Source organism: Methylopila sp. 73B (assembly GCF_000526315.1).
In the GTDB taxonomy this organism is placed as follows: domain Bacteria; phylum Pseudomonadota; class Alphaproteobacteria; order Rhizobiales; family Methylopilaceae; genus Methylopila.
The window spans coordinates 3,721,631-4,166,959 of sequence record NZ_JAFV01000001.1 but is presented as its reverse complement, the minus strand read 5'-3'; the positions used below and the strand labels follow the sequence as shown (position 1 = coordinate 4,166,959).

Annotated in this window: 448 protein-coding genes, 7 tRNA genes and 3 pseudogenes (2 of these 458 only partly in view); 220 read left to right on the top strand and 238 right to left on the bottom strand. The window is 69.3% G+C overall.

Features of this window, described 5'->3' with window-relative positions:
- The 3 genes from K244_RS0120080 to K244_RS0120070 form a co-directional block, all read left to right on the top strand.
- Positions 1-313: the final stretch of an NtaA/DmoA family FMN-dependent monooxygenase gene (locus tag K244_RS0120080; protein ID WP_020188091.1), read on the top strand. Its footprint begins 1,001 nt before the window's first position; only the last 313 of its 1,314 coding nucleotides appear in the window; its start codon lies off the left edge, out of view; the stop codon is at positions 311-313.
- A 20-nt stretch (positions 314-333) separates the two neighbouring features.
- On the top strand, positions 334-858 hold the full coding sequence (locus K244_RS0120075) for a flavin reductase (RefSeq protein WP_020188090.1): 525 nt from the start codon (positions 334-336) through the stop codon (positions 856-858).
- 147 nt (positions 859-1,005) lie between these two features.
- Positions 1,006-1,251 (top strand): hypothetical protein, encoded by a 246-nt coding sequence (locus K244_RS0120070; protein ID WP_020188089.1) that lies wholly within the window; start codon positions 1,006-1,008, stop codon positions 1,249-1,251.
- A 137-nt stretch (positions 1,252-1,388) separates the two neighbouring features.
- Here K244_RS0120070 and K244_RS0120065 read toward each other — a convergent pair whose 3' ends face one another.
- Both K244_RS0120065 and K244_RS24265 read right to left on the bottom strand, forming a co-directional pair.
- On the bottom strand, positions 1,389-2,681 hold the full coding sequence (locus K244_RS0120065; protein WP_020188088.1) for a DUF763 domain-containing protein: 1,293 nt from the start codon (positions 2,679-2,681) through the stop codon (positions 1,389-1,391).
- Between the two features lie 230 nt (positions 2,682-2,911).
- Positions 2,912-3,055, bottom strand: a pseudogene (locus K244_RS24265) (transposase); the annotation flags it as partial.
- Here K244_RS24265 and K244_RS24360 point away from each other — a divergent pair.
- Complete coding sequence (locus tag K244_RS24360) at positions 3,009-3,140, top strand: hypothetical protein (RefSeq protein WP_280949666.1); 132 nt, start codon at positions 3,009-3,011, stop codon at positions 3,138-3,140. The pseudogene K244_RS24265 and the gene K244_RS24360 overlap by 47 nt on opposite strands.
- Before the next feature lie 55 nt (positions 3,141-3,195).
- Here the strand turns inward: K244_RS24360 and K244_RS0120055 are convergent.
- Positions 3,196-3,269 (bottom strand) — tRNA-Gly (locus K244_RS0120055).
- A gap of 359 nt (positions 3,270-3,628) precedes the next feature.
- Here K244_RS0120055 and K244_RS0120045 point away from each other — a divergent pair.
- Positions 3,629-4,222 (top strand): SCO family protein, encoded by a 594-nt coding sequence (locus tag K244_RS0120045; protein ID WP_024816643.1) that lies wholly within the window; start codon positions 3,629-3,631, stop codon positions 4,220-4,222.
- Here K244_RS0120045 and K244_RS0120040 read toward each other — a convergent pair.
- Entirely contained in the window at positions 4,213-6,168 is a 1,956-nt protein-coding gene (locus K244_RS0120040) for a glycosyltransferase (RefSeq protein ID WP_020188084.1), read from the bottom strand. The two genes, K244_RS0120045 and K244_RS0120040, sit on opposite strands and share 10 nt — an antisense overlap.
- Before the next feature lie 71 nt (positions 6,169-6,239).
- Between K244_RS0120040 and K244_RS0120035 the strand changes: the two genes are divergently transcribed.
- From K244_RS0120035 to K244_RS0120025, 3 genes are all read left to right on the top strand, one after another.
- On the top strand, positions 6,240-7,109 hold the full coding sequence (locus K244_RS0120035) for a transporter substrate-binding domain-containing protein (RefSeq protein WP_020188083.1): 870 nt from the start codon (positions 6,240-6,242) through the stop codon (positions 7,107-7,109).
- A gap of 76 nt (positions 7,110-7,185) precedes the next feature.
- On the top strand, positions 7,186-8,835 hold the full coding sequence (locus K244_RS0120030) for a lysine--tRNA ligase (protein ID WP_020188082.1): 1,650 nt from the start codon (positions 7,186-7,188) through the stop codon (positions 8,833-8,835).
- A gap of 13 nt (positions 8,836-8,848) precedes the next feature.
- Positions 8,849-9,133 carry a DUF6460 domain-containing protein gene (locus tag K244_RS0120025; RefSeq protein ID WP_020188081.1) on the top strand — a complete coding sequence of 95 codons (285 nt, stop codon included), beginning with the start codon at positions 8,849-8,851 and terminating at the stop codon, positions 9,131-9,133.
- 40 nt (positions 9,134-9,173) lie between these two features.
- Here the strand turns inward: K244_RS0120025 and K244_RS0120020 are convergent, their stop codons facing one another.
- Both K244_RS0120020 and K244_RS0120015 read right to left on the bottom strand, forming a co-directional pair.
- Positions 9,174-10,265: a quinone-dependent dihydroorotate dehydrogenase gene (locus tag K244_RS0120020; RefSeq protein ID WP_020188080.1), complete on the bottom strand. Its 1,092-nt coding sequence runs from the start codon at positions 10,263-10,265 to the stop codon at positions 9,174-9,176.
- Positions 10,262-10,627 (bottom strand): DUF952 domain-containing protein, encoded by a 366-nt coding sequence (locus K244_RS0120015; protein WP_020188079.1) that lies wholly within the window; start codon positions 10,625-10,627, stop codon positions 10,262-10,264. Before K244_RS0120015 ends, K244_RS0120020 begins: the two co-directional genes overlap by 4 nt.
- 211 nt (positions 10,628-10,838) lie before the next feature.
- On the opposite strand from K244_RS0120015, the gene K244_RS0120010 reads away from it, so the two are divergent.
- The 10 genes from K244_RS0120010 (at position 10,839) to K244_RS0119965 (ending at position 23,004) form a co-directional block, all read left to right on the top strand.
- On the top strand, positions 10,839-11,468 hold the full coding sequence (locus K244_RS0120010) for a helix-turn-helix transcriptional regulator (protein ID WP_020188078.1): 630 nt from the start codon (positions 10,839-10,841) through the stop codon (positions 11,466-11,468).
- Between the two features lie 49 nt (positions 11,469-11,517).
- Positions 11,518-12,396: an NAD(P)-dependent oxidoreductase gene (locus K244_RS0120005; protein WP_020188077.1), complete on the top strand. Its 879-nt coding sequence runs from the start codon at positions 11,518-11,520 to the stop codon at positions 12,394-12,396.
- A 533-nt stretch (positions 12,397-12,929) separates the two neighbouring features.
- Positions 12,930-14,138 (top strand): aminotransferase class V-fold PLP-dependent enzyme, encoded by a 1,209-nt coding sequence (locus tag K244_RS0120000; RefSeq protein ID WP_020188076.1) that lies wholly within the window; start codon positions 12,930-12,932, stop codon positions 14,136-14,138.
- Positions 14,139-14,260: 122 nt separating this feature from the next.
- On the top strand, positions 14,261-15,202 hold the full coding sequence (locus tag K244_RS0119995) for a D-2-hydroxyacid dehydrogenase (RefSeq protein WP_020188075.1): 942 nt from the start codon (positions 14,261-14,263) through the stop codon (positions 15,200-15,202).
- Between the two features lie 208 nt (positions 15,203-15,410).
- Positions 15,411-16,277, top strand: a complete 867-nt coding sequence (locus tag K244_RS0119990) for an NADP-dependent methylenetetrahydromethanopterin/methylenetetrahydrofolate dehydrogenase (protein WP_020188074.1) — start codon at positions 15,411-15,413, stop codon at positions 16,275-16,277.
- Complete coding sequence (gene fchA, locus K244_RS0119985; protein ID WP_020188073.1) at positions 16,274-16,903, top strand: methenyltetrahydrofolate cyclohydrolase; 630 nt, start codon at positions 16,274-16,276, stop codon at positions 16,901-16,903. Before K244_RS0119990 ends, fchA begins: the two co-directional genes overlap by 4 nt.
- Before the next feature lie 52 nt (positions 16,904-16,955).
- Complete coding sequence (locus K244_RS0119980; protein ID WP_020188072.1) at positions 16,956-18,125, top strand: malate--CoA ligase subunit beta; 1,170 nt, start codon at positions 16,956-16,958, stop codon at positions 18,123-18,125.
- Between the two features lie 12 nt (positions 18,126-18,137).
- Complete coding sequence (sucD, locus tag K244_RS0119975; RefSeq protein WP_020188071.1) at positions 18,138-19,037, top strand: succinate--CoA ligase subunit alpha; 900 nt, start codon at positions 18,138-18,140, stop codon at positions 19,035-19,037.
- A 102-nt stretch (positions 19,038-19,139) separates the two neighbouring features.
- Entirely contained in the window at positions 19,140-21,908 is a 2,769-nt protein-coding gene (locus K244_RS0119970; protein ID WP_024816641.1) for a phosphoenolpyruvate carboxylase, read from the top strand.
- A 121-nt stretch (positions 21,909-22,029) separates the two neighbouring features.
- Positions 22,030-23,004: a CoA ester lyase gene (locus K244_RS0119965; RefSeq protein ID WP_020188069.1), complete on the top strand. Its 975-nt coding sequence runs from the start codon at positions 22,030-22,032 to the stop codon at positions 23,002-23,004.
- Between the two features lie 91 nt (positions 23,005-23,095).
- On the opposite strand, the gene K244_RS0119960 is transcribed toward K244_RS0119965, so the two are convergent.
- From K244_RS0119960 to K244_RS0119940, 5 genes are all read right to left on the bottom strand, one after another.
- Entirely contained in the window at positions 23,096-26,488 is a 3,393-nt protein-coding gene (locus K244_RS0119960) for a hypothetical protein (protein WP_155931873.1), read from the bottom strand.
- 117 nt (positions 26,489-26,605) lie between these two features.
- Positions 26,606-27,304: a hypothetical protein gene (locus K244_RS0119955; protein ID WP_020188067.1), complete on the bottom strand. Its 699-nt coding sequence runs from the start codon at positions 27,302-27,304 to the stop codon at positions 26,606-26,608.
- A complete protein-coding gene (locus K244_RS0119950) occupies positions 27,301-27,858 on the bottom strand; it encodes a DUF6468 domain-containing protein (protein ID WP_020188066.1) in 558 nt (185 codons plus the stop codon). Before K244_RS0119950 ends, K244_RS0119955 begins: the two co-directional genes overlap by 4 nt.
- Before the next feature lie 3 nt (positions 27,859-27,861).
- Positions 27,862-29,016, bottom strand: a complete 1,155-nt coding sequence (fliM, locus tag K244_RS0119945) for a flagellar motor switch protein FliM (protein ID WP_020188065.1) — start codon at positions 29,014-29,016, stop codon at positions 27,862-27,864.
- A gap of 25 nt (positions 29,017-29,041) precedes the next feature.
- Positions 29,042-29,611: a flagellar basal body-associated FliL family protein gene (locus K244_RS0119940; RefSeq protein WP_020188064.1), complete on the bottom strand. Its 570-nt coding sequence runs from the start codon at positions 29,609-29,611 to the stop codon at positions 29,042-29,044.
- Positions 29,612-29,889: 278 nt separating this feature from the next.
- Here K244_RS0119940 and flgF point away from each other — a divergent pair, with 278 nt between their 5' ends.
- From flgF to flgH, 4 genes are read left to right on the top strand one after another with little or no spacing between them, the layout of a single operon-like run.
- Complete coding sequence (flgF, locus tag K244_RS0119935) at positions 29,890-30,633, top strand: flagellar basal-body rod protein FlgF (RefSeq protein WP_024816639.1); 744 nt, start codon at positions 29,890-29,892, stop codon at positions 30,631-30,633.
- A gap of 27 nt (positions 30,634-30,660) precedes the next feature.
- Entirely contained in the window at positions 30,661-31,449 is a 789-nt protein-coding gene (flgG, locus tag K244_RS0119930) for a flagellar basal-body rod protein FlgG (RefSeq protein WP_020188062.1), read from the top strand.
- A 5-nt stretch (positions 31,450-31,454) separates the two neighbouring features.
- Entirely contained in the window at positions 31,455-32,384 is a 930-nt protein-coding gene (gene flgA / locus K244_RS0119925; protein WP_020188061.1) for a flagellar basal body P-ring formation chaperone FlgA, read from the top strand.
- Between the two features lie 14 nt (positions 32,385-32,398).
- Positions 32,399-33,151, top strand: coding sequence for a flagellar basal body L-ring protein FlgH (flgH, locus tag K244_RS0119920; protein ID WP_020188060.1), 753 nt, complete (start codon positions 32,399-32,401; stop codon positions 33,149-33,151).
- A 154-nt stretch (positions 33,152-33,305) separates the two neighbouring features.
- Here the strand turns inward: flgH and K244_RS0119915 are convergent, their stop codons facing one another.
- Together K244_RS0119915 and pip are read right to left on the bottom strand one after the other, a co-directional pair.
- A complete protein-coding gene (locus K244_RS0119915) occupies positions 33,306-34,496 on the bottom strand; it encodes a PQQ-dependent sugar dehydrogenase (protein WP_020188059.1) in 1,191 nt (396 codons plus the stop codon).
- A 59-nt stretch (positions 34,497-34,555) separates the two neighbouring features.
- The gene (gene pip / locus K244_RS0119910) at positions 34,556-35,545 is read right to left on the bottom strand and encodes a prolyl aminopeptidase (protein WP_020188058.1); all 990 of its coding nucleotides are present in this window, start codon (positions 35,543-35,545) and stop codon (positions 34,556-34,558) included.
- 227 nt (positions 35,546-35,772) lie between these two features.
- Here pip and K244_RS0119905 point away from each other — a divergent pair, with 227 nt between their 5' ends.
- From K244_RS0119905 to K244_RS0119895, 3 genes are all read left to right on the top strand, one after another.
- A complete protein-coding gene (locus tag K244_RS0119905; RefSeq protein ID WP_020188057.1) occupies positions 35,773-37,146 on the top strand; it encodes a flagellar hook-basal body complex protein in 1,374 nt (457 codons plus the stop codon).
- 64 nt (positions 37,147-37,210) lie between these two features.
- Positions 37,211-39,034 carry a flagellar hook-associated protein FlgK gene (gene flgK, locus K244_RS0119900; protein ID WP_020188056.1) on the top strand — a complete coding sequence of 608 codons (1,824 nt, stop codon included), beginning with the start codon at positions 37,211-37,213 and terminating at the stop codon, positions 39,032-39,034.
- Between the two features lie 10 nt (positions 39,035-39,044).
- On the top strand, positions 39,045-40,580 hold the full coding sequence (locus tag K244_RS0119895; protein WP_020188055.1) for a hypothetical protein: 1,536 nt from the start codon (positions 39,045-39,047) through the stop codon (positions 40,578-40,580).
- A gap of 6 nt (positions 40,581-40,586) precedes the next feature.
- Here the strand turns inward: K244_RS0119895 and K244_RS0119890 are convergent, their stop codons facing one another.
- From K244_RS0119890 to K244_RS0119880, 3 genes are all read right to left on the bottom strand, one after another.
- A complete protein-coding gene (locus K244_RS0119890; protein WP_020188054.1) occupies positions 40,587-41,516 on the bottom strand; it encodes a glycine--tRNA ligase subunit alpha in 930 nt (309 codons plus the stop codon).
- A gap of 79 nt (positions 41,517-41,595) precedes the next feature.
- Positions 41,596-41,790 carry a hypothetical protein gene (locus K244_RS0119885; RefSeq protein ID WP_020188053.1) on the bottom strand — a complete coding sequence of 65 codons (195 nt, stop codon included), beginning with the start codon at positions 41,788-41,790 and terminating at the stop codon, positions 41,596-41,598.
- A gap of 101 nt (positions 41,791-41,891) precedes the next feature.
- Entirely contained in the window at positions 41,892-42,773 is an 882-nt protein-coding gene (locus K244_RS0119880) for a S49 family peptidase (protein ID WP_024816638.1), read from the bottom strand.
- 202 nt (positions 42,774-42,975) lie between these two features.
- Between K244_RS0119880 and K244_RS0119875 the strand changes: the two genes are divergently transcribed.
- Positions 42,976-43,302 (top strand): hypothetical protein, encoded by a 327-nt coding sequence (locus tag K244_RS0119875; RefSeq protein WP_020188051.1) that lies wholly within the window; start codon positions 42,976-42,978, stop codon positions 43,300-43,302.
- Here the strand turns inward: K244_RS0119875 and K244_RS0119870 are convergent.
- Positions 43,296-44,114, bottom strand: a complete 819-nt coding sequence (locus tag K244_RS0119870) for a methyltransferase (protein WP_020188050.1) — start codon at positions 44,112-44,114, stop codon at positions 43,296-43,298. The genes K244_RS0119875 and K244_RS0119870 overlap by 7 nt on opposite strands.
- Positions 44,111-44,341, bottom strand: coding sequence for a DUF2007 domain-containing protein (locus K244_RS0119865; protein ID WP_020188049.1), 231 nt, complete (start codon positions 44,339-44,341; stop codon positions 44,111-44,113). The genes K244_RS0119870 and K244_RS0119865 overlap by 4 nt, the downstream gene beginning before the upstream one ends.
- Before the next feature lie 468 nt (positions 44,342-44,809).
- On the opposite strand from K244_RS0119865, the gene K244_RS0119855 reads away from it, so the two are divergent.
- From K244_RS0119855 to K244_RS0119845, 3 genes are all read left to right on the top strand, one after another.
- Positions 44,810-45,766 carry a polyprenyl synthetase family protein gene (locus K244_RS0119855; protein ID WP_244593480.1) on the top strand — a complete coding sequence of 319 codons (957 nt, stop codon included), beginning with the start codon at positions 44,810-44,812 and terminating at the stop codon, positions 45,764-45,766.
- A 73-nt stretch (positions 45,767-45,839) separates the two neighbouring features.
- Positions 45,840-46,067: a hypothetical protein gene (locus tag K244_RS0119850; RefSeq protein WP_020188046.1), complete on the top strand. Its 228-nt coding sequence runs from the start codon at positions 45,840-45,842 to the stop codon at positions 46,065-46,067.
- Positions 46,064-46,348, top strand: a complete 285-nt coding sequence (locus K244_RS0119845) for a type II toxin-antitoxin system RelE/ParE family toxin (protein ID WP_020188045.1) — start codon at positions 46,064-46,066, stop codon at positions 46,346-46,348. The genes K244_RS0119850 and K244_RS0119845 overlap by 4 nt, the downstream gene beginning before the upstream one ends.
- A gap of 3 nt (positions 46,349-46,351) precedes the next feature.
- On the opposite strand, the gene K244_RS0119840 is transcribed toward K244_RS0119845, so the two are convergent.
- Genes K244_RS0119840 through K244_RS24010 form a run of 3 tightly spaced genes read right to left on the bottom strand, consistent with a single transcriptional unit; the run spans position 46,352 to position 49,593 of the window.
- On the bottom strand, positions 46,352-46,672 hold the full coding sequence (locus tag K244_RS0119840) for a YnfA family protein (protein WP_020188044.1): 321 nt from the start codon (positions 46,670-46,672) through the stop codon (positions 46,352-46,354).
- Positions 46,673-46,679: 7 nt separating this feature from the next.
- On the bottom strand, positions 46,680-47,525 hold the full coding sequence (locus tag K244_RS0119835; RefSeq protein WP_020188043.1) for a 4-(cytidine 5'-diphospho)-2-C-methyl-D-erythritol kinase: 846 nt from the start codon (positions 47,523-47,525) through the stop codon (positions 46,680-46,682).
- Positions 47,526-47,544: 19 nt separating this feature from the next.
- Entirely contained in the window at positions 47,545-49,593 is a 2,049-nt protein-coding gene (locus K244_RS24010; RefSeq protein ID WP_020188042.1) for a tetratricopeptide repeat protein, read from the bottom strand.
- 150 nt (positions 49,594-49,743) lie between these two features.
- On the opposite strand from K244_RS24010, the gene K244_RS0119825 reads away from it, so the two are divergent.
- The 4 genes from K244_RS0119825 (at position 49,744) to K244_RS0119810 (ending at position 52,785) form a co-directional block, all read left to right on the top strand.
- Positions 49,744-50,493: a rhodanese-like domain-containing protein gene (locus tag K244_RS0119825; protein ID WP_020188041.1), complete on the top strand. Its 750-nt coding sequence runs from the start codon at positions 49,744-49,746 to the stop codon at positions 50,491-50,493.
- 2 nt (positions 50,494-50,495) lie between these two features.
- Entirely contained in the window at positions 50,496-50,708 is a 213-nt protein-coding gene (locus K244_RS0119820; RefSeq protein ID WP_024816636.1) for a SlyX family protein, read from the top strand.
- A 118-nt stretch (positions 50,709-50,826) separates the two neighbouring features.
- Positions 50,827-51,357: a gluconokinase gene (locus tag K244_RS0119815; RefSeq protein ID WP_020188039.1), complete on the top strand. Its 531-nt coding sequence runs from the start codon at positions 50,827-50,829 to the stop codon at positions 51,355-51,357.
- 39 nt (positions 51,358-51,396) lie between these two features.
- A complete protein-coding gene (locus K244_RS0119810; RefSeq protein WP_020188038.1) occupies positions 51,397-52,785 on the top strand; it encodes a gluconate:H+ symporter in 1,389 nt (462 codons plus the stop codon).
- A 68-nt stretch (positions 52,786-52,853) separates the two neighbouring features.
- On the opposite strand, the gene K244_RS0119805 is transcribed toward K244_RS0119810, so the two are convergent.
- Positions 52,854-53,276 (bottom strand): FKBP-type peptidyl-prolyl cis-trans isomerase, encoded by a 423-nt coding sequence (locus K244_RS0119805; protein WP_020188037.1) that lies wholly within the window; start codon positions 53,274-53,276, stop codon positions 52,854-52,856.
- A gap of 31 nt (positions 53,277-53,307) precedes the next feature.
- Positions 53,308-53,523, bottom strand: a complete 216-nt coding sequence (locus K244_RS0119800) for a hypothetical protein (protein ID WP_020188036.1) — start codon at positions 53,521-53,523, stop codon at positions 53,308-53,310.
- A 315-nt stretch (positions 53,524-53,838) separates the two neighbouring features.
- Here K244_RS0119800 and rpsU point away from each other — a divergent pair, with 315 nt between their 5' ends.
- Positions 53,839-54,159, top strand: coding sequence for a 30S ribosomal protein S21 (rpsU, locus tag K244_RS0119795; RefSeq protein WP_020188035.1), 321 nt, complete (start codon positions 53,839-53,841; stop codon positions 54,157-54,159).
- 37 nt (positions 54,160-54,196) lie between these two features.
- Here rpsU and K244_RS22370 read toward each other — a convergent pair whose 3' ends face one another.
- Positions 54,197-54,685, bottom strand: coding sequence for a DUF3617 family protein (locus tag K244_RS22370; RefSeq protein WP_036307155.1), 489 nt, complete (start codon positions 54,683-54,685; stop codon positions 54,197-54,199).
- A 1,560-nt stretch (positions 54,686-56,245) separates the two neighbouring features.
- Between K244_RS22370 and K244_RS0119785 the strand changes: the two genes are divergently transcribed.
- Positions 56,246-56,875, top strand: a complete 630-nt coding sequence (locus K244_RS0119785) for a hypothetical protein (protein ID WP_020188033.1) — start codon at positions 56,246-56,248, stop codon at positions 56,873-56,875.
- A 38-nt stretch (positions 56,876-56,913) separates the two neighbouring features.
- On the opposite strand, the gene K244_RS23300 is transcribed toward K244_RS0119785, so the two are convergent.
- From K244_RS23300 to K244_RS0119770, 4 genes are all read right to left on the bottom strand, one after another.
- The gene (locus tag K244_RS23300) at positions 56,914-58,131 is read right to left on the bottom strand and encodes a reverse transcriptase domain-containing protein (protein WP_155931871.1); all 1,218 of its coding nucleotides are present in this window, start codon (positions 58,129-58,131) and stop codon (positions 56,914-56,916) included.
- Between the two features lie 568 nt (positions 58,132-58,699).
- The gene (locus K244_RS0119780) at positions 58,700-60,376 is read right to left on the bottom strand and encodes an electron transfer flavoprotein-ubiquinone oxidoreductase (protein WP_020188032.1); all 1,677 of its coding nucleotides are present in this window, start codon (positions 60,374-60,376) and stop codon (positions 58,700-58,702) included.
- A gap of 227 nt (positions 60,377-60,603) precedes the next feature.
- A complete protein-coding gene (locus tag K244_RS0119775; RefSeq protein WP_020188031.1) occupies positions 60,604-60,783 on the bottom strand; it encodes a hypothetical protein in 180 nt (59 codons plus the stop codon).
- Positions 60,784-60,932: 149 nt separating this feature from the next.
- Positions 60,933-61,130 carry a hypothetical protein gene (locus tag K244_RS0119770; protein ID WP_020188030.1) on the bottom strand — a complete coding sequence of 66 codons (198 nt, stop codon included), beginning with the start codon at positions 61,128-61,130 and terminating at the stop codon, positions 60,933-60,935.
- 275 nt (positions 61,131-61,405) lie between these two features.
- Here K244_RS0119770 and K244_RS22365 point away from each other — a divergent pair, with 275 nt between their 5' ends.
- Positions 61,406-61,714, top strand: coding sequence for a hypothetical protein (locus K244_RS22365; protein ID WP_020188029.1), 309 nt, complete (start codon positions 61,406-61,408; stop codon positions 61,712-61,714).
- Between the two features lie 48 nt (positions 61,715-61,762).
- On the opposite strand, the gene K244_RS0119760 is transcribed toward K244_RS22365, so the two are convergent.
- The 5 genes from K244_RS0119760 to K244_RS0119740 form a co-directional block, all read right to left on the bottom strand.
- Entirely contained in the window at positions 61,763-62,002 is a 240-nt protein-coding gene (locus tag K244_RS0119760; protein WP_020188028.1) for a hypothetical protein, read from the bottom strand.
- Between the two features lie 81 nt (positions 62,003-62,083).
- Positions 62,084-63,559 carry a protein adenylyltransferase SelO gene (locus tag K244_RS0119755; protein WP_020188027.1) on the bottom strand — a complete coding sequence of 492 codons (1,476 nt, stop codon included), beginning with the start codon at positions 63,557-63,559 and terminating at the stop codon, positions 62,084-62,086.
- Positions 63,560-63,796: 237 nt separating this feature from the next.
- A complete protein-coding gene (locus tag K244_RS0119750) occupies positions 63,797-65,209 on the bottom strand; it encodes an FGGY family carbohydrate kinase (RefSeq protein WP_020188026.1) in 1,413 nt (470 codons plus the stop codon).
- 10 nt (positions 65,210-65,219) lie between these two features.
- Positions 65,220-66,206, bottom strand: coding sequence for an FAD-dependent oxidoreductase (locus tag K244_RS0119745; protein WP_020188025.1), 987 nt, complete (start codon positions 66,204-66,206; stop codon positions 65,220-65,222).
- Positions 66,203-67,585, bottom strand: coding sequence for an NAD(P)/FAD-dependent oxidoreductase (locus tag K244_RS0119740; protein ID WP_020188024.1), 1,383 nt, complete (start codon positions 67,583-67,585; stop codon positions 66,203-66,205). Before K244_RS0119740 ends, K244_RS0119745 begins: the two co-directional genes overlap by 4 nt.
- Positions 67,586-67,704: 119 nt before the next feature.
- Between K244_RS0119740 and K244_RS0119735 the strand changes: the two genes are divergently transcribed.
- The 7 genes from K244_RS0119735 (at position 67,705) to K244_RS0119705 (ending at position 75,375) form a co-directional block, all read left to right on the top strand.
- Positions 67,705-68,496, top strand: coding sequence for a DeoR/GlpR family DNA-binding transcription regulator (locus tag K244_RS0119735; RefSeq protein WP_020188023.1), 792 nt, complete (start codon positions 67,705-67,707; stop codon positions 68,494-68,496).
- A gap of 154 nt (positions 68,497-68,650) precedes the next feature.
- Positions 68,651-69,592, top strand: a complete 942-nt coding sequence (locus K244_RS0119730) for an aminotransferase class IV (protein WP_020188022.1) — start codon at positions 68,651-68,653, stop codon at positions 69,590-69,592.
- 118 nt (positions 69,593-69,710) lie between these two features.
- Entirely contained in the window at positions 69,711-70,907 is a 1,197-nt protein-coding gene (locus tag K244_RS0119725) for an extracellular solute-binding protein (RefSeq protein WP_020188021.1), read from the top strand.
- A 129-nt stretch (positions 70,908-71,036) separates the two neighbouring features.
- The gene (locus K244_RS0119720; RefSeq protein WP_020188020.1) at positions 71,037-72,116 is read left to right on the top strand and encodes an ABC transporter ATP-binding protein; all 1,080 of its coding nucleotides are present in this window, start codon (positions 71,037-71,039) and stop codon (positions 72,114-72,116) included.
- Complete coding sequence (locus tag K244_RS0119715) at positions 72,113-72,973, top strand: ABC transporter permease (RefSeq protein ID WP_020188019.1); 861 nt, start codon at positions 72,113-72,115, stop codon at positions 72,971-72,973. The genes K244_RS0119720 and K244_RS0119715 overlap by 4 nt, the downstream gene beginning before the upstream one ends.
- Positions 72,973-73,794, top strand: a complete 822-nt coding sequence (locus K244_RS0119710) for an ABC transporter permease subunit (protein ID WP_020188018.1) — start codon at positions 72,973-72,975, stop codon at positions 73,792-73,794. The genes K244_RS0119715 and K244_RS0119710 overlap by 1 nt, the downstream gene beginning before the upstream one ends.
- Positions 73,795-73,863: 69 nt before the next feature.
- Entirely contained in the window at positions 73,864-75,375 is a 1,512-nt protein-coding gene (locus K244_RS0119705) for a PLP-dependent aminotransferase family protein (RefSeq protein ID WP_020188017.1), read from the top strand.
- 30 nt (positions 75,376-75,405) lie between these two features.
- Here K244_RS0119705 and K244_RS0119700 read toward each other — a convergent pair whose 3' ends face one another.
- Positions 75,406-76,068 (bottom strand): response regulator transcription factor, encoded by a 663-nt coding sequence (locus K244_RS0119700; RefSeq protein ID WP_020188016.1) that lies wholly within the window; start codon positions 76,066-76,068, stop codon positions 75,406-75,408.
- A gap of 4 nt (positions 76,069-76,072) precedes the next feature.
- Positions 76,073-77,485 (bottom strand): histidine kinase, encoded by a 1,413-nt coding sequence (locus K244_RS0119695; RefSeq protein WP_020188015.1) that lies wholly within the window; start codon positions 77,483-77,485, stop codon positions 76,073-76,075.
- 213 nt (positions 77,486-77,698) lie between these two features.
- Here K244_RS0119695 and K244_RS0119690 point away from each other — a divergent pair, with 213 nt between their 5' ends.
- Positions 77,699-79,504 carry a methanol/ethanol family PQQ-dependent dehydrogenase gene (locus K244_RS0119690; RefSeq protein WP_020188014.1) on the top strand — a complete coding sequence of 602 codons (1,806 nt, stop codon included), beginning with the start codon at positions 77,699-77,701 and terminating at the stop codon, positions 79,502-79,504.
- A 222-nt stretch (positions 79,505-79,726) separates the two neighbouring features.
- Positions 79,727-80,128 (top strand): DUF983 domain-containing protein, encoded by a 402-nt coding sequence (locus tag K244_RS0119685; protein ID WP_020188013.1) that lies wholly within the window; start codon positions 79,727-79,729, stop codon positions 80,126-80,128.
- A 24-nt stretch (positions 80,129-80,152) separates the two neighbouring features.
- Here the strand turns inward: K244_RS0119685 and K244_RS0119680 are convergent, their stop codons facing one another.
- On the bottom strand, positions 80,153-81,523 hold the full coding sequence (locus K244_RS0119680; RefSeq protein WP_020188012.1) for a PLP-dependent aminotransferase family protein: 1,371 nt from the start codon (positions 81,521-81,523) through the stop codon (positions 80,153-80,155).
- A 210-nt stretch (positions 81,524-81,733) separates the two neighbouring features.
- Here K244_RS0119680 and K244_RS0119675 point away from each other — a divergent pair, with 210 nt between their 5' ends.
- Positions 81,734-81,934: a hypothetical protein gene (locus tag K244_RS0119675; RefSeq protein ID WP_020188011.1), complete on the top strand. Its 201-nt coding sequence runs from the start codon at positions 81,734-81,736 to the stop codon at positions 81,932-81,934.
- Positions 81,935-81,958: 24 nt separating this feature from the next.
- On the top strand, positions 81,959-82,990 hold the full coding sequence (adhP, locus tag K244_RS0119670; protein WP_020188010.1) for an alcohol dehydrogenase AdhP: 1,032 nt from the start codon (positions 81,959-81,961) through the stop codon (positions 82,988-82,990).
- A 67-nt stretch (positions 82,991-83,057) separates the two neighbouring features.
- On the opposite strand, the gene K244_RS0119665 is transcribed toward adhP, so the two are convergent.
- Positions 83,058-84,026 carry a tripartite tricarboxylate transporter substrate binding protein gene (locus K244_RS0119665; protein WP_020188009.1) on the bottom strand — a complete coding sequence of 323 codons (969 nt, stop codon included), beginning with the start codon at positions 84,024-84,026 and terminating at the stop codon, positions 83,058-83,060.
- A 145-nt stretch (positions 84,027-84,171) separates the two neighbouring features.
- Between K244_RS0119665 and K244_RS0119660 the strand changes: the two genes are divergently transcribed.
- The 4 genes from K244_RS0119660 to K244_RS0119645 all read left to right on the top strand — a co-directional run bounded on the left by K244_RS0119660 (position 84,172) and on the right by K244_RS0119645 (position 88,137).
- Positions 84,172-85,071, top strand: a complete 900-nt coding sequence (locus K244_RS0119660; RefSeq protein WP_020188008.1) for a LysR family transcriptional regulator — start codon at positions 84,172-84,174, stop codon at positions 85,069-85,071.
- Positions 85,072-85,183: 112 nt separating this feature from the next.
- A complete protein-coding gene (locus K244_RS0119655) occupies positions 85,184-86,182 on the top strand; it encodes a tripartite tricarboxylate transporter substrate binding protein (RefSeq protein ID WP_020188007.1) in 999 nt (332 codons plus the stop codon).
- A gap of 4 nt (positions 86,183-86,186) precedes the next feature.
- The gene (locus K244_RS0119650) at positions 86,187-86,633 is read left to right on the top strand and encodes a tripartite tricarboxylate transporter TctB family protein (RefSeq protein ID WP_020188006.1); all 447 of its coding nucleotides are present in this window, start codon (positions 86,187-86,189) and stop codon (positions 86,631-86,633) included.
- A 4-nt stretch (positions 86,634-86,637) separates the two neighbouring features.
- On the top strand, positions 86,638-88,137 hold the full coding sequence (locus K244_RS0119645) for a tripartite tricarboxylate transporter permease (RefSeq protein ID WP_020188005.1): 1,500 nt from the start codon (positions 86,638-86,640) through the stop codon (positions 88,135-88,137).
- A gap of 352 nt (positions 88,138-88,489) precedes the next feature.
- On the opposite strand, the gene K244_RS0119640 is transcribed toward K244_RS0119645, so the two are convergent.
- Positions 88,490-89,644, bottom strand: a complete 1,155-nt coding sequence (locus K244_RS0119640) for a mandelate racemase/muconate lactonizing enzyme family protein (RefSeq protein ID WP_036307149.1) — start codon at positions 89,642-89,644, stop codon at positions 88,490-88,492.
- Positions 89,645-89,955: 311 nt separating this feature from the next.
- Between K244_RS0119640 and gudD the strand changes: the two genes are divergently transcribed.
- The 3 genes from gudD (at position 89,956) to K244_RS0119625 (ending at position 93,223) form a co-directional block, all read left to right on the top strand.
- A complete protein-coding gene (gudD, locus tag K244_RS0119635; RefSeq protein WP_020188003.1) occupies positions 89,956-91,290 on the top strand; it encodes a glucarate dehydratase in 1,335 nt (444 codons plus the stop codon).
- A gap of 46 nt (positions 91,291-91,336) precedes the next feature.
- Positions 91,337-92,104, top strand: a complete 768-nt coding sequence (locus K244_RS0119630) for an HpcH/HpaI aldolase/citrate lyase family protein (protein ID WP_020188002.1) — start codon at positions 91,337-91,339, stop codon at positions 92,102-92,104.
- Between the two features lie 234 nt (positions 92,105-92,338).
- Positions 92,339-93,223, top strand: coding sequence for a 2-hydroxy-3-oxopropionate reductase (locus K244_RS0119625; RefSeq protein WP_020188001.1), 885 nt, complete (start codon positions 92,339-92,341; stop codon positions 93,221-93,223).
- A gap of 43 nt (positions 93,224-93,266) precedes the next feature.
- On the opposite strand, the gene K244_RS0119620 is transcribed toward K244_RS0119625, so the two are convergent.
- The 8 genes from K244_RS0119620 to K244_RS0119585 form a co-directional block, all read right to left on the bottom strand.
- Positions 93,267-94,499, bottom strand: coding sequence for an acyl-CoA dehydrogenase family protein (locus K244_RS0119620; RefSeq protein WP_020188000.1), 1,233 nt, complete (start codon positions 94,497-94,499; stop codon positions 93,267-93,269).
- Positions 94,500-94,512: 13 nt separating this feature from the next.
- Positions 94,513-95,901, bottom strand: coding sequence for an LLM class flavin-dependent oxidoreductase (locus tag K244_RS0119615; RefSeq protein WP_020187999.1), 1,389 nt, complete (start codon positions 95,899-95,901; stop codon positions 94,513-94,515).
- A gap of 10 nt (positions 95,902-95,911) precedes the next feature.
- A complete protein-coding gene (locus K244_RS0119610) occupies positions 95,912-96,565 on the bottom strand; it encodes a methionine ABC transporter permease (protein ID WP_020187998.1) in 654 nt (217 codons plus the stop codon).
- Positions 96,546-97,610 carry an ATP-binding cassette domain-containing protein gene (locus tag K244_RS0119605; protein WP_036307148.1) on the bottom strand — a complete coding sequence of 355 codons (1,065 nt, stop codon included), beginning with the start codon at positions 97,608-97,610 and terminating at the stop codon, positions 96,546-96,548. The genes K244_RS0119610 and K244_RS0119605 overlap by 20 nt, the downstream gene beginning before the upstream one ends.
- An 83-nt stretch (positions 97,611-97,693) precedes the next feature.
- Entirely contained in the window at positions 97,694-98,497 is an 804-nt protein-coding gene (locus tag K244_RS0119600; RefSeq protein ID WP_020187996.1) for a MetQ/NlpA family ABC transporter substrate-binding protein, read from the bottom strand.
- Positions 98,498-98,531: 34 nt separating this feature from the next.
- A complete protein-coding gene (locus K244_RS0119595) occupies positions 98,532-99,242 on the bottom strand; it encodes an ATP-binding cassette domain-containing protein (protein WP_245259831.1) in 711 nt (236 codons plus the stop codon).
- Positions 99,243-99,295: 53 nt separating this feature from the next.
- On the bottom strand, positions 99,296-100,135 hold the full coding sequence (locus tag K244_RS0119590; RefSeq protein ID WP_020187994.1) for an ABC transporter permease: 840 nt from the start codon (positions 100,133-100,135) through the stop codon (positions 99,296-99,298).
- Between the two features lie 14 nt (positions 100,136-100,149).
- The gene (locus K244_RS0119585; RefSeq protein WP_020187993.1) at positions 100,150-101,118 is read right to left on the bottom strand and encodes an aliphatic sulfonate ABC transporter substrate-binding protein; all 969 of its coding nucleotides are present in this window, start codon (positions 101,116-101,118) and stop codon (positions 100,150-100,152) included.
- A 147-nt stretch (positions 101,119-101,265) separates the two neighbouring features.
- Between K244_RS0119585 and ssuD the strand changes: the two are divergent.
- Together ssuD and K244_RS0119575 are read left to right on the top strand one after the other, a co-directional pair.
- Positions 101,266-102,408: pseudogene (ssuD, locus tag K244_RS22360) on the top strand (FMNH2-dependent alkanesulfonate monooxygenase).
- A 114-nt stretch (positions 102,409-102,522) separates the two neighbouring features.
- Positions 102,523-103,125: a TetR/AcrR family transcriptional regulator gene (locus K244_RS0119575; protein WP_103119503.1), complete on the top strand. Its 603-nt coding sequence runs from the start codon at positions 102,523-102,525 to the stop codon at positions 103,123-103,125.
- Between the two features lie 290 nt (positions 103,126-103,415).
- On the opposite strand, the gene K244_RS0119570 is transcribed toward K244_RS0119575, so the two are convergent.
- From K244_RS0119570 to K244_RS0119560, 3 genes are all read right to left on the bottom strand, one after another.
- Complete coding sequence (locus K244_RS0119570; RefSeq protein ID WP_020187989.1) at positions 103,416-106,637, bottom strand: efflux RND transporter permease subunit; 3,222 nt, start codon at positions 106,635-106,637, stop codon at positions 103,416-103,418.
- A gap of 136 nt (positions 106,638-106,773) precedes the next feature.
- Positions 106,774-107,964 (bottom strand): efflux RND transporter periplasmic adaptor subunit, encoded by a 1,191-nt coding sequence (locus K244_RS0119565; protein ID WP_020187988.1) that lies wholly within the window; start codon positions 107,962-107,964, stop codon positions 106,774-106,776.
- A 237-nt stretch (positions 107,965-108,201) separates the two neighbouring features.
- Positions 108,202-110,166, bottom strand: coding sequence for an acyl CoA:acetate/3-ketoacid CoA transferase (locus K244_RS0119560; protein WP_020187987.1), 1,965 nt, complete (start codon positions 110,164-110,166; stop codon positions 108,202-108,204).
- A 380-nt stretch (positions 110,167-110,546) separates the two neighbouring features.
- On the opposite strand from K244_RS0119560, the gene K244_RS0119555 reads away from it, so the two are divergent.
- Complete coding sequence (locus K244_RS0119555; RefSeq protein ID WP_020187986.1) at positions 110,547-111,092, top strand: DUF3617 family protein; 546 nt, start codon at positions 110,547-110,549, stop codon at positions 111,090-111,092.
- Between the two features lie 21 nt (positions 111,093-111,113).
- Here the strand turns inward: K244_RS0119555 and K244_RS0119550 are convergent, their stop codons facing one another.
- The gene (locus K244_RS0119550; protein ID WP_020187985.1) at positions 111,114-111,434 is read right to left on the bottom strand and encodes a hypothetical protein; all 321 of its coding nucleotides are present in this window, start codon (positions 111,432-111,434) and stop codon (positions 111,114-111,116) included.
- A complete protein-coding gene (locus K244_RS0119545) occupies positions 111,431-113,734 on the bottom strand; it encodes an FdhF/YdeP family oxidoreductase (protein WP_020187984.1) in 2,304 nt (767 codons plus the stop codon). Before K244_RS0119545 ends, K244_RS0119550 begins: the two co-directional genes overlap by 4 nt.
- A gap of 388 nt (positions 113,735-114,122) precedes the next feature.
- On the opposite strand from K244_RS0119545, the gene K244_RS0119540 reads away from it, so the two are divergent.
- Together K244_RS0119540 and K244_RS0119535 are read left to right on the top strand one after the other, a co-directional pair.
- Complete coding sequence (locus K244_RS0119540; protein ID WP_020187983.1) at positions 114,123-115,049, top strand: ABC transporter ATP-binding protein; 927 nt, start codon at positions 114,123-114,125, stop codon at positions 115,047-115,049.
- A gap of 8 nt (positions 115,050-115,057) precedes the next feature.
- On the top strand, positions 115,058-115,819 hold the full coding sequence (locus K244_RS0119535) for an ABC transporter permease (RefSeq protein ID WP_024816633.1): 762 nt from the start codon (positions 115,058-115,060) through the stop codon (positions 115,817-115,819).
- Positions 115,820-115,935: 116 nt separating this feature from the next.
- Here K244_RS0119535 and K244_RS0119530 read toward each other — a convergent pair whose 3' ends face one another.
- Positions 115,936-116,388, bottom strand: a complete 453-nt coding sequence (locus K244_RS0119530) for an NfeD family protein (protein ID WP_020187981.1) — start codon at positions 116,386-116,388, stop codon at positions 115,936-115,938.
- Positions 116,389-116,393: 5 nt separating this feature from the next.
- Complete coding sequence (locus K244_RS0119525; protein ID WP_024816631.1) at positions 116,394-117,362, bottom strand: SPFH domain-containing protein; 969 nt, start codon at positions 117,360-117,362, stop codon at positions 116,394-116,396.
- Positions 117,363-117,578: 216 nt separating this feature from the next.
- Here K244_RS0119525 and K244_RS0119520 point away from each other — a divergent pair, with 216 nt between their 5' ends.
- Entirely contained in the window at positions 117,579-118,034 is a 456-nt protein-coding gene (locus tag K244_RS0119520; protein ID WP_024816630.1) for an Hsp20 family protein, read from the top strand.
- Between the two features lie 3 nt (positions 118,035-118,037).
- Positions 118,038-118,304 (top strand): DUF1150 domain-containing protein, encoded by a 267-nt coding sequence (locus tag K244_RS0119515; protein WP_020187978.1) that lies wholly within the window; start codon positions 118,038-118,040, stop codon positions 118,302-118,304.
- Between the two features lie 92 nt (positions 118,305-118,396).
- Here K244_RS0119515 and ptsN read toward each other — a convergent pair whose 3' ends face one another.
- From ptsN to K244_RS0119475, 8 genes are all read right to left on the bottom strand, one after another.
- On the bottom strand, positions 118,397-118,861 hold the full coding sequence (gene ptsN, locus K244_RS0119510) for a PTS IIA-like nitrogen regulatory protein PtsN (protein WP_020187977.1): 465 nt from the start codon (positions 118,859-118,861) through the stop codon (positions 118,397-118,399).
- A 78-nt stretch (positions 118,862-118,939) separates the two neighbouring features.
- The gene (gene raiA, locus K244_RS0119505) at positions 118,940-119,521 is read right to left on the bottom strand and encodes a ribosome-associated translation inhibitor RaiA (RefSeq protein WP_024816629.1); all 582 of its coding nucleotides are present in this window, start codon (positions 119,519-119,521) and stop codon (positions 118,940-118,942) included.
- 189 nt (positions 119,522-119,710) lie between these two features.
- On the bottom strand, positions 119,711-121,264 hold the full coding sequence (gene rpoN, locus K244_RS0119500) for an RNA polymerase factor sigma-54 (RefSeq protein WP_020187975.1): 1,554 nt from the start codon (positions 121,262-121,264) through the stop codon (positions 119,711-119,713).
- A gap of 191 nt (positions 121,265-121,455) precedes the next feature.
- A complete protein-coding gene (lptB, locus tag K244_RS0119495) occupies positions 121,456-122,268 on the bottom strand; it encodes an LPS export ABC transporter ATP-binding protein (RefSeq protein ID WP_051460170.1) in 813 nt (270 codons plus the stop codon).
- Between the two features lie 19 nt (positions 122,269-122,287).
- A complete protein-coding gene (locus K244_RS0119490) occupies positions 122,288-122,881 on the bottom strand; it encodes an LptA/OstA family protein (protein WP_020187973.1) in 594 nt (197 codons plus the stop codon).
- A gap of 32 nt (positions 122,882-122,913) precedes the next feature.
- A complete protein-coding gene (gene lptC / locus K244_RS0119485; RefSeq protein ID WP_155931867.1) occupies positions 122,914-123,606 on the bottom strand; it encodes an LPS export ABC transporter periplasmic protein LptC in 693 nt (230 codons plus the stop codon).
- Between the two features lie 12 nt (positions 123,607-123,618).
- Positions 123,619-124,233: a ribonuclease H-like domain-containing protein gene (locus K244_RS0119480; protein WP_020187971.1), complete on the bottom strand. Its 615-nt coding sequence runs from the start codon at positions 124,231-124,233 to the stop codon at positions 123,619-123,621.
- 122 nt (positions 124,234-124,355) lie between these two features.
- Positions 124,356-124,440: transfer RNA gene (locus tag K244_RS0119475), tRNA-Leu, on the bottom strand.
- Between the two features lie 195 nt (positions 124,441-124,635).
- On the opposite strand from K244_RS0119475, the gene K244_RS0119470 reads away from it, so the two are divergent.
- Positions 124,636-125,202: a hypothetical protein gene (locus K244_RS0119470; protein ID WP_020187970.1), complete on the top strand. Its 567-nt coding sequence runs from the start codon at positions 124,636-124,638 to the stop codon at positions 125,200-125,202.
- A 15-nt stretch (positions 125,203-125,217) separates the two neighbouring features.
- On the opposite strand, the gene K244_RS0119465 is transcribed toward K244_RS0119470, so the two are convergent.
- The 7 genes from K244_RS0119465 to K244_RS0119435 form a co-directional block, all read right to left on the bottom strand.
- Positions 125,218-126,258 carry a hypothetical protein gene (locus K244_RS0119465; RefSeq protein WP_155931865.1) on the bottom strand — a complete coding sequence of 347 codons (1,041 nt, stop codon included), beginning with the start codon at positions 126,256-126,258 and terminating at the stop codon, positions 125,218-125,220.
- Positions 126,259-126,398: 140 nt separating this feature from the next.
- Entirely contained in the window at positions 126,399-126,881 is a 483-nt protein-coding gene (locus tag K244_RS0119460) for a hypothetical protein (protein ID WP_020187968.1), read from the bottom strand.
- 11 nt (positions 126,882-126,892) lie between these two features.
- On the bottom strand, positions 126,893-127,498 hold the full coding sequence (locus K244_RS0119455; protein ID WP_020187967.1) for a F0F1 ATP synthase subunit B: 606 nt from the start codon (positions 127,496-127,498) through the stop codon (positions 126,893-126,895).
- Between the two features lie 78 nt (positions 127,499-127,576).
- Entirely contained in the window at positions 127,577-127,804 is a 228-nt protein-coding gene (locus K244_RS0119450; RefSeq protein ID WP_020187966.1) for a F0F1 ATP synthase subunit C, read from the bottom strand.
- Positions 127,805-127,859: 55 nt separating this feature from the next.
- A complete protein-coding gene (locus tag K244_RS0119445) occupies positions 127,860-128,606 on the bottom strand; it encodes a F0F1 ATP synthase subunit A (RefSeq protein ID WP_020187965.1) in 747 nt (248 codons plus the stop codon).
- Positions 128,607-128,724: 118 nt separating this feature from the next.
- The gene (locus K244_RS0119440) at positions 128,725-129,075 is read right to left on the bottom strand and encodes a F0F1 ATP synthase assembly protein I (RefSeq protein WP_020187964.1); all 351 of its coding nucleotides are present in this window, start codon (positions 129,073-129,075) and stop codon (positions 128,725-128,727) included.
- Positions 129,076-129,440: 365 nt separating this feature from the next.
- Positions 129,441-129,959: a PepSY domain-containing protein gene (locus tag K244_RS0119435; protein WP_020187963.1), complete on the bottom strand. Its 519-nt coding sequence runs from the start codon at positions 129,957-129,959 to the stop codon at positions 129,441-129,443.
- 168 nt (positions 129,960-130,127) lie between these two features.
- Between K244_RS0119435 and ccmB the strand changes: the two genes are divergently transcribed.
- The 6 genes from ccmB (at position 130,128) to pdeM (ending at position 136,125) form a co-directional block, all read left to right on the top strand.
- Positions 130,128-130,802 carry a heme exporter protein CcmB gene (ccmB, locus tag K244_RS0119430; RefSeq protein WP_020187962.1) on the top strand — a complete coding sequence of 225 codons (675 nt, stop codon included), beginning with the start codon at positions 130,128-130,130 and terminating at the stop codon, positions 130,800-130,802.
- Between the two features lie 171 nt (positions 130,803-130,973).
- Positions 130,974-131,744, top strand: coding sequence for a heme ABC transporter permease (locus K244_RS0119425; RefSeq protein WP_020187961.1), 771 nt, complete (start codon positions 130,974-130,976; stop codon positions 131,742-131,744).
- Positions 131,741-131,911 carry a heme exporter protein CcmD gene (gene ccmD / locus K244_RS23295; RefSeq protein WP_020187960.1) on the top strand — a complete coding sequence of 57 codons (171 nt, stop codon included), beginning with the start codon at positions 131,741-131,743 and terminating at the stop codon, positions 131,909-131,911. Before K244_RS0119425 ends, ccmD begins: the two co-directional genes overlap by 4 nt.
- Entirely contained in the window at positions 131,908-132,531 is a 624-nt protein-coding gene (locus K244_RS0119415) for a DsbE family thiol:disulfide interchange protein (protein WP_020187959.1), read from the top strand. Before ccmD ends, K244_RS0119415 begins: the two co-directional genes overlap by 4 nt.
- A 62-nt stretch (positions 132,532-132,593) precedes the next feature.
- Positions 132,594-135,122 carry a ligase-associated DNA damage response DEXH box helicase gene (locus K244_RS0119410; RefSeq protein ID WP_020187958.1) on the top strand — a complete coding sequence of 843 codons (2,529 nt, stop codon included), beginning with the start codon at positions 132,594-132,596 and terminating at the stop codon, positions 135,120-135,122.
- Between the two features lie 292 nt (positions 135,123-135,414).
- On the top strand, positions 135,415-136,125 hold the full coding sequence (gene pdeM / locus K244_RS0119400; RefSeq protein ID WP_020187956.1) for a ligase-associated DNA damage response endonuclease PdeM: 711 nt from the start codon (positions 135,415-135,417) through the stop codon (positions 136,123-136,125).
- 218 nt (positions 136,126-136,343) lie between these two features.
- Here the strand turns inward: pdeM and K244_RS0119395 are convergent, their stop codons facing one another.
- The 4 genes from K244_RS0119395 to K244_RS0119380 form a co-directional block, all read right to left on the bottom strand.
- Entirely contained in the window at positions 136,344-138,161 is a 1,818-nt protein-coding gene (locus tag K244_RS0119395; RefSeq protein WP_020187955.1) for a long-chain-acyl-CoA synthetase, read from the bottom strand.
- A 410-nt stretch (positions 138,162-138,571) separates the two neighbouring features.
- Positions 138,572-139,606, bottom strand: a complete 1,035-nt coding sequence (locus K244_RS0119390) for a GTP-binding protein (RefSeq protein ID WP_020187954.1) — start codon at positions 139,604-139,606, stop codon at positions 138,572-138,574.
- Between the two features lie 200 nt (positions 139,607-139,806).
- On the bottom strand, positions 139,807-141,159 hold the full coding sequence (locus tag K244_RS22355) for a D-alanyl-D-alanine carboxypeptidase family protein (RefSeq protein WP_020187953.1): 1,353 nt from the start codon (positions 141,157-141,159) through the stop codon (positions 139,807-139,809).
- A gap of 282 nt (positions 141,160-141,441) precedes the next feature.
- A complete protein-coding gene (locus K244_RS0119380) occupies positions 141,442-143,232 on the bottom strand; it encodes a glucan ABC transporter ATP-binding protein/ permease (RefSeq protein WP_051460168.1) in 1,791 nt (596 codons plus the stop codon).
- A 227-nt stretch (positions 143,233-143,459) separates the two neighbouring features.
- Between K244_RS0119380 and K244_RS0119375 the strand changes: the two genes are divergently transcribed.
- The 7 genes from K244_RS0119375 to K244_RS0119345 all read left to right on the top strand — a co-directional run bounded on the left by K244_RS0119375 (position 143,460) and on the right by K244_RS0119345 (position 153,468).
- Positions 143,460-146,981 carry an SEL1-like repeat protein gene (locus K244_RS0119375; RefSeq protein WP_155931863.1) on the top strand — a complete coding sequence of 1,174 codons (3,522 nt, stop codon included), beginning with the start codon at positions 143,460-143,462 and terminating at the stop codon, positions 146,979-146,981.
- Positions 146,982-147,075: 94 nt separating this feature from the next.
- Positions 147,076-147,996, top strand: coding sequence for a sulfite exporter TauE/SafE family protein (locus K244_RS0119370; protein ID WP_020187950.1), 921 nt, complete (start codon positions 147,076-147,078; stop codon positions 147,994-147,996).
- The gene (locus K244_RS0119365) at positions 147,993-148,748 is read left to right on the top strand and encodes a TIGR02186 family protein (protein WP_020187949.1); all 756 of its coding nucleotides are present in this window, start codon (positions 147,993-147,995) and stop codon (positions 148,746-148,748) included. Before K244_RS0119370 ends, K244_RS0119365 begins: the two co-directional genes overlap by 4 nt.
- A 26-nt stretch (positions 148,749-148,774) precedes the next feature.
- Entirely contained in the window at positions 148,775-149,257 is a 483-nt protein-coding gene (locus K244_RS0119360; RefSeq protein WP_020187948.1) for a DUF3429 domain-containing protein, read from the top strand.
- Complete coding sequence (locus K244_RS0119355) at positions 149,254-149,841, top strand: DUF924 family protein (protein ID WP_020187947.1); 588 nt, start codon at positions 149,254-149,256, stop codon at positions 149,839-149,841. Before K244_RS0119360 ends, K244_RS0119355 begins: the two co-directional genes overlap by 4 nt.
- Before the next feature lie 103 nt (positions 149,842-149,944).
- Entirely contained in the window at positions 149,945-152,521 is a 2,577-nt protein-coding gene (locus K244_RS22890; protein ID WP_020187946.1) for a GNAT family N-acetyltransferase, read from the top strand.
- Positions 152,518-153,468, top strand: coding sequence for a cupin-like domain-containing protein (locus K244_RS0119345; protein ID WP_020187945.1), 951 nt, complete (start codon positions 152,518-152,520; stop codon positions 153,466-153,468). Before K244_RS22890 ends, K244_RS0119345 begins: the two co-directional genes overlap by 4 nt.
- Positions 153,469-153,593: 125 nt before the next feature.
- Here the strand turns inward: K244_RS0119345 and K244_RS0119340 are convergent, their stop codons facing one another.
- The 20 genes from K244_RS0119340 to K244_RS0119245 form a co-directional block, all read right to left on the bottom strand.
- Positions 153,594-155,249 carry an AMP-binding protein gene (locus tag K244_RS0119340; RefSeq protein WP_020187944.1) on the bottom strand — a complete coding sequence of 552 codons (1,656 nt, stop codon included), beginning with the start codon at positions 155,247-155,249 and terminating at the stop codon, positions 153,594-153,596.
- The gene (locus K244_RS0119335) at positions 155,246-155,749 is read right to left on the bottom strand and encodes an RNA pyrophosphohydrolase (protein ID WP_020187943.1); all 504 of its coding nucleotides are present in this window, start codon (positions 155,747-155,749) and stop codon (positions 155,246-155,248) included. Before K244_RS0119335 ends, K244_RS0119340 begins: the two co-directional genes overlap by 4 nt.
- A gap of 7 nt (positions 155,750-155,756) precedes the next feature.
- Positions 155,757-156,947 (bottom strand): divergent polysaccharide deacetylase family protein, encoded by a 1,191-nt coding sequence (locus K244_RS0119330; RefSeq protein ID WP_020187942.1) that lies wholly within the window; start codon positions 156,945-156,947, stop codon positions 155,757-155,759.
- Positions 156,948-157,068: 121 nt separating this feature from the next.
- Positions 157,069-158,397: a S41 family peptidase gene (locus K244_RS0119325; protein ID WP_036307135.1), complete on the bottom strand. Its 1,329-nt coding sequence runs from the start codon at positions 158,395-158,397 to the stop codon at positions 157,069-157,071.
- Positions 158,397-159,716: a peptidoglycan DD-metalloendopeptidase family protein gene (locus K244_RS0119320; protein ID WP_020187940.1), complete on the bottom strand. Its 1,320-nt coding sequence runs from the start codon at positions 159,714-159,716 to the stop codon at positions 158,397-158,399. The genes K244_RS0119325 and K244_RS0119320 overlap by 1 nt, the downstream gene beginning before the upstream one ends.
- Before the next feature lie 312 nt (positions 159,717-160,028).
- Positions 160,029-160,511 carry a 23S rRNA (pseudouridine(1915)-N(3))-methyltransferase RlmH gene (gene rlmH / locus K244_RS0119315; protein WP_020187939.1) on the bottom strand — a complete coding sequence of 161 codons (483 nt, stop codon included), beginning with the start codon at positions 160,509-160,511 and terminating at the stop codon, positions 160,029-160,031.
- Positions 160,512-160,524: 13 nt separating this feature from the next.
- Positions 160,525-160,905 (bottom strand): ribosome silencing factor, encoded by a 381-nt coding sequence (rsfS, locus tag K244_RS0119310; RefSeq protein WP_020187938.1) that lies wholly within the window; start codon positions 160,903-160,905, stop codon positions 160,525-160,527.
- A 150-nt stretch (positions 160,906-161,055) separates the two neighbouring features.
- The gene (locus K244_RS0119305; protein ID WP_081761516.1) at positions 161,056-161,646 is read right to left on the bottom strand and encodes a nicotinate-nucleotide adenylyltransferase; all 591 of its coding nucleotides are present in this window, start codon (positions 161,644-161,646) and stop codon (positions 161,056-161,058) included.
- 170 nt (positions 161,647-161,816) lie between these two features.
- Positions 161,817-162,284, bottom strand: coding sequence for a hypothetical protein (locus K244_RS0119300; RefSeq protein WP_020187936.1), 468 nt, complete (start codon positions 162,282-162,284; stop codon positions 161,817-161,819).
- A gap of 107 nt (positions 162,285-162,391) precedes the next feature.
- Positions 162,392-163,675, bottom strand: coding sequence for a glutamate-5-semialdehyde dehydrogenase (locus K244_RS0119295; protein ID WP_020187935.1), 1,284 nt, complete (start codon positions 163,673-163,675; stop codon positions 162,392-162,394).
- A gap of 89 nt (positions 163,676-163,764) precedes the next feature.
- Positions 163,765-164,889, bottom strand: a complete 1,125-nt coding sequence (gene proB / locus K244_RS0119290) for a glutamate 5-kinase (protein WP_020187934.1) — start codon at positions 164,887-164,889, stop codon at positions 163,765-163,767.
- The gene (locus K244_RS0119285; RefSeq protein ID WP_245259830.1) at positions 164,886-165,275 is read right to left on the bottom strand and encodes a type II toxin-antitoxin system VapC family toxin; all 390 of its coding nucleotides are present in this window, start codon (positions 165,273-165,275) and stop codon (positions 164,886-164,888) included. The genes proB and K244_RS0119285 overlap by 4 nt, the downstream gene beginning before the upstream one ends.
- Before the next feature lie 5 nt (positions 165,276-165,280).
- Positions 165,281-165,556, bottom strand: a complete 276-nt coding sequence (locus K244_RS0119280; RefSeq protein ID WP_020187932.1) for a type II toxin-antitoxin system VapB family antitoxin — start codon at positions 165,554-165,556, stop codon at positions 165,281-165,283.
- Positions 165,557-165,597: 41 nt separating this feature from the next.
- A complete protein-coding gene (obgE, locus tag K244_RS0119275; protein WP_020187931.1) occupies positions 165,598-166,644 on the bottom strand; it encodes a GTPase ObgE in 1,047 nt (348 codons plus the stop codon).
- Positions 166,645-166,878: 234 nt separating this feature from the next.
- Complete coding sequence (locus K244_RS0119270; RefSeq protein WP_020187930.1) at positions 166,879-167,418, bottom strand: DUF3833 family protein; 540 nt, start codon at positions 167,416-167,418, stop codon at positions 166,879-166,881.
- Positions 167,419-167,482: 64 nt separating this feature from the next.
- Positions 167,483-168,601 carry a GNAT family N-acetyltransferase gene (locus tag K244_RS22885; RefSeq protein WP_020187929.1) on the bottom strand — a complete coding sequence of 373 codons (1,119 nt, stop codon included), beginning with the start codon at positions 168,599-168,601 and terminating at the stop codon, positions 167,483-167,485.
- A 132-nt stretch (positions 168,602-168,733) separates the two neighbouring features.
- Positions 168,734-169,009 (bottom strand): 50S ribosomal protein L27, encoded by a 276-nt coding sequence (gene rpmA, locus K244_RS0119260; RefSeq protein WP_020187928.1) that lies wholly within the window; start codon positions 169,007-169,009, stop codon positions 168,734-168,736.
- 25 nt (positions 169,010-169,034) lie between these two features.
- Positions 169,035-169,358 (bottom strand): 50S ribosomal protein L21, encoded by a 324-nt coding sequence (gene rplU, locus K244_RS0119255; RefSeq protein WP_020187927.1) that lies wholly within the window; start codon positions 169,356-169,358, stop codon positions 169,035-169,037.
- Between the two features lie 192 nt (positions 169,359-169,550).
- Positions 169,551-169,910, bottom strand: coding sequence for a hypothetical protein (locus tag K244_RS0119250; protein ID WP_020187926.1), 360 nt, complete (start codon positions 169,908-169,910; stop codon positions 169,551-169,553).
- A 51-nt stretch (positions 169,911-169,961) separates the two neighbouring features.
- Positions 169,962-170,651, bottom strand: coding sequence for a TIGR02117 family protein (locus K244_RS0119245; protein ID WP_051460040.1), 690 nt, complete (start codon positions 170,649-170,651; stop codon positions 169,962-169,964).
- Positions 170,652-170,761: 110 nt separating this feature from the next.
- Between K244_RS0119245 and K244_RS0119240 the strand changes: the two genes are divergently transcribed.
- Positions 170,762-170,836: transfer RNA gene (locus K244_RS0119240), tRNA-Gly, on the top strand.
- A gap of 75 nt (positions 170,837-170,911) precedes the next feature.
- On the opposite strand, the gene K244_RS0119235 is transcribed toward K244_RS0119240, so the two are convergent.
- The 6 genes from K244_RS0119235 to K244_RS0119210 form a co-directional block, all read right to left on the bottom strand.
- Positions 170,912-171,772: a transglutaminase family protein gene (locus K244_RS0119235; RefSeq protein ID WP_020187924.1), complete on the bottom strand. Its 861-nt coding sequence runs from the start codon at positions 171,770-171,772 to the stop codon at positions 170,912-170,914.
- A gap of 180 nt (positions 171,773-171,952) precedes the next feature.
- Entirely contained in the window at positions 171,953-173,446 is a 1,494-nt protein-coding gene (locus K244_RS0119230; protein ID WP_020187923.1) for a carboxypeptidase M32, read from the bottom strand.
- 280 nt (positions 173,447-173,726) lie between these two features.
- A complete protein-coding gene (gene addA / locus K244_RS0119225) occupies positions 173,727-177,113 on the bottom strand; it encodes a double-strand break repair helicase AddA (protein ID WP_020187922.1) in 3,387 nt (1,128 codons plus the stop codon).
- On the bottom strand, positions 177,110-180,202 hold the full coding sequence (addB, locus tag K244_RS0119220) for a double-strand break repair protein AddB (protein ID WP_020187921.1): 3,093 nt from the start codon (positions 180,200-180,202) through the stop codon (positions 177,110-177,112). The genes addA and addB overlap by 4 nt, the downstream gene beginning before the upstream one ends.
- 47 nt (positions 180,203-180,249) lie before the next feature.
- A complete protein-coding gene (locus K244_RS0119215; RefSeq protein ID WP_020187920.1) occupies positions 180,250-181,326 on the bottom strand; it encodes an ATP-binding cassette domain-containing protein in 1,077 nt (358 codons plus the stop codon).
- Positions 181,327-181,330: 4 nt separating this feature from the next.
- On the bottom strand, positions 181,331-182,203 hold the full coding sequence (locus K244_RS0119210; protein WP_020187919.1) for an undecaprenyl-diphosphate phosphatase: 873 nt from the start codon (positions 182,201-182,203) through the stop codon (positions 181,331-181,333).
- Between the two features lie 158 nt (positions 182,204-182,361).
- Between K244_RS0119210 and K244_RS0119205 the strand changes: the two genes are divergently transcribed.
- From K244_RS0119205 to K244_RS0119180, 6 genes are all read left to right on the top strand, one after another.
- A complete protein-coding gene (locus tag K244_RS0119205) occupies positions 182,362-183,054 on the top strand; it encodes a glutathione S-transferase family protein (RefSeq protein WP_020187918.1) in 693 nt (230 codons plus the stop codon).
- 259 nt (positions 183,055-183,313) lie between these two features.
- Entirely contained in the window at positions 183,314-184,447 is a 1,134-nt protein-coding gene (gene queG / locus K244_RS0119200; protein WP_020187917.1) for a tRNA epoxyqueuosine(34) reductase QueG, read from the top strand.
- The gene (locus K244_RS0119195) at positions 184,444-185,304 is read left to right on the top strand and encodes an SDR family oxidoreductase (protein ID WP_020187916.1); all 861 of its coding nucleotides are present in this window, start codon (positions 184,444-184,446) and stop codon (positions 185,302-185,304) included. Before queG ends, K244_RS0119195 begins: the two co-directional genes overlap by 4 nt.
- Positions 185,305-185,400: 96 nt before the next feature.
- On the top strand, positions 185,401-186,495 hold the full coding sequence (locus K244_RS0119190; protein WP_024816624.1) for a catalase family protein: 1,095 nt from the start codon (positions 185,401-185,403) through the stop codon (positions 186,493-186,495).
- Positions 186,492-186,893 (top strand): MAPEG family protein, encoded by a 402-nt coding sequence (locus K244_RS0119185; RefSeq protein WP_020187914.1) that lies wholly within the window; start codon positions 186,492-186,494, stop codon positions 186,891-186,893. Before K244_RS0119190 ends, K244_RS0119185 begins: the two co-directional genes overlap by 4 nt.
- A gap of 77 nt (positions 186,894-186,970) precedes the next feature.
- A complete protein-coding gene (locus tag K244_RS0119180) occupies positions 186,971-188,419 on the top strand; it encodes an acetamidase/formamidase family protein (RefSeq protein ID WP_020187913.1) in 1,449 nt (482 codons plus the stop codon).
- A gap of 46 nt (positions 188,420-188,465) precedes the next feature.
- Here the strand turns inward: K244_RS0119180 and K244_RS0119175 are convergent, their stop codons facing one another.
- The 3 genes from K244_RS0119175 to K244_RS22335 form a co-directional block, all read right to left on the bottom strand.
- Entirely contained in the window at positions 188,466-189,215 is a 750-nt protein-coding gene (locus K244_RS0119175; RefSeq protein ID WP_020187912.1) for a glucose 1-dehydrogenase, read from the bottom strand.
- Positions 189,216-189,307: 92 nt separating this feature from the next.
- Entirely contained in the window at positions 189,308-189,598 is a 291-nt protein-coding gene (locus K244_RS0119170) for a helix-turn-helix domain-containing protein (protein ID WP_020187911.1), read from the bottom strand.
- Positions 189,599-189,672: 74 nt separating this feature from the next.
- Positions 189,673-190,062, bottom strand: a complete 390-nt coding sequence (locus K244_RS22335; protein WP_020187910.1) for an SgcJ/EcaC family oxidoreductase — start codon at positions 190,060-190,062, stop codon at positions 189,673-189,675.
- A 258-nt stretch (positions 190,063-190,320) separates the two neighbouring features.
- On the opposite strand from K244_RS22335, the gene lepA reads away from it, so the two are divergent.
- Positions 190,321-192,126 (top strand): translation elongation factor 4, encoded by a 1,806-nt coding sequence (gene lepA, locus K244_RS0119160; protein ID WP_024816623.1) that lies wholly within the window; start codon positions 190,321-190,323, stop codon positions 192,124-192,126.
- A 9-nt stretch (positions 192,127-192,135) separates the two neighbouring features.
- Here lepA and K244_RS22330 read toward each other — a convergent pair whose 3' ends face one another.
- From K244_RS22330 to K244_RS24260, 7 genes are all read right to left on the bottom strand, one after another.
- A complete protein-coding gene (locus tag K244_RS22330; protein WP_245259829.1) occupies positions 192,136-193,314 on the bottom strand; it encodes a sensor domain-containing diguanylate cyclase in 1,179 nt (392 codons plus the stop codon).
- Positions 193,315-193,482: 168 nt separating this feature from the next.
- Complete coding sequence (locus tag K244_RS0119150) at positions 193,483-193,905, bottom strand: very short patch repair endonuclease (protein WP_020187906.1); 423 nt, start codon at positions 193,903-193,905, stop codon at positions 193,483-193,485.
- Entirely contained in the window at positions 193,902-195,056 is a 1,155-nt protein-coding gene (locus K244_RS0119145) for a DNA cytosine methyltransferase (RefSeq protein ID WP_020187905.1), read from the bottom strand. Before K244_RS0119145 ends, K244_RS0119150 begins: the two co-directional genes overlap by 4 nt.
- 52 nt (positions 195,057-195,108) lie before the next feature.
- A complete protein-coding gene (locus K244_RS0119140) occupies positions 195,109-195,300 on the bottom strand; it encodes a YegP family protein (RefSeq protein WP_020187904.1) in 192 nt (63 codons plus the stop codon).
- 85 nt (positions 195,301-195,385) lie between these two features.
- Complete coding sequence (locus K244_RS0119135) at positions 195,386-198,637, bottom strand: error-prone DNA polymerase (protein WP_020187903.1); 3,252 nt, start codon at positions 198,635-198,637, stop codon at positions 195,386-195,388.
- Positions 198,634-200,187 carry a DNA polymerase Y family protein gene (locus K244_RS0119130; RefSeq protein ID WP_020187902.1) on the bottom strand — a complete coding sequence of 518 codons (1,554 nt, stop codon included), beginning with the start codon at positions 200,185-200,187 and terminating at the stop codon, positions 198,634-198,636. The genes K244_RS0119135 and K244_RS0119130 overlap by 4 nt, the downstream gene beginning before the upstream one ends.
- Positions 200,108-200,959 carry a hypothetical protein gene (locus K244_RS24260; RefSeq protein ID WP_020187901.1) on the bottom strand — a complete coding sequence of 284 codons (852 nt, stop codon included), beginning with the start codon at positions 200,957-200,959 and terminating at the stop codon, positions 200,108-200,110. The genes K244_RS0119130 and K244_RS24260 overlap by 80 nt, the downstream gene beginning before the upstream one ends.
- Positions 200,960-201,147: 188 nt before the next feature.
- On the opposite strand from K244_RS24260, the gene K244_RS0119120 reads away from it, so the two are divergent.
- Both K244_RS0119120 and K244_RS0119115 read left to right on the top strand, forming a co-directional pair.
- Entirely contained in the window at positions 201,148-202,392 is a 1,245-nt protein-coding gene (locus tag K244_RS0119120; RefSeq protein WP_024816621.1) for a putative DNA modification/repair radical SAM protein, read from the top strand.
- Entirely contained in the window at positions 202,389-203,831 is a 1,443-nt protein-coding gene (locus tag K244_RS0119115) for a UdgX family uracil-DNA binding protein (RefSeq protein WP_020187899.1), read from the top strand. Before K244_RS0119120 ends, K244_RS0119115 begins: the two co-directional genes overlap by 4 nt.
- Here K244_RS0119115 and K244_RS0119110 read toward each other — a convergent pair.
- Both K244_RS0119110 and K244_RS0119105 read right to left on the bottom strand, forming a co-directional pair.
- Positions 203,810-205,054, bottom strand: a complete 1,245-nt coding sequence (locus K244_RS0119110; protein ID WP_020187898.1) for an MFS transporter — start codon at positions 205,052-205,054, stop codon at positions 203,810-203,812. The genes K244_RS0119115 and K244_RS0119110 overlap by 22 nt on opposite strands.
- A gap of 301 nt (positions 205,055-205,355) precedes the next feature.
- Positions 205,356-206,108, bottom strand: coding sequence for a DUF3750 domain-containing protein (locus K244_RS0119105; RefSeq protein ID WP_020187897.1), 753 nt, complete (start codon positions 206,106-206,108; stop codon positions 205,356-205,358).
- Positions 206,109-206,269: 161 nt separating this feature from the next.
- On the opposite strand from K244_RS0119105, the gene K244_RS0119100 reads away from it, so the two are divergent.
- Positions 206,270-206,596, top strand: a complete 327-nt coding sequence (locus K244_RS0119100; RefSeq protein WP_020187896.1) for an MliC family protein — start codon at positions 206,270-206,272, stop codon at positions 206,594-206,596.
- Between the two features lie 16 nt (positions 206,597-206,612).
- Here K244_RS0119100 and K244_RS0119095 read toward each other — a convergent pair whose 3' ends face one another.
- A complete protein-coding gene (locus K244_RS0119095) occupies positions 206,613-207,722 on the bottom strand; it encodes a GGDEF domain-containing protein (RefSeq protein WP_020187895.1) in 1,110 nt (369 codons plus the stop codon).
- 330 nt (positions 207,723-208,052) lie between these two features.
- Here K244_RS0119095 and K244_RS0119090 point away from each other — a divergent pair, with 330 nt between their 5' ends.
- The 3 genes from K244_RS0119090 (at position 208,053) to K244_RS0119085 (ending at position 209,990) form a co-directional block, all read left to right on the top strand.
- Complete coding sequence (locus tag K244_RS0119090) at positions 208,053-208,565, top strand: helix-turn-helix domain-containing protein (RefSeq protein ID WP_020187894.1); 513 nt, start codon at positions 208,053-208,055, stop codon at positions 208,563-208,565.
- A gap of 180 nt (positions 208,566-208,745) precedes the next feature.
- On the top strand, positions 208,746-209,162 hold the full coding sequence (locus K244_RS23770) for a hypothetical protein (RefSeq protein WP_155931859.1): 417 nt from the start codon (positions 208,746-208,748) through the stop codon (positions 209,160-209,162).
- A 468-nt stretch (positions 209,163-209,630) separates the two neighbouring features.
- The gene (locus K244_RS0119085; RefSeq protein WP_020187893.1) at positions 209,631-209,990 is read left to right on the top strand and encodes a hypothetical protein; all 360 of its coding nucleotides are present in this window, start codon (positions 209,631-209,633) and stop codon (positions 209,988-209,990) included.
- 73 nt (positions 209,991-210,063) lie between these two features.
- On the opposite strand, the gene K244_RS23765 is transcribed toward K244_RS0119085, so the two are convergent.
- On the bottom strand, positions 210,064-210,825 hold the full coding sequence (locus K244_RS23765) for a sulfotransferase domain-containing protein (RefSeq protein WP_346430356.1): 762 nt from the start codon (positions 210,823-210,825) through the stop codon (positions 210,064-210,066).
- Positions 210,826-211,118: 293 nt separating this feature from the next.
- Between K244_RS23765 and K244_RS0119070 the strand changes: the two genes are divergently transcribed.
- Positions 211,119-212,387, top strand: coding sequence for a polysaccharide pyruvyl transferase family protein (locus K244_RS0119070; protein ID WP_020187890.1), 1,269 nt, complete (start codon positions 211,119-211,121; stop codon positions 212,385-212,387).
- Between the two features lie 48 nt (positions 212,388-212,435).
- Here K244_RS0119070 and K244_RS0119065 read toward each other — a convergent pair whose 3' ends face one another.
- The 5 genes from K244_RS0119065 to K244_RS0119045 form a co-directional block, all read right to left on the bottom strand.
- Positions 212,436-213,992, bottom strand: a complete 1,557-nt coding sequence (locus tag K244_RS0119065; RefSeq protein WP_020187889.1) for a polysaccharide pyruvyl transferase family protein — start codon at positions 213,990-213,992, stop codon at positions 212,436-212,438.
- Positions 213,993-214,140: 148 nt separating this feature from the next.
- Entirely contained in the window at positions 214,141-214,365 is a 225-nt protein-coding gene (locus K244_RS0119060; protein ID WP_020187888.1) for an alkylphosphonate utilization protein, read from the bottom strand.
- Between the two features lie 200 nt (positions 214,366-214,565).
- Entirely contained in the window at positions 214,566-214,838 is a 273-nt protein-coding gene (locus K244_RS0119055) for a hypothetical protein (protein WP_020187887.1), read from the bottom strand.
- Positions 214,839-214,847: 9 nt separating this feature from the next.
- Positions 214,848-214,985 carry a hypothetical protein gene (locus K244_RS24005; RefSeq protein WP_020187886.1) on the bottom strand — a complete coding sequence of 46 codons (138 nt, stop codon included), beginning with the start codon at positions 214,983-214,985 and terminating at the stop codon, positions 214,848-214,850.
- 205 nt (positions 214,986-215,190) lie between these two features.
- Entirely contained in the window at positions 215,191-215,403 is a 213-nt protein-coding gene (locus K244_RS0119045; protein WP_020187885.1) for a cold-shock protein, read from the bottom strand.
- Between the two features lie 295 nt (positions 215,404-215,698).
- On the opposite strand from K244_RS0119045, the gene K244_RS0119040 reads away from it, so the two are divergent.
- Positions 215,699-215,938: a hypothetical protein gene (locus K244_RS0119040; RefSeq protein ID WP_020187884.1), complete on the top strand. Its 240-nt coding sequence runs from the start codon at positions 215,699-215,701 to the stop codon at positions 215,936-215,938.
- On the opposite strand, the gene K244_RS0119035 is transcribed toward K244_RS0119040, so the two are convergent.
- Genes K244_RS0119035 through K244_RS0119020 form a run of 4 tightly spaced genes read right to left on the bottom strand, consistent with a single transcriptional unit; the run spans position 215,935 to position 219,067 of the window.
- A complete protein-coding gene (locus K244_RS0119035) occupies positions 215,935-216,828 on the bottom strand; it encodes a transglutaminase family protein (protein ID WP_020187883.1) in 894 nt (297 codons plus the stop codon). The two genes, K244_RS0119040 and K244_RS0119035, sit on opposite strands and share 4 nt — an antisense overlap.
- Positions 216,829-216,838: 10 nt before the next feature.
- Entirely contained in the window at positions 216,839-217,027 is a 189-nt protein-coding gene (locus K244_RS0119030) for a hypothetical protein (RefSeq protein ID WP_020187882.1), read from the bottom strand.
- A 55-nt stretch (positions 217,028-217,082) separates the two neighbouring features.
- Entirely contained in the window at positions 217,083-218,702 is a 1,620-nt protein-coding gene (groL, locus tag K244_RS0119025; RefSeq protein WP_020187881.1) for a chaperonin GroEL, read from the bottom strand.
- Positions 218,703-218,755: 53 nt separating this feature from the next.
- Positions 218,756-219,067, bottom strand: a complete 312-nt coding sequence (locus tag K244_RS0119020) for a co-chaperone GroES (RefSeq protein ID WP_024816616.1) — start codon at positions 219,065-219,067, stop codon at positions 218,756-218,758.
- A 729-nt stretch (positions 219,068-219,796) separates the two neighbouring features.
- Between K244_RS0119020 and K244_RS23755 the strand changes: the two genes are divergently transcribed.
- The 3 genes from K244_RS23755 to K244_RS0118995 all read left to right on the top strand — a co-directional run bounded on the left by K244_RS23755 (position 219,797) and on the right by K244_RS0118995 (position 222,718).
- On the top strand, positions 219,797-220,627 hold the full coding sequence (locus K244_RS23755) for a hypothetical protein (protein WP_155931855.1): 831 nt from the start codon (positions 219,797-219,799) through the stop codon (positions 220,625-220,627).
- Positions 220,628-220,631: 4 nt separating this feature from the next.
- Entirely contained in the window at positions 220,632-220,943 is a 312-nt protein-coding gene (locus K244_RS0119000) for an HNH endonuclease signature motif containing protein (RefSeq protein WP_020187876.1), read from the top strand.
- Positions 220,944-221,062: 119 nt separating this feature from the next.
- A complete protein-coding gene (locus tag K244_RS0118995) occupies positions 221,063-222,718 on the top strand; it encodes a terminase TerL endonuclease subunit (RefSeq protein WP_020187875.1) in 1,656 nt (551 codons plus the stop codon).
- Here the strand turns inward: K244_RS0118995 and K244_RS23750 are convergent.
- The 3 genes from K244_RS23750 to K244_RS24000 all read right to left on the bottom strand — a co-directional run bounded on the left by K244_RS23750 (position 222,711) and on the right by K244_RS24000 (position 223,795).
- Complete coding sequence (locus tag K244_RS23750) at positions 222,711-222,887, bottom strand: hypothetical protein (protein WP_020187874.1); 177 nt, start codon at positions 222,885-222,887, stop codon at positions 222,711-222,713. The genes K244_RS0118995 and K244_RS23750 overlap by 8 nt on opposite strands.
- A gap of 5 nt (positions 222,888-222,892) precedes the next feature.
- On the bottom strand, positions 222,893-223,156 hold the full coding sequence (locus tag K244_RS23745) for a hypothetical protein (protein ID WP_155931851.1): 264 nt from the start codon (positions 223,154-223,156) through the stop codon (positions 222,893-222,895).
- Between the two features lie 387 nt (positions 223,157-223,543).
- On the bottom strand, positions 223,544-223,795 hold the full coding sequence (locus K244_RS24000; RefSeq protein WP_024816615.1) for a hypothetical protein: 252 nt from the start codon (positions 223,793-223,795) through the stop codon (positions 223,544-223,546).
- A 79-nt stretch (positions 223,796-223,874) separates the two neighbouring features.
- On the opposite strand from K244_RS24000, the gene K244_RS0118980 reads away from it, so the two are divergent.
- The 7 genes from K244_RS0118980 (at position 223,875) to K244_RS0118950 (ending at position 229,715) form a co-directional block, all read left to right on the top strand.
- Positions 223,875-224,597: a hypothetical protein gene (locus K244_RS0118980; RefSeq protein WP_155931849.1), complete on the top strand. Its 723-nt coding sequence runs from the start codon at positions 223,875-223,877 to the stop codon at positions 224,595-224,597.
- An 82-nt stretch (positions 224,598-224,679) separates the two neighbouring features.
- Entirely contained in the window at positions 224,680-225,399 is a 720-nt protein-coding gene (locus tag K244_RS0118975) for a hypothetical protein (protein ID WP_020187872.1), read from the top strand.
- A 60-nt stretch (positions 225,400-225,459) separates the two neighbouring features.
- The gene (locus K244_RS0118970; RefSeq protein ID WP_020187871.1) at positions 225,460-226,686 is read left to right on the top strand and encodes a phage major capsid protein; all 1,227 of its coding nucleotides are present in this window, start codon (positions 225,460-225,462) and stop codon (positions 226,684-226,686) included.
- Positions 226,686-227,222 carry an HK97 family phage prohead protease gene (locus K244_RS0118965; RefSeq protein WP_020187870.1) on the top strand — a complete coding sequence of 179 codons (537 nt, stop codon included), beginning with the start codon at positions 226,686-226,688 and terminating at the stop codon, positions 227,220-227,222. Before K244_RS0118970 ends, K244_RS0118965 begins: the two co-directional genes overlap by 1 nt.
- A gap of 2 nt (positions 227,223-227,224) precedes the next feature.
- A complete protein-coding gene (locus K244_RS0118960; RefSeq protein WP_020187869.1) occupies positions 227,225-228,445 on the top strand; it encodes a phage portal protein in 1,221 nt (406 codons plus the stop codon).
- Entirely contained in the window at positions 228,445-228,633 is a 189-nt protein-coding gene (locus K244_RS0118955) for a hypothetical protein (protein WP_197027188.1), read from the top strand. Before K244_RS0118960 ends, K244_RS0118955 begins: the two co-directional genes overlap by 1 nt.
- A complete protein-coding gene (locus tag K244_RS0118950) occupies positions 228,630-229,715 on the top strand; it encodes a tyrosine-type recombinase/integrase (RefSeq protein ID WP_020187867.1) in 1,086 nt (361 codons plus the stop codon). The genes K244_RS0118955 and K244_RS0118950 overlap by 4 nt, the downstream gene beginning before the upstream one ends.
- Before the next feature lie 32 nt (positions 229,716-229,747).
- Here K244_RS0118950 and K244_RS0118945 read toward each other — a convergent pair.
- Positions 229,748-229,823: transfer RNA gene (locus K244_RS0118945), tRNA-Ala, on the bottom strand.
- A 181-nt stretch (positions 229,824-230,004) separates the two neighbouring features.
- On the opposite strand from K244_RS0118945, the gene K244_RS0118940 reads away from it, so the two are divergent.
- Positions 230,005-230,295: a YggT family protein gene (locus K244_RS0118940; RefSeq protein WP_020187866.1), complete on the top strand. Its 291-nt coding sequence runs from the start codon at positions 230,005-230,007 to the stop codon at positions 230,293-230,295.
- The gene (locus K244_RS0118935) at positions 230,292-230,612 is read left to right on the top strand and encodes a DUF167 family protein (RefSeq protein ID WP_036307117.1); all 321 of its coding nucleotides are present in this window, start codon (positions 230,292-230,294) and stop codon (positions 230,610-230,612) included. The genes K244_RS0118940 and K244_RS0118935 overlap by 4 nt, the downstream gene beginning before the upstream one ends.
- A 29-nt stretch (positions 230,613-230,641) precedes the next feature.
- Here the strand turns inward: K244_RS0118935 and ppa are convergent, their stop codons facing one another.
- Both ppa and K244_RS0118925 read right to left on the bottom strand, forming a co-directional pair.
- Positions 230,642-231,175, bottom strand: coding sequence for an inorganic diphosphatase (gene ppa, locus K244_RS0118930; protein ID WP_020187864.1), 534 nt, complete (start codon positions 231,173-231,175; stop codon positions 230,642-230,644).
- Between the two features lie 123 nt (positions 231,176-231,298).
- On the bottom strand, positions 231,299-231,805 hold the full coding sequence (locus tag K244_RS0118925; protein WP_020187863.1) for a GNAT family N-acetyltransferase: 507 nt from the start codon (positions 231,803-231,805) through the stop codon (positions 231,299-231,301).
- 154 nt (positions 231,806-231,959) lie between these two features.
- Between K244_RS0118925 and trmD the strand changes: the two genes are divergently transcribed.
- Both trmD and rplS read left to right on the top strand, forming a co-directional pair.
- Positions 231,960-232,679 carry a tRNA (guanosine(37)-N1)-methyltransferase TrmD gene (gene trmD / locus K244_RS0118920; protein WP_020187862.1) on the top strand — a complete coding sequence of 240 codons (720 nt, stop codon included), beginning with the start codon at positions 231,960-231,962 and terminating at the stop codon, positions 232,677-232,679.
- A 73-nt stretch (positions 232,680-232,752) separates the two neighbouring features.
- Positions 232,753-233,172, top strand: a complete 420-nt coding sequence (gene rplS / locus K244_RS0118915; RefSeq protein ID WP_020187861.1) for a 50S ribosomal protein L19 — start codon at positions 232,753-232,755, stop codon at positions 233,170-233,172.
- 423 nt (positions 233,173-233,595) lie between these two features.
- Here rplS and K244_RS0118910 read toward each other — a convergent pair whose 3' ends face one another.
- The 3 genes from K244_RS0118910 to K244_RS0118900 all read right to left on the bottom strand — a co-directional run bounded on the left by K244_RS0118910 (position 233,596) and on the right by K244_RS0118900 (position 236,042).
- On the bottom strand, positions 233,596-234,054 hold the full coding sequence (locus K244_RS0118910) for a hypothetical protein (protein ID WP_020187860.1): 459 nt from the start codon (positions 234,052-234,054) through the stop codon (positions 233,596-233,598).
- A 31-nt stretch (positions 234,055-234,085) separates the two neighbouring features.
- A complete protein-coding gene (gene rlmN, locus K244_RS0118905; protein ID WP_020187859.1) occupies positions 234,086-235,315 on the bottom strand; it encodes a 23S rRNA (adenine(2503)-C(2))-methyltransferase RlmN in 1,230 nt (409 codons plus the stop codon).
- A 91-nt stretch (positions 235,316-235,406) separates the two neighbouring features.
- Entirely contained in the window at positions 235,407-236,042 is a 636-nt protein-coding gene (locus K244_RS0118900) for a TetR/AcrR family transcriptional regulator (protein WP_020187858.1), read from the bottom strand.
- 940 nt (positions 236,043-236,982) lie between these two features.
- Between K244_RS0118900 and K244_RS0118895 the strand changes: the two genes are divergently transcribed.
- Both K244_RS0118895 and K244_RS0118890 read left to right on the top strand, forming a co-directional pair.
- Positions 236,983-238,239 carry an HlyD family secretion protein gene (locus tag K244_RS0118895; RefSeq protein ID WP_020187857.1) on the top strand — a complete coding sequence of 419 codons (1,257 nt, stop codon included), beginning with the start codon at positions 236,983-236,985 and terminating at the stop codon, positions 238,237-238,239.
- A 29-nt stretch (positions 238,240-238,268) separates the two neighbouring features.
- Complete coding sequence (locus tag K244_RS0118890; RefSeq protein WP_020187856.1) at positions 238,269-239,936, top strand: DHA2 family efflux MFS transporter permease subunit; 1,668 nt, start codon at positions 238,269-238,271, stop codon at positions 239,934-239,936.
- A 7-nt stretch (positions 239,937-239,943) separates the two neighbouring features.
- On the opposite strand, the gene K244_RS0118885 is transcribed toward K244_RS0118890, so the two are convergent.
- From K244_RS0118885 to K244_RS0118870, 4 genes are all read right to left on the bottom strand, one after another.
- Positions 239,944-240,480, bottom strand: a complete 537-nt coding sequence (locus K244_RS0118885) for a hypothetical protein (RefSeq protein ID WP_155931847.1) — start codon at positions 240,478-240,480, stop codon at positions 239,944-239,946.
- Positions 240,467-241,747 carry an FAD-binding oxidoreductase gene (locus tag K244_RS0118880; protein WP_020187854.1) on the bottom strand — a complete coding sequence of 427 codons (1,281 nt, stop codon included), beginning with the start codon at positions 241,745-241,747 and terminating at the stop codon, positions 240,467-240,469. The genes K244_RS0118885 and K244_RS0118880 overlap by 14 nt, the downstream gene beginning before the upstream one ends.
- A gap of 46 nt (positions 241,748-241,793) precedes the next feature.
- A complete protein-coding gene (locus tag K244_RS0118875; protein WP_020187853.1) occupies positions 241,794-242,090 on the bottom strand; it encodes a GIY-YIG nuclease family protein in 297 nt (98 codons plus the stop codon).
- 76 nt (positions 242,091-242,166) lie between these two features.
- Positions 242,167-243,567 (bottom strand): glutamine synthetase family protein, encoded by a 1,401-nt coding sequence (locus K244_RS0118870; protein WP_020187852.1) that lies wholly within the window; start codon positions 243,565-243,567, stop codon positions 242,167-242,169.
- Between the two features lie 392 nt (positions 243,568-243,959).
- On the opposite strand from K244_RS0118870, the gene K244_RS0118865 reads away from it, so the two are divergent.
- The 5 genes from K244_RS0118865 (at position 243,960) to K244_RS0118840 (ending at position 249,597) form a co-directional block, all read left to right on the top strand.
- Positions 243,960-245,066, top strand: coding sequence for a polyamine ABC transporter substrate-binding protein (locus K244_RS0118865; protein WP_020187851.1), 1,107 nt, complete (start codon positions 243,960-243,962; stop codon positions 245,064-245,066).
- A gap of 224 nt (positions 245,067-245,290) precedes the next feature.
- Complete coding sequence (locus tag K244_RS0118855; RefSeq protein WP_020187849.1) at positions 245,291-246,451, top strand: ABC transporter ATP-binding protein; 1,161 nt, start codon at positions 245,291-245,293, stop codon at positions 246,449-246,451.
- 9 nt (positions 246,452-246,460) lie between these two features.
- Entirely contained in the window at positions 246,461-247,393 is a 933-nt protein-coding gene (locus K244_RS0118850) for an ABC transporter permease subunit (RefSeq protein WP_020187848.1), read from the top strand.
- Positions 247,390-248,211, top strand: coding sequence for an ABC transporter permease subunit (locus tag K244_RS0118845; RefSeq protein WP_020187847.1), 822 nt, complete (start codon positions 247,390-247,392; stop codon positions 248,209-248,211). The genes K244_RS0118850 and K244_RS0118845 overlap by 4 nt, the downstream gene beginning before the upstream one ends.
- Positions 248,212-248,499: 288 nt before the next feature.
- Positions 248,500-249,597 (top strand): glycosyltransferase, encoded by a 1,098-nt coding sequence (locus tag K244_RS0118840; RefSeq protein WP_020187846.1) that lies wholly within the window; start codon positions 248,500-248,502, stop codon positions 249,595-249,597.
- Positions 249,598-249,682: 85 nt separating this feature from the next.
- Here K244_RS0118840 and K244_RS0118835 read toward each other — a convergent pair whose 3' ends face one another.
- Together K244_RS0118835 and K244_RS0118830 are read right to left on the bottom strand one after the other, a co-directional pair.
- On the bottom strand, positions 249,683-250,780 hold the full coding sequence (locus K244_RS0118835) for a polysaccharide pyruvyl transferase family protein (RefSeq protein WP_024816614.1): 1,098 nt from the start codon (positions 250,778-250,780) through the stop codon (positions 249,683-249,685).
- 122 nt (positions 250,781-250,902) lie between these two features.
- The gene (locus tag K244_RS0118830) at positions 250,903-251,967 is read right to left on the bottom strand and encodes a polysaccharide pyruvyl transferase family protein (protein WP_081761511.1); all 1,065 of its coding nucleotides are present in this window, start codon (positions 251,965-251,967) and stop codon (positions 250,903-250,905) included.
- Positions 251,968-252,292: 325 nt separating this feature from the next.
- Here K244_RS0118830 and K244_RS0118825 point away from each other — a divergent pair, with 325 nt between their 5' ends.
- The 6 genes from K244_RS0118825 (at position 252,293) to K244_RS23735 (ending at position 257,579) form a co-directional block, all read left to right on the top strand.
- Positions 252,293-252,619 (top strand): hypothetical protein, encoded by a 327-nt coding sequence (locus K244_RS0118825; RefSeq protein WP_020187843.1) that lies wholly within the window; start codon positions 252,293-252,295, stop codon positions 252,617-252,619.
- Between the two features lie 258 nt (positions 252,620-252,877).
- Positions 252,878-253,075 carry a hypothetical protein gene (locus tag K244_RS0118820; protein WP_020187842.1) on the top strand — a complete coding sequence of 66 codons (198 nt, stop codon included), beginning with the start codon at positions 252,878-252,880 and terminating at the stop codon, positions 253,073-253,075.
- Between the two features lie 60 nt (positions 253,076-253,135).
- Complete coding sequence (locus tag K244_RS0118815) at positions 253,136-253,642, top strand: hypothetical protein (RefSeq protein ID WP_155931843.1); 507 nt, start codon at positions 253,136-253,138, stop codon at positions 253,640-253,642.
- 131 nt (positions 253,643-253,773) lie between these two features.
- Entirely contained in the window at positions 253,774-254,190 is a 417-nt protein-coding gene (locus K244_RS23740; protein ID WP_155931841.1) for a hypothetical protein, read from the top strand.
- A gap of 671 nt (positions 254,191-254,861) precedes the next feature.
- Positions 254,862-256,244: an IS1182 family transposase gene (locus K244_RS0118810; RefSeq protein WP_020187840.1), complete on the top strand. Its 1,383-nt coding sequence runs from the start codon at positions 254,862-254,864 to the stop codon at positions 256,242-256,244.
- 1,125 nt (positions 256,245-257,369) lie between these two features.
- Positions 257,370-257,579, top strand: a complete 210-nt coding sequence (locus K244_RS23735) for a hypothetical protein (RefSeq protein WP_155931839.1) — start codon at positions 257,370-257,372, stop codon at positions 257,577-257,579.
- A gap of 129 nt (positions 257,580-257,708) precedes the next feature.
- Here K244_RS23735 and K244_RS0118800 read toward each other — a convergent pair whose 3' ends face one another.
- From K244_RS0118800 to K244_RS0118765, 8 genes are read right to left on the bottom strand one after another with little or no spacing between them, the layout of a single operon-like run.
- The gene (locus K244_RS0118800) at positions 257,709-259,397 is read right to left on the bottom strand and encodes a hydantoinase B/oxoprolinase family protein (RefSeq protein ID WP_024816613.1); all 1,689 of its coding nucleotides are present in this window, start codon (positions 259,395-259,397) and stop codon (positions 257,709-257,711) included.
- Positions 259,398-259,411: 14 nt separating this feature from the next.
- Positions 259,412-261,496 (bottom strand): hydantoinase/oxoprolinase family protein, encoded by a 2,085-nt coding sequence (locus K244_RS0118795; protein ID WP_020187837.1) that lies wholly within the window; start codon positions 261,494-261,496, stop codon positions 259,412-259,414.
- Positions 261,497-261,541: 45 nt separating this feature from the next.
- On the bottom strand, positions 261,542-262,645 hold the full coding sequence (locus K244_RS0118790) for a DSD1 family PLP-dependent enzyme (RefSeq protein WP_024816612.1): 1,104 nt from the start codon (positions 262,643-262,645) through the stop codon (positions 261,542-261,544).
- Positions 262,642-264,051, bottom strand: coding sequence for an MmgE/PrpD family protein (locus K244_RS22880; RefSeq protein ID WP_020187835.1), 1,410 nt, complete (start codon positions 264,049-264,051; stop codon positions 262,642-262,644). The genes K244_RS0118790 and K244_RS22880 overlap by 4 nt, the downstream gene beginning before the upstream one ends.
- A 4-nt stretch (positions 264,052-264,055) precedes the next feature.
- Entirely contained in the window at positions 264,056-264,811 is a 756-nt protein-coding gene (locus tag K244_RS0118780; RefSeq protein ID WP_020187834.1) for an ABC transporter ATP-binding protein, read from the bottom strand.
- 1 nt (position 264,812) lies between these two features.
- Positions 264,813-265,895: an ABC transporter substrate-binding protein gene (locus tag K244_RS0118775; protein ID WP_081761508.1), complete on the bottom strand. Its 1,083-nt coding sequence runs from the start codon at positions 265,893-265,895 to the stop codon at positions 264,813-264,815.
- Positions 265,888-266,643, bottom strand: a complete 756-nt coding sequence (locus K244_RS0118770) for an ABC transporter permease subunit (protein WP_020187832.1) — start codon at positions 266,641-266,643, stop codon at positions 265,888-265,890. The genes K244_RS0118775 and K244_RS0118770 overlap by 8 nt, the downstream gene beginning before the upstream one ends.
- Positions 266,640-267,452, bottom strand: a complete 813-nt coding sequence (locus K244_RS0118765) for an ABC transporter permease (protein WP_020187831.1) — start codon at positions 267,450-267,452, stop codon at positions 266,640-266,642. The genes K244_RS0118770 and K244_RS0118765 overlap by 4 nt, the downstream gene beginning before the upstream one ends.
- Before the next feature lie 143 nt (positions 267,453-267,595).
- Between K244_RS0118765 and K244_RS0118760 the strand changes: the two genes are divergently transcribed.
- Positions 267,596-268,336, top strand: coding sequence for a GntR family transcriptional regulator (locus K244_RS0118760; RefSeq protein ID WP_036307109.1), 741 nt, complete (start codon positions 267,596-267,598; stop codon positions 268,334-268,336).
- 844 nt (positions 268,337-269,180) lie between these two features.
- On the opposite strand, the gene K244_RS0118750 is transcribed toward K244_RS0118760, so the two are convergent.
- The 14 genes from K244_RS0118750 to K244_RS22875 all read right to left on the bottom strand — a co-directional run bounded on the left by K244_RS0118750 (position 269,181) and on the right by K244_RS22875 (position 274,618).
- Positions 269,181-269,381, bottom strand: a complete 201-nt coding sequence (locus tag K244_RS0118750) for an AlpA family phage regulatory protein (RefSeq protein WP_020187828.1) — start codon at positions 269,379-269,381, stop codon at positions 269,181-269,183.
- Positions 269,378-269,617, bottom strand: a complete 240-nt coding sequence (locus tag K244_RS0118745; RefSeq protein ID WP_020187827.1) for a hypothetical protein — start codon at positions 269,615-269,617, stop codon at positions 269,378-269,380. Before K244_RS0118745 ends, K244_RS0118750 begins: the two co-directional genes overlap by 4 nt.
- A complete protein-coding gene (locus K244_RS0118740) occupies positions 269,614-269,988 on the bottom strand; it encodes a hypothetical protein (RefSeq protein WP_020187826.1) in 375 nt (124 codons plus the stop codon). The genes K244_RS0118745 and K244_RS0118740 overlap by 4 nt, the downstream gene beginning before the upstream one ends.
- The gene (locus K244_RS0118735; protein ID WP_020187825.1) at positions 269,985-270,824 is read right to left on the bottom strand and encodes a hypothetical protein; all 840 of its coding nucleotides are present in this window, start codon (positions 270,822-270,824) and stop codon (positions 269,985-269,987) included. The genes K244_RS0118740 and K244_RS0118735 overlap by 4 nt, the downstream gene beginning before the upstream one ends.
- 74 nt (positions 270,825-270,898) lie before the next feature.
- Positions 270,899-271,324, bottom strand: a complete 426-nt coding sequence (locus K244_RS0118730) for a hypothetical protein (protein ID WP_020187824.1) — start codon at positions 271,322-271,324, stop codon at positions 270,899-270,901.
- Positions 271,321-271,527 (bottom strand): hypothetical protein, encoded by a 207-nt coding sequence (locus tag K244_RS0118725; RefSeq protein WP_020187823.1) that lies wholly within the window; start codon positions 271,525-271,527, stop codon positions 271,321-271,323. The genes K244_RS0118730 and K244_RS0118725 overlap by 4 nt, the downstream gene beginning before the upstream one ends.
- Positions 271,524-271,814 carry a hypothetical protein gene (locus tag K244_RS0118720; protein WP_020187822.1) on the bottom strand — a complete coding sequence of 97 codons (291 nt, stop codon included), beginning with the start codon at positions 271,812-271,814 and terminating at the stop codon, positions 271,524-271,526. Before K244_RS0118720 ends, K244_RS0118725 begins: the two co-directional genes overlap by 4 nt.
- Positions 271,811-272,065 carry a hypothetical protein gene (locus K244_RS0118715; protein ID WP_020187821.1) on the bottom strand — a complete coding sequence of 85 codons (255 nt, stop codon included), beginning with the start codon at positions 272,063-272,065 and terminating at the stop codon, positions 271,811-271,813. Before K244_RS0118715 ends, K244_RS0118720 begins: the two co-directional genes overlap by 4 nt.
- A complete protein-coding gene (locus K244_RS0118710) occupies positions 272,062-272,307 on the bottom strand; it encodes a hypothetical protein (protein WP_020187820.1) in 246 nt (81 codons plus the stop codon). Before K244_RS0118710 ends, K244_RS0118715 begins: the two co-directional genes overlap by 4 nt.
- Complete coding sequence (locus tag K244_RS23730) at positions 272,300-272,545, bottom strand: hypothetical protein (protein ID WP_155931837.1); 246 nt, start codon at positions 272,543-272,545, stop codon at positions 272,300-272,302. The genes K244_RS0118710 and K244_RS23730 overlap by 8 nt, the downstream gene beginning before the upstream one ends.
- A complete protein-coding gene (locus K244_RS0118705) occupies positions 272,542-272,970 on the bottom strand; it encodes a hypothetical protein (RefSeq protein ID WP_155931835.1) in 429 nt (142 codons plus the stop codon). Before K244_RS0118705 ends, K244_RS23730 begins: the two co-directional genes overlap by 4 nt.
- 8 nt (positions 272,971-272,978) lie before the next feature.
- Complete coding sequence (locus tag K244_RS0118700; RefSeq protein ID WP_020187818.1) at positions 272,979-273,386, bottom strand: hypothetical protein; 408 nt, start codon at positions 273,384-273,386, stop codon at positions 272,979-272,981.
- A 102-nt stretch (positions 273,387-273,488) separates the two neighbouring features.
- A complete protein-coding gene (locus K244_RS0118695; protein WP_020187817.1) occupies positions 273,489-273,803 on the bottom strand; it encodes a hypothetical protein in 315 nt (104 codons plus the stop codon).
- Between the two features lie 86 nt (positions 273,804-273,889).
- Complete coding sequence (locus K244_RS22875; protein WP_020187816.1) at positions 273,890-274,618, bottom strand: S24 family peptidase; 729 nt, start codon at positions 274,616-274,618, stop codon at positions 273,890-273,892.
- Between the two features lie 120 nt (positions 274,619-274,738).
- Here K244_RS22875 and K244_RS0118680 point away from each other — a divergent pair, with 120 nt between their 5' ends.
- From K244_RS0118680 to K244_RS0118645, 9 genes are all read left to right on the top strand, one after another.
- Entirely contained in the window at positions 274,739-274,993 is a 255-nt protein-coding gene (locus tag K244_RS0118680; protein ID WP_024816610.1) for a YdaS family helix-turn-helix protein, read from the top strand.
- Positions 274,990-275,274 carry a hypothetical protein gene (locus K244_RS0118675; RefSeq protein WP_020187814.1) on the top strand — a complete coding sequence of 95 codons (285 nt, stop codon included), beginning with the start codon at positions 274,990-274,992 and terminating at the stop codon, positions 275,272-275,274. Before K244_RS0118680 ends, K244_RS0118675 begins: the two co-directional genes overlap by 4 nt.
- A complete protein-coding gene (locus K244_RS0118670) occupies positions 275,267-275,551 on the top strand; it encodes a hypothetical protein (protein WP_020187813.1) in 285 nt (94 codons plus the stop codon). The genes K244_RS0118675 and K244_RS0118670 overlap by 8 nt, the downstream gene beginning before the upstream one ends.
- Positions 275,548-276,630: an AAA family ATPase gene (locus K244_RS0118665; protein WP_020187812.1), complete on the top strand. Its 1,083-nt coding sequence runs from the start codon at positions 275,548-275,550 to the stop codon at positions 276,628-276,630. Before K244_RS0118670 ends, K244_RS0118665 begins: the two co-directional genes overlap by 4 nt.
- On the top strand, positions 276,611-279,664 hold the full coding sequence (locus K244_RS0118660; protein WP_155931833.1) for a DUF927 domain-containing protein: 3,054 nt from the start codon (positions 276,611-276,613) through the stop codon (positions 279,662-279,664). The genes K244_RS0118665 and K244_RS0118660 overlap by 20 nt, the downstream gene beginning before the upstream one ends.
- The gene (locus K244_RS23725; RefSeq protein WP_155931831.1) at positions 279,652-280,011 is read left to right on the top strand and encodes a hypothetical protein; all 360 of its coding nucleotides are present in this window, start codon (positions 279,652-279,654) and stop codon (positions 280,009-280,011) included. Before K244_RS0118660 ends, K244_RS23725 begins: the two co-directional genes overlap by 13 nt.
- Complete coding sequence (locus tag K244_RS0118655) at positions 280,008-280,235, top strand: hypothetical protein (protein WP_020187810.1); 228 nt, start codon at positions 280,008-280,010, stop codon at positions 280,233-280,235. Before K244_RS23725 ends, K244_RS0118655 begins: the two co-directional genes overlap by 4 nt.
- A complete protein-coding gene (locus tag K244_RS0118650) occupies positions 280,232-280,891 on the top strand; it encodes a transcription termination/antitermination NusG family protein (RefSeq protein ID WP_020187809.1) in 660 nt (219 codons plus the stop codon). Before K244_RS0118655 ends, K244_RS0118650 begins: the two co-directional genes overlap by 4 nt.
- A gap of 319 nt (positions 280,892-281,210) precedes the next feature.
- Positions 281,211-281,287, top strand: a tRNA-Met gene (locus K244_RS0118645).
- A gap of 80 nt (positions 281,288-281,367) precedes the next feature.
- Here the strand turns inward: K244_RS0118645 and K244_RS0118640 are convergent.
- Positions 281,368-281,961, bottom strand: coding sequence for a hypothetical protein (locus K244_RS0118640; RefSeq protein ID WP_020187808.1), 594 nt, complete (start codon positions 281,959-281,961; stop codon positions 281,368-281,370).
- Positions 281,962-281,971: 10 nt separating this feature from the next.
- The gene (locus K244_RS0118635) at positions 281,972-282,214 is read right to left on the bottom strand and encodes a DUF4160 domain-containing protein (RefSeq protein WP_020187807.1); all 243 of its coding nucleotides are present in this window, start codon (positions 282,212-282,214) and stop codon (positions 281,972-281,974) included.
- Positions 282,215-282,305: 91 nt separating this feature from the next.
- On the opposite strand from K244_RS0118635, the gene K244_RS0118630 reads away from it, so the two are divergent.
- From K244_RS0118630 to K244_RS0118555, 16 genes are all read left to right on the top strand, one after another.
- Positions 282,306-282,617, top strand: coding sequence for an HNH endonuclease signature motif containing protein (locus tag K244_RS0118630; protein WP_020187806.1), 312 nt, complete (start codon positions 282,306-282,308; stop codon positions 282,615-282,617).
- Positions 282,614-283,099: a hypothetical protein gene (locus K244_RS0118625; protein WP_020187805.1), complete on the top strand. Its 486-nt coding sequence runs from the start codon at positions 282,614-282,616 to the stop codon at positions 283,097-283,099. Before K244_RS0118630 ends, K244_RS0118625 begins: the two co-directional genes overlap by 4 nt.
- A 227-nt stretch (positions 283,100-283,326) precedes the next feature.
- The gene (locus tag K244_RS0118620) at positions 283,327-283,914 is read left to right on the top strand and encodes a hypothetical protein (protein WP_020187804.1); all 588 of its coding nucleotides are present in this window, start codon (positions 283,327-283,329) and stop codon (positions 283,912-283,914) included.
- Complete coding sequence (locus tag K244_RS0118615; RefSeq protein WP_020187803.1) at positions 283,914-285,608, top strand: terminase large subunit; 1,695 nt, start codon at positions 283,914-283,916, stop codon at positions 285,606-285,608. Before K244_RS0118620 ends, K244_RS0118615 begins: the two co-directional genes overlap by 1 nt.
- Positions 285,609-285,614: 6 nt before the next feature.
- Complete coding sequence (locus K244_RS0118610) at positions 285,615-286,931, top strand: phage portal protein (protein ID WP_020187802.1); 1,317 nt, start codon at positions 285,615-285,617, stop codon at positions 286,929-286,931.
- Positions 286,900-287,823: a head maturation protease, ClpP-related gene (locus K244_RS0118605; protein WP_020187801.1), complete on the top strand. Its 924-nt coding sequence runs from the start codon at positions 286,900-286,902 to the stop codon at positions 287,821-287,823. The genes K244_RS0118610 and K244_RS0118605 overlap by 32 nt, the downstream gene beginning before the upstream one ends.
- Before the next feature lie 9 nt (positions 287,824-287,832).
- A complete protein-coding gene (locus K244_RS0118600; protein ID WP_020187800.1) occupies positions 287,833-289,098 on the top strand; it encodes a phage major capsid protein in 1,266 nt (421 codons plus the stop codon).
- Positions 289,099-289,152: 54 nt separating this feature from the next.
- Positions 289,153-289,431, top strand: coding sequence for a hypothetical protein (locus K244_RS0118595; protein WP_020187799.1), 279 nt, complete (start codon positions 289,153-289,155; stop codon positions 289,429-289,431).
- A 3-nt stretch (positions 289,432-289,434) separates the two neighbouring features.
- Positions 289,435-290,082 carry a hypothetical protein gene (locus K244_RS0118590; RefSeq protein WP_020187798.1) on the top strand — a complete coding sequence of 216 codons (648 nt, stop codon included), beginning with the start codon at positions 289,435-289,437 and terminating at the stop codon, positions 290,080-290,082.
- Entirely contained in the window at positions 290,070-290,453 is a 384-nt protein-coding gene (locus K244_RS0118585) for a hypothetical protein (RefSeq protein ID WP_020187797.1), read from the top strand. The genes K244_RS0118590 and K244_RS0118585 overlap by 13 nt, the downstream gene beginning before the upstream one ends.
- The gene (locus K244_RS0118580) at positions 290,453-291,103 is read left to right on the top strand and encodes a hypothetical protein (RefSeq protein ID WP_020187796.1); all 651 of its coding nucleotides are present in this window, start codon (positions 290,453-290,455) and stop codon (positions 291,101-291,103) included. Before K244_RS0118585 ends, K244_RS0118580 begins: the two co-directional genes overlap by 1 nt.
- Positions 291,103-291,510 carry a hypothetical protein gene (locus tag K244_RS0118575; RefSeq protein ID WP_020187795.1) on the top strand — a complete coding sequence of 136 codons (408 nt, stop codon included), beginning with the start codon at positions 291,103-291,105 and terminating at the stop codon, positions 291,508-291,510. Before K244_RS0118580 ends, K244_RS0118575 begins: the two co-directional genes overlap by 1 nt.
- A gap of 32 nt (positions 291,511-291,542) precedes the next feature.
- Positions 291,543-292,466 carry a phage tail tube protein gene (locus K244_RS0118570; protein ID WP_020187794.1) on the top strand — a complete coding sequence of 308 codons (924 nt, stop codon included), beginning with the start codon at positions 291,543-291,545 and terminating at the stop codon, positions 292,464-292,466.
- Positions 292,466-292,687, top strand: coding sequence for a hypothetical protein (locus K244_RS0118565; RefSeq protein WP_020187793.1), 222 nt, complete (start codon positions 292,466-292,468; stop codon positions 292,685-292,687). The genes K244_RS0118570 and K244_RS0118565 overlap by 1 nt, the downstream gene beginning before the upstream one ends.
- Positions 292,684-293,097, top strand: a complete 414-nt coding sequence (locus tag K244_RS0118560) for a hypothetical protein (protein WP_020187792.1) — start codon at positions 292,684-292,686, stop codon at positions 293,095-293,097. Before K244_RS0118565 ends, K244_RS0118560 begins: the two co-directional genes overlap by 4 nt.
- 56 nt (positions 293,098-293,153) lie before the next feature.
- Positions 293,154-293,435: a hypothetical protein gene (locus tag K244_RS0118555; RefSeq protein WP_020187791.1), complete on the top strand. Its 282-nt coding sequence runs from the start codon at positions 293,154-293,156 to the stop codon at positions 293,433-293,435.
- Positions 293,436-293,439: 4 nt separating this feature from the next.
- Here the strand turns inward: K244_RS0118555 and K244_RS0118550 are convergent, their stop codons facing one another.
- Positions 293,440-293,793, bottom strand: a complete 354-nt coding sequence (locus K244_RS0118550) for a heavy metal-binding domain-containing protein (protein ID WP_020187790.1) — start codon at positions 293,791-293,793, stop codon at positions 293,440-293,442.
- Positions 293,794-294,021: 228 nt separating this feature from the next.
- Here K244_RS0118550 and K244_RS22870 point away from each other — a divergent pair, with 228 nt between their 5' ends.
- The 7 genes from K244_RS22870 (at position 294,022) to K244_RS0118515 (ending at position 302,434) form a co-directional block, all read left to right on the top strand.
- Positions 294,022-297,432 (top strand): phage tail length tape measure family protein, encoded by a 3,411-nt coding sequence (locus K244_RS22870; RefSeq protein ID WP_020187789.1) that lies wholly within the window; start codon positions 294,022-294,024, stop codon positions 297,430-297,432.
- 3 nt (positions 297,433-297,435) lie between these two features.
- Positions 297,436-298,068: a hypothetical protein gene (locus tag K244_RS0118540; protein WP_020187788.1), complete on the top strand. Its 633-nt coding sequence runs from the start codon at positions 297,436-297,438 to the stop codon at positions 298,066-298,068.
- Entirely contained in the window at positions 298,068-298,658 is a 591-nt protein-coding gene (locus tag K244_RS0118535; protein WP_020187787.1) for a hypothetical protein, read from the top strand. The genes K244_RS0118540 and K244_RS0118535 overlap by 1 nt, the downstream gene beginning before the upstream one ends.
- Positions 298,659-298,661: 3 nt before the next feature.
- Complete coding sequence (locus K244_RS22865) at positions 298,662-299,069, top strand: hypothetical protein (protein ID WP_020187786.1); 408 nt, start codon at positions 298,662-298,664, stop codon at positions 299,067-299,069.
- Entirely contained in the window at positions 299,066-301,651 is a 2,586-nt protein-coding gene (locus K244_RS0118525; protein ID WP_024816607.1) for a hypothetical protein, read from the top strand. The genes K244_RS22865 and K244_RS0118525 overlap by 4 nt, the downstream gene beginning before the upstream one ends.
- Positions 301,648-302,028 (top strand): hypothetical protein, encoded by a 381-nt coding sequence (locus K244_RS0118520; protein ID WP_020187784.1) that lies wholly within the window; start codon positions 301,648-301,650, stop codon positions 302,026-302,028. The genes K244_RS0118525 and K244_RS0118520 overlap by 4 nt, the downstream gene beginning before the upstream one ends.
- A gap of 70 nt (positions 302,029-302,098) precedes the next feature.
- Positions 302,099-302,434: a hypothetical protein gene (locus K244_RS0118515; RefSeq protein WP_024816286.1), complete on the top strand. Its 336-nt coding sequence runs from the start codon at positions 302,099-302,101 to the stop codon at positions 302,432-302,434.
- Between the two features lie 101 nt (positions 302,435-302,535).
- Here K244_RS0118515 and K244_RS23720 read toward each other — a convergent pair whose 3' ends face one another.
- Entirely contained in the window at positions 302,536-303,024 is a 489-nt protein-coding gene (locus K244_RS23720) for a hypothetical protein (RefSeq protein WP_155931825.1), read from the bottom strand.
- Between the two features lie 13 nt (positions 303,025-303,037).
- Here K244_RS23720 and K244_RS0118510 point away from each other — a divergent pair, with 13 nt between their 5' ends.
- The 5 genes from K244_RS0118510 (at position 303,038) to K244_RS0118490 (ending at position 308,658) form a co-directional block, all read left to right on the top strand.
- On the top strand, positions 303,038-305,056 hold the full coding sequence (locus K244_RS0118510) for a hypothetical protein (protein WP_155931823.1): 2,019 nt from the start codon (positions 303,038-303,040) through the stop codon (positions 305,054-305,056).
- Positions 305,057-305,059: 3 nt separating this feature from the next.
- Positions 305,060-306,640, top strand: a complete 1,581-nt coding sequence (locus K244_RS0118505) for an FAD-dependent oxidoreductase (protein WP_020187782.1) — start codon at positions 305,060-305,062, stop codon at positions 306,638-306,640.
- A gap of 10 nt (positions 306,641-306,650) precedes the next feature.
- The gene (locus tag K244_RS0118500; protein WP_155931821.1) at positions 306,651-307,256 is read left to right on the top strand and encodes a hypothetical protein; all 606 of its coding nucleotides are present in this window, start codon (positions 306,651-306,653) and stop codon (positions 307,254-307,256) included.
- The gene (locus K244_RS24355; protein ID WP_020187780.1) at positions 307,256-307,390 is read left to right on the top strand and encodes a hypothetical protein; all 135 of its coding nucleotides are present in this window, start codon (positions 307,256-307,258) and stop codon (positions 307,388-307,390) included. Before K244_RS0118500 ends, K244_RS24355 begins: the two co-directional genes overlap by 1 nt.
- Before the next feature lie 65 nt (positions 307,391-307,455).
- Positions 307,456-308,658, top strand: coding sequence for a GSCFA domain-containing protein (locus K244_RS0118490; RefSeq protein WP_020187779.1), 1,203 nt, complete (start codon positions 307,456-307,458; stop codon positions 308,656-308,658).
- A gap of 102 nt (positions 308,659-308,760) precedes the next feature.
- Here the strand turns inward: K244_RS0118490 and K244_RS23715 are convergent, their stop codons facing one another.
- Complete coding sequence (locus K244_RS23715) at positions 308,761-309,042, bottom strand: hypothetical protein (protein ID WP_155931819.1); 282 nt, start codon at positions 309,040-309,042, stop codon at positions 308,761-308,763.
- An 88-nt stretch (positions 309,043-309,130) separates the two neighbouring features.
- Between K244_RS23715 and K244_RS22295 the strand changes: the two genes are divergently transcribed.
- The 4 genes from K244_RS22295 to K244_RS0118460 all read left to right on the top strand — a co-directional run bounded on the left by K244_RS22295 (position 309,131) and on the right by K244_RS0118460 (position 311,388).
- Complete coding sequence (locus K244_RS22295; RefSeq protein ID WP_020187778.1) at positions 309,131-309,853, top strand: glycoside hydrolase family 19 protein; 723 nt, start codon at positions 309,131-309,133, stop codon at positions 309,851-309,853.
- A 78-nt stretch (positions 309,854-309,931) separates the two neighbouring features.
- Positions 309,932-310,252, top strand: coding sequence for a hypothetical protein (locus K244_RS0118470; RefSeq protein WP_020187777.1), 321 nt, complete (start codon positions 309,932-309,934; stop codon positions 310,250-310,252).
- Between the two features lie 4 nt (positions 310,253-310,256).
- Positions 310,257-310,619 carry a hypothetical protein gene (locus K244_RS22290; protein ID WP_020187776.1) on the top strand — a complete coding sequence of 121 codons (363 nt, stop codon included), beginning with the start codon at positions 310,257-310,259 and terminating at the stop codon, positions 310,617-310,619.
- A 7-nt stretch (positions 310,620-310,626) separates the two neighbouring features.
- Positions 310,627-311,388 (top strand): hypothetical protein, encoded by a 762-nt coding sequence (locus K244_RS0118460; protein ID WP_020187775.1) that lies wholly within the window; start codon positions 310,627-310,629, stop codon positions 311,386-311,388.
- Here K244_RS0118460 and K244_RS23710 read toward each other — a convergent pair.
- Entirely contained in the window at positions 311,385-311,780 is a 396-nt protein-coding gene (locus K244_RS23710; RefSeq protein ID WP_155931817.1) for a hypothetical protein, read from the bottom strand. The genes K244_RS0118460 and K244_RS23710 overlap by 4 nt on opposite strands.
- 99 nt (positions 311,781-311,879) lie before the next feature.
- Here K244_RS23710 and K244_RS0118450 point away from each other — a divergent pair, with 99 nt between their 5' ends.
- Positions 311,880-312,137: a hypothetical protein gene (locus tag K244_RS0118450; protein WP_020187774.1), complete on the top strand. Its 258-nt coding sequence runs from the start codon at positions 311,880-311,882 to the stop codon at positions 312,135-312,137.
- Here the strand turns inward: K244_RS0118450 and K244_RS0118445 are convergent.
- Both K244_RS0118445 and K244_RS0118440 read right to left on the bottom strand, forming a co-directional pair.
- A complete protein-coding gene (locus tag K244_RS0118445) occupies positions 312,134-313,363 on the bottom strand; it encodes an integrase arm-type DNA-binding domain-containing protein (RefSeq protein WP_020187773.1) in 1,230 nt (409 codons plus the stop codon). The genes K244_RS0118450 and K244_RS0118445 overlap by 4 nt on opposite strands.
- A 170-nt stretch (positions 313,364-313,533) precedes the next feature.
- Positions 313,534-313,623: transfer RNA gene (locus tag K244_RS0118440), tRNA-Ser, on the bottom strand.
- 157 nt (positions 313,624-313,780) lie between these two features.
- Between K244_RS0118440 and K244_RS0118435 the strand changes: the two genes are divergently transcribed.
- Together K244_RS0118435 and K244_RS0118430 are read left to right on the top strand one after the other, a co-directional pair.
- Positions 313,781-314,098, top strand: a complete 318-nt coding sequence (locus K244_RS0118435; protein ID WP_020187772.1) for a hypothetical protein — start codon at positions 313,781-313,783, stop codon at positions 314,096-314,098.
- Positions 314,099-314,236: 138 nt separating this feature from the next.
- On the top strand, positions 314,237-314,833 hold the full coding sequence (locus K244_RS0118430; RefSeq protein WP_020187771.1) for a TIGR00645 family protein: 597 nt from the start codon (positions 314,237-314,239) through the stop codon (positions 314,831-314,833).
- 36 nt (positions 314,834-314,869) lie between these two features.
- Here the strand turns inward: K244_RS0118430 and K244_RS0118425 are convergent, their stop codons facing one another.
- Positions 314,870-316,573, bottom strand: coding sequence for an AsmA-like C-terminal region-containing protein (locus tag K244_RS0118425; protein WP_020187770.1), 1,704 nt, complete (start codon positions 316,571-316,573; stop codon positions 314,870-314,872).
- A gap of 175 nt (positions 316,574-316,748) precedes the next feature.
- Between K244_RS0118425 and K244_RS0118420 the strand changes: the two genes are divergently transcribed.
- The 3 genes from K244_RS0118420 (at position 316,749) to dapE (ending at position 321,168) form a co-directional block, all read left to right on the top strand.
- Positions 316,749-318,713, top strand: coding sequence for an acetoacetate--CoA ligase (locus tag K244_RS0118420; protein ID WP_020187769.1), 1,965 nt, complete (start codon positions 316,749-316,751; stop codon positions 318,711-318,713).
- Positions 318,714-319,011: 298 nt separating this feature from the next.
- A complete protein-coding gene (dapD, locus tag K244_RS0118415; protein ID WP_020187768.1) occupies positions 319,012-319,854 on the top strand; it encodes a 2,3,4,5-tetrahydropyridine-2,6-dicarboxylate N-succinyltransferase in 843 nt (280 codons plus the stop codon).
- A 162-nt stretch (positions 319,855-320,016) separates the two neighbouring features.
- Entirely contained in the window at positions 320,017-321,168 is a 1,152-nt protein-coding gene (dapE, locus tag K244_RS0118410; RefSeq protein WP_024816605.1) for a succinyl-diaminopimelate desuccinylase, read from the top strand.
- 10 nt (positions 321,169-321,178) lie between these two features.
- On the opposite strand, the gene K244_RS0118405 is transcribed toward dapE, so the two are convergent.
- Both K244_RS0118405 and mscL read right to left on the bottom strand, forming a co-directional pair.
- Positions 321,179-321,793, bottom strand: coding sequence for a glutathione S-transferase family protein (locus tag K244_RS0118405; RefSeq protein WP_020187766.1), 615 nt, complete (start codon positions 321,791-321,793; stop codon positions 321,179-321,181).
- Between the two features lie 6 nt (positions 321,794-321,799).
- A complete protein-coding gene (mscL, locus tag K244_RS0118400; RefSeq protein WP_024816604.1) occupies positions 321,800-322,228 on the bottom strand; it encodes a large conductance mechanosensitive channel protein MscL in 429 nt (142 codons plus the stop codon).
- 171 nt (positions 322,229-322,399) lie between these two features.
- Between mscL and K244_RS0118395 the strand changes: the two genes are divergently transcribed.
- Entirely contained in the window at positions 322,400-325,903 is a 3,504-nt protein-coding gene (locus K244_RS0118395) for a PAS domain-containing hybrid sensor histidine kinase/response regulator (protein WP_020187764.1), read from the top strand.
- Positions 325,904-326,223: 320 nt separating this feature from the next.
- On the opposite strand, the gene K244_RS0118390 is transcribed toward K244_RS0118395, so the two are convergent.
- Together K244_RS0118390 and K244_RS0118385 are read right to left on the bottom strand one after the other, a co-directional pair.
- Positions 326,224-326,895, bottom strand: coding sequence for a response regulator transcription factor (locus tag K244_RS0118390; protein ID WP_036307088.1), 672 nt, complete (start codon positions 326,893-326,895; stop codon positions 326,224-326,226).
- A 140-nt stretch (positions 326,896-327,035) separates the two neighbouring features.
- Positions 327,036-327,599 (bottom strand): secondary thiamine-phosphate synthase enzyme YjbQ, encoded by a 564-nt coding sequence (locus K244_RS0118385; RefSeq protein WP_020187762.1) that lies wholly within the window; start codon positions 327,597-327,599, stop codon positions 327,036-327,038.
- On the opposite strand from K244_RS0118385, the gene K244_RS0118380 reads away from it, so the two are divergent.
- Positions 327,598-328,554 carry an alpha/beta hydrolase gene (locus K244_RS0118380; protein ID WP_020187761.1) on the top strand — a complete coding sequence of 319 codons (957 nt, stop codon included), beginning with the start codon at positions 327,598-327,600 and terminating at the stop codon, positions 328,552-328,554. The two genes, K244_RS0118385 and K244_RS0118380, sit on opposite strands and share 2 nt — an antisense overlap.
- Before the next feature lie 7 nt (positions 328,555-328,561).
- Here the strand turns inward: K244_RS0118380 and K244_RS0118375 are convergent, their stop codons facing one another.
- The 3 genes from K244_RS0118375 to K244_RS22285 all read right to left on the bottom strand — a co-directional run bounded on the left by K244_RS0118375 (position 328,562) and on the right by K244_RS22285 (position 330,328).
- The gene (locus K244_RS0118375; protein ID WP_020187760.1) at positions 328,562-328,774 is read right to left on the bottom strand and encodes a hypothetical protein; all 213 of its coding nucleotides are present in this window, start codon (positions 328,772-328,774) and stop codon (positions 328,562-328,564) included.
- Positions 328,775-328,849: 75 nt separating this feature from the next.
- Positions 328,850-329,662 carry a creatininase family protein gene (locus K244_RS0118370; protein WP_020187759.1) on the bottom strand — a complete coding sequence of 271 codons (813 nt, stop codon included), beginning with the start codon at positions 329,660-329,662 and terminating at the stop codon, positions 328,850-328,852.
- A gap of 18 nt (positions 329,663-329,680) precedes the next feature.
- Positions 329,681-330,328 carry a hypothetical protein gene (locus K244_RS22285; protein ID WP_245259791.1) on the bottom strand — a complete coding sequence of 216 codons (648 nt, stop codon included), beginning with the start codon at positions 330,326-330,328 and terminating at the stop codon, positions 329,681-329,683.
- 46 nt (positions 330,329-330,374) lie between these two features.
- On the opposite strand from K244_RS22285, the gene K244_RS0118360 reads away from it, so the two are divergent.
- The 4 genes from K244_RS0118360 to K244_RS0118345 all read left to right on the top strand — a co-directional run bounded on the left by K244_RS0118360 (position 330,375) and on the right by K244_RS0118345 (position 333,637).
- Positions 330,375-331,205: an ABC transporter ATP-binding protein gene (locus K244_RS0118360; RefSeq protein ID WP_020187757.1), complete on the top strand. Its 831-nt coding sequence runs from the start codon at positions 330,375-330,377 to the stop codon at positions 331,203-331,205.
- 96 nt (positions 331,206-331,301) lie between these two features.
- Positions 331,302-331,784 carry a MarR family transcriptional regulator gene (locus K244_RS0118355; RefSeq protein WP_020187756.1) on the top strand — a complete coding sequence of 161 codons (483 nt, stop codon included), beginning with the start codon at positions 331,302-331,304 and terminating at the stop codon, positions 331,782-331,784.
- Positions 331,785-331,934: 150 nt separating this feature from the next.
- Entirely contained in the window at positions 331,935-332,684 is a 750-nt protein-coding gene (locus tag K244_RS0118350) for an SDR family NAD(P)-dependent oxidoreductase (protein ID WP_020187755.1), read from the top strand.
- Entirely contained in the window at positions 332,684-333,637 is a 954-nt protein-coding gene (locus tag K244_RS0118345) for a DMT family transporter (RefSeq protein ID WP_020187754.1), read from the top strand. Before K244_RS0118350 ends, K244_RS0118345 begins: the two co-directional genes overlap by 1 nt.
- Positions 333,638-333,688: 51 nt before the next feature.
- Here K244_RS0118345 and K244_RS0118340 read toward each other — a convergent pair whose 3' ends face one another.
- The 5 genes from K244_RS0118340 to ugpC all read right to left on the bottom strand — a co-directional run bounded on the left by K244_RS0118340 (position 333,689) and on the right by ugpC (position 339,175).
- Positions 333,689-334,576: an NAD(P)-dependent oxidoreductase gene (locus K244_RS0118340; RefSeq protein WP_020187753.1), complete on the bottom strand. Its 888-nt coding sequence runs from the start codon at positions 334,574-334,576 to the stop codon at positions 333,689-333,691.
- A 9-nt stretch (positions 334,577-334,585) separates the two neighbouring features.
- Complete coding sequence (locus K244_RS0118335) at positions 334,586-335,431, bottom strand: carbohydrate ABC transporter permease (RefSeq protein ID WP_051460162.1); 846 nt, start codon at positions 335,429-335,431, stop codon at positions 334,586-334,588.
- Positions 335,432-335,639: 208 nt separating this feature from the next.
- Complete coding sequence (locus tag K244_RS0118330) at positions 335,640-336,536, bottom strand: sugar ABC transporter permease (RefSeq protein WP_155932055.1); 897 nt, start codon at positions 336,534-336,536, stop codon at positions 335,640-335,642.
- A gap of 197 nt (positions 336,537-336,733) precedes the next feature.
- Positions 336,734-338,041, bottom strand: coding sequence for an ABC transporter substrate-binding protein (locus K244_RS0118325; RefSeq protein ID WP_020187750.1), 1,308 nt, complete (start codon positions 338,039-338,041; stop codon positions 336,734-336,736).
- A gap of 72 nt (positions 338,042-338,113) precedes the next feature.
- The gene (gene ugpC / locus K244_RS0118320) at positions 338,114-339,175 is read right to left on the bottom strand and encodes a sn-glycerol-3-phosphate ABC transporter ATP-binding protein UgpC (protein ID WP_020187749.1); all 1,062 of its coding nucleotides are present in this window, start codon (positions 339,173-339,175) and stop codon (positions 338,114-338,116) included.
- Positions 339,176-339,382: 207 nt separating this feature from the next.
- Here ugpC and K244_RS0118315 point away from each other — a divergent pair, with 207 nt between their 5' ends.
- Positions 339,383-340,354 (top strand): 2-hydroxyacid dehydrogenase, encoded by a 972-nt coding sequence (locus K244_RS0118315; RefSeq protein ID WP_020187748.1) that lies wholly within the window; start codon positions 339,383-339,385, stop codon positions 340,352-340,354.
- Between the two features lie 36 nt (positions 340,355-340,390).
- Here K244_RS0118315 and K244_RS0118310 read toward each other — a convergent pair whose 3' ends face one another.
- Positions 340,391-340,999: a queuosine precursor transporter gene (locus tag K244_RS0118310; RefSeq protein ID WP_020187747.1), complete on the bottom strand. Its 609-nt coding sequence runs from the start codon at positions 340,997-340,999 to the stop codon at positions 340,391-340,393.
- A gap of 28 nt (positions 341,000-341,027) precedes the next feature.
- On the bottom strand, positions 341,028-341,336 hold the full coding sequence (rpmB, locus tag K244_RS0118305) for a 50S ribosomal protein L28 (protein ID WP_024816597.1): 309 nt from the start codon (positions 341,334-341,336) through the stop codon (positions 341,028-341,030).
- A 325-nt stretch (positions 341,337-341,661) separates the two neighbouring features.
- Between rpmB and K244_RS0118300 the strand changes: the two genes are divergently transcribed.
- The 8 genes from K244_RS0118300 to K244_RS0118265 all read left to right on the top strand — a co-directional run bounded on the left by K244_RS0118300 (position 341,662) and on the right by K244_RS0118265 (position 351,412).
- The gene (locus tag K244_RS0118300; protein WP_020187745.1) at positions 341,662-342,516 is read left to right on the top strand and encodes a DUF3108 domain-containing protein; all 855 of its coding nucleotides are present in this window, start codon (positions 341,662-341,664) and stop codon (positions 342,514-342,516) included.
- A 215-nt stretch (positions 342,517-342,731) separates the two neighbouring features.
- Complete coding sequence (locus K244_RS0118295; RefSeq protein WP_020187744.1) at positions 342,732-346,205, top strand: helicase-related protein; 3,474 nt, start codon at positions 342,732-342,734, stop codon at positions 346,203-346,205.
- Positions 346,206-346,208: 3 nt separating this feature from the next.
- The gene (locus K244_RS0118290; protein WP_020187743.1) at positions 346,209-346,535 is read left to right on the top strand and encodes an RNA-binding S4 domain-containing protein; all 327 of its coding nucleotides are present in this window, start codon (positions 346,209-346,211) and stop codon (positions 346,533-346,535) included.
- Positions 346,536-346,738: 203 nt separating this feature from the next.
- Positions 346,739-347,428: a carbonic anhydrase gene (locus K244_RS0118285; RefSeq protein WP_020187742.1), complete on the top strand. Its 690-nt coding sequence runs from the start codon at positions 346,739-346,741 to the stop codon at positions 347,426-347,428.
- Positions 347,429-347,439: 11 nt separating this feature from the next.
- A complete protein-coding gene (locus K244_RS0118280; protein WP_020187741.1) occupies positions 347,440-348,972 on the top strand; it encodes a SulP family inorganic anion transporter in 1,533 nt (510 codons plus the stop codon).
- Positions 348,973-349,057: 85 nt separating this feature from the next.
- Positions 349,058-349,396, top strand: coding sequence for a ferredoxin FdxA (gene fdxA, locus K244_RS0118275; RefSeq protein WP_020187740.1), 339 nt, complete (start codon positions 349,058-349,060; stop codon positions 349,394-349,396).
- Positions 349,397-349,731: 335 nt separating this feature from the next.
- Complete coding sequence (locus K244_RS0118270; RefSeq protein WP_020187739.1) at positions 349,732-350,313, top strand: CarD family transcriptional regulator; 582 nt, start codon at positions 349,732-349,734, stop codon at positions 350,311-350,313.
- Between the two features lie 229 nt (positions 350,314-350,542).
- Entirely contained in the window at positions 350,543-351,412 is an 870-nt protein-coding gene (locus tag K244_RS0118265) for an RNA polymerase factor sigma-32 (protein ID WP_024816596.1), read from the top strand.
- Positions 351,413-351,460: 48 nt separating this feature from the next.
- Here K244_RS0118265 and K244_RS0118260 read toward each other — a convergent pair whose 3' ends face one another.
- The 3 genes from K244_RS0118260 to K244_RS0118250 form a co-directional block, all read right to left on the bottom strand.
- Positions 351,461-352,894, bottom strand: coding sequence for a calcium-binding protein (locus K244_RS0118260; protein ID WP_020187737.1), 1,434 nt, complete (start codon positions 352,892-352,894; stop codon positions 351,461-351,463).
- Between the two features lie 213 nt (positions 352,895-353,107).
- A complete protein-coding gene (locus K244_RS0118255; RefSeq protein ID WP_020187736.1) occupies positions 353,108-354,457 on the bottom strand; it encodes a hypothetical protein in 1,350 nt (449 codons plus the stop codon).
- A 67-nt stretch (positions 354,458-354,524) separates the two neighbouring features.
- Complete coding sequence (locus tag K244_RS0118250; protein WP_020187735.1) at positions 354,525-355,817, bottom strand: adenylosuccinate synthase; 1,293 nt, start codon at positions 355,815-355,817, stop codon at positions 354,525-354,527.
- Positions 355,818-356,092: 275 nt separating this feature from the next.
- On the opposite strand from K244_RS0118250, the gene K244_RS22280 reads away from it, so the two are divergent.
- On the top strand, positions 356,093-356,917 hold the full coding sequence (locus K244_RS22280) for a VOC family protein (protein ID WP_155931814.1): 825 nt from the start codon (positions 356,093-356,095) through the stop codon (positions 356,915-356,917).
- A 149-nt stretch (positions 356,918-357,066) separates the two neighbouring features.
- Here K244_RS22280 and rpoH read toward each other — a convergent pair whose 3' ends face one another.
- Together rpoH and K244_RS0118235 are read right to left on the bottom strand one after the other, a co-directional pair.
- Positions 357,067-357,948, bottom strand: coding sequence for an RNA polymerase sigma factor RpoH (gene rpoH / locus K244_RS0118240; RefSeq protein WP_020187734.1), 882 nt, complete (start codon positions 357,946-357,948; stop codon positions 357,067-357,069).
- 164 nt (positions 357,949-358,112) lie between these two features.
- Positions 358,113-359,129, bottom strand: a complete 1,017-nt coding sequence (locus K244_RS0118235; RefSeq protein ID WP_081761505.1) for an RluA family pseudouridine synthase — start codon at positions 359,127-359,129, stop codon at positions 358,113-358,115.
- Here K244_RS0118235 and K244_RS22275 point away from each other — a divergent pair.
- Together K244_RS22275 and K244_RS0118225 are read left to right on the top strand one after the other, a co-directional pair.
- Positions 359,128-359,514 (top strand): DUF6476 family protein, encoded by a 387-nt coding sequence (locus tag K244_RS22275; RefSeq protein ID WP_020187732.1) that lies wholly within the window; start codon positions 359,128-359,130, stop codon positions 359,512-359,514. The two genes, K244_RS0118235 and K244_RS22275, sit on opposite strands and share 2 nt — an antisense overlap.
- Before the next feature lie 139 nt (positions 359,515-359,653).
- Positions 359,654-359,729: transfer RNA gene (locus tag K244_RS0118225), tRNA-Glu, on the top strand.
- Between the two features lie 114 nt (positions 359,730-359,843).
- Here the strand turns inward: K244_RS0118225 and K244_RS0118220 are convergent.
- The 13 genes from K244_RS0118220 to K244_RS0118155 all read right to left on the bottom strand — a co-directional run bounded on the left by K244_RS0118220 (position 359,844) and on the right by K244_RS0118155 (position 370,403).
- The gene (locus K244_RS0118220; RefSeq protein WP_020187731.1) at positions 359,844-360,476 is read right to left on the bottom strand and encodes a hypothetical protein; all 633 of its coding nucleotides are present in this window, start codon (positions 360,474-360,476) and stop codon (positions 359,844-359,846) included.
- A gap of 123 nt (positions 360,477-360,599) precedes the next feature.
- Positions 360,600-361,322 (bottom strand): hypothetical protein, encoded by a 723-nt coding sequence (locus K244_RS22860; protein ID WP_020187730.1) that lies wholly within the window; start codon positions 361,320-361,322, stop codon positions 360,600-360,602.
- Between the two features lie 21 nt (positions 361,323-361,343).
- On the bottom strand, positions 361,344-362,879 hold the full coding sequence (locus K244_RS0118210) for a terminase family protein (RefSeq protein ID WP_020187729.1): 1,536 nt from the start codon (positions 362,877-362,879) through the stop codon (positions 361,344-361,346).
- 128 nt (positions 362,880-363,007) lie between these two features.
- Complete coding sequence (locus K244_RS0118205) at positions 363,008-363,442, bottom strand: hypothetical protein (RefSeq protein ID WP_020187728.1); 435 nt, start codon at positions 363,440-363,442, stop codon at positions 363,008-363,010.
- A 566-nt stretch (positions 363,443-364,008) separates the two neighbouring features.
- Positions 364,009-364,380 carry a hypothetical protein gene (locus K244_RS0118200; RefSeq protein WP_155931813.1) on the bottom strand — a complete coding sequence of 124 codons (372 nt, stop codon included), beginning with the start codon at positions 364,378-364,380 and terminating at the stop codon, positions 364,009-364,011.
- A gap of 307 nt (positions 364,381-364,687) precedes the next feature.
- The gene (locus K244_RS0118195) at positions 364,688-366,439 is read right to left on the bottom strand and encodes a hypothetical protein (RefSeq protein ID WP_020187726.1); all 1,752 of its coding nucleotides are present in this window, start codon (positions 366,437-366,439) and stop codon (positions 364,688-364,690) included.
- A 136-nt stretch (positions 366,440-366,575) separates the two neighbouring features.
- Positions 366,576-366,839, bottom strand: a complete 264-nt coding sequence (locus K244_RS0118190) for a hypothetical protein (protein ID WP_020187725.1) — start codon at positions 366,837-366,839, stop codon at positions 366,576-366,578.
- On the bottom strand, positions 366,836-367,096 hold the full coding sequence (locus K244_RS0118185) for a hypothetical protein (RefSeq protein WP_020187724.1): 261 nt from the start codon (positions 367,094-367,096) through the stop codon (positions 366,836-366,838). Before K244_RS0118185 ends, K244_RS0118190 begins: the two co-directional genes overlap by 4 nt.
- On the bottom strand, positions 367,093-367,299 hold the full coding sequence (locus K244_RS0118180) for a hypothetical protein (protein WP_155931812.1): 207 nt from the start codon (positions 367,297-367,299) through the stop codon (positions 367,093-367,095). Before K244_RS0118180 ends, K244_RS0118185 begins: the two co-directional genes overlap by 4 nt.
- Before the next feature lie 53 nt (positions 367,300-367,352).
- Positions 367,353-367,667, bottom strand: coding sequence for a hypothetical protein (locus tag K244_RS22855; RefSeq protein ID WP_020187722.1), 315 nt, complete (start codon positions 367,665-367,667; stop codon positions 367,353-367,355).
- A gap of 172 nt (positions 367,668-367,839) precedes the next feature.
- On the bottom strand, positions 367,840-368,406 hold the full coding sequence (locus K244_RS0118170; RefSeq protein ID WP_020187721.1) for a hypothetical protein: 567 nt from the start codon (positions 368,404-368,406) through the stop codon (positions 367,840-367,842).
- The gene (locus K244_RS0118165) at positions 368,403-369,656 is read right to left on the bottom strand and encodes a site-specific integrase (RefSeq protein ID WP_245259790.1); all 1,254 of its coding nucleotides are present in this window, start codon (positions 369,654-369,656) and stop codon (positions 368,403-368,405) included. Before K244_RS0118165 ends, K244_RS0118170 begins: the two co-directional genes overlap by 4 nt.
- Positions 369,657-370,013: 357 nt before the next feature.
- A complete protein-coding gene (locus K244_RS0118155; protein ID WP_081761504.1) occupies positions 370,014-370,403 on the bottom strand; it encodes an RICIN domain-containing protein in 390 nt (129 codons plus the stop codon).
- Positions 370,404-370,688: 285 nt separating this feature from the next.
- Here K244_RS0118155 and K244_RS0118150 point away from each other — a divergent pair, with 285 nt between their 5' ends.
- The gene (locus K244_RS0118150) at positions 370,689-370,904 is read left to right on the top strand and encodes a hypothetical protein (RefSeq protein ID WP_020187718.1); all 216 of its coding nucleotides are present in this window, start codon (positions 370,689-370,691) and stop codon (positions 370,902-370,904) included.
- 47 nt (positions 370,905-370,951) lie between these two features.
- On the opposite strand, the gene K244_RS0118145 is transcribed toward K244_RS0118150, so the two are convergent.
- Entirely contained in the window at positions 370,952-372,409 is a 1,458-nt protein-coding gene (locus tag K244_RS0118145; RefSeq protein WP_020187717.1) for an NAD-dependent succinate-semialdehyde dehydrogenase, read from the bottom strand.
- Positions 372,410-372,520: 111 nt separating this feature from the next.
- Positions 372,521-373,792: a D-amino acid dehydrogenase gene (locus tag K244_RS0118140; protein WP_024816593.1), complete on the bottom strand. Its 1,272-nt coding sequence runs from the start codon at positions 373,790-373,792 to the stop codon at positions 372,521-372,523.
- A gap of 187 nt (positions 373,793-373,979) precedes the next feature.
- Between K244_RS0118140 and K244_RS0118135 the strand changes: the two genes are divergently transcribed.
- Entirely contained in the window at positions 373,980-374,495 is a 516-nt protein-coding gene (locus K244_RS0118135; RefSeq protein WP_020187715.1) for a methylated-DNA--[protein]-cysteine S-methyltransferase, read from the top strand.
- Between the two features lie 22 nt (positions 374,496-374,517).
- Here the strand turns inward: K244_RS0118135 and K244_RS0118130 are convergent, their stop codons facing one another.
- The 3 genes from K244_RS0118130 to ftsH form a co-directional block, all read right to left on the bottom strand.
- Positions 374,518-375,534: a DUF808 domain-containing protein gene (locus tag K244_RS0118130; RefSeq protein WP_020187714.1), complete on the bottom strand. Its 1,017-nt coding sequence runs from the start codon at positions 375,532-375,534 to the stop codon at positions 374,518-374,520.
- Between the two features lie 147 nt (positions 375,535-375,681).
- Positions 375,682-376,011 carry a hypothetical protein gene (locus K244_RS0118125; RefSeq protein WP_020187713.1) on the bottom strand — a complete coding sequence of 110 codons (330 nt, stop codon included), beginning with the start codon at positions 376,009-376,011 and terminating at the stop codon, positions 375,682-375,684.
- A gap of 232 nt (positions 376,012-376,243) precedes the next feature.
- Positions 376,244-378,157: an ATP-dependent zinc metalloprotease FtsH gene (gene ftsH, locus K244_RS0118120; RefSeq protein WP_020187712.1), complete on the bottom strand. Its 1,914-nt coding sequence runs from the start codon at positions 378,155-378,157 to the stop codon at positions 376,244-376,246.
- A gap of 251 nt (positions 378,158-378,408) precedes the next feature.
- On the opposite strand from ftsH, the gene K244_RS0118115 reads away from it, so the two are divergent.
- From K244_RS0118115 to K244_RS0118105, 3 genes are all read left to right on the top strand, one after another.
- The gene (locus tag K244_RS0118115) at positions 378,409-378,729 is read left to right on the top strand and encodes a DUF1476 domain-containing protein (RefSeq protein ID WP_024816592.1); all 321 of its coding nucleotides are present in this window, start codon (positions 378,409-378,411) and stop codon (positions 378,727-378,729) included.
- A 28-nt stretch (positions 378,730-378,757) separates the two neighbouring features.
- Positions 378,758-379,558 carry an aldolase/citrate lyase family protein gene (locus K244_RS0118110; protein ID WP_020187710.1) on the top strand — a complete coding sequence of 267 codons (801 nt, stop codon included), beginning with the start codon at positions 378,758-378,760 and terminating at the stop codon, positions 379,556-379,558.
- Between the two features lie 171 nt (positions 379,559-379,729).
- Complete coding sequence (locus K244_RS0118105; RefSeq protein WP_020187709.1) at positions 379,730-380,551, top strand: SH3 domain-containing protein; 822 nt, start codon at positions 379,730-379,732, stop codon at positions 380,549-380,551.
- Positions 380,552-380,623: 72 nt separating this feature from the next.
- On the opposite strand, the gene K244_RS0118100 is transcribed toward K244_RS0118105, so the two are convergent.
- Positions 380,624-381,835 (bottom strand): NADP-dependent isocitrate dehydrogenase, encoded by a 1,212-nt coding sequence (locus tag K244_RS0118100; RefSeq protein ID WP_020187708.1) that lies wholly within the window; start codon positions 381,833-381,835, stop codon positions 380,624-380,626.
- Between the two features lie 189 nt (positions 381,836-382,024).
- Between K244_RS0118100 and K244_RS0118095 the strand changes: the two genes are divergently transcribed.
- The 3 genes from K244_RS0118095 to purB all read left to right on the top strand — a co-directional run bounded on the left by K244_RS0118095 (position 382,025) and on the right by purB (position 385,488).
- Positions 382,025-383,218 (top strand): MFS transporter, encoded by a 1,194-nt coding sequence (locus K244_RS0118095; protein ID WP_020187707.1) that lies wholly within the window; start codon positions 382,025-382,027, stop codon positions 383,216-383,218.
- Between the two features lie 64 nt (positions 383,219-383,282).
- Positions 383,283-384,101, top strand: coding sequence for an RNA methyltransferase (locus K244_RS0118090; protein WP_020187706.1), 819 nt, complete (start codon positions 383,283-383,285; stop codon positions 384,099-384,101).
- A gap of 79 nt (positions 384,102-384,180) precedes the next feature.
- On the top strand, positions 384,181-385,488 hold the full coding sequence (gene purB, locus K244_RS0118085) for an adenylosuccinate lyase (RefSeq protein ID WP_020187705.1): 1,308 nt from the start codon (positions 384,181-384,183) through the stop codon (positions 385,486-385,488).
- Positions 385,489-385,681: 193 nt separating this feature from the next.
- Here the strand turns inward: purB and K244_RS0118080 are convergent, their stop codons facing one another.
- From K244_RS0118080 to K244_RS0118035, 10 genes are all read right to left on the bottom strand, one after another.
- Entirely contained in the window at positions 385,682-386,164 is a 483-nt protein-coding gene (locus tag K244_RS0118080; RefSeq protein WP_020187704.1) for a GNAT family N-acetyltransferase, read from the bottom strand.
- Positions 386,161-388,812, bottom strand: a complete 2,652-nt coding sequence (gene alaS / locus K244_RS0118075; protein WP_020187703.1) for an alanine--tRNA ligase — start codon at positions 388,810-388,812, stop codon at positions 386,161-386,163. Before alaS ends, K244_RS0118080 begins: the two co-directional genes overlap by 4 nt.
- A gap of 182 nt (positions 388,813-388,994) precedes the next feature.
- Positions 388,995-390,074 carry a recombinase RecA gene (gene recA, locus K244_RS0118070; protein ID WP_024816591.1) on the bottom strand — a complete coding sequence of 360 codons (1,080 nt, stop codon included), beginning with the start codon at positions 390,072-390,074 and terminating at the stop codon, positions 388,995-388,997.
- Positions 390,075-390,221: 147 nt separating this feature from the next.
- Positions 390,222-392,720, bottom strand: coding sequence for a response regulator (locus K244_RS0118065; protein ID WP_036307073.1), 2,499 nt, complete (start codon positions 392,718-392,720; stop codon positions 390,222-390,224).
- A gap of 151 nt (positions 392,721-392,871) precedes the next feature.
- Complete coding sequence (gene flhB / locus K244_RS0118060) at positions 392,872-393,933, bottom strand: flagellar biosynthesis protein FlhB (RefSeq protein ID WP_020187700.1); 1,062 nt, start codon at positions 393,931-393,933, stop codon at positions 392,872-392,874.
- A gap of 10 nt (positions 393,934-393,943) precedes the next feature.
- Positions 393,944-394,705: a flagellar biosynthetic protein FliR gene (gene fliR / locus K244_RS0118055; protein WP_020187699.1), complete on the bottom strand. Its 762-nt coding sequence runs from the start codon at positions 394,703-394,705 to the stop codon at positions 393,944-393,946.
- A 28-nt stretch (positions 394,706-394,733) separates the two neighbouring features.
- Positions 394,734-395,000, bottom strand: coding sequence for a flagellar biosynthesis protein FliQ (fliQ, locus tag K244_RS0118050; RefSeq protein ID WP_020187698.1), 267 nt, complete (start codon positions 394,998-395,000; stop codon positions 394,734-394,736).
- 23 nt (positions 395,001-395,023) lie between these two features.
- Entirely contained in the window at positions 395,024-395,335 is a 312-nt protein-coding gene (locus K244_RS0118045; RefSeq protein WP_020187697.1) for a flagellar hook-basal body complex protein FliE, read from the bottom strand.
- 20 nt (positions 395,336-395,355) lie between these two features.
- The gene (gene flgC / locus K244_RS0118040; protein WP_020187696.1) at positions 395,356-395,766 is read right to left on the bottom strand and encodes a flagellar basal body rod protein FlgC; all 411 of its coding nucleotides are present in this window, start codon (positions 395,764-395,766) and stop codon (positions 395,356-395,358) included.
- Positions 395,767-395,789: 23 nt separating this feature from the next.
- Entirely contained in the window at positions 395,790-396,173 is a 384-nt protein-coding gene (locus K244_RS0118035) for a flagellar basal-body rod protein FlgB (protein WP_024816590.1), read from the bottom strand.
- Positions 396,174-396,422: 249 nt separating this feature from the next.
- Here K244_RS0118035 and K244_RS0118030 point away from each other — a divergent pair, with 249 nt between their 5' ends.
- The 6 genes from K244_RS0118030 to K244_RS22850 all read left to right on the top strand — a co-directional run bounded on the left by K244_RS0118030 (position 396,423) and on the right by K244_RS22850 (position 401,572).
- Complete coding sequence (locus tag K244_RS0118030; RefSeq protein WP_020187694.1) at positions 396,423-397,766, top strand: flagellar biosynthetic protein FliO; 1,344 nt, start codon at positions 396,423-396,425, stop codon at positions 397,764-397,766.
- 85 nt (positions 397,767-397,851) lie between these two features.
- Positions 397,852-398,562: a flagellar type III secretion system pore protein FliP gene (gene fliP, locus K244_RS0118025; protein WP_245259827.1), complete on the top strand. Its 711-nt coding sequence runs from the start codon at positions 397,852-397,854 to the stop codon at positions 398,560-398,562.
- 289 nt (positions 398,563-398,851) lie between these two features.
- Complete coding sequence (locus K244_RS0118020) at positions 398,852-399,283, top strand: hypothetical protein (RefSeq protein WP_020187692.1); 432 nt, start codon at positions 398,852-398,854, stop codon at positions 399,281-399,283.
- The gene (gene exbB / locus K244_RS0118015) at positions 399,280-400,233 is read left to right on the top strand and encodes a tonB-system energizer ExbB (RefSeq protein ID WP_020187691.1); all 954 of its coding nucleotides are present in this window, start codon (positions 399,280-399,282) and stop codon (positions 400,231-400,233) included. Before K244_RS0118020 ends, exbB begins: the two co-directional genes overlap by 4 nt.
- A 6-nt stretch (positions 400,234-400,239) precedes the next feature.
- A complete protein-coding gene (exbD, locus tag K244_RS0118010; protein WP_020187690.1) occupies positions 400,240-400,680 on the top strand; it encodes a TonB system transport protein ExbD in 441 nt (146 codons plus the stop codon).
- A complete protein-coding gene (locus K244_RS22850) occupies positions 400,667-401,572 on the top strand; it encodes an energy transducer TonB (RefSeq protein WP_020187689.1) in 906 nt (301 codons plus the stop codon). The genes exbD and K244_RS22850 overlap by 14 nt, the downstream gene beginning before the upstream one ends.
- Before the next feature lie 4 nt (positions 401,573-401,576).
- Here K244_RS22850 and hisE read toward each other — a convergent pair whose 3' ends face one another.
- Positions 401,577-401,927 carry a phosphoribosyl-ATP diphosphatase gene (gene hisE, locus K244_RS0118000; RefSeq protein WP_020187688.1) on the bottom strand — a complete coding sequence of 117 codons (351 nt, stop codon included), beginning with the start codon at positions 401,925-401,927 and terminating at the stop codon, positions 401,577-401,579.
- Positions 401,928-402,093: 166 nt separating this feature from the next.
- Here hisE and K244_RS0117995 point away from each other — a divergent pair, with 166 nt between their 5' ends.
- Together K244_RS0117995 and K244_RS0117990 are read left to right on the top strand one after the other, a co-directional pair.
- The gene (locus tag K244_RS0117995; RefSeq protein WP_020187687.1) at positions 402,094-403,425 is read left to right on the top strand and encodes a hemolysin family protein; all 1,332 of its coding nucleotides are present in this window, start codon (positions 402,094-402,096) and stop codon (positions 403,423-403,425) included.
- 38 nt (positions 403,426-403,463) lie between these two features.
- Positions 403,464-404,888, top strand: coding sequence for an aminotransferase class V-fold PLP-dependent enzyme (locus tag K244_RS0117990; protein WP_020187686.1), 1,425 nt, complete (start codon positions 403,464-403,466; stop codon positions 404,886-404,888).
- A gap of 108 nt (positions 404,889-404,996) precedes the next feature.
- Here the strand turns inward: K244_RS0117990 and K244_RS0117985 are convergent, their stop codons facing one another.
- From K244_RS0117985 to K244_RS0117955, 7 genes are all read right to left on the bottom strand, one after another.
- Positions 404,997-405,398, bottom strand: coding sequence for a F0F1 ATP synthase subunit epsilon (locus K244_RS0117985; RefSeq protein WP_020187685.1), 402 nt, complete (start codon positions 405,396-405,398; stop codon positions 404,997-404,999).
- Positions 405,399-405,419: 21 nt separating this feature from the next.
- Positions 405,420-405,668 (bottom strand): hypothetical protein, encoded by a 249-nt coding sequence (locus K244_RS0117980; protein ID WP_020187684.1) that lies wholly within the window; start codon positions 405,666-405,668, stop codon positions 405,420-405,422.
- A 99-nt stretch (positions 405,669-405,767) separates the two neighbouring features.
- Positions 405,768-407,186, bottom strand: a complete 1,419-nt coding sequence (atpD, locus tag K244_RS0117975) for a F0F1 ATP synthase subunit beta (RefSeq protein WP_020187683.1) — start codon at positions 407,184-407,186, stop codon at positions 405,768-405,770.
- A 25-nt stretch (positions 407,187-407,211) separates the two neighbouring features.
- Complete coding sequence (locus tag K244_RS0117970) at positions 407,212-408,096, bottom strand: F0F1 ATP synthase subunit gamma (protein WP_020187682.1); 885 nt, start codon at positions 408,094-408,096, stop codon at positions 407,212-407,214.
- A 30-nt stretch (positions 408,097-408,126) separates the two neighbouring features.
- Complete coding sequence (gene atpA, locus K244_RS0117965) at positions 408,127-409,656, bottom strand: F0F1 ATP synthase subunit alpha (RefSeq protein WP_020187681.1); 1,530 nt, start codon at positions 409,654-409,656, stop codon at positions 408,127-408,129.
- Positions 409,656-410,216 carry a F0F1 ATP synthase subunit delta gene (locus tag K244_RS0117960; protein ID WP_036305832.1) on the bottom strand — a complete coding sequence of 187 codons (561 nt, stop codon included), beginning with the start codon at positions 410,214-410,216 and terminating at the stop codon, positions 409,656-409,658. The genes atpA and K244_RS0117960 overlap by 1 nt, the downstream gene beginning before the upstream one ends.
- 290 nt (positions 410,217-410,506) lie before the next feature.
- The gene (locus K244_RS0117955; protein WP_020187679.1) at positions 410,507-412,678 is read right to left on the bottom strand and encodes a primosomal protein N'; all 2,172 of its coding nucleotides are present in this window, start codon (positions 412,676-412,678) and stop codon (positions 410,507-410,509) included.
- 194 nt (positions 412,679-412,872) lie between these two features.
- On the opposite strand from K244_RS0117955, the gene fsa reads away from it, so the two are divergent.
- The 6 genes from fsa to K244_RS0117925 all read left to right on the top strand — a co-directional run bounded on the left by fsa (position 412,873) and on the right by K244_RS0117925 (position 419,808).
- Entirely contained in the window at positions 412,873-413,529 is a 657-nt protein-coding gene (gene fsa, locus K244_RS0117950) for a fructose-6-phosphate aldolase (protein ID WP_020187678.1), read from the top strand.
- 399 nt (positions 413,530-413,928) lie between these two features.
- The gene (locus K244_RS0117945) at positions 413,929-415,419 is read left to right on the top strand and encodes a flagellin hook IN motif-containing protein (RefSeq protein ID WP_020187677.1); all 1,491 of its coding nucleotides are present in this window, start codon (positions 413,929-413,931) and stop codon (positions 415,417-415,419) included.
- A gap of 213 nt (positions 415,420-415,632) precedes the next feature.
- Entirely contained in the window at positions 415,633-417,123 is a 1,491-nt protein-coding gene (locus K244_RS0117940; RefSeq protein WP_020187676.1) for a flagellin hook IN motif-containing protein, read from the top strand.
- Between the two features lie 325 nt (positions 417,124-417,448).
- The gene (locus K244_RS0117935) at positions 417,449-418,984 is read left to right on the top strand and encodes a flagellin (RefSeq protein WP_020187675.1); all 1,536 of its coding nucleotides are present in this window, start codon (positions 417,449-417,451) and stop codon (positions 418,982-418,984) included.
- A gap of 88 nt (positions 418,985-419,072) precedes the next feature.
- On the top strand, positions 419,073-419,507 hold the full coding sequence (locus K244_RS0117930; RefSeq protein ID WP_020187674.1) for a flagellar biosynthesis repressor FlbT: 435 nt from the start codon (positions 419,073-419,075) through the stop codon (positions 419,505-419,507).
- On the top strand, positions 419,479-419,808 hold the full coding sequence (locus K244_RS0117925; protein WP_020187673.1) for a flagellar biosynthesis regulator FlaF: 330 nt from the start codon (positions 419,479-419,481) through the stop codon (positions 419,806-419,808). The genes K244_RS0117930 and K244_RS0117925 overlap by 29 nt, the downstream gene beginning before the upstream one ends.
- A gap of 151 nt (positions 419,809-419,959) precedes the next feature.
- On the opposite strand, the gene K244_RS0117920 is transcribed toward K244_RS0117925, so the two are convergent.
- The 4 genes from K244_RS0117920 to K244_RS0117905 all read right to left on the bottom strand — a co-directional run bounded on the left by K244_RS0117920 (position 419,960) and on the right by K244_RS0117905 (position 422,449).
- The gene (locus tag K244_RS0117920; protein WP_020187672.1) at positions 419,960-420,265 is read right to left on the bottom strand and encodes a hypothetical protein; all 306 of its coding nucleotides are present in this window, start codon (positions 420,263-420,265) and stop codon (positions 419,960-419,962) included.
- Positions 420,266-420,399: 134 nt separating this feature from the next.
- Complete coding sequence (locus K244_RS22845) at positions 420,400-420,882, bottom strand: hypothetical protein (RefSeq protein WP_020187671.1); 483 nt, start codon at positions 420,880-420,882, stop codon at positions 420,400-420,402.
- A gap of 5 nt (positions 420,883-420,887) precedes the next feature.
- A complete protein-coding gene (locus K244_RS0117910; RefSeq protein WP_020187670.1) occupies positions 420,888-421,202 on the bottom strand; it encodes a rod-binding protein in 315 nt (104 codons plus the stop codon).
- The gene (locus K244_RS0117905; protein WP_245259789.1) at positions 421,202-422,449 is read right to left on the bottom strand and encodes a flagellar basal body P-ring protein FlgI; all 1,248 of its coding nucleotides are present in this window, start codon (positions 422,447-422,449) and stop codon (positions 421,202-421,204) included. The genes K244_RS0117910 and K244_RS0117905 overlap by 1 nt, the downstream gene beginning before the upstream one ends.
- A 243-nt stretch (positions 422,450-422,692) precedes the next feature.
- Here K244_RS0117905 and K244_RS0117900 point away from each other — a divergent pair, with 243 nt between their 5' ends.
- From K244_RS0117900 to K244_RS0117885, 3 genes are all read left to right on the top strand, one after another.
- On the top strand, positions 422,693-423,103 hold the full coding sequence (locus tag K244_RS0117900) for a flagellar assembly protein FliX (protein WP_020187668.1): 411 nt from the start codon (positions 422,693-422,695) through the stop codon (positions 423,101-423,103).
- A gap of 166 nt (positions 423,104-423,269) precedes the next feature.
- Entirely contained in the window at positions 423,270-423,686 is a 417-nt protein-coding gene (gene dksA / locus K244_RS0117895) for an RNA polymerase-binding protein DksA (protein WP_020187667.1), read from the top strand.
- A gap of 500 nt (positions 423,687-424,186) precedes the next feature.
- Positions 424,187-425,869: a thiamine pyrophosphate-binding protein gene (locus K244_RS0117885; protein WP_020187665.1), complete on the top strand. Its 1,683-nt coding sequence runs from the start codon at positions 424,187-424,189 to the stop codon at positions 425,867-425,869.
- A gap of 9 nt (positions 425,870-425,878) precedes the next feature.
- On the opposite strand, the gene K244_RS22240 is transcribed toward K244_RS0117885, so the two are convergent.
- From K244_RS22240 to K244_RS22840, 5 genes are all read right to left on the bottom strand, one after another.
- Positions 425,879-426,877 (bottom strand): sugar-binding transcriptional regulator, encoded by a 999-nt coding sequence (locus tag K244_RS22240; RefSeq protein WP_020187664.1) that lies wholly within the window; start codon positions 426,875-426,877, stop codon positions 425,879-425,881.
- Positions 426,878-426,995: 118 nt separating this feature from the next.
- Complete coding sequence (locus K244_RS0117875) at positions 426,996-427,757, bottom strand: pyrimidine 5'-nucleotidase (protein WP_024816588.1); 762 nt, start codon at positions 427,755-427,757, stop codon at positions 426,996-426,998.
- 124 nt (positions 427,758-427,881) lie between these two features.
- A complete protein-coding gene (locus K244_RS0117870) occupies positions 427,882-428,214 on the bottom strand; it encodes a hypothetical protein (RefSeq protein WP_020187662.1) in 333 nt (110 codons plus the stop codon).
- Positions 428,211-429,104, bottom strand: coding sequence for an acetylglutamate kinase (gene argB, locus K244_RS0117865; protein ID WP_020187661.1), 894 nt, complete (start codon positions 429,102-429,104; stop codon positions 428,211-428,213). Before argB ends, K244_RS0117870 begins: the two co-directional genes overlap by 4 nt.
- A gap of 120 nt (positions 429,105-429,224) precedes the next feature.
- A complete protein-coding gene (locus tag K244_RS22840; protein WP_020187660.1) occupies positions 429,225-431,387 on the bottom strand; it encodes a GGDEF domain-containing phosphodiesterase in 2,163 nt (720 codons plus the stop codon).
- Positions 431,388-431,553: 166 nt separating this feature from the next.
- On the opposite strand from K244_RS22840, the gene galE reads away from it, so the two are divergent.
- Positions 431,554-432,573, top strand: a complete 1,020-nt coding sequence (gene galE, locus K244_RS0117855; protein WP_020187659.1) for a UDP-glucose 4-epimerase GalE — start codon at positions 431,554-431,556, stop codon at positions 432,571-432,573.
- Positions 432,574-432,658: 85 nt separating this feature from the next.
- On the opposite strand, the gene K244_RS23995 is transcribed toward galE, so the two are convergent.
- The 5 genes and pseudogenes from K244_RS23995 to K244_RS24255 all read right to left on the bottom strand — a co-directional run.
- Complete coding sequence (locus tag K244_RS23995) at positions 432,659-432,820, bottom strand: Thivi_2564 family membrane protein (RefSeq protein WP_020187658.1); 162 nt, start codon at positions 432,818-432,820, stop codon at positions 432,659-432,661.
- 193 nt (positions 432,821-433,013) lie between these two features.
- Positions 433,014-433,172: a hypothetical protein gene (locus tag K244_RS23705; protein WP_020187657.1), complete on the bottom strand. Its 159-nt coding sequence runs from the start codon at positions 433,170-433,172 to the stop codon at positions 433,014-433,016.
- Between the two features lie 140 nt (positions 433,173-433,312).
- Positions 433,313-434,578, bottom strand: a complete 1,266-nt coding sequence (locus K244_RS22230; RefSeq protein ID WP_020187656.1) for an RNA polymerase sigma factor — start codon at positions 434,576-434,578, stop codon at positions 433,313-433,315.
- On the bottom strand, positions 434,575-434,955 hold the full coding sequence (locus tag K244_RS0117835) for a YciI family protein (protein ID WP_020187655.1): 381 nt from the start codon (positions 434,953-434,955) through the stop codon (positions 434,575-434,577). Before K244_RS0117835 ends, K244_RS22230 begins: the two co-directional genes overlap by 4 nt.
- 669 nt (positions 434,956-435,624) lie before the next feature.
- A pseudogene (locus K244_RS24255) lies at positions 435,625-436,226 on the bottom strand (integrase core domain-containing protein); the annotation flags it as partial.
- A gap of 443 nt (positions 436,227-436,669) precedes the next feature.
- Between K244_RS24255 and K244_RS0117825 the strand changes: the two are divergent.
- The 8 genes from K244_RS0117825 (at position 436,670) to K244_RS23990 (ending at position 442,301) form a co-directional block, all read left to right on the top strand.
- Positions 436,670-437,911 carry an integrase arm-type DNA-binding domain-containing protein gene (locus K244_RS0117825; protein WP_020187652.1) on the top strand — a complete coding sequence of 414 codons (1,242 nt, stop codon included), beginning with the start codon at positions 436,670-436,672 and terminating at the stop codon, positions 437,909-437,911.
- Positions 437,912-437,989: 78 nt separating this feature from the next.
- Positions 437,990-438,199, top strand: a complete 210-nt coding sequence (locus tag K244_RS23255) for a helix-turn-helix domain-containing protein (RefSeq protein ID WP_081761503.1) — start codon at positions 437,990-437,992, stop codon at positions 438,197-438,199.
- Positions 438,200-438,201: 2 nt separating this feature from the next.
- Positions 438,202-438,885, top strand: coding sequence for a hypothetical protein (locus K244_RS22220; RefSeq protein ID WP_020187650.1), 684 nt, complete (start codon positions 438,202-438,204; stop codon positions 438,883-438,885).
- Positions 438,886-438,982: 97 nt separating this feature from the next.
- Positions 438,983-440,503 (top strand): phage/plasmid primase, P4 family, encoded by a 1,521-nt coding sequence (locus tag K244_RS23250; RefSeq protein WP_155931811.1) that lies wholly within the window; start codon positions 438,983-438,985, stop codon positions 440,501-440,503.
- Positions 440,504-440,881: 378 nt separating this feature from the next.
- Entirely contained in the window at positions 440,882-441,067 is a 186-nt protein-coding gene (locus K244_RS0117805) for a hypothetical protein (RefSeq protein ID WP_020187648.1), read from the top strand.
- A gap of 74 nt (positions 441,068-441,141) precedes the next feature.
- Entirely contained in the window at positions 441,142-441,510 is a 369-nt protein-coding gene (locus tag K244_RS0117800) for a hypothetical protein (protein WP_020187647.1), read from the top strand.
- A gap of 1 nt (position 441,511) precedes the next feature.
- A complete protein-coding gene (locus K244_RS0117790; RefSeq protein WP_155931810.1) occupies positions 441,512-442,114 on the top strand; it encodes a hypothetical protein in 603 nt (200 codons plus the stop codon).
- Positions 442,098-442,301 (top strand): hypothetical protein, encoded by a 204-nt coding sequence (locus K244_RS23990; RefSeq protein ID WP_020187644.1) that lies wholly within the window; start codon positions 442,098-442,100, stop codon positions 442,299-442,301. The genes K244_RS0117790 and K244_RS23990 overlap by 17 nt, the downstream gene beginning before the upstream one ends.
- Positions 442,302-442,482: 181 nt before the next feature.
- Here the strand turns inward: K244_RS23990 and K244_RS23985 are convergent, their stop codons facing one another.
- Complete coding sequence (locus K244_RS23985) at positions 442,483-442,674, bottom strand: hypothetical protein (protein ID WP_020187643.1); 192 nt, start codon at positions 442,672-442,674, stop codon at positions 442,483-442,485.
- Here K244_RS23985 and K244_RS0117780 point away from each other — a divergent pair.
- Together K244_RS0117780 and K244_RS22215 are read left to right on the top strand one after the other, a co-directional pair.
- Entirely contained in the window at positions 442,673-444,151 is a 1,479-nt protein-coding gene (locus K244_RS0117780) for a phage portal protein (RefSeq protein ID WP_036307052.1), read from the top strand. The genes K244_RS23985 and K244_RS0117780 overlap by 2 nt on opposite strands.
- Positions 444,141-445,329, top strand: the 5' portion of a protein-coding gene (locus K244_RS22215; RefSeq protein WP_020187641.1) for a S49 family peptidase. 146 nt of this gene lie beyond the right edge of the window; the window shows 1,189 of its 1,335 coding nt (coding positions 1-1,189); it begins with the start codon at positions 444,141-444,143; the stop codon falls past the right edge of the window. The genes K244_RS0117780 and K244_RS22215 overlap by 11 nt, the downstream gene beginning before the upstream one ends.

Below are 445,329 nucleotides of genomic sequence, written 5' to 3'. Positions count from 1 at the left end.
GTCCGGCACGCTCGACAAGTTCCAGCAGTGGGGCGGCGGCAAGACGCTGAAGGAGCTGGTGGTCGCCGGAGGCGGCGGGCTGGTGTCGTCCGTGGAGTTGGTCGGGACGCCCGACACGGTCGCCGACCGCATGGGCGAGGTGATGGCCGACGTCGGCGGCGACGGCTTCCTGATCACGACGCCGGTGCTGCGCGTCAGCCGCCGCTTCATCACCGAGGTGACCGACGGACTCGTGCCGGCGCTCCAGAAGCGCGGGCTCGCGCGCACGGCCTACGCGCATGAGAAGCTGCGCGACAACCTGCTCGACTTTTGAGGACCGAGAGGGGAGCCGCGATGGACGACGCAGCGGATCTCGCCTGCGCGGCCCCCATCGCCAGGGAGCGCTATCGCGACGCGATGGCGACGGTCGCGGCGGCGGTCAACGTCGTGACGACCGATGGTCCGGCCGGCCGCGCCGGCTTCACGGCGACCGCCGTCTGCAGCGTGACCGACGCCCCGCCGACGCTGCTGGTCTGCGTCAAGCGCGACAGCTCCGTCGGCGAGGCGTTCCAGGCGAACGGCGCGCTCTGCGTCAACACGTTGGCGCCGGAGCACGTCGCCTTGTCGAACCTCTTCGGCGGACGCACCTCCGCCGAGGAGCGGTTCGCGGCCGCTACCTGGTCGACAGGCGCGAGCGGCGCGCCGACGCTCGAGGGCGCCCTCGCCTCGTTCGACTGCCTGATTTCGCGCGTCGTCGAGGTCGGCACCCACGCGGTGCTGTTCTGCGAGGTCGTCGGCGTCAGGCTTGGAGACTCGAGCGAGGGGCTGATCTATGTCGGCCGTCGCTACGACGCGGTCGCGGCCGTCCGCGACCGCTGACTGGCCTCACTGGGTCGTGTCGAAGCCTCGCGGCACGATGCGGCCGCCGGCGTCCGATCAGGCGCAAAGCCGGCTTACCTCCTGCCCGGTTGGGAGGTCTCGGGTTGCCCGAGGCGCCCTATCGTGATGTGATCCCTTGGCAACTGGATGGTCGGCGCCTCGACCATCCACAACGAGAGGATAGCGATGATGCGCGAATTGACGGCAGAAGAACTCAATCTCGTTGGCGGAGGCGTCAGCGACGACGCCATTTATGGAGCCGCCATCGGATTCGCCGTGGCGGGCGTCGGCGCGCTGTTGGCGGTGCCGTCGATGGGAACCAGCACGGCGCTCGTCGTGTGGGGCTCGTCCATTGCTTCGTCGGCGATCGCCTACGAAGTCGCGACCCAGTAAGGCTCCCTCCCAGGTCTCGATCTGAAGGGCTCGCTCTCTCGGAGCGGGCCTTTCTGTTGGGCGGTTTCGCAGGCGGCTGTCCGGCGGCGGAGGTCCGTCGTCATGCCGATCTGCGGACTTGCAGGTGATATCCGGACCTAGGACCGCGGCCCGCCGCCTGTGATCGTTGATCCCACCGCGCACGCTTGATCCGCGGGTTCGGGCTCCCAGCCGAAGGTGCTCCGGCCGCCATAGGCATGCGACAGGCTCCGTTCGTCCCGCAGCACGTCGTCGACCGACGGGCCTTCCACGACGGCCTCGAGCCGCCGCGATTCCCGATCGAGCCGCGCCAACGCTTCGAGCCGCTCGTCTCGACCGAGCCTGGCGTTGGAGACGGCCGCCTTCAGGACGCGGATGGTCTCGTCGTAGACGCGGGTCGGCACTGGGAACGGATGGCGATCCTTTCCGCCGTGCGCGAAGGAAAAGCGCGCGGGATCGCTGAACCGGCAAGGCGCGCCGTGCACCACCTCCGCCACCAGCGCGAGCGCCCGGACCGTGCGCGCTCCGACGCCGGGCGTCGCCAGCACGTCGGCGAAATCCTCGGGGCCTCTCTCCGCCGCAGCGGCGATCGCGCCCTGGAGGCGGCGAGCGATCACGTCCCCGGCGCGCACCTCGTGGCGCTCCGGCAAGGCCAGATGCGGCAACGTCAACTGGTCGGTCGCCGTGACGGGCGTCTCCGCGCGAGGCTCGAGCGCCAAGGCTTCGGCTGCGATCCTGTCGGGGGACGTCGTCCTCAGCAGATCGAGCTGCGCGTCGCGCGAGGCGGCGGCGCGGCGGTCGGCGAGGTTGACGATCGCGCCTCCGGTTTCGCCGTCGATCGCGGAATGCGGGTCGTCGATGAAGCTCGTCAGGCCCTCCGATAGCCAGTGGTACCGGCGGGCCTGTCGCAGATCTCCGTTCATGCCCTGCTGCACGACCGTCCACCGGCCGTCGTCCGTCACGATGAAGCTGTGCAGGTAGAGATCGAAGCCGTCCTGGACGGCCGCGCTGTCGACCTTGGCGATCAGCCGACTGGTCGCGGCGAGCGCCGTCGCGTCGAAACCGACGCGCGCGCCGACGGCGATGAGTTCGCCCGGCGTGAGCCGCGACTGCTTTCCCCGGCCGCCGCAGACGTGGAGGCCCAGCTCGCCGGCGAGCGGGGTCAATCCGCGCTTCAAGGCGCCCACGACGCTCGTGGTGACGCCGGATGAATGCCAGTCCATGCCCATGACCGAGCCGAAGGACTGAAACCAGAAGGGGTGAGACAGCCGCCGCAGAAACTCGTCGCGGCCGTAGTGGTGGACGATCGCTTCGGTGATGACGACGCCGAGCTGCGTCATGCGCTGGCCGAGCCACGCCGGGACGCGGCCGCCGTGCAAGGGGAGGTCCGCGCTGCCGGCCCGTCGCGTCATGCGTGCGAATCCCCTATGTCCTGACGCATGACTTTACCAACTTCCAAGCCCGCGAACGCGTCATTCATTTGCGCGCCGGGCTTTGCCGACAGCGCTGGCCCGCCCCCTGAGACGTGGCGCTCCCCGAGGTATGGCTTTTGGCCATGTTGGTCTCGCCCCGCACTCTGGTCCGGGCAGGATGCGACCTTTCGGGCGTATTGAGCTTGGTGAGCGAAGGCGTTGGGCGTCAAGTGGCCCAAGGCCGAGTGGGGTCGTTCGGTGTTGTAGTCGATCCTCCAGGCTTCGATCCGGTCACGGGCGTCGGGTAGCGACAGGAACCAGCTTGCGTTGAGGCATTCGGCCCGGATGCAGGCGTTGAACGCCTCGATGAAGGCGGCGATGAAGGCGAACGGCTATCCCTTGAAGGCTAATCCCGCGCTCATCAGCCATCCGCTGGTGATCGTGCTTATCGTGCGCTGACGGTGCTCGTCGGCCAAGCCGACAGCGGGCAAGCAGCTGCAAATAAAAAGAATCTTGGAGCGGGCGAAGGGAATCGAACCCTCGTATGCAGCTTGGGAAGCTGCCGTTCTACCATTGAACTACGCCCGCGTCGGGCGGACCATAAGCTGACGGCGCGCGGGCGACAAGCCGGTTTCCCAAGGCTCCGCCCTGGACGCGACGTCGTGATCGGGGTGCGTCGGCGCGGCCGTCGACGCCGTTCCGCGCAGGGAGTAAACGATCCGCATGCGGCGCATTGGACGCCGCTGAAGCGAAGGCGGCCATGGCCGGAACCGGGCTCACCCGTGACCAAAGCCGAAAGCGGCCGAGCGCGGCCGGGGTCATGACCGCGCTCGGCCTCGCGGCGATGGTCGCGGCCGGCGTCGCGCTCTGGGCGGCGGAGAGCGGCGCGGTGTTCCTGGCGAACGCCTTCGCCGCCGTCATGACCTGTTTCTGAACGGAGTTCGCGCATGTCCCCCCGTATGGCGTTTTTTGCGGGCGCGGTGGTCTTCGCGCTCGGCGCGGCCGGCCTCGGCGTCACGCTGGTGCACCTCACCTCGGGCGGCGGCGCCACCGCGACGCAAAGCTCGAGCGTCGGCGGCCCCTTCGCGCTGGTCGACCAGGACGGGGCGCCGGTGACGGAGGCCGCGTTCAAGGGTCAGCCCTACGTCGTGTTCTTCGGCTTCACCCACTGCCCTGACGTGTGCCCGACCGCGCTGTCCGACATCACGCAGGCCTTCGAAGCGCTGGGCGGCGACAAGGACAAGATCCGCGCCGCCTTCGTCACCGTCGACCCCGCGCGCGACACCCCCGCGGAGATGAAGGCCTATCTAGCGAGCTTCTCGCCACGGATCGTCGGCCTTACCGGGTCGCAGGAGCAGGTCGACGCCACGGTGAAGGCGTTCAAGGCCTACGCCAAGAAGGCGCCCCTCGCCGGCGGGGACTACACGATGGACCACACGGCGATCGTCTACCTGATGGACCGCAACGGCGCCTTCGTGCAGCCGCTGAACCTCAAGCGCGCCCCCGACGAGGTGGCGGCCGAGCTCAAACGCTACCTCTGAGCCCCGGAGGCGCGGCGGGAGGACAGGCCGTGCGCCGTCTTCTCCCAATGCGTGGCGCTGTCGAACACGATCTGCCCGAGCGCGCGCCACGCCGCGACGCCGACGAGCAGCCAGTAGAACGGCATCGTCAGCAGGTCCACGGCGAGCGACGAGGGCCCGCGGCGGTCCACGCCGATCCAGCCGCAGGCGAGCCCCACGGCGTAGCCGGCGAGGAGGTTTGTGACGTGGAAGGTGGCGAGCGTCTGCTCCGCCAATGAGGCGGACGGCGCGAGCAGAGCGCCCGTGCAGAGGGCGACCAGGAGGCCTACGACCACCGCGGGATAGGCCAGCGCCGTCGCCGCCACGCCGCCGACCACCAGATGGGCGGCGACGAACCTGCGGACCCCAAGCCGCCGCACGAGGTCGCCCGACCGCCGGCCGTGCACGACGGCGGTCACCATGTAGCCCTTCATCCAGCGCGTGCGCTGGCGGATCCAAAGTCCGGGCGTGGCCGGGGCCTCCTCCCAGGTGACGGAATCGACCGCGCGCGTCGACCAGCCGCGGCGGGCGAGCCTGAGGCCGAGATCGGCGTCTTCGGTGACGTTTCCCGCGTCCCACCCGCCGACGGTGCGCAGCGCCGCGGTCCGGAAGTGGTTCGATGTTCCGCCGAGCGGGATCGGAAGATCGAGGGCCGCGAGCGCGGGGACGACAACGTCGAACAGCGCGGCGTACTCGATGCGGAACTGCCGGGCGAGCCACCCGTCTCCATGGTTGTCGATGGCGAGGCGCGCCTGAACGCAGGCGACCGTCTCGGGACTTGTGCCGAAGGCGTCGAGCGCGCGGCGCAGCTGGTCCGGCTCGGGGCGATCCTCCGCGTCGAACACGGTCAGAAACCTTCCGCGTGCCGCCATCAGCCCGGCGTTCAACGCGCGCGGCTTGGTGCGCGGCCCGCCGGGCGGCAGTTTGAGCACCTCGATCCCCGCCCGCGGCGGACGCGCATCGAGCGCGCCGAGCGTCTCCCGGTCGTCCGCTTCGACCAGGAGCTTGATGTCGAGCTTGGCCGGCGGATAGTCGAGCCGTTCGAGCGCGTCGAGAAGGTCTGGCACGATCGCCGCCTCGCGGGCGAGCGCCACCAGCACGGTGTAGATCGGCAGGCTTTGCTCGGACCGAAGCAGCAGCGGCCGCTCCGGTCGCGCGGGGGTGAGGGCGATCGCCAAGCGGAACGCGTTCATGACGAAGAACAGTCCGCCGACCGCGGACGCGCAGGCCGCGAACACCATGGGGCTGACGAAGGCCGCCACGACGACGGCGACTGCGACGACGAAAAGCAGGGTCCGTGCGCGCGCGTCGATCTTCGGCATGCCGTGCGCCACCGTGAGCTCCGGCGCGACGAGCGCCGGGCCGGTCGACGCCGCCTCCGCCAGAGCGCGCCCCGCGCAGGCGATCGTGAGATCGGCGAAATCCGCGGGGCCCAGAAGGGCGACGCGGCCGCCCTCGGTTGCGTGCAAGGCCGAAAGGCGCGCAAGGCCCGCGACCGAGAGGCCGCGCGCCGCCACCACCATGACCTGTCGCGCGTCGGCATCGCTGAGTGCGAGCGTTCCCGTTCGCATCGCATTAGCGAAGGTCTCCGCGTCGATCGGCGCCGGCGGCGCAAGCTCAGTGTCGTAAAGCGCGACGCCGAGGCCGCGCGCGAGCCGCCCGACCAGATCGCGCTCTGGAAGGGCCCCGGACGCCAGCAGCGCATCGAAGGGCTCGCACCCCGCGTGGTCGGCGTCCGCCAGCGCTGTAAGAAGAGCGCCGGGAGCGACCCCGCCGGCCGCAAGCGCGACGAACTCCGGCGGAAGCGGGCGGCCGACGCGGGCGGCCTCCAGCGTATGGGACCGCCGGAACGAACCGGAGTGCGACGCCTCGAGGCTGACGCGCGACCGCGCGCCGCCATCGGCCCGAGACTCCTCCGCTCCCCGCACGATGCCCCCCGGCGTTTACGCGCTCTGCAGGAGAAAAGTGTAGATTCGCGCGGAGCGAGGAGTCGAGTCTTATGCAACTTCCAGGCGCACGAGCGCGCGCAATCGCCCTAGCTCTGTTCGCCGTCGGCGCATGGACGCCCGTCGCGGCCCAGACCCCTGCGCCCTCGCCTGCTCCGAACGTCGCCATTCCACGATTTTCCGATCCCAGAACGCGGATCGAAAAGCCCGATCTGCCCGCGGGCCGCGTTCTGAAATGGGCGACGGGCGACGACTACCCGCCGTTCCACTACGCCGACGGCGACGGCCAGCCCGCGGGCTTCGCGGTCGATCTCGCGCGCGCCGTCTGCGCCGAACTTCAGGTCGCGTGCACGCTGCAGGCCTGGCGCTGGGACGCGCTGCTCGACACGATCGACAAGCGCCAGGCCGACGCCATCGTCGCCATGCTGCGGCCGACGCCGGAGATCCGCACGCGCTTCGGCGTATCGGAACGTTTTCACCAGACGCCGGCCCGCTTCGTGGCGCGCAACGACAAGGCGATCCCGGGGGCGACGCCGGAAGCGCTCGCCGGGCGCACGGTCGCCGTGGTCGAGGGTTCGGCGCACGAGGCCTTCCTCAAGACCTTTTTCCCGCAGGCGATCGCGAAGCCGTTCCAGAGCGCCGACGAGGCGCGGGCTGCGGTGAAGGACGGCCAAGCGGACGCGGGCTTCGGAGACGGCGTGGCGCTGGCCTTCTGGCTGAACGGCACGGCGTCGGGCGGTTGCTGCCGCTTCGTCGGAGGTCCCTTCGCGGAAAGCCGGTATTTCGGCGAGGGCGTCGGCGTTCTCCTACGACCGACCGACGACAAGCTCCGGCAGGCGATCGACTACGCGCTGCAGCGGCTCGACGAGAACGGAACCTATGCCGAGATCTACCTCAGGCATTTCCCTGTCAGCCTGTGGTGAGGGACGGCGTCGATTGACGCGCAGGCGGCCGGTTTCTAGTTTCCGCCCTCTTTTACCCCTAAGCCCTGCAGGCATCATGACCGTCCTCGACGCATCCGCCCTCGCCGCTCTCGCCCGCACCTCGAACGCCTGGCCGTTCGAGGAGGCGAAGAAGCTCGTCGAGCGGCTGAAGAAGCATCCGAAGGACGAGCCCGTTCTGTTCGAGACCGGCTACGGCCCGTCCGGCCTGCCGCACATCGGCACCTTCGGCGAGGTGGCGCGCACCACCATGGTGCGGCACGCCTTCCGCACGCTGACCGAAGACAAGATCCCGACCCGGCTGCTGTGCTTCTCCGACGACATGGACGGCATGCGGAAGGTGCCGGACAACGTGCCGGACCCGGCCGCCCTGCAGCCCTATCTGCAGATGCCGCTGACCTCCGTGCCGAACCCGTTCGGCGGCGACTATCCGAGTTTCGGCGCGCACAACAACGCCATGCTGCGGCGCTTCCTCGACGCCTTCGGCTTCGACTACGAGTTCGCCTCGGCGACCGACTACTACACGTCGGGCAAGCTCGACGCGGTGCTGCTGCGGGCGGCGGAAAAGTACGACGCCATCATGGCCGTGATGCTGCCGACGCTGGGCGAGGAGCGGCGGGCGACCTATTCGCCCTTCCTGCCGATCTCGCCCGTCAGCGGCCGCATTCTCTATGTGCCGCTGAAGGACGTGGACGCGAAGGCGGGAACGATCACCTTCACCGACGAGGACGGCGTGGACAAGACCGTGCCGGTCACCGGCGGTCATGTGAAGCTGCAGTGGAAGCCGGATTTCGGCGCGCGCTGGGCGGCGCTCGACGCCGATTTCGAGATGTTCGGCAAGGACCACCAGACCAACGCGCCGATCTACGACCGGATCTGCGAGATCCTCGGCGGCGTCGCGCCCCAGCATTACGTCTACGAGCTGTTCCTCGACGAGAACGGCCAGAAGATCTCGAAGTCGAAGGGCAACGGCCTGACGATCGACGAGTGGCTGACCTACGCCAGCCCGGAAAGCCTCGCGCTCTACATGTACCACAAGCCGCGCGAGGCGAAGCGGCTACACTTCGACGTCATCCCGCGCGCGGTCGACGAGTACTTCCAGTTCCTCGGGGGCTTCGGCCGTCAGGAGCCCAAGCAGCAGCTCGGCAACCCGGTCTGGCACATCCATTCGGGCGAGCCACCCGCGGCCGACATGCCGGTGTCCTTCGCGCTGCTGCTGAACCTGGTGTCGGCCTCGAACGCGGAGAACCGCGCCGTGCTGTGGGGCTACATCGCCCGCTACGCCCCCGGCGTGACGGCGGAAACCCATCCGAAGCTCGATGAGCTGGTGGGCTACGCGCTGCGCTACTACGAGGACCACGTGAAGCCGACCAAGCGGTTCGCGGCGCCGGACGAGGTGGAGCGGCAGGCGCTGGAAGACCTCGACGCGGCGCTCGGCGCCCTCCCCGCCGGCGCGCCGGCCGAGGATGTGCAGACGGCGCTCTACGACGTGGCGCGCGCCGTCCCGCGCTACCAAGACTTCAACGCCAAGGGCGCCACGCCGGAACGCCCCGGCGTCAGCCAGGAGTGGTTCTCGGCGCTCTACAAGACGCTGATCGGCCAGGAGAAGGGTCCGCGCTTCGGCTCCTTCATCGCACTTTACGGCGTCGACGAGACCCGGGCGCTGATCCGGCGCGCGCTCGACGGCGAACTCGCCCAGGCGGCGTAAAAGGAAACAAACGATGTCCTATGGATCGTCCGGCGCCTCGCGCTTTTTCGGAGGGTCGCCGATCGGCGTGATCCTGCGGCTGCTGCTGCTGTGCGTGATCGTCGGGCTGGTGCTGGACCAGCTCGACCTCGACGTATTCCGCCTGCTCGACTACGCGATCGACGTCGTCCGCGACCTGATCGCCAACAGCGCCGACCTGCTGCGGACGCTGCTGCGCTACCTCATCATCGGCGCGATGGTGGTGATCCCGATCTGGCTCATCCTGCGCGTTCTCAAGATCGGCTCCGGCCGGCCTTGAGCTTGCGGGAGCGGGCCGGATAACGGAACAGCGCGAGCGGTCAGCCCGGTCCGGCCGCCGCCACGGCGCGCGCGTCGACGCCGACCAGCGGCGCGAGCGAGCCGGCGCCTGCCGCCTCGATCGCCGTGGTCAGCGCCGACAGCGTGCGCCGAACCAGGCCAGGACCCTCATAGATCAGAGCGCTGTAGAGCTCGACCAGCGTCGCGCCCGCCCGGATCTTCGCAAGGGCGTCCGCCCCCGACGCCACCCCGCCGACGCCGACCAGCGGGATGCGCCCGCCGGTGCGCAGGTACGTTTCGGCGAGCGCCCAGGTCGCACGGCGGAACAGCGGCGCGCCGGACAGCCCTCCGGTTTCCCCGGCCGCCGCCGAGCGCAGCGTCGCGGGACGCGCGAGCGTGGTGTTCGAAACGACCAGTCCGTCGAGCCCGCGGTCGAGCGCGACCTGCGCCACGTCGTCGAGGCCGTAGAGGTCGAGGTCGGGCGCGATCTTCAGCAGCACGGGCCGGCGCCGGCCGGTTCGGGCCGCAGCCGCGTCGCGGGCGTCGAGAACGCGCGCCACGAGGTCGTCGAGCGCCGCCTTCGCCTGCAGGTCGCGCAGGCCCGGCGTGTTGGGCGAGGAGACGTTGATTACGAAGAAGGAGGCGACCTCGGCGAAGGTCTCGAGGCCGGCGACGTAGTCCGCGGTGCGGTCGGCGGAGTCCTTGTTGGCGCCGACGTTCACGCCGACGACCCCAGGGCGACCCGCCCGCCGCGCCAGCCGGTCCAGCGCCGCCGCCGCGCCGTCGTTGTTGAAGCCCATGCGGTTGACGATCGCGCGATCCTCGCTGAGCCGGAACAAGCGCGGCTTCGGATTGCCGGTCTGGGGCTTCGGCGTCACCGAGCCAATCTCCACGAAGCCGAAACCCAGCGCCAGCATCGCGTCCGGGACCTTGGCGTCCTTGTCGAGGCCGGCCGCGAGGCCGACCGGGTTCGGGAAACTCAGGCCGAACGCCTGGACGCCAAGCCGGGGATCGTTCGCAGGCGCGCGCCGCGCAGGCATCCGCTCAAGCGCGGCGAGCGTCGCCGTGTGGGCGGTCTCGGCGTCCAGCGCATGCAGCGCGACCCGCGCGAGCGGCCAGAGCGGGCCGATCACGTCGGGGTCTCCCCGAAGGACGGCTGCGGAAAGGCGTGACGACCGTCGGCGCCCAACGGCAGCGGGACCACCCAGCGCACCGCGTCGAGCCCAAGCGGCGCGTAGAGATGCGGAAACAGCGCCCCGCCGCGGGACGGCTCCCACCTGAGAGCCTGTCCGAGCGCGCACGCGTCAACCGCGATCAGCAGCAGGTCATCCTGTCCGGCGAAGTGCTTCGCGGCGGTCTCCCGCGCCTGGGCGGCGGTCGAGAAATGGATGTAGCCGTCCGCGACGTCGACCGGCGCGCCGTCGAAACGGCCGGCCGCCTCCGTCTCGCGCCACAGCGCGGCGGGCGCGATCTTGTAGATCAAATCAGGCGTCATGAGCGATCGACCCTTGGACGGCGCCGACACGGAACGCACCCCGACGTGCGGCGTTGAGGCACGACGACCCCTTGTGGTGGATTAAAGCCGCGAGGACGTGCTCGCAAGGCCGGCCGCCCGCAGAATGTCGCTGGACACGCGGCGTGAAAGGTACTAATTCCTATCGAAACGACGTCCGAGACGCCGTTTCGACACGGTGGAGTCCGATGTCATGCTGGGTCACGGCCAGATCTGGGCGGCGATAGACGCGTTGGCGGCCAAGAACGGGCTGTCGGCGTCCGGACTTGCGCGACGATCGGGCCTCGATCCCACCACCTTCAACCGCTCGAAGCGCATCGCCGCCGACGGACGGCCGCGGTGGCCCTCCACCGAGTCGATCGCGAAGGCCCTCGACGCCACCGCGACCAATCTCGACAGCTTCATGGGCCTGCTGACCGACGGCGCCGCCGCGCCGCGCCGGCATGTGCCGCTGATAGGCCTCGCCCAAGCCGGCGAAGGCGGCTATTTCGACGACGCCGGTTTTCCCGTCGGCCAGGGCTGGGACGAGATCGATCTGCCCGGCGCCGATCGGGAAAACGTCTATGCGCTCGAGATTTCCGGCGACTCGATGTCGCCCGTCTATCGCGACGGCGACGTCGTGCTGGTCTCGCCCGGAGCTGCGGTGCGGCGGGGCGACCGTGTGATCGTGCGCACCACCGGCGGCGAGGTTCTCGCCAAGGAGCTCGCCCGCTCGACCGCCAAGCAGGTCGAACTGAGGTCGATCAATCCAGCGCATCCCGACCGCACTCTTCCGACGTCCGAAGTCGCGTGGATCGCCCGCATCGTGTGGGCCAGCCAGTAGCGCCCGCCTCGTCCGCGATCCCGTAAGCTCTAAAGACAAGGAGGTCGCCATGCAGGCGGCGTTTCTCGGGCTCGGCACGATGGGCGCGCCGATGGCGGCCAATCTGGCGAAGGCGGGCGTGGCCCTGCGGGTGTGGAACCGCTCGGAGGATCCGGCGGCCCGGCTTGCGGAGGTCGGCGCGGAGCCTGCGGCGAGCCCGGCCGAGGCCGCCCGCGGCGCGGACGTGCTGATCGCCATGCTCGCGGACGACGCCGCCACAAAAGCGGTCCTGCTCGACGGCGGCGCGCTTGAAGCTCTGGCGCCGGGCGCTCTGCTCGTGAACATGGCGACGGTCGCGGTCGCCTTCGGCGCGTCGCTCGCCGCACAGGCTGAAAGCCGCGGCGTCGCTTATGTGGCGGCGCCCGTGCTCGGCCGGGTGAACGTCGCGGAGGCCGGCGAACTCAACATCCTCGCCGGTGGCCGCGCCGACGCGATCGACCGCGCGCAGCCTCTGTTCGACATCATGGGCCGCAAGACCTGGCGCTTCGGCGAGCGGCCCGAACAGGCGAACGCGGTAAAGCTCGCGGTCAACTTCATGCTGGCCAGCGCCATCGAGACCATGAGCGAGGCCGCCTCGCTCGCCGAAGGCCATGGCGTCGCGGGGGCCGATTTCCTCGCGATGGCGACCTCGACGGTGTTCGCGGCGCCCGCCTATCAGGGCTACGGGGCGGCGATCGCCTCGAAAACGTTCGAGCCGGCGGGCTTCAAGCTGTCGTTCGGGCTGAAGGATGTCCGGCTGGCGCTTGAAGCCGCGGAGGCGGCGCGGACGCCGATGCCCTTCGCCGCCGTGCTGCGGGACAACCTGATCGACGGCGTCGCGCATGGCGACGGCGATCTCGATTGGGCCGCGCTTGCGAAGGTCGCCGCCCGCCGCGCCGGGCGTATCTGACCCCCACTCGTAAGAACCGCGCGGCGGTCACGCCGCGCGCGGCGCGCCCGCGAGCCGTCGCCCGCAACACATCTTCGGACGGCGGCGCGATCGACGTCGTCGATCAATCGATTTCCTTCCGACATCATAGCATTACTGCGGCGACGAAATCGTTGGAACGGCCCGCGAAGCGGCCTTCCCTGGCATGCCAGCGCAAGATATGGATGGCTTACCGTCGCTTGCTGCGGGGGCGTGCGCCGAAAGTCGCATCGTGCCTTGGAGAGATTCAAGGGCATCTTGCGCCATCGGTTTTGCGCCCGCGCGACGCCGAGGCGTTTGCGCGCGCTCAGCGCCTCCGGCTTGTACGCCGTAAACGCTGATTACGACCAAGCGGTTAGCCTAGAAGTTTTTCTGAATGACAACACTAGGTTGACTGAATTCACCAGAATATGCGGCAGTTTCATCGTCCAAACGACCACGTGACCAGCTGTCGCATAGTTCTTTCTCACTCTGATCTCTATTCTGCGCGCCAACAATGCGCTTAGGAGGAAACAATGGCGAGACGCCCCGGCAAGAACTTCCTGTTCGTCCCCGGCCCGACGAACGTCCCGGAGCGGGTGCTCCGCGCGATGGTCGTGTCGCAGGAAGACCACCGCTCGCCGATCTTTCCCGAGCTGACCAAGCCGCTCTATGAGGGCCTGAAGAAGGTCTTTAAGACGAAGGACGGCCAGGTCTTCATCTTCCCGTCGTCCGGCACCGGCGGCTGGGAAGCGGCGCTCACCAACACGCTCGCCCCCGGCGACAAGGTGCTGACGGCCCGCTTCGGCCAGTTCTCGCACCTGTGGACCGACATGGCCCAGCGCCTCGGCCTGGACGTGCAGATCCAGGAAGAGGAGTGGGGCACCGGCGCCCACGAGGAGAAGATCGAGGAGGCCCTCGTCGCGGACACCGCGCATGAGATTAAGGCCGTCATGGTCGTCCACAACGAGACCGCCACGGGCGTGACCTCGAACATCGGCGCGATCCGCAAGGCGATGGACGCCGCCAAGCACCCGGCGCTGCTGTTCGTCGACTCGGTGTCGGGCCTCGGCTCGATCGACTTCCGCTTCGACGAGTGGAAGGTCGACTGCGCCGTCTCCGGCTCGCAGAAGGGCCTGATGCTGCCGGCCGGCCTCGGCTTCGTCTGCGTCAGCCAGCAGGCGCTGAACCTCCGGAAAAACTCGAAGCTCAACAAGGTCTATTTCGACTTCCAGGACCAGATCAACACCAACCCGTCCGGCTACTTCCCCTACACGCCGGCGACCCCGCTGCTGCACGGCCTGCGCGAGTCGCTGCAGTGCATCGAGGACGAGGGCCTGGAGCAGATCTTCCGCCGCCATCACGTGCTGGCCGAAGCCACCCGCAAGGCCGTCGACGCGTGGGGCCTCAAGCTCTGCGCAAAGTCGCCGCGCTGGCACTCCGACACCGTGTCGGCGATTCTCGCTCCCGAAGGCATCGACGCGGCGAAGATCATCCGCCATGCCTATGACCGCTACAACCTGGCGCTCGGCGCGGGCCTTTCGAAGGTGGCGGGCCGCGTCTTCCGCATCGGCCACATCGGCGACCTGAACGAGCTCATGCTGCTGGGCGCGATCGCGGGCGCGGAAATGTCGATGCTCGACAACGGCGTGAAGATCAAGGCCGGCTCCGGCGTCGGCGCCGCGCAGGACTACCTGCGCGACAATCCGATCGAGGCCCAGGCCGCGGCTCCCAAGGCGGCCTGACCTGACGTGAAGCGACCGGGCGCGCTGGACAGAGCGCGCCCGGTCGTCATTCTGCCACGGTCAAAAACGCCCGAGTCCCGACGGGGGAACGCTCCCGCGCGGACCGGCGCAAGGGGAGCGCAATGACGCACAAGATCGTCTTTCTGGACCGCGAAAGCCTCGACGCCAACGTCCGTGCGCCGAGCTTTCCGCATGAGTACGTCGAATACCAGTCGACCTGGACGCCTGACGAGATCGTCGAGCGCCTGAAGGACGCCGACATCGCCCTGATCAACAAGGTGCCGATGCGGGCCGACGTGCTGAAGCAACTGCCGAAGCTCAAACTGATCGCCGTCGCCGCCACCGGCACCGACGTGGTCGACAAGGCCCAGGCCAAGGCCCAGGGCATCGTCGTTTCGAACATCCGGAACTACGCCTTCAACACCGTGCCCGAGCACGTGATCGGCCTGATCTTCGCGCTGCGACGCGCGATCGTGCCCTACGCCAACTCGGTGAAGCGCGGCGACTGGAACAAGTCGCAGCAGTTCTGCTACTTCGACTATCCGATCTACGACGTCGCCGGCTCCACGCTCGGCATCGTCGGCTACGGCGCCCTCGGCAAGTCGATCGGCAAGCGGGCGGAAGCGCTCGGCATGAAGATCCTGCCCTACGACGTCTTCCCGCAGGACGGCCTGGTCGACTTCGAGACCGTGCTGACCCAGTCGGACATCATCACGATTCACGTGCCGCTCACGCCCGACACCAAGAACCTGTTCGGGGCGGAGCAGTTCAAGAAGATGAAGAACAGCGCCATCCTCATCAACACCGCCCGCGGCGGGCTGGTGGACGAGGCGGCCCTGCTCGAGGCGCTGAAGTCCGGCGAGATCGGCGGCGCGGGCTTCGACGTGGTGGCGCAGGAGCCCCCGAAGGACGGCAACATCCTGTGCGACGCCGACCTGCCGAACCTCATCGTCACCCCGCATGTGGCGTGGGCGTCGAAGCAGGCCATGCAGATCCTGGCGGACCAGCTGATCGACAACGTCGAGAACTTCGTCGCGGGCAAGCCGTCGAACGTCGTCGAGTAAAAGGAGAGTTGGCGGACACGTTCTGCATGCTTCGAGACGCCTTGGCCTGATCGGCCAAGTCTCCTCAGCATGAGGACCGTTTCCGCTTCAGCATTCTCCAGCGTCCTCATGCTGAGGAGCCCGCGAAGCGGGCGTCTCGAAGCACGCACAACGGCGCCCCAAGCGGCTCTTTAAAAGATCAGCCCCAAAGAGGGTGACAGGGAAGACCATGACCAAGAAACTGCTGTTTCAGTTCGACACCGACCCGACCCCGAGCGTCTTCGACGTCGTCGTGGGCTATGACGGCGGCGCCGACCACATCACCGGCTACGGCAATGTGACGCCGGACAACGTCGGCGCCTATGTCGACGGCACGATTTACACGCGCGGCGGCTCCGAGAAGAAGTCGACGGCGATCTTCGTCGGCGGCGGCGACATGGCGGCCGGCGAGGCGGTTTACGACGCCGTCCAGAAGCGCTTCTTCGGCCCGTTCCGCGTCTCCACCATGCTCGACTCGAACGGATCGAACACGACGGCGGCGGCCGGCGTCGCGCTCGCGGTGAAGGCGCTCGGCGGCGACGTGAAGGGCAAGCGGGCTGTTATCCTCGCAGGCACCGGCCCGGTCGGCATGCGCTCGGCCGCGATGTTGGCCAAGGAAGGCGCGACGGTCGCGATCGTCGGGCGCGCGCTCGACAAGGCGCAGAAGGCCGCCGACAACATCGAGAAGCGCTTCGGCGTCAAGGTTGAGGCGGTCGAGGCGAAGAGCGGCGACGACCGCGCCAAGGCGGTGTCGGGCGCGAACCTCGTGTTCTCCGCCGGCGCGATCGGGCTGGAGCTGCTGGCCGAGGACGTCTGGAAGTCCGAGGCCTCGATCGAGATCGTGGTCGACTACAACGCCCAGCCCCCGCTCGGCATCGGCGGCATCGACGCCATGGACAAGGCCAAGGAGCGCCACGGCAAGCTCGCGCTCGGCGCGCTCGGCCTCGGCGGCCTGAAGCTGAAGCTTCACCGCACGCTCATCGGCAAGCTGTTCGAGGCGCCCGACCAGTCCTTCGACGCGGACGAGATCTACGCGCTCGCAAAGGAAATGGCATGATCGCCAAGGACCAGACCCTCGGCGTCTTCCTGGACGAGCTCGCGAGCGAGGCTCCGACGCCGGGCGGCGGCGGCGCGGCCGCGATCCACGGCGCGACCGGCGCCGCGCTGGTGTCGATGGTGATCAACCTCACCGTCGGCAAGCCGAAGTACGCCGAGGTCGAGGCCGAGCTCAAGGACGTGCTCGTCCGCTCGGAAGCGCTGCGCGCGCAGCTGACGGACGCGATCGACGACGACGTGAAGGCCTTCGACGCCGTGATGGGAGCCTACGGGCTCCCGCGCGGGACCGACGAGGAGAAGGCCGCGCGCGTCGAGACGATCCAGGCCGCGCTCAAGGTCGCGACCGACGTGCCGCTTGAAGCGGTGCGGCTCTGCCGCGACGTGATCGACCTCGCGGCGATCACCGCCGACAAGGGCAACCTCAACGTGATCTCGGACGCCGGCGTCGCCGTGCAGTCGGCCTACGCCGGCCTGCTGAGCGCCGCCCTCAACGTCCGGGTGAACGCCAAGTCGATCAAGGACCGGGAGTTCGCGGACGCCCGCATCCAGGAACTCGAGACGCTGCTCGGCGAAGCCGAGACGCTCACGAAGAAGACGTACGACGTGGTGAAGAACAAGGTGAGCTGACCACACACGAAAGCTCGCGCGTCGGTACGTTGAAACGCAAGGGAGGGTCGTGATGGACGTTCACGAATACCAAGCTAAAGAACTGCTCGCGAGTTTCGGCGTCGCCGTCCCCAAGGGGGCGGTGGCGTTCAGCCCCGACCAGGCGGTCTACGCCGCCACCGAACTCGGCGGGTCGTTCTGGGCCGTCAAGGCCCAGATCCACGCCGGCGCCCGCGGCAAGGCCGGCGGCGTCAAGCTCTGCCGCACCTACAACGAGGTGCGCGACGCGGCGAAGTCCATGCTCGGCAAGCGCCTCGTCACGGCCCAGACTGGGCCCGAGGGCAAGCCGGTGCAGCGCGTCTACGTCGAGGTCGCCGACCCCTTCGAGCGCGAACTCTATCTCGGCTTCGTGCTGGACCGTAAGGCCGAGCGCGTGGTCGTCATCGCCTCCACGCACGGCGGCATGGAGATCGAGGAGATCGCCCAGAACGACCCCGAGGCGCTGATCCAGATCGTCGTCGAGCCCGCGGTCGGCCTGCAGCAGTTCGAGGCGCGCGAGCTCGCGTTCCGGCTGGGGCTCAACATCCGGCAGGTCGCGGCCGCCGTCCGCCTTATCATGAGCGCGTACCGCGCCTTCCGCGACACCGACGGCGTGATGCTCGAGATCAACCCGCTCGTCGTGACCCGCGACGACCGCGTGCTCGCGCTCGACGCCAAGATGTCGTTCGACGACAACGCGCTGTTCCGTCGTCACAACGTCGCGGACATGCACGACCCTTCGCAGAGCGACCCGCGCGAGGCGCAGGCGGCCGAGCACAACCTCAACTACATCGGGCTCGACGGCGAGATCGGCTGCATCGTCAACGGGGCGGGCCTCGCCATGGCGACCATGGACATGATCAAGCACGCCGGCGGCAGCCCCGCGAACTTCCTCGACGTCGGCGGCGGCGCGAGCCCCGAGCGCGTCGCCACCGCGTTCCGCCTCGTGCTTTCGGACAAGAACGTCAAGGCGATCCTGGTCAACATCTTCGCCGGCATCAACCGCTGCGACTGGGTCGCGCAAGGCGTGATCCAGGCCGCGAAGGAGGTGAAGATCGAGGTGCCGCTGATCGTCCGCCTCGCCGGCACCAACGTGGAGGCCGGCAAGAAGATCCTGGAGGAGAGCGGCCTCGACCTGATCGCCGCGGACACCCTGTCGGAGGCCGCCCAGAAGGCCGTCGCCGCCTACAAGACCGCGGCCTGAGGAGACCCGATCATGAGCATCCTCATCGACGAGAAGACCCCGATCATCGTCCAGGGCATCACGGGCGACAAAGGCACCTTCCACACCAAGGAGATGGTCGAGTACGGCTCCAACGTCGTCGGCGGCGTGACGCCCGGCAAGGGCGGCAAGACGCACCTCGGCCTCCCCGTGTTCAACACCGTGAAGGACGCGGTGGCCGCGACCGGCGCCACCACCTCGATCACCTTCGTCGCCCCGCCGTTCGCGGCGGACGCGATCATGGAGGCGGCCGACGCGGGGCTCGCCCTCGTGTGCTCGATCACCGACGGCATCCCGGCCCAGGACATGATGCGCGTGAAGCGCTACCTGCGCCGCTACCCGAAGGACAGGCGGACCATGGTGGTCGGCCCGAACTGCGCCGGCATCATCTCGCCGGGCAAGTCGATGCTCGGCATCATGCCCGGCCACATCTACCTCAAGGGCAACGTCGGCGTGATCTCGCGCTCGGGCACGCTCGGCTACGAGGCGGCGTCGCAGATGATGGCGCTCGGCATCGGCATCTCGACCTCGGTGGGCATCGGCGGCGACCCGATCAACGGCTCGTCCTTTCTCGACCATCTCGCGCTGTTCGAGCAGGATCCGGAAACCGACGCCGTGCTGATGATCGGCGAGATCGGCGGCCCGCAGGAGGCCGAGGCCTCGGCCTGGATCAAGGACAACATGACGAAGCCCGTGATCGGCTTCGTGGCGGGCCTGACGGCGCCCAAGGGCCGGCGGATGGGCCACGCGGGCGCGATCATTTCGGCCCAGGGCGACAGCGCGGCGGAGAAGGCCGAGATCATGCTCTCCTACGGGCTGACGGTGGCTCCGTCCCCCGGCGACTTCGGCACGACGGTTGCAGAGGTCCTGGGGAAGCTCAAGAACGCGGCCTGACGCGCCGCAGCCGGCGTCGGCGCCTCAATAAGCGCCAACGCCGGCCGTCATCCGTCTCCAAAGACGGCGCGCCTCCGCACGTCGGTAGAAGTGGACCTCGCGATGACCTCGATCGTTCAACTTGCTCCCCGCGTAACGCCCGACGCCGGCTTCGCCGCTCCGATGATCACCGGCACCGAGCCGGACATCGCGACCGAGATCCTGTTCCAGTCGCTGCTCGACGTCTGTCGCCGGCACCAGCCGGAGCTCGAGGGCGTGCTGAAGGGCGAGACCGACATCGCGGGCCTCAGCCCGGAGCTGATGGGCCGGGCGCTTCAGGTGCAGGGCATCTGGTTCCGTCTGCTGTCGATCGTGGAGGAGAACACGGCGATGCGGCGCCGCCGCCACGCCGAGCGGACGCTCGGGCGCGCGGAGGTCAAGGGCACCTTCTCGAGCGTCCTCGCCGACGCCGTCGCGGCGGGGGTGAAGCCGTCCGAGATCCACACGCTGCTGCGCGAGCTGCGCATCCGCCCCACCCTCACCGCGCATCCCACCGAAGCGAAGCGCGTGACGGTGCTGGAGAAGCTCCGGCGCATCTATCTCGACCTGCGCGAGCTCGAGCTGCCGCGCTGGACCGAGCGCGAGCGCGTCGCGCTGATCGCCGACCTGCGCGACCAGATCGAGCTGATCTGGATGACGGGCGAGCTTCAGCTCGAAAAGGCGACGGTCGTGCGCGAGGTCTCGTGGGGCCTGCACTTCTTCGACGAATCGCTGTTCGACACGCTGCCGGAGGTGCTGGATTCGCTCGAAGCCTCGCTCGCCGAATACTACCCGGACGAGACCTTCGAGGTGCCGGCGTTCTTCCAGTTCGGCTCGTGGATCGGCGGCGACCGGGACGGCAACCCGTTCGTGACCTCCGCGGTCACCCGGACGACCCTCAAGCGCAACGGCCGCGCCTCGATGCGGCGCTTCCGCACCCGCATCGTCGATCTCGGCAAGCTGCTGTCGATCACCGAACGATCGCTGCCGACCCCGATCTCGTTCCGCAAGGAGCTCACCGCCCGGCTCGCCGCCAGCGGCGACGGACAGGCGATCGAGGCGCGCAATCCCGGCGAGCACTTCCGGCAGTTTCAGACCTGCATTCTGCGGAAGCTCGACGCCACCATCGAGCGCAACAAGGAGGAGCCCGTCATTCTGCCGGGCCCGTTCTATGTCGACGCCGACGAGTTGATCAACGACCTCAAGGCTCTCGAACAGGGTCTCGTCGAGGCCGGCTGCCGTTCGCTCGCCGTCAACCAGGTCCGCCCGGTGCGCCGGATGGTCGAGCTGTTCCGCTTTTCGACCGTCCATCTCGACGTGCGTGAGAACTCCACCCGCACGACCAACACGCTGCGGGAGATGTGGGCCGCGATCGAGGGCCAGTCCGCCGATCAGGCCCCGGACGTCGAGTCCCGCGAGTGGCGCGCCTGGCTGACCTCGGAGCTGTCCAAGCCGCGCTCGACGCCGCGCCGGCTGGACGGGCTGTCCGAGGAGTCGCGCGAAACGCTTGCGACCTTCGCGCTGGTCGCCGAGATGCGCACGGAGCTCGACCGCGAGGCCGTCGGCTGCTTCGTCCTGTCGATGACGCGCTCCGTGAACGACATCCTCGGCGTCTACGTTCTCGCCAAAGAAGCACGAATCTACCTCGACAGCCCCGGCGTCGAGATCTGCCAGTTGCCCATCGTCCCGCTGTTCGAGACGATCGAGGACCTTCGCGCCGCGCCGGCGATCATGAAGGAGCTGTTGTCGATCCCGCTGGTGCGCCGGTCCGTGCGGTGGCAGGGCGGCTACCACGAGGTGATGATCGGCTACTCCGACAGCAACAAGGACGGCGGCTACTTCGCCTCGAACTGGGAGCTGTACAAGGCGCAGGCCAAGCTCACCGAGGTCGGCGAGCAGGCGGGCGTGCCAATCGCGTTCTTCCACGGCCGCGGCGGTTCGGTCTCCCGTGGCGGCGCGCCGACCGCGCGCGCGATCGCGGCCCAGCCGCCCGGCTCCATCCGCCGGCAGTACCGCGTGACGGACCAGGGCGAGGTGGTCTCGTTCAAGTACTCGAACCGCGGCACCGCGGCCTACCAGATGGAGCTCACCGCCGCGGCGGTGATCCAGCACGTGCTTGGCTCGCAGAAGGAGCGCGCGGCGGCGCGGCCGGAGTACGACGACGCCATGGAGGCGCTGTCGGGCGCCTCACGCGCGGTCTACAGCAACCTTATCAACCATCCCGGCCTCGTCGAGTACTTCCAGAACGCAAGCCCGCTCGACGAACTCGCGCTGCTGAACATCGGCTCGCGCCCCGCCCGCCGCTTCGGCGCGCGCTCGCTCTCCGATCTCCGCGCAATCCCGTGGGTCTTCGCCTGGGCCCAGAACCGCCACATCATCACCGGCTGGTACGGCATCGGCTCGGCGCTCAAGAACTTCATCGACGTCCGGGGCGAGGAAGGCGAGGCGCTGCTGAAGCGCATGTTCGAACAGTCGAAGCCGTTCCGGCTGATCCTCGACGAGGTCGAGAAGACGCTGCGCATGGTCGATCTCTCGATCGCGCGCGAGTACTCCGGGCTCGTGCCGAACGAGGCGGTCCGGGAGGACATCTTCCGGATGATCGAGGAGGAGTACGCGCTCACCTGCGAGATGGCGCTGCGCGTTTCCGGCGGCGGCGAGATCGCGTTCCGCTATCCCGCCTTCCGGGAACGGCTGGCGGAGCGCCTGCCCGTCATCAACCAGGTGAGCCACGAGCAGGTTGAACTGCTTCGCCGCTACCGCGGCGAAACCGACGAGTTCAAGCGCGAGGAAGCGAAATCCGCGCTTCTTCTGTCCATCAACTGCATCGCAGTCGGATTTGGCGCCACAGGATAAGATTAGACTGCGCCCTATGCGCTTTTCGTAGTTTATCCGAACTGATGTGTTGCCCCCATAATTATAATGAGTACGGTCCGCCGCAGCGATCGTGCTTTGAAATTTGCTTCAGGAGGAAAGTATGAGCTTCACTCTGGTTCAGCAGGCCACGCCGCGTCTGCACCGTTCTGAGCTTGCGGTGCCGGGCTCGAACCCGACCTTCATGGAGAAGTCGGCGCAGTCGAAGGCCGACGTCATCTTCCTCGACCTCGAGGACGCGGTCGCCCCCGACGACAAGGAGCAGGCCCGCAAGAACATCGTTCAGGCCCTGAACGAGATCGACTGGGGCACGAAGACCATGATGATCCGCATCAACGGTCTCGACACCCACTACATGTACCGCGACGTGGTCGACATCGTGGAGCAGTGCCCGCGCCTCGACATGATCTTGATCCCCAAGGTCGGCGTGCCGGCCGACGTCTACGCGATCGACGTGCTCGTCACGCAGATCGAGCAGGCCAAGAAGCGTGAGAAGAAGCTCGGCTTCGAGGTGCTGATCGAGACCGCGCTCGGCATGGCGAACGTCGAGGCGATCGCGACCTCGTCCAAGCGGCTCGAGGCGATGTCCTTCGGCGTCGCCGACTACGCGGCCTCCTGCCGGACCCGCTCGACCGTCATCGGCGGCGTGAACCCGGACTATTCAGTGCTGACCGACAAGGACGACGCGGGCAAGCGCGAGACCCACTGGCAGGACCCGTGGCTGTTCGCCCAGCAGCGCATGCTCGTCGCCTGCCGCGCCTATGGCCTGCGCCCGATCGACGGCCCCTTCGGCGACTTCTCCGACCCCGACGGCTACCTCTCCGCCGCCCGCCGCTGCGCCGCCGCAGGCTATGAAGGCAAATGGGCGATCCATCCCTCGCAGATCGACCTCGCCAACGAGGTGTTCACCCCGTCCGAGGCCGAGGTCACCAAGGCCCGCCGCATTCTGGAAGCGATGGAAGAGGCCGCCAAGGCCGGCCGCGGCGCCGTCGCGCTCGACGGCCGCCTGATCGACATCGCCTCCATCCGCATGGCGGAAGCGCTGATCGAGAAGGCCAACGCGATGAAGGCCGCCTGATCGGGCGTTTCGAACTGCGATCGCGATCACGCGCCCGACGGCCGGGGTTTCGCTCCGGCCGTTCTCGTTTGAGCTCGCCGTCTCGACGGCGTCAGCCCGCGCCTTCCGCGCGCGGCGGAGTTGCGTTGCTCGCGGCCTCGTCATCGGTCTGCTTGCGGTAGTCCTTCAGGAAACCTTCGAAGGCGGCCGTCGTCGCGATCGAGCGCGCGACTTCGCGGAAGGCCTCGCCGCGCGCCTCGATCGGCGCCGTCACCACTTCAAAGGCATGGGCGTCCGGGCTGTCCGCCATCTTGGAGGCGAACTTCTGCCGGATGCGGTCGAGACCGAGATCGTCGTCGGCGAGCGACAGCGAGATCGCGGCCCGCATCACGTCGGCGCGTTCGGACGCGTCGAGCGGCTCGGGCTTGCGCCACACCGGGCCGAGCGCGACCTCCAGCGCGTCGCCCGCCTCGCTCCAGCGCCGCGCCGCCCAGAGCACGTCGGCCTTCAGACGCGCCGCCTCGGGGCCGAGACCGTCCGCCATCTCGAGCGCAAGCTCCGTGCGACCGGTCTGCGCAAGCGCGCGGGCGTCGAGCATCAGGCGGGTGCGGACGAGCGACGCCGGCAGATCGGCCTGCCGCGTCTTCTGAAGCACCCGGGCCGCCTCCGCAGGCTTGTCGTTCATCAGGTAGATCATGGCTGCGCGGGCGGCGACCTGCGCGCGGCCCGCCCCCGTGAGGCGGTTTTCGATCTGGTACTCGAGCAGCGCCGAAGCTTGGTCGAGCAGGTCGACCTCGACCAGCTTGTCCGCGAGCCGCCGCACCAATTCGTCGCCGCGCTTGCCGCCCGGACTGAGCTCCTGGAAATCGTAGAACAGCGCCAGAGCGTCGACCTTCTGCATGCGATCGACCGCCGGCCCCAGGAACAGGTCGGTAAACCGCGCCTGCATCCGATCCTGCAGCGTGCGCGTGGCGTCGACGTCGGGGAACGCTTCGACCGAGGTCTTCAGCGTGGTGAAGGCGTCGCGCCAGCGCTCGGCGTCGGCATAGAGGCCTGAGAGGCGGGCAAGCCCCTCGGCTTCGATCCAGTCGCCGCGCCAGCCCGTCACCAGCCGTTCGAGCGCGGCGATGGCGTCCGGGATCGAGATCTTTCCGACCGTCAGCCGCAGTTCGATCGCCCGCAGATCCGCCTCGGCGGCGGAGATCGGGTCGGAGCCCTTCAGCACGACGTCATAGGACTGCAGCGCCTTGTCGGTCTGGCCAAGCGCCTCGAAGACCCGGGCGCGTATCACCTCGCGCGCGTTCTGCCCATGGATCGCCGGCAACAGCTCCAGGCGGTCGAAGGCGCTGACCGCCGCGACGTGATCCTTCGCCTCGAGCGCGAGCGACACCTCCATCTCGCTGAACAGCGCCTGATAGTCGGGCGGTAGCGCGCCGATCGCGGATTTGCCCTTGCTCAGGTAATCCCGCGCCGGCCCGACGCGCCCCTCCCCGGCCTCGGCGAAAGCCCGCCACAGAGAGGCCTCGGGGTTGGCCGCGAGCTGGGGCGTCGAGAGCAGCTGGATGGCGGTGGTGTAGCGCCCGAGCTGCGCCGCGGCTGCCGCGCGCAGGATGGCGACGCGCGGGTCGCGTTCGGCGAGCCCATCGTCACCGACCGTCGCCTCGATCACCGCCCGGGCGTTCGCCGCCATCCGGCGGAACGCATAGAACCGCGCCAGGGCGACGCGCGCTTCGATGCGCTCGTCAGGCGTCGCGCGGGCGGCCGCGTCGAGCAGCTTGCGTTCGCGCGCGTAAAACCGTTCCGAGACCGCCTCGCGGCCGCCTGCGGCATCGAGCACGACGTCCGACGCAGGGCCGCCGGCGCCGGCCTCCGCAGCGCGCGGGCCGCCGTCGATCGAGAGCGACAGTCCGGCGTCGCGTTCGATCGTGAGCGCGTCCATCTTCGCCGTCATCCGCACGTCGTCGGCCATCGGCAAGGCGACCACGCCCTGGGCCGTAAGCAGGAGCCCGACCTCCACGAAGGCCTGCGGCCGAAGCGACGCGCGGGCCGGACCGGACAGCGACGCCACCATCAGGCGGTCGCCGAACTCCGGATCGTCGATTTCACGAACGCCGCCGAGGCCCTCAATATGCGCGACCAGCGCGCCGCGGCCGTCCCGGCCGAAGTTGGAAGCGAAGTCGATCGGGTCGGCGCCGCCGAGGATGTCGTCGCCGAGCGAGAGGATCCAGGCCGCCCCCTCCGCCGCCGCCGTCACCGCGCGGGGCTCCGCGAGCTTGAGACGGATGACCCGGCCGCGCTCCACCACGCTCTGTTCGATGGCGAGGATCGCGCCGTTCGAGGCCTTCAGGACGTCGTCGAGCGGGATCGCATCCGGCGTGTCGAACACCGCCCAGGCCGTGCGGCCGCGCGCGAACACGGCGGCGGGCGTCGGCTTGTCGAACGGAAGGCGGATGCGGAGCGACTGGCCCAAACGGCTGAGCTCCGGCCGCCCGGCCGCCGCCGGCGCGGCGGGGGCCGCGCGAGTCTCCGCGCCGGGAACGCTTTGCGTGGCTGGGGCCGAAGTTGGGGCGGGGGCCGGAGCACGCTGCGGCGCGTGAGCCTCCGTGGCGATGGCAGAAGCTGCGGCCGCCACGGCGCCCTTCGTCGCCTCGGCGAGCTCCGGGCGCGGCTCCGCGTGATGGGGATCGCCGCCCGCGCCCGCGTCGGCGACGGGCGCGGCGTCCTTGCGATCCACGTCCAGCACATAGGTGTCGTCTTCACGGAAGCCGCGGACCGCGACGTCTTTCGGCGCCGGGACCACGACGGTGACCCCGCCGTTGGAGCGGCGGACCGCAAGTCCGGCGAGCGGCGTCGGCAGCATCGCCTTGGCGGCGACGAAGTCGAACGGCATGTCGGCGCCGAACGTCACAAGCGCCGTGTCGCCTTTGCGCGCGAGATTGACCTGCACGCGGGAGTCCACGCCGAACACGAGCCGGCGGAAGGTCGGATGCGTGGCGCCGGAGACCGTGAGCGGCGTCGCGGCGGCCGCCTTGCGCACCTGCGCCTCGAGCTCCGCGATCCGGCTTCGGCGCGCCTGACGGCTCATCTCGGCCACGACCTCGGGCGGCAGGCTGGGCTTCATGCCCTTCCACGTCGTCGGCAGCAGATCGACGTAGAACGAGTCACCCGCCTCCTGCGCGTTCAGGATGACGCCGCGCTCCAGCGCGAAGCGGATGGCGGTGTCGTCGGCCTCCTTGCGGACGATCCGGACCAGGCCGCGCAGATCGCGGCCGAGCGTCCCGAGATCAACCTCCGTCGGCTCCCCGAAGGTGACGACCAGCACCGTGCCCGACAGCGAGGCGCTGATCTTCGGCATCTGGTCGAAGGCGAAGACCAACCGGGCGTAACCTTCGGGCTGCATGCCGGCGGTCACCGTGGCGGTCGCGGCGCGCGCGAAATCGGCCGCGGCGCAGGTCCAGCCCAGCGCCAGCGCGGCGGCGATCGCCCGCAGTCTCACCCCCGACACGTCGACCAGGTCCCTCGCCCTCGCGCTCGCCTGCGGCCGGACGGCCGCACCGAACAGTCTTAAGCACGAGCGGTTGGTGGAAGGTTACCGCCGCGGCGGAATTCGCGCGACGCGCGGTCAGGGATTGGCGGAGCGTCCGACGATCTGCGGCAGGTCGCTCGCGGCCACCGGGCGCGGGGCGAGCGAGCCGTCGCTCCGGCGCGCCATCGCGACCGTCAGTCTCTCCGCGCTGTCGGGCGACATCTGGCCCATGACCTCGGCCAGCTTGCGGGGGTTCATGCGGCTCGCCACCTCGATCAGCACGGAGGCGTCGAGGCGCTCGAAGATCCGCGCGGCCTCCTTCACCTTCATGCCCTCGTAGAGGACGATGAGCTCCTTGAACTTGGCCTTGTCCTCCTCGCGGCGGCGATCCTCCGCCGCCGAGACCTGCTCCTCGAGCCGCTTGAGCTCGACGAGGCGCTCCTCCATCCGGCGCTCGGCCGCCTTGATCAGGTTCTCGCGGACGTCGAGATCGTTCGCCTTGGCCTCGATCGTCTCGCGGCGCTTCTGCAGCGCCTCCAGCAGGGCCTTCTCCGAAGCGGAGGTGGACGGCTCGGTCGGAGCCTCCTTGGGACGCACGGCGGGCGCCGCGGCCTCACCGGGCTCCGCCGCCTCGGGCGCGGCTCCATGCCCTTCGGCCTTCGGGGCGCCGGCGGCCGCGGCGGGGCTGGCGAACAGGTAGCTCGTCTGTGTGACGAGACCGACGGTCTTGAGCGCGAGCAGCGCCGCAGCCGCGGTCATCACGATCGGCATCAGGCGAATGCGGTCCGTCGTCATGCCGGCGAACCGGCGCTAAGGGCCCGGATGCGCGAGGCGAACAGCTCGGCCGCGGCGGCCGTCGCGGCCGAACGGCTGACGGGCTCGGCCTCCTCGGCGACGCGGCGGATGAGCGCGCGCGTCTCTTCCTCCTCCTCGGCGCGGCGACGGGCGGCCAACCGGACGGCTTCGCGATCCGCGTCGCGTCGCGCAATCTCGTCCAGGCTCGCCTCGCGCGCGGCATGGTCCCGCGCCGCCTTGGCGATCCGCGTGATGCGCTCGATCACCTCCTCGCCTGCGCTCAACTGGCCGGCGATCGCGGTGGACATGGTTTCGGCGCGCCCCAGCCGTTCGGCCAGGGTGTCCTCGCAATGGCCGAGCGCCGCCCGGAGCGCGACGATCGCGCGCTCGGCCGCGTGGGTCGAGGCGACGAGCTCGGTGATCGTCTCGCGCATCACGCCTTCGTCCGCCCGCAGCTTGCCGAGCCTGCGGTTCAGCAGCGCGCAATAGGCGATGGTCGCGACGAGCAGGACCGCGACGAGCGACTCGATCGCGAAACCGACGACGTTCTCCATGGTTCAGGCGTCCTTCCGGGATTCGCCGGCCGCCTCGAAGGCGGCGAGCGTGGTGTGCGAGCGGCGCAGCGGACGGGCGATCTGGACCGCGACCTTATCGCCTGCACGGCCCATCCGCGCCTCGGTCAAGACCTGGTCGCCGCACCGAATCTCGACCAGTTCGTCGGGCGCGACATCGAGCATCAGGGTGTCTCCGATGTCGAGATCGAGGATGGTGCGCAGCGGGAGTTTCTTGTCGTAAAGCACCGCGTGGAGCTCGGCTTCGGCGGACCAGATTTCGGTCGCGAGATGGCCCTCCCAGGTCGCGTCGCGGCCGAACTTCTCGCCCATGAACTGCTGCAGCAGCATTTCGCGGATCGGCTCGATCGTCGCGTAGGGCAGCAGCACCTCGATGAAGCCGCCGCGGTCCTCCATGTCGATCCGGAGATTGACGAGGATCGCGGCGTTGGCCGGGCGGGTGATGGCGGCGAAGCGGGGGTTCGTCTCCAGCCGGTCGAGCGAGAAGTTAACGTTGGTGATCGGGCGGAATGCCTGTTCGGCGTCGGCCAGCACCACCTCGATCATGCGCTGGACCAGGCTGGTCTCGATCGTGGTGTAGGGGCGGCCCTCGACCTTCATCGTCGCGGCGCCGCGTCGGCCGCCGAGCAGCACGTCGATGATCGAGTAGATCAGCGCGCTGTCGACCGTCATCAGCCCGAAGCCGTCCCACTGGTGGGCCTTGAACACCGAGAGGATCGCCGGCAGCGGGATCGAATTGAGGTAGTCGCCGAAGCGCACCGAACGGATGCCGTCGAGCGAGACCTCGACGTTGTCCGAGGTGAAGTTGCGCAAGCTGGTCGTGAGCAGCCGGACCAGCCGGTCGAACACGATCTCGAGCATCGGCAGACGCTCGTAGGAGACGAGCGCCGAATTGATGATCGCCCGGATGCCGGACTGGGAGTTGAGGCCGAGCTCGTGCGGGTTGAACCCGAGGAGGCCGTCGACCTCATCCTGATTGAGCACCCGGTCCGGAGACTTGCGGCCGCCGTCGTCGGCGACGGCCGGACCGCCAAGCATGGCGGCCCACTCGGCCGCCATCGCCTCGGCGTCCTCGCCGACCTGCTCCGCCATCGCGGCGCCCCATTCGGCCGCGAGATCGTCGTCGTCTTCCCCCGCCATCGTCCCGACCTTTCTGGTCCGCGCCCTACTGGACGACGACGTCCTTGAACAGCACCGCGTCGGCGCGCGCCGGCGCGATCGCGACGTTCACCCGGCGCAAAAGCTCTTCCTTGAGGCGGTAGGCCCCGGCCGAGCCCCGGAGATCGCTCGGGCGCATCTCGCGCAGATGGGTCTGGAAGCTGTCGATCACGCGCGGAAGCAGCGGCTTGATCGCCTCCACGAGTTCGGGGCTCCCGACCTCGAGCGCCACGGTCATGCGGACGTACTGCTGCCGCTCCTTGTCGACCGTCGCGAGGTTCACCGTCATCTCGGGCAGGTCGACGAACGCCGCGGATTTCGCCGGCGTCGCCGCCTGAGCCTCGCCCTCGCCGCCGTGCTCCCCGCCGTCCTGACCGGAGGCCGCTGCGGTCGCGGCGCCGTGCTCGCCGCCGCCCTTGGCGAACATCAGGTAGCCGCCCACGCCGCCGCCGATCACGACCGCCGCCGCCGCGGCCGCGATGATGATCAGCTTCTTCTTGGACTTCGGCTTCGCCTCGCCGCCGGCGCCTTCGGCTTCCGCCATCCCCGACACGCGGCTCGCGCCGCGCTCCCTCATCGCCCAAGCGGTTTGTCCGCTAGGGTTAACGAATAGGTCGCAAAGGTTAATGAACTCTTGAAAATGCGGTTCGCCCGGCAAGTTCTGCCGGGCATTTTGCGCCGGTCGACCCGATGGCGCCGGGCGGCGGCGAGCGGCTCCGAGACGCCAATCTGCTCAGTTCTGAACGATCTCCGATGTTGGCACGCCGCGTGCAACCCCATCGTCGTGAGCGCCGCTCGTCGGGGAGGACAAGCGGGGCGCACGCGGAAAGCAAACACGGACCACGGGAGCGTTTGGTGGAAAACGCGTCTCTCGTCGGGTTGTCGCGCCAGGTCGTCCTGCGCCGCGAACTCGACGTCATCGCCAACAACGTCGCGAACATGAACACCACCGGCTTCAAGGCCGAACAGATGGTGTTCAGCGAATTCATGATGCCGAACGCCCGCGACGGCACGTTTCCGACGCAGGATCAGAAACTGTCCTTCGTGCAGCAGCGCGGAACCTGGCACAGCTTCGCCCCGGGCAATGTGGAGTCGACCGGCGGCGCGATGGATTTCGCGATCGACGGCGAGGGTTTCTTCGTGGTCGAGACGGAGGCCGGCGAGCGCTACACCCGCAGCGGCGCGTTCGGGGTCAACGCCTCGGGCCAGCTCGTGACGGCCAACGGCGCGCCTCTGCTGTCCACCGCAGGCCCGATTCAGCTCGCGCCCAACGAGACCGGGCTGACGATCGGCCGGGACGGCACCATCGCGACGAGCGAGGGCGTGCGCGGCCGTCTCCGCCTTGTCAGCTTCGCCGATCCCCGGGCAGTCCATAAGATCGGCAGCAATCTCTACGCGACCACGGAAGACCCGAAGGACGCGCCCGCCACGACCGCCGTGGTGCAGGGCGCGGTTGAGAAGTCGAACGTCAAGCCGATCGTCGAAATGAGCCGCCTGATCGAGGTGAACCGGGCCTACACGTCGATATCCGGGATCCTCGACGCGCAGAACGACATCCGGCGTTCGGCGATCGAGAAGCTTGCCGAGGTTCCGGCGTAAGCCGGCGAAGACGGACGGAGACGCACCATGCGCGCCCTCAACATCGCCTCGACCGGCATGGCCGCCCAGGAGGCCAACGTCGAGATCATCTCGAACAACATCGCGAACATGCGGACCACCGGCTTCAAGCGCCAGCGGGCCGAGTTCCAGGACCTGCTCTATCAGTCGATGCGTCAGGTGGGCTCGTCGAGCTCGGACACCGGCACCGTGCTGCCCACGGGCGTTGACGTCGGCTCGGGCGTCAAGCTGGTGGCGACGCCGCGGGTGATGAGCCAGGGCACCGTGGCCTCGACGGAGAAGACCTACGACATCGCCATCAAGGGCGAGGGCTTCTTCCAGGTCCAACTGCCGGACGGCCGCACCGCCTACACCCGCGACGGCTCGTTCGAGCTCGACGCCAACGGCCAGCTCGTGACCGCCGACGGCTACACGGTGCTGCCCGGGATCACCGTTCCCACCAACGCGCTCAGCGTCAGCATCAGCGCGACCGGCGGCGTCGAGGCCACCGTCCAGGGCCAGACCGCCCCCCAGGCGCTGGGGCAGATCGAGCTGGCGCGCTTCATCAACAAGTCGGGCCTCGAGGCCAAGGGCGACAACCTGTTCCTCGAGACGCCGGCGAGCGGCACGCCGCTGGTCGATAACCCTGGCGCGGAGGGCTTCGGCTCCACGCTGCAGTCCTACCTCGAAGCGTCGAACGTCAACGCGGTCACCGAGATCTCCGACCTGATCGCGGCCCAGCGGGCCTACGAGATGAACTCGAAGGTCGTCTCGTCCGCCGACCAGATGCTGCAGTCCACCTCGTCGATGCTGCGGTGAGATCCATGTTCCGTCTCGCCGCCTTCGCCGCCGCCCTGCTCGCCTCCTCCGCCGCCTTCGCGGCCCCGACGCTGCGCGCCGAGGCGCTGGTCTCCGCCGAGATCGTCACGCTCGGCGACCTCGCCGACGACGCCGGCGCCGCGGCGGGCGTCGCCCTGTTCCGAGCGCCGGACTACGGCCTCACCGGCGCCGTGCCGGCCGACGCCGTGATCGCCGCCGCGCGTCGGGCGGGGGTCGAGGGCGTCTCGGCCGGTCTCGTCTCCGAAATTGCGGTGACGCGGCTCGGCCGAAGCGTCAGCGGCGACCAGGTGATGGAGGCGATCGCCGCCCGCGCCGCAGCCGACGTCGGCGCACAGCCGTCCGCCATGCGGGTGACGCTGGACGACGACCGCACCGTGCATCTCTCGCCGCAGAACCGTGGCGCCGTGGAGGTCTCGCAGTTCGCGCTCGACTCCCGGTCCGGCCGCTTCGAGGCCGTTCTGGGCGCGGAACGCGGCGCTCGCGGAACGCGCGTCACCGGCGCCGTCGTCGAAACCGTCGAAGTGGCGGTGACCGCGCGCCCGCTCGCCCGCGGCGAGGTGCTCCGGGACGCCGACCTGATGGTCGAGCGCCGCCCGAAGGCGGGCAACGGCGACGCGGTGGATCTCGAAGGCGCGCGCGGCCTCGCCACCCGGCGGGCGTTGCGCGAGGGCCAGACGTTCCGCGCGAATGATCTCATGCGTCCCCAGCATGTGGAGCGCGGCGGCTTCGTCACGCTCGTCTACGGCGGCTCCGGCATGTCGCTGTCGCTCAAGGCCAAGGCGCTGGCGTCCGGCGCGCAAGGCGATCTCATCGACGTCCAGAACGTCCAGTCGAAGCGCATCGTCAGCGGCGTCGTCACGGGGCCGTCCGAAGTGACGGTGACCGCGGCCCCGACCGCCATCGCCCGACGCTGAAAGGAACCTGTCCGATGCGTCTTCCCTTCGCCTTCCGCCTGACCGGCCCCGTGGTTCTCGCGAGCCTGCTCGCTGGCTGCGGCGCCGCCGACCGCCTCGCCGGCATCGGCAAGCAGCCCGCCCTTTCGGCGATCGAGAATCCGACCACCCAGGCCGGCTACAAGCCGGTGCAGATGCCGATGCCCGAGCCGATGCCGGTGTCGTACCAGCCGAACTCGCTGTGGAGGTCCGGCGCCCGCGGCTTCTTCAAGGACCCGCGCGCCCGCCAGGTCGGCGACCTGCTGACCGTGAAGGTCGACATCACCGACAGCGCCAAGCTCGAGAACACCACCAAGCGCAGCCGCACCAACACGGAAGCCGCGAACCTCGACAATGTGCTCGGCTACGAGGGTTATCTGAAGAAGATCCTGCCGGGCGGGGTCGACCCGTCGAACGCCGTGAAGGCCGGCTCGACCTCGTCGAGCGAAGGCGAGGGCTCGGTCGACCGCAAGGAGACGCTGGTCACCAACGTCGCGGCGGTCGTCACCCAGGTGCTGCCCAACGGCTCGCTGGTGATCGAGGGCAAGCAGGAGATCCGGGTCAACTTCGAGATCCGGGAGCTGATCGTCGCCGGCATCGTCCGGACCGAGGACATCGACAGCGACAACACGATCGAGAGCGAGAAGATCGCCCAGGCCCGCATCGCCTACGGCGGCCGCGGCCAGATCACCGACGTGCAGCAGCCGCGCTACGGCCAGCAGGTGATGGACGTGCTGCTGCCCTTCTAAGAGTTTCCCCCTTGCGGGCGGCGGCGCGGCAGGGCCCGCCCCGCCAGTCGTCCGCGAAGGCTTCGCGCGTTAACCCTGCGTCCACCCGCAGTTAACCGCGCGAAGCTGGACGCGGCCGCCGGCTCCCCCCGGCGGCCGCTCCCCCATTGACGGCTCAGGAGCGTCCGTTCGCCGCCGCCTTCAAGCGGAGCACCCGGCCCTCGGCGCTGTCGGTGAGCAGATAGAGCAGGCCATCCGGGCCCTGGCGGACGTCGCGGATGCGCTCGCCCATGTCCTCGAGCAGCCGCTCCTCCTTCACCACTTTGCCGTCGCTCATCTCCAGCCGCGCCAGCATGGGCACGGCGAGGCCGCCGACGAAGACGCTGCCCTTCCAGCCGGGGAGCGCGTCGCCGCCGTAGAAGGCGAGGCCTGAGGTCCCGATCGATGGGACCCACTTGTAGACCGGCTGCTCCATCCCGGCCTTCTCCGTTCCCTCGCCGAGGGCGGCGCCGGAGTACTCCTTGCCGTAGGTGATGACCGGCCAACCGTAGTTCTTGCCGGCCTCCGGCTTGTTCAGCTCGTCGCCGCCCATGGGCCCATGCTCGGTCACCCAGAGCGCGCCGTCCGCCGGATTGATCGCCGCGCCCTGCGGGTTGCGGTGGCCGTAGGACCAGATCTCGGGCTTGGCGTCGGAGCGGCCCTCGAACGGGTTGCCCGCTGCAGGCTTTCCGTCGAGCGTGAGCCGCACGACCTTCCCGAGCGTCTCGTCGAGCGCCTGCGACTTGACGCGGAACTCCTTGTCCGAGCGTTCGCCGACGGTCACGAACATGGTCTTCCCGTCGGGCGCGAACACGATGCGCGAGCCGTAATGCTTGGTGGAGGCGTACTTCGGCGCCTGCCGCCAGATCACCTCGACGTTTTCGAGCCGCGGGGCGTTGTCCGCCAGTCGGCCGCGCGCCAGCGCCGTGCCGTTGACGCCGCCCTCGCCCGCCTCCGAAAAGGTGAAGTAGACGAGCCGCCCGTTGGCGAAGTCCGGCGAGACAGCCACGTCGAGCAGGCCGCCCTGCCCGCGCGCGTCCACCTTCGGCAGGCCGGTGACCGCGGGCGAAACCTTGCCGTCGGGCAGGATCAGCCTCAGGCGTCCGGCCTTTTCCGTCACCAGCATCCGGCCATCGGGCAGGAAGGCGAGGCCCCACGGATTCTCAAGCCCTGTCGCCACCGTCTCAACGGAGAAGCTCTGCTTCTCCGACTTGACCGTCTCGGCCTTCTTGGCCTGCGCGAAGGCGGGAGCGGTGGCGGCCGGCGCGGCCGCGAGAACCACCGCCGTCGCGAGCAGCAGGGAGCGGGCGAGCGACGCCTGGCGCATGGGGAGCATCTCCGGTTGTGTCATGGACGGGAGGTAGGCGCGGACCTCGCCGGTTCAAATCAAGAAGGCGTCAAACGCGTCGCGAAGCTGTCGGTCGCCCGCACCAGACGGTCGAGGATTCCCGGCTCCGAATAGGCGTGGCCGGCGTCGTCGACGATGTGCAGTTCCGCCTCCGGCCAGGCCCTGTGCAGGTCCCAGGCCGTCACGGCCGGGGTCGCCACGTCGTAGCGGCCCTGCACGATGACGCCGGGCACGCCGCGGAGCTTGTGCGCGTCGCGGATCAGTTGCCCCTCCTCCATCCAGCCGGCGTGCGTGAAGTAGTGGTTCTCGATCCGCGCGAAGGCGAGCGCATAGGCGTCGCCGCCATGCTGGCCGGTGATGGCGGGGTCGGGCAGCAGGGTGATCGTCTCGCCCTCCCACACGCTCCAGGCCTTCGCCGCCTCCAGCCGCGCCGCGGCGTCGTCGCCGATCAGCCGCTTGCGGTAGGCCGCGATCAGGTCGCCGCGCTCGTTCTCGGGGATTGGCGCGAGGAACTTTTCCCACTTGTCGGGGAACAGCAGCGAGGCGCCGGACTGGTAGTACCAGTCCAGCTCGAAACGCCGGAGCGTGAAGATGCCGCGCAGGACGAGCCCGGAGACCCTCTCCGGGTGGGTTTCGGCGTAGGCCAGCGCGAGCGTCGAGCCCCAGGAGCCGCCGAAGACGAGCCAGCGCTCCGCGCCCGTCATCGCCCGCAACCGCTCGATGTCCGCGACGAGGTCCCAGGTGGTGTTGGCGTCGAGGTTCGCGTACGGAGTCGAGCGCCCGCAGCCGCGCTGGTCGAACAGCAGGATGCGGTAGCGCTTCGGGTCGAACAGGCGACGGTGCGCCGGCCCGCAGCCGCCCCCGGGTCCGCCGTGCAGGAAGACCACGGGCGCGCCGCGCGGGTTGCCGCACAGCTCCCAGTAGACCCGGTGGCCGTCGCCCACGTCGAGCATGCCGTGGTCGTAGGGCTCGATCGGCGGGTAGAGCGTGCGCCTGTCGGCGACCGCCGCGCGTCTTGCATCCGCCATGTCGTCGCTCCGCTCCAGCGCGCCGTTCGAACCCGCGCGACGGTGATCGCGTCGCCGACGTCCGTCAACCGCGCGCCGGGGCCGGCAGATTGTGCCGGCCGGCAGAAGAGATCCGGTCCGGCGAGAGCCGCAGGGTAGAAAAACCGTTCAAAACTCAGCGTTTTCGTCTTGGCCTCGCGCTTGCTCCGTCCGACAGGCGCGGGGACCGCCAGTTCGAGGAGAGTACGATGGGCATCTACGGAGCATTGACCACGGCGGTGAGCGGCCTCAGCGCTCAATCCTATGCGCTCGAGAACATCTCGGGGAACATCGCGAACTCTTCGACGACCGCCTACAAGCGTACCGACACCGCGTTCCAGGATCTGGTGACGGACTCCTCCGGCGCGAAGACGCAGACCTCGGGTTCGGTCGCCGCCTATTCGCAGGCGACGAACAACGTGCAGGGAACCGTCACGGCGTCGGAGTCCGACACTTCGATCGCGATCAGCGGCGACGGCTATTTCCTCGTGCAGGACTCCTCGGGCGCGACCAACGGCGAGACGAATTTCACCGGCACGGATCTCTACACGCGACGCGGCGACTTCGAGCTGGACAAGAACGACAACCTCGTCAACGGCGCCGGCTATTATCTCGTGGGCAACCGCGTGTCGGATTCCGGCACCGCCTCGTCGACCGCCGAAGTGATCGACATCTCCGACGACGAAATCTATCCGGCTAAGGCGACTTCCACCGTCAACTACGAGGCGAGCCTTCCCACCGTCCCGCAGACCGAGAACTACGATTCGACCGACTCGAGCTCCTATCTGCTCGAGTCCACCGTCGGATCGACGATCTCCGCCGACGACGCCGACAGCTTCCTGGAGAGTTCCGTCAGCGGCGGCTCCGTGACGGTCTACGACGCGAACGGCACAGCCCAGGACCTGACGCTGCGCTGGGCCAAGACCAGCAACGCCGACTCGACCGCCGGCACGGACGACACCTGGTCGCTCTACTACCTGTCGGACTCCACAGCGACCGGAACGGAGACAGCCTGGACCCAGATCGACGCGGACAGCGGAACCGCGGGCACGCAGGGCTACGTCTTCGAAAACGGCAAGCTCACCACCCCCTCCTCGGGCGCGACGACGGTGACGGACCTGACCATCGACGGCACGAGCTACGGCGACGTGACCCTGAAGCACGGGTCGGGTCTCACCCAGTACGCCAACAGCGAGGGGACGGTCTCGACGTCCAAGCTCACCCAGGACGGCGTCGCGTCCGGCGAGATGACCGGGCTCGCCATCGAGGACGGCGGCGCGCTGGTGGCGACCTACAGCAACGGCAAGACCAAGACGCTGTATGAGATCCCGGTCGCGACCTTCGCCGCCGACAACCAGCTCAAGCAGCTCGACGGCGGCGCCTTCGCGATGACGGAGGCCTCCGGCACGCCGACGCTCGTCAGCGGCTCCTCGATCGTGGGCAGCGCGATCGAGGAGTCGAACGTCGACATCGCGGACGAGTTCACCAAGCTCATCGTCACCCAGCAGGCCTATTCGGCGAACACGCGCGTGGTGACGACCGCGAACTCGATGATGGACGACGTCCTTCAGATGCTCCGTTGACCTCGTCTCCGGCGGCGCCGCGTTCGGCGGCGCCCCGGCCGACCGTTTTTGATCAGGCGTGACGATGGGCCTTTCCGCCTCGCTTTCCACCGCGCTTTCCGGCCTCAAGACCACCCAGGCCGGGCTCGACCTCGTCGCGAACAACGTCGCGAACGCGAGCACGGCCGGCTATGTCGCGAAGTCGCTGACGACGGAGCAGAGCTCGACCGGCGGCGTGAAGGTCACCGAGGTCCAGCGGCAGATCGACCTCTATTTGCAACGCCAACTCCGCTCGGAAAGCGCGACCGCCGCCTCCGCCTCCACGACGGCGAGCTACCTCGACCAGCTTCAATCGCTGTTCAGCACGGTGGACAGCGACACCTCGATCGACAGCCTGGTCTCCAGCCTGTCGTCGGCCTTCGACGCGCTGGCGGCCTCTCCGGACGACGGGACGACGCAAGGCTCCGCCGTGCAGGAGGCCGTCCTGCTGGCGCAGGCGCTCAACGACGCCTCGAACGGCGTGCAGGGCCTGCGGCAGGACGCCGACGACGCGCTCGCCAGCGGGGTCGACGTCGCGAACGAGGCGCTGCAGTCGATCGCGAGCCTGTCGGCGAAGATCGCCGCCTCAACCAACGATAGCGCCCGCGCCTCGCTCGAAGACCAGCGCGACCAAGCCATCAACGAGCTGGCCTCGCTGATGGACATCAAGGTCAGCGACACGGGATCCGGCGACGTCCGCATCACCACGACCAGCGGCCTCACGCTCTACGACGCGGGCGAAGCCTCGACGCTGACCTTCGAACCGACGTCCAGCGTTTCGGCCGAGAAGGCCTACTCCTCGACGCGTGCGGACAGCACGCTCGGCACGATCACGCTGACGCGCACCTCAGGCTACTCCGCGGACCTGCTGGCGGACGGCTCGCTCAAGTCCGGCGAGCTGCGCGCGCTCGCCGACCTGCGCGACGAGACGCTGCCGGAGGCGCAGGCCCAGCTCGACGAGCTGGCGGCGAATCTCGCCCAGGCCTTCGGCGCGACGACGGTGGCGGGGACCACGGTCACGGGCGGCGTCGACCTGTCGACCGAGGGCGCGCAGCCCGGCGACACCATGACCGTCACCTACACGTCGGGCGGCAAGACCCGGACCGTCACGCTCATTAACGTCACGGACGCCGCCAGCCTTCCGCTCGACGCCGACGTCACGGCGGACCCGAGCGCTACGGTGATCGGCGTCGACTTCTCGTCCGCCAGCGCAGCCGACGACATCGACGCGGCGCTGACCGCGGCCGGCATCGACATAGAGGCGACGGAGAGCGCGACCGGCTTCGCCTTCACGGCGTCCGGCGCCAGCGTCACGGTTACGGGCGGCGCGTCGAAGATCACCGCGACGGTCCTGACCGACGACGGGGTGGCGCTGCCGCTGTTCGTCGACGCCGGCGACACGATCTATTCCGGCAGCCGCGACGGAACGGACCAGCGCACGGGCTTCGCCAGCCGCATCGCTGTGAACTCGGCCGTCGTCGACGATCCGGCGCTGCTGACCGCCTACTCGTCAACGGCGGCCGCAAGCGACTCCAGCCGCGCTGACTTCCTGGTCGAGGCTCTGGCCACAGATCGCAGCTTCCGGACCGACACCGGCCTTGGCGGCGCGTCGGCAGGCTACAGCGGGACGATCGGGGAGTTCGCGCAGGACATCGTGTCCTACCAGGCCTCGGCCAGCGCGACCGCGACGCGCGTCTCGGAGAGCCAATCCGCCGTCGTCTCGGCGCTGGAGGACCGCTACGCCTCGAAATCCGGCGTCGACGTCGACTCCGAGCTGACCAACCTGATCACGCTCCAGACCGCCTACAGCGCCAACGCGCGCGTGATGACGGCGGTCAAGGAGATGCTCGACATGCTGCTGCAGTCGTGAGGGCCGAACGATGACGACGATCAGTTCGAGCCTCTACAGCCCTAGCCTGCTGAAGGCGATGGCGAACAACAACGCCAAGCTTCAGGACCTGTCGGAGCAACTCGCGAGCGGCAAGGTCTCCTCCACCTATGCGGGGCTCGGCACGGGCCGCGACGTCGCGCTCGCCATGAAGGCGAAGCTGACGCAGCTCGATTCCTACGACGGCGTGGGCGCGACCGTCGGGACGCGCATCGCCGTCATGAACACGGTGGTCGACGGGCTCGACACCATCGCGTCGGAGATCGCGAGCTTCGACTCAAGCGCGAGCTACAGCCTCTCCGGCGGCCAGACCGCAACGCAATCGCAGGCTGGCGCCTATCTCAACGAGGCGATCAGCTACCTGAACTCGGACGTCGACGGCCGCTACCTGTTCTCCGGCGCCTCGACCGACACGGAGCCAGTGCTGAGCGCCGAGGAAATCCTGTCCGACGACGGCGACAAGGCCGGGCTGAAGACCGTGATCTACGAGCGCGGCCTCGCCGATCTCGGCGCCGACGGCCGCGGGCGGCTCGACGTCTCGGAGGCGAGCGGCGCCTCCTTCACCGTGTCGGAGGAGGAGTCGGGCGACTTCGGGTTCAAGCTGTCCTCCGCCTCGTCGTCGCTCACCGGCGGCGTGGTCGAGGGTCCGACCGGCGATCCTGCGACCTTGACCCTTGGCGTCGACGGAACGCCCAGCGACGGCCAGACGGTCACGGTGACGCTAACGCTGCCCGACGGTTCGACCGAAGACCTGACGCTCACCGCCCGGACCGACGACGGCGCCGAGCTTCAGGACGGCGAGTTCCTGATCGGCGCGACGCCCGAGGAGACCACCGCCAACCTGCAGGCCGCGTTCGACAGTTCGCTCCAGACGCTGGCGGACACCTCGCTGACCGCCGCCTCCGCGGTCGCGGCCGGAAACGACTTTTTCACGAGCGACGGCGAGCCCGCGCGGGTGACGGGCTTCGACGGAACCTATGCGACGGACGCGGAGCGCATCGCGGCGCTCCAGAGCGCGACGTCGCTGGACACGACCGGCACCGCGGACCTCACCGTCGCCTGGTACCGGGGCGACGATGCGACGTCCGATCCGCGCGACGCCGCGACCGCGAAGATCGCCGACGGCGTCACCGTCTCCTACGGCGCGCAGGCGAACGAGAGCGCCTTCGCTAACGTCATCAAGTCGCTGGCGGTGCTCTCGGCCACCACCTTCTCCGCGAGCGACGCGAACGCGGAGGCCCGCTACGAAGCGCTGCGCGAGCGGACGGTGGGGGCCCTGTCCTCGACCGAGACGTCGTCCGCGCTGCAGTCGGTCGCGTCCGATCTCGCCATCGCCAACACCTCGATCGAGGCCGCGGGCGACCGCCACGACGCCGCGCGCGCCCTCGCCGAGGACGCGCTGTCCGGCGTCGTCGACGCCGACAGCGACGAGGTGACGGTGAAGATCCTGGCGCTGCAGTCCAGCATCGAGGCGAGCTACAGCGTGGCCGCGACCCTCAAGTCGCTCAGCCTCGTCAACTACCTCTGACGCCCGTCAGGCCGCCTTGGCTCCGCCGGCCTCGGTCTTCAGCCAGGCCGCGCCGCAGGCTTTCGCCAGCTCGCGCACCCGCAGAATGTAGCTCTGGCGCTCGGTCACAGAGATGACGCCGCGCGCGTCGAGCAGGTTGAAGGCGTGGCTCGCCTTGATGGCCTGGTCGTAGGCGGGCATCGCCATCAGGTGGCGGCCCTCGCCCGCGTCGCCGGCCTTCAGCAGCGCCCGGCACTCCGCCTCGGCGTCCTCGAAATGCCGCTTCAGCAGATCGACGTCGGCGTGCTCGAAGTTGTAGCGGGAGTACTCCTGCTCGGCCTGCCGGAACACGTCGCCGTAGGTGACCTTCTCGTCGCCGTCGCGGCCGTTGAAGTTCAGGTCGAAGCCGCGGTCGACTCCCTGGATGTACATCGCGAGGCGCTCGAGACCGTAGGTCAGCTCGCCCGAAACCGGATCGCAATCGACGCCGGCGACCTGCTGGAAATAGGTGAACTGCGACACCTCCATGCCGTCGCACCAGCACTCCCAGCCGAGGCCCCAGGCGCCCAGCGTCGGGCTTTCCCAGTCGTCCTCGACGAAGCGCACGTCATGAACCGCGGGGTCGAGGCCGATGGCCTTCAGGCTGTCGAGGTAGAGCTCCTGCAGGTTCGCGGGCGAGGGCTTCAGGATCACCTGAAACTGGTAGTAGTGCTGGAACCGGTTAGGGTTCTCGCCGTAGCGGCCGTCCTTCGGGCGCCGTGACGGCTGCACGTAGGCCGCCTTCCAGGGCCGCGGCCCGAGCGCCCGGAGCGTCGTCGCCGGGTGGAACGTGCCGGCGCCGACCTCCATGTCGTAGGGCTGCAGCACGACGCAGCCCTGCGCCGCCCAGAACCGCTGCAGCGTGAGGATAAGCCCCTGGAACGAGCGGGAGGGGCTCAGGGCGTCGTCGGGGGTCATGGGAGTCGCGGTCCGGAAGGGCGGGAAAGCGCGCGGACGCTAGTCGCGGCCGGCCTCCAGGGTCAAGCGGCGCAGGCCGTCACTGGCCGCCCGGCCGCCATTCGCCGGTCGCGGGGTCGCGGCGCAGCGTGGGACGCAACGCCTTGTCCGCGTCGACGGCGTTGCGATCCGCGGCCTCGAGCTCGCGGTTGATGCGACGCCATTCGCGCTTGATCGCTTTCGCGCCGTAGACGGCGCCGGCGGCGGCGGCGGCGAAGACGAGGAACGGCGGCATCGCGGTCTCCGAAGGATTTCATCCGAACTGGCGGACGGCCAGCGTCGCCCGCGATCATGACGCCGTTGCGGCGACAGGCAAGAGAGCCTGTCGCGCGAGGCTCACAAGCCGAAGCGGGACCAGAGCGCGCGCGCCTCGATCGCCGCCATCGCCTCGTCGGGCAGGCTCGCCTCCACGCCTTCGCCGCCGCGGCCCATCATCCGCTTGAGCAGCGGAGTTCGCTTCGTCATCAGCCGCAGTTCGACCTTGTCCCCCCAGCGTTCACGCATGACGGAGCGCAGGTCTCCGATGCGATCGACGAGGCCGAGCGCGAGTCCCGACGAGGCGGTCCAGAACGCCCCGGTGAACAGCTCGGCGTCGTCCGAGAGCGACGTCCCGCGCCTCTCCTTCACGAGCGCGATGAAATGCTCGTGAACCTCGCGCTGAATCTCCTTCAGCCGCTCGACGTCCTCGACCTTTTCCGGCTGGAACGGGTCGAGGATCGCCTTGTTCTCGCCGGAGGTGTAGAGGCGCCGGTCGATCCCGAGGCGCTCGATCGCGCGGTCGAATCCGAAGCCTGCGGAGACGACGCCGATGGAGCCGACGATCGACGAGGGATCGGCGACGATCTCGTCGCCGGCGCAGGCGATCATGTAGCCTCCGGACGCGGCGACGTCCTCGACAACGATGGTCACGGGGAGGCTCGTTTCGTCCGCGAGTTGGCGGATCCGGCGACAGATGAGGTGCGCTTGCACCGGCGAGCCGCCGGGCGAGTTCACGATGATCGCGACCTCCTTGGCGCCCTCGACCGCGAAGGCCTTTTCGAGAGCCCCCGCGACGCTCGACAGGGTCACCGCCGGTCGGAACGGCGTGCCGATCCCGATTGCGCCTTGGAGGCGGACGACGGGAACGACGGTGGAGGGAGTTCGCCAGCGGGCCGGCAGAACGGGGCGAAGGGCGGCCCTGAGGCGGGCGGAGGTCAAGAGGCTCATGCGCGGAGACATAGGCGCCCGAGGCTGCGGCGCCAACGCAGGAGGCGTCGATGAACCCCTGATGAACGAAGGGCTCAGAGAGAATTCAGGGGGTGCGCCCTACTTCTAGGAGCAAGACGGCTTGGTTGGTCTGCGATGACGCAGACGGCGCGAGCCGACGGCTTTCAGGGCGCTCCGCGGCATCGCGCGCCGCCCCTGTCCTGAGGAGGACGCCATGTTTCGTAAGTTCGTTCTCGCCGCAGCCCTCGCCGCTGGCGGCTTCGCCGCCGTCCCGACGGCCGCTTCCGCGGGCGATGTGTCGGTGCGCGTCGGGGTGGGCAGCCCCGGCTACTACGGCGGCGGCTATTACGAGCCGGCCTATCACCGCGGCTATCGTCACCGTTACCGCGAGCGGCCGTATTACGGCTACTACGCGCCCCGCCCGCGCTATTACGGCTATGGCCCGGCGCGTCCGCGCTGCCGCGTGACGACCGTGCGGTCGTGGAACGGCTACCGCTACGTGACCCGCACCCGCGAGGTCTGCGGCCGCCGCTACTACTGATCCGGAGCGTCGGACCTGACGCGAACGACGCCGGCCCTTGCGGCCGGCGTTTTCGTGTCGTCCATCGCGAGCGTCGCCTCCCCGCGCTGGATGTCCATCGCCTCCGGGGTGAAGGCGTCGCCTTCGCCGTGAAGCACAAGGGGCGGCAGCAGCGCCAGCGCGCCGCGACTTCCTTTTCGCGCCGCGAACAGGATGCGGATGGCCGGCTCGGCGGCGCGCGCGTGCACCGCCCGCAGCCGGGCCCCGCCGAAGCGCCCCTCCGACCGCGCGACCAGGTCGCCGATCGCCTCCGGACGATGAATCATCACGAGGCATCCACCGGGCCGCAGCACCCGGGCGGCGGCGCGCATCCAGATGTCGACCAATCCCTCGTCCGCCGCATGGGCGCGCGCCTTGTCGGCGTCCGGCGAGGCGCGGAACCGGCGCGCCGCGTCGAACGGCGGGTTCGCGACCACCAGGTCGAGCGAGTCGCGGCGGGGCGAGCGATCGCTTCGCCCGACGTCCGCGACGTCGCCGGTCCGGACCTCGACCTTGTCGCCGAGGCCGTTGCGCCGGATGTTCTCGACGGCGATTCCCGCCGTCGCCGGGTCGATCTCCACCAGCGTCGCGCGGCCGGCCCCGCTCAGGGCAAGCGACAGGCCGACGGCGCCCACGCCGGCCCCGAAATCCGCGACCAGCCCGCCGTCCGCCATCCGGCCCCGCGCAGCCGCCGTCAGCAGCGCCGCATCGGTGCCGACGCGGTGGCCCTTGCGGGGCTGCAGCAGCTTCAGTCGCCCGCCGAAAAACAGGTCGTCGGAAAGGTCGCCGCTCACTGCGGCTCGGGGCGAAGCTCGTGCGACAGGCCGCTGTCCGCCAGAATGCGCCGGGCCTCCGCCGCGTCCTCGTCGCCCACCAGCACGCGGGCCGCGAGAATGCCCAGCGAGCCCTCGAGCACGCTCATGTTCGCGTCGAGCACGATGTGCTCCAGGCCGGCGTCGGTCAGGGTGGCCTGCACGAAGGAGAGCAGCACCCGGTCGTTGCTTCTGAGGATTTCCTGCATCGCGTTCCGTTCGGTTTCGACGCGGCCATGATGGCCCGCCGAGCTTGCCGGAGCAACGCGCGACGTGGCGGCGGCGCCACAGCGGGGCGAACGTTGCCGTGCGTTTACATCTTGGGCGGCGACGGCCTCACGCCGGCCCCACTTGCGCCCCGACCGCCCTCGATCGTCCCGGCCTGTGACCGACGCCCTCGTGAGTGAAGAGCGCCATGCGTACCGAGTTGACCGCCCTCATCGTCGCCATTCTCCTGGTGGTCCTCGCCTCCCAGCAGCTGATGGCGGCCAAAGCCGTCGGGCAGGCGCTCGGCGCGCACTGACGGTCAGCCCCCCGGACGTTTCGGCTTGTGCCTCTGGAGGCCTCTGGGTAGGGTCCCGCCCGTTCGCAACTGTCGAGGAGCGCCGGGTTTGGGCGTGGTGGTACCGTTGGACGAGCGGCAGGACGGCGGCGAGACCGCTGGCGTCGGCCCGCTCGTGGAGCTCGTCACGCCCGGCATGGAGCGCGTCAACGCCTTCATCCTGTCCCGCACGGGATCGGACGTGGCGATGATCCCCGAGGTCGCGAACCATCTCATCAACTCCGGCGGCAAGCGTCTGCGCCCGATGCTGACGCTCGCGACCGCGGCGCTCTCCGGCTACTCCGGCGACGGCGACGTGAAGCTCGCGGCCTCCGTCGAGTTCATGCACACCGCGACGCTGCTGCACGACGACGTGGTCGACGGCTCCGAGATGCGCCGCGGCAAGCTCGCCGCCCGCATGCTCTGGGGCAACGAGGCGAGCGTGCTGGTGGGCGACTTCCTGCTCGGCCAGGCCTTCAAGATGATGGTCGAGGTCGGCTCGCTCGAGGCGCTCCGCATCCTCGCCGACGCCGCGGCCGTGATCGCCGAGGGCGAGGTGATGCAGCTCGCCGCCGCCAAGAACACCGCGACCACCGAGGACGACTACCTCGCCGTGGTGCGCGGCAAGACCGCCGCCCTGTTCGCCGCCGCCTGCGAGGTCGGGCCGGTGATCGCGAACCGCCCGAAGGCGGAGCAGGCCGCCGCCCGGTCCTATGGCATGAACCTCGGCATCGCCTTCCAGCTGGTCGACGACGCGCTCGACTACGGCGGGCGCGAGGCCAAGCTCGGCAAGAAGGTCGGCGACGACTTCCGCGAGGGCAAGATCACCCTGCCCGTCGTGCTCGCCTACCGCCGCGGCTCCGAGGACGAGCGCGCCTTCTGGAAGCGCACCCTCGAAGAGGGGAAGATTGAGGACGGCGACCTTCCCGAGGCGATCCGCCTGCTCGCGAAGCATGGCGCGATCGACGCCACTCTGGAGCGCGCCCGCCACTACGGCGCGATGGCCCGCGACGCTCTCGCCCTGTTCCAGGATCGGCCGCAGGCGAAGCCGTTGCTCGACGTGGTGGGCTTCGTGACGGCGCGGGCGCACTGAGGGGCGACGCTTGCGGAGCGCAGCTTGCGGCGTCACATTCCGACCGGAGCCTCAAGTCGGATCGGGTCGTCGGATGACGAAGCTGTTGGACGAAGCGGTCGACGTCGCGCGCCGGATGTCCCCTAACGCGCAGGACGCGATCGCACGCTTCATTCTCGACGTGTTCAATGACGACGCGTCGGCCGAGCCTCTGCCTCCGGAACACCGCGAGGCCATACTCGAAGGGCTCGCGCAGGCCGAGCGGGGCGAGTTCGCCTCGCATGAGGAGGTCGCGGAGGCGTTTCGAAGCTTCCGGCGATGAACGCTCGCCTCACGCGCCGCGCGGCGCGCGACATTCGCGAGATCGGCGGGTATCTGAAATCGCAAAATCCATCGGCGGCCGCTCGCGTCGAGCAGGCGCTTTGGGCCGCGATCCGCGTCATCGAGGAGCATCCGCACGCCGGACGCCTTCAGGAGCGAGGCGTTCGCAGATTCAGCGTCTCCCGTTTTCCGTATCTGATCTTCTACCGCATCGATGTCGCCGCAGGCTCCCTGGACGTGCTCACGATCCGTCACGGCGCACGCCGACCGATAATCGGCTGAGGCTCACCCCCGCGGCCCGAACAGCACCACCGCCGCGCCGGCGACGCAGATCGCGGAGCCCGTGAGGTCCCAGCGATCAGGCCGGACGCCCTCCACCGCCCAGAGCCAGCCGAGCGAGGCCGCGACGTAGACGCCGCCATAGGCCGCGTAGGCGCGGCCGGCCGCCGCGGCGTCGACCAGCGTGAGGAGCCAGGCGAAGAGCAGGAGCGAGACGGCGCCCGCCGCGAGCCACGCCGGCGTCGCGCCGAGACGGAGCACCGCCCAGAAGGCGAAGCAGCCGGCGATTTCGGCCAGCGCCGCGGCGACGTAGATGACCGGCGTCATGCGTTCCTCAGCGCAGCATCGTGGAGCGGACCCACCAGGCGGGCGCCGCCTTCGCCAGCGCGCGCGCGGCGCGGCGGGCCTCCTGCGCCGTGCCGAACAGGCCGAACACCGTCGCGCCGGAGCCGGACATGCGCGCGGTCCGGCAGCCCGTCTGGGAGGCGAGCATCAGCAGCCCGGCCGCGATCTCCGGCGCGATGCGGACCGCCGCCGCCTCCAGGTCGTTGCGGCCGCGGGCGATCCAGGCCGCGGCGTCTTCCGGCGGCGCGTCGCCGTCGCGCGTCTCGCCGGGGGCCAGACCAAGCGCGCGGAACACCTCGGCGGTCGGCGTGGGACGCATGGGGTTCATCAGCACCGCCGGCGTCGGCGCGATCTCGACGGGGGTCACCACCTCGCCGCGCCCGGTCATGCGCGCGGCCCGGGAGCGCAGGCACACCGGCACGTCGGAGCCGGCCTCGGCCGCCGCGTCGAGAAGGCGGTGGTCGTCGTTCGCGAGCCCGTTGAGCTGCGCCAGCAGCCGCAGCGCGGCCGCGGCGTCCGCGGAGCCGCCGCCGAGGCCCGCCGCCACCGGGATGCGCTTCGTCAGCGCGAAGGCGCCGAGCGTCAGGCCGTGGACGCGCCCCGCGAGGGCGCGGGCGGCCTTCAGCACGAGATTGTCGTCTCCGTCGCCGGCCGGCCTGGCGAACGGGCCGTCGACCGTCAGCCCGAAGGGCGATGCGGGATCGAGCGTGAGCGCGTCCGCGGCGCAGCCGGCGAAGGCCGTCAGGCTGTCGAGGTCATGGTAGCCGTCGTCCCGGCGCCCGAGCACGTGGAGCGTCAGGTTGACCTTGGCCGGGGCGCGTTCGCGAAGCAGCATCGCGCGCGGTCGCGCGGCTTCAGCCGCCGCCCTTCTTCTCCTGCGCGTCGGCGGCGCTGGTCGGCGGCGTCTCCGGCAGGCCGTCTTTGAGCTTGGCTTCGATCTTCTTGAGCTCGGCCGGCTCAGGGTTGAGGTCGCGGGCGTGGCTCCACTGGAACCCCGCCTCGAGCTTGCGGCCGACCTTCCAGTAGGCGTCGCCGAGATGGTCGTTCATGACCGGGTCCTGCGGCCGAAGCTCGACCGCGCGCTCCAGCTCGCGGACGGCGTCGTCGAACTGTCCCAGTTTAAAGTGCGCCCAGCCCAAGCTGTCGACAATGTAGCCGTCGTCCGGCCGCAGCTCGACCGCCCGCTGGATCATCTTCATCCCCTCGTCGAGGTGGATGCCCTGATCGATCCAGGAGTAGCCGAGGTAGTTGAGCACGAGCGGCTGGTCGGGGACCAGCGACAGGGCCTTCTTCAGGTCGGCCTCCGACTTCGCCCATTCCTTGGAGCGCTCGTAGGCGATGCCGCGGACGTAATAGAGCGACCAGTCCGCCCGGCTCGCCGCGGCGGGCTGAGCGGCGGCCGGGGCCGCCACGGGCGCCGTCGCGGGCGCCGCGGCTTCGGCGGCCTGCGCCTGGGCGGGCAGCACGATCGTCTGTCCCGGCGCGAGCGCGCCGGACCGCGGGATGCGCACGCCGTTTGCGCGGTTGAACGCCGCGAGCTCCGGCCAGCGCTTCGGGTCGCCGAGATGATCGCGGGCGAGCGTCCACAGGCTGTCGCGGGCCTTGACGACGTAGGGCTTCGGCGCCCCGTCCGCCTGCGGCGCGGCCGCAGGCGCCGGCGCGACCGCCGCCGGCTCCGCAGTCTTCGCGGCGGAGATCAGGTCGATCGCCTTGGTGTAGGTCTCGGCCGCCTCTTTGAACTGTTCGCGCCCGCGCTCGATGTTGCCGAGGGCGACCAGAGCCTCCTGGTCGTCCGGCGCCGCGGCGATCAGCTTGGCGAGGCGCGCCTTCGCCTCGTCGGTCTTGTCGAGGCGGTCGAGGTCGATCGCGCTCTGGATGTCCGCGTTGCGCTTCAACGGCGAGGAGGCGGGCACGCGCTCGTAGACCGCGATCGCGTCTTCGTACTGGTTCAGCTGGTCGTAGAGATCGGCCAGCGTCACGAGCGCCATCGGATGCTCGGGCTGAACGTAGAGCGCCAGTTGGAGATAGACGGTGGCGAGGTCCTCGCCCCCCTGCCGGGCGAGCGCGCCGCCGATGCCGTAGAGCACCTCCGCCACGCCCTCCTGGGCGTTCGAGGCCACGCGCTCGGGCGCGCGGCCCTGGGCGATCATCTCGCGCATCTCGCGGGCGAGCGGATGGCGTGGCCCGTTCTTCTCGAAATCGTCGAGCGCCTTCAGCGCGCCCGCCGCGTCGCCGTTGCGCGCCCGGAACGAGGCCGCGGCGAGCGCCACGCGCAGGGCGGCCCCGTCGCCCGAGAGCGCGGCGGCGAACCGCTTCTCGGCTTCGTCCTTCCGGCCCGTGAGGTCCGCGATCAGCGCCGCGTGGTAGTCGCGGAAGGCGCCGAAGAAGTCCGCGCCCTGAAGCTTGTCGAGCGCGGCGAAGGCGCGCTGCGGCTGGTTGGAGCCGACCCAGGACCAGCCGGACAGCAGGCTGACGCTCAGATCGGCGAGCGGCCCCCGCGCGCCCTTTTCCAGCGCGGAGCGCGCGGAGCCGTAGGACCCGGTCTTCAGCGCGCGCACCGCCAGGGCGAGCTGCGCGACCCGGTTGGTCGGATCGGCGGCGACCACCCGCTCGGCCAGGCGCATCGCGTCGCCCTCGCCGCCCTCGGCGAGGCTAAGGAGGAAGGCGCGTTCAAGCAGCTGGGGGTTGCGCGGATCGGCTTTCAGCGCCGCGCGGAAGAACGCCGCCGCCGCGTCGACGTCGCGCTGCGCGCCGGCCACCCGGCCCGCGAGATAGGCGCCGGCGAGCGAGGAGCGGCCGGCGAGGGAATCGATGTCGAAGGAGGTCTCGCGCGCGGCCGCAGGCGCCGTGGACAGCGCCGCAACGAGTGCGAAAGCGGCGGCGCGCCGATCGATGAACGTCACGTGTCCGGACCTCCGAGGCTTCCGCGCAGGGTCGCTTCGCGACGGCCGCGCATCGGCGCCACCATGGACCGGTTCGCCGGGCGCCCACAAGTCCGCCGCCCTGCGGCTCTGCGCCTGTTCCTGCGCGGCGGGGCCTGCTAGAGGCAGCGCATGTCCTACGCCGTCGCCGCCCTCTATCGGTTCACGTCGCTGCCCGACGCCGCCGCGTTGCAGGCGCCGCTGCGCGCGCTCTGCGAGGCTCATGACGTCAAGGGCACCATCCTTCTCGCACAGGAAGGCGTGAACGGCACGGTGGCCGCGCCGCCGGCGTCGCTCGAAGCGTTCCTGGCCGAACTGCGTGGTGGGCCGCTGTTCGCCGGGCGGCTCGACGGACTGGAGCTGAAGCTCTCGACCGCCGCCAAGGCGCCCTTCGGGCGCCTGAAAGTGAAAGTGAAGCGCGAAATCGTCACCCTCGGCGACCCCGCCGCCGACCCGTCCGTGCAGACCGGCGTCCACGTCGCGCCCTCGGACTGGAACGCGCTGATCGCCCGCGACGACGTCGTGGTGGTCGACGTGCGCAACGCCTTCGAGGTCGAGATGGGATCGTTCGAAGGCGCGATCGATCCCCGGACCCGGCGCTTCAGCGACTTCAAGGCGTTCGCCGCGGAACGGCTCGGCGACGCCCGCGGCCGGACAATCGCGATGTTCTGCACCGGCGGCATCCGCTGCGAGAAGGCGAGCGCCCACCTGCTGGCGCAGGGTTTCTCCGACGTTCGCCAGCTCAAGGGCGGCGTGCTGAAGTATCTCGAGGAGGTCCCATCCGCCGAAAGCCTGTGGCGGGGCACCTGTTTCGTGTTCGACGACAGGATCGCGCTCGGCCACGGCCTGGCCGAGATTCCTCCGGAGGAGACGACGCCATGACGATGAGCAGCGAGACGAAGCTGATGGAGCGCCTGGAGGCGCTCGAGATCCGGATCGCCTATCAGGACGAGGCGATCGAAAGCCTGAACCAGACGATCACCCAGCAATGGGCGCTGATCGACGCGCTCCAGCGCCAGACCGCCGCGCTCGGCGAGCGGCTCGACGACGCCGCGAACGGCGTCGCGCCCGTCGACCGCCCGCCGCCGCATTACTGACGGCGGCTTGCCTCGCGCGGCCCGGGCTGGCGGTCAGGTTCGACGGCGACCCGCGCGCCGCCCCTTGCCGCGGCGCCGCAGCGCGTAATGTTTCGCCGACTTGGCGAGGAGACGTGACATGACGGCCAACCGACAAAACGGCATCACCTGCGTGGTCGTGATGGGCCCCTCCGGCGTCGGCAAGACGACGACCGCCGAAGGCCTAGCGGCGCGGCTCGGCTGGAGCTTCGCCGAAGCCGACAGGTTTCACCCGAAGGCCAACATCGACAAGATGACGGCCGGCGTCCCGCTCGACGACGCCGACCGCGCGCCCTGGCTTGCGCTGATCCGGGACTGGATCAGCGAGAAGGCCCGGGCGGGCGAGAGCACCGTCGTCACCTGCTCGGCGCTGAAGCGGCGCTACCGCGACGTGCTGCGCGGCGCCGACGCCCGCGTCCGCTTTCTCCAGCTCTCGGGCGAGGTCGACGCGATCCAGAGCCGCATGTCGTCGCGGAAGGGCCATTACATGCCGACGTCGCTGCTCGCCTCCCAGTTCGCCGACCTCGAACCCCTCCAGGCCGACGAGGACGGCGCGATCGTCGACGTCTCGGTCCCGCCGGAGGAGGTGATTTCGGCCGGGGTCGAGAAGCTTCGCCTCGCCCGCGGCTGATCTCTCTCGCCTCTTTCCAAACGCCCCCCAGGAGCCGCCATGAACGCAGCCGCCGCCGTCGCGCCCGCCCTCGGCGCAGGACCCCTTCTGATCATCGCCGCCGTCGCGATCGTCGCGCTGCTGGTCCTCATCATCTCCATGCGGGTCCACGCCTTCGTCGCGCTGGTGCTGGTCAGTCTGGTGACCGCCTTCGCGACCGGCGTGGCGCCGGGCAAGGTCATCGACACCCTGGTGAACGGCTTCGGCGCGACGCTCGGACCTGTGGCGCTGCTCGTTGGCTTCGGCGCCATGCTGGGACGCCTCGTCGAGGTGTCCGGCGGCGCTCAGGCGCTCGCCGACGACCTCATCCGCTTCTTCGGCGAGAAACGCGCGCCGCTCGCGCTCGGCGTCGCCTCGCTGATCTTCGGCTTCCCTATCTTCTTCGACGCCGGCCTCGTGGTGATGCTGCCGATCGTGTTCTCGGTCGCGCGCCGTCTCGGCGGCGGGCTGCTGCGTTACGGCATCCCGGTCGCCGGCGCCTTCTCCGTCATGCACGTCTTCGTGCCGCCGCACCCCGGTCCCGTCGCCTCCACCGAATTGCTGAAGGCCGACGTCGGCCTCGTCACCTTGCTCGGCCTCGCGATCGCGATCCCGACCTGGTACGTGACCAGCTACCTCTACGGCGTCTGGATCGGCCGGCGGATCGTGCTGCCGGTGCCGGACCTGCTCGCGGGAGGCCCGCAGGAGGAGCGGAAGGCCAACCCGCCGAAGTCCTCGACGGTGGTGTGGCTGCTGCTGCTGCCGCTCGCCATCATCTTCGTCAACACCGGCCTCAACGGCCTGCGCTCCATGGGCCTCGCCGACGGCGGCGCGACCTGGTTCCAGGTGGCCCGGGCGCTCGGGGCGACGCCGGTCGCGCTGCTGGTCGCCGTGCTCGTCGCCTCCTACGTCCTGGGCGTGCGCCGCGGCGAGAGCGCCCAGACCATCGAGAAGCTGATCGACGGCGCGCTCGGGCCGGTCTGCGCCGTCATCCTGATCACCGGCGCCGGCGGCATGTTCGGCGCGGTGCTGCGGGCGAGCGGGATCGGCGACGCGCTCGCCGGCGCGCTCAACGACATGGGTCTCCACATCTTCATCGCGGCCTATGTGATCGCGACCGCGCTCCGCGTCGCGCAGGGCTCGGCGACGGTCGCGCTGATCACCGCGGCGGGCCTCGTCCAGCCCGCGGTCTCGGCCGCCGGCTACGAGGGCGTGCAGCTCGCGGCCGTGGTGCTGGCGCTTGCGGCGGGCTCCGTGACGCTGAGCCACGTCAACGACAGCGGGTTCTGGCTGGTCGGGCGGTTCTACGAGATGGACGTCAAGACCACGCTGAAGACCTGGACCGTGCTCGAGACGCTGATCGGCGTCATGGGTTTCGCGCTCGCGGGCCTGATCTTCGTGCTGGCGTGAAACGCGAGACGGGCGGGACCCGTGGGATCCCGCCCGTCGTCACGTCAGGTCGATGCGACTTGGGCCGCTCAGCGGACGCCGAGCAGCTCCACGTCGAAGATCAGCGTGGCGTTCGGAGGGATCACCCCGCCCGCGCCGCGCGCGCCGTAGCCGAGCTCGGCCGGGATCGTCAGCGTGCGCTTGCCGCCGACCTTCATGCCGGCGACGCCCTCGTCCCACCCCTTGATCACCTGGCCGCCGCCCAGCCCGAACGCGAAGGGCTGGCCGCGGTCGCGGGACGAATCGAACTTCGCGCCCTTCTCGCCGCCCTTGTCGAGCCAGCCGGTGTAATGCACCTGCACGGTCTTGCCGGGCACGGCTTCGGCGCCGGAGCCGACGGCTTCGTCCACATAGGCGAGGCCCGAAGGCAGGGTCTTGGTTTCGGCGGCGGCGGCGCTGAGGGTCATGGCGAGAACGAAGGCTCCGGTCGAAAGAATGCGTAGAAGCGTCATGGGGATGGGTCGAGCTCCCGGGGAGTTGGGATCAGGCGCCGGCGCCGAAGGGCGAGGCGATCATGCCCTCGCCGACGACGCGCTCGTGGCTTTCGCCGCGGCTCTTGACGCGGTACTGCGGCTCGAGGTCGTCGCGCTCGGCCGGCATGAGCCGGACGATCTCGACCTCGGCGGCCGTGCGGCCGTAGGCGGACGCGGCGAGCGAAACGTGCTGGCCGACTTTGTAACGATGGATGCGGTCTGACATCCGTCTTGATACCATGCCGCGCGCGTCGGCGACAGCGCGCTCTTTACGGGCGCCGCGGACCTTGCGCACTTGACATCCGGGCCTCCGCCCCCAATTGAAGCGTCTCCCGTGGGCCGGCGTCGCGTCCGCGGCCGCGCCGGACTGATGCGGTTTCGCGTGTCCGGCCCTTTGTTCGCCTAAGCCGTACCCACGAAGGCCTCGCGCCACTCGGGCGCGACTTGTTCCTTTTGACGGCGTGCGCCGGAACGTCTCCGCGTTCTCAAGCGCTATCGCTCCCGGCCCCGCGCCGCACACATCGAGCTTGAAGGAGACGACGTGCAGGTTCTCGTACGCGACAACAACATCGACCAGGCCCTCAAGGTCCTGAAGAAGAAGATGCAGCGCGAAGGCGTGTTCCGCGAGATGCGCCAGCGGAAGGCCTACGAGAAGCCCTCCGAGAAGCGCGCCCGCGAGAAGGCCGAGGCCGTCCGCCGCACCCGCAAGGCCGCCCGCAAGGCCGCCCAGCGCGAAGGCCTGATCCCAGGCCCGAAGAAGAAGCCCCGTCCCGTCGGCGGCGCCCGTTCGCCGCGCTTCGGCGCAGGCGCGCCCAGCGCCGGCGGCGCGGCCCCCGCGACCGGCGGCTTCGACCGGACCTGAGGCGAAGCAAGGCCCCAAGCCTCGCTCACCTGCCCGCTCACTTGCCCGCCGGCACGTTGATCACCGTGCCGTTGGACAGAATGACGTCGCCCGGCCGCTGGCCGGGCGCGCACTCCCCGAGCTTCCGCGCCTCGATGGTGGTGCGGAAGCGGCGTTCGCCGCCCACTTCGCCCGCGAGCCCCGTCATCACGGTGGTGGCCTCGGCTCGCGCGAAGCTCTCGAAATCCCCCGACACGACGATTTTGTTGTCGATCGAGGTCGGCCCCGACCGGCAGATCGCGCCGGCCGCGTAGCCGCCGTCCTCGGTGCGCTTGAAATCGTCGTTGCGGCAGGTCAGCCCCGTCATGGCCTGGCGCACTAGCCGGTCCGTTCCCGCCCCCACGCATTCCTTCGCGACCGTGCGCCCGGCGTCGGTGATGGTCGCGGTCTCCCACAGGCCCGGCGCGCGCGACGGCGGCGAGGCGGCGAGCGCCGCGCCGCTCAGCGCGAGCGATGCGGCGATCAGGGCGAGACGGGCGGCGTGCATATAGCGGTCCTCAAGATAGGCTGTCCTCGAACGGACGCGTCCGGCGTTCTGTCGCGCGCCGGATCGGCCGCGATGCTGGCCCGCCGCGCGGCGTTCGTCCATCGCCCGTTGGTCCGTCATCCCCACCGATCCCGCCTCTTCCGACCATCCGCATCCGTCTCCACGATCGCCCCTGTCCGCAGCCCGGCGCGGGGATCCCTCCTCGCGCCGCAGGCGTGGGGAGGGTGGCCTCGGCGCCAGCCGAGGTCGGGTGGGGCCCTTTGGACGGATAAGCGGGGCGGCCGGAAGCTTCATCCTGGCGCCACCCCACCCGGCCGGGCTTCGCCCGTCCACCCTCCCCTCTTCGAGGGAGGGAGTCCCGCGCTTGTGTTTGAAGCCTGGGGATTGGCGCGCGAAAATCCGTCCGCCGGGACTTGTTCGCCCCGCGGCCGTCCTAACCCCAGCGATGACAACCCCACGCAACTCGAAACCGGGAAGGCGCGGAACGCCGGGCCACCCTGTTCTGTAGAAAGCAGATGTCGGTCGCCCGACGTTCCGCGCGCGGCGATTTTGCGCCTGGCTGCAGACGGCTCCGGGGCGCTCCTGCCGGGAGGCCTTTCCAGCCGCGGGGAGACCCCTCGGCGTGTATGTGGCTCCCTCGCGGTGGGCTGAAGCCTTCGGCCTTTGGGGCCGGAGGCCAAGCCGCCGCGTTCAGGCGGGTCCTGACCCTGGGTTAGGGCGCCCGTCGTAGTGCGGGCGGGCCTCGCAACGCTTCTCGGCCCTTGCGCCCTCATGAGGAACGCGCGCGCCGGGAAGGCCCCGCAGCTGAGCGTCCCGGGGCGGTGACATCCGGTCATCCCCGCCGCAGGCGCCGCGCCCTCCCCGCATGGCCGGCCGGTCCGGACACGCCTCCCGTGACGGGGAGTGGCGAGGAAAAGGTGCGGGACAATAGGAATAAAGTCAAGATACTTTGCGGGAGTCCCTCCTCGCCTCGCTCCCTTCCGCGGGCCGTATGGTCCGGCTTGACCGGACCATCCATGTCCGGCGTGGCGCTCGACGTTCAAGACGGGTCCTCCGGTCAAGCCGGAGGACGACGAAGCGGGTGGCCCCCCCGCGTCGGAGGCCGCGCGTGGTCTCCCCTCCCCCTTGTGGGGAGGGGCCGGGGGTGGGGGTGGTTCCGAATGAAATATCGTCCGCCGACGCCGCGCCCGCTCCGAGCGCTCCCAGCCGTCGCGCCCCGTCCTGCGCCACCCCCACCCCTAATCCCTCCCCGCAAGGGGGAGGGGGAGGCAGCGGCGCCGTCATCGGCCAAGTCGATGTCCTAGACGCTGCCGCGCGCCGATCGGGCTGGCTCTTCTCCCCTCCCCCTTGCGGGGAGGGGTGGGGGTGGGGGTAGTTCAGAAAAGAGTTCCCTCCGCCGACGCCGCGCCCGCTTCGAGCGCTCCTTGCCGTCGCGCGCCATCCTGCGCCACCCCCACCCCTAACCCCTCCCCGCAAGGGGGAGGGGGACGGAGCGGCTCGCATCCAGCGCCGGCCCGCCCCGCCATTGACGCCGCGCGGCGGGTGCGGGAAATGAGCCCCATGGCAGACGAGCCCGCCCCAGAGACCGCCGACCCGCTCCGGCGCATCGGAACGCTGGCGGCGCTGGCCGTGCTGCTGGGGTTCGTGGTGCAGGGGCTGGTGCTCGGGGCGAAGCTCAGCTTCGGCTCCTCCGTGCCGGCCGCGGCCTTCGCGGTCGATCTCGCGGCGGGCGTCGCCTGGTCGGCGGTGGTGTGCCTCGGGGCCTCGATCGGGGTGTCGGCGTTCCGGGCGAAGGCCGCGCTTGCGGGCCTCGTCGCCGCGCTGTTCGCGCCGCTCGGCGTCGCCGCCGCCAAGGCCGCGAACCAGACCTTGAGCGCCGCGATCGGCCTGAGCGCAAAGCCGGCCGCCCTCCCCCTGATCGCGCTCGCCGGGCTGAAGGCGGTCGAATACGCCGTGCTCGGCTTCGTCCTCGCGACCCTTGTCCAGCGCGGCGTCCAGAGATTGCCGCCCTACGCCGCGACGGGTCTCACTGTGGGCCTCGTCTTCGGCGGCGCGGCGCTCGCCTTGCGCCTGTCAGCCGCGCTCGCCACAGCGCCCGAGATCGCGGCGCTCGCCGTCAACGAGATCGTCTTTCCCATCGGCTGCGCCGCGGTGGTCTATGTGGGACAGGCTATGGGGCGGGCGGGATGACGAAACGTTTGATTTGAACTAAAGGACATCTGCGCAGCCTAGGTCGTAAACTCCCCCAGCCCAAGAACTGCTCGTTTATTATTGTCTAGATTATCAACAACAGATTGACCGAACAATTCAACGAGAAGTCCCTTTATACAGTTTTCTTTCTCGGCGCTTATACGGTTAAGAAACTGCTCGCGATCAGCAACAACCGACAACGCAGCAAAGTGACCTACGACAAAAGAATCCAATATACTTGATACCTTTGCTAGGGAATACCTCTTTTTGATGCATTCGTCGAGGCTGGATGCCGACTTCATATGGGCTTTAATATTCTCGATTTTTTTATTGGGAGCCCTCAGTTCGTATGTATGCCCCACTTTCTTAATATCAACTCCCAATATGTACACTGTCGTTTCTGGACCTGAGATAATTGTTTTTTTCAAGTCTTCAATATCCGAAATGCGTAATTTTAACTTTCCAAGTTCTGCCTTGACGAAATCTAAATTATCTCTGCACTCTTGCTTCGAGTTCGCAAATATTGCGATGTCATCCGCGTATCTAACGGCTTGCAAGCCCCTCTTTACCAAGGCCGCGTCGAACTCACGAAGTAGAAGATTCGATAGAAGGGGGGACACCGGCATACCCTGTCGCAACCCCGCTCCTCTTCGGACACCACTATCCTGCGCATAAATCCGAATTCTGTCGATGCGATCATCAATCTCACAATCAACAGCCGAGCACAGCAGTTCTGAGACTATCTTTGACCTTACGTGCCTTCTAACCAATTTCTTGACGTCAGATCTCTGAATTTCGTCGAAAAATTTGATAATATCGACTTGCAAAACCCAAGGGTACGAATTGCGTAGTTCAAGCATTTTAAGCTGCGCGCATTTCAACGTGCGCGCTTTTGTAAATCCATAGGCGATGCTTGACATCTGCGGAAATTTTTTGTCACTCTCGAGATGCGCGAGAAGACATCTTTGAACTAATCGCGCCCGCACATTAGGAATCGCGATTAAGCGCATGCCCCCTGAGGCTTTCACAACCGGCGCACCGCGTAGACGTCCGAAAGTAAAACGAGAGAGCTGAATATCTCGCCGGACGTTCTTTATGTTCTCAGACAACTGGCCCTGAAAGGATGAAGCGTTCTCGCCATCCAAACCAGGTGCTCCACTCTTATTGCGCTTAGCGTCGCGGCTGGCACGCCAAACCGCTTTGATTGCCGCCTCCGACAAAGAGGCCGGCAGTCGCCTAACGACAAAACGGCTCAAGCTCTTACCCCCAAGTACCAGGAAGCTCCTTGGGGGGCTCGGTAGCGCGACGGTCCAAACAATGACGGACAACTTGTCTGATGCTCGGTGACGTCTTGCTCGCCCGCGGCCCCGCTCAACACGCGACCAACCGGCAAGCTTATGTCCGGTTGAGAGCTTGCGAAGGCTTCCAGCGAGAACCCCGCCAACACCTTCCCACTCTCGCCGCTTGTCAAGCTTAAGCCAAGCAGCCCGGCGATCACAATCCCGGTCGAAAGAACAAACCGTGAACGAGCCGTGATCTTAACGCGAACGGATGCTTCGCCCGCCCGGCCTTCGTCTTTTAAGCTGATGCTCCGATCCTGGATACGCTTATCAGGCATTTCGGCTCCTCGTTTGCGCGACGGTCCAAACAATGACGGACAACTTGTCCGATGCTCGGTGACGTCTTGCTCGCCCGCGGCCCCGCTCAACACGCGACCAACCGGCAACTAACAAGGGACGAAGACCGCGACGTAGGCATGGCGCCGGGTCATGCAAATGACGCTAAAGAAACGTTAGCGATTCTGAAAGGGGTACTTGGAGTTCTTCACATCCCCGAATAGTTCGGCCCGCCCGCGCCTTCCGGCGCGACCCAGACGATGTTCTGGTTAGGGTCCTTGATGTCGCACGTCTTGCAGTGGACGCAGTTCTGGGCGTTGATCTGGTAGCGCGGCGCGTCGGCGCCCTCCTCCACCCACTCGTAGACGCCGGCCGGGCAGTAGCGCTGCGACAGCCCTGCGTAGACGTCGTGCTCCGAGGTCTTCTGGAGGGAGATGTCCTTGACCTTGAGGTGCGGGGGCTGGTCCTCCTCGTGGTTGGTGTTGGACAGGAACACCGAGGACAGCTTGTCGAAGCTGATCTTGCCGTCGGGCTTGGGGTAGGCGATGCGCGCGAAGTCCTTTGCCTCGCCCGTCGCGGCGTAGTCCGGCTTGCCGTGGGGCAGCGTGCCGAACAGCGAGAGCCCGAACTGCTCCGCCCACATGGAGAGACCGCCAAGCACCACACCGAGGCGGGTGCCGAACTTCGACCACAGCGGTTTGACGTTGCGGACGGGCTTGAGGTCCCGCCCGATCGCGCTGTCGCGCCAGGCGGCGTCGTAGGCCGACAGCTCGTCCTGGGCGCGGCCGGCTTTCAGCGCCTCCACCACATGCTCGGCGCAGAGTTTTCCGGAGAGGATCGCGTTGTGGCTGCCCTTGATGCGGGGGACGTTGACGAAGCCGGCCGCGCAGCCGACCAGGGCGCCGCCGGGGAAGGCGAGCTTCGGCACGGACTGGAAGCCGCCCTCGGTGATGGCGCGGGCGCCGTACGAGAGACGTTTGCCGCCCTCGAAGGTGTCGCGGATCGCCGGGTGCGTCTTGAAGCGCTGGAACTCGTCGAAGGGCGAGAGGTAGGGGTTGGCGTAGTTCAGGTGCACCACGAAGCCGACGGAGACCAGCCCGTCGCCGAAGTGGTAGAGGAACGAGCCGCCGCCGGTCTTGTCGTCGAGCGGCCAGCCGAAGGAGTGCTGGACGAGGCCGGGCTTGTGCTTGGCCGGATCGACCTGCCACAGCTCCTTCAGGCCGAGGCCGTATTTCTGCGGCTCGGAGGCCGCGTCGAGCTTGAAGCGGTTGATGAGCTGCTTCGAGAGCTGGCCGCGGGCGCCCTCCGCGAAGATCACGTATTTGCCGCGCAGCTCCATGCCGCGGGTGTAGTTCGGGCCGGGCTCGCCGGATTTCGCGATCCCCATGTCGCCCGTGGCGACGCCGGTGACGGCGCCCGAGGCGTCGAACAGGATCTCGTTCGCCGCGAAGCCGGGGTAGATCTCGACGCCGAGCGCCTCGGCCTGCGCGCCCAGCCAGCGGGTGACGTCGCCGAGCGAGACGACGAAGGCGCCATGGTTCGACAGGATTTTCGGCATGCCGAAGCCCGGCAGCCGGATCGCGCCTTTTTCAGTGAGATAGAGGAAGCGGTCGTCGGAGACCTCGGTCTTGGCGAAGGCCGTCTCATCCTGGCGCCAGTCCGGCAGCAGCGCGTCGAGGCCGATGGGGTCGACCACTGCGCCCGACAGGATATGGGCGCCAACTTCAGAACCCTTTTCCAGCAGGACGACGGAGAGCTCGGGGTCGAGCTGCTTCAGGCGGATCGCGGTTGCGAGGCCCGCCGGGCCGCCGCCGACCACGACCACGTCGAAGTCCATGCCCTCGCGCTCGGGAAGATCCGCCGCGCCCGCCGCTCCATCGCTCATCTCAGCCCTGGCTCCTCAACTCGAACGCTTTGGGTGCGCTGCGGCGCACGTTGGAACGGTTCGCATCCCTGCCCGTCCAAGGCTAGGGCGACGATCGTCCGAAGCGAGCAATTCGTGACCAAAGGTGGAGAGCGCCTGGGCGGCGACCGGGCCCGGGCATGAAAAAAGCCGCCTGAGGGGGCGGCTTGCGGGCGTGATCGGAGGTGTCGCCGGCTCAGCGACCCTGTTCAGCGAGGCTCCTGCGCGGCGGTCTGCAGGCAGCGCTGCCGGCCCTCGTTGACCTCGCGCCGTTCCTGCTCGGCGACGCGGTGCGCCGCGGCGGGCTCGCATCTCAGCGAGCGGAAGTCCCAGCCCGCCTCTTCGGAAGCCGTCTCCCGATTTCCGAAATCACTCTCGAAATCGTTCATGCCGCACCCCTCAGCACCTGGCGAGGAGTGTGGAAAAACGCGGGCGGCGAGTCAACATACCGCAGCGCAATAGCGGCGACGCGTTGCGCGCGGAGGTCGTGGGGAAGCCGCCCGCCGGGGCGGCCTCCCGCTAGGCGGCGCGGCTTAGCTCAAGCCGGCTCAGCAGCCGGGGCCGCCTTGGGCTTCGCGGCGCGGCGCTCCTTGCGCTTGGCGGCGATGCGCGCGGCCTTCGTGGCCTCGCGCTTCGTGGTCTTCGCTTCGGCGCCCGCGGCCACGCGCGCGGCTCGCTTCGCCTCGCGCGCGGCGGTCTTCTTCTCGTCGGTCGCGGGCGCGGTCTCATCAGCCATGTGTCGCTCCTCAGCGGTGGCGTTACGGGCCGCATGTTGGAACAAGCCGGCAATTTGTCAAACTATTTTACGTTTTCCGCGCGCATGCGCCGCAGCGGCGGGTCCGCCTGAGCCAGATCGCCCGGGATGGGGTAAGAAGAGGCCCCCCGCGCGACGCGCGGGATTCGAACGCGCGCCGGACCGCGTCCGCGCCCTCGCCGAGGGACCGGACGCGGTCGCGGCGTCGCGAACCGTCCATCGAGCTCAGACCGATGGGCGCAATGGGAGAACGACCGATGAAACCGATGATCTTGCTCGCCGTCGGCGCCTGCGCTCTGGCGCTCGCCGGCTGCAACGGCGAACGGCGCGGCTACGGCGGCGGGTACGGCTACGAGCGCAGCACCATCGTGGTGGGCGAGGACTACCGTGGACGGCGGGACGATTACCGCGCGCGGCGGGCGTGGGAGGCGCGTCGCGACGCCGACCGACGCGCTCAGCGCATCGACGACCGCCGCGACGACGCGAAGGACCGCCGCCGCGCTCAGCGCGAGCGTCAAGAGGACCGGCGCGACGACCGGCGCGAGCGTCGCAACGACTGGCGCTGATCGCCGACCGGACGCCGGCGACCGCTCCTGTGCGGCCGCCGGCGTCTCTCAAGCCGAGGCGTCGCGCCCGTCTTCGGCCTCGTTCATCAGCACCGTGACGTCTTCGGGCGTCAGCTTGTACTTCGCCATCAGCCGGAGCGTGATCGCCACGGCGCGGGGCACGTCCTTGCCGTTGTCGTCCGCCGCCCAGCGCCGCGTGGTGCGCTCGTCGGCCTGGAAGAACTTGTTCGCGCTCGACAGCGAGAGCCCGACTTCGGTTAGCGCGGCGCGGTACTCGGCAGGCGACATGGGTCCATCTCCGTCAGTTTCGAACGCGGAAGCTTCGGCTTCCTAGCCCAAGGGCCGCGCCCTGTCCGCCCCCGCGCCCGCTCAGGTGCCGCAAAACGTCCGGTAGGGCGCCTCCGCGACCGGCGGCGCGTCGGCGTAGGGCGAGGCGTCGGCCTCCGGGCCATAGGGGTCGGATAGCGCGGCCCGAAGCGCGTCGAAGGGCGCGAAGTCGCCGTCCTCGACCGCTGCGGCGAGCGCGGCCTCCACAAGGTGGTTGCGGGGGATGAGCGCGGGGTTCGCGCGGGCCATTCGCCCGCGGCGCGCGCCAGCGTCATCGGGCTCGCGTGCGAGCCGGTCGCGGTAGCGCTCCGCCCAGGCGTCGAAAGCCGTCGGATCGACGAACAGGTCGCGGGCGGCCGCCGCGGGGTCGCCCTCCGCGACCGCTCCGAGCCTGCGGAAGGTCAGGGTGTAGTCCGCGAGGCCCTCCGCCATGCGGTCGAGCAGGTCCTGGACCAGCTCCGCGTCGTCCGCCTCCTCCGTCCGCAGGCCGAGCTTGCCGCGGTAGCCGGCGAGATAGGCGGCCTCGAAGGCGGGGGCGAAGCCGTCGAGCGCCTCGCTCGCCTGCGCGATGGCGCGGTCCTCGTCGTCGGAGATCAGCGGCAGCAGGCATTCGGCCAGCCGCGTCAGGTTCCAGTGCGCGATCGCAGGCTGGTTGGCGAAGGCGTAGCGGCCGTGGCGGTCGATCGAGCTGAACACCGCCTTGGGATCGTAGGCGTCGAGGAAGGCGCAGGGGCCGTAGTCGATGGTCTCGCCGGCGATCGAGCAGTTGTCGGTGTTCATGACGCCGTGCACGAAGCCGACGTGCATCCACTGCGCGACGAGGGCGGCCTGCTGCGCGACGACGCCCTCGAGCAGCGCGAGCGCCCGGTCGGGCCGCGTGGCGCTCTCGGGATAGTGCCGGGCGACGACGTGATCGACCAGCGCGGTCAGCGCCTCGAGGTTCCGCCGGGCGGCGAAGAACTGGAAGGTGCCGACGCGGATGTGGCTCGCGGCCACGCGCGTCAACACGGCGCCCGGCAGCTTGCGCTCCCGATGCACGGCCTCGCCGGTCGTCACCGCCGCAAGCGCGCGCGTGGTCGGCACGCCGAGCGCGGCCATCGCCTCGCTCACGAGGTACTCCCGCAGCACCGGCCCCAGCGCCGCCCGCCCGTCGCCGTTGCGCGAGAACGGCGTCGGGCCCGAGCCCTTGAGCTGGATGTCGCGGCGGACGCCGGCCCGGTCCACGACCTCGCCCAGCAGGATCGCCCGCCCGTCGCCGAGCTGCGGCACGAACTGGCCGAACTGGTGCCCGGCGTAGGCCGCGGCGATCGGATCGGACCCCGGGAGCACGGCGTTGCCGGCGAAGGCCTGCGCCCCCGCCTCGCCCGACAGCGCCTCGGGATCGAGCCCCAGCTCATCGGCGAGCCCCCGGTTCAGCGCGACGAGGCGCGGCGCGGCCACCGGCGTCGGCGGCGTCCGGCGATGGAACGCGTCGGGCAGGCGGGCGTAGCTGTTGTCGAAGGGGATGCTGAGGGTCACGAGGGTCCTGGCGGTCCGGAGGCGGGCGTCCTCGCCATATGGGCTTCGCGTCGCGCGGATTGAAGGCCGCGCTCAGGGCGTGCGTGCTTCGAGACGCCTCGCTAACGCGAGGCTCCTCAGCATGAGGAGGTTTGCTTTCTGGAACCCAAGACCTTGCTGGGACCCAAGACCTCCTCATGCTGAGGAGCCCGCCATTCGGCGGGCGTCTCGAAGCACGCACGCCATCCAAGCCAACCGTCACACGGCGCGCCAGCCGCGGGTGCGAGCCACGGCCTCCGCGAAGCGCGCGCGGCGGGCGTCGCGCGTCTCGGGTCCGCGGGGCGCATGGCGGCGGGCCTCCGCAGGGGCCGCGAGGTCGATCCCGAAGGCGGAGGCGGCGAGCGCCGCGGCGCCGAAGGCCGTGCGCTCGTCGAAGGCGCCGACCACGACTTCCCGCCCGAGGCTGTCGGCGAGGAACTGCGCGAAGTAGCCGCTGCGGCTGAGGCCGCCGTCGATGGAGATCGACGGCGCGAGGGCGACGCGCGCATGGATCGCCGCGACTACTTCCGCGGTCCGGAGCGCGATCCCCTCCAGCAGCGCCTGGCGGAGATCGACGCGGGTGGTGGCGGCGGACATGCCGAGAAACAGCGCGGCGGCCGAGCGGTCCCAGTGCGGGCAGGCGAGGCCCGACAGCGCGGGAACGAAGACCAGCCCGCGGTCGATCGCGGGCGGCTCCGTGAAGCCGTCGAGCTGTGAAAAATCGTCGACGATCCCGACGCGCATCGCCCATTCGACGGCGGAGCCCGCATCGTAGACGCCGCCGTCCACGGCGTATGTGGTCGCCTTGCCGATCGCCCAGGCGACGGTCGGCAGCAACCCCTCCCCCGCCGCCCGCACGATCTCGCCGCCGGTCACCGCCAGCGCGAAGGCGCCCGTGCCGAAGGTGATCTTGGCGTCGCCCGGCGCGCGGCAGCCGTGGCCGTAGAGCGCCGCCTGCTGGTCCACGACGGAGGCGACGACCGGGACGCCTTCGATGCGGCCGAAGCCGCCCACGGTCGGGCGGATCTCCGGCAGGCAGTCGATGGGAACGCCGAACAGTGCGCAGAGCTCCGGGTCCCAGCGGCCGGTCGCGAGCCGCATGAGGGACGTGCGCGAAGCGGTGGCGGCGTCGGTCGCGAAGACGCCCGCGAGCCGATCGAGAAAGAAGGCGTCGGTCGTGCCGAGCCGCAGCCGCCCGGCCTCCCGCGCCGCCCGCACGCGCGGGAGATGACGGAGCAGCCAGCCGAGCTTGGAGGCCGAGAAGTAGGCGTCGAGCGGAAGGCCGGCGCGAGCCTCGACCAGCGCCGCGTGATCGGCCAGTCCGGCCACCGCGTCAGTGGTCCGGTTGTCCTGCCACACGATCACCGGCGACAGCGCCTCGCCGGTGACGGCGTCCCAGGCGAGGCAGCTCTCGCCTTGGTTCGCGAGCGCCAGCGCGTCGACAGGGCCGGCCGCCGCAATGCAGGCGCGGACGTTGGCGAGCAGTTCCTCGGCGTCGTGCTCCACCCAGCCGGGGGCGGGGTGGCTCTGCGCGTGGCGCACGGCGTGCGCGATCACGGCGGTCCCGTCGCCCGTGTCGACCACGAGCGCGCGGGTGGAGGTGGTGCCCTGGTCGATCGCCGCGATCCTCATGGCGGCCACGTTACGGGGCGGCCAGCCGGCCGGCGAGGTCGGCGGCGATATGATCGGCGATCGCCCGTCCGCGAGACCAGCACCAACCCGCGGTCTCGACGCTTCGGTCGAGCACGCAGGCCGCGAAGATCCGCGGATCGCTCGATCGGCCGAAGGCGTCGAGGACGGGCCGCCCGCGCTCGAGGTCCATGGTCAGGCCTGCGGCGCGGGCGAGGCTCGCTTCGGGCGTGAAGCGGCCGGTGAATAGCACGCCGTCGCAGGCGACCTCCGAGCTCGCGCCGTCGGCATGGGCGAGCGTCGCCCGCCGCACCCGCGGGCTCCCGGCGATGTCGACGACCTTGGCGCCGTAATGCAGCGGCACGCCGAGCAGGCGCGGCAGCGCCATGAACAGCGGGAAACACTGCGGCCCGGCCTGCTCCTCCACCATGGCGACCGGCGCCGCGCCGATCTTTCGGCAGGTGAGCAGGCTCGACAGCGCGACGAGCTCCGTGCCGACCACCACAGGCCGGCGGAACGGCGCTATGCCGTGCAGATACACGAAAGCCTGCAGCGCGCCCGTGGTGAGCACGCCGAGCGGCCGCTCGCCCGAGACTAGGCGGGCCGCGCGGGGGGTCTCGCGCACGCCGGTCGCGAGCGCCAGCCGCCGCGCGGCGATGCGGCGGACGCCGTCGTCGCCGGTGGTCGTGACGACGATCGCCTCGCCCTCGCGGGCGATCTCCACCACGTTGGTCGCGAGCCGGAAGGCGACGCCCGCGCGGACCGCTCGCGCCGCCAGCCGCCGGGCGTAGGCCGGCCCGGTCAGCACGCGGCCGAACTCGCGGAGGCCGAACGGCGGGTGGCCGCAGTGACGTGGGTTGCCGCCGGCGTCCGCCTCCCGGTCGACGACCAGCACCGACGCGACGCCCGACGCCTTCAGCCGCGTCGCGAGACCGAGCCCCGCGGGTCCGGCGCCGACGACCAGCGCGTCGACTGCGACGTCGATGGCCGCGGCGCTCACGCGGCCTCGGGCGGGCTTGCGAGCGGCGCGGCAAGACGGCCCTCGGTCAGGGCCGCGATGCGGGCGAGACAATGAAAACCCTGGCAGCGCCCCATGGCGCAGCGGGTGCGGCGCCTCAGGCCGCCGAAATCGCCCGCCGGCAGCGGACCGGCCAGCGCCCGCTCGATCTCGCGTCGGGTGACAAGCTCGCAGTGGCAGACGACGCCGCCGTGGCCGGCTTTGCTCCAGTCGCGCGGCAGGTGCTCGGCGAGGTTGGGCATGGGCCGGCATTCGGGCGCTGAGACCGCCGCATGGGAATGGCCCATGCCCTCGTAGAGCCCGTAGACATGGCGGGCGATCCCGAGCGCCGCGGTCATGCCGGTGGAGCGGATCCCGCCCACGGTGATCCAGTTCCGCTCCGGCGTCGCGGCGATCCGGTAGCCCTTCTCCTCGGTCGCGGGGCGCAGGCCGGCGTAGGTCGCGGTGACGGGCATGCCCTCGAGCGCCGGCAGCATCTCGACCGCGCGCGCGATCAGAGACTTGAGCGCGGCCTCGTCGGTCGCCGCGCAATCGCGGTCCTGCTGCTCCTCGGCTGTCGGCCCCACCAGCACGTTGCCGAACGCCGTGCGGCAGAGCACGACGCCCTTGGTCCGCTCGGTCGGCACCGGCAACACGATGGTGCGGAGCAGGCTGGCGGCGGCCTTGTCGAACACCACGAACTGGCCCTTGCGCGGGCGGATCTCGAAGGCGCTCGCGCCCAGCAGACGGCGATCGACGAGGTCGCCGTGCAGCCCCGCGCAGTTGATCACGACGCGGGCGCGGCGGCGCCCACGGGGGGTCTGGAGCGCCCAGTGTTCGCCCTCGAACCGCGCGGAGGCGACCTCGGCGCCGAACAGGATCTCCGCGCCAAGCGCCTTCGCCTGCAGGAGATAGGCGAGGAAGGGCGACCAGGGGTCGATGACATGCTCGCGCGGGACCAGCAGCGCCTCGCGCGCGCCCGCGCCGAGATGGGGCTCGCGCGCCCGGATCTCGGCGGGGCCGAGCCGCCGCACGTCGTCGACGCCGTTCGCCCGCGCCTGCGCCTCGACGCCGTCGAGCGCGGCCTGCTCCGCCTCCGTCCAGGCCACGACCATGGCGCCCGTCTCGAGCACCGGCAGGTTGAGGCGCCCGCGGATCGCCATGTACTCGGCGTAGCCCGCCTGCACGCACGCGTGCTCGAGGCTCCCGGGCGGGGCGTCGAAGCCGGTGTGCAGGATGGCGCTGTTGGCCTTGCTCGCGCCCGACAGCAGATCGGCGCCGCGCTCCAGCACCAGCACCTTCGCGCCTTCGAGAGCGAAGCGCCGGGCCATGGCGCAGCCGACCACGCCCGCTCCGATGATCGCGACGTCCGCGACGGGCATCCCGCTCGCTGCTCCCGGTTTCGACGCCCCGTGGCCTCGTTTCCACAGCATGAAACTCTCAACTTGACTGTTCGGTCAACATGAATGACCGTTCTCACATCGCAGGGGAGAGGCGCGGCATGAGGCCGGACGAGCGGCGCGAGCGGATCGTGGCGATGGTGCTGGAGCGGGAGAGGGTGTCGGTCGACGCTCTCGCCGACGCGCTCGACGCCTCCCGCGAGACCATCCGCCGCGATCTCGCCGAACTCGACGGCCAGGGCCGGCTCCGCAAGCTGCACGGCGGCGCCACGCTGCCGGGCCTGAGCCTGTACGAGCCGGACCGCGAAGGCCCGTTCCAGGCGCGGCTCGCGGAGAACGCCGCCGCCAAGCGCGCCGTCGCGCGCGCGGCGATCGGGCTGTTCCGGCCCGGCGACACGCTGTTCGTCGACACCGGCACCACCACGCTGCTGTTCGCCGAGGAGCTGTCGCGGGCGCGCGGGCTCACCGTCATCACCAATTCGGCGGCGATCGCAGCCCTCGCCTCCCGCGGCGAGGACGCTCAGGCATTTCTGCTCGGCGGCGAGTACCGCGACGGCGGCGCCGAATGCCTCGGCGCCATGGCGATCGACCAGATCCGCCGCTTCCACGCGGTCCACGCGGTGCTGACCGTCGGCGCCGTGCATGAGGCGGGCGTGCTCGACTACGACGCCCGCGAGGCCGAGATCGCCCGCGCGATGGTGGCGCAGGCGCGCGCCGTCACGGTGCTGGCCGACGCCTCGAAGTTCGACCGCAGCGCGCCGTTCGTCGTCGCGCCGCTGGAGGCGATCAGCCGCATCGTCACGGACGCGGTCCCGGTGGGCCCAATCGCCGACGCGCTGGTTGCGGCCGGGGTCGAGGTGGTCGCCGCGCGCGCCGGGAACATGCCGTCGTGAGGCCGGCTGCGGTCGCGCGCGTCACAGCCTCGAAAATGAGCGCGCTTAAAAAGTGGCCCTGTCGTTTCTTGCCCAAGCGGCGCTTTTGGCCAGACCGCTTGAGCGCGAACGTGGCGTCCGAACGCGAGCGATCCCGCTTTCAGGAGCGAACCACATGAGCGACACTGCGCCGGACTTCTCGATGGGCGCCGCCTACATGAACGGCGTGTACGTGCCGATCGCGGAAGCCAAGATCCCGGTCGGCGACTGGGGCTTCACCCATTCCGACGTCACCTACGACGTCGTGCACGTCACCGACGGCGCCTTCTTCCGCCTCGAAGACCACCTCACCCGCTTCCACAAGTCGCTCGGCGGCTACCGGCTCGACCCGGGCGTCACACGCGACGAGATGCGCGAGATACTCGGCAAGGTCGTGGCGCTCTCCGGCCTGAAGCGCGCCTTCGTCGCCATGCTGTCAACCCGCGGCGTCCCGCGCGTCTACGGCTCGCGCGACCCGATGGACTGCGACAACACCTTCATCGCCTATGCGGTGCCGTGGGTGGACGTGATCAAGCCCGAGGTGCAGGAGCGCGGCGCGCATCTGCTGGTCGCCTCCGTGCCGCGCATCTCGCCGAAGTCGCTCGACCCGACGCTCAAGAATTACATGTGGCGCGACTTCACCCGCGGCATGTTCGAGGCGAAGGACAAGGGCTTCGACACGGCCATCCTGCTCGACCAGGAAGGCTACCTGACCGAGGGCGCCGGCTTCAACGTCTTCATCGTCAAAGGCGACAAGGTGATCACGCCGGACCGCGGCGCGCTCGAGGGCGTCACCCGCCTGTCCGTGCTCGACCTCTGCCCGGAGCTGGGGCTGGAGCCGGTCATCGGCCCGATCACCTTCGAGGACCTGATGGACGCCGACGAGGTGTTCACCGCGACGACCGCCGGCGGCGTCATGCCCTGCTCGCGCGTCAACGACCGGATCTACGGCAACGACCGGCCGGGGCCGATCAGCCAGAAGCTCAAGGACACCTATTGGCGGAAGCATGTGGAGGGCTGGCACATGACGCCGGTCAACTACGACGACGCCGAAAACCCGTTCAAGGCCGCGGCCTGAACGGACCGGACTGCGAAGCGGGCCCGGCTGCCGCCTGCGGCCGAGGCCCGCGCTAAAAAATCGGGGAACGACCAAGGCAGGCTCAGACGCTCACACACCTCGTGACAAGGGCTTGGCCATGACGACGAACGACAGCCTACCGCTTGGGTCTGCGGCCTCGCCCGCGGGCTTCGACCGCCGCAAGGCGCTGAAGACGATCGCCGCTGGCGCCGCCGCCGCGCTGGCGACGCCCTACGTCCGCCCGGCCTCCGCCGCGCCGACCACGCTGCGCGCCCTGATGTGGGAGGTCTACGCCATCCCCGAGGTCATCAAGGCCTTCGAGGACAAGCACAACGTCAAGTTCTCGCCGACCTTCTTCGACGGCAACTCCGAGGCCTACAACAAGCTGCGCGTCGGCGGCACGCGGGACTTCGACCTGGTGCAGGCCGACGGCTTCTGGCCGGGGCTGTACTACCGCGAGAAGCTGATCCGCGCGATCGACTACGCCAAGATCCCGAACACGGCCAAGGTGTTCCCAGTGTTCAAGCCGGATCGCTTCAAGCTGCTGACCGACGAGGCCACCGGCAAGCACTTCGGCGTCACCTGGTGCTGGGGCAGCTACGGCACGACCTACAACACCGCGATGATGCCGAAGGACAAGGTCCAGAGCATCGAGTGCCTGTTCGACCCCGAGTTCTCCGGCCGGCTCGCCACCAGCGCGCGCTTCGAGGAGAACATCGCGCTCGCCGGCATCCTGGTCGCGACCCGCATGGGCACCAAGGACAAGCCGCGCCCGGACGGCAAGCCATTCAACCCCTACGTCCTCACCGACGAAGAGCTGGCAGGCGTCGAGAAGCTCCTGATCGAGCAGAAGAAGCTGCTGCTCACCCGCTACAACGACAACAACACGCTGCAGCAGCTGCTCGAGAGCGGCGCGATCGCCGCGGCGCCGGAGTTCGCGCAGTCCTACCGCGTGCTGCTCGCCAAGAAGGCCAAGGGCGAGATCGACGCCGACTTCGCCCACCAGCTCATCCCGAAGGAAGGCGGCCTCGGCTGGGTCGACACCTGGCTCGTGACCTCCGGCGTCGCGGACGGCCCCATGCTCACGCTCTGCGAGCAGTTCATGGACATGATGCTCGCGCCCGAGATCATGAAGCAGCAGGCGCTGATCGGCGGCGCCTCGACCACCATCGACATCCGTTCGATCGCGACGCCCGAGGAGCAGAAGCTCTACCTCATGGACCGCACCGAGGAGCTGTCGGACATGTACATGTTCGACCAGCCGTCCTCGACGGAGAAGTGGGAGCGGGTCTGGTCGCGCATGCAGGCCGCCTGAGCCGTTTGAGCGCGCGCGGCTCCTTCGCGGGCCGCGCGCGCTCAAGCAGCGCGCCGGCGTCCGTCTCGCCCACGAACGCCGGCGCGCGAGCCTTTTCCGATCCGCGTCGTCCGCAGGAGTTCCCAGCGCGTGTCCTACATCTCCCTCGACGGCGTCTCGAAGCAGTACGGCGCCGCATGGGCCGTCGACCGCGTGGCGATGGCGATCGAGAAGAACGAGTTCGTCTCGCTGCTGGGCCCGAGCGGCTCCGGCAAGACCACCCTGCTGCGCATCATCGCCGGGCTGGAAAAGCCGACCAACGGCCGCGTGCTGATCGGCGGCGAGGACGTCACCGACTTAGCCCCGCACAAGCGGGGCGTCGCGATGGTGTTCCAGGAGTTCCTGCTGTTCCCGCACCGGACCGTGCGTGAAAACCTCGCCTTCCCGCTGCGCATGCTGAAGCTGCCGAAGACGGAGATGGACGAGCGCATCGACTGGGTGCTCGGCATCCTCTCGCTGCGCGGGCTCGAGGGCCGCTACCCCAACCAGCTGTCCGGCGGCCAGCAGCAGCGCGTCGCGCTCGGCCGTGGGCTCGTCGGCCGGCCGAAGGCGCTGCTGCTCGACGAACCGCTCGCCAACCTCGACCGCGAGCTGCGGCAGGAGATGGAGGTCGAGATCCGCAAGCACCAGACGGCGCTCGGCATCCCCTTCATCTACGTCACGCACAACCAGGAGGAGGCGCTCTCCATGAGCGACCGGATCGCGGTGGTGCGGAACGGCCGGATCGAAGACTTCGCGCCGCGCGCCGAGATCTACGATCGGCCGAAGACCGCTTTCATCGCCCAGTTCGTGGGGCGCTCGAACCGCTTCGTCGGCGTGCTGAAGCGCGAGGGCGCGACCGCGGCGATCGACGCCGGCGCCGTCGCGCTCGCGACCGCCGACCGGCCGGGGCTCAAGGAGGGCTCGGTCGCGGCCTATGTGAAGAACGAGAAGGTCCGGCTGCGGACCCCGGAGACGCTTCGCGCCCTCGGCGCGAACGCGCTGGCGGCGACGGTCAAGCACGTCATCCTGCGCGGCGCCTACGCCGAGTATGTCCTGACCTGGGCCGCCGGCGAGATGATCGCGAGCCGGCCCCGCGCGGAGGTAGAGTTCTCCGCCGGAGACGCCGTGGTCGCGCATTGGGACCCGGAAGACGTCGACCTCTTCCCCGAAAAGGAGGCCGCCGCGTGAGGAGCCGCCTCGCCCCCTGGCTGACGCTCGGCGTTCCGACCGTCTTCCTGATCGCGCTGTTCGTCCTGCCTCTGCTGTCGATGCTCGTGCTCAGCGTCTGGCGGACCGAGAACTACCACATCGTCCAGGACTGGAACCTCAGGAACTACTGGGTGCTGGCGACCGACGGGGCCTACGCCACCTTCCTCCTCCGCTCGCTCGCGATGGCGACCGCGGTCTCGGTGATCTGCACCGCCATCGCCTGGCCGGTCGCCTACGGCATCACGCTCTACGGCGGCCGCTACAAGCTGCTGCTGACGCTGGGCTTCGCGGTGCCGTTCCTCACCGGCGAGGTGCTGCGGGTGATCGCGCTGCAGGGACTGCTCGGACCCGTGGGCCTCGTCAACGGCGTGCTGATGTCGCTCGGGGCCGCGCCGCTGCGCGCCATCATGTACACCAACGTCGCGAGCGCGATCGGCCTCGTCTACCTCTACCTGCCGATCGTCGTCACGGTGATCTACCTGTCGCTGCTGAACTTCGACCAGCGGCTGCTCGACGCCGCCAAGATCTTCGGCGCGAGCCCGGCGCGCGCCTTCTTCGAGATCGCCTGGCCGCTCAACCTGTTCGGCACGCTGATCGGCTTCGCGCTCTGCTTCATCCCCTGCCTCTCGGCGACGCTCGCCCCGCGCTTCCTCGGCGGCCCCAACGGCACGCTCTACGGCATGGCGATGGCGCAGCAGTTCGGCGAAAGCGGAACCTGGGCGCTCGGCGCCGCCATGGGCGTGGTGCTGTTCGCGCTCTCGATCGCGGCGGTGTTCGTGGCGTTCCGCACGGTCGACCTGCGCCGCACCGGCTTCACGGGCTTCGGGAGGAGCTGATGCGGTTTCGTCCGGGCAAGATCGCGCTGATCGCGACCGTCGTCGTCTCGTACCTCTTCCTCTACCTGCCGATCGTGCACATCGGGCTCGCCAGCCTGTCGCGGAACTCGAGCTTCCCCTACCCGCCGCACTGGTCGTTCGCGACCATGTCCCGGCTGCTCGGCAACTCGCTCTACCAGACCGCGCTCGGCAACAGCCTGCTGCTGGGCGTGCTGGTGGCGACGCTCTCCACCGCCCTCGCCGGCGCCGCCACCATCGGGCTGATGCGGCACGCGGGCCGGAAGACCACCCTGTTCCTCACGCTGTTCATCGCGCCGCTGTTCGTGGCCGAGGTGCTGCTCGGCATCTCCTCGCTGATCTTCAGCGGCCTGTTCCTGGGGCTCCAGGGCAACCTCGGTTCGGCGGTGCTCGCCAACGTCGTGCACTGCTTCTCCTACGCCCTGCTGATCATGGCGACGCAGCTCTACCGCTACGACTGGCGGCTCGACGACGCCGCCATGGTGTTCGGCGCGACGCCCGCGCGCACCTTCTTCGAGGTGACCCTGCCGCTGATCTGGCCTGGGCTGCTGGGCGCCTTCATCGTCACCTTCATCATGGCGTTCAACAATCTCGAGATCTCGTTCTACCTGCTGGGCGCCACGCCCACCCTGCCCTCGGTCGCCTGGGGCGCGCTGCGCTACGGCGTGAAGCCGGAGCTCTATGCGCTGGCGACCTGCGTGAACCTCGTGGTGCTCTGCGTGCTGGCGGTGATGTTCGTGCTGATGCGCACCGGGCTGGCCACCTTCGGGCATCGGCCGGAACGGGAGCGGGCGGCGGTCTGAGCGCCGCGCCCCCGCGGCGCGAATCTTGCGTGCGGTCGGCGTCACGCGCCCCCTCGCCCGGATGCCGCCTTGCCCCTGCTCGACGCCCTCGGTCTCGACCTCGAACGCCGGCCCGACGCGCCGCTGCATCGGCAGCTCTACGATCGGCTGGTCGACGGGATCGCCGCCGGCGCCATCAAGCCGGGCGAAAAGCTGCCCTCGACGCGCGATCTTGCGCAGTTTCTGGGCGTCTCCCGCAACACCATCATGCTGGCGTTCGAGCACCTGACGGCGGAGGGCTTCCTCGAAGGCCAAAGCGGCTCCGGCACCTACGTCGCCCGCGAGCCGCCGTCGAAAGCCGCGACGCCCGCGCCGGCGCGCATCAACCCCGCGCTCCGCGCCGCCGGCACGCTCGACCGCTCCTTCGCCTGCGGCTCGGGCTTCGCGGACGTTCCCGCCACGCTCCGGCACATGCGCCGCCCCGTGCCGTTCCGCTCCAACTTCCCGGCCGTCGACGCCTTCCCCGTCCAGGTCTGGGCGAAGCTCGCGGCCGACATCTACCGCAAGATGAGCCCCGAGCTCGCCGGCGAGCTGATGGGCGAAGGCGACCCACAGGGCTACGCGCCGTTGCGCGCCGCCATCGTCGAGCACGTCACGCTCGGCCGCGGCCTCGTCTGCCGGCCGGAGAACGTCGTGGTCTTCGCCGGCGCCCAGCACGCGGTCGACCTCGCCTGCCGCATCCTGTTGACCGAGGGCGAGACCGCCTGGTGCGAGGATCCGGGCTACGACGGCGCCTACGCCTCCGTCACGGCGGCGGGCGCGCGGCCCGTGGCCGTGCCGGTCGACGCCGACGGGCTGGACGTCGCGGCAGGCGTCGCGCGGGCGCCCGACGCGCGGCTCGCCTATGTCTCGCCCTCGAAGCAGTTCCCGCTCGGCATGAGCCTCAGCCTGGAGCGGCGGCGCGCGCTGCTGGACTGGGCGAGCCGCGCCGACGCCTGGATCCTCGAGGACGACTACGACGCCGAGTTCCGCTACGCCGGGCGCCCTCTGCCCGCCCTGCACGCGCTCGACCGCGAGGGCCGCGTGATCTACCTCGGCACCTTCTCGAAGACGCTGTTTCCGGGCCTCCGGCTCGGCTTCGCGGTCGTGCCGGACGCGCTGGTCGAGGCCTTCGTCGCCGCCCGCTCCGTCACCGGCCGCTACTCGCCCATGCTGGAGCAGGCGCTGGTCGCACGCTTCATGAGCGAGGGGCATTTCGCCAGCCACGTGCGCCGCATGCGCAAGCTCTACGCCCAGCGGCAGGCCCACCTTCTCGACGCCATCGCCCGACGGCTCGGCGACTGGATGACCCCGGAGCCGACCGAGACCGGCATGGAGATCGTCGCCCGGCTGCGGCCCGGCCTGAGCGCGCGGCGGGTGGCCGCCGCCGCGATCCAGGAGGGGCTCGAGCTGATGCCGCTCTCCGCGCTCGCCCGCGAGGCCGAGGTCGACGATCTCGTCACCATCGGCTTCAGCGCCTTTTCGGCGGAGCAGATGGACGAGGGCGTGGAGACCCTGCGGACGGTGCTCCTGCGCCTCGATCAGACGCCACGCGCGAACTGAATCGCGGCGGAGAGGCGGACAGGCTTAGAATCAGGCCACGCCGCCGCCCGCGGCGCGCATCTCGAGCAGGCCGGCGTCGATCGCGACCCAGACGAGGTTGGCGTCGGTGCGGGCGTTGAGCTTCGCCTTGATGCCGGAGTGGTAGTTCTGGATCGTCTTCTGGCTGAGCGAGAGCGCGTCGGCGATCTCGTCGGTCGTCATGCCGGAGGCGATCAGCTGCAGGATCTCGACCTCCCGCGGCCCGAGCGCCTCGAGCGGCGACTTGCGGCCGGAGAGCCGCTCGACGGCGATCTCGTGGGCGATGTCGTCGCTGACCGCCTTGCCGCCGGCCGCGATGGTCGCGATCGCGGCGATCAGCGCCTCGGGCGGGCTGCTTTTGGTGACGTAGCCCGCCGCGCCGGCCTCGAAGGCCTTCAGCGCGTAGGACAGGCCCTCGTGCATCGTGAACACCAGGATGCGCGCCTTGCGGTCGACCGCGCGAATGCGCCGGATCGCCTCCAGCCCGCTCGAGCCCGGCATGCTGAGATCGACGACGACGATGTCCGCCGGCTCCCGGCGGTAGGCGAGATAGGCGGCCGCCGTGCTGTCGGCCTCGCCGGTGACGCGGTAGCCCGGCTGAAGCTCGATCAGCTTGCGGTAGCCGGCGCGCACGACCGGGTGGTCGTCGACCAGAAGGATCGTAAGGTCGCTCATCGCCTCAGGCCGCCTTGTGCTCGATCGTCGGGCCGCGCAGCTCGCCGGCGCGCGCGAGCGGGATCACCGCCGAGATCCGGACGCCGCGCCCGGTGGCGTCCGCGTCGAACCGGCCGCCGAGGGCGTCGACGCGCTCGCGGATGCCGACGAGGCCGTGTCCGCGGCCGGCGCCGAGATCCTGGGCCGAGCCGCCGCCGTCGTCCTCGACCGTCACCGCGACGGCGTCGGTCGGCTCCGCCGAGCGTTCGACGCGCAGGCGCACCTCCTGCGGCCGGCCGTGCTTCGCGGCGTTGGTCAGCCCTTCCTGCGCGATGCGGTAGACCGTCAGCGCCGCCTGCTCCGGCGCGCCGTCGACGTCGCCCGCGAGTTCGAGCCGGAACACCGGGCGCTGCGCCGCGATCGCGACGCGCGCGTTCCAGCTCGCCACCAGATGCGCGAGGCTGTGCTCCAGCCCGACGTCGTCGAGCTCCGGCGGCCGCAGCCGGGCGAGCGCGTTCTTCAGCGTGGCGGCCATGCCTTCGCTGAGGCCCGCGATCTCGCGGGCGCTCTCGGCGATGTCGGGCCGGTCCCTGGCGCTCGCGGAGGCGATCGCGGCGGCGAGCGCGCGGGCGCCGGTGAGGCACTGGCCGAACTCGTCGTGGAGATCGCGCGCCAGGGCGAGGCGCTCCTCCTCCTGCACGTTGAACAGCCGCCGGGTCACGGCCGCGCGCGCCTCGGTGGTGCGGGCGAGGCGCTCCGTCAGGTCGTTGAACGCCCGGGCGACATGGGCGAACTCGCGGGCGGCGAAGTGCGGCAGCCGCACCGAATGGTCGCCGCCCTCCAGCCGATTCAGCCCCCGCACGATGGTCTCGACCGGACGCAGCGCGTGGCCGATCGCGAGCGTGGCGAGCAGCGCGATCGCGATCGCCATCGCGCCCGCGACGCCGATCACGACGCTGACCTGCCGCCAGGCCCGCCAGGCCACCGTTCCCGGCTCCGCCTCCGCTTCAACGGTCCCGACCTCGTGGCGGCCGCTCGCGACCTTGCGCGTCGCCGGCTCGACCGCGCCGAACAGCGCGCCGTTCAGGGCTTCGAACCAGCGGGGCGCCTCGCCGACTTCGGACAGGCCGCCGCAGAAGCGGGTCGGCGCGTCGCCCGTCCAGGCGAGCGTCACGCAGAATCCGGGACCGATGATCCGGAGCGTGTCCGCGGTGCGCCATTCGGGAAAGGCGAGCTTGGCGCCCGACCCTTGCGCGCCGCGGAACATGACCTCGCGCCAGGCGAGGTTCCGGGCCTCGCGCTCGACCCGTTGCGCGGTCGCCGTGACCTCGTCCCGGATGACGCGGTTCGCCTCGATCATCGTCCAGGCGCCCGCGCAGGCGAGGCACAGGGCGACGACGGCGAAGATCCGCAGAACGAGGGCCGCCACCAGCGACATGTTTTCGCCTTCCGTCTCAACGTCTTGGTGTCTAAGACCAGGGCTCCGAAAGCAAGTGTCCCCTGCGAGATCAGGAGAAGTTCCCAGCGCAAGTCGGGAGCCCGGCTCTTGGGATCCTCGCTCTTATCAGCAGTTTCACAAGGACAGCGGACGGAACGCTCGAGACGAAACAAAAGACGCCGCCGGCGCCGCCCGCGCTTCCGGAGAACGTCCATGAAACGCGCTTTGCTTTTCGGCCTCGGCGCCGCGATCCTCGCCGGATCCGCGCCCGCTTTCGCCAACGACAGCGTCGAGGCGATCCTCAAGGACCCCAAGCAGTGGGGCATCCAGACCGGCGACTACGCCAACACCCGCTACTCCAAGCTCGACCAGATCACCGCGAAGAACGTCGACAAGCTCCAGGTCGCCTGGACCTTCTCGACCGGCGTGCTGCGCGGCCATGAGGGCGGCCCGCTTGTCGTCGGCGACGTCATGTACGTCCACACGCCGTTCCCGAACAACGTGTTCGCGCTCGACCTCAACGACAACGGCCGCATCATCTGGAAGTATGAGCCCCGCCAGGACCCGAACGTGGTCCCGGTGATGTGCTGCGACACCGTCAACCGCGGCGTCGCCTACGCCGACGGCATGATCTTCCTGCAGCAGGCGGACACCACGGTCGTCGCGCTCGACGCCAAGTCCGGCAAGAAGATCTGGTCGGTCGTCAACGGCGACCCGAAGAAGGGCGAGACCAACACCGCCACCGTGCTGCCGGTGAAGGACAAGCTGCTGGTCGGCATCGCCGGCGGCGAGTTCGGCGTGCGCGGCCACCTCACCGCCTACGACCTCAAGACCGGCAAGCTGGCCTGGCGCGCCTATTCGATGGGGCCGGACAAGGATCTCCTGGTCGACCCGGAGAAGACCACCGAGCTCGGGAAGCCGATCGGCAAGGATTCGTCGCTGAAGAGCTGGCAGGGCGACCAGTGGAAGATCGGCGGCGGCACGACCTGGGGCTGGTACTCCTACGATCCGAAGCTGAACCTCGTCTATTACGGCTCCGGCAACCCCTCGACCTGGAACCCGAAGCAGCGGCCGGGCGACAACAAGTGGTCGATGACGATCTGGGCGCGCGACCCCGACACGGGCGTCGCCAAGTGGGTCTATCAGGTCACGCCCCACGACGAGTGGGACTACGACACCACCAACGAGATGATCCTCACGGACCAGACGATCGGGGGCAAGGCGCGCAAGCTCCTCACCCATCCCGACCGCAACGGCTTCGCCTACACGGTCGACCGTGAGACCGGCGAGCTGCTGGTCGCGGAGAAGTACGATCCGGTGGTGAACTGGGCCACCAAGGTCGACATGGACAAGTCGTCAAAGACCTACGGCCGGCCGCTCGTCGTCGCCAAGTACTCGACGGAGCAGAACGGCGAGGACGTGAACAGCCAGGGCATCTGCCCGACCGCGCTCGGCACCAAGGACCAGCAGCCCTCGGCCTACTCGCCCGAGACCGAGCTGTTCTACATCCCGACCAACCACGTCTGCATGGACTACGAGCCGTTCCAGGTGGCCTACACCGCCGGCCAGCCCTACGTCGGCGCGACGCTTTCGATGTACCCGGCGCCCAACAGCCACGGCGGCATGGGCAACTTCATCGCCTGGGACAACAAGGCGGGCAAGATCGTCTGGTCCAACAAGGAGATGTTCTCCGTGTGGTCCGGGGCGCTGGCGACCGCCGGCGGCGTGGTGTTCTACGGCACGCTCGAGGGCTACCTGAAGGCGGTCGACGCCAAGACCGGCAAGGAGCTCTACAAGTTCAAGACGCCGTCCGGCATCGTCGGCAACGTCATGACCTACGAGAACAAGGGCCGGCAGTACGTGGCGGTGCTCTCGGGCGTCGGCGGCTGGGCCGGCATCGGCCTCGCGGCCGGCCTGACCGGCGGCAACGAGGGCCTCGGCGCGGTCGGCGGCTACGCCGCGCTCGCCCAGTACACCGCTCTCGGCGGACAGCTCACGGTGTTCGAGCTGCCGCGCTGACCTGATTTCGGGCCCGGACCTTCGGGCCCCCCGCTTTTCCATAGCGTGTCCGGGCTTCCCTTCCTCCCTCGGCCCCGACGCAGAACTTATGGACACGGCGAGCTCCCTCGTGGGCTCGCCGACTTTTTTTGCACCGGCGCCAACAACGTGTCTGCATACATTATTGACAATGTATGTTTCGCACCCTATCTCCTCCGCATGAAGGACCCAGAGGAGGCTCCCATGACGGCGGCGACCTACCCCCGCCAGAACCCCTACGACGTGGGCGTGCGCGGCCGTTGCCCGCGCTGCGGCGAGGGGAAGATGTTCAACGGGTTCCTGACGCTGAAGCCGAAGTGCGAGGTCTGCGGCCTCGACTATTCCTTCGCCGATCCGGCGGATGGGCCGGCCTTTTTCGCCATCACCTTCGCCTGCCTGCCCTCGGCCTGCTTCGCGGTCTGGCTGGAGCTCGCCTACCAGGCGCCGTACTGGCTCCACCTCTTCACGACGGTGCCGATCATGCTGGCGACGCTGCTGCCGCCCCTGAGGCCGCTGAAGGGCTGGCTGGTCGCGAGCCAGTACTACCATAAGGCCGCCGAGGGCCGTCTCGTACGCCCCGGCGAAGAGGACGACGCCGAGCGCTGAGCGTCGCCTTCGCGTCGACGGCGCTCAGACCACGTCGTGCAGCGTCCGGCGGCCGTCGCGCAGGATCTCGGCCAGCGTCGTGAGCGCGGCGGCGAGCCGCGCCCGCTCCGGCACCGCGCCGAGCGAAATCCGCACCGCCTCGACCGCAGGCCCGCCGACGTTGAACGCGTCGGACGGCGTGACGGCGAGCCCCTGCGCCCGCGCCCGGTCCGCCAGGCGGTGTCGATCCCAGCGCGCCGGCAGCGGCAGCCACAGATGCAGGCCGTTCCGGTGCGCGCGCGCGTCCGGCAACGCCGCGCGGGCCAGCGTCTGGCGCGCGGCGGCTTCAGTGCGCACGCCGTCGAGAAAGGCCTGCGCCGTCCCCTCCCGGATCCAGCGTCCCAGCACCGCGGTCATCAGCGGCGGCGCCATCAGGCTGACGGCGCGAAGGCCGGCGACCAGTTCGGCGCGCGCGGCCGGCGACGGCGCGACCACGTAGGCCACCCGTAGGCCCGGCGTCAGGCATTTCGACAGGGTGTGGACGTGCCAGGTGAGGTCGGGCGCAAGCGTCGCGAAGGGCGGCGGCGCGCCCATCGCCAGCGGCGAATAGGGATCGTCCTCCAGAATCGGCAGGCCGTGGGCGGCCGCGACCTCGGCCAAGGCGCGCCGTCGCGCCTCCGGCATCGTGATCGCGGTGGGGTTTCCGATCGTCGGGTTGAGGTAAACGAAGGCCGGCTTGCGCGTCCGGCACAGGCGATCGAGCGCCTCCGGCCGCATGCCGTCCGCGTCCCCCTCGACCGCGCGCGGCTCGAGACCGTACTGATGAGCGATCGACAAAGCGCCGGGATAGACCAGCGGCTCGCAGGCCATGGCGTCGCCGGACCGCGCAAGCGTCGTGGCGATCGCCGCCATCGCGCCCTGCGCCCCCGCCGCGACGAGGATGCGGTCTGGGTCGACCGCGCCCAACGTCGGCCGCAGCCAGGCCGCCGCCGCCGCACGGTCGGAGACCGAGCCGGCGCCAGGGTGATAGGACATCAGCTGGTCGATGTCGGTCCGCGCCACGAGATCGGCGACGCTCCGACCGAGAACCTCCGCGAGCCGCACGCCGCGCGGCGCGGGCGGAATGTTCATGCCGAGGTCGATCGGCGGCGCCGTGGGGTCCCGGCGGGCCGCGACGAACGAGCCGCGTCCCGTGACCGCGTCGAGCAAGGCCCGGCGCCGTGCCTCCGCGTAGGCCCGCGTCACCGTGGTCAGATCAACGGAGAGCGCCTGCGCGAGGCTGCGCTGCGGCGGCAGCCGGTCGCCCTCCCGGAGCGCGCCGGAAGCGACGGCGCCTTCTATTGAGTCCGCGATCTGCAGATAAAGCGGCCCGCCCGCGGGGTCGATCCGGGGCGTCCACGACGTCGCGCCGCTCATTCCCGGCCCTCATCCATGCACTCGGTGGATTGTATGCGCGACCGCCCCGCCCACAATCAAGCGCCGCATGGCGGCCGCGGGCGCATCTCTCGACCGATCAGACGATGACATAGCTCAAAGCCCAACCCCGCTCCCCGTGCGACGGTCTTGGCGGCCGGCGGGACCCCGGGTGACGGGACCCACCGCGCAGCGACGAGGAGCGGCGTTTCGATGATGGGCTGGTTCGTTCGGCTTTCCCTCGCCCTGGCGAGCTTCGTCACCGCCGCCTTCGTGGCGAAGGACGCGCCGAACTTCGGCGTCGTCAACGTGTTCGTCGCGATCATCCTGCTCGTCATGGGCCTCGCCGTCCTCGCCCTCTGGTCGCCGGTCGCCCAGTGGGCGAAGGGCGCCTGGCGAAACCTGAAATCCTGACCCCCATCAGCCGAGGAGGCCGCCATGGCCAACATGATGAAAGCCGCCGTCGCGCGCGCGCTCGGCCAGCCGCTCGTGATCGAGGAATGGCCCGTCCCGGAGCCGGGGCCGGAGCAGATTCTGGTCCGGATCGAGGCGACGGGCGTCTGCCACACCGATCTCCATGCGATCAAGGGCGACTGGCCGGTGAAGCCGACCGTCCCGTTCATTCCCGGCCATGAGGGCGTCGGCGTCGTGGTGGGCGTCGGCCGGTCCGTGAAGCGGGTGCGCGAGGGCGATCGCGTCGGCGTCCCCTGGCTTCACACCGCCTGCGGCTACTGTCCGCACTGCCGCACCGGCTGGGAGACGCTCTGCGGCCAGCAGCAGAACACCGGCTATTCGGTCAACGGCAGCTTCGCGGAGTACGCCCTCGCCGATCCGAACTATGTCGGCCGCATCCCGGACGGCCTCGACTGGGGGCCGGCCGCGCCGATCCTCTGCGCCGGCGTCACGGTCTACAAGGGCCTCAAGGAAACCGAGGTGAAGCCCGGCGAATGGGTGGCGGTGTCCGGCGTCGGCGGGCTCGGCCACATGGCGGTGCAGTACGCCAAGGCGATGGGCATGCATGTCGCGGCGATCGACGTCCATCCGGACAAGCTGGCGCTCGCGACCGCGTTGGGCGCCGAGCTCGTGGTCGACGCCAGCGCGGGCGATCCGGCCGCGGAGATCCAGGCGAAGACCGGCGGCGTCCATGGCGTGCTGGTCACCGCCGTCTCGCCCGCGGCCTTCGAGCAGGCCTTCGGCGCGCTGCGCCCGCACGGCACGATGGCCCTTGTCGGCCTGCCGCCCGGCCGCTTCGCGCTGCCGATCTTCGACACCGTGCTGAAGCGCATCACCGTGCGCGGCTCGATCGTGGGCACGCGACAGGATCTGGAGGAAGCGCTGGCCTTCGCCGGCGACGGCGCCGTCGCGGCGCACTTCAGCTGGGACAGGCTCGAGAACGTCAACGCGATCTTCGAGCGGATGGAGGCCGGCGAGGTGGACGGGCGCATCGTCCTGCAGATCGCCGGGGCCTGAGCGCCGCGGCCCGAGCCGGGACATTGGGGCCGGGCCAGCGGCTCTCCCGCCGGACGCTGGGTCCTCGTTACGGCGAGGGAATGTTTCCTTCCGCCACCACCTGCTTCCAGCGGGCGATCTCCTTGGCCTGGAACGCCTCGAACTCCTTGCCGGTGTTCGCCACTACGTCGAACCCGGTCTTGGCGAAGGCCGCCTTCACCGCGTCGGTCCGGAGCGCGTCGGTGAGCGCGGTCTCGAGCTTGGCGCGGACGGCCGGATCGAGGCCTTTCGGCGCGCCGAAGGCCTGCCAGGAGTAGACGTCGACGCCCTGGACGCCCTGCTCCTTCAGCGTCGGAACCTCCGGCAGCATGGCGTGGCGCTCGTCGCTGGTGACGGCCAGCGCCTTGACCTTGCCGGCGGCGATCTGCGGGTAGATCACGCCGAGGTTCTGGAACGAGGCGTCGGTCTGGCCGCCGATGAGGTCGACGATGGCCGGTCCGCCGCCTTTGTAGGGGATGTGGTTTCCGCTGGTGCCGGTCTTCTGCCAGAACAGCTCGGCCGTCAGATGGTCGGACGAGCCGGATCCGGAGCTCGCGAACGAGACCTTCTCCGGGTTGGCCTTCAGGTGAGCGACAAGCTCGGCGACGGTGTTCGCGGGAAAGTCCTTCCGCACCACGAGCACGTTCGGCGTGCGCACGGCGACGGTGAGCAGGTCGAAGTCCTTGGCGGCGTCGTAGGTCAGGCCCTTGAACAGCGCCGGGTTGATCGACCACACCGAAAGCGCGGCGCAGAGGATGGTGTAGCCGTCCGGCGCCGCGCGCGCGACGGCGGCCGCGCCCATGTTGCCGGTGGCGCCCGGGCGGTTCTCGACGATCATGTTCGCGCCGATCGTCTTCTCGGCCGCGGCGGCGACGATGCGGGCCGCGGCGTCCGACCCGCCGCCCGGCGGGAACGGCACGACCACGGTGATCGGGCGCTCGGGGTAGCCGGCCGCGAAGGCCGGGACCGCGGCGGCGACGATCGCGGCGGCGGCGCAGAAAGCTCGAACGATGCGCATGTGCGCGTCTCCTGTCAGGCGTTCCCTGTGGCGGGCGCTCTGGCGGCGCCGCTTCCGAAGGGAAACGCTAGCGGGGGCGTCGATGCCGGTCTAAACCAGATGCGGCATCGTCTGATGCCGTTGGCGCATCGTTTGGCGGCGGCCCATGTTCGAGTTCACCCATCTGCGCTGTTTCGTGGCGGTGGCCGAGGAGCTGCATTTCGGGCGGGCGGCGCGGCGGCTGAACATGACGCAGCCGCCGCTTAGCCGTCAGATCCAGCTGCTCGAGCACCTGCTCGAGGCGAAGCTGTTCGAGCGCTCCAACCGGCGGGTGGCGCTCACCCCCTCGGGCCGGGCCTTCCTGCCGGAGGCGCGCCGCCTGCTGCAGCTCGCGGAAGGCGCGGCGATGTCGATCCGGCGCATCGGCGTCGGCGAGGCGGGAACCGTGACCATCGGCTTCACCGCCGCCTCCGGCTACGACTTCCTCCCCCGCATCGTGCGCGAATTGCGGGCGGAGCTCGCGAACGTCGACCTCGTGCTGCGCGAGGCCGTGACCTCGGCGCAGCTCGACGCCCTCGCCTCCGGCCGCCTCGACATCGCGCTGGTGCGCCCGCCGGTCCGCCGCGCGACCTTCCGCTCCCGGATCGTGCTCCGGGAGCCGATGATCCTCGCGCTGCCCGCCGGCCATCCCATGGCCGAGCGCGAGGTGGTCGACCTGCACGATCTCGGCGACGAGCCGGTCATCAGCTACTCGCCGTTCGAGGCGCGCTATTTCCACGACCTGGTGCTCAGCCTGTTCGGCGCGGCCGGCGTGCAGCCGACGATCACCCAGCACGTCAGCCAGATCCACTCGGTGCTGGCGCTGGTCCGCATCGGCCTCGGCCTCGCGCTGGTGCCGGAGGCGGCGGCGAAGCTGCGGTTCGACGGCGTCGTCCACCGCCCGATCCGGTCCCCGGGCGAGGGCATGGCGCAGCTCGCGGCCGTCTGGCGTACCGAGCAGGAAAACCCGGCGGCGGAACGCGCGCTTGAGGTGATCCTGCGCCAGGCGCCGCCGCTCGACAGCTGAACCATGCGCAGCCTGCATCAATCAATGCCGTGTTTGTCTTGGACAGCAACGACGCGCGCTGGGACCCTCGCCTCCAAATAACCCGCGCAAAGCGGATCCAAGGAGGACTCCCATGACGTTCGCAGCGACGCCGCTCACCCGCCGCATCGTGCTCGGCCTCGCCGGCGCGGCGCTTCTCAGCATGACCCACGCGGCGCCCGCCGCGGCGCAGACCTTCGATCGGCCGGTTCGCCTCATTGTCCCTTACGCCCCGGGCGGCACCTCGGACACCCTCGCCCGGATCATCGCCCCACTCCTGCAGGAAAAGGTCGGCCAGCCGGTCGTGGTCGAGAACAAGCCGGGCGCGGCGGGCAACATCGGCGCCGACGCCGTCGCCAAGGCCGATAAGGACGGGCAGACCTACCTGCTGACCGACGTCGGCACCGTGGCCTCGGCCCCCGGCCTGTTCGCCGACCTCACCTACAAGCCGCTCGAGGACCTCGCGCCGGTGACGATGGTGATGTTCTCGCCCTATGTGCTGGCGGTCAGCCCCAAGCTCGAGGGCGTGACCGACGTCGCGAGCCTTCTCGCCTACGCCAAGGCCAACCCGGGCAAGCTCGCGGTCGCGAACTCCGGCGTCGGCGGCGTCAACCACATCACCGCGGTCGCCATGGCGAAGGAGCTTGGCGTCCAGTGGAAGACCGTGCCCTACAAGGGCGGCGCGGCCGCGACCCAGGCGGTGGTCTCCGGCGAGAGCAAGGTGATCATCAACGGCGCCACCGCGACGCTGCCCTTCGTGACCAACGGCCAGCTCAAGGGCCTCGCGGTAACGGGCGACGAACGTGTCGCCGCCGCGCCGGATCTCCCCACCTTCAAGGAGGCGAAGCTGCCGCAATCCGACGTCGGCTCGTGGCAGGGCCTGCTGACCACCGCCGGCTCGCCGCCGGAGAAGATCGCGGCGGTGAACGCCGCGGTGAACGAGGCGCTGAAGCGCCCCGAGGTGATCGAGCGCATCAAGCAGCAGGGCGGCCGCGTGGTCGGCGGACCGGCGGACGACCTCAAGACCTGGCTCGCGACCAACACCGAGAGCTGGGGCAAGATCATCGCCGACGCCGGGATCAAGGGCCAGTAAGGCCGTGACCACCCGCTTCGACCTGCAGGACGCGCTGTTCGGCGCGTTCCTCGTCGTCGTCGCCGCGCTCGTGTTCTACGCGACGCGGACGCTGAGCTTCGGTTCGCCGGCGGACATGGGGCCGGGCTTCATGCCCCGGGTGCTGGCCGGGATCGCGATGGCCTTCGGCCTGTTCTTCGCGGCGCGCGGATTCAGCCGCGGCGGCGAGCCGATCGAGCGTCCGCGCCTGCGCCCCTTCGTGGCGGTGCTCGGCGCGATCGCGGCCTTCGCGTTGCTCGGCGTGACGGCGGGCTTGGCCGTCGCCGCGATCGCGACGGTGCTGGTCGCCGCCGCAGGCAGCGACGAGACCCGGCCGGTCGAAGTCGTCCTGTTCGCGATCGCGCTGGCGGCGGCCTCCGTGCTGCTGTTCGTGAAGGCGCTGGCGCTCCCCATTCCCGCCTGGCCCTGGTGACGGCATGGAGCTCTTCGACAGCCTGTTCCTCGGCCTGCAGGTCGCGGTCGAGCCGCAGAACCTGCTCTACTGCCTGTTCGGCGTCCTGATCGGCACCGCGATCGGCGTGCTGCCCGGCATCGGGCCGATCCCGACCGTCGCGCTGCTGCTGCCCTTCACCTTCGGGCTGGAGCCCGCGACCGCCTTCATCATGCTAGCCGGCATCTTCTACGGCGCGCAGTACGGCGGCTCGACCACGGCGATCCTGGTCAACGTGCCGGGCGAGACCTCTTCGGTCGTCACCTGCATCGATGGCCACCAGATGGCGAAGAAGGGCCGCGCCGGGCACGCGCTCGCGATCGCCGCGCTCTCCTCGTTCTTCGCCGGCACCGTCGCCACCATCGTCATCGCGTTGCTCGCGCTCCCGCTCGCCGCGCTCGCGCTCAAGTTCACGGCGGTGGAGTACTTCTCCCTGCTGGTGCTCGGCCTGATCGCCGCGGTGGTGCTCGCCCACGGCTCGGTCGCCAAGGCCCTCGCCATGATCGTGCTGGGGCTGATCCTCGGGATCGTCGGCATCGACGTCTCCTCCGGCGCCTCGCGCATGACCTTCGGCATCCCGAACCTCGCGGACGGGCTCGATTTCGTCCCCGTCGCCATGGGCCTGTTCGGCCTCGGCGAAATCATCGCCAACCTCGAGCGTTCGCCCGAGCGTCGCGTGGTGGCTCAGAAGGTCGGCAGCCTGATGCCGAGCTGGGCGGACCTCCGGCAGGCCTTCCCCGCCATGGCGCGGGGCACCGCGATCGGCTCGTTCCTCGGCGTGCTGCCCGGCGGCGGCGCGGCGCTGCCGCCGTTCACCGCCTATGCGCTGGAGAAGAAGTTTGCGAAGGATCCCTCGCGCTTCGGCCACGGCGCGATCGAAGGCGTGGCAGGGCCGGAGGCCGCCAACAACGCCGGCGCGCAGACCAGCTTCATCCCGCTGCTGACACTGGGCATCCCGTCGAACGCGCTGATGGCGCTGATGATCGGCGCGCTGATGATGCACGGCATCCAGCCCGGCCCGCAGATCATGACCGAGCAGCCGGCGCTGGTCTGGGGCCTGATCGCGAGCATGTGGACCGGCAACCTGATGCTGCTGGTCATCAACCTGCCGATGATCGGCATCTGGATCTCGATGCTGAAGATCCCCTACCGGCTGATGTTCCCGGCGATCGTACTGTTCTGCTGCATCGGCGCCTACGGCATCTCGAACTCGATGTTCAACGTCTGGCTGATGCTGGGCTGCGCGGCGATCGGCTACTTCTTCATCAAGGTCGGGGTGGAGCCCGCGCCGCTGCTGCTCGGGCTCGTGCTCGGGCCGCAGCTCGAGGAGAACTTCCGCCGCGCCATGCTGCTCGCGGACGGCGACGTGACCGTGTTCGTCACCTCGCCGATCAGCGCCGTGATCCTCGCGATCGTCGCCCTGCTGCTGATCGCGATGTTCTCGCCGAAGATCGCCGCCAAGCGCGAAGAGGCGCTGGTGGAGTAGGGCGCGCTACGCGGCGCGTGGGCGCTCTCGACCGACCGCGCGGAGCGTCGCGGCCGGTGATGGAGCAGGCGGGTCACGAAGCGGGCGGAGCTTCATCTTGAGGCGCACCCCACCCGGCCGGCCTTCGGCCGTCCACCCTCCCCTGTCCCAGGAGAGGGATCCCCGCGTTCGCTTCCGCAACGGCGAGCGCCACGGCTCAGAACCTGACGCGCGAAATCCCTCCTCGCGCCGAAGGCGTGGGGAGGGTGGCCCCGGCCAAGAGGCCGGGGTCGGGTGGGGCCTTGGGGCGGGCAACGCGACCGTGCGACGACGGGCGTCGCTGCTCGTCGCCTGAAGAGGTCCGCGCCGCGTCCTACCCCCGCTTGCCCTCCTCGTGCGTCGCGACCGTCCAGGCGCGGGCCTGCTCGCTGATGGTGAAGCCGAGGCCGGGGCGGTTCGGCACCACCATGCGGCCGTCGCGGATTTCGAGCGTTTCGTCGAACAGCGGCTCCAGCCAGTCGAAGTGCTCCACCCAGGGCTCGCGGGGGTAGGCGGCGCAGAGGTGGAGGTGGATCTCCATGGCGAAGTGCGGCGCCATCTTGAGGCCCTTGAAGTCGGCGAGCGCCATGATCTTCAGGAACTGGGTGATCCCGCCCACCCGGCCGGCGTCCGGCTGGATGAAGTCGACGCTGTCGTTGCGGATCAGCTCGAAGTGCTCGGCGACGGAGGTCAGCATCTCGCCGGTCGCGATCGGGGTGTCGAGGGCGGCGGCGAGCCGGGCGTGGCCTTCGGCGTCGTAGGCGTCGAGCGGCTCTTCGATCCAGAACAGGTTCATCGGCTCCAGCGCGCGGCCGACGCGGGAGGCGGTCGGTCGGTCCCACTGCTGGTTGGCGTCGACCGCGACGGGGAAGGCGTCGCCGAGCAGCTTGCGCACGGCCTCCACGCGGGAAAGGTCCACCATCGGGTCGGGCTGGCCGACCTTGATCTTCACGCCGCCGATGCCCTTGTCCTTCAGGCGGGCGCAGCTCTCCAGCACCTCCTCGATCGGCGACGACAGGAAGCCGCCCGACGTGTTGTAGGCGCGCACGCTGTCCCGGTGGGCGCCGAGAAGCTTGGCGAGCGGCAGGCCGGCGCGCTTCGCCTTCATGTCCCAGAGCGCGATGTCCATCGCGGCAATCGCCTGGACCGCGAGCCCTGAGCGCCCGACCGAGGCCCCGGCCCAGCAGAGCTTCTCCCAGAGGCGCGCGATGTCGTTCGGGTCCTCGCCGATGAGGTTGTTCGCGATCTCCTTGGCGTGGGCGAACATGCCCGGACCGCCGGCGCGCTTGGAATAGCTGAAGCCGTGGCCGAAGGCGCCGTTGGCGCTCTCGATCTCGCAGAACAGGATCGCGACCTCGGTCAGCGGCTTCTGCCGCCCGGTCAGCACCTTGGCGTCGCTGATCGGGGTCTTGAGCGGCAGGAAGGCGAGCGAGAGCTTGACCCAGGCGATGCGGTCGGTGGTGGCTTCGCCGGGCGCGAGGCCGGCCATCAGCGGGTTGGCGGCGATCGTCGCAGGCGTCGGGGCGGTCATGGGCGGTCTCCTCGGGGTTGAGGCCGCCGTTCGCGCGCGGCCGTCTTGGCGTCGCAATGAGAGGGACGCGACGATAGCCATACCGCGTCCTGGCGCGCCTCTTTGATCCAGAGCGCGCATCGGTTCATGCGAGGTTTGACTTCACGGAACGGCAAGAACGATGCCCATGACGCATCGAACCATTCCCTCTTTGGCTTGGACCGGCATCGTCGCCGAGGCTTAACGTCGGCCTCGCACCGGCCGCCAGACGCCGGATCGAGGGAGCCGACATGCCCGGACCGAGCGACACGCCCGTCGTCACCGAAATGCGCGTCGTTCCGGTCGCCGGCCACGACAGCATGCTGATGAACCTCAGCGGCGCGCACGGACCGTTCTTCACCCGCAACCTCGTCGCGCTCACCGACAACGCCGGACACACCGGCCTCGGTGAAGTTCCCGGCGGCGAACGCATCCGCCAGACGCTGGAGGACGCCCGCGAGCTGATCGTGGGCAAGCCCATCGGAAGCTGGAACGGCGTGCTGAACGCCATGCGCGCGGCCTTCGCCGACCGGGACAGCGGCGGACGCGGCCTGCAGACCTTCGACCTGCGCATCACCATCCACGCCGTGACCGCGATCGAGAGCGCGTTCCTCGACCTGCTGGGCCAGCACCTCGACGTGCCCGTCGCGGCTCTGCTCGGCGAAGGACAGCAGCGGGACGCCGTCGAGATGCTCGGCTACCTCTTCTACGTCGGCCCCTCCGACCGGACGCCCCTGCCCTACCGGCGCGCGGGGAGTGGCGACGACTGGATACGGCTGCGCGACGAGGAGGCGATGACGCCCGACGCCGTCGCGCGGCTCGCGGAAGCCGCGCACGCGCGGTACGGCTTCAACGACTTCAAGCTGAAGGGCGGCGTGTTCGCGGGCGAGGACGAGATCGCCGCCGTCACCGCGATCAAGCAGCGCTTCCCCGAGGCGCGCGTGACGCTCGATCCCAACGGCGCCTGGTCGCTGAAGGAGGCGATCCGCGTCTGCAAGGGCCAGGGCCACATCCTCGCCTACGCCGAGGACCCCTGCGGCGCTGAGGATGGCTTCTCCGGCCGCGAGATCATGGCCGAGTTCCGCCGCGAGACCGGCCTGCCGACCGCGACCAACATGATCGCCACCGACTGGCGGCAGATGCGGCACGCGATCCAGCTCGGCTCCGTCGACATCCCGCTCGCCGACCCGCATTTCTGGACGCTCGCGGGCTCGGTGCGCGTCGCCCAGCTCTGCCGCGACCACGACCTCACCTGGGGGTCGCATTCGAACAACCATTTCGACGTCTCGCTCGCCATGTTCACCCACTGCGCCGCCGCGGCGCCGGGCCGGGTGACGGCGATCGACACCCATTGGATCTGGCAGGACGGCGAGCGCCTGACCAAGGAGTCGCTCGAGATCAAGGGCGGCCTCGTGGCCGTGCCGGAGCGGCCGGGCCTCGGGATCGAGATCGACTGGCGCGAAGTCGAAAAGCATCACGAGCTCTACAAGACCCACGGCCTCGGCGCCCGCGACGACGCGGCGGCGATGCAGCACCTCATCCCCGGCTGGACCTTCGACAACAAGCGCCCCGCAATGGTGCGCTGAAGCGCGGACCGATGCCGACAGACGTCAGAGACACAAGGGACCGGCGATGAACCTCCCCCAGAACACCTTCAAGACCGCGGTCAAATCCGGTCGCCAGCAGATCGGCCTGTGGTCGAGCCTCGCGAGCCACATCTCCACCGAGGTGATCGCGGGCTCGGGCTTCGACTGGATCCTGCTCGACATGGAGCACTCCCCGAACGACCTCGCGGACGTCTACGTCCAGCTGCAGGCGATCATGGAGGGCCCGACCCAGGCCATGGTGCGGGTGCCGAGCGACGACCCGATCACCATCAAGCGCATCCTCGACGCCGGCGCCCTGTCGCTGATGATTCCGAACGTGGAGGACGCCGCGCAGGCGGCCCGCGCCGTCGCCGCCACCCGCTACGCCCCGCGCGGCGTCCGCGGCTTCAGCCAGGCCCCCCGCGCCGCCCGCTTCGGCCGCGTCGCGAACTACCATTCGCTGTGCGAGGAGCAGATCTTCGTCACCGTCCAGATCGAATCCCAGCGCGCGCTGGACAACCTCGAGGAGATCGCGGGGGTCGAGGGCGTCGACGGCGTGTTCGTCGGGCCCGGCGACCTTTCGACCAGCCTCGGCTACATCGGCCGGCAGGGCCACGAGGACGTGGTCGCGACCATCGAGGCCACGCTGAAGCGCATCGTCGCCGCCGGCGCCGCCCCCGGCATCCTCACCGGCGACGAGACGCTCGCCCGGCGCTACATCGCCGCCGGCTCGCTGTTCACCGCGGTCGGCTCCGACATGAGCCTGCTCGCCCGCACCACCGAGGCGCTGGCGAAGCGGTTCAAGCAGGGCTGATCACGGGCGCAGGCCGTCAGGAGCGCCGACGTCCCTTCACCTCTCCCCAGCGGGGAGAGGTCGGCCCGTAAGGGCCGGGTGAGGGGGCTTCGAGCCCTCTCCGAAGACCGCCAGCCCCCTCACCCGCTCGGCTTCGCCTCCCGACCTCTCCCCGCCGGAGAGAGGTGAAGACCAGCGGGCCATCCCAAGCGTCCACAGCTTCTCCACAGCCTATCCACAGACCGGAGACCTCTCATGAACATCGGATTCATCGGCCTCGGCATCATGGGCAAGCCCATGGCGGGCCACCTCATCGCCGGCGGCCATACGCTGTTCCTGAAGACGCGGCGCGAGGTTCCGGCCGAGCTGGTCGCAGCCGGCGGGACGGCCTGCGCCTCCGCGGCCGAGGTCGCGGAGAAGAGCGACGTCGTCATCCTGATGCTGCCGGACACGCCGGACGTGGAGACGGTGCTGTTCGGCGAGGGCGGCGTGGCGGAGGGCCTGTCGACGGCTAAGATCGTGGTCGACATGAGCTCGATTTCGCCGATCGCCACCAAGGGGTTTGCGGAGAAGGTCGCCGCCAAGGGCGCGTCCTATCTCGACGCGCCGGTCTCCGGCGGCGAGGTCGGAGCCAAGAACGCGGCGCTGTCCATCATGGTCGGCGGCGAGGAGAGCGACTTCGAGCTCGTGAAGCCGTTGTTCGACCTGATGGGCAAGACCGTGACGCATGTCGGCCCGGTCGGCTCCGGTCAGGTGGCCAAGGTCGCGAACCAGATCATCGTGGCGCTGACGATCGAGGCCGTCGCCGAGGGGCTGCTGTTCGCCTCCAAGGCGGGCGCGGACCCCGCCAAGGTGCGGCAGGCGATCACCGGCGGCCTCGCCACCTCGCGCATCCTGGAGCTGCACGGCGAGCGCATGATCAAGCGCACCTTCGATCCCGGCTTCCGGATCGCGCTGCACCAGAAGGACCTGAACCTCGCGCTCGAAGGCGCCAAGGCGCTCGGCGTCAGCCTGCCCTCGACCGCGATCGCCCAGCAGCTGTTCTCGGTCTGCGTCGCGAACGGCGGCGCGGGCTGGGATCACTCCGGCATGGCGAAGGCGCTCGAGATCATGGCGAACCACGAGATCGCCAAGGCCTGAGCGACGCGCCTCGGCGGCCGGGCAAGCTCGGCCGCGGCCAGCCTCAGTAGAACCCGGTGAGCGGCAGGCGCTCGGCCGAGATCAGGTGCAGCCCCACGCTGCGCGCCTTGTAGGCGGCGGGGTTGTGCGAGGCCAGGGTGCGGGCGTTGCGCCAGTGGCGGTCGAGGTTCGCGCTCTTCTTGGTGGCGGAGGCGCCGCCGGCGTCGAACACCAGCGAGCCGGCGCGGATCGCCAGCGCGTCGACCACCACCTTGGCCTTGGCCGCGGCGAGCGCTCCCGCGTGCGCGGCGTCGATCTGCGGAACGCCGTCGACCCGCGAGGCCACGGCGCGGTCCAGCGCCTCGGCCGCGGCCAGCACCGCCGCTTCCGCCGCGAAGGCGGCGCTTGCAATCTCGCCCACCGCCTGCTGCAGGATAGGGTCGTCCGCCGGGCGCTCGGCCGGCGCGAAGGAGAACGAGCGCTTGCGGGTGCGCACCAGCTCCGCCGCGTCCTCGGCGGCGTTGCGCAGGACGCCCGCTACGATCGCGGTCAGGAACAGCTGCGAGTAGGAGCCGGTGTAGGGCCGGGCGAAGCCGACGCCCGCGCTCTCGTCGTCGAAGATGACCTCGTTCGCCGCGACGTGAACGTCGTCGAGCCGGGTCGTCCCCGTGCCGGTCAGCCGCTGGCCGAGGCCGTCCCAGTCGTCCTCGAGCGTCAGGCCCTTCCGGTCCACGGGCACGATGGCGCTGACGAAGCGGTCGGCCTCGTCCTGCGCGCGGATCAGCACGTAGTCCGAGAACAGGCTTCCGGTGCTGAAATACTTCACGCCCGTCAGCGAGAAGCCGTCGCCGCGCGCGACGAGCCGCGTGTCGAAGCTCGTGCCGCCGACGCTGCGCGCGTTGATCTCGTTCATCGCGAGCCCGACGATCGCGCCGCCGACCACGAGCTGCGCCCAGCGGACATGACGGTCGCCGGTCGACGGCAGCGCGAAGCGCTCGACGTAGCCGAAATGGTTGCGGACGATGTGCGCGACGTTGGGATCGGCGACTGCGAGTTCGATCACGACCGACAGCAGCTCGCGAAGCGTGAGCCCGGCGCCGCCCTCCTCCGTGCGGAGCCGCAGCGCGCCGAAGCGCGCCGCCCGCAGCAGGTCGATCTGGGCGAAGGGCAGCGTGCGCGTCGCGTCGCGCTCGGAGGCGCCCTCCGCTATCGCGGCGAGCAGCTCCGAGAGCTCGCGCGAGCCGGGCGTCGGCAGGCGCGGCGCGACCACGCGAAGGCTGGGGCTGGCGACGGTCATGGGCGTCTCCTGATCATTCGGCGGCTTCGACTGTTGCGCCGGCGCGCCGGAAGGCGGCGCCGGGATGCGCGGCGCCGAGACGGGGGCCTGCCCCGCCGAGCTTCTCGCGCAGGGTTCCCGATCGGTACGACCGCTTGAAACGGCCGCGGCGCTGCAGCTCGGGCACGAGGTGCTCCGCCACGTCCTCGAACGTCTCCGGCGCAACGGCGTAGGCGAGATTGAACCCGTCGACGCCCGTGGCGGCGATCCAGGCCTCCATCCGGTCAGCGACGGTCGCGGCCGAACCGACGAAGACGGGACCCGCCCCGCCGATCCCCACATGCTCGGCCACCTCGCGCACCGTCCAGACGCGGGACGGGTCGGCCCGGGTGACGTTCTCCATGGCGGAGCGCCCGGCCTCGGTCTCCACGTGCCGCACCTCCTGGTCGAGCGCGTAGGCGGAGAAGTCGACGCCGGTCCAGCCGGACATCAGCGTCAGCGCGCCTTCCGGACTGACGTAACGGCGGTAGTCCTCGAGCTTGGCCTCCGCCGCGGCGTCGGTCGGCCCCGTGATGACGGTCGCGAGCGCGAAGACCGTGATGGCGGCGGGGTCGCGCCCGGCGATGGCGGCCAGGCGGCGGATGTCGGCGACGCGCGGGGCGATCGCCTGCGGGCTCGGGCCGGAGAGGAACACGCATTCGGCGTGGCGGCCGGCGAAGGCGCGGCCCTTCGGAGAGGTTCCGGCCTGGTAGATCACCGGCGTGCGCTGGGGCGAAGGCTCGGACAGATGCACCGCGTCGAGCTGGAAGTGCGGGCCGCGATGGACGACGGCCCGCACCTTCGCCGGATCCGTGAACACGCCGCTCGCCCGGTCGCGCACCGCCGCGTCGTCGTCCCAGCTCCGCTCCCAGAGCGCGTAGACGACATCCATGTACTCGTCGGCGACGGCGTAGCGGTCGTCATGGGCGCGCTGTTGCGCAAGACCCGCCGCGCGGGCGGCGCTGTCGAGATAGCCGGTCACCACGTTCCAGCCCACGCGGCCTTCGGTGAGATGGTCGAGCGTCGACATGCGGCGGGCGAAGGGGAAGGCCGGCTCGTAGGAGAGGTTCGAGGTCACGCCGAAGCCGAGGTTCGCGGTGACCGCGGCCATGGCGGGCACGAGCAGCGCCGGGTCGTTGGCCGGAACCTGCGTGCCATGCCGCAGCGCGGACTCCGGCGAACCGCCGTAGACGTCGTAGATCCCGAGCACGTCGGCCAGGAACAGGCCGTCGAACAGCCCGGCCTCCAGCGTCTTGGCGAGATCGGTCCAGTAGCTGAGCCGGTTAAACTCGCCCGAGCGGTCGCGCGGATGGCGCCAGAGCCCCGGCGACTGGTGCCCGACGCAGTTCATGGCGAAGGCGTTGAGGCGGATCTCCTTTGACATAGCGCCTCCCCTAGCGCGCGCTCAGGCGGCGGACCGCGAGGTCGCCGGCGAACTGGACCGCGCAGACGAGCGCGATCAGCACCACGATGACGGCCGCCATCACCGTGGTGTCGAAGCGCTGGTAGCCGTAGCGGATGGCGAGGTCGCCGAGCCCGCCCGCGCCGACCGCGCCCGCCATGGCGGAGGCGCCGATCATGGTGACGACGGTGATGGTGAAGCCGCCGACGATGCCGGGCAGCGCCTCGGGCAGCAGCACGTGGCGAACGATCTGCCGCCGACGGCAACCCAAGGCCTGCGCGGCCTCGATCAGCCCGGCGTCGACCTCGCGCAGCGACACCTCGGCGATGCGCGCGAAGAACGGCGTGGCCGAGATCGACAACGGCACGATGGCCGCCCAGACGCCGATGGTTGTGCCGGTGACGAGCCGGGTCAGCGGCAGCAGCGCCACCAGCAGCACGATGAAGGGCGTAGCCCGGAAGCCGTTGACCACGGCGGCGAGCGCCCGGTTGATCCGCGGCGCCGGCGACAGCCCGTCGGGCGCAGTCAGCACCAGCAGGACCGCGATCGGCACGCCCGCCGCGAGCGCGACCAGCGCCGACACGCCGACCATCGTCAGCGTGTCGAGCAGGCCGTGCAGCAGGCGGTCAATCATCTGCGGCGACATAGCCGAGCACCTTGGACGAGGGCGCAAGGCCCGAGAGCATTGGAGCGGCCGAGAGCCGCACGGCGAGCAGCAAGCGCCCCTGGGTGTGGCCGCCGATGCGGTCGAGCTGGGCGGAAAGGATGCGCGGCTTGGCCCCGCCGAGCGCCGCCGCGATCGCGCCGACGTCCGGCTCTCCCTCGCCGGAGAAGGTGAGCTCGACGATCGCGTCGCTCCGGCTCTGCGGCGCAGGGTCGGGCCGCAGGCGGTCCGCGACGTCCTCGGGAAGCCCTCGCGCCAGCGGGCGCAGCAGCGTGCGGGTGGCCTCGTGCCGGGGCTCGCCGAACACGCGCCAGACCGGGCCGACCTCGGCGATCGCGCCCCGGTCCAGCACGAGCACCCGGTCGCAGATCTCGCGGATCACGCTCATTTCGTGGGTGATCAGCACGATGGTCAGGCCGAGCCTGCGATTGATGTCCTTCAGCAGGGCGAGGATCGACTGCGTGCTCTCGGGATCAAGCGCCGAGGTCGCCTCGTCGCACAGCAGCACGTCGGGCCCCGCCACCAGCGCGCGGGCGATTCCGACCCGCTGCTTCTGGCCGCCGGACAGGCGGGCGGGATAGGCGTCGCGCTTGTCGCTCAGCCCGACGAGCGCCAGGGCCTCGCGCACGCGCGTCTCGATCTCGGCGCGCGGACGCTTCGCGACGACCAGCGGCAGCGCGACGTTCTCGGCGGCGGTCTTGGCCGACATCAGGTTGAAGTGTTGGAAGATCATGCCGACGCGCCGGCGCAGCGCGACGAGCCGGCCCTCGTCCAGCGCGCCGACGTCCTCGCCGCCGACGAGCACCTGGCCCTCGGTCGCCGTCTCCAGCCGGTTGATCAGGCGGAGCAGCGTCGACTTGCCGGCGCCGGAGCGCCCGATGACGCCGAAGATCTCGCCCGGCTCGATCGCGAGATCGATCCCGGCGAGCGCCGGCGCGGCGCTGGCTGCGTAGACCTTGGAGACGCCGCGGAAGGCGATCGACCCCGCGCGCGCCGCCCGCTCGCGCTCCGCGCCCTGGTCGAACATCAGCGGCTCGACGAACTTCGGCGTCCAATCACGGGCCGCGAGCGGCCGCGGCGCCGCGTCCGCGCGGGCGAAGAGCGCCTCCATCACTTTTCCCACGCGATCGCGTAGAGCTTCGGGTTGTTCGCGAAGGCCTTGCCGATCGCCTCCCGCACCTTCGGGGAGGAGTGGTAGATCTCGACGAACTTGAGGATGTCCGGGTCGGTCTCGCGCCCTTTCTTCACCACGAAGCGGATCGCGAACTGCCGGTCCTCGATGCCGGAGTAGATCAGCGCGGAGCCGGGATCGAAGCTCTTAGCGGCGACGATGAAGTGCGGGTAGCCGAGCGCGAGGTCGACGTCGGCGGTGATCCGCACGAGCTGCGGGCCCTCGACCTCGGTGAAGGTGAGCGTCTTCGGATTCTCGACGATGTCGTCCAGCGAGCCGAGGAAGCCGACGCCGTCCTTCAGCTTGATCAGTCCCGCCTTCTCCAGCAGCAGCAGCCCGCGGCCCTGGTTCACCGGGTCGTTGGCGATCGCCACCGTGCCGCCGGTCGGGATCTCCGCGAAGCTCTTGTGACGGAGGGAATAGAGCCCGATGTTCGCGAGCGTCCCGACGCCGGCGTCGGTGAAGGCGTAGCCGCGCTGCTTGATGGCGTTGGTCAGGAACGGCTGGTGCTGGAAGTAGTTGACGTCGATGTCGCCGGCCTCGAGCGCGACGTTCGGCGTCGTCCAGTCGCTGAACTCCACCACCTCGACGGCGAGCCCCTGCGCCTTGGCCTCCTCGGCCGCGGCGGCGACCGAGTCCGCATAGGCGCCGGGCGTCACGCCGATCTTGAGCCCTGCGGCGGCGACGGGCGTGACGAGCGCTGCGGCGAACAGGGCGACGGCTGCGAAGAGTCTGGAGGTCATTGCGGGTGATCCGTCGAAGGGTGCGAGGAAGCGCTCAGCCGTGGCGGCTCTGCGCGGGCGTCCGCTCCAGGGCGGCGTCGAGGGCGGAGGCCACGGCGCGGGCGGCCTCGTCGAGTTCGGGCGAGCGGCGGCGGCGCGGACGGGGGACGTCGATCACGATCCGCGCAGCGATCCGGCCGGGCTTCGCCGCCATCACGGCGACCTCGTCGGCGAGGTAGACCGCCTCCTCGACGTCGTGGGTGACGAGGACCAGCGTGGTCTTCAGCTCCGCCCAGAGCTCCAGCAGGTGGTCCTGCAGGTCGGCGCGGGTGATGGCGTCGAGCGCCGAGAACGGCTCGTCCAGCAGCAGGGCCTGGGGGCGCGCCACCAGCGCGCGGGCGAGCGCGGCGCGCTGCGCCTGACCGCCCGAGAGCTGCCGCGGCCAAGCCTCGGCCCGGTCGGCGAGGCCCACGCGGGCGAGCGCGGCGTCGACCCGATCCCGGCGCTCGGCGGCGGGAAGATGCTCGAGCCCGAAGCCGACGTTGCCGCGCACCGTGAGCCACGGCAGCAGCCGCGGCTCCTGGAAGACGAGGCCGATCGCCTCGGTCGCGCCGGCGACCGCCGCGCCGTCGAGCCGCACGCGGCCCGCGCTCGGGGCGTCGAGGCCGGAGGCCAGGCGCAGCAGGGTGCTCTTGCCGCAGCCGGAGCCGCCGACGATCGCGAGGATGCGGCTCGGCGCGACGGCGAGCGAGACGTGCGACAGCACGAGGCTGCCGTTGGCGAAGACCTTGGTGACGTCCTCGAAGGCCAGCGCCGCGCTCACGACCGCGTCTCCGCCGTGTCCTGCCAGCGCAGGAAGGGCGCGGAGGCCGCCACCAGCAGGCTGTCGGTCGCCTTGCCGAGCAGCGCGAAGACGAGGATGGCGGCGACGATCTGGTCGGGCTTGCCCAGCTGCTGGCCGTCGACCAGCAGATAGCCCAGGCCCTCGGAGGCGCCCATGAACTCGGCCGCCACCACGAACATCCAGCCGAGGCCGAGGCCGGCGCGGAGCGAGAGCGCATAGGCCGGCAGGATCGCCGGCAGCAGCACGCGGCGGGCGAGCGCGAGCCGGGACAGCCGGAAGATGCGGCCCACCTCGATGGTCTTGCGGTCGACGGAGGCGATCGCGCCCAACACGCCGAGATAGACGGGGAAGAACACCCCCGCCGCGATCAGCGCGATCTTCGGCGTCTCCAGGATGCCGAGCCAGAGGATGAACAACGGCACCCAGGCGATGGACGGCACGGCGCGCAGGCCCTGCAGCGTCGGATCGATGATGCGGCGCACGAGGGTCGATCCGCCGGCGATAGCGCCGAGCAGGGTGCCCGCCGCGACGCCGATGCCAAAGCCCGCGGCGACCCGAGCCGCGGTCGCACCGATGTGGAGCGCCAGATCGCCGGTCCGCCACAGCTCGACCAGCGTCGTCGCGATGCGGCTCGGCGGCGCCATCAGCCGCCCGTCGGACAGGCCGGACCGGACCGCGAGCTCCCACGCGGCGGCGACGCCGAGCGGCAGGGCGAGGCCCAGCAGCGGACGCGCCCAGCCGCTTGCGGCGCGCCGGACCGCCGGGCGCTCGTCGCGCGCGGCGGAGCCGGATTGCAGAAGCTCGACGGCGGACATGGCTCGGCCGCCCGTCAGTTCGTCAGCTTGGCGTCGAAGGCGCGGTCGATCAGGTCGCCCGTCACCTTCGTCACGTCGGTCTCGGTCGGAATGACGCCGGCCTGGGCGAGCGCCTCGCCTGCCGCGGCGACCGCCTTCACGTCGCCGTCGCCGATCGGGGTGTATTTGATGGTCGTGCGCTCAAGCTGCCGGGCGACGACGTCCTCGGGCAGCTTCGCCGCCTTGGCGAGCAGCGCGTTCAGCTCCTTCGGATGCTCCAGCGACCAGGTCCGGGCCTGGTCGTAGGCCTTCAACACGGTGTCGACGAGAGCGGGGTTCTCGGCGGCGAAGGCCTGCCGCACGTTCAGCGCCCCCCAGCTGTTCAGCGAGGGATCGCGATAGACCAGCTTCGCGCCGTCCTGCAGTTCGGCGGAGGCCATCATTGGGTCGAGGCCCATCCAGGCGTCGACGTCGCCGCGCTGGAGCGCGAGACGGCCGTCGGCGTGCTGCAGCAGCACAAGCTTGACGTCCTTGTCGGTCAGCTTCTCGCGGGCCAGCGCCCGGATCAGGAAGATGTGCGGATCGGTTCCGCGGGTGACGGCGACGCGCTTGCCCTTGAGGTCGGCGACGCTCGCAATCCCGCTGTCGGGCTTCGTCACCAGCGCGGTCCATTCGGCGCGCGAGTAGACGTAGATCGACTTGATCGGGTTGCCGTTGACGCGGGCGATGAGGGCGGCGGCGGAGGCCGAGGAGCCGAAGTCCAGCGAGCCCGCGTTCAGGAACTCGAGCGCCTTGTTCGAGCCGAGCGACTGCACCCAGCGGACCGAGATCCCCTGCGGCTCGAGCGCCTTCTCGAGGAAGCCATTCTCCTTCAGCGCGACGCTGACCGGGCTGTAGGTCGCCCAGTCGAGCCGGATTTCGCTCGGCGCGGCGTGGGCCCGAAACGGCGTTACGAGGGCGGCGAGCGCAAGGCCGAGGACGGCGGCGCGGCGGGTGAGGAACATCGATCCAGTCTCCAGACGCCGCGACCCCTGCCGGCGGCCCGCTCAAAAGACATTAAATCCATAAATTCAGTCAACATAATTTTGCATGCCACGCCGAGAGGCGGTATCAAGCCCCCTGACGAGCCGACGCGACCGGAGACGACGCGCATGACCAAACCGCTCAGCCTGTTCTGGTTCATCCCCACCCAGGGCGACGGGACCTATGTGGGAACCGACGTCGGCCACCGGCCGGCGGACTACGGCTATCTGCGCGAGGTTGCGGCGGCGGTGGACCGGCTCGGCTTCGAGGGCGTTCTGCTGCCGACCGGCAAGGGCTGCGAGGAGAGCTGGATCGTCGCGACCGCGCTCGCGACCGCCACCGAACGGCTCAAGTTTCTCGTGGCGCTGCGGCCGGGGGTGACGAGCCCGGCCTTCGCCGCGCGGCAGGCCGCGGCGCTCGACCGGATTAGCGGCGGCCGCCTTCTGCTGAACGTGGTGGTGGGCGGCGACGCGGCGGAGCTCGCCGGCGACGGCGTGTTCCTCGACCACGACGCCCGCTACGACCAAGCCGCGGAGTTCCTCACCGTGTGGCGCCGGATGCTCTCCGGCGAGACGGTCGACTTCGAGGGACGGCATCTCACGGCGAAAGGCGCGGAGCTGGCGTTCCCGCCGGTTCAGACGCCGCACCCGCCGCTTTGGTTTGGCGGCTCCTCGGACGCCGCGATCGAACTCGCGGCGGACCAGACCGAGGTCTACCTCTCCTGGGGCGAGCCCGTGGAGCAGGTCGCGGAGAAGATCGCGCGGGTGAAGACGGCGGCGGCGAAGCGCGGGCGCACGCTGCGCTTCGGCCTGAGGATCCACCTCATTGTGCGCGAGACGGCGGAGGAGGCCTGGGCTGCGGCGGACCGGCTGATCAGCAAGGTCAGCGATGAGGCGATCGCTGCGACGTAGGCTAAGGTCGCGCAGTCGGACTCGGTCGGCCAGCAGCGCATGACGGCGCTTCACGGCGGCCGGCGCGACCGCCTCGAAATCGCGCCCAACCTCTGGGCCGGGCTCGGCCTCGTCCGCAAGGGCGCGGGCACCGCGCTGGTGGGCGATCCCGCGACCGTGGCAGGGCGGCTACGGGAGTATCAGGCGGTCGGGATCGACACCGTCATCGCCTCCGGCTACCCGCACCTTGAGGAGTCCTACAAGGTCGCCGAGCTGCTGTTCCCGGAGCTCGGGATCGGTCCCGCCCGCCGCGGCGCCCATGGCACGATCGCGGGCGAGTTCGGCGTCCGCGCGCAGGACAGGCGCGCCGCGACCTCGTGAGCGCAGGCCGCGACTGGCGAAACACCTTGTGACGTTGTCCGACTCGAGCGGCGCCTCGACGCGGAGGGCGGCTGGTACTATATCAACCGGTACAAAAACACTGGGATGCCGGAGATGGGCCGCCACAAGGAATTCGACGTCGACGAGGCGCTCTGCGCCGCGCTGCAGGTGTTCTGGCGCCGCGGCTTCGAAGGCGCGTCGCTGACCGATCTGACGGAGGCCATGGGCATCACGCGCCCCAGCCTCTACGCGACCTATGGCAACAAGGAAGAGCTCTTCCGTAAGACGCTCGACCGCTACGAGCAGATGCACCTCTGCTTTGTGGCGCAGGCCATGGAGGCGCCGACCGCGCGCGGCACCATCGGCGAGCTGTTGCGCGGCTACGCCGACGTTCTGACCGACCCCATGCATCCGCCGGGCTGCCTCGGCGTCAACAGCTCGGTCTGCACCGGCGGCGGCGAAGCGGAAACGATCCGGCAGGAGCTGATCGCCCGCCGTTCGCTCAACGAGGAGACGCTGAAGCGTCGTCTTGAGCGGGCCGCGTCCGAAGGCGAGTTCCCCGCCGACGAGGACCCCGCCGACTGGGCGCGCTACGTCATGTCGGTTGGTCTCGGCATGGCCGTGAAGGCCGCCGCCGGCGCGACGCGCTGCGAACTCCACCGCGTCGCCGAGATCGCGCTGCGCGCGCTCCCCGCGCGGGAGCCGGCGCTGGCCTGAGCCGGCGCGTTTTTTCCGCTGAGTTTAGTCGCAAGCCTCATGGCCCGGCCTTGAGCCGGGACCCAGACGCTTGCCCGCTCGAGAGCTGACGCCCCGCCCGTCGCGCCCAGTCTGAAAAGCGGTATGTCTGGGTCCCGGCTCAAGGCCGGGACCCGAGCGGAGCGTTCGTGGCGACCGTTCGGCCAGCCTCGATCCACCTTGCAAAACAGCGACGGCCGCCGGGGGATCGTCGGCGGCCGTCGTCGTCGGGAGGGGCGAGAGAGCGTGGGACGCTTCGCGTGTCGCCCCTCCTAACCGATGGAGAGCGGATCGGCGTGGCCGGGCGCAGACCCCGTCGGCGCAGGGCCGGCGGGCGCCGGCTCATGGCCGTGGCTCTTGAGCTTGCGGCCGCCGGCGAGCGTCCGGATCACGACGTAGAACACCGGCGTCAGGAAAAGGCCGAAGGCGGTGACGCCGATCATCCCGGAGAACACCGCGACGCCCATGGCGGCCCGCATCTCCGACCCCGCGCCGGTGGAGGTCACCAGCGGCAGCACGCCCATGATGAAGGCGAGCGAGGTCATCAGGATCGGCCTCAAGCGGAGCCGGCTGGCCTCGACCGCGGCCTGCAGCGGCGTGCGGCCGGCGATCTCCAGCTCGCGGGCGAACTCCACGATCAGGATCGCGTTCTTCGCCGACAGGCCCACCAGCACGATCAAGCCGATCTGGGTGAAGACGTTGTTGTCCCCGCCCGAGAGCCAGACGCCGACCAGAGCGGCGAGGATGCCCATCGGCACGATCAGGATGATCGCGATCGGCAGCGTCAGGCTCTCGTACTGGGCGGCGAGCACCAGGAACACGAGGAAGATCGCCACCGGGAACACGATCATCCCCGAGTTGCCGGCGATGAACTCCTGGTAGGTCAGCTCGGTCCACTCGAAGGTGAAGCCCTTCGGCAGCGTCTCCGCCGCGATCTTGGTGACGGCCGCCTGCGCCTGGCCGGTGGAGAAGCCCGGCGCCGCGCCGCCGTTGACGTCGGCCGAGAGGAAGCCGTTGTAGCGCATGGCGCGCTCGGGTCCCGCGCTCGGCTTCACCGTCATCAGCGCCGACAGCGGGATCATCTCACCCGAGGTCGCGCGCACCTTCAGGAAGCCGACGTCCTCGGCCCGGGCGCGGTAATCCTGGTCGGCCTGGACGCGGACCGAGTAGGTGCGGCCGAACTTGTTGAAGTCGTTGACGTAAAGCGAGCCGAAATAGATCTGCAGCGTGTTGAACACCTCCGCGATCGGCACGCCGAGCTGGCGGGCCTTGGTGCGGTCGATGTCGGCGAACAGCTGCGGCACGTTCACCTGGTAGGAGGAGAACAGGCCGGCGAGCTCCGGCGCCTGGTTCGCCCGGGCGAGAAAGGCCTTCGTGGTCTCGTCCAGCGCCTGGTAGCCGCGGCCGGCCTTGTCCTCGATCTGCAGCTTGAAGCCGCCGATCGTGCCGAGGCCCTGCACCGGGGGCGGCGGAAACATGGCGATCACCGCGTCCTGGATGCCGGCGTACTGCTTGTTGAGCTCCATCGCGATGGCGCCGGCGCTGAGCGACGGGTCCTTGCGCTCCTCGAACTCCTTCAGCCCGACGAAGACGATGCCGGCGTTGGACGAGTTGGTGAAGCCGTTGATCGAGAGGCCGGGGAAGGCGATCGCGTTCTTCACGCCCGGGGTCTTGAGCGCGATGTCGCCCATCTTCCGGATCACCTCCTCGGTGCGGTCGAGGCTGGCTGCGTCCGGCAGCTGGGCGAAGCCGACGAGGTACTGCTTGTCCTGCGCCGGCACGAAGCCGCCGGGGATCGTCTTGAACAGCTGCGCCGTCACGCCGATCAGCCCGGCGTAAAGCACCAACATCACCAGCTTGCGGCCGATCGCGAAGGTGACGCCGCGGCCGTAGGAGTCCGCGCTCCAGGCGAAGAAGCGGTTGAAGCGGCGGAAGAACCAGCCGAACAGGAAGTCGATCCCGCGCGTCAGCCGGTCCTTGGGCGCGCCGTGGCCCTTCAGCAGGAGAGCCGCGAGCGCCGGCGACAAGGTGAGCGAGTTGATCGCCGAGATCACCGTGGAGATCGCGATCGTGAGCGCGAACTGGCGGTAGAACTGGCCGGTGAGGCCCGAGATGAAGGCGAGCGGCACGAACACCGCGATCAGCACCAGCGCGATCGCGACGATCGGGCCGGAGACCTCCTGCATCGCCTTCAGCGCGGCGGCGCGAGGGCTGAGGCCCTCCTCGATGTTGCGCTCGACGTTCTCCACCACGACGATCGCGTCGTCGACGACGATGCCGATGGCGAGCACCAGCCCGAACAGGCTGAGCGCGTTGATGGAGAAGCCGAAGAGGTGCATCACCGCGAAGGTGCCGACGATCGAGACCGGCACCGCGATCAGCGGGATGATCGAGGCCCGCCAGGTCTGCAGGAACACGATCACCACCAGCACGACCAGCGCCACCGCCTCGAGCAGCGTGTGCAGCACGGCCTCGATCGACGAGCGCACGAACTGGGTCGTGTCGTAGACGATCGAGTAGTCCACGCCGTCCGGCATGTTCGCCTTGATGTCCTGCATCTCGGAGCGCACCCGGTCCGCAATCTCGATCGCGTTCGAGCCCGGCGCCTGGAACACCGGCACCGCGACGGCCGACTTGTTGTCGAGCAGCGACCGCAGCGCGTAGTCGGAGGCGCCCATCTCGAGCCGCGCGACGTCGCGCAGCCGCACGATCTGGCCGTTCACGCCGGACTTCACGATGATGTCGCCGAACTCCTCCTCGCTCTGGAGCCGCCCCTGGGCGTTGAGCGAGAGCTGCAGGTCGACGTCCGACGGCGCCGGCGAGCCGCCGACGACGCCGGCCGCCGCCTGCACGTTCTGGGCGCGGATCTCGGCGACGACGTCGGAGGCGGAGAGGCCGTGCTCGGCGACCTTCTGCGGGTCCAGCCAGACGCGCATGGAGTAGTCGCCCGAGCCGAACAGCTGGACCTGGCCGACGCCGCGGATGCGGGCCAGCCTGTCCTTCACGTTCAGCACGGCGTAGTTGCGCAGATACTTGGAGTCGTAGCGGCCGTCGGGCGAGGTGAGGTGGACGACCAGCGTCAGGTCCGGCGAGGACTTCACCGTCGTCACGCCGAGCGCGCGCACCTCTTCGGGCAACCGCGGCTCGGCCTGGCTCACCCGGTTCTGGACGAGCTGCTGGGCCTTGTCGGGATCGGCGCCGAGCGCGAAGGTCACCGTCAGCGTCATGACGCCGTCGGTGGTCGCCTGCGAGGACATGTAGAGCATGTCCTCGACCCCGTTGATCTGCTCTTCGATCGGCGTCGCCACCGTCTCCGAGATGACCTTCGGGTTCGCCCCGGGGTAGGTCGCGCGCACCACGATCTGCGGCGGCACCACGTCCGGGTACTCCGAGATCGGCAGCGCCGGGATCGACAGCAGGCCGGCCAGGAAGATCACGGCGGAGAGGACTCCGGCGAACACCGGCCGGTCGATGAAGAACTTCGAGATGTTCATGGCCGGAGCCTTCGGGTCGCAGCTTGGGCGTCGTCCCGGACGCCGGCGTGCGGCGGAGCGGGGAGGCGCGGGAAAAGGCGTTCAGTGCTTACGAAGCGTCCCGCGCAGCCTTGAGGCCCGTCGGGTCGCGATTACGTCATCGGGTCGCGGATGCCTGGCGCTCGACCAGTTTCGCGCCGTCCATGCCGACCGGCTCCGGCGCGACCAGCGCGCCCGGGCGGAGCTTCTGCAGGCCGTTCACGACCACCCGTTCGCCGGCGTTGAGCCCGCTCAGCACCACCTTGAGGCCCTCGGCGGACGCGCCGAGCTTCACCTCGCGGTACATCGCCTTGTGGTCGTCGCCCACCACCAGCACGAAGGTCTTGTCCTGGTCGACGCCGACCGCCCGCTCGCTGACGAGCAGCGCCGGCGCGGACTTGGCCTGGCCGAGCCGCAGCCGCGCGAACTGGCCGGGCATGAGCTTGCCGTCCGGATTGTCGAACGCCGCGCGCAGCCGCACCGTGCCGCCCGCCACGTCGACCGAGGGGTCGACATAGGACAGACGGCCGATGACCGGCGCGCCGGTCGCGGTGGTCATCTCGACCGGGATGGCGGCGAGCTTGTCGGCGTGGTCGCCCCCCTCGGGAAGGCTCGCGAGCGCCCGCGCCACCGCGCCTTCGTCGGCGTCGAAGCTCGCGTAGATCGGATCGACGGAGACCAGCTTCGCGAGCGACGGCGCGCCCGGGCCCGCGGCGATCAGGTTGCCGACGGTCACCTCGATCCGGCCGACGCGGCCGGCGACCGGGGCGCGGATCTCGGTGTAGCCGAGGTTGAGCTCCGCGGTCCTGAGCGCGGCCTGCGCGCCCTGCGCCGCGGCCTCCGCCTGCCGCACCGCGCTGTCGCGGTTGTCGAGGTCGCGCTCGGAAATGGTGGAGGCGGAGGTCATGCGACGACCGCGCGCCAGATCGTTGCGGGCGAGCGACACCCGCGCTTCGGCCGCCGCGAGATCCGCGCGGGCGCGGTCCACCTCGGCCTGATAGGGATCAGGATCGATGGTGAAGAGCGGAGCGCCCTTCGCGACCAGCGCGCCTTCGCGGAAGTGGACCGTCCGGATTTCGCCCGCGACCCGCGAGCGAACCTCCACGCGGTCGACCGCCTCGAGACGGCCCGAGAAGCTCGACCAGTCCACGATCTCGCGCGGCTCGACCGCGGCGACGCTTGCAGGCGTCGCCTGCGGCGCGGCGGGCGCGTCGGCGGAGACGACGCCGGTGGGCGACAGAGCGACGGCGGCGAACGCCGCAACGGCCGCGGCGCCCAAGGCGGCGGCGCGGGCGGAACGAAGGATCATCGGTTGCGTCCCCAGCACGATGCAAAACCATACCGATCAGTATGGTACCGATAGGTAGATTTGCGGAGGCGGGGAGTCAAGGCGAAAGATATCGGACGGTATGAAAAACGCCAGCACGCGTCCGGGCGCCCGGCGGCGCATAGCGCCGCAGGCTGCGAACGTCAGGGTTCAGCGAGGTCTGAGCCCCCTCGCCCGCGAGGCGGCCCCTGGAAGGGTCGCCCGCGGGCCAAGGTCAGTTCATTCGGCGGCGACCGCCCGGCCCTCCGGCTCGTCGCCGCGCTCGATGTAGGCCTGGGCGTCCTCGCGGCGCTCGAACACATGGGGCGCGAGGCCGCGGCGGCTCAGCGCCTCCTGCATCTTCAGGCGCAGGAAGGCGCTCGTCGCGTAGCGCGTGGTCTTCAGGTAGTGGTGCTCCGACATGTACTCGATCATCTCGGCGTAGGCGTCGTACAGGTTCTCGCTGATCTTGAAGCCGTCGTGGTTGATCACCGAGTTGACGCGCCGGCCGACCGCCTTGCAGGCGTTGACCAGGATGCGGCGCAGGTCCGCGATGTCGTTCTTGCTGCGCGCCTGCCAGCCCTCGAGGTTGACGAACAGGATGTTGCGATCGTGGTCGTAGCTGACGCGCTCGGGCAAGCGCAGGTTCAGCAGGTCCGCCTTCAGCTCCATCGGCTCGTCCATGAAGATGCGCCGGTCCATCAGGCCGGGGTTCTTCACGATCGGCTTGAAATCCATGTGCGCGAGGATGTCCTCCTCGATCTCGATGCCCGGCGCGACCTCGATCAGTTCGAGACCCTCGCGGGTGAGCTGGAACACGCAGCGCTCGGTGACGTAGATCACCGGCTGGCCGCGTTCGGCCGCGAATTCGCCCGAGAACGTCACCTGCTCGACATGGTCGATGAACTTCCGCGAGCGGCCTTCCTTGACGATCTTCACCTCGCCGTTCTCGATCTTCACGTCGAGGCCGCCGACCGTGAAGGTGCCGGCGAACACCACCGCGCGGGCGTTCTGGCTGATGTTGATGAAGCCGCCGCAGCCGTTGAGCTTGCCGCCGAAAGACGAGGTGTTGACGTTGCCGTAGCGGTCGCACTCGGCCATGCCGAGGCAGGTCATGTCGAGGCCGCCGCCGTCGTAGAAATCGAACATCTGGTTCTGGTCGATGACGCAGTCGGCGTTGCTCGCCGCGCCGAAGCTCGACCCGCTCGCCAGCACGCCGCCGACCGCCCCGGCCTCGGTGGTGAGGGTGATGTAGGGCGTCACCTTCTCCTCCGCCGCGATGGCCGAGATCCCCTCCGGCGCGCCGACGCCGAGGTTGACCACGCCGTTCGGCGGCAGCTCGAACGCCGCGCGGCGGGCGATGATTTTGCGCGCGTCGAGCGTCATCTTCTTCATGGAGGCGACCGGCACGCGCACCTCGCCGGCCAGCGCGGCGTTGTAGGTCACGCCGTAGTTCATGCGGTGCATGTCGCCTTCGGCGAGCACCACGCAGTCGACGAGGATGCCCGGCACCCGCACGTCCTTCGGGCGCAGCGAGCCGTCTTCGACGATGCGCTCCACCTGCGCGATCACCACGCCGCCGTTGTTGCGGGCGGCCATGGCCTGGGCCAGCACGTCGAGGGTGAGCGCCTCCTTCTCCATGGAGATGTTGCCATGGGGGTCGGCGCTGGTGCCGCGGATGAAGGCGACGTCGATCTTGGTGGCCTTGTAGAACAGCCACTCCTCGCCCTCGACCTCGACCAGCTTGACGATGTCCTCGTCGGTGAGCTCGTTGACCTTGCCGCCGCCGAGACGCGGGTCGACGTAGGTCTTCAGGCCGACCTTGGAGAACAGCCCGGGCTGGCCGGCGGCGCAGGCGCGGTAGAGCTGCGAGATCACGCCCTGCGGCAGGTTGTAGCCATAGATCTTGTTGGCCTTGGCCGCCTCCGCCACCTTCGGCATGCGGCCGAAGTTGGCGGCGATCACGCGCTTCAGCAGGCCGTCGTGGTGCAGCCGGCCGGTGCCGAGGCCTTTGCTGTCGCCGGCGCCGGCGGTCATGATCAGCGTGAGGTCGCGCGGCGCGCCGCTCTCGACGTAGCGCTTCTCCAGCGCCGCGTGCAGCGCCTCGGGGATGCAGCTCTGGACGAAGCCCGTCGTGGTGACGACGTCGCCGTCCCGAATGAGCGCGATCGCCTCGTCCGCCGTGATGACCTTGTTCTTCTTCATGCCCCGCCGTGTCCTGACCTTCGCCGCGCCGGCCGCCTCCGGGGAGGTCGGCGCTCCGCGCTTTGCCCGCAATGTAACGGATACGTTCCGGAGCGTGCAATCGCTCCCTATGGCGGAAGACCATTGGAGCGCCCGGAGAAAAGAGCATTTCGCGAACAGTTGTGCCGCGCCAGGGCCTCCGCTTGTCGGCCGCTTAACGAAGAGATGCGGAACGGCGGGTCTGCGCTGGCATTCCAGATGCCTTGCTGCAGCGCAGCATAATCATGGAGATACTTGGCGATCGCGCCGCCGCAGCCGTCCCGGGCGTGGCGGATCGTTGGGGGATTGAACCGCGACGCCGGCCGCGCGATGGTGCCGCGGAAAAATCGGGAACATCTTCCATGCGCATGCTCACCGCCGCCGTTCTTCTCGTCTCTTCCGCCGCGGCCCTCCCCACGGCGGCCGCCGGTTTCGAGCTTCCGCCGCGCAAGCCCGGCCAATGGGAGATGTCGATCCAGGTCGACACCGCCGCCATGCCGCCGCAGGTGATCCGCATGTGCCTCGACGCCGAGACCGACAAGCTGCTGAACCAGAAGTTCAGCGGCATGGCCTCCAACATGTGCTCCAAGCAGGAGCAGACGAAGGACGGCGACGCCATCGTGCTCGACAGCGTGTGCCAGCTCGGCGACATGAAGTCGGAGTCGCACTCGGTGGTGACGGGCGACTTCGACAGCGCCTACACCATGAAGACCGACATGAAGATGAGCGGCAGCAATGCGCCGAACGGGGTGAAGAACATCACCCCCGGCGGGCCGATGTCGCAGCAGACCACGCTGAACGCCAAACGCACCGGCGAGTGCGAGGCGACGATGAAGCCGGGCGACATCGATCTCGGCGGCGGCCGCGTACTCAACGTCCGCGACATGCCCTCGCCCAACATGCAGTGAGCGACGGCTGGCCGAGCTAGCCTAGGCCGCGCGCGGACGCTCCACCGCGCCGTAGAGCGTGCGCCCCGCGTCGGTGAGCGTCAGCTTCGTCCGCTGGGTGCGGGCGTCGCGCGCCGCGACGGCCACGAGGCCGAGGTCATCCGCGAGATCGGCCACGGCGCGCAGCACCAGCGCGTGGGCGAGGCCGAAGACCTTGGCGAAGGAGCGGCTGTCGGCGGCGAGGCCGGCGCCGAGCGCCGTCACCAGTCCCGCGTGCAGCGGCGTGAGGCCCGGCGCGGCCTCGGTCACGGCCTCGACCGCGGCCATGAAGGCGGTCTCGTCCTGGGCGATCGCCGCGCTCACGCCGCCGCCTCCGCGCGCGGCGCGAGCGACACCAGCACCGACTTCGACAGCGGCGTGTCGCTGAGGTCGCCAACCTTGTTGAACGGCACCACGGCGTTGAGTTCGGGATAGTAGCCCGCGATGCAGCCGCGCGGGATGTCGTAGGCGATCAGGCGGAAGTCCTCGGCGCGCCGGGTGCGGCCGTCGTCGGACGCGCCCAGCACGTCGACCCGCGCGTTCGGCTCCGACCCCATCGCGGCGATGTCGTCCGCGTGCATGAAGATCACCCGGCGCTCGCCGTAGACGCCGCGGTAGCGGTCGTCGAGGCCGTAGATCGTGGTGTTGTACTGGTCGTGGCTGCGGAAGGTCTGCAGCACGAACTGGCCGCCGGTCCGGCGCGCCGCCTGGTGCTCGACCTCGGCGGGGAGCGGGGCGGCCGAGAACTCCGCCCGGCGGGAGGGCGTGTCCCACGCGCGTTCGGCGGCGGGATTGCGCAGCCGGAAGCCGCGCGGCCGGCGCACGCGGACGTTGTAATCCTCGAAGCCCGGGATGACGCGGGCGATGCCGTCCCGCACGAGGTCGTGGTCCTCGGCCATGGCGGCCCAGTCCACATGGGCCGAGCCCACGGTCGCCGCCGCGATCCCGCAGATGATCGCGACCTCGGACTTCAGATGCGGCGAGGCCGGCTTGTTGATGCCGCCGGAGCCGTGGACCATGCTCATCGAGTCCTCGACGGTCACGATCTGCGACACCTTCCGGGCGTTGCGGTCGATCTCGGTGCGGCCGAGGCACGGCAGGAGGTAGGCGACCTCGCCCACCGACATGTGGCCGAGGTTCGGCTTGGTCGCGATCTGCACCGTCAGCCGGCAGGCGCGCAGCGCCGCCTCGACGACCTCGGTGTCCGGCGTCGCGCGGGCGAAGTTGCCGCCAAGGCCGATGAAGGCCCTGGAGCGGCCCTCGACCATCGCCTCGATCGCGTGCCGCACGTTGTGGCCGGGCTTGCGCGGCATGGCCTTGCCGTAGGCCGCCTCGAGGTTGTCGAGCAGCCAGGCCGGCGGGTTCTCGTTGATGCCGACGGTGCGGTCGCCCTGCACGTTGGAATGGCCGCGCACCGGGCAGAGCCCTGCGCCTTCGCGGCCGATATGGCCGCGCAGGAACAGCAGGTTCGCGATCTCGCGCACGGTCGCGACGGAGTGCTTGTGCTGGGTCACGCCCATCGCCCAGGTGGCGATGACGCGCTCGGCGCCGAGGTAGACGTCGGCGAGCGTCGCGATCTCGTCGTAGGTCAGGCCCGACTGGTCCTCGATCGCCCCCCAGGACGTCGCCTCGACCTCCGCGCGCCAGGCCTCGAGCCCGGTGGTGTGCTCGGCGATGAAGGCCTCGTCGAGCAGCGAGGCGCGGCCGGCGGCGCGCTCGGCGGCGTCGCGGGCGAACACGACCTTCGCCACGCCGCGGATCGCGGCCATGTCGCCGCCGAGCTTGGGCTGGAAATAATGGCTCGCGATCGAGGTCGATCCGCCGCGCAGCATCTCGATCTTCGCCTGCGGATCGGAGAAACGCTCCAGCCCGCGCTCGCGCACCGGATTGAGCACCGCCACCCGCGCGCCGCGCTGCGCGGCCTTGCGCAGGTCGCCCAGCATGCGGGGATGGTTGGTGCCGGGGTTCTGGCCGATGACGATGATCGCGTCGGCGTGGTGGAAGTCCTCGAGCGTCACCGTGCCCTTGCCGACGCCGATCGCCTGGATCAGGCCGACGCCGCTCGCCTCGTGGCACATGTTGGAGCAGTCGGGGAAATTGTTGGTGCCGTAGACCCGCGCAAACAGCTGGTAGAGGAACGCCGCCTCGTTCGAGGCGCGGCCCGAGGTGTAAAACTCGGCCTCGTCGGGGCTCGCCAGCGCGTTGAGCTCTTTCGCGATGCCGGCGAAGGCCTGCTCCCAGCTCACGGGAACGAAGCGGTCGGTCGCCCGATCGTAGGCCATCGGCTCGGTCAGCCGGCCCTGGCCCTCAAGCTCGTAGTCGCTCCAGCCGCGCAGCTCGCTCACCGTGTGCTTGGCGAAGAAGGCCGGCGTCGCGCGCTTCTCCGTCGCCTCCCAGGCGACGGCCTTCACGCCGTTCTCGCAGAACTCGAAGGACGAGCCGTGCTCCGGGTCGCCCCAGGCGCAGCCCGGGCAGTCGAAACCGTCGGGCTGGTTCGCCTTCAGCATCGCCTTGGCGCCGGTCAGGATCGCGCCGCTCGCCATCAGGTGCTTTCCGCAGCTGCGAAGAGCGCCCCAGCCGCCGGCGGCATGGGAGCGTTTGAGCGGAGCGGTCGCCTCGGTCATGAGTCAAACCATTCTAAGGAGAAGCGCAGACCCAACGCGAGCGGGCCAGCAATCGATTTGCGAGATAATCCTGGATTGCTCCCGCTGCAACAACAGATCGCTCGAATACTCCGCAATCCAAAGCTGCATGGCTCCTATGCGTGAAGACTATAACAATTCAAGGGAGACGTTTCCGCACCCTTACTATCGGATCAGGCTATCGAACGATCGAAGATTCGCTCCCGATATTTTGGATCATCTAGGGGCACGATGGCATGATAGAAAAAACGCATCATGCCGCGGCGCAATATCGAAACCGCGTCCGCGAAGGGTTTTTCCGGACGGGCCGAGTGATTAGATTGCGCGTCCGCCGTCGCCTGCCGCGACGGAGCAAAGGCGTCTGTCCCGCATGCAATCCATCATTTCGATTTCCAGCCTGTCGAAGACCTACGACGGCGGGTTTCAAGCCCTGAAGCGCGTCGATCTCGACGTCGCTCCCGGCGAAATCTTCGCGTTGCTGGGGCCGAACGGGGCGGGCAAGACCACGCTGATCTCGATCGTCTGCGGGCTCGTGAACGCAAGCGGCGGATCGGTGCGCGTCGGCGGGCATGACATCGTCGCGGACTACCGCGCGGCGCGCTCGCTGATCGGCCTCGTGCCGCAGGAGCTCTCGACCGATCGTTTCGAAAGCGTGTGGGACACGGTGGCGTTTAGCCGCGGGCTGTTCGGCAAGCCGAAGAACCCGGCCTACGTCGAGAAGCTGCTCCGCGACCTCTCGCTCTGGTCCAAGAAGGACGAGCGCATTCTCGCGCTCTCCGGCGGGATGAAGCGGCGCGTGCTGATCGCCAAGGCGCTCGCCCACGAGCCGCGCGTGCTGTTCCTGGACGAGCCGACCGCGGGCGTCGACGTCGAGCTGCGCCGCGACATGTGGCGGCTGATCCGCGAGCTGCGCGACACCGGCGTCACGGTGATCCTGACGACCCACTACATCGACGAGGCCGAGGAGATGGCCGACCGCATCGGCGTCATCCGCGCCGGCGAACTGATCCTCGTCGAGGAAAAGACGGCGCTGATCGCGAAGCTCGGCCGCAAGGAGCTGATCCTGCAGCTCGGCGCTCCTCTGGCGGAGGTCCCCGCGTCGCTCGGCCGCTATGGGCTGGAGCTGCGGCGCGAGGGGTGCGAACTCGCCTACGTCTACGACGGCGCGCGCGAGCACGCGGACCTCGCGGCGCTGCTGACCGAACTGACGGCCGCGGGCGTCGCCTTCAAGGACATCCGCACCACCCAGTCCTCGCTCGAGGACATCTTCGTCGATCTCGTGAAAGAGCGCGCATGACCCCCTCCGTGAACCTGCGCGCCGTCGGAGCCATCTACAAGTTCGAGATGGCCCGCGCGCTCCGCACGATCATGCAGAGCGTGATCTCGCCGGTGATCTCGACCTCGCTCTATTTCGTGGTGTTCGGCGCGGCCATCGGCCAGCGCATGCAGGAGATCGACGGCGTCCCCTACGGGACCTTCATCGTGCCGGGCCTCGTCATGCTGTCGCTGCTGACGCAGAGCATCGCCAACGCCTCGTTCGGCATCTACTTCCCGCGCTTCGCCGGCACGATCTACGAGATCCTCTCGGCGCCCGTATCCTACCTCGAGATCGTCGTCGCCTATGTCGGCGCGGCGGCGACCAAGTCGATCGTGATCGGCCTGATCATCCTCGCCACCGCCTCGCTGTTCACGCCGCTCACCATCGAGCATCCGGTCCTGATGGTGACCTTCCTGCTGCTGACGGCGTTCACCTTCAGCCTGTTCGGCTTCATCATCGGCGTCTGGGCGGACGGGTTCGAGCAGCTGCAGATCATCCCGCTGCTGGTGATCACCCCCCTCACCTTCCTCGGCGGCAGCTTCTACTCCATCGACATGCTGCCGCCGTTCTGGCGGGCGGTCAGCCTGTTCAACCCCGTGGTCTACCTCGTCAGCGGCTTCCGCTGGAGCTTCACCGGCAAGGCCGACGTCCACATCGGGGTGAGCCTCGCGATGACGATGGTGTTCCTATTGGCCTGCCTCGTGGCGATCCGCTGGATCTTCAAGACGGGATACCGCCTGAAGGCCTGACGGGCCCTTCCCCCGCCACTGGGGCGGACGACTGGGACATCCTCCCCTCGTGTCCCGGCGAAAGCCGGGACCCAGACGCATAGGCGTCGCGTTTGCAGGAGCCAGCCTCAACCCGCTCAATCCGCCGGCTTGACCTTCAGCGTCGAGCCCTCGGCGGCCATCACCCGCACCCGCGCGCCGGCGGGGAGATCCGGGCCGGTCGCGCGCCAGACCGTGTCGTCGATCCGCACGCGGCCGGCGCCGTCGACGAGCGGCTCGTCGAGCGACAGCACCCGCCCGACGCAGGCGTGCGCGCGCCGGTTCAGGAGCGGCCGGTCGCTGACCGCGGCGTTGTCGCGGCGGCCGAAGAACCACCAGCCCACCGCGGCGGCGAGGCCGAGCACGGCGAAGGCCAGCACCTCGGTCTGCCAGCCGGGATCGACGAGGAAGGCGAGCGCCCCGACGACGATCGCCGCGAGCCCAAGCCACAGCAGCACGGTGCCCGGCGCCACGAGTTCGATCGCGAGCAGCGCGACCCCCAGCACCACCCAGCGCCACGGCCCGAGGCCGCCGATCAGTTCGACCAGCACCGCCCTCAGGCCCCCGACGCCGGAGACGCGCCGGCGTTCGGCACGCTTCCGCGCCGGGACCCGGAGGTCCGGGCGGCGGGCGTCGCGCCGCCGTCGCCACCGAAGGTGTCGCGCGCGATCTCGGCGATGCCGGCGAGCGAGCCGATCAGCGCCGTCGCCTCGTAGGGCACGACCAGCGTCTTCTGGTTCGGCGAGGTCGCGAGCGCCTTCATGGCGTCCACGTATTTCTCGGCGATGAAGTAGTTGAGCGCCGCCATGTCGCCGCGCGCGACCGCCTCGCTGACGAGCGACGTCGCGCGCGCCTCGGCCTCCGCCTGCCGCTCGCGCGCCTCTGCGTCGCGGAAGGCGGCCTCCTTGCGGCCCTCGGCCTCCAGGATCTGCGCCTGCTTCGCGCCTTCGGCCACAAGGATCGAGGCGCGCTTCTCGCGCTCGGCCTTCATCTGCCGGCCCATGGCGGCGACGAGGTCCGCCGGCGGGGTGATGTCCTTGATCTCGATGCGGGTGACCTTCACGCCCCAGGGCCCGGCGGCGGCGTCGACCACGTGCAGCAGCTTGATGTTGATCTCGTCGCGCTGGGACAGGATGTGATCGAGGTCCATGGAGCCCAGCACCGAGCGGATGTTGGTCATGGTCAGCGCCATCATCGCGCGCTCGAGGCTGGTCACCTCGTAGGAGGCCTGGGCCGCGTCGATCACCTGGTAGAAGGCGACGCCGTCGACCGTCACGCTGGCGTTGTCGCGGCTGATGACCTCCTGGCTCGGGATGTCGAGCACCTGCTCCATCATGTTCACCTTGCGCCCGATCTGGTCGATGAACGGCACGATGATGGTGAGGCCGGGATCCAGCGTCCTTGTGTACTTCTGGAAGCGCTCGACGGTGTAGTTGAAGCCCTGCGGGACCGTCTTCACGCCTGCGAAGATGACGAAGATGATCAGCAGCGCCGCCGCGATCGCGACGATGTCGAAGCCGGACAGCATGAACGAGACCCCCTTTTTGGCGGCGGCCATGAGGCGCCAACGACCCTGCGAACGCAAGCCGCAAGGGCGGCGGCGCCCTTAGGGCGGCGGAACCCGGGGCGCTTGAAAGCCACGCGTCCCGCGCCCACCTTAACGATCGGCCGGAACCACCGGCCTTCGGAGCGCTTTGTTTACGAGGCTCCGTCAAAGTCGCTTATGCGAAGGACTTTGAACATGTCGCGTATGACGAGTTTTCAGAGCCCGTTTCTGCTCGGGTTCGACGGCCTTGAGCGCGCGCTGGATCGCGTCGCGAAGAGCGCCGACGGCTACCCGCCGTACAACATCGAACGTGTGGGCCCGTCGATCGACGGGCCGGAACGGCTCCGCATCACGCTCGCCGTCGCAGGTTTCCAGCCCGAACAGCTGGAGGTCACGATCGAGAAGAACGAACTGGTGATCCGTGGCCGGCCGCCGGCCGAGCGCGAAGACCGCGTCTACCTGCACAGGGGGATCGCGGCCCGCCAGTTCGTCCGAGCCTTTCTGCTCGCCGAAGGCATGGAAGTTCTCGGCGCCGATCTTGCGACGGGACTTTTGGTCGTCGATCTCGTTCGTCCAGAGCCGAAGCGCGAAGTTCAACGTATCGCCATCGTGTCGCGCGACGAAAGCAGCCGCTTAGCGGAGAAGGAGTGAGTCATGATCCGGGAAAACGCTTCGGTCCGTCAGGGTCCCCTGAGTTCGGCCGAATTTGCGGCCGTTGGCGACGGCCACATCGCCTACGTCAAACCGATCCTCTCCGAGGAGCTGAACGCTTTGTTTCCGGAGGCTCCCGAGCTTGAGCCGGGCCTGAAGCTGTTCGCGCTGCTCGGCGCCAACGGACAGCCGATCGTGGTCGCGGACAGCCGCGAAGCCCTGTTCGAGAGCGCGCGCGAGCATGAGCTCGTCACCGTCAGCCTGCACTGAGGCCAGCCGCGAAAGACAAAGGCGAGACGCCCGCTGATCTAGGGGGCGTCTCGCAGCTGCGTGGTGGAGCGACCGCCCGCAAACTAAGCAGTCTACGCCGCGTTTGAGGCGAGAGGCTGGGTCAGCACGGCGTGCAGCGCCGTCGCGTCGCGGGAGGCGCGTAGCTTCTGGGCGGTGGCCGGATCACGTAGGACGCGGGCGACCCGCGCGAGCGCCTTCAAATGGTCCGCGCCCGCCGTTTCCGGCGCGAGCAACAGGAAGGCCAAATCGACCGGCTCGCCGTCGAGCGCGTCGAAGTCTATCGGACGATCCAGCCGCGCGAACAGGCCGAACAAGCGGTCAAACTTCGGCAGCTTGCCGTGCGGGATCGCGATGCCCGCCCCCACGCCCGTGGAGCCAAGCCGCTCCCGCTGCAGCAGCGTCTCGAATACGTCGCGCTCGGGCAAGCCCGTGAGCTCCGCGGCGCGCGCCGCAAGCTCCTGGATGGCCTGCTTTTTCGAATTCACTTTGAGCGCCGGTAATATCGCGTTCTGCGCGACGAGGTCGGCTAGGGGCATCTGACGTCGAAACCTCGGCTGCGCGGCCCGCAGCGACGCGCGGGAGCTTATCCCACGCGCCGCGACCGCGGCTCGAATTCAGTGGCCGTCCGCGCCGCCAACCGGGGGCGGGTCAATCCAGCCGACGTTACCGTCAGCACGGCGATACACCATATTGATGCGGCCGTGAACCGCATGCCGGAAAACGACCACAGGCGCGCCAGTGAGGTCGAGCTCCATCACGGCGAAACCCACAGTCATCCGCCGCAGCTTGGTGGTGGTCTCCGCGACGATGACCGGGCTCCAGCCGTCGTCCTCCAGGTCCGTCTCGTCGGTCGGGCTTTCGAACACCACGTAGGGCGCGTTGTCGTTCGAGTCGGCCTCCGCATGATGGTCCTTGAGGCGGGCCTTGTACCGCTTCAGGCGGCGCTCGATGCGGGCCGCGGCCTGGTCGAAGCTCGCGTAGGCGTCCGCGGCCGCGCCGGCGGACTGCAGAACGATCCCGCTGTCCAGGTGCAGCGAGCATTCGGTGCGGAACCCGGACCCGTCCTTGGCGACGGTGACGTGGCCGGAGAAACCGCCGTCAAAATACTTCGACATCGCGCCAGAAATACGATCCTGAACCTGCTCTCGAAGGGTCTCTCCAAGATCGAGGTTCTTTCCGGAAACGCGCAATGACATGGATTTCGCTCCACGACTGACGACAGGAGGTCGGGCGCCGGAACCATGCCTTCAACGCCGCCAAAAACGCGCCGCCGAACGCACCGTCGTCACCCTCCTTTTAAGACCTAAGAGCCGCCCAGATCGAAGTCAATCGACCCTTCGGCGCGATCATTTTTCCGCTAAAACCTTGAAAAACTTGTCGGAACTCTATTGGGCCGGCACGTTGCGGGCCGACGTCTTCTCGCGCCTGCGCTGCACCGACGACGGAATGCGCAGGCTCTCGCGGTACTTGGCGACGGTGCGCCGGGCGATTTCGACGCCGCCGTCGTGCAGCCGCTTCACGATCGTGTCGTCGGACAGAACGTCGTCGGGGCTCTCCGCGTCGATCATCGTGCGGATGCGATGCCGCACGGCTTCCGCCGAATGGGCGTCTCCGCCGTCCGCGCTCGCGATCGAGGCGGTGAAGAAGTACTTCAGCTCGAACACCCCGCGCGGCGTCGCCATGTACTTGTTGGCGGTCACCCGCGACACGGTCGATTCGTGCATGCCGATGGCGTCCGCGATCGTGCGCAGGTTGAGCGGCCTGAGATGCGCGACGCCGTGGACGAGAAAGCCGTCCTGCTGGCGCACGATCTCGGTCGCGACCTTGAGAATGGTCCGCGCCCGCTGCTCCAGGCTGCGCGTCAGCCAGTTCGCGGTCTGCAGGCATTCGGTCAGGAAGGTCTTCTCGCCCTCGTCCTTCGCGACCCGGACCACCTTGGCGTAATAGGCTTGGTTCACGAGCACGCGCGGCAGGCTGTCGGCGACCAGCTCGACCAGCCAGGCGCCGTCCTGGCCGAGCCGCACCAGCACGTCGGGGCTGACCGACAGCACCACCTCGCCGCCGAACCCGCGCCCCGGCTTCGGCTCGAGCCGCTTCAGCTCGGCCAGCATGTCGGCGAGGTCCTCCTCGTCGACGCCGCACAGGCGGCGCAGAGCCGTGAAATCACGGCGCGCGACGAGCTCGAGGTTCTCCACCAGAGCCTGCATGGCGGGATCGTAGCGGTCGCGCTCCCGCAACTGGATCGCGAGGCATTCCGCGAGCGTGCGCGCGCCGACGCCGCTCGGCTCGAAGGTCTGGATGACGCGCAGGACGCCCTCGACCGCCGCCAGCGAGGCGCCGAGCCGCTCGGCGATCGACTCGATCGGCTCGCGGATGTAGCCGGCTTCGTCGACGAGATCGATCAGGTGCAGGCCGATGGCGCGCTCGACGGTCGACGACACCGCGAGCGCAAGCTGGCGCTCCAGGTGATCTGCCAGCGTCGGACGATCGGCCACGTAGGCTTCGAGGTCGGCGCCCTCCCCCGAACCGGCGGAGCCAGGGCCGATCGACGACCAGTCGCCGACGTCGGGCGGGGTCTCCGCCGGCGTCCGGGCGACCTCCTGGGGCGCGTCGTCGGGAAAGACGTTGCCGAAGTCGGTGTCGAGCCGCTGCTCGATTTCGGACCGCGAGCCGGCGCCGCCGTCCTCGCTCCAGTCATCGGAGCTCTTCGCGCCCTCGAAGGCCTCATCGAGGCGGCGCTCCTGCGCCTGGGCCTCGTCGGGCACGTCTTCGACCCGCTCCTCCTGCCGCTCCAGGAGCGGATTCTGCTCGAGCTCGTTCTCCACGTAGGTCGCGAGGTCGAGGCTCGACAACTGCAGCAGCTTGATGGCCTGCATAAGCTGCGGCGTCATCACCAGCGACTGTGATTGGCGCAGAAGCAGCTTAGGGGTCAGGGCCATGAGTGCGGGCGCTCGGACGGCTGAGGCGACGCGGCCCCGGCTGTCGCGCACTCGTCAGCGGCGGCCGGTCCGCGTCGTCGACACGGGAACAGGGCGGGCGCGACACGCCCGCCGAGCCGATCGTCTGCGACTTCGACCCGCGCCGCAAGGCGTGTGGGCCGATTCTTGCATAACGAACCGCTTCGCCGTTCTTAAAGCCGGAACTCTTCGCCGAGGTAAAGCCGTCGGACGTCCGGATGGGACACGATCTCGTCGGGCGTCCCCTCCATCAGCACGCGCCCCGCGTGAATGATGTAGGCGCGGTCGATTAGCCCCAGCGTCTCGCGGACGTTGTGGTCCGTGATGAGCACGCCGATGCCGCGGTTGGTGAGATGCCGCACCAGCGCCTGGATGTCGCCCACCGCGATCGGGTCGATGCCCGCGAACGGCTCGTCGAGCAGCATGAAGCTCGGCCGGCTCGCAAGCGCCCGGGCGATCTCGACGCGGCGCCGCTCGCCGCCGGACAGCGCGATCGACGGCGACTTGCGCAGCCGCGCGACGCCGAACTCGTCCAGCAGGGCGTCGAGGTCGTGCTCACGCCGCTTGCGGTCCGGCTCCACGACCTCGAGCACGGCGCGGATGTTGTCCTCCACCGACAGGCCGCGAAAGATCGAGGCCTCCTGCGGGAGATAGCCGACCCCGAGCCGCGCGCGGCGGTACATCGGCAGGCGCGTCACGTCGTTGCCGTCGAGCTCGATCCGGCCGCGGTCGGCCGGGACGAGACCCGTGATCATGTAGAACACCGTCGTCTTGCCGGCGCCGTTCGGCCCGAGCAGGCCCACAGCCTCGCCGCGCCGCACCGACAGGCCGACGTCGTGCACGACGGCGCGGGAGCCGTAGCTCTTCGCGAGCCCCCGCGCCACCAGCGCGCCTTCGGCGACGTCCGCGGTTTCGAAGTCATGGCCGCCCGCCGACGGCGAATAGGCGGCCTCGGGCCGCCGGCGTCCGGCGGCGAAACGCGACATCAGGCTCACGCGGCGCTCCTTAGGGCTGCTGGCGCTGCGCGGGCTTGAACACGCCCTGCACGCGGCCGCCGCCCGCGGCGCTCTCGACGCGCGACCGCTGGGTCGTCAGGTCGACGTGCAGCCGGTCGCCGCGGATCACGTTGTCGCCCTGGGAGACCACGACGCCGCCCGTCAGGACCACGGTGTTGCTCGGCATGTCGAACACGCCGTGCTGGCCCGTGGCCTTCTGCTCCTTGGAGGTGACGACCACGTTGCCGTCGGCCTCGAGACGACGGATGTCGCGGCCCTGCGGCGCGCTCGGCGTGCCGCTCGGGCCCGAGGTCGCGCCCTGGGTTGGACGCTGCGCGTCCTTCGGCTTCTGCGGCTGATCGTTCGGGCCGTAGTAGTAGATCGTCAGCTGCTTCGATTTCAGCGTCGAGTCGCCCTGAACCACCTGGACGTTGCCGGAGAACACCGCGGCCTGGTCCTTCTCGCGCACCTCCAGATTGTCCGCCTCGACGTTGACCGGCTCGTTGGAGCGGCCGGAGAACCCTTCGAACGCGCTGGTGACGGACTGCGCCGAAGCGACCGCCGGCAGCGCGAGACTTGCGAAGATCGCGAGAACGAAACGCATCGGCGCCTCCTTGGGCGTAGTGTTTTGAGCTTTCACGGCGTTTGCGGGGGATTGGCGGGGAGAGCGTCGGCCGCGGCGGATTCCCGACGCAGCGTCAGCTTAACACGGCCGGAGAACCGCATGCTGTCGCCGCTGTGTAGGATCTCCATGCGATCCGCGGTGAGCAGAGAACCGCCCATCTTGATCGTGACGGGTTGGTCGGACACGATCCGTCCCGTCTTCAGCTCCGCCCGGGCGCTGGCGAAGGTCGCGTCGTCGCCCTTGTCGGAGATGGCGCGCACGCTCTGCGTGAGGTCCAGCACCTGCGCCGTCGCGTCGTAGACGCCGGCGCTGGAGGTGAGCGTCGCCCACCCCTGGTCCGTCATCTCGATCCGCGCTCCGAGGCCGTCGAGCTCGATCCGGTTGGGACTGGCGATGGTCTGCCGCGCGGTGCGGGCCGTGACGTCGTAGGCGCGGTCCTGGCCGTTGAAGCCGCGCAGCCGCGGCGCGTCCATCGCCACGGTGGAGCCGCCGACGTCGATGCCGGCCACGTCCACGTGCACCTCGTCGGACAGTGGCTCCAGCACCGCCGCGGCGCCCGCCGCGACGACGAGCGCCGCCGCCAGCATCGGCGTCGCGATCCTCAACCGTCGCACCAGCCGGCTGTGCCGTTCGGCGCGCCGGAACGCCTCTGCCGGGACGCCGCCCGCCGCAGCCATGGCGATGATGGGGGAGGACCTCAGCACGCGGGCGTTCCGTCAGGCGTGCGAGAAGATGTCGTTCTCGGCCCAGCCCGCGAGATCAAGCGCCGCGCGCACGGGAACGAAGGCGAAGCAGGCGTCGGCGAAGGCCGTGCGGTTCTCGCGCGCGAGCACGCCGTCCAGCTTCGCGCGCAGGGCGTGCAGATGCAGCACGTCGCTCGCGGCGTAGGAAAGCTGCGCGTCCGACAGTTCGTCCGCGCCCCAGTCCGACGACTGCTGCTGCTTGGAGATTTCGACGCCGAGCATCTCGCGGACGAGATCCTTCAGGCCGTGGCGGTCGGTGTAGGTGCGGACCAGCTTCGACGCGATCTTGGTGCAGTAGACCGGCTCGGTCATGACGCCGAAGGCCTTGTAGAGGGCGGCGACGTCGAACCGGGCGAAATGGAACAGCTTGGTCACCGCGCGGTCGCGCAGCAGCGCCTCGATGTTCGGGGCGCGGGTCTGGCCGGGCGCGATCTGGACGAGATCGGCCGAGCCGTCGCCGGTCGAAAGCTGGACCAGGCAGAGCCGGTCGCGATGGGGATTGAGGCCGAGGGTTTCGGTGTCGATCGCGACCGCAAAACCGGGAACGTAATCGTTGGGAAGATCGCCCCGATGAAGTCGGATCGTCATGCGCGGCTCTACCGATCATGCGCGCCGGGCGTGCGACGAAGCGAAGCCGCCGGGCAGGCGCGCGTCAAGACGAACACGTTCGAGCGCCGCGAGAATAACTTCGCGACGCTCGAACGTGGATGTGGTGCCCAGAAGAGGACTCGAACCTCCACGGTGTTACCCACACGGACCTGAACCGTGCGCGTCTACCAATTCCGCCACCTGGGCTCGCGGTGGGTCTTAGGGGGTCGACAGGGGGCCTGTCAATGGCGCCGTATGGCTTATCCGCGGCATTCGCCGCGCCCTCGCAGGGACGGGCCGCGGGCCTCGGGCCGAACGCGAGGGGGCGCGCGCAATTCAGCCCTATTCCTTGACGAAAGATGAACGCGGGGCCGGCCGAACGTCATCGCAGGGATTCGCACGATGTCTCTCCACGCACCGTCCGCAGCCGCGCTCGTCGCGACGCTCGCGCTCGTTGCTCCCGCATCCGCCCAGCAGGCCCCGAGCGCCTCGCAGGCCGCCGCGGCTCTGGTCGGCCAGGGCGTCGCCGCCCGTCCGGCCGACGACGCCGCCTGCCCCCGCGTCGTGACGCTCAAAGGCGCGGAGAGCTTCCCGCGCGGCGCGGCGGGCGCGAATCGGGCGACGCTCGGGGCCCTCGCCCGCGACTGTGCCGACCTGGGCGCCGAGACGCTGGTGAAGGTCGCGGTGACCGGCGACGGCGTCCGGGCGACGACGGCCGGACCGAGCTGGTTCAATGCGCCGCTCACCATCGCGGTGCTCGACGACGGCGGACAGCCGGTGGCGAGCCGTCGCGCCAAAGTGAAGGTTCAGCTGCCGCGCGGCGCGACGTCCGGCCCGTTCGCCTATGTGGTCGAGGACCTGTCGCTGCCGCCGGCGAAGGACTACGCCGGCTGGTCCGTGGTGGTCGGCTTCGAGATGAGCCAGGCCGAACTGCAGCGCGCCGCGAAGGTGGTGACGGCGGGGCGGTGAGGCGGCGCCGACACTTCAGCCTCCGCGTGCGGTCGCGACGTTACCGATTTCGGGGATCAACTGCATCGACGGATTCTCGAAGTCGATCAGATAGCGATTGCTCAAGTCGGTGATCGGCTTGTTCTCGATCAGAAACACGCGAGCCCCAAAATCTGGATAAATGTCATTGGTGATCTCATCCCATGTCGTGAAGGTGCAGACGCGCGGTGCCGAAGCGCACGGATCTGACTGTCTCATGGTCGCGGCTCCCGCAGGATGCCAATCGGAATTGATGCTGCTGATCGACTGATGCACATCAAAGGCAGCTTTCCCACACCGCAATTTATGAGTCAGGCTACAGAATTTCCAAAAGTATTTCTTGTAGAAATCAAACGACCAAGAACTAAGCTCTTCGTTTAACAGACTTTCTTCGGCGTCTTTGCCGAGAGCGTCTTCTTTGATCAGTTTATTAGCGACCTGCGATGCTGGATCCGTCTCAATTTTCTTGATCACTTGCAGGAGCCCCCGGGCATTTCCGGGAAAGATGGGATAGCGGCCGGAGACCGCGAAGATCACCGCTGAAACACGCTGATCTCGGTGATAAGCGCCGCCCACCATTGCGATGGCTTGCTCGACGGTGCGGCCCTTGACCTCCTCGTACGAGCCGACGAACACGTATTTCAGCGAGGATGGGCCCAGCGTGCGGAGCTGGCTCACCGCCAGTTCGGGCTGCTTGTCCGGATAATAGGGGATCAGCCTGATCAGCCACGTCACACGCTCGTTTGTGCGAAGCTTGGCGAAAATCTGATCCTTTGGGAGTGTTCTGATCGGCGTGTCGGTGCGGCTGAGGAGCGCGACCGCCGGCCCCGCGATGGAAAATGCGACGCCGGAGACGAGGCTCGCCGCCATCGTCAGCTTTAGCCAGGTGGCGGCCTCCCCTGCCCGGTTGATGGCCCAATAAAGCGCCGCAGAAGCGAAAGCCATCAGTGCGAGCCCGACCACCGAAAGCGTTGCGGCGGTCTGGATCTCCGCGACCAATTCGATCGTGCGTCGGACTTCCGCGAAAAGCTCGGTCATGAAGCGCTCCTCGAAGGCGCCACACCACACCATTAAATGGTGCGATTTAGAAGTACATCTTTTGGTTGAACGACGTGCTGGGGCACAAACGAAAAGAGCCGCCCTGGGGCGGCTCTTTTGAAATGCGAGCTCAGCGTCGCTCAGTTGAGCTTGGCGCGAAGCTCCGAGAGGCCGTTGTCGAACAGCTTGTCGCCCAGCGGCCCGCGGGCCTGGGAGGTTAGCACCTCCGCGGCGGCGGAGACGGCCGCGTCGGCGGCGGCGGAGCGCACCTCGGTGACGGCCTGGGCCTCGGCCATGGCGATCTTCTGCTCGGCCTGCTTCGTGCGGCGGGCGACGAACTCCTCGACCTTGGCCTTCGCGTCGGCCGCAAGACGTTCGGCGTCGGCGCGGGCGGCGGCGACGATCTCCTCCGCTTCACGGTCGGCCTGGTCGCGCTTGCGGGCGAATTCCGCCAGCAGGCGGCTCGCCTCCTCGCGCAGGGCGCGGGCTTCGTCGAGTTCGGCCTTGATCTTGGCCGCGCGGCGGTCGAGCGCCGCGGTCACCTTCCCAGGCACGCCGAGATAGACGACGATCCCGATGAAGATGACGAAGGCGACGAGAACCCAGAATTCAGCGCTTCCCATGGTCTCGTCCCTCAGCGTGCGAGCGAGGCGTCGACCGCCCGCTCGATGTCCGCCGCCGGCGCCGAAGCGCCCGCCAGCCGCTCGACGATGGCCGAGGCCGCGTCGACCGCGATCACGCGGACGTTGGACAGGGCCTGCGCCTTGGTCGCGCCGATCTGCGCTTCCGCAGCCTCGAGCTTGGCGTTGAGCTCGGCCTCGGTGCGCTTGCGGTTGTCGTCGGCCTCCTTGGAGACCCGCTCGCGGGTCTCGGACGCGATCGCCTGAGCCTTGGAGCGCGCGTCGGCGAGCGCCTTTTCGTAGGCCTCGCCGGCCGCCTTGCTTTCAGCCCGCAGACGCCGCGCCTCGGCGAGATCGCCTGCGATGCGTTCGGCGCGGCCTTCGACGATGTTGGCGACGCGCGGGATCGCGACCTTGCTCATCAGCAGGTAGAGCAGGCCGAAGAAGATCGCGAGCCAGAGGATCTGACCGGCGAAGGTGGACGAATCGAACGGCGGAAACGCGCCGCCGCCGCCATGGCCGCCGCCCTGCGCTTCCGTGCCGGCATGCGTCTCGGCGGGCGTCGCGTGCTCCGCCTGCGCCAGGATGATTGTGCCGGCCGGACCAGCGGTCTCGGTCATCGAAAGCTCCCCATCGATCGCGCGTCAGGCCGCGCGGACGGCCGGGAGGGCCGCCTCACGCGGAAGGTCCGTCCGAAATCAGACGGCGAACAGCAGCAGCAGCGCGACGAGCAGCGAGAAGATGCCGAGCGCTTCCGTCACCGCGAAGCCGAAGATGAGGCGAGCGAACTGGCCGTCGGCGGCCGAGGGGTTGCGCAGCGCGCCGGCGAGGTAGCTCGAGAAGATGTTCGCGACGCCGACGGCTGCGCCGCCCATGCCGAGGGTGGCGAGACCGGCGCCGATGAACTTCGCGGCTTCAGCTTCCATGACGAGAACTCCAATTGGGACAGTGGGTTTCGGGGCGATGACGCCGCAGGCTTGATCAGTGGCCGGGGTGCAGCGCGTCGTTGAGGTACATGCAGGCCAGCAGCGTGAAGACGTAGGCCTGCAGGAAAGCGACGAGGAACTCGAGCGCGGTGATGCCGATCGCCAGGATGAGCGGCAGCACGCCGAGCGCGAGGCCGACGCCGCCGAGGCTCGCGGAGAGCATCGTCACGAAGCCGGCGAAAACCTTCAGCGTGATGTGGCCCGCGAGCATGTTCGCGAACAGACGGACGCTGAGGCTGATGGGGCGCGAGAGGAACGAGATGACCTCGATCGCCGCCACGAGCGGAAGGATGTAGCCCGGCACGCCGGATGGCACGAACAGGTGCAGGAAGTGCGTTCCGTGCTTGGCGAAGCCGTAGATCACGACCGTCAGCATCACGATCATCGAGAGCGCGAAGGTGACGATGATGTGGCTGGTGACGGTGAAGGTGTAGGGGATCAGGCCGATCAGGTTCGCGAACAGCACGAACATGAAGAGCGAGAACACCAGCGGGAAGAACTTCATCCCGCCGTCGCCGGACGTTTGTCGGACCGTGCCGGCCACGAACTCGTAGGACATCTCCGCCAGCGACTGCAGCCGGCCCGGCACCAGGGTGCGGGCCGAGGTGCCGATCATCAGGAAGCCCGTGATGAGGACGACCGTCAGCGCCATGTAGGCGGCGGAGTTGGTGAAGGCGAACGCGCCCTCGCCGATGAGCGGAACGATCTGGAACTGGTGGATCGGATCAAGTGCGCCGGCCATCGTTCCTTCAGCCTGTTACGGGCGCGCCGCTCTCGGGCGTCCCTCGTCCTCGAAAAATCGGACGTCTTCGGGGTCCCGAAGGCGTCCGACCAACCTGCGCGGCGCGCTTTCGGGAGGCCTATTGGCCCGGACCTTTGACGAGGCCCGCCGAGCGCAACACGTTCAACACCCCGGCGACGAAGCCGAGCAGCAGAAAGACGATCAGGCCCCAAGGGCTCGATCCGAACAGCTTGTCGACCAGGAAGCCGACGATGCCGCCCGCCACCACGCCCGCGACGAACTCCGAGCTGAGCCGGAACGCCTGAGCGAGGCCCGAGGAGACGTCGCCGCCGGAGCGGCCGTCAGCGCCGGTGGATTTGGAGGAGCCCCGCTTTTCGATCTCACGATCGAGCCGCTCGAGACGCCCGGCCAGATCGCCGTCGCCGGGAGCGTCGTTCCGATCCGGACGATGGTCGGAGCCTTGCGTCATTGCGCCCGCGTCTCCTCCCGACCCCCGGAGCCGTTCGTCGCCCCCTTCAAGTCGCGCGCACCCTAATTTTTGGGGCATAGGCTGTCAAGGTTCCGCCGCAAAGTTACAACGCCTTGAAAATAATGTGAAAAACGCCGCCGTACGGGGGTGCGGCGGAAACGTCGCGGGCGCCGGGCGGTATCTGTTGCGGGATATCAGGCGGAACTCGCCGAACGGTGGCCCGACAAATGCCCGCAGGGCGCCGCCGAAGCCGCTGCGAACGTCGCCGGAGCCGCGAATCTGTCTCCGCGGGGACCGGGCCTAGAACGAAGAAGGCCGGCGCCTCCAGGAGGCGCCGGCCCATAACGTCGCGCGGTGCGCGTGGATCAGTCGAGGGTCGCCTTGCCGTTGGCGTCGACCTTCACGTCCTTCTTGCCGTCGGCCCCGGCGACGTCGATCTCGTAGGCGACCGCGCCGCTCTCGCGCTCGACTTCCGCGCTGACCGCCTTGCCGCCGCCGAGCTGCTCCGCCGCGGCCACCGCGGCCTTGAGCTGGGTCGAGGCCTTGTTGAAGTCCTCGGGCTTCAGCATCGTGAAATAGACCTCGATCGGCTGGTTGGCCTCTCCGGTCACCTGGCCGGAGTTCGGGTCGACATAATACTCGGTGAGCTTGTCGCCCGCCGCGCTCAGGACCTTCACCTCCCAACGGCCGCCGTTGTCGTCCTCGAACTCGACCTCGGTGGCCTTGCCGCCGCCCTTGGCCTCGGCCGCGTCGATCGCCTGGACCAGCGACACCTTTGCGTTCTTCGCCATCTCGGTCTCGTCGGCGCGGGCGCCGGAGACAGGAGCGAGAGCGATGGCGCCGAGAGCGAACGCGCCGAGAGCGATGCGGGACACGGTGGACATGACGTAACCTCCGAATGCCGGTCGGTTGGAGCCGACCGCATGTTGAACGAGGTCGGCTGCCGCCGACCCAAGGGCAGGCTCAACGCGGAGGCGCTTGCTATGTTTCGTCGCCCGCAGGAAATAAAGCGTGACGCGCCCCCTTGGCCAAAGGCTGCGGGCGCCCCACGCATGAGCCTTCAGGACGCCGCCTTGCCCTCTCCCCTCTCGGCCGTACTCAGCCGCGATCTCGCGCTCGCCCGTGGCGGCGGGGCCGGGCTCGGCGTCGTCTTCTTTCTTCTTGTGGTGACCGTCACGCCGTTCGCGGTGGGACCGGACCTGCCGCTGCTCGGCCGCATCGGCCCGGCGATCCTGTGGCTCGGCGCGCTTCTCGCCACCCTGCTCGGGCTCGACCGGCTGCTGCAGGCGGACCACGAGGACGGCGGGCTCGACCTGATGCATCTCGCGCCCGCGCCTCTCGAGCTCGTCGTCGCGGCCAAGATCCTCGCGCATTGGCTCACAACGGGCGTGCCGCTCGTCGTCGCCGCGCCGCTGTTCGCGGTGATGCTCGACGTCGGGCCGCAGACCTCGCTCAAGGTCGCGGCGTCCCTCCTGCTGGGGACGCCGGCGCTCGCCTGCCTCGGCGCGGTCGGCGCGGCGCTCACCGTCGGCCTGCGCCGCGGCGGACTTCTGGTCCCGGTGCTGATCCTGCCGCTCGCGATCCCGGTGCTGATCTTCGGCGTCGCCGCGAGCGACCCGGCCCGCGACGGCTTCGGCCCGCTCGGCGTGCTGGCGGGCCTCGCGCTCGGCTACGCGGTGCTCGGCCCCGTCGCGGCCGCCGCCGCCCTCCGGCTGCTGCGGGATTGAGATGTGAACGGCTTGCGACGGATGGCGCGTTTCCTGCGGCGCAAAGGCGCCTTAGGTAACGGCGACCTCAGGATGGACGTATTCGACGACCGAAGATCCCGCGACGATTGACGATCCCGGCACGCCGGCTTCGCCTCCGACGACCACGAACGGACCGGCCCGACCGAACCCATGTCCCTGCTCTCCGCCGTCACCTCGCTCGCGAACCCCTCGCGCTTCGCCGCCTTCGCCGAGCGGCTCACGCCGTGGCTGATCGGCGCCACTGCGGTCGTCTTCGCGGTCGCGCTGTACCTCGCGCTGGTCGTCGCCCCCGCCGACTACCAGCAGGGCGAGACGGTGCGGATCATGTTCATCCACGTGCCGTCGGCCTGGCTCGCCATGTTCGCCTACACGCTGATGGCGATCGCGAGCCTCGGCGTGCTGATCTGGCGCCACCCCATCGCCGACGTCTCGGCCAAGGCCGCAGCCCCGCTCGGCGCCGCCTTCACCTTCCTCGCGCTCGCCACCGGCTCGCTGTGGGGCAAGCCGATGTGGGGAACGTGGTGGGTCTGGGACGCGCGGCTGACCTCGTTCCTGATCCTCTTCATCATGTACCTCGGGCTGATGGCGCTGCGCGCCGCGATCGAGGAGCCGTCGCGCGCCGCCAAGGCCTGCGCGATCCTGACGCTGGTGGGATCGGTCAACATCCCGATCATCAAGTTCTCGGTCGACTGGTGGAACACGCTGCACCAGCCGGCCTCCGTGATCCGCGCCGGCAAGCCGACGATGGACCCCTCCATCCTCTGGCCGCTGCTGATCGCGGCCGTCGCCTTCACGCTGCTGTTCACGACGCTGCATCTCGTCGGCATGCGCACCGAGCTGCTGCGCCGTCGGGTGCGCACCCTGCGTCTCACCGCCGCGGCCTCGGCGCCCACAGCCCTCGCGCCGGAGCCCGCGGCATGACCGACGCGCACTTCGGCTACATCGCCGCCTCCTACGCCATCGCCTTCGCGGTGATCGCGGGGCTCATCCTCTGGACCGCGCTCGACCAGCGCGCCCAGCGCCGGGCGCTGGCGGAGCTCGAGGCCCGGTCGGGGCGGCAGCGCCCCGCCAGCGGACCGCGCTCATGACCGCGCCGACCACGCCGGACGACCGGCCCTCGCCGCTGCGGCGGGCGCTGTTCGCGCTGCCCGTCGCGCTGGTCGCGGTCGGCGTCTGGTTCTTCTACGGCTCGCTCACGAGCGGGCGGGACCCCGCGGCCCTGCCCTCGGCGCTGGTCGGGCGGGCGGCCCCGCAGACGGCGCTTCCGGGGCTTAAGGGGCTGCTCGCGAACGGCGCGCCGGTCGCAGGCTTCTCCAGCGCCGACCTTGCGACCGGGCAGGTCACGCTGGTGAACGTGTTCGCCTCCTGGTGCGCCCCCTGCCGGCAGGAGCATCCGGTGCTGATGCGGCTGCGGGAGCAGGGCGTCCGCATTCTCGGGCTGAACTACAAGGACACGGCCGAGAACGCCCGGCGCTTCCTCGGCGGCCTCGGCAACCCCTACGAGCGCGTCGGCGTCGACGCCAACGGCCGGGCCGGCGTCGAGTGGGGCGTCTACGGCGTGCCCGAGACCTTCGTGGTGACGGGCGACGGCCGCGTCGCCTTCAAGTTCGTGGGCCCGCTGACGATGGAGTCGGCCGAGGCGACGCTGAAGCCGCAGATCGAGAAGGCGAAGGCGGCGAAGCCCGCGACGGACAAGCCGTCGAGCTGACCGCGCCGCAGACTTCGCTCCGCGCCCCTCCCCGCGCGCGGCGAAACTCTTATCTCTCTCCCGTGTCCACCCGCGCCCGCGTCCCCTCCGCAGCCGTGCTGCCCGACCGCTTCGTGCGCTGGTTCGCCGGGCGCGGCTGGACGCCGCGCGTCCACCAGCTCGAACTCATGGCGCACGCTCAAGGCGGCCGCGACGCTCTGCTGATCGCGCCGACGGGGGCCGGCAAGACGCTGGCGGGCTTCCTGCCGACGCTGGTCGAGTTCGCCGACCGCGGGCCGTCGAACTCCCACAACGCTGGAATCCACACGCTTTACGTGTCGCCGCTAAAGGCGCTCGCGGTCGACGTCGCGCGCAATCTGGAGCGGCCGATCGCGGAGATGGGCCTCCCCGTCCGCGTCGAGGGCCGCACCGGCGACACGCCGGCGTCGCGCCGCAAGCGGCAGAAGGAGCAGCCGCCGGACATCCTGCTGACGACCCCCGAACAGATCGCGCTGCTCATCGGCGACCCCAGCGCGGGCCGGCTGTTCGAGACGGTGAAGCGCGTGGTGGTGGACGAACTGCACGCGCTCGGCCCCACCAAGCGCGGCGACCAGCTCGCGCTGGCGCTCGCGCGCATCCGGGCGCTGGCGCCGGACGTCGTCACGGTTGGGCTCTCCGCCACCGTGAGCGACCCCGACGAGTTGCGCCGCTGGCTGGTCGACCCCCGGCGGGGCCGCCCGCTGGCGGAGCTCGTGCAGATCGCCGGCGGCGCGGCGCCGGACATCTCGATCCACCAGACCGACGAGCGCCTGCCCTGGGCCGGCCACGGCGGCCGCCACGCGCTCGGCGCGATCTACGAGGAGATCAAGCGGCACAAGACCACGCTCCTGTTCGCCAACACCCGCGCGCAGGCCGAGCTGACGTTCCAGGAGCTGTGGCGGATCAACGAGGACACCCTGCCGATCGCGCTCCACCACGGCTCGCTGGACGTCGGCCAGCGCCGGAAGGTGGAGGCCGCCATGGGCGAGGGCCGGCTGAAGGCGGTGGTCGCGACCTCGACGCTCGATCTCGGCATCGACTGGGGGGACGTCGACCTCGTGGTCCACATGGGGTCGCCAAAGGGCGCGTCGCGGCTGCTGCAGCGGACGGGGCGCGCCAACCACCGGCTGGACGAGCCCTCCAAGGCCATCATGGTGCCGGCCAACCGCTTCGAGGTGATCGAGTGCGAAGCGGCGCGGGCCGCGGCGCTCGCGGGCGAGCAGGACGCGGAGGCCGCCAAGCCCGGCTCGCTCGACGTGCTGGCGCAGCACGTGCTGGGCGTCGCCTGCGGCGGCCCGTTCGACGCCGACGCGCTGTTCGCGGAGGTCACCTCCGCCGCGCCCTACGCACATGTCGACCGCGCGACCTTCGACGACGTCGTCGCTTTTGTGGCGACCGGGGGCTACGCGCTGCGCTCCTACGAACGCTTCGCCAAGATCCGCCAGACCAAAGACGGGCTGTGGCGGGTCTCGAACCCGCAGGTGGCGCAGAGCTGGCGCATGAACGTCGGCACCATCATCGAGGCGACGACGCTGAAGGTGCGCCTCGCCAAGGCGCGCCGCAGCAAGGCCGGGACGGTGGGCCCCGGCGGCTTCGGCGGGCGGGTGCTGGGCGAGATCGAGGAGTACTTCGTCGAGACGCTCACCCCCGGCGACACTTTCATGTTCGCCGGCGAGATCCTGAAGTTCGACGCCCTCGTCGACACCGACGTCTACGCCTCGCGCTCGACCTCCGACGCGCCGAAGGTGCCGACCTATGTGGGCGGGCGCATGCCGCTGACGACCGACGTCGCGGCCCGCGTGCGCGGCATCATCGACGACCGCGCGAGCTGGCCGCAGCTTCCCGAGCAGACCCGCGAATGGCTCGGCCTGCAGCAGCGCCGGTCGCTGATCCCGGAGCCGGAGCAGCTGCTGGTCGAGACCTTTCCGCGGGCGGGCAAGAACTTCCTCGTGGCCTACACCTTCGAGGGCCGGCTCGCGAACCAGACGCTCGGCATGCTGCTGACCCGCCGGCTGGAGCGCGCGCACGCCGCGCCGCTGGGCTTCGTGGCGAGCGACTACTGCCTCGCGGTCTGGGCTTTGCGCGACATGAGCGCGATGATCGCGGGCGACCTGCTCTCGCTCGACGCGCTGTTCGACCAGGACATGCTGGGCGACGATCTGGAGGCGTGGCTGGAGGAAAGCGCGCTGATGAAGCGCACCTTCCGCAACTGCGCCATCATCGCCGGGCTGATCGAGCGCAATGTGATCGGCGCGAAGCGAAAGACCGGGCGGCAGGTCACCATGTCCACCGACCTGATCTACGACGTGCTGCGCCGGCACGAGCCCGACCACGTCCTGCTCCGCGCCGCCCGCGCCGACGCCTCCCGCGGCCTGATCGACCTCGAGCGCATCGTCGAGATGCTGGCGCGGGTGAAGGGCCACATGGTCCACAAACCGCTGTCGCGCGTTTCGCCGCTGGCCGTGCCCGTGCTGCTGGAGGTCGGCCGCGAGCCGGTCTACGGCGCCTCCCACGACGCGCTGCTGAAGCTCGCGGCGGACGATCTGGTCGCGGAGGCGATGGCGGAGGATTGACCAGCGGCGTCATCCGGACGGCCGAAGGCCGAGCCGGGATCGTCCTCCGACCCTCCGTGAGGGCGCGGCGGTTTGATCCGCGTCAAAGCGCCGAGGGCCGCTCAGGGCTGAGATCTCTCCGTTCAAGAGGAGGATGTCTCATGCCCGCCGAAACCCTGTTCGTCGTCGCCGCCGTGCTCGTGATGTTCGGCGCCTTCGCCGGCACGCTCGCCTGGGCCGGATCCCGCTCGCGCCCGCGCTGACGCGCCGGAGGCGTGGACGGGACTCCGCGGTTCCTGCTACGTTCCGCGGAATGATTCCGCCCCGCCCCTCCAAGAGCGCGTCCGAGCCGACGATCACCGTCGCCGGCGCGGCCCTCGTCGCCGATCCGCTCGGCGCGCTGTACGAGCCGGGCTCGGGCGCGCTGATCGTGGCGGACCTGCATCTGGAAAAGGGCTCCTACTTCGCCCGCCGCGGCCAGATGCTGCCGCCCTACGACACCGCCACCACACTCGGCCGGCTCGCGCGCCTCGTCGCGGCCTATCAGCCGCGCGTGGTGATCGCGCTCGGCGACAGCTTCCACGACGACGGCGGCCCCGCCCGCATGCACGAGGCGGACCGCGCGGCGGTGGCCGAGCTGCAGCGCGGGCGCGACTGGATCTGGATCGCCGGCAACCATGATCCGGCGCCGCCCGCCGGCCTCGGCGGCGAGGCCCGGCTGACCCTCGTTCTCGGCGCCCTCACCCTGCGCCACGAGCCGACGGCCGGCGCCGCGCCCGGCGAACTCGCCGGCCATCTGCACCCGGTGGCGAAGGTGGCGGTGCGCGGCCGCGGCTTGCGCCGCCGCTGCTTCGCGACCGACGGCGCGCGCGTGGTGCTGCCGGCCTTCGGCGCCTACGCCGGCGGCCTCAACGTGCGCGACCAGGCCTTCGCCGGCTTGTTCTCGGGCGACGCCTTCACCGCCTGGATGCTGGGCGACGCCGGCGTCTACGCCTTCGCCGCGCGGGGCCTGCGGCCGGACTGACGCGCGTCCCTCCTTCTCCCTTTCTTCCCTTCTCCCCTTGCGGGAAAAGGTGGATGGCGGCGCAGCCGACAGCCGGATGAGGGGTCGTCCGGGACGCCCTCGACCACGTGGTCGACGCTTCACGATGTCCCAGACGACCCCTCATCCGGCGCTTCGCGCCACCTTCTCCCGCAAGGGGAGAAGGGAAAGAAGCCCCGCTGCTCGGATGAGCTGACGGCCTAAATCCGCACCCGCTTCTCCGCCACGGCGGCGAACAGCTCCGCGTCGAGCGGCGTGAAGCGACCCTCGGTCGGGTGCGCCAGATAGAGCGGGTCGGCGACCAGCGCCGGGTCGCAGCCCTCCCGCACCAGATCCATCTTGCGCTGCTTGAACGTGCCGGTGACGTCGATGGCGCGGCCGATCCGCAGGAACACCGGCCGCGCGTAGGGCGGCAGGCTGGACGTGAGGAAGGCGTGGAGGCCGGCGAGGTCGAGATCCCCCTCCGTCACCAGCAGCGCCATGCCGGCCCGGCCGTCGTAGCCCGGAGCCGCCACGCCGTAGACCGTGACGTCGGTCACGCCGGGGAACATCGAGATGGCCTCGGAGACCTCCGAGGTCGCGACGTTCTCGCCCTTCCAGCGGAAGGTGTCGCCGATCCGGTCCACGAAGTAGAAGTAGCCGTTCGCGTCCTGCCGCATCAGGTCGCCGGTGCGGAACCAGCGGTCGCCGGGCTCGAAGGCGTCGGTCAGGATCTTCCGCTTCGTCGCCTCCGGGTCGGCGTAGCCCTCGAAGCGCATCGAGGGCTTCGACGGGTCGTTGAGGATGCGCCCCACCACCTCGCCCACTTCGCCCGGCGGGCACTCGACGCAGCGGCCCGAGGCGTCGCGCACCTCCTCGCAGGCCTCCACGTCGAAGCGGATGACCTTGGTCGGGAATTTGCGCTTCATGTACCAGGGGATGCGCCCGACGGCGCCCGGCGTGCCGTCGAGGTTGAACAGCGCGACGTTGCCCTCGGTCGCCGCGTACCACTCCAGAATGAACGGGATCTTGAAGCGCTCGGCGAACTGCGGCCAGACGTCGGGGCGCAGGCCGTTCCCGCAGACCAGGCGCAGCTTGTGCCGCGTCTCGGCCTCGCACGGGGGCGTGTGCACGAGGTAGCGGCAGAGCTCGCCGATGTACTCGGCCAGCGTGCACTCCGTCGCGACCACGTCGTCCCAGAACCGGCTCGCCTGGAAGCGCTCTCGGATGACCACCGAGGCGCCCGCGAGCAGCGGCGCGCAGGCCGCGATGACGCCGCCCACGGTGTGGTACATCGGCAGGCAGTCGTACATCCGGTCGTTCGGCCGCACGCCCATGGCGCCCATGAAGCCATGGGTGATCGCCATCAGCCGGTAATGGTTGATGTTGGCGGCCTTGGGCATGCCCGTGGTGCCGCTGGTGTAGATGAACAGCGCGCGGTCCTCGACCGTCAGCCGCGGCAGGTCGGCGGTCGGCAGCGGCGCGCCGGAAAAGCCCGACAGGGCCTCGTCGATTCGCGCTCCGTCGAAGGCGGCCTCGCCCTGGGCCGCGCCATGGAGCCAGACCGTCGGCCGCGGGTCCACGCTCACGAAGGGATCGGCGGAGGCGTAGGCTGCGGCGAGGTTCCCGCCGACGATCACGTGCTTTGGCGCGACGATCGAGATGCAGTGGGCGAGCGGCCCGCCGGACAGGTTGGTGTTGAGCAGCGCGACCACGCCCCCGACCCGGGTGATCCCGAGCCAGCAGGCGAGATAGTCCGGCCGGTTGGTCATCATCAGGGCGACGACGTCGCCCTTAGCCACGCCGTTCGCCTGCGCCCAGCGGGCGTAGGCGTTGGCCCGCGCGTCGAGCTCCGCGAAGCTGTAGGTTTCGTGCTCCGAAATCAGGGCCGTGCGGGAGCCGTGCTTCGCCGCGAGATCCGCCACGACGTGCGGGAACACCCGCCCGCGGTCGCGGCCGATCGGCATGGTGGCGCGCAGCGCCCGCAGAACCCCCTTGAGGAAAAGCCAGTCCCGCGCGAGCCGCGACCACGGCGCCATGCACCCTCCTGCGCTTCGTTCAGCCCGCGATGCGGCGGCGAAGCGTCTTCGTTGTCGTCCCGCAGTGAAGCCTGCCGGCCCAAGCGCTGTCCACCCCTGCGAAGCGTGAAGCCACTGCGGCTGATCGCAATCGAACGTCACAATCCTGAGTCAGAGAACGCGGGCGATCCCTCCCCCGGGAGGGGAGGGTGGACGCAGCGAACTCCCCTGTTGCGGAGTTCGCTATTGAGAGTTGCGCGCAAGGCGGGAACACCCGCCTTGCGAAGCTCGGCCGGGTGGGGTGCGATCAGAACGGAGCTCCGCGCCTAAGACCCCACCCGACCCTTTGCTTCGCAAAGGGCCACCCTCCCCACGCCTTCGGCGCGAGGAGGGACATCCCACGTCTGCTACTCAACCGCCGTAACGCCCACTCACCCGAGCAGCCCGCCGGCGCGCGGCGCGAGCGGATTGTCGGTCATGGCCGCGCGGTCCGGCCGGTCCGGCGCGATGCGGCCGGCGAAGGCGGCGTAGAGCTTCGCGAGCAGGTCGGGCTCCAGCCCCTCCCCGATCGCGACCAGCCGGGTGCGGCGATCGTCGTCCGGCCAGGCGTCGAGGAAACGCGGGGCGGCGAAGACGTGGCGCACGCCCTGCACCACCAGCGGCCGGTCCGGCTCCTCCACCAGCCGTATGAGCCCCTTCAGCCGCAGCAGCTTGGGCGCATGCGCCGAGCGCAGCAGCTCCACGAACAGATCGTAGGACGCGCGCGTCAGCGGCGCCTCGCTCGCCAGCGCGACCGAGACCACCGCGCCATGGATCGCCGGCAACGCCGGCAGATCGGGCTTCGGCGCGTCGTGGCGTTCGAGCACCTCGCCCGCCGTCACGGCCGCGGCGTCGACCACGCGCGCCATCGGCGCGAGCGCCGCGATGGCCGCCCGCGTCGCGGCGGCCTCGGGACCGCTCGCCACGTCGATCTTTGAGAGCGCGACGAGGTCGGCCATCGCCGCCTGCCGGGCGGCCTCGGCGCGCTCCGCCAGCGTCGCGGCGCCGTCGACGGCCGAGACCACCGCGACCACGCCCGCCAGCTGGAAGCGCAGCGCGAGATAGGGATGGAGCGACAGCGTCTGCAGCACCGGGACGGGATCGGCGAGCCCCGTCGTCTCCAGCATCAGGCGGCTGAACAGGGGAATGCGGCCGTTGTCGCGGGCGCGCAGCAGGCCTTCGAGCGTCTCGATCAGGTCGCCGCGCAGCGTGCAGCACAGGCACCCGCCCGCGAGCGCCACGACGCCTTCGGCCGCATGCTCCACCAGCAGATGATCGACGCCGATCTCGCCGGCCTCGTTGACCACGACGGCCGCGTCCGACAGCGCGGGGTCGCGCAGCAGCCGGTTCAGCAGCGTGGTCTTGCCGGCCCCCAGGAAGCCGGTGAGCACGGTGAGCGGGATCGGGGCGAGACGGGGGTCGGTCATGGAACCGGCAGCGGGAGAAACGGGGACATCGAAGAGCTGCCGCCTCGGAGAAAGTCCCTGAGGCGTCAAAACCCAGCGCCCGTCATCCCCCGGCTTGTCCGGGGGATCCAGGCTTCATGGGACGCAGCGTCCGAAACGTGGACGCCCCGGATAAACCGGCGCGTGACGCGCCTTATCTTGAAGCGTTCAGGACGCCCGCCTCAGAACGACTTGCCCTCGGCCGGCGCGGCGTTGCGGTAGATCCCGCCTGGCACGGCGACGGGCGAGTTGGAGGCGGCGTTGGGACCCGGCGACAGGGTCTGGCCGGCGCTCTTCGGCGTGAGCTCGATCTTCACGCGGCCCTTCTTCTCGGTCGAGGCCGCGGTCTTCTTCGGCCCCTTCGCCGCGGGCTTCGCCTTCTGCGGCGTCGCGGCCTTCAGCGGCTTCACCTTGGCCGAGCCCGGCTTCACGGCGGCGCCGGGGATCAGCGCCGGGGTCGTCGAGGCCTTCGGCGCGAAGGCCGGCGGGTCCTCGTCGAGACCGCTCGGCTTGGCCGCCATTTGCGGGGCGTTCGGCGCCGGCGTGGCGTAGACCATGACCGGGTTCACCTGGGTCTTGGCCATCAGGATCGGCCGCCAGGGGTGGCCGTTCGGGTCGAGCTTGCGGGCGGCGCGGATCTTGGCGCTGGACTTGCCGCACATCTGCTCGCGGAGGTCGACGGGGAAGGCCGCCATCATGTCGGGCAGGCTCGCCAGCGTGCCGCGGGCCGTGGTCGCCGCGAAACCGCGCTCGAAGGCGTCGATCGCGGTCTCGGACCGCTCGATCGGCGTCGGCGCGCCGAGCACCACGGTGACGAGGTGACGGCTGCCCCGGGTCGCGGTCGCCACCACGTTGAAGCCGGAGGCGCAGACGTAGCCGGTCTTCATCCCGTCGGTGCCGGGATAGCGCCCGACCAGGCCGTTGTGGTTGCGCAGGATGCGGTCGCCGATCTGGATGGCGTCGAGCGAGAACAGGCCCGCCCACTGCGGAAAGTCGCGGTAGAGCCGGGTCGCGAGCACCGCCATGTCGCGCGCCGTCGTGCGCTGCAGGTCCGGGCCGGGCTTCACGGGCAGGCCGTTCGGATTGACGAAATTGGTGCTCGTCATGCCGATGCGGCGGGCGGTGGCGTTCATCTCGGCGACGAAGCCCTCGACGCTGCCGGAGGCGCCTTCGGCCAGCAGGAAGGCGATGTCGTTCGCCGACTGCACCATCAGCATCTTGAGCGCGTCGTCGACCGTGACGGTCTGGCCGACCTGGAAGCCCATCTTCGAGGGCGGCTCGGCCTGGGCGCGCGCGCTGTAAACCAGCGAGGCGTCCCGGCGAAGCTTGCCGTTCTGGATCGCCTGCAGGACCACGTAGGTGGTCATCAGCTTGGTCAGCGAGGCGGGATACCAGGGGACGGTCGCCTCCTGCGCCTCCAGCACCTGGCCGGTGGCGACGTCCGCGACGACGAGGGGGTTCGCCGAGGCCGGCGCGACCAGCGCGAGCGTTGCGGCGAGCCACGCGACGGCGCGGCGGGCGGGGGACTGGAGCATGGGCGCAATCGTACTCGTGATGCGTGGTCGTCGAGGCGACGCTCTTGCCCTCGCGCATCGCCGACGCGCGACCGGGCCAGGGACACCTGCCTAAAGAACGCCTGCCTGAGGCAGGACCGTTGTACCTTCAGAGTCGGAAAAGTCCAATGACGGGCGTTCACGAGGGGCGGAGCGGGGGACGGTCTTCGGGGAGAAGCCCGCGCGCTCTTTCCCGTCTCCCCTTGCGGGAGAAGGTGGCGCGAAGCGCCGGATGAGGGGTCGTCCGGGACGCCCGCTCCGGCGTCATCCTTCCTGCAGCGCCGGGTCGGCCGCGTGCGCCAGCGCCTGGGCGGCGACCAGCTTCGCGAAGGGGCCGTCGGCCGCCGCGAGACGGGCGAAGGAGCCGCTTTCGACGATCCGCCCACGCTCGAACACCAGCACGCGGTCCGCGGATCGCACCGTCGCCAGCCGGTGGGCGATGACGAGCGTGGTGCGGCCGGCGCGCGCGGCGTCGAGCGCCGCCTGCACCTTCTGCTCGGTGTGCGCGTCGAGGGCGCTGGTCGCCTCGTCGAGCACGAGGATCGGCGGGTCCTTCAGCAAAGCGCGGGCGATCGAGAGCCGCTGGCGTTCGCCGCCCGAGAGCGAGGCGCCGCGCTCGCCGAGCACGGTGGCGAAGCCCGCAGGCAGGCGGCGGACGACGTCCAGCACCTCGGCCTTGGCGCAGGCGGCCTCGAGCTCGGCGTCGGTCGCCTCCGGCCGGCCGACGCGCAGGTTGTCGGCGATGGTGCGGGCGAACAGCATCGGCTCCTGGAACACGACGCCGATGTTGCGCCGAAGCCCCTCCAGCGTCATGTCGCGGATGTCGACGCCGTCGATCAGGACCCGGCCCTCCTGCGGGTCGAAGGCGCGGTGCAGCAGCGACAGCGTGGTCGACTTGCCCGAACCGGTTGCGCCGACGAGCGCCACCGTCATGCCCGGCGTCGCCTCGAACGAGACCTCGGCGAGCGTCGGCCTCCCCGCCTCATAGGCGAAGGAGACGCGGTCGAAGGTCACCTCCCCCCGCACCCGGCCGGGATCGCGCGCGTCCGGGCGGTCGGCGACCTCGGGCACGGCGTCGAGAAGCGCCAGGAATTCGCCGATTCGCGGGGCGTTCAGCAGCGCCATGTTGACGAGCGCGACCGCGTCGCCGAGCCGGGCGACGACCAGGGTCGCGAGGGCCGCGAAGGTGACGATGTCGCCGACGCTCGCGAGCCCCTGAGCGTTCAGCGCCGCGCCCGCCAGCACCACGCCGAGCACCGTCAGCGTGCCGGCGGCGGGGGTCGCCGCGGCGGCGTAGGCCCACCACGACAGGATTGGCATCTGCGCGTCGAGCAGGCGCTGCATCACCCCGCGCACGACGGCCATCTCCCGCCCGACGCTTGCGAAGCTCTGCACCACCGCGACGTTGCCGATGGCGTCGGCGGCGTGCTGGGCGAGGTCGGAGTGGTAGCCCTCGATGTTCTCCTGCTGGGTCTGCGTCTTGCGCAGCAGGGCGATCAGCGCGATCCCGAAAACGACCACGAGCCCGATCAGGATCAGCCCGAGCCACAGATTCAACGCGAGCGAGGCCGGCAGCAGCGCGACGACGCCGACCAGCGTCGCGAGTCCCGAGCGGAAGAACGACAGCCAGACGTCGGCGAGCGCGTTCGCGCCCATGGTCAGCGCCTTGACGATGCGGCCGGAATGGGTGCGCCGGTGGAAGCTCAGCGGCAGCGTCAGCACATGGCCGAAGGCATCGGTCATGGCGGCCAGCCGGCGGCGGTGCGACAGCCGGTCGGCGTGGAGGCCGACCAGAACCCTCCCGATGATGGCGGCCAGCGCCACGGCGCCCCAGGCGGCGGCGAGCGCGGGGATGGCGTCGGCCTCCCCACGCGTCAGCCTGTCGATCACCTTGCCGAACAGCACCGGCTCCGCGAAGGCGGCGAGCGCCAGCGCCACGTTGCCGAGGGCGAGCATCACCGCGAGCGGCCGCTCCGGCCCCAGCAGGCCGATGGCGCGGACGTAGGTGGCGAAAATTCCCGGAGCGGGGCGATCGGCGGAGGGTGGGACGGACATGGCCGGAAGGATCGCCAAAACGTCCCGTCGCGCAAGGCCCGCGCGATAACGCAACCTTAAGATCCGGCCCCGGCCGGACCACACGTTAACAGGTTGTTTACCCTCTTCGTTAACTGTGCGTTGAGAGGTCTCCGCCCCGGCGGGGTCCTCGATCAGAGCCCCCAACCCGCCGCGCGGAGCCGGACAGCCGGGCGCGATGGGACGGGGCGACGCCCAGGGTGCGCGCCATGAGCTTGAGCGATCCGAGATACGTGACGGCCGGCGCGGACGAAGCCGAGGCTGGCGGCCATCGGCTGGAGCGGCTAGCGGAACGCCTTTCGGACGCGCGGCGCGCCAGCGACAGCTCCTCTCCCCTGCCGGAGCTCGAGCAGCTGGTGTCCATGCTGGCGCAGCGCAACATCCAGACCGAGGACCGGCTCGCCAACGCGCTCGAGGGCCTCGCCCGCTGGGTCGAACGGTCCGGCCCCGCCACGCCCGCGGCCCCGGCGGCGATCGCGGCGCCCGAACCGGTCGCCCCGGCGCCGGTCCGCGCGCCCGCCGCCGAACCCGCGGCGGACGACCTCGAGGCGCGTCTCACCGCTTTCGCGCGCACGCTCACCGAATCGTCGCCCCCCGCCCCCGCGACGCCCGCCGAACCGACGCAGAAGCCCGCCCAGCTCGGCTCGCTTCGCGCCGCGCTCGCTGAAATCGCCGCCCGCCAGAAGGATCTGGACGCGGACGATGATGCCCCGGCGCCCCGCGCCGCCGCCGTCGCTCCCACCGCGCCGCAGGCGCCCGCCGCGCCGATGGTCGATCCGATCGCGGTCGCCGGCCTGCGCGAAGAGATCGAGACGCTTGGGTCCGCGATCCGCGACATGCCCACCCGCACCGAGGTCGACGGCCTCGCCCGCGAAATGGCGGCGCTGGCCGCGCGGCTCGGCGAGGAGCGGCCGGCCCGGCTCGATTCCGTCTCGCTGATGGCGATCGACACCCTCGTCTCCGAGGTCGACCGGATGCGCGGCGACGCGGCGAGCCCGCAGATGCTGGCCCGCTTCGCCGACGAGCTCGGCGCCGTCGCGGCCCGGCTCGACCATCTGACGCCGGCGAGCCCCGAGCTGTTCGACACGCTGGCGCGGCGGATCGAACAGGTGCGCGAGGAACTCACGCAGTTTCCGCCGATGGCCGCGGTCGAAGGCCTCGCGACCGAGATCCAGGCCGTGCTCGCCCGCCTCGACGCGCAGGAGCGCGCCGCCGCGCCGACCCAGCAGGCCGTCGCGGAGCTGTCGGGCAAGGTCGCGGTTCTCGGCGGCAAGATCGACGGCATCGCCGCCGCCGCGGAACAGCGCGCCGAGGAAGCCGAGCGCATGGGCCAGGCGGTGCGCGCCGAGCTCGCCACGCTGTCCAGCGCCGACGCGATGGAAAGCTTCAGCCGCCAGATCGAGAGCCTGACGGCGAAGCTCGAGAGCCGGCGCCAGCAGGGGCTGTCCACGGATGAGCTCAGCGCGAAGATCCCCGCGCTGATCGACAAGATCGACGAATTGACCGCGGCCTCGGAGGCGCGATCCTCGGACGCCGAGCGCGTCGCAGGGGCCGTGCGCGCCGAACTCGCGGCGATCGCCCAGCCCGCCGCCAAGCTCGACGACATCGGCCGACGGATCGAAGGGCTCACGCTCGAGCTGGCCCGACGCCCTGCGGGATCCGACGGCGTCGAGGCCATCGCCGGGAAGATCGACGGTCTCGGCATCCGGCTCGAGGCGGTCGCCGCCGCGGCCCGCGCCCGCGGCGCCTCCGCCGAGCGCGTCGAAGAGGCGGTCCGCGGCATCGCCGAGCACCTGATCGCGACCGCGCAGGCCGACGCCGGCGGGGCCAAGACCTTCGGCGGCATCGAGGCCTTCGGCGGCCTCGAGACGCGCATCGAACAGGTGGTCGACGGCCTGGACCGCGCCGGCGGTCGGCTCGACGATCTCAACGCGGGCTTCGCCTCGCTCGCCGCGCGGGTCGAGCAGGCCGCAGCCGAAGCCGGACGGAACGCCGTCGCGGCGCTCCGGGCGGACGGCGCCCAGACCACGACGCCGCTCGCCGACGGCTCCGACCAGCTCGCCCACGCGCTGCTCGAGATCAAGGCCGCCTCCAAGCGCGACGACCGGCGCACCTCCGACACGCTGGACGCGGTCCGGCTCACGCTCGAGCGCCTGATCGACCGGATGGAGGCGATCGACGAGGCGCTGAACGCCCACAGCATCGGCGTCGCCGAACGCCGGCCTGCGTTCGACGACCGTCCGCAGACGGCGCCCGCGCCGCGCGTCGACGCCACGGAAGCCGCCCGCGCCGCCGCGCGCCGGGCGATGGAGGAAATGGAAGCCTCCGGCGATCTCGCCACGCGCTTCGGCCGCCCGCCGACCGACGCCGCCTTCCGGCCGGTCGCCGATCTCGCGTCCGACCACCCGCTCGAGCCGGGCGCGGCGCTGCGCGCCGAGCGCCGGACCGACGGCCTGCTGGACGCCCCTCATGAACCGCAGCCCGAGACCCCCGCGGGCGACGTCGGGGCGCTGAGCGCCGCCGCGCTGATCGCCTCGGCCCGGCGCGCAGTGACGCGGCCGGCGGCCGACGCCGACAACGTGCTCGCCGAGACGACGACGGACGAGCGCCGCTCCCGCGCCGCCGGCGTCATGGCGGTCCTGAAGGCCCGGCGCCGCCCGATCCTGCTCGGGATCGCGGCCGCTCTGATCGTGCTGGGCGTGCTGAAGGCCGCCACCAGCATCAGCGACCACGGCGCGGAGACGGCGCCCGAGCCGGTCGCCCCGGCCGTGGAGAGCGGCCCCCCCGCCCAGCCGGCCCCGCAGCTTCAGGCGCCGGAACCCGCGCCCCAGGCCCCTGCGCCGCAGCCGGCTCCCGCTGCGCCCGCGGAGCCGCAGCCCGTCGAGCCCGCTCCGGCGCCGAAGCCGCGCGCCGAGGTCGCCCCGCCGCGCGCGAAGGCCGCCGACATCACCGATTTCGCCTTCGCCCAGACCCTCGATCCTTCGGGCCAGAAGTTCACGGCGCCGCCGAAGAAGGACGACATCGTCACCGGCTCGATCAACCGCGGCGACGCGCTGCCGGATTCCATCGGCGGCTCGATGCTCCGGCTGCGCGCCGTGCAGGGCGATCCCTCGGCGCAGCTCGAAATCGCGGACCGGCTGGCCGCAGGCCGCGGCGTGGAGGCCGATCCGGTCGCCGCCGCCCGCTGGCTGGAGAAGGCCGCGGTCCAGGGCCTCGCCCCGGCGCAGCACCGCCTCGGCAGCCTTTACGAAAAGGGCCGCGGCGTGCCGCGCGACCTCGCCGTCGCCCGCCGCTGGTACGAGCAGGCGGCCGCCTCCGGCAACGTGCGCGCCATGCACAATCTCGGCGTGCTGCACGCCGAGGGCGGCCTGGGCAAGCCGGACTTCGGCGCGGCGATCGTGTGGTTCCGCATGGCCGCCGAACGCGGCCTCGTGGACAGCCAGTACAATCTCGCCGTGCTCGAGGCCCGCGGCCTCGGCGGCAAGCGCGATCTGGCCGACGCTTACAAATGGTTCTCGCTTGCGAGCGCCCAGGGCGACCAGGACGCCGGCCGCAAGCGGGACGACGTGGCGAAGGCCCTCGGCGCCGCCAACGTCGCGAGCGCCGATCAGCTGGTGACGACCTTCAAGCCGCGCGCGGTCGACCCCGCCGCGAACGAGGTCCCCACCCCTCCCGGCGGCTGGGACCAGGCCTCTGCGAACTCCGCCGCCGCCCCGATGCAGCTGCGCTGATCGGCGCCTGACGCGTTGACAACGCCCGTCCCGGCGGGCGTAACCACATCTGATCGGACGGCGCGGCGGGCGCGCCGCCGGCGCGTCGCGGTCCATGCAGATCTATCTTCCGATCGCTGAACTTCCGGTGGACGTGCTGCTCGTGATCGGCATGAGCCTCGCGGTCGGCTTCGTCTCGGGCCTGTTCGGGATCGGCGGCGGCTTCCTCATGACTCCGCTGCTGATCTTCATCGGCGTGCCGACCGCCGTCGCGGTCGCCTCCGAAGCCCCCCAGATCGCCGCCTCCGCCTTCACCGGCGCGCTCGCCTACTGGCGCCGCCGCGCGATCGACCTGAAGCTCGCCGGCGTGCTGCTCGCGGGCGGCGTGGCCGGCACGGGGCTCGGCGTCTGGTTCTTCAACGCCATGCGGGCCGCAGGCCAGCTCGAGGTCGTGATCGCGGTCTCCTACGTGGTCCTGCTCGGCGCGATCGGCGGGATCATGCTCACCGAGTCGCTGAAGGCGCTTCTCAAGACGAAGCCCGCGGCGCCCGCCCGTCGCGTCGGCGGCCGCAGCCTGATCGACCGCCTGCCGCTGAAGCTGCGGTTCAAGCAGTCGATGATCTACGTGAGCGCGATCCCGCTGGTTGGGCTCGGCGTGTTCGTCGGCTTCGTCGGCGCGGTCCTCGGCATCGGCGGCGGATTCCTGCTCGTGCCGGTGCTGGTCTACGTGTTCCGCGTGCCGACGGCGGTGGTGGTCGGCACCTCGCTCGCGCAGATCCTGATCACCATGCTCGCGGCCACCGTGCTGCACGCGACCGTCAACGCCTCGGTCGACGTGGTGCTCGCGACCCTGCTGATGCTCGGCGGGTCGATCGGCGCGCAGTTCGGCGTGCGGGCTGGCCAGAAGCTGCGCGGCGAGCAGCTGCGCCTGCTGCTCGCGCTGCTGCTGCTGGCCGTCGGCGCCCGCTTCCTGGTCGAGCTCGTGGCGGAACCGGCGGAGCCGTTCTCCGTCTCGACGACGGGCCGGCCGAAATGAGGCCGCTCGCGGCCCTGGCCGGTCTCGCGCTGCTCGTCGCGGCGGGGCCGGCGCGGGCGGAGAAGCTGGTGCTCGCGCTGTCCTCGCAGCAGATCGCCATCGCCTCGAACTACGCCGGATCGGACGTCACCCTGTTCGGCGCCGTGAGGCCGGACGGCGAGACCGAAGCGCTGCAGCGAGGCTACGATCTCGTGGTCACCGTGCGCGGGCCGGCGACCACGCTCGAAGTGCGCGAGAAGGAACGGACCGCGGGGCTCTGGGTCAATCGCGAGCGGCGCCGGTTCCCACGCACGCCGTCCTATCTCGCCACGCTCTCTACCCGCCCGCTCGATGACATGCTGTCGCCGGAGATCCGCGAGGGGCAGCGGCTCGGCCTCAAGGCGGCGGCCGCGCCGCGCGGCGAGGACCTCGGCCGGCCGGAGTTTTCCGAAGCGCTGATCCGCCTGCAGACCGGGCGCGGTCTGTGGCGCGAGGAGCCGAAGGGCGTCGTCTTCCTCGACCCGACGCTGTTCCGCACGACCTTCCACCTGCCGCCCAACGTCCCGTTCGGCGCCTTCGAGGCGGACGTCCGCCTGTTCGCCGCCGGCGTCCCGATCGCGCGCGAGACCATCACCTTCCGGGTGGTGAAATCCGGCTTCGAGGACCGGGTCGCGGCGCTCGCGGAGAACTGGCGTCTCGCCTATGGTGTCGCGACGGCGCTGCTGGCGCTCGCCTTCGGCTGGACGGCGAGCGTGGCGTTCCGCCGGGATTGAGCCCGACCGCCGTCGCGGAGCCGCCCATGACGCTGATCGCATCCGAGCCGGCCGGCGACGACCGCGACATTCCCGAAACGCCGCTGGCGCTGGGCCTCGCCGGGCTCACGCCCTTCATCGGCCTCGCGCTCGCCCTCGCGCTCCAGCATCCCGTGCTGTTCGGGATCGACGCCGCGTTCGCGCTGACGGCCTATGGCGCGACAATCCTGTCCTTCCTCGGCGGGGCGCACTGGGGCCTCGCCCTGCGCCACCCCGCCGCCGACATCCGGCGCGCGCTGTACCTCGGCGCCATGGTCCCGCCGCTGTGGGCCTGGGCCGCCCTGCTGGTCGGCGGCGCCGGCGGCCTCGCGCTGCTCGCGGTCGGCCTCGTCGGCCACGGGATCGTCGACGCCGCGCGGTCCGGCCGTTTCGCGGCGCCGCGCTGGTACGGACGGCTGCGCCTCGTGCTCACGGCGGTCGCCACGATTGCGACCGTGGCCGCGGCTGTCGTCGTCGGCTACGCCGGATGACGCAGCCTCCGCCGAAGGCCGCGGTCGCGACCGTCGGCTTCTGGCGGGCGGCCGGCCACGACCGGTGGTACGCGCAGAGCGACGCCTTCGACGCCCTCGTCCGCCGCCGCCTCGGGCGGCTGCAACGCGCCGCGGCCGGCGGCGCCCTCGACGATTGGGCGGAGACGCCGGTCGGCGCCCTTGGCCTGCTGATCCTTCTCGATCAGGCGCCGCGCAACCTGTTCCGCGGCGCGGCCCGAGCCTTCGCGACCGATGCCGCCGCGCAGGAGGTCGCGACGGCCGCCGTCGCCCGCGGCTTGGACCGCCGCACGCCCTGGCCGCTGCGCCAGTTTTTCTATATGCCGTTCGAGCACGCCGAAGATATTGCGCTGCAACGTCGGGCGCTCGCGCTGTTTCGCGCGTCGGGCGACGCCGAAAGCCTACGATGGGCGGTCGTTCACGCCGAGATCATCGAGCGGTTCGGACGGTTTCCACATCGGAACGTCATAGTTGGGCGGAGATCGAGCGCCGCTGAGCTGGACTACCTCGAAAACGACGGCTTCCAGGGACGACTTCGTTTACGATCTTCCCGAACCCATCCTTAAGCGCGGCGGCGTTATTCGATTGCCTCAATCGAGTAGGGATCGTCGAATGCCCAGCGACGCAAGCGCATGCCATGACGGCCGCGACGCAGAGGAGCCGAACGGGTTGAACCCCGTCGCCCGCCTGGCCGCGCGCCTGCGTGGGCTGCTCGCCGACCGCTCGGACACCGCGACCGCGAAGAAGGTCGCGGGCGGCGCGTTCCTGTTCCGGGTCGGCAACGCCGGCATCGCCTTTGCGTCCCAGATCCTGCTCGCGCGCTGGATGGGCGAGAGCGAGTACGGGATCTACGTCTACGTCTGGACATGGGTGCTGCTACTCGGCGGCATGACCAGCCTCGGCCTCGCCTCCGCGCCGCAGAAGTTCATCCCCGAATACGCCGACGGCGGCGACCACGCGCTGCTGCGCGGCTTCCTACTCGGCAGCCGGCTGCTGTCGATGGTCTTCGCCACCGTGGTCACCGCGGTCGGCCTGCTCGCGCTCTGGCTGTTCGGCGACGTCCTCGATCACTGGGCGATCGTGCCGCTGGTGCTCGCCCTGGTCTGCGTGCCCATGTACGTGCTGACCGACGTCCAGGACGGCATCGCCCGCACCTACAACTGGATCGACGTCGCGCTGGCGCCGGCCTACCTCGTCCGGCCGCTGCTGATCCTCGCGCTGCTCGCGGCGCTGAGCTGGGCGGCCTACGCCCCGACCGCCGTGACCGCGATGGCTGCCACCATCGTCGCCACCTGGGTCACCGCCATCGCCCAGCTCGCGCTGCTCGAGAAGCGCCTGCGGGCGCGCACGCCGCGCGGCCCCCGCGCCTTCGCGCCGCGCACCTGGATGGCGGTGTCGCTGCCGATCTTCATGGTCGAGGGCTTCTACCTGCTCCTCGCCTACACCGACGTGCTGGTGCTCTCCGCGTTCCGCGAGCCGCACGAAGTCGGCGTCTACTACGCCGCCGTGAAGGTGATGTCGCTCGTCGCCTTCGTCTCGTTCTCGGTCTCGGCGGCGGTCGCCCACCGCTTCACCGAATACGCCGTCGCCGGCGAGCGCGAGCGGCTCGAGACCATGGTGCGCGACGCCGCCCGTTGGACCTTCTGGCCCTCGCTCGGCGGCGCCGTGATCATCCTGGCGCTCGGCTGGCCGATCCTGTGGCTGTTCGGCCCCGCCTTCGTCGAGGGCTACCCCGTGCTGTTCGTGATCGCGATCGGGCTGCTCGCCCGCGCGACTGTCGGACCGCTCGAGCGCCTGCTCAACATGCTGGGCCAGCAGAACGTCTGCGCCGCGGTCTACGGCGGCGCCTTCCTGCTCAACATCGCGCTCGCGATCGCCCTGGTGCCGGGCTTCGGCATGATGGGCGCGGCGGCCGCCACCTCGCTCACCCTGGTGATGGAGTCGATCCTGCTGTTCGTCATCACGCGCCGCCGCCTCGGTCTCGGCGCCCTGCCCTGGGGACGTGGCCCGGGCGGCCGTCCCGTCGTCTCGCGGGTGGCCGAAAGCGTCGCGACCGGCGCGACCGACATGGGCGCCGTCGGTCCCGCGCCCTCGCTCGATCTCGGCGTCGCCGCCGGCGCGCGCTTTGAGATCCTCGACGTCGCGGCCATGACGCGCGTCCGCGCCGCCTGGGCGGACCTCGCCGCCCGCGCGGCCGAACCGACGCCCTTCGCGGCCCCCGACTTCGCGATACCGGCGGCGGCGCATCTCGCGACCGCGCGCCGAGTTCGCTTCGCGGTCGTGTGGGACGCGGCCGGCGCGATGCTCGCGGCGCTGCCCATCACCCCGCGCCGCCTGCTGCCCTGGACCGGCGGCGCGTCGACCACCCTCTGGGCCTATCTCGGCCCGCTCGGCACGCCGCTCCTCGACGCCGCACGCGCGCCCGAAGCCATCGCCGCGCTGCTCGACGGCCTCGCGCGTTCGGGCCGCGCCACGCTGCTGTTCCGCCTGCTGCCCGAGCACGGCCCGGCCGCCGCGGCCCTCCGGACGGCGCTCGCCGCCACCGGCCGCGCTTCGGAGCGGATCGACGGCTACGGCCGCGCGTTGCTCGTCACCGGCGCCGACCCGGAGGCCTTCCTCACGGCCTCGCTGTCGTCAAAGAAGCTGAAGGAGCTGCGCCGCCAGCTGCGCCGCCTCGGCGACGAGGCGCCGATCTCCTTTTCCGAAGCCCGCGCGGCGCACGAGACGCCCGGCGCGCTCGACCGCTTCCTGGCCCTTGAGGCCAGCGGCTGGAAGGGCAAGGGCGGCACGTCGATGCGCGACAACGCCGACCAGCTCGCCTTCATCCGCGAGACGATCGAAAACCTCGCGGCGAACGGCGACGTCCGCTTCCTCGAGATGACGGCCGGCGACGCCGTCGTCGCCTCGGCGCTGGTGCTCGTGAACGGCCGTCGCGCGTGGTATTATAAAACGGCCTACGACGAACGCTTCGCCAAGAACTCGCCGGGCGTGCATCTCACGCTCGAACTCACGCGCCGCCTGCTCGAAGACCCGGAGATCGACAGCGTCGACTCCACCGCCATCGCGAACCACCCGATGATCGACCACATCTGGCGCGACAAGCTCGCCCTCGTCGACCTGATGGTGTCGTCGCGTCCCGGGGCCGCCCGCACGCTCGCCCTCTCCGCCGCCGCCGAACGCCTGCGCCGCCGCGCCCGCGTCCAGCTGCGGGACCTCTACCTCCGCGCAAAAGGACTCGTTCGATGAACGCAACGCTCAGCGCCGCCGCGACGGATCTCGCGGCTTCCTACCCGCTCCGCCATTTCCGCATCACCCACGATCTCGCCTCGCATCCGCTGCTGCAGCTGCCGCGGCTGATCGCGCTGACGAAGGAGCTCGAGCGCGACCGGTTCGAGTACAACTCCGGCAAGCTCCAGCCGAACCAGAAGGCCGAGGACACCCCGCTGGTGAGCCTTACGCCCGAGGAGGTGGTGGCGCAGATCGAGACCGCCGGCGCCTGGATGGTGCTGAAGCGCGTCGAGAGCGTGCCGGCCTACCGCGCGATGATGGAGGAGGCGCTGCTGTCGATCGCGAAGCAGCTCGGCCACACCAGCCTCGACGGCGCAAGCTTCCGCGACATCGAGGGCTACATCTTCGTCTCGTCCGCGAACTCGGTGACGCCGTTCCACAGCGACAACGAGGACAACTTCTTCGTTCAGATCCGCGGCCCGAAGTTCTTCCACCTGTTCGACAACGACGACCGTTCGCTGGTGTCGGAAGAGCTGCTGGAGAGCGCGCCGTCGAAGCATCGCAACCTGCCCTACGAGCCGAAGTTCGAGGAGCGCGCGACGGTCTACGACCTGAAGCCCGGCGAAGGCGTGTTCGTGCCGTATCAGGTCCCGCACTGGGTCCGCACCGGCGACGACTACTCCATCTCGATGGCGATCACCTGGCGCTCGGCGGACGTCGTGCGCCGGAACAAGCTGCTGTTCATGAACGCCTGGCTGCGGGAGAAGGGCTTCGCCCAGCCGGCCCCCGGCAGGAAGCCTGCGCTCGACGGCCTCAAGGTCGCGGCCTACACCGCGGCCCGCTCGGCGATCGAGCCGCTCCGCCGCAACGAGACCATGCGCCGCCTGCTGCGCTCGGTCGTGTTCGGCAAGAAGGCGAACTACTACTACGAGGCCCAGAAGGCTGCCGAGAAGAAGGCCGCCTGAGAGCGACAGGCGTCATCCCGGACGGGCGGAAGCCCGAGCCGGGATCGTCGTCCGGCCTGCGCTTACGACCAGCGCCAATTCGGAGGACGATCCCGGCTCTCCGCTTCGCGGCGGCCGGGATGACGCTATGCCCGCTCGCGAAGCAGCCGGCGGATGACCTTGCCGGTGGTCGTCAGCGGTAGTTCGGCGACGAACTCCACCTCGCGCGGGTATTCGTGCGCCGAGAGGCGGTCGCGGACGAAGGTGCGGATCGCGTCAGCCAGCGCGTCGTCGCCGACGACGCCCTCGCGCAGTTGCACGAAGGCCTTCACGATCTGGGTGCGCGTCGGATCGGGCTTGCCCACCACCGCCGCGAGCGCGACCGCCGGATGGCGCGACAGGCAGTCCTCGATCTCCGTCGGGCCGACGCGGTAGCCGGATGAGGTGATGACGTCGTCGTCGCGGCCCACGAAGCGCACGTAGCCGTCGGCGTCCATGACCGCCTGATCGCCGGTCGTCATCCAGTCGCCGCGAAACTTGGCCGCGGTCGCCTCCGGCTGGTTCCAGTAGCCGAGGAACATCACCGGGTCGGGCCGGCGCACGCAGATCTCGCCCGGCTCGCCCGGCGCGCAGGGGCGGCCCTCGGCGTCGAACAGCGCCACCTCATGGCCCGGCGTCGGCTTGCCGATAAAGCCCGGCCGCGACACGCCGACGCCCGCGGCGGAGGCCAGCACGTAGTTGCACTCGGTCTGGCCATAGACCTCGTTGACGATGAGGCCGAGCTCGTCCTGGGCCCAGCGGAACGCCGTCTCGCCCAGCGCCTCGCCGGCGGAGACCACCGACCGCAGCTCCAGCCGGAACCGCTCGCGCGGCTTCGCGACCGCGGCCATCAGCCGGAGCGCGGTGGGCGGCACGAAGGCGTTCCGGACCTCGGCCTCCTCCAGCAGCGCGAAGGCCGCCTCGGGATCGAACTTCGCGCGGGGCTGCGCCACGACAGGCACGCCGTAGTGCAGCGCCGGCATCGCGAGGTTGAGCAGGCCGCCGGCCCAGGCCCAGTCCGCCGGCGTCCAGGCGCGATCGCCCGCCCGCGGCAGGAAGTCGTGGGTCATGCGGAAGCCCGGCAGGTGCCCGATCAGAACCCGGCCGGCGTGCAGCGCGCCCTTGGCCGCGCCGGTCGTGCCGGAGGTGTAGATCATCAACGCGGGCGCCTCCGGCCCAAGCTCGACCTCGGGCGCCGCCCCGCCTTCGGCGAGCAGGGCGTCGTAGCCGAGCGCGTCGCCGTCGGCGCCGTCGACTGAGACCACGATCTCGAGCGCCGGCGCGGGCGTCGCCATGCCGGCCAGCCGTTCGAGCCCGGCCGCCGTGGTGACGACGGCCTTGGCGCCGGAGTCGGTCAGACGGTGGGCCAGCGCGTCCGGCCCGAAGGCGAGCGCGAGCGGCATGGCGATGCCGCCGAGCCGGGAGATCGCCACATGGGCGACGATCGCCTCCGCCCCCTGGGGCAGCATCACCCCGACCCGATCGCCCCGCACGACCCCGCGCGCGGCGAGTCCCGCGGCCAGCGCGTGGGAGGCCGTGCGGATCTCGCCGTAGGTGGTGGGCGCGAGCGCCTCGCCGGGCCGCTTGACGAGCACCGCGACGCGGTCGGGCTCGTCGATCGCCCAGCGGTCGCAGATCGCTTCGGCGATGCTGAAGCGCGCCGGCAGGTTCCAGTCGAAGGCGGCGCGAAGCCGGTCGTAGTCCCTGATTTCCGGCAGCGGCGCGGCGTCCCCGCCGAGCCGCGCCGGCCCGTCGCCGCTCACGCGTCGGACGCCTTGACGACCGGCGCGAAGGCCTTGAGCACTTCGTCATAGACCCCGCGCTTGAACGGCACGATCAACTCCGGCAGCTCGGCGATGTCGGCCCACCGCCAGTCCGAGAACTCGGCTTTGTGGCCGCCGGGCGAAGCCACGTTGACCTCGGCGTCGTGGCCAGTGAAGCGAAAGGCGAACCAGCGCTGCGTCTGCCCGCGGTAGCGCCCGGAGCGGGTGCGCGCGAGCACCTCCGGCGGGAAGTCGTAGGCGTACCAGGCGGGGGATTCGGCGATCAGTTCGACCGACGACACGCCGGTCTCCTCGTAGAGCTCGCGCTTGGCGGCCGCCAGCGGCTCCTCGCCGCGGTCGATCCCGCCCTGCGGCATCTGCCACTCGTAGGCGCGGACCCGGGGTTCGACGTCGCCCCCCTTGCGGCGGCCGACGAAGACGCGGCCGTCGGCGTTGACGAGCATGATGCCGACGCAGCGGCGGTAGGGGAGATCGGTCATGGGCCGGTCACGATCGGGTCTGCGCGCCGCCGGCGGCGCTGACGGGCACGAGCGCGACGCCGCGCTCCGCCAGACCCGCCCGCCAGATGTCGACGCGTTTCAGGAGCAGGGGCGACAGCGTGGCCCAACCGACGGCGACCTTGCCCGAGCGCGCCTCGCGTTCGAGGCGGGCGAGCGCCACGTCGACGCCCTCCGCGTCGGACGCGGCGTCGACCACCACCGCGGGGCGGGCGAAGGGCAACCCCGCCTGGCCGGCGATCGGCGAGGCCTTGTCGGCGCGGTTGGGCGCGCCGCCGATGAACATCAACCCGCGCCGCGCGAGCTCGACGAAGATCGGCTGCAGCGCGGGCTCGGTCTCGAGGAAGCGGGCGCCGGCGAGCGGGGCCAGCCCGACATAGCCTTCGGCGCGGCCGAGCGACCAGCGCAGCCGCTCGAGGTTGGCGGACGCCGGAAGGTTGGTCAGCAGGGTCTGCGGGCCGGGGTCGTTGGCGGGGTAGTCGAACGGCTCCATCGGCGCCTGCAGCAGGACCTCGCGGCCGGCCCCGCGCGCCTTGGCCACGAGATCGGCGACGTCGGAACCATAGGGCGAGAACGCGACCGACACCTCCGCCGGCAACGCCGCCAGCGCCTGCAGCGTCGCCTCGCGGCCGACCCCCAGCCCGCCGACGACCAGCGCGACCCGGGCGCCCGTGGCGGTCTCCGCGCCGCGGGCGTAGGCGTCGAGGGGCCGCCGGCCATCGGCCGCGACGCGCGGCAGACCGCCGTAGCGGCTGTCCTCCAGAAGCGCCGTGTCGATCTCGCCCGGCGCGGCGCGCGCGCCGCTCTTGGCCGTGCGGCCGTCTTCCGCGCCGGGCACGCGAATGATGACCGGGCCGCTCTTCGGCATGGGATCGCCCGGCCGCACGATCGGCACCCCGTCGCGGGACGCCGCCTCCGGCTTCGCTTCGGCGTGGGTCTCGGGGGCCGCCGCGGTCTCCGGGGCGGGCGCGCCGCGACGCTCGATCGCGGCGGTCACGACGGGCTGGCCGCCGAGCGGGTCGGTCACGACCATCGCCCAGACGCCGCCGAACGCGAGGACCGCGAGGACTGCGGCCGCCAAGACCGCGGCGGGGTCGACGCGCGGACGCCGACGCGCGGCCGCGGCCCGCATCTTCCCCAGTCTGCCCTCCACGGGCTTTTCGAGATCGTCGTGGGTCATCGCCCCGGATCGCTGCGCGCCGTCCCGGTGGCGCGTTGCGAATCATAGCGGATTCGCAACGCGGCCGCCTCAGGCTTTCGCCGGAGACGGCCGCGGAAGATCAGGTCCGGCGGGGCCGCCGTCAGTTCGCGCTGGAGGACTTCGCCGCCGGCGGGAAGTTGGCGTTGCTCTGGATGCCGCGCAGCAGGTCGAGCGCGTAGTTGAGCTGCTTGTCGTCCTTCTTGTCGGCCGGAACATAGGCCGAGGAGCCGGACGCCTCGTCGTCGCCGTTCTTGAGGTGGCCCTTCAGGCCGGCCTCGCCCTTGGTCTCGTCCTTGCCCTTCACGTCCTCGGGGATCTCCTGGACGCTCTCGATGTCCGGGACGATGCCCTTGGCCTGGATCGACTTGCCCGAGGGCGTGTAGTAGCGCGCGGTGGTCAGGCGGATCGCGCCGTTGCCGCCGAGCGGGATGATGGTCTGGACCGAGCCCTTGCCGAAGGAGCGGGTGCCGAGCACCGTCGCGCGGCGGTGGTCCTGCAGCGCGCCGGCCACGATCTCGGAGGCCGAGGCCGAGCCGCCGTTCACCAGCACGATGATCGGCTTGCCCTTGGCGAGGTCGCCGGAGCGCGCGTTGAACCGCTGCGATTCGTCGGGGTTGCGGCCGCGGGTCGAGACGATCTCGCCGCGCTCGAGGAACGCGTCGGAGACCGCGATCGCCTGGTCGAGCAGGCCGCCCGGGTTGTTGCGCAGGTCGAGCACGTAGCCCTTGAACTTGTCCTTGGCGATCTTCTGGTCGAAGTCCTCGAGCGACTTCTTCAGGCCCTCGAAGGTCTGCTGGTTGAACTGGCTGACGCGGATGTAGCCGATGTCGTCGCCCTCGACGTTGAACTTCACCGAACGGATCCGGATGACGTCGCGGACGATCTTGATCTTGACCGGCTCGGAGGCGCCTTCGCGCTGGACCGTCAGTTCGATCGGCGTGTTGACCGGACCGCGCATCTTCTCCACGGCCTGGTTCAGGCTGAGGCCCTGGATCGACTTGCCGTCGAGCTCGGTGATGATGTCCTTGGCGCGGACGCCGGCGCGCGCGGCCGGCGTGTCGTCGATCGCGCCTTCGACGCGAATCTGGTTCTCGAACATCTGCACTTCGATGCCGAGGCCGCCGAACTCGCCGGAGGTCTGCGTCTGCATGTCCTTGAACGCCTTGGCGTCCATGAAGCTCGAATGCGGATCGAGCCCGGAGAGCATGCCGTTGACGGCCGCTTCGATCAGCTTGGCGTCGTCCGGCTTCTCGACATAGTCGGAGCGCACGCGCTCGAACACGTCGCCGAACAGGTTGAGCTGCCGGTAGGTGTCGGCGTTGCCGGCCGCTTCCGCGGCGGAGCCGAAGAACGCCCGCGGCTGAAGCGCCATGCCCGCCGCGGAGGCGCCGAGGACGGCTCCGAGCAGGACCAGGGAAACCTTTCGCATCATCCGCCTACCTTTTCGCCTGGGACGCCGGCCCACCATGGGGTCGGGTCGATCGAGCCGCCGTCCTTGCGGAACTCGACATATAGCACGGATTTCTGAGCTCCGGCTGCGGCGGTCGGCGTCGCTCCGGAAGGATCCCCGCTCATCACGGCCACCGGTTCGCCCGCGAGGACGAACTGCTTGAGGCCGACGGTGATCCGCTCCATTCCCGCAAGAAGGATATGATAGCCGCCGCCGGCGTCGAGGATCAAGAGTTGCCCGTAGGAGCGGAACGGCCCTGCGTAGACCACCCAGCCGTCCGCGGGCGCCGTGACCGGCGCGCCGGGTCGGGCGGCGAGCGAAAGCCCCTGCTCCGCGCCGCCCGCGCCGTTCGGCCGGCCGAAATCGCGCAGCTTCTGGCCCGCCACCGGCAGCGGCAGCATGCCGCGCGTCTCCGCGAAGGGCAGCGCCGGCGCGAGTCGGGTGGCGTCGTGCAACGCCGCGAGGTCGACCTTGCGCCGCGTCTCGTCGCCGGCGGGCCGACCGGCCGCCGCGGCGGCCTGCGCCGCCTCGGCCGCGGCGCGGGCGCCGGCGACCTCCTGCTCCACCCGGGCGATCAACCCCTCGAGGTCCTTCACGTCGCGGGCCATCGCCTGAGCCTTGGCGGTCTCGCCGGCGAGATCCGCCTCGCGCGCCCCCATGCGGCGCTGGCGTTCGTCCATCAGCGCGGCGAGGCGCGCGCGTTCGCGTCCGAGGTCGGCGAGTTCGCCGGCCAGTTCGTCGCGCTCGTCGGTCATCATGCCCTTGAGCCGGGACATTTCGCGCAGGTCCGAGCCGAGCGATTCGGCCTCCGCGCGCATGTCTGGCACCACCGCGCCCAGCAGGATCGCGGAGCGCACCGCCTCCAGCGCGTCGTTGGGGCGGACCAGCAGCGCCGGCGGCGGCTGCCGTCCCATGCGCTGCAGCGCGGCGATCACTTCCGCGAGAACGCCGCGCCGCGCGAGCAGCGAGGCCTTCAGCTGGCGTTCCGATTCGGCCATCTCGGCGATGCGCGTCTCGCGCTCGGCGACCTGGGGCTCGCGCTGGCGAATGGCGCCGGCGGCGTCGATGAGGGCGGCCTGCAGCTTGCCGCGCTCGCCCTTCAGGGCCTCGATCTCGGCGGCGATGCGCTGGCGCTCCTCGTCGGCCAGCCGCAGCGCCTCCCGCTTCTCGTCCAGCGCCTTGCGCTGGTCCTCGGAGACGGCCGGGGGCGGCCCGTCCTGGGCGCGTGCGACCGCGCCCGACGCCGCGGCCAAGGCGGCGCCGAGCCCAAGCGCGCGGAGAAGGCGAAGTCGGCTCATCGGGGGATTTGAGCGGCCTGAGACTTAAGGTTTCGCTAACCACACCTGCCGGGTTTTCGGCCGGCCCGCAACGGGGCGGCGAAAAGCCATGGCGGAAGAGCGCGTGTCTCGACGGGCGAGCTTGTCTCGCTCGGTCGCGGATAAGCGCGCCGTTGCGGTCCCCCTCTCCCCTTGCGGGAGAGGGTTGGGGTGAGGGGTCGTCCGGGACGCCCTCCGTCGCCGTTCAGGATGTCCCGGCCCCCCCTTATCCGGCGCTCCGCGCCACCTTCTCCCACAAGGGGAGAAGGGAAGAGGGCGGCCGGCTTCAGGATCTCACGAGCGGTGATAGGGATGACCCGCGAGGATGGTCGCGGCGCGGTAGAGCTGTTCGGCGAGCAGCAGGCGCACGATCTGGTGCGGCCAGGTCATCGCGCCGAAGGCGAGCTTTGCGGTGGACCGCGCCAGAAACTCCTCCGCCAGCCCGTCCGCCCCGCCGATCACGAACGCCACGCCCGCCGCGCCGTCGTCCCGGCGGCGGCCGAGGTCCGCGGCGAAGGCCTCGCTTGTGGGCGACTTGCCGCCCTCGTCCAGCGCGTAGATCAGGAGCTTGGGGTCGAGCGCGGCGACGAGCGCCGCGGCCTCGTCGCGCTTGCGGTCGTCCGGCCTGCGGGCGCGGCTCTCGTCGAGCTCCACGAGCTCCGGCGCGGACAGCGCGATCCCCCGGCCGACCTGGCTGGCGCGCTCGACGTAGCGGCCCACGAGTTCGCGTTCGGGTCCGGCCTTCAGCCGGCCAACGGCCGCAATGACGAGACGCATCGCGGCGCGGCGATCAGGACGCCGAGGCTTCCACCGGACGGTCGGCGGACCACATCTTCTCGAGGTTGTAGAAGGCGCGGACCTCCGGACGGAAGACGTGAACGATCACGTCGCCGGCGTCGATCAGCACCCAGTCGCAATGGGGCAGGCCCTCGACCAGGGCCTTGCCGTGCCCCTGGGCGCGGAGCTCCTCGACAAGCTTGTCGGCGATCGAGCCCACATGCCGGTTCGAACGACCCGTGGCGATCACCATCTCATCGGCCAACGCGGATTTTCCGCGCAGGTCGATGACCACGGTGTCTTCCGCCTTGTTGTCGTCGAGCACGTCGAGGATGAGGTGAAGCAGCGCCGGGTTCGCCGCATCGGGCGCTCCGCCGCCGATATGAGGCGCCATCAACGGCGTCTCCTTCAGCGCTATGGTGGACAGGGGTCTTCGCCTTCCGTCAGCCGTCCTCTTTAGCCGGAGGCTCCTCCGACCGCTTCCACATTAACGGTTTCGCAGGGGCTTTTTCAACCGCCTGAGCCCAGGAAAGCGCCCCAGCGGTCACGAATCGTGTCGGGCGCCGCGCAGCGCGGTGGACGACAGGGGCGAACGAGGGCCGTGCAGGAAGGTCCAGGCCGGCGGGAGCGAGCCGGCGAGTTCGGCCGCGGCGGCCTCCGGAACGCGCCGTCCCGCCATCCGCGCGGCCGCCCGGGCGCGGATCGCGGAGAGCGTCGCGCCGGGGCGGTCGACCACCGCGATCGGGACCGTGGCCGCGATCGCGCGCCACCGCTCCCACATGTGGAACGTCTCGAGGCTGTCGGCCCCCATGATCCACACGAAGGCGACGCCCGGCGCGCGGCGCGTGAGATGCGCGATCGTGTCGTGGGTGAAGCGCGAGCCGATCCTCGCCTCGAACCCCGTCGCCACGATGCGCGGATGGCGGGCGACGGCCTGGGCGGCGGCGACGCGCAGGTCGATCGCCGGCAGCAGGGCGTTGTCCTTGAGCGGATTGCCGGGCGTGACCAGCCACCAGACGCGGTCGAGCCTGAGCCGCTTCATCGCGGTCAGCGTCGCGAGCCGGTGGCCCGCATGCGCCGGGTTGAACGAGCCGCCGAACAGGCCGATGCGCATGCCAGGGGCGTGCGGAGGCATCCGCAGCGACTCGCCGGGGCGCCGGTTGTGAGCGACCGTCCGCGATGTGGCTCGATTGTTGGATGAGATGGCCGGAACCTCGCCTCTCCGGCCGCTCGGAGGGGCGTCGACAGCCCCTATGGCCCGCGGCCGTCAGTCCGAGGCGCGAATAAGCCATCGCGCCGCCGCCATCAAGGCAGTCGCGCAAGGCTCATGCGAAACGTAACCCGACAGCCCGGTATGGCGAGGTTGTTGATGTAGCCCGAGAGGGTCACGTAGTTTGTCGAGGCGGCGATGGTCGCAGGCGCCGAGGTGAGGCTAAGCGTGGTGGATGTGACCGTCACCGGCTGGGCGTAGGCCACCCCGTCGATCCGCGCCGTGGCGCCGCCGCCGCGCAGGAGGCCGCCCGAGGAGGTCGCGGTGATGAGATAGGCGCCGTCTGTCCCGATCCCCTGCAAGGTTTCCTTGGCCGGCTCTCCGCTGACCTTGGCGCGGTAGGTGATTGCGAAGGCTTCGCCTACGTCGTACTCGGCGAGACAGACGGCGGTGTTGGTCACTGCCGTGACCACCGCGGTTCCCTTGAACACCACGTCCGCCTGGGCAGCCGAAGCCCCGACGATAAGCGCCAGCGCCGCCGCCGCGGCTCCTCGCATGACCATGATCGCTTCCCCCAAGCGCGACCGGCCCCCCGCCGGCTGAACGCAGCCTCAGGCTACGCCTGAACGCGGGTTCTCCGCATCAGGACAAACACCAAGGGGCTTCGGCCTCACGGACGAGTCTGGCCCGTCCCGCGGACGCGGTAGTTGAAGGTCGTCAGCTGTTCCAGTCCGACCGGCCCGCGGGCGTGCAGGCGGCCGGTGGCGATGCCGATCTCGGCCCCGAAGCCGAACTCGCCGCCGTCCGCGAACTGGGTGGAGGCGTTGTGCAGCACGATCGCGCTGTCGACCTCGGCCAGGAAGCGCGCGGCCTCCGCCTCGTCGCCGGTGACGATCGCGTCGGTGTGATGCGAGCCGTAGGCGTCGATGTGCGCGAGCGCGCCCTCGAGGCCGTCGACCACCCGGACCGCGATGATCGCGTCGAGGAACTCGGTGCGCCAATCCTCGTCGGTCGCGGGCGTGACCCGCGGATCGACCAGGCGGGTCTCCGCGTCGCCGCGCACCGCGCAGCCCGCGTCGAGCAGGTCCGTCACCAGGGCTGAGAGGTGGGAAGCCGCGACCGCGCGGTCGACCAGCAGCGTCTCGGCGGCGCCGCAGACGCCGGTGCGGCGCATCTTGGCGTTCATCAGGATCGACCGCGCCATGGCGAGGTCGGCGCCGGCGGCGATGAAGACGTGGTTGTTGCCGTCGAGATGGGCGAACACCGGCACCCGTGCTTCCGCCTGCACGCGGGCGACGAGGCCCTTGCCGCCGCGGGGCACGATGACGTCGATGTTGCCGTCGAGGCCGGCGAGCATGGAGCCGACCGCCGCGCGGTCGCGCGTCGGCACGAGCTGAACCGCGTCCTCCGGCAGGCCGGCCTCGGCGAGGCCGAAGGCGAGCGCGGACTGGATCGTGGCCGAGGAGCGGAAGCTGTCCGTGCCGCCGCGCAGGATCGCGGCGTTGCCGGCCTTGAGGCACAGCGCGCCGACGTCCGCGGTGACGTTGGGCCGGCTCTCGTAGATCACGCCGATGACGCCGAGCGGCGTGCGCACGCGCTCGATCGCGAGGCCGTTCGGCCGCGTCCAGGCCGCGGTCGTCTCGCCCACGGGGTCGGGAAGCGCCGCGACGGCTTCGAGGCCGTCGGCCATGCCCTTGACGCGGGCCGGGGTGAGCGTCAGCCGGTCGAGGAAGGACGCGGCGACCCCGGACGCGCGCGCGGCCGCGAGGTCCGCCTCGTTCGCGGTCAGGATCTGGCGCTCGGTCGCGAACAGGCGCCGCGCCGCGGCCTTCAGGGCTTCGTCCTTCGCCGGGCGGGATGCGAGCGCGAGCGTCTTCGCGGCGGCGCGGGCGCTGCGGCCGACCTCCAGCATGATGGCGTCGATCTCGATGAGCCGTTCGGCGGCGGCGGACATGGCTGAACCTCCAAGGGAACGCGCCCTTTAGCGCGTTTCGGAAGCCGCGTCATTATCCGGCGAGCGCAGGGCCGGGCCGCCTGCGTGGACTACGCCCCCGTCAGGACGAGATCGTCCCGGTGGATGATCGCGGAGCGTCCCCGGAAGCCGAGGATCTCCTCGATCGCGGCGGTCGGCTTGCCCACGAGCCGTTCGGCGTCGGCAGCGTCGTAGGCGACGAGGCCGCGCGCGAGCTCCTCGCCGTCCGGCGCCCGCACCACCACCGCGTCCCCGCGGGCGAACTCGCCCTCGACGCGCAGTACGCCCGCGGGCAGCAGCGAGCGTCCATGGTTGAGGGCGGTGGCAGCCCCCGCGTCGACGAAGATCGCGCCGCGCGGCGCGAGCACGCCGGCGATCCAGCGCTTCCGGGCCTGCGCGGGGTTCTCGCTTGGCAGGAACCAGGTGCAGCGGCCGCCCTGCTCCACCACCGACAGCGGGCTGTCGACCTTGCCGGAGGCGATCATCATGTGGATGCCGGCGCCGGTCGCGATCCGGGCGGCCTCGACCTTGGTGCGCATGCCGCCGCGCGAGAACTCCGACGCCGCCCCGCCGGCGATCGACTCCACCGAGGCGGTCACGCGCTCGACGATCGGGATCAGCGTCGCGGTCGGGTCCTGGGCGGGCGGCGCGGTGTAGAGGCCGTCGATGTCGGACAGCAGCACGAGGCAGTCGGCGCTCGCCATGGACGCGACCCGGGCAGCCAGCCGGTCGTTGTCGCCATAGCGGATCTCGGAGGTCGCGACGGTATCGTTCTCATTGACGACCGGGATCGCCTTCAGCGCCAGCAGGCGGGCGAGCGTGGCGCGCGCGTTGAGGTAGCGCCGGCGCTCCTCGGTGTCGCCAAGTGTAAGCAGAAGTTGACCTGCGGTTAACCTATGATCGCCCAAAACCTCGGACCACGCGCGAGCCAGCGCGATCTGTCCCACCGCGGCGGCGGCCTGGCTGTCCTCCAGCCGGAGCGCGCCGCGCGGCAGCCCGAGCACCGTGCGGCCGAGCGCGATCGCCCCCGAAGACACCACGATCACCTCCGCCCCGCGGGCGGCATGACGGGCGAGGTCGGCCGCGAGGCTTTCCAGCCAGGAGCGCTTAAGCGCGCCCGCGACCTGATCGACGAGCAGCGCTGAGCCGATCTTGACGACGATGCGGTTGAAGGAGGCGAGCGAGGGAGCGGTCACGTTGTAAAGGCCGGCTGGATGTCGGTGTGGACGAAGTCGTCGCCCTTGAAGAGCAGGGGCGCGTTATGGAGCTTGGCGACGGCGTAGCTCATGCAGTCGCCGAAATTGAGCTTGGCGGGATGGCCACGGCCACGGCCATATCTTTGAAAGGCTTCGGCGGCCAGTCGGTAGTGGTCCGCCGTAAACGCGACGACCGTCACCGCCGGGTTGGAGGCGATGTCGGCGATGAAGCGGTCGGCGCCGTCGGACATGAGCGACTGGAGAACGATCCGCGTCTCGAGAAGGGTCGGAGCGCCGACGACGGCCTCGGCCACGCCGATGACCTGCGCGAACGCCTTCCCTTCAGCCTCGTTCTTGGCGATCGCGACGAGAGCGGACGAGTCCACCGCGATCAACGCGGAAGACCTTGTTCATCGTACATCTCGTCCATCACGTCCTCGACCGATACGCCCGGCTTCATATTGGCTTCGGCGCGCCGGGCCGCGGCGCGTATCGCCTCGATGTTCGCCTTTTGGGTCGCGGTCAATTGCGCAGCGTCCCGGAACTTCGCGCCATGCTCGCGCAAGGCGTCGAGCACGACTTCGGCGACAGGCTTCCCGGTGATCTGCGCGACATTGCGGGCGATTTCATACGCCTCGTCGCTTCGGACGTTCAACTGGCGTCCCATGCTAGCTCTCCTTGATCAAGAGCTAGCATATACTCCAACGCTTACGGCCGCCACGCCTCCACGGCGATCTGCGGCATGGCCTCGGCCGCCTCGACGCCCTTGGCCTCGTCGATCACGCCGAGCAGTTGGCGCAGCGTCGCCTCGATCGCCTCGCCGGACTGGGCGGAGAGCACCACCGGCGTCGTCTTCGCCGCGCGCTTGAGCCGCTGGAGCTGCTGCTTGCGGAGCTCCGGCGAGAGCGCGTCGGCCTTGGACAGCGCGACGATCTCGGGCTTGTCGGTCAGCCCGCCGCCATAGGCCTCGAGTTCCGCCCGCACCACTTTGTACGCCTCGCCGGCGTGCTCCGAGGTCCCGTCGACCAGATGCAGCAGCACGCGGCAGCGCTCGACGTGGCCGAGGAAGCGGTCGCCGAGGCCGACGCCCTCGTGCGCGCCCTCGATCAAGCCCGGAATATCGGCCATCACGAACTCGCGGCCGTCGACGCCGACCACCCCGAGATTGGGGTGCAGCGTGGTGAAGGGGTAGTCCGCGATCTTCGGCTTCGCGGCCGAGACGGCGGCGAGGAAGGTCGACTTGCCGGCGTTGGGCAGGCCGACGAGGCCCGCGTCCGCGATCAGCTTCAGCCGCAGCCAGATCCAGCGCTCCTCGCCCTCCTGGCCGGGGTTCGCGCGGCGCGGCGCCTGGTTGGTCGAGGTGGTGAAATAGGCGTTGCCGAAGCCGCCGTTGCCGCCCTTGGCGAGCACGTAGCGCTGCCCGATCTCGGTGAAGTCGAACAGCAGCGTCTCCTCGTCCTCGTCCAGGATCTGCGTGCCCACCGGCACCTTCATGACCACATCCGCGCCGTTCGCGCCGGTGCGGTTCTTGCCCATGCCGTGGACGCCGGTCTTGGCCTTGAAGTGCTGCTTGAAGCGGTAGTCGATCAGGGTGTTGAGGCCCTGCACGCACTCTACGATGACGCTGCCGCCGCGACCGCCGTCGCCGCCGTCGGGGCCGCCGAACTCGATGAACTTCTCGCGCCGGAACGAGACGCAACCCGCGCCCCCGTCGCCGGAACGAACATACACTTTGGCTTGGTCGAGGAATTTCATGAACGTCGCTTCGTCGTCTGGCGTGTCGGGCGCACGAGGCTCGCGACAAACGCGTCATGCCCGCTTTTGGCGGGCGTCCACGACTTGAGCGTCGCGTTCGACGTCAGGAGAGGCTCGTGGACGCCCGCCAAAAGCGGGGATGGCGGCGTGCGGCCGTGCGCAGCAGCCGACCACCGGCCAAACTGCTTTCGCGCAGGCTCTAGCACATTTCTCGCGCAAGCGAACGTCCCAAGGTCAGCGGCGCGGGGTGGCCATGCGGATGGCGATGTCGACCGTGCCGATGGGCACGCCGAGCTTGGACACGCGGGCGTTGTTCTCGACGACGCCGGGGCCGCGGCGCACCAGCGTGTCCTCGAAATGCACCTGCGCCGTGCTTCCGCCGGTCTTGAGCTTCACGTCATAGGACAGGCGCAGGGTGTTGCCGCTCTCCACGCCCGTCGCGACGCCCACCACGTCGTCGCGGCGGCCCTCGTAGCGGCCGGGGCCCACGCGGCGGAAGCGCCAGACGTGGCGCTCGGTCTCGCCGTCGGCGTAGGCGATGTCCTCGGCGAGATCGAGCCCCTGCGGGGTGCGACGGCCGTTGAACACCACCTTGAAGGGCCGGGTCGAGCCGGTGAGCGTGTTGCGGAACACGCCCTCCCCCGTTCCCCGACCGGCGAAGGTTCGCTCCAGCGCGAAGGCGGGGCCGGGGCCGTCCTCACCGGCGACCTTCGGCGCGCCGGCGCAGGCGGTGAGAACAAGCGGGAGAACAAGAGCGGCGAGAACAGGGCGCATGGCGGATGCCTCCGGCGGGGGGGACGTCGACGTGGATACGTCGCCCGTCCCGCCGCGGATGCCGTCACCCCCCGAACGCCCGGACGTCCGCCGCGGCCCACTCCCGGAACGACAGGAAGGTGTCGCGGTCGAGCCGGAAGCGATCGGCCGCCAGCGAGCCGCCGGAGGCGGGCCGCACCAGCGTCGAGCCCTCCCACTGGAAGCCGCAGCGGATCAGCACCTGGCGCGAGGCCCAGTCGCTCGCCCGGCAGTTAGCGCGCGCCGCCTTGGCGCCGCCGCCGAGGAAGGCCGCCTCGAGCGTCGCCCGCGCCGCCTCCACCATCAGGCCGCGGCCGCGGTGGGCGGCGCCGAGCCAGAAGCCGAGCTCGACCACGCCCGGCTCCACCGACCGCCAGCCGACGCCGCCCACTACCGTCCGGTCCTCCTTGAGCCGCAGGATCAGGCTGAGGTTGGTCGGCCGCATCTCGCGCGCCGCGCGCAGCACGAAGGCCTGGGCATCCGCCATGAAGGCGAGCTCGGCGAAGGGCGCGGTGGCGAGGCCGAACGGGGCCTCGGCGGCGCGTGCGAGCTCGGCCACGTCGGCGCGGGTCGGCATGCGCAGGCTGAGGCGCGGCGTCTCGATCGCCGGCTGGCCCTCGACCCAGGCGGCGCGCGCAAGCGTCGACCTCGCGAGCCGCACGGTCGCGCCGCGCGCCTTCGAAAACACATCTGTCTCGCCGGTCGGCTGAAACCCGAGCCGCTCCAGAAGCCGGCCAGAGGCCGGGTTGTCGAGCATATGCCCGGCGGCGATCGTCGCGAGGTCGGTCGTGGCGAAGGCGAAGTCGACGAAGGCGCGCACCGCCAGCCGGCCGACCCCGCGGCCCTGGAACGGCGCGGCGAGCCAGTAGCCGAGCTCCGGCGTCGCGCCGGAGGCGTCGATCGCGACCACGCCGGCGAGCGCGCCGTCCACCGAGACGCCGGCCGCGAGCATGTCGCGGTGCCCGGCGACGCTCTTCAGCCAGGCTTCGGCGTCGTCGAGGCCGTAGGGGTGGGGGACCTGCGTGAGGTTTCGGGCGACGGCGACGTCGCTCAAGGCCGCGGCGATGACCGGGGCGTCGTTCAAGGTCAGACGGCGGAGGCGGACGATCGTCTCCGCGGTGGTACAGTCTTCGAGCAACAGACCTTCATCGAACAGCATCGACATCGAACCGGACCTTCCGAAACGGCGACGGGGGAGAACGGTCGCCCGTCTCCCCCGTCGGTCCGGACCTATTCGGTCCTGTCTTGATCCGCCGGGGGTGTTGGGCCCGGCGGGAAGCGTCGCTTCAACCCGCCGTCATTCCGCAGCTTCGGCCATCTGGGCGGCCGTCACGTTCACGTAAGTGCGGCCGTTGGCTTTCGAGACGAACAGCACCTGGCCTTCGACGGTCGCGAAAATCGTATGGTCCTTGCCCATGCCGACGTTGGCGCCCGGATGCCACTTGGTGCCGCGCTGACGCACGAGGATGTTGCCCGGAATGACGTGCTCGCCGCCGAACTTCTTCACGCCGAGGCGTCGGCCTGCGGAGTCGCGGCCGTTGCGGGAGGAGCCGCCTGCCTTCTTATGAGCCATAGGAGTTCTCCTTTTCTCGAGCCGGTCAGTTCTTGGAGGCGCCGGTCAGGCCGACGATCTTTATGATCGTGTGGTCCTGACGGTGGCCGCGCTTGCGCTTCGAGTTCTGGCGGCGGCGCTTCTTGAAGGCGATGACCTTCGCGCCGCGCGCGTGCTCGACGATCTCGGCCGCGACCGAGGCGCCCGAGACGAACGGCGCGCCGAACGTCACGTCGTCGCCCGAACCGATGAAGAGGATTTCGCCAAAATTCACTGTGGAGCCAGCCTCGCCCTCGAGCTTGCCGACCGTGATCACGTCGCCTTCGGCGACCCGGTGCTGCTTGCCGCCGGTCTTGATGACTGCGAACATCGTTTCAAAGTCCCGTGTTCATAACGCGCTCCCGAGGCGGAATGCCCTTGGCGCGGCTTTTTGTCAGTCTGGGTCGTGTCGCCCAAACGGAATGGCGCGGATGAGAGGTCCCACCGCGCCAGCGCGTGTCTGTACAGCGGGAGCTGGGTTCCGGTCAACCGCGAAGGCGCGTCCCGGAGCCCTGCTCCACCGTCAGGACGCGGGCTCGAGCGTCCGCGGCCGAAGCGGCGCCCGCCCGTGCGCCTGCTTGATGTCGGCGATCTCGTCGAGCATCACGCGCAGCGCCCGCAGGGCCCGGTCCTCCTCGGGCGTCAGCTTGCCCTTCGGCTCGAAGTGCGTAATCAGCACCGCCAGCGCGTCGCCGATGCGGCCGAGCTGGCTGCCGTAGCTGCCGATCGTGTCGATCACCTCGGCCTCCACCTCCGGCGCCTTCGACAGGCCCATGTTGACGGTGAACAGGCTGAAGCTGTTGCCGACCATGTTGAAGGCCGACGTGAAGATGCGAAACGCCTGAGTGACGTCGCCGCCGAGCGGCATCCGAAACGTCGCCATAAGTCCCTCCCCCGCAGGAAGCCGCCATCTCACGCCCGCGCCGCGGCGACGTCAAAGCCTCTTCATCAGCGGGGCGGCGAACGGCGTCCATGCGCCGACCGTGACCCCGCCCGCGCGCAGCATCTCCCCGGCCCAGACGTTGCAAGTGCGGACCGGCGAGAACGCGCCGACGGCCGCGAAGTAGGCGTCGCCGTACCCCTGCGTCACGCCCGCGAGCGGCTGCACGGCCCCGCCCGCGCCGTGGGCGAACGAGCCGTCGATCCGCGCAGTCATGGCGGCGTAGAGCGGCGCGGCGATCTGGAGAGTTCGGACGTTCGCCTCGCCTGCGTTCACCCGCGCGACCGGCAGCACGTGCATCACCGTCCGGTCGAAGGCGAGCGCGCGCAGCATGGCGCCGGCGGTGAGATCGCTCAGCGCGCCGATCTCGGTGTAGGCCGTGCGGGAGCCCCAGCCGAACGCGACCCAGGGCGCGTCGCGGCCCGTCGTCGCGATGGGCGACGCGTCCAGCAGAGGCCGCCAGTCCTTTGACGGGTCGACGGTCGGCAAAACGAGATCGACATGGTAGCCGTTGTCGACGACGAAGATCGTCACCCGCCGGCCGGCCATGGCGGTCGCCGAAGGGCCGAGGACGACCGACCCGGCCGCGGCGGCGGCAAGATAGAGCAGCCCCGCCACGGCGAGGGCCTCGACCATCCCGAGCAGACCCGCGATGGTCGTCCGCGCCGCACGCGCTCTGTCCACAGACCTCTCCGAGGTTCGAAAAAAGCCATCATACCCGCCTTGCATTCCTCCGGCGGCTGCGGCATAGGAAGCGCCTCGTCGGCGGCAGCGTCGACGGTCGACGAAAGCGGGCGGGCGTAGCTCAGGGGTAGAGCACAACCTTGCCAAGGTTGGGGTCGTGGGTTCGAATCCCATCGCCCGCTCCAGTCGACATCAGGCGCATGAAAAAGGCCCGCTTCGCGCGGGCCTTTCGCGTTTCCGGGCCTCCGGCCTAGCTCTCGTCAGATCTGGCGGCCATGGAGGTTCGGGTCCTGCGTGCTGATTGCGTCGGTGGTCCGCGGTTCGGGCTCCGGCTGGCCGTCGGCGCGTTCGATCCAGATGCGGATCGGCCCCGGCTGCATGGCGCCGAACGGCGTCGCGAAGGCGATCTCGGCGGCGTCGCGGCCGACGCCGATGCGCACGAGACCGTCGAGCGCGGCCTGGCGCGTGCCGTCGAACAGCCACCAGCGGCCGTCGAGATAGGCCTCGAACACGGCGTGGAAATCGGACGGCGACAGGCCGAAGGCGTAGCAGCTGACGAGCCGCGCCGGGATGCCGAGCGCGCGGCAGAAGGCGATGCCGAGATGGGCGAAGTCGCGGCAGACGCCCGCGCGCTGCACCAGGATCTCCGTCGCCGTGGTCTCGGAATCGCTCGAGCCGCGGACGTAGTCGATGTTCTGGTAGATCCAGCTGCAGATCGCGCTGACGCGCATGTGGCCGCGCGGGAAGTCGCCGAACTCACGGTAGGCGAAGGCGGCGAGCCGATCGGACGGCACGAACCGGCTCGGCAGCAGATAGGGCAGGATCTCGAGCGGCAGGTCGCGGATGTCGGTCTCCTGCACCGTCGTCGGATCGGCGCGGTGGACGTCGAGGTCGACCTCGGCCTCGTAGGCCAGCGAGAACTCGCCGGGCGAGGCCAGCGCGCGGACGTAGCGGTTGCCGACGTCGGGCGCGACGTAGCTGAGCTGTTCGACCTGGGGCGAGAACGACAGCCGGTCGACCAGCCCGACGTGGCGCGGAAGCTGCGCCACCTCGACGTTGAAGATGAACACCGTCTCGTCGACGATCGTGTAGGCGAGCTCGCAGCCGAGCTTGAACTTCATGGCGGTCTCCGTGGCCCCCGGGCCGGACAAGGCTCCCGGCGGGCGGGAGGATCCCGAGGCGGCGAGAGACCGCGCCTAACGCGGTAGGGCGCGGGCGGTTCCTAACCTAAGGCTGCTTTCTCAGTCCGTCGACGCCAGAACGCCGTCCGGCCCGCGGTGCGTCCCTCCCGCCGAAGGGTCTCAGATCTCGTCGAGGTAGCGGCGCTTGAGGTGCGCCTTGAACACGCCGGCGTCGAGCGGGCGGCCCGTCGCGCGGGTGAGCAGCTCGTCGGTCTCGTAGAGCGAGCCATGGGCGTGGACGTTGGCGCGCAGCCACGCCACCAGCGGGCCGAAGTCGCCGCGGCCGATCGCGGGCAGGATGTCGGGCTCGGCCGTGCGCGCGGCGTCGAACAGCTGGGCGGCGGTGATGGCGCCCAGCGTGTAGGTCGGGAAGTAGCCCCAGCCGCCGGAGGGCCAGTGGATGTCCTGCAGGCAGCCGACCTTGTCGCTCGGCGGCGTCACGCCGAGCAGCGCCTTCATGCCGTCGTTCCAGGCGGCCGGCAGGTCCGCCAGCGGCATCTCGTCGGCGATCAGCGCCTTCTCCAGCCGGTAGCGCAGGATGACGTGGGCGGGATAGGTGACCTCGTCGGCGTCGACCCGGATGAAGCCGCGGCTGACGCGGGTGTAGCGCCGCCACAGCGCGTCCGCCTCCCAGGCTAGGCCGGAGCCGCCGAAGGTCTCGCGCATCAGGGGCGCGGCGAAGCCCACGAACTCCTTGCTGCGGCAGGCCTGCATCTCGATCAGCAGCGACTGGCTCTCGTGCACGCTCATGCCGCGGGCCGCGCTCACGGGCTGGCCGAGATAGGCCTGCGGCCGGCCCTGCTCGTAGAGCGCGTGCCCGGTCTCGTGCAGCACGCCCATCAGCGCGCTCGCGAAGTCCGATTCGTCGTAGCGCGTGGTGATGCGGACGTCGTTGTCGGCGCCGCCGCAGAACGGGTGGGTCGAGACGTCGAGCCGGCCACGCTCGAAGTCGTAGCCGAGAGCGGCCATCATGCGGAGGCCGAGCGCCCGCTGCTTGTCCACCGGGAACGGACCCTGCGGCGCCTCGTCCTTCGGCCGGCGCGCCTGCGCCGCGATCACCTCGTCGGCGAAGCCCGGCAGGAAGGCCGCGAGGTCGTCGAACAGCGCGTCGATCTTGGCCGCGCGCCCGCCCGGCTCGTAATCGTTCAGCAGCGCGTCGTAGTCGCCGAGGCCGAGCGCCTCGCCCTTGGCGCGCGCGGCCTCGCGCTGCAGCCGCAGCACCTCGGCGAGGTAGGGCAGCAGGCCGGCGAAATCGGATTCCTCGCGCGCCTGGCGCCAGCGCATCTCGCAGGCCGAGGTCGCCTTGCTGGAGGCCTCGACCAGATCCGCCGGCAGCGCGGTGTCCTGGGCGTAGACCCGGCCGATCTCGCGCAGGTTCGCCTTCTCCCACGGCCCGAGGCCGTCGTCGTTCGCCGCGGCCTCCAGCCAGTCCGCGACCCGCGGGTCCGTCGCCATGCCATGCCGCAGGACGTCGAGCAGCGCGACGCTGTCCGCGCGCGTCTCCGCGGCGCCCTTCGGCATCACGGCGGCGTTGTCCCAATGCAGGATGCCGAGGGCGTTCGACAGCGCGGAGACGCGGCCAAAATGGGCGGAGAGCTCGGAATAGGCGGTCATCGGCGGGAGAGCGTCCGGGTTCGCGACGGGAAGCCCATCCAGAGCAAGCCTCGCCGCCGGGTTCAAGGGGCGCGTTGGCGAGACGGAGGCGAAAAGGGCTGGGCTACCACCGGTCCGAGGCGCTTGGGAGAAACGCGGCGCTCATGCCCCGGCCTTGAGCCGCGGCCCAGATACCCCCTCGTTTCAGGAGGGATGACCGGCTCCGTGCTCAATCTTGGTACGCCGTGTTTCTGGGTCCCGGCTCAAGGCCGGGACACGGCGAGGGCGGGACCCCGGCAGGTCACTCGCCAAGCATGTCCAGCCGCGGCGCGGCGGTCCACAGGATCGCGGCCTTCACCGGTCGGTCCGGCCAGATCTCGGCCAGCAGCTCGGCGTAGGCCGCAAGCTGCGCGGCGTAGCCGGCGGGGATTTCGCCCGGCGGGGGCGGACGGCGGTCGGTCTTGTAGTCGACGACGAGGATCTCGGCGTCGGTGACGGCGAGGCGGTCGATGCGGCCGGAGACGGCGCGGCCGTCCCTGAGCCGGCCGACGATCGGAACCTCGCCGCGGCCGGCGCCGGAGAACACGGCCGCGAAAGCGGGATCGCCGACGACGCCAAGCGCCGCCGAAACGCACTCCGCCTTCAGCGCGTCGTCGAGCCCCGGCGTGCGCTGGCTGAGCCGCGCCGCAGCCTCGGACCTGCGCTCGGGCGCGACCTCGGGCAGCGTCTTCAGCAGGCGGTGCAGCAGCACGCCGCGGGCGCGGGCGGCCTCCGCGCCGGGGCCGGCGGGCGCAGGCCCCGCGTCGTCGGCGGCGACGAGCGCCGAGGGCGACAGCGGCGGACCGGGCGCCTCCTCGTGGACGGCGGGCGCGAACAGCCAGTCGGGCGTCTGCTCGTCGAGGGACGCCTTCTCCCCTTCGGTCCCGGAGGCGGCGACGAGCGGGCCGCCGCTTGCGAGCCGGTAGAGCGCGCCGCCCTCCGGCTGCTCGATCGTTTCCACGCCCTCAGCCGCCGCGAGGCCCTCGCGGACGAGGTCATACCAGGCGCCCTCGGGCCGCGTGCGTCCCGAGTCGTGGCCGCAGACGATCAGCCGGTCCTTCGCCCGAGTCATGGCGACGTAGAGCAGTCTGCGGTGCTCGGCCTCGGCTTCGGCCCGGACCAGAGCGCGCGCTGAGGCGAGCGCCGGCGGGTCATCCTCCTTGCGCCCGGCCCAGACCGGGATCTTCGCGGCGCCGTGGCCGGCGCCGGCGCGCGCCACGTCGATCAGCGCGGAGCCACGGCCCGAGGCCGCGCCGCCGCAGGTGTCGGCCAGCACCACGAGCCCGGCCTCGAGGCCCTTGGCGCCGTGCACCGTCATCACCCGCACCTCGCCGGAGGAGACGTCGAGATCGCGCTTGATCTCGGCGGGCGCCGCCCGCATCCAGCCGAGAAAGCCGGCGAGCGTCGGAGCGTGCGTGGACGAGTGGTCCTGCGCGAGGTCGAGGAAGGCGTCGAGCGGGTCGTCGACCTCGTGGCCGAGCCGGGCGCGGTAGGCCTTGCGGGCGCCGCCGCGGGCGATCAGGTCGGCGTAGAACGCGAAGGGCGTGCGGCCGGCGGCCTCGTGAGCGAGCGCGGCCAGGCGGTCACGGGCCGCCTGCGCCCGCGGCGGCCCGTCGCCAAGCGCGTCACGCAGCCGCCCCATGCCCCGGCCGGGCGCGATCGCCATCAGGTCGTCGTCGGTGAGCCCGAACAGCGGGCTCTTCAAAGCGCAGGCGAGCGCCAGGTCGTCGTCCGGCGTCGTCAGAGCTTCGCCGAGCGCCAGGAGGTCCATGACCGCGATGTGTTCGCCGACGATCAGCCGGTCGGCGCCCGCCACCGGCACGCCTTTGCTCTTCAACGCCCGCAGCACCGCCTCGAACAGCGCCTTGCGCTGGCGGACCAGCACGAGGATCTCGCCCGCGGGCGTCTCGCCTGACGCGATCGCGCGCGCGATCTCCTCGGCGATCCTGTCGGCGAGGCGCACCACGGCGCTCGCCGGCTTCACAGCGTCGAACGGCGCGTCCCAGGCTTCGTCCGCGTGCGCCGCCGGCGACGCGGCGACCAGCGGCCAGAGTTCGACGGAGCCCGGCGCGCCCACGCGCGTCGTCGAATGCGCGGTGCCCGCCGCGTCCGACGACAGGCCCTTGCGCGCGCTCTCCAACGCGAACACGGCGTCGACGCCGGCGAGGACCGCGGGCGTCGAGCGAAAACTCTCCTGCAGCCGCACGTCGTCGAAGCGGAGGTCCACGGCCTCATGGCCGCGCGCGTAGGCGCTCCGGACCTCGCCGAAGATCGCGGGCTCGGCACCCTGGAACGAGAAGATCGACTGCTTTTCGTCGCCCACCGCGAACACTGTGCGGGTCGCGCTCCCGCGCGCGCCGGCGCCGGCCAGAAACTCCTCGGTCAGCCGCCGGACGATCTCCCACTGCGCCGGCGCGGTGTCCTGCGCCTCGTCCACCAGCACGTGGTCCAACCCGCCGTCGAGCTTGAACAGCACCCAGGCCGACTCGGTGCGAGCCAGCAGGTTGCGAGTCTTCGCGATCAGGTCGTCGTAGTCGAGCAGCGCCTCCGCCGACTTGGCGCTGGCGTATTCGGCGATGGTGGCGTCGGCGAGCGTGAGCAGCGCGCGGGTGCGAGCGACGATCCGCGCGGCGGCGCGGCGCGGAAGCAGGGCGGCCAGCCGCTCGCGCTCGCCGTCGAGCATCGTCGCGAGGTTGGGGAAGGCCGCGCGCGTGCCCTTGGTGACGAACCGGTTCGGCGCCCGCGGCTGGCCCGTCGCCGTGAGGAACACGGAGAGATAGGCCTCACGCCGCTCGGTCTCGTCGCCAGCCGCGACCGCCTTCAGGAAGCAGGCCGCCAGATTGCCGTCCGTCGTCGTCCCCTCCGCCAGCGCGTGGGCGATGGCGGGCCATTCCTCGGCCGGCAGGCCGGCGCCGAGGATCGCGGCGTCGAGCGCATCGGCGTCCTCGTGCGGGGCGAGGTCGAAGGTATCGGCCAGCGCCCGCGCCGCGCCGTCGGGTCCGCCGACGGCGGGGTCGTCGAACAGCCGGCGGAGGTCGTCGCGCCCGCCCACGGCCTCGGCCACGGCGTCGTCGATGGTCTGCGCGGCGACGCGCGGCACGAGATAGGCGAGCGCCGCGCCGAGCGAGCCCTCGGGATCGCGCGCCGCGCGGGCCAGCACCCGGGCGCGGGCGCGGGCCATCATCTCGGCCTGGTCGCGCTCGTCGATCTCGGCGAAGCCGGCGGGCACGTTAGCCTCGAACGGGAACTGCCGGAGCAGGCGGCCGCAAAAGGCGTGGATGGTGTAGATCTTCAACCCGCCCGGCGTCTCAAGCGCCTGCGCGAACAGCCGGCGGGCGCGGGCGAGATGGGCCCGCGACGGCTGAGCGCCCTCGAGGTCCGCGACCTCCGCCGCCAGAGCCTCGTCCGGCATGGTGGCCCAGCCGCGCAGGCGCTCCACCACCCGGTTCTGCATGTTCGCGGCCGCCGCCTTGGTGAAGGTGAGGCAGAGGATGCGCGAAGGGTCCGCCCCCGCGAGCAGCAGCCGGACCACGCGCTGCACCAGCACGTAGGTCTTGCCGGAGCCTGCGTTGGCCGAGACCCAGGCCGAGGCGCGCGGGTTCGACGCCAGCGCCTGGCGCTCGAGCGTCATGGCGCTCGGACCGCTCATTCCCCGTCTCCTTCGCCGTCCGAGGCGCCGCCGGTGGCGGACCACTCCTTCACCCGCGCGAGGTGGGCGTAGGGGCCTTCCGGGCGCGACAGGAAGGTGGGGTGGGACAGCGAGCGGTAGGGCTCGGCCTCGTCCTCGAAGCGATCCACGACCTGCCGGAACCGCGCGAGCGCCTTGGCGGCCACGTCGGCGATCGGCTCGTCCTTGGCGCGCACGTCGACGACCTCCCCGGCGGGATCGCGCCCGGTGAGACGGATCAGCGCAAGGCCGCCCGGCGTCCCGCCGTCGGGCGCGGCGTCGGCGAAGCCGCCGACGGCGAGCAGCGCGGCCTCCAGCGGCAGTTGCGGCGCGAAGCCCGCGAGCACCTGCTTCACCGAGGCCGTGCGGCCGGTCTTGTAGTCGAGGATCGCGAAGCTCCCGTCGTTCAGCGCGTCGATGCGGTCGGCGCGGGCGGTGAGCGCGAACTCCCGGCCCATGCGCGTCGTGAAGCGGTGGGCCGCGGTCTGCTCCACCAGCGTGCGCGCCACGAAGGGCGCGCGGGAGCGTTCGAAGCCAAGGAACCAGTCGACGATGCGGGCGTAGCGCGGCCACCACAGCAGCCGGGCGTCGTCGCGCTCCAGCAGGGCGCCGAAGGCGGCCTCGCCGAAGCGCAGGAGCGCCGGACGAGCCTCGGGATCCGCCGCCGTCAGACCGCTGCGGGCGAAGGCCTCCAGAGCGGCGTGGATCACTTCGCCGAGTTCGCGCGCGCCCGGCTCCGGCCCGACCGGGCCGAGTTCGTCCAGCCGGAGCACCATGCGGGCGTAGAGCGAATAGGGATCGCGCAGCCAGGTCTCGACGCCGGTGACGCTGATCTGGAGCGGCCGCAGTTCGAGCTTCGGGCGCGGCTCCGGCGGCCGGGGCGCGGGCTCGCGCGGGGCCTCGTCGAGCTTCTCCGCCAGCCGCGCCAGCCGCGCGCCGCGGGCCTTGGCGGCGGCGTGGGCTGCTGGCTCGGCGACGGCGGCGAGCCGCTGCAGCCAGCGCGAGGGGATGGTCGGCGCGCCGCCGGCTTTCGCCGCCCGCGTCAGCGTCACCTCGGGCGCGCCCAGGCCCTGGACGAAGTCGTGCGCCGAGAGGCCGATGCGCCGCTCCGGCGGGGCGAGGCCGAGCTGCGCCCGCAAGGGCCGGTTGATCCACGCGTCGCTCTGCGGCGTCGGCGGCCAGACGCCTTCGTTGAGGCCGCCCAGCACCATGTGGTCGACGTGCAGCAGCCGAGCCTCCAGCGGCCCGAGGATCCGGAGCCGCGGATGCCTGTCGCGCGGCGGGCGCACGACCCGTCCCGCCATCAGCGCGACCAGGACGCCGGGGAAAGCCCGCGGCGCGATCGGCTCCGCCTCGAGCGCGGCTTCGCGCAGCTCCTCGAGGAACTGGGCGACCGCCTCGGCGTCGTCGCCCTCCGCGTCGCCGGCGATCTCCGTGTAGGCGCCCGTGAGCGCGGTCGCGAGCCTCTTGAGCGGCGCGACCGGAGCATCGAGGGTGCACGCGAGCGGGCTGAGGGCCGCCTCGAGGCTGTCGACCAAAGCGCGGGCCGCGGCGCGGTCGGGGCCTCCGAATCTCTTCGCCGGACCGTGGCGGCGCTCGCCCTCCTCCGGCTCCCGCAACGCGCGCCGCAGCGCCTCGAAGCCCTGGCCCGGCAACGCCTCCCGGAAGGCCAGGATGTCGAGCGCGTCGGTCGCGCGGGAGCCAAGGCCGGGGGCGTCCGCGAGGCGGCAGCGGGGGTGGCGCAGCAGCGCGAGCAGCGGCGCCGGGCGGGGATCGAAGGCGGCCTCGGCGACCAGCCGCAGCAGGCCGCCGGCGGGCGTCGCCTTGAGCGCCGCGCCCGCGCTGTCGTCGATCGCGACGCCCCAGCGCGCGAGTTCGGTGGCGACCCGCGCCGCGAGGCCGCGGTCCGGCGTCACCAGGGCGGCGGTCTTTCCCGGCGTCGCAAGCGTCTCGCGCAGGGCGACCGCGATGGCCGCGGCCTCGCCGCGCGGGTGCGGCGCGTCCACCAGCGTGACGCCGTCGAGCGACCCGACGACCTCGAACAGGTCGCCCGAGGCCGCGCCCCAGAGGTCGGTGGTCTCGGCGGGCCGCAACGCGTCGGCGGCGAGGCGCGCGCGGGCCGCGAGCGCGGGCGAGGCCGGCGCGAGCTCGCGGACCTCGGGGCGGCTGACGCCGAGCGCCTGCGCAAGGCGCGACAGGCCCCGCTGCGGGTGGCCGTAGAGGCCGGGCGCGTCGCCGTCGCGCAGAGCGGTCCAGGCGGCCTCGTCGAGGCCGTCGCGATCGAAGCCCGGCAGCACCACGGCGCCCCGGGGCGCCTGGGCGATCGCCGCGATCAGGCGGCGGGTGGCGGGCGCCGAGCCGGTCGAGCCGGCGGCGATCACCGGCCCGGCCCCGGCGGCGACCTGCGCCGCCGCGGCGTCGAGCTGAAGCCTGCGGCGCCGGCTGGGGTCGAGGCGGCCGACCTGTTCGAGATGCTCGGGCCAGGCCTTCAGCGCCACCTGCAGGAAGGACTGGGTGATCGCCCAGTAGCGGTCGTGTTCGCCCGGCGCGAGGGCGTTAAGCGCCGCGACGTCCACCTCCTCGGTCTCGATCTGGTCGATCAGGGCCTCGAGCTCGGCCGCGAGATGGATCGCCTCCGCCGCCGTCGCCGGGATCAGCGGGCCGTCCTCGTCGCTGAGGCGCAGCATCGAGCGGTCGAGCGCGCCGGCGAAACCGAACACCAGCCGGGCGAGCGCCAGCCGCCGCTCCAGCGGGGCCGCGGCCGGCGGCAGCTCGCCGTCGACTTCGGCGGCGTCCTCCGCCGCGCCGGCGTCCTCGTCCACGTCGCCGAGCGGCGCGATGCGCGGCAACAGCGTGGCCCGGCCGTCGAGCTCGGCCAGGAACGCGTCCCGCAGCGCGCGGGCGGCGCGGCGGGTGGGCAGGAAGATGGTGGCCTCGGCCAGCGCCAGCGGGTCGCCGCGCGGCGCAAAGCCCCGCACGACCGTCCCGTCGAGGATGCCGCGCGCGAGCGTCGCCAGGAACGGCGCGCCGGCGGGGATCGTCAAAACGTTGGGGGCGCGGCCCGTGCTCATGGGTCGGGCGAGCCTAGACCGCCCGCCCGATTCGCCTCAAGCGCCGCTCAGACGCGGGTTTCCGTCGCCGCGTCGAACATGTGGAGGTCGCGCCGTTCCGCGCCGAGGATCAGGCGAGCCCCCGGCGCGAGATCGTCCGGGGCGGCCGCGCCGAAGCGCGCGGCGGCGGGGACTCCGCCCACAAAGCCCTCGATCCAGGTCTCCGCGCCGAGCCGGGACACGGCGGTCACGTCGACCGGCAGCCGCGCGCCGTTCTCGGGGGGCAGCCCCTCGCCGATCGGGAACAGCCGCTCCGGCCGCACGCCCAGCAGGCCGTGGGTCTTGGCCGTCATCACGCTCGCCGCCCCGAGCCAGGTCCCATCCTCGAGCGACAGCCCCGTCTGGTTGGCGCGCACGGGCAGCACGTTCATGCCCGCAGGTCCGGTGAGCCGCGCCACGCGGACGTCCGCCGGGCGGCGGTACAGCTCGTCGGGCGCGCCGACCTGCAGAACCTCGCCCGTGTCGATCGCGACCTGCAGGTCGGCCGAGCGCAGGATCTCGTCGCCGGGCCGGCCCGCGACCACCGCGACGGCGCCGGTCTCCGCCAGATGCGCGCGGAGAGCTCCGACCGCGCGGGCGCGGTCCTCGACGCCGAGCGCCGCGAATGCGCCGTCGATCACGATCGCTCCCGGCCGGCGCGCGAGCGCCTGCGCCAGCGCCGCGAGAACGCGGGCCGACGTCGAAACGTCGCGCGCGCGGCGGGCGAGCAGCGGCCCGAGACCGAGCGCGTCCGCGAGCGCCAGCGCGCGCGTCTCCGTGGCGCGGCCCTCGGGGCCGAACCGGGGCAGCCCGCGGACGATGTTCGCGTAGAGGTTCGCGCGCGGCTTCAGACCGTCCGGAGCGACCATCGCGGCGAGGCCGGGCACGGCGGTTCCGAACGAGCGCAGCGGCGTTTCGCCGATCGCGATCTCGCCGCTCGTCGGCCGTTCGAGGCCCGCGATCAGCCGCAGCAGCGTCGAGGCCCCCGCGCCGGCCGGGCCGGTGACCGCGCACAGCGCGCCGGCCGGAACGGCGAAGGACGCGCCCTTCAGGACCGCGCTCCCGGAGTAGGTTTTGACGACGTCGGCGAGCGTGACCGCGGGCATCGCCTCAGCCGTAGACCAGAACGCCGGCGAGGCCGGCCGAGCCTACGATCAGCCGCCACCAGGCGAAGGGCGCGTAGCCACGCTTCGAGATGAAGTCGAGCACGTAGCGCACCACGATAAGCGCCACGAGGAAGGCGCAGACGAAGCCGACCGCGACCAGCCCGATGTCGTCGAGCGAGAGCACGCTGCGGTTCTTGTAGAGGTCGTAGGCGAAAGCGCCCGCCATGGTCGGCATGGAGAGGAAGAAGGAGAACTCCGCCGCCGCCCGCTTGCTCGCGCCCATCAGCAGCGCCCCGACGATCGTGGAGCCCGAGCGCGACACGCCGGGGATGAGCGCGAGGCACTGGCACAGGCCGACCGCGAGGCAGAGCCAAAGCGGAAAGCGCATCGCGTCGTCGAAGCGGGCGCCGTCGTGCGGGCCGTCGACCCACGCGTGAGCCGGCCCGTCGACGCCGCGCACCTCGTAGTGCTGGGTCGGCGTGCGGGCGTCGACCCAGAGCAGCACGAGACCGCCGACGATGAGCGCGACGCAGATCAGCGCCGGCGTCTCGAACAAGACGTTCTTGATGAAGCTGTGCAGCCCCGCGCCGATCACCGCCGCCGGCAGGAAGGCGATCAGAACGCCGAGCACGAAGCGCCGCGCCGCGGGGTCGGTCGGGACGCGCAGGGCGACGTCGATCAGCCGCTGCGCGTAGACCAGCAGGATGGCGAGGATGGCGCCGAGCTGGATCAGCACCTCGAAGGTCTTCCCCGTCGACTCGAAGCCCAGGAAGTGGCCGAGCAGCAGGAGGTGCCCGGTTGAGGACACCGGCAGGAACTCGGTCAGTCCTTCGACGACGCCCAGAAGCGCCGCTTCAAGCAGGCTTGCGATGTCCATGACGTTGGAAACCCCTCGGCTCGGCGGCGATTCGCTGTTGTCGCACGACGACGCCGGTTCTATACGGGGTCCCCGCGCCGCGCCATCGAACGACCGGCGTTCCGGCAGGGCCGCGGCAGGCCGGCCACAGTTTCAAAGCGCAAGCGTCCCCCCGGTCCATGGCGATCCTCTACCATCATCCCCTCTGCCCCCACTCGCGCTTCGTGCGGCTCGTCATGGGGGAGTACGGCCTCGACGCCGACCTCGTGGAGGAAAAGGTGTGGGAGCGGCGCGAGCCCTTCCTCCACCTGAACCCGGCGGGGACGACCCCGGTGCTGGTGGAGGCCTCGATCCCGTCCGTGCCCGGCGCGGACGTGATCGCGGAGTACCTCGACGAGACCCGCGGCCTCGCGCTCGGCGACCGCCGCCTGCTGCCGGAGGCGCCGCGCGACCGCGTCGAGAGCCGGCGGCTGACCTCGTGGTTCAATCAGAAGTTCTTCGACGAGGTGTCATCCCATCTCGTGATGGAGAAGATCTACAAGCGCTTCATGCCGACCAACCTCGGCGGCGGCGCGCCGGAGATGGCCGCCATCCGCGCGGCGCGCTCCAACATCCGCTATCATCTGAAGTATGTCGGGTATCTGATCCGGCAGCGGAACTGGCTCGCGGGCGACCGGCTGACCTACGCCGACCTCGCGGCGGCCGCGCATCTGTCGGTGGTGGATTTCTTGGGCGACGTGCCGTGGGACGAGGACGAGACCGCGAAGAGCTGGTACGCGCGGGTGAAGTCGCGCCCCTCCTTCCGCCCGCTGCTGGCGGACGGAATGCCCGGCATGCAGCCCTCGCTGACCTACGCGAATTTGGATTTCTGAGGGCTCCGCGACCGCGTGACGGCGCGCCTTCTTCCCCCCTCCCCCTTGCGGGGAGAGGCCGGGGGCGGGGGTCGTCCAGAACGGAACGCGGAGGGCTTAGCCGCCCTGCGCCCGACCGTTGCGCCTCATCCTGCGCCACCCCCACCCTTACCCTCCCCACAAGGGGGAGGGAGACGGAGACGTCGCGCTTCCGTCGCAGAGATCGCGCTGGAACCGAGCTTGACGGCGCGCACCCTCGGTTGGATCCCGCCGTCGCCCCATGACCCCTGCCGCCCTCAAGGACGATCTCCGCGCGCGCGCCGCCTCTTACGGCTTCGAGGCCTTCGGGGTGACGACGCCGGACGCCGTCGCCGCCGCCGGCGCGCGGCTGCTGGAGGCGCTGGCGCTCGGGCGGCATGGAAGCATGGTGTGGCTCGAGGACCGGGCGCACTGGCGGGCCGACCCCCGCGCGCTCTGGCCGGAGGCGCGCTCCGTCGTGCTGCTCGGGCTGAACTACGGGCCGGACCACGACCCGCGGGGGGCGCTCGAACGGCCGTCTCATGCCGCGATCTCGGTCTACGCCCAGGGCGACGACTACCACGACCTGATCAAGGGCCGGCTGAAGCAGGTCGCCGGCCTGCTGGCCTCCGCCGGGCACCCCGTGAAGGTGTTCGTGGACACCGCGCCTGTGATGGAGAAGCCGCTCGCCGCCGCCGCCGGCCTCGGCTGGCAGGGCAAGCACACCAACCTCGTCTCGCGCGCTCACGGCTCCTGGCTGTTCCTCGGCGCGATCTTCACCACCGCCGAGCTTCCCCCGGACGCGGCCGAGACCGATCGCTGCGGCTCCTGCCGGGCCTGCCTCGACGCCTGCCCGACCGACGCCTTCCCGGCGCCCTATCAGCTCGATGCGCGGCGCTGCGTCTCCTACCTCACGATCGAACACGCCGGCCCCATCCCGCGGGAGCTGCGGCCCAGACTCGGCAACCGCATCTACGGCTGCGACGACTGCCTGGCCGCCTGTCCCTGGAACAAGTTCGCGGAGACCGGCCGCGAGATGCGGCTCGCCGCCCGCGACGCCTTGCGCGCGCCGGAACTACGCGCGCTCGCCGCCCTCGACGACGCCGCCTTCCGGGCACTGTTCGCAAAATCCGCCGTGAAGCGCATCGGCCGCGACCGCTTCGTCCGCAACGTCGCGATCGCGATCGGCAACTCCGGCGACGCGAGCCTCGCCGAGGCGCTCGGCCCGCTTCTCGACGACCCCTCCCCCGTGGTGCGCGGCGCAAGCGCCTGGGCGATCGGGCGGCTCGTCCCGCCTGCGACGCTCGCGCCCCTTGCCGCGCGGCGGCTTGCGGCCGAAACCGACGTGGAGGTGCGCGCCGAGTGGCGCGCGGCGCTTGACCAGGAGGCGGCGTGAGACGGCTCGTCGTGTTCGGCTGCGGCTACACCGCCCGCCGCTTCGTCGCCCTGCACGGGTCCGCGTTCGACCGTGTGGACGTGACCTCGCGCTCGGACGAGACCGCGGCGCGGCTGGCGGCCGATGGGCTCGCCGCCCATGTGTTCGACGGCTCCGAGCTGACGCCAGCGCTTGGCGAAGCGGTGCGCGCCGCAACCCACGTGCTGGTCTCCGCCCCGCCGGACGTCCATGGCGATCCTACCCTGCGCGGCGCCGGCGAGGCCCTGCGGGCGGCGGAAAGCCTCGGCTGGGTCGGGTACCTCTCCACCATCGGCGTCTACGCCGACGCCGGCGGCGGCTGGGTGGACGAGACCACCGAGCCCGAGGCCGATAGCGAGCGCGGCGCGCGCCGCATCGTGGTGGAGCGTGACTGGCTCGCGTTCGGGCGGGAGCGCGGCGTCCCTGTCCAGATCTTCCGCCTTGCGGGCATCTACGGCCCCGGGCGCAGCCAGATCGACAACCTGCGCGCTGGCACGGCCAAGCGCCTCGTGAAGCCCGGACAGGTGTTCAACCGCATCCACGTGGACGACATCGCGGCGGCCCTCGCGGCCGGGATCGCGCGCCCCGAGGCCGGGCCCATCGTCAACGTCACCGACGACGAGCCGGCCGCGCCCCAGGACGTGGTGACCTACGCGGCGGGTCTCATCGGCGTCGAGCCGCCACCGGAGACGCCGTTCGAGACCGCGGAGATTTCCGAGATGGCGCGGAGCTTCTACTCCTCCAACAAGCGCGTCGCGAACCGCGTGCTGAGGGAGGAGTTCGGCGTGCGGCTCGCCTATCCCACCTATCGCGAAGGGATCGCGTCGCTGGCGGAATGAGCGGACCGTAGCCGACCGCGCATCCTGTCGCAGCGGGAACGATGCGTCGGGCTCGGCGGTTCGGTGGGGAAAGCCTCTGCAACCGGAGCGACCCCAATGACGGCGTCCACGCCCCTGCGTTTTGATCCCTCATTGGAGCGCCCCGAGGACGACGAGGCGCAGGTGCGCGACGAGTTGATCGCGACCATGCGCTCGATCTCCGAGACCACCTACGCCGACGGCGGCCACGCGCTGCGCAGCGTCCACGCCAAGAGCCACGCTCTGCTGACGGGCGAATTCGAGGTGCTTTCCGGCCTGCCGGAGCCCCTGGCGCAGGGCCTGTTCGCAAAGCCCGGGCGCTACCCCGTCGTGATGCGGTTCTCGACCAATCCGGGCGACATTCTCGACGACGGCGTCTCCGCCCCACGCGGCCTCGCGATCAAGGTGGTGGGCGTCGAGGGCGAGCGGCTCCCCGGCTCCGAGGGAGACGCCACGCAGGACTTCGTGATGGCCAACGCCCCGGCCTTCGCCGCGGCGGACGCCGCGAGTTTCCTGAAGACGCTGAAGCTGCTCGCCAAGACGACCGACGCCTCCCAGACGCTCAAGAAGGCGGTTTCCAGCGTGCTCCGCGGGGCGGAAGCCGCGGTCGAGGCCTTCGGAGGCAAGAGCGCCACGCTGACCAGCCTCGGCGGCCAGCCGCTCACCAATGTTCTCGGCGAGACTTTCTACAGCCAGACGCCCTACCTCCACGGCTCCTATGTCGCCAAGGCCTCGCTCGCTCCAGTTTCGCCGGAGCTGGTCGCGCTGACGGGGATGAAGGTCGACACCCACGGCCGGCCGGACGCCCACCGGGAGGAGGTCAACGCGTTCTTCTCCCGTTCGGGCGGCGAATGGGAGTTGCGCGTTCAGCTGATGACCGACGCCGAGGCCATGCCGATCGAGGACGCCTCGGTGGTCTGGCCGGAGGACCAGAGCCCCTATGTCGCCGTCGCGCGGCTGCGCGTCGCGCCGCAGACCGGCTGGAGCGAGGCGAAGGCCGACGTCGTCGACGACCGCCTGTCGTTCAGCCCGTGGCACGGCCTCGCCGCCCACCGGCCGCTCGGATCCATCAACCGCACCCGGCGCGCGAACTACGAGCGCTCCCGCGACTTCCGCGCCGAGCGCAACGGCTGCCCGATCCACGAACCCCGCAGCCTGGAGACGCTCTCGTGAGCCCCCTCATCTTTCCCGCCCTCACCGCCTTCTACGGCGCCCTGCTCGCGCTCTTGTTCGTGGGGCTGTCCGCCTGGGTGGTCGCGGGCCGGGTCGGCGACGACGCTCTGCACGGCGACGGAGGCCATGAAGGCCTCGCCAAGCGGATCCGCGCGCATGGCAACTTCGCGGAGTACGTGCCCTTCGCGCTGCTGCTCGTCGGGTTCTATGAGGCGGGCGGCGGCTCCACGGGCCTTGTGCGCGGGCTGTTGATCGCGCTGCTCGTCGCGCGGCTGCTGCACCCGATCGGCATGTTCGCGCCGAAGAACGCGCCGACCCAGTTCGTCTGCCGCGGCGGCGGCATCCTCGTCACCTTCGCCGTGCTCGCCGTCGCAGCCGTCGCGCTGCTGCTGCGCTGACGCCAACTGGCGCCGCGCTTGCGTGCGTCGCTTGCGCCGGGCCCTCGCCCGGCCTGAGCGACCGGAGAACGCATGCCATGTGCCGCGGCGACGACGCGACCTGCCCACAATTCGAGCTGCATTACCGCGCCTTCCGCGAGGATCTTGATCATGAGCGCCGCGGCTTCCTGAAAAGCGGCTTCGTCGCCGCCGGCGGCCTCGCCACCCTGGGCGCCGCCGGCGCCTCGCTGGTGACGCCGGCGCTGGCCCAGGCGACCGCCGCGCGCGCATCGGGCGAGCGCAAGCACCATTACCTGGCGGCGAACGCCGACACCGTGCACTGGGGCTATTTCTCGAAATCGCTGAAGCCGCGGGTTGAGATTGAGAGCGGCGACATCGTCACCATCGAGACCCTCACCCACCACGCCAACGACGACGCGGAGCGCATGGTGCAGGGCGACGAGGGCGCCGAGAGCGTGTTCCTCTGGACCAAGGACAAGAAGGGCGTCGACCGCCGCGGCGCCGGGACCACCGACCCCAAGCTCTACAAAAAGGGCTCCGGCGAGGGTCAGGGCGTGCACGTCATGACCGGGCCGGTCTACGTCCGCGGCGCGGAGCCGGGCGACGTGCTCGAGGTGCGCATCCTCGACTGCGCGCCGCGCCCCTGCGCCAACCCCAAGTTCAAGGGCAAGGCCTTCGGCTCGAACGCGGCCGCCTGGTGGGGCTACCACTACAACGACATGCTCGACGGCGCGAAGCGCGAGGTGGTGACAATCTACGAGGTCGACGCCATGGGCTCCAAGAGCTGGGCGCAGGCCGTCTACAACTTCAAATGGGTCCCGCAGACCGATCCGTTCGGCGTCGAGCACGTCACGATCGACTATCCCGGCGTGCCGGTGGACCACACCAAGACCAGCCGCAACTTCGACGTCCTGAAGGGGGTGCGGGTGCCGATCCGCCCGCACTTCGGCACGCTCGGCCTGGCGCCGGCGGAGGCGGACTTCGTCGACACGATCCCGCCGAACTACGTCGGCGGCAACATCGACAACTGGCGCATCGGCAAGGGCGCGACGATGTACTACCCCGTCGCGGTCGAGGGCGGCTTGCTCTCGGTCGGCGATCCACACGCGAGCCAGGGCGACAGCGAGCTCTGCGGCACCGCCATCGAGTGCTCGCTCACCGGCGTGTTCCAGCTGATCCTGCACAAGAAGGCGGACCTCGGCGGCACGCCGCTGGAGGAGTTGAACTACCCGATGCTGGAGACCAAGGACGAGTGGCTCGTCCACGGCTTCTCCTTCGCCAACTACCTGAAGGAGCTGGGGCCGGAGGCGCAGTCGGCGATCTACGGCAAGTCGTCGGTCGACCTCGCGATGCGCGACGCCTTCCGCAAGATGCGCCACTTCCTGATGACCACGCAGAAGCTGACCGAGGACGAGGCGGTGTCGCTGATGTCGATCGGCGTGGACTTCGGCGTCACCCAGGTGGTGGACGGCAACTGGGGCGTCCACGCGGTCGTGAAGAAGGACATCTTCGCCGGCCGCGCGTGACGCCAGACGAAGGGCGCGGCGTCCAGCGCCGCGCCCCTTCAATCCCTCAACGCTGACCGCCGGAGGCCGCCAGCGTTTCGCCGGTCACCCAGCCCGCCGCGTCGGAGGCGAGGAAGACCGCGACCTTGGCGATGTCGTCCGGCTGGCCGAGACGGCCGAGCGGGGTCGAGGCGATCATCTGCTGCTCGAACTCGCTGCCCATGACGCCGGCCGCATGCGTGCCTTCGGTCTCGACGCCGCCGGGATTGACCGCGTTGACGCGGATCTTCTTCGGGCCAAGCTCCGCGGCCAGGATCCGGGTGAAATGGTCCACCGCCGCCTTGGTCGCGCTGTAGACCGAGACCGTCGGATACACGCCGCGGCTCGCGACCGAAGAAACGTTGACGATCGCGCCCCCCTCCGGACCGAAGCGCTTGGCCGCCTCGCGGATCCCGAGCAGCGAGCCGAGCACGTTGATGTCGAACTGGCGGCGGTAATGCTCGACCGTGAGGTCCTCGATCGCGCCGAACTGGTAGACGCCGGCGTTGTTCACCAGCACGTTCGGCCGCCCGAACGCCGCCTCCGTCTCGTCGAACAGGCGCAGCACGTCCGCCTCCTTCGAGACGTCGCCCTGCACCGCGACCGCCCGGCCGCCGGCCGCCTGAATGTCCGCGACGACGCGGTCGGCGCCGGACTTGTCGGACGCGTAGTTCACGACCACGGCGGCGCCCGCGGCGCCGTACGCCCGCGCTATGCCCGCGCCGATGCCCTTGGAGGCGCCGGTTACGATCGCGGTCTTTCCCTTGAGTTCGCTCATTGGATTTTCCTTACAGCGAGTTGTTTCGATAGTTAGATGAATGTCAAACAATTGGGACGCAAGGGGCCAGGCCAGAGATTTTTGCGGAGGCGTCAGATCGCGGCGAGACGCGAGAGATAGGCGGCGAGCACATCGCGGTTCAGAGTGAGGCTGGCACACCGGCCCTCGCGATGGATCTCGACGAGACCGGCGGTCTCGAGCTCCTTCATGTGGTGCGACAGGGTCGCGGGGCTGATGCCCTGCGCTTCGTGCAGGGCCGCGCAGGGGGTCGGCTCGGCGTTGCCGCCGATCTCCTTAAGGATCTGCACCCGCCGCGGCTCCGCCAGCGCGCGCGCGATGCGCTCGAACTGGCGGTCCGGCAGAGTGTCGTCGCTCTTTGTCATGACGATTAGGTAGTGCGTCCCGAACGAAAGTGTCGAGGCGTGGCGGCATGGCGGCCGCGCCTAGGCGGCGGCGCTCAGTCCGCGACGAGCGAGTCGATGCAGACCTTCCACGCGCCGTCGATCTTCTTCCAGACTACGACGTACTTGCCGGAGTTGTCGGTCTCGGCGCCTGCGTCGCCCGTCTTGAAGGAGTAAGTCCCGACCTCGAAGGCCATCGCCTCCGCCGGGTCCACGTCGATCGTCGTCGGACCGAACACCACGGTGTCGTTGGTGGCGGCGAGCAGGCCAGCCCAGAACTCGGCGATCGCCGCCCGGCCCGCGATCACCGGCGCGCCTGCGACCAAGATACGGCCGTCCTCCGCATGGACCTCCGCGATCTTCGCGGCGTCGTTCGCCCGGACGGCGCCGAGCCAGACCTCGATGGCGGAACGAATTTCCGACTCGGAGTTCGATGTGGGGGACATGATTCTCTCGTCTGCGAGGAGACGCGCGGCGCGCGCGTGAGGAGGGCCGGACCGATGCGGCGCATCAAGACCGCCGGCACGCTACGACAGGACGCCCGGAGCAGACAGCACAAGAAAGCGTCATGCCTGCTTGAGGAGCGGCCGCGCCTGCCTCCCTGGCGAACCCCGGCGACGGAGACGCCCGACCGGGCCGCAGCGAACCCCCGCCCGTCCCCTGATTCCCTTGCCGTGGGGCGCCGCGCCTGCTATCCGCCGCGCATGGCCGCCGAACCCCAGACCAACATCCGCAACTTCTCGATCGTCGCGCACATCGACCACGGGAAGTCCACCCTCGCCGACCGTCTGATCCAGACCACGGGCGGCCTGCAGGCGCGCGAGATGACGGAGCAGGTGCTCGACTCGATGGACATCGAGAAGGAGCGCGGCATCACCATCAAGGCGCAGACCGTGCGCCTCACCTATCCGGCGCAGGACGGCAAGACCTACATCCTCAACTTGATGGACACGCCAGGCCACGTCGACTTCGCCTACGAGGTGTCTCGCAGTCTCGCGGCCTGCGAGGGCTCGCTGCTGGTGGTGGACGCAAGCCAGGGCGTCGAAGCGCAGACGCTGGCGAACGTCTACCAGGCGCTCGACAACGGCCACGAGATCGTGCCTGTCCTGAACAAGATCGACCTGCCGGCGGCCGAGCCCGACCGCGTCAAGGAGCAGATCGAGGAGGTCATCGGCCTCGACGCCTCCGACGCGGTGCCGATCTCCGCCAAGTCCGGCATCGGCATCGACCTCGTGCTCGAGGCGATCGTCAAGCGCCTGCCGCCGCCCAAGGGCGACCGCGCGGCGCCGCTGAAGGCCATGCTGGTCGACAGCTGGTACGACACCTACCTCGGCGTCGTGGTGCTGGTGCGCATCGTCGACGGCACGCTCAAGAAGGGGATGAAAATCCGCCTGATGGGCGCGAACGCGGTCTACGACGTCGACCGGGTCGGCGTGTTCACGCCGAAGATGACCGACATCGCAGAGCTCGGCGTCGGCGAGATCGGATTCTTCACCGGCTCGATCAAGGAAGTGGCCGACACCCGCGTCGGCGACACCATCACCGAGGACAAGCGTCAGACCAAGGACATGCTGCCGGGCTTCAAGCCGGCGCAGCCCGTGGTGTTCTGCGGCCTGTTCCCGGTCGACGCGGCCGACTTCGACGACCTGCGCGCCGCCATGGGCAAGCTGCGCCTGAACGACGCCAGCTTCTCCTTCGAGATGGAGAGCTCGGCCGCGCTCGGCTTCGGCTTCCGCTGCGGCTTCCTTGGCCTGCTGCACCTCGAGATCATCCAGGAGCGGCTGGAGCGCGAGTTCAACCTCGACCTGATCGCGACCGCTCCCTCGGTGATCTACAAGATCAACCTGTCGGACGGGAGCGAGATCGAGCTGCACAATCCGGCCGACATGCCTGACGTCATGAAGATCGCCGAGATCAACGAGCCGTGGATCCGCGCGACGATCCTCTCGCCCGACGACTATCTCGGCTCGGTGCTGAAGCTTTGCCAGGACCGGCGCGGCCTGCAGATCGACCTCAGCTACGTCGGCAAGCGCGCCATGGTGGTCTACGACCTGCCGCTGAACGAGGTCGTGTTCGACTTCTACGACCGGCTGAAGTCGATCTCGAAGGGCTACGCCTCGTTCGACTACCACATCACCGACTACCGGGCCGGCGACCTCGTGAAGATGTCGATCCTGGTCAACGCCGAGCCGGTGGACGCGCTCTCCATGCTGGTGCACCGCACCCGCGCCGAGGCGCGCGGCCGTGTGATGTGCGAGAAGCTCAAGGAGTTGATCCCCCCGCATCTGTTCGTGATCCCGGTGCAGGCCGCGATCGGCGGCAAGATCATCGCCCGCGAAACCATCCGGGCGCTCCGCAAGGACGTGACCGCCAAGTGCTACGGCGGCGACGCCAGCCGCAAGCGCAAGCTGCTCGACAAGCAGAAGGCTGGCAAGAAGAAGCTCCGCCAGTTCGGCCGGGTGGAAATCCCGCAGGAGGCGTTCATCGCCGCCCTGAAGATGGACGAGTGAGGCGCCGCCTCACTCGAACGCCACCTCAAGGCCCTGCTCGGACAAAGTGACGACCCGGCAGGGCGCCGGTTCTTCGCCGTCCATGACCAGATCGAACCGTGTCGGCAGATCGGCTGCGCCAAGCACGTCGAGCTGCGCGCGACCGGCCGACATCGCCCGTATGGTGCACGACACGCTGGTTCGGCCGGCGCCATGGACAATACGGCCGCGCTTCAGCACGCGTCGCAGCGGCCTGCCGACTGTGATCGGGCTTGCGGCCACGGCGCAACGGTCGCGACCGGCGGCCTTCGCTTGGTACAGGGCGCGATCGGCGCGACGCAGCAGCGCGTCGACGTCGCACGCAGTTCCGACCGGCGCCGACGTCACCCCGAGGCTCGCCGTGACGTGGAACGCGCCTTCGCCGAACGAGTAGGCTTCGCGGCGGATCGCCTCCCGGAGCCGCTCCGCGATCGCCAACGCACGCTCCGCCCCGGCGTCCGGCAGCAGCACCGCGAACTCCTCTCCCCCAAGCCGGCCGATCCGCTCCTCGCCCGCGAACTGCCGGGCGCAGGCCGCGACGCTGCCCGTAAGCGCCGCGTCCCCGCGGTGATGTCCGTAGGTGTCGTTGACCTGCTTGAAATGGTCGAGGTCGATGGCGACCAAGCTCAGAGGACGGCCGGCGCGCGCCGCGAGATCGATCGCCTTCTGCGCCTCGGCGCGGAAGGCGCGGCGCGACAGCGCGCCGGTGAGCGGGTCCGCGTCGGCGAGCAGCCGGAGCTCGAACTCGTCGATCACGATGCGCGCGAGATCGACGAGCATCTCTCGCTCGTCCTCGGTGAACGCGCGCTGCGTCTGGTCCATCACGCAGAGCGTGCCGAGCATTTGCCCGTCCGGACTGACGAGCGGCGCGCCCGCGTAGAACCGGATGTGCGGGTGGCCGATCACGAAAGGGTTTTGGGCGAAACGCGGGTCCAAGCGCGCGTCGGGCACGATCAGCGGCGCCCCCTGCTCGATCGTGACGCTGCACAGGGCCGGCTCCCGCGCGGTCTCCTGCGAAGCCACGCCGCGGCGCGCCTTGAACCATTGGCGGTGCCCGTCGAGGTCCGGAAGACCTTCTGCGTCAACCGGACGATCCGCTCGAACGCCTCCTCGCTCGGCGTGTCCAGCACGTCGTAGCGCGCGAGAGCCGCAAGCCTCGCATCTTCGCAGGACCGGCCCGTCGGCCGGTCGCCGTCGGGTCCACAGGCTGTCGTTGGTGGCTTCGCTCGCAACGACCGCTCCTCGGTGGAGAACGTCCTCCAGATCCGTCTCGACCGAGGCGGCTGCGGATCAATAGGCTTTGGGTGTTTACAGAGAGGTTAGCGACGCCCGCGTCGATCAAACGCAGAGAAACGACTTTAGACGCTCAGCTAGGCGCGTGTCCTTCTTGAGCTCGCATTCCCAGATCGTCAGCGTCTCCCAACCGAGCGCGTCCAGCGCGCTGCGTGCCCGCGCGTCCCGCGCGACGTTTCGCGCGATTTTGGCGCGCCAGTAGTCCGTGTTGGTCTTCGGCGTCCTCGCCCCCCGCGCGCACTCATGCCCGTGCCAGAAGCAGCCGTGGACGAAAATGACCTTCTTGCGGGCGGGGAAGACGAGGTCCGGGCTGCCCGGCAGGTCCTTGCGGTGCAGGCGGAAGCGATAGCCCAGGGCGTGGGCGGCGCGGCGGACCAGCATTTCGGGCTTGGTGTCCCGGCTCTTCACCGCCCGCATGACGGCGGAGCGGGCTTCGGGCGTCTCCGGAGGCGCGGGGTTCCGGCTCACGCCGTGCGCCGCGCGGCCGCCTCGCGGCCGAGCAGCGGCTCCAGCAGCTCATGGGCGAGAAACCGCACCACCGGCACGGCGACGCCGTCGCCCGCCAGCCGATAGGCGTCGTTGTAGTTCGAGGGCAGCGCGTAGGCGTCGTCGAGCCCCATCAGGCGCGCGGCCTCGCGGGGCGACATCAGGCGCGAGCGTACGACGCCGTTCTCGATCACCAGCAGCGTCTGTCGGCTGGAGCCGCCGGCGGGCGTGCGCAGGCAGCCGGCGACGCCGTCGAACCGCGCCTCCGCGCGCTGCACCTTCGCCCCCGACGCGTCGAGCCGCATGCGGCGGTAGACCGCGCCGACGCGGCGGAGGCCGGAGGCCTTGAGGCTCTCGATGCGGGCGCGGTGCAGCGGCGCCATCAGCGCGAGCAGCGCCTCGGTTTCGTGCGGCTCGCGCCAGCGCACGCCGCCGGGCTCGTCCTCGACGATGTCATCGAGCGCGCGCACATTGACCCGCGGCGGCGGCAGGCGCCACCAGATCCAGGCCTTCTGCGCTTCGGGACCGAGCGCGGCATGGGCCGTAAGCAGGGCCTTCGGGCGGAAGGCGGACAGCGCGCCGGGCGCCGGATCGACGGCCGAGGCCGGCAGGTCGACGTCCTCGGCGATCGCCACGATGAAGAGACGTGGGCGCGACTGCGGGAGGAACAGAGCGGCGTCGACCACCAGCGCGCCGAACCGGTAGCCGGCGTCGCTCAGGGCGGCGCCGATCGAGGCGAAGTCGCGCCCGCCGCGCGAGGTGAGCGCTCCGCAGACGTTCTCGAGCACGAGCGTCTTCGGCGCCCGGCCTTCCGCCTTCAGTCCGAGGACCGCGTTCCAAAAGCCCCAGAACGCTCCGGAGCGTGCGCCGGCGAGGCCGGCCTTTACGCCGGCGAGCGAAAGGTCCTGGCAGGGAAACGAGCCCCAGGCGAGATCCGCCCGCCCGGGGAGCATCGCGGGCGTCACCGCGTGCACGTCGCCCACATGGAGGTCGCCGCCGCCGAAGTTCTCGCGGTAGGCGGCCGCCTTCTTCGGGCTGAGATCGTTCGCGAACAGGCAGCGCCACCCCGCGCCGAGGCCGAGGCGCGCCATGCCGCCGCCTGCAAAGAACTCGTAGAAGGTGAGCTCGCTCACGCGGCGGCTCCCGGCCGCCCTGCGCGGGCGACGCCGTCGCGCTCAGCCGTTGTCAGGCGACCTCCGTGGTGGTGTCCACCACGTCGGCGCCCGGTACGTTCTTCTTGATCGACTCGATCGCGCTCTTGGCCGAGGCCTTGGAGGTGTAGCCCTCGGAGCCAAACATCGGCTCTCCGTTCGACGCGACGTAGCGGAACCGGAACTCGCCCTTCTTGTCTTTGTAGATTTCGAACTTCGCGGCCATTTTCGCCTCCCGTTACGGGTCTGGAACGCCCGACTCGCAGGCTATGTCCAACTTCGCGCGCCCGCCAAGCCGGAAGCGGACCGCATCAGTGGAAATCGCGCGATTTCGGCAGAATGCGGACGTCGCGCGGGTGCGCGCGCGGCTGCTGCGGACGGTCGGGCTGCGGACGGCGCACCTCGTCGGCGCGCGCCAGCGGCGGCTCGAGCTGCCGACTCGACAGGCGGGAAAGCTCGTGGGTCCGGTCGACGAGGCGCTCCGCCACCAGATGGACGATCCCTTCGGGGCTGCGCTGGACGCGCCCCTCGACCTGGATCAGCCGGGCGGCCATCACCTCCCGGCGAAAGCGCAGAAGCACCGTCGGCCAGACCACGGCGTTCGCGACCCCCGTCTCGTCGGCGATGGTCATGAACACGACGCCCTTGGCGCTGCCCGGCTTCTGCCGAACGAGCACCACGCCGGCCGTCGTCAGCCGCCGCCCGTCCCGAGCGTTCTTGACGTCGGCGCAGGAGACCGTCCCCTCCCGCGCGAACAGGACGCGCAGAAACTGCATGGGGTGGCCTTTGAGCGAGAGCCGGGTCGTCTGGTAGTCCGCGACCACGTGCTCCGACAGCGCCATTTCGGGCAGCGCGTCGTTCCCTTCCTCGGCGCCGAGGTCCGCCGCGTCAGCCGCCTCGAACAGGGGCAGCGCGACGTCGTCCGGCAGTCGCCGCACCTCCCAGAGGGCCGCGCGCCGGTCGAGCCTCATCGAGCGAAACGCGTCGGCGTCGGCGAGCTTGACCAAAGCGGCCTTCGGCAACCGCGCCCGCCGCTTCAGGTCGTCGATCGAGGCGAAGCCGCTCCCGCGCGCCGCGACCAGCGCCTCCGCCCAGTCCTGCCGAAACCCGTCGATCTGCCGAAAGCCGATGCGCAGGCGCAGCGCGTCGTCCGGCCGCTTCTCCAGCGTGTTGTCCCATTGGCTGACCGCGACGTCCGCGCCGCGGGTCTCGACGCCGTGCTCGCGGGCGTCCCGCACGATCTCGGCTGGGGCATAGAACCCCATGGGCTGGGAGTTGAGCAGCGCGCAGGCGAAAGCCGCGGGATGCCGGCGTTTCAGATAGGAGGAGATGTAGACCAGCTTGGCGAAGCTCGCGGCGTGGCTCTCGGGAAAGCCGTAGGAGCCGAAGCCCTCGATCTGCTTGAAGCAGTTCGCCGCGAACTCCGGATCGTAGCCGCGCGCGATCATGTTCCCGACCATCCTGTCCCGGAACACGCCGATATCGCCGAGGTTGCGGAAGGTCGCCATGGCCCGGCGCAGGCCGTTGGCCTCCTCGCCGGAAAACCTGGCCGCCACCATGGCGATGCGCATGGCCTGCTCCTGGAACAGCGGGACGCCGAGCGTCTTCTCCAGCACGTTCCTCAGTTCGTCCGGGTCATGCGACGGCCCGGGCTTAGGGTACTCGACCAGCTCCGGATTCCGGCGGCGCTTGAGATAGGGATGGACCATGTCGCCCTGGATCGGGCCCGGCCGCACGATCGCGACCTGGATCACAAGGTCATAGAACTCCTTCGGCTTCAGCCGCGGCAGCATGTTCATCTGCGCGCGGCTCTCGACTTGGAACACGCCGAGCGAGTCCCCGCGCGACAGCATGGCGTAGACGTCCTCCCGGCCCGGCTCGATGGTCGCGAGCTCTAGCGCCTGGCGTTCGTGGACGCGGATGAGGTCGAAGGCCTTGCGGATGCAGGTGAGCATCCCGAGCGCGAGCACGTCGACCTTCATCATCCGGACAGCGTCGATGTCGTCCTTGTCCCATTCGATGAAGCTGCGGTCCGGCATGGCGGCGGGGCCCACCGGCACGCTTTCGTCGAGCCGGTCGTCGGTCAGCACGAAACCGCCCACGTGCTGAGACAGGTGGCGCGGAAACCCGACGAGCTCGCTCGCGAGCTTCAGCGCCGGCAAAAGATAGGGGTTCGACGGGTCGAGCCCCGCCTGGCGCACCTGCGCCTCCGTCAGCCCGTCGCCCCAGCTCCCCCAGACCGTGTTGGCGAGCGCGGCCGTCAGGTCTTCGCCCATGCCGAAGACCTTGCCGACCTCGCGCACGGCGCTGCGGGGCTTGTAGTGGATCACGGTGGCGACGAGCGACGCGCGCTCCCGGCCATAGCGCGCGTAGATGTGCTGGATCACCTCCTCGCGCCGCTCGTGCTCGAAGTCGACGTCGATGTCCGGCGGCTCGGAGCGCTCCTTGGACAAAAACCGCTCGAACAGAACGTTGGACTCGGCCGGATCGACCGCCGTGATCCCGAGCACGTAGCAGACGGCGGAGTTCGCCGCCGAGCCGCGCCCCTGGCAGAGAATGCCCTGCGACCGCGCATAGGCCACGACGTCATGCACGGTCAGGAAGTAATGCGCGTAGTTCTCGCGCTTGATGAACGCCAGCTCTTTGGCGACCAGCTTCGCCACCTCCGGAGGCGTTCCCCCGGGATAGGATCGCTCGAGACCTTCGCGCACGAGATCGCGCAAATGGCCGTGCGGCGTCTTGCCCGCGGGCACCGGCTCATGCGGGTAATTGTACTCTAAATCCTTGAGACTGAAGACGACCTGCTCCTTGAACCTCAGCGTCTCCGTCACCGCCTCCGGCGCGTCCCGGAACAGCCGGGCCATTTCGGCCCCCGGCTTCAGGTGCCGCTCGGCGTTCGCCTCCAGCCTGCGGCCCGCGCCGTCGAGGGTCACGCCCTCGCGGATGCAGGTGACGACGTCGAGCAGCGGCCGTCGGTCGGGCGTGTGGCAGAGCGGCTCGTTGGTGGCGAGAAGCGGGACGCCGACGCGGGACGCCAGGCGCTTCAGCCGCGCAAGCCTGCGGGCGTCGTCGCCGCGCCGCGGCATGGTCGCGCCGAGCCACGTCGCGTCGCGTCCCGTCTCCTTCAGCGCCGCGAGCGCGCGCTCCGTCTCGCGACCGGGCGCCCGCGACGGCATGACGATGGCGAGCAGCCCCTCGCGCCACGCCAGCAGATCCTCGAAGAACAGGCGGCACTCGCCCTTCGCCGCGCGCTCCTTGCCGAGGCTGAGCAGCCGGCAGAGCCGCCCCCAGGCGGCGCGGTCGCGGGGATGCACGACGACGTCGGGCGCATCGTCCTCGAACACCAGACGCGCGCCCACCACCAGCTTCGGCGTCGGTTGCGGCAGGTCCTTGTTGCCGAGCGTCGCATAGGCGCGGACGACGCCCGCGACGGAGTTCACGTCGGCGATCCCGATGGCCTCGAGCCCATAGAAGGCCGCGGCCGCGACGTATTCCTCCGGCCGCGAGCCGGCGCGGAGGAAGGAAAAGGCCGTCATGGCGGCGAGTTCGGCGAAGGCGGTCATCCGAACAGTCCATGCAGGAACCAGCGCGGATGCTCCGCCTCCCGGACGTAAAGCCCGTCGCGGTAGAGCCAGAACCGGGCGCCTTCCGCGTCCTCCACCCGAAAGTAGTCGCGGGTCAGCGCGCCCGGGTCGCGCCGCCACCATTCGAGCGCGATCCGCTCCGGCCCCTCCGCGCGGGCGACCGCATGCGCCACCCGCCGCCACAGGAAGCGGATCGGCGGTCCGTCCGGCACCTCGGCCAGAACCTCGATCGGCTCCGGATCGGCGAACAGCCGCAAGGGCCGGCGCGGCGGCTCCGCGAGGGACGGCGCGGGCCAGCTCGCCGCACGCGCAGCCGATCGCCCGCCCCCGGCCGACATCGCCTGGGCGGGGCGCGCCCGCGCCTCGCCCTCCGGACGATGGACGTCGCCGGCCAGAAAGCGCAGCACGCGGCGGCGGCCATGGCGGGCGGCGAGCCGATCGACCAGCTCCGCGACCGCGCCTTCCTCCGCCGCGCCCGGATCGAGGCTGACCGCCTCGGGGGCGAGCGGCTCGACCGCGAGCGCCGACAGCCGGACGAGATCGAAGCCGAAGCCAGGATCGATCGGATCCGCCAGCGCGTCGAGCCGCTCCCTGAGGAGCCGCAGCAGCATCTCCGGATTCCGCGTCGGCCGGCCGGTCGCGACCGAGATCCGCGAGACCTTGCCGTCGGCGCGGAAGAAGGCGGCCTCGACGCGGGTCACGCCCTCGCCCGCGGCCTCGAGCCTGCCGGCGAGCGCGCCCGCGAGAGCCCGGCAGGCAGCGACGACCGCATCCTGGGTGAGGACGGGTTCGGGAAACCGGCGCTCGATCATCCGTACGGGCGCCGGGCGCCGCGGCGAAATCGGCGGATCGACCCGGCCAAGCGCCTGGTCGAGGGCCGCCACGAGACCGGAGCCGAACCGCGCGACGAGCTCGCCCCGGCCGCGGGCCGCGAGCTGGCCGAGCGTCGTCAGGCCGGCGCGAGCGAGGCCGGTACGGACCGCCTCCGCGGGACCCAGCGCCGCGACCGGAAGCGCGGCAAGGCGCGCGCGTTCCTCTTCCGGCGTCGGCACGCCGCCGGCCGTGAACCACGCCAGCGCCCGGGCGACGCCGGCTCCGCCCGCGACCGTGACGCGGGCCGTGAGGCCTTGGCGCGCGAGCGCCTCCGTCACATCCTGCGCCATCGCCGCCTCGCCGCCGAAGAAATGCGCGCAGCCCGCGACGTCGAGCAGCAGGCCGTGGGGCGGATCGAGCGCGACGAGCGGGGTGTAGCGGTCGCACCAGTCGGCCACCGCCGTGAGCAGGGCGCGATCGGCCGCGGCGTCGGCCGAGACCACGCGCAGGTCCGGACGGATGGCGCGCGCCTCCGTCAGCGGCAGCCCGGGCCTCGCGCCCGCCGCTTCCGCCGCGGCGTCGAGCGCCACGATGCGGAGCGCCGCGCCCTGGCGTTCGACGATAACGAGCGGGCGGTCATCCGGCGCGTCGGAGCCCACCGCCCGCTCCCGCCGCCGCACCCGCTCGACGGGGAGGTTCGGCAAGGCGACCGCCATGATCCTGCGCGCCGGCGCCGAAGCTTCCGGCGTTCCCTGCGGCCACGGCGAAGCTGCGCTCATGGCCGTCCCATCCGAGCGTCCACCGCCCGAGGCCGCCGCGCCGGTTGCGCACCAGCTCGACGTGAAAGCGCGGCCGTCCCCAGTCCTCCTCTCCGGGGGGCGACGCGGCGGGAGCGACCCGCCAGCGCGTCTCCGCCGCCGAGAACCCCACGGGCGCGGCGAGCGAGGGCGCCCCCGCCCGCACCACGATCGCCGGCACGCCGGAGCGGCCGGCGGCGAGCGCCAGCCGCCGCACCGCCACGCGGTCGAACGCCGCCAGGCGACCGAAGGGCTCGATCAGCGTGACCGCGAGAGCCGGACAGGCGAGCGCGGCTTCCGCCGCGCGCAGCGTCGCCGCCTCGTCCGGCGCGCGCACCACCACCAGCCGGTCGGGATCGAAGCCGAGCTCCGCCAGCCCCATCGGCCAAGGCTCCCCGGTCTCGCGCCCGGACATGTCCTGTCGGATCCATACCGCCGTCCTCCCCCGCCGCCCCGCCTTGACGGCGAGCGCGACCGCAAAACCCGTGGCCGCGACGGCGCCCGCCGCGGACGCGCCCGACACCGCATGCAGGGCTCCGCGCCGAAGCCCGCCGCCGAGCGCCGCGTCCATCTCGGGCACGCCGAGGACGATCCGCTCCTCCGCGCCGAGAGCGCCCGACGCGTCGGCCTCGATGCGGGCCACAACCGTCCTGAGCGCGTCCAGCGTCTCCGCCGCAGCGCGCGTCGTCATCGTTGGAAATCCGCAAAAGTTCTTGTTCTGTTCTCTTATAGGGAGCGCATCAAAACTGAGTCAAGACGCCGCAGCCGACTGCGTGGGTCTCCTGCGGCCTAATTGCGAAAGACTCACTGGAGCACCCCTTGATCGGAACAAATATCGAACATATTGTCGAAAGCCAGATGGAACAGAGAAAGAACTCCGTGGACATCACCGCCAAGCTCGCCATCCTCGCCGACGCCGCGAAGTACGATGCGTCCTGCGCCTCGAGCGGCACGGACAAACGCAACTCGGCGGGGTCGAAGGGCGGGCCGGCGCGTGGGCTCGGCTCCACCGAGGGGGCCGGCATCTGCCACTCCTACGCGCCCGACGGCCGCTGCATCTCGCTTCTTAAGATCCTGCTGACCAACGCCTGCGCGTTCGATTGCCTCTATTGCGTCAATCGCGCCACCAGCAACACGCCGCGCGCGCGGTTCACAGTCGAGGAGGCGGTGACGCTCACGCTCGACTTCTACCGGCGCAATTACATCGAGGGGCTGTTCCTCTCGTCCGGCGTCATCCGCAACGCGGACTACACGATGGAGCAGGTGATGCGGGTGGCGAAGAGCCTTCGCCTCGACCACGGCTTCAAGGGCTACATCCACCTCAAGACCATTCCGGACGCCGCGCCCGAGCTGATCGCGGAAGCCGGCCTCTACGCCGACCGGCTGTCGATCAACGTCGAACTGCCTGATGAGACCAGCCTGAAGCGCCTCGCGCCGGAGAAGGATTTGCGCGCCGTCCGCCGCACCATGGCGGATCTGCGCGGGCGGATCGACGAGGCGAAGGAGCCGACCGCCGTCGGCCGCGCCCGCCCGCCGCGCTTCGCGCCCGCCGGCCAGAGCACCCAGATGATCGTGGGCGCCGACGCCTCCGACGACCGCGCCATCCTGACGACCTCCGCGAACCTCTACGGCTCCTACCGGCTGAAGCGGGTCTATTTCTCCGCCTTCAGCCCGATCCCGGACGCGAGCGCCGCCCTGCCGCTGGCCGCGCCGCCGCTGGTGCGCGAGCACCGGCTCTATCAGGCCGACTGGCTGATGCGGTTCTACGGTTTCAACGTGGCCGAGATCACCGAAGGCGGCGGCATGCTGGACCTCGCGATCGATCCGAAGCTCGCCTGGGCCCTGCGTCACCGCGAGCAGTTCCCGCTCGACGTCGCCCGCGCCTCCCGCGATCAGCTGCTGCGCACGCCCGGCCTCGGCAAGACGGTGGTGGACCGCATCCTGTCCGCCCGCCGGTTCCGCATGCTGAGGGTCGAGGATCTGCGCCGCATGCGCGCGCCGCTCGCCAAGGCCCTGCCTTTCCTCAAGCTGGCGGACCACACGCCGTCGATCGCGACGCTCGAAAGCGAGCGGCTGATCGAACGCTTCGTTCCCCAGCCGCGGCAGATGGCGCTCGCGCTGTGAGTCCGCGGCGGATCGCGCTTGCGGGGCCCTCAGACGTCGCCGGCTGGCGCGCGGCCGCACGCGCGCTGGCCTCCGAAGGCGTGCTTCCGCACGACGTGGTCTGGACCACAGGCGACGAGGATCGCGACCTGTTCGCGGCGCCTGTCGCGCCGGAGGCGCCGCCGCCCGCCCCCTCCGCGCTCTCCGTGCCGCGCGCCTTTCTCGATCTCGCCGAGGTCGCGCTGCTGCACAGCGACCCCGGCCGCTTTGACCTCTGCTACCGGCTGCTGCTGCGGCTCGCCGCCGACCGAACCCTCCTGGGGGACGCCGCCGATCCCGACGTCGTGCGCGCGCTCGGTCTCGCCAAGGCGGTGCGGCGCGACAGGCACAAGATGACCGCCTTCGTCCGCTTCCGGGAGGTCGCGCGCGAGGACGGCGCGTGGTTCGTCGCCTGGTTCGAGCCGGAGCATCACATCGTCGAGGCGACCGCGCCGTTCTTCATGCGCCGGTTCGCGGCCATGCGCTGGTCGATCTTGACGCCGGAGCGCTCCGCCCATTGGGACGGCTCCACGCTCGCGTTCGGCGAAGGCGGCCGCCGCGCCGACGCGCCGGACAGCGACGTTCTGGAGGACGCTTGGCGGACCTACTACGCCAGCATCTTCAATCCCGCCCGGCTGAAGGTCCACGCCATGCGGGCGGAGATGCCGCGGAAGTACTGGCGCAACCTTCCGGAGGCTTCGCTCATTCGTCCCCTGATCGCTTCGGCGGCGAAGGCGACGGCCGACATGGTCGCCGCCCCCGCGCCGGCGCCGAAGAAAGGCCAGCGCATGACGCCGATCGAAGCCTCCCCGGACCGCGGCGAACCAACGTCGCTCGAAGCGCTGCATGAGGAGGTCGACGCCTGCCGCGCCTGCCCGCTGTGGGAGCCCGCGACCCAGGCGGTGTTCGGCGAAGGGCCGCCCTCCGCGACGATCGTCGTCGTGGGCGAGCAGCCCGGCGACAAGGAGGACATCGCCGGCCGGCCGTTCGTCGGCCCCGCCGGCGCGCTGTTCGACAAGGCGGCGACGGAGGCCGGCCTCGAACGCGGCAAGGTCTACGTCACCAATGCGGTGAAGCACTTCAAGTTCGAGCCGCGCGGCAAATTCCGGCTGCACAAGACGCCCGGTCCGACCGAGATCAACGCCTGTCGCCCCTGGCTCGAGCGCGAACTTGCGCTCCTGAAGCCTCGGCTCGTGGTGGCGATGGGCGCCACCGCCGCGCGGGCGGCCTTCGGGAAGCCGGTGAAGGTGGGCGAGCACCGCGGGCGCATCGCCCGCCGCGACGGCGCGCCGGACGTGCTGGTCACGGTGCATCCGTCCTATCTGCTGCGCCTGCCGGACGAGGCGCGCCGGGAGGAGGAGTACCGACGCTTCGTCGACGACCTCGCTCTCGCGGCGAGCTATCTTGCGGAAGCGGCCTGACGGGCGTCGCGCTTCTCAACCCAGAACGACGTCAGGGCGAGCGCCAGCCCGCCGAGCGCGAGCACCGCGCCGACCCAGCCCGGGGCCGTCCAGCCGAGGCCGGCCGCGATCGCGACGCCCCCAAGCCAGGCGCCGATGGCGTTGGCGAGGTTGAAGGCCGAATGGTTGAGCGCGGCGGCCAAGGTCTGCGCATCCGCCGCCACGTCCATGAGCCGGGTCTGGAGCGCCGGCCCGATCGCGATGCAGGTGCCGATCAGGAACAGGTTGACCGTCGCGGTCCACAACGTGGCGGAGCCGTAGACGAAAGCTCCGATCACCGCCGCGCTCCAGACCAGCGTCCCGAGGATCGTGGCCTTGAGCGCGCGGTCCGCGAGCATGCCGCCGACGATGTTGCCGGCGATCATGCCGAGGCCGAGGACGGCGAGCATCACCGGCACAAGGTTGACCGGGAGGCCCGTCACCTCCGTCAGCGTGGGCGAGATGTAGCTGTAGACCGCGAACATGCCGCCGAAGCCGACCGCCGCCACGCCGAGCGTGAACCAGACCTGGGGCTTTGCGAAGGCGCCGAGCTCGCGGCGCGCGCTTGCGCCCTCCGCCGCGGCGATCGCAGGCAGGAAGGCGCGCACCATCACCGCCGTAAGCAGCCCGAGCGCCGCCACGGCCATGAAGGTCGCGCGCCAGCCGAAGGCCTGCCCGAGCCAGGTGGCCGCCGGCACGCCCACAACATTGGCTGCGCTCAGGCCGAGCATGACGTTGCTGACCGCCTGCGCGCGCTTGTTCGGCGCAACGAGCGACGCCGCCACAAGCGCGGCGACGCCGAAGTAGGCGCCGTGCGGCAGGCCGGCGACGAACCGTCCGGCGGTGAGCGAGAGATAGCCCGGGGCGAACGCGCTCGCGAGATTGCCCAGCGCGAAGAACAGCATCAGCCAGACCAGCAGCGCGCGCCGCGGCGCCTTGGCGAACAGCACGGCGAGCAACGGCGCGCCGACCACGACGCCCAGCGCATAGGCGCTGATCATGTGGCCGGCGGCGGGGATCGAGACCTCGACGTCCGCCGCAACGTCCGGCAGCACGCCCATGGCGGCGAATTCGCCGGTCCCGAGCGCGAGACCACCGACGGACAGGGCCGTCAGGGCGAGACGGGCGCCGTAAGGCGCGCTTGGAGCGCGCTCGGCGGCGTAGGCGTGGGGTTCCGCCGTGAGCGCGGCGTCGGAGACGGACATGAAGCCCTCCGGAAAAAAAAGGGCCGGCAGAGCCGGCCCAAGTCTAGGGAGGAAACGCCCAAGGAGGGCTAGGCCAGCGCAAGCGCCAGCCACGTCATTGGTATACTGAAGTCTTGGTCATGCTGCAACGCAGCGATCTGCAGAGCAGTCATGCGTTCCCGCACAGCCCAAAGATTGAGCCACCTGCCTGTCAAATAACGGTCATTTGCGATGCGCCATGCTGCTGCACCGCAACGACGGCCGGCATCTTTTAATAGGCGCCGTCTATTAAAATCGCACCCCGGGCGCACGATCCGCCCTTTTACGCGCGATCGAACCCGAACCGGCCCAAGCCTGGCAAGTTGATCGCAGGGCTTCGAAACTCCAGCCCGAACACCGCGCCGAGGACGTTGATCTCCAGGCCTTCCATCCAGCCGAGCGTCACGCCGCCATAGCCGCCCGCGGTGAAGCGCAGGCCCGTCTTCGAAGGCGTCAGGGCGACCCAACGTCCGTCATAGGGAAAATCTTTCCCCAGCGCGGTCGTCGGCAGTTTGGCGTCGAGCTCCGGCACCGCCGCCATCACGGCCGCCACGAAGGTGTTTGAGTTCGGCCCGGGCCAGGCGCGGTAATCGCCGATCGCGGCGAACCCATAGCCCGCTATCGCCTCGCGGATCTTGGGGATGGCCCGCTCCGCCAAAGCGCCGTCGGCGGCGAACACCAGCTCCGGCGCGCGGCCGAACCAGCGGCCGTCGGCCACGAAGCCGTTGACCCGGATCGGCTGTCCCCAGGCTGTGTAGTCGTACCGCGTGTAGGCGTCCGCGCCCTTCGCCTTCACCACGATCCAGCAGTGAGACGCGAAGATCCCGCGCCAGCGCACCGTGCGCGCCGCGAACACGCGCACGACCGCCTCCGGCTGCTGGGCGGCGGGCGGCAGCAGACCTGCGCTGGAACGGTCCGCGGCCTGCCAGTCGCGCGGCGCGCTCCCAAACGCGTACAGCAGGGCGGACAGACCGAGGGGCAGCAGGAACAGGACGACGAAGCTGCCGGCGAGCACGCCGATCGATCGAAGAATCATACGCACCCGGGGCAAATGAGGTGGAGGCCGCGTCCGATCCGGACGCGACGCGAACATAGGCGGCCGGGGCGCTGGGCGGGAGCTGCGCGCTCGACTTCGTGATGTGGCGTATAAGACCGCCGAATCGGGCTCCGGTCCGAATGCGCGGCAGGGAGTATGCGATGCGTCGCTTCGCCAAGGGTTTGGTCGCCCTCGCGGCCGTGGCCGGTTCGGGATGCGCGGCGGAGGCGCCCCCGCGCCCTGCGCCCCTCGCCGAACCGGCCGATCCCGTGCGCTACGCCTGCAACGACGGCTCGTTTCTCTCGGTGCGGTTTCAGGGCGACGCGGCGGACGTCACCATGGTCGACGGCGAGAAGGCCCTGCTGTCGCGCCTCCGCGGGGCGTCCAGCGTCGGTTACGCCGCCGACGGCTTCGAACTTTGGAGCCGGGGCGACACCGCCACGTGGACGGCGAAAGGAAGCCCGGCGACCGCATGTCTCGCGACATGACGGGCGGCGAGCGGGGTCAGGCGCAGTCGAGCTCCCGGTCGGTCGCAATCACGCAACGCGACTTGCCCGCAAGCTTGGCCTGATAGAGCGCGGCGTCGGCCACCTGCAGCAGCTCCGGCAACTCTTCGCCATGATGGGGGGTCAGCGCGACGCCGACGCTGACGCCGATCGTGACCGCCATGCCGTCCCCGAGGTCGTAGGGCGCGCCGACTTCGCGGATCAGCCGCTCGCCGAAGGCCGGCGCCTGCGCCCGCTCGACATCGCGGGCGATGATGACGAACTCGTCGCCTCCTATTCGGGCCGCGACGTCGCCCGCGCGGAGCAAGCCCTTTAGCCGCGCCGCGGCCGCCTTCAGAAGCCGATCGCCGGCGGTGTGGCCATAGGTGTCGTTCACCGCCTTGAAGCCGTCGAGATCCAGATAGAGCAGCGCCAGACGATGCCGCTCGCCGCGCCCTACCGTGTCGAGCGCCTGCGTCAGGCCGTCTCGGTTCGAAAGCCCCGTCAGCGCGTCGTGCCGGGCGCGGCGGTCGTTCTCGCGCTCCGCCTCCATGGTGTTGACCAAAAGACCATTGAGCCGATAGGCGGCGAGCCGCATGCTGATGAGGTAAAATGGGATCTGCACCAGCGCCGCCAACATCGCCGGTTCGCCGGAGAACGGCGCCACCAGGCAGATGGGTCCGAGGCTCAGCGCGATCATCAACGCGACGAGACGCGGGGCGGCGAAATTCCGGAAGCAGATGCCCCCGACCATCGCCGCGGCGGACATGCAGGCGACCGTCGCGGAGACCCAGTCTCCGCTCAGTACGCAGATCGACGCGCCTAAACCGACGCTCGCCGCCCAGACCACCGACAGCAGCAGATAGACGTCGGTGGGCGTCCCCTGCCCCGCCTGGGCGCGCCGGAACGAGATCACAAGCACGGCGAGGCGCGCCACGCCGATCACGATCTCCGCCACGAACCAGGCGATCAAGAGAGGTCGCCCCAGCCGCACGGCGACGATTCCGGCGATCAGGATGCTGTTGAACACGCCGCCGGCGAAGATGGGGAGCGTGCCGTGCAGGCTGGCGATCAACGCCCGCCGGATCTCGGGCGGCACGTCTTTCCCGGCCTCGGTTAGCCAGCGCATGACCCGCCATCGCGGGAGACTGAAGAGGCCTTTGTGTCCCATGCCGCCAGAACCGTTCGCCGGAGTTGCCGGCCGTTAACTATGAACAGCTTCCATGGACATGATTCCGGCTGCGCTCAAGCCTAACCTGTAGGCGTTCGCAGGACGGTAAGGCCTCAGAGCCGCTGCGACGCCCCATGGGGCGATCACGACAGCCCGTCTTCCCGCAAGCTTGGTGTAAGGATCCGACGCGCATCGCCGATCCGCCCACGGCGCACGTGCAAAACCGTTCGACGCCGCGGTCGCCTTCGCCGTAGATTTTCGCTCTCGCGGAACGCCTGAAAGACTTCGATGACCGACGCCGTCGCCCAGACCCCCGAGCCCTACGACATGACGGCTGCGGAAACGGCCAATCTCTTCGAGTCCGTCGTCGACATCGCTCTCGCGATCAAGGCCATCGCCACGCATCTCTCGGAAATGGAGACGTTGAAAGCGCACGGCCTGACGTTCGAGGACTACTGCGTGCTGAACGCGATCGCGACCGCGCCCGGACGGAAGGCGGCGGCGATCGCCCGCGAAGTCGGCCAGTCGCGCCAACGCTTTCAGCAGATCGCCGACGACTTCCGCACCCGTGGGCTGATCCAGAAGGCGAGTTCCAAGGAGACGCCGCGGGCGAAGCTCCTGACCCTCACCGAGACGGGTCGAGCGGCGCTCGAGGCCGTCGCGGCCCAGGGGGAGGCGCTCGACGTGCATCTCGACCCCCGTGAGCTTCGCCATGTGGCGATCGCCCGGCGCGCGCTGGTGCGGCTCGACCGCAGCTTCGCCGAAGGATTGGGGCTGAGAGCGAAGAAGGCGAGGACCTGACCGCATGCGAGGCACGATGCAGCTACTCTGACTGCATACACCGAGGAGGCACTTCGGCTCCGCGCAGATCCAAGACGCCATTCCGGCAAATCGAACGACTTGGAAATTCCGCCGCGCGTTCGGATGGCGAACCATTGCGCCTATAGCTTTGAACATAAACGTTCGTCGGAGAAAGCACGAATGTCGGATTTGACCTCACCCCTTACGAAGAACGTAATAGCCAAGGATAATAAATTCGAAGCCATTGTAGGCGGGGCTCATGTAATTAAGGGCTACTCTTTCTTTCGGGGCGAACATACCAATTTCGGCCCTGAACTGAATCAAATTGACCAGCCCGACGGGCTCATCAAGTTCGTTTTGAATGGCCTGCTGCCCGCCGCTCCATTTATAACGGCGAACGACAAAATCGTCGCCTTTGGGAGCTTCTTTGCTGATAACATCAGTAATTATCTCAATAATATTTGGCTCAAAGTCCTAACCAAAATCGATAAAATCGCTTATGTTTCAAAATTAGGCGACGGAATTGTCAATACATTTGCACTTCGCCATCAATTTGAATGGACCTGGAATAATTTTATTCCGAAGTCTGCGCTATGACACGGATATAAAGCTGAAGAATTTGGATATGATGAAGACATCCGACTAAGGACAAAAGAATTATTTAACCCATGTGATGTTTTTATACTTACGCTCGGGCTATCTGAGATTTGGTATGATGAGCCAACGGGCGAGGTTTTTTGGCGCGCGGTCCCAGCCGACAAATTCGACGCCTCCCGGCATAAATTCCGGATTGCCGAGTACGAAGAGAGTCTCGATAATATCCGGGCCATCTATCAGATGATCCGCGAACATCGCACTAACGTCTCTATTATATTTACACTTTCGCCAATACCTCTTGCGGCGACGTTTCGCTCTATTAGTTGCATCGCGGCGAACAGCCCTTCAAAGGCCATTCTCCGTGCAGCCTTAGATCGCTTCTATCGCGACGTATCTCCAAATGACGATAGAGTTTTTATTTTCCACCATACGAGATCGTAATGGAGTGCTTCTCCCATCGATTTGGAAGTGACCAGCGGCATATTCGTGCCTCACATCCTCAAACTGAACATGAGGGCATTCGAACGGTACTTCTGCACAACGGGAGTTACCGATGAGAATCTAATTGCAGATTATGTTGAGGCGCTGTCACTCGACAGAGGGCTCGGCGGGGCGGATAAGGCGAACGCGCTCGAGCGGATCATGCGCGATCGCGCCGCCGAGCAAGCTGCCGCCTATGCTGCAAGGTTGCAGAGCCGCGAAGTCAGGATCGAAGAGCGCAAAGCCGCCTATGCCGTGATACGAAAGGAGCGCCTTGCCCGGCGCACGCTGGAGAGGCCCGAGCGCAGCGCCTCCGACAGCCCGGCCCTCGGACCACGAAAGATATGAAAGCCGACTAATTTTGTGCGGTACGGCGCTGTGCGCCCGCAATCTTGGCAGTCCGGCCGAGGAGGGCAATCGGTCAACCGTCGGCATCCACGGTCCCTTGGTTGTCCTCGGTCACGACACGGGCATCGGGGAAATATCGCGCGTAGAAATCCGAGAAGCGATCGAGGATGATCTCCTGGTCTTGTGCGGACATTTCGTGCCGGTGCCGGTGCGGATGCGCGACGTTGCGTTTTCCGTTCGGCCAGGACGCCGCTTTCAGCGTGATCGCTTCGACGCCGCCCTTCGGCGGCTCCAGTTGGAGATGGCGACAGATCTTTTCGATGGTGAGCGCCGGCGAGAACGCCGTCTCCTCGTAGTAGAGAAGCAGAGCGTCCGGCGCCGACGTCCACTCCGCCACGCGCGCGATGTTGGCCTCGATCACCGAGAAGCTGCTCGTAAGATTGTTCGGCCGCATGTCTTGCAAGAACGGCCTCCCAAGGGCTTGGCGACGCGTGGCGACATCCATCAGGGAGAGCGCTAGATCACGCGGATCCCTGATTGCGACGCTGAGTTTGGCCTTGCCCTTCGACAGCATCCTAAGAATGGAGTCCGAAGGGGACGCATGCGTCCGGAGGGTCACCAGCGCCTTCGACGGGGCCGCAAGGCGGATCGCTCGAACGACCCCATGCTGCCAATCCCGCACATTGTTGACGGCCCCGCCCTGCTCTTTGGCATCGCCTCGATGCTCGGGCGACAATTGGACATGCGGATGCCCCAGTGACTCGAAGAGCGCTTGCGTCAAATAATAGGTGTAGGTTGAGCCGCCTTTTTCCATGCCGAAGCAGACGTAAAGCATCACTCATTACCCCGTTTGAGGGCCAAATCTCACAGCGAACACATGCAGCGAACGGATTCGAGCCGTCAGAGACGCAAAAGCGGCCAAGCCAATTCTACCCTTGTCCGACCGCTTGGCGGCGACCGCCGCAGCCAAGCCGAGTTCAGGCGCGCGTTCAATCCCCGAACACATTGAGGGCGCGCCGCATGTAGCGAACCCTCCCGCGCTGCGGTAGGGTCCGCGCCGCGTCCAGACGGCGGAGGCCGGGGCGCAGCGAAATTGCGCGCCTAGCGGCCCGCAACATGGAGACGTCAATGTCGAGCAAGCCTTCGGTCGTCCTGCTGGGTTTCTTCGCGCGCGGCAACGCCGGCGACGAGGCCTTCCTCCATGTGCAGCACGATCTGCTGAAGGACGACTTTCACATCATCGTGCCGATCGAACACAAGAACGCCTACGAAGGCTTCCAGAGCTGGGAGCCCTACAACCAGTGCGAGATCATCAATTACGACGACGTGCCGCGGGTCTATGGCTCGGACGTCGCCGCGCTTCACATCGGCGGCGGCTCGCTGCCGTTCGGTTTCTCCGGTCAGTTCCTGATGTCCGCCCTCGACGCGCAGAAGCGCACCATGATCACGGGCGTCGACTCCTCGGTGAAGTCGGCGCTGGGCCGCGACCACATCCGCTTCGACATCTACAACCGGCTCGACCTGTTCTCCGTCCGCACCACCAAGTCGATCTTCAACCTGCGGAAGGCCGGCGTCGGCGTGCACCACGGGGCGGACTGGGCGCTTGGCCTGAAATCGATCGAGCCGCCGGAGCACAAGCGCGGCGGGGCGTTGGTCACCCTGCGCAACTTCGGCACTCCGGACCAGGAGCACATCGAGGCCGTCAACCGTCTGCACGCCTATCTGGAGCGCCAGGGCCACAGGGTGCGCTACCTGCCCTTCGCCCCCGACGACCAGCGCTTCATGAAATTCTTCCCCACCGCGAACGCGGACAACACCGAGCTGTGCTGGCATGACCCCCGCCAGGTGAAGGGCCTGATCGGCGCGGCTGACGTCGTCGTCAGCGTCGGACGTCTCCACACGCTGATCATGTCGATGACGTCGCAGGTTCCGACGCTTGCGATCGACCCCAAGATCATGGTCGACGGCAAGCACATCCTGAACCGGAAGAACGTGTTCTTCTGTGAGGAGGTCGGCCTGCCGTTCTACTACTCCGTCGACGACATGATCGCGGAGTACGGCGACGACTTCAACAGCCGCGTCAAGGCCATCGACTTCGCGCCAGATTACTACGAGCGCCTGAAACAGCAGTTCGATCTGGTGCTGAAGACGGCGCGCGGCGACGCTGAGGTCGATAAGAGCTGGCGCGCTGGCGCCGCGGCGGTCCCCTCATTCGGGGCGGCGGCGGCCCCAGGCGCCGCTCCTCTTCCGAAGCCGGTCAAGGGACCGGACTCTCCGGAGCGTGCGGCCGCACGTGAAGCCAAGCGCGAAGCCAAGCGGCAGGAGCGCATCCGGGCGAAGGCGGACGAACAGGCCGCCAAGGGCGGGGAGACAACAGAGCGTTCCGACGCCGCCTGATCTCGGACGCAGCCCTGAGACGACGGCGCGCCTTGCGCGCCGTTTCGTTCAACCGCGGTCGAAGGCGCGGCGGATCGTGGAGATCATCGTCTCGAGGCGCCTCTGGCCTTCGCGCAGCGCGACCTTGCCGGACGGCCGGGCGCGGCCGCCCGAGATGACGGCCATCGCGGCGTCGACGCCTGGCAGGTAGTCGATGTCCAGTTCGGCCGCCATCGCGGCGATCTTGGCGAAGGAGCCGGGATCCTGGCCCTCGACCAGCGGCGGGCAGATCTGCATCACCGGCGTGCGGGTGGTCGCCGCGAAGATGGTCGGATGGAGGCGGCCGACGCTGATCATCAGACCGCTCGAGGCGATGAACTGCTTCACCCGGCGCGAGTTCCACCAGTGTCTTTCGCTCGGCGCCAGGCGATCGAGGCCGAGGTCGGCGGCGAACTTGTCGTCCTCCGCGCAGAAGGGCATCAGCGTCGGTTCATAGCCGCTCGCCGCCAGTTCGCCGATCAGCCGCTCGACCTCACGCACGTATTGATACGACACGACCTGCAGCGGAAACTCCCGCAAGGTCACGAGCGCCCGGCGCTCGTTCATCGTGACGTCCGTCGCCTTGTCGGTGACGAGACGCAGCGCCCAATCCGCGCCGTAGGTCACCTGGCGTTTGGCCAGGTGAGCCTGCTCGACCGCGGCGGCCGAGCGCAGCGCGACCACGTTGAACAGCCTGATGTAGCTCTGCAGAGCGGCGTCGGCGGCGGGTCCCCGGTGAAACCGGCTCGCGGGCAGGTCGGTGCCGGCGAACGCGATGGGAATGCCGGCCGAGCGCGCGGCGATGACCTGATCCGCCACGAAGCCGATCGGCAGCCCGCCGCCGCCGACGATCATGGCGCGCGCCGTCCGGGCGGGATCAGCCAGATTGCCCTGATGGATCCGCTTGCAGCGCTCGTAGGGGTACCAGTTCCAATAGCCCTCGGCGGCGCCGTGCTCGTCGAGGCTCACGATCACGTCGTAGTCGCGCGCGAACTCCTCGTAGATCACTTGGAACAGCGCTTCGTCGCCGCAGTTTCCGCGGCCGAAGAAACCCGCGACGAGGAGCGCCGGGCGGTCGGCGGGCGACGCTAGGGTGACCACGTCGGCGGCGCTGCGATAGCCCACGTCGGAAACGGCCGCGCCGTCCGCGCCTTTCGGAACAAGCAGGTACAGCGCGCTGTCGGCCTGGAAGAAGCGCCAGAACACATTGAAACCAGCTAATGCGGCGGCGTTCTCGAACGCCGCGACCGCGGCCGAGCGCCCGACATTGTCGCCGCTGCGCGGCGCCGGCGTCGAGGCGAGGACGGGGGTCTGGGCCTTGGCCAACCGCCGCAGCAGCCCCTTGTCGTCGCGCACGGAGCCGAACACGCCAAACGCCGTGATCAGGTCCGCCGCCGGCAGTTCGAGGCGAGCGAAGTTGCGCCGCGGAACCGTGGATTCGAACTCGACGACGTCGCGACTGTCCCAAGAGCTCGGTCTGAGATGCGCCTCGATCGCCGCCGGCTCACCGCCGAGGTCCAGCACATGCAGCCCGCGTCGCACGAACCGGCTTGCGAACCGCGCCTGCGCCTCAAGTCCTTCCGCCATCGTACTCCTCGTCCGCACGCAGCGGGCGCACGCCGACACGCAACGACCGGCTCACCCTGGGTGTGTAGCCGCAAATCCCGCCGCGCCGGAAGCCCTTTCGCTGAGCCGCGGCGCTCCGCCTGCGTCCCGTTCAGGGCAAACTGACCGGTTACGCCTTCTTCAGAAACTCGGTGCGCAGCACCAGTCCCTTCACCTGCTTGGTGTTGCACTCGACCTGCGCGGGGTCGCCGGTCAGGCGGATGGCCTTGACGAGCGTCCCGCGCTTGAGCGTCTCGGACGTTCCCTTGACCTTCAGATCCTTGATCAGCGTCACGCTGTCGCCGTCCTGAAGCGCCGCGCCGTTGCAGTCGCGCGTGATGTCCTCGTCGCTCATCGGCGGCGTTTCCTCATGTCCGATTCGTCACTGCGGCAGGCAGACCACGCCGGAGCGGCGGAGAAAAGGCTTGGAGCGACGGACGCCTCAGCGCCGGTGGGCGGCGGTTCGCCGCAACGCCGCCGGACGGCGCCTGCGACGGACGGGCGCTCGCAAGCCCGTCCCGCTCCGCCGCGTCGCCCCCCTTGCGAGGCGGCGGCTCAGACCGAGCGCAGGGCGTTGCCGTCCGCCTTCAGCGCAGCGTCGAGGTCGGCGGGATCGACGTGGTGGAAGGCGTGGGGACCGCCGCGCACGGCGATCGCCGGCGTCTCCAGCGTGGTCGCAGTGCGGCGGTAGGCGAGGAACGACAGCCCCAGAATCTCCTCCTCGTCGACGACGACCCGGTAGGTCCCGGCCGGCTGGGCGTCGTCGATCGCGGCTAGCCGGAACGGATGGCCGAACGTGACGGTCGTCTCGGTGGTGCGCGTGGACACGCCTTCGCCTCAGGACTTCTTCGGCTTTTCGGCCTTTCCGGCCGAGGCCGAGATCCCCCGCGTGAGCATCGTCGGAGCGGCGACGGGCTCCTTCACCTTCTTGGGCTTCTTGGCTTCCTTGTTGCCGCGCTTTTGTGCTTTGGCCATGAGCTTCGCTCCCGGAGGACCGGCCGCGGTTGCGGACCGGACATCAAAAACCCCGCCGCCTTGAAAGACGACGGGGCGCAGCCGCTGAGCGGCTCTTTAGGCGCGGCGCCAGCGCGCGACGCTCGGAATGCGCCGACCTATGGGTCGGCATGCCGACGAGGCGCCTTGGCGGCGGCCTCAACTCCCGATCAATCGGGAGGCGCGATCAGCGCGGAATCTGCAGCTTGTCCGCGGTCATCTTGCCGCTCTTGCGATCGGCCACGAGTTCGTAGTTGATCTTCTGGCCCTCCTGGAGATCGGAGATGCCGGCGCGTTCCATGGCGCTGATGTGCACGAAAGCGTCGGCGCCGCCGTCATCCGGCGCGATAAAGCCGAAGCCCTTTTGCGCATTGAACCACTTCACTGTTCCCGAAGACATGGGAATTCCTCTTCCAATAAAAACAATACCCGGGCCGACCCGCAGATTGACCACGGCTGATTTTGTTGCCGAAACGATAGAACCCGACGCACATCATTCTATAGTCGACGGCGTCCAAATCCTACGTTTTTGAAGCAACATTTCGAAAATGCGCCTACGACGCAATTTTTACAAGGACCGACTTTGCTAATTTTCGTAAGGTCGACCATGCGGCTTAGCCGTGTGGTTCTCGTCCTCGATCGTCAAGCCCCGAGCACGGCTTGGCGGCCCCACTTTAGGAACGCCCTTGGACGTTATGGTGAAGCCGGTCGATGGCCGGGATGAGTGGTTGCTGACCGATCTGCTCGGCCGCCCGATGGGCGTGATCCGCGTGACGGACACGGGCGCGCTTCTGATTGAACCGGACGGCAACGCGCGCATGACCATGACGGGCATGCGCTGCGGTCCCTTCCCGTCGCTCGACGAGGCGTTGGCCGCCATCGAGACGCACACCCGCGGCGTGTGCCGTCGGGAATCCGGAGAGACCAAGCCCTAGGCGCCTGACGTTGCGGACGCGTCGCCCGAGACGGAGACCGTCACCGCCATGTCCGAGAAGGCGTCGCCCGCGCCGAGATAACTGCCGGACACCGGCATGATCTGCCGGATGTCGCGCGCGACGGCGACGGGGATCAGGTTGGCGCTTCCCACGCTCCGGTTTGTCGGGTCGAAGGTGATCCACCCCGCGCCCGGCAGATAGACCTCGGCCCAGGCGTGGGTGGACCCGGCGCCGGCCGAGCCGGTCAGCCCTTGCCCCGGATCGTAGAGGTAACCGGAGACGACCCGGGCGCCGAAGCCCAGGCTGCGGGTCGCCTCGGCGAACAGCGTGGCGAGATCGCGGCAGGAGCCGCGCCGGCGGCTCAGCGTCTCGACTGGCGTCTGCGTGCCCTCGTCTTCGCGGATCTCATAGACCACGCCGCTCCAGACGCCGACGTTGAGGTCCTTCAGCAGCGACAGCGTGTCGGTCCGGTCCCCCATCACGAAGCCCCGCGCCCAGGCGCGCAGGCGCCCTTCGACGTCGAGGTGCTGGTTGAGCGTCAACGATCCGAGGTCGGTCCGCTCGTCGCCGGAATAGGGAAAGGGGTAGGCGACCGCCGAAGCGGCGATGGAAAACACCGGCCAGGCCGGCGCGTCCAGCTCGATCCGCGACACGCTGTCGATCCGGAGCTCGTCGGCCGGGCTTGCGAAGCTCGCGGTCGCGACCGCATTGCCGAAGACGTCGTGCGCCCAGGTGACCGAGGCCTCCGGGGTCAGCGCGAGCTCCGCGCCGACCAGCCGGAGTTCGCGGCTCTCCCGCGGCCTCAGCACCAGCCGATGGGGCTGCAGCCGGACGGGCGTCCTGTACCGGTAGATCGTCCGGTGCCGGATCGTGATCGCGGTCGGGGCCACGCTTGTTCCCTTACTGCTCGTCCTCGGCCGCCCTCAGACGGGCCGCGACCGCGAGCGTCGTTTCCGAGGAGTTCACCACCGCGCCGCCCTCCAAGACGATGACGGTGGATCCCGTCGCCGACGTCTGGATGGCTATCACGCGGTCCGGGCGGACGAAGTTCGTGCCGCCCAGACTTTTCACTTCAATCAGCTTCGCCAAGAGGATCGCCTTCCGTCATGCCGCGGCGCGGCCGGGGTCCAGGTGTCGTCGGGCGTCAGTAGCCCATGTCGCCCGGACCGGACGCGCCGCCGGCGTCCGCGACGCTGGCGATCATGGCTTCCGTGGTGATGAGCAGCGCCGCGACCGAGCCCGCATCCTGCAACGCGGTGCGGACCACCTTCGCGGGGTCGATGATGCCGGCGGAGATCATGTTGACGTAGGCGTCGGTCTGGGCGTCGAAGCCGGCGTCGGGATCGTCCGACTGCAGCAGTTTGCCGATCACGATCGAGCCTTCCGCGCCGGCGTTTTCGGCGATCTGCCGGATCGGCGCCTCGAGCGCGCGCAGCACGATGGAGATGCCCGCCTTCACGTCGGCGTTGTCGGAGGTCACCTGCGCCAGCGCCTTCTTGGCGCGCAGCAGCGCCACGCCGCCGCCGGGAACGACGCCTTCCTGAACCGCGGCGCGCGTCGCGTTCAGCGCGTCGTCGATGCGGTCCTTCTTTTCCTTGACCTCGACCTCGGTCGCCCCGCCCACGCGGATGACAGCAACGCCGCCCGCAAGCTTGGCGAGCCGCTCCTGCAGCTTCTCCTTGTCGTAGTCCGAGGTGGTTTCTTCGATCTGCCCCTTGAGCTGCGCGATCCGCGCCTGGATCGCCTCGCTGTCGCCCGCGCCGTCGACGATCGTTGTGGTGTCCTTGTCGATGCGAACGCGCTTGGCGCGGCCGAGCATCTCGATCGTGACGTTCTCGAGCTTCACGCCGAGATCCTCGCTGACGACCTGACCGCGCGTCAGCGTCGCGATGTCTTCGAGCATCGCCTTGCGGCGGTCGCCGAAGCCGGGGGCCTTCACCGCCGCGACCTTCAGGCCGCCGCGGAGCTTGTTCACGACCAGGGTCGCGAGCGCCTCGCCTTCGACGTCCTCGGAGACGATCAGCAGCGGCTTCCCGCTCTGGACCACGGCCTCGAGCAGCGGCAGCAGCGCCTGAAGCCCGGTCAGCTTCTTCTCGTGGATGAGGATGTAGGGGTCTTCAAGCTCGACCGACATCTTCTCGGGGTTGGTGACGAAGTACGGGCTGAGGTAGCCGCGGTCGAACTGCATGCCCTCGACCACGTCGAGTTCGGTCTCGGCGCTCTTGGCCTCCTCGACCGTGATCACGCCCTCGTTGCCGACCTTGGTCATCGCCTCGGCGATCATCGCGCCGACCGACGCGTCGCCGTTGGCGGCGATGGTGCCGACCTGGGCGATTTCCTCGGACGACACGACCTTCCGGGCGCGGGCTTCGATGTCCTTGACCACGGCGATCACCGCCATGTCGACGCCGCGCTTCAGATCCATCGGGTTCATGCCGGCCGCCACCAGCTTGGAGCCCTCGCGGAGGATGGAGGCCGCGAGCACTGTCGCGGTCGTGGTGCCGTCGCCGGCGAGGTCGTTGGTCTTCGAGGCCACCTCGCGCAGCAGCTGGGCGCCCATGTTCTCGAACTTGTCGAGAAGCTCGATCTCCTTGGCGACGGTGACGCCGTCCTTGGTGATGCGCGGCGCGCCGTAGGCGCGGTCGATGATGACGTTCCGCCCCTTCGGGCCGAGAGTCACCTTGACGGCGTCGGTCAGGATCTCGACGCCGCGCAGCATGCGGTCGCGGGCTTCGTTCGAAAAGATGACGGTCTTGGCGGTCATGAGGAGGGCTTTCTGAAAAGGAAGACGGCGAATGCGAAAAAGCAGGGAAGCGGTCAGGCCGCCTGCGCGAGCGGGACCTTGTCGAGGACGGCGATGAGGTCGCCCTCCTTCATGATGAGGAGATCGACGTGGTCGATACGCACTTCCGTGCCCGACCATTTGCCGAATAGAACGACGTCGCCGACGCGGACGTCGAGGGGAAGGCGCCCGCCGCGCTCGTCGCGCGCCCCGGGACCGACGGCGACGACCTCGCCCTCTTGGGGCTTCTCCTTGACCGTGTCCGGGATGATGATCCCGCCCTTGGACGTCGCGTCGCCTTCGAGGCGCCGGACGGCGACCCGATCATGAAGAGGGCGGAATGTCATGGAGGGGCCCCTTTCGGGCTGGACGCGCATGAGCGCGTCAGACTTCTATATGGGCGGGTTCTCGCCAGATTGATACGGCGGCCGCGAAATAAGCTCCCGTCGTGAGGGCGCCCGACGTCACGCCGTCCGGAGCTGTCGGTCGGCATGGCCGAGAAACGGGGCCGAAGATCGGACGGTTTCGCATCATGAGGACGCCGCCGATCTTACGGCGACAGGCGCTGACGGCGACCAAAAGACGTCGCGCTACTTTCCAGCGCTATAGCTCGTCATGCAGCCCGCCGCGCCGATGGCCGCACTCCTCAGCGTCGTCGCCAGCCGCGTCGACGTCGCTCCCGCGCGCCCGGCGACCGGGCGTGCGGACGAAGCGCCGATCGAACGATCGCCGTCCCACCGCGAAGCCACGGCCTCGACCGAGCAAGCGCCAAGGCGTTAAAATTGCGACGACGGCGTTGGGACTTACGTTCGGGAGGTGGTGGAGCCGAGGGAAGCGGCTTTTCCCCGGCTCGTCAACGACTTCGGGCGTCTACCCGCCCTCCCCCGCCCCACTGATCGGAAAGGGCTTTCTGGCCGATTGGCTCAGCCGTCCGCGGCCTCGGACGAGCTTCGCTCGATCGCTCGTCAGCTCATCCGGATCTCGCCTGATCGGCTCGACCCCGAGCGGTTTCTGATCGCTCGGGAGACGCTCGCGGAGCGCCTCCACGATCTCGCGAGCGAGTTGGAGGCGGGCCGATGACCGCGGTCCGGCTCGTCGATCGTGACGCCTGGATCGGCGCCGTACTGGCCTCGGATGGGCTGTCGGCAACGGCGAAGAACGTGGCTGTCCGCATCGGCCTTCACGTCAATCGCCAGACCGGCCGCTGCGATCCCGCCGTTAGCACGATCGCCGCCGGCGTTGGGCTGACGGTGCGGCCCGTCGAGAAGGCGATCGCGACGCTCGAACGGGGCGGCTGGCTGGCGCGGGGACGTGGGGTCCACCGGTCGAACAGCTATGCCCTCCGGCTCCCGGAAGGGGTGAACCCCGTCCCGGCGGACGGGGTTGCGACCGTCGACCCCGTCGCGCTGGACGTCGTTGACCCCGTCCCGCGGGACGGGGTTGGGGAGGTTGACCCCGTCCAGGCGGACGGGGTTGAGGCCTTGAACCCCGTCCGGGCGGACGGGTCTACCCCGTCCCGCGGGACGGGGTCAGAACCCGGAACCCCGTCCCGGCAGACGGGGGTACCCCGTCCCGCGGGACGGACTAACCTTGAATCTAACCAAAGAACCCCCCTTACCCCCCAAGCCGCCCGTCAGCCCGACCCGAGCAAGGGGCTTTCGGGAAGGATCTTGATCGCGACTGACGACCCGAGGTGGCCCGTGGTCGCCAACGCTCATCGCCGCCGGAACGGTCGCTGGCCTCCGAGGGACACCTTCACCGAGAACGGAATCGGACGCATCGGCTGGAAGTTCGACGCCTCGTTCGTCGCGCAGGCCGAGGCCGAGGCCGAAGCGGACGCCAAACGCGATGAACTGCGTCCGATCCCGCCGGGCTACCGCCCTCCCTACGCCGACGCCGCGGAGTGACCTCATGGCCGACTGGCCCTACTCGACCAGCACGTGGCAACGCCTCCGCACGGCGAAGCTCCACGCGGCGCCGATGTGCCATCCGTGCTCGCTGCTCGGTCGCGTCGCGGTGGCGAACACCGTGGACCACATCGTCGCCATCGCGTCCGGCGGCGAGCCGTTCCCTTCTCTCGACGGCCTGATGTCCATGTGCGCCGATTGCCATCGCACCAAGACGAACGCAGTCGACCGCGCCGGCGGCAAAGGCGTCCGCTTCAAAGGCTCGTCGAAGGATGGTCTCCCGATCGACCCCTCGCACCCATTCTTCTCCGGATGACAGGGAGGGGCGGGGTCGAGGACCGGAGGCTAGGGCCGCCGGACCGATGTGGGACAGACGGATATACTTAGTTCGGAAATTTATTTCAGGCCGGCGCGAGCGAATACAGGACGAACACCATGGGACTGCGAGGGCCGGGAGCCAATCCGATCAAGCTGGTGCACGACCGGGACGACGTCCTCGGCCAGGGCAAGCTGTTCGCGACCGCGCAGCCGGCCGCCGAGCCCGCGCCGTGGGAGGCCGAGGGCCTCAGCCGGGCCGAACGGGTGATCGCCTTCATCGAGACGCTGGAGGTGACCGCCGGCAAGCTCGCCGGGCAGCGCATCGGGCTCCGCCCCTGGCAGCGGGAGATCCTCGGCGAGGTCTACGCCGTCGACGAGGCCGGCGGCCGGCCGGTGCGCACCGCCGTGCTCTCCATGGGCCGCAAGAACGGCAAGACCGGCCTCGCCGCGGCGCTCGCCCTCTGCCACCTCGTCGGGCCGGAGGCGGAGCTGCGCGGCGAGGTCTACTCCGCCGCGAACGACCGGCAGCAGGCCGGCAAGCTGTTCAACGAGATGGTGGCGATGATCCTCCGGAGCCCGTCGCTCACGGCGCGCATCAACATCCGCCGGTTCACGAAGGAGCTCGAGGACTTCACCACCGGCAGCGTCTTCGCGGCGCTCTCCGCCGACGCCGCCACCAAGCACGGCCTGTCGCCGTCCTTCGTGGTCTACGACGAGTTAGGCCAGACGACGAACCGCAACCTGTTCGACGCTCTCGACACCGCCATGGGCGCCCGCACCGACCCGCTGATGATGGTGATCTCGACCCAGGCGGCGACCGACGTCGCGCCCATGTCCGACCTGATCGACTATGGCCAGCGCGTGCGCGCCGGCGTGGTCGACGACCCCTCGTTCCGGCTGTTCTTCTTCACAACCCCGCCCGAGCTGGACCCGTGGGAGGAATCGTCCTGGGCGCTGGCGAACCCCGCGCTCGGCGACTTCCTCTCGCTCGACGAGGTGCGTCGCCAGGCGGGCCAGGCGCGGCGCATGCCGGCGAAGGAGCCGGCCTTCCGCAACCTGATCCTCAACCAGCGCGTCTCGGCCGAGCGGCACTTCCTCACGGCCAGCGAATGGATGGCCTCAGGGGCGGCCGTAGACGCCGACCGGCTCGCGGGCCGCCTCTGCTACGCCGGGCTCGATTTGTCCGCCGTGCGCGACCTGACCGCGCTGGTGCTGGTGTTTCCGGACGACGACGGCACCTTCGACGTGCTGCCGTTCTTCTGGCTCCCGGCGGACGCGCTGCGCGAGCGCGAGGAGGAGGACCGCGTCCCCTATTGGGCGTGGAAGACCGGCAGCCACCTGCTGACGACGCCGGGCCGCACGATCGACCCGGCGTTCGTGGCGCACACGGTCTCCGATCTCGCGGGCCGCTACGACCTGCGCGTGCTCGGCTACGACCGCTGGCGCATCGACACCTTCCAGAAGGCCCTCGCCGACACCGGCCTCGATCTCGCGATGGCCCCGTTCGGCCAGGGCTACAAGGACATGGCGCCGGCGGTGGACCTGCTGGAGCGGCTGATCGCCGAGCGCCGGCTGCGGCACGGCGGCCACCCCGTGCTGACCTGGAACGCCGCGAACGCCGTGGCGACCGCGGACCCGGCCGGCAACCGCAAGCTCGACAAGGCCCGCTCCCGCGGCCGGATTGACGGGCTGGTGGCGCTCGCCATGGCGCTCAGCGTCGCGGCCAGGCATGGCGGAGAAGCGGATTGGACACCGATGGTAGAGGTTATTTAGCCGAGGCGGGTGTCTTGATCGCCTCGACCAAGTCATTCGTCGCGGTCACGGAGTGCCCGAGCATTTCCGTTAAAGCGCGGATTACGTTGTTCGTCTCCTCCTGCTGCTCGATCTGACGTTCAATTGCCGTCTGCAATCGATGCATAGAGAACTCAAGATCCTCGCTCATTGATATCACCTACTTTTTGGGGTTCTTTTTTCGCCAAGCATCGGGATTATTGTCTCCCCGTTTCGGTCCGCCACACGAACGGCGTCGGCGAAACCAAGAAGCATGCTCACGATTATCGATACAGAGCCGAAGTCGGATTTTGATACGTCGCGTGCGTCCATGACGTCTCTAATAATGGAGTCGAGCTTCTCATCTTCTGCAACCCCTCGAAGCCGATAGCTTGCAGCCTCCAAAGCCGCACCGATCACTCTCGCTGTATTTTCATCCATTCGACCTTTTCCTTAATCTGACGCCGACACCCTCACCGCACGGGTTGGCGGTGGCGCAAACAAATAGTCGACCAGGATAAAAGGCTCCGGCGACTTCAGCGGTAGAGATTTGCCGTTACCACTGCCTCATGTGGCAACGACCATCCCTTCATTTCCTTATTCAGCGCAAGCGATAGATCGGATATATTCAGCGACCGCACATAGTCCACGCGCCAGTTGTGTTTATTCATTAAATACAAGTATACTGCCTCAATTCCGTCGCAGTCATATCCGTGCTTTTCTGCAAGTTCGTCGCCGAAACAATCTATTGAATACATTATACTTGCTTCAGATACCCTCAGCTTGTACCGCGTCTTATAGTATTCAGCTTCATACGGCGCCCCCATTTTATTTCCTCCTTAACCGAACACCCGGCCCTTCGCCGTTCTCCGCTACGAATAACACGCCCGCGGCTTCAAGTGCAGCGCGGACCGCGGCCACGTTGTTAGGAAGGCCTGTGGCGGGCCCTTCGCTTGCCTCCATGCGTCGCAGGGTCGGAACGGAGATCCGGGACGCCGCCGCTAGCTCGGCCTGCCCAATACCGGCCAGAGCGCGCCCGGCGGCAATCTGCCGACCGGAGATTTGAGTGATTTCGCTCACTTCGATCTCTATCGCTTGACGAAACATCGTTATTGAGCGAAATATATCACACTGATTGATTTCGCCAAAGGATATCAAGATGCCGAACGCACATGTTCCGGCCGTGGGCCGAGCTATGTCCGCCCTGAACCGTCGCGGCTTCCTGCGCGGCGCTGCCGCCGCCCTCCCCGCCTCGGGGCTCGCCCTCACGCCCGTCCTGGCCCAGGCGGCTCTCTCCGCCGAGAATCCCGAGCTGCTGGCGCTTGCGCCCGAACTGGACGCAGCGGAGCGGGCCTTCGCCGCCGCTGACGCCCGCAAGCGCGAGGCGCGAGCGGCCTATGAGGCGCTGGCGCCGGACGTGCCGGACGAGCTGGTGTTCAGCCGGGACGACCACCGGCTATTCTGCGGCGAGCGCGAAGTCGATGTCGAAGGGCGCTGCCTCTACCGCGGCCGGGAAGGGATGAGCCGGACGATCGCCACTGTCCGCAACCTCGAGATCGAGGTTCAGGACTACGGCCCGCGGTCGAAGGCGGGACGGACCGCGCGGCGCCGGCTCAAGATCGCGCGGCAGTTCGAGGCGGCCAAGGCGAAGGCTTTCGAGGCCTCCGGCTTCGAGCAGGCGGACCGCGACCGGATCAAGGCTGCGGGCGCGCTGGAGCGGGTCGCCGCACGCATCGGAGACGCCGAAGTGCGGACCTTCACCGGCCTCGGCATCAAGGCCAGGGCGATGATCGCGGTCTCCAAGGCGGACGAGATCAACCGCATCCGAGCCGCCTTCCTGTGGGGCGTGCCGTTGGCGGAGGCCGTGTCGGCGATGGCGTAAACCGTAGCCATTCTGAGTCGCACACATAACGCTTGCCTCACCTTTCGTTCTGTGTGACGCTCAGAACGCTCAGGAGGCATTGATGGCGACCCTTCCCGTACTGGTGACCGAAATGGCGAAGGTCGATGGCCGCGATCGTCCGACGATCGATCACATCGCGCGGACCATTCGCGAGACGGGGTACATCTCGACGGGCAAGCGGGGCGGCGGCGCGTCGCACGTCTCCGTCGCGGAAGCCGTCAACCTGCTGATCGCGCTGAACGGCGCCGACACCCCGAAGGACGCGGCGCTCGCCATCGATCGGTTCCGAAGCCTGCAGCAGATGACGGAGATCGGACGGGGTTCACCCGGCAGCGCGCAGCTCGACCGCTACGACGACTACCCGCAGGCGATCCAGAACGTCATGGATGCCCGCACCTTCGGCGAGGCCTTGGAGGGCCTTATCGAGGGCGTGCCCGAACTGTTGGTGGCTCTCAAGCTCTACGTGGACAAGCAGTATCCCGGCGGCAATCCGGCCGGCATGTTCCGTCTCGCCCTCGAGGCGCGGATGGTTGGCGTCGAGGTCACCTTCAGCCGTTACTTCGGCCTGATCGAAATGTTCCGCACGATCGGCGGCCAGCGAGTGGTCGATTTCGAAGGCCGCTTCTACCAGGACCCCGACAGGCTGGAGCAGGGCTTCTACGGCCCTAAGACGGCCGACCGGCGCGTGAGCGTCTCTGTATCGACCAAGACGCTGCTGACCATCTGGACCACCCTCAAAGCAGATACCGAGGCCGCCGCCAGCGGCGGCGGTGAAGACTGACCAAAGATCAACGCATCGAACGTCGTGACGACTGTACGGGCCCTCAGAAGGAACCTTTCTATGCCGAACCTCAACACCCTCCGCGAGCAGCGGGACTCTCACGAAACGGCCGGCTTGGCCATTCGTGACAACGCCAAATCGGAAAGCCGCGATTTCACCGCCGAAGAGCTGACCGCGTTGGAGCGCGCCAGCTCCGAAGTCCGGGAAATCAACAAGCAGATCAAGGCGCAGGAGTTCCTCGCGGAAGCCGAGCGCCGGGCGGACGCGCAGACCATCCACGGCGACGGCGGTCCGCGCGAGCTGCGGAACTACTCCCTCGCCAAGGCCGTGCAGGAGAGCATGTCGGGCCGCCTCACCGGCCTCGAGGCCGAGGTGCACCAGGACCTCGCCCGCGGGCGCGAGAGCCGCGGCGTCATGGTCCCGACCTCCGTGCTGATGGAATACAGAGCCGTCACCACCACCACGCCCGCCGGCGGGCCGGGCGGCGCGCTCGTCGCCACCGCCGTGGCGCCCGTTCGGGACCACCCGCGGCCGGCGCTGCTGATCGAGAGCCTGGGCGCGACCGTCCTGCGCGACCTCGTTGGCAACCTCGACCTGCCGGTGCTGGCCGAGAGCGGCTCCGCCCACTGGATCGCCGAGCACGCCAACACCACGCGCTCCGACCCCAAGTTTGCCAAGAAGACGCTCTCGCCCAAGACCGTATCCGGCGAATATGAGCTGTCGCGCCGGATGATCCTGCAGTCCTCCACGGCGATCGAAACCCTGCTGCGCAACGACCTCGGCCTGATCCTCCGCCAGGAGGTCGACCGGGCGGCGCTGGCCGGCACGGGCACGGCGAACATGCCGCGCGGCGTGCTCAACACCGTCGGTATCCATGTGGTGCCGCCGGAGGCGGACTTCTCCGACACCACGGCCGAGATGATCGCCGCGCTGGAGCTGGACGACCTCACCGGCTCCCGCGCCTTCGTCACCAACCCGGGCGTGATGCGCCTGGCGCGAAAGACCAAGGACGCCGACGGCCACGTGATCCCGCTGGCCGAGCTGTTCCACGGCGAGAGGGTGGCGACCACGACCCAGGTCCCCAGCACCTACGACACCGACAAGAACGCGCTGATCTACGGCCAGTGGTCGGAGCTGGTGCTGGGCTACTGGTCCGGCGTCGACATCCTCGTGAACCCGTACCACGCCGACGTCGCCTCCAAGGGCGGCGTGCTCATCCACGCCTTCCTCGACGTGGACGTGCTGGTGCGGACGCCCGAGGCTTTCGCCGCCGCGGGGATCGCCTGATGACCGCCGAGCCGGAACGCCGATCGGCGGCGATCGAGGTGCGGGCCAAGGGCCGCCGCCTCGAGGGCTACGCCGCCCTGTTCGACGCGCCGGCGCAGATCGGCGGCCGGTTCACCGAGACCATCCGGGCCGGCGCCTTCGCCGGCTCGCTCGGCCGCGACGTTCTGGCCCTCGTCGACCACGACCCCGGCCGCGTGCTGGCCCGCACCCGCAGCGGCACGCTGAAGCTGTCCGAGGACAGCCGCGGTCTCGCCTTCGGCCTCGACGTGCCGGAGACGCAGGCCGGGCGCGACGTGTTGGCGTTGGCCGAGCGCGGCGACCTGGGCGGCATGTCGTTCGGCTTCAGCGTCCCCGAAGGCGGCGACGCCTGGCGCGGCGAGGAGCGCGAGCTGCGCGCCGTCACGCTGCACGAGATCTCCGTCGTGCTGGCGTGGCCGGCCTACGACGGCACCACCATCCACGCCCGCTCCGCGGCGTCGGGCGCCCCCGTCCGGCGCACGCTCGCCGGGCTCTATCTCGCGACGCTCGGAGGCTGACCATGGGCCTGCTGGACCGCCTGCTCGGCCGGGAAACGCGCGCGGAGACCGCCCGCGCCTCGGACCCATACCTCGCCGAGTTCTTTGGGATGCACGGCCCGGTCGGTGCGATCGGACCCGACGTCGTGCTGTCGAGCCTCGCCGTCGCCGCCCGCTGCGTGTCGCTACGCTCCGAGCTGATGGCCTCCGTCCCGCTCCACGTCTTCGGCCGCACCGCCGACGGCGGACGCGAGCGAGCGGACGACCTGCCGCTCTACGGCGTGCTGCACGACCAGGCGAACCCGAACGCGACGGCCTTCGAGGTGCGCGAGGCGCTCGTCCGCTCCCTCGACACCTTCGGCAACGCCTTCGCCCGCATCGAGCGCAACGGCCGCGGCCAGCCGACGGCGCTCTATCACCTGCCGAACGCCAACGTGACGGTGGAGCGTCTGCCCTCCGGACGTCTGCGCTACCGCGTCTCGGAGCCCGCCGGCGGCACGGCCGTCCTGCTTCAGGAGGAGGTGCTGCACGTCCGCGGCCCGTCACGCGACGGCGTCATGGGCCTGTCGCCGATGCAGATCGCCCGCGGGGCTCTAGGCTTCGCCGTGAGCCAGAGGGACGCCGCCGAGGCGCAGGTGAACAACGTCATCCGGCCGTCCGGGGTCTTTTCGTACCCGATGAACCTGAACCCCGAGCAAAAGAAGATGGCCCGCGAGTCGATCGCCCAGCAGCAGCAGGGCGCCCGGAACCGCGGCCAGTTCTTCGTGCTCGACGGCGGAGTGAAGTGGGAGAGCATGTCGGTGTCGAGCGAGGACGCCGAGCTGGTCGCCTCCCTGAAGCTCTCCAACGAGGACGTGGCGCGAATCTTCGGCCTGCCGCCGACCTCCGTCGGCATCACCGACAAGGCCACGTACTCGAACACCGAGCAGGAGGCGCGGGCGCTGGTGCAGAACGCCATCGGCCCGCTCGCCGGCCGCGTCGAGGCGGCCATGATGCGCTGTCTCCTGACGGACGTCGGACGCCGCACCCTCTACATCGAGCACGACCTCGCGGGACTGCTGCGCGGCGACGTCTCGGCCCGCTACACGGCCTACGCCACCGGCCGGCAGTGGGGCTGGCTCTCCCCGAACGACGTGCGCCGGCTGGAGAACATGAGCCCCATCGACGACGGCGACGAGTACGTCCGCCCGCTCAACATGGGGCCGATCGGCGCGCCCGCGCCGATCGAGCCGGGAGTGGCATGATGGCCCAGCGCCGCACGGCCACCTTCACGCAGGCCGAGGTCTCCCGGATCCTGAAGGGCGCCAAGGCGGCAGGCGTGCCGATCCGTGGCGTCGAGGTCGACCGCAACGGCAAGATCGTCGTGCTGGTGGGGGAGCCGCAGGATCAGGCTACGCCGGCCAACCCATGGGATGAGGTCCTGCAGCGATGAAGCGCCGCCGCCTCCCCCGCTACGTCTCCGAGTTCAAGGACCGGCATGGCAAGATGCGCGTCCGGTTTCGGCGCACGGGGCAGGAGGCCTATTACTTCAAGTCGATCCCGTGGACGCCGGAGTTTCAGACCGAGTATCAGGCCTGCCTCGATCGCATGGCCGCGCCGAAGATCGAGCCGGGAGCCTCTCGCACGAAGCCGGGCACGCTCGACGACCTGATCGTCCGCTATTACCGCGATGCGCTCTTCACGGGACTGGCCGCAAGCAGCAAGCGCAACGTGCGGAGCCGCCTGGAGGCGTTCCGCCTGAAGCACGGCGCGAAGCCCGTGGCGGGCTTGGAGCGCCACCATATCAAGGCGATCATCGGCGGAATGTCGGACCGGCCGAGCGCCGCGAACAACCTCCTGAAGCTCCTCAAGACGTTGCTCACCTTCGCGGTCGACGAGCGCATGCGCCGCGACAACCCGGCGATCGGCATCCGCGGCTTCCGCATCAAGAACGATGGCCTGCACACCTGGTCGGAGGAGGAGATCGCCCAGTTCGAGGCGCGCCACCCCATCGGCTCCAAGGCGCGGCTGGCCATGGCGCTGATGCTCTACACCGGCCAGAGGCGCTCCGACGTCGTCCGGATGGGCTGGCAGCACGTGAGCCGTGGCGGGATCAAGGTCCGGCAGCAGAAGACCGGAGAATCGCTCGACATCCCGCTCCACGCCGAGCTGGAGCGCGTGATCGCCGGCACCCCTCGCGAAAACCTGACGTTCCTCGTCACTGAGTACGGCAAGCCCTTCAGCAACGCCGGCTTCGGCAACTGGTTTCGGGACCGCTGCGACGAGGCCGGATTGCCGCAGTGCTCCGCCCATGGCCTCCGGAAAGCGATCGCGCGGCGGCTCGCCGAGGGCGGATCGACCAATCAGCAGATCAAAGCCGTGACCGGCCACCGGACGGAATCAGAGGTCTCTCGTTACACGCGCGCGGCGGAGCAAAAGATGCTCGCGGGGCAGGCCATGAAGCGTCTGCCGAAGCGCGAAACGGGAACAAATCTGGCTAACCACCCCGAGGAGGGTAGCCAAAATGAGGACTAAGGCTTTGGAAAATCAGGCTTCAGTTCGGGAGGTGGTGGAGCCGAGGGGAATCGAACCCCTGACCTCTGCAGTGCGATTGCAGCGCTCTCCCATCTGAGCTACGGCCCCGCATCCCGAAGGCGCGCCATATACGAGGCCGTCCCGGACTCTGTCAAGCGACGCGTCCCGGCCGCCGCAGGCGGGACCGCGGGGCAAAGCTCTCCGACGGCTCGCGGCACAGCGGCTTGTCGGGTCGGCCTGTCGACGCTATCACTCGACCGCCCTCCCCGCCTCAAGGATCGACCGCCGGATGCGCGCCCTTCTCGACGTCGTTCTGCTCGCTTTGCAGCTCTACACCTGGCTGCTGATCGCCATGGCGATCCTGTCCTGGCTCGTGGCGTTCAACGTCGTGAACACCCGGAATTCGGTCATCGCCGCGATCTGGGACTTCCTGATCCGGATCACGGAGCCGGCGCTCAGGCCGATCCGCAACATGCTGCCCAGCATGGGCGGCATCGACATCTCGCCGATCATCCTGCTGCTGATCATCTTCTTCATCCAGCGGGTGATCGTTCTCTACCTCTACCCGAGCGTCTACTGAGCGCGACGCCGTTCCGCGCCGGCGCGGGCGCGCTTTACGTGCGCGCGCGGCTCACGCCGCGCGGCGGACGCGACGGGATCGACGGGGTGGAGCGTCTGTCCGACGGGACGGCGGTGCTCGCCGTTCGGGTACGCGCCGCCCCGCAGGACGGCGAGGCCAACGCGGCGTTGCGCGCGCTGCTGGCGAAGGCCGCGGGCGTCCCGCGCTCGGCGGTGACGCAGACCTCCGGCGCGACGAGCCGGATCAAGACCTTCGCGATCGACGGCGACCCGGCCGCGCTCGAGGCGCGGCTCCGGGCCGCGGCGGGCGCGCCCTGACGGGCGCGGCCGCCGGAGAGGTCCCGCCGTTACTTCGCGGCCTTGGCGCGCTCGATGGCGTCGAGGATCATCTGGCGGGCCTCTTCAGCGCCGCCCCAGCCCAGCGCCTTCACCCACTTGTCGCCTTCGAGATCCTTGTAGTGCTCGAAGAAGTGGCTGATCTGATCGAGCGTGATCTCCGGCAGGTCGGTGTAGTTCTCGACCTTCTCGTAGCGCCGGGTGAGCTTCGGCGTCGGCACGGCGATGATCTTCTCGTCGAGCCCCTTCTCGTCCTCCATCTTGAAGACGCCGACCGGGCGGCAGCTGATCACGGCGCCCGGCACGATGGCGCGGGTGTTCGCCACCAGCACGTCGATCGGATCGCCGTCGTCGGACAGCGTGTGGGGGATGAAGCCGTAGTTTCCGGGGTAGCGCATCGAGGTGTAGAGGAAGCGGTCCACCACCAGCGTGCCCGACTCCTTGTCGAGCTCGTACTTGATCGGCTCGCCGCCGATCGGCACCTCGATGATCACGTTGACGTCGAAGGGCGGGTTGTTCCCGATCGAGATGGCGTCGATGCGCATGGCGGCGTGTCGTCCTTGGGTGTCGCGGGCGAGGGTCGCGCTTGAATAGCGGAGCGGCCCGCCGCGGCGCAAGCGCGCAGGGCGGGGCCCGTTTCGGAAAGCGAGGCTGTCGACGACCTAGCGCTAGCGCCAGACGAAGGCGAACTTCTCGAGCGTGACGTCGCCGAAGGTCTCGACGCCGCGGGCGGAGAGCTTGCCGCCGAGCCGCGCGTAGAAGGCGCAGGCCGGATCGTTGGCCGCGAGCGACCACGTCGCGGCGCCGGAGAGCCCACGGGCCGCCAGATCGCCGCGGGCGGCCGCGAACAGCCGGCGACCGAGGCCCACGCCCTGGTACTCCGGCTTCATGTAGAGCTCATAGATCTCGCCGCCGACCGCGAGCATGGAGGCGCGGTTGCGGCCGGAGCTGGCGTAGCCCACCGCCTCGCCGCCGAACATGAGGAGGCTGACGCGGGTGCCGCGCTTGAGGGCCGAGGTCCACCAGGCGGGGCCGCGCCGCTCGATCATCCGCTCGAGCTCCCGGCCGGGAATCAGGCCGCGGTAGGCGTTGCGCCATGCCTGGTCGTGCACGTTCGCGATGGCCGGGGCGTCGGCCGCACGCGCAGGTCGGATCTCGATCGCGACGGTGCTCACCCCTTGAGAGTAAGCCCCGTTCATCGCGCCGGACAAGGGGTGAATGGCGGCTTCGCGCCACGCGGCGCGCGGCGCGGTGGACGCCGGACGCCGGGCGCGCGATAGGAGGCGTTCAAGCCGTTTCCCGTGTCGCCATGGAGCGTCCGCCGAGCCGATGTGGCGCGCGACCGTCCTCACCCTCTACCCCGCCATGTTCCCGGGGCATCTTGGCCATGCGCTCGCCGGCCGCGCGCTGGGCGGCGCCTGGTCGCTCGACGCTCGCGACATCCGCGACCACGCTCACGACCGGCATCGCTCGGTCGACGCTACGCCGGCCGGGGGCGGCCCAGGGATGGTTCTGCGGGCCGACGTCGTCGGCGAGGCGCTCGACGCGCTGCCCGCGGACGAACGCCCGCGCATCCTGCTCACGCCCCGCGGCGCGCCGCTCACCCAGGCCCGCGTCCGCCAACTCGCGGCGGGACCCGGGGCGGTCCTGCTCTGCGGGCGCTTCGAAGGCGTCGACCAGCGCGTGATCGAAGGCCGGGCGCTGGAGGAGATCGCGGTGGGCGACGTGGTGCTGTCGGGCGGCGAGGCGGCGGCGCTGCTGCTGCTCGACGCCTGCGTGCGCCTGCTCCCCGGCGTGATGGGCGACGCGGCCTCCGGCGACGACGAGAGCTTCGAGGGCGATCTGCTGGAGCACCCGCACTACACCCGGCCGCGCGCGTTCGAGGGAAAAGCGATACCGGACGCCCTGCTCTCAGGCGATCATAAGGCGATCGCGCGCTGGCGAAAGCTGCGGGCGCAAGCCGACACCAGGGCGCGCCGACCCGACCTCTGGGCGAAATATGTCGCACGCACGACAGGGGGCGTCGACAAGCCCGATAAAGTCGAGTAGTAGACCGGCCACTCACGAGATTCCCTGAAACTTCTCGTGCGCCTCGCGATGCGAGAGACGCGGAGACGACGCCATGAACATTATTGAACAGCTCGACAAGGAGCAGATGGAGGCCGTTTCGGCCAAGCGCGAAATCCCTGATTTCGCGCCGGGCGACACGGTCATCGTCAATGTGAAGGTCAAGGAAGGCGAGCGCGTGCGCGTGCAGGCCTACGAAGGCGTGGTGATCGCGCGTTCGGGCGGCGGCCTCAACCAGAACTTCACTGTGCGCAAGATATCGTACGGCGAGGGCGTGGAGCGCGTGTTCCCGCTGTTCTCGCCGCTGATCGACAGCGTGAAGCTGGTCCGTCGCGGCAAGGTCCGCCGCGCCAAGCTCTATTATCTGCGCGATCGTCGCGGCAAGTCGGCGCGCATCGCCGAGAAGACCGACCGCAGCCCCAAGGGCTCGGTCAAGGGCGGCAAGGCCAAGACGGCGGTCGCCGCCGCCGAGTGATCCGCAGGCGGGCCTTGGCGTCCGCTGACGTCAGCATCTGAAACGGCGCGTCCTCCTAGGGACGCGCCGTTTTCGTTCGTGGCCCGTTGCGGGACGGGGCGCCGGGTCGGCCTCTTGAACGATCGGGTCGCAGAGAGCTGGAGCGGTTTCAGGCCAGGTGAACGTGCCGGTGTTTTACGCTCCGCCGTCGCCCCGGGCTTGTCCCGGGGCCCATAAGCCCGCGGGTTGAGATTGGTCTCCCACCGGCGGGCTTATGATTCCGGGACTTCGCCCGGAACGACGGCGGGGTTCGCTGCGCCAACGAGACCCGAAACCGCTCTAAGACGAACGCGGGCGGCACGGCGCTGACGCCAAGCGATCGCCGTCCCTTCGCAAGGCGCGATCCGCCGCTGCGTTCGCTCGAGGGGAGCGCTTGGCCGACCGTCAGTGGGGGGTCTGAGTGGGCGGCGCCGGCTCAGGCTCGATCACGCCCGCGGAACGACCGGCGACGAGCCAGTGGACCAGACCGCCGACGAAGCCGCAGGCCAGCACCTCCACGGGCTGAAACAGCGGCCCGTCCACCCCGGACGGCAGCAGCGCCCAGGGAAGAGCGGCTGTGAGAGCGCCGACCACCGCGTAATAGGTCCAGGTGCGGATCGCGAACATCTCTCCGATGACGACCGCGACCATCGCCGGCGCGCCGACGAGCGGGGCGAACAAAAACGCCATCGTCCAGGCGCCGACGGCGAAGTCCATCCCGAGCAGAGCCACCTCGTCCGGAAACAGGGCGACGTCGCCGAGGGCGCTCGCGGAGATGGCGGCGAGCGTCGCGAACCCTGCGAGGAGGCCGCAGACGAAGCCGACGGGCGCGAGCAACAGACGCAGGGCGATTTGGGCGAGCATCGCCCTCAACGCCCCGAGGCGTCGGAAAGTCTCACTCCGCAGCCTCGAGCGCCAAACGCTCCTTGGCCCGCAGCCGCTTGGTGTCGGACTTCAGTTGGCCGCAGGCCGCCGAGATGTCGCGCCCGCGCGGCGTCCGCACGGGGCTGGCGTAGCCCGCGCGGAACACGATCTCGGAGAACCGCTCGATCGTCTCCCAATCCGAGCACTCGTAGGGACTGCCGGGCCATGGGTTGAACGGGATCAGGTTGATCTTCGCCGGCACGCCCTTGAGCAGGCGCACCAGCTCGCGCGCCTCGGCCGGGCTGTCGTTGATCCCCTTCAGCATCACATATTCGAAGGTGATGCGGCGCGCGTTGGAGGCGCCGGGATAGGTGCGGCAGGCCTCCATCAGCTGGGCGATCGGGTACTTTTTGTTGATCGGCACCAGCACGTCGCGCAGGTCGTCGCGCACCGCGTGCAGCGAGATCGCGAGCTGGGAGCCGGTCTCTTCGCCGAGCCGGCGCATCTCCGGAACGACGCCCGACGTCGACACCGTGATGCGGCGGCGGCCGAGGCCCAGCCCCTCCCCGTCCGAGATCACCTCGATCGCGTCGCGCACGCCGTCGAGATTGTAGAGCGGCTCGCCCATGCCCATGAAAACGATGTTGGTGACGAAGCGCCCGCCGTCTTCCGGGACGACCGCGCCCTCGGGAGCCGCGCCCGACCAGTCGCCCAGGCGGTCGCGCGCGACCACGACCTGCGCGACGATCTCGGCTGCGGTCAGGTTGCGCACCATGGTCTGGGTGCCGGTGTGGCAGAACGAGCAGGTCAGCGTGCAGCCGACCTGGCTCGAGACGCAGAGCGTTCCGCGCCCCTCCTCGGGGATGTAGACCGTCTCGATCTCGGCGCCGCGGTCATGCCGGCCGGTCGAGGGCATCCGAAGCAGCCACTTGCGGGTGCCGTCGACCGAGATCTGTTCGGTGACGATCTCGGGGCGACCGAGCGTGTAGGCCTCGGCGAGGACCGCGCGGAGATCCTTGGACACGTTGGTCATCGCCGAAAAATCGGCGGCGCCGCGGTTGTGGAGCCAGTGGTTGAGCTGCGTCGCGCGCATCTTGAGCTGCCGCTCGGGGACGCCGGCCTCGGCCAGCGCCGTCATCAGCCGGGCGCGCGTGAGGCCCAGGAGCGAAGGCTTCTCGGCCGCCGGCGCCACGGCCGGCGGGGGGGCGGCGCCGACGGGCGCTGCGTTGGGATTGCCACGGGTGAGGTCGAGCGCGGTCATGGTGCGGCTGTCGGCGACGGCTGGATGTCCTGAAGAGGCGGGAGCCCTAGCACGAAACGGCCCGCGACGCGACCCGTCCGGGCGCGTGCGCTCACGCGTCGCGTTTCGGCCCGTAGGCGGCGAGGAAGACCACGACCGCCTGGCCGATGACATAGGCCGCCCGCTCGGGCGGCGGGGGCGCCTCTCCGCCGATCAGCACCGGCATCATCACCGAGCTGTGGCACATCGTGAGAAACTGCCAGGCGGCGAGTTCGGTGTCCGCGACCGTCAGATCGCCCTGCGCGTTCTTGGCCTCGAGCCAGGCCGCCAGCCGCGCCGCGCCGCGCCGCGGGCCGGCGCCCAGGAAAAGCTGCCCGATGTCCGGCTTCCGATCCGCCGCGCCAATCACCATGCGCACGGTGGAGACGTGGGAGGGCTCCAACATCGCCTCGATGAAGCTCAGGCCCAGCCGGCGCAGGACCTCGCGCACGTCGTGATTGTCGGCGTCGAGCTCGAACAGCCGCTCGGCGGTGAGCGCGCATTGCGCCTTCACCAGCGCGGCGAACAGCTCCTCCTTGCTGTCGAAATAGACGTAGAGCGTGCCTTTCGACACGCCGGCGGCCTTCGCGATCTCGCCCATGGAGGCCGCGTCGAAGCCCTGCGCCAAGAACACGCTGCGCGCGCCGTCGAGGATCTGCCGGCGCTTGGCGCTGTCAAGATGGTCGGGAACCAGAGCGGCGTCCGTCACGGCGTTTCTCAATCCTCCAGGCGCCGCGCGCCGTCTTGTCTCTACATCCAAATCCGGGGCGCGCAACGCGTCGAGCGCCCCGGCCCGCGTCGGCTCAATTTGTCAGCCGGCCCATGCCTCCGACGGATATCTTCGACGCGCCCCGACCCGCCCCGCGGCCCGGTCCAGGACCATCCCGGATCCCTCGAGCCTTGCCTTGGGGAGGCGCCCGTATCGCAGGACTAAATTGACCGAACCGTTCGGTCAATTTAGTCCTTTTGTTCCGTCCGTCTAGTTGTGGGCTTGGCGCCGTTAGCTGCGGCGCTTTCGATGCGATCCGCAAGGCGCAGGACGCAGCGAAAACACGATCTAGACTCGGTTTTGCAACGCCGGCGGCGCGGACAAGGCCATTGCGGATGTCCGCCCATCTGCCTCGCCGGCGACGGGGCGAACCTCTTCGCACCCGTTGCCCCCCGACCGGCCCGGCATTTCGCGGGGACTCATGTCCCGCGTGGTTCGCTCCGTGGAGATGTGGCGTTCGGTTGCGGACGACGTCTCGCACCTGCCCCCAAGGCGGGACGCCTGAGGCCGCCGCCGCTCCACCCAAGCGCGATACGTTCTGGTCGACCTACGGATGGGAGCCGCGGTCTCCCGAGGTCGCCAGAGGCGTGCCAAGGCGGCCCCGCCCCTCAGCGACGCGCGCCTCGGCCGTCTCCGTATGGATCAGCCCTCCCGCCGGGCGACCAGTCCTCGGCGATCTCCAAATGCATCGTCCCTCGACATCAGGACCGCAATGACCGAACGGTTCGGTCAATCTTGCCATGGCGAATGAAGTGCGCTAGCTAATAGTTGACTGAACGGTTCGGTCATCTGGCTCCGCCCCTCCCCCGCTGATCTTGAGCCGTTCAGGCACGCTTGTCGCTCCCCCGGGGGCCTTGATCCGCGCCGGAAGCACGACCTGATGGCGACTTCTCGACCTGACGTCTCACGCTCCGCCACGCCCTCGCGCCCCCGACTGGTCGCCGATGCGGAGCACGAGGTCGCACGCCCCGACGGCGGCGCGCCCACGACCGAGCAGCCGCGGGCGGAAGCGCCGACGAAGCCGGCGCAGGCCTCCGCCCAGACGCCCGCCGCGTCCGGTTCTCCGAAGCGCTCGCGCAAGGCTCTGATCCTCGGTGCGGTCGCCGCCGTCGCGCTGGTTGCGGGACTTTGGTACGGCTACGACTGGTGGACGACCGGCCGTTTCATGGTCGAGACCGACGACGCCTATGTGGGCGCCGACATGGCCGTGATGGCGCCCAAGATCTCCGGCTACGTCGCGACCGTCGCCGTCGAGGACAACGCGCGGGTTAAGGCCGGCGATCCGCTCGTGACGCTCGATCCGGGCGACTACAAGCTGTCGCTCGACGCGGCGGACGCCAAGATCGCCACCCAGCAGGCCTCGATCCTGCGGTTCGACAGCCAGATCGCGGCCTCCGCCGCCCAGATCGACCAGGCCCAGGCGCAGGTCGACAGCGCCGCCGCGGCGCGCGATCGCACGGTCGCGGACTTCGGCCGCGCCCAGGCGCTGGTGAACTCCAGCTACGGCAGCCGGCAGACCCTCGACCAGGCGCGCGCCGCCCGCGACCAGGCGGTCGCGGCCTACGCCTCCGCGGAAGCGGGCGTGACCGCGGCCAAGGCGAACCGCGACGTTCTCGTGGCGCAGAAGGCGGAGGCGAGGCGAACGCTTGGTGAACTCGAGGTTAACCGCGAGCAGCGGCAGCGCGACTACGACGCGACCGTGATCCGCGCGCCGTTCGACGGCGTCGTCGGCAACAAGGGCGTCCAGGTCGGCGACTACGTGACGCCGGGCAAACGCCTGCTGGCGGTGGTGCCGCTCGACCGCGTCTATGTCGACGCGAACTTCAAGGAAACCCAGCTCGTGGACCTCGCGCCCGGCCAGACGGTCCGGCTTGCGGTCGACGCCTATCCCGAGCACGACGCGACCGGCGTGGTCGACAGCCTGGCGCCGGCCGCCGGCGCCGTGTTCAGCCTGCTGCCGCCGGAGAACGCCACCGGCAACTTCACCAAGATCGTGCAGCGCGTGCCCGTGCGCGTCCGCGTTTCGGCCGAGGACGTGGCGAAGGGCCGGCTGCGGCCGGGCCTGTCCGTCGTCGCCACCGTCGACATCCGCACCACGCCCGCCACCCCATCCAGCGCGTCCGCAGGGACGCGCTGACGAGACCCCGCGCCGGGGAGCTCTGAGTCATGAGCGACGACGTCCTTCCCCCAGGCGGCGGAAGGCCTGCAGGCGAGACCCGCGTCCCCCACGCGTCCGCAGGCCGCGCTCATGGAGCCCCCGGCGCGGGCCCCCCCTCCGGGGGCGCCCCGGCCGAACCGGTCGTCACCCCGCGCCGGCTGATCGCCTTCCTCGCCCTCGTCTTCGGCATGTTCATGGCGATCCTGGACATCCAGATCGTCTCGTCGTCGCTGGCCGAGATCCAGGCGGGGCTGTCGGCGAGCCCGGATGAAATCTCCTGGGTGCAGACGAGCTACCTGATCGCCGAAGTCATCATGATCCCGCTCTCGGGGTATCTTGGGCGGGCGCTCTCGACGCGGGTGCTGTTCTCGATTTCCGCCGCCGGCTTCACGCTCGCGAGCGTTCTTTGCGCCACGGCGACGACCCTGCCGGAGATGATCGTCTACCGCGCGATCCAGGGGTTCATCGGCGGCGGCATGATCCCGACCGCCTTCGCCGCCGCCTACACCATCTTCCCGAAGCGCCATCAGCCGGCGATCATGGCGCTGGTCGGGCTCACCGTGACGCTCGCGCCCACCGTCGGGCCGACCATCGGCGGCTACCTCACCGAGCTGTTCTCCTGGCACTGGCTGTTCCTGATCAACGTCGTGCCGGGCGCCGCGGCGACCCTCATCGCCTGGACGATGGTCGACTTCGACGAGCCCGACCTCGGCCTGCTCAAGACCTTCGACTATGTCGCGCTGGCGGCGCTCGCCGCCTTCCTGGGCAGCCTCGAATACGTGCTGGAGGAAGGCGCCCGCGACGACTGGTTTCAGGATGAGACGATCCGGGTCCTGACCGCGGTCTCCATCGTGGGCGGGATCGCGTTCTTCTGGCGCTGCTTCGCGGCGAAGGACCCGCTGGTCGACCTCCGCGCCTACGCCGACCGCAACTTCGCCGTCGGCTCCCTGCTCACCTTCGCCATGGGCGTCGGCCTTTACGGCATGACCTATCTCTATCCCGTCTTCCTCGGCCGCGTGCGCGGCTACGACTCGCTGCAGATCGGGGAGACGGTGTTCGTCACGGGCATGTTCATGTTCATGACGGCGCCCGTCGTCGGCGCGCTCTCGCGCAAGGTCGACCCGCGCTGGCTGATCGGCGCGGGATTCCTCGGCTTCGGCGTCTCCTGCCTCGACCTCACCTACATCACCAAGGACTGGGCCTTCTGGGACCTGTTCGTTCCCCAGGCGCTGCGCGGCGTCTCGCTGATGATGTGCATGGTGCCGATCAACGTGGTGTCGCTGGCCACGCTGCCGCCGACGAAGCTCAAGAACGCGAGCGGGCTGTTCAACCTGATGCGCAACCTTGGGGGCGCGTTCGGGCTCGCCTTCATCAACACCTTCCTGAACGAACGGCAGGACCTGCACATGCTGCGTCTGCGGGAGAACGTGACCTGGGGCCGCGCCGTCGCCGAGGAGCAGCTCTCGGCCATGACCAACGCGTTCACGGCCCGCCTTGGCTCCGACGCCGAGCTCGCGGCGGTGAAGCAGATGGCGAACATGGTGCGGCAGCAGGGTCTGGTGCTGGCCTTCGCCGATCTGTTCTGGGCGCTCGCGATCCTGTTCGCGGCGCTTGTCGTGCTGGTCCCGCTCGTCCGGAGACCAAACCCGAACGCAGCGGCCGCGCCGGCGCATTGACGGCCGCTTACGCGGGCGGCGTCGTCGCCTTCGCGCGTCCGGTGGACCGAGCGATCCAGGCCCAGTAGACGAGAAAGCCGCCGATCCCGAACGTGACGGCGACGCCTCCGAGCGTGATCCGGCCGAACCACCACAGGGCGAGCCCGGCGCAGCCGAGCGCGATCCCCGACAGCAACATGAAAAGCGTGGGTCCGGGCGCGTCGAACGGGACGCTCGCCTCGCCCCGCCATTCGACGCCTTCGACCGCCCAAGCTTCGGCGCGCAGGGCGTCGGGATCGACGACCGCCCCAGCCGAGCTCACGCGGCCGCGCCGCGAGACCCCAAGGATCGGTCCGGCCCGCGCCGCGAGACAAAGCGCTACGACCACGGACACGCAGGCCCAGGACGCCCCGGCCATCACGGCGATCATGTCATAAGGTCCGTCATGGAACGCGAGCCAGTAGCCCGCGATCCCGCCGAACACCAACGCGACGGTGAGGAACACCGCGGCGGCGAGGAGCGCGACGGAGCGTCCCTGCTCCTTTGAGCCCTCAGAGTCGGTCACGGAGCGCAAAGTAGCTCATGGCGGCCACCAGAATAGGCTTCCGAAGCCAGGTTCCGCCCGGAAACGCCGGAACGGGGAGCCGGCCCAGGAGGTCGAAGCCCCCGAGCTGGCCGGCGACGGCGTCGGCCAAGATTCTGCCGAACATCGGGCCGAGCAGCACCCCCTGACCCGAATAGCCCGCGGCCACGAGCACGTTCGGCGCGACCCGGCGCACGAAGGGATGTCGCGTCGGCGTCACCCCCAGCACGCCGCCCCAGGCATGGTCGAGCCGCACGCCCATCAGCTGCGGAAACACCTTCTCGAGGTGACTGCGGACGATCGGCGCGACGTCGTGCGGAAGCGTGGTCGAATAGGTCTCGCCACCCCCGAACAGCAACCGGCCGTCCGGCGTCGGGCGGAAGTAATAGACGACGAAGCGGCTGTCGGAAACGGCGGCGCGGCTGGTCAGCGCCTCCTGCAGGCGGTCGCCCAGCGGCTCCGTCGTCGCGATGTGGTTGGCGATCGGCATGACGTGGGATTCGACCGCCGGCTGCAGGCCGTCCAGCAGCCCGTCGGTGCAGATCAGCGCGTGGTCGGCGATGACCGAGCCCTCCGCGGTCTCGAGCACCACGCGGCCGTTCGGCTTCAACCTGAGAACGCGGGAGCCTTCGTGCAGCGTCGCGCCCGCCGCTTCCGCCGCGCGGGCGAGGCCGAACGTCAGCGCCAACGGGTCGAGATGGCCGCCGCCGTGGTCGATCGAGCCGCCGTGGTAGTCGTCGCTTTTCACCAACGCCCGAAGTTGGTCACGGTCGAGCGGCTCGACATGGGGGTAGTCGTAGTCGCGCGCGAGCGTCTCGGCGTAGGCATGGGTCTCACGGACGTAAGCCGGCTTATGATCGGCGTGGATCAGACCCTGCTCGTAGGAGCAGTCGATCGCGTGGCGGTCGATCAGCTCTCTGAGAAGCGCCTTCGCGTCCGCCGCCATGTCCCACAGCTTGCGGGCGTCGTCGCGGCCGACGACCCGTTCGAGCTCGTCCTGCTCGTGGCGCTGGCCGGTGTGGACCTGGCCGCCGTTGCGCCCCGAGGCGCCCCAGCCGACCCGCGCCTGCTCGAGCACGACGACCCGCGCGCCGCGCTCAGCCAGATGCAGCGCGGCGGACAGCCCCGTGAAGCCGGCTCCGACGATCGCGACGTCCGCCCGGTTTTCGCCCTGCAGAGGCGCGCGGGGCCGTGGCGCGGGGTTGGCGGCGGCGTAGTAGGAGGCGGGGTTAGGGAAGGCGTCCCTCAAGATCGCGTCATCCCGGCCGAAGCGCAGCGAAGAGCCGGGATCGTCCTCAAAACGAGGCGATGTCGAGATACAGATCGCGCCACTCGGGATTGTCCTTCTCGATCAGTTCGACCTTCCAGGAGCGCAGCCACCGCTTGATGAGCTTCTCCCGAACGATGGCCGCCTCGGCGTTGTCGTGCGGCTCGAACCACACCAACCGCTCAGTGTTGTAGCGGTCCGTAAAGCCCTTGACGCTGTGCGAGCGGTGCTCCGCGGCGCGCTTTGGCAGATCGCTCGTGACGCCGACGTAGATCGGCCCGTCCTTACGCGTCGCCATGATGTAGACGAAGAAGCGCTTCTCCATCGGACGTTTAATGCGCCTCCTTCGGACGACGATCCCGGCTCTCCGCTACGCTTCGGCCGGGATGACGTCTCGGTCCTCACACGTTCAGCAGCAGGTACTCCCGCTCCCACGGGCTGATGACGCGCATGAAGGTCTCGAACTCGGCGCGCTTGATCGCCGCATAGGTGGCGGTGAAGGTCTTGCCGAACACATTGTGCAGCGCCTCGCAGTTCTCGAAGGTGGCGACCGCCTCCAGTAGGCCGCGCGGCAGGTCGTAGTCGAGGCCGTGCGCCGAGCCGTCGATCGGCTCGGACGGGGTGAGTCCCTCCATCATCCCGAGATAGCCGCAGGCGAGCGAGGCGGCGATGGCGAGATAGGGGTTGGCGTCGGACGACGGCACCCGGTTCTCGACGCGCCGGGCCGAGGGGCCCGAGGGCGGCACGCGGATGCCGGTGGTGCGGTTGTCGTAGCCCCACTGCACGTTGATGGGCGCCGAGGATTGGCGCGTCAGCCGGCGATACGAGTTTACGTACGGCGCCATCACGCACATCACGGTGGGCAGGTACTTCTGCGTGCCGCCGAGGAAGGAGAAGAACTCGGACGAGGGCTTGCCCTGCTTGTCGGAGAACAGGTTGTCGCCCGCCGCGTCCAACACCGACTGGTGGATGTGCATGGCCGAACCGGGCTCGTTCGCGATCGGCTTCGCCATGAAGGTGGCGTAGATGTTGTGCTTGAGCGCGGCCTCGCGGATCGTGCGCTTGAACATGAAGACCTGGTCGGCGAGCGCGAGCGGGTGCCCGTGCCGCAGGTTGATCTCCATCTGCGCCGCGCCCTCCTCGTGGATGAGCGTGTCGATCTCGAGCCCCTGGGCCTCCGAGAAGTCGTAGATGTCCTCGAACAGCTCGTCGAACTCGTTCACCGCCGAGATCGAGTAGGACTGCCGCCCGGTCTCGGGGCGGCCCGAGCGGCCGATCGGCGGCTCAAGGGGGTAGTCGGGGTCGGTGTTCGGCTTGACGAGGTAGAATTCGATCTCCGGCGCGATCACCGGGGTCCAGCCCTTGTTGGCGTAGAGGTCGACCACGCGCTTCAGCAGCTGGCGCGGCGAAACCTCGACCGGGCGGCCGTCCCGGTGGAAGGCGTCGTGGATGATCTGCGCCGTCGGGTCGGAGGCCCAGGGCACCACGGCGAGCGTGGAGAAGTCCGGCTCCAGCACGAGGTCGCTGTCCGCCGGGTCGCCGCCGCCGGGCTCGTCGTCGGCCGCGTAGCCGCCCGAAATCGTCTGATGGAAGATCGAGGACGGCATGTTCATGGTGGGCGAGGCGAAGAACTTCGCCGCCGGCATGATCTTGCCGCGCGCGACGCCGGCCTGGTCCGGCACGACGCATTCGAGCTCCTCGATGCCCCGGTCGAGCACCCACTGGCGCGCGTCCTCGGCCGACGCCGCGCCCCTTCGGTCGGCGATCGCCTCCTTGAGGCCGCTGCGCTTTTTCTTGCTCATCAAGCACCTTCGAGATGGCGCCGCACGGCCCCCGTCCCGTTCGGCGAACGGAAGAGGCCGTCTCACGGCTCGACCCGAGCCGGCGGACAAGGCGACGGCGCGCAAGGCCCGGAAGAGCCTGTCGCTGCTTGCGGCGCGCTCCGGATCGGGTCGATCGCAGGAGGTCGAGGAGCGCTCGCGAGGCGGTTAGGACCCGCCCGACGCCGGATCCTCCGACGCGCCTCAAGCCTGCCTGAGGCGGCGGACCAAATCAATCGCTGCGGCGCCGCATCGATTCGAGGCATGGCGCGCGAGCGGGCAGAGAATGTGTTGTGCGCGTCACGCGGCAAGGCTAGCGTTGCCGTCGGCGGCCGTCGCGGGGCGGTCCATCCGGGGATTTGGAGAAGCGACGAATGACGTCGAAACGTTTGGCGCGATCGCTTATCGCGGCGTGCGGCTTCGCTCTGGCGTTGACCGGGCAGGCGCTGGCGCAGGCGAAGGAAGTGCGGATCTACAACTGGTCGGACTACATCGACGAGCAGATCCTGAAGGACTTTGAGGCGGAGACCGGCATCAAGGTCGTCTACGACGTCTTCGACTCCAACGAAATCCTCGAAACCAAGCTTCTCGCCGGCAAGACCGGCTACGACGTTGTGGTGCCGACCGCGACCTTCCTGTCGCGCCAGATCAAGGCCGGCGTGTTCCAGAAGCTCGACAAGTCGAAGGTTCCGAACATCTCGAACGCCTGGCCCGAGATCTACCAGCGCATCGCCAAGTACGACCCCGACAACGCCTATTCCATCAACTACATGTGGGGAACGACCGGCATCGGCTACAACGTCGACAAGGTCAAGAAGGCGTTTCCCAACGCGCCGACCGACAGCTGGAAGCTGGTCTACGACCCTGAGAACCTGAAGAAGCTCAAGGGCTGCGGCGTCATGTTCCTCGACAGCCCCGAGGACCTGCTTCCGTCGGTCATGACCTATCTCGGCCTGCCGCCGGACTGGTCGGACGTGAAGAACGTGGAGAAGGCGGCCGAGCATCTCTCCAAGCTGAAGCCCTACATCACCAAGTTCCACTCCTCGGAGTACATCAACTCCCTGGCCAACGGGAACATCTGCGTGGCGGTCGGTTATTCCGGCGACATCTTCCAAGCCAAGAGCCGCGCGGAAGAGGCGAAGAAGAACGTCAATGTCGAGTACTCGCTCCCGAAGGAGGGCGCCCAGCTCTGGTTCGACCAGATGGCGATCCCCGCGGACGCGCCGCACGTGGAAGAGGCCCACGCCTTCCTCAACTACATCCTGAAGCCGGAAGTGGCGGCCAAGGCCTCGAACTTCGTGTCCTACGCCAACGGCAACCTCAAGTCGCAGGAATTCCTGGACGAAGCGGTCAAGACCAACCCGGCGATCTACCCGACGCCGGAGGTGTTCGCGCGGCTCTACACCGTGCCGACGATCGAGGACTCGAAGACCCAGCGCTCCCTCACCCGCGCCTGGACCAAGGCGAAGAGCGGGCGGTAAGCCTGACCCAATGATCGCGTCATCCCGGCCGAAGCGAAGCGCAGAGCCGGGGTCGTCGTCAGGATGTGGCGGTGGGACAAAGCGTTCTTCGGCCACATCCCGGCGACCTGGAAGGCCGGACCGCCCGATCAACGTCCTGCCAAGGACGATCCCGGCTCTCCGCTTCGCGGCGGCCGGGAGGACGGCCAAAGCATCTCCCCTCTCTCCCGCGGCTGGATGACCTCATGGCGCTGAAGCCCGCCCAGAAAGCCCTCGGCCCCATCCGGCGCTCCTTCGCGCCCTGGCTCGACCCCGCCGCGGTCCCGCTCATCCGGTTCGAGAACGTCGTGAAGCGCTTCGGCGACTTCACCGCGGTCGACGACGTGTCGATCGACATTCATGCCCGCGAGTTCTTCGCCCTGCTCGGCCCCTCCGGCTGCGGCAAGACCACGCTGATGCGCATGCTCGCGGGCTTCGAGGAGCCGACGTCGGGCCGCATCACGCTCGCGGGACAGGACCTCGTCGGCGTGCCGCCCTACCGGCGGCCGGTGAACATGATGTTCCAGTCCTACGCGCTGTTCCCGCACATGTCGGTGGAGCAGAACATCGCCTTCGGCCTCAAGCAGGACAAGCTGCCGAAGGCCGAGATCGAGGCGCGGGTGAAAGAGATGCTGCGGCTCGTCAAGCTCGAGCCCTTCGCGAGCCGCAAGCCGCACCAGCTCTCCGGCGGCCAGCGCCAGCGCGTGGCGCTCGCGCGCTCGCTCGCCAAACGCCCGAAGGTGCTGTTGCTCGACGAGCCGCTCGGCGCGCTCGACAAGAAGCTGCGCGAGGAGACCCAGTTCGAGCTCATGGACCTCCAGATGGAGCTCGGGCTCACCTTCCTGATCGTGACCCACGACCAGGAGGAGGCGATGACGGTCGCGGACCGGATCGCGGTCATGAACCACGGCAAGCTGGTGCAGGTCGCGACCCCGGGCGAGATCTACGAGCAGCCAAGCTGCCGCTACGTCGCGGGCTTCATCGGCGACATCAACCTGTTCGAGGCCGAGGTCGCGGCAAGCGCCGGCGGCCTTGTCACGCTGAAGAGCGACGAGGTCGGCGCGACGTTCAGCGCCGCCGGCGAGGCCGCCCCCGGCGCGAGCGTGGCGCTCGCGGTGCGGCCGGAGAAGGTGCGGATCTCGATCGACCCGCCGCCGGCCGACGCGACCAATGTGCTCAAGGGCGAGGTCTGGGACATCGCCTATCTCGGCGACTGGACCGTGTTCCTGGTGAAAGCCGAAAACTCCGAAAAGATTGTTCGCGTCAGCCGCGCCAACGTCATGCGCAGCGAGACCCAGCCGATCGCCTGGGACGACAAGGTCCACGTCTGGTTCGCGCCGGACGCGGGCGTCCTGCTGACGAGCTGAGGACCGGCCATGACCGACGCGTCCGCGCCCACGCCCGCCGGAACCAGCCCCTGGGGGCGGCGCCTCGTCATCGCCATTCCCTATCTCTGGCTGCTGGTCTTCTTCCTCGCGCCGTTCTTCATCGTCCTGAAGATCTCGTTCTCCGACACGGTGATCGCGCAGCCGCCCTACACGCCGCTGCTCGACCTTGCGCAGGGCTGGCAGGGGATCAAGGACTGGTGGGCGGGGCTCGACGCCGAGAACTACGGCATCCTGTTCGAGGACGAGCTCTACGTCGCCTCCTATCTCTCGAGCCTGCGCATTGCGACCATCTCGACGCTGCTGACGCTGCTGATCGCCTATCCCATGGCCTACGCCATGGCGCGCGCCCCCAAGGGCTGGCGCGCGATGCTGCTGATGGCCGTCATCCTGCCGTTCTGGACCTCGCTGCTGATCCGAGTCTACGCCTGGATCGGCATCCTGAGCCCTGAGGGCCTGCTGAACGCCTTCCTGCTCTGGACCGGGATCATCTCCGAGCCGCTCTACATCATGAACACCGAGACGGCGGTCTTCATCGGCATCGTCTACTCCTACCTGCCGTTCATGGTGCTGCCGCTCTACGCCAGCCTCGAAAAGCTCGACGACACGCTGCTGGAGGCCGCGGCCGACCTCGGCTCGCCGCCGTGGAAGGCGTTCTGGCAGATTACCGTGCCGCTCTCGCTGCCGGGCGTGGTCGCGGGCTGCTTCCTCGTCTTCATCCCCGCGGTCGGCGAGTTCGTCATCCCTGACCTGCTGGGCGGGTCCGAGACGCTGATGATCGGCAAGACCCTCTACAACGAGTTCTTCATGAACCGCGACTGGCCGGTCTCCTCGGCGATCGCCGTGCTGCTGCTGCTGGTGCTGGTGCTGCCGATTGCGATCTACAACAACGTGCAGGCCCGCGAAGTGGGGGCGAAGACGTGAGAAAGGGGCTCTCTTCCGTCAACGTCGTCGCGCTCACTCTGGGCTTCGCGTTTCTCTACCTGCCGATCGTTCTGCTGGTGATCTACTCGTTCAACGACAGCCAGCTGGTGACCGTCTGGGGCGGGTTCTCGACGCGCTGGTATGTGGCGCTGCTCCACAACGAGCAACTGCTCGAGGCCGCCTGGGTCACGGTGCGGCTCGGCCTGATCTCGGCGACGCTCGCGACCGTGCTCGGCACGCTCGCCGCCGTCACGCTCACCCGCATGACGCGCTTTCCCGGCCGGACCCTGTTCTCAGGGATGGTCTACGCGCCGCTCGTGATGCCGGAGGTGATCACCGGCCTGTCGTTGCTGCTGCTGTTCGTGGCGATCGGCCTCGACCGCGGCTTCCTCACGCTGGTCCTGGCGCACGTCACCTTCTCGATGTGCTTCGTGGCGGTGGTGGTGCAGTCGCGGCTGATCACCTTCGACAAGAGCCTCGAAGAAGCGGCGATGGACCTCGGCTGCCCGCCGTTCAAGACCTTCCTTGTGGTGACGCTGCCGATCATCCTGCCGGCGATCGTCTCGGGCTGGATGCTGGCCTTCACGCTTTCGATCGACGACCTGGTGATTTCCCAGTTCACCACCGGCCCGAGCGCGACCACGCTGCCGATGCGGATCTACTCCTCTGTGCGGCTTGGCGTGAAGCCGGAGATCAACGCCGTCTGCACCATCATGATCGCGATCGTGACCATCGGCGTCATCGCCGCGTCGATCGCGACGAAGCGCGCCGAATCCGAGCGGGTGAAGGCCGAGCGCGCCGCCGCCGCCGGGCGATGAGAACTGATGGCTGGGGCGCGGACGAGGGGAAAGCGCTTGACCCGCACGGCGCCGTCTGGTGGCTGTCCTGGCGTCCAATCCATGCCGCGCCGGACGCCCGCCGTGGGGCGTTCGGCGTTTAATGCCGTCATGTATAGTCGATAGAGTCCGGCCGAATCCGCCTGGGATGAAGCGCCTTGCGCACGGGAAGCAACCGCCCGGCCCATATCCCCCTTAGATCAACGTCCGTAACCGCGGTTTTCTTACATTCACGTTCACCTGTTCGAACACATTGAAGGATCTTCACGCATGGCGATGGCTGAAAATCTCGACTCCGAGTCCGGTTCGGCGTCGACCCACGTGATGCCTTTCGAGATCAGGCGCCTGGCTAGCCGCCTCAATCCCGCGACGAACGCCGAGGAGGTGGTCGCCGCGACCATAGCCGAGATCCTGGCGCTCGATCTCACGGACTACGAAGAGGTCGTCTATCTCGCGTCCGCCGCCATGAAGAACGAGCATCATGACGCGACCGCCCATCTGCTGGAGAACGCCGTCCGGGTCCGCCCGGAGAAATCCATTCTGTCACGGGCCGGCTACACAGCGCGCGAGCATGCGCTGCGCTTCCGCCTGGCCCAGAAGAGCAGCGACTCCATCGTCGAAGCGGGATTGACGACGCTCCGTTCGCCCGAGCCGAGACACTTCACGCATCTTCCCCATGTCGGCTTCGATTTCATGCGGGAGGCCTGCGACCATGGCGGCCGTGAGATCCCGCGCACGATCCACCAGATCTGGATCGGCGGAAGGGCCGCCCCGCAGCAGCCCCAGGACGAATGGGGCGAGTGGTGCAAGAAGTACGGCTACACCTACCGCCTCTGGGACGAGGACGCCTGCAAGACGCTGAGCTGTTACGACGGAGCGCCGTTCCAAAGCTTCTATGGCCAGAAGAGATATGCCGGCGCGGCCGACATCGTGCGGGCCGAAATCCTGGCGCTGCACGGCGGGCTCTACGTGGACATGGACATGTTCCCGGTGGACACGGGCTATCCCCTCCACGAGGTGCTGCCCATGCGGGGCATGCTCTGCCTCGCCGCGAAGTCGTATCGGAAGATGACGGCGGGCGGCCTCTACGTCACCAACTCCGTCCTCGGCAGCACGGCGGGGCACCCGGTGATGCGGCGCTATTTCGACGCCATGGAGCCGTCATGGCGGCGCATGCCGCAGGAATCCGCATGGTGGAGCGTCGGCGCCTGCCTGCTGACGGCCTCGCTGGTCGGCGGCTGCAACACGATCTCGCCTGACCACGTCGGCAGCCTCGGCAAGGCCGATTTCGACGACCGTCACGAAGCCCTGCGGGGCATCAACAAGAAAAGGGCGATGCTCTTCTTCAGCGCGAAGCCCTGGCGGTAAGGACGGCGCGTCCGGCCGGCCCGGCGGCCCCCATTCGCCAAGACCTTCCGGTCGTCGCCCTGCGTCGGGCGACGACCGGCCATGATCAGTGGGCGTGCATGAGCGCCTGAATGCGCTTGCCGAGATCCGCCAACATCGTCGGATACTTGGCGAAGGGCTTCTTCTTCATCTTCGCCTGCAGCCGCGACAGCCGCGCGCCGAGCTTGTCGGCCGTGAAGTCATCAAGCAATCCGCGGTGATAGATGCCCTCCTCCATGCCGTCCTCACGCAGCAGGAGGGTCGTCTTATGGCCGGTCTCCCGCGCGAACCAGAAATCGACCGCGAACGCGGGCACGTGCTCCGCCATGGCGAACACGACGGGATGGAACCGGCCGAAGGACACGACCGCGCGCGCCCCGGCGATGACGTGCTTCGCCTTCTCGGGCGCGAAGTAGAGATCCTTGATCGTCTTGTCGCCGAAGCCGAGCTTCGTGGCCAGCTTGGCGTCGCCCGCATCGAAGGGCACGACCACGATCTCGCATCCGAGCGAGGCCGCGAAATCCCGGGCGCCCTGAAGCCATGGCGTGATCAGCTCGACGTCGTCCGGCGGCCGGGCGCGGAACGTGACCACGATGTAGTCCGAGCTGGGCAGCGGCGCGGCCCAGGGTTCGGCCGCGAGCCCGAACGCCCAGTCTGGCGCCCACTCGCCCGGCACGTCGTAGTGCGCCATCACGTCGATCGAGAGACGGTCGCGAACGGTCGTGACGTGCGCGAGCTTGAGCATGGCCCGGCTCGCCTCCACCATCACCGGGTCCTTCTTTGAGAAGAAGTCCTCGTGGATGTGCACGCCTGAGTGCACGATGGCCTTCCCGGCCCGACGCGCGCAGATCATCTGGTTGTAGCCGAAGCCCAGCCCCAGGCCGCCGCCGCCCAGAAAGAACCCGCAGACGTCCGGCTTCATGACCTCCCCGCGATTGAGGGAGTCGATGCACTTCGCGCCCTTGTAGGGCCAGTGGGTGGTCGTGGCGTCGAGCGCCGGCGAGTTCAGCGCGAACTTGTACGAAAAGTCAGGCCCGATGTGGCGGATGATGGAGTGCGAGAGCGCCTCGTCTCCCATATTGCCTTTTGCGAAGAACCCGCGAAGCACCACCTGCTTGGGCGACGACTTCGGATCGACTTTGGCGGCGGAAATGGGTTTCGGCAATGTTCGGCTCCTGTCGCCGCGTAAGGATGTTCGAAAGCGATTTCTGAAAGCAAGCGCATTCCCACAGCGGCGGCCTGCGACTCAGGGGCTCGTTTCGGCGAGCTTGGACGGTCGGCGCGACGCTACGATTTCAGCACCTGAAGAATGTCGGCCGCCGCCTGGTCGACCGCAGCCTTGTGTCCGAGGAAAGGCTTCGCCAGCCCGTCGTCGCCGTAGACGCGCACGAGGCGAGCGATCTCCGCGGGCGTAAACTCGTCGATCCGGTTCGTCGGAAAATGGAAATCTTCGAGGCCGTCCTCGACCAGCTGGAGGCAGGTCTTGTCGTCGGAGCGCCCGGGCCGGACGGTGTCCAGGCTGAAGGTCGGAACGTCGTTCGACATACCGAACACCAGCGGATGATAGCGGCCGAGCGAAAACACGGCTTTCGCCTGCCCCAGCAGATATTTGACGTAGGTCGGCTTGCTGAAGAGGTTGCCCATCATCTCGCCCTTGATGTCCAAGGATCGAGTGAGGTTCTGATCGCTGGCGTCGAAGGGAACGAGCGCCACGCTGAGACCCTCGCCCGCGGCGTAGTCCATGATGCTCTTCAGGAAGACTGCCGTCCGGGGATTGTTGCGGTTGGTGTCGGCCCGGATCGTGACGACGATGTAGTCGCCCTTGGGCTTGGGCCCCTCCGTCTGATTAAGGCCGAACGCCCAATCCGGCACGTATTTCGGATGCACGCCCAGCTTCTCCGCAACGACGATCGACCGTTGATGTCGAACGCTGAAGAAATTCGCGGCGCGCAGGAACGTCGACGTCACGTTATTGAAGTCTGCGGAGTTCTCCGAAATGAACTCCTCAGTGATGTGCACGCCGGTGTGGATGATTTTCTTGCCATACCGCCAAGCAAACATATACTGATCCCAGCCAAAACCAAGGCCAAGACCGCCTCCACCCAGAAGCAGGCCGGCGACATCGGGCGCAGCTAGCGCCCCTCGGTTCAAGCTCCAGATAACCTTAAGCTTATCGTAGGGAGGGATCTTCGGCGTTATGAATTTTTCTTTGACATAAACTAGATTGTTCGCAGATATAATTATTCTAAAATCATGCGAAAAGTACTGAATCATCGTAGCGAGCAGAGCTTCGTCGCCACAGTTGTTGTTGCCGTAAAAACCACGAACCACCAACCCGGGCAATTCATCCATCAGAGCAACGCCTCCTTTATGACAACACCGTGATTACGGCTGCACTCCCCCGAGGAGACCGCCCTCTGAGCTATCATAATTGTGGGATCGGATAAACGGAACGCGTCCGTGAATTGCTGCATCGCGGCGTCACTGTGTCCGCGGCACCTCGTTCGTCGCTTGAGAACGTCCGGCCGGCTGACGCGAAGGCTGACCGCGGACAGATGCGTGGCCCGGGCCAGCAATGCGCGGCGGTTGTCTGTCGAGAAACGCAGCGTCCGTTTCAAAGGAGACCACCCGCCGGCGCGCCGCAATCGGCCGCGCTCCCAGCGCTCGCGCCTTCTACATGCGCAAGAACAGCTGGTGCGCGGACGGCGCGCTGAACGACAACGGAGCCCCGTTTGCCGGCGGCGCGCCGGCGGACCACTCCAACGTCCCGCTGATCGTCGCGCTTGGCTGGAACGACGTTTACGGCTCCAACGCCGTCACGGCGGAAGCCGATAAGAACATCTTGCTCGACTGCGTCGACGCCACGGCGCCGGGCGCGAAGGTCATTATCCTCGGCATGGGCGCGCCGCCCGACGAGATCTCCAAGAACCAAAACCTGGGCGACGACTTCGCTGGCGACGGCGCAAGCGCTGGCCGCACCGTCTCGCAGCGCGTGGTGTTCTAGACTAGGAAGCGACCCTCGCCATCCGGCTGGCCTACCGCCGCGCCTGCGCGACGCGCGCCATGCGGCCTTTTACCAGGCTCCGCACCTCGTCTGTCCAAACACTGCGCACCGACCGTCGATTTTGATCTTCCCCGGCGCACCCAAAAGACGAAAGCGCTGTGGTACGACTCCGTGCCCTGCAATGCGACCGGATGCGCGTAGCTTGCTGACGCGCTTTACTTCATTATCGCCTACAACTATTGCCACGGAGCCTAAGCTATGGCGAAGTCCTTCAAGCGCGTCATTCCGGGACGCGATTTCCGTGGCCTCGGCCTCCCGAGCAGCCGCGTTCTGCTGCCATCCTTCCGTGCCGACATGTTCGCGGCCTACGTGCCGCGCGGCGGGGGCCCCGAGATTCCCGGCTACGACGATACGGGCCATGGCCGGCGCGGGAACACGACGAACGCAAAGCTTTAATCGAGCCGGGCGCGCTTCGGCGTGGACGCGAACGGCACGGGCATTGGGCGCGACATCGTCATGCCCCTCAACGCGAACGCCCTCGTCGCCGCGAACACCGCGCGCTCGATCGTCGGCGTCGTCGCCGCAGGCAGAGGCGCGTCATCGGGCTCGCTCTTTGGGACGGAACAGTCCTTGGCCCTGATCGAGACGACGACGGACAATGGCCGGGCGACCGTCATCAGCGACACCGCGCCGGTCCACACGACCCTTGACGCCGGCTCCGGCCCCGCCGCGCGGCCCTCGCTTCGAGATGATGGGGCGTCCTACCTTCCGGCCGAGCGCATCGTCTATCGTCGCCGGCTCAACACGGCCATGCAGGCGTCGAATCCTAAGACAACGCCCAAGACCCTCGGCGGCGCGCGTCCGTTCAAGTGCGGCATCACCGCCCAAGGCTCGAACTACGCCGGGTTCTTCGATCTCGCGGCGCTCGTGTTTTTCACGCGCAAGCTTAGCGCCGAGGAGATGGAGGCGGTCTACCTCGGCTTGCAGGATTATCTGTCGAAGGCGATCAGCCTCGCGATCTGAGGCAGTCGACGTCAGAACCATCGACCGCTCTGTAAAAAGCCCTGCCAACAACTCGCGTATAGGTAGAACGACGTAGTGTGTGATCGATAAATTTTCGGCCATGATCCGCATGCCAAGGATTGGTGGTGCGCATGACGTTTGATGATGTGTCGAAGCCGGTGTCTATTCGCGCGGACGAGGTGGCTGCGCTTAAGGAAACGGGAGCTGAAGGCGGCTATCTCAAGGGAATAGTTGTTACGGAGTGGGGAGGGGCTGCAGCGCTTATGACTTTTGCCGATGACAAGGTCCTTGGGGAAGTCGCGATGCTCGCTCTCTCGCTCATCGATGAATCCAGGACATGCGAGGATGTGTTCTACGATCGCTCGGTGGTTGAAACCGTCCAAGACGTAGCTATCCGGCCTACGCGTGGCGAAGTACTACCGAGGACCAAAACGGACGCGAACCGAGGGGAAGTTCGCGTCCGTTTCACGATCGGTGACGCTAAAGTCGATCTAACCGCCAAAGTCGATCATTGGCACCACCTGCTCGGGGATATGCCTCCGCGCTAACTATGCGACATCTTGTACGGTGACCGTAGTCCCTTAGGTAGAACCGACCTCAGGGCCGCGAAGGTGGCCGGCAGCGCTACCGACCCCCGCGTAACACGGGAATTACCTGCTTTAGATTCTGCCAAGCCGCCCATCGGGGCGGCTTTTCTGTTGGAGCCTCGTCGTGGACGCCTACACCGAGACGCTGCCGGACAACAGCCGCCGCTATTTACCAATAATTCGCGCTGAAAAAGAGAGCTGTAGATCCCGACGCCTCCAACTTGTCAATCTCCGCGTATACGAGGTCTATATGACTTAATTGAGCTTTGTCTCCGATGCGATGTAGCGGGCTAATTGTGTTAACCGACGCAGCAAGCGAAGATGTCAACAGACATGCGCCAACTGCCCACCACGCTGATGTGTGGCCGTCAAAGCCCGCAACTGTGGGAGACATCGCATTTCTATAGCGACGAATGATAGGGTTACCCTTGGAGCTTCCCAAAATTGAGTTTGTAAAAAAAATTCCCCCCATTCCAAGCTTTCGGTAAGAACTTGCTGGTAGGCAGACTACGCCTCTCATTGAGAGAACTTCATGAAGGTCAGTTCCTATATCGATTCCGTTGAAAAACTCCGTCGTTGAAGCGAGGCGCCGCCGCTGATTCACTCAGCTCGATGAGCGGAGGGCAACGGCGATGATGGGCGAGCGGCAGGTCGACCAGGCGGCGCTGTTCTATGAGTTCTCTATCGAGCGGCATGTGCCGCAAGACCACCTGCTGAGGGCGATCGACCGGTTCGTCGACCTGTCAGAGGTGCGGCGGGATCTGGCTCCCTTCTATAGCTCGACCGGTCGTCCTTCGATCGACCCGGAGTTGCTGATCCGGATGCTGCTGGTCGGCTACTGCTTCGGCGTCCGGTCTGAGCGGCGACTGTGCGAGGAGGTTCATCTGAACCTCGCCTATCGCTGGTTCTGCCGGCTCGGCCTCGACGGCGACGTGCCGGACCACTCGACCTTCTCGAAGAACCGTCATGGCCGCTTCCGCGACAGCGACCTGCTGCGCAAGCTGTTCGAGACGGTCGTCCGGCGCTGCATGGCTGAGGGGCTTGTGGGCGGCGACGGCTTCGCGGTCGACGCCAGCCTGATCCGGGCCGACGCCAACCGTCAGCGCTCGGCGGACGGCACGGACGAGGTCGACTGGGAAGAGTTGGCCGCGACGCGGCGCTCAGTCCGCGAGTACCTCGACACGCTTGACGATGCGGCCTGGGGCGCGGCGAGCGAGACCCGGCCGAAGTTCGTGTCGCGGTCGGATCCGGCCGCGCAGTGGACCGGCGCACACAAGGGCCACGCCTTCTTCGCCTACGCGACCAACTACCTGATCGACCTCGACCACGCGGTGATCGTCGACGTCGAGCCCAGCCGCGCGATCCGGCAGGCCGAGGTCGGCGCCGCGCGAACGATGGTTGAGCGGGCCCAGGACCGCTTCGGGCTCTGGCCCGAGCGGCTCGCCGCCGACAGCGCCTATGGCTCGGCCGAGATGCTCGCCTGGCTGGTCCATGATCGCGGGATCGAGCCGCACATTCCCGTGTTCGACAAGAGCGCCCGGACCGATGGCACGTTCAGTCGCTCCGACTTCCCTTATGATCATGACCGCGATCTTTACACCTGCCCGGCCGGGAACGAACTGAGACCTCGCCAGAGGGTCTACCGAACCTCGGCTCCGCTCGTCGACGACGACGGCATGATGCGCTACCGCGCGAGCAAGTTCGACTGCGACGCCTGCTCCCTGAAACCGCAGTGCTGCCCAAACGCGCCGGCCCGGAAGATCCCTCGCTCGATCCACGAGGGCGCTCGCGACATGGCGAGGGACATTGCGAAGACCGACGCCTACACGGCCTCCCGGCGTGAGCGGAAGAAGGTCGAGATGCTGTTCGCGCACCTGAAGCGCATCCTGCGGCTCGATCGTCTACGGCTTCGAGGGCCGTGCGGCGCCCGGGACGAGTTCCTGCTCGCCGCCACTGCCCAAAACCTCAGGAAGCTCGCAAAGATGGTCCCAGCGCCGAGCCCGATCCCGGCCTGAAAAGAGGAAAGGCCGCTCGTCTTCCGGCCGTCAGCTCGGATGCCCCGCCAAGCAACCGACTTCTTCAACGCAATCATATCGATAGGGAACATATCCATATCGACGTACAGTCCGCCAACCTCATGTAAAATATCCGCTCGGATCACGTCGGCAACGCCCGCGTAACGTTTCCTTTTCAAAAAAGAGTTGTACGCGACCGTTCCGTAGCAGGGAAGATTCTTGACATCATTCTCTCTCCAGAGGCGGTACTCATATCCATACTTGTCACACCACTTCTTCCAACGTTCCGGGGGGCCGAGTGGGGCAGGCTTCGGTCCAATCCATATTTGATGAATGATGCGCGGGATCGGCATTTGTGCATGCCGCCCAGCTTCAACCATCATCTCTCGGGTGATGGGGGCTAAGCGGAGATCGTCTCGATGTGGCGTCATCGTCGAAGCAAGGCCTAGAGCTTCGAAAGTATCTTCAGACGCACGAGCGTCCTTAAGCTTTCGGCCATGCTCTTTATACGGAAGCATTGCGGAGGTTCGGATAGAACCAGACACCGGGATATTCGCAAGTTTTGACGCAGCCAACTGCACCAAATTATCAGCGCCAACTTTTAGGCACTCTTCTAATAATTTCAATGCATCCGCGCGAGGCGTCGTGCCGTCTAATTTTTCGATCTCCTGGAGCATTCTATCTAGATCCAAGATTTTTGCTCCTGCGAGGAGGATGACGCTTTTTGTCGTACAGACAGAGGAAAATTCGGTCAACGCATGCCGCAGAAATTTCTGCTTTTAGGTGTACCCCGATGCAAGCAAAGGATGGCTTTGCGCCCCGCATACTGTCGGCTTAGGACGCGTGACACCGACCGCTTTCATCGATCCTTGGCCATTTTCCAAGACGGCGCTCCGCCTGATTCCAGAACAAAAACCTATGCCCCAAGGGGGCGCCGCGCCTGCACTGAACGGTCGAAGCCATGGCGCCCTTCGTCGTGATCGCCACTTAAAGCGAGCAGTATTCATAGCCTCCGCGGCATCCCGTCATCCGTAGTTCCGCGGATCGTCGCCCCCCGTCATCGAGCGGGGCCTTTTTGTTTCCGGAGACCAAATATGATCGGCGACCGCTCAATCCAGCGAGCGCTTGCGGCTGAGCGCCTTTACGCCGGCGCGATCGACGGCGACGTCGGGCCTTGCGACGAAGACTGCGATCCATGCGCTCATCGTGCAGCGCCGCGGGGCCGCGGCCGTCGAAGGCTGGACGGCTGCGCGGCTACGGATCGCCGCCGAGCGTGACGCTCGTGCCGATGCCGCCCAGGCGGCTAAGCATGCGGCGGATCTCGCGCTTCACTGAATGGCGAAGGGATAAGCGGGACCTGGCGATAGCGCCAAGGTCCCGCATTCCTTTAAAACACAAGGGGAGATGGAAGTGAGCCGAAATATCATTAGAGCGTCGGAGGAGAGCCTAGGCCTGCCTTGAAAACTAGCAACGGGGCTGGCCACCTGCGCGTTCTTCGTGTCCGTAGACGTCGCGCGCATGAGCAGTACTGACCTTGCCTTGTATAAGGTCAAGCCGCACGGCCTCCGGATCGCGCTCGCTTGGCGCTCCGTATCCTCCTGCCCCGGCCATCTCCACGCGCAGCACGTCACCGGCTTTGAAACGACGCGTAAACTTCGAAGGCAGTGCTGACTGGCGTTCAGTCCCGGGATTAAGGGTGTTGGAAGCGCTCGAGCCCGGACCGCCGCCGAAGAGCCCCCACGGCCTCGACTTAAAGCGGTCGGCGCGCACCTGAACCTGGATGTCGTCGGTGAGGAACCGATACTGCCGCACGAGGCCAAGGGCGCCCCGGTAGCGGCCGGCGCCGCCGGTGTCGGGCAAGAACCCGTATTCTTCAATCACGATAGGGTTCTCGGCCTCGATCAACTCCACCGGCACATTGGCGAGATTGCCGATGCAGTACGGGCCGGCGTCCTGGCCGTCGGAGTCCGGGTTGCCGCCAAGCCCGGTGTTATTGTGGAATTCGAGGTGGAGGAAGCGGCGGCCGTCGACGTCCCGGCCCGACGCCGCGATCGCGAACTCCGAGCCGCCGGCGCAAGCGGGAAGCGTGTCCGGAAGCAGCGTCGCGAGCGCGCCGAGCACGATCGACCGGAGCCTGAAGCCGACTTGTCCCCGCGAGCCGACGGCCGCCGGGAACGACACGTCGACGAAGGTCCCGGGCTTCGTCTTCACGGTGATCGCGCGGTAGAGCCCGGCGTTGTTGGGGATGCCGGCGCTGAGCACCGTGCGGATCGCGGCGTAGGCGCAGGAGACGGTGAAGGCGCGGTTGCAGTGCACGGCGCCGCCGAGGTCGTCGTCCGTGCCGGTGAAGTCGGCCTCGATCTCGTCGCCGGACTTGGTGAGCTTGAGGTGGATGCGGATCGGGCCGTTGCCGACGCCGTCGTCGTCGTTCCACTCCTCGAACTCGACAACGCCGTCGGGCAGCTTCGCCAGTTCCGACCGGGTCAGCTTCTCGGCATAGTCGATGAGGTCGTCGAGATAGGCGGCGAGGACGTCCGGCTTCCACGCGCGCGCGAGCTTCTCGACCTCGGCCGCCGCCTGGTCGAGCGCGGCGAGCTGAGCGCGTACGTCGCCCATCACCCGGTCCGGCACGCGGGTGTTGAATTCGATGATGCGCATCAGCGTCTGGTTGGTCGTTCCGCTTTCGACGATCTTCAGCGGCGGGATCCGGAGCCCCTCTTCGAAGATCTCCATGCTGTCGGCGGCGTTGCCGCCGGGCACCCGGCCTCCCAGGTCGCTGTGGTGCAGGATCAGGCTGACGAAGGCCACCCGCTGGCCGTCGACGAACACCGGCTTGAACGTGAAAATGTCGTTCAGATGGCTGCAGCCGGAATAGGGGTCGTTGCTCGCCAGCACGTCGCCTTCGCAAACGTCGTCGCCGAAATGCGCGAGGCAGGCCTCCAGCGCCGGCATCACCACGCCGAGATGCACCGGCACCGCTACGCCCTGCGCCACCAGCCGGCCGCCGCCGTCGCAGACGGCGGCGGAGAAGTCCATGCTGTTCTTGACGTTGGAGGTGCGGGCCGTGCGCATCACCATGACCAGCGCGTTGTCGGCGGTGGTGACCAGCGCGTTCTTCAGAAGCTCGCGCCGAACGGGATCGATCGTGATCATCTCGATAAGCTCCTTCAGGCCGCGCCGCGCGTGAGGACGACGTTGTTCCAGGTGTCGCGCGCCGCGAACCATCCCGGGCGAACCACGATGGTGGTGTCGTATTCCTCGATGATCATCGGACCTAAGACCGGGGTCTCCGTGAGGTCGGACCGGGGCGCCACGGGCGTGTCGATCCATCCGGCCTCGCCGAAGAAGGCGCGCCGGACATGGCGGGCGACGGTCTTTTCCGCGCCGCGGCGGGCGCTGGCGGGCATGCGCGGCGTCGGCGACACGCCGCGGCATACAAGCTTCAGCGCCACGAACTGGACGGCCTCCCCGGGCGAGGCGTAGCCGAAGACGGCCTGATGCTCGGCATGGAAGGCCGCAAGCAGCGCCGCGAGCCCGTCATCTCCCGCGGGGATCGGGAGGGTAAGGGGCGACGTCTGGCCGACGTACCGCAGGTCAGCGAACACGGTGACGGCCTGGCTTTCCGGCGCGACGAAGCCTTCTCCGCGCAGCATGCCGAGACCGCGATCGATCAACGGCGCCACGGCTTCGCGAAGGGCCGCCGCGTCCACCTCGTCAAGGCGCCGGTAGAACGCCGCGACCAATTGATGCTCGACGTCGGCGAACAGCATGCCGAGCGCGGAAAAGAGACCAGCGACCGGCGGCGCCACGATGCGCGCCATGCCGGCGGCTTCGGCCAGCGAGCAGGCGTGCACCGAGCCGTTCCCGCCGATCGCCAGCATCGTGTACTGCGAGGGATCGCGGCCCTTCTCGGACGAGACGCCCCGCAGCGCGCGCAGCATGGTGGCGTCGGCGATCGCATGGATGCCGTAGGCGGTGTCGGTGGAGGACAACCCCACTTTCTCGCCAAGGGAGGAGATCGCCGTCATCGCCGCTTTCACGTCGAGCGTGAGTTCGCCGCTGACCAGCGCGCCCGGGTTGAGATAGCCAAGCACGATGTTGGCGTCGGTCACGGTTGGATGGGTCCCGCCGCGCCCGTAGGCGACCGGGCCGGGTTCGGCGCCGGCGCTCCGCGGGCCGACGATCAGCCCGCCGGCGGCGTCGGTCGCGGCGATGCTGCCGCCGCCGGCCCCGACTTCGGCGATGTCGATCGTCGGCGACTGCACGGGGTAGCCCGCGCCCTTGATCATTCGGGCGCCAAGCGCCGCGCCGCCGCCGACCTCGGTCTCCGGGCAGATCGCGTAGGCGTGGTTCTCGATGACGGTGGCCTTGGCGGTGGTGCCCCCCATGTCGAACACCAGCATGTCGCCGACGCCGATCTTCTCGCCGAGCCGCTGACCGCCCAACACGCCTGCGGCGGGGCCGCTTTCGATGATGTCGATCGGCTGACGCGCGACCGCGTCGCCCGGCGCGACCCCCCCGCTGGACTGCATGATCATCAGCGGCGCCTTGACGCCGAGGCGGTCGAGCCGGGCCTTCAGGGACGAGACGTAGCGCTCGACGACAGGGCGGATGTAGGAGTTCACCACCGTCGTGCTGGTCCTCTCGTACTCGCCAAGCTGCGGCAGAAGATCGACGGAGGCCGTCACGGGAACGCCCGGCAGGCGGCGCGAGAGGTAGGCCGCCGCGCGACGTTCGTGCTCGCCGTTGACGTAGGAGTTGATGAAGGCGATCGAGACCGCTTCCACGCCTTCGGCCTCGAACACGGCGGCCGCCGCCTCAAGATCGGCGTCGTCGAGCGCGCGCGTTACCGAACCGTCCGCGGCGATCCGCTCGTCCGCCTCGAGACGGAGGCGGCGCTCCACCAGCGCGTCCTGCTTCTTGTAATGGATGTCATAGAGCCGCGGCGTGCGGAACCGGGCGATCTCCAGAACGTCGCGAAAGCCCTTGGTCGTCAGCAGGCCGGACTTGGCGCCCTTGCGTTCGATGATCGTGTTTGTCGCGACAGTCGTCGCATGAACGAACTCTCCGATATCCGAGGCTTCTATCCCGAGCTCCTCCAGCAACGCGGAGACGCCGGCCTCGATGCCCCGACTGTAATCTTGCGGGGTCGACAACACCTTCTTGCTGAAAATCACGCCGTCGGCGCTCATCAATACGACGTCGGTGAACGTGCCGCCGATGTCGACGCCAAGGCGATAAGATGCGGACATGTCAGAACTCGCGATCGTGACGTTCGAGGACGTGGAGGCTGAGGGTCATCGCAGCTTCGCGGCGGGCGAGACCGGCCAGACGTGTTCGATCCGCCCGGCGCGCGCGGCGAAGATCGCGTCGTGCAGGTGGACGGTGGTGTCGGCGTAGCCGACCACGAACCGGATGCGGTCGCCCACGCGCGGACAATCTGCGTCGGAGTGAAGCTCAATCTTGCCGTGCTCGGCGGAGAAGGAGACGGACGCGACCGGCGGCAGATCGAGCGGGAGCGGAACGCCGGAATCGACGCTCATCGCCTTTTTGCCGGCGTCGCAGATGATGCGGCGCAGGGTCGGCCGGCTGGTCACCGTAGCGTGCACGGTCAAACCGTAGGCGAGCGGCACATGGTAGATCGTGCGGTAGCGCACGTCCCCGAACACGCCGCCGCCGGCCTGGATCTCCGTCACGCCGGCGATCGCTGCGGCGGTCCCGAACGTGCCGGTGCCGCCGCAGCTGACGATCTCGATCGCGATCCCGTTTTCTCGGCAGAGGTCAGCGCTGGCCACCAGCGCTCCGACCGCGTCTTCGATCGCGGCGCGCTTCTCCCTGGGATCGGAGATCTTGGTCGTATGGCCTTCCCAGGTCATCACCCCCGCGAGGCGGAGGCCGGGAAGCGCGGCGATCCGACGGGCGAGCTCCAGAACGGGAAGGCCGGGCGACACGCCGGCGCGCCGTGTGCCGGTGTCGACCTCGATGACCACGTCGAGCGTCATCCCGCTCCGCACGGCCGCCTGCGACAGCGCCTCGGCGTTGTCGGTCCCGTCGACCGCGACCGTAACCTGGGCGCGCGCCAGCAGCGCCATGAGCCGTTCGATCTTAATCGGGCCCACGATCTGGTTCGCGATCAAGATGTCCGCGATCCCCGCGTCCGCCATGACCTCGGCCTCGGCGAGCTTGGCGCAGGTCACGCCGACCGCGCCGGCGGCGATCTGGAGCTTCGCGATCTCCGGCGACTTGTGCGTCTTGCAATGAGGCCGCCACGCCACCCCGCCCGCCGCGCAGCTGGTTGCGATGCGCGCGAGGTTCGCCTCCATGACGTCGAGGTCGACGACCAACGACGGCGTGTCGAGCGCCGCGACCTCCGACCCGATCAGAGCGGCGGGGTCGGTCATGCCGCCCGCCGCTCCCGCTGGCATCCGCGGAACAGGCTGATGAGAACCTCCGCGTCGGGCTGGGCGTCCAGCGACATGATGGCCCGCTCGAGCGCGCTCATGTCGGCGTCGCGGGCGTTCATGCCCCAGCGCAGACAGGAACGGAACTTGGCGACGGTCTCCTCGAGGCTCATCGGATCGTCCGGCGCGCCCTTCATGGTCCACCGGACGACCTCAACGGCGCGGCCGCTCGTCAGTTGCAGCCGAACGCGGGCGGGGGGCACCGCGGTCGGCTCCATGTCGAGAGCGTCGACGCTCTCGAACAGCGCTGCGAAGGCGACGTCATCCGCGCGGATGCGGTCCGGCGTGAAGGTCGCGATGTCGACCTTGCCGTCGACCAGCGCCGCGGCGAAGGCGTAGGCCGCGTTGAACTGCGCGTGGACGACTGGGCTGGGGTGCGTTCGGTCGAACGCCGAGCCGACGATCTTCCGGTTGACCTTGCCGAGTTCGATCACGCCGTGCGCGACGTCCGCGGGCTTTATCCCTTCGGCGCGAAGGTCGAGCGCGAGCTGAATCACCGTGTGCACGCAGCGGCAGCAGGGATAGGGCTTCATGCTGAGTTCACGGATCCGCCAGGTCTCGCCCAGCCCCTCCGTGAGGAGGTCCGGCCGGACCTCGCCGCGCTCATAGAGCTCGAACAAACCGGCCTGACCTTCGAGGAAGCGATAGGGACCGGTGACGCCGTGCTTCGCCATCTGCGCCGCGAGCAGACCCGAGCGTGCGGCGAAGCCCGGGCCGACGCGCTTGGCGAGGGCGCCATCGGCGATGAACTGGGTGGTGCCGCTGAGCTGCACGAAGGCGAGCGCGAGCGCGTGGAGCGTCTTCTCGGCGTCGAGCCCGAAGATCTTGGCGGCGGCGGCAGCGGCCGAGATCGAACCGAGCGCGGTCGTCGGGTGCCAGCCCTTGCCCAGCGAGTTGTAGCAGGCGAGGCCCAGCCGGCAGAACAGCTCGACGCCCACCGCAAGCGCCGTCAGCGCCTCGCGGCCCGACACGTCGCGCTTGGCCTCGATCGCCGCGAGCACCGCCGGAAGCACCACGCAGAAGGCGTGGATGCGCGCCTGGTCGTGCTGGTCGTCGAAGTCGAGGCTGTGGGCGGCGGCGCCGTTCGCGAGCGCGGCGGTGGCGGGGTTCGCGCCGGCGCCGCTCAGAAGCAGGGTGGCTTTGCCGGAGGTTTCCCACTCGGTGAGCGCCGCGAGCAGTTCCGACATGCCCGGCGCGCGGGCCGCGCCCCCGATCACGCCCAGGGTGTCGAGCGTGAACAGCTTGACGACGCCGACCACGTCATCGGGAAGATCAGCATGGCGGAGGGCTGCGAGCGTGCTCGCAATCTCCCGGCCCAGCGAGGGGGCGGCGTTCGTCGAGGTCATGGGGTCAGGCCGTGATGTCGTGGCGGAGCAGGTCCGAGATCTCGCGCCGGAGCTGCAGGAACTCCGGCTCGAGCTTCATGGTCTCGCGGCGCGGCCGTTCGAACGGCACCACAATTTCCTTGAGCACGTGCGCCGGGCGTTTGCTGAAGACGAGGATGCGATCCGCGAGGTAGAGCGCCTCCTCGATGCCATGGGTGACGAACAGCACCATCTTGCGCTCCGCTTCCCAGATCCGGACCAACTCGTCCTGGAGGATGTCGCGGGTCTGGACGTCGAGCGCGCCAAAGGGCTCGTCCATCAGCAGCAGCTTGGGGCGGACGCAGAAGGCGCGGGCGATCCCGACGCGCTGCTGCATGCCGCCGGAGAGCTGATGCGGCCACGAGTCTTCGAAGCCGCCGAGGCCGACGAGATGCAGGTACTCCCGCGCGCGGGAGAGGCGCTCCGCCTTGCCGACGCCCATGACTTCAAGACCGAAGGCGACGTTCTCGATGGCGCTGCGCCAAGGGAACAGGTCGGCGCCCTGGAAGACCATGCCGCGGCCGGACCCCGACTTGCCGGTCACGTCCTGCCCGTCGAGCACGACCCGGCCGGAGTCGACGGACGTGAGGCCGTTGATGATCTGCAGCAGGGTTGACTTCCCGCAGCCCGAAGGGCCGAGCAGGGCCACGAACTCGCCGTCCGCGACCTCGATCGACTGATCGATCAGGACGGGGACGTCTCCAAACGACTTCGAGACGTTGGAAACCGATAGGCGCGCCATCTCAAGCGAGCTCTTTGAGCGCCTGTTCAAGGTAGGTGCGGTCGATCAGCTTGCTGAGATCGACCGTGCCCTTGAGGGCCCCCGCCTCCTTGTAGACGGGGATCACCTTGGCGAACTGATCGGCGTTCAGTTCGTCCATCCTCTTCGGGAACGCCTTGATCTCCGTCGTCAACGTGCTCCAGACCGGCTTGAGGAAGGCGTCGTCCGCGCCCTTCAGCTCCTTGGAGGAGGCGTACTCGGCGACCTGCGCCTTGTACCAGGCGTAGTCGTCGTCGGTCTGGCGGAAGGAGGTCAGGATCGACTTGAGCACGGCGACGGCGGCCGCCTTGTTGGCGTCGTCCTTGAGCCAGGCGCCGGTCGTCATGACCACCGCGCTGAACCAGTTGTCGTACTCCTGCCAGGGGCGGACGAGGATCTGAAAATTGCCCTTCTGCGCGAGCTGCGAGGCCTGCTCCACGTGCATCGGCACGGCGTCGACGCGGCCGGCGAGCAACGCGCGGGCGCGGTCGCCGGACGAGCCCATCTCGATGAAGTTGACGCTCTTCGCGTCGATCTTCCGCTTCTGCAGCACGCCGATCAGCATCACGTACATGAAGTCGCCGATGCTGTTGACGGCGATGGTGCCGCCCGCCTTGGCGACGTCTTCCAGGCTCTTCGTCTTGTCGGCGTTGACGACGATGACCTGCGAGGTGTTGCTGTAGGACAGGCCGATGATCTTCAGGTCCGCGCCGGCCTCCGCGGCCGCCAGCGTCGAGGCGACGTCGGCGTCGCCGAGATCGGCGGAGCCTGCGATCACCTCCTGCGCGATCTGCGGAATCTTGGCGGTCGGGCGCACCTCGGCGGCCGTGAAGCCGGCGATCTTGCCGAGGCCGGCCCGCAAGGCCGACTGCATCGGCACGTTAACGGCGGCGGCCGAGGCCAAAGTGTTGATCTTCAGCGTGCGCGCTTCGGCGGCGAAGGCCCCGCCGGCGCCTCCGCCCAGCGCCAGGACGCCCAGTCCGCCAGCGCCGACTTTTAGGAGATCACGGCGGTTCATGCTCTCGAACATCGTCAGTTCCCCTGCGTTCTGTGGGTGGTCAGCCATTGGTCCGGCTTGCGTACCAGGGCGCCGAGCGGTGGGCCGTCCAGCGCAGCAGGCTCGTGGCCCCCACGCTGAGCGCCATGAGGATCACGATCAGGCCGAACAGCGGCGCGGTCGAAAGGTCGAGGCCGGCGTTGTTCAGCAGGCCGCCGAAGCCCGCGCTGATGAACATCTCCGCGGTGATCATCGCCCGCAGGGCGTGGACCAGGCCGATGCGGGCGGCGATCAGCACGAAGGGATGCAGCGCCGGGAGGATGACGTAGCGGAAGCGCTGAAAATCGCTGGCGGCGAAGGAGCGGGCGACGTTCAGCAGCTTCGGCGGGACCCCGCGCGCGGCTTCGGTCATCGTCGCCACCACGTACCAGACGGTCGCGACGAACACGATCGACGTGCAGAACAGCACGCCCCGGCCCATCAGGATGATGAACAGCGGGACGATGGCCGCGGCCGACACGACGATGAACATCTGCGCCCAAGGCTTCACGACGCTCAACACCACGTCGGACCGGCCCATGGCGACCCCGAGCGGAACGCCCACCGCCATCGCGGCGAGGTAGCCGGCCATCATCTGCCAGCCCATCGACCACAGCGCCGGCCAGAGCGACCCGTCGCGGATCGTGTCGACGAGCGCCTCCGCCACCTGCACCGGCGTCGCGACCAGCGCGTCTCCTAATCCGCTTCCGGCGATCTGCCAGCCGGCGAGCGCGAGCCCGACGCCGAGCGCGTTCACGGCGAGACGAGGGACCCTCATGACGACCTCCCCGGACGCCACACGCAGATCCGGCGCTCGATCAGCAGCAGCAGTTCCTGCAGCGCGAGCCCGAGAAGGCAGAGCACGGCCAGCACGCCGAGCACGGCGGCGCTGTCGAGCCGCACGGCGGACTGCTTCATGATCGAGCCGAGGTTGACGGCCGCGAGGAACAGTTCGGCGGTGATCATGGCGTTCACCGCGCGCACCGCGCCGATGCGCAAGGCGGTGAACAGGAAGGGCAGGCTCTCCGGCAGCAGGATGAGCCGGAAACGTTGCCAGCCGCTCGCTCCGAAAGACCGGCCGACGTCGAGCAGGCGCTTCTCGGCATTGTGCGCGCCCGCGCTCACGACGATAATCATATCGAAGGCGCACATCATGACGACGAGCGCGACCCGCGCCTCGAAGTAGAGGCCGCACCAGATCATGATGAACGGCGCCCAGGCGACGCTCGGCACCGCATAGATGAGGTTCACGATCGGATCGAGCAGGTCGTTGATGAACCGCACGCGACCCATCAGCATTCCGATCGGAAGCGCGATCGCGCAGGCGATGACGTAACCCAGCGCCATGTGCTGCAGCGCGCCGCCGAGCGCGCGGGGCAGCTCAAGGCTCCAGGTCAGTTCGCCGAGGCGGACAAGCACCTTGAGGGGAGACGCCAGCACGAAGCTGGAGTAGCCGCTTGCGACGATGTGCCAGAGCGCCAGCCCGACGACGATCGAGGCGAGATAGAGCAGCGTGTGGGACCGGCGTCGGGCCTCCCTGCGCCGAACCGGCTTCGCCGTCAGGGCGGGCGCCGCCACGTCCGTCATCGCGCCGTATTCGGAAAGGGGAGGATCATGGGCAATCCGCCTCGGGGGTGCGCTGCGGGCCCTTTCCCGACGCGTCGTGATCCTATAAGCCGAAGCTTGGACATGTCTAGTTGACTATGCAGCTTTATTCGCGGGAGCATGATTTGTCGCAGCCGGACTTCGTGCCGCTTTATGTCCGAATCCAGCGCTTCCTTAGGGCGGAGATCGCTGCGGGCCGGCTGGTCGAGGGCGACCGCACGCCGTCCGAGCCCGAGCTTGCGTCGCAGTTTTCGACCACGCGGGCGACGGTCGCCAAGGCCTTCCAGCAGCTTGTCTATGAGGGAGTAATCGTGCGCCGCGCAGGCAGCGGCACCTTCGTCGCCCGTCCGCCGATCAGCGCGCCGATCGACCTGAGCCGCGTCCGTTCGTTCGAGGAGCAGCTCGCGGCGAAGGGCGCCGTGATCGACTACGAGGTTCTGGGGTTCGCGAGCGACAGGCCGAGCCCGATCGAGATCGAGGCGCTGCATCTCGACGAAGGCGAGCAGGTCTACCGGTTGGACCGCTTGCGCCTGGTCGGCGGGGAGCGGATGAGCCTCGAGCGGCGCGTCATCCCGGGGGAACTCGGACGTCGTATGTCGCAGGAGGTGATCCGGACCAAATCGATCCACCGGATTCTGGACGAGGACCTGCGGCTGCCGGTGCTGCGAGTCGAAGGCGCCATCCGCGCGGGCATCGCAAAAGGCGCGGTGGCGACCCAACTGGCCGTGAAGCGCGGCAGCCCGCTGCTGATCCGCGATTACGTGTTGCTGAGCGCGGATCGACGCCCTTTGGTGAGGGGCGAGTCGTTCTACCGCGAGGACTTCCACATCAACTACGTGGTGCAACAGAACCCGCGCGAGGCGTAAGGCCGGCCGTCACATCATCGTCAGACCTTCACGCCATAGACGGCGAAGGCCGCCTCGCGGGAGACGTACCCGAAGGCCACGTCTCGAAAGACCGCTTCGGTCAAGCGTGATCGAGGATCGCCGTAGCCCCCGCCGCCCACCGAGACGCACGTCACGCGTTCGCCGGGCGGAGGATCCTGACCGGCCTGAACCTCGCGCACGCCTTCGACCCGGCGCGAGGCTGGTTCGGGAATGGGCGGCCGCAGCCACACGGTGACGGTGATCGAGGAGGGTTTTAAGTATGACGGCAAGACCCATACGTTCCTGCCTCCTACGTCACCCGCCTGGTCCGCATCATCTTCCTCGCTCCGGACATCATCGCAGGACTGCTCGAGGGCGTTATCCCGATCTGGCCGCCAGCAGGCTGATGGCCGACACGCGCTTTCCGCTCGACTGGCGGAGTCAGCGCGAGGCGTTTCGCTTAGCCTGATCGGACAACATCTTGCCCATCGAAGCCGCCTGCGGGGCGGCTTCTATTGTTCCCCATTACGGTTCGATGACTGTGCGCCAGAGCGAGATATCCGTGAGATCGCCGTACCACTGAAAGGCGCACGCGAGACTTCGGCGCTGAAATTCGCCGAAATCTCCATGAAACCGTCTCTGATGAGCGAGGCTAAGCCGAGGCGACCGAAACGGTCGGGAAAGTCGAGGAGATTTGCGCCATTAAAGGCAAAAATCGTAGTTACTACAATAGCTTATGTCGTGGCGGAGGGAGCGTCAGTCAAGAACCGTTGGTTTTCTTGGTTAAGATCGCGCTCCACGCCAATTTTACCCGGTTTTGTACCCGGTTTGTTAAAGGCTTGAGTCAGTCGCCGATCTGCTTCGACAGCCAGGCGACGACAGCGGATTGCCACCAGCGCACGGTGCGCGTGCCCAGCTTGACGGGCTTCGGGAAGCCCGCGGTGTCCATCTTCTTGTAGATGGTCGACGGGGCAAGGCCGGTCCGGTGCGACACCTCGGCGATCTTCAGCAACCGGTCGTTCTCGAGATCGATCGTCGCGCTCACGGCTGGACGCCCTCCCCTTCCCCGATCGGCTCGAATTGCTTCGGCCAGTCGGTCACGTGGGTGAGGAACGGCGCGGCGCCCTTGCAGCGCGCGACGACGTAGCCCTCGACGATGTCCATGACGCGGATCGGGAGGGCGTCGGGCTTCTGGCCCTTGCGGGTCCAGCGGCCCCGATGCGCCTTGATCGCCTCGGCGGCGGCGCGGGCTTCGGCCGGCGTCTTGCGGCGGGCGGTCATCGGGCTCGCTCCAGCACGGTGATGGCGTTCCGGATCACTGCCAAGATGCGAAGACACTCCGCCTTATCGCTCCGGGGCTCGACGATCGACATGAAGGCTTCGGCTTCGTGGAGCGCCGCCGCGGCCGCGGCCTCCCGAGCCGCGAAGAGCGCGAAGATGTCGTCGGCAGCCTCTTCCTCCACGCCAGGGTTCACGAACCCGGATCTTTCGACGATGTCCTTGACCTTCTCCCGCAAGGCGTCACCCGCAACCGCGGGCCGCCGCGTCTCTTTCTGCTCTCGCTCCAGATCGGCCACACGCGCGTGCAGCTTCTGCAGCTCGGCCGCCTGGGCAGCGCATAGGCCATCAAGGCCCTGTCGGGACATGGTCATGCTGCCTCCTCGGCGGCGGCGGACTTCCTCCGCTTGGGCCGCGCCTTGAACCAGACGATCGCCATCGCGCGCCACGCGGGCACGCAAAGCGTCGTCGCTGTGATCTTGGTTTCGTGCTCGACGGTCGGCCCCGCGGCGACGATCGCCGCCGATAGGCCCGGCAGATCGATCTCCGGGGCCATCTCGGCATCGTGGACGATGAAGTCGGCGGCCTTGATCGCGCCGGACGTGATCGGCGCGAGGTTCGCGTCCGCCAGCGCCCCGAGGATCTGCCGAGCCCGCAGCGCGCCGCGCTTGTCGATCAGCGTCCGGATCGCGCCGATGGCGACCGTCTCGCGCGGCAGGTAAGCGCCCGCGTAGGGCGGCTGGCGACGGACGACCACGCGTGCCCGCTCACACACCTGGGCCATTGTCAGCGCGTCCTCGTCGCCGGCAGCGACCGCGGCGTGATGGAGATCCATCGCGGACACCGCGACCCGGTCCCGGTTGTGGCCGATGAAGGCCTTGGCCCGGTCGGCGATCTCCTCCGCCTCGACGATCATCACGGGGATGGTCGTGACCGCAGGATGCGTCGCCGCCGCAATCGCGGTGTGCTGGCCGTCGATCAGCTCCAGGCCGTCGTCCACCATGACGGCGACCGGCGGCTTGAAGCGCCGCCAATCCCAGCCCGCGACGATCTTCGCGATCAGCGCCCTGCCCTTCGCCGACAGCTCGCGCTGGTAGCGCTCGTCGACCAGCAGCGTCGCGGGGTCGACGTTCTCGAAGATCGGCCCGGTGGACGTCACCTCGTTCGGGGCGACGGCGCCGAGGTCGAGGGCGCGGACAGGACGTCTCAACGACGTATGGTCGGGAAGGGTTCGCAAAGTGTGCGAACCCTTGGCGGAGGTTTCCTCAGATTGAGGGAAGCTGCTCATGCCGCCATCCCCCAGCCCGCCGACCTGAGGCTCAGGACGTCCAGCAGCAAAGGGCGGTCGCCCTCGGGCTCGGCCTCCTCGTCCACAGGCCCTCTTTCGGAGGGGCTGTCCGCATCGGTGTCCGTCATGGGATTTCCCATAACGGCTGATCCTCTTGCACTCCCCAAATCTGGGGCCAGCAAATCAGCCTCCGCGACGTCCCGTTCGACGTCCTGAGGCGGCCGCCCGCCGACGCGGTTGAACCACTCTACCTTGCCCTTCACCATCTGGCCGGCGATCAACGTCTCCCGGCAGGCGGCGCAGTAGGTGCGGCCAGGGATGACGCGGTCGCCGCAGACCTCGCGCTCGAGCACAGGCGTCGCGGCGGTCCACCTCGGCGTGCGGCACTGGTCGAAGCGGGCGTCAAGGAAGAGCGCGGTCATGCCGGGATCCTCCGGAGACTGGCGACCTCGGCCTCGGCGCGCTCGCAGCGTTCCTTGAGCCGGCGCATCTCCAACGTCATGTTCCTCAGGTCGCGCTCGGCGGTGTCCGCGCGCATGACCTCTTCGGCAAGGCGAGTTTCGGCTTTGAGGCGGGCCTTGGCCTCTGCGGAACACAGCTTCCTGATTTCGCTGGTGGACTTCACTGCGTCCTCCCCGCGGTCGCGGCGACTAGGAAGGCCGAACTGACGTCGTCGGCCTGCTCCGGCGACAACCCGCGAACAAGGGCGACCTCGCGCACCTCGACGTAGGCGACGCTGATCCGCACATCGAAGCCGCGATCGATCTCTTCGTCGGTCGGCGGAGAAAGGTTCGTTGCGGCCAGCAGCTGCCGAAGGCGCTCGGCCACGACTGCGCGGCCGTTTTCAGCCATCTCGCGGCCGGCCTCAGTCGCGGCAGCGATCCCGGCGTCGTAGGAGCTGAGCCCGGTCATGCCGCGCCGCCCGGCGCCTTGAGCGCGCGCTTCACGATCTCGCCGTCGATCGTCTGCTCCATGGAACGCCACCACGCGTCCGTTTTGGCGGCTTCGAACTGACACCACGCCTCGGCGATGACGTCGGTCGGGACCGTGGGATAGACGCCCTCCGCTGCCATCCAAGGGTCGACCCCTTGGGCGTCCGCGGCCTCCATCACGGTGATGATCTGGGCGAGCACGGCCCTCTTGGTCTCTTCGCGGACGGTCATGCTGCTCCCTTGGGGCCATCGCCCCCGTGTTTGCGGTTCCATTCCCGGATGAAGCGGTCGGCGTCGAACTCGGCGTTGAACCGGGCGAGAACGCCGTGGCTGTCTCCGGACGACGAGGTGTGGTCGACGACCCAGGCGCCGCCGGGCTCCTGCCACTTTTCGACGGAGCCTCGCGAGCCTGCATGCGCGGGGCGCGCGTACACGAGGCGCGGGCGCGCGGGGAACGGGATGACGTCAGCCATCGGGGACCGCCGCGCAGCTTTCGAGCCTGAGCGCAGCGATCAGCTCCTCATCCGGGATCGCCGCGCGCTCTACGTCCAGATCGTCCCAACGTTCGGGGTGATAAGGCTCTGGATCTGAAAGTCCTGGGCAATGCACCGGGTAGGAGAGCCAAGCCCGATGCCTCGCGTTAGGGCGCGGATCGAGATAGACGCTGACGCCGCTCGCGCGCGCCGCCGCGATCCACTCGGCAGCGGTCACGACGCAGCTCCCGCCAGCCGCTTCGGCCCTTCGACCGCCGGGGCGTAGAGGCCGATCACGCGGCCTACGATCATCCGGGCGAGACCTTCGGCCAACATCGGCCCTTCGGATAGTCGCAGCCGGCCCTCGCGGTTCAGGTCTCCCCACCACCAGCCGGTGAAAGGCTCGCCGTCGAGGCCGCGGTACTCACGCGCCCAGACCTGAGCGAGGTGCTTCGCAACGCCATCCGGCACCATCGGCGATCGGACGCCGACCACGTACAGCTCGCCGTTGACCAGATCCTTGTCGGACTTGTCGACGATCGCGATCTCGCCGAGGCGCAGGTGCGGCTCAAAGCCTTCACGGGTGATGGGGAAGACGATGCAGCCGGCCGGGGGCTCGCTGTAGAGCGTCAGGGCGCGGTATTCGGCGGTCATGGTTGTCATGGCCGGCATCACGCGTCGATCAACTGAGCGACGTCGGCGCGCAGCAAATGAACGGCCTGGTTCACGAGGCGCACCCCCGGAAGCGCTCCGGCGCCGCCGAGGACGGCATAGTGGGCCAGCACCTCAAGCTTCAGTCCGATCTGCCAGTCGTACGGGATCGGGTACGCCATGATCAGAGCGGCGAGTTCGAGATCTCGGTTGCCGTTCTCGATCTGCCTGATGCGCGTGTTGTCGGTGTCGGGGCTCGAGTAGTCCATGATCTCGCGCCGCCAAGCGGCGAGGAGCCGGTCGAACCCTTCCCGCTGCTGGATGGGCTCGCCGTCGGCGGCATTCCATCCGACGGCGAGCGGGGAAACGGCGGTTTCAAGGACGTTTGGCTCCGGTGCGTCGAAGTTCACAGCGGCGATTTTGGACATGACGGGTCGTTCCCTCTGACGAAGGTGCGAAGGTCGAAACGGTGGAAGCGATAAGGCTCGAGGCCTTCGTGGAGCCCGCCGGCGACGGGCTCGGCGAAGACCTCAGTCGGCCCAAGAGTGGGTGCGCGCCTCGTAGCCGTGCGCGGCGGCCGTCGCGACGAACGCGTCGCAAGCCTTCTCGAAGACGATGCGGGACTGGGTGCGCAGGCCGGTGCAGAGCGACATGGCGTATCCGCCGGTCTGCTTCTGCAGACGAATGCCTTCAGCCTTGGCGGCCTTCACCAGCGGCGAGCGGCCGGGAAGGATTACGACGGCGAGGCCGCAGTCGGCACGGTCGCCGACCTGGTCAAACATCGCGATGCCAGCCTCGGCGGCGGCGTCGCGGGCAATGTCGAGAACTTCAGAAGCGGTGTGCATCGGTCGGTGACCTCGTCGGCGGGAACGAGGTCACGATCTCACAGGCTAAATTGTGATGCAACAGTTTTTTTGGTTAATCGACTTTGTCAGATCCCTAGGACCTCTGGCCATGGGATGATCCGGAAGAGCGACCTCACCTCCGCGCGATCGAACTCCACCTGAGCCGGCGGATTGAACTGCTCCACGATGATCTTCGTCGGGGTCCGCTTCGCAAGCCGCTTAATGAACCCAGGACCGGCGGCGTCGCCGTTCTCTGGATGAAGCTCAACGATCACGTCATCCCCGATCGCGGGCGGACGGGCTGTCGAGACGTAGACTAGCTCACCTTCGTTAAAGCGGGGGTACATGCTCTGCCCGGTGATGTAGAGCGCGAAGACATCCTTCGCCCTCGCGATGCCGGGCGGCCTCCGTACGTAGTCGATCGTCTCGCCATTCAGCGTGAAGTCGCCTACGGCGCCGCCTTCCGCTGTCCCAAGTACCGGCACGTCCTGCGGCGCCTGCCGGAGGCTCGCATGATCGGGGGCGTGTTCGGCCGGCTCAATCTCCGAAGGCTTTGAAGCCCGCGAGAGCGGAACAGGCTCGAAGGTCAACGCCTCGGTGTCCAGGACGACCTGATCGTTCACCAACATCGCAGGATTAACGCCGAGCGCTCCGGCGATTTCTACGATGGACCGAGGCTGCTTTGTGCGCCCGGACTCGATGGCCTCGATCGATTGTTGGGTGACGCCCGCAAAAACGCCGAGAGACTGCTGGCTCATCCCCCTCACCGTTCGGATGTGCCTGACCTTATCCGCCAGGGTCGTCAGCTTCGCCATTTCCCGTCCGCCATCTCGTTGAATGCTCGCGTTCTAACAGAAAATTCTGTGGAAAGCGATTGTGGACGCCGGACAAATTAGATTGTAGGTTAACAGGCCTCTCTGTTAGGGTGCCTGCCGATGATCGACACCAAAGCTCCCCAAACGCCCACGGAAGCCCTCCTGCTGGCGATCGACCGAGCCCGAGGTCAGACAGCCTTGGCGCGGAAGATCGGCACTATCCAGCAGAACGTCTTCTACTGGGTGAAGAAGCGCCAGATCGGGCCGCCCGCCGAATTCGTGCTCGCGATCGAGCGTGAGACTGGCGTCTCTCGACATTGCTTGCGTCCGGATCTCTATCCGGCACCGCCCTCCCCGCAGGCGAACGCCGCGTGAGCCGGCGCGCCGACATGGCGTTGCGGATGGCGAACCGCGCGGCGGTCTGCACGTCCGCGAGCGCCTCCGCATCCTTCCGGCACCTCGCCGACTTGATCACCCATCACGCCGCGGGCTTCCCGAACATGGTCGAGCCGCGCGAGCCGCGGTTCCGCGTGTTCGAGGCGCCCAAGCCCTCGCGGCGGCATGAGATCGGATCGATCCAGCTTCCGCGACGGCGGCGGTTCGTCGCCGCTGACGGCTGGTGCTTTTTCGGTAGCGCGAGGGTCGACCATGGCTGACGGCCAGGCCCTCGTGCACGCCGCCTTTCTGGAGGCAGGCAAAGACAAGCCGAGCATCACCGAGATGTTCGAGACCGCGCGCGCCGAGGCCGCGCGGATCGAGATCGTCCAGGCCGGATTGATCGACGCCGGCATGCGGTCGGAGCCCGATCCCGGCCAGATCCGCGCCCTCGTGGTGTGGGACGCGATCGAAAAGCTCACCGCGCTGTTCGCCCGGCATGAAGGCAGGGCCAAGCCCTTTTTCCGCGACCTCGAGAACCAAAGGAGGCGCGGTTGATCCTGTCGCCCCAGCAAGAGATTGCGGCCGCCGACTTCACCCGGTGGTTTCGTTCCCCAAGCTCTCCCGTCTACCGCCTGTTCGGCTACGCCGGCACCGGCAAGACCACGCTGGCGAAGCAGCTCGCCGAGAGCGTGTCCTACTCGACGCGCTATGCGGCGTTTACCGGCAAGGCCGCGCTGATGCTCAAGCGCCGCGGCTGCACCGACGCCAGTACCATCCATTCGCTGATCTACCGGCCGGTGGAGAAGCGCGATGGCTCGGTTGAGTACGAGCTGAACACGAACGGCCCGCTGCGCGACGCGACGCTGCTGGTCATCGACGAGTGCTCGATGGTCGACGAAGACCTCGCGCGCGACCTCCTCAGCTTCAACGTGCCGATCCTCGCCCTGGGCGACCCGGCGCAGCTCCCGCCCGTAAGCGGGGCCGGTTACTTCACCGACGCTGAGCCGGACACGATGCTGACGGAGATCCACCGCCAGCTTGCCGGGAACCCGATCATCCGCATGTCGATCGACATCCGCGAGGGTCGCCGGCTCGCGCTGGGGCAATACGGCCAGAGCCGGGTGATCCGCCGCGCCGACCTGACCGAGGAGGACGTGCTGCAGGCCGACCAGGTGCTGGTCGGGCGCAACGTGACGCGGCAGCAGATCAACACGAAGTTCCGGGGGCTGCTCGGCCGCCCCTCCGCGCCAACTACGGGCGACAAGCTGGTCTGCCTGAAGAACAAGCGCGACCGCGGCCTGCTGAACGGCGGGCTCTGGCGGGTCGACCGCGCGATGCACGACGTGTCCGGCGTCCACCGCATGAAGGTGACGTCGGAGGACGAAGCCGCCGCCGCCGACATCGTGGTCCCGAACGAGTTCTTCACGGGCGAGGAAGCCAAGCTCGACTGGCGCGCCCGGAAGCGGATCGACGAGTTCACCTACGGGTACGCGCTCACCGTCCACAAATCGCAGGGCTCGCAGTGGGACGACGTCGTCGTCTTCGACGAGAGTTCGTTCTTCCGCGAGCACGCGACGGCGCACCTCTACACCGCACTGACGAGGGCCGCGAAGCGTGTCACGATCGTCCAGTAAGCCGTTTGCACTTCCCGCCGAAGAGAAGGCCCGGTTCGTAAAGACCGGCGAAATCCGGCAGCGTGTCCGCGGGCGCGAGATCGATGTGCTGGGCGCGATCGGCGTGCCGTGGAGCAACTCCCGCGGCACGCACATCAACTGCCCGTTCCCGGACCACCCTGGCGACCCGACCAACGACTGGCGCTGGGATGAGAAGCGGGCGCGGTCCTACTGCACCTGCGCCAAGGGCGAAGACATCTTCGGCGTCGTGGGCAAGTGCGAGGGTCTTCCGAGCTTCGACGATCAGAAGCTGCGTGTCGCCGAGCTGCTCGGCGCCTCCGACCTGATCATGGAGCGCGCGCCCCGCGACCCTGGGCGCATGCAGACGACGGCGACCGCGCTGCTCAGCCCGCCGCCGGACAACCGCGACGATGAACTCGTTCGGGCCTATCTCGCCAGCCGGCTTCGCATCGACCCGGCCGATGTCTCGATGCCTACGACCAAGTTCGTCGGCATCGAGCGGCTGTCCTACGTCGAGGCGAAGCGGTCTCCGGGTAAGGAAATCGCATTCGACACGATCGGAACTTACCCATGCGCCGTGTTCAAGATGGTCGGGCCGGATGGGCGGTCGCACGCCCACCGGATCTATCTGGGTGAGCGCGGCGTCGGTAAGGCCGACATCCCGAAGGACAAGAAGGGCGAGCCCCGCGACGCCAAGAAATCGGCGTCCAAGGCGTCGGGCGTCGAGAGCACGGCGGGGCTCAGCGTTCTGTGGGGGGACCCGGAGACCGCAAAGACGACCATCGTCACCGAAGGCATAGAGACCGGCGCCGCGGTCGCTTACAGCCTCGCCGCGAAGGTCGCCGAGGGAACGCTTGTCGTTGCGGCCGCTATCTCCGCCGGCGGGCTTCAAGCGTTCGAGCCTTGGCCGGCTTGCGATCTCGTCGTCGCCGCCGCCGACCGTGACGAGGCGGGAAAGAACGGGCGTCCGCCATCGAGGGCAGGAGAGCGAGCGGCCCGTAAGCTAGGTATGCGGCTGGCCGACAGGATCAGGGTCAAGATTGCGTTGCCGGGCTCTACGGGCCAGACGCTCGACTGGCTCGATGTCATGAACGAGTATGGCGAGGTGGCGGTCGCGGAAGGTTTGCGGGCTGCGACGCCGTTCGTGCCGACACAGGCCGAGATCGACGAGAAGCAGACCGCGCACGAGCGCAAGAGCGAGGCCGAGCGAGCCGCGGAGATGTATCCGCTGCCCGAACTCGACCTGATCAGCCTGCACTACGGCCACACCGCGACCGGCAAGCTCCGCGTCCTGAGGATTGAGGCCGACGATAAGGGCAGCGTGACCACCTTGCCGGTGTGCTCACCGTTCGGTGTGCTCGCCCGACTCCGCCAGCTCGACAAGGAAGACACTTACGGCCTGCGGCTTGTGGTTCAGGGGATGAACGGCGCGCCCCAGACGATCGACGTCGAACGCTCTGGAACGATGGCTCGCGGCGGAGACGAACTCCGTGCGCAGCTCGCGGCGGCTGGGTTGCGGACGGAAGGCGACGGACATCTCACGGTCATCAGCGTCCTACGCGGCGCGGATCCGGAGAAAGAGATCGCGGTGGTGTCCCGTCCTGGCTGGCATCACATCGAGAGCATTCCGACCCCTATGTTCATGACGCCATCCGGCGTCGCGATCGGGGCGCCCGCGAATTCAACGGTCGAACTCGCGATCTCGGCGCGCATGTCGCCGGCGGTCGCCACCGGCGGGACGCTGGAGGGCTGGAAGAAGGCCGCCACGCTCGCCGCGACCACGCCCGGCTGCGAGCACTGGACGATCGGCCTGCTGGCTGGGTTCGCCGGCGTGTTGGTCGACCTGACGGCGATCGACACTTGCGGGATCGACTTCACCGGAATGTCGTCGGCGGGCAAGTCCACCGCGCAACGGATCGCGACGTCAGCGTGGTGCGTGCCGGACGGCACGCGCGACAAGTCGCTGTTCCAGTCCGCGCGCTCAACCGACAACGCGCTAGAGGCCGCCGCGACGCGCTCCACCGGCACTGTCCTGTCGCTCGACGAGATGGCCCACGTGCGGGGCAAGGACGTCGCCAAGATCATCTACATGATCGCAGGCGGGGCGGGTAAGGCTCGCATGAACGCCTCGGCCGGCGTCAGGCCGGTCCACACGTGGCGCACTTTCGCCGTGCTTTCCGGCGAGCAGGCCCTTGAAGAGAAGGTGACCTCGGACGGCGGCGAATGGTTCGCCGGGATGAGCGTCCGCATCCTCGACGTGGACGTGACCGGCGTGAACCGCCGCGTTGACGCCGAGCGCCTGCGTCAGATCGGCGGCGTGCGCGCCAACTACGGCCATGCCGGACCTGCATTCGTCGAGCACCTCGTGAAGACCGGGCTGCACAAGAAGGCGTCCGAAGTTCGCGAGCGGATCATGCGCGTAGGCGAGGCCCTCGCGGGCGACGCCGATGCTGCGACCGTCCGGGCCGCAACGCCGCTCGCCGTCCTTCAGGTCGCCGGCGAGCTGGCGCGCGAGGCTGGCTTGATCTGTCCTGAGGTCAACGTGCAGAGGGCAATCGGTTGGGCCTGGGGAAGGTTCCAGACGTCGACTAACGCCGAGGCGCTGGACCCTGACGCGCAGGCGACGAACAACCTGCGGACTTGGATCGTCTCTCGCTGGAACGTCAGCATCAAGCACGTGACGCCAGGCGCGGGCGGCAACCCGTCTCGGGAGGCGGAGGGCTGGTACGACAGCGACGCTGTCTACATCCCAAAGGGCGCGCTCCGGGAAGCCGCCGGCAACGTGATGAAGGAACAGGCGCTCGCCGAGATGCTCGAGCGGACGCAGGGGCTCCACCGCAGGAAAGACGCGACCCGGCGGTACATCCAGTACATCCCGGGCGGTTTGCGGATCAACGCCTACGCCCTGAGCCGCCAGAGCTTCGGGCTCGGCGCCTTCATGGAAGACCGAGAACTCGCGCCGGTCGTCGCCATCAATGGTCCGGCGGATCCCTACCGCGGAGACCTCGATGACGACCTTCCGTGGGGCGCGTGATGGTCAGCGATTTTGGTCAGTTTGGTCAGTTCGGTCCGTACTCTGACCAACGTTTTTCCCAAGAGCCTCTTGGCATTGGTCAGTTTGGTCAGTTTGGTCAGGTGATCGATGCACGTCACGCGAAATCGATGCGCGGACGCGTGATGCGGGGTTCTCGATCCGTCGTGAGATTGCGCGCGCGAGAATACCCCCTTCAGAGAGTGACCAAACTGACCAAACTGACCAAACCCCTCAGTCTCTTGGGGTGGGCTTTGGTCATTCTTCTTTCTGAAATGACCAAACTGACCAAAGAGGCGGCCGCCGGGGCTTGGAACGGCGTGCTCATGGACCGGAGGACGGCAGCGTGATCATCAAGGCCAGCGGCGACGTTGATATCTGCGAGAAATGGATTGATCCGACGACTGGGCGCCTTGAGGCGGAGTTGATCAAGGCGGCGGTGATCGGGATCGACGCCGAGATCGGCGATTTCGTCTGCCTCGTCACGAACCACACCGGCGTCTCCGTCAGGCGCGTCGACGAGGTCTGGGGCGAGGTCACTGTCGACGGTCGGGTCGTCGGAGGCGCCGCATGACCGACGCCGCCCCCCTCTTCTCCGCCACCATTCGCCGCTCGCGCCGGTCCCTGACGGTGGAGCAGCGCCGCGCCGCGCTCGAGGCGGACAAGGCGCGGCGCTCCGCCGCGCGAAAGCTGTCCCGCGACCGCGAGGTGGACGGCATGCCGTGGTTCGTCCTGCAGACCGCGCCCCTTTGCGAGCGTCGTGTCGAGCTGGCGCTGATCAGCCTCGGGCTCTGCGTCTACCTGCCGGAAGGGAAGCGCTGGTTCCGCCCGCGCCGGCCGATGAAGGGCGTCGCCTACATCGAGCGCGTCCGCGTCGCCTTCCCGCGATACATGTTCGTCGGCTTCCCCGACGCCAAGCGGCCCGATCCGAAGGTGGACGGCGTCATGGGCGTGCTGGGCATGGGGAACGGCGTCGAGCGCATTCCCGTCCTGATCACGGGCGCGCAGATCGCGGCGCTGCGCGAGGCGCAGGAAGCTGGCGCGATGGACTTCGGGAAGAACCCGACGCGCTACGACCACGGCCAGCACGTGGAGATCCTGCACCCGCTGCTCCGCGGGCTCACCGGGCTGATCTGCTCGAAGAAGATCGACGGCGGCTACAAGGTCGACCTCGGATGGCTGAGCGCGATGCCGATCGTCTCCGTTGACCTGCTGCGCAAAGCAGCCTAAAACGTGAACAGGACGACCGATGTAGCATTCCGGGAGCCCAGCCTTACCGTCGCCGCCCCGGCGATCAGGTTTGCGCACGACGGCCTTCTATTGTCCTGATCTTGACATCCTCGGCGAGATCGAGTAGTATTCGCCGAGTTTAAGAGACATCCGTGAGACGCGAGTTCGATTCTCGCCGGTTCCACCAATGAGGGGCCGTCGTTATAGTGGTAATACGCCGGAATTGTTTAAGCCGCTCCCCGATAGGGTCGAGCGGCTTTTTCATTGCTCCCGAGCCATAAGCGCCCGTCGCTTCGCTTATGACGGCGCGCCCCTCTTCAGCAGAGTAGAGCAGCCCGGTAGCTCGTCAGGTTCATACCCTGAAGGTCGTCGGTTCAAGTCCGACCTCTGCTTCCACAGATCGACGCGGCAGGCGAGGCCTCGCAGCCTGCCCCTCGGATGCCCGGTTAAGCCGATCGGGGCCGCGTCGATCATCTTCAGCCGCGCTCGCCTTTCGCGACGCTTCCCAGGTATGAGCCCGCCGGGTCGGGTTTCCCTGTCGCGGCCCTGGCGAACGCCGAACCCACGTATGCGCGGCGAGGGCCGCGGGAGCGAGGCGTCGGCCGATAATGAGCCTGCAGAACGGTCGGGTCGTTCAGCATGGCGCGGCAAGCGATGGCGATAGTGGTCGGAACCGCTTCGTTGAGGTCGGCCCGAAGCGCCATGTACTTCGAGCGGCTCAGGCCGAGCGCCTCCGCCGCCTCAACGTTAGATAGGCCGAGGCGCTCTTGCCAGGCGCCGAGGTCGCGGCCCGTAAACGACTGTTGTTCGTATGCGATGCCGTAGAGGTGGATCGCATCGATCGCGAGATCGCCGCCATCGTCGCCCCATTCGACCGCGGCGCCGTGCTCCGCCACGCGGGGCTTCTCGAAAACGGTTCGGTCCATCAGGGGGGCGAGAACTTCGCCGCCGCTGGCGATCCAGCCGGAGAGGCGGACCAGACTGGGGTTCATGTCGTTGGCCCACGTCACCAGCAGGTGCGGCGAACCCTCGGTGGCGGAGACGGACTTGATGCGGAGCGGTTCAGTCATGGCGCCCTCCTCAGGCGATGGGGAAGCGGGGGTTGATACGGTTCCATTCGGCGGCGATGACGGCGACGTTGGCCTCGACCCAGCCCCACACCTTGCGGCGCGTCGCGGTGTCGATCTCGCCGCGCAGGATGGTGAGGCCGTCGATCAGCACCAGCGCTTCGGCGTTCGGCGTCACGACATGGAAGTGAGGCGGCAGGTGGTCGTTCGCGTAGACCCGAACCGTGATGTTGCCGTCCTGATGAAGCCGTGCCATTTCCGCCCCCGTTGATGTCCTTATACTAGTCCTCATTGCGGACGGTTGTAAAGGACTATTTTTTGAGGACGGGCAAAAGGGCTCGAAAAATATGAAGCTAGCGGGCTACCGGCTGAAGACGGCCGAGGGCCGCAGGCTCAAGCCGGCCCCGAAGACCGCCGCCGAGCACTACCAGACGCCCGAGCATCGGGCTTGGCGCGCCGAGGTGCTCCGCCGCGCGATGTTCTGCTGTCAGCACCCCGGCTGCACGGCGACCGCCTACACGGCGCGCCTGTTCGCCGACCACATCGTCGAGCTGAAGGACGGGGGCGCCGCGCTGGATCCTGAGAACGGGCAAGCGCTCTGCGGCAAGCACCACACCGTGAAGACGATGCGCGAGCGCGCGAAGAGGGCGAAGGCATGACCCGCAGCGAACTGATCGGCCTCGCCGAGCGCGAGGTGCAGCGCCTTACCGACGAGAACGACCACAGCGCGGCGTCCATCATGGGCGAGCTGATCGCCCGCCTGCGCACTGTCGACGAGTACGCGCTTTCTCAGGTGCAGCGCATGCAGCTTCAGCCCGGCGACATCATCGCGCTGACCATGCCGCGTCCTATGCCGGCGAACGCCGTGGCCGCCATGCGCGCCGCTTTGGACGGTCCACCGCTGAACCTGAAAGAGCGCGGCGTCGCCGTCATGGTGCTGGACCAGGACGCGAAGGTCACCGTGCTGGGGAACGGCAAAGGGCTAGGCCTCAAGTCCATGGCCCCAGCGCGGGACGGCATCCTCACGCCCAACGTTGGAGGTGAGGCAGGCCGCGAGGCCACGTTTGACGAGGCGATGAAGGTCGGGCGGCAGGTGATGCAGCGCTGCCGAGGCGCCCTCGCCGCGCTCGCCAAGGCCTGAGGGCAGGCAGGGACCAGTATCCAAGCCGCCCGGCCTAACCCTCGGCACGGCGGAAACATGGGAAAGTTACAGGGCCTAACCCTGTCTGGACCTCGAAAAACCGGGTCGACCCCCACCCCCCTCGAAAGTCTGGGGGCGGTAGGGGCGTCAACCGCACGGGGAGCCATTCGCAGAATTTTTCCCCTCCCGGCGTTTCGGCTGATGCGAACCGCTCGCAAGAGGCTCCGATGATCGACGAAAAAGCCCCGATCGACTGGGAGGCGATCAAGCGCGACTACGGCTCCGGCTCCATGAGCATCAGGGAGTTGTCGCGCTGGTACAGCATCTCGGACACCGCGATCCGGAAGCGCGCGAAAAAGGAGGCCTGGCTTCAGCCTGAACCGCAGGCCAGTTCGCACCGCGAACCTGCGAACCCTGCGCCGCGAACGCCGGTGGAGTTCACCCGCGCGACGCCGGAGACGACGAGCGCCGACGCCATCATTGGCCGCGGACGCAACCTCACGCTCCGCATGCTCGATGAACTCGATGCGACGACGATGCGGCTTGGCGAGTTGGAGACCATGATCGACATGGCGACCGACGAGGGCGACGGCGGCCGCCAGCGAGAGACGCTGATGCAGGCCGTCTCGCTCAAGCAGCGGTCGGAGGTTCTGAAGGCGCTGGCCACCGCGGCGAAGACGTTGTCCGAGAGCGGCGCGGCGGCACCGGCCGGCAAGAAGGCTGAGCGCCAGGCGGCGGCCGAACGCGCGGCAGGTTCTGGCGGGCGATATGCTCCGCCTGCGCCGCCTAAGGTCGTGGTCGACAACACCCGCTGATGGAGTGGAGCACCGCTTGCCCTGGCTGGCGCGAGAAGATCGTCGCCGGCCAGTCGCTCATTCCGCCGCCGCTGTTCCCCGACGAGGCCGGCGCCGCGCTCGACGTGTTCAAGTCACTCCGGATCGTGGACGCGCCGGGTAAGCCGACGTTCGGCGAGGCCTGCGAGCCTTGGGTTTTCGAGTTCGTCGCCGCGATCTTCGGCGCCTATGACGCTGACACCGGGCGGAGGCTGATCCGCGAATTCTTCCTGCTGATCTCGAAGAAGAACAGCAAGAGCACCATCGCCGCCGGCATCATGGTGACGGCGCTGATCCGGAACTGGCGGCATTCCGCCGAGCTGCTGATCCTGGCGCCGACGATCGAGGTCGCGAACAACGCCTTCCAGCCGGCGCGCGACATGATCCGCGAGGATCCGGAGTTCGATTACAACCAGGGCGGCTTCCTGCACGTCCAGGAGCACATCCGGACGATCACCCACAAGACGACCGGCGCGGTGCTGAAGGTCGTCGCCGCGGACACCGACACCGTGTCGGGCAAGAAGGCGGCGTTTGTCCTGATCGACGAGCTTTGGATCTTCGGAAAGCGTCCGAAGGCCGATGCGATGTTGCGCGAAGCCACCGGCGGCATGGTGAGCCGTCCCGAAGGCTTCGTGATCTACCTCTCGACCCAGTCCGACGAGCAGCCGGCGGGCGTCTTCAAGGCGAAGACGGACTATTTCCGCGAGGTTCGGGACGGCAAGAAGGTCGATCCTCGCAGTCTGCCGGTGCTCTACGAGTTCCCGGAGGAAATGGTCGAAACCCAAGCGTTCCTCGACCCGGCGAACTTCTACGTCACCAACCCCAACATGGGACGCTCCGTCGACGCCGAATGGCTGCTGGCCGAGCTTGAGAAGGTCCGGAACGCCACCGGCGGCGAACTGCAGGTCTTCCTCGCGAAGCACCTGAACGTCGAGATCGGCTTGCGGCTGGCGAACAACCGCTGGCCCGGCGCCGAGTTCTGGGAAGGTCGGGTCGACGAGACGCTGAAGGACCTCGCGGAGCTACTAAAGCGCTGCGAGGTGGTGACGGTCGGAATCGACGGCGGCGGCCTCGACGATCTGTTCGGCGTCTGCGTCCTGGGCCGCGAGCGCGAGACCAAACGCTGGCTCTCATGGTCCAAGGCCTGGTGCCACACGAGCGTGCTGAAGCGTCGAAAGTCGATCGCGTCGCGCCTGAAGGACTTCGAGCGGGCGGGCGAGCTGCGGATCGTCGACGACAAGCTCGACGACATCTCCGAGATCGTCGCGGTGGTCCAGCAGGTGCTGGACGCCGGCCTGTTGGGCGGCGTCGGCGTCGACCCTGCCGGCCTTGGCGAGTTCCAGGACGAGATGGAGGCGATCGACGTCACGCAGGACAACGGCCTGCTGGTCGGCGTCCCCCAAGGCATCCGGCTGATGGACGCCATGAAGACGATCGAACGCAAGCTGGTGAACGGCACGTTCTTCCACGCGGGCACGGCGCTCATGAACTGGTGCGTCGGCAACCTGAAGGTCGAGCCGATGGCGACCGCAATCCGAGCGACGAAGCAGAACGTCGGCGACGCGAAGGTGGACCCCGCCATCGCGGCCTTCGACGCGGCCTTCGTCATGCAGACGAACCCCGAGCCCGTAAACCCTCGCTCAATCTACGAGGACCGCGGCGTACTGGTGGTGTGATGTCGAATGGCCATCCGTGACCTTGCCCGCTGGATTGGCGGCCTGGGCCAGCCGTCCCCACGGGCGGAGGGCCCGACCTACGCCCTTTCCGACCCCCGCGTCGTGGAGCTTCTTCGCTTCGGCTCGATGACCGCGACGGGCTTCAACGTCAGCGTCGAGAAGGCGCTGAAGAACACGACCATGCTGCGGGCCGTCAGCATCATCTCGAACTCGATCGGGATGCTGCCGGTGCACCTGATCGACAAGGAGACGAAGGAAAAGGCGGTCGGCCACGACCTCTACAAGGTTCTGCACCGGCGCCCGAACGCGTCTCAGAGCGGCTTCGACTTCCGCGCGATGATGCAGCTCCGGGCGCTGGTGAAGCGCAACGCCTATGCGCAGATCATCCGGTCCAAGGACCTCCGAACCGGCCGGGAGCGCGTGATCGAGCTGCGGCCGCTCGACACCGACCGGGTGACGACGAAGCTCAACCTCGACTGGACGACGTCCTACGACTACAGCCCGCCCGAAGGCGGCGTCCGGCGCCTCGCGGCGCGCGACGTGTTCCACCTGCGCGGCATGTCGCTGGACGGCGTGAACGGCATCTCCGTCGTCGAGCAGGCGGCCGAGGCGATCGGCCTGGCGCTCGCCGCCGAGCTGGCCGCGGCCCGCTACTTCAAGAACGGATCGTTCGTCGACAGCGCTCTGAAGATGCCGGTCGGCAAGCGGATGAGCGACCCGGCTCGCGAACGGCTCATGAAGAGCCTGAACGAGAAGCGCGGCGCGATGAACGCCGGCGAGTACCTGCTGCTCGAGGAAGGCCTGGAGTTCCAGGAGCTGGGCAAGACCGCGCGCGACGCGCAGCTTCTCGAGATCCGGAAGATGCAGATTGAGGAAATCGGGCGCGCGACCGGCGTGCCGCGGCCGCTCCTGATGGTCGACGAGACCTCTTGGGGCTCCGGCATCTCGGCGCTTGGCAATTTCTTCGTCCAGTACACGCTCAGCCCTTGGTTCGAGGCCTGGCAGCAGGCTGGCGAGCGGTCGCTTCTGACCGAGCAGGACGCCGAAAAGTACGAGATCAAGTTCAACCCCGCGGGGTTGCTGCGCGGCACGCTCAAGGAGCAGGCCGAGTTCCTGTCCCGCGCGCTCGGTGCCGGCGGCGGCAAGGGCTGGGAGACCCCCAACGGGGTTCGCCGCTCGCTGGACCTTCCTGCCGATCCCGACCCCGAAAGCGATCGGATCTCTCAGGGGTCCGCCAGCGCCAGCATCGGCCACAACGGCGGTCCGCCGCTTGAGGATGACGAGAGCAAAGATGACCCAGATGAACAGCGATCGGCTGCGTAAGCTGATCGCGCGCCGGCCGGCGTTCCCGGTCTACGCGCGCGACATGCCCGGGGCGCTCCCCGTCCCGGCAAAGCGCGAGGTCCATTCCCTCGCGAAGCCGGACGCCCTCGATCGGTGGTCAGAGGATGTGGCCGGTGTGCGCCCCAGCGCGCTCGCGGTCGGCGACAACGTCATCACCATGTTCGACATCATCGGTGAGGACTTTTGGACCGGGACGGGCGTCACTGCGAAGAAGGTCGCGTCCCAGCTTCGCGCCATCGGCGATCGGCCGGTTGAGGTGCAGATCAACTCTCCCGGCGGCGACGTGTTCGAGGGGATGGCGATCTACAACGTGCTGCGCGAGCACCCGCAGTCCGTGAACGTGAAGATCATGGGCATCGCCGCCTCCGCCGCGTCCATCATCGCCATGGCCGGCAACACCGTCGAGATCGGCGCAGCGTCCTTCTTGATGATCCACAATTGCTGGATCCTCACGATGGGCAACCGCAACGACCTCCGCGACATGGCGGATTGGCTCGAGCCCTTCGACCAGGCGCTCGTCGACGTCTACGCCAAGCGGACAGGCCAGAAGCCCGCGGACATCGCGAAGTGGCTGGACGACGAGACGTACATGTCGGGCTCCACCGCCATCTCGCAGGGCTTCGCCGACGCGTTGCTGCCGGCGGACCGACTGACCTTCGACGAGGGCGCGCAGGCCCGCGAGCGGGACGCCAAGCCCGCGCGCGCCGCCGTCCACGCCCTTATCGCCCAGGGCCACACCCGCGCCGACGCGCGGGCGATGGTCCGCGAGCTTCGAGGCATGCCGAACGCTGCCTCAGACTCCGCCATGCCGAACGCTGGCGCCGCCGACTGGTCCGGCCTGTCCGGGCTCATTGAAACGCTTCGGTCCTAGGAGGACATCATGAAGCACACCCCGTCGGCCGCGTTCCTCGCGGCCTCGACCGCGCTCGCCAATCCGCCGCGCGGTTTCATCGCTCGTCCGCGCGCTGAAGCGACGGACGACCCCAAGGCCATGATCGCGAACCTCCAGCGCGCGTTCGCGGAGTTCAAGGCCGCGCACGACGAGAAGCTGAGCGGCAAGGCCGACGTCGTCGTGGCTGAAAAGGTCGAGCGCATCGACGCTGCGGTCGGCAACTTCCAGGCTGCCATCGACGAGATGAACGCCAAGCTCGCCACCGCCGCGATCGGCGGCGCCGGCACGGTCGGCGATCTCCCGGCGAGCGACCCCGAGTATGTGAAGGCCTTTAAGGCGCACATGCGAAAGGGCGACGTCCAGGCTGCGATCACCAAGGGCACCGACGCGGACGGCGGCTATCTCGCGCCGATCGAGTGGGACCGCAGCATCACCGGCAAGCTGAAGGAGGTCTCTCCGATCCGCGCCCACGCGCGTGTCGTGACGATCACCACCGCCGGCTTCAAGCGGAACTACACCGATCGCGCGGTCGGCTCCGGCTGGGTCGGTGAGGTCGCGACGCGCGCTGCGACGTCCACGCCGCAGTTCGGCCAGCTCGACTTCGTGCCGGGCGAAATCTACGCGAACCCTGCGATCTCGCAGGGCGCGCTGGACGACGCCGCGATCGACATCGAGCAGTGGCTTGGCGACGAGGTCGACACCGAGTTCGCCCGCCAGGAAGGCATCGCGTTCATCTCCGGAAACGGGGTCAACAAGCCGTTCGGCATGCTGACCTATGTGACCGGCGCTGCGAACGCCGCCAAGCACCCCTGGGGGGCGATCGAGGTCGTGAACAGCGGCGCAGCCGCGGCGATCACCACCGATGGCCTGATCGACCTGATCTACAGCCTGCCGGCCTCCTACCGCGCGAACGCCAAGTTCTTCATGAACCGGCTGTCGCAGGGCTCGGTCCGCAAGCTGAAGGATGGCCAAGGCAACTACATCTGGCAGCCTTCGTTCCAGGGCGGCGCGCCGGCGACCATCCTCGGCGAGCCGCTGGTGGAAGTGCCTGACATGCCGGCGGTCGCCGCGAACGCGATCTCCGCGCTCTACGGCGACATGGGCCGCGGCTACCTGATCGTGGACCGCCTCGGCATCCGCGTTCTGCGCGACCCGTTCACCAACAAGCCCTTCGTCCACTTCTACACGACGAAGCGCGTCGGCGGCGGCGTCGACAACCCCGAGGCCATGCGGGCTCTCAAGATCGCCGCGTGATGACGACGGCGGGCGTCCGCGCCCGCCGCTTCTCCTCGACCATAGGAGGCCACCATGGCCGTTAAGACCTCTGACGTGGGCGCAAAGCCCGCAACCGACGACGCCGGCTCCAAGCCGGCGAACATCCCCGCGGCGACCGATTTCGCGCCGTCTGGCGCGCCCGACCAGGTCGTTCCGGATGTCGACCCCTCGCACCCCGGTGTGGACGCGGATCCGCGGGCCGGCACGTCGGTCGATCAGAACAAGGTCGACTTCAACGACCCGACCAAGTCCGGCGCCCAGGTCGTCGCCGAGCAGCTCGGCTACAAGACCGAAGCCGACAAGAGCGCCTGATCCATGTCGATCGTGGTCGTCGAGCCGCCGAAGCCTCTTCTGACGCCTGAAGAGGCGCAGATGATGGCCCCGGTGCTGGCGCAAGACGGCTACGTTCGCGTGCGGGAGCTGCTGGCGGCCGCTCAGGCGGTGCTCGAGCCGCCGTCCTGGCTGCGCTCGTCTCTCGGCCTGCAGACGCTCGAGCTGCGCACCGAGGGCTTCGGCCACTGCCGCGGCTTCGGCTATGCGCCGATTGACCTCCCTTTCGGCCCCGTTCGATCGATCGTCAGCGTGACGTACGATGGCGTCGACGGAGCCGAGGGGGAGATCTCGCCGGCGGTCTATCGGATCTCCGGCAAGGACACCGAGAACGCCTCGCTGGCGTTGATGGCGGGCAAGAACTGGCCGGGCGTGAGGCTCGGAACCGACAGCGTCCGCATCCGCTACATCGCTGGCTTCCCGCGTGACGACATCCGCTTGGCCCCGGTCAAGCAGGCGATCGTCCTGTCGGTGGTTCAACTTCGCTCGCTCTCGACCGACGATCTCTCGCTGCGGTCGGTGGTGGTGGACGACGTCGATACCCGGACCTACACGGTGTCCGACGCCGCCGAAAAGCTGATCAAGAACGCCGTCGACGGGCTCCTGTCGGGGTATCAGCAATGGGCGGTCTGAGGCCTGACCAGGCGCGCGCCGATTACCGCCGATCGCTCGGCGAGACGGGCGAGCTGGTGGCGCTGCGGCGGCCGGCGCTCGATTCCGAACCTGAAGCTGCGGATCTCCGCGCACGGGTTAAGGGCGGCACGACCGACGAACTGGCCTCCGGCATGGATCAGCGCCGCCGGACCATTATCCTCCTCGCGGAGGACGTCGAGGCGGCGATCGACGAAGGTCTTTGGCCAGAGCCCGCGCCCGGCGCCGACGCCATCGTGAAGAACGATCACATCGTCGTCCGCGGGGCTCCGTTGAACGTCGATCGGGTCGACAGCGACACGCGGCGCGTCGGCGGCGTGCTGATCGCCTATGTGATCGAAGCGATCGGCTGATGGCCGACGACATCGCGTTCCTGCTCGACGACGAGGTTTCGCCTGCGGCGATCAGTCGGGCGGTGGCGCAGGTGGCGCGTGAAGAACTGGCGGCTGCGCAGGAGATCAACGCCCGCGCGCTCGGCCGTGTGCCGCCTCATGAGACGGTGGTCAACGGCCAGCGTGGCGCCCCGATCGATAGCGTCCGGCCCGGCGGCGCTATCGTCTTCGTGTTTGAGGTCGAGATCGTCAACGAGGCGCTGATCTGGATCTCGCAGCAGCTTCTGGAGCACGCGCCGCGTCTGACGGGCCGCTTCGCCGACAGCTTCATGCTCTTCGCCGACAACGTCGAGTATCTGCCGAGCGACGGGGTTCGTCCGGCGAAGGAGTTCGCCTTCATCAACGCGCAGCCCTACGCCCGGAAGATTGAGCGCGGACTGTCAAAACAGGCGCCGGACGGCGTGTTCCAGTCGGTCGCGAAACTCGCCTCGCGGCGGTTCAACAACGTCGCCATGGTTCGCTTCGGCTATCGCTCGCTGCCCGGCGGCGCGGTCGGCAAGTGGGCGGCGACGAGCAAGCTCAAGTCGCATGCGCCAAGCCGAAACCGGCCGGGCGCGCGCCGGACGGACTGGCTGACGCGTCAGCCCGCGATCGTGGTGACCCCCCGCTGATGGCCCATATCGACGCAATCACCGCGATTGAGACCTACCTCGCCTCCGTCTGGACGGCGACGCCGGTCATCGGCGTGCTGACGGACACGCCCCGCCCGCAGGCGCCTGCGCCGTTCCTTGTCGTCGATTACCCCGTCACGAACACGGAAATGAAGACGCTCGGCGCGCCCGGCAACAACGTCTGGCGCGACGAGGGGACGTTCCGCATCCGCGTCCACCAGCCGAAGGCGAAGGCTCAGCTCGCGGCCCGGCAGTCGAGCGAGATCGCCGCGCTCTTCCTCGGGAAGACGATCGGCGGCGTGCAGTGCTGGGGCTCGTCGGAGGGTCCGCTCGACGACGAGAACGACAACGGCCTGTTCTACGTGACCAGCGTCGTCGTGCCCTACGACTTCGACCACTTCGGCTGACCGCCGCCCCCTGACATCCTGGAGACTGACCCATGGCCCTTCCGGACCACAGCGGCACGCGCGTGGCGTATGTCGCCGAGGCGACCTATGGCGTGACGCCGGCGACGCCGAGCTTCAAGACCTTCCGCACCACCCGCGCGTCGGGTCTCTCGACGCGGAAGACTACGGCCGTCTCCGACGAGATCCGCGCCGACCGCAACGTCGTCGACGAGGCGCAGCTCGGCCAGGACGCCTCCGGCGACTACCCCGTCGAGCTGTCTTACGGGTCGTTCGACGACTTCCTCGAGGCGCTGCTGATGGGCGCCTGGACCACGAACGTCCTCAAGAACGGCATCGCGCGGAAGTCCTTCACCGTGGAGGAGACCCGCGAGCTCGGCGCGACGGACAGCTTTTCCCGGTTCACCGGCGTCATGGTCAACCGCGGCGAGTTCTCGGTGAACGCCCGCGAGAAGGCGCTCTGCACTTTCGGCCTGATGGGGCAGAAGGAGGCGCTGGTGTCTGCGATCGTCACCGGCGCGACCTACGCCGCGGCCAGCACCGAGCCGATGATGACCGCCGCCAGCGTCGCGTCGCTTTCGATTGCCGGAGTGGCGGGCCCGCCGATCAAAAGTCTCAGCTTCAGCGTCACCAACACACTTCGGGTCCGCCCGCTTGTCGGTTCTCTCTACTCCGACGAGTTCGGCGCCGGTGAATGCAACGTCACCGGGTCGTTCTCGGCCTACTTTGCGGCTGGGCTCTACCAGATGGTCTTGGACCATGGCGGCGGTGAACTGGTGTTCACCATCGGCGCGACGGCGAACAAGAAGTACACGTTCCGGATGCCGAACACCGTGTTCCTCGACGGAACGGTGCCGGCGGGCGGCAAGACCGACGACGTCATGCTCAACGTCCCGTTCCGCGCCAAGCTGGACGTGGCGTCCGCCTGCTCGATCCAGATCACCCGGGCGGTGGCGTGATGAAGCGGGTCCGCATCGACGTCAGTCATACCGGCTATCCCGGCGGGACAAAGCGCTCGTTCGTCGAGGGCGAAGAACTCGATCTCCGCGACGACTACGCGGAGCTGATCACCAGCCCGGAGAAGCGGCTGGCCCACGAGATTCCGGACGAAAAGGCGTCGCCGCCGGTGGCCAAGACGCCGGCTGAGGCGTCGAACAAGCAGGACGGAGGCAAGTCTTGAAGATCAGCTCGGTTAAGGCGCTCGGCCAGAAGATCGAGAAGGGCGCTTGGGTGCGGACGCTCCCCGGCATGGAGGACCTGCAGCTCAAGGTCCGCGCCCGGTTCAACACCGACTATCTCCACCGGCAGGAAGAGCTCGTCGCGGCGGAGGAGCCGGCGAACAAGCCGGACGGCGTGCTGACGAAGGAGGCGGCCCGCCGGCACGACGCGATCCTGCTGGCGGACACGGTGCTCGTCGACTGGGCGAACCTGACGGACGACGACAAGAATCCCGTTCCCTACAGCCGCGAGGTCGCGGAGGAGCTGCTGCTCGATCCCGACGAGCCGGCGTTCCGCAACGCCGTGAACTATGCGGCGATGGTGGTGGCCGATCAGGGCGAGCTCGACCTCAAGGCCGCCGCGGGAAACTGACGGCCGCGCTTCGCTGGCACCTGCAGTACAGCGCGGATGAGGACTGGCTTCGGGAGGTGCACAAGGAAACGGGCCGGCCCCTCCCGGCCCCGCTCCTGAACAAGCCGAAGCTGCCGTCGAGCCTGCTGCTGGCGTGGAACGCCTTCATGGCGCTCGCCCACGACCGGCAGGTCTACATGGGCGGCGTGACGCAGATCCCCTACACGGCGCTCAGCCAATGGGCGCGCGATCACGGCGTCGAGGGCGAAACCTTCGACCGGATCGTGCGCCTGGTGAAGGCGATGGACGGGGTGTGGATCGAGGACGTTGACCGCCGCATGAAGGCCGCGCGGCGGTGACGACCTATCGAACGAAGCGGACCGCGGTCCCGGTGGCGACCACGAACAGCATGCTGCCGCTGGCGTTCGCCGAGTTGAACTCGCTGTAGTCGAGATCGACGGCGATCACGGCGTCGGCGCCGAGCTTCAGCGCCTCGACGCGGAGCTCGGACAGACAGAGCACGCGGGCCTCTCGAAGGGCGCCCTGCAGGCTTTTGGCGCGTCCGCCGAACGTGTCGCGCCAGGCGGTCGCGATGTCCTTGAAGATGTTCATCGCCATCGCGGCCTCCGCGGAGATGACGTCGAGAATCTCGTAGTCCGCCGCGCCGGGAAGTGCCGGGCCGGTGGTGACGACGATCGCTTCCGCGGCAGCCTGCAAGGCGACGGCGTCTTCCCGCTCCTGTTCGGCCTTTATCTGGGCTGGAGATGCAGAGGGTGCATCTGCTTTTTCGTACTCAAGTCTCATGCGGCAATCGAAACACTTGCCGCGGTTGAGATCAAATAGGCCGGTTTTCTTTCCGCATTCTTGGCAAGTGGCCATCTGCGTCCCCGTGGCACGACGGCTTAGTCCGCCGCGTCATTTTCCCAATAGTCGTCCGAGGCCCGCATGGTCGCTCTGAACGTCGTCAAGACGGTCACGGTACAGTCGAAGCTTCAGGGCGTCGATCAGGACACCGCGAAGCTGCGCGAGATGGGCGCGGCGACGGGGGGCCTGTCCGCCGCGATGCCGCAGCTCGAGCGCCAGACGCTCAGCGCCGGGCGCGCGCTCGACCGCCATTCGGCGGCGCTCGACGGCAGCTATCGCTCCTCCCAGAAGCTCGCGCAGGTGACGCAGGACCTTCAGCGCGCTCAGGCGCAGGGGCTGGTGACGGCCGAGCGCGTGAACGAGCTGCTGACCATGGCCGCGGTGCGATACGGGCAGGCCGCCGTCGCGGCCACCCAAAGCGGCCATGCGGCGCGCGAGGCCGCGGCGGGCTGGCAGTACTTCTCGACGCAGGGGTTGAAGGCGCTCGCGAACGACAACGCGTCGCAGCGCCTCGCCAACATGGGCGCAAGCGGCAAGACCGCCGCCGGCGGCGTGAAGCTCGCGGCCGGCGAAGTCCAGAACATGTCGTTTCAGCTCAACGACATCATGGTCTCGCTGGCGTCGGGCCAGTCCCCGTTCACCGTCATCATGCAGCAGGGCATGCAGATGGCGCAGATTTTCGGCCCTGGCGTCGGCGTCGCCGCGGCTTTGAAGGCGACCGGCGCAGCGATCGGATCGTTCCTGCTCAACCCGCTGACGCTGACCGTCGCTGGGCTGGCGGCCGTCGCGAGCGCCGCGGCGTATTTCACCAGCAGCGGGACGTCTGGAGCTGACAAGCTCAGCGACGCTTACGAACGCCACGCTGACATCCTGCGGCGCATTGAAGATGCCTATGGCAAGGCGGCAACAGCGCGAGAACGCTTCGACGGGGGTGGGCTCAACGTCAACCTCGCCGATGCACGTTTGAACGCGGCCGTTCTGCGCGCCCAGATGCAGTCGCAGAGCAAAACCGTGCTCGCGGGGCTTGGGACCGACCTTGATACCGGCCCCACGGGGACAGTCTTCGCCGTCAATAATCAGTTCGAACCGATCCGTGCGCAGGTCGAGAAGTTTCGAGAGGAAGCGGCGAGGGGTAAGCCGGATTTCGATGCGCTCCAGGCCGCGGTCGCTGGCCTCTACGTTGCCGCTCCGAACGACTCCCGGGTCGCAAAACTTTACGAAGACGTCTCCAAGCTGAACAGCGAGGGGATCAAGCTTCAGCGGACGGTCGAGCTCGCCGAGCGAGCCGCGCAGTTGATCGATCAAGGCGGCGCGCGCCGGGTCGGCACTCCCGAGTGGGACGCCTTCCTTTCCCGGCAGCGGGGCGCTTACGCCGACGAGCAGGCCGGGCGGGGTGAAAGCGCCGCTCGCGCCTCGCAGTCCTACGACTTCGACCTCCGCGCCATCACGGCGCGCACCGTTGCGCAGCGCGCCGCGCTCGCCGCGGACCGGGCGAGGGCTGACGCCCTGCAGGACAGCACGCGCGCACACGTCGCAGACGCTGAGGCGCAGCGCGCGTCGAACCTCGTCTACGCGCAGGCGGTGCGCGAGGGGCAGGAGTACGCGGCCACGCTGGAGGAGGGAGTCCGTCAGCGTGTGGCCTCCGCCGCGCTCGAGGCGCAGTCGGCCGGCCTCTCGGTGACGGAGAACGAGCGCCTGCGCATCGTCATGGAGCGCACGAACCAGGAGCGGCAGCGCGCCTACGACCTGACGGGCGACTACAACGCCGTCTCTGCCGCCACAATCGCGCAGATCTCCCGCGAGGCGACCGCGCTGTCGCAGCTCGGCGAGGCCGCGCGCCTGGCGAACCTGCAGCGCGACCTTCAGGACCGTCGCGCGGACCTGTTCCGCACGCCGCTCGACAGCCAGATCGCGGGCATGCAGCGCCAAGCCGGCGTGACGCCCGAGAGCGAATATGGTCGCTGGATCGACCAGACGGCGCGGATGACCGACGCGCTTCAGGAAATGAAAGAGGCCGGCGCCTCGGCCTGGGAGACGCTGGGCGAGGGGCTGCGCTCCGACGACGGCGTCGGCAAGTCCTTCGCAAACGCGGGGCTCAAGGCCCTCGACGATGCGTCCAAAAAGGCCTGGACCAACGCCTACGACAACATCTGGTCGTCGCTCGGCGACAGCATCCCCGGCCTGAAGGACGTCGGGCTCGGCGGAAAGCCGGACGGCTCGTCCACGCGGCCGTTCTATGTGGTGTGGGGCGCTGGCGCGCCGGCGGCCGCCCTGCCGGTCGCCGTCCCCGGGAACATCGCTCGCAACGCGCTCGCGCCGATCGCGAACGATAATGCGGCGCAGGCCGCGACCGCGGGCGGGACCAACTGGCTGAGCTATCTCAATCAGGGCGCGACCCGGAATCAGCCGCTCGACCCGAAGCTCGTCAAGGACTTCTCCTTCCTCGCCGAGAAGGGGATCAAGATGGAGGTGTTCTCCGGCGGACAGCCGGGGATCGGGGAGGGCGGCGCCCGGGTGGGCTCGACGCGCCACGACCACGGCAACGCCGCGGACGTGTTCTTCTCGCAGAACGGCCGCCGGCTGGACTGGAACAACCCGGCGGACGTGCCGGTCTATCAGGACATCGTGCGCCAGGCGCGCGCGAACGGCGTCACCGGCTTCGGCGCCGGCCCCGGCTACATGCAGCCGGGCAGCATGCACGTCGGCTATGGCGCGCCGGGCGTCTGGGGCGCGGGCGGAGAGGGGGCGAACGCCCCGGGATGGCTCCGGAGCGCTTACGCCTCGCCCGGCGGCGCGAGCGCGGCGGGGTCCACCACCACGGCGGCGCTCACGGCGCAATCGCAGGCGATGGCGGAGACCACGGCCAGCATCCGAAACCTGAACCAGACGGCCGCGCAGGCCGCCCCGGCGCTGGGCAACGTGGCGCAGACCGCCGGGAACGCCGGCAACATCTTCGGCGACCTCGCGCAGGGCCTCGGCGGCATGCTGGGGATGGCGCTCGGCGGCAAGAAAAACGGCGCCATGGGGGGCATGGTCGGCATGCTGCTGGGGAAGGTCGTCGGCGCCGGCATGCAGTCCGGCGGCTGGCTGTCGTCGCTCTTCGGGGGCGGCGCCGGCGCTGCGGGCGGGGCCGGCGGCGGCTTCAGCTTCTTCGCCGGCGGCGGGATCATGGGCCCGAACGGGCCGATCCCGATCCGGGCCTATTCCGCCGGCGGCGTCGCCACCTCGCCGCAGGCGGCGATCTTCGCCGAGGGCGGCGTGCCGGAAGCCTACGTCCCGGTCCCCTCGGGCCGCATTCCGGTCGAGATGAACATGCCGATGCCGATCACGCCGCCCCCGGCCTCCGCCGCGCGCGTCAATCGCTTCGGCGACACGAACATCACCATCCAGGGCAGCGCCGACGACCGCGTGCTCGCCGAGTTCAAGCGCGAACTGGACGCGCGCGACCGCGCCTGGGCCTACCAGCGCGACAACGCCTGGCGGGCGGCCTGAGCCGTGGCGCATCCCGAGCTTGAGACGTTCCCAGCGCTGATCCGCAAGCCGAAGACGCTGCAGCCGCCGTTCCTAAAGCCGATGCTGCAGATGGGTCCGCGCACCTTTGACGGACGCTCGCAGATCGGCGCGCCTGACGCCGGCTACTGGACGCTCAGGATCGCGGTCGACGTCAGCCTGCTCGCCGAGCAGCTGGAGTGGATGGGCTTCGTCACCGCGATCCAGGGCGGCCTCAATCCCTTCGTCTGCCCGATCTTCGGGGAGCGATGGGTTCCGAAACCGGCGACGGGCGCGATCAACGTGACCTTGCGGACGGCGCTGAACGAGGGCGCGACCACGGCAAGCTTCACCACGACCAACGTCGGGCCGCTGAAGCGCGGCATGTTCTTCTCGATCAACGACCGGCTGCACCAGATCATCCGCGCGCCGAACGTCGTCAGCGGCGCGCGCAGCGATGTCGTGTTTCTGCCGCCGGCGCGTGAGGGCGCCCTCATCAACGCGGCCGTCGAGTTCGAGAATCCCACCTTCATCGCGCGGCCCACGAACCCTGCGGCGGGCCCGCTCGACCTCACCCGCAACTGGCAGGGCGAGGGCGCGCTGGAGCTCGAGGAAGACTTCTACGGGTTGGGCGTCTGATGGACTTTGGCCCCGCGATCGAGGCGCAGCTCCGCGGCGAAGCCGTGCGCCGGGCGCGCTTGGTGTGGTTCGACTTCGCGTCCGACCCCCTGGGGGTGTGGAACGGCGCGCGACCGCTGACGACCTCGGACGGCCGCAAGTGGCTGGGTCTGCGCGGTCTCGGCCGGATCGAGGGCGTCGCGCAATCAATCGACGGCGCGGCGCCTGAGCTCCGGTTCTCGCTGTCCGGCGTCTACGCCCGGTTCGCCGCCATGGCGAAGGCCGAGACCGCCGAATACGTCAATCGCCCGGTGTTCGTGTTCTCGCAGTTTTTCACCGGCGACGAGCACATGAACGGCCCCTGGCAGCTGCTCGGCGCGCCGTGGGCCGAAACCTGGGGGCTGATGCACAGCCTGATCCCGGAGAAGAAAACGACCGCCAACGGCTTCGAGCGCACGGTTACGCTGACCGCCGAGACGCCCTTCGCCAGCAAGAAACGGACGCGCGCCGCCTACATGAGCGACCCCGATCAGAAGGCGCGCCATCCCGGCGACCGGATCGCCGAGTTCATCGCCGGGATCGAGAGCGTCTACGTCAAGTTCCCGAAGTAGCCGATGCTCGCCGACTTCCTGAAAGGCCTCGCCCGGACGCGCTTCGGGTGGGGCGCGGTGGACTGCGTCCTCGCGCCGGCGGACTGGTGGCTCATGAACACCGGCTGCGACCCGGCCGGCGATCTGCGCGGCGCCTACGCTTCCGAGGCCGACGCCGAGCTTCTGTTCTTCCGCGAGGGCTGTCTGCCGCGCCTCGTCGCCCGCCGGATGGCGGCGGCCGGCGCGCGCCGCGCCCGCGACCCGAACCCCGGCGACGTCGCCGTGGTGCGCGCCTTCCTGCCTGACGGCTCGTCCACCTGGTTCGGAGCGATCATGACCCCTGCCGGACGTTGGGCGATCAAGTGCGCGGACGGCTTGAGCGTCCGCGACGCGCGCGACGTCCGCGTGGTCGCGGCCTGGAGCTTCGCGTGAACCCGCAGGCGCTCGTTCTCGCCATAGCGCCGGCGTTCGGCGGGGCGCTCGCGGCGGGCGGTTCGCTGACGTTGCTCGGCAACATCGTCGCCGGCGCCATCGGCCTGGGGCTGTCGCTGTTGCCCGCCCTGCTGGCTCCGCGCCCGCCGAAGCCGGACACGGGCAAGGCCCTGTTCCAGCAGTCGACGCCTCCGCGCGTCCGGCACTACGGACGCAAGCGTCTCGGGGCGAAACGTCTGTTCATCAAGCAGCGCAACGGCAACCTGACGCAGATCCTCTACGTCGGGGAAGGTCCCTACAGCGCCTTCTACGAGGACTACATCGACGACCGCATCTGCTACACGGACAGCGAGGGCGACGCCACCAACGACCCCTTCGCGACGGAGGTCGAGATCCGGCGCCGGATGGGGACGCAGGATCAAATCGTCTTCGCCGGCTGGAAGCGCCGGTTCTCCGACCGCGTCACCGACGACCACCGCGGCCTGGGATGCGTGCTCGTCGAGCTCTACACCAGCGGCGTCAAAGCCAAGAACTTCCAGGAAACCTACCCCAACCGCATACCGCAGTGGAACGGCGTCGCGGACTGCGCGCTCGTCTACGACCCGCGGTCGGCGACGACGATCTTCACGCCGAACCTGCCGTTGATTCTGCGGGACTATCTGACCCACGCCGATGCGATGCAGATCCCGGCTTCGCTGGTCCACGACCCCGACTTTGTCGTCGCCGCGAACAAGGCCGACGAGATCCTGCCGGCGAAGGATGGGAAGACCGTCCGCCGCTACCACGGCGAGTTCACCCACGTCTTCGACACCGCGCATGAAGACAATCTGCGCCGGCTGATGACCGCGATGCTCGGGCGGCTCTACCTCCGCCCGGAGGGGAAGATCGGCTTCAAGGTCGGGGAATGGGAGGAGCCAACGGTCTTCATCGAAGACCGGATGATCTCGCACTACCGGCTGGAGGACCGCACAGGGCCGCTTCGCGAGACGAACGAAGTTCTGGTCAAGTGGACGAACCCGGACGCCAAATACTCCGAGGCCGACGCCCAGAAGTGGCGCAACGAAGCGCTGATCACCGCCACCGGCCAGGTCAAGTCGACGACGATCGAGGCCTACGAGATCCAGAACCACCACCACGCCCGGCGGGTGGCGAAGTTCTTCGACCGCCGGCTCAACCCGCGCTGGTCCGGCACGATCACCACGAACCTCTACGGCATGAAGGCCTGGGATCAACGCTTCATCCGGATCTCGATCGAAGACCTCGACATCGACAACGAGAGCTTCGAGGTGCAGTCGATCCGGCTCGACGACAGCGATATGAGCGTCACCCTGGAAGTCGCGAGCATGACGGAGGAAGCCTTCGCCTTCGACTTCGCGACGGAGGAGGGCGTCGCCCCCGTGTCGCCCGAGGACGACGCGCCGGACGCGATTGAGACGCCGGATGGACTGTCGGCGACCGTCCTGCGGCGCAACTCCGGATCGGGCGTGGTCGTCGGTATGGAGCTCGCGTGGGACGAGCCGGAGGACGACGATCTCGACGCGGAGGCGCAGATCTCGGTCGCGGATCAGAACGTCTGGAAGCCGATGTCGGTCGCCGACAGCCAGCGCAAGGCCGAGGCCTTCCCGCTGGTCGACGGCGAGTCCTACGACATGCGGGTGCGGTTCATCGGCTCCAGTCAGGCGCCGGGAGACTGGGCGATGATCGAGAACATCGTCGCGGTGGCCGACGCCACGCCGCCGCAGGCGCCCATCACTGCGCAGCTCGACATCACCGGAGCGTCGGTTTTCACGAGCGCCAAGAGCGCGCCGAACGACACGCATATCCGCTCGCTCGAGGTCCGGCGCTGCCGGCCGGATCAGGCCGCGCTCGCCGGCGTCGCCCTTGGCGCGCCGCAGATCACGCAGCCGAACGAGCCGAAAAGCTACACCGACAGCCCCGGCCCCGGCGTCTGGCGCTACCCCTGGTTCGCGCTGAACTCGTCGGGGCTGCGGTCGCCGGAGGCCTACGCGGCGGACGTGGACACGGGGGCGACCTTCGCGCGGATCGCGGGCGAGGTCTTCGCCGACGATTACAACCGCGCCGGCGGACCGCTCGGGAGCCCTTATATCAAGGCGACCGGCGCGGACGGCGCCGCCACCATCGTCTCGAACGTGCTGCATGGAGTGTCGGACACATCGACCTGGTACGTGGCGGCCGATCTTTTCGACCCCGACCACTACGCCGAAGGCGAGATCGCCTTCACGGCGGCGACGCTCTCCCGCGCGCTTTTGGTTCGCTACTCCGACACGACGCACCACATCGGTATCCGCTACGTCGGGGGCGTGTGGCGGATCGAATATCGCAACGGCGGGTCCTTCACGACGCTCGTCAGCTCCGCCGCGATGGCGCTCGCCGCCGCCGGAACGCGGTACCGGCTTGAGGCGAAGGGCAATCAGGTGCGGGCGCTTGTGGGCGGCGTCGAGGTCATCGGCTGGACCTCCCTCGGCGGCATCCTCGCGACCGGCACGAAGGTCGGCCTGTTCATCGGGAAGAACGAAGGCGCGCTGTTGAACGACTACAAGGCGGGGCTTCTCACGCCATGAGCCCCGTGAGCGACTATCGCGACCGTGTGAAGATGGTCGGCAAGATGGCGGCGGACGCCGAGCAGATCGCCCGCACGACGGCCTCAAGCGTCATGACCCGCGTCGATCTTGGCGAGGTCGACCTGTCGCTCAACCTCACGGTTTCGGTTCAGACCGGGATCGTCTCCATCAACGCGCCGCTTGCAGGCGCCAAGGTCGGCGACATGCTGACGTTGCGCCCGGCGGCGACGTGGGCGGCCGGCTTCGCGCCCACGAACTACGCTTTCGTGACCTCGGCGGGACGCATTGAAGCCAGGCTTATCGTGCCCGTCATCACGCTTGCGCTTGCGGGAACGGTGACGCTCAAGGCCCGCGTCATCGCTCTTCGGACCGCCTGACGCTCCTCCTCTCCTGAAAGATCCCGACATGCTCCGACTGACCCGAACTCTCGGGACGGCAGCCTTGCGCTTGCGCGAGGACTGGATCGAGAGCGTCACGCTGACCGCAACGCCAGAAGCGGTCGACCTCGTTGGAGTGACGCTCGAGGCGCGGCTTGTCGATCTTTATCGCCCCGATGAGGTCGCGTTGGTGATCCCCCTCGTGGACGCGGTTAACGACCCTCCTCCCGTCCGCCTTGAGATCGGGTCGCGCGCCACGAATGGCGACGTCGATCTGTTCCTGCGCGTGCCCGCGTCCGCCGTCGCCGATGCGCTGCGCCCCCACGACTACCGCCTCGACCTCTTCGCCACCGCTGACGGCCAAACCGGCTGTTTCGCGTCCGGCGTCCGACAATTCCGGGAGTAAGAAATGGCTATCACTGCATCCCGATTTCCGGGCGTTGCTGGCGTCACCCCGCGCGCATCCTATGCGCCGGGCGAGTGCGTCTGTCCGCGGTCGGGCGTCTATCACGACGGGAAGTACTGGTTCGCCCTGAGGGCCACGAGCGCGGTTCCGAGCGACACATCGCCTGACTGGCGCGCGCTGTTCGACCTCAGGCCCAATTTCGAGGCGTTCGATGGCGCGACGGCGGCGCGGGCGGCTGCGGAGGCCGCGGCGGATAGCGCGTCGCAGGCGGCTGAATCTGCTGGCGACTCTCGCGACAGCGCAGCGGCGGATCGGGAGGCTGTCGCCGGAATGGTCGACGACGTGGCGGCTTCCGCCACCGCCGCCGAGACGAGCGCAGGCGACGCCTCGGCGAGCGCGGCAACCGCCGGCGGGCATGCCGCCGCCGCGGAGACGGCGCAGGCGGCGGCGGCGGCCGACCGTGTTGCGACCTTGGCGGATCGTTCCGCGGCGGCGGCTTCCGCGAGCGCAGCGGGGGTATCTGCGACCGCGAGCCAGCAGGCGGCCGACCGCGCCGACGCGTCGGCCTCCGCGGCTGCGTCGGCGAGCAACCTTTACGTCTCCGTGGCGGAAGGCGAGGCGGCGACCTCGACCGGCGACGTCTTCAGCGTCGTGGCGACAGCCGCAGAGAACGCGATCGACATCCGCGTCCGTGGCGTCAACGGGTCGACGTTGCTCAAGACGCTCGTCGGCGTCGAGGCCTACCTGCTGCTCGCCGCCCGCGTGACCGCCTTGGAGCTGCTCTCGGGCAAGGCGCGTTTCGCCGTCGCCGACGCGGTCAGTACGGCGAACGACATTATCGTCAACCCGACGCCGCCGCTTGCCGCCCTCGTGGAGGGCGCTGAGGTCTGGTTCCAGGTGCAGATCGCCAGCGCTGGTCCGACGCGGCTCAACGTCAGCGGCCTTGGGCTAGTCGAGTTCCGTGGCCAGGGCGACACCGCCAACCTCGAAGGCGACTTGCAGCCGCCCCGCGTCTACGGCGCGCGTTACTCCGCGCAAAATTCGCGCTGGCGGATGATCAGCGGGGTGATCGGCTTCTACACGGCCAAGGCGCCAAGCTTCGCCATGACGAGGCGGCTCGAGCTGCACGAGGGATCCACCGGAAACCTTATTGTCGGCACGACCTCCGGTCCGGCAATTAGCCCGGACGATCTCCGGCTCAACAACGCGATCGTCGTCTACCGGCCAACGGTCCCTAACACCGACGCGGTCTACGCTCGCTTCAACGGCGATCCTGTCGATCGGCCGGTGCGCGACATGGACAACAACGCGCTGCCGGAGGGCGCCTTTCAACCGGGGACAGACTACTACCTCTTCGCCGAGGGGCAGCGTTACCGCGTCTTCGGCGTCGGCGGCCCCATTCCCAAAAAGTCAGACGTCGCCGCCCTCCAGACGCGGATGACCGCGGCCGAAACCGCCCTCGCAACCCTCCAGGCTGAGATCATCGACATGGCGCCAGAGAAGCTCAATCCCTACGAGGTCATGTCAACCGTCGGCACGCAGGCGAAGCGCGCGATTTACAGCGACGCGGGCCTGCGCCGCATGACCATCCAGAACAAATCGACCGACCCGAGCGGGCCGATGGTCGGTCTGCTGGACGGCGGCCGGACCCCGGCCTCGCTTGCGGACTGCAAGTACATTTTCCCGCCGCTGGGCGGCGAGACGCTTGTTTACACCGATGGGGACTTCCTCCTCGGCGATATCTATGTGATCGCCGATCAGGCCGACGCGGCGTTCTCGGTCGCCTTCGGCAGCACGTCGATCGCCGATCCGAACGTCACCGGGGGCTATGAGGCCGCGCTGGCGGCGCACCTGGCGCGTTACACTGCGACCCTTTCAACGGCGGCGCGGACGAAGATCACGGATGCCTTCCGCGCGCTCTGGTACGGCGGTGTCCTTCAGGCCATCGACGCCGCTGGCGGCGGCTTCTATACGCCGCGCGCGCCGAACCTCGCCGACAGCCGGATCAATTGGGCAGGCGCGCATCACACCCTGAATCCGTTGGGCGCTCCGGGACACACCGCCTGGTCGAATTGGATCTTCGACGGCGTCGACGACGGCTTTGAGACCGGGATCGGCGTGCTCGCTTCTGGCTCCGCGGGCATCACCGTCACGAACCACACGGCTTGGGCGATCGCGCCGGCGGGCGCCAAGGCCAGCAACAACACGCTGATCGGCTCGCAGCGTCTGCGGCTCGCGGTGAACCTGCTGAGCAGCACGAAGTTCCGTGTGACCGACTTCGGCGACAGCGTGCGGGGCAGCGGCCTCCAATACTCCGACGAGGCTTACCCGGCGACGCCCGCGACGGGCGGCCATCACTTTGTCTCGCGCAACGCCGCAGAGAAGACCATCGCCAGCTATATCAAGACCGACATCGAGATTCCGTCCGTTGTCGGCAACGCCGACAACGCTGGCTTCACGGTCAAAATCGGCTGTGGGTCGTCGACCGGAAACGCGCCAGCGAACTTCTTCCCCGGCGCGATCTACGGCGCCGGCGTGGCGCCATTCCTCACCAAGGCGCAGCGCGACCTCATCGTCGACACCGACGCGGCCTTCGCCGCCGCCATCGCAGCGGGGGTCTGAACCATGGCGACGATCCAGGCTGATTTCTACGTCTGCGGCGCGCAACTTGCCGGCCTCAACGCCGCGCTCGTCATCGCGAACGCCGGCTACAAGGTGGTCGTGGGCGAGTGGACCAACGAGTTCGGCGGCATGCTGGTGGCAGGCGTGCTTCAGGTCGACTATTCCAGCAACAACGCCTCGGGCCTGACGCTTGCGTTCTTTCGCGCGGTGCAGGCGCGCGCGGAGGCGCTCGGGCGGGTGTGGAACCCGGACCCGAACCACGATCTCGCGCTGCACAAGATCAGCGGCCTGCCGAAGAACATCTCGCCGCTGTGGGTGACCCACGTCATCGATACGATGTACGGGGCTCACCCGAACATCACGCTGCTGCGCGCGGTCGACATCGTCGACGTTCAGAAGACGACCCGCGCCGACGGCGCGACGCGGCACACCAGCCTGCAGCTGTCGAACGGCGACACGGTCACCTTCTCGCAGTGGGTCGACGCCTCCTATGAGGGCTGGCTGCAGATGCTGGCCGGGATCCCCCACGAATATGGCCGCACCGACCGGCTGCTGCACGGCGAGCCGAACGCCGGCGTCTCCACCTGGAACGTGCACGGCAACGACATCGTCGATTTCCCCGTCCGCACGGTCGAGGGCGACGTGCATCGACAGCGCACCTTCGCGCCGACGCAAGGCGACTTCCGGGGCTCGCTCACCTCCATGGGCCACAGCTGGCGCTTCGTGATGTCGACGATGCCCGACCGGGTCTCCTGGTCCTCGCTCGCCGGGCCGCTGGAGGATCTCGGCTACCGGCCGGCGATGTTCGCCGACTACATCAGCGAGCTGAAGCAGCGCGGCGCGAACAACATCGGCTACATCTCGTCGAGCCACCCCTTCGAGGGCGAGGAGCTCAACGGGCTTCACACCACAAACCCGACCAATCTCAACGAGCCGCTGATGGCGCGGAAATACCCGCGGATCCGGACCCCGGACGCCGCCCGCGCCTATTTCGACGAGATGTTCCTGACGACCTTCGGCAAGATCTACACGGCCTACAACTCGACCGAGCTGAACCCGCTGCTCAAGCAGAAGATGGACGTCTACGCCCTGCCGTCGCAGATCTACCAGACCCACTTCTGGCGGGCGCCCGGCATCCCGCCGCAGCCCTATCGACGGACGGTGCGTCGCCCAATCGGACCGGAGCGGATTACCTGGGACAACTTCAACCAGCCGAAGCCGGACGCTTGCGGCCCGCTCGGCTACAACTGCGACATCCACTACAACCACATCTACCATGACCCCGTGTCTGGCCTGACCTTCAAGGAGGGCGAGACGGAGCCGCACCTCACCGGCACGTGGCAGTACCCCATGAGTGGGCTAAAGCCTCATCCGAGGCACTCGGTAAACGGCCTGTTCGGCTGGATCGGCTCCGCGAGCGCGGTCATGGAGTCGGATTTGCGTATCGAGACCGTGATGGGGATGGTCGGCGAGATCGCCGGTCACATCGTGCTCGAGGCGCTCGAAACCGGCAAGGACGCCGGCGACGTCACCTATGCCGAAGTCCGCCCGCGGCTGCTCGCCGCCGGCTTCGTCCTGTCCTGAGGAGACCCTGATGGCGAAGTTCGGTTTCGTGCTGGTTCCCGGCGGCGGAGGCGGCGTTCCGTCGGCCGACGTCGTGACCTATTCGGCGCTCGCCGCGATGGGCGACGGCATGATGTTCATGAAGAACGGTGTGCCGTTCGCCGCGATCCCGCGGGGTATCTATCCTCTCGACATCACCGATCCTGACGGCGGCCTTGGCACGCCGCGCTTCGTCATGGCGCCGCCGACGCTGATGGGGCCGCGCTGGCGGCCTGACACGCCGCTGCAGGCGCTCAACGGCGCTGTAGCCGGCGATCAAGTGATCTACATGGGGCCATATCGGCGCTATGTAATCGAAAGGATCGACGTGATTGACGCGACCGCGACGCCGGGCGCGCTCACCTTCGGCGTCTACACGAAGGAGGGCGGGGCCGCGGGCGGCGGGCGGGCGGTGCTGCCGGCGGGAACGACGCTCGCGGGGCTGACCGGCGAGCTGCGGAGTCGCAAGACCTTCGCCGGCCTCGATGCGCCGGTGGAGAGCGAACACCTTTACCTCAACGTCACCACGCCCAACGCGGGCCCGCTCAGCTTCGTCATGATGTTCCACGGTCGCGTGCTCGCGGGGAACGACGAGTGATGACCCCTGCGACGAAGCACTGCCTGACGAGCGCTTCGGCCGAGTTGCTCGCGATCGGCCACGTGATCGCTGACGGCAACTGGCCCGCCGACGCGACCGGCGGCTGGGAGTGGCAGGTGGCGCAGGCGGCGTAAAACGCTTGCACGTCCGCGCCTGACTGCTGCAACGTGCGGCGTCAGTCAGGCAGCGGGGTAGGCGGATGGCGAAGGAACCGAACAGCGCAGGGCGCGTCTCGGGGTTTGTCGAGGGTCGCGAGGTCAGGGTCGGAAAGTCCTACAATCGGGGAGCCGACGCGACCTTCGGCCCCTCCGCCGTCCGCCTGCGCGGGCCGCAGGGGCTCCAAAGGTATCTGCTCAACGGGCTTATGCCTTCCGAGCGGTTCATCGGCGCCGACACCACGATCGTCGCCTTCGGAAGCTGTTTCGCAAACAACATCAGCAACTATCTGAACGATCTCGGCTTCAACGTCGCGACGAAGCGTGACACGATCGCCTACATCTCGAAGATGGGCGACGGCATGGTGAACACTTTCGCCATCCGTCAACAGTTCGAGTGGGCTTGGAACAATGTCGTTCCTAAGGCCGACCTCTGGCGCGGCTACAACGCGGAGGAGTTCGGCTACGACGAGGCCGTCCGGCTTAAGACAGCCGAGCTGTTCGACGCTGCGGACGTGTTCATCATCACGCTTGGGCTGTCGGAGATCTGGTACGACGAGGTCACCGGCGAAGTGTTCTGGCGCACCCCGCCGGACGACAAGCTGGACCCTACGCGCCACAAGTTCCGTCTCGCCGAGTTTGACGAGAGCTACGAAAACCTGAAAGCGATCCACTCCCTGATCCGGGAGAGGAAGCCCGAGGCGCACATCGTGTTCACGGTGTCGCCGATCGCGCTGGCGGCGACCTTCCGCGCGATCCCGTGCATCGTCGCGAACACGGAATCGAAAGCCATCCTGCGGGCCGCGCTCGGCAAGATGCTGCGCGAGCGGCAGGCGGACGACGACAAGCTCTTTTACTTCCCGTCTTACGAGATCGTCACCGAGGCATTCCGGCATCAGTTTGGCGCGGACCGCCGGCATCTGCACTCGCATGTGCTCGACCTCAACATGAAGGCTTTTGAGCGCTACTTCTGCAAGACTGAATTGGACGACGCGCGGCTATCGAAGGTCTACACCGCCGCGATCACGCTCGACAAAGAGCTTGGGGGCGATACCGCGAGCATAAAGCTCAAAGAGATGCGCGAGGCCAAGGCGACCAAGCGCGCGGCCTTGATCGCTCGGAAGAAGAGTGGCGCTGACAAGTCGGACCGCTTCACTAGGGTCAAAACGAAGACCTCCACCAAGGCCGAACGTATTGCCTCTCGGGAGGCGCGGATCGCGAAGCGCGCGAGCGCCGCGCAGCCTTAAGGGCAAATCATAGTCGCCATCAAAGCCGCCCTCCGGGGCGGCTTTTTTGTTGGAGCCCAGACATGGACCCCTACACCGAGACGCTGCCCGACGATGGCTTCGTCAACGACTGAGTTCGGCAAATTCTCTTTGCGCCTCATCACTTAAGCCGGCCTCGGCTTTGGCGAGAGCTGCACGCGCCGCTGGCACCCAAGGCGCATCAGAGTTTTCAGGCTCGCAGGCCAATGCGTGTTTTACTACCTCATAAAGGTCAAGTGACGCGGCGATCAGGTGCATATCTTCATTGGATGCGTCGCCGTCACCGTAAAGGAGCCGGTCAGGCGCTCCTAATTCTACAATGCCATAAGGCACGTAACGCCATGGGCCGTCAGTAAACTTCGCCATCTCGATCCCCATCCTGACTGGCGCAAGATAACACACATCGCCCCGCCCTCGCGCGGGGCTTTTTCATGCCCAAACATCGGAGACTGCCATGAACCGTGCTGCGTTCTTCGCGGCGGCGCGTGCGAAGCCGTTCGGCGGTTCGCTCTCACAGAGCGCTGTCGACGGCTGCGACGCCATCCTCGACGCATGGGAAACCTACGGGGACGGCGACGCGAACAAGCTCGCGTACCTGTTGGCGACCGCTTGGCACGAGAGCGACCGCTTCAAGACCATGACCGAGTACGCATCGGGCGCGGCCTATGAGGGTCGTAAGGACCTCGGGAACACGGTCGCTGGGGACGGGAAGCGCTTCAAGGGCCGCGGCTTCGTGCAGCTTACGGGCCGGCGGAACTATACCGATTGGGCGCAGCGGACCGGGATCGACATCGTCGCCAATCCAGACCTCGTGAAGGAGCGCCCGCTTGCGGCTCGCATCCTCGCCCAGGGCTGCATGCTCGGCACATTCACCGGCAAGAAGCTCGGCGACTACATCGGTGGCTCGAAGGTCGATTTCCCCAACGCCCGCCGTGTCATCAACGGCACCGACAAGGCCCCGCTCATCGCCGGCTATGCGGAGAGCTTCGCAGCCGCGATTAGAGCCGCCACGAAGGCCGTTCCGTCGCCTGAGCCTACACCCAAGCCCGCGCCTCTCCCGACAGCTCCTGACCCCGCTATCGGCACCGTGGGACAGTCGATCATCGCGAGCCTCACGATCGAGGTGCAGGACCTGAAGCGCCGCGTCGAGATCCTCGAAACGGCGCGGGGCTCGTGACCTCCCGCGCCATAATCCTCGCCACCCTCGCATCCCCCTTCGCGCTCGCGCTGGCCTGCGCGCTCATCGGAGCCTGACATGATCAACCTGTTCACACGGGCGGCCGTCTGCGGCCTGCTCGCGCTTTCGCTCGCCGGTTGCGGCTCTGCGGGAGCGCTCACCTACGCCAAGACCATCGACAGCGTCTGCGCGGCTGAGCCTGCGCTGTATGCGAGCTACGTCACCGTGGCTGTCGCTCGGAACGCCAGCCCCAAACGCCTTGCGACCGCGGCCGCGGCGCATGCCGTCGCGACCGACATCTGCCTCAACCGTCCCGCCGATCTCGTGCAGGGCGCTGCTGCGCTCGCCGCGGCCTACGCGACCATCGTCTCGGCCCGAGCCGAACTCTCCCGGAGTTAATGCCATGTCGAAAGCGATCACGAAGCCGCGGCTCGCCGACGCCGTCGAGGACGCTGTCCGCAATCTGCCAAACAGCGCGACGCCCGCCGAGGTCGCCAAGCGAGTCGTCACCGATCCTGCGATCTCGCCTGCCCTGAAGCCCGTCTCGCGGTGGGCGTCCGAGACGCTGCAGGGCATCACGGCGGCCGGCGCCGCGCAGCTTCTCCAGATCACCGGCTTCGCAAAGTCGATCGTGATCGCGGCGGGCTGGTTCGGCGCGACGTGGAACGCCGACGACGTTTCCACCGTGAGCACGACCGTCATCACGATCGCCGGCCTCGCCTATGCCTGGTACGGCCGCGAGACCACCACGCGCCCGCTGGCCTGACCGATTGATGGCTGACGATACCCCTGAGGTCGCCCCGACGCTCGGCGTCGCTACAAACCCCGAGATCGCGAGGCAGACGTTGGAACAGCTCAGGGCAAAGATCGACGCGATCTCAGACACCCTCCAAGAGACCATGCGTCGAAGCCAGCCACCGCAGCCCACAGGCTGGGGAGCCCTGCGCGCCGAGTGGTCCAAGCCCTCAGGCATCATCCCGCTCGCAGGGCTCATCCTGTCGTGCGCCTTGGGCGGCATCGGGCTCTACAACGCGATCGAGGCGAACACGAAGACGAACGCGGCGCAGGCTCAGATCCTCGAACCGCTCCCGCGGCTGATCGAACGCCTCAGCGACCGTATGGAAGCCGGTGAGTCCCGGCAGCGCGAGGAGCTTCTGGCCTGGCGCGAATGGCGGAAAGCGGTCGACCAGAGCATGCAGGCGACACGGGACAACGCCCTCTCGTCTCAGTCCAACTCGACGGAGATCAAGGGCCTCGACACGCGCATCAGCCGAGTGGTCGAACTGTTCCAGAGCACCATGAAGGAGCTTGCCGAAAAGCAGGAAGCCGCCACGCGCGAGACGAACCAGAAGCTCGAGCGCATCCTGATCGAGCAGGCCCAGGTGCGGACGCGTCTGGAGGGCAGGGCAGGCGCACAGCCCCCTTTTCTGGAAAGTCCGACGTGGAGAGGGTTCCCGGATCCATTCATCCTCAGGGCCGTCCTTCGCCCCGCGTTCCTCCGAGGGTGGATAGGGAGCGGTAGGCGGCCGTTCTAAGGCTTGGCGTCGCCGTCTTCGTTTGCTTCGGCCAAGGCCGCGTCCATGCGCGCTTTGATTCTCCCAGCAATCTCCGGCGCATCCTCGTTGAGCTTTTCCTGAAGACCAATCATACGATCCAGCGCGTCAAGTAACTCCTGCAATGTTTCATTAGAAAATGTGCCAGGAACTTCAAGATAAGGAGCTAATATTTTTGAATGTACGTCAGCTAGGTGTAGAGCGGCTTTTGTCACCTCATGATCTTTGTGAGACAGCAAGCCGATATCGACCAACTGACGGATTGCCTCGCCTCGCGATCTGATGCGGCACGAGAAACCCCAATCATCGATCGCCTTCAGCTCTGACGGGCTGAGAAGCACCTGGATGCGTTCGGACTTGAGTTCGTCGGCCATGGGGAAAACTCCTACCCGACCAGCGCAGCATGCGCAACCGGCTGGACATACGTATGTTACGTAGCTTACGCTTCAGTTAACGGGGCGGCGAGGCGTCCCATGGAGACCTTCATGGCTGACGCTGCTCGTGACCACCTGCGTGCTGTCGAAACCGTCGACCGCTCCACCCTGAGTTCCGAGACCTTGGACGCGCTGAACGCGCTACTCCAGGATCTTCACCGCCACGATCTGTCCATCGAAGGCCTGCTCCGCCGCGAGGAGATGCCGAAGATGTTCGATCCGATCGCCGCTCACGTGCCGCTCTTGATCAGCCAGGCCGAGGCCGTGATCGCGGGCATCGAGCGCGACCTTCGCTAGCGCCGAGCGCCCTCGAAGATCTCGCTCAGCGGCGCCTGGTCGACCATCAGCAGGTCGGCCCAGATCTGCGCCAGCTCCCGCCGGCGGTCCATGTGCTCGGCGCGGTTATAGGCTTTCTCGACCTTGTCCTTCGGCGCGTGCGCCAGCATCAGGTCGATGATCTGGCGGTCCGCCTTGAAGCGCTCGTTCATGATCGTAGAGAACGCCGCGCGCCAGCCATGCGGCACGTGCCGGCCGTGATACCCGGCTCGGTTCAGCAGATACCCGATCGCGTTCTCCGACATCGGCTTCGAGACGTGGCGATCGTTGGGGAACAGGAAGGCGCCGCGGCCCGTCTGGGAGCGCAAGACCTTCAGAGCCTCCACCGCCTGCATCGAGAGCGGGACGACGTGCTCCACCTTCATCTTCATCCGCGGCCCCGGCACGACCCACTGCGGGTCGTCGCCCTCTAGCCGCAGCTCGCCCCAGGCGGCGCCGCGCAGTTCGCCGGGCCGCAGCGCGGTCAGAGCCAGGATGCGCAGGGCCAGCTTGGTCACGGGGTGCGCCGGCGTCGCGTCCGCGTCGCGCAGCACCTGCCTCGCCTCGTCCAGGTCGGTCACCGCAGGCTGGCGCCCCTTCTTCGGGAGCGGAGCCATCGCCTTCTCTACCTGGGCGGCGGGATCATGCGTCGCGCGCCCCGAGGCGATGGCGAAGCCGAACACCGCGGACACGCGCTGCCTGACGCGGCGGGCGGTCTCCTTCGCTCCGCGGGCCTCGATCTTCCGCAGCGTCGTAAGCAGGGTCGGGGCGCCGATCTCCGGCAGGGCCTTTTCCCCCAGATCGGGGAAAACGTCGCGCTCGAGGCTCACGAGCACGTCGCTCGCATGCGTCTCCGTCCAGCGGCCGGCGTTCAGCGTGTGCCACTCCCGAGCGATGACCTCGAACGTCTCGGAGGGATTGGCGACCGGCTCCGCGGCGGCGGCGACCTCGCGCTTCTCGGCGGACGGGTCGCGGCCGGCCTTCACCGCGGCTCGCGCGGCCGCTCGGGCGTCGCGCGCCTCCGCGAGGCTGACGTCCGGGTACGATCCGATCGTCAGGAGCTTTTCTTTCCCCCCGACCTCGTAGCGGTAGCGCCACGATTTGCCGCCGGCGGTGGAGACGTAGAGGTGCAGGCCGGCCCCGTCGTTGAGCTTGTAGGGCTTCTCGGCGGCCTTGGCCTTCCGGATCTGGACGTCAGTCAGCGGCATCGCGCTCGGTTCCTATACCCGGTCCCGCTGTGCCCCCTACCCGGCTTTTGACCCGGTTTCGATCCGGATAGTCGGGTATGGCCGTGGACCGATTGAGAGACCCACCTTCGCCCCATCGCCTAGAAGATCTAAGCAATCTGGACCGTTGTGGATGATGGTATAGGAATATATGGCGGAGGGAGCGGGATTCGAACCCGCGATACGGTTTCCCGTATACACACTTTCCAGGCGTGCGCCTTCAACCACTCGGCCACCCCTCCGGAGCAGCGGGGAGTATCAAGCCGCGGGGGCGGTGACAAGCGGGGATGACCGAAACTTCGGCGATTGCCGCAGACGGCGCGCCGACCCATGTTCACACCGCGGCCGCAGAGGCCGCTTCGCACGCTCGATCCGACAGTCAAAAGGCCGCCGACGCCCATGATCCGCTTTCTGATTCGCCTGCTCGGCTTCCTCGTGCTGGCCGCCGGCTTCGTCGCATTGGTCGTCGACGGCGCGCGGGCGATCGCGTCCGGCGTGGTGACGCTGACGTCGCTGGAGACAAGCTGGGCGACGTTCGCGCCGGAAAGCCTGTCCAGCGCCAAGGCGGCCGCCGGCGGGGGCGCCGCGGCGTCGGTCGCCGACCCCATACTCGCCTTCCTGCTCTCCGCGCCGACCTTCGCGGTGCTGGTCGTGCTGGGCGTGGCGTTGATGCTTCTCGGCCGGCGCCCGCGCCGGCTGGTGGGCGTCACCCCGTAACGCCGGACCGCCGGCGCGAACTGACGAAAGAGTGGCGGCTCCCGCGCTTGCCCGGTCGTTTTGTGTGTGGCATGCGGGCTTGGGGGCTGCGCGCGCGACCGGAGACAGCCTGGCGCGCCGACGGGGGCTTGTAGGGTCATGATCGCACGCACGCTGGAGCGCGGCCTGTTCGCCAGCCGCTGGCTGATGGCGCCGTTCTACGTCGGCCTCGTCGTCGGCCTAGCGGTGCTGCTGGTGAAGTTCCTGCAGGAGCTCGTGCACTTCGCCCAAGGCGTGTTCGTCGCCACCGAAAGCCAAGTGATCCTGGGCGCGCTGTCGCTGATCGACCTGTCGCTGACGGCGAACCTGATCCTGCTGGTGATCTTCTCGGGCTATGAGAACTTCGTCTCGCGCATGGACCTGCACGACCAGAGCGAGCGGCCCGAGTGGATGGGCAAGGTCGATTTCTCCGGCCTGAAGATGAAGCTGATCGCGTCGATCGTCGCGATCTCCGCCATCCAGCTGCTGAAGTCTTTCATGGATCTCGGCGAGACCAGCGATCGCGACATCTACTGGATGACCATCGTCCACGTCGTGTTCGTGCTGTCGGGCGTCTTCCTTGCGCTGTCGGACTGGCTGACCGACGACGCCCACGGCAAGGCGGGCGACAGCCACGCGCCCAACCCCGAGGGCGAAACCGACAGCCAGGCGGCGGCCCGGCACGCGCGCGAGGGCTCCGGCGTCGCCCACGGCTGATCAGGCCCGCGGGCGCGCCCCGCGCTACGGGAGCGTTCAGCCCGGGGCCAGAGCGCGGCGCTCGGGCGACGGCGGACCAAGCCGAAATCGCGGGTCGGCGATCGGCCCCTCCACCCGGACGGGCGCGCGCAGAGGTGTTCCGCCGAGCGGCGCGAGTTGGCCCGCCAAGGCCAGCCGGCGCGTCGTGAGGTCCGCCGCGCCGGAGAGCGCGAGCGAAGCGAGCGGCCCGGACAGTTTCAAATCCTCGCTTCGGGCGACGCCATTTTCGATGATCGCGGTTCCCTCGGCCGAGGTCACATCCAGCCGGCTGGGCAGCCCGAACAGCGCCAGCGCCTTGGCCCGGAATCCGCCGATCGCCTTGTTGCTCACAAGCCGTGCGGAGGCGCGGCCGTCGAGGCTCGCGACGATCTCCGCGATCGACCCGCCGGCGCCCTCGAGCGCGAGGTCGCCGTCGACCACGCCCGACAGCCGCGTTCCGCTCGCCGCGCCCCCCAGCGCCCGCTCCGAATCGACGCCGCCCAACGTGAGGCCGACCTTCACCGACACCGTTCGGCCGTCCGGCCGGATCGTGGCCCCGCCGCGGACGACGCCGCCGTAGGCCGCGGCCTCGCCCACGCCGACGTCGAGCACGCCGTCGGCCACGCCCACGGTCGCCGCCGTCGGGCCCAGCTGGAAACCGCCGACCCGCACCGCGCCGGCGGAGAGTCTGAGGTCGAGGTCGACGGCGCGAAACGGGCGGGCGTCGAGCGGCGCGACGCTCCACAGGTCCGTGGAGCCGAACAGCGGCGCGAAGCCGTCGACGTAGTGCGTGACGTCCAGCGCGCCGGCGTCGAGCGTCGCCTCGATCAGAGGACGGCCGTTCCGGGCGCCGAAACGCGCCGCGCCGACCAGCGTGGCGTCGTCCACCACCAGCTCCGCGCCGGTGACCGAGACGCCGTTGCGGTCCACGGTCGCCCGACCGGAGAGGCTGACCTCGGCGAGCGGGGCGGCCAGCGCCGGCGCGGCGGAGCCGACCCAGGTGATCACGTCGCGCAGGGACGCGAGCCGGACGCCGAGCCCGCCTTCGAGGCGCGGGGATGCGCCGCCCGTCGCGGCGCCCTCGAACGCGAGCCGCGCGCCTGATGCGGTAAGCCGCAGTCTGGCGCCCGATCGACCGTCGGAGAGAAGCGCAAGCGGATCGCCGATCGAGGCGAGAGCCTCGACCCGCCGGCCGCGGAAGACGGCCGCGCCGGTGACCGACAATGGTCGGCCGGCGCGAGGCCAGACGGCCCCGGCGTCGACGTCGTCGAGCCGCCCGCCCGACCAGGTGACGACCGCGTCGCGCAGCCGGATCCGCGGCGGATGGGCGTCTGCAGGGGAACGCGCCTTCAGAAGAGCCGCGGCGCGCTTGAGGTCGATCGCCTCGGCGTCGATCGCGGGCGTCTTCAGTTCGAGCTCGTCCAGCTCGACCCGGCCCATCAGCAGGGCGCCGATCCGCGGCGTGGCGACCACGGCCCGCACGACGGCGATCGGCGTTCCCCGCGCGTCGGAAATCCGCACGTCCTCCAGCCGCAGCCGGGGCTTGGGAAACAGGACGAAGGAGTTCTCGCCGCGCGCCTCGACCACGAGATCGCCTCCGGCCGCGACGCTCGACCGCAGCGCCGCCTCGATGGCTCCGGGCGGCGTCCGCACGGCGACCGCGCCGAGGCCGGCGCCAAGCGCGAGCACCACGACGGCGAGGCCGAGAACGATGCGACGCATCGGAACGGCTCCCATGATGCGGAGGAGGACCGGAAGGGCGGGCGCCGCTTATACCGCCGCCGCGCCGAAGGGCCAACTCGCCCCCGGGCCGCCTCCTCTTCCCCGCGGCGCGGCCGAGCGTGTAGCTTTCGCAGCGATCACGCCCGCCTACCGCTCATCCCGGAGCCGCCCGCCCATGACGACCGACGCTTCCGCTCCGCTCTGGGCGCCGGACATGCCGCGCATGGCCTCCAGCGCCATGGCCAGCTTCGCCGACAGCGCCGCGGGGCGGGCCCGCCGCAGCCTCAAGACCTTCAAGGACTTGCACGCCTGGTCGATCGAGGACCGCGCCGGCTTCTGGGACCTCGTCTGGGACTTCTGCCATGTCGTCGGCGACAAAGGCGACCGCGTTCTCGAGAACGGCGACGCCATGCCCGGCGCGCAGTTCTTCCCCGACGCGCGGCTGAATTTCGCCGAGAACCTGCTGCGCCGCGACGGTCCCGGCGACGCCATCGTGTTCCAGGCGGAGGACAAGGCGACCGCGCGCCTGTCGTTCGACGAGCTGCGCGCGCTGGTCTCCCGCATCCAGCAGGCGCTGGTCGCCTCGGGCGTCGGCGAAGGCGACCGGGTGGCGGCGATGATGCCGAACCGGCCGGAGACCGTCGCCTTCATGCTGGCGGCCGCCTCGCTCGGCGCGATCTGGTCGTCCTGCTCGCCGGACTTCGGAGAGCGGGGCGTGCTGGACCGCTTCGGCCAGATCGAGCCCAAGGTCTTCGTCACGGTCGACGGCTACTGGTACGCCGGCAAGCGCATCGAGATCGCGGCGAAGCTGAAGCCCATCGTCGACGGCCTGCCGAGCGCGGCCCGCACCGTCGTCGTCCCCTATCTCGGCGTCGCCGACGGGGTGGCGGCCGGTCTTCGCGACGCGGTGTCGCTGGAGGTCTTCCTCGACGGGTTCGACGCCCGGGAGCTCACCTTCAAGCGCCTGCCCTTCGCGCATCCGCTCTACGTGCTGTTCTCCTCCGGCACCACCGGCGTGCCGAAATGCATCGTGCATTCGGCCGGCGGCGTGCTGCTGCAGCACCTCAAGGAGCATGTGCTGCACTCCGACATCCGGCCCGGCGACCGCGTGTTCTACTTCACCACCTGCGGCTGGATGATGTGGAACTGGCTGGTCTCGGGCCTCGCGGCGCAAGCCACGCTGCTGCTCTATGACGGCTCCCCGTTCCACCCGAGCCCCGCCGTGCTGTTCGACTTCGCAGACGCAGAAGAGATGACCTTCCTCGGGACCTCGGCGAAGTGGATCGATGGGGTGAAGAAGCAGGGTCTGCGCCCGCGCGACACCCACGACCTCTCCACGGTGCGCACCATCGCCTCGACCGGGTCGCCGCTCGCCGACTCCAGCTTCGACTGGGTCTACGAGGCGGTAAAAACCGACGTCCAGCTCGCCTCGATCTCGGGCGGCACCGACATCGTCTCCTGCTTCGTGCTCGGCAATCCGCTCGATCCGGTGTGGCGCGGCGAGATCCAGGGGCCGGGCCTCGGGCTCGCGATCGCCGTGCTCGACGACGACGGCCGGCCGCTGGCCTCCGGCAAGGGCGAGCTGTCCTGCGTGAAGGCCTTCCCGGCCATGCCGATCGGCTTCTGGAACGACCCCGACGGCGCGAAGTACCGCGCGGCCTATTTCGAGCGCTTCGACAACGTCTGGGTGCACGGCGACTTCGCGGAGTGGACGGCGCACGGCGGACTGATCATCCACGGCCGCTCGGACGCGACGTTGAACCCTGGCGGCGTGCGCATCGGCACGGCGGAGATCTACGCCCAGGTCGAGAAGATGCCCGAGATCGTCGAGGCGCTCTGCATCGGGCAGGATTTCGACGACGACGTCCGCGTGGTGCTGTTCGTGCGGCTGGCCGAGGGCGCGACGCTGGACGAGGACCTGACCAAGCGGGTGAAGACGCGCATCCGCGAGGGCGCCTCGCCGCGGCACGTGCCGGCCAGGGTGGTCGCGGTCTCCGACATCCCGCGCACCAAGTCCGGCAAGATCGTGGAGCTCGCCGTGCGCGAGGTGGTGCACGGCCGCGCCGTGAAGAACAAGGACGCGCTGGCGAACCCCGAGGCGCTCGACCTCTACGCCGACCTGGAGGCGCTGAAAAGCTGAGGACGCCCCATACGCGGGCCGGACGAACTCGGGGATCCCTCCTCGAGCGCCAGCTCGGGGAGGGTGGCCTCGGCTCGGCCGAGGTCGGGTGGGGCCTGGGGCGTGAAGCGCGGCGGTCGGGATTGATCCTGCGCCCACCCCACCCGGCCGGGCTTCGCCCGTCCACCCTCCCCTTCCGGGGGAGGGACGCCCGCGCCTCGTCCTGTGACGTTCATAACGCCCTCCCCAATTGACAGCCCCGGCCGCGCGTCCCAAACGTCCGAGCCTGTCTCTATCCCTCTCCGCGGAGCCCGCACCCATGAGCCATGCCGACATCGCCGCCGTGATCGACGACGCCTGGGAGCGCCGGGCGGAGATCGGCGCGACCACCACGGGGCCCGTGCGCGAAGCGGTCGAGCACGCGCTGTCGTCGATGGACAAGGGCCACCTGCGCATCGCGGTGCCGGAGAACGGCAAGTGGACCGTGCACCAGTGGGTCAAGAAGGCCGTCCTGCTGTCGTTCCGCCTCAACGACATGGAGCGCATCCCCGGCGGGCCCGGCCAGTCCGCCTGGTGGGACAAGGTGCCCTCCAAGTTCGAGGGCTGGGGCGACGAACAGTTCAAGGAGGCCGGCTTCCGCGCCGTGCCCGGCGCGATCGTGCGCCGCTCGGCCTATGTGGCTCCGGGCGTGGTGCTGATGCCGTCCTTCGTCAACGTCGGCGCTTATGTGGATAGCGGCACGATGGTCGACACCTGGGTGACGGTCGGCTCCTGCGCCCAGATCGGCAAGAACGTGCATCTCTCCGGCGGCGTCGGCATCGGCGGCGTGCTCGAGCCGCTGCAGGCCGGCCCCGTCATCATCGAGGACGACTGCTTCATCGGCGCGCGCTCCGAGGTCGTGGAGGGCGTCATCGTCCGCAAGGGCTCGGTGCTGTCCATGGGCGTGTTCATCTCGGCGACCACCAAGATCATCGACCGCGCCACCGGCGAGGTCTTTGTCGGCGAAGTGCCGGAGTACTCGGTCGTCGTCCCCGGCTCGCTGCCCGGCAAGCCGCTGCCGAACGGCCAGCCCGGCCCCTCGCTCTACTGCGCGGTGATCGTAAAGCGCGTCGACGCCCAGACCCGCTCCAAGACCGCCATCAACGAGTTGCTCAGGGACTGAGGGCGAAAGCCCCCTCACCCGGCCCTGCGGGCCGACCTCTCCTCGCCGGGGAAAGGTGAAGAACGGAGCCGCTTCCTTACCTCTCCCCAGCGGGGAGAGGTCGGCATCGCGTCAGCGATGACGGGTGAGGGGGCGCCTCGCGGGAGAACGCGCGCGATGCCCATCGACCCCCGAGATCCCGTCGCGGTCGCGCAGGCGCTGATCGCCTGCCGGAGCGTGACGCCCGAGGAAGGCGGAGCCCACGCCCTGCTGGAGCGGCTGCTGGCGCCGCTCGGCTTCGAGATCCACCGCCCGGTGTTCTCCGACGAGGGCACGCCGGACATCGCGAACCTCTACGCCCGGCGCGGCGCCGGCGAAGCCTTCGTGTTCGCCGGCCACACCGACGTGGTCCCGCCCGGCGACGAGGCCCGCTGGAGCCATGAGCCGTTCTCAGGGACGATCGTCGGCGACGAGCTCTACGGCCGCGGCGCGGTCGACATGAAGGGCGCGGTGGCCTGCATGGTGGCCGCGGTCGCCCGCGCGCTCGAGGGCGGCGGCGAGCTCGGCGGGCCGGTCGCCTTCCTCATCACCGGCGACGAGGAAGGTCCGGCGATCAACGGCACGGCGAAGCTGCTGGAATGGGCGCATGCGCGCGGCGAGCGTTTCTCCGGCTGCCTGCTGGGCGAGCCCACGAACCCTGAGGCCTTGGGCGACGTCGCGAAGATCGGTCGCCGCGGCAGCCTGTCGGGCGTGGTCACGCTTCCCGGCCTGCAGGGCCACGTCGCGTACCCCCACCTCGCCCGCAATCCCGTCCGGGAGCTCGCGCCCGCGCTCACCGCGCTGATGGGCGAGCCGCTGGACGAGGGGACGGAGCACTTCGAGCCGTCGAACCTCGAGGTCGTCGGCGTCCGCAGCGGGACGGGCGCCTACAACGTCATCCCCGGCGACGCCGCCCTGCAGTTCAACGTGCGCTACAACGATCTCCACACCTCGGCGAGCCTGATGGCGCTGATCGCCGAGCGGCTCGACGACGCCATCGGCGCGGGCAACTACGCGCTCGCCTTCGAGCGGCCGAACGCCGAGGCCTTCCTGACGCCGCAGGGTCCGCTGGTCGAGACGCTCTGCGCGGCCGTCGAGGCCGAGACCGGGCGGCGGCCGGCGCTCACCACCGGCGGCGGCACCTCCGACGCGCGGTTCATCAAGAGCTACTGCCCGGTGGTGGAGTTCGGCCTCGTCGGCCAGACCATGCACCAGATCGACGAGCGGGTGGCGGTCGCCGACCTCGAGACGCTGACGCGCATCTACCAGCGGGCGCTCGCGACCGCCTTCGGCTGAACGGGAGCGCTCAGCCGAACACCTTCTGGTTCGCTGGCCGGGCGGCGATCCGCACGAGGTAGTCGTCGAAACGCTTCGGTTCGGGAAGCCGCCCCCAGGACCGCGTCCACCCGAGCATCGACCCGACCATGACGTCGGCCGCGGTGAAACGAGCGCCGACGATGTAGGGCGTCCGGGCGAGCTGCGCCGCGATGCGCGCCACCGTCGCCTCGAAGGGCGGCCACCCGATCGCCGAGGCGGGCGGCGGAGACGCGCGTGGGTAGGCGGCGTCGGCGAGCGCGGGCTCCACCGCCGCCGCCATGTAGACGATCCAGTTCAGGTAGGCGCCGCGCGCCGGGTCGCTCGGCGGCGGCGCGAGGCCGTCCACCGCCGCGGCATCGGCGACATGGATCACGATCGCCGCGCTTTCGGTCACCACGGTCGACCACGTCCCGTTGGGACCACGGTCGATCAGCGTCGGCAGCTTGCCGTCCGGGTTGAGCGCCAGGAAGTCCGGCGCCTTGTGGGTGCGCGCTTCGAAGTCGTGGGCGACGAGTTCGTAAGCCTCGCCGCTTTCCTCGAGCAGCCACCGCACCCGCTGCGCGCGCGACTGCGGATGGTGATGCAGGACGAAGCGCGGGGCCACCGCGGCTCAGACCTGCGCCTGACGGCCGGCGAGCAGATCGCGGATTTCGCCGAGCAGCTTCACGTCCTGCGGCGTCTCGGCGACGGCGGCGGGCTTTGCCTCTTCTTTTTTCTTCAAGCGGTTCACCGCCTTGATGATCAGGAACAGGATGAAAGCGATGATCGCGAAGTTGATGGCGATCGTCAGGAAGTTACCGTAGGCGAGAACCGCGCCCTGCTTCTTGGCCTCGGCCAGCGAGGTGGCGTTGACGGCGGAGGACAGGCCGAGGAAGTAGTTCGAGAAATCCAGCCCGCCGACGATCGAGCCGATGATCGGCATGAAGATGTCGCCGACGAGGCTTTCAATGATCTTGCCGAAGGCCGCGCCGATGATGACGCCGACCGCGAGGTCGACGACGTTGCCCTTCATGGCGAACTCTTTGAATTCCTGGAGCACCGACATGTCTGACCCTCAACGCTGCGCCGGCCTTGGCCGAATGATCACTGGACGTTAACGGAGGTTTGACGGAAGGCAAGGCGACGAAGTTCTTGACGGTTGATGCAGTCCTGGCGAACGCCGCCAGTGTATGGTCGCCGGGTCGGACGTAAGAAGCCGGGAGACGGACGCGTGCAGGGCTGGATCATCGTCGCGGTCGCCGCCGCCTACCTCGCCCTTCTGCTCGGCGTCGCGGCCTATGGCGAGGCGCGGCGGCCGGCCTGGCTCGCCGGCCGCATCCGCCCGCATCTCTATGCGCTCGGTCTCGGCGTCTACTGCACCGCCTGGGCCTTCGCCGGCTCGGTCGGCCTGGCGGCGAACTCAGGCTGGACCTTCTTCGCGCTGACGCTCGGCGCAGTGGTCGCGATCGGCGCGTTCCGGCCGCTCGTCGCGCGGGTGGTCCGGCTCGCCAAGGCCAACAACATCACTTCGATCGCCGACCTGATCGGCGCCCGCTACGGCAAGAGCCAACGGGTCGCGGGTCTCGTCGCGATCGCCGCCGTGATCGGCGCGACGCCCTATCTCGCGCTGCAGCTCAAGGCCATCACCCTCGCGCTCGGAACGGCGCTGGGGCGCGATCTGCCGGTCGATCCCGCGCTCGCCGCCGCGCTCGCGCTCGCGGTCTTCGCCTGCCTGTTCGGCACCCGGCAGGTGGAGGCGACCGAGCGCCACGAGGGGCTCATGCTGGCGATCGCGACTGAATCGGTCGTGAAGCTCGGCGCGTTCCTCGCCGTCGGCGCTTTCGTGGTCTGGAGCCTGTTCGACGGCCCGACGGACCTCTATGCTCGGGCGTCCGCGGCCGGCGTGCTGGCGCCCTTCGAGCACGCGCCGTCCGCCGCCTCCTTCGCCGCGCTCGCGTTGCTCTCGTTCCTCGGCGCCTTCCTGCTTCCGCGCCAGTTCCACGTGACGGTGGTCGAGGCCCGCGACGCCGACGAGACCGCCACGGCCGCCTGGCTGTTCCCGCTCTACGCCGTGGCTATGAGCCTGTTCGTCGCGCCGATCGCGGCGGCGGGGCTGACGACCTTCGGAGCCGGGCGCGGGGTCGACCCGGACGTCTACGTGCTCGCCCTGCCGCTCGCCGCCGATGCGCCCTGGGTCGCGGTGATTGCGCTCACCGGCGTGCTGTCGGCGGCGACCGCGATGGTGCTGGTGGAGAGCGTCGCCCTCTCCATCATGGTGTCGAACGACCTCGTCATTCCCGCCCTGCTGAAGGGCCCCGAGACCTCCCGGCCGGACATGAGCCGCCGGCTGCTCGGCTTCCGGCGGCTCGCGATCGTGGTGATCCTGCTGGGCGCCTACGCCGCCCACCGGCTGGCGGGCGCCGCGCAGCTGGCGAGCCTCGGCCTGCTGTCGCTGGCGGCGATCGCGCAGCTCGCTCCCGCCTTCTTCGGCGGCCTCGCCTGGCGGCGCGCGACGGCGCGCGGCGCGATCGCCGGTCTCTCCGTCGGCCTTGTGACATGGGCCTGGACGCTCGCCGTCCCGGCTCTCGCCAGCCACTGGCCGGGTTCCGTCGCGTTCCTGGACGACGGGCCCTACGGCCTCGCATGGCTCGCGCCGCGCAGCCTGTTCGGCGCCGGCATGGACGATCCCCTGGCCCATGGCGTGTTCTGGAGCCTGCTGCTCAACACGCTCGCCTTCGTGCTCGTCTCCCTGCTCCGCGCGCCGTCCCAGATCGAGAGCCAGCAGGCGGAGGCCTTCTCGGACGGCGGCGCGCCGCCTGCGCCCGCACAGGCCGCCGGCAGCTTCCGCCCCTGGCGCTCGCGCGTGACGACGAGCGACCTCGTCCAGACCGTCGGACGTTACCTCGGCGCCGACCGGGCCGACCGGGCCTTCGCCGGCTTCGCCCGCGGCCGCGGCGTGCCGCTGGAGCCGAAGGCGGAGGCCGACGTGCAGACGCTGCGCTTCGCCGAACACCTGCTCGCCTCCGCCATCGGCGCCGCCTCCTCGCGCCTCGTGCTATCGCTGCTGCTCAGCCGCCGCAACGTGACGACCCAGGACGCTCTGCGGCTGCTCGACGACGCCTCCGCCGCCATGCAGTCGAACCGCGACGTGCTGCAGACCGCGCTCGACAACGCCCGCCAGGGCATCACCGCGATCGACGGCGACATGAAGCTGGTCGCCTGGAACCGCGAGTTCCGGGAGCTGTTCGACCTGCCGGAACAGATGATCCACGCCGGCGTCGGCCTCGACGACATCTTCCGCTTCAACGCCGCTCGCGGACTCTACGGCCCGGTGCACGAGGAGGAGTTCGTCGCCGACCGCATCCAGCGCTTCGTGGTGCGGCTGGAGACCCTGCGCACCCGCCTGCAGCCCTCGGGGCGCGTGATCGAGATCCGCTCCGCCCGCATGCCGGATGGCGGCGTAGTGACGACCTACACCGACATCACCGAGACGGTGAACGCCCAGCAGGCGCTGGAGCTTGCGAACGAGAACCTCGAGCGCCGGGTGCGCGAGCGCACCCGCGAGCTGACGCGTCTGAACCAGGAGCTCGCCCGCGCCAAGACGGTGGCCGACGAGGCCAACATCTCGAAGACGCGCTTTCTCGCGGCCGCCAGCCACGACATCCTGCAGCCGCTGAACGCCGCGCGGCTGTTCGCGACCAGCCTGGTGGAGCGGACGACGCCCGAGGAGGACTTCGGCCGGCTGTCGCGCAACGTCGACGCCTCGCTGGACGCGGTCGAGGAGATCCTCTCCGCCCTGCTCGACATCTCGCGGCTCGACACCGGCGCGATGAAGCCCGAGCTCTCGGTGTTCCGCCTCGACGAGATCACCGGCCAGCTCGGCCGCGAGTTCGCGCCGGTCGCGGCCGACAAGGGACTGAAGCTCGCGGTGGTGCCGACCAGCCTCGCCGTGCGCTCCGATCGCCGGCTGCTGCGCCGCCTGCTGCAGAACCTCGTTTCCAACGCCATCAAGTACACGCCGGCCGGCCGCGTCATCGTCGGCGTGCGCCGCCTGCCGGACAGCCGGATCCGGGTCGAGGTGTGGGACACCGGCCTCGGCATCGCCTCGGGCCAGCAGCAACTGGTGTTCCGCGAGTTCAAGCGCCTCGAACAGGGCGCCAAGGTCGCCCCGGGGCTCGGCCTCGGCCTCTCGATCGTGGAGCGCATCGCGCGCGTGCTCGACCATCCCCTGACGCTGCGCTCCAAGCCGGGGATGGGCTCGGTGTTCTCGATCGAGCTGCCGACCGCGGTGGCGCTGCCCGCGCCGAAGCCCGTCGAGGGTCTCGTCGGCTCGCGCGGCGCCGCGCTTGTCGGCCTCGTGGTGCTCGCGATCGACAACGAGCCGGCGATCCTCGACGGCATGGCGACCTTGCTGAGCGGCTGGGGCTGCACCGCGCTCACCGCCGCCAACCAGCGCGAGGCCGAAGCGCTGATGCGCGCGCGCAAGCTGACGCCCGACGCGCTGCTGGCCGACTACCACCTCGACGAGGCGGACGGGCTGGAGGCGATCGTCAACCTGCGCTGGAAGCTCGGGCAGCCGATCCCTGCGATCCTGATCACCGCTGATCGATCGCCGGGCCTGCGGGAGCAGGCGGCGGAGAAGGACGTCCAGGTGCTTCCGAAACCGATCCGTCCCGCCGCGCTCCGCGCATTGCTCGCCCAGCTCCTCGCCCAACGCGCCGCGGCGGCGGAGTGAGGATCTCATGACCACGGGGTGAAGCGCGGGGATCCCTCCCCCGGAACGGGAGGGTGGACGGGCGAAGCCCGGCCGGGTGGGGTGGGCTCAGAACGACGCCCTGCCGCCGCTGAGGTGCTCTACGCCCAAGACCCCACCCGACCTTGGCTTCGCCAAGGCCACCCTCCCCAAGCTTCGCTTGAGGAGGGATCGCCCGCGTCCAACCCGGAAAACGCCTCCCGCACTGCGCCATGACCCGGACATGCGAACGGCGCCGAATCCGATTCGGCGCCGTCGCTTGGTCAGTCGCGTTCGCGGACGGCTGCGCCGCAGCCCGGCTGTCAGCTCGCCGCGCGCTCCGGCCACTGGCCGGCTTCGATCTTGGAGGCGGCGATGACCGCCTGGGTGCGGCTCTCGACGCCGAGCTTGGCGAGGATCGCAGAGACGTGCGCCTTCACCGTCGCCTCGGAGACGCTGAGCTCGTAGGCGATCTGCTTGTTGAGCAGGCCCTGGCTCAGCATCATCAGCACGCGGACCTGCTGGGGCGTCAGCGTGCCGAGGCGGGAGACAAGCTTGGCGGTCTGGTCGTCGGTCGCGAGCGACAGGTCGAGGTCCGGCGGCGTCCAGTTGTCGCCGGCCAGCACGACGCGCACGGCGACGCGCATCTGGGAGACGTCGAGGGTCTTGGGAATGAAGCCCGAGGCGCCGAAGTCCATGCAGCGGCGAATGGTCGCCGGGTCCTCGTTGGCCGACACCACGACCACCGGGATCGCGGGGTACTGCGCGCGCAGGTACATCAGGCCGGAGAAGCCGCTGACGCCGGGCATCGTCAGATCCAGCAGCACCAGATCGAAGGAGGAGTCCTCTTCGAGGGCTTTGGTGGCGGCGTCGAAGGATCCAGCTTCGACGATCTCCGCCGCCTCTTCCTTCACCGCTTCTTTGAGTGCGGTGCGGAACAGCGGGTGATCGTCGGCAATGAGCAGGCGGTACGCGGAGGATTCGGCGATCGTCATCATGAAGTCGTCTTAGCGCCCCCGCCACACGGAAGTCGATGCGTTACGTAGTCCGTGCTCACATCTTCAACACGTTCGCAGCGAAAGACGCAAGATTTCGTTGCAGCGCGAAGACCTTCCTTCCCGTAATGACAGCGCTGTCATATCGCCGCGCCGATGAAATGCGCCACGATCTCCCGCTCATGCGGCCGATCGCGATGCTCGACGAGATAAATCCCCTGCCACGTCCCGAGCGCGGGCGCGCCTGCAATCACGGGAATCGAAAGCGAAACATCGGTCAGCATGGTCTTCACATGGGCCGGCATGTCGTCCGGCCCTTCGAGGTCGTGACGCCAGCCGGCGTCGCGCGGGGCGAGCCTGTCCAAGGCGTCCACGAGGTCGTCGCGCACCTCCGGGCTCGCATTCTCCTGGATGGTGAGCGAGGCGGAGGTGTGGCGCACGAACAGCGTGAGCAGCCCGTCTCCCGCGCGCCCCTCGCGCAGCGCGGCCGCCACGCGCGCGGTGACGTCGACGAGGCCCGGCCCGCGGGTGCGGACGGTGATTCGCCCGATGCACTGGTGCGGCGCGGGGCCCGACGACACGCCGGCGGCGGGAGAATCCTGGCTCATCGGCTGAATGTCGCGCCGTCCCGGGCTTGCGGAAAGCCCCCCGACGGCGGTTTCCTCCCAGTCCCGCCGCGCCGCCAGCTTTCCGGACGCCACCATGACGCCTCTTCTGACGATCGACCCCGCCGCCTTCGTGCCCGACGCGGCTCCCGAGGGGACCGTCGCCCTGAACGAGCGCCTGATGGCGCAGGCGGCCGGCGCGCCGGACACGTGGTCGATCGGCCCCGCTGCGGTGCGCGAGCGGCGCAAGCTGGGGCTTAGCCCCTTCATCGGGGAGCCGAAGTCGGCGCGGGCCGAAATCATGACGATCCCTGGCCCGGGCGGTCCGCTGCAGCTCAGGGTGATCGCGGCCCCGGCGCAGGCGACCGGCGTCTATCTTCACATCCACGGCGGCGGCTGGACCTTCGGCTCCGCGGATCAGGACGATCCGCGGCTCGATCGCTTCGCCGCCAACCTCGGCCTCGCCTGCGTCTCGGTGGAGTACCGGCTCGCGCCCGAGAACCCCTACCCCGCCGCTCCCGACGACTGCGAGGCGGCGGCGCTGTGGCTGATCCGCGAGGCGAAGCAACGGTTCGGCGTGGAGCGGCTGCTGATCGGCGGCGAATCGGCCGGCGCGCATCTCGCGGTCGTCACCCTGCTGCGGCTGCGCGACCAACATGGACTGACGCCGTTTTCCCGCGCGAACCTCACCGCCGGCTGCTTCGACCTCGGTCTCACGCCGAGCGCCCGCAGCTTCCAGCCGAAGGGCCTCGTGCTCGGCGCGCGCGACCTCAGGATGTTCGTCGCGCAGTACCTGCAGGGCGGCGAGGACCGTCAGGCTCCTGACGTCTCTCCGCTCTACGGCGACCTCGCCAAACTGCCGCCCACGATCTTCACCGTGGGCGGGCGCGACCCGCTGGTGGACGACACGCTGTTCATGGCCGCGCGCTGGGCCGCGGCGGGCAACCAAGCGGAACTCGCGGTCTGGCCCGGCTCTCCGCACGTTCACATTGCGCTGCCCGACCCGCAGGCCGAGCCGGCGCTGGAACGCATCGAGGCGTTTTTGGAAGGGTGAGGCGGAGCTACGACGCCTTCGCCACCGTGGTGAGAAGCGTGCGGGCGACGTCGGCGGTGACGCGGCGGCGGTACTTCCGGTGCACCAGCTGGCCGTTGTGGTAAACGTCGTGCTCCACGTAGAGCATCTCGCCGTCCCAGCGCAGAACGTTGTCGCTCTCCGTTGTCTCGATCACCGCGAGACCCTGGATCAGCTGCCCCTCCTGACGAACGTCCTGCATGGCGGTCGGCCTCCTGTTCTTGAACCTTTTTCGGCGCCCATGGTGGGACGGCTTGCGGCGCTTGTCGAGCCGATCTCAGCGGTCGAGTGGCCCCTTCGCCAGCCGGTCGAGCGCGAACCCGCGCACGTCGCGGAGCAGGTCCACGAAGGCCGCCGCGCCGTGGTCCAGCGCGGCCTCGCCTGCTTCCGCGGTTCCGGAGGCGGCGTCGCCGACAGCGCCGGAGAGGTGAAGGTCCTGCGTCATCCAGCCAAATCCCGCCGGCGTCGAGGCGCGGAGGTGCGCGAAGTCGCGCTCCATGGCGTAGGTCGTGGAGCGGAAGTGCTCCGCCCGGTCCATCTGGACGAGCTCGGGCCGCAGCGCGCGGATGACAGAGGTCTCGATCTCGCCGCCGTGGATGCCGTGCCGAAGCTCGTCGGCGGAAAACAGGCCGGCCGGATAGCCCAGCCGGTGCCAGCTTGTGACCACCGCCAGCATGCCATGCGCGATCCGCAGATTGCGCGCCACCACGTCGAGCGCGGACGTGTTGCCGCCGTGGCTGTTGAGCAGGATCAGCTTGCGCACGCCGGCGCGCGCCACCGAGGCGCCGATCTCGGTCCACGCGCGGATCGTCGTCTCGGCCGACAGGGTCAGCGTGCCCGGGAAGGCGAGATGCTCGGCCGACGCGCCGATGGTCTGCATCGGCAGGACCGTGACGGGCAGATCCTCCGGGACCAGCGCCAGCGCGCGCTCGAGGTAGCCGTCGCCCAGCATGGCGTCGACGCCGACGGGCAGGTGCGGCCCATGCTGCTCGACGGCCGCCACCGGCAGCACCGCGATCCAGGTCGCCACGTCGCCGTTGCGGAACTCCTCCGTGGTCATCTCGGTCCAGCGGCGGCGGGGCAGCGTCATCGTCGATCCTCGGCGGCGTCAGCTTTCCGCGGCTGAGGCCGCCGCGAAACGCCTGCTATGCAACAGAAGCGCGCGGACCGCACGCCTCATATCGTCCAAAGGCAGCGTCGGCCGGCCGCCCTGCGCCGCGGGCAGACCCTCGGCCGCCTGCTCCGGCAGCAGCGGCAGATGCAGGAACGCCGCGTTCAGGCCTTCGACGCCGAGCGCGAGGTAGAGCGTCTGGTTGCAGAGATGGCGGCCCGCGTCGTCGGACAGCGCGACCGGCATCCCCTCGCCCGCGAGTTTGACGACAACGCCCGCAAGGTCCGGCCAGGTGGCGTCCCGCCTCTCCGGTCCGGCCGGATCGACCGGCCCCAGCGCGCCGCAGCGTCCGCAGGCGTCCGGCGTGAGCAGGTCGCGATCGTTGCGGGCGATCCGCTCGAGCGACAGGCCGGCGCGGCCGGCGGCTTGGCCCATGAGCAGGAGGTGGGTCGGTCGATGGGCGGCGAGCGCGACGCGCAAATGGTCGGCGATCGCCTCCGTGTCGACGGGCAGGCGCACGAAGGCGACCGGCCCGCCCCAAAGCGCGGCCAGCGCCTCGCGCTCGTCCTCCAGGGCGTCGAGCAGGCGCTCGGAGCAATTCCAGCCGCCGTCGAAGGCGCCGAAGGCGGTGATCAACAGGCTCATGCCGCCATCATAGCGGAGCCCGCGCCGCGTCGGCATAGTGCCGCCGATGACCAACAGCCTATCGCCCACGCCCCTCGTCGCGCTCGAACGGGTCTCCAAGACCTTCGCCTCCACGACTTTCGCCCCGACTAAGGCCGCGCCGGGAGCCCGCGGGGGCCGCCCCTCCGGCCGTGAGATCGCAGCGCTCGACGGGTTCGATCTGACGGTCGGCGACGGCGAAGTGGTGGCGGTGCTCGGCCCCTCCGGCTGCGGCAAGTCCACCGCGCTCCGGATGATCGCGGGCCTGACCGAGCCGACCTCGGGCGCCGTCGTCTGGCGCGATCCGGCGGCGGCCGCGGACATCGGCATGGTGCTGCAGGACCCGACGCTCGCGCCCTGGTCGACGGTCGCGGACAATGTGCGTCTGCCGCTGCGGCTGCGGGGCGTCGGCCGCGCGGCGTCGGCGCCGCGGGTCGCGGAGGCGCTCGGACGCGTCGGCCTCGCCGACCGGGCGGGAGCCTATCCCGGGGAGCTATCCGGCGGCATGCGCATGCGGGTCTCGATCGCGCGGGCCCTTGCCGCCCGACCCCGCCTGCTGCTGCTCGACGAACCGTTCGGCGCGCTCGACGAGATCAGCCGCTTCAAGCTCAACGACGAGTTGCTCGCTCTGAAGCGGGAGCATGGATGGACGGTGGTGTTCGTCACCCACTCCGTCTTCGAATCCGTCTATCTCGCCGATCGGATCATCGTGATGACGCCGAGGCCCGGCCGCGCGGCGGCTGAGATCGCTGTGACGGCGGACGAACCGCGCTCTTCAGGCTTTCGGATGAGCACGGCCTACGCCGCGCTTTGCAGGGCCGTGTCGCAGGCGCTGGAGGCTGCAACCGACGCGGGATAAATAAACATGGCGCCTACGCCTAAAGAGTGAGGCGCCGCAGTCGACTTTAAGAAGTCTCTCACGCATAGCATCGGTCGGGCGGCCGAGGCATATCCAATGAAAAGCCCCTATTCGAAGACCGTCGGTTACGAGCTGGTCCATGCGGCGCGGCTGCACCGCGCGCGCGCCGCGCAACTCCTCAGCGAACTCGGCCTGTTTCCCGGGCAAGAGCAGGTTTTGACGCTGCTCGCCGACGAAGACCGCACGATGGGCGATCTCGCCGCCCATCTCCGTGTCCGACCGCCGACGGCGTCGAAGACGGTCGCCCGCCTCGCCGCGCAATCTCTGGTCGAGCGACGGTCGGCGCCCGGCGGCGACGGCCGCGTGGTGCGCGTAGGGCTCACGGACGAGGGCCGACGGCGCGCGGACGCGGTCGAGGAGGTCTGGGCGAGGCTCGAAGGCGAGATGGTCGAGGGGCTCGACGGCAAGGACCGGAAGCGGCTCAAGAAGCTGCTTCGCAAGATGGGGCGGACCCTTGGCGTGCAGCTCGGCGGGGCTCCGGCGCCGGCCGAGGATCACGCCGAAGACGCCGACGAATAGTGGTCTTCGACAACACGTAGGGCGGCCGCATGCGCGGGGCTCACGTCCCGACGTCACCAGCCGGACTTGTTCTTTTTTTCATCTCGTGAACATTTTTGGCCTCCGGTCGCGACGACGACAAGATCGGCCGACCCCGTTCGAGGACACGCCTTGGCCAACACCTATGATTTCGCCGACCGCGCCGCGGTCGTCACCGGAGGCGCGCGCGGCATCGGCCGCGCCGTCGCCGAACGTCTGATCGAAGGCGGCGCGCGCGTCGCGCTGTGGGACCGCGACGCAGCGAAGGCCGAAGAGACGGCCCGCGAGTTCGGACCCGCCGCCATGGCCGTCGCCGTCGACGTCACGGACTACGGCTCGGTGGAGCGCGCCCGCGACGCGACGCTCGACCAGTTCTCCCGAATCGACGTGCTGGTGAACAACGCCGGGATCGCCGGCCCCAACGCGCCGACCTGGGAGTACGACCTCGACGCCTGGCGCCAGGTGATGGCGATCAACCTCGACGGCCCGTTCCACTGCTGCCGCGCGGTCGCGCCCGTCATGATCGGCCAGGGCTACGGCCGCATCGTCAACGTCGCCTCGATCGCCGGCAAGGAGGGCAATCCGAACGCCCCCGCCTACTCCGCCTCGAAAGCCGCGCTGATCGCGCTGACGAAATCGCTCGGCAAGGAGCTCGCGACCTACGACATCGCCGTCAACGCGGTGACGCCGGCGGCCGCCAAGACCGAGATCTTCTCGCAGATGACCGAGGAGTTCATCGGCTACATGCTGTCGAAGATCCCGCGCGGACGGTTCGTCGAGGTCGAGGAAGTCGCGAGCCTCATCGTGTTCGCGGCGTCCAAGGAATGCTCCTTCACCACCGGATCCGTGTTCGACGTGTCGGGCGGCCGGGCGACCTACTGATGGCCGACGGCTCCCCGCGGTTCGCGGGCAATCTGGAGGCCACGAGCGAGGCGGCGCGCGCCGCGCGGCTGAAGGGCATCGGCCTGATGATGGCGGCGCTCGCCTGCTTCGCGTGCCTCGACGCGATCGCGAAGACGCTGAACCACCAGATGCACGCGATCCAGGCGGTCTGGGCGCGCTACGCCTTCCACTTCCTGCTGGCCTTCCTCTTCCTCAACCCATGGACGACGCCAGGGATCACGAAGACGAAGAAGCTGCCGCTGCAGATCGGACGGGCGACGCTGCTGGTGCTGTCGACCGCCTGCAACTTCGTCGCCCTGAAGTACCTGCAGCTCGACGAAGCGATGACCATCACCTTCGCGACGCCGTTCGTGGTGGCGATCCTCGCCGGGCCGATGCTCGGCGAATGGGTCGGGCCGAAGCGGCTCGCGGCCATCCTGGTCGGCTTCCTCGGCGTTCTGGTGGTGACCCGGCCGGGGCTTGGCGGGATCCATCCCGCGGCAGCGCTGTCGTTCCTGAACTGCCTGTTCTACGCGCTCTACATCATCATGACGCGCATGCTGGCGGGGCATGACGCCACCTCCACCACGCTGTTCTATTCGAGCCTGATCGGCGCCGCGATCGTGACGCCGCTCGCGCCTTTCGTCTGGACCTGGCCGACGTGGCAGGGGTGGATGCTGATGGTCGCCGTCGGCGGCTTCGGCGCGCTCGGCCACTACTTCTTCATCGCGGCGCATCGGCTGGCGCCGGCGGCGGTTCTCTCGCCGTTCATCTACACCCAGCTCATCGCGGCGGCGGCGCTCGGCTTCGCGATCTTCGGGCATGTGCCCGGCCTGTGGACGCTGGCGGGCGCCGGCATCGTCATCGGCTCGGGGCTCTACCTGCTCATGCGCGAGCGGCGCGGCCGCGTGGTGAAGACCGCTGACATCGCCCCCGCCGGACCGGAGCGCTGACGCGGGGGGCGCCCGCATCTGTCCGGAGACCGGCGGGAACGACGCCGTCCCTTACGCCTTCGCGATCGTCACGCCGTTCGCCTTCGCGACCAGCTCGGCGATCACCGGCACGTACTCGTCGCCGCGGCCCTGGCTGACCGCGTGGGCGAACATGTTCTTCACCGCGTTCGAGAGCGGATTCGACATCGCGAGGCCGTTCTCGAGCGACTCGAGATAGAGGCAATCCTTCAGCGCGTTGCGGGCGGTGAAGCGGAAGGCCTCGGTCTCGCCGTCGATCGCCGAGCGCATGAAGGTGTCGTAGTAGCCGTTCATCATGCGCGTGCCGCGCATCCAGGCGTCGAAGGTCTTCGGCGCGATGCCGGACTTGATGGCGACCGCCAGCGCCTCGGAGTAGAGCGCGCCGTAGCCCTGGGCGACGAAGTTGTTGACGAGCTTCAGCGTGTGGCCGGCGCCGAACGGTCCGACGTGGACCACGTTCGAGGCGTAGGTCGACACGATCGGCTTCACCCGCGCGAAGGTCTCGGGATCGCAGCCGACCATGGTGTCGAGCTTGCCCTCCCAGGCCTCGTTCGGCGTGCGCGCGAGCGGCGCGTCGACCAGCGTGACGCCGATCGCCTTCAGCTCGGCGTGGAGTTTGGCGGTCGAGGTGGGGTCCGCCGTCGAGGCGTCGATCACGAGCGCCCCGGAGGCGAGATGCGCCTTCAGGCCCGCTACCGCCTCCTCGACCTGCGGCGAACCGGTGACGCAGATGACGACCACGTCGGAGGCCTTGGCGAGCTCCTCCAGGCTCTTCGCCTCGCTCGCTCCCCGGCCGACGAGAGCCTCGACGGCCTCGCGCTTGCGGTGGGCGATCACGGTGAGGGGATGGCCCTTTTCGACCAGGTTCTTCGCCATGCCGTGGCCCATGAGGCCAAGACCGACGAAACCGATGCGTTCCATTCCCAAGGCTTACTCCTTCACGGCGCCGGTCATCGACGAGACGTAGTAGTCCACGAAGAACGAGTAGAGGATGACGACGGGCAGCGACCCGAACAGCGCGCCCGCCATCAGCGAGCCCCACTCGTAGACGTCGGAGCGCACGAGCTCCGTCAGCACCCCGGTCGGGATGGTCTTGCCCTCCGACGACTGGATGAAGGTCAGCGCGTAGATGAACTCGTTCCACGACAGCGTGAAGGCGAAGATTCCCGCCGAGATCAGGCCGGGGACCGCCAACGGCAGCATGATCTTGGTGAGAATCTGCCAGCGGCTGGCGCCGTCGATCAGCGCGCACTCCTCCAGCTCGTAAGGGATCGACCGGAAGTAGCCCATCAGCAGCCAGGTGCAGAACGGCACCAGGAAGGTCGGATAGGTCAGGATCAGCGCGAACTTGGTGTCGTAGAGCCCGAGCTTGAACACCATCAGCGCGAGCGGGATGAACAGGATCGACGGCGGCACGAGATAAGCGAGGAAGATGCCGAGGCCGACGATCTTGGAGCCGCGGAAGCGCAGGCGCTCGATGGCGTAGGCCGCGAACACGGAGGCGACCAGCGACAGCGCCGTGGCGCAGACCGAGATGACGACCGTGTTCCAGAGCCAGTTCGGGTAGGAGGTCTCAAACAGCAGGTACTTGATGTGGTCGAGCGTCGGCTTCGCCACCCAGAACGGGCTGTAGTTGGCGTAGTCGGTGAGCTGCTCGTTCGGTTTGATGGCGGTGATCGCCATCCAGTAGAACGGGAACAGCAGCACGAACACGAAGATCGCGAGCGGTATGTAGATCGTGACGATCTTCCGCGGCAGCTTGTCGTGAAATCCCATGCCGCCTTCGTCGGCGACCTTGGCCTTCTTCGCCCGAGGCGCGGCGGCTGTGTGGGCGGCGGTCATGAAAGCCTCGCAGTCGTCATCCCGGCCGCAGCGAAGCGGAGAGCCGGGATCGTGCGCCGGAATAGGCGCTTTGTCCTTGGGGCGATCCTGGCTCTGCGCGGCTGCGCCGCTTCGGCCGGGATGACGATTAGGGACCGTTCCATCAGTCCGCCCCCCCCTGCTGCCACTTGCGGCGCTGCAGGCCGAAATAGCTGAACAGAATCGCGCCCAGCAGGAACGGGATCATCGCGACCGCGATCGCGGCGCCTTCGCCCAGATTGCCGCCGGGGATGGCGCGTTGGAACGACAGGGTCGCCATCAGGTGGGTGGCGTTCACCGGCCCGCCGCGGGTCAGAACGTAGATCAGCTGGAAATCGGTGAAGGTGAAGAGCACCGAGAAGGTCATCACCACCGCGATGATCGGGGTGAGCATCGGCAGGGTGACGTGGCGGAAGCGCTGCCAGGAGGTCGCGCCGTCCAGCGTCGCGGCCTCGTGCAGCGAGGGCGAGATCGTCTGCAGGCCGGCGAGCAGCGTGATCGCCACGAAGGGGATGCCGCGCCAGACGTTGGCCGCGATCACTGAGGCGCGCGCGGCCCAGGGGTCGCCGAGGAAGTTGATGTTGCTCTCGATGATCCCGAGCTTGATCAGCGCCCAGGACAGCACCGAGAACTGCGCGTCGAAGATCCACCAGAAAGCGATCGCCGACAGCACGGTGGGCACCACCCAAGGCAGCAGCACGATGGCGCGGAAGAACGCCTTGAACGGCAGGTGCTCGTTCAGGATCAGCGCAAGCCAGAGGCCGAGGCCGAACTTCAGGATCGACGCCACGAACGTGTAGAAGATCGTGTTGAAGACCGACAGGAGGAAGACGCTGTCCTCCATCAAGAGCTCGTAGTTCTCGAGCCCGATCCAGATGCCGTCGCGGCCGATCGTGGTGTCGGTGAAGCCGAGATAGACGCCGAGGCCGAGCGGATAGGTCAGGAACACGAGCAGCAGGATCGCCGCCGGCAGCATGAAGACGAGGCCGAGCAGGTGCCGGCTGTGCGCGATCCGCGACATCAGCGAGCGCCTTGCGGCCGGATGGGTCAGGTGATCTGCGGCGGCGGTCATGCGGGCCTCTGGGCCGTCATCCCGGACGACGGCGGAGCCGTCGAGCCGGGATCGTCGTCAGGAAGAAGCGCCTTATCCGGCGGGCGATCCCGGATCGGCCCGATGGGCCGTCCGGGATGACGCTTTTCATCAGGCGCGCACCGAGTTCACGTCCGGTAGTAGCGCTCTGCGCGCTTGGCCGCGCGCTTGACCGCCTCTTCCGGGCTCCGCTGGCCGGTCACGGCTTCGGCGAACATGTCGACGAGCACGTAGTCGGCCATGAACCCCGCCGAGGCGGTGCCGAGCGGGGCGGCGTAGCCGTTCGGGCGCAGCGTCTCCGAGGCGACCGCGTAGGGCGCCGCGAGCGGATCGGCGGTCCACACCGGGTTGTTGGCGTAACCCTTGAGCGTCTGGCAGCAGTAGCCGCTCGACTGCGTGACCCAGTCCGCCATCTGCGCCTCGTCGTACATGAACTGCATGTACGCCTTCACCGCGTTCGGGAACTTCGTGTACTTGAACGCGATCAGCGTCGTGACCTGGAACAGCTCGACCTTCTTGCCGACCGGGCCCACGGGGAAGTTCGTGGTCTTCAGATCCGCCGCCATCTCGGCGAGCTTCGGATCCTTCTTGGTGGCGTAGGCGAGCGAGATGCCGTTCGCCGTCATCGACACTTCGCCCGCGAGGAAGGCGCGGTTGTTGTTGACGTCGAGCCAGCTCTCGGTGCCGGGAATGAAGGTCTTGTAGAGCTCGGAGGCGTATTTCACCGCCGCGATCGTCTCGGGGCTGTCGAGCACGACCTTGCTGTTCTCGTCGACCACCTGGCCGCCGTGGCTCCACAGCAGCCAGTGCGCGTAGTTGTTGCCGTCGCCGACGCCGTGGCCATGCGTGAAGCCGGCCGGATGGTTGATGCCCTTGAGCGCCTTGCAGAGCTCAAGGAAGCCCGCGGTGTCCTTCGGGAACTCCGAAAAGCCCGCCTGCTTCGCCCAGCTGTCGCGGTAGCACACCGCATTGCCGATGACCGCGAGCGGCAGACCGACGAACTTGCCGCCGCTCTGGGCGTAGGACGCCGGACCCTCGTACCAGCCGCCATGGGCCGAGCCGATCTGGCCGGCGATGTCGCTGACGTCCAGCAGCTTGTCGGGATACTGCTGGGGGTCGTCGAACCACACGAACATGATGTCCGGGCCCGAGCCGACGTTGGCGGCGACCGCCGCCTTCGGACGGATGTCCTCCCAGCTTTCCTTGTCGATCCGGACTTCGACGCCGGTCGCTTCCGTAAACTTCTTGGTGTTGGCGATCCAGGCGTCCTCGTCGCCCTTCACGAAGGGGGACCAGCGCAGAACGCGCAGGCTGGCGCCCTTCTCCGGCTCGATCTTGGCCGTCGCGCTTTGCGCGAAGGCCGGCATGCCGCCGATCAGAGAGGCCGCGCCCAGGCCGGCGCCGGTCGCGAGCACGTCGCGTCGGGTAAACTTCATCGGTTCCTCCTTGGGACGTCCGCCGATCGTTCTTGAGCGCCGGCGGTGCGTCGGAAAAAGCAGTCGGGACAATCAGATTCGGACGCCGGTCTCCGCGTCGAACAGATGGACGAGGCCGGGGTTCGGGGCGAGCATGATCCTGTCGCCGGGCGCGATGGAGATCCGCTCGCGGAAGATGCCGACGACCTCCTTCTGCCCGAGCTTCGCGAAGACCTGGGTCTCGGAGCCGGTGGGCTCCACCACCACCACTTCGGCGGGAAGGCCGCTGTCGGACACCGTGAAGTGCTCGGGCCGCACGCCGTAGATCGCCGGGCGCCCGTCGGAGGCGGCCGGCGCGCGCGTGAGCGGAAGATCGACGCCGTCGTCGGTGCGGAACGTGGCGGAGCCGTTGGTCGCCACCTTGCCCTTGATGAAGTTCATGGAGGGCGAGCCGATGAAGCCGGCGACGAAGGTGTTCGCGGGGTTGTCGTAGAGCTCGAGCGGCGCGCCGATCTGCTCGACGACGCCGTCGTGCATCACCACGATCTTGTCGGCCATGGTCATGGCCTCGATCTGGTCGTGGGTGACGTAGACCGTCGTGGTCTTGAGCCGCTGATGCAGCTCCTTGATCTCGGTGCGCACCTCGACGCGCAGCTTGGCGTCGAGGTTCGACAGCGGCTCGTCGAACAGAAAGACCTGCGGATCGCGCACGATGGCGCGGCCCATGGCGACGCGCTGGCGCTGGCCGCCGGAAAGCTGGCGCGGGTAGCGGTCGAGCAGCTTTTCGAGGCCGAGAATGCCGGCCGCGGTCTTCACGCGGGCGTCGATCTCGGACTGCGGCGCCTTCCTGAGCTTCATCGAGAAGCTCATGTTGTCCGCCACCGTCATGTGCGGATAGAGCGCGTAGTTCTGGAACACCATGGCGATGTCCCGCTCTTTGGGCGGCACGTCGTTCACGACCCGCCCGCCGATCAGGATGTCGCCGCCGGTGATGCTCTCGAGGCCCGCGATCATCCGCAGCAGCGTCGACTTTCCGCAGCCGGACGGCCCGACGAGGATGACGAACTCGCCGTCCTGGATGTCGACGCTGACGCCATGGATGACGGCGGTCGAGCCATAGGCTTTGCGGACGTCGCGGATCTCGACGGATGCCATTCAGTGTCCTCCCTGCGCCGGCCGCGCTCTCGAGGGCGCCGCTCGGCAGAGCCGTCATACGCGAGCCGCGCATCAGGCCTGCGCATATTGCACAGATGTTCGGGGCGCGCACAAGAAAATCGAAAGGCGCCTTTCACGTTTGATGATGGTCCTCGTGAGCGGCTAAAGTCCGCGCGCTCCTCATCTATCAATCAATAGGATCGCCTCATGACGCGCCCCGTTTTGCTCCTGACCGGCCGCCCGCCGGAGGCGGCGCTCGCTGCGCTCGAGCAGACCTTCGAGACCCATCGGCTGTGGGAAGCGAACCCGGAGGACGCCCTGCTGTCGGAGATCGCCGAACAGGTCCAGGCGATCGGCGTGTTCGGCAAGCGGCCGGTCGACGAGGCGCTGCTGTCGCGCTTCCCGAAGCTCGCGATCGTGTCGAACTTCGGCGTCGGCTACGACCTCGTGGACGCCGGCTGGGCCTCGAAGAACGGCGTCATCGTCACCAACACGCCCGACGTACTGAACGACGAGGTCGCCGACACCGCGGTCGGCCTGTTGATCTCGGCGGTGCGCGAGTTCGGGCCTGCGGAGGCCCATGTGCGCGAGGGGCGCTGGGCGAAAGAGGGCCCGTACCGGCTGACCTCGAGCCTGCGCGGCCGCACGGTCGGCGTTGTCGGCATGGGGCGCATCGGACAGGTGATCGCGAAGCGGCTTCAGGCCTTCGATCTGCCGATCGTCTACCACTCGCGCAAACCGAACCCCGAGGTGAGCTTTCGGCACTACCCCGACCTCGTCGCCATGGCGCGCGACGTGGACACGCTGATCGTCATCATCCCCGGCGGCGCGTCGACCGCCAAGCTGATCAACGCCGAGGTTCTGGCGGCGCTGGGCGCCAACGGCGTGGTGGTGAACGTCGCGCGCGGCACGGTGATCGACGAGCAGGCGCTGATCGCCGCGCTTCGGGATGGGGTTATCCTCTCGGCGGGGCTCGACGTGTTCGAGAAGGAGCCGCAGGTCCCGGCCGAACTGATCGCGCTTCCCAACGCCGTGCTGCTGCCGCACGTGGGGTCGGCCTCGACCGCGACGCGCCAGGCCATGGCCCAGCTCGTGGTCGACAACCTTACCGCCTTCGCGAAAGGCGAGCCGCCGCTCACGCCGGTGGCGGAGACGCCATTCGCGGGGTGGAAGGCGTAAAGCGCGCGGACGCGCGCGCCGGCGTCGCGGCGGCCGCTACTGAGCCGCCGCGGCTTCGAATGGGCGGATGGCGCGCATCAGCGCGCCGTAGGGCGCGAGCAAAACAAACGCGCCGAGAATCTTCACCAGGAAGTCGAAGCCGGCGAGACTGACCCACAGCGGAACGGCGACCGCGGCGCCGAGCGGCGTCACGGGGGCGGACATCGCGACGTCGCCGGCGAAGGCAAGCGTGAAGAAGACGGCGGTGTCGACCGCCGAGCCGAGGAGGCTCGCGGCGAGCGGCGCCCGCCACCACGCCAGCCGGCGCAGCTTCGAGAAAACGGCGACGTCGAGCAACTGGCCGAACAGGAACGCGGCCCCCGACGCGATCGCGATGCGCGGCGCTGCCAAGCCGAACGACAGCAGCACCGCGACCGCGAAGCCGACATAGACCACGCGGCGCGCGACGGCCGGGCCGAAACGTCGGTTGGTCAAATCCGTGACGAGAAAGGCGAGCGGATAGGTGAACGCGCCCCAGGTCAGCTTGTCCCCAAGGCCGAAAGCCTCGACAGGATGCTGCACCAAAACGTTCGACGCCGCGACGACCAGGGCCATCGCGGCGGCGGGAACGATCAGGCTGACAGGGTCGACGGCGGGACGCGCCATGAGGTGCGCCCTCCGCGAGACCGCAAGATCAGGAGGCGACGGCCTCGGCGGCCGGAGCGTCGCCGGACTTGGCGATCTTGCGCTTCAGCTCGCGCGCGCCCTGGCTGAGGTCGAGCTCGGACGCCTTCGTCAGGAAGGCGTCGAGGCCGCCACGGTGCTCCACCGAACGCAGAGCGTGGGCGGACACCCGCAGGCGGACCGAACGGCCGAGCGCCTCGGAGATCAGCGAGACCTGCACCAGGTTCGGGCGGAACTTGCGCTTGGTCTTGTGGTTCGAGTGGCTGACCTTGTGACCGCTCAGAACGGCCTTGCCGGTCAATTCGCAACGCCGGGACATGGGTGACTCCTGAGATGTCGTGCCGGCCCGAACGAACGATCTCGTCGCGGACCTGATCGGTCCGCGCTTTTCGCGTCGGAGCCTCAAAAAGAAGGCCGTGCTATAGACGCCGCCGTCGCGGGCGTCAACAATTCGGCGGCGTCCCGCGTCGAAAGATTCGGGATTTGCACCTAGCGCGCCACGGGTTTCAGGCGATGGCGGGCGGCCGGACGGCCTCACAAGGGGCACGATCCGGCTCTACATGCGACGGAAGCCTGGTCTTTTACGCCCAACGGCCGACGCGGTCCCGACTGGCCCGCAGGCCTCATCGAGTAGCCGATCGCAGATGCCCGTTCCGCACAAAACCGCCGCCCTGCTGCTCGCCGCAACCGTCGGGCTCGCAGCCGCCTCCGCCGCCGACGCCGCCGAAACCCGCGTGCGCGCCCGCTACGATCTGACTCTCGCCGGGTTCGGCATCGGCGCGGCCTCGATGCAGGCAGGATTTAAGGGCTCGTCCTACGACATGAACGTGAGCGCCCGCATGACCGGCCTCGCGAAGTTTCTAACCGGGGGCCGCGGCGCGGCCACCTCGCGGGGAGCGTTCCGCCCCGACCACGTGACCCCGACCGCCTACGCCATCAACACCAGGTCCGGCGAGAAGGGCCAGGTCATCCGTTTCGCGCTGGTGTCCGGCGCCGTGCGGACCATGTCGGTCGAGCCCCCGCCGCGGACGGAAGGCATCGTGCCGATCTCCGACGCCGACAAGCGCGGCGTCGTCGATCCGGTCAGCGCGCTGATGATGCCGGTGGCGAGCGGCGGCGATCCGCTCGCGCCCGCGGCCTGCGACCGCACGCTGCCCGTGTTCGACGGCCGCCAGCGCTTCGACGTGGGGCTGAGGTTCGACCGCTTCGAGACGGTGAAGCCCTCCACCCCCGGTCCCGGCCAGTACGAAGGCAAGGTCGTCGTCTGCAAGGCGGCGTACAAGGCGATCTCCGGCCACCGGCCCGGCCGCAAGCAGGTGGAGTTCATGGAGAGCAACAAGGACATGGAGATCTGGCTCGCGCCGGTCGCCGGGGCGCCCGTGCTGCTGCCGTGGAAGATCGCGGTGCGCACCGAGATCGGCATGGCGGTGATCGCGGCCAGTTCGTTCACGGTCGGCGCGCCCGCGCAGCGGGCGTCGATCGAGGACAAGGATCTCTGATCCGCCTTCGGGACCTGAGGCTTTCAGCCGCACAACGTCGTCTTCGGGGCGCCCTCCAAAACCGCGAGTCGATTCAAGCCTTTGGAACGAATCGCGAATTTTCGTCAGGTCGCCGATTCGCCCCCCGTTCGTTCCAGACCCGTTCCGGTCGAAGGCCGTCTCCCTGGACTCGCGGCGCGTGCATCCCGCCGCGTCGAGATGCTAAGGAGAGGTGAATGACCGATGTCGCAGATCTTGCGCCGGCCGCCGCCTCGGACCTCGCCGCGCCCTTCCGCGGCCGCGGCGTCACGGCGGTGCTCGGACCCACAAACACCGGCAAGACCCACCTCGCCATCGAACGCATGGCGGCGCACGGCTCCGGGCTGATCGGTTTGCCGCTGCGCCTGCTCGCGCGCGAGGTCTACGGCCGGCTGGTCGAGAAGGTCGGCGTCGAGAAGGTCGCTCTCGTCACGGGCGAGGAGAAGATCAAGCCGTTCGGCGCGCGCTACTGGGTCTCGACCGTCGAGGCCATGCCGCGCGACCTCGACGTCGATTTCGTCGCGATCGACGAGATCCAGCTCTGCGCCGACCTTGACCGCGGCCACGTCTTCACCGACCGGTTGCTGAACCGTCGCGGGCGCTACGAGACCCTGGTGCTCGGCGCCGCCACCATGCGGCCGCTGGTGGAGCGCCTGCTGCCCGGCGCGAACATCGTGACCCGGCCGCGCCTGTCGCAGCTCCTGTTCGCGGGCGAGCGCAAGATCACCCGCCTGCCCCCGCGCACCGCCATCGTCGCCTTCTCGGCCGAGGAGGTCTACGCCATCGCCGAGCTCATCCGCCGGCAGCGCGGCGGCGCGGCGGTGGTGCTCGGCAAGCTCAGCCCCCGCACCCGCAACGCCCAGGTCGCGATGTACCAGGCGGGCGACGTCGACTACCTCGTCGCGACCGACGCGATCGGCATGGGACTGAACCTCGACGTCGACCACGTCGCCTTCGCCGGCGACCGAAAGTTCGACGGCCACCAGCACCGCCGGCTGAACCCGGCCGAGATGGCCCAGATCGCAGGCCGCGCCGGCCGCCACCTCAAGGACGGGACCTTCGGCACCACCGGCCGCTGCGCGCCGTTCGAGCCGGAGCTGGCCGAGCGCATCGAGGCCCACAGCTTCGACAGCGTCCGGGTGCTGCAGTGGCGGAACGGCAAGCTCGACTTCGGCTCGCCGGGCGCCCTGATCGACAGCCTGTCCCGGCCGCCGGCGGAGCAAGGCCTCACGCGCGCGCCCGACGCCGACGACGTCCGCGCCCTCATGACGCTCGCGCGCGATCCGGCCGTCAGGGACGCCGCGCGCGGCCGCGCGCGGACCGAACTGCTGTGGGACGTCTGCCAGGTGCCGGACTACCGCAAAATCGCGCCCGCCCAGCACGTTGAACTTCTCGCGGAGCTCTATGGTTTTCTGAGCTCTGCGGGTAAGGTCCCGACCGACTGGTTCGCGCGGCAGGTCGCAATGACCGACCGCGCCGACGGGGACATCGACACGCTTTCCGCGCGCATCGCGCATATCAGGACCTGGACGTTCGTCGCCAATCGCACGGATTGGCTGAGCGCCCCGGACCACTGGCAAGGAGTGACGCGCGGCGTCGAGGACAAGCTTTCGGATGCGCTGCATGAGCGGCTCGCCCAACGCTTCGTCGATCGCCGCACCAGCGTTCTCATGCGCCGCCTCAGGGAAAAGGACATGCTGGAGGCCGAAATCAACAAGGACGGCGACGTGGTCGTCGAGGGCCACCACGTCGGACGGCTCGCGGGCTTCCAGTTCGCCCCGGACTCGTCAGCCGACACCGTCGAGGGCAAGGCGCTGCGCGCGGCGGCCTCGAAGGCGCTCGCGGGCGAGATCGAGGCCAGGGCCAACCGGTTCTCCAATGTGGGCGACGGCGACGTGGTGCTCGCCTCCGACGGCGCGGTGCGCTGGCAGGGGGAGCTCGTCGGCAAGCTGTCGAAGGGCGACAAGACGCTCAGCCCCCGCATCCGCATCCTCGCTGACGATCAGCTAACGGGCGCGGCCCGCGAGCAGGTCGAAAAGCGGCTCGACCAGTGGATCCGCGCGCATGTGCAGAAGCTGCTGGGGCCGCTCGGCGCGCTAGAGCAGGCCGAGGACGTCACCGGCGTCGCCCGCGGCGTGGCGTTCCAGCTCGTTGAGGAGCTCGGGGTGCTCGACCGGGCGCAGGTGGCGGAGGACGTCAAGGGCCTCGACCAGCCGTCGCGCGCCGCTCTGCGCAAGTACGGCGTGCGCTTCGGCGCGCATCACCTCTACCTGCCGGCCCTGATGAAGCCGGCGCCGCGTGCGCTCGCCGCCCAGCTCTGGGCGCTGACCCACGGCAAGGACTCCGACGGCAAGGTCGACGACATCGCCCACCTCGCCGCCTCCGGCCGCACCTCGATCCCGGTCGACGCCGAGATCGACAAGGGCGTGTACCGGGCGCTCGGCTACCGCGTCTGCGGCGAGCGGGCGATCCGGGTCGACATCCTCGAGCGGCTGGCCGACCTGATCCGGCCCGCGATCGCCTGGAAGCCCGGCCAGTCCGGCGCGGTCCCGGCCGGCGCCTTCGGCGGCAACGCCTTCACGGTGACGGTGGCGATGACCTCGCTCGCCGGCTGTTCCGGCGACGATTTCGCGACCATCCTGAAGTCGCTGGGCTACCGCATGGAGCGGCGGCCCAAGGCCCAGGCGCCCGTGTCGCCGCCCGTCGCCGCCGCGCTGGCGGCGCCTGAGGCGGACGCCGCCGAGGCTGCTCAGTCGGTCGACGACGTCGCCGAAACCATCGAAACCGCCGCGCCCGACGTGGCGGAGCCCGACCTTTCGGTCGAGGGCGCAGCTCCCGAGGTGAGCGACGAGGAAGTCGTGGCGACCCTCGAGGAGGCGAACGCCGGGGACGTTGCGGACGCCGACGACGCGGTCGTGGTCGAGGACACGCCGGTGTTCGACGCCGGCGACCAGGCGCCCGCGCTGATTGATCCGATCGACGCCGACGAGCCGGAGCCGGAAACGGTCGAGGCTGCGTTGGAGGACGAGGGCGTCGACACGCCGGAACTTGCGGCGGAGACCGCGGAAGCGGCGGCCGAAAGCGCCGCCGAGACCGCGCTCGACGCCGCGCCGGACGCGCCCGCCGCCGACGCGGTGGCGACCGAGCCCGAGATGATCGAGGTGTGGCGTCCTGCAGGCTTCGGCCGGCGCGACAACCAGCGCCCACGCGGCCGCGAGCAGGGCCGCCCGGGCGAGCCGCGCGGCGAACGTCCGCACCAGGCGCGCGGGCCCCGTCGCGAGGGCGGCGGCGCCGAGCAGCCGCGCCGCGAGGGCGGAGAGGCGGCCCGTCGCGACGGACCCGGCCGCCCGGCGGGCGAGCGTCCCCGCTTCGGGAGCGACCGCAACCGCGGCGAAAACCGGCCGGGCGGCGGCGAGCCGTTCCGCGGCCGCCGCGACGGCGGCCGGCCCGGGCAGGATCGCCCGCGTCCCGACCGTGAAGACCGTGGAGCGCGGCACGCCGCGCCGTCCCCGGCGAAACGCCCCGATCGTGCGCCGGACCCGGACTCGCCCTTCGCGAAGCTCGCGGCCCTGAAGGCCCAGCTCGAGCAGGGCGGAAAGGCGAGCGCCGGCAAGAACGGCGGCGGCAAGGCCGGCAAGGGCACCGGTAAGAACGGCGACGCGGACGCCTGAACCGTGGCGGGACCGGACGATGTCGCCTCGGCCCGCCTGCGCATCGACGTCTGGCTGTGGCGCGCGCGCGTCGCGAAGACCCGCGCGCGCGCGGCCGAACTGGCGCAATCCGGCCACGTCCGGGTCAACGGCCAGCGGATCTCCGCGGCCGGCCGCGGCGTCAAGATCGGCGACGTCCTCACCATCGCTCTTGAGCAGACCGTTCGGGTCCTGCGCGTCGCCGGCTTCGGCGACCGCCGCGGACCTGCGACGGAAGCGCGCGCCTTATTCGACGATCTCGCTCCGCACCCAGGCGAAGATGTTGCATCGCGAGATGATGGGCTGGAATAACGCAACGATCCTGCGTTCCGAATCTCTTGTCCGCACGTATCGTTCAAACGCTTATTTTTCAGGCGATTCTCACTGAATTCTAACCAATCTGACGTTTCCGTGAGGAAGGTTGTCGGCCGACCGTATCGTCATTGTTATCGACGGACGCGCGCAGTTTTGCGCTGCAGCATACTTTCGTCGAACACCTTTGCGAGGAGCCGGACATGGCCGACATTTTCGACGCCGCCCTGCGTTTCCAGGGCGAAGTCTTCTCCAAGGACAAGGCGCTCTACCAACGCCTCGCCCGGGACGGGCAGAGCCCGAAGGCGCTGGTGATCTCCTGCGCCGACAGCCGCGTCGCGCCCGAGCACATCACCCAGGCGGGCCCCGGCGAGATCTTCGTCTGCCGCAACGCGGGCAACATCGTCCCGCCCTTCGCGCAGATGAACGGCGGCGTGTCTTCGGCGATCGAATACGCCGTGGTGGCCCTGGGCGTCGCGGATATCGTGGTGTGCGGGCATTCGGAGTGCGGGGCGATGAAGGCTCTCCGCCATCCCGCGAGCCTCGACCCGATGCCGAACGTGAAGGCCTGGCTCAAGCACGCCTCCGCCGCCCAGAGCATCGTCTGCGAGGCCTACCCGCCGGACATCGACGAGGCCGAGGCCTGCCGCGCGCTGTCGATGGAGAACGTGGTGGTCCAGATCAACCATCTGCGCACCCACCCCTCGGTCGCCGCCAAGCTCGCCCGCGGCGAGGTCCGCCTGCACGGCTGGTACTTCGAGATCGAGACCGGAACGATCTTCGCCTACGACGGCGAGACCGGCCGGTTCGAGCCCATCCACGGCGACCGGCCCGCGCCCGTCGCGGTCGGCCCCGCGCGTCCCGCGGCCCCGCTGTCCATCGCGGCGGAATGAGGAGCGCGCCCATGAACCTCTCCGCTCTGAAACCGTCCCTCCCCGCCTCGCTCGGCCGGGACCTCCCCGCGTCGATCGTGGTTTTCATGGTCGCCCTGCCGCTCTGCATGGGCATCGCCGTCGCGTCCGGCGTGCCGGCGGAGTTGGGCCTCGTCACCGGCGTCGTCGGCGGCGTGGTCGTGGGGCTGATCGGCGGCTCGCCGCTTCAGGTCAGCGGTCCGGCCGCAGGCCTGGCGGTCGTCGTGTTCGAGATCGTCCGCGAGCATGGCCTCGAGATGCTTGGGCCGATCCTGCTGCTCGCCGGCGCGCTGCAGATCGCCGCCGGCCTGCTCGGCCTCGGCAAATGGTTCAAGGCGATCTCGCCCGCCGTGGTCCACGGCATGCTCGCGGGCATAGGCGTGCTGATCGTGGTCGTCCAGCTTCATGTGCTGATCGACGGCGCGCCGTTGCCGAACGCGCTCGAAAGCCTGATCGCGATCCCCGCGGCCTTCGGCGACGTGATGCGGCTCACCACGGTGAAGGGTCCGGCGGCGCTGGCGGTCGGCCTCACGACCATTCTGGCGATGATCGCCTGGGAGAAGCTCCGCCCGGCGAACCTCAGGCTCATCCCCGGCGCGCTGGTGGGCGTCGCGGCGGGCACGGCGCTGGCCGCGGCTTTGGCGCTGCCGATCAAGCGCGTCGAGATCCCGGACTCGATCCTCGGCGGCCTCAACCTCACCGACGCCGCGGGCCTTGCGGGACTGATGGCGCCCGGGCCGCTGCTTGCGGCCGTCATCATCGCCGTGATCGCCAGCGCCGAAACGATGCTGTCGGCGGCGGCCGTCGACAAGATGCACACTGGCCCGCGCACGGCCTACGACCGCGAGCTCTCCGCGCAGGGCGTCGGCAACGCGATATGCGGCGCGCTGGGCGCCCTGCCGATGACCGGCGTGATCGTACGCTCCTCGGCCAATGTGCAGGCCGGCGCCCTCTCGCGCTGGTCCGCGATCCTGCATGGCCTGTGGATCCTTGCCTTCGTGGCGGCGATCCCGTGGGCGCTGGAGGTGGTGCCGACCGCGGCCCTCGCCGGCATCCTGATCGTCACCGGCTGGCGTCTCGTCAGCGTGCAGCACGCCCGCGGCCTGTTCCGGCGCCACGGCGCCCTGCCCGCCGCGGTGTGGGCCGCGACGCTGATCGTCGTCGTCGCCGTGGACTTGCTCACCGGCGTGCTGGTCGGCCTCGCCCTTGCGGGGATCGAGATCCTGCCGCACCTGAAGCGCCGCTACCTCGTCGTGCGCCGCCACGAGACGGCGGACGGCGGCGTCGACATGCGCCTCGCCGGGGCTGCGACCTTCCTCCAGCTCCCCCAGCTCGAGAAGGAGCTCGCCGCCGTGCCGGAGGGCGCGACCGTCACGCTGCGGACGAGCCGCCTCTCCTACATCGACCACACCACGTCGGAGATGATCGCGGATTGGGCCGAGCGCCGCGAAGGCGGAACGCGGATGCAGGTCGCCCGCTCGGCCCCCAGCCACGAACGGAGGCTGGCGAACGCCCTCCCCGCCTGAGCCGTGACAGGCGGACGCGCCCTCGCCCGCCCTTGCGAAGCACGGTCGCGTCCGCTACGTCACCCAAGCGAACCGGGAGACTGGCATGACCTACGTGGTCACCGACAACTGCATCCGCTGCAAATACACGGACTGCGTGGAGGTGTGCCCTGTCGACTGTTTCTATGAAGGCGAGAACATGCTCGTCATTCATCCCGACGAGTGCATCGACTGCGGGGTTTGCGAGCCGGAATGCCCGGCCGAGGCCATCAAGCCGGACACCGAACCGGGGCTGGAAAGCTGGATCAAGCTGAACGGCGAGTACGCCAAGAGCTGGCCGAACATCACCGTCAAGCGTAATCCGCCGGACGACGCCAAGGAGTTCGACGGCAAGACGAACAAGCTCGAGGAGTATTTCTCTCCCGAGCCCGGCCAAGGCGACTGACGCTTCCTCACGCGCCGCAAGGCTGTTGCGCGCGTGCATCTCTTCGTTGATTTTCGCGCCCGTTCGTGCTATCCCTGCACAACGGTCAAAAACGACGTGCGCCGCCTCGCCGCCATCCCGACGGCTTCAGATTTCGGCACAAAACCGAGCAGGCTGAATCCTTCAGAGTCGCCTTCGGCGTCTGGAGCGCGGTCGTTTTTCTCTGACGAAACGGGGCTCCGGACGGCCGAGCTGGCTCTCGGACGTGCGGGTCTCGGCGCGATCGCCCCGGCGGTTTCCGGGAACGAGGGATGTCCTGGCCCGCGCGGCCACGACGAGACGGAGTTCAGAGCAGCATGAGCACCAAGAAGATCTCCCCGAGCCGGCATGGTTTCAAGCCGCTCGAGCACGTCGTCTATCCGTCGCACGGCGTCGGCCAGATCGTCGCGATCGAGGAGCAGGAGATCGCCGGCCATACGCTGGAGCTCTTCGTCATCAGCTTCGAGAAGGACAAGATGACCCTTCGCGTGCCCGTCGCGAAGATCACCAGCGCCGGCATGCGCAAGCTCTCGGAGCCGACGGTCGTCGCCAAGGCGCTCGAGACGCTGACCGGCCGGGCCCGCGTGAAGAAGACCATGTGGAGCCGTCGCGCCCAGGAATACGAAGCGAAGATCAACTCGGGCGACATGATCGCGATCGCCGAGGTGGTCCGCGACCTGTACCGCGCCGACACCCAGCCGGAGCAGTCCTACTCCGAGCGCCAGCTCTATGAATCGGCTCTCGACCGCATGATGCGCGAAGTGGCCGCCGCCGAACGGCTGAGCGACATCGAGGCGCAGAAGCTGATCGAGGCGCAGCTCGCCAAGGGCCCGCGCCGCGGCGGCAAGGCAGAGGAGATCGAGGTCGAAGCCGAGGCCGAACAGGACGAGGCCGCCTGATCGCTGGCGGCTGTCTCTTCCAGGAATGCGAAAAGCCCGGCTCCGCCGGGCTTTTCTTTGTTCCACGCGTGCGTGGTAGCGCGCCGGGCAGACCTTCAAGGCCTTGAAGCTGCGCGATCACGGTTTCGTGATCGCGCATTTCCAGCGGCGCCATGTCCTTTTTATGGTCCCGCGCGTTTGGCCTCACGTGAACGCCGTCGCGACGATGGCGCCAACGGGGAGTGCCGAGATGTCGCAGATGGCCGGAGTTCGCCGCCGCTTCGTTCGGGCCGCCATGGAGGCGCCCTTCCTCGAACGGCAGGAAGAACATGATCTGGCCGTCCAATGGAAAGACCAGAAGGACGAGCAGGCGCTGCACCGTCTCGCCGCCGCCCATATGCGTCTGGTCATCGCGATCGCGGCCCGCTTCCGCCACTACGGCCTTCCGATGCCCGACCTGATCCAGGAAGGCCACGTCGGCCTTCTGGAGGCCGCCGCCCGATTCGAGCCGGAGCGTGAAGTGCGGTTTTCCACCTACGCCACGTGGTGGATCCGTGCGGCGATCCAGGACCACATCCTCCGCAACTGGTCGATCGTTCGCGGCGGCACCAGTTCCGCCCAGAAGGCGCTGTTCTTCAACCTTCGCCGCCTGCGGGCCCGCCTTAGCCGCACCGGCGAGGCGATGATGCCGGGCGCGCTGCACACCAAGATCGCGGAAGCGGTCGGCGTCTCGGTCAAGGACGTCGCGGTGATGGACTCGCGGCTGTCCGGCCCCGACATGTCGCTGAACGCGCCGATGGTCGACAGCGACCCGAACTCGTCGTCCGAGCGCATGGACTTCCTGGTCGACACGCAGCCGCTCCCGGACGAAACGGTGGGCGACTCGATCGACGGCGAGCGCCGCGTGCGCTGGCTGCGATCCGCCCTCACCGTGCTGAACGAGCGCGAGCTGAAGATCGTTCGCGCCCGCCGGCTGGCAGAGAACGCCGTGACGCTGGAGGCGCTGGGCGAGCGGCTCGGAATCTCGAAAGAACGCGTCCGCCAGATCGAGAACCGCGCGCTTGAGAAGCTCCGTCGCGCGCTCGTTGAGCAGCAGCCGCAGGCCACGGCTGCGATGTGATTAACCCCCGCGGCGGGTCGATCTCGCCGCGTCCGCCAGTCCGCCGGCTCAGACGATGACGACGCTTGTCGCGTCAAGGATGCCGGTCAGGTGCTGGATCCGCGCAAACACGACCCAGCCGCCGTCGCTCTCGGCGTCGTAGGCGATCTCGCCCGTCCGCGCGTCGAACAGCAGGTGTTCGTAGATGTCGGCGGCGGTCGTCGCGCCTTTGGTAAAGGCAGTGAAGGCTCGGTCGTCGAGCACGAGGCGGTCTTCGGACGCGTCGAACGTCCGGATGACGTCCACTTCGCCGTTCGGCGCCTCCGCGAAGCGGAACGAGTCAGCACCTGCGCCGCCGTCGAGCGTATCGACCCCCAGGCCGCCCATCAGCGTGTCGTCGCCCCCGCGGCCCTTCAGCCAGTCCGCGCCGTTGTAGCCGCGCAAGAGATCGTCACCGTTCGAGGCGATGATCCTGTTGTCGAAGCCGTTCCCGCGCAGTTGCAGGCCGGCCTTGCCCAATCCACGCAGGATCTCGATCTCCTGGCCGGAGCCGAAGGCGAAATCCGCCGTCGCCCGAACCGTATCGATCCCGTCCCCCTTCGCTTCCTCGACCACGTCGTCGGACGAGTCGACGGTGTAGACGTCGTCTCCTGCGCCGCCGCGCATGGTGTCGGCGCCGCCGCGGCCGACGAGGATGTTGGCGTTCGAGTTCCCCCGGAGGACGTTGTCGAGGGCGTTGCCGATCGCGCTGATCGCTACGCCGTCCCTCAACCCGAGCTCTTCGATGTTCGCTCCCAGCCGCCAGTCAACGTCCGCAAAAACTCCGTCATAGCCGCCATCAGCGCGCTCGACGATCGCGTCGTTCGAGCCGACGTGACTGTAGAAGTCGTTGCCCAGTCCGCCGATCAACCGGTCTCCTCCTCCTTCGCCGAGGATGAGGTCGTCGTAATCAGATCCGACGATACGATCGGCGCTTCCGGCCCTGCCGATCAGCACCGTCTGGAAAATGCCGCCGTGACCTTCGAAGCGTAGGGAGGAGGCGTTAAGCGATGAGCGGTCAGGATCAGCGACCAGCCATAGCTGGCCGTAGCCGCCCCGCGCCCCAACAAAAACCACATCGAGCGCTTCGAACTGGCTCCCGAACAAATAGACATTTCCCTGCGGCGAGAACTCGATCCGCTCGATGTTCGAGATCTCCGAGTTCAGGTAATAGCCGGTATCGACGAGCAGCGTGTCCAGGCCGTCGCCGCCGTCGATGGTGACCCGGTCGCCGGACCACGCCTCCGCCAAGATCGTGTCGTCGCCGGCCCCGCCGTCCACGACGATCCGATCGAGATCATCAGCCACCAGTAAATCTTCGCCGTCGCCGCCGCGCAACGTGTCGCCGTCAAAGGCTCCCCAAAGCGTGTCGGCGCCGCCGAGGCCCAGCAGTTCGTTCGGCCCCGGCGACGCGCCGCCGCTCTCCAGAGTGTCGTTGTTGTCGGTCCCCCGGATCACCGCCATCGCGCCTGTCCCATCGCTCTCGCGCCGTCGCGAGGCGGGCGGGCGCCATCCGATTACCCCGGACGCCGCGCCAGCTATTACGTTTTGAAAGACCCCGCGTTGTTGGGGGTTATACATCGATCGACTTGAGGGGGCCTCAACAGACGGGCCGCAAGCGGCGGCTGAGCGGCCCTATCGCAGATTAAGCTTAATCTGCAGCGACCAGCGCTCGGGCTACTGCTGCGCGCCGCCGGAGGTCGAGCCGCCCCAGGCGCCGAAGGCGTCGGCGAAAGCCTGGGTTCCCGGCGTGCCCTTCTCGAGGGTCAGCACCGCGCGGCGGCCGTTGTCGTAGAGGATTGGGATGTCGAGCCAGCCGCGATCGCGCAGAAGCTGCTCGTTCAGCGTGCGCTCGTTCTCGATGTTGGACAGGCCGATCAGGAAGAAGCCGTTGGTGACGCGCACCGACAGCCCCTGCACCGGCGCGCCGCGCGTCGCTTCGTCGGCCTTCATAAGGATCCCCGGCACGTTGGCGACGCCGGCGTTGGCGAAGTTCTCCGGCAACCGGAACTGCACCTCGATGGTGTGGCTGGCCGGCAGGGTGGCGTCGGCGTTGCGGCGGATCGTGATCGTCGCCTTGATCTTGCGGGCCGGGATGTCGATGTCGCCGCGGATCGCGGTCTCGAGCGGCTGGCTCTGCCCGGCGTTCACGGACTCGGTGCGCCACAGCACCGTGCCCTCGGTCTGCTCGCCTGATTGCTGGTCGGAGCCCTCTTCGTAGAGGATCGCGCGCTGGGCCACGAGCGGACCCGGCTGCGGTCGGGTCTCAGCCGGCGGAGCTGGCGAGGCGGCCGTCGGCGCGGCGGCGGGAGCTTGCGGGGCGGGGGCCGGCTCAGCCTGCGGCGCGGGCGCGGTGGGTTCGGGGGCGCGGGCGACGTCCGTCGACGGGGCTTGCGGCGTGGGCGCCGGCGCCGGCTCGTCGAGCAGGCGGTCGCTGTCCTTGCCGCCGTCGGCCTTGGGGGCGTTCTGCGGCGTGGAGGCCGGGGCATCGGTCTTCGCGGTCTCGACCGACGCCGTCTGGGAGGATCCGCCGTTGAACAGCGCGGCGATCTGCTGGCGGCCCGCGACGGCGCCGGCGACCACTGCGATCACGACGAGCGCCGCCAGCGCGACCAGCAAGCCGGAGCGCCGCGCCTTCGGAGCATCGGCGCGCTCGCCCGCGGCGCGAACGATGGGACGGCCGTCGGCGCGGGCCGCGGGGCGGTTCGCGGGCCGGTCCTCGGCCTTCGGCTGGGCGGGGGACGCAGCGGCCGCGGCGGCCTTGGCCGCGACTGGAGGTTCCGGCGCGCGCGGCGGCTCGGGCGCGGCCGCCGGAGCGGGCGCGTGGGCGGCCTCGACCTTGCGGATCGCCTCTTCGAGCTGCATCCGCTCGCGGGCGATGTCCTCCTCGGCGATCGGAGGGTCGATGCTGCGCAACTGCCGGATGATCGCGGCGCGCGCGCGTTCATAGACCGCGCGCCGGTTCTCGCCCGTGTTGGTCTCGAGTCCCGCGACGGCGCGCGAGAGAACTGGGAAATAATCCGCCATGAATCAGGACATACGGCAGCGCCCGGCCCTCGTCGAGGGCCGGGAAGACACGGAGTCGCGGCGTTTTTCAGTCTTCGAAGGGGTCAGCCACGAGAATCGTGTCGGAGCGCTCCGGAGAGGTGGACACCAGCGCCACGGGGCACTCGATCAGCTCCTCGATTCGTCGCACGTACTTGATGGCCTGCGCCGGCAGGTCGGCCCAGGAGCGGGCGCCCGCGGTCGTGCCCTTCCAGCCTTCGATGGTTTCGTAGATCGGCTTCACGCGCGCCTGAGACCCTTGGCTCGCCGGCAGGCGGTTGATCTGGCCGCCGTCGAGCTCGTAGCCGACGCAGACCTTGATCTCGTCGAAACCGTCGAGCACGTCGAGCTTGGTGAGCGCGATGCCGTCGATGCCGGACACGCTCGCGGTCTGGCGCAGCGCCACCGCGTCGAACCAGCCGCAGCGGCGCGGACGGCCGGTGACGGTGCCGAACTCGTGACCGCGCTCGCCGAGCCTGCGGCCGATCTCGTCCGTCAGCTCGGTCGGGAACGGGCCTTCGCCCACGCGGGTGGTGTAGGCCTTGGCGATGCCGAGCACGTAGCCGATGGCGCGCGGCCCGAGGCCCGAACCGGTCGCGGCCTGGCCGGCGCAGGTGTTGGACGAGGTGACGAACGGGTAGGTGCCGTGGTCGACGTCGAGCAGCGCGCCCTGCGCGCCCTCGAACAGGATGCGGTCGCCGGCGCGGCGGCGCTGCTCCAGCAGCTCCCAGGTCGCGGCGACGTAGGGCAGCACCTTCGGAGCCGCCGAAGCCAGCTCGTCGTAGATCGCGTCGACGGTGAGCTCTGGCAGGTTGAAGCCCCGGCGCAGCGCGTTGTGGTGGCTGAGCAGTCGCTCGATCTTGGGCTTCAGGGTCGGCAGGTTGGCGAGGTCGCGCACGCGGATGGCGCGGCGGCCGACCTTGTCCTCATAAGCCGGGCCGATGCCCCGCTTGGTGGTGCCGATGCGGGTGCCTTCGCTGGAGTCCTCGCGCAGGGCGTCGAGCTCGCGGTGCACCGACAGGATCAGCGTGGCGTTGTCCGCGACCTTGAGGTTGTCGGGCGTCAGCTCGACGCCCTGCCCCTGCAGGCGGCCGATCTCGTCGGCCAGCGCGTGCGGATCGACCACCACGCCGTTGCCGATGATCGAGAGCTTGTTCTTCCGCACCACGCCGGAGGGCAGCAGGCTGAGCTTGTAGGTCACGCCGTCGATGACGAGGGTGTGGCCCGCGTTGTGGCCGCCCTGGAAGCGGACCACGACGTCCGCCTTCTCCGACAGCCAGTCGACGATCTTGCCCTTGCCTTCGTCGCCCCACTGGGCGCCGACCACGACGACGTTCGCCATCTTGCAAATCCTTCCGCCTGACCGGCCGAGGGCAAAAAAAGACCCCGGCTCGGGAGAGCCGGGGTTCTCCCGCGGCTTGCTATCGGATCGGGACCGGCGTGGCAAGGCGGAGGGCGCAACCTGGCGGCGGCGACGGCTGAAGGCGCCTGCGGGACATGCGCGGGCGCTGAACGGCCTATGGTCCGGCATGACCTTGCAATGGCGCAAGGTCAATCGGGTAGCGGGTCTTCGAAGGCGAGCCGATATCTCGGGGAGCCACACAGGATCACCCCACAATGGTCGACGCCGCATCCGCTTCACCCACCCTTCCCGACGGCTTGCGCCTCGGCGTCGCCGAACTCGCCGTCTCCGATCTCGGACGTTCGGTCGCCTTCTATGAAGACGTGGTCGGGCTTCGAACGCTCGACCGCGAAGCGCGGGTCGCAACGCTCGGCGGGACCGGCGGCTCGGCTGTCCTCCGCTTGGCGGAGACGCCGGGGGCCCGACCGAAGCCCAAGGACGCCCCCGGTCTGTTCCACGTCGCGATCCTGCTGCCGGAGCGGCGCGACCTCGCCGTCGTGCTCGCGCGGCTCGCCCGCGACCGCCTGCGGATCGGCGCGTCGGACCATCTGGTGAGCGAGGCGCTCTACCTCGACGACCCCGACGGCAACGGGCTCGAAATCTACCGCGACCGTCCCAAGGCCGAATGGCCCTACCGCAACGGCGCGCTCAGGATGGCGACCGAGCCGATGGCTGCGCAGGAGGTGCTCGCCGAGCTCTCGCCCGGCGTCGATCTCGACGCCGCGATGCCGGCGGGAACCGTCGTCGGCCACGTCCATCTCCAGGTCGGGGATCTCGCGGCCGCGCGCAGCTTCTGGATCGACGCCGTCGGCTTCGCCCTCACCACGACCTATCCCGGCGCGCTGTTCATGAGCGCGGGCGCTACCACCACCACGTGGCCGCGAACGTCTGGTCGTCGCGCGGGCGCGGGCCGGCGCCCGAGGGCTCGGCCGGACTGCGGTCGTTCGAGGCGATCCTGCCGGACGCAAACGCGCTCGACCCCGTCGCCGCCCGCCTGGAGGCGCGCGGCGTTCGCAGCCTCCGCGACGAGCGCGGCCTGACCGTGACCGGCCCTTGGGGCTCGACGATCGTCTTCGTCGCGCCGTAAGCGCTTATCCAAACGCCTCGACGGACAGGCGAGCATGAAATAAGGCCGCCACGGCGTTCCGTGGCGGCCCTATCAATAAGGCAGCGCGTAAGGCGGGGCGGCTTAAGCCCGCGCCTCGATCTCCGCGACGTTCTTGCGGACCGCGTCCTGCACCTTTTCGAAGGCGCGCACCTCGATCTGGCGCACGCGTTCGCGCGACACGCCGAACTCGCTCGACAGCTCTTCCAGCGTCAGCGGATCGTCCGCGAGGCGCCGCGCCTCGAAGATGCGGCGCTCACGGTCGTTCAGCACCGTCAGCGCGCCCGAGAGCGCCTGGCGGCGGTTGTCGAGCTCCTCGTTCTCCACGAGGCGGCTCTCCTGGCTGTCGCTGTCGTCGACCAGCCAGTCCTGCCACTCCGAGGAGCCTTCGTCTTCGCGCAACGGCGCGTTGAGCGAGGCGTCGCCGCCGAGACGGCGGTTCATGTCCACCACGTCCTGCTCGTTGACGCCGAGCTTGACCGCGATCTGCTTGACCTGGTCCGGACGGAGGTCGCCCTCGTCCAGCGCCGAGATCTGGCTCTTCGCCTTGCGCAGGTTGAAGAACAGCTTCTTCTGGTTCGCGGTGGTGCCCATCTTCACCAGCGACCAGGATCGCAGGATGTATTCCTGGATCGAGGCGCGGATCCACCACATCGCGTAGGTCGCGAGCCTGAAGCCCTTCTCGGGCTCGAAGCGCTTCACCGCCTGCATCAGGCCGACGTTGCCCTCGGACACGACCTCGCCGATCGGCAGGCCGTAGCCGCGGTAGCCCATCGCGATCTTGGCGACGAGGCGGAGGTGGCTGGTGACGAGCTTGTGGGCCGCGTCGCGGTCGCCATGCTCGCGCCAGCGTTTGGCGAGCATGTACTCCTGCTGCGGCTCCAGCATCGGAAACTTGCGGATCTCGTCGAGATACTTCGAGAGACCGTTGTCGCTTACAAGGATTGGGAGTGCGGCCGAGGCCATATGCGTCTCCTTCGTCTGGGGCCCCCGCCCTTGCGGCAGGCCCTGTCGCGACCGCGGGATGCGCCGATCGCTCTGTTGTCCGCAGTATAACGCGAGGCGTGGCCGAAAGGTGTCAAATCGCTTCACGGCGCCGTGCGTTTGCGCATGGCCGATCTTTGATCTTCTCAATGATCCGGCCGGGCCTTCAGCGCGTGCGCGAGGGCCGCGAGGTCGTCGGGGAGCGCGCTCTCGAACAACAGGGTCTCGCCGGTCGCCGGGTGCGCAAAGCCGAGCACGGCGGCGTGCAGCGCCTGCCGGCCAAGCCCGAGCAGCGCGGCGCGGGCGCCGCCGTCGAGCTTCGAGGCCTTGGTCCGGTGGCTCGCGCCATAGACCGCGTCGCCCATCAGCGGGTGGCCGAGCGAGGCCATGTGCACGCGGATCTGGTGCGTGCGCCCGGTCTCGAGCCGGCACTCCACGAGGCTCGCCTCCGACGCCTCGAAGCGCTCGAGCGTCTCCCAGTGGGTGACGGCGAACCGCCCGTCGCTGCGGATCGCGATCTTCTCGCGGTTGCGCTCGCTACGGCCGAGCGGGGCGTCCACCACGCCGCGGGGATGCCGCGGCAGGCCCCAGACGAAGGCGCAGTAGGACCGCACCAGCGGGCCGGTGCGGCCGTGGTCGGCGAACTGCGCGCTCAGCGCCCGGTGGGCGAGGTCATGCTTCGCCACCACCATCAGCCCGCTGGTGTCCTTGTCGAGCCGGTGCACGATTCCGGGGCGCGCCACGCCCCCGACGCCGGACAGGCTCGCGCCGCAATGGGCGAGCAGGGCGTTGACGAGCGTGCCGTCCGCGTGGCCTGCGGCCGGGTGCACCACGAGGCCCGCGGGCTTGTCGATGACGATGAGGTGATCGTCCTCGAACACGACGCTGAGCGCGATCGCCTGCGCCTGCGGCGCGGCGGGCGCCGGCGGCGGCGCGGCCACCACATAGGTCTCGCCCGCGTTGACCCGTGCGGAGGGGTCCTCTAGCGTCCGCGCGCCCGCCGAGACGGCTCCCTGGCGCATCAGCGCCTGCAGGCGGGCGCGGGACAGGTCCGGCAGCCGGGCGGCGAGAAAACGGTCGATCCGCTCGCCGGCGTCGTCCGGGCCGGCGACGACCGACAGCACGCCGGGGGCCGCCGGCTCTTCAGGAACGGATTGAGACATGACGGCGCACGGCGGCTCGAACGGAGCCCCTTTCGGTGATGGCGCGGACGAGGAGGATCCCCGCGTCCAGCGGGTCTACGCCCGCCTCCGCAGGCTGACGATGGTCGGCGGCCTGACGATGGGCGTGGGCTTTCTCGCGCTGATCTCGGTGATCGCGTACCGCGTCGTCAAGTCGACGCCTGCCCCGACGAGGTTCGTCGAGCGCGCGCTGGCGCTCCCCGAAGGCGCCCGGGTGGTCTCCACCGCCGCCGACGCCGGCCGCATCCTCGTCACCGTCGAGCGCGACGGCCGCCTCAGCGTCCATGTGGTCGACGCCGCGACGCTGACCGAGACCGGCCGCCTCGACCTCGCCCCCGGCGGCCCCTCCGCGCCCCCGCTGCGCTGACGCGTGCCTCGCGCCGCACTGTCGCGAGGTCGCCGCGCGCGCCCCGCGGCGACGCCGGGGAGCCTCGCCGTCCTCGAATTGTCGCGCCCGAGGCTTGCCGCCGCCGCCGATCGCGGCTATAGGGTGCGCCGCGCGAAACGCTCCCATCGTCTAGCGGTCTAGGACGTCGCCCTCTCACGGCGAAAACAGGGGTTCGAGTCCCCTTGGGAGCGCCAAATTACCTAGGTTTCGCAGGCACTTAGCCGGGGACCCTTCCGCGCCGCCGGGCTTGGCCTAAAACCAGCCTAATATGCCTCGCGCTCTACGCCACGGGGCATCTGCTTGTTCGGTCACGGCGCTGAGAACGCCTTGCGCAGCATGCTGACCGCAATAGGCAGGCCAAATGCCAAACTAAAGAACCCAAAAATCCCGATGCCCGAAACAATCGCTATTTCAACCCATGGCCGGTTGAGAGCCGCGCTCTTGAAGCCGAAGCTGTCCAAATTGATCCGAGTCGAGCGCAAATCGATCTGGCGCCCTTCCGATAAGACCTGGACCGGCAACTCTCCTCCAGATGCCCTCAAAATCAGACCAATCTCCATCCGCGATTTTGGCTGAACATCGGGAAGGTCTATCCTCTCGTCCTCCCTCTTAAGCTCTTGGCCTTCGGATGGATACTTACCAAGTATTACCGCGCTCTCGATCTTGTTGCTGGCCATCAACTGCACATCTTTGAGCCTCACCGATGTATCGTTTCTGATCTCCACGTTTACGGCCACGCGTGTCCCGACTATGCGCGCATCAGCATATGTCCCTGGCTTGTAGTCCAAAGATTGAATGTATGCGTTGGTGAAGCTGACGCTCTGCCAGTTGATGTATGCCGCCGGCTCGCTGGGCCCGAAAACTCCAAGTAGCGAAGCCAGCAGGGCGGCGGCCCCAGCTGGGACGAGCGAGACAACCACTGCCCGGATCATTTCCTGCATCGACGATTCGCCCACCAAGTTTTGTCACGCGCAGCATACGCTTTCCGTGAGACACTTGGGGCAAGTCGCGGCGCGATGCGGAGCTGTGTCAACAGTTCCTAACATTCGCCTCGCGGAAGCGAGCTAACCGGCGATCGCCTCCAGCACCGCGCGCTCGGCCCTCTCCGCCTCCGCGATGATGCGGTCGTTCGCCAGCCCAGCCGTGTAGGTCATCAGCAGCGACCCACCCCGCTCGGCGTCCGCGACCGCCGCGCTCAGGCGGCGCGCCCGCTCCATCTCGGCCCCGTGCCGCGCCTCGCGCCACGTCGCGCGCAGCACCTCCAGCTCCGCGGGCTCCATCCCCGTCAGCATCGCCGGGCCGTGCAGCGCCGCGGCGTGCAGGGTGTCGTCGCCGGCGTCCAGCGCCTGCCTCAGGGCGGCGCGCCGCTTCTCCGGGGGCATCGACGCCAGCCGCGCCCTGATCTCGCCCGCGAGCGCGACCTCGGCCGCGCCGGTCGGCGCAGGCGGGCGGCCGGTGCGCCGCTCGATGTCGTCCAGCGTGCGCCGGGCCTCGGCCAGCGCGCGGTCGAAAAGCGGCAGCACGGCCTGCGAGAGCTTGTGGCTCTCGTCGCGAAGGCGCCGATGACGCGCCGGGACCGTCTCCATCTCGTTCCGCAGCATGGCCTCGGCCACGCGCCGGGCCTTCTCGGCGGCGGCGCGCCCGCGGGCCATGGCGTCGCGCAGCGCGGCGAGCGCCGGGTCGGCGTCGAGCAGCGGCCGGCCGCCGTTGTCGCGGGCAGCGTGGCGCTCGATCATGCCCTCGTGCAGGCTCGGGCTCGGGCTCTTAAGGTTCGGCACAGTGCTCATGGCTGGTCTCCTTGCTAGGGCTCAGTGGTGCTTCGGGTCGGGGCATCGGGCGGGCGTCGGCCCGCCGTCGACGGCGGACACCCCCGGCCCGCGGTGCCACGCACGCTTCTTGTTCAGCGACCTGAGGCTGAGGCCGCCGGTCGCGCCGACGCCGCCCCACAGGACCTCGTGCCGGCGCACCGCGTCGCTCGCGAGCATCAGCGCGCCGGCCGCCGCGTTGGCGAGGTCGTCGTGGCCGCCGGGGCCGTGGTCGATGGTGTCTCGGCCGCCGCGGGCGACGCGCCGCTCCAGTCCCGAGAGCTGATTCTTGAGCCGGTCGTCGTCGAGCAGCGCCACGTCGCCCGAGTTCAGCCGGGGGAGCAGGTCGCGGTAGATGTCCGACTTGGTCCTCTCGGACGTGTCGTAGGTCACGCCGTGGCGCCGGAACGCCTCTCGTGGCCACTCGCCCGCGTAGCGGTCGCCCACGATGCGCCGCACGCGGTACTGCGCCAGCAGGCCGGCGAAGTCGGCCACAACGCTCTCCGGCGAGAACGGCGGGCGGGCCTCCCTCACCGCGTCGAGCACGAGCCGGCCGCCGTCGTGGTGGGCGACGGCGAGCGTCATGCTGTCCTGGCCGCCGCCGGACGGGTCCACGAAGCCGAGGTAGGTGATGCCGGGGCGCGGCGAGCGCTCGCGTCGCCCGGCCTCGACGCAGGCCTCCACGGCCTCCCTCGCGACGAAGGTCTCCACGTCGTCGCGCCAGAGGCCGAGGTACTCGGCGCGCGCCGCCGCCGGGTCGCGCTCCATCGCGCGGCGGACTACGGCCTCGGGCAGGCTCGGGTTGAAGTCGCGGCTCGCGCCCTGCGCCACGAGGATGGCCGGGTCGCCAGCGTCGCCGTGGTGGGCGCGCCACATCTCGTAGACCTCGCCGCGCCGCGCGTAGGGCGACGAGATGATCACCAGCGGGCCGCCGGTCGTCGCCAGCATTGGGCGCACCGCGTTCAGGATCTCCGAGTCCGGGTTGGCCCCGTCCTCCTCGGTGCTCCAGAAGCACGCCTCGTCGGCGAGGATGGCGACCGCGGTCAGTCCGCGCAGTCGGCGGAAGCTGGCGGCGCGCACCTTGATGTCGATCCCGGTCGTCAGCGAGAGGGTGTCGGCCGTCTTCTCGGCTACCAGCTGGGCCAGCACCGGCGTCGCCTCCAGCATGCCGACGGCGTAGTCGAGCAGCACGCGCGCCTGCCGCGTGTCGGGCGCGATGATCAGCACCACGGCGCGCTCGCCACGCGCCAGCCGCGAGGTGTAGTCGCGCATCCCGGCGAGGTAGACCGCCAGCGCCGCCATGGCGCGCGTCTTCCCGGCTCGCCGGCCGGCCACGACGACCACCTCGTCGGCGGCGCGGGCCGGGGGTGCGGACCGTCCGGTCAGCGCGCGGAAGCTCTCCGTCTCGTCGTCGCGGAGGCGCTCGCCCATGGCCGCGGCGAGCAGCATCCGCCACGTGGCCCAGCTCGGCCCGGCGAGCGTCGCGCCGAGCAGGTTGGGGTCCTCCATGGCCCGGCGGATGGTCACTGTCGTGTTCATTGCGGCTCCGCGCGATTAAGCGAAAAGACCTGACGGGGTGCGCGCCGTGCGAAAACGGGATCCGATCCGCCGCGGCCCTCGGGCGACTTTTGACCACCCCTGAGAGGCCGAGGGTCGGTCGTCCTACGTCACCGGTCGTCGGCCCCCCGCGTCAGGTCGAGGTACTGGGCGAGCGACGGCGTGACGTCGCGGGCGCGGCGCTCCAGCCCGGTGCACTCCAGAAGCCGCCGCAGCGTGTTGGTCATGCGGCCGTAGAGGTCGAGGTCCGGCGCGCTGGCACCCTTGCCGCTGGCGGCGAAGCGCTGCTCCAGCAGCTCCAGCTCCACGGACAGGGTCGCGGCCCGGCGCACCAGAGACTTCTCGGCCTCGGTCATGTTCTCCGCGCCGCCGAGGTCGGAGGCGTAGATCGCGAGCAGGTCGCGAAGGCGGCGCGCCCAGAGCGTCCGCCCGTCGACGCCGGGGATGGTCGCCGTGCCGTTCGTGACGCGGGTCCGCTGCGTTCGGCCGCCAAGCGGGCGAAAGCCCGACGCCGGCCGGCCTTCAGAGGGGTATGCGGGGGCCATATTTGTGCGCTTATTAGGTTGAGCCGGCTAAGTATAGCGTCGGGCGCGGCTTAAGTATAGCTGCCAGCAGGTTTTTCCGAGTTGCTCCGGGTTTGGAGTTTGCGCCCTGATACGGCGCAGTCGCCGCCTGCGACGGCCGTGGGGAGTCGGGCTCGGGCATGGCCCGATGTGGTCGGCGGACCCCTGCCCCTCGGGCGATCGCGGCGCCCGGGGCCTCGCGGGCGAGCGCTCGCCCCGGATGCGACGACGCGGTCGCGGCCGGCCGAGGGTCGGACGGTCTCTGCGCAAAAAATCCGCCGAGGGTCGGGCCGGGGCCACCGACGCTTTGCGGACAAAACGTGATGGCGCGCCGGGGTCGGGCGACGCGGCCCGGCCGCGCCGTCGCGTCGGGAAAAGGTGGCGCGGACCTCGGCTGTTCTTTTGCCGCAGTCGCCCGAGCCCGGACGCGCGTCGCTGGCGGGACGCAGGAGCCTTGGCGGCGCGCGGCGGCTAGGGCGGCCGAGGCCGGCGCGGCGAGGGGCTCAGGCGGCGTCCCAGGGTCCGCGGCGGGCGACGGAGAACCAGCTCTAAACGGGGTCGGGCCAGGCGTCGTCGGCGGGGCGAGCCTTGGTGGTGAATGTGACGCGACCGCTGGCCTCGCACTGCGTCACTCCGCGGGCGACATGCTCGCCCCATTTGTTGGGCCGGGGTGTAGCCGGCCAGTAGCCGAGAACATGCTTCACCGCGCGCACGAACCTGTTCTCGTCTCGCGCAGCGTCCAATCGGATCCTCATGGTGCCGCGGAACTCGGCCCGCGACACCGGCCCGGTACCTGTCTCGCGCTGCTCCTCGCTCTTGACCGCCACGCTGAGCACGTCGCCGTCGGGCCCACGCTCCATGCCGCGCACCTCGATCGTCGGCAGGCGATTGGTGCCGGGGGGTGGTGTTATTCTGGCCATGCTGATGCCTTTGCTATGTTTGAGACTGGTCCGATGAAGCTAATCTGCCGGGGGCCGCCCGTTACGCTACCCTCACCCCTGCATACATACGCGCGCGCCGCGCGAGGCGTTTCGACGTTACAGCGTTACCGCATACGTTTATACGCTGGGAACCGAGGCTTTCTGCGGTAACGCTCGCGGAAAGCGAGCGCGTTACTTTCCGACGGGGAGCGTTACCTAAACCCCGGTAGGCAACCCCGGCGTACTGCCGATAACGCTGCGCAGGCGTTACGTAACGCCGCCATTAAGCCCCCGGCGTTATCGCGACTCAGAGCGGATAGGTTGCGATGGGCGGCAGCGGGATCTCCTCGCCCTCCGCCAGCTCCCGTGGCGCCAGAGCCGCCTCGGCCACCCGGCGCACTCGAACCACCCCACCCTTGCTGCCAAGGTTCTTGGTCCTGGACTCGCCACCGCCGGGCGAGACCCCCCCGCACGCCGCCCTCAGATGCTTCGACAGATCGACCTGGGTCAGTCCGCGGTACTCCGGACGCGACTTCTTCTCCAGGAACTCGGCGAGATCGACCATGCGGAAGTAGTGCATGCCCTCCACGTCGTCGTACCAGGGCTTCTTCAAGAGGATCTCCTCCTTGTTGTCGGCCTTGCCGCGCGACCTCAGAAACTCGCAGAGGTCGTACATCACGAGACCGCTCACCGAGCTGTCCGATTCGACCTGCCGCACCTCCGCCCCGCGAGAAGCCTCGCTCAGAAGCCGCTCCCACTCGGCGGCCTTCTGTGGCGGCGGAACCCAGCCGAGCTGGCTGTAGGTCTGCTCCTTGACCCGGTTGTAGTAGACGGCATGCGTGGCGAGCAGGCTGACCTCGCCGCGCAGATCGCCGTGCGCCAGCGTGAGCTCGCAGAGCTTCTCCCGGCCCCCCTCGACGAACACGACCCGCTCGACGCGCAGGCCGCCGATCTCGGGCACTGCACCGCGCGCCGCGCCGTCGTCGATGGCGCGATTCAGGGTGCTGCCGATCTCGTCAAAGTCCATCCCCGCCGAGCGGGCGGCGTCGGAGAGCGCGTTCAAGACGGAGCCCCGGTCCACCCACCCGGCCGCAACCATCGGCCCCATGGCGAAGCCGGCCCTGTTGAGCCGCTCGTTGCGGCCGCCCTCCGCCGTGGCGCGAAGCTCCGCGGCAAGCCGCTTCAGCTCGGCCGCCGCATGGGCCGCGCCCTCCGCCTGCGCGGGCGCGCCGGCCCCTCCGCCGCCGCCGGACGCCGCCGCCGAGGCCCGCCGCCCCGAGGGCGCCGACGAGGCTGCGAGGGCCGCCAGCGCGGACGGCGCCACGGCCCCGCGCTCCGCCGCGTCGGCGAACTCGTGCACGGTCATCTCGAGCCCGTCGGGCTTGAGCGCGAACCGGTCGCCGGCGTCGCCCTCCGGCCCGGAGCGGAAGTACGGCATGTTGATCCAGCCGCTCCGGTTCGGCTCGGCCTTCTTGGGGAAGATCTCCGTGTCGTCCAGGAGGCCAAGGGACCGCAGGCATCCGCGAAGCGCCGCCTGAACCTTTTCCGCGGACACCGGCTCCGTCAGAAAGAGGTAGAGGTGCGCGCCGCCCGACTTCGACCGGCAGACGATCAGCGGCAGCCGCATCTCGGCCGCGCGGGCGGCAAGGCCCCTCAGGCGCTCGGCGGCGTCGCCGTCGTACTTGTCGACGTCGATCGCGCCCCAGCTCGCCGTGCCGTCCGCCCTGACGGGGCTGACGCCGAGCGGGCGCTCGCCGGCGAGGTGACGACGCCACATCTCCGCGGTCGGCGGCTCCTTGAGCGTCCGCACGCCGCCGCCGACGTCCTTGATCTCGACCTTCGCCCCGGCGGCCGGCTCCTGCGCCGCGACGGCCGCGGCGTCGTACGTGCCGTGATGCGTCTCGGCCCCCCGGAACAGCGCGAGGAGCCGCGCCTCGGGCGTCTCGGGCGCGTCCGCAGGTGCCGGGGGGTCCGCAGCGCGAGGTGCACTGGCGTTCGAAGTAGATTCAGTGTAGTTCTCCGCGGTCGCGCAGTCGTCCGCCGCGGCTTTACGTGCCATGTCTTCCACGCTATACTACCCTTCTAGGTGTGCCGTGACCAAGTACGCTGATGATCCTCCCGCGCCTGGCTGGCGGCGGATGGGAAGCCTCTCCGGCCCGCTTTCCTCTGCAGCGGGCCGGAGGGTACTTCTTGGATCAGTGCCGCGTCGCCCATCCGAAGTTGATGAGGTGCCGCTGGTAGGCGACGGTCAGCTCGTCCATCGCCGTGTCGGGGTCGGGGGCCAGCGCCACGTACTCGTGCACGCTGGTCACGACCCGCAGGCTCTCGTGGCGCGCGTGCGCCGCGGTGTAGGGCGGATGCGGGTTGGCCAGGCTCGTCAGGACGATGACGTCCATCAGCCGCGGGTCGCCCGTCGGCAGGATCACGTCCGCCGGCTCGGCCTCGTCCGCGCCGCTCATCGCGACGGCCCCGCAACGAACCCGACGATCCCCCGGCGATGGGCGAACGCCAGCTCCGCGAGGGCCGTGGTCCTGTCTGGGCAGAGCGCGACGTAGTCGCTCACGCGCATGCCCGTCCGCAGCCGGTCGTGGTGGCCGTGGGCCTTGGTCCACTCGGGATGCGGGTTGTCGCGGCTCCGCAGCACGATGATGTCGTCCTGACGGACCCCGCTGGTCAGCAGCTGGGCCTGGTCGTGCTCGCGCATCGGCCGGGTCATCGGGCCGCTCTCTCGAAGCCGATCACGCCCATCCGCTGCGCGACGACCAGCTCGGCCAGCGCGTCGCGCCGGACCGGCGAAAGCGCCACGTAGTCCCTCACCCGCATGCCGCTGGTGATCCGCCGATGGCGGTCGTGGGCCGGGGTTCCCCTCCGATGCGGGTTCCGGGTCGCCAGCAGGCGGATCAGGTCGTCCTGACCCACGCTGGTGCTGATCAGCCGAGGGGCCGGCGCGCCCGACCTCCTGTCCCGGGGCCTCATCGCGCCACCGCCGCGACGGCGCGGCGCGCCCGCTCCCGCGCCCGCTTCTCGTTCTGGAGCCGGGCCTCGGCCTCGGCCCCGGTCGGGCTCTCGCGCTCGCGCTGCCAGTCGAGCAGCGCCTCGGGGCTGATGCGCACCGACGCGCCCAGCCGCATCTCGCGCGGGCCGAGGCCCTGCGCCTTCAGCTTGTAGTAGCCGCAGCGCGAGATGCCGACCGCCGTGCAGAACTGGGGTACCGTCAGCGCCTGCCGCGGGTCCTTGGGCAGTACAGCGACCCCCTTAGGCTTGACCGGCGCGCCCGATGCGCGCATCCGAACTACGCTGTCGGCGACCTTCGCGCCATCGTTGCTTGCTACTACGATACTGTCTGTAACTGGCACCTGCGACCTCCGTGCTTTTGCCACGTTGGTCCAAGTATAGGCGGCAGCCGTTTGTGCGTAAATTGACGCGTTTAAACGCGGTAGTAGGCGGCGTTAAATTTACTCAGTCGATAAACGGCGCGTCGTTCAGCCTTATGAACAGTCTTGCGACTCGCAAGCTGCGGTCGTCGTCGAACTTCAGCCGCGCGCAAGTCACCTCGTCCGGCGTGGCCTCCCCCGCCACCACAACCGACATGCCGCCCACCTCCTCGGGCGGGTCGAACGTTGTGAGCATGGCCGTCACCACTTCCGCCCGCCTGTAGATCAGGGGGGTCGTCTGCTCGGGATACGCGATCCTCAGACACTCGTAGACCTCGCGATAGTTGCTCGCCATGATCACTTGATCGCGCGCCGCGGCTACAAACCGGGTCCGGGGGTGAAATGCGTTGGCCAGAATGAGGTCGGCCACCGCGCGCCTGAACCCTGGCGAGCAGTCGGCGTTCGCCAGCGCAGCGGCGACCGCCGTCCAGCGCTCTCCCGCCTTGCCGCTACTGAGCATCGCGTCGCCGAGAGCGTTCTTCTCGGCCATCCTCAGTGGCTCCTGCGGCCATGCCCACAGCTCGACGCGCTCGCGCACGAACTCGGCAAGTTCCTCGTCGGAGGCCTTGGCGAAGCTCGGGGGGCGGGTCACGCCGCGCCGCTCCGCCGCTCGTCCAGCGAGATCACCGCGGCCCCGCCGGCGAGGCCGAGGCGCGGCGCGTGACGGCGGATTTCCTCGTCGACGTAGCTCTCGGCGAGGTGGCCGTAGTGCTTCTCCACCATGCGCGTGTCGGTGTGGCCGAGGTTGCCGGCCACGACCAGCAGCGGCATCCCGGACATGATCGACAGCGACGCCCACGTGTGGCGCAGCGCATGGAAGTTGATTGGCCTCAGCCCCGCTCTCGCGCAGGCCGCCGCCGTCGGCCTTATCTGGTGCGACGGCCCCCAGGCCTCGCCGTCCGCGCGGGTCAGCATGGGCTCGTCGCCCCCCCGGCCCTCGGCCAGCCCGGCGAAGAACGCCCGCCCCTCGTCGCTCAGGCGGACGACGCGCGGCCTGCCGGACTTGCTGTCGCGGATGGCGATCTGGCCGCGGGCGTAGTCGCCGACGCGCAGCGCGCAGAGCTCGCCGTAGCGGCAGCCCGTCAGGAGCGCCGCCGTCGCCAGCCGGCGGAAGCCGGAGGGCTCGTCGGCGGCTTCGAGGAAGCGCCTGACCTCGTCTGCGGGGAGGAAGCCCGGCCGGGCCGCGTCCGCCGCGCGGAAGGGCCTGAGCAGCCGCCACGCGGTGTCGTCGGCGACGAGGCGGTGCTCGTGCGCGCGGTTCAGCGCGGCCTTCAGCACGGTGACGGTGCGGTTGACCGTGGCGTGGCGGCCGCGCTGCGCGTCGGCGTCCGCCGGGGGCGCGCGAAAGCGCTGCTCCTCCCCCGGCCGCGTCCGGATGCGCGCCGGCTCCTTGGCCATGGCGTGCATCCAGCGCTCCAGCTCGGGCGTGGTGAGCTGGTCGACGCGGCGCGCGCCGAGCGCGGGCAGGATGTGCGTGCGGATGCGGCTCTCGGCGTCCCCGGCCGACTTCCTCTGCGCACGAAGAAAGGCGAGGTAGGCGTCCGTCGCGTCGCGCACCGTCAGCGACCGGCTCTTCTCCTCGCGCCCGGCCGCGGCGAGCGCGTGGGCCGCGCGCTGCGCCTCGGCGTAGCTCAGCACCTCAGCACCGTCGGCGTCCCGGAAGTCGTCGGCGAGGCCCAGCGTGGTCTCGCCGTAGCGACCCTGCCCGCCCGCGTCGAGCCCGACGTAGCGCCGGGCGATCCAGGTGCCGGGGGCGTCGGCGCGGCGGCGGCGATAGCCGAGGTGGAGCTTCCCCGGCACCAGCGTCTTCCACTGCGGCTTCGCCCCCACGGGAAGGCGCATCCGCGCCGTCCGCGTGTCCATCTTCGCGTCCCGAACCGTCCTGGCCACTGCCCAGCCCTCGCTATCGACCTAATGCCAGCCTAATATAGCGGGGCAAACGTGCGCGGGCTAGTGGCAACGTGCGCGCGCCGCAACCTAGTGTATTCCCTGATACTGTTGGGTTTTGGCGAGTTTGCGGGGGTTTGCGGGGGTAGCTGGGCAGCCCGGAACTGCGCCCTCTCACGGCGAAAACAGGGGTTCGAGTCCCCTTGGGAGCGCCACGCGCTAAAGTTTCCATATAATCAGCGTGTTAGCGCGAAGTGGACCACTTGGTTTTCCAGGTGGGACGCTGTTCGTGCGCGCCCCGCGCCTTCTCCCTCAGCCCCCTTCGATCCAACGCCGCAGGCGGGCGGCGATGGCCTCGGGCGGGGCGCTCGGGGCAATCCGGTCGACGAGGAGGCCGTTCGCGTCGATCACGAACAGGCCGGCGCTGTGCTCCATGCCGCTCGTCGCGTTGACGATCCGGTACGCCCCGGCGATCGCCTTGAAGCGCCACTGCTGGCGGCTGAGGTCCAGGCAGCGGTTTTGCACGGTGGCGGAGCCCACCCCCGCGCCGACGGCGGGGATCTCGGCGCACATGCCGCTGTTGCGGTTGACGAGCAGCACCACGCTGCGCGTCGGCTTCATCGAGGTCTGGGCGGAGGCCGGCCGCGCCGCCGCGGCGAGCGCCGCAACGAAGACGCAGCCCAAGACAAGCCTTCGCATCATCTCATCGCACCGGCTGGAGATCTAGGCGCGCGAAGAGTTCCGCCCCCCAGCAACGGCCGACAAGATCACCTATAAATTCGCGCGCTTCTCCCAATTCTGAGGAGCACGGAGGCGACGTACGTCTTTCGACATCGAGCTGACGGGGTTTTCGTCTCAAAAGTTGTGCAGCACGGGCGATGCGCGTTCCCATCACTCCTTCGTCTCGATATAAGCAAATGACAAAGTGTCTCGCCCTTCGCCGTCTCAGGCGTCGGAAGCGGGCCACGCGCATGGGAGGACGAAGCGATGGACGTGCGAAGCGCGCTGGAAACCGTGTGCTCCAACCCGTTGACGCGGCCGAAGCCGCAGCGGCTCGCGTTTTTGATCGGCCTGCCGATCGTCCTGCCGCTTTGGCTCGTCGCAGCCGCCCTCAGCTTGCTGGTCCTGGTCGTCACCGCCGCCTTCGTCACTGCAACGAGCCTCGTCCAAGAGGCCTGGGCGGACATTCGCGGCGGCGACTGACAAGACGCGCTGACGCCAGAGGTGTTACGCCGGCTAACGAACTCGCGTCATAGCCCGCCGATGCTGAGGTATTTCATGTCGAGATAGTCGTCCAAGGCGTAGTGCGAGCCTTCGCGGCCCATGCCGCTTTCCTTGACGCCGCCGAACGGCGCGACCTCGGTGGTGATGACGCCGTCGTTGACGCCGACCATGCCGTACTTCAGCGCGCCGGAGACCCGGAACGCGCGGGCGAGGTCGCGGGTGTAGAGGTAGGCGGCGAGCCCGTACTCGGTGGCGTTGGCGGCGGAGATCGCCTCGGCCTCGGTCTCGAACGGGATCAACACCGCGAGCGGCCCAAAGGTCTCGTCGCGCGCCACCGTCATGCCGGCGTGGCCGCCTGAAATCACCGTCGGCTCGTAGAAGGTGCCGCCAAGCGCATGGCGGCGGCCGCCCGTGAGCAGACGGCCGCCCTTCTCCAGCGCGTCCGCCACATGGGCCTCCACCTTGGCGAGCGCGGCGTCGTTGATCAGCGGCCCCTGCAGCGCGCCCTCGGTGAAGCCGGAGCCGACGACGAGGGTCTTCGCCCGCGTGGCCAGCCGCTCGGCGAAGGCGTCATGGATCGAGGCCTCGACGTAGAAGCGATTGGTGCAGACGCAGGTCTGGCCGCTGTTGCGGTACTTGGCGGCGACGGCGCCCTCCACCGCCTTGTCGAGGTCGGCGTCAGCGAACACCAGGAACGGCGCGTTTCCGCCGAGCTCCATCGAGACGCGCTTCACGCCCTTCGCCGCCTGCTCGCTCAGCAGCTTTCCGACGCGGGTGGAGCCGGTGAAGGTGATCTTGCGCACGTCGGGATGGTCCGTGAGCGCTTTCCCGATCGCCGGCGCGTCTCCGGTGACGAGGTTGACCACGCCGGCGGGGATCCCGGCGCGCTCCGCGAGCACGCCCCAGGCGAGGCCGCTGTAGGGCGTGAACTCGGAGGGCTTCGCAACCACCGTGCAGCCGGCGGCGAGCGCCGCGCCGAGCTTTCGGGCCAGCATCGAGAACGGGAAGTTCCAGGGCGTGATGGCCCCCACGACGCCCACCGGCTCGCGCGTCACGAAGAGTTTGCGGTCCGGCCAGGGCGACGGGATGACGTCGCCGCGGACCCGGCGCGCCTCCTCCGCGAACCACTGCACGTAGGCCGCGCCGATCATGATCTCGCCCTTGGCCTCGGCGAGCGGCTTGCCCTGCTCCAGCGTCAGCATGGCGGCGAGGGCGTCGGCGTTGCCGCGGATGTCGGCCGCAAGCGCCTGCAGCAGCGCGGCGCGGTGAGCCGCGGTGCGCGCCGCCCAGGCCGGAAAGGCGCGGTTCGCGGCCTCGATCGCCCGCGTGGTCTCAGGCGCGCCCGCGTGGGGAACTGTTCCGATCTCGTCGCCGGTCGCAGGGTCGTGCACGGGCAGCGTCACGCCGCCGTCGGCCGGGGTCCAGGCGCCGTCGATCAGGAGGGCTTCGCGGAAGAAGGGGCTGGTGCGGATCTGGTCGCGCATGGTGTGCGTCCTTGCGTCGGAGTTTTTTGAGACCGGGCGCTCCCGCAGAGCGGGCTCGCCTTGATCGATGGACACCTGTCGCGGCGCGGCGCGGCCGCCAGGGGGCGGACGTCAGGCGGGAATGGCCTGCAGATAACGGCTCGCGGCGAGGTCGTCGCTGGCGATCTCGGGCGCGCGGCCGGAGATGAGGTCCGCAAGCACGCGGCCGGAGCCGCAGGCCATGGTCCAGCCGAGCGTGCCGTGGCCGGTGTTCGTGAAGAGGTTGCCGAGCCGCGTCGCGCCGACGATCGGCGTTCCATCCGGCGTCATGGGCCGCAGCCCGGTCCAGAAACTCGCCGCGGTAAGATCGCCGCCGGTCGGAAACAGGTCGCTGACCGAGCGCGCCAGCGTCGCCCGCCGCGGGGCCCGCAGCGCGCTGCTGAAGCCCGCGAGCTCCGCGGTGCCGCCGACGCGGATGCGGTCGCCGAGCCGGGTGATCGCGACCTTGAAGGTCTCGTCCATCACGGTCGACTGCGGAGCGCCGTCCGGATTGGTCACCGGCAGCGTCAGGGAATAGCCCTTCACGGGGTAGACCGGCAGGGCGATGCGATGCGGGCGCAGCAGCGCCGGTGTGTAGCTGCCGAGCGCCGCCACATAGGCGTCCGCGCGCAGCGCCTCGCGGGAGGTGGTCCGGACGCCCGTAACCCGGTCGCCGTCCGCCTCCACGCTGGCGATCGCCACGCCGTAGCGGAAGCTCACGCCGAGGCCCTCGCAGATCACGGCCAAGCGCTGGGTGAACAGATGCGCGTCGCCGGTTTCGTCGCCCGGCAGCCGCAGGCCGCCGACGAAGATCCCCGCGACATGCGCGAGCGCCGGCTCCGCCGCGACGCAGCCTGCGGGGTCGAGCGCCTCGTAGGGCACGCCGTAGACGTCGAGCACGCGGGTGTCGTCGCGGACATGGTCAAGCTGCTGCTGCGTGCGGAACAGCTGCAGCGTGCCCCGCTCCCGGTGGTCGTAGGCGATCCCGGTCTCCGCGCGCAGCGCGCGCAGGGCGTCGCGGCTGTACTCCGCGATCCGGACCATGCGGCCCTTGTTGCGCTCGTAGGCCGCCTCGGTGCAGTTCGCGAGCATGCGGGCGAGCCAGCCGTAGAGCTCGGGCGACAGCTGCGGCCAGACCACCAGCGGCCGGTGGCGCATCATCAGCCACTTCAGCGCCTTCACCGGGATGCCCGGGGCGGCCCAGGGCGACGAGTAGCCGGGAGAGACCTGCCCGGCGTTGGCGAAGCTGGTCTCGAGCCCGGCGCCGGGCTGGCGATCGACCACCGTCACCGCATGCCCGGCCTTCGCCAGGTAGTAGGCCGTCGTCACGCCCACGACGCCGCCGCCGAGCACCAGAACCCGCATGAACGCCCCCTTGCCGTCGAGACGCCGTCGGCGGCCCGCCGAGACCGTCATAGCCCAAGAAGCGCAGCGGCGTCCGCCGGATTGCGACCGCGCAGGACAGATCGGACGTGAGCGCAGAGCCGCTGGACCTCGGGGCCGATTCGTGGCGAACGTCGAACGACGTCGACGCGGTCGGGGAGCCGAGCCCATGGATTACGCGCGCAGGGAGACGCCGTCGCCGGTCGGACGCCTCACGCTGGTCGCAAGCGGCCGCGGGCTGGCGGCGGTGCTGTGGGAGAACGACGATCCCCGCCGGGTGCGGCTGGGGCCGGCGCCCGAGGGCGACGCGCGAGCGACCCTCGACCGCGCGGAGGCGCAACTCGACGAGTACTTCCGGGGCGAACGGCGGACCTTCGATCTCGAGCTCGACCTTCAGGGCACGCCGTTCCAGACGGAGGTGTGGCGGGCGCTGCTCGCGATCCCCTTCGGCGAGACCCGCAGCTACGGCGCGCTTGCGGCCGCGATCGGGCGTCCCGACGCGTCGCGGGCGGTGGGCGCCGCGAACGGGCGCAATCCGCTCTCGATCGTCGCGCCATGCCATCGGGTGGTGGGAGCGACCGGCAAGCTCACGGGGTTCGCAGGCGGGCTCGCCGCCAAGGCCTACCTGCTGGCGCTCGAACGCGGGTCCGCCGCCCAGAGCGAACTGTTCGCCCCGGCGGCGTGACGCCTTAGGCTCCGGTCGGCCGTCAGGCGCTTTTGGTCGTCGGCGCGCTCGACGTCGGCTTGGCCTTGGCTGGCGTCACGGCGCGGGCGATCGGCGCGATGACGTAGCTGACCAGCGGCACCAAGGCGGCGCCGACGATCAGCCCGACGACGCCCGCCCCGGCCGCCGCCACGATCCAGCGCACGGCGCCGGCCGCGAACGGAAGGGCGTGCGCCGCGGCCTCGGCGACGCCTTCGATCCCGTGGGCGAGCGCCGGCAGCAAGCCTTCGAGCCCGTGCACGATGATGCCGCCGCCGACCCAGACCATGGCGGCGGTGCCGACCACCGCGAGCGCTTTGAGAAACACCGGCATGCCGACGACGAGGCCGCGCCCGAACGCCCGCCGCAGGCCGGCGAGGGAAGAGGCGTCGGGCGTCTTCGCCATCGCGACACCGACGTCGTCCGCCTTTACGATAAGCGCGACGACGCCATAGACCGCCGCCGTGATCGCTAGACCCACGGCGGCGAGCACCGCAGCCTTCATCCACACGCTGTCGTCGGCCGGGATGCCCGAGAGCGTGATCGCCATGATCTCCGCGGAGAGGATGAAATCCGTCTTGATCGCGCCGGCGATCTTGGCCTCTTCGAGCCCGGTCGCGGCGGCTTGGTCCTTGGGAGCTTCTTCGGCCGCGCGGTTCTCGTGATGAAACAGGGCCTCCACGATCTTCTCGACGCCCTCGTAGCAGAGATAGGCGCCGCCCAGCATCAGCAGCGGCATGATCAGCCAGGGCGCGAAGGCGCTGAGCAGGAGGCAGGCCGGCAGCAGGATCAGCAGCTTGTTGCGGATTGACCCGATGGCGATCCGCCACACGATCGGCAACTCGCGATCGGGCTTGAAGCCGACGACGTAGCGCGGCGTCACCGCGGCGTCGTCGATCACGACGCCCGCCGCCTTGGCGCCGGCCTTGGCGGTCTGTGCGGCGATGTCGTCGAGCGACGCCGCCGCCACCTTGGCGATGGCCGCGACATCATCCAGCAACGCGATCAAACCGACGCTCATCGCCCCTCCGCAATCATCCACGCGCCTCAGGGACGCAGCACGATATGTGGGCGGCGCGCCGCCGAAGTCACGCGCCGGTCCTGTAACACAGCAAACGGCCGCCCGGTAACCGGACGGCCGTGGTTTTAGGTCAAGCCTGCGTTTAGCTTACTTCGGCTGCTGGCCGGGCGTCGCGCCTACGGTGCCGGGGGAGTGCTTGGACGGGTCGGCGCCCATGGCGCCCGGACGCTTCTCGCCGCCTTGCGCCGCGGTGTCCTTGCCTTCCTGCTGACGCTGCACGTCCTGCGGGCTGGTGGCCACGCCGCCAGTGGTGTTGTTCATCGCCCCGGTGGTGCCCGGCGAGGTCGTCTTCGCGGGGTCGTTCGGGGCCGATGTCGAACCCTTGTCCATGGTCGAGGGCGTCGTGGGTTTGTCCTGCGCCTGAGCGGCTCCAAGAGCGAGAGCGCTGAAGGCGGCGGCGAGAATGAGATGTCGCATGGGTTTTCCCTATCGAGTTTGTTGTTCGATCTTCGGATGACAACTCGTCGGGGCGAGAGATGTTCCCTTAAGCGAGGTGAACTTTTGGCTTCACGGATCCGTTACTTTGGCCGCCGGACCCGCCGAAACGCACCTCAGCTTCGAACGCTATTTGTGCGAAACGCAGGCTCTGAAACGACAAAGGCCGGCCCCGAGGGTCGGCCTTTGATGCGTTCGAGATGACGCTGACGCGTCAGGCCTGGGGCTGCGGCTCCAGCCCGGCGTCAGGCCGCGGGCGCGGCTTGCCGGCGGTAGGCACCGCCGAGCCGCGGGGCGCGGGCGGCTCGTCCGACGCGTCGCGCACCGGAGGCTTGCCGGCCAGGATGTCCTTGATCTCCTGACCGGTCAGCGTCTCGTACTCGAGCAGCGCCTTCGCCACGAGGTCCATGGCGTCCTTGTTCTCGGTGATGATGCGTCGCGCCGTCTCGTAGCCTTCGTCGATGAAGCGTTTGATCTCGTTGTCGATCTTCAGCATCGTCGTGCCCGAGACGTTCTGCTGGCGCGCCACCGACATGCCGAGGAACACCTCGTCCTGGTTCTCGCCATAGGCGACGGTGCCGAGCTCCTTGGAGAAGCCCCAGCGCGTCACCATCCCGCGGGCGATGTTGGTCGCCATCTGGATGTCGGACTGCGCGCCGGCCGTCACCTTCTCGTCGCCGAAGAACACCTCTTCCGCCACGCGCCCGCCCATCGCCATCGCAAGGCGCGACGTGAGCTGCTCGTAGGAGATCGAGATCTGGTCCTTCTCCGGCAGGTACTGCACCATGCCGAGCGCGCGCCCGCGGGGAATGATCGTCGCCTTGTGGATCGGATCGTTCGCCGGCGTGAAGAGCGCGACCACGGCGTGGCCGGCCTCGTGATAGGCGGTGACCTTCTTCTCCTCGTCCGTCATCACCATGCGGCGCTCGGCGCCCATCATGATCTTGTCCTTCGCCGAGTCGAACTCGGCGGCGGTGACCATGCGCTTGGAGCGGCGCGCGGCGAGCAGCGCCGCCTCGTTCACGAGGTTCATCAGGTCGGCGCCGGAGAAGCCCGGCGTGCCGCGCGCGACGGTCTTGAGGTCGACGTCCGGCGCCAGCGGCACCTTGCGGACATGGACCTTCAGGATCTTCTCGCGGCCGATGATGTCGGGGTTCGACACCACGACCTGGCGATCGAAACGGCCCGGACGCAGCAGCGCGGGATCGAGCACGTCGGGACGGTTGGTGGCCGCGATGAGGATGATGCCCTCATTCGCCTCGAAGCCGTCCATCTCGACGAGCAGCTGGTTGAGGGTCTGCTCGCGCTCGTCGTTGCCGCCGCCGAGGCCGGCGCCGCGATGGCGGCCGACCGCGTCGATCTCATCGATGAAGATGATGCAGGGCGCGTTCTTCTTGGCCTGCTCGAACATGTCGCGCACGCGGCTCGCGCCGACGCCGACGAACATCTCGACGAAGTCGGAGCCCGAGATCGTGAAGAACGGCACGTTGGCTTCGCCGGCGACCGCGCGGGCGATCAGCGTCTTGCCGGTGCCGGGAGGGCCCACGAGCAGCACGCCACGCGGAATCTTGCCGCCGAGGCGCTGGAACTTCTGGGGATCGCGCAGGAACTCCACGATCTCCTCGAGGTCGCTCTTGGCCTCGTCGACGCCCGCGACGTCCTCGAAGGTCACGCGGCCGTGCGCCTCGGTGAGAAGCTTGGCCTTGGACTTGCCGAAGCCCATGGCCTTGCCCGCGCCCCCCTGCATCTGGCGCGACAGGAACACCCACACGCCGATCAGCGCGATGAAGGGCAGCCACTGCAGCAACAGAGCGACGAACCACGGCATGTTCTCGCCCGGCGGACGCGCGGAGATCGCGACGCCCTTGCCGTAGAGCCGCTGCACCAGCGACGGATCGTCGGGCGCGTAGGTCTGGAACTGGGTGCCGTCGGTGTACTGGCCCGAGATGTTCTGGCCCTCGATCGTCACGTTGCGCACGCGGCCGTTGTCGACCTCCGTGAGCAGGGTGCTGAACGAGATGTCGTTGGTCGCCGCGCGCTGTCCCGGATTCTGGAACAGCGTGAACAGGGCGAGCAACAGCAGAACGATGATCACCCAGAGGGCGAAGTTCCGGAAATTCGGGTTCATTGCGGGCCTTTCGCAACCGGCGCGGCGGCCGAGGGCCCAAGCGAGACGCTCGGGGCCTTAAGCCGCCGAGCGCAATGTAAGACCGCGCTTGGCGAATGCCAAGGCGATCGGGGGCGGCGATCGCGAAGCCCTTCCGGCCGGTGACGATAGTCTAAGGATTAGACGCCAAAGGCGCGTGGCTTCGCCATAATTGCCGGATGTAGTGGCGTCGGGCGGCACCGCGCGACCGACGGGACGGCATGGAAACCACGATGACAACCTTCGATCAACGCGAGCAGGCTTTCGAGGCCATGTTCGTGCACGACGAGACGATGAAGTTCAGCGCCTACGCCAGGCGAAACCGGCTGCTGGGGCTTTGGGCCGCCGAGGCGCTCGGCAAGCAGGGTGAGGAGGCGCAGGCCTACGCCAAGGCGGTGCTGCTCGCCGACTTCGAGGAGCCGGGCGACGACGACGTGTTCCGCAAGGTGCGCCGCGACTTCGACCACCGCGGCGTCGAGGTCGCCGACCTCGATCTCCGCAGGAAGATGGCGGAGCTCCTGGTGCTCGCCGTCGCCCAGCTTAAGACCGAATGACGCCTTTCCCCACATCCGGAGCCCGTGCATGACCTCGACCGCGGTTGGTCCGGGCGCGCTCGGCGCGGCGTCGCTCGCCAATGGCGCGCCGCATCTCAACGGCTGGGTCCAGGCGCCCTCCACGCTGGTGGTGGAGACGATCGCCCGCGCGGGCTTCGCGTCCGTCACCCTCGACGCCCAGCATGGGTTCGCGACCTTCGACCGCATCGTCGAAGGGATCGCGGCGGCGGCTCTCGCGGCGCGGCCCGCCTTGGTGCGCCTGCCGCTCGACGGCTTCGCGCTCGCGGCGCAGGCGCTCGACGCCGGCGCGGCCGGGGTGATCGCTCCGATGATCGACGACGTCGCCATGGCGCGGGCCTTCGTGGCGGCGGTGAAGTTCCCGCCGACGGGTCGGCGGAGCTGGGGTCCGAACCGCGGGCTCTCGTTCTCAGGCCTGTCGCGCGACGGCTACCTCGCGGAAGCGAACCGTCGGACGCTCGCGCTCGCCATGATCGAGACCGCCGAGGCGCTGGCCGCGCTCGACGACATTCTCGCGGTCGAGGGCCTCGACGGCGTGCTGATCGGACCCAACGACCTGTCCGTCGCGCTCAGCGGAGGCGCGGCCGTCGATCCCGACCACCCCGCCGTGACCGACGCGCTCGACGCCATCGTCGCCGCGGCCCAGCGCGCGAAGAAGCCCGCGGCGATCTTCGCCAACACGCCGGCGTTCGCCGCCGACTACGTGCGCCGCGGATTCCCGTTCGTCTGCCTGGGCCCCGATCTCGCGTTCCTGCAGCAAGGCGCCGCGCGCGCCCTGGCCGAGGTGGGAGAAGCGTCCGCTCGGCCTTGAACCCGCCGCACCACCGCCATTTTTCCCAGCTTTGAGATGTGAAACTTTCGCTCGGGCTCGCGCGTTCCTGACGCACGCGGGCGCACAGTTCGGCCGCGCGGCGGGGTTCGAGGAGCCGGGCGGGGATCCCGCTGAGAGACAACAACGACAGACCCAGGGAGTTTCGACGTCATGCTCACCACAGCCAAGTCGCTGCTGGCCGCCGCGGGCGTTCTCGCGCTGACGGCCGGCGCCGCGATCGCCGCCCCGGCCATCGCCACCACGGACCTCAACGTCCGATCCGGGCCCGGCACGGGCTACTCCGTCGTCGACTCGCTGCCTGCGGGCGAGCGGGTCAACGTTATCGGCTGCTCGGCCGGATGGTGCGAGATCAGCATGGGCGCAAGCGGGTCGGGCTTCGCCAGCGCCAGCTATCTGGACATCGGCGGTTCGGCCCCGTCCCGCGTCGTGGTCGAGGAGGAGGAGTATCTGGTCCCCGGCTACGAGATCAGCGGCTATTACGAAAGCCGGCCGTACTATTACACCAACGGGCTCTATTTCTACGGCGGCCGCTGGTACAACGACCGTCCCGGCTACGGCGGCTGGCGGCGGGACTCGTGGCGGCGCGACGTTAACTGGAACATCCGCGACCGCCGCAATCATGAGCGCTGGGAGTCGCGTCGCGACGACCGCCGGGAGCGGATCGACGATCGGCGGCGCGATGAACGCCGCGAGCGCATCGACGACCGTCGCGAGCGCATCCGCGACCGGGGCGACGACCGTCGCGTCGAGCGCATGGACCGTGGCGGCGGCCGGCCTGAAGGCCTCGGCGTTTTCGGAGGCGACCGGGGCGGAGACCGCGGGCGTGGCGAGCGTGGCGGGGATCGTGGGGGCTTCGATCGCGGCGGTGATCGCGGCGGCGATCGGGGCGGGTTTGATCGTGGCGGCCGCGGAGGCGGCGGCGAACGTGGCGGCGGCGAGCGCGGCGGCGGTCGGGAGCGTGGCGACCGCTAGGTCGACCTCGCGTCGAAACGAAAACGGGCGGCCCTTGGGCCGCCCGTTTTGTTTTGCGCGGAACGCGTGAGTTCAGGCCATCGCCTTCTGCAGATTGGCGTCGATCTTGTCGAGGAAGCCCGTGGTCGTAAGCCAGGTCTGCTGGTCGCCGACGAGCAGCGCCAGGTCCTTCGTCATGAACCCGCTCTCGACCGTGTCCACGCAGACCTTCTCCAGCGTCTCGCCGAAGCGCTTGAGCTCGGCGTTGTCGTCGAGCTTGGCGCGGTGGCCGAGGCCGCGGGTCCAGGCGAAGATCGAGGCGATCGAGTTCGTGGACGTCGCCTTGCCCTTCTGGTGCTCGCGGTAGTGGCGGGTGACGGTGCCGTGGGCGGCTTCCGCCTCCATGACCCGGCCGTCCGGCGTCGTCAGCACCGAGGTCATCAGGCCGAGCGAGCCGAAGCCCTGCGCCACCGTGTCGGACTGCACGTCGCCGTCGTAGTTCTTGCAGGCCCAAACGTAGCCGCCGGACCACTTCAGCGCCGAGGCCACCATGTCGTCAATCAGGCGGTGCTCGTACCAGATCTTCTTGGCGGCGAACTGGTCCTTGAATTCGGCCTCGTAGACCTCCTGGAAGATGTCCTTGAACCGGCCGTCGTAGGCCTTGAGGATCGTGTTCTTGGTGGAGAGGTAGACCGGGAAGCCGCGGTTGAGGCCGTAGTTCAGCGAGGCGCGGGCGAAGTCGCGGATCGAGTCGTCGAGGTTGTACATCGCCATGGCGACGCCGGAGCCTGGCGCGTCGAACACCTCATGCTCGATGGTCTGGCCGTCCTCGCCGACGAACTTGATCGTCAGCTTGCCCTTGCCCGGGAACTTGAAGTCGGTCGCGCGGTACTGGTCGCCGAAGGCGTGGCGGCCGACGACGATCGGCTGCGTCCAGCCCGGCACCAGCCGCGGCACGTTCTTGCAGATGATCGGCTCGCGGAAGATCACGCCGCCGAGGATGTTGCGGATCGTGCCGTTCGGCGAGCGCCACATCTTCTTGAGCTTGAACTCCTCGACGCGCTGCTCGTCGGGGGTGATGGTCGCGCACTTCACGCCCACGCCGTGCGTCTTGATCGCCTCGGCGGCCTCGACCGTCACCTTGTCCTCGGTGGCGTCCCGGTTCTCGACGCCGAGGTCGTAGTAGTGCAGGTCGACGTCCAGATAGGGGTGGATCAGCTTGTCCTTGATGTACTGCCAAATGATCCGCGTCATCTCGTCGCCGTCGAGCTCGACGACGGGGTTGGCGACCTTGATCTTCGACATGGGCGGACAGCCTTTCGCAGTGAGGCGCGGCGCTTTGGCGCAGCGGCGGGTCGCCGGACATCTACCATCGCCGGCCGCGCTGCGGAAGAAGGCGACGCCTCGGAAACGCAAGGGAGCGCCGCGCGAAACGCGCGTGGCTTTCGCATTTGCGAACGCTAGAACTGCGCTCCTGCCCTCGAGGAGAGCGTCATGACGAACGTCGCCGAAACGGCCGACGGCGCCGCGCCTGCGGCCGACCAGAAGCTCGTGCTGTTCGCGGCCATCGCCTGCGGCGCGATCGTCGCCAACCTCTATTACGCGCAGCCGCTGGTGGACCTGATCGCCCGCGATCTCGCGCTGGCGCCCTCCGCTGCGAGCGGCGTGGTCTCGCTTACACAGATCGGCTACGGCGTCGGGCTCATCCTGCTCGCGCCGCTGGTCGATCTCACCGAGACCCGCCGCCTGCTCACCCTGACGCTCGGAGCCGCGGCGCTGGCGCTCGCCGCGACCGCCCTCGCCCCGTCCGGCGCGGCGTTCTTCGCCGCCTCCTTCGCGGTCGGCGTCGCCTCCACCGCCGCGCAGATGCTGCTGCCGATCGTGGCGAACGCCGCGCCTGCGGAAACCCGGGGGCAGACGGTCGGCACGGTGATGAGCGGCCTGCTGCTCGGCATCCTGCTCGCCCGGCCCGTCGCGAGCGTGCTCGCGGACGTCGCGGGATGGCGCGCGGTGTTCGGGCTTTCGGCGGCGCTGATGGTGGCGATCGCCGTCGTGCTGCGCGCCTATGTGCCGTCGCGCGCGCCGCAGGGCGGCATGTCCTACGGAGCCTTCCTCGGCTCCATGTTGACGCTGCTGAAGCGCCACCGGGTGCTGCGGCGGCGCGCCGCCTACCAGGCCTGCATGTTCGCCGTGTTCAGCCTGTTCTGGACCGCGGTCCCCATGCGGCTTGCCGAGACCTACGGCTGGTCGCACAGCTGGATCGGCCTGTTCGCCCTGGCGGGCGCCGCCGGCGCGCTGGTCGCGCCCTGGGCCGGCAGGCTCGCCGACGCCGGCCTGACCCGGCCCGGCACACTCGCGGCGCTCGTCATCGCCGCCGTCGGCTTCGCGGTCGCCGGCCTCGACGGCTGGGGCGGCGTCGCGGCCCTGCTGTTCGGCGCCGTCGTCGTGGACGTCGGCGTCCAGATCAACATGCTGCTCGGCCAGCGCGCCATCTACAGCCTGGACGACACGGCGCGCGGCCGGCTGAACGGGCTCTACATCGCCATGCTGTTCCTGGGCGGCGCCGCCGGCTCGGCGCTCGTCAGCCCCCTGATGACGACGTGGGGCTGGCCGGCGGTCGCGATCGCCGGCGCGCTGATCCCCTTGGCGGCGCTCGCCTTCGCCGTGTTCGACGACGGGCGGGACTGAAGCCCGCGCAAAGCGACGGCCGTCGTGTTAAGGCGACGCCCTCGCCCGAACCGCTTGTGACGCCATGGCCGGAACCGACCACACCAAATCAGCCCTCGCCGCAGCGTTGCCCGCCGGGCCCGCGGTCATCCTCGTAGCGCCGCAGCTCGCGCAGAACGTCGGCTCGGTCGCCCGCGCCATGGCGAACTTCGGACTGGCGGAGCTCCGGATCGTCGGCGCGCCGGGAACCACCGACGACCCCTCCGCCCGCGCCTTCGCCGCCGGTGCGGACTACGTGCTGGACGCCGCTGTCCATTTCGAGCGGCTGGAGGACGCCCTCGCCGACCTCGACCTCGTGATCGCCACCACCGCGCGCGAACGCGGCCAGGCGAAGCCCGTCGACGCGCCGGCCGAGGCCGCCGCCCGGCTCGCGGCGCATATCGGCGGCGGCGGCCGCGCCGGCGTGATGTTCGGCCGCGAGCGCAACGGGCTCGAAAACGAGGAGGTGGCGCTCGCGGCCCGCGTGATGACCTTTCCAGTCAACCCGGCCTACGCCAGCCTCAATCTCAGCCAAGCCGTGCTGCTCGTCGGCTACGAATGGTTCAAGGCCGCGACCGGCGGCGCCGCGCCGTTCGATATGCCGACCCGCTCGCCCGCCGGCAGCCACGCCGAACTGGTGGCGCTGTTCGCGCACATCGAAGGCGAGTTGCGCGAGGCCGGCTTCTTCCGCTCGCCGTCGAAGACCGCCTCGATGGTGATCAACCTCCGCAACATGATCCAGCGCATGGAGCCGACCAAGCAGGACCTGCAGACCCTCCACGGCGTCGTCTCGGCGCTGGTCGAAGGCCGGCCGGGACCGGAGGGCCGCAAGCGGACGGTGCTGAAACCTCTCGCCGAGGACTGAGCGCGACAGCCGGAAACGCGTGACGCCCAGCGCGGATGTGCTAAGGCAGCGCCATCCGACGCCCGGAGGCCTGAACGCCATGATCCCCCGCTACTCCCGCCCCCAGATGGCCGACATCTGGTCGCCCGAGACCCGGTTCCGCATCTGGTTCGAGATCGAGGCGCACGCCTGCGACGCGCTGGCCGAGCTCGGCGTGATCCCGAAGGAGGCGGCGAAGACTATCTGGGAGAAGGGCGGCGCGGCGACCTTCGACGTAGCCCGCATCGACGAGATCGAGCGCGAGACCAAGCACGACGTCATCGCCTTCCTGACGCACCTCGCCGAGTTCGTCGGACCCGACGCGCGCTTCGTGCACCAGGGCATGACATCGTCGGACGTGCTCGACACCTGCCTCAGCGTCCAGCTCGCGCGCGCCAGCGACCTGCTGATCGCCGACGTCGACCGCCTGCTGGCGGCGCTGAAAAAGCGCGCCTTCGAGCACAAGCACACGCCCACCATCGGCCGCAGCCACGGCATCCACGCCGAGCCCACCACCTTCGGGCTGAAGCTCGCCGGCTTCTACGTGGAGTTCGAGCGCGCCCGCAAGCGCCTCGTCGCGGCCCGCAAGGAGATCGCGACCTGCGCCATCTCCGGCGCGGTCGGCACCTTCGCGAACATCGACCCCGCGGTCGAAGCCCATGTGGCGGAGAAGCTCGGGCTCGCCGTCGAGCCGGTCTCGACCCAGGTCATCCCGCGCGACCGGCACGCCATGTTCTTCGCGGTGCTGGGCGTCGTCGCCTCCTCCATGGAGCGGCTCGCCATCGAGGTGCGGCACCTGCAGCGGACGGAGGTTCTGGAGGCCGAGGAGTACTTCTCGCCGGGCCAGAAGGGCTCCTCCGCCATGCCGCACAAGCGCAACCCGGTGCTGACGGAAAACATCACCGGCCTCGCCCGCATGGTGCGCGCCTACGCCCTGCCCGCCATGGAGAACGTGGCGCTCTGGCACGAGCGCGACATCTCGCACTCCTCGGTGGAGCGCATGATCGGCCCGGACGCCACGGTGACGCTGGACTTCGCGCTCAACCGCATGGCCGGCGTGATCGAGAACCTGCTGATCTACCCCGAGCGCATGCAGGGCAACCTCGACCGTCTCGGCGGCCTGGTGCACTCCCAGCGCGTGCTGCTGGCCCTGACGCAGAAGGGCGCGAGCCGCGAGGACGCCTATCGCCTCGTCCAGCGCAACGCCATGCCGGTATGGCGCGGCGAGGGCGACTTCCTCACGCTGCTGAAGGCCGACGCGGACGTGCGCGGCTATCTAAGCGACGCCGAACTCGAGGACGCCTTCGACCTCGGCTACCACTTCAAGGCGGTGGACCAGACCTTCGCCCGCGTCTTCGGCGAAGGCTGAGGCTCCCGGCTGGCGGGACTCGGTTTCCTGCCGGGACCTGAGAGCTGTCTTGGGGATTGTCGGGGCGCTAAACCCCGCCGTCATTCCAGCCGAAGCGCAGCGCGGTCGTCGACCCGCCGGTTGAGAGCCGCTCCCGGCGGGCCCAGGGGCCCGTCCGGGCGGGCCGCCACGTGAGCGACGCCGCCGCCGCCCCTTAGCCCAGCGGCTTCTCCAGCACGTAATAGGTCGTGCGGTCGTAGCCCTCGTGCCGGGCCTCGGCGGTGATCGTGAAGCCGAGGCGCCGGAACACGTCGATGTTCTGCGGCATAGAGGCCCGCACCTTCAAGGTCAGCCGGACGCGCGCGAACTCGCGCGCCAGAGCTTCCGCCTCGCCGACCAGCGCGCGGCACACGCCGCGGCCGCGCGCCGAGGCGTCGACCGCCACTCGGCCGAGATAGACCGCGTCGTCCTGGGGCGCGCAGAAGGCGCAACCGACCACCGCGCCGTCCGCCTCCGCGATTAGCAGGAATTCGTCGCCGTCGAGCCGCGCCGTGAGGGTGTCGACGGTTTCCCGCAAGGCCGAAAGCGGCGGCTCAACCGGCCCCACTTCGCCGAACGCGCCACTTACCAGCGCGTGGACCGTGGCGACGTCCTCAAGTCCGCCGCGGCGGACCGAGACGCCGCCGGCGGGGCTCACGCCGCGGCGAGCCGCGCGGCGACGGCGTCGAGCGCCTCGCCGGCCTTCGCGCCGTCCGGACCGCCGGCCTGCGCCATATCCGGCCGCCCGCCGCCACCAGAGCCGCCAAGCGCCGCCGACGCGACGCGGACGAGGTCGACCGCGCTGAACCGTGGGACCAGATCCGGCGTGACGCCGACGACCACGCCGGCCTTGCCCTCCGAGGTGACTCCGACGATGGCCGCGACGCCCGAGCCGATCGACTTCTTGGCCTCGTCGACGAGGCCCTTGAGGTCCTTCATCTCGATGCCCTCGACCGTGCGGGCGAACAGCTTGACGCCGGCGACCTCGCGGACCGCGTCGCCCGCCCCTGCGCCGCCGCCGCCCATGGCGAGCTTTTTGCGCGCCTCCACCAGCTCACGCTCGAGGCGCTTGCGCTCCTCGATCAGCGCCTCGACGCGGGCGACGACCTCGGCCTCGGGCGCCTTGAGCAGCGCTGCGAGATCGGCGACCCGGTCGTTCTGCGCCTCGAAGTGCAGCCGCGCGGCCTCGCCGGTCAGCGCCTCGAGGCGGCGGACGCCGGCCGCGACGCCGCTTTCGCCGACGATGGTGATCGCGCCGATCTCGCCGGTGGCGCCGACATGGGTGCCGCCGCAAAGCTCGATCGAATAGGGCTTGCCGTCGTCGGCGCGCCCCATGGAGACGACGCGGACCTCGTCGCCGTACTTCTCGCCAAACAGGGCACGGGCCCCGGAAGCGCGCGCCTCCTCGATCCCCATCACGCGGGTGACGACCGGATCGTTTTGCAGGGCGATGGCGTTCGCGATCGCCTCGATGCGCTCCAGCTCGGCGGCGGCGATCGGCTTGGTGTGGCTGAAGTCGAAGCGCAGGCGGTCGGGGGCGACGAGCGAGCCCTTCTGCGCGACGTGGTCGCCGAGCGTGAGACGCAGGGCCTCGTGCAGCAGGTGGGTCGCCGAATGGTTGCCACGGATGCGCCGGCGCCGCTCGTGGTCGACCGTGAAGGTCAGCGCCTCGCCGATCGCGACGGCCCCGGACTTCACGTCGACCGCGTGGACGAAGAGGTCGCCGAGCTTCTTCTGGACGTCGGACACTGCGACCTCGACGCCCGGCGCCGTCAGGACGCCGGCGTCGCCGACCTGGCCGCCGCTCTCGCCGTAGAACGGCGTCTGGTTCGCGATCAGGAAGCCGCTCTCGCCCGCCGCGAGGCGCTCGACCTCCCGGCCGTCCTTGAGCAGGGCGACCACGGAGCCTTCGGCCTGCTCGGCGCCGTAGCCAAGGAACTCGGTCGCGCCGACGCGGTCGCGGATCCCGAACCAGATGGTCTCGGTCGCCGCTTCGCCGGAGCCCGACCAGGCGGCGCGGGCCTCGGCCTTCTGGCGCGCCATGGCCGCGTTGAAGCCGTCGACGTCGACCGAGACGCCGCGGGCGCGCAGCGCGTCCTGGGTCAGGTCGAGGGGGAAGCCGTAGGTGTCGTAGAGCTTGAACGCGGTCTCGCCGGCGAGGCTGTCGCCGGAGCCGAGGTCGGCCGCGGCCTCGTCGAGCAGGCCCAGGCCGCGCGCCAGCGTGGTGCGGAAGCGCACCTCCTCGAGCTGCAGCGTCTCGGTGATCAGGCTTTCCGCGCGCACCAGCTCCGGATAGGCCGCGCCCATCTCGCGCGTCAACGTCGGCACGAGCCGCCAGAGCAGCGGCTGCTCGGCGCCGAGCAACTGCGCATGGCGCATGGCGCGGCGCATGATGCGGCGGAGCACGTAGCCGCGGCCTTCGTTCGACGGCAGCACGCCCTCCGCGACCAGGAAGCTCGCGGCGCGCAAATGATCGGAGATGACGCGGTGGCTCGCCCGGGCGTCGCCCTCGGCGGCGACGCCGGTCGCCTCGACGGAGGCGTCGATCAGCGCGCGGAAGAGGTCGATCTCGTAGTTCGACGGCACGCCCTGGAGAATGGCGGAGATGCGCTCGAGGCCCATGCCGGTGTCGATCGAGGGCCGCGGCAGCGGGCGGCGCTCGCCCGGCGCGACCTGGTCGTACTGCATGAACACCAGGTTCCAGAACTCCAGGAACCGGTCGCCGTCCTCGTCCGCGCTGCCGGGAGGGCCGCCGAACAGCTTGTCGCCCTGGTCGAAGAAGATCTCCGAGCAGGGACCGCAGGGGCCGGTGTCGCCGGCGGCCCAAAAATTGTCGGACGAGGCGATGCGGATGATGCGGTCGTCGGAGAAGCCGGCGATCTTCTTCCAGAGCCCATGCGCCTCGTCGTCATCGATGTAGACGGTGACCAGCAGCCGATCCTTCGGCAGGTCGAAGGTCTTGGTGACGAGGTTCCAGGCCAGATCGATCGCGCGCTCCTTGAAATAGTCGCCGAACGAGAAGTTCCCGAGCATTTCGAAGAACGTGTGGTGGCGCGCGGTGTAGCCGACGTTGTCGAGGTCGTTGTGCTTGCCGCCGGCGCGCAGGCATTTCTGCGCCGTGGTGGCGCGGGCGTAGTCCCGGCGCTCGACGCCGGTGAACAGGTTCTTGAACTGCACCATGCCGGCGCTCGTGAACATGAGCGTCGGGTCGTTCCGCGGCACCAGCGGCCCTGAGGCGACGGCCGCGTGGCCTTCCCCCGCGAAATAGTCGAGGAAGGTCTTCCGGATCTCGTTGACGCCGCTCATGGGATTTCGGAGGTGCTCGCCGTTCGCGTTCGGGACAGGCGACCGGAAAACGGCCGGCGCCCCGTCATGCGGCGAGGTCGCGGGACCATCGGGCTGCGGGGCGCGGCGGCACATTAAGCGCGGCGTCGCGCGCCTGTCCAGAAAGGCCGCGCCGCGGCGTCGCCAGGGCGCGGCCGCCGCTCTCAGTCGGCGTCGAGCTCGGGGTCGTTGGGATCGACCTGGTCGAGGATCTTCTCCGCAAGCACGCCCGCGCTCTGACGTACGGCGGACTCGATCCGCCCCGCGATCTCGACGTTCTCCTTGAGGAAGGACTTCGCGTTCTCGCGGCCCTGGCCGAGGCGTTGGCTGTCGAACGAATACCAGGCGCCCGACTTCTCGACGATCCCGGCCTTGACGCCGAGGTCGATCAGCTCGCCGACCTTGGAGACGCCCTCGCCGTACATGATGTCGAACTCGACCTGCTTGAACGGCGGCGCGACCTTGTTCTTCACCACCTTGACGCGGGTCTGGTTGCCGACGACCTCGTCCCGCTCCTTGATCGCGCCGATGCGGCGGATGTCGAGGCGGACGGAGGCGTAGAACTTGAGCGCGTTGCCGCCCGTGGTGGTTTCCGGGCTGCCGTACATCACGCCGATCTTCATCCGGATCTGGTTGATGAAAATCACCATGGTCTTGGACTTGGAGATCGAGCCGGTGAGCTTGCGCAGCGCCTGGCTCATCAGACGGGCCTGGAGGCCGGGCTGCACGTCGCCCATCTCGCCCTCGAGCTCGGCGCGCGGCGTCAGCGCCGCGACCGAATCGACCACCAGCACGTCGACCGCGCCGGAGCGCACCAGCGTGTCGGCGATCTCGAGCGCCTGCTCGCCGGTGTCCGGCTGGGAGATCAGCAGGTCCTGCAGGTTCACGCCGAGCTTGCGGGCGTAAATCGGATCGAGGGCGTGCTCGGCGTCCACGAAGGCGCAGACGCCGCCCGACTTCTGGGATTCCGCGATGGTGTGGAGCGCGAGCGTGGTCTTGCCGGAGCTTTCCGGCCCGAAGATCTCGATCACCCGGCCGCGCGGCAGGCCGCCGACCCCGAGCGCGATGTCGAGCCCCAGCGAGCCGGTCGAAACCACCTCGACCTCGGCGAGAGCCTGGCCCGCCCCAAGGCGCATGATCGACCCCTTGCCGAACGCGCGGTCGATCTGCGCGAGAGCGGCGTCGAGCGCCTTTGTCCTGTCCATGGAGCTTCCTTCGACGAGGCGGAGTGCGGATTGCGACATCGCTCTGGCTCCTTATGGCACGGCCCGCGGCGGGCCTTCAACGGAGCCTTTTGTACTTTCTTTGTTCTCAGAACGCAATAGGAACATCTTGTGCCGAGATCGGCCGGAACCCCATGATCTTGAGCGCGGGCGGCCGATGGAGCGCCCTCAGGCGCCCATCGTGTCCTTCACGGCCTGCACCAGCTGCTTCAGCGTGAACGGCTTCGGCAGGAAGGCGAACGATTCGCCGTCGGGCAGGTTCTTCTTGAAGGCGTCCTCGGCGTAGCCGGAGACGAAAATGATCTTCAGGTCCGGCTGCTTCTTGCGCAGCTCGCGCAGCAGGGAGGGCCCGTCCATCTCCGGCATGACGACGTCGGAGACCACGAGCTCGACCGCGCTGCCGTGCTTCTCCATCTGCTCCAGCGCCTCGACGCCGGAGCGCGCCTCGATGACGTCGTAGCCGCGCGAGGCCAGCGCGCGGGCGCCGAAGGCGCGCACCGCGTCCTCGTCCTCCACCAGCAGCACGGTTCCGCGCCCCGTCATGTCCTGCGGCGCCGCGGCGATCGCGGCGGGCTTGGCCTCCTCCACCTCGGTCGCGACGTGCCGCGGCAGGAAGATGCGGAAGGTCGCGCCCTCGCCGGGCTCCGACAGCGCGAAGACGTAGCCGTCGGTCTGCTTGACGATGCCGTAGACGGTGGAGAGCCCGAGACCCGTGCCCTTGCCGACCTCCTTGGTCGAGAAAAACGGCTCGAAGATCTTGTCGAGGATCTCTTCCGGGATGCCCGAGCCGGTGTCGTCCACGTCGATCATCACGTAGTCCGCCGGCGGCAGCCCGCGATGGCCGAAGGCCGAGACCTCGGCCGCGGTGACGTTGCGGGTGCGGATCGTCACGGTCCCGCCGTCGGCCATCGCGTCGCGGGCGTTGACCACGAGGTTGATGATCACCTGCTCGAACTGGTTCAGGTCCGCCTTCACCGGCCACAAGTCGCGGCCGTGGACGAGCTCGAGCTTCACCTTTTCGCCCACCAGCCGGCCGAGCAGCATGCGCAGCTCCGCCAGCACGTCGCCCAGAACGATCACCTGCGGCCGCAGGGTCTGGCGGCGGGAGAAGGCCAGCAGCTGGCGGACGAGGCTCGCGGCCCGGTTCGCGTTCTGCTTGATCTGCATGATGTCCTGGAAGGACGGGTCGGTCGGCCGGTGGTTCGCGAGCAGCAGGTCGGAGTAGCCGATGATCGCGGTCAGCACGTTGTTGAAGTCGTGCGCCACGCCACCGGCGAGCTGGCCGACCGCCTGCATCTTCTGGCTCTGGGCGAACTGGGCCTCCAGCGCGCGCTGGTCGGTGGTGTCGAGCGCGTAGACCACGGCGGCCTCGCCGCCCTCGGCGTCGTCCACCCGCGTCACGAACAGGCGGGCGGAGCGGCCGCCGTCGCCCGGCAGGGTCACGTCGACGGGGGCGACGTCGCCCGCGCCGCCGGCCGCCGCCGCGATCGCCGCCTCGAGCGCCGCGCGGTCGCGCTCGCCGGCGAGGCCGGCGTAGATCGAGCGGTCGCCGGAGGCGTCCTTCAGGCGCTCGCCGAAGAGTTTGGCGAAGGGCGCGTTGGTGCGCTCGACGCCGCCGCGCGCGTCGACGGTCGCGATCGCGAGCGGCGTGTTGTTGAAGAAGCGCGCGAACCGCACCTCGGCCGCGCGCAGCGGCTCCGAGACGTCGGCGCCGGGGCCCCGGTCGAGCACCAGCGTGCGCGAAGCTCCGGGCGTGCCGTCGACCGCCCAGGCGACCGCGTGCAGCAGGCGGGCCGGCAGCGAGCGCCCGCCGCGGGTCTTGAGGTCGACGTCGATGATTTCGGTGGCGATGGCGCCCGGCTTCGGCGGCACGGCGGCGACCAGCGCCGCGCCGTCGCCGGCGAGCACGTCGCCCAGCGTGAGCGCGCCGGCGCCGACCTGGGTCAGGTCCTGGTCGAGCCAGCCCGCGAGCGTCGCGTTCATGTAGACGATCGCGCCGTCGCCGCGGGCGGCGAAGAAGCCGGCCGGCGCATGGTCGAGGAAGTCGACCGCGTGCTGCAGCTCCTGGAACACGTTCTCGTGCTGCTCGCGCTCGCGCGTCACGTCGTCGAGGGTCCAGATCGTCTCGACGCCGCGGCCGCCCTTGCGCTCCACCGGCCGCACGCCGATGCGGAACCATGCGCCGCGCCCGTCCGGCAGGGTGACGCGGGCCTCCTCCGAGGCGCGCTTGCCGCCGCGGGCGGCCTGCGAGAGCCGGTAGATCGCCTCCGCCACGTCGGCGTTGCCGGCGAACACGCGTTCCACAGTGCGCGCGCCCGCGGGGCCGTCGGCGCGGGTGAGGTCGAGATAGGCCTCGTTCGCGAACACGATGCGGCCGCCGCCGTCGGTCACCAACACGCCTTCGTCGCTGGTCGCGGCGATGGCGCCGCCCAGGTCGTCGCGGCCGCCGCGGCTCGCGAACTGGATCAGGCCGACGGCGCCCGCGAACAGCGCGAACACGCCGATGACGGAAAGTCCCGCGAGCAGCGCGAGGATCCAGGGCTGCGCGGCCTCGCCGTTGAGGAACGACAGCGCGAGCGCCGCGCCGACGAGCGCCGCGGCGAGCAGCACCACGAGCCCGACGGAGCCCGAGCGGCCGCTGCGGTCGATCGGGGGTTCGGCGGACATCGGGCTTCCTTCGGCGAGCGTGCTCATGGGACCTCGCGTCGGCGGCGGGGAACGGCCGGGGCGCCCTCGATTCGCCCGGCGGCCGACGTCGCCGCGACGATGACGGCGGCGGCGGCCGGTTGCAAGAAGAGCCGGAGGCCGGCGTCAGGCCTCACCGCCGCCCCCGCTTGCGCAGGACGAAGCCGATGACCTCGGCGACGGCCTTGTAGTGCTCGGAGGGGATCTCCTTGTCGACCTCGATCGCGGCGTGCAGCGAGCGGGCGAGCGGCGGGTTCTCTACCACCTCGACGCCGGCCTCCTCGGCGATCTTGCGGATGCGCAGCGCGAGCCCGTCGACGCCCTTCGCCACGCAGACCGGCGCGGCCATGCCGGTCTCGTACTTCAGCGCCACCGCGTAGTGGGTCGGGTTTGCGATTACCACCGTCGCCGTCGGCACCTGCGCGATCATGCGCTTGCGCGAGCGCTGCATGCGGAGCTGGCGGATCCGCGCCTTGATGTGCGGGTCGCCCTCCTGCTGCTTGTGCTCGTCGCGGATCTCCTGCTTCGTCATCATCAGGCGCTCGCGCCAGCGCCAGCGCTGCCACATGTAGTCGCCCAGCGCGATCAGCGCGAAGACCGCGACGGCCGACACAAGCACGTTGAGCGACAGGCTCTTCAGCACGACGAGCAGGCCCGCGGGATCGCCCGCGATCAGCGCCGAGACCTTGGCGCGCTCGGGCCAGATCACCGACCAGATCACCGCGCCGACGATCGCGAGCTTCAGCAGGCCCTTCACGAAGTTGACGAGGCTCTCGGCCGAAAACAGCCGCTTCGCGCCCGCCATCGGCGAGATCTTCGAGAACTTCGGAACCAGCGTCTCGGCGGTGAACACCAGGCTGTGCTGCACCATGTTGCCGGCGATCGCGGCGAGCATCAGGCACAGCATGGGCAGCGCGAGCGCCGCGGCGACGGCGAGGCCGAGGCCCCCGGCCATGGTCGTCAGCGAGACGCCGTCGACCGCGTAGCGGTGCGGCTCGGAGATGAAGTGCGTGAGCGTCGCGGTCAGGCTGGCCGCCGCGCCGTCGCCGAAGATCGAGATCGCGAGCGTCGCCGCGGCGAGGCTGAACCAGACGTTGATCTCCTGGCTCTTGGCGACGTCGCCGCGCTTGAGCGCGTCCTCGAGCTTCTTGCGCGTCGGCTCTTCCGTGCGTTCGCCGCCCTCGCTCTCCGCCATCGCCCGGCCCTCAGCCGCCCGAGAGCCGGCGGAGCGTCTCGCCGACGTCGCCGAGGAACACGCTCATCAGCACGCCCACCACGAGCGCGAGCAGCGCGAAGCCCGCGATCAGCGTCAGCGGCGTCGCGATGAAGAACACCTGCAGCTGCGGCATCAGACGCGACAGCACGCCGAGCCCGAGGTTGAACACCAGGCCGAAGACGAGGAAGGGCGCCGAGAGCTGCACGCCGATCCTGAAGGCGCCGGCGGCCGCGTCCATCGCGAGCTTCGCGGCGTCGCCCGTCTGGGGCAGAACGCCCGGCCGGAACGCGTCGTAGCTGCCGGCGATGGCGCCGATCGCGAGATGGTGCAGGTCGGTGGCGAAGATCAGCGCGACGCCGACCAGCGTCAGGAAGGTGCCGACCACCACGCCCTGCTGGCCCTGCGTCGGATCGACCGTCGTGACGAAGCCGAGGCCGAGCTGGTTTGCGATGATGAAGCCGGCGGTCGACAGCGACGACATCACGAAGCGCGCGGTGACGCCCAGCACCAGCCCGACCGCGATCTCGGAGGCGAGCAGCAGCAGCAGGTTCAGCGGGTCGTCGGGCCGGATGTCGTAGAGCGGGCGCGCGAAGGGCCAGAACACGAAGGCGAGCAGCGCCGCGATCGTGAGGCGGAACCGGGGCGACACGTTCTCCTCGCCGAGCGCCGGCATCAGCATCACCAGCGCGCCGACCCGGGCGAGGATCAGGATGAAGGCCGCGACGTTCGCCGGGAGGAGCTCGATCGTCATGGTCCGAAGGCTTTCGGGGCCGGCGTCGTCAACCGCCGGAGGCGATGCGTCCCGCGAGCCGCGCCATGTGCCCGGCGAGGGCGTCGCCCATGAAGGGCAGCGCCAGAATCATCGCGCCGAACAGCGCCAGTATCTTCGGCACGAAGACCAGCGTCATCTCCTGAATCTGCGTCAGCGCCTGCACCAGCGAGACCACGACGCCGACGATCAGCGTCACCGCCATCAGCGGGCCGCCCACCTTCAGGATGGTCCAGAGGGCGTCGCGGGCGACGTCGAGCACTTCGGCGCTGGTCATGGATCGCGTCCTGGTCCCGGCCGTCAGATCGGCATGCGCATGACTTCGTCGTAGGCCGCGATCACCTTGTCGCGGACGCTGACGAGAGTCTGGAGGGCGAGTTCGCTCTCGGCGACGGCGGTGACCACGTCGACCACGTCGCCGCGTCCCTGCACCGCCTGCATCGCCTTGGCGTCGGTCTGCCGGCCCTGCTCGGCGAAGCCGCTGAGGGACTTCTCCAGCAGGTCGCCGAAGGCGTTGGCGTCCGCGCCCGCTCCGGGGCGGACCGGCGCCCCTCCGGCGATGATGCCGGACAGGCTGGAGTAGGCGTTGGCGGCGGCGAGCGGCGAGGTCATGGGCGTCTAGGCTCCGGGCGTCAGGCGCGCAGGATGTCGAGGGTGCGGGCGATCATGCGGCGGGCGGAGCCCACCATGTTGAGGTTCGCCTCGTAGTTCCGTTGGGCTTCCCGCATGTCCATCTGCTCGATCAGCGGATCGACGTTGGGCAGGCGCACGTTGCCGGCGGCGTCGGCCAGCGGGTTGCCCGGCTCGTTCCGGATCCTGAACTCGCTGCGGTCGCGCTCGACCCGGCCGAGCGCCACGACCTGGGCGTCGAGCTCGCGGTCGAACTCCGGCCGCATGGTCGGCAGCTTGCGCCGGTAGGGCTCGGTCCCGGTCGTCGAGGCGACCGAGTCCGCGTTGGCGAGGTTTTCGGCGATGATCCGCATGCGGCCGGCCTGGGCCTTGAGGCCGGAGGCGGCGACGCCGATCGCGCGGTTGAGGTCCATCGGACGGTGTCCCTGAAAGGCGCTCAGCCCCTGCCGAGCGCGGTGCGCAGCAGGCCGAGGCTCTTGGCGTAGAGGGTCGCCGCCATCTGGTGGTCCATCTGGTTCTGGGCCGCCTTGATCATCTGCTCTTCGAGCACGACGGAGTTGCCGTCCGGCGTGCGCTCGAAGGTCGTGCGGCTCTCGTCGCGGTCGACGCCGGCGCTGGAGGCCAGCGTCATGTGCCCCTGCGCGGTCCGGGCGACGCCGACGCCGCCGTCCTCAGCTTCGACCGGGCGGAGGTCGTGGGCCTGATATCCCACGGTCGAGGCGTTGGTGACGTTTTCCGCAAGCACGGCCTGGCGCGCCTCGTGCCACCGCATCTTGGTCTTCAGCGCCGCCATCAGCGGCGGCTCGACGCTCGTCGTCACGGTCCGTTTCCCGCTCGCGGCGGCGGCCCGGGCCATCCCAGGGTCGCGAAATGCGCGTCCGCCCGGCAAAAACTGCCGCTTGCATGGTTAACGGACTGTTAACGGCGTTAAGTTTCCATTCACCTTCGGCGTGACTTTGTCTATGAGGGGTGCGTTCGTCGCGGGCTTGTGTTCCAGTCTGGCCGCCGTTGCGCGCGAACTCACGGGCGCGCCGCCCCGACTGGCTTACTGAGACCGAGGTAGACCCGCGTGTTCGATCAGCTTTTCGGCTTCGACGTTCCGACGCCCATCAAATTTGTCCTGTTCTTCGCGGGCTTCATCCTGCTCCTCCTGATTGTGACCTGGCTGATCCGCCGTCTCGGCGGCAAGCGGCTCAGCGGCATGTCGGCGAGCGGCCGGTCGCGCCAGCCGCGCCTCGGAGTCCTGGACGTACTGGCGGTCGACGGCCGCCGCCGCCTGGTGATCGTGCGCCGCGACAACGTCGAGCATCTCGTCCTCATCGGCGGTCCGAACGACGTGGTGGTCGAGAGCGGCATCTTGCGCTCGCCGGGCGGCCCCAACGCCCAGCGCGAGCCGTCGTTCGACGCGCCCCCGACCCGGACGACCCCGCCCCAGCCGACGCCCGCCCAAGGCCAGCCGGTTCCCCCCCGCCCCGCCCCGGTCGTGGCCGCGGAGCGCCCGCAGACCCAGCCCGTGCGCGGTCCCGAGCCCACGCGCGCCGAGCCGCCCCGCGTCGAGGCGCCTGCGATCCAGCCCGTTCGCGACGCCGCCCCCGCCGTGCGGCCGACGCCCGCCCCCATCCCCGTCGTGCAGCCGGTCGCGCGTCCGGCCGATGCGCCGAAGGGCGAGGCTCCGAAGTCCGAGCCAGTCGCGCCCGCAAAGCCCGGCGTGGCTGAGCCGCCCCGGCCGCAGCCGGTTCCGACGCCCGTGGCCGTCAGGCCCACGACGCCCCAGCCCGCCGCGCCCCAGCCCGCCTCGGCGGCGCCCACGGGTCCCCAGCCTGTGGTCCCCGGCCCGGTTCGCCCGGCGCCGCAGCCGATCGTGACCGGACCCGCGCCGCGCGAAGCCCGCTCCAGCGAGCTCGCGGACCGGCTCGCCGCGGCGCTGAAGCGCCCCGTCACCCCGGTCGCCGCGCCTGCCTCGGCTCCGGCGCCGGCCTCCGCTCCTACGCCTGCTCCCGCCCCCGCGGCTCCTGCCGCCCCGCCGGCGGAGCCGAACGGCGCCGAGGAGCTTTCGGGCCGTGAGGCCCGGATCGCCGCCAAGCTTGCGGCCCGCGCGTCCAAGGAAGAGCCCTCGGGCGGCGACGCGCCGGAACCGAAGATCGACCAGCCCCGCACCGGCGCCGCGCCGGAGGTGACGCTGGCGCCTGCGACGAAGCCCGCGCCGGGCGTCGCGGTCGAGGCTCCGAAGCCCGCGCCGGCGAAGCCGTTCCCGGGCGCCATGGGTCAGGCCCCGACGCTGAGCGTGAAGCCGGAGGCCCGCCCCGCCCCGGCGGCGCCGAAGCCCGCCAAGGACGAAGATCCGCTTGCGGCGCTCGAGGCGGAGATGGCGAGCCTGCTCGGCCGCGACCTCGGCGCGAAACCCAAGTCCTGACGCCGGCGGGGACGCCCGTGCCGCTCCCTGGCCGACGCCGGTGATCCCGCCCGCCGGAGCGCCGCGCCTCCGCCGCGCGGCGGGAATCGCTGCGGCGCTGACGGCGCTCGCCGCGGGGCCCGCGGCGGCGCAGGCGATCACGCTCGATCTCGGCCAGGGCGGCGGCGTCAGCGAACGCGCGCTTCAGCTCGTCGCCCTCATCACGGTCCTCAGCCTCGCGCCGTCGATCCTGGTGATGGTGACCTGCTTCACCCGGATCGTCGTGGTGCTGTCGCTGCTGCGCACGGCGATCGGCACGCAGACCGCCCCGCCCAACACGGTGGTGACGGCGCTCGCCCTGTTCCTCACCGCCTTCGTCATGGCCCCGACGTTCCAGACGGCCTACGATCAGGCGGTCGTTCCCCGCCTCGCCGACCAGATCGACGACGCCACAGCCTTCCAGCGCGGCGTCGCGCCGTTCCGGACCTTCATGCTGGCTCACGTGCGCGAGAAGGACCTGCGGCTGTTCCAGGACCTCTCGCGGGAGCCTGCGCCGGAGGGGCCGGAGGCGGTCTCCCTGCGGGTGCTGGTCCCGTCCTTCATGATCTCGGAGCTGCGGCGCGCCTTCGAGATCGGCTTCCTGCTGTTCGTTCCCTTCCTGGTGATCGACCTCGTGGTCGCCTCGGTGCTCATGTCCATGGGCATGATGATGCTGCCGCCGGCGATCGTCTCGCTGCCCTTCAAGCTGATCTTCTTCGTGCTGGTCGACGGCTGGAGCCTCGTCGCGGGCAGCTTGGTGCAGAGCTACGGCGGCTAGCGTCGTTCCGCGCGACATGAGCGACGTCCACGCCGCGCTCACCGGCGACGCTTCCGATCCGGCCCGAACGACCACCCGATCCATCGCCTGAGCGTGCTCCGATCGGGCGCGCGGTATTCCGATCAGCCTCCTCTCCAAAGCTGCAATCGCCGACAACATAAGTCGAATGGTCGGGCTTTCCCTGAAATTGGAACAGTTATCAATTGATGCGGCCTGTCTTGAAGTGACCGCGCGCTCGGCTTATTCCGCCAGACGTCGCAGTCATTAAGCATCGTTGGGAGGTCAGACGTTGTCGCTGATCGGTTTTGGGCGCGCCGCGTCCCTACGGACGGTTTTCGTCGCCGCGGCGACCCTCGGCGTCGCGCAGGCGGCCTCCGCCGCGCCGACGGTGTCGGTCGAGCTCAACCGGCTCGAGCCGCGCGACAACGCCTGTCGCGTCTCCATGGTCATCAAGAACGAGGCCGAGAAGGCGCTGGACAGCCTCAAGCTCGACCTCGTGTTCTTCGACAAGCAAGGCGTGATCGCCCGTCGCCTCGCGGTGGAGGCGGGACCGCTGCGCGCGTCCAAGACCAGCGTGAAGCTGTTCGAGGCGACCGATCTGGGCTGCGACGCCGTCGGCCGCGTGCTGCTGAACGACGTCACCGCCTGCAGCGGCGAGGCGGACTGCCTCGGGCTGATCGCGACCTCATCCAAGGTCAAGGACGTGGAGTTCGGCAAGTGAGGGGCCTGACCGCGCTCGCTGCGGCGATCGCCCTGACGGTCGCGCTCGCCCCGGCCGCGGCCTTCGCGCAGCAGCCGCAGCCGGCCGCGCCGGCCGCGACCCAAACGCTGCCGCCCGCCGACGAGGTTCAGGCGGTCGATCCCGGTCAGCCGACGCCCGCGCCGCGCCCCGCCGCGCCCGACGCCCCCGCGACGGAGGCCGCGGCCCCGGGGCCGGGCGTTCCCCCCGGCACGCCGGCGGTGAACCCCTCGACCATCCCGCACGATCTGTCGCCGGTCGGCATGTTCCTCGCCGCCGACTGGGTGGTGAAGGGCGTGATGATCGGCCTCGCCTTCGCCTCGGTGGTGACCTGGACGGTGTGGCTCGCGAAGTCGATCGAGGTCTTCGCCGCCGACCGCCGCGTGAAGAGCGGCCTCAAGGCGCTGGCGAACGCCCCCTCGCTGGAGGACGCGCGCCGCGCGCTCGACGACCGGCGGGGCTCGGTCGCCTCGTTCGTGGCGGCGGCCGACGCCGAGCTCGCCCACTCCGCCGACGCCCTCACGCCGGACGGCGTCAAGGAGCGCGTCGCGTCGCATCTCTCGCGGCTCGAGGCCCAAGCCGGCCGCAGACTGGCGATCGGCACCGGCGTGCTCGCGACCATCGGCTCCACGGCGCCCTTCGTCGGCCTGTTCGGCACGGTCTGGGGCATCATGAACTCGTTCATCGGCATCTCGAACGCGCAGACCACGAACCTCGCGGTCGTCGCGCCCGGCATCGCCGAGGCGCTGCTTGCGACTGCGATCGGCCTCGTGGCCGCGATCCCCGCCGTGATGATCTACAACGTCTTCGCCCGCGCGATCTCCGCCCACCGCGCGCTGCTGGCCGACGCCTCCGCGGCCGTGATGCGGCTCTTGAGCCGCGACCTCGACCGCGCGGCGATCCACTCCCGCCTGCGGGCGGCGGCGGAGTAACGCCCCATGGCCGCGAAGCTCGACCACGGCTCCTCCGGCGACGACCTCGCCGAGAACAGCGAGATCAACGTCACGCCGTTCATCGACGTGATGCTGGTGCTGCTGATCATCTTCATGGTGGCGGCGCCGCTCGCGACCGTCGACGTCGGCGTCGACCTTCCCGCCTCGACGGCCAAGCCGCAGCCCCGCCCGGACAAGCCGGTCTACCTCACCGTGAAATCGGACCTCTCGCTCGCGATCGGCAACGAGACCGTGCCGCCCGGCGGCCTCGGCCCCGCCCTGGCGCAGGCCACCAACGGCGACCACGAGCAGCGCGTGTTCCTGCGCGCCGACAAGACCGTGCCCTACGGCGAACTGACCACCGTGATGAACGACATGCGCAAGGCGGGCTATCTGAAGATCGCCCTGGTCGCGCTGGAAAGCGTCGGGGGCGATGGCGGGCGCTGAGGCGCTGACGCTTACGGCCGCGCAGGACCGGCCGGGCGTCGCACGCTGGGCGTTCGCGGGCGTCGCCGTGCTCGCTCTGCACGCCGGGGCGGGGTTGCTGCTGCGCTCGGCCCCGCAGACGTCCGGGCTCGAGACCCAGCCGGCGATCGAGATGGACCTCGTGCCGCCGCCCTCCGGCGCGACCGCTCCGGAGGTCGCGGCGGCCGCCAACGAGGTCCAGGGTCAGGAGACCGCGACCGACGCCATGGAGCCGGAGGCGCTCGAGGAGCTGACCGCCGAAGAGGTCGTCCCGCCGGATCCGGACGCCGTGACGGCGGAAGAAACGCCGCCCGAGCCCCTTGAGCCGCTCGACGAACCCGTCGAGCTGGCGGAGACGCGGCCCGATGTGACGCCCACGGTCGCCCTTCCGCCGGAGGAGACCGTGACGGCGCGCGAGGAGCGGCCGGAACCGAAGCCCGAACCGAAGCCGAAGGTCGCCCGCAGGCCGGTCCCGAAGCCTGAGCCGCGCGAGGCGCCGGTGCGCGAACGCGCCCGGCCGGCGCCCACCCGCCAGACGGCGGGCGGCGCCGGAGGGGCCTCGAACTCGGCCGGCGCGGCGGCGAGCGCGGCGTCCACGGACTACACGCGCCGGATTCAGGCCCTCGTCGCTGCGGCGAAGCGCTATCCGCCCTCGCTGCTGAGCCAGCGCGTGCGAGGCCGCGGCGTGGTGGCCTTCACCATCAGTCGCAGCGGCTCCGTAGGGAGCGTCAGGATCGTCTCCAGCGCCGGGCACCCGCTGCTGGACGCCGAGCTTCAGGCCATGGTGCGGCGCGCGAACTTCCCGCCGATGCCGGCCGACATGCCCGGCGCGTCGAAGGCCTTTACGATCCCGGTCTCGTTCTCGGTCCGCTGACCGATCAGCCGCGGACGGCGCGTTTCGGGCGGGCGCGGAGCGCGTCCTTCGGCAGCTTCTGGGCGATGCCGTAGAGCCGTTCCCGGCGGTCCATCTCGGCGTAGACGTCCTCGGGGTCGACGCCGACCGCCGTCCAGAGCACCACGAGGTTGTAGAGCAGGTCGGCGCTTTCGCGCACCACGGCCTCGCGCTGCCCGGCGGCGGCCTCGATCGCGACCTCGGCCGACTCCTCGACGACCTTCTTCGCCATCTTCGGGACGCCCTCGCGGTAGAGCTTGCCTGTGCGCGATCCGACGTTGCGGCCGTCGCGGACGGCGCAGACTGCGGCGTGCAGGCGGGCGATCGAATCAGGCATTCCCGAATCTTGGCTGGAACGCACGCGACTGTGAAGTGGTCACGATCGCGTCGGCGGACCGGGCGCGACGACGGCGCGGCCTCCATGCCCATGACGGCGGGCCCCCGACGCTCTATACTCCGCGGCGACCGACGGACGTCTCGTCCGCCAAGCGCCCGGACCCTTCATGCCAATCCTCGAAATCGTCGTTCTCGTGGGCCTCGTCCTCCTGAACGGCTTCTTCGCCATGTCGGAGCTCGCGGTCGTGTCCGCCCGGCGTCCCCGTCTCAAGATGATGGCCGACCAGGGAAGCGCCGGGGCGGCGCGCGCGCTGATCCTCTCGGAGGATCCCGGCAGCTTCCTCTCCTCCGTCCAGATCGGCATCACGCTGATCGCGATCCTCACCGGCGTGGTCGGCGAAGCCGCGCTCGCCGATCCGCTCGCGATCTTCCTGGAGGCCTCGACGCCGCTCGACACCTACGCCCGGCCGATCTCGACCGGCCTCGTGGTGTTCGGCATCGGCTACTGCTCGCTGATCTTCGGCGAGCTGGTGCCGAAGCGCATCGCGCTCGCCGACCCGGAATCCATCGCGGCGATCTGCTCGGGGCCGCTGCGGATCCTCGCGCTCGTCGGCAAGCCCTTCGTGCTGGCGCTGGGCGCGAGCTCGAGCCTCGTGCTCAGGCTTCTCGGCGTCAAGGAGCAGGACGGCAGCAACGTCACCGAGGAGGAGGTCCGCAGCGTGATCGCCGAGGGCGTCGCCGCGGGCTCGATCGAGCCGGTGGAGAAGCGCATGATCGAGGGCGTGCTCGGGCTCGCCGACCGCCCCGTGCGCTCCATCATGACGCCGCGCCGCGACGTCTTCTGGGTCGACCTGACGGACGACCTCGAGACCATCAAGACCGAGCTGTCGGAAAGCCCGTTCTCGCGGCTCGTCGTCGGCAAGGACGGCTCGATCGACGACCCCGTCGGCATCCTGCACAAGAAGGACGTGCTGTCGAAGCTGCTCGCGGGCGGCGCGTTCGAGGTCGCCTCCGAGGTGCGCAATCCGCTCTACGTGCCGGAGGGCGCCTCCGCGCTCAGCCTGCTCGAGCTGTTCAAGACGCAGCCCTCCTCCACCGCCTTCGTGGTGGACGAGTTCGGCGGCTTCGAGGGCATCGTCACCTCGCACGACGTGCTGGGCGCGATCGCAGGCGCGCTGCCCGAGGAGCACGAGACCGCCGACGACAAGGACATCCGCCGCCGCGAGGACGGCACCTACATGGTGGACGGCCGCGCCTCGCTCGATTCGGTGACGGACACCTTCGCCTTCAACATCCCCGCCGACAGCCAAGGCGAGTTCCACACCGCGGCGGGCCTCGTGATCGCCGAGCTGGGCCGCATCCCGGTCGAGGGCGACACCATCGACATCGGCGGCTGGACGATCGAAGTGATCGACATGGACGGCCCCCGCGTGGACAAGCTGATGTTCCGCACGCGCCAAAGCGAAGCCGGGACCACGCCCGCCGGCGCCGGGATCTGACCCCCGCGCATCCATGAGGCCCTGAAGGGGCCGGCCCGATGTTCGACCGCCCCTCTCCGTTCCGTCCCGACCCCCGGGCGCTGTCGGAGGCCTTCGACGGCGTCGCCGCCGACGTTCTCGCCCGCGCGGCGGGCCGCGCGGCGGAGCCCGTCGCGAGCGCCGGCTCGCCGGAGGCGCTGGCGCGGCTCGTCGCAGGCGGCGTCCCCGCCGCCGGCCGCCCGCTCGGCGAGGTCGCCGACGAGCTGCGCGACGTCGTGCTCGCGGCCCGCGCCCGCACCGACCACCCCCGCTTCTTCGCCTTCGTTCCGAGCCCGGTGTCGCCCATCGCCTGGCTCGCCGACGCGCTGACCTCGCTGCACAACCCGCATCTCGGCGCGCGCCGCCAGGCGGAGGGGCCCGCCGCGGTCGAACGCGCGCTGATCCGGTGGCTCGCCCAGGCGCTGGGCCTCCCCGAAGGCGCCGGCGGGCTGTTCGTCTCCGGCGGCTCCATGGCGAACCTCGCCGCCGCCGTCGCGGCCCGCGACGCCAAGCTCGCGCCCGCGGCGCGCGGCGACGGCGTGGCCTATGTCTCCGCGGAAACCCACGTTTCGGTCGCGCGCGCGCTTCGGATCGTGGGCCTGCTCGACCGCCAGATCCGCGTGACGCCGGTCGACGCGGCGCTCCGGATGGACGCGCATGCGCTCGCGGCCCAGATCGCCGTCGATCGCGCGGCGGGCCTCACGCCCTTCCTGCTGATCGCGACCGCGGGCTCCACCAACGTCGGGGCGATCGATCCCCTGCCCGAGCTCGCCGAGATCGCCGCGCGCGAGAACCTCTGGCTCCATGTCGACGGCGCCTACGGCGCCTCGATCGCGCTCAGCCCCGCGAAGCGCGGGTTGCTGGCTGGGATCGAGCGCGCGGACAGCGTCGCCTGGGACGCGCACAAGTGGCTGTTCCAGACCTACGGGACGGGCATGCTGCTGGCGCGCGATCCGGCGCGGCTCGCCGCGAGCTTCGGCGTCGAGGCGGCCTATCTCGACGACGCCGGATCGGAAGGACCCGACTTCTGGGACCTCGGGCCGGAGCTCACGCGTCCCGCGCGGGCGCTGAAGCTCTGGCTGACGCTGCAGGTCATGGGGCTCGACGCGGTCGGCGCCGCGATCGAGCACGCATTCCGGCTGGCCGAGGCCGCCGAGCGGACGGTGCGCGCCACGCCCGGCTGGGAGATCGCGACCCCGGCGCAGCTCGGCGTCGTCACCTTCCGCTACGCGCCCGAGGCGCTGTCACGAGAGGTCGCCGAAGCCGCCATGAGGCGAGCCGCCGCCCGTCTGCTCGTCGAGGGCTTCGCCGCGGTAGGCGCCACGCGCGTGAACGGACGGCCCGCGCTCCGGATCTGCGCGCTTCACCCCGAGGCGACGGAGGCCGATATGGCCGAGACGATCCGGCGGCTCGACGCCCACGCGCGGGAGATGTCGGGGCTGTGACCCCCGGCGCCTGACGCGGCAAGGACTTCGGGCACCGGATCGCCGCCCGAAAACGAAGACGGCCAGGACTGAGCCCGGCCGTTCGAAAGCGTCGGAGGCGACGCGCTCTCAGAAGTAGACCGCCTTGGTCTCCCTCAGGCGCACGAGCCGCAGCTCCGCCTTCAGCTTGTCGTCGTCGGTGGAGGCGTCCGCGAGATCTTCCTCGGCGTCGGCGATCAATTCGTCGATGCGATCGACGCCCATCTCGGCCAGCGGCGTGGCCTCGTCCGCGAGAATGGTCAGGCCCTTGGCGTTGACGTCGGCGAAGCCGCCCCTGACGAACAGCTTCTCCGGCTCGCCGCCCTCGGTCTTGTAGACCTTCACGACGCCCGGCTTCAGCGTGGTCATGAACGGCGCGTGGTGCGCCATCACGCCGAACTCGCCCTCGGAGCCCGGCACGACCACATGCTGGACCTCTTCCGAGACCAGCAGCTTCTCAGGCGACACGAGCTCGAAGGGGAAGCTGTCCATTGTCACGTTCTCTCTCGTCCGTCACGCCCGGCGACGGTCGGCCATGAAGCCGACGCCGAACCCGAGAAGCGCGCCGATCAGGGCGCACACGCCAACATGCTGCGCCTGGCCGGTGGTGAGCGTCTTGTCGCCCGGCGCGGCGGCCTGATCGCCCTGCACCTCGACCTTGAGGCCGAGGAAGCTGACTTCGGCCGCCTGGGGCCGGGTCAACCAACCGGCGAGACCGCCGACCACGAGACCGATCAGAAGAAATAGCACTTTGCTGTTCATCGAACTCTACCCTGGAAGCGCCGCGCCACGCGCGCGTCGCTTTCGTTATAGCGCTCGATCGGGCGCCGGGCAGAGACCGGCGCCGTCGACGTCAGGCGATTACGCGCCTTCGGCCAGCTTCTTGGCCTTCTCGATCGCCTCCTCGATGGTGCCGACCATGTAGAAGGCGGCCTCCGGGAGGTTGTCGTGCTTGCCCTCGACGAGCTCCTTGAAGCCCTTGATGGTGTCCTTCAGGTCCACGAACTTGCCGGGGAAGCCGGTGAACACCTCGGCGACGTGGAACGGCTGGGACAGGAAGCGTTCGATCTTCCGGGCGCGCGAGACCGTCAGCTTGTCCTCTTCCGAGAGCTCGTCCATGCCCAGGATCGCGATGATGTCCTGGAGCGACTTGTAGCGCTGCAGCGTCTCCTGGACGCGGCGGGCGGTGTTGTAGTGCTCCTCGCCGATGACCTGCGCAGAGAGAATGCGCGAGGTCGAGTCGAGCGGGTCGACCGCCGGGTAGATGCCCTTTTCAGCGATCGAACGGTTCAGAACCGTCGTCGCGTCGAGATGGGCGAAGGAGGCGGCGGGCGCCGGGTCGGTCAGGTCGTCGGCGGGCACGTAAATCGCCTGCACCGAGGTGATCGACCCCTTGGTCGTGGTGGTGATGCGCTCCTGCAGCGCGCCCATGTCGGTCGCGAGCGTCGGCTGATAGCCCACCGCCGAGGGGATACGGCCGAGCAGCGCCGACACTTCCGAGCCCGCCTGCGTGAAGCGGAAGATGTTGTCGACGAAGAACAGCACGTCCTGGCCCTGGTCGCGGAAATGCTCGGCGATGGTCAGGCCCGAGAGCGCGACGCGGGCGCGGGCGCCAGGCGGCTCGTTCATCTGGCCGAACACGAGGGCGCACTTGGAGCCTTCGCCGCCGCCCTGCTTGTTCACGCCGGACTCGATGAACTCGTGGTAGAGGTCGTTGCCCTCGCGGGTGCGCTCGCCGACGCCGGCGAACACCGAGTAGCCGCCGTGCGCCTTCGCGACGTTGTTGATGAGCTCCTGGATCAGCACGGTCTTGCCGACGCCCGCGCCGCCGAACAGGCCGACCTTGCCGCCCTTGGCGTAAGGCGCGAGCAGGTCGACGACCTTGATGCCGGTGACCAGCACTTCCGTCTCCGTCGCCTGCTCGGCGTAGGACGGGGCCGGGGCGTGGATCGGACGGGTGCCTTCGGCGTCGACCGGGCCCGCCTCGTCGATCGGCTCGCCGATGACGTTCAGGATGCGGCCGAGCGTGCCGGCGCCGACCGGCACCGCGATCGGCGATCCGGTGTCGGACACGTCCTGGCCGCGGACCAGACCTTCGGTCGAGTCCATCGCGATCGTGCGGACCGTGGACTCGCCGAGGTGCTGAGCGACCTCGAGCACCAGGCGGGCGCCGTTGTTGTTCGTCTCGAGAGCGTTCAGGATCTCCGGCAGGTGCCCGTCGAACTTGACGTCGACGACGGCGCCGATGACCTGGGTGATGCGGCCGACTTGTGCGGTCATAGGGATGGTCCTCGTCGGATAATCGTCAAAGCGCTTCGGCGCCGGAGATGATCTCGATCAGCTCCTTGGTGATCTGCGCCTGGCGGGTCCGGTTGTAGGTCAGCGTCAGCTTCTTGATCATCTCGCCGGCGTTGCGGGTCGCGTTGTCCATCGCGGACATGCGCGCGCCCTGCTCCGAGGCGGCGTTCTCGAGAAGCCCCTTGAAGATCTGGATCGCCACGTTCGTCGGCAGGAGTTCGTCGAGGATTTCCTCCTCGGACGGCTCGTACTCGTAGAGCGCGCCGTCGGGCGCGTCCGCGCCTTCGACCGGCTCCGGCACTTCGGCCGGCACAATCTGCTGGGCGGTCGGAGTCTGGGAGATCACCGACCGGAAGCGCGAGAAGAACAGGGTGGCGACGTCGAACTCGCCGGCCTTGTAAAGCTCGAGCACCTTCGTGGCGACGCCTTCCGCCGAGGCGAAGGACGGCGTCTGGTTGGCCGGGAACTCGATCTTCTCGCGGATCAGGCCGCCGTAGTTCCGGCGCAGCAGCTCCGCGCCCTTCTTGCCGACGCAGAGGAACTGGACCTCCTTGCCCTCGGCGATCAGCCTCTCGGCGTGAAGGCGCGCGAGGCGCACGATCGAGCCGTTGAAGCCGCCGCAGAGGCCGCGCTCGGCGGTCGCCACGATCAGAAGGTGACGCTTGTCGGAGCCGGAGCCGGTGAGCAGCAGCGGGGCGTCCGGCGAATTCTTCAGGTTCGCGCCGAGATTGGCGAGCACGCGCTCCATGCGCTCCGCGTAGGGGCGCGCCGCCTCGGCCGCCAGCTGCGCGCGACGGAGCTTCGCCGCCGCGACCATCTGCATGGCCTTGGTGATCTTCTGCGTCGCCTTAACGGAGGCGATGCGGTTTCTTAGATCCTTGAGGCTCGCCATGACGTGGCCCGGACTCCCTTGACCGAGCTCTTACGAGAACGAGGCCGTGAACGCGTCGATCGCGTTCTTGACCTTCTCGAGCGTCTCCTTGGACATTTCCTTGGAGGTGCGGATCGTCTCGAGAATGTCCTTGTGCTTGCCCTCGAAGAGGTCGAGCAGCTTGGTCTCGTAGCTGCGCACCTTGTCGAGCGGCAGCTTGTCCAGGTAGCCGTTGGTGCCGGCGTAGATCACGATCACCTGCTGCTCCACGCGCAGCGGCGAGAACTGCGGCTGCTTGAGGAGCTCGGTGAGGCGCGCGCCGCGGTTCAGCAGGCGCTGGGTCGAGGCGTCGAGGTCGGAGCCGAACTGCGCGAAGGCGGCCATCTCGCGGTACTGCGCGAGCTCGCCCTTAATCTTGCCGGCCACCTGCTTCATGGCCTTGATCTGGGCCGAAGAGCCGACGCGGCTGACCGAGATGCCGACGTTCACCGCCGGGCGGATGCCCTGGTAGAACAGGTCGGACTCCAGGAAGATCTGGCCGTCGGTGATCGAGATCACGTTGGTCGGGATGTAGGCCGACACGTCGTTCGCCTGCGTCTCGATGACGGGCAGCGCGGTCAGCGAACCGGCGCCGTTGTCGTCGTTGAGCTTCGCGGCGCGCTCGAGCAGGCGCGAGTGGAGATAGAACACGTCGCCCGGGTAGGCCTCGCGGCCGGGCGGACGGCGCAGCAGCAGCGACATCTGGCGGTAAGCCACGGCCTGCTTCGACAGATCGTCATAGACGATCAGCGCATGCATGCCGTTGTCGCGGAAATACTCGCCCATGGCGCAGCCGGCGAAGGGCGCCAGGAACTGCATCGGGGCCGGGTCGGAGGCGGTCGCGGCGATGATGATCGAGTACTCGAGAGCGCCCTGCTCCTCGAGCACCTTCACGAACTGCGCGACGGTGGAGCGCTTCTGACCGATCGCGACGTAGACGCAGTAGAGCTTCTGCTTCTCGTCGCCCGAGGCGTTGATCGACTTCTGGTTCAGGATGGCGTCGAGCGCGACGGCGGTCTTACCGGTCTGGCGGTCGCCGATGATCAGCTCGCGCTGGCCGCGGCCGACCGGGATGAGCGCGTCGATCGACTTGATGCCGGTCTGCATCGGCTCGTGCACGGACTTGCGCGGGATGATGCCCGGCGCCTTCACGTCCACGCGGGAGCGCTTCTCGGCGACGATCGGGCCCTTGCCGTCGATCGGGTTGCCCAGCGCGTCGACGACGCGGCCGAGCAGGCCCTTGCCGACCGGCACGTCCACGATGGCGCCGGTGCGCTTGACGGTGTCGCCCTCGGAGATGCCGCGGTCCGCGCCGAACACGACGACGCCGACGTTGTCCTCTTCAAGGTTGAGCGCCATGCCGCGCACGCCGCCCGGGAACTCGACCATCTCGCCGTACTGGACGTTGTCGAGGCCGTAGACGCGGGCGATGCCGTCGCCGATGGAGAGAACCTGTCCGACTTCCGAGACCTCGGCCTCCTGGCCGAAGTTCTTGATCTGATCCTTCAGGATCGCGGAAATCTCGGCGGCGCGAATGTCCATCAGCCGACCTCTTTCATCGCAAGTTTAATGGCGTTGAGCTTGGTTCTAAGCGACGCGTCGACCATGCGGCTGCCGAGCCGCACGATGATGCCGCCGAGGATCTTGGGATCGATCTTGACGTCGTAGTCGACCGTCTTGCCGGTCACGTCGGCCAGCGCCTGGGTGAGCGCGGCGCGGTGGCCGTCCGACAGCGGCTCCGCCACCGTGACCTCGGCGCTGATCGCGCCCTTCGAGGTCGCGACGAGCGCCTTGTAGCCGCGGATCATGCTTTCGATCGCGAACAGGCGCCGGTTGCGGGCCACGAGCTTCACGAAATTGTAGGTGAGGCTGGCGACGCCGACCTTGTCGAGCACCGCCGCGATCGCCTTCTCCTGCTCGTCGGCCGAGAAGGCCGGGCTCTTGATCAGGCGACGCAGGTCGTCGCTTTCGGCGATCAGAGCCGACAGCCTCTCGAGGTCCGCCGCGATGGCGTCGACCTGTCCCGCCTCGACGGCGAGATCGAACAGGGCGGACGCGTAGCGTCCCGCCATTCCGGACACGATGGTGTCTTTACCTGCCACCGAGCGCACTCTCGCTGGTTGGAGCCTAGGGCTGAAACCGGAGCGACGCTCCGCAACCTCCCGGAAATGCCGACCTTAACGGTCAGACTTGAACCATGTCGCGGGACCGAGGGCCTCGCGAGACGGCGGTTGACTAACATGCCTCCTCCAAGCGCGCAACATCGTGGCGCACTTGTGGCGAAGCTCACAAAAACTCTATCGCGCCAAGAACATAGCGATGAGCCTATGGGCCCTCCGCTTTGGGGAAGACCGTCGACACGATGTCACACCGTCGCGGCGGTCGCGGGGCGTCACACGAAGCTTTGGGGATCGACGTCGACCGCGACCCGCACGCCGCCCCGCGGCGGCCCCGCGGCGGCGAGCCAGGCGCGGAGATAGGCCGGCACGTCGACCTCCCGGCCGGCCTGAACCAGGAGGCGCATGCGGTGCCGGCCGCGGACCATCGCGAGCGGCGCCTCGGCCGGCCCAAGCACCCGCACTCCCTCGGCTTTGGGGGCCGCGCGGGCGAGGACGCGGGCGTGCGCCTCGGCGGCCTCGCGGGTCGCGCCGGAGACGATGAGGGCGGCGAGCCGGCCGAACGGCGGCATGCCGGCCGCCTGGCGCGCCGCCGTCTCCACGCGGTAGAAGCCCTCACGATCGGCGGCCACCAGCGCCTTAATCACGGGGTGCTCGGGCTCGTGGGTCTGCAGCAGCGCGCGGCCGGGACGGTCGCCGCGGCCGGCCCGGCCGGCGACCTGCTCGAGAATCTGAAAGGTGCGCTCGCCCGCCCGCGGGTCGGCCGCGCCCAGCGCGAAATCGGCGTCGACGGCGCCGACCAGGGTGAGATTCGGAAAATTGTGGCCCTTGGTCACCATCTGCGTGCCCACCACGATGTCCACGTCGCCCCTGGCGATGGCGTCGAGCTCCGCGCGCAGCGCCTCGCCGCCCGCGATCAGGTCGCTCGACAGGATCGCGATCCGGGCCTCGGGAAACCGCGCCTGCGCCTCGTCGCGGATGCGCTCGACGCCCGGCCCGCAGGCCACCAGCGCGTCGGCGGTCCCGCAGGACGGGCAGGACCGGGGCGTCGGGCCGGTGTGGCCGCAGTGGTGGCAAACGAGCCGCGCCTGGAACCGGTGCTCGACGAGCCAGGCCGAGCAGTTCGGGCACTTCATGCGGTGGCCGCAGGCGCGGCAGAGCGTCAGCGGCGCATAGCCCCGCCGGTTGAGGAACAGCAGCGTCTGTTCGCCGGCCGCGAGCGTCTGGGTCATCGCGGAGACCAGCTTCGGCGCGAGCCACTGGCCGCGCGGCGGGCCGGCCGTCCGCATGTCGATCGCCTCGATCCGCGGCAAGGCGCGGCCGCCGAAGCGGTCGGGCAGCGCGAGCTTGGCGTAGCGGCCGCGTTCGGCGTTGACGCGGCTCTCGAGCGACGGCGTCGCCGAGGCGAGCACGACGGCCGCCTGCTCGAAGCGCCCGCGTAACACCGCCATGTCGCGCGCATTGTAGAAGACGCCCTCCTCCTGCTTGTAGGAGGCGTCGTGCTCCTCATCCACGACGATGAGGCCGAGGTCGCCGAAGGGCAGGAAGAGCCCCGAGCGCGCCGCCACCACCACGCGGATCTCGCCGGAGGCGACGCCCCGGCGCACGGCCGACCGCCGCTTGTCGCCCACGCTCGCGTGCCAGACGGCGGGGCGCGCGCCGAAGCGGGCCGCGAAGCGGTCGAGCAGCGCGCCGGTCAGCGCGATCTCGGGCGCCATCACCAGCGCCTGCCGGCCGGCCTTGAGCGCGGCCGCGACCGCCTCGAGATAGACCTCCGTCTTCCCCGAGCCGGTCACCCCGTCGACGAGCGCCACGTGGAACCGACGGGCCCCGGCGAGCGCGGCGAGGGCGTTGGCGGCCGCCGCCTGCGCCTCGGAGAGCGGCGGTCCCGGCTGGTAGGGGTCGGGCTGCGGCGGACGCGGAGGCGGCGGCAGCGGCGCCGCCTCCAGCGCGCCGTCGGCGAGGAGCCCGTCGACGACCGAGACCGAGACGCCCGCGGCCTCCGTGAGTTCGGCCTTCGCGCGGATGCGGCCGTCGGCGGCTGCGGCGAGCGCTTTGTCGCGGGCCGGGGTGCGGCGGGACGGGGCCTGCCCCGTGGCGCGGACGCCGATCTTTGGCTTCGGCTCGGCCGCGCCGAGATCGAGCCCGCGGAGCGCCATCCGCAGCACCTGGCCGCGCGGCGCGAGCGTGTACTCCGCGATCCAGTCGACGAAGCGCCGCATCGCTTCCGACACCGGCGGGGCGTCGACGACGCCTTCCAGCGTCTTCAGCCGGGCGGCGTCGACCTGCGGCGGCGCGCCGTCCCAGACGACGCCGAGCTCCAGCCGGCGGCCGAGCGGCGCGACCACCAGCGCGCCCGGACCGACCGTGACGCCCTCCGGCACGGCGTAGGTCAGCGCGCGGTCGAGCCCGACCGGCAGCAGAACCTCGACGGTGGCGGGGGCCAAGATGGAAATGAGCGGGGCCTCGGGCGGTGCGGGGGACGCCCTCTTCTCCCCCCTGCGCGCACGCCGTCAAGCGCCGCGACCCCCGCCCGGCGGGCGGGAGGGTCCCGCAGGCTCGCCTTGCAACGGCGCCGGGGGAGCCCACTTCCCTTTCAGGGGCGCGTCGGCGCCCAACGCACTCGAAGAGGCCATTTTCAATGAAATTTTTCGTCGACACCGCGGACGTGAATGAGATCCGCGAGCTCGCCGCGACCGGTCTTCTGGACGGCGTGACGACGAATCCGTCCCTGATGCTCAAGGCGAACCGCCCGATGAAGGAGGTGATCGCCGAGATCTGCGAGATCGTCGAAGGTCCGGTGTCGGCCGAGGTCGCCGCCCTGGACTACGACGGCATGCTGCGCGAAGGGCGCATTCTCGCGAAGATCGCCGACAACGTCACGGTCAAGGTGCCGCTGACCTTGGACGGCCTGAAGGTCTGCCGCACGCTCGCGGACGAGGGCACGATGGTCAACGTCACGCTGTGCTTCAGCGCCGTGCAGGCCCTGCTTGCGGCGAAGGCGGGCGCGACCTTCGTTTCCCCCTTCGTCGGACGGCTCGACGACACCGGGATCGACGGCATGGAGCTGATCCAGGACATCCGCACGATCTTCGACAACTATCCGGAGCTTGGCACGGAGATCCTCGCGGCCTCGCTCCGCAACAGCAACCACGTGAAGTTCGCAGCGCTTGCGGGAGCGGACGTGGCGACGATCCCGCCGGCCGTCATCAAGGGGCTGGTGAAGCACCCTCTGACCGACAAGGGGCTCGACCAGTTCGTCGCGGACTGGTCCCAGACCGGCCAGACCATCGAGTAACAGCAACCGCTTCCGCCGTACCGCCAAGACCTCGCAAGGCCCGCCTCCCCGGCGGGCCTTTTTGCATCGCGGGCGCCTCCGCGCGGCGCGCGGCCTTCAAACTCAGAGGTTCGCCGCCACGGCATGCTCGTTCGCACCCCGTTAAGGCTACCACCGCGTTAACCATAGGTCTTGGGGTGCGCTGTGGTTAACGCGCGTACATCATGAATCGTTGGAAACCATCAGCGGCAATCATCTTCGGTTTGATTCACATATTCTCGTAACCATCCAATTTGATTCATCGCGTTGCTTCGGCGCTTCTCGGGTCGAATTAACTTCCGGTTAGCCCCCCGAGCCCGAGTGTCCCGATGCGCTTCAGGACGAGGCGTATCCCGCAGTCTCCTAGGACAGGAGCCTTACATGTCTGACGTCACGCTCAATTCGGCCGTCCGGTCGAACCTCCGCACCCTCCAGACGACCACCGACCTGATGGCCCAGACGGAGGAGCGCCTCTCGACCGGCAAGAAGGTCAACTCGGCCCTCGACGAGCCCTCGAGCTTCTTCACGGCCCAGTCGCTCGACCGTCGCGCCGGCGATCTCGGCACCCTGCTCGACAACGTCTCGTCCTCGGTCCAGACGATCGAAGCGGCGGACAACGGCATTTCGGCCATCTCCGACCTCGTCAGCCAGATGAAGTCCACCGCGCGTTCCGCCCAGCAGTCCGACTCGGCGATCGCCTCCAAGGCGAGCTTCACCTCGGGCGCCATCACCGGCGCCAGCTCGGCCAACCTGCTCGGCGACGGCGCCGAAGTGGCCGGCACGGCCGACCTCTCGGCCTTCACCGCCGCCGCCGGCGACGCGGGCAACCTGGTGCTCAACGGCGAGACCATCGCGGTCGCCGCCGCCGACGAAGGCTCGGACGTCGTCGACGCCATCAACGCCAAGACCGCCGACACCGGCGTCACCGCCAAGCTCGGGGACGACGGCAAGCTGCAGCTCTCGGCCAAGGCCGGCGAGACGATCGAAGTCGGCTCCGGCTCGACGGCCGCGACCCTGACGGCGCTCGGCCTCACCTCCGGCACGACCAACTCCGAGTCCGGACTCACCGGCAAGACGCTGGAAGTCACCGTCGGCGACGGCTCGAAGAAGACGATCACCTTCGGCAACGGCGACGGCGAAGTCAGCTCGCTCGACGAGCTGAACAAGTCGCTCGCCGACGCGAACGCCAAGGCCTCGCTCACCAGCGACGGCAAGCTGACGATCGAGACCACCAACGCCTACGCGTCGGCGGACCTCGAGATCGGCGGCACGGCGGTCAGCACCGATGGCTCGGCCGCGACCGGCGAAGTGTTCGACCTCGCCTCCACCGCCGCCGCCACCGCTTCGGCGGTGATCGACGACGACGGCAAGTCGGTTCGCCAGGACTACGTCAACGACTACAACGACCTGAAGTCCCAGATCGCGGAGCTCGCCAAGGACGCCAGCTACAACGGCGTCAACCTGCTCAGCGGCGACGACCTCTCGGTGACCTTCAACGAGGACGGCTCGTCCAAGCTGGAGATCGGCGGCGTCGACATCATGGAGAAGATCGGCCTGAGCGACATCTCGATCGACGACTTCCTGGACTCGTCCAAGATCGACGACGTGATCGACACTCTCGGTTCGGCTCTCGACAACCTCGACAGCCTGTCCTCGCGCCTCGGCTCGCAGCTCTCGGTGGTCGAGACCCGCGAGTCCTTCACGAAGGACATGATCGGCACCCTCGAGGACGGCTCCTACGCCCTCACCGGCGCCGACACCAACGAGGAAGCCGCGAACTTGGCGACCCTGCAGACCCGCCAGTCGCTGATCACCTCCTCGCTCTCGATCTCCACCAGCCAGGAACAGAACGTCCTCCAGCTGCTGCGCTGATCGACCCATCCTGACCGACCGACCAGCGGCGGGAGCTCCGGCTCCCGCCGCGTTCGGCGTTGGCGAAACCATTCCGTAACCATGACTTTTGAAATCCGGCGGGGACCGGAGGAGGCCAGTTAACTTTAACCCCCGCTTAAGCGCCGACGGCCGATTTTCCGGGTGCGCCTCAGGACGAGGCCAATCGAAGTCTCCCAGAACAGGAGCCCTGAAATGTCTGACGTCACGCTCAATTCGGCCGTCCGGTCGAACCTCCGCACCCTCCAGTCCACCACCGATCTGATGGCCCGGACCGAGGAGCGCCTCTCGACCGGCAAGAAGGTCAACTCGGCCCTCGACAACCCCTCGAGCTTCTTCACCGCCCAGTCGCTCGACCGCCGCGCCGGCGACCTTTCCAACCTGCTCGACAGCGTCGCGTCGTCGGTCCAGACCATCGAAGCCGCGGACAACGGCATCTCGGCGATCTCCGACCTCGTCACCCAGATGAAGTCGACCGCCCGTTCGGCCCAGCAGTCCGACTCGGCGATCGCCGCCAAGGCGAGCTTCACCTCGGGCGCCATCACCGGCGCGAGTTCGGCCAACCTGCTCGGCGACGGCGCCGAAGTGGCCGGCACGGCCGACCTCTCGGCCTTCACCGCCGCCGCCGGCGACGCCGGCAACCTGGTCATCAACGGCGAGACCATCGCGATCGCCGCCGCCGACGAAGGTTCGGACGTCGTCGATAAGATCAACGCCAAAACCGCCGACACCGGCGTCACCGCCAAGCTCGGCGACGACGGCAAGCTGCAGCTCTCGGCCAAGGCCGGCGAGACGATCGACGTCGGCTCCGGCTCGACCGCCGCGACCCTGACGGCGCTCGGCCTCACCTCCGGCACGACCAACTCCGAGTCCGGGCTCACCGGCAAGACGCTCGAAGTCACCGTCGGCGACGGCTCGAAGGCGACGATCACCTTCGGCAACGGCGACGGCGAAGTCAGCTCGCTCGAGGAACTGAACAAGGCGCTTGCCGACTCCAACGCGAAGGCTTCGCTCACCAGCGACGGCAAGCTGACGATCGAGACCACCAACGCCTATGGCTCGGCCGATCTGGCGATCGGCGGCACGGCGGTGAGCACCGACGGCACCGCGGCCGCCGGCGAAGTGTTCGACCTCGCCTCCAGCGCCTCGACGACTGCCGAGGCGGTTCTCGACGATGACGGCAAGTCGACCCGCCAAGACTACGTCAACGACTACAACGACCTGAAGTCCCAGATCGCGGAGCTCGCCAAGGACGCCAGCTACAACGGCGTCAACCTGCTCAACGGCGACGACCTGTCGGTGACCTTCAACGAAGACGGCTCGTCCAAGCTGGAGATCGGCGGCGTCGACATCATGGACGTGCTCTCGCTCGACGACATCGACATCGAGAACTTCCTCGACTCCTCGAAGATCGAAAAGGTCGTCGGCAAACTGAACGACGCGCTCAACTCGCTCGACAGCCTGTCCTCGCGCCTCGGCTCGCAGCTCTCGGTGGTCGAGACCCGCGAGTCCTTCACCAAGGACATGATCGGCACCCTCGAGGACGGCTCCTACGCCCTCACCGGCGCCGACACCAACGAGGAAGCCGCGAACCTGGCGACCCTGCAGACCCGCCAGTCGCTGATCACCTCCTCGCTCTCGATCTCCACCAGCCAGGAACAGAACGTCCTCCAGCTGATCCAGTAATCGCGCTTCGCTCTTCGCGGACGGCCCGGCGGCGGGAGCTTCGGCTCCTGCCGCTATCGGCGTTTCCGACCGCTGATTCGGGCGATGTCTTCTCTGGCGCGCGACGGTCGCAATTCTCTAACGACGTGAAACGTCACGGAGCGACGCCCGAACCGCGATCCGGGCGCAACCAATTGAAATAGAAGTAAATTCAAGCCCGGCGAGAAGAGGCGCCGGATCGACGCGACGTGTTTAGCAGGCCGTTAACCTTAACTCCTGATTAAGGTTAACGGACTATGTTCACCGTCAAACGCCTTGTGCGACGCGTCGTTCCTGGAGCCTCCCGATGGCCGACATCGCTCTTAACTCCGCAGTCCGGTCCAATCTGCGCACGATGCAGTCGACGACCGAACTGCTCAATCGCACCGAAGAACGTCTCTCGACGGGCAAGAAGGTCAATTCGGCCCTCGACAACCCCTCGAGCTTCTTCACGGCGAAGTCGCTGGAAAGACGCTCCGGCGATCTCGGCACCCTGCTCGACAACGTGTCGAACTCGGTCCAGACGCTCGAAGCGGCGGACAACGGCATAAAGGGCATCAGCGACATCCTCGAATCGCTGAAGTCCACGGCGCGCTCCGCCCAGCAGTCCGAACTCGCGGTCGACACCAAGGCCCAGCTGAAATCGGTGGTGATGAGCGGGCTGCAGGGCGACAACCTGCTCTCGAACGACACCACGACGGCGGCGGTCTCGACGACCTTCGCCGGCGTCGAAGCGACGGACGCCACCCACTCCGGCGGCGCGCTCACGGTCAACGGCGCGACGGTCAATATCTCGGCCAACGACACGGCGGCCCAGGTCAAGACCAAGATCGACTCGCTCAACATCACCGGCCTCAGCGTCACCGACAATGCGGGCGTGCTGGAGTTCGAGCTTGAGAGCGGCGACGACATCAACATCGGGGGCAGCTCCACGCTGCTCGACTCGCTCGGCCTGATCGCCGACGGCGCCACCACGACCTCCGTGTCCTCGACCAACGGCACGCTTGCAACGACCACCTCCGGCGCGAGCGCGCTGAAGGACACCACGCTCACCTTCGCCGACAAGTACGGGGCGCTGAAGACCGTCACCTTCGCCTCCTCGAAGGGCGCCGACAACGTCGACACCATCGACGAGCTGAACAGCTGGCTGAAGACCAACGACGTCCAGCTTCAGGCGTCGGTCGACAACGAGGGCGACGACGACGCCCAGCTGGTGTTCGAGACCACGAACGCGATCGCGAACTCCGTGCCCAAGGTCGCGACCGGCAGCGCGATAGGGGCCGCCGCGGCCTTCGCATCCGGCGCCTTCTCGGCGCCGGTGCTCGACCAGAGCGCCGCGGAAGTTCGCTCCAACTACGCCGACGACTACAACTCGGCTCTCGAGGAGATCCTGAAGCTCGCCCAGGACTCGGACTACAACGGCGTCAACCTCCTGAACGGCGACGACCTTTCCATCGTCTTCAACGAGAGCGGCAGCTCGCAGCTCGAGGTCAAGGGCGTCGAGTTCAGCGCCGAAGGCCTTGGCCTCGACAGCATCAGCGCGGAAGACTTCTACGACTCGGCGTCGATCAACTCGGTGATCGACCGGATCGAGGCCGCGATGCAGACGGTCGAGGACCAGTCCGCCAAGTTCGGCTCGCAGTTGCAGATCGTGCAGACCCGCGAGGACTTCACCAAGAGCATGATCGGCACCCTCGAAGACGGCGCGCTGGCGCTGACGGGCGCCGACACGAACGAGGAAGCGGCGAACCTGGCGACCCTGCAGACCCGCCAGTCGCTCATCGTCTCCTCGCTGTCGATTTCGACCCAGCAGGAATCCGCGGTTCTCCAGCTGCTGCAGTAGGCGCGGCGCGGGCTCGGAGACGAAACGGCGGGACCTCTGGTTCCGCCGCTCGTCGTTTGGGGCCTCGTCGCTTGGACGAGAGGTTGCCATGACCCTGAAAGTCGAACTGAAGCCCGGCGAGCGGATCGTTATCGGCCGCTCGGTCGTCACCAACGGCGCGGCGCGCACCCAGCTCCTGATCGACGGCTCCGATCCCGTGCTGCGGGAGCGCGACATCCTGAAGGAAAAGGACGCCGATACGCCCGCGAAGCGCATCTACTACGCGGTTCAGATGATGTATCTGTCCGGATCAATCGACAAAGTCGCTAAGATCTACACGACGCTTACGCGTGACGCCGTGCGCGCGGCGCCGAGCATGCTTCCGATCGTCGACCGGATCAATAACCACGTTTTAACGGGATCGCTTTACAAAGCTTTCCGTGAGGCGCGGAACTTGGTCGCGCATGAAAAGGGAATCTTCGAGCATGCAGAACGGCGCGCAGGCGTACGCTCGGATGGCGCAGAGGACGGCGAACCCGCGTGAGCGCGACGCGCAGCTTCTTCTGAGGGCCGCCGCCCGTTTCACCGCCATCCAGAACACCGAGCCGTTCGACCGCAAGGCGGCGCGTGAGGCGGCGACGTTTAACCGGAAACTCTGGACGATCTTCCTGAGCAGCGTGATGCGGGCGGAAAACCCGCTCGACGCCGAGACCAAGGCCAACCTGCGGCGCATCGCGCTGTTCTCGCTGAACCGCTCGTCGCGGATCGAGATCAACCCGGAGGCCGCCGGCATGACCGCCCTCATCTCGATCAACCGCAACGTCGCCGAAGGCCTCAAGAACTAGGGCCGCCGGCGCAGGAAGCGTCTGGCGCCCCTCCCCCGACAAGGCCGGCGCGCCTCGCGATGGCTCTCGAGCCCAAGGTACGGCGCCGGGATCGGCCTGCGGAACGGAAACAGCCGTCAGCGTGAAGGAAGCGTCGGCCGGCTCGACGGCGTCAGGCCAGGCGCTGGACGCTCGGATCGGACCGCGGCGCGTCGATCCCGTCGATGTAGGCGCGCAGCTTGAGACGGGCCTCGTCGGGGGTTTGCCGAACGGTCACGCCGCTCGTCACGTCGATCATCCGGTAGATCAAACTGCCGGTCTCGTAGTCGAGATCGATGCGTCGCTCGCTCGCGAGTTCGGGCGAGGCCGCCGGCGGCTTCGGAGAAGGACTGGGCTGCGAGCTCCGCTCGGCCGTCTCCATGACGGGCGCCGCGCGGGTCACGGCGGACGAGTTCAGCGTACCGATTGCGGCATCCATCGCGTCCTCCCTGCTCCGAATGCGCGGACGAATTGACCGCGTGTCCAGAGTCATAGCGGACGGCGTGTTAAGGCCGCGTTAGGAGGTTGGGTTAACGCGCGGGCCCGCGAGCCGTTAAAACTTCGCTTAAAAACTCAGCTTCGGCGCGACAAAGTCATGGGGGCGGCGGCCGCCGGACGGCCATAGGCGCCGCCGCGCGCGTCGTAGGTCGTGGGCGCGTTTCGGGCCGCGAGCTCCTGCGCGACGCCGCGCATCAGGTTCTCGGCGACCGACCGCGCGACGCTGAGCACCGCGAGGTTTTCGTCGAGCGCCTGGCGGAAGGCGAGGTGAAGCGCCTCGGCCTCCTCCAAAACCTCCGCGGGCTGCGCCGCGACCGAGTCCGCGCTCGCCTTCACGGCGCCCACGTCCATCACGTAGCGGCTCGACAGCTCGCCCTTGCGGGCCTCGAGGGCGCTCGCGGCGACGTACTTGCCGGCCTTCAGCAGGGAGGTCTCCTCGACGATCACCGCCGTGAGGCGCGCCACCGTCTGCGACATCCGGGCGAGCCGCTCCGCCGCCTCCTCGATGGTGAGTTGCGGCCTGGCGACGGCGGGAACGGAACGGCGGCGAGACAGCATCGGCGTCAGGACCCTTGCTGGAGGGACAGGAGTTCGGAGCGGACCTGGGCGGCGATGCCGATCCCGCCGGAGGCGGCGATGTTCCGGCCGTACTGGTCCGCGAGCATGGAGCGGTAGGCGTCCGTTCCCACGCCGCCGCCGAGCGGGCCCTCCTCGCCGACGTCGGTGAACATGGCCTGCATCATCTGGGTGAGGAACACGGCCTCGAAATCCTGGGCCGCGGCGTCGAGCTTCGAGGCCGCCTTCGCCTGCGGATGCGCGGCGTAGGCGGTCGGCGCGGCGGAGACTGAGGCCCCGGCGGCGGGCGCGGCTGCGGTCATCACATCACCTCGATTTCGGCCTGCAGGGCGCCGGCGGCCTTGATGGCCTGAAGGATCGCGATCAGGTCGCGCGGGCCGACGCCGATGGCGTTGAGCCCGTCGACCAGCTGCCTGAGGTTCACGCCTTCGCGCAGCACCGCGAGGCGGCGGTTGGCGTCGGTGTCGACGGACACCGTCGTCCGGGGCGTCACCACGGTCTCGCCGTTCGAGAACGGCTCCGGCTGGCTCGCGATCGGATCCTCGGTGATGGTCACGGTGAGGTTGCCCTGCGCCACCGCGACGGTCGAGACGCGCACGTCCTGGCCCATCACGATGATCCCTGAGCGTTCGTCGATGACGATCTTGGCGATCTGGTCCGGCTCGACCCGGAGCTGCTCCACCTCGGTCAGCAGCTGGATGATCTTGCCGTGGTAGGCCTTGGGGACGTTCAGGGCGACCGTTGCGGGATCGATCGGCTCGGCGACGTTGGGGCCGATGAAGGCGTTGATCGCCGAGGCGATGCGCCGGCCGGTGGTGAGGTCGGGATTGCGCAGCGCGAGCCGGATCGTCGTCTGGTTCGCCAGCGTGAAGGGGATCTCGCGCTCGATCAGGCCGCCGTTCGAGATGCGGCCCGTCGTCGGCACGCCGCGCACCACCTGCGCCGCCTCGCCCTGCGCGTTGAAGCCGATGACGGCGACCGACCCTTGCGCGACCGAATAGACCTCGCCGTCCGCGCCCATCAGCGGGGTGACGATGAGGGTGCCGCCCTGCAGGCTGGTGGCGTCGCCGAGCGCGGAGACCGTGACGTCGATGCGGGTGCCCTGCGTGCCGAAAGCCGGCAGGTTGGCGGTGACCATGACGGCCGCGACGTTCTTGGTGCGCAGCGTCGCGCCGCGGGTGTTGACGCCGAGCCGCTCCAGCATCGACTGCAGGCTCTGCTTGGTGAAGGGCGCGGCGTTGAGGCTGTCGCCGGTGCCGTTCAGGCCGACCACGAGCCCGTAGCCGACCAGCTGGTTCTCGCGCACGCCCTCGACGTCGGTGAGATCCTTGATCCGGGAGGTCGCGCCCCCGCGCCCACCGATGTCGACGGAGGGGTTGGCGCGCGGCTCCGCGGGCCTCGCCGTCTCGGCGCGCGCGATCCGCTCCGCCCTGACGCCGCGCACCGCCACGCCCTCGGCCGGGTCCGCCGCCTGCGCCGGGGCGAGCGGCGCCAGCCCCATGGCGAGAGCGGCGGCGAGAGCTGTGAACGAACGGGCGGAACGGGGCATCGCGGCGTGGGACCCTGACGGGGACGGTCTGGCGCCGCTTGCGATGCGAGGACCGTGCCGCGGCCGAAAAACGTTGCGGCTCTTGGCGCGTCGCCAGTCTGCGCGACCGCGGGCGCCCCATCCGGCCCGGCAAGAAGCAACCCCCGCCCGGCATTTTTTGCCGCCCGGTTAACCGGCGGTTAAGCATAATTCGGCACGATCGCTCAGGAGCCGGGCGAGATCCGGACGCTGAGGCGGGCGACGATGCGGGTCGATGGTCTGGGGCGGGCGACGGCGTCGCCGATGAGCGGTCAACGGACGCCCGCGGCGGGCGGCGCGTTCCGCCTGCCCGACGCCCAGGGCGCCGAGGCCGCGCGAGGGGCGGCGCCCCTCCGCGCCGCGCCGTCTCTCGACGCCCTCATCGCGCTCCAGGAGATGATCGAGACGCCGACCGAGCGGCGCAGGAAGGCGGTGAAGCGCGGCCGGGGTCTGCTCGACTCGCTGGACGAGCTGAAGCTCGCGCTGCTCGAGGGCCGCGTCGACGACCGCGCGCTCACGATGATGTCCGCGCGGCTGGACGGCGGTCGGGAGCGCACCGGCGACCCCGGGCTCGACGAGACGCTCGCCGCCATCGACCTGCGCGTGCGGGTCGAACTCGCCAAACGGCGGGGCTGAAACGGCGCAGTTTGTGCATGATCCAGCGTCAGGGTTTTCCCGTACTTCGGAAAACGTGTTAAATATCAGATAGTTCGCTGAAAAATCCGTGATTGTCGTCGGGTGGTCGGATGGCTATATTCCGCGCCATCGGGACCCTGCGAGCGGCAACGCCAGAGGCTGATCAATGAGCGTCGATTTGGCAACCGACTACCGGCCGTCCGAGGACGAGCCGTTCATGAACGACCGGCAGCGCGTCTACTTCCGGAACAAGCTGCTGGACTGGAAAGAGGAGATCCTGCGCGAGAGCCGCGAGACGCTCGAGCACCTGCAGGACGAGAACCAGAACCACCCCGACATCGTCGACCGCGCGTCGTCGGAGACCGATCGCGCGATCGAGCTTCGCGCCCGCGACCGCCAGCGCAAGCTGATCGCCAAGATCGACGCGGCGCTCGAACGGATCGACGACCGGTCCTATGGCTACTGCGAGGAGACCGGCGAGCCGATCTCTCTCCGCCGCCTCGAAGCGCGCCCGATCGCGACGCTGTCGATCGAGGCCCAGGAGCGCCACGAGCGCCGGGAGAAGGTCTACCGCGACGACTGACGAGCCGCCGCTCGGCGGGCGACGGCAAAAAGGCTTCGGCGCAACGCCGGAGCCTTTTTTCATGGGCTGTCCGCACCCCAAGTGTCGCCAGCGATTAACCCCGCGTTCACCATGCCGCGCGGTTCCGCGCAACCGATGTCCGGCGCCCGCGTTTCCATGACGGAAACGTCCGAGATGGAGGGCGCATGGACTCCGAGCTACCGCCACACGCCGTCGAGGAGCTCGCGGAGCGGCTTTTCGCGCGAGATCATCCGATCCGAACTTGGCGCCCACAGGGCGCCCTCGCCGCCTCCGCGGCGGTTCCGGAGTGCGCGGCCTCGCCGATCGAGATCGATCTCTATCGCGCGTTCGCCGCCCGGCGCTCCATGGAGTTGGCGGGCGAGAGCGCGTTTAGGTCGGTAGCGCCCCGTCGTTCCCGGACGACGTCGTCCACCGAAAACGGCTAAAACAACCTCCGATGAGTCGCGTCCCCCTCGACGCGGCGGTTCAGGGGCCAGCCGATGCTTGCGTCCGCACAGCCGCGCACGGGCGCGGAAATCCTCGTCGACGCCCTGCGCGCGAACGGGCTGACGACCGCCTTCGGGGTGCCGGGCGAAAGCTACCTCGCCGTGCTGGAGGCCATGCGGGCCGGCGGCGGCTTTGACTTCATCACCTGCCGGCAGGAGGGCGGCGCCGCCATGATGGCGGACGCGGCCGGGCGGCTCACGGGCAGGCCCGGCGTCTGCTTCGTCACCCGGGGCCCCGGCGCGACCAACGCCGCCAGCGGCCTGCACGTCGCCATGCAGGACTCGACGCCGCTGCTGCTGTTCGTGGGACAGGTCGAGCGCGGATTCCGCGGCCGCGAGGCGTTTCAAGAGCTCGACTACCGCGAGACCTTCGCCGGCCTCGCGAAATGGGCGGTGGAGATCGACGACCCCGCCCGGATCCCCGAGCTGATCGCGCGCGCCATCCGCACAGCGACTCAAGGACGCCCCGGGCCGGTCGTGATCGCGCTGCCGGAGGACATGCTGACGGAGACCGCCACGGTCGCCGACGCCGCCGCCGTCTTTCCCGCCGAGACCTGGCCCGGCCTCGCGGACATGGCGCAGCTTCAGAAACTGCTCTGGGCGGCGAAGCGCCCGATCGCGCTGGTCGGCGGAGGGCGCTGGTCGGCGAAGGCGGCGCAAAGTCTCGCCCGCTTCGCGGAGCGGTTCAAACTGCCGGTGTCCGTCACCTTCCGCCGACAGATGCTGTTTCCAGCCGATCACCCCTCCTATGCGGGCGAGTTCGGGATCGGGCCGAATCCGGCCCTGCTCGCGCGGGTGACGGAGGCGGACCTCGTGCTGCTCATCGGCGGCCGCCTTGGCGAGATGCCAAGCCAGGGGTACACCGCGCTTGAAATCCCCACCCCGCGGCAGACGCTCGTGCATGTGCACGCCGACCCGCTGGAGCTCGGTCGCGTCTACCAGCCAGCCCTTGCGATCAACGCCTCCCCCAACGCCTTCGCCGCGGCGCTCGAAGGCGTCCAGCCGCCGAACCGGATCGCCTGGGAGGACGACACGCCGGCGGCCCACGCCGACTACCTCGCGTGGTCGGAGGCGGCCGCCGAACATCCTGGCGCCGTTCAGATGGACGAGGTGGTGCAGGCGCTGCGCGCCCTGCCGGCGGACGCGGTGATCTGCAACGGCGCCGGCAACTACGCCACCTGGGTCCACCGCTTCCACCGCTTCCGGGCCTATGGCTCCCAGGCGGCCCCGACGTCCGGCTCGATGGGATACGGCGTGCCGGCCGCCGTCGCGGCGAAGCGGCTGTTTCCGGACCGCGAGGTCGTGGCGTTCGCGGGCGACGGCTGTTTCTTGATGACGGGCCAGGAGCTTGCGACCGCCGCCCAATACGGGTTGGCGATCGTTGTGGTGGTCGTCGACAACGGCCAGTACGGCACGATCCGCATGCATCAGGAGCGGGAATACCCCGGCGCGCCGTTCGGCACGGCGCTGGAGAACCCCGACTTCGCGGCGCTTGCCCGCGCCTACGGCGCGGCGGGCTTCACCGTCTCCGAGCGGGGCGCCTTCGCAGCGGCCTTCGCCGAGGCGCGGGCCGCCGGTCGGCCGGCGTTGATCCACGTGAAGCTCGATCCGGAGGCGATCTCGCCGACGACGACGCTCAGCGCCATTCGGGCGAAGGCGCTGGCCGCGCGCGGCTGATCCGAGCGCTCACCCCGCCTCGGCGAGCAGGCCCCGCGCGACCGTCTCATCCGTGACGAGGTGGCGGAACACGCCGCCCCGGAGCGCCGCCAGCACGGATTCGATCTTGGAGCGGCCGGCGGCGATCCCGACGGTGTTCAGCCCGCGGAAGGTTTCGCCCGACACGCCGACCCGGCGGCGGTTGACGTCGCAGTCCACGAAGCGGCCGTCGCGGTCGAAGAACAGGCCGGCGAAGGAGCCGACCGCGCCGTTCGCCCGGCAGTCCTCCAGCTCCTCGATGGTCACGAGCTTCTGCGCGACGAGAAAGGAGTTCGGCGTGGCTTCGGTGACGCCGCTCATGGCGAGGTCGGCGGAGCGGGCGAGGTCGAGCGATGTCCGCACCGTGCGCTGCGCCATCAGCACCTCGCGGTCCGCCATGGTGTCGGCGAGATAGGGGGCCGGAATGAAGTAGCCCTCCCCGCCGGTGCGCTCTGCGATGCGGTGGACGACCTCGTAGGGGTTGGACGCCGCCTTGCGGGTCAGCGATCCCATGACCGACACGAAGCGGGCGCGCGGCGCGCGGGCCCCACGGTAGGCGTGGGCGACGGCGGCCATGGTCGTGCCCCAGGACAGCGCGAACACGCCGTCCGGCTTCTGCGCCACGCCGCGGGCCAGCGTCTCGGCGGCGGCGATGGCGACGAACCGCTTGTCGATCTCGGACTCGCCGCCCTCCCCCGCGGCCGGGACGACCCGGCACGAATCGAGCTTGTAGGCGTGGCACATCCGGTTTTCGAGCTCGATCAGCGCGATCGACGGATGGACGATGCGCACGTCCACCACCCCCTCGCTGCGGGCGGCGGCGATCAGCCGGTTGACCTTCACGCGGGAGAGTCCCAGCCGGTCGGCGATCTCGCTCTGGTTCATCTCGCCGATGAAGTACAGCCAAGCCGCACGGACCATCGCTTCGGTCTCGGCCGCCCGCGCGCTCGGCGCGTCGTCCGCGACCTCGAAGTCGGTAGGCGTTTCCATCGTCGCGAGGGGCTCCCGGGGGCGGCGGCGCTTCTGCCGGCGCCGGAGCGTCAAGATGACGAGACGCGCCCTTCCCCGCAAGCCGCGGCGTGGTCGACCAAAGCCTGACGCGCGCGGACTATTCGGCGGCGACGAGCGCCAGCGCCGACAGGAACCCGGTCAAATCGTCCGTCACGTGGTCCACGTGCGGGCCGCGGCGGTCGTCGTCCGCCGCGGTCAGCCGCTCGCCAAGGTCCGGCTCGCCCGCCTTGGGGGTGACCAGCACCGTCCGCATGCCGAGCGCATGCGGCGCGACGAGGTTTTTCGACAGGTCCTCGAACATCGCCGCCCGACGGGGCTCCACGCCGTGGAGGTCCAGAAACGTCTGGTAGGCGGACTGGTCCGGCTTCGGCACGAAGCTCGCCGCGGCGATGTCGAACACGTCTTCGAACAGCTCGAGCAGGCCAAGCTTGGCCGCGACGTTCTCGGCGTGGCGCCGCGAGCCGTTGGTCAGGACGAAGCGGCGGCCGGGAAGCCGCGCGATCGCGGCCGCAAGGTCGGGCGCGGGCGTCAGCACCGAATGGTCGATGTCGTGCACGAAGGCGAGAAAGGCGTGCGGATCGAGCGCGTCCTCCGTCATCAGGCCGCGCAGCGTCGTGCCGTAGGTGCGGTAGTAGTATTTCTGAAGCGCGCGCGCCGACAGGCCGTCGATACCGTAGCGGCCGGCGATGAAGGCCGTCATCTTGGCGTCGATCAGCGAGAACAGCCCTGCGGAGGCGGGGTAGAGCGTGTTGTCGAGATCGAACACCCAGGTGTCGACGTGGTCGAACCCCTTGGCCTCGGCGACGACCGCATGCGCCGCAAGGCGCCCCACGGCGGCGGGATCAGGCAGGTCGTTCATGCGGGCGAGGATGTCATTCAAGGGGCGTCCATGACGAGATCGAGCGCACAGCATGGCGCTCGTTCATGAACGATTTTAGGTGGGCCCGCCTCACGGCTTTTCCAAGGCTGCGCCGGGCCTGCGCTCAACCGAAGGTCGCGAACGCCACGCCAAGCGCGTAGGCCACCGGCGACGCCTCGCTGAAGACCGCAAGGACCGCGAAAGACAGCGCAATCCAGAGGCCTGCGAGCAGCCGCGGACCCTGCTGCACGTAGACCGCGGCGACCAGCAGATTGACCACCGCCAGGAGATGGACCGGGACGCCCGTCCATAGCGTCGGCGCGAGGAAGATGGCCACGCCCGTCAGGCCGACGGCCAAGGCGAACTCGGCCACGGAGCGCCGCTTGGGGGAGCCGGGCGTGGGTTTCGGCTCGGCTTTTTTCTTCTGCGCCTTGCGGAAATCGACGACGTTGCTCACCGCGTGATCAGCGTGCCGGCGCCGCCGGGCGTCAGAAGCTCCATCAGCACGGCGTGCGGGGTCTTGCCGTCCAGGATGACGACGCCCTCCACGCCGCGCTCGACGGCGTAGATGCAGGTCTCGACCTTCGGGATCATGCCGCCCGACACGGTGCCGTCGGCGATCAGCCGGCGGGCCTCCTCGACCGAGAGCTGCTGGATGAGGTTCTTGTCGCGGTCGAGCACCCCCGGAACGTCGGTCAGCATCAGGAGGCGCTTGGCGCCGACCGCGCCGGCGATGGCGCCGGCGAAGGTGTCGGCGTTGACGTTGTAGGTCTCTCGTCCGTCGGCCGATCCCGCGACCGGGGCGACGACCGGGATGAAGTCCGAGGTGATCGCCCAGTCGAGCACGGTGCGGTCGACCTCCGCCGGCTCGCCGACGAAGCCGAGGTCGACGACCTCTTCCTGGCCGGTCTCCGGGTTGATCAGGCTGCGGCTGACCTTGCGGGCGAACACCATGCCGCCGTCCTTGCCCGACAGCCCGATGGCGCGCCCGCCCTCGGCGTTGATGGAGGCCACGATGTTCTTGTTGATCGCGCCGGCGAGGATCATCTCGACGATCTCGACGGTCGCCTGGTCGGTGACGCGCAGGCCCGCCTTGAACTCGCTCTTGATGCCGAGCCGGTCGAGCATGCGGCCGATCTGCGGTCCGCCGCCGTGCACCACCACCGGGTTGATGCCGACCTCCTTCAGGATCGCGACGTCCTGCGCGAACCAGCGCGCGGCGTCGGAATCGCCCATGGCGTTGCCGCCGTACTTCACGACCACCGTCGCGGCGTCGTAGCGCTGCATGTAGGGAAGCGCCTCGACCAGGATCCGGGCGGTGTCGTGGGGAGCGTTCGGGGCGGTCATGATGCGTTGCGTCCTCGCGGTCCGAAGATGGCGTTCGGCCCGCGCCTTCTAGACGCTTCGGCGTGTCGGCTCAATGACGCATGCGCGCGCGGCGACGTGACGGCCGCCCCCTTGCGCGCTCTACGACGCGGCGGGCTGAGCGAAGCCGGACGAGGGTGGGATGACGGCGCGGGCGGCCGCGTGTCGTCCCCAAAGCTGGCCCTGCGCCTCGGCTGCGACGGCGCGCAGCTCCGCGCCGAGCCGGTTCGCGTACCAGGCTTCGAACGCCTCGCCGGGCATCGGCCGGCCGAACAGGTAGCCCTGTCCAAACGTGCACCCGCCCGCGGTCACGAACGCGCGCTGCTCTTCGGTCTCGACGCCTTCCGCCACCGTCTCGACGTCCAGGTTCCGGGCGAGGCCCAGCACCGCCTCCACCACGACCCGGGCGCCTGGCGTCACGAGCGCGTCCCGGACGAAGCTGCGGTCGATCTTCAGCACGTCGAACGGCAGTTGCGTCAGGGCGGCGAAGTTCGAATAGCCGGTGCCGAAGTCGTCGATCGCGATCCGCACCCCTGCGCTCCTGAGCGGCGCCAGCTCCCGGGCGGCGTGGGACGGGTCGGCCATGGCTGCGCTTTCGGTGATCTCCAGCTCGATTCGGCTGGGATCGGCGCCCGCCTCCCGGATGATCTGGAGAGCCGCCTCCGAAAACCTCGGATTGCGGAACTGCAGCGGCGACACATTGACCGCGACGCGGATCGGGATCCCCATGGTCGCCCACGCCGCCGCCTGCCGGCTGGCCCGGGCCAGCACGAAGCGGCCGAGCGGCTCGACCAGACCGGTCTCCTCCGCCACAGGCACGAACTCGCCGGGCGCGATCAGGCCGCGGAGGGGATGGCGCCACCGCACCAGGGCCTCGGCCCCGATCACCCGGCCGCCGCCAAGCGCGAGCTGCGGCTGGTAATGCACTTCGAGCTCATTCTCCACCAGCGCCCGCCGGAGCTCTTGCTCGATCCGCAGGCGCGAGTACGCGCGGTCGTTCAGCTCCGCGCCCGCGATCCGGACGGCGGGGCCGCGCGCGAGTCTCGCCGCCGCGAGCGCCGCGCCGGCCGAACGCATCAAGGCTTCGGCGCGGTCGCCGTGCAGCGGCGCGAAGGCGACGCCGATCGCGGGCGACAGCCCGACGCGGTGCTCGTCGAGCCGCAGCGGCGCCTCGAACGCCGCGAGCGTCAACCGCGCGAGCTCCTCCGCCGCGGCTTCGCCCGCGCCGTGGGCGAGCAACGCGAACTCCGCCTCGCCGATGCGGGCGACGGAAACGGAGAGGTCGTCGCCGAGCGCATGGATCGCGTGGGCGCGGCGGGTCCATTCGGCCGCGGCCTCCCGAACGCGGTCGGCGGCGCCATGGACGGCGGCGTCGGCGCCGGCGGGCCCAAGGCCGGTCGCGACCCGTTCGAGGCCGCCCACCTCGATCTTGAGCAGCGCGACGCCCTGCCCCACCTGCAGCGCCTCGGACAGGCGCCGGTTCAGCCCATCACGGTTCAAGAGACGCGTCAGAGGATCGTCGAACGCCGCGCGCCGCAGCGCGGCCACGTTGCGGAACGCCTCGCGCGTCATCGTCAGGTGCGCGCGCGCAAGGTCGCCGATCTCGTCGCGGCGGAGCGCCGCGCGGTCGACCTCGGCGCTCGCGCCGTCGACGCGGCTGATCGCCTGCGCCAGACCGCGAAGCGGGCTGAACGTGCGGCGCGCGATGAGGGCGAAGGCCGGAAGTCCGACGAGGAGGACGGCGAGCGCAGCGAACAGTCCACGGGACGCGGCGGCTGCGGCCGCCCCGTCGGCGTCCGTCAGCGACACGCCGACCGCGAGGGTCGCTTCCCCGCCGCCGCTCAGCGCCACCGTCTTGGCGGCGTGGGCGGCGCCATCGGCCACCGTGACGGCCGCAGGCCCATCGCCGCTGGTCTCGGTCAGGGCGTCGCGGGTCACCTCGGGCGGCGGCGCGGCCGGCGCGAGGGCGACGAGGGTCTCGCCTCCGCGCGTGTCCAGCGTGACGTAGAGCGCATGCGACCGCGCGGACAGCGCGTTCAGAACCGCATGGACCTCGTCTCCGCGGCCGAGCGCCTCGGCGGCGGCCTGCACGTCCCGGGCGAGTTCAACGACCCTTCGCTCTGCGGCGTCGCGGCGGGTTTCGAACGACACGCAGGCGACCACGGCTCCGGCGAGCGCGACGAGCAGCAGCCCCGTCAGCGCCGTAAACCGCGCCGCCAGGCCGCTTCGCCATCCGCCGCGCTCAGCGACGCCCGTCTCGACCACCGGATTTCCTCACGCGCGTCACGCCGACGACATGACTTACTGCGAACAGAGTGAATCCTTGGTTAGCCCGACGTCCCGAAAAGAGACGGTCGCCGCTTCACCTCGCGGTAAGGCGACGGCGCCTAGGATCCCGGGCGCGACGAGCCTCGCGCCTGAGGGACAGCGCATGACCGTTCTCGTGACCGGAGGAGCCGGGTACATCGGCTCCCACATGGTGCTGGCGCTGCGCGACCGCGGCGAGCCCGTGGTGGTGCTCGACGACCTGTCCACGGGCGCCCGCCGCGCGGTGCCGGCCGACGTGCCGTTAATCGTCGGCGACGTTGGCGACGAGGCGCTCGTGCTCCGGATCCTGGCCAAGCACCAGATCGACGCCGTCGCGCACTTCGCGGCGAAGATCGTCGTCCCGGACTCGGTGCGCGACCCGCTCGGGACATACGGCGCCAACACCGAAAAGACCCGCCGGCTGCTGAGCGCGATGGTCGGCGGGGGCGTCGGCCGCTTCATCTTCTCCTCCACCGCGGCCGTCTATGGGCTCATGCCGCCGACGCCGACGCGCGAGGACGCGCCGCTCGTTCCCGCGTCGCCCTACGGCGCGTCGAAGATGATGTCGGAGAGAATCCTGCAGGACGCCGCGGCCGCGCATCGGCTGCGCTACGTCGTCCTGCGCTACTTCAACGTGGCGGGCGCCGACCCGCAGATGCGCACCGGGCAGCGGGCGCCGGGCGCCACGAACCTGATCACGCTCGCCGTCCGCGCGGCGCTCGGCGTCACCGACGGCCTCGACATCCTCGGCGTCGACCTTCCGACGCCCGACGGGACGGGCGTGCGCGACTACATCCACGTCTCCGATCTCGCCGACGCGCATGTGGCGGCGCTGGACCACCTTCGGAACGACGGCGGCAGCCTGACGCTGAACTGCGGCTACGGCGGCGGCTTCTCGGTGCGGGAGGTGATCGCGGCCGTGAAACGCGTGAGTGGTCGGGACTTCCCCGTGCGCGAAAAACCGCGCCGGGAGGGCGACCCGTTCGTTTCGATCGCGGACGCCCGCCGCATTCGCCAAGCCTTACGCTGGGCCCCAAGTCACGACGACCTGGACACGATCGTCGAGCACGCCTTCGGTTGGGAGCGTCTGCACGGGCCCTTCAGCGCCGACGTGGCGACGAGAGGCCGACGCCGGGCGTCCTAGCGCCGCTCGTCCTTTCGCTCATCGAAAACGAAAACGGCCGGGTCAAACCCGGCCGTCCGTCATTTCAGTGGTCGTCGCTTGGCTCTTAAAATACGGCGAGGTACTTCAGCAGCGAGATAATGCCGATGATGATCACGATGATCCGGATGATCTGCTTCGCCCGGCCGTCGATCGGCAGCATTCCGACGAGATAAAGCACCAGGAAAATCACCAGGACGGTGATCAGAATGCCGATCAAGGGGGTCATGTTTCGCAGTCCTTTCCGGATGAGCCATGTAGGCGACGCGACGAAGCGTCGGCCCGCCTCGCGTTTTCGCGCCGTCGTGCTGTAAAAACGCACGGTGGTGTGACTGGTTCCGGAATCATGTCCTCAACACGGCGAAAAAAAGCGCCGGGCGTGGAGCCCGGCGCTTCGGCAGTCTCAGCATGACCGTTCGGGCTTAGAGGCCGAAGGGCTCCTGCGTGTTGGTGCGGACCTGCGCCGCGTGCAGCTCGCTGAAGAAGGCGGAGATCTCCAGCCCGATGCGGGCGAAGATCCGGCCGAAGAACGAGCCGGCGTCGATCGAGGAACCGGACGAGGCGGATGCGAGGGTGGACATGGTGCGGTCCTTTCGGAAAGGGGTGTGAAGCGCGTCGCTTCGTTGACGCTGATGTGGCATGTGGCATGCCAGACTTCTACGCCTTTCGTCGCACACCAGTCCTGCGCCCAGCGCATCCCGAGTTAAGAACTCCTAAGAAGCTATGCGCCGGGCGCCTTGGTCAGCCGGTCGAGGTGCGCGCGGATGTGGGCGGCCTCCGCGGGCGTGCCAGCCAGAGCTATGGCGCGGCCGAAGGCCTCGCGCGCGTCCGCGGCCCGCCCCAGGCGCATCAGCAGGCCGCCCTTCAGGCCATGAAAATGGAAGTAGCCGTCGAGCCGCGCGCCAAGGGGCTCGATCATCGCGAGCGCCTCCTCGGCGCCTGCGACCTTCCAGGTCGCGACGGCGCGGTTCAGCGTGACGACCGGAGACGGTTGCATGATCTCCAGCGTGGCGTAGAGAGCGTCGATCCCGCCCCAATCCGTCGCCTCCGGCCGCTCGGCGCGGGCGTGCAGGCCGGCGATCGCCGCCTGCACCTGATAGGGGCCCGGCCGGCGATGGCGGATCGCCTTGTCGATCAGCGCCAGCCCCTCGGCGATCATCGGGCGGTTCCAGCGGCTGCGGTCCTGCTCCTCGAGCAGCACCACCGCGCCGTCTCCATCGAACCGCGCCGCCGCGCGAGCGTGCTGAAGCAGCATCAGCGCCGTCAGCCCCATGATCTCCGGCTCGGCCGGAAACAGGCGGAGCAGGATCCGCATCAGCCGGATCGCTTCGTCGGCCAGCTTCGCGCGCTCGTCCGCCTCCGTTCCCTGGGCGGAGTAGCCTTCATTGAAGACGAGGTAGAGCATGGCGGCGACCGCCGCGAGACGTTCCTCGCGCTCCACCGCTCCGGGGGCTTCGAAGGGCACGCCGGCGCGGGCGATCTTCGTCTTCGCGCGGGTGATGCGCTGCTCCATCGCGCTCTCGCCCACGAGGAAGGCTCGGGCGATCTGCCGGACCGACAGGCCGGAGACGATCCGCAAGGCGAGCGCGATCTGCTGCGTCGCCGGCAGGTCGGGATGGCAGCAGACGAACAGCAGCCGCAGGACGTCGTCGCGGTAGTCCGCGCCGTCGATGCGCTCCGCCGCGGCCGCCTCGGCGTCCTCGCGGTCCGACAGCGCGTCCTCCTCCGGAAGCTCCTGCTCGCGGGAGCGCTTGCGCACGGCGTCGACCGCGACGTTGCGGCCGACGAAGATCAGCCACGCCGCGGGATCGCGCGGCGGGCCGTTGTCCGGCCAGTGCTTCAGCGCCTTGAGGCAGGCCTCCTGGAACGCCTCCTCCGCCAGGTCGAGATCGCGGAAGCGTCGGAGCAGCGCCGCGACCGCCTGCGGACGGGCGGCGGCGAGCGCCGCGCCGATCCAGTCCCCGGAGGCCATGGCGCCGCCGCTCATCCGCCCGTGGGCTCCGCGCTTCCCGGCAAGAACAGGCCGATCGGCCTGAGCTCGTAAGCGCCGCCGGGGTTGGCCTTGGCCAGCGCGCGCGCCGTGTCGAGCGCTTCGTCGAGATCCGCGCAGTCGACGACATAGAAGCCCAGCAACTGCTCCTTCGTCTCCGCGAAGGGGCCGTCGATCACCAGGGGCGGGTCCTGGTCCTTGCGCAGCGTGGTCGCCGCGGTGGTCGGCAGCAGCCGGGCCGCAGGACCCAGCCGGCCTTTCGCCTTCAGGTCCTCGTGCACGACCGCGAGCCGGGCCATCACGGCGTCGTCCTCCTCGCGGGACCGGGCGCAGACCACGTCTTCGCGGTGGTAGCAAAGGATGGCGTAGAGCATCGGCGTCCTCCCTCATCGCCCAAGGACGGACGACTATGCCCCGCCCCGACACGCGTGGCGATCGACCGCCCATTAATCCGTTTGCGGACCAACAAGCGCGGCGCAGAACGAGCGTACGACGCGCCGCCCGGCCGTCACGCAAGCTCAAGAGATTGACGCTTGGAAAGCGCTGAGGGTCACCGGTACGGCGTCGCGCAGTTCCCATTCGGGGCGACGGGGATCACGGCGTACCTCAAGGAGACCGCGCCATGCCCGTCGAGCTTCCCGTCGCGCCGTCACGATCGGCCGGGGCGGCGTGGCGCTTGGGCCGGGCGCGGTCTTCGCCAAGCCCGGCATCGACCTCAGTGGATCGTGGCGCCGCCTCTCGCGCCGCCGAAACAGCATGGGCTGCGGAATTCCTTCGCGCTCAAGCGAGCGAGCGGCAGCAGTGACACGTTGCGTCACACGGTCCGAATCCGGATCGCTCCGCTGGATCCGTTTGCGCTCGGGGCCCGATCCCAGAAGCTATCGGATCTCATATTTCAAGGCGGCGCCGCGCCGGGCGAGGCGTTTCCCCCGCCGCTGTATATGCGCGCCGCATGGAGCAGCTGGGCTATTGGCTCGGCTGCGATGGCGGCGGCCATAGCCTGCACGATCGCGACCGCGCGGAAACGCTGGGGCAGCCGCGCCGCCGAGGGCCGAGTGCGGACGGAGGGCGTTGTAGTGCCGCCGCCAGCCTTCGATCACGGCCTTGGCCTCAGCGAGCGAGGTGAAGATCTCGCCGTTGAGAAGCTCGTCCCGCAGGCAGGCGTTGAAGCTCGTGCAATAGCCGTTCTCCCAGGGGCTGCCCGGCTCGATGAAGGCGGTCTTCGAGACGACGGCGCCGGCCGAGCACGAGGCAAGCCCGACGCTCCGTCACGCCGAGCTTGGCTCTCACACGGTCGACGCAGACGCGGCGACGAGCGGGGCTGATCAGTTTCGCTGACGCCGCCCTTCGGGTCCCCGCGCCGCCGCCGCCAAAATCATCTTGTCCAGCGTCAGGTCGAAACAGCGCGCCGCAGCCGCGCGTTCTCGGCCTCGAGCTCCTTCAGGCGCTCACCCAGGATCAAGTCCGGGGCAGGCTCCGGTCGCCCTTCAGGCCGCCATACTCGGTGCGCCAACGATTAGAACGTGACCTCGGTCACGCCGATCGAGCGGATCGCCTCCGCGACCGTGCGTCCCTGCGCCGTCAGAACCTCAACCTGCCGCAGCTTCGCGACGATCTCTTCAGGTGCGTGCCTCTTCCTCGACATCAGACAGTCCTCCACATGGCCAAAAGCCTTACCGCAGGGAGGACCACTTCTCAGAGGGCAGACCAGCGGCGCTGGATGAGTTTCATCGGGCCCGCGATGCCGCCACGCAAGTCGCCCTCAAGGAGCGGTGTTGCGATTTGTGTCGCCAAATGTACTGCACATTCAGGCGTCGATGATGGGCAACGGGCCCGCCTACGCCGAATTATTCTATTAAATCAAATGTCTAAAGAGCAAGTCGACGGATAGGAATGGCGGAGAGGGTGTCCGCCCTACTTCCGTTTAAGCACGGTTAGGAGCGTCAAAGATCATACGAAAAATCTCATCAGATCATGATCTTAGCTTAGGTCCGCGGTTAAGCGCCGTGAAGGGTGGACAAGGGAAGCGAGGTTTTGTGCTAGGGTCATTGCTGGGGTCGGCGCGATAGACCCCAGCAGTGAGGCACGATGGCGAAGCGCGAACTCAACCGTCTGACCGCCCGCACCGTGGCGACAATCAAGGACGCCGGGCGCTACGCGGACGGTGGAAATCTGCACCTCGTCGTGAGCCCAAGCGGCTCGAAATCGTGGCTGATGATCTACCGCCATGGGGGGCGTCAGCGTGAGATGGGCCTTGGCCCGGCGCGAGACGTCACCCTGGCCGAAGCTCGGGAAAAGGCCGCTGATGCGCGCCGTATGCTTTTGGGCGGTCTCGACCCGATTGAGGAGCGGCGCCGGCAGGCGGAGGAAGTGTCACGCGCGGCCAAGCGGACACCAACATTCGGCGAGGCGGCGGACGAGTTGATCGCCGCGATGAGCCCGTCATGGCGAAACTCGAAGCACAGCGCGCAGTGGGGCATGACGTTGAGCCGGGTCCGCGACGCGGCGGGCAACCTGACCGATGGGGGCTATTGCGTCGCCATCCGCGACAAGCCAGTCGACGAGATCAGCACCGCGGACGTGCTTGAGGTGCTCAAGCCTATTTGGACGTCCAAGCCCGAGACGGCGTCCCGGCTCCGGGGGCGCATAGAGGCGGTGCTGTCGGCCGCAAAAGCTCAAGGGCTTCGATTCGGTGAGAACCCCGCTCTTTGGCGAGGGCACCTCGACCGGCTGTTGCCGAAAAGGACGAAGCTTTCCCGCGGCCACCACGCAGCCGTGCCTTACGCAGACATGCCCGCGTTTATGATCCGGCTGCGCGCTGCGCCTGGGATGGGGGCTCGGGCCGTGGAGTTCGCCATCCTCACGGCTGCCCGCTCCGGCGAGGTCCGCGGCGCCACGTGGTCCGAGATCGACATGGACGCCCGGCTATGGCGCGTGCCCCCGGCCCGCATGAAAGCCGCGGCCGAGCACGTCGTGCCGCTTAGTGAGGCTGCGATGGCGGTGTTGGAGGCCGTGCAGCCGCTCAAGCGCGATAGCGGCAGCGTGATATTCCCCGGCCCTCGTTCCGGCGCGGAGCTTTCTGACATGTCGCTGTCCGCGGTTCTCCGGCGCCTGAAAGTCGACGCCGTCCCCCACGGTTTCAGGTCGGCTTTTCGCGATTGGGCCGGCGATCAGACAACCTTCCCGCGAGAGGTCGCCGAGGCGGCGTTGGCGCACACCCTTCGCGACGCGGTCGAGCGGGCTTACCGCCGGGGGACCGCGCTTGAGAAGCGGCGGGAGCTGATGACGGTGTGGGCCGATTACCTCCAAAGCGCGGAGAGTCATCGCTAAGGGCACTGTACCCATTTGTGCGATGACCAAATCGAAATCGCCCGACATGCTCCGCTCAATCAATTCGGAGCAGCCACAATGAATGCCGTAACTTCCTCCTCCTCCGCACTTCCTCGCATTGCATATCGGATCAACGAAGTCGCCGAAGCTTTGGCGGTGTCGACCGCCCTCGTATATCTCTGGCGCCGTCAGAAAAAGATCAACATTACCAAGATTGGCGGGCGCACCGTCATTATGGCGGACGAACTTCAGCGGTTCTTGGCCGAAAACGCCAAACCGGCGGCCTGACTATGGCCGGCCGGGCTCTTCCTCCGCCGCCGCACCCGCGCGAACGCCTACACGACCGCGCTCTCACGTCGAACGAGATTGACGCCATCGCTCGGTCGCATGCTGAAGCGGATGCGACGAATGCCGTCGTCGTCGACGGCTTCTTGAGATGGATAGAGGAGGACGACCAGCCCTCCGGTGCTTTGCGGTGCCCGTTCTGTGGCCGATTGCACGGTCATGGCCTCGACGCCCAAGTCTTTACCAGGCGCCCGCACTGCCATGGCCGGCAGACGCCCCCCGGCGACTATCGCATCCGTTGGCATGCTCCATCCGCGCTGCCGCCCGAGATCGCGATGGAGCTAGCGCTTCCGCAGGATTCGCACCTGGCCGACGGTTGGTGGTGTCGCGACCATGCGTGGTGGATGCGCCACAAGCGTCTGTCGGCGCTCACTTCACGTGAAGAGAGCATCGTTCGCGGCATCCTCTATCGCTATTGCCGCTCTGTCGTCTTCCGCATGGCGCTCTGCGAGCGGCTCGACGACTTCCCCGAGCCCGACGAGCGTAAGCGCGCGATGCGAGAGCTTATCGCCGAGGTGGCCCGTCGTCACGGCAAAGGCCTCGGCGCAGGCAGGGTTGGTTGGGCGCGCAGGCTTGAGATCGCCGCGAGAGCCCTTCACCACGCTGCCCATCACGGGTCCCTTTGGTGATCGCAAAGCAAGACGGGCAGCCCCGGCAAGGACTGCCCGTCTAATCAGTAGTCTCGCCGGGCAGGGCTGAGACGAAATTCCACTCTGAGCAGGGCGAGTGCTCGACAAAATGCATACCGAAACAGTCGACGACCCGCAAGCGGATGACGGGCCGAAGGCATCTCCGTTAGGAGGGCCGCCAAGCCTGCGGACGTTCGCGCGCATCGAGCAGTTCGATGACGGCGCTGGAGGCTGGCATGACGTCCCTCGCGTTCCCCTTATCTGGGCGGCTATCGCCTTACGGCACTTCGGAGACGACGACGTCGTACGCTGGCGCGACTGCTGGTGGCGCTGGGGCGGATCACACTGGCGCGAGACGGCGGACGGCGAGATGAGCGCGGCGGTTCGCATAGCGCTCGCTCGCGTCGAATGTCGGGCGAAGAATGGCGACGACACGCGGGCGCCTTTGCTCACGGTCGACCGAAAGGTGATTTCCGAAACCCTTGCCGCGCTTAGCGACCTTGTCCGGGTCCCCGATGAGGTCGAGCCGTTCACCTGGCGCACACCTCAGTCCGGTGATGCTTTGCCGGCAGATTTGATCGTTTGCAAAAACGGCTTATTCGACTTGCGGAGAAGGAAACTGTTGCCTTCCGATCGCCGCTACATGGCGACGGGCACGGGTGATTGGAAATACTCCCGAACTGACCACATCGAATGGAACCGGTGGCTTCGCGAGCTATGGCCGGATCAAGCGTCGCGGGATCATATTCAAGAAGTAATCGGTCTCTTGATCTCCGGAGATCGTAACCTCCAAAAAATCTTGGCCTTAATTGGCCGCACGAGGTCTGGAAAATCTCTCTTCCTGCGGATCGTGGGCGAAATTTTAGGCCCCGCGCAAGCGGTCACGGTTTCGTCTGCGGCCTTTGGCGAGACGTTCGGTCTGTCCGGGACTATCGGAAAACGATTGGTGATGATCGCCGATTTGCGGCTCGGTCGGCAGGTCGACCGAGGCGCGCTTGCAGAGCGGTTCCTGACCTTCTCTGGCGAGGACCGGGCTTCAATCGCGCAAAAATTTCGCGGGGACTGGAGCGGTACGCCGACCGCCCGGCTCGTCTATGCGGCGAACGAGCCGCTCACGATCGCCGACGATTCGAGCGCCTTACCGAACCGCACCGTTCCGGTTGTCTTCGAACGCTCCTGGCTAGGTCGCGAAGACCCGACGTTGATCAACCGCTTTCGGGACGAGCTGCCGGGTATCGTTGAGTGGGCTGCAGTCGGGCTTGCGCGGCTCCGAGAGCGAGGACGCTTCACGTTGCCGCCAGCGGCAGAGCGGATGCTCTCCGACATGGTGGGAGACGCGAGTCCCATCACCCAGTTCGTCGCCGATCAATGCGTGCGAGAGCCGGAGGCTCGCATCGAAACCGATGAGCTTTGGCGAGAGTGGCGGACGTGGGCTGAGGCTGCAGGGGAGCGTCCGGGAACTCAGACCAGTTTCGGTCGAGCCCTCCGAGCCGCCTTTCCAGAGATCGTGAACGGCAGGTCAAAGGGCGGACGGTCTGAGCGCCGGTCGCGATCCTATGTCGGTATCAGATTGCGATGGAAAGACGACACCGTGTCCAGGCGTGTCCACGCCCTCTAGCTCCATCTTGGACACGAAAGACCAAGCAACAGCAAACTCTTATGCCTCGGTGTCCACGTGTCCATCTTATATTCAATGAAACGACCGCTCGAGAAGGCGGAAGGGTCCGTAGGGCAAGAAGTAGAGAGCACAATTAGGACCGATCCCGGACACGCCCCTGTAAACTCGATTAACGGTCGGATTCCCCAAAAGAATTTGTGTCCACAATCCATCTTGGACATGCCGCGCGAATTGGACACACGCCCATTCCGCGGTCAGCGCGACCCCGCGGCCGCTGCCGATATTCGCCGTTCGCGCGGCCGGCCACCGGGGCCATCGGTGAAGGTCGCAGTTCGCGATGAGGCTCTGCGCCAGGTGCGCAGGCGGAGCTACGCGGCTATGTCGGACGCTGCGGCGGCTGCGTTGATGGCAAAAGCCGCCCGGAGATACGCGACGAGCCGCTTCCAGCGCGACCGAAGCAACGGGATGCCGCTTGATCTTGATCTCGCGACGTTCTTCGTAATCCTTGAGGCGGGGCGCTTTCCCAGCGAAGAGCGGTTGCGTAAGATATTGTCCGAATGTTGATCTCAAATAATCTGTATTCGAGCATTTATTTGACCAGCGCGGCGCGTCATCCTCACCTTAACAAGGATGCAGCCATGATAGAAAATAAGCTAAATCTTGATCTTAACCGCGCGCGCCGGCTCGTCGACGCGGCCAACGCGGTCACCGACCGCAAGATCCGGCACGACGCCAGGTTCAATCGCATCAGGAATGAGCGCATTGGCGCCGAGACCCGCCTCGACGAATACGGCGCCAGCCCTCTCCGTGACGAAAAAGCCTACGGCATTCTGGTCGCAGAGGTTGAGCGGCTGCACCAGCAGGAGCGGGAGGCTCACTCGTCTTACGAAGCTGGAGACGAGGACGCAGCAATCTTGAGCCTCGCTCACCGCTGCGCCAACTACGTCGTCGACATCCTCGAAGACAAGGCTCCGGTCGATATCCGCGAATTTGCGGGGGTCGACTGAGATGGCGCGCTCACCCGCCGCCACCCCTCCCGCTCAGTTTAGGACACGCGAGGACCTAGTCGCGCTTCGCGCTCGCCTGGCTGACGTCGCCGAACGTCGCCGTGCGGTTAAGAACGCGCCAGCAGACGTCTCCGAAATCCGCCATCGGATCACAGCGTTCGTCGAAGCTGAGCATCGCAAGGTGTTCGACGCGATGCGCGTCCTCGATCTTACCAGACCCGAATGGTCGGCCAGCGATTTCGACCTTTGGCATCCGATGAAAATTTACAGCGCGCCGGCTATCGGCGTGATCGGCGTCCAGCAGTCGGCACCTCAAGCGCATCCGGTTGGGATGATGGCGGCGCTCCTTGGAGTTGACGTCGTCGTAGACCGCCTCTGCGCTCTCGCGGCTCCAATGAGCGCCGGCGGCAAAAGCGCCGGCGAGCGCGCAGCCGAACTCGTTCGGCTCGACGAAGAAGCTCGGGACCTTGGCATCGTCGAAGAGCGCATCATCCGCGAGGCGGAGAGCCGCAACCTATTGGTTCCCCGCCGTGGCGACGCCGATCCGGCGATTGTCTTGGCCAATAGCCTTGAAGAGGAAGCTACCGATGTCCAGAAGCGTTGATCTTTTCGAGGAGCTTGGCGCGCTGATCAGCGCGGCGAGGACGGCGAAGGGCCGCAGCGATGGTGAGGAGATCGCGCGGATCGTCGACCGTTGCGCCGCGGTCTCCGATGAACTCGGACGCCTTGGGCATCACATCGACTTCGACCGCCTCGGTGACATCGAAGACTCCGATAGCGCTCAAATCTGAAGGAGTGCGCCCCCTTCGCGGGTCCTCCGGTAGGGGTGGGGTGCTGCGGGGAACGCGGCCGCGCAGGCTTTTTCTAGCTCCAAAACTTCTGAATACTTCACTGCAATATGCGAAACGCATAGTTGATGCGGCAGCAAGATCAAGCTCAGTCAGGACCACCTGACCCTTGATACTCATGGGATCAAAGGCGGTAAATTCCGTCATCGAGATAATCCCTGAGTCGTGCCTCAACTTCGCGCTTAATGCGCGCCAAACGGAAGTAGACGAGAACGATGGTCACAAGGTCGCTGACCTCAGGCTCCGGGACTAAACCTCGCGTGCGCGTGTCCTCCGGCGATGCCACCGGCGCGTCGGCGCGCGCGATGTCGGCCATGAGCGCATTTCGCGCGCCAGGCTCGGCGAGTGAGACGTTCGAAGCCGCGGGGCAGGGGCGGCGCCTGCGCGGGTTCAACCCCTCAAAGAACCACGTCAACGTCGCGATCCAGGCGGCCGGCCCCACTCTCGTCGCTCGGGCGCGTTGGCTTTACGAGAACGACGGCTACGCCGGCAGCGCGGTCGACGAATGGGTGTCGGCCTCGGTCGGCGACGGCATCAAGCCGCGACCGCGGACCAAGGCCGCCGGCAAGCGCGCCGCGCTCGTCGACCTGTTCTGGAATTGGACCGACGAGGCGGACGCGGACGGCATCACGGACTTTTACGGCCTGCAAGAGAAGGTCGCGCGCGAGGTCTACCTTGCTGGCGAATGCTTTGTCCGGATGCGTGACCGCCGCGCGGACGACATGCGCACCGTGCCGTTTCAGCTTCAGATACTCCCGGGCGAGATGCTCGACTCGAGCTTCAACGCCGAGCTTGCCGGCAACGGCTACATTCGCGCCGGCATCGAGTTCGACGCCCTGAATCGTCGCGTCGCGTACCACTTTTGGCGCGAGCACCCCTATGACACTGAGCGCAACCGGCTAGGCGGCTCACGCCAACGCGTGCGGGTGATCGCAGATGACGTCATCCACGTGTTCGACGGCCGCCAGGGCGGCCAAATCCGCGGCGTTCCGCGGATTGCGCGTGTCCTCGTGAAGCTTTTCACGCTCGAAATCTACGATGACGCCGAGCTTGAGCGCAAAAAGACCGCTTCGATGTTCGGCGGGTTCTTGATCGGGCGCGGCGAAAACGTTCTCGGCGAGATCAACGAGGATGAGGACAGCAACCTCGCTGGCTTTCAGCCGGAGCCGACCATTTCCGGCATGCAGCCGGGCGCGATTATCGACCTCGGCGACGACAGGGACATCAAGTTCGCCACGCCAGCCGACGTCGGCGGAAATTACGACATTTTCCAGTATCGGACGCTCACGAAGATCGCGGCGGGCCTCGGCGTGCCGTACGCCTACATGACCGGCGACGTGACGAAGGGCAATTTCTCCAACGTCCGGACCGACATCATCCGGTTTCGCCGCCGCGTAAGCCAGTGGCAGAACAACACGCTCATTTTTCAGCTTTGCCGACCCATCTGGCGGCGGTTCGTCGACCTCGCCGCTCTTAGCGGGTTCGTTGATGCGGCATCGCACGCTGCGGACCCGCTTGAGCTTTGGGGCGCAGAATGGCTCCCGCCGCGACAGGAGTGGATTGACCCGGCGAAGGACGTGAAGGCCGAGGCGGAGGCCGTGAACAACGGGTTCAAGAGCCGGACGCAGGTCGTGGCCGAGCGCGGCTATGACGTCGAAGACGTTGACGCGGAGATCGCAGCCGAGCGGAGGCGTGCGAAGGATACGGGCCTCGTGTTCGGTAGCGACGCGGGCGCGATGGCCGAGGCGTCGAAGCCGGAGCCGGCCGATAGGGAAGACGCCGATGCGGCTTAGCCTCGCCCATATCGTCGGCGCGACCTTCAACACGCCTCTTTTGATGCAACGCGGTCGGCTCGACACGATCTTGACCGCGCTCGGGCCGAGGATTCTCGACGGAGCCGACATCCGGCCGGGACCGGACGGCCATCCGCTTCGAACCGAGCGGCCGGAGCGCCTCGCGCTCTCCGGGAGTGGCCGCCGCCGCTACACGGGCGGCGGATACCTGGCCGAAGACGGCATCGCCGTCCTTCCGATCGTCGGAACGATGCTCCGCCGGGGCTCCTGGCTCGACGCCGAGTGCGGGTTGATGAGCTACGGCCTCATCCGCCGGTCGTTCGACGAGATGATGTCGGACACGAGCGTCCGCGGAGTGATGCTTGAGCTTGATACGCCAGGCGGCGAGGCGGGGGGGTGTTTCGACCTGTGCCGCCACATGACGCAAGCAAGCGCGGCGGTCGGCAAGCCGATCTGGGCGCATGCGAACGAACTCGCGGCCTCGGCGGGTTATGCGCTCGCATCGACGGCGGCGCCCGGCGGCCTGTGGGTGGCGACCACGGCCGAAGTCGGGTCGGTCGGAGTTCTCGCAGCTCACATAGACATGTCCAAAGCCGATGCGATGGCCGGCCTGCGGTGGACTTACGTCATCGGCGGCGACCACAAGGTGGACGGCAACGTTCACGAGCCACTTTCGGACAGCGCGCGAGCAACGATCGAGGCGGACGTCGCCAATCTCTACTCGATGTTCGTCGACTTGGTCGCAGCCAATCGTGCCATGAGCCCACGGGCGGTTCGCGCTACGCAGGCGGACATGTTCCGGGGAGCAAAGTCCGTTGCAGCGAAGCTATCCGACAGGGTCGGGACGTTCGACGAGGCGATGACGGCGTTTGCTCTTTCCCTACAAAAAAGCGGTGTGGAGCCTTCCAGCCGAGGGGCTTCGTCAGTGATGCTCCGGACCACGGCGAGCACGGTGGTCAGCGCTGAGACGCAACGTTGTGCGGCGATAACCCAGGCTGCAACGAAGGCGCAGAACTTCGGCGTCGATGTGGATGCCGGCGACCTTATCGCGCGCAACGTCTCCTCCGAGACCGCGGTCGTCGAGATCGAGCGCGCTGTACAGGTCGCGGGCATCGCTAAGCTGGCCGCGCGCGCCGGTGCGCCTCTTGATCCGCAGAATCTCCATGCCCGGAACATTA

Excerpts from the sequence above, each read along its gene's own strand:
- K244_RS0120075 (WP_020188090.1), top strand. The coding sequence starts at position 334 with ATGGACGACGCAGCGGATCTCGCCTGCGCGGCCCCCATCGCCAGGGAG.
- K244_RS0120070 (WP_020188089.1), top strand. The coding sequence starts at position 1,006 with ATGGTCGGCGCCTCGACCATCCACAACGAGAGGATAGCGATGATGCGC.
- K244_RS0120065 (WP_020188088.1), bottom strand. The coding sequence starts at position 2,681 with ATGACGCGACGGGCCGGCAGCGCGGACCTCCCCTTGCACGGCGGCCGC.
- K244_RS0120045 (WP_024816643.1), top strand. The coding sequence starts at position 3,629 with ATGTCCCCCCGTATGGCGTTTTTTGCGGGCGCGGTGGTCTTCGCGCTC.
- K244_RS0120035 (WP_020188083.1), top strand. The coding sequence starts at position 6,240 with ATGCAACTTCCAGGCGCACGAGCGCGCGCAATCGCCCTAGCTCTGTTC.
- K244_RS0120030 (WP_020188082.1), top strand. The coding sequence starts at position 7,186 with ATGACCGTCCTCGACGCATCCGCCCTCGCCGCTCTCGCCCGCACCTCG.
- K244_RS0120025 (WP_020188081.1), top strand. The coding sequence starts at position 8,849 with ATGTCCTATGGATCGTCCGGCGCCTCGCGCTTTTTCGGAGGGTCGCCG.
- K244_RS0120015 (WP_020188079.1), bottom strand. The coding sequence starts at position 10,627 with ATGACGCCTGATTTGATCTACAAGATCGCGCCCGCCGCGCTGTGGCGC.
- K244_RS0120010 (WP_020188078.1), top strand. The coding sequence starts at position 10,839 with ATGCTGGGTCACGGCCAGATCTGGGCGGCGATAGACGCGTTGGCGGCC.
- K244_RS0120005 (WP_020188077.1), top strand. The coding sequence starts at position 11,518 with ATGCAGGCGGCGTTTCTCGGGCTCGGCACGATGGGCGCGCCGATGGCG.
- K244_RS0120000 (WP_020188076.1), top strand. The coding sequence starts at position 12,930 with ATGGCGAGACGCCCCGGCAAGAACTTCCTGTTCGTCCCCGGCCCGACG.
- K244_RS0119995 (WP_020188075.1), top strand. The coding sequence starts at position 14,261 with ATGACGCACAAGATCGTCTTTCTGGACCGCGAAAGCCTCGACGCCAAC.
- K244_RS0119990 (WP_020188074.1), top strand. The coding sequence starts at position 15,411 with ATGACCAAGAAACTGCTGTTTCAGTTCGACACCGACCCGACCCCGAGC.
- fchA (WP_020188073.1), top strand. The coding sequence starts at position 16,274 with ATGATCGCCAAGGACCAGACCCTCGGCGTCTTCCTGGACGAGCTCGCG.
- K244_RS0119980 (WP_020188072.1), top strand. The coding sequence starts at position 16,956 with ATGGACGTTCACGAATACCAAGCTAAAGAACTGCTCGCGAGTTTCGGC.
- sucD (WP_020188071.1), top strand. The coding sequence starts at position 18,138 with ATGAGCATCCTCATCGACGAGAAGACCCCGATCATCGTCCAGGGCATC.
- K244_RS0119970 (WP_024816641.1), top strand. The coding sequence starts at position 19,140 with ATGACCTCGATCGTTCAACTTGCTCCCCGCGTAACGCCCGACGCCGGC.
- K244_RS0119965 (WP_020188069.1), top strand. The coding sequence starts at position 22,030 with ATGAGCTTCACTCTGGTTCAGCAGGCCACGCCGCGTCTGCACCGTTCT.
- K244_RS0119955 (WP_020188067.1), bottom strand. The coding sequence starts at position 27,304 with ATGACGACGGACCGCATTCGCCTGATGCCGATCGTGATGACCGCGGCT.
- K244_RS0119950 (WP_020188066.1), bottom strand. The coding sequence starts at position 27,858 with ATGGAGAACGTCGTCGGTTTCGCGATCGAGTCGCTCGTCGCGGTCCTG.
- fliM (WP_020188065.1), bottom strand. The coding sequence starts at position 29,016 with ATGGCGGGGGAAGACGACGACGATCTCGCGGCCGAATGGGGCGCCGCG.
- K244_RS0119940 (WP_020188064.1), bottom strand. The coding sequence starts at position 29,611 with ATGAGGGAGCGCGGCGCGAGCCGCGTGTCGGGGATGGCGGAAGCCGAA.
- flgG (WP_020188062.1), top strand. The coding sequence starts at position 30,661 with ATGCGCGCCCTCAACATCGCCTCGACCGGCATGGCCGCCCAGGAGGCC.
- flgA (WP_020188061.1), top strand. The coding sequence starts at position 31,455 with ATGTTCCGTCTCGCCGCCTTCGCCGCCGCCCTGCTCGCCTCCTCCGCC.
- flgH (WP_020188060.1), top strand. The coding sequence starts at position 32,399 with ATGCGTCTTCCCTTCGCCTTCCGCCTGACCGGCCCCGTGGTTCTCGCG.
- K244_RS0119915 (WP_020188059.1), bottom strand. The coding sequence starts at position 34,496 with ATGCGCCAGGCGTCGCTCGCCCGCTCCCTGCTGCTCGCGACGGCGGTG.
- pip (WP_020188058.1), bottom strand. The coding sequence starts at position 35,545 with ATGGCGGATGCAAGACGCGCGGCGGTCGCCGACAGGCGCACGCTCTAC.
- K244_RS0119905 (WP_020188057.1), top strand. The coding sequence starts at position 35,773 with ATGGGCATCTACGGAGCATTGACCACGGCGGTGAGCGGCCTCAGCGCT.
- flgK (WP_020188056.1), top strand. The coding sequence starts at position 37,211 with ATGGGCCTTTCCGCCTCGCTTTCCACCGCGCTTTCCGGCCTCAAGACC.
- K244_RS0119895 (WP_020188055.1), top strand. The coding sequence starts at position 39,045 with ATGACGACGATCAGTTCGAGCCTCTACAGCCCTAGCCTGCTGAAGGCG.
- K244_RS0119890 (WP_020188054.1), bottom strand. The coding sequence starts at position 41,516 with ATGACCCCCGACGACGCCCTGAGCCCCTCCCGCTCGTTCCAGGGGCTT.
- K244_RS0119885 (WP_020188053.1), bottom strand. The coding sequence starts at position 41,790 with ATGCCGCCGTTCCTCGTCTTCGCCGCCGCCGCCGCCGGCGCCGTCTAC.
- K244_RS0119880 (WP_024816638.1), bottom strand. The coding sequence starts at position 42,773 with ATGTCTCCGCGCATGAGCCTCTTGACCTCCGCCCGCCTCAGGGCCGCC.
- K244_RS0119875 (WP_020188051.1), top strand. The coding sequence starts at position 42,976 with ATGTTTCGTAAGTTCGTTCTCGCCGCAGCCCTCGCCGCTGGCGGCTTC.
- K244_RS0119865 (WP_020188049.1), bottom strand. The coding sequence starts at position 44,341 with ATGCAGGAAATCCTCAGAAGCAACGACCGGGTGCTGCTCTCCTTCGTG.
- K244_RS0119850 (WP_020188046.1), top strand. The coding sequence starts at position 45,840 with ATGACGAAGCTGTTGGACGAAGCGGTCGACGTCGCGCGCCGGATGTCC.
- K244_RS0119845 (WP_020188045.1), top strand. The coding sequence starts at position 46,064 with ATGAACGCTCGCCTCACGCGCCGCGCGGCGCGCGACATTCGCGAGATC.
- K244_RS0119840 (WP_020188044.1), bottom strand. The coding sequence starts at position 46,672 with ATGACGCCGGTCATCTACGTCGCCGCGGCGCTGGCCGAAATCGCCGGC.
- K244_RS0119835 (WP_020188043.1), bottom strand. The coding sequence starts at position 47,525 with ATGCTGCTTCGCGAACGCGCCCCGGCCAAGGTCAACCTGACGCTCCAC.
- K244_RS0119825 (WP_020188041.1), top strand. The coding sequence starts at position 49,744 with ATGTCCTACGCCGTCGCCGCCCTCTATCGGTTCACGTCGCTGCCCGAC.
- K244_RS0119820 (WP_024816636.1), top strand. The coding sequence starts at position 50,496 with ATGAGCAGCGAGACGAAGCTGATGGAGCGCCTGGAGGCGCTCGAGATC.
- K244_RS0119815 (WP_020188039.1), top strand. The coding sequence starts at position 50,827 with ATGACGGCCAACCGACAAAACGGCATCACCTGCGTGGTCGTGATGGGC.
- K244_RS0119810 (WP_020188038.1), top strand. The coding sequence starts at position 51,397 with ATGAACGCAGCCGCCGCCGTCGCGCCCGCCCTCGGCGCAGGACCCCTT.
- K244_RS0119805 (WP_020188037.1), bottom strand. The coding sequence starts at position 53,276 with ATGACGCTTCTACGCATTCTTTCGACCGGAGCCTTCGTTCTCGCCATG.
- K244_RS0119800 (WP_020188036.1), bottom strand. The coding sequence starts at position 53,523 with ATGTCAGACCGCATCCATCGTTACAAAGTCGGCCAGCACGTTTCGCTC.
- K244_RS22370 (WP_036307155.1), bottom strand. The coding sequence starts at position 54,685 with ATGCACGCCGCCCGTCTCGCCCTGATCGCCGCATCGCTCGCGCTGAGC.
- K244_RS0119785 (WP_020188033.1), top strand. The coding sequence starts at position 56,246 with ATGGCAGACGAGCCCGCCCCAGAGACCGCCGACCCGCTCCGGCGCATC.
- K244_RS0119780 (WP_020188032.1), bottom strand. The coding sequence starts at position 60,376 with ATGAGCGATGGAGCGGCGGGCGCGGCGGATCTTCCCGAGCGCGAGGGC.
- K244_RS0119775 (WP_020188031.1), bottom strand. The coding sequence starts at position 60,783 with ATGAACGATTTCGAGAGTGATTTCGGAAATCGGGAGACGGCTTCCGAA.
- K244_RS0119770 (WP_020188030.1), bottom strand. The coding sequence starts at position 61,130 with ATGGCTGATGAGACCGCGCCCGCGACCGACGAGAAGAAGACCGCCGCG.
- K244_RS22365 (WP_020188029.1), top strand. The coding sequence starts at position 61,406 with ATGAAACCGATGATCTTGCTCGCCGTCGGCGCCTGCGCTCTGGCGCTC.
- K244_RS0119760 (WP_020188028.1), bottom strand. The coding sequence starts at position 62,002 with ATGTCGCCTGCCGAGTACCGCGCCGCGCTAACCGAAGTCGGGCTCTCG.
- K244_RS0119750 (WP_020188026.1), bottom strand. The coding sequence starts at position 65,209 with ATGAGGATCGCGGCGATCGACCAGGGCACCACCTCCACCCGCGCGCTC.
- K244_RS0119740 (WP_020188024.1), bottom strand. The coding sequence starts at position 67,585 with ATGCCCGTCGCGGACGTCGCGATCATCGGAGCGGGCGTGGTCGGCTGC.
- K244_RS0119735 (WP_020188023.1), top strand. The coding sequence starts at position 67,705 with ATGAGGCCGGACGAGCGGCGCGAGCGGATCGTGGCGATGGTGCTGGAG.
- K244_RS0119730 (WP_020188022.1), top strand. The coding sequence starts at position 68,651 with ATGAGCGACACTGCGCCGGACTTCTCGATGGGCGCCGCCTACATGAAC.
- K244_RS0119725 (WP_020188021.1), top strand. The coding sequence starts at position 69,711 with ATGACGACGAACGACAGCCTACCGCTTGGGTCTGCGGCCTCGCCCGCG.
- K244_RS0119710 (WP_020188018.1), top strand. The coding sequence starts at position 72,973 with ATGCGGTTTCGTCCGGGCAAGATCGCGCTGATCGCGACCGTCGTCGTC.
- K244_RS0119700 (WP_020188016.1), bottom strand. The coding sequence starts at position 76,068 with ATGAGCGACCTTACGATCCTTCTGGTCGACGACCACCCGGTCGTGCGC.
- K244_RS0119695 (WP_020188015.1), bottom strand. The coding sequence starts at position 77,485 with ATGTCGCTGGTGGCGGCCCTCGTTCTGCGGATCTTCGCCGTCGTCGCC.
- K244_RS0119690 (WP_020188014.1), top strand. The coding sequence starts at position 77,699 with ATGAAACGCGCTTTGCTTTTCGGCCTCGGCGCCGCGATCCTCGCCGGA.
- K244_RS0119685 (WP_020188013.1), top strand. The coding sequence starts at position 79,727 with ATGACGGCGGCGACCTACCCCCGCCAGAACCCCTACGACGTGGGCGTG.
- K244_RS0119680 (WP_020188012.1), bottom strand. The coding sequence starts at position 81,523 with ATGAGCGGCGCGACGTCGTGGACGCCCCGGATCGACCCCGCGGGCGGG.
- K244_RS0119675 (WP_020188011.1), top strand. The coding sequence starts at position 81,734 with ATGATGGGCTGGTTCGTTCGGCTTTCCCTCGCCCTGGCGAGCTTCGTC.
- adhP (WP_020188010.1), top strand. The coding sequence starts at position 81,959 with ATGGCCAACATGATGAAAGCCGCCGTCGCGCGCGCGCTCGGCCAGCCG.
- K244_RS0119665 (WP_020188009.1), bottom strand. The coding sequence starts at position 84,026 with ATGCGCATCGTTCGAGCTTTCTGCGCCGCCGCCGCGATCGTCGCCGCC.
- K244_RS0119660 (WP_020188008.1), top strand. The coding sequence starts at position 84,172 with ATGTTCGAGTTCACCCATCTGCGCTGTTTCGTGGCGGTGGCCGAGGAG.
- K244_RS0119655 (WP_020188007.1), top strand. The coding sequence starts at position 85,184 with ATGACGTTCGCAGCGACGCCGCTCACCCGCCGCATCGTGCTCGGCCTC.
- K244_RS0119645 (WP_020188005.1), top strand. The coding sequence starts at position 86,638 with ATGGAGCTCTTCGACAGCCTGTTCCTCGGCCTGCAGGTCGCGGTCGAG.
- K244_RS0119640 (WP_036307149.1), bottom strand. The coding sequence starts at position 89,644 with ATGGCCGGCCTCGCGCCCGGCGAAGCCACCACCGACCGCATCGCCTGG.
- gudD (WP_020188003.1), top strand. The coding sequence starts at position 89,956 with ATGCCCGGACCGAGCGACACGCCCGTCGTCACCGAAATGCGCGTCGTT.
- K244_RS0119630 (WP_020188002.1), top strand. The coding sequence starts at position 91,337 with ATGAACCTCCCCCAGAACACCTTCAAGACCGCGGTCAAATCCGGTCGC.
- K244_RS0119625 (WP_020188001.1), top strand. The coding sequence starts at position 92,339 with ATGAACATCGGATTCATCGGCCTCGGCATCATGGGCAAGCCCATGGCG.
- K244_RS0119620 (WP_020188000.1), bottom strand. The coding sequence starts at position 94,499 with ATGACCGTCGCCAGCCCCAGCCTTCGCGTGGTCGCGCCGCGCCTGCCG.
- K244_RS0119615 (WP_020187999.1), bottom strand. The coding sequence starts at position 95,901 with ATGTCAAAGGAGATCCGCCTCAACGCCTTCGCCATGAACTGCGTCGGG.
- K244_RS0119610 (WP_020187998.1), bottom strand. The coding sequence starts at position 96,565 with ATGTCGCCGCAGATGATTGACCGCCTGCTGCACGGCCTGCTCGACACG.
- K244_RS0119605 (WP_036307148.1), bottom strand. The coding sequence starts at position 97,610 with ATGTTCGACCAGGGCGCGGAGCGCGAGCGGGCGGCGCGCGCGGGGTCG.
- K244_RS0119600 (WP_020187996.1), bottom strand. The coding sequence starts at position 98,497 with ATGACCTCCAGACTCTTCGCAGCCGTCGCCCTGTTCGCCGCAGCGCTC.
- K244_RS0119590 (WP_020187994.1), bottom strand. The coding sequence starts at position 100,135 with ATGTCCGCCGTCGAGCTTCTGCAATCCGGCTCCGCCGCGCGCGACGAG.
- K244_RS0119585 (WP_020187993.1), bottom strand. The coding sequence starts at position 101,118 with ATGTTCCTCACCCGCCGCGCCGCCGTCCTCGGCCTTGCGCTCGCCGCC.
- K244_RS0119575 (WP_103119503.1), top strand. The coding sequence starts at position 102,523 with ATGGGCCGCCACAAGGAATTCGACGTCGACGAGGCGCTCTGCGCCGCG.
- K244_RS0119570 (WP_020187989.1), bottom strand. The coding sequence starts at position 106,637 with ATGAACATCTCGAAGTTCTTCATCGACCGGCCGGTGTTCGCCGGAGTC.
- K244_RS0119565 (WP_020187988.1), bottom strand. The coding sequence starts at position 107,964 with ATGATCCTTCGTTCCGCCCGCGCCGCCGCCTTGGGCGCCGCGGCCGTT.
- K244_RS0119560 (WP_020187987.1), bottom strand. The coding sequence starts at position 110,166 with ATGAAGAAGAACAAGGTCATCACGGCGGACGAGGCGATCGCGCTCATT.
- K244_RS0119555 (WP_020187986.1), top strand. The coding sequence starts at position 110,547 with ATGCGCATGCTCACCGCCGCCGTTCTTCTCGTCTCTTCCGCCGCGGCC.
- K244_RS0119545 (WP_020187984.1), bottom strand. The coding sequence starts at position 113,734 with ATGACCGAGGCGACCGCTCCGCTCAAACGCTCCCATGCCGCCGGCGGC.
- K244_RS0119540 (WP_020187983.1), top strand. The coding sequence starts at position 114,123 with ATGCAATCCATCATTTCGATTTCCAGCCTGTCGAAGACCTACGACGGC.
- K244_RS0119520 (WP_024816630.1), top strand. The coding sequence starts at position 117,579 with ATGTCGCGTATGACGAGTTTTCAGAGCCCGTTTCTGCTCGGGTTCGAC.
- K244_RS0119515 (WP_020187978.1), top strand. The coding sequence starts at position 118,038 with ATGATCCGGGAAAACGCTTCGGTCCGTCAGGGTCCCCTGAGTTCGGCC.
- ptsN (WP_020187977.1), bottom strand. The coding sequence starts at position 118,861 with ATGCCCCTAGCCGACCTCGTCGCGCAGAACGCGATATTACCGGCGCTC.
- raiA (WP_024816629.1), bottom strand. The coding sequence starts at position 119,521 with ATGTCATTGCGCGTTTCCGGAAAGAACCTCGATCTTGGAGAGACCCTT.
- rpoN (WP_020187975.1), bottom strand. The coding sequence starts at position 121,264 with ATGGCCCTGACCCCTAAGCTGCTTCTGCGCCAATCACAGTCGCTGGTG.
- lptB (WP_051460170.1), bottom strand. The coding sequence starts at position 122,268 with ATGTCGCGTTTCGCCGCCGGACGCCGGCGGCCCGAGGCCGCCTATTCG.
- K244_RS0119490 (WP_020187973.1), bottom strand. The coding sequence starts at position 122,881 with ATGCGTTTCGTTCTCGCGATCTTCGCAAGTCTCGCGCTGCCGGCGGTC.
- K244_RS0119480 (WP_020187971.1), bottom strand. The coding sequence starts at position 124,233 with ATGACGATCCGACTTCATCGGGGCGATCTTCCCAACGATTACGTTCCC.
- K244_RS0119470 (WP_020187970.1), top strand. The coding sequence starts at position 124,636 with ATGTCTCTCCACGCACCGTCCGCAGCCGCGCTCGTCGCGACGCTCGCG.
- K244_RS0119465 (WP_155931865.1), bottom strand. The coding sequence starts at position 126,258 with ATGACCGAGCTTTTCGCGGAAGTCCGACGCACGATCGAATTGGTCGCG.
- K244_RS0119460 (WP_020187968.1), bottom strand. The coding sequence starts at position 126,881 with ATGGGAAGCGCTGAATTCTGGGTTCTCGTCGCCTTCGTCATCTTCATC.
- K244_RS0119455 (WP_020187967.1), bottom strand. The coding sequence starts at position 127,498 with ATGACCGAGACCGCTGGTCCGGCCGGCACAATCATCCTGGCGCAGGCG.
- K244_RS0119450 (WP_020187966.1), bottom strand. The coding sequence starts at position 127,804 with ATGGAAGCTGAAGCCGCGAAGTTCATCGGCGCCGGTCTCGCCACCCTC.
- K244_RS0119445 (WP_020187965.1), bottom strand. The coding sequence starts at position 128,606 with ATGGCCGGCGCACTTGATCCGATCCACCAGTTCCAGATCGTTCCGCTC.
- K244_RS0119440 (WP_020187964.1), bottom strand. The coding sequence starts at position 129,075 with ATGACGCAAGGCTCCGACCATCGTCCGGATCGGAACGACGCTCCCGGC.
- K244_RS0119435 (WP_020187963.1), bottom strand. The coding sequence starts at position 129,959 with ATGTCCACCGTGTCCCGCATCGCTCTCGGCGCGTTCGCTCTCGGCGCC.
- ccmB (WP_020187962.1), top strand. The coding sequence starts at position 130,128 with ATGAGCCTTCAGGACGCCGCCTTGCCCTCTCCCCTCTCGGCCGTACTC.
- K244_RS0119425 (WP_020187961.1), top strand. The coding sequence starts at position 130,974 with ATGTCCCTGCTCTCCGCCGTCACCTCGCTCGCGAACCCCTCGCGCTTC.
- ccmD (WP_020187960.1), top strand. The coding sequence starts at position 131,741 with ATGACCGACGCGCACTTCGGCTACATCGCCGCCTCCTACGCCATCGCC.
- K244_RS0119415 (WP_020187959.1), top strand. The coding sequence starts at position 131,908 with ATGACCGCGCCGACCACGCCGGACGACCGGCCCTCGCCGCTGCGGCGG.
- pdeM (WP_020187956.1), top strand. The coding sequence starts at position 135,415 with ATGATTCCGCCCCGCCCCTCCAAGAGCGCGTCCGAGCCGACGATCACC.
- K244_RS0119395 (WP_020187955.1), bottom strand. The coding sequence starts at position 138,161 with ATGGCGCCGTGGTCGCGGCTCGCGCGGGACTGGCTTTTCCTCAAGGGG.
- K244_RS0119390 (WP_020187954.1), bottom strand. The coding sequence starts at position 139,606 with ATGACCGACCCCCGTCTCGCCCCGATCCCGCTCACCGTGCTCACCGGC.
- K244_RS22355 (WP_020187953.1), bottom strand. The coding sequence starts at position 141,159 with ATGCTCCAGTCCCCCGCCCGCCGCGCCGTCGCGTGGCTCGCCGCAACG.
- K244_RS0119380 (WP_051460168.1), bottom strand. The coding sequence starts at position 143,232 with ATGTCCGTCCCACCCTCCGCCGATCGCCCCGCTCCGGGAATTTTCGCC.
- K244_RS0119375 (WP_155931863.1), top strand. The coding sequence starts at position 143,460 with ATGAGCTTGAGCGATCCGAGATACGTGACGGCCGGCGCGGACGAAGCC.
- K244_RS0119370 (WP_020187950.1), top strand. The coding sequence starts at position 147,076 with ATGCAGATCTATCTTCCGATCGCTGAACTTCCGGTGGACGTGCTGCTC.
- K244_RS0119365 (WP_020187949.1), top strand. The coding sequence starts at position 147,993 with ATGAGGCCGCTCGCGGCCCTGGCCGGTCTCGCGCTGCTCGTCGCGGCG.
- K244_RS0119360 (WP_020187948.1), top strand. The coding sequence starts at position 148,775 with ATGACGCTGATCGCATCCGAGCCGGCCGGCGACGACCGCGACATTCCC.
- K244_RS0119355 (WP_020187947.1), top strand. The coding sequence starts at position 149,254 with ATGACGCAGCCTCCGCCGAAGGCCGCGGTCGCGACCGTCGGCTTCTGG.
- K244_RS0119345 (WP_020187945.1), top strand. The coding sequence starts at position 152,518 with ATGAACGCAACGCTCAGCGCCGCCGCGACGGATCTCGCGGCTTCCTAC.
- K244_RS0119335 (WP_020187943.1), bottom strand. The coding sequence starts at position 155,749 with ATGACCGATCTCCCCTACCGCCGCTGCGTCGGCATCATGCTCGTCAAC.
- K244_RS0119330 (WP_020187942.1), bottom strand. The coding sequence starts at position 156,947 with ATGACCCACGACGATCTCGAAAAGCCCGTGGAGGGCAGACTGGGGAAG.
- K244_RS0119325 (WP_036307135.1), bottom strand. The coding sequence starts at position 158,397 with ATGCGAAAGGTTTCCCTGGTCCTGCTCGGAGCCGTCCTCGGCGCCTCC.
- K244_RS0119320 (WP_020187940.1), bottom strand. The coding sequence starts at position 159,716 with ATGAGCCGACTTCGCCTTCTCCGCGCGCTTGGGCTCGGCGCCGCCTTG.
- rlmH (WP_020187939.1), bottom strand. The coding sequence starts at position 160,511 with ATGCGTCTCGTCATTGCGGCCGTTGGCCGGCTGAAGGCCGGACCCGAA.
- rsfS (WP_020187938.1), bottom strand. The coding sequence starts at position 160,905 with ATGGCGCCTCATATCGGCGGCGGAGCGCCCGATGCGGCGAACCCGGCG.
- K244_RS0119305 (WP_081761516.1), bottom strand. The coding sequence starts at position 161,646 with ATGCCTCCGCACGCCCCTGGCATGCGCATCGGCCTGTTCGGCGGCTCG.
- K244_RS0119300 (WP_020187936.1), bottom strand. The coding sequence starts at position 162,284 with ATGGTCATGCGAGGAGCCGCGGCGGCGGCGCTGGCGCTTATCGTCGGG.
- K244_RS0119295 (WP_020187935.1), bottom strand. The coding sequence starts at position 163,675 with ATGTCCGCCGCCGCCGAACGGCTCATCGAGATCGACGCCATCATGCTG.
- K244_RS0119280 (WP_020187932.1), bottom strand. The coding sequence starts at position 165,556 with ATGGGACGCCAGTTGAACGTCCGAAGCGACGAGGCGTATGAAATCGCC.
- obgE (WP_020187931.1), bottom strand. The coding sequence starts at position 166,644 with ATGAAATTCCTCGACCAAGCCAAAGTGTATGTTCGTTCCGGCGACGGG.
- K244_RS0119270 (WP_020187930.1), bottom strand. The coding sequence starts at position 167,418 with ATGCGCCCTGTTCTCGCCGCTCTTGTTCTCCCGCTTGTTCTCACCGCC.
- K244_RS22885 (WP_020187929.1), bottom strand. The coding sequence starts at position 168,601 with ATGTCGATGCTGTTCGATGAAGGTCTGTTGCTCGAAGACTGTACCACC.
- rpmA (WP_020187928.1), bottom strand. The coding sequence starts at position 169,009 with ATGGCTCATAAGAAGGCAGGCGGCTCCTCCCGCAACGGCCGCGACTCC.
- rplU (WP_020187927.1), bottom strand. The coding sequence starts at position 169,358 with ATGTTCGCAGTCATCAAGACCGGCGGCAAGCAGCACCGGGTCGCCGAA.
- K244_RS0119250 (WP_020187926.1), bottom strand. The coding sequence starts at position 169,910 with ATGGCGACGTTTCGGATGCCGCTCGGCGGCGACGTCACTCAGGCGTTT.
- K244_RS0119235 (WP_020187924.1), bottom strand. The coding sequence starts at position 171,772 with ATGAAGTTCAAGCTCGGCTGCGAGCTCGCCTACACGATCGTCGACGAG.
- K244_RS0119230 (WP_020187923.1), bottom strand. The coding sequence starts at position 173,446 with ATGACCGCCTATTCCGAGCTCTCCGCCCATTTTGGCCGCGTCTCCGCG.
- addA (WP_020187922.1), bottom strand. The coding sequence starts at position 177,113 with ATGAGCGGTCCGAGCGCCATGACGCTCGAGCGCCAGGCGCTGGCGTCG.
- addB (WP_020187921.1), bottom strand. The coding sequence starts at position 180,202 with ATGAGCACGGGCCGCGCCCCCAACGTTTTGACGATCCCCGCCGGCGCG.
- K244_RS0119215 (WP_020187920.1), bottom strand. The coding sequence starts at position 181,326 with ATGCCCGCGGTCACGCTCGCCGACGTCGTCAAAACCTACTCCGGGAGC.
- K244_RS0119210 (WP_020187919.1), bottom strand. The coding sequence starts at position 182,203 with ATGGACATCGCAAGCCTGCTTGAAGCGGCGCTTCTGGGCGTCGTCGAA.
- K244_RS0119205 (WP_020187918.1), top strand. The coding sequence starts at position 182,362 with ATGGCGATCCTCTACCATCATCCCCTCTGCCCCCACTCGCGCTTCGTG.
- queG (WP_020187917.1), top strand. The coding sequence starts at position 183,314 with ATGACCCCTGCCGCCCTCAAGGACGATCTCCGCGCGCGCGCCGCCTCT.
- K244_RS0119190 (WP_024816624.1), top strand. The coding sequence starts at position 185,401 with ATGACGGCGTCCACGCCCCTGCGTTTTGATCCCTCATTGGAGCGCCCC.
- K244_RS0119180 (WP_020187913.1), top strand. The coding sequence starts at position 186,971 with ATGTGCCGCGGCGACGACGCGACCTGCCCACAATTCGAGCTGCATTAC.
- K244_RS0119175 (WP_020187912.1), bottom strand. The coding sequence starts at position 189,215 with ATGAGCGAACTCAAGGGAAAGACCGCGATCGTAACCGGCGCCTCCAAG.
- K244_RS0119170 (WP_020187911.1), bottom strand. The coding sequence starts at position 189,598 with ATGACAAAGAGCGACGACACTCTGCCGGACCGCCAGTTCGAGCGCATC.
- K244_RS22335 (WP_020187910.1), bottom strand. The coding sequence starts at position 190,062 with ATGTCCCCCACATCGAACTCCGAGTCGGAAATTCGTTCCGCCATCGAG.
- lepA (WP_024816623.1), top strand. The coding sequence starts at position 190,321 with ATGGCCGCCGAACCCCAGACCAACATCCGCAACTTCTCGATCGTCGCG.
- K244_RS0119140 (WP_020187904.1), bottom strand. The coding sequence starts at position 195,300 with ATGGCCGCGAAGTTCGAAATCTACAAAGACAAGAAGGGCGAGTTCCGG.
- K244_RS0119135 (WP_020187903.1), bottom strand. The coding sequence starts at position 198,637 with ATGACCGCCTTCGCCGAACTCGCCGCCATGACGGCCTTTTCCTTCCTC.
- K244_RS0119130 (WP_020187902.1), bottom strand. The coding sequence starts at position 200,187 with ATGGCGGTCGCCTTGCCGAACCTCCCCGTCGAGCGGGTGCGGCGGCGG.
- K244_RS24260 (WP_020187901.1), bottom strand. The coding sequence starts at position 200,959 with ATGACGACGCGCGCTGCGGCGGAGACGCTGGACGCGCTCAGGACGGTT.
- K244_RS0119110 (WP_020187898.1), bottom strand. The coding sequence starts at position 205,054 with ATGTCCGTCTCCGACGCCGCGCTCACGGCGGAACCCCACGCCTACGCC.
- K244_RS0119105 (WP_020187897.1), bottom strand. The coding sequence starts at position 206,108 with ATGATTCTTCGATCGATCGGCGTGCTCGCCGGCAGCTTCGTCGTCCTG.
- K244_RS0119100 (WP_020187896.1), top strand. The coding sequence starts at position 206,270 with ATGCGTCGCTTCGCCAAGGGTTTGGTCGCCCTCGCGGCCGTGGCCGGT.
- K244_RS0119095 (WP_020187895.1), bottom strand. The coding sequence starts at position 207,722 with ATGCGCTGGCTAACCGAGGCCGGGAAAGACGTGCCGCCCGAGATCCGG.
- K244_RS0119090 (WP_020187894.1), top strand. The coding sequence starts at position 208,053 with ATGACCGACGCCGTCGCCCAGACCCCCGAGCCCTACGACATGACGGCT.
- K244_RS23770 (WP_155931859.1), top strand. The coding sequence starts at position 208,746 with ATGTCGGATTTGACCTCACCCCTTACGAAGAACGTAATAGCCAAGGAT.
- K244_RS23765 (WP_346430356.1), bottom strand. The coding sequence starts at position 210,825 with ATGCTTTACGTCTGCTTCGGCATGGAAAAAGGCGGCTCAACCTACACC.
- K244_RS0119070 (WP_020187890.1), top strand. The coding sequence starts at position 211,119 with ATGTCGAGCAAGCCTTCGGTCGTCCTGCTGGGTTTCTTCGCGCGCGGC.
- K244_RS0119065 (WP_020187889.1), bottom strand. The coding sequence starts at position 213,992 with ATGGCGGAAGGACTTGAGGCGCAGGCGCGGTTCGCAAGCCGGTTCGTG.
- K244_RS0119060 (WP_020187888.1), bottom strand. The coding sequence starts at position 214,365 with ATGAGCGACGAGGACATCACGCGCGACTGCAACGGCGCGGCGCTTCAG.
- K244_RS24005 (WP_020187886.1), bottom strand. The coding sequence starts at position 214,985 with ATGGCCAAAGCACAAAAGCGCGGCAACAAGGAAGCCAAGAAGCCCAAG.
- K244_RS0119045 (WP_020187885.1), bottom strand. The coding sequence starts at position 215,403 with ATGTCTTCGGGAACAGTGAAGTGGTTCAATGCGCAAAAGGGCTTCGGC.
- K244_RS0119040 (WP_020187884.1), top strand. The coding sequence starts at position 215,699 with ATGGTGAAGCCGGTCGATGGCCGGGATGAGTGGTTGCTGACCGATCTG.
- groL (WP_020187881.1), bottom strand. The coding sequence starts at position 218,702 with ATGACCGCCAAGACCGTCATCTTTTCGAACGAAGCCCGCGACCGCATG.
- K244_RS0119020 (WP_024816616.1), bottom strand. The coding sequence starts at position 219,067 with ATGACATTCCGCCCTCTTCATGATCGGGTCGCCGTCCGGCGCCTCGAA.
- K244_RS23755 (WP_155931855.1), top strand. The coding sequence starts at position 219,797 with ATGACCGCGGTCCGGCTCGTCGATCGTGACGCCTGGATCGGCGCCGTA.
- K244_RS0119000 (WP_020187876.1), top strand. The coding sequence starts at position 220,632 with ATGGCCGACTGGCCCTACTCGACCAGCACGTGGCAACGCCTCCGCACG.
- K244_RS0118995 (WP_020187875.1), top strand. The coding sequence starts at position 221,063 with ATGGGACTGCGAGGGCCGGGAGCCAATCCGATCAAGCTGGTGCACGAC.
- K244_RS23750 (WP_020187874.1), bottom strand. The coding sequence starts at position 222,887 with ATGAGCGAGGATCTTGAGTTCTCTATGCATCGATTGCAGACGGCAATT.
- K244_RS23745 (WP_155931851.1), bottom strand. The coding sequence starts at position 223,156 with ATGGATGAAAATACAGCGAGAGTGATCGGTGCGGCTTTGGAGGCTGCA.
- K244_RS0118980 (WP_155931849.1), top strand. The coding sequence starts at position 223,875 with ATGCCGAACGCACATGTTCCGGCCGTGGGCCGAGCTATGTCCGCCCTG.
- K244_RS0118975 (WP_020187872.1), top strand. The coding sequence starts at position 224,680 with ATGGCGACCCTTCCCGTACTGGTGACCGAAATGGCGAAGGTCGATGGC.
- K244_RS0118970 (WP_020187871.1), top strand. The coding sequence starts at position 225,460 with ATGCCGAACCTCAACACCCTCCGCGAGCAGCGGGACTCTCACGAAACG.
- K244_RS0118965 (WP_020187870.1), top strand. The coding sequence starts at position 226,686 with ATGACCGCCGAGCCGGAACGCCGATCGGCGGCGATCGAGGTGCGGGCC.
- K244_RS0118960 (WP_020187869.1), top strand. The coding sequence starts at position 227,225 with ATGGGCCTGCTGGACCGCCTGCTCGGCCGGGAAACGCGCGCGGAGACC.
- K244_RS0118955 (WP_197027188.1), top strand. The coding sequence starts at position 228,445 with ATGGCCCAGCGCCGCACGGCCACCTTCACGCAGGCCGAGGTCTCCCGG.
- K244_RS0118950 (WP_020187867.1), top strand. The coding sequence starts at position 228,630 with ATGAAGCGCCGCCGCCTCCCCCGCTACGTCTCCGAGTTCAAGGACCGG.
- K244_RS0118940 (WP_020187866.1), top strand. The coding sequence starts at position 230,005 with ATGCGCGCCCTTCTCGACGTCGTTCTGCTCGCTTTGCAGCTCTACACC.
- ppa (WP_020187864.1), bottom strand. The coding sequence starts at position 231,175 with ATGCGCATCGACGCCATCTCGATCGGGAACAACCCGCCCTTCGACGTC.
- trmD (WP_020187862.1), top strand. The coding sequence starts at position 231,960 with ATGTGGCGCGCGACCGTCCTCACCCTCTACCCCGCCATGTTCCCGGGG.
- rplS (WP_020187861.1), top strand. The coding sequence starts at position 232,753 with ATGAACATTATTGAACAGCTCGACAAGGAGCAGATGGAGGCCGTTTCG.
- K244_RS0118910 (WP_020187860.1), bottom strand. The coding sequence starts at position 234,054 with ATGCTCGCCCAAATCGCCCTGCGTCTGTTGCTCGCGCCCGTCGGCTTC.
- rlmN (WP_020187859.1), bottom strand. The coding sequence starts at position 235,315 with ATGACCGCGCTCGACCTCACCCGTGGCAATCCCAACGCAGCGCCCGTC.
- K244_RS0118895 (WP_020187857.1), top strand. The coding sequence starts at position 236,983 with ATGGCGACTTCTCGACCTGACGTCTCACGCTCCGCCACGCCCTCGCGC.
- K244_RS0118890 (WP_020187856.1), top strand. The coding sequence starts at position 238,269 with ATGAGCGACGACGTCCTTCCCCCAGGCGGCGGAAGGCCTGCAGGCGAG.
- K244_RS0118875 (WP_020187853.1), bottom strand. The coding sequence starts at position 242,090 with ATGGAGAAGCGCTTCTTCGTCTACATCATGGCGACGCGTAAGGACGGG.
- K244_RS0118870 (WP_020187852.1), bottom strand. The coding sequence starts at position 243,567 with ATGAGCAAGAAAAAGCGCAGCGGCCTCAAGGAGGCGATCGCCGACCGA.
- K244_RS0118865 (WP_020187851.1), top strand. The coding sequence starts at position 243,960 with ATGACGTCGAAACGTTTGGCGCGATCGCTTATCGCGGCGTGCGGCTTC.
- K244_RS0118855 (WP_020187849.1), top strand. The coding sequence starts at position 245,291 with ATGGCGCTGAAGCCCGCCCAGAAAGCCCTCGGCCCCATCCGGCGCTCC.
- K244_RS0118850 (WP_020187848.1), top strand. The coding sequence starts at position 246,461 with ATGACCGACGCGTCCGCGCCCACGCCCGCCGGAACCAGCCCCTGGGGG.
- K244_RS0118840 (WP_020187846.1), top strand. The coding sequence starts at position 248,500 with ATGGCGATGGCTGAAAATCTCGACTCCGAGTCCGGTTCGGCGTCGACC.
- K244_RS0118830 (WP_081761511.1), bottom strand. The coding sequence starts at position 251,967 with ATGGATGAATTGCCCGGGTTGGTGGTTCGTGGTTTTTACGGCAACAAC.
- K244_RS0118825 (WP_020187843.1), top strand. The coding sequence starts at position 252,293 with ATGCGCAAGAACAGCTGGTGCGCGGACGGCGCGCTGAACGACAACGGA.
- K244_RS0118820 (WP_020187842.1), top strand. The coding sequence starts at position 252,878 with ATGGCGAAGTCCTTCAAGCGCGTCATTCCGGGACGCGATTTCCGTGGC.
- K244_RS0118815 (WP_155931843.1), top strand. The coding sequence starts at position 253,136 with ATGCCCCTCAACGCGAACGCCCTCGTCGCCGCGAACACCGCGCGCTCG.
- K244_RS23740 (WP_155931841.1), top strand. The coding sequence starts at position 253,774 with ATGACGTTTGATGATGTGTCGAAGCCGGTGTCTATTCGCGCGGACGAG.
- K244_RS0118810 (WP_020187840.1), top strand. The coding sequence starts at position 254,862 with ATGATGGGCGAGCGGCAGGTCGACCAGGCGGCGCTGTTCTATGAGTTC.
- K244_RS0118800 (WP_024816613.1), bottom strand. The coding sequence starts at position 259,397 with ATGATCACGATCGATCCCGTTCGGCGCGAGCTTCTGAAGAACGCGCTG.
- K244_RS0118795 (WP_020187837.1), bottom strand. The coding sequence starts at position 261,496 with ATGTCCGCATCTTATCGCCTTGGCGTCGACATCGGCGGCACGTTCACC.
- K244_RS0118790 (WP_024816612.1), bottom strand. The coding sequence starts at position 262,645 with ATGACCGACCCCGCCGCTCTGATCGGGTCGGAGGTCGCGGCGCTCGAC.
- K244_RS22880 (WP_020187835.1), bottom strand. The coding sequence starts at position 264,051 with ATGACCTCGACGAACGCCGCCCCCTCGCTGGGCCGGGAGATTGCGAGC.
- K244_RS0118780 (WP_020187834.1), bottom strand. The coding sequence starts at position 264,811 with ATGGCGCGCCTATCGGTTTCCAACGTCTCGAAGTCGTTTGGAGACGTC.
- K244_RS0118775 (WP_081761508.1), bottom strand. The coding sequence starts at position 265,895 with ATGGCTGACCACCCACAGAACGCAGGGGAACTGACGATGTTCGAGAGC.
- K244_RS0118770 (WP_020187832.1), bottom strand. The coding sequence starts at position 266,643 with ATGAGGGTCCCTCGTCTCGCCGTGAACGCGCTCGGCGTCGGGCTCGCG.
- K244_RS0118765 (WP_020187831.1), bottom strand. The coding sequence starts at position 267,452 with ATGACGGACGTGGCGGCGCCCGCCCTGACGGCGAAGCCGGTTCGGCGC.
- K244_RS0118745 (WP_020187827.1), bottom strand. The coding sequence starts at position 269,617 with ATGACCGCCCGCCGCAAGACGCCGGCCGAAGCCCGCGCCGCCGCCGAG.
- K244_RS0118740 (WP_020187826.1), bottom strand. The coding sequence starts at position 269,988 with ATGACCATGTCCCGACAGGGCCTTGATGGCCTATGCGCTGCCCAGGCG.
- K244_RS0118730 (WP_020187824.1), bottom strand. The coding sequence starts at position 271,324 with ATGACCGCGCTCTTCCTTGACGCCCGCTTCGACCAGTGCCGCACGCCG.
- K244_RS0118720 (WP_020187822.1), bottom strand. The coding sequence starts at position 271,814 with ATGACCGGGCTCAGCTCCTACGACGCCGGGATCGCTGCCGCGACTGAG.
- K244_RS0118715 (WP_020187821.1), bottom strand. The coding sequence starts at position 272,065 with ATGACCGTCCGCGAAGAGACCAAGAGGGCCGTGCTCGCCCAGATCATC.
- K244_RS0118710 (WP_020187820.1), bottom strand. The coding sequence starts at position 272,307 with ATGGCTGACGTCATCCCGTTCCCCGCGCGCCCGCGCCTCGTGTACGCG.
- K244_RS0118705 (WP_155931835.1), bottom strand. The coding sequence starts at position 272,970 with ATGACAACCATGACCGCCGAATACCGCGCCCTGACGCTCTACAGCGAG.
- K244_RS0118700 (WP_020187818.1), bottom strand. The coding sequence starts at position 273,386 with ATGTCCAAAATCGCCGCTGTGAACTTCGACGCACCGGAGCCAAACGTC.
- K244_RS0118695 (WP_020187817.1), bottom strand. The coding sequence starts at position 273,803 with ATGCACACCGCTTCTGAAGTTCTCGACATTGCCCGCGACGCCGCCGCC.
- K244_RS22875 (WP_020187816.1), bottom strand. The coding sequence starts at position 274,618 with ATGGCGAAGCTGACGACCCTGGCGGATAAGGTCAGGCACATCCGAACG.
- K244_RS0118680 (WP_024816610.1), top strand. The coding sequence starts at position 274,739 with ATGATCGACACCAAAGCTCCCCAAACGCCCACGGAAGCCCTCCTGCTG.
- K244_RS0118670 (WP_020187813.1), top strand. The coding sequence starts at position 275,267 with ATGGCTGACGGCCAGGCCCTCGTGCACGCCGCCTTTCTGGAGGCAGGC.
- K244_RS0118650 (WP_020187809.1), top strand. The coding sequence starts at position 280,232 with ATGACCGACGCCGCCCCCCTCTTCTCCGCCACCATTCGCCGCTCGCGC.
- K244_RS0118640 (WP_020187808.1), bottom strand. The coding sequence starts at position 281,961 with ATGACTGAACCGCTCCGCATCAAGTCCGTCTCCGCCACCGAGGGTTCG.
- K244_RS0118635 (WP_020187807.1), bottom strand. The coding sequence starts at position 282,214 with ATGGCACGGCTTCATCAGGACGGCAACATCACGGTTCGGGTCTACGCG.
- K244_RS0118630 (WP_020187806.1), top strand. The coding sequence starts at position 282,306 with ATGAAGCTAGCGGGCTACCGGCTGAAGACGGCCGAGGGCCGCAGGCTC.
- K244_RS0118625 (WP_020187805.1), top strand. The coding sequence starts at position 282,614 with ATGACCCGCAGCGAACTGATCGGCCTCGCCGAGCGCGAGGTGCAGCGC.
- K244_RS0118620 (WP_020187804.1), top strand. The coding sequence starts at position 283,327 with ATGATCGACGAAAAAGCCCCGATCGACTGGGAGGCGATCAAGCGCGAC.
- K244_RS0118615 (WP_020187803.1), top strand. The coding sequence starts at position 283,914 with ATGGAGTGGAGCACCGCTTGCCCTGGCTGGCGCGAGAAGATCGTCGCC.
- K244_RS0118610 (WP_020187802.1), top strand. The coding sequence starts at position 285,615 with ATGGCCATCCGTGACCTTGCCCGCTGGATTGGCGGCCTGGGCCAGCCG.
- K244_RS0118605 (WP_020187801.1), top strand. The coding sequence starts at position 286,900 with ATGACCCAGATGAACAGCGATCGGCTGCGTAAGCTGATCGCGCGCCGG.
- K244_RS0118600 (WP_020187800.1), top strand. The coding sequence starts at position 287,833 with ATGAAGCACACCCCGTCGGCCGCGTTCCTCGCGGCCTCGACCGCGCTC.
- K244_RS0118595 (WP_020187799.1), top strand. The coding sequence starts at position 289,153 with ATGGCCGTTAAGACCTCTGACGTGGGCGCAAAGCCCGCAACCGACGAC.
- K244_RS0118590 (WP_020187798.1), top strand. The coding sequence starts at position 289,435 with ATGTCGATCGTGGTCGTCGAGCCGCCGAAGCCTCTTCTGACGCCTGAA.
- K244_RS0118585 (WP_020187797.1), top strand. The coding sequence starts at position 290,070 with ATGGGCGGTCTGAGGCCTGACCAGGCGCGCGCCGATTACCGCCGATCG.
- K244_RS0118580 (WP_020187796.1), top strand. The coding sequence starts at position 290,453 with ATGGCCGACGACATCGCGTTCCTGCTCGACGACGAGGTTTCGCCTGCG.
- K244_RS0118575 (WP_020187795.1), top strand. The coding sequence starts at position 291,103 with ATGGCCCATATCGACGCAATCACCGCGATTGAGACCTACCTCGCCTCC.
- K244_RS0118570 (WP_020187794.1), top strand. The coding sequence starts at position 291,543 with ATGGCCCTTCCGGACCACAGCGGCACGCGCGTGGCGTATGTCGCCGAG.
- K244_RS0118565 (WP_020187793.1), top strand. The coding sequence starts at position 292,466 with ATGAAGCGGGTCCGCATCGACGTCAGTCATACCGGCTATCCCGGCGGG.
- K244_RS22870 (WP_020187789.1), top strand. The coding sequence starts at position 294,022 with ATGGTCGCTCTGAACGTCGTCAAGACGGTCACGGTACAGTCGAAGCTT.
- K244_RS0118535 (WP_020187787.1), top strand. The coding sequence starts at position 298,068 with ATGGACTTTGGCCCCGCGATCGAGGCGCAGCTCCGCGGCGAAGCCGTG.
- K244_RS22865 (WP_020187786.1), top strand. The coding sequence starts at position 298,662 with ATGCTCGCCGACTTCCTGAAAGGCCTCGCCCGGACGCGCTTCGGGTGG.
- K244_RS0118520 (WP_020187784.1), top strand. The coding sequence starts at position 301,648 with ATGAGCCCCGTGAGCGACTATCGCGACCGTGTGAAGATGGTCGGCAAG.
- K244_RS0118505 (WP_020187782.1), top strand. The coding sequence starts at position 305,060 with ATGGCGACGATCCAGGCTGATTTCTACGTCTGCGGCGCGCAACTTGCC.
- K244_RS0118500 (WP_155931821.1), top strand. The coding sequence starts at position 306,651 with ATGGCGAAGTTCGGTTTCGTGCTGGTTCCCGGCGGCGGAGGCGGCGTT.
- K244_RS24355 (WP_020187780.1), top strand. The coding sequence starts at position 307,256 with ATGACCCCTGCGACGAAGCACTGCCTGACGAGCGCTTCGGCCGAGTTG.
- K244_RS0118490 (WP_020187779.1), top strand. The coding sequence starts at position 307,456 with ATGGCGAAGGAACCGAACAGCGCAGGGCGCGTCTCGGGGTTTGTCGAG.
- K244_RS23715 (WP_155931819.1), bottom strand. The coding sequence starts at position 309,042 with ATGGCGAAGTTTACTGACGGCCCATGGCGTTACGTGCCTTATGGCATT.
- K244_RS22295 (WP_020187778.1), top strand. The coding sequence starts at position 309,131 with ATGAACCGTGCTGCGTTCTTCGCGGCGGCGCGTGCGAAGCCGTTCGGC.
- K244_RS0118470 (WP_020187777.1), top strand. The coding sequence starts at position 309,932 with ATGATCAACCTGTTCACACGGGCGGCCGTCTGCGGCCTGCTCGCGCTT.
- K244_RS22290 (WP_020187776.1), top strand. The coding sequence starts at position 310,257 with ATGTCGAAAGCGATCACGAAGCCGCGGCTCGCCGACGCCGTCGAGGAC.
- K244_RS0118460 (WP_020187775.1), top strand. The coding sequence starts at position 310,627 with ATGGCTGACGATACCCCTGAGGTCGCCCCGACGCTCGGCGTCGCTACA.
- K244_RS23710 (WP_155931817.1), bottom strand. The coding sequence starts at position 311,780 with ATGGCCGACGAACTCAAGTCCGAACGCATCCAGGTGCTTCTCAGCCCG.
- K244_RS0118450 (WP_020187774.1), top strand. The coding sequence starts at position 311,880 with ATGGAGACCTTCATGGCTGACGCTGCTCGTGACCACCTGCGTGCTGTC.
- K244_RS0118445 (WP_020187773.1), bottom strand. The coding sequence starts at position 313,363 with ATGCCGCTGACTGACGTCCAGATCCGGAAGGCCAAGGCCGCCGAGAAG.
- K244_RS0118435 (WP_020187772.1), top strand. The coding sequence starts at position 313,781 with ATGATCCGCTTTCTGATTCGCCTGCTCGGCTTCCTCGTGCTGGCCGCC.
- K244_RS0118430 (WP_020187771.1), top strand. The coding sequence starts at position 314,237 with ATGATCGCACGCACGCTGGAGCGCGGCCTGTTCGCCAGCCGCTGGCTG.
- K244_RS0118425 (WP_020187770.1), bottom strand. The coding sequence starts at position 316,573 with ATGCGTCGCATCGTTCTCGGCCTCGCCGTCGTGGTGCTCGCGCTTGGC.
- K244_RS0118420 (WP_020187769.1), top strand. The coding sequence starts at position 316,749 with ATGACGACCGACGCTTCCGCTCCGCTCTGGGCGCCGGACATGCCGCGC.
- dapD (WP_020187768.1), top strand. The coding sequence starts at position 319,012 with ATGAGCCATGCCGACATCGCCGCCGTGATCGACGACGCCTGGGAGCGC.
- K244_RS0118390 (WP_036307088.1), bottom strand. The coding sequence starts at position 326,895 with ATGACGATCGCCGAATCCTCCGCGTACCGCCTGCTCATTGCCGACGAT.
- K244_RS0118380 (WP_020187761.1), top strand. The coding sequence starts at position 327,598 with ATGACGCCTCTTCTGACGATCGACCCCGCCGCCTTCGTGCCCGACGCG.
- K244_RS0118385 (WP_020187762.1), bottom strand. The coding sequence starts at position 327,599 with ATGGTGGCGTCCGGAAAGCTGGCGGCGCGGCGGGACTGGGAGGAAACC.
- K244_RS0118375 (WP_020187760.1), bottom strand. The coding sequence starts at position 328,774 with ATGCAGGACGTTCGTCAGGAGGGGCAGCTGATCCAGGGTCTCGCGGTG.
- K244_RS0118370 (WP_020187759.1), bottom strand. The coding sequence starts at position 329,662 with ATGACGCTGCCCCGCCGCCGCTGGACCGAGATGACCACGGAGGAGTTC.
- K244_RS22285 (WP_245259791.1), bottom strand. The coding sequence starts at position 330,328 with ATGAGCCTGTTGATCACCGCCTTCGGCGCCTTCGACGGCGGCTGGAAT.
- K244_RS0118360 (WP_020187757.1), top strand. The coding sequence starts at position 330,375 with ATGACCAACAGCCTATCGCCCACGCCCCTCGTCGCGCTCGAACGGGTC.
- K244_RS0118355 (WP_020187756.1), top strand. The coding sequence starts at position 331,302 with ATGAAAAGCCCCTATTCGAAGACCGTCGGTTACGAGCTGGTCCATGCG.
- K244_RS0118345 (WP_020187754.1), top strand. The coding sequence starts at position 332,684 with ATGGCCGACGGCTCCCCGCGGTTCGCGGGCAATCTGGAGGCCACGAGC.
- K244_RS0118340 (WP_020187753.1), bottom strand. The coding sequence starts at position 334,576 with ATGGAACGCATCGGTTTCGTCGGTCTTGGCCTCATGGGCCACGGCATG.
- K244_RS0118335 (WP_051460162.1), bottom strand. The coding sequence starts at position 335,431 with ATGGGATTTCACGACAAGCTGCCGCGGAAGATCGTCACGATCTACATA.
- K244_RS0118330 (WP_155932055.1), bottom strand. The coding sequence starts at position 336,536 with ATGTCGCGGATCGCGCACAGCCGGCACCTGCTCGGCCTCGTCTTCATG.
- K244_RS0118325 (WP_020187750.1), bottom strand. The coding sequence starts at position 338,041 with ATGAAGTTTACCCGACGCGACGTGCTCGCGACCGGCGCCGGCCTGGGC.
- ugpC (WP_020187749.1), bottom strand. The coding sequence starts at position 339,175 with ATGGCATCCGTCGAGATCCGCGACGTCCGCAAAGCCTATGGCTCGACC.
- K244_RS0118315 (WP_020187748.1), top strand. The coding sequence starts at position 339,383 with ATGACGCGCCCCGTTTTGCTCCTGACCGGCCGCCCGCCGGAGGCGGCG.
- K244_RS0118310 (WP_020187747.1), bottom strand. The coding sequence starts at position 340,999 with ATGGCGCGTCCCGCCGTCGACCCTGTCAGCCTGATCGTTCCCGCCGCC.
- rpmB (WP_024816597.1), bottom strand. The coding sequence starts at position 341,336 with ATGTCCCGGCGTTGCGAATTGACCGGCAAGGCCGTTCTGAGCGGTCAC.
- K244_RS0118300 (WP_020187745.1), top strand. The coding sequence starts at position 341,662 with ATGCCCGTTCCGCACAAAACCGCCGCCCTGCTGCTCGCCGCAACCGTC.
- K244_RS0118295 (WP_020187744.1), top strand. The coding sequence starts at position 342,732 with ATGACCGATGTCGCAGATCTTGCGCCGGCCGCCGCCTCGGACCTCGCC.
- K244_RS0118285 (WP_020187742.1), top strand. The coding sequence starts at position 346,739 with ATGGCCGACATTTTCGACGCCGCCCTGCGTTTCCAGGGCGAAGTCTTC.
- K244_RS0118280 (WP_020187741.1), top strand. The coding sequence starts at position 347,440 with ATGAACCTCTCCGCTCTGAAACCGTCCCTCCCCGCCTCGCTCGGCCGG.
- fdxA (WP_020187740.1), top strand. The coding sequence starts at position 349,058 with ATGACCTACGTGGTCACCGACAACTGCATCCGCTGCAAATACACGGAC.
- K244_RS0118270 (WP_020187739.1), top strand. The coding sequence starts at position 349,732 with ATGAGCACCAAGAAGATCTCCCCGAGCCGGCATGGTTTCAAGCCGCTC.
- K244_RS0118265 (WP_024816596.1), top strand. The coding sequence starts at position 350,543 with ATGTCGCAGATGGCCGGAGTTCGCCGCCGCTTCGTTCGGGCCGCCATG.
- K244_RS0118260 (WP_020187737.1), bottom strand. The coding sequence starts at position 352,894 with ATGGCGGTGATCCGGGGGACCGACAACAACGACACTCTGGAGAGCGGC.
- K244_RS0118255 (WP_020187736.1), bottom strand. The coding sequence starts at position 354,457 with ATGGCGGATTATTTCCCAGTTCTCTCGCGCGCCGTCGCGGGACTCGAG.
- K244_RS0118250 (WP_020187735.1), bottom strand. The coding sequence starts at position 355,817 with ATGGCGAACGTCGTCGTGGTCGGCGCCCAGTGGGGCGACGAAGGCAAG.
- K244_RS22280 (WP_155931814.1), top strand. The coding sequence starts at position 356,093 with ATGGTCGACGCCGCATCCGCTTCACCCACCCTTCCCGACGGCTTGCGC.
- rpoH (WP_020187734.1), bottom strand. The coding sequence starts at position 357,948 with ATGGCCTCGGCCGCACTCCCAATCCTTGTAAGCGACAACGGTCTCTCG.
- K244_RS22275 (WP_020187732.1), top strand. The coding sequence starts at position 359,128 with ATGACGGCGCACGGCGGCTCGAACGGAGCCCCTTTCGGTGATGGCGCG.
- K244_RS0118235 (WP_081761505.1), bottom strand. The coding sequence starts at position 359,129 with ATGTCTCAATCCGTTCCTGAAGAGCCGGCGGCCCCCGGCGTGCTGTCG.
- K244_RS0118220 (WP_020187731.1), bottom strand. The coding sequence starts at position 360,476 with ATGCAGGAAATGATCCGGGCAGTGGTTGTCTCGCTCGTCCCAGCTGGG.
- K244_RS22860 (WP_020187730.1), bottom strand. The coding sequence starts at position 361,322 with ATGAGCACTGTGCCGAACCTTAAGAGCCCGAGCCCGAGCCTGCACGAG.
- K244_RS0118210 (WP_020187729.1), bottom strand. The coding sequence starts at position 362,879 with ATGAACACGACAGTGACCATCCGCCGGGCCATGGAGGACCCCAACCTG.
- K244_RS0118205 (WP_020187728.1), bottom strand. The coding sequence starts at position 363,442 with ATGGCCCCCGCATACCCCTCTGAAGGCCGGCCGGCGTCGGGCTTTCGC.
- K244_RS0118200 (WP_155931813.1), bottom strand. The coding sequence starts at position 364,380 with ATGGCCAGAATAACACCACCCCCCGGCACCAATCGCCTGCCGACGATC.
- K244_RS0118195 (WP_020187726.1), bottom strand. The coding sequence starts at position 366,439 with ATGGCACGTAAAGCCGCGGCGGACGACTGCGCGACCGCGGAGAACTAC.
- K244_RS0118190 (WP_020187725.1), bottom strand. The coding sequence starts at position 366,839 with ATGAGCGGCGCGGACGAGGCCGAGCCGGCGGACGTGATCCTGCCGACG.
- K244_RS0118185 (WP_020187724.1), bottom strand. The coding sequence starts at position 367,096 with ATGACCCGGCCGATGCGCGAGCACGACCAGGCCCAGCTGCTGACCAGC.
- K244_RS22855 (WP_020187722.1), bottom strand. The coding sequence starts at position 367,667 with ATGCGCGCATCGGGCGCGCCGGTCAAGCCTAAGGGGGTCGCTGTACTG.
- K244_RS0118165 (WP_245259790.1), bottom strand. The coding sequence starts at position 369,656 with ATGCGCCTTCCCGTGGGGGCGAAGCCGCAGTGGAAGACGCTGGTGCCG.
- K244_RS0118155 (WP_081761504.1), bottom strand. The coding sequence starts at position 370,403 with ATGATGCGAAGGCTTGTCTTGGGCTGCGTCTTCGTTGCGGCGCTCGCC.
- K244_RS0118150 (WP_020187718.1), top strand. The coding sequence starts at position 370,689 with ATGGACGTGCGAAGCGCGCTGGAAACCGTGTGCTCCAACCCGTTGACG.
- K244_RS0118145 (WP_020187717.1), bottom strand. The coding sequence starts at position 372,409 with ATGCGCGACCAGATCCGCACCAGCCCCTTCTTCCGCGAAGCCCTCCTG.
- K244_RS0118140 (WP_024816593.1), bottom strand. The coding sequence starts at position 373,792 with ATGCGGGTTCTGGTGCTCGGCGGCGGCGTCGTGGGCGTGACGACGGCC.
- K244_RS0118135 (WP_020187715.1), top strand. The coding sequence starts at position 373,980 with ATGGATTACGCGCGCAGGGAGACGCCGTCGCCGGTCGGACGCCTCACG.
- K244_RS0118130 (WP_020187714.1), bottom strand. The coding sequence starts at position 375,534 with ATGAGCGTCGGTTTGATCGCGTTGCTGGATGATGTCGCGGCCATCGCC.
- K244_RS0118125 (WP_020187713.1), bottom strand. The coding sequence starts at position 376,011 with ATGCGACATCTCATTCTCGCCGCCGCCTTCAGCGCTCTCGCTCTTGGA.
- ftsH (WP_020187712.1), bottom strand. The coding sequence starts at position 378,157 with ATGAACCCGAATTTCCGGAACTTCGCCCTCTGGGTGATCATCGTTCTG.
- K244_RS0118115 (WP_024816592.1), top strand. The coding sequence starts at position 378,409 with ATGACAACCTTCGATCAACGCGAGCAGGCTTTCGAGGCCATGTTCGTG.
- K244_RS0118110 (WP_020187710.1), top strand. The coding sequence starts at position 378,758 with ATGACCTCGACCGCGGTTGGTCCGGGCGCGCTCGGCGCGGCGTCGCTC.
- K244_RS0118105 (WP_020187709.1), top strand. The coding sequence starts at position 379,730 with ATGCTCACCACAGCCAAGTCGCTGCTGGCCGCCGCGGGCGTTCTCGCG.
- K244_RS0118100 (WP_020187708.1), bottom strand. The coding sequence starts at position 381,835 with ATGTCGAAGATCAAGGTCGCCAACCCCGTCGTCGAGCTCGACGGCGAC.
- K244_RS0118095 (WP_020187707.1), top strand. The coding sequence starts at position 382,025 with ATGACGAACGTCGCCGAAACGGCCGACGGCGCCGCGCCTGCGGCCGAC.
- K244_RS0118090 (WP_020187706.1), top strand. The coding sequence starts at position 383,283 with ATGGCCGGAACCGACCACACCAAATCAGCCCTCGCCGCAGCGTTGCCC.
- purB (WP_020187705.1), top strand. The coding sequence starts at position 384,181 with ATGATCCCCCGCTACTCCCGCCCCCAGATGGCCGACATCTGGTCGCCC.
- alaS (WP_020187703.1), bottom strand. The coding sequence starts at position 388,812 with ATGAGCGGCGTCAACGAGATCCGGAAGACCTTCCTCGACTATTTCGCG.
- recA (WP_024816591.1), bottom strand. The coding sequence starts at position 390,074 with ATGTCGCAATCCGCACTCCGCCTCGTCGAAGGAAGCTCCATGGACAGG.
- K244_RS0118065 (WP_036307073.1), bottom strand. The coding sequence starts at position 392,720 with ATGTCCGCCGAACCCCCGATCGACCGCAGCGGCCGCTCGGGCTCCGTC.
- flhB (WP_020187700.1), bottom strand. The coding sequence starts at position 393,933 with ATGGCGGAGAGCGAGGGCGGCGAACGCACGGAAGAGCCGACGCGCAAG.
- fliR (WP_020187699.1), bottom strand. The coding sequence starts at position 394,705 with ATGACGATCGAGCTCCTCCCGGCGAACGTCGCGGCCTTCATCCTGATC.
- fliQ (WP_020187698.1), bottom strand. The coding sequence starts at position 395,000 with ATGACCAGCGCCGAAGTGCTCGACGTCGCCCGCGACGCCCTCTGGACC.
- K244_RS0118045 (WP_020187697.1), bottom strand. The coding sequence starts at position 395,335 with ATGACCTCGCCGCTCGCCGCCGCCAACGCCTACTCCAGCCTGTCCGGC.
- flgC (WP_020187696.1), bottom strand. The coding sequence starts at position 395,766 with ATGGACCTCAACCGCGCGATCGGCGTCGCCGCCTCCGGCCTCAAGGCC.
- exbD (WP_020187690.1), top strand. The coding sequence starts at position 400,240 with ATGGCCGCGAAGCTCGACCACGGCTCCTCCGGCGACGACCTCGCCGAG.
- K244_RS22850 (WP_020187689.1), top strand. The coding sequence starts at position 400,667 with ATGGCGGGCGCTGAGGCGCTGACGCTTACGGCCGCGCAGGACCGGCCG.
- hisE (WP_020187688.1), bottom strand. The coding sequence starts at position 401,927 with ATGCCTGATTCGATCGCCCGCCTGCACGCCGCAGTCTGCGCCGTCCGC.
- K244_RS0117995 (WP_020187687.1), top strand. The coding sequence starts at position 402,094 with ATGCCAATCCTCGAAATCGTCGTTCTCGTGGGCCTCGTCCTCCTGAAC.
- K244_RS0117990 (WP_020187686.1), top strand. The coding sequence starts at position 403,464 with ATGTTCGACCGCCCCTCTCCGTTCCGTCCCGACCCCCGGGCGCTGTCG.
- K244_RS0117985 (WP_020187685.1), bottom strand. The coding sequence starts at position 405,398 with ATGGACAGCTTCCCCTTCGAGCTCGTGTCGCCTGAGAAGCTGCTGGTC.
- K244_RS0117980 (WP_020187684.1), bottom strand. The coding sequence starts at position 405,668 with ATGAACAGCAAAGTGCTATTTCTTCTGATCGGTCTCGTGGTCGGCGGT.
- atpD (WP_020187683.1), bottom strand. The coding sequence starts at position 407,186 with ATGACCGCACAAGTCGGCCGCATCACCCAGGTCATCGGCGCCGTCGTC.
- K244_RS0117970 (WP_020187682.1), bottom strand. The coding sequence starts at position 408,096 with ATGGCGAGCCTCAAGGATCTAAGAAACCGCATCGCCTCCGTTAAGGCG.
- atpA (WP_020187681.1), bottom strand. The coding sequence starts at position 409,656 with ATGGACATTCGCGCCGCCGAGATTTCCGCGATCCTGAAGGATCAGATC.
- fsa (WP_020187678.1), top strand. The coding sequence starts at position 412,873 with ATGAAATTTTTCGTCGACACCGCGGACGTGAATGAGATCCGCGAGCTC.
- K244_RS0117945 (WP_020187677.1), top strand. The coding sequence starts at position 413,929 with ATGTCTGACGTCACGCTCAATTCGGCCGTCCGGTCGAACCTCCGCACC.
- K244_RS0117940 (WP_020187676.1), top strand. The coding sequence starts at position 415,633 with ATGTCTGACGTCACGCTCAATTCGGCCGTCCGGTCGAACCTCCGCACC.
- K244_RS0117935 (WP_020187675.1), top strand. The coding sequence starts at position 417,449 with ATGGCCGACATCGCTCTTAACTCCGCAGTCCGGTCCAATCTGCGCACG.
- K244_RS0117930 (WP_020187674.1), top strand. The coding sequence starts at position 419,073 with ATGACCCTGAAAGTCGAACTGAAGCCCGGCGAGCGGATCGTTATCGGC.
- K244_RS0117925 (WP_020187673.1), top strand. The coding sequence starts at position 419,479 with ATGGCGCAGAGGACGGCGAACCCGCGTGAGCGCGACGCGCAGCTTCTT.
- K244_RS0117920 (WP_020187672.1), bottom strand. The coding sequence starts at position 420,265 with ATGGATGCCGCAATCGGTACGCTGAACTCGTCCGCCGTGACCCGCGCG.
- K244_RS22845 (WP_020187671.1), bottom strand. The coding sequence starts at position 420,882 with ATGCTGTCTCGCCGCCGTTCCGTTCCCGCCGTCGCCAGGCCGCAACTC.
- K244_RS0117910 (WP_020187670.1), bottom strand. The coding sequence starts at position 421,202 with ATGACCGCAGCCGCGCCCGCCGCCGGGGCCTCAGTCTCCGCCGCGCCG.
- K244_RS0117905 (WP_245259789.1), bottom strand. The coding sequence starts at position 422,449 with ATGCCCCGTTCCGCCCGTTCGTTCACAGCTCTCGCCGCCGCTCTCGCC.
- K244_RS0117900 (WP_020187668.1), top strand. The coding sequence starts at position 422,693 with ATGCGGGTCGATGGTCTGGGGCGGGCGACGGCGTCGCCGATGAGCGGT.
- dksA (WP_020187667.1), top strand. The coding sequence starts at position 423,270 with ATGAGCGTCGATTTGGCAACCGACTACCGGCCGTCCGAGGACGAGCCG.
- K244_RS0117885 (WP_020187665.1), top strand. The coding sequence starts at position 424,187 with ATGCTTGCGTCCGCACAGCCGCGCACGGGCGCGGAAATCCTCGTCGAC.
- K244_RS22240 (WP_020187664.1), bottom strand. The coding sequence starts at position 426,877 with ATGGAAACGCCTACCGACTTCGAGGTCGCGGACGACGCGCCGAGCGCG.
- K244_RS0117875 (WP_024816588.1), bottom strand. The coding sequence starts at position 427,757 with ATGAACGACCTGCCTGATCCCGCCGCCGTGGGGCGCCTTGCGGCGCAT.
- argB (WP_020187661.1), bottom strand. The coding sequence starts at position 429,104 with ATGACCGCCCCGAACGCTCCCCACGACACCGCCCGGATCCTGGTCGAG.
- galE (WP_020187659.1), top strand. The coding sequence starts at position 431,554 with ATGACCGTTCTCGTGACCGGAGGAGCCGGGTACATCGGCTCCCACATG.
- K244_RS23995 (WP_020187658.1), bottom strand. The coding sequence starts at position 432,820 with ATGACCCCCTTGATCGGCATTCTGATCACCGTCCTGGTGATTTTCCTG.
- K244_RS23705 (WP_020187657.1), bottom strand. The coding sequence starts at position 433,172 with ATGTCCACCCTCGCATCCGCCTCGTCCGGTTCCTCGATCGACGCCGGC.
- K244_RS22230 (WP_020187656.1), bottom strand. The coding sequence starts at position 434,578 with ATGAGCGGCGGCGCCATGGCCTCCGGGGACTGGATCGGCGCGGCGCTC.
- K244_RS0117835 (WP_020187655.1), bottom strand. The coding sequence starts at position 434,955 with ATGCTCTACGCCATCCTTTGCTACCACCGCGAAGACGTGGTCTGCGCC.
- K244_RS0117825 (WP_020187652.1), top strand. The coding sequence starts at position 436,670 with ATGGCGAAGCGCGAACTCAACCGTCTGACCGCCCGCACCGTGGCGACA.
- K244_RS23255 (WP_081761503.1), top strand. The coding sequence starts at position 437,990 with ATGAATGCCGTAACTTCCTCCTCCTCCGCACTTCCTCGCATTGCATAT.
- K244_RS22220 (WP_020187650.1), top strand. The coding sequence starts at position 438,202 with ATGGCCGGCCGGGCTCTTCCTCCGCCGCCGCACCCGCGCGAACGCCTA.
- K244_RS0117805 (WP_020187648.1), top strand. The coding sequence starts at position 440,882 with ATGTCGGACGCTGCGGCGGCTGCGTTGATGGCAAAAGCCGCCCGGAGA.
- K244_RS0117800 (WP_020187647.1), top strand. The coding sequence starts at position 441,142 with ATGATAGAAAATAAGCTAAATCTTGATCTTAACCGCGCGCGCCGGCTC.
- K244_RS0117790 (WP_155931810.1), top strand. The coding sequence starts at position 441,512 with ATGGCGCGCTCACCCGCCGCCACCCCTCCCGCTCAGTTTAGGACACGC.
- K244_RS23990 (WP_020187644.1), top strand. The coding sequence starts at position 442,098 with ATGTCCAGAAGCGTTGATCTTTTCGAGGAGCTTGGCGCGCTGATCAGC.
- K244_RS0117780 (WP_036307052.1), top strand. The coding sequence starts at position 442,673 with ATGAGCGCATTTCGCGCGCCAGGCTCGGCGAGTGAGACGTTCGAAGCC.
- K244_RS23985 (WP_020187643.1), bottom strand. The coding sequence starts at position 442,674 with ATGGCCGACATCGCGCGCGCCGACGCGCCGGTGGCATCGCCGGAGGAC.